This window comes from Clostridium magnum DSM 2767, assembly GCF_001623875.1.
In the GTDB taxonomy this organism is placed as follows: Bacteria; Bacillota; Clostridia; order Clostridiales; family Clostridiaceae; genus Clostridium_AM; species Clostridium_AM magnum.
Map to the genome: position 1 here is coordinate 631,819 of NZ_LWAE01000001.1, position 461,373 is coordinate 1,093,191.

The following is a 461,373-nucleotide window of genomic DNA, read 5'->3' on the forward strand; positions in this document are numbered from 1 at the left end:
GAGCGGATCAACAAGAAAAGCCTGTTATAAATAAAAATACTGCAGAGATAGTAAAAGCTACAGGATTTGATGATTCTCAAGCAAAGGAGCTTTTAAAATTAGCTAATAATAATGAAAGTAAAGTGATAGAAAGCTATAACTACACATTAAAGCAGAGAGAAGTAAGGAATACATTCAATTACACTAAATGGGTTATAGCAAACAAAATTAATGTCCAAGAAAGCAATACAGTTAAAAGCACTTTTAATAATTTTAAACAGCGACAATATGATTTTGATAGATTAAAAAAGGCATTATTGTATGGGGAACCATATGAGTTGCCTGCATAGGAGGTTTATTAATTATGGATAAGGATTATATAAAGGCTGCAAGTATTGCAAATGATGCTTTAAGCAGAATAAATAGCATATATGATAATGCTAAAACTGGAATCTTTGAGGATAACAAAGCTTGTAAAGCAATGGAAGAGTTTATATCAAGTATTGAAGATTTTGTAAATACTGTTGAGCATTATTCTAAAGACACTAAAGAAGGTTATTTGGAATTAAATAAAAATGGAAGATATGAATTAAAAGGTACAGAACTTACATGTGGTTATCCAGTGGAAATCTATAATAGAAAATATGGTGAATGGAATGATGGCAGAATAGAACATTCTGATGAATATGGAGGCTATTATTTTTATAATTACGATGATAGACATATGAGTCTGTCTGATGAAGTTAAAGCAAGAATAAGATACTGATTAAATTATATAAGGGAGATGTTTATAATGAGTAAAGAAATAAAAAGCACAATAATTGATTTAGGGAATATTAATGTGAAATTTATAGGAGATAACAAAGGTAAATTTAGCAGTAAAATAACTAATGATTATCAATCATATGAAGAAGGATTTCAAAGAATAGAATATAATGGTACAAAAACATATATAGGTATAGGAGAACTATCAAGAGAATTTAACAAGGCTGATAGGGATTATATGGCTCAACTTCTTTATGGTATAGGAAAAGCTAATACAGCAGATACAACAGAAACTAATCTTACCTTATTGCTACCAATAATACAGATGAAAAATAAAGCTAAGTTAGTGGCAGCTCTTAAAGAAAAAACATTTAATTTTAAATTTAATCGCGAAGATAGAAGTATAAAAATAAATGACTTATTGGTGCTACCAGAGGGATATGCTTCATACTACAGTTTAGATATAGAAGATAGAAAAGGTGATGTATGTATATTAGACATAGGTTCAAGAACGATTAATATATGTGTATTGGAAAATGGAAAAATAGCAAAAACCAATACAATTAAACTAGGATCATTTGATTTCTACTCTAAAATAAAAGCTATAGAGAACGCTAAGGGTGAAGATTTTACAGAGGAAGATGTACAAAGGTTAATTGATAATGGACTTATTAAAATAGAGTCTAAGCAATATATCGAATTTTTGGGTGATATATTAAATCTGGTTAAGCCATATGTTAATCTTAAAACTTATAATACAATATTCACTGGAGGTACAAGCTTGATGTTAAAAGACTATATTACTAAACTTCCATTAAGTAAATTTAAAATACATCAAAATGCAGAAACAAGCAATGTAGATGGAGCATTGGAAGCGGCTAAGAAGGTGTGGAGCAATGGCAATAAGCAACAATAGTGCAAGAGTTCAGTTCACTCTTAATAAAAGCAAAGATAAAGAAAAAATTATAGCAAAGTTCCTTGAGGAGTTTATAAATCCTAATAATGCCATAAAAGAAATCTTATATAACTATATAGTGAGTAATAGTGATACAAAGTTACTTAAAGTTACTCACTCGGAAGTTACTCAAAGTGATACGAAGTTACTTGAAGTTAGTAAAAGTGAGTTACTTGATGATAATATAGTTACTCAAGGTGAGGTAAAGTTACCGGAAGTGAGTGACTTAGAGCAAAATGAGTTAGAAGAATTGAGTAAGTTTATTTAAAATATAAGACTAAGCCCTTTTGGGCTTTTTTTCTTTTTTAGTCACTAGTTTTACAAAATTGGAATAAAATTAGAATGTTCGCTTGTTAAATAAACAAGTGTTCGTTATAATAAGAATACAAATTATAAATAGTGAGGAGATATATTTATGATGATAGAAGCAGCATTAACTAAAAAGCAAATTGATTTTTTAAAGGTATTAATTACTTACATAAAAGAACATCAATTTCCACCAACTATTAGAGAGCTGTGCGAACTAACTGGACTAAAATCAACCAGTACAGTTAAAGGATATATAGATAGGCTAGTTGAAAAGGGAATATTAGAAAGAGAAGATGATAAACCACGTACGTTAAGAGTTGTAAAAGCTTTGAATATTTAAAGAAGCACTCTATTTAAGAGTGCTTTTGAATATAGATTTATTAGTTTCCTTGCATATTAGATTAAATTTTACAAATTTGAGTGGTGACAAGTGTTTCGGTATTTTTTATAGATTATGGAATTATTTTTATAAAAATGCTATTATAAGTGCATAAAACTAAATATATCAAGTTACAGAAAACAAATATCTTTTTATTGTAAAATATTTAAGGCAATGTTAATGATCAGAAATACTTATTCATTCTTGTTTTTCTTATATAACTTGCTAAATGAAACTTTTAGACTGGTTCTACATAAAAGATAGTCTAAGGTTGTATCGAAATAATCAGCAATTTTGACTAACATATCAAGGTTAGGCTCCCTATATCCTATTTCGTAGCCAGAAAGTGTGTTGCGTTCAATATGTAAAGCTTCTGCAACTTCTTGTTGTGTTAGATCTTTATCCTCTCTTAGGCCTTTAAGTCTTTCATGAAATAACATTATAACCACCTCAAAAATATGGTAGCATGATAAGTTTAGAGAAGAAAAAAAGAGTCGCGTTACGCGACGTAAAATGAATACAGTTTAATGATTAAGCGTTCTTTTAAACACTGTAATATAACATAGTTAATTTATTACATAAAAATACAAAAGGGGATGAGTAGTAGTGACAACATATAAAACAGAAGATGAGAAGCCAATGCAAAATAAAAAAGTAAGAGTTATATTAAAGTTGAAAATAAAAAAACAGAAAGTTTACTAAGCTTTCTGTTTTAAAAAATAATCTATATGTATATTAAGGCTTTCACATATTTTTCTTAAGTTTTTTAAATTTGGTTTATATCCTATTTCATATCTACATAGACTCGAATACCCTATATTACACATTTGGGCAAATTGACGCTGAGTGAATCCTTGAAGCATTCTTAATTTATAGATTTTGTGTGCAATAGTATCTTCTGAAAGAGTAGCGTATGCTATTGCACCAGTACTTTCAATAGGTTCAAATATTTTTTTAAATGTTGCAGTTTTGTTCACATAGCACATGTAAAGTTAATGACTTCATACTACCCATTAGAGAAGTTAAGAAAAATAAAGGGTCTGGAAAATGCAAAATACATTGACCCTTATGCAGGAGGAAAAGGAAACTCTATTCGGTATCTTTCTGTGGCTCCAAGATCAGATGACATGAGGGTAAAGGGAATAAGTAATCTGTTCTGTGGTGGAGAGAAGAGTGGTCTTTTCGTAGGGCATACTGAAGCTTGAATTAACAAACTGCAAGAAATTGGATATATTTAGGAAAGTGCCTTTTATTTTTTTTTAGCACCTCCCCAAAGCTTTATATCTATATGGCCGGTGGAACTGTCCCAGGTGATTTTATCTACAACAGATGAAAGTAAATATTTTTTATAATCTATATCTATCATTTCTATAGTCTTACTAAACTCACTAAGGCTTTTTATTATTAAATCTAAGTTAACATCAATATCGTATTTTTTCTCATTTTCATTATTAATATTATTTAGTTTAGTTCTCAGTGAGGTTAACTCATTTTCTCTATTTTCTATTTCAGTTATTATATATTTAGCTGCAGATGAGTTTTTATTTTCAGCTAGTTGTTTTACTAAGTTATTTATGCTAATTTCTAGTTCAGCAATACTTTTGCTAATAGTTTCAGTTCCTGACAAATCAGTAGTTGAAGAAATTTCGTCTTTAAGTGACTTTAGCTCTTCAATTAGAATGTTATCATCCTTAGTAATTTCTTTTAGTTTATTTATAGTAACTTGCTCTATTTTATCAACTCTTACGTTACCATTATTACATCTAGTGCCTTTAGAATTTGTTTTCATGGCACAAGAGTAATAATATATTTTCTTTCCATCTTTATTTATTCCACCATGAATTACAGTCATATTAGCACCACATTTGCCACATCTTAATATACCGGTTAGCAAAGCATTATGAGTTCTACCGAGCTGAGGAGCCTTAACTTTATTTGTCTTGAGAGTCTCCTGTATTTCTAACCAATTAGCTGCCTCAATAATACCTTCATGTTTTGCTACAGTAGCTATCCACTCATCCATTTCTCTATATTGGTTAGTACCTTTCTTCTTGTTATAAGTTAACATTCCATGTATGCTATCTGGAGTACCAGTTGTAATTATTCCTTTCTTATTTAAATAATCAAATACATTAATATCTGCTTTAACGTATGTAGGATTTGATAACACGTCTGAAACAGATCTAACATTCCAGTCTGCACCTAATTTTGTTTTAATATTATGTTCTAAAAGATACTGGGTTACTTTTCTGAGGGATTTAAATTCTAAGTACCTGTTATATATTAGTTTTATAACTGTTAGCTCATTATCAATAGGAGTAAGTTTATACATAGATCTTTCCTTAAATTCAGAATCAAAATAGCTCATTTTTTCACTCCTAAATCCAAGAGGGGTTTGACCTCCAAGCCAACGACCAGACTTTGCAAGCTCTAGCATGTTATCACGAATACGTTCTGCAATGGTTTCACGCTCTAATTGAGCGAATACAGAGGCTATGTACATCATTGCACGTCCCATTGGTGTTGATGTGTCAAATTGCTCTCTAATGCTTATAAAATCAATGTTAAGTTCCTGTAGTTCATTAATTAGAGTGGAGAAGTCTGCTATGTTTCTACTTATACGGTCTAGACGATAGCATATAAGGAAACTAAACTTTTTAGACTTACCATCTTTTAGCATTTTCTGAAATTGAGGTCTATCAGTAGTTCTACCAGAAAAACCTTCGTCTTCATAGATTAAAAATTCATCTATTCCTAAGCTTTTTGCATGATTGGTACAGAGCTGGATCTGATTTTCAATGGATTCACCTTTACCAGTGAACTTAGATTTTCTAGAGTATATTGCTGCAATCATAGGTATCACTCCTTATATTTTAGTTAGTAAAAAAAGCTTATATTAAATAGTATTCCGAATGATTGGGTTTTAATAAATTATTTTTAATGTAATGTGAAACTAAAGGGGGAATTTTGAGATAGTTAAAGGTAACCACATTAGACATGCTTATATATGTGCAAAAAGGCTGTAAATGAATATCTATTATGAGTGCTTATGGCATATATCTAGTAAGAGACTATGGATACTATTATTATATTTAAGTAAATGAAGCATACATAAGCTATAGGGGGCAAGTATGTGAAGGAAAAGGTTAAAAGTGTTATAGTTACTTATCCAGAAGATATGGATGAACTAACGAAGAACTATTCAAAGTCAATAGCAAGAGTACTTATAAAAATAGTGCCTCCACACCAGATAGATGAATTAATAAAGAGACTAGAAGATAAAGAATGAATAACCAGTGACTCAAATAAGTAAGATATAACTTTTTTATTAAGACATGTTTTAGACAAGATATACTGATAACTATGTTACATGTTTAATTTAAGGGTTAACGAAAATTTATTTAGAAACTACTAAAGAGAAAATTGAACGATGTTAAGGACTACAAAGTGTACAATATATATAGAAAGATATCTTATAGGACATATTTTCTGTAAGGTATCTTAATTTTATTAAAAGTTATTTTAAGTTTTAATGTGTAATTTTTAGAAACTGCTATATTAGGGAGGAGAACAAAACACAAAATAGAAAAAGGAGAAGGTTAGATATTTGATTAAATACATAATAATATAATAATGCTCTAAAATAAAAAGCATTGTGTTTTTGCAAGGATCAAAATGGAAGAGATTACTTATAATGGAGAATATGAATCTCAGAAAATTATAACCTTAAAACATGCTTTTAGGGTATTGAGTAGGGAAAAACTTGAAAAATTATCAAAAATCAATAGATACCCAATAAATGATAACTCAAAGTATTCAGAGATATGTAAGAAGATAATAACTGACTTCGAAAATGGAAAAATTAGTAATGAATTTTATAATTCTATAAAGGAGCATGCTTTTAATCCAGATTTAAATGTACTAGATGGTTTCTTTGTACAATTTGATAACAAAAATAAAGTTGCTATTAGTGAACTAAGAGAATTTTTTGAAATGCCTAATAGTATAAGAAAAACAGCAGATGGGCAAGAAGAAGTAATATCATTCAAAATTATAAATTATTCAGAGCAGAGTATTAGAATATTAGCGACTATAAGCAAAGTCAAATATATATACGACTATAATAACGAATCAAGCTACACGTACTTGCTTCCTAGAAGGGCTATAATAGAAATATATGCAAACAATATTGTATATATACAAACTAGAAATTCTGGTATATATTGTGATATAAAAGGCATTATACAATTAGTATTACAGGATTATTTTAATGATAACAATTTAAAATTAGTCAAGCCGAAATTATCTCAGACACTTAGTATTGATTTAGAAACGAACGGACCTGTAGCAACGTATCAAATGATAAATAGCTATACTATTAAGTTTTTAGATATTATATATGAGTTAGAAAACATGAAATATAATTTTAGCGAATTCTTTGTTAGTGCAATTACCTTTGATCATGAAGATGGATACAATATCGATTTAGATACTATGATATATTCAACAAGTTTTGATGGCAAAAACTTATTTAGAGCACACTGAAGTGAGAAGTAAAATTTTAAATGGAAGAATAATTTTATCAGTTAACTTACAGATAATTTACAATGAGACACTAGGTAATAATAAGTTCCTAATGCATAAAATTGATGCTGGCATAAATTATGAGAAAGGTTTTTTCAGAATTTATATTAAGGATAACGATAAAGTTGACAACTTTATACTAGAAAATGCATATATCAAATTAAAGGAATTATTTATAGATAATTTTTCAAGTAAAAATTTAAATAATGAAGATAAGATAAAAATATTATTAAGGGGTAATTGAAATGGAGCAATTTAAGCTTTCTTTTAAATCTTCCTGGTTATATAAAGTTAATACAGTTGAAGATATAAAAGAACATAAGAGTGTTACACACGTTGGCACTATTAAAAATGTGGGCTTGTTACGTGCAACAAGAATAATTATGCAGGATAAATATGATCTTGCAGATATTAGAAATGCCTTAGTTCATGGAGAGAATGATAAGGCACTAGAAATACTTAATTCAATTACAGAAATAAAGAAATATGTGAAATAGGAATCCTCATACCTAAAATATGCAAATCTGTAGAAGTGGTAGAGGATGATATTAATAGTGAGCTTGTAGATTACATATTTACTAGAGATAAAAGTGGTGGCTCAGGTAATCTAATATTAATTATAAAGTGTAATAGAAGCTTAGAGCATACATATGAGCTAATGACCGTATCAAATAATATAAATGTAATAAAGTTAGAATCGGATATTCCTATAGATAAAAAGTATAATGTGATAGAAATACAAGGAATAAATAAAAGAGATGTAGGGACTCCATATATAACAATTGATTTTAAAATCAAGAAGGGTTTAAATATTGGAATCATAAAGATAAGTCTAATAGGAGAAATAAAAGAATTTTTAGGTGTTGAATTCACCTTAAGAAATAAGACAAAAGATAGAACAATTACTAGCAAGGCTCCCTTGAATTTAGAAGATATATAATAAACTTTATATGAAATATGAAAGAAGTTATCATCCACCTTGTATAGGTGGATGATTTTTTATATATAATTGTGAGAATCATAGGATATTTTCGATTATAGGTATTTCCTAAAAACATCAGTGTTTCATTTAACTATTTTAATGCATTTTTAATAACGCAATCATCAAGGCCATATTAATAATCTTTGAATTATTATCAGTTATCCCATAATGCTGAGCAATAAGTTTCTTTATTTTATCTTCCAGCTCCTTATTTATACTAATAGACTTCTTTACAGTTGAGCTGTGATATATAGAAAAGAATTCCTCGAAAATATCAGGTTGAGGCATATCTGCGGCATCCTTTTTTTGTGCTTTATCCTTGGATTTTTCAATAGAATTTACATTTGGCAGATTAGAAATCAAAGCTCTTAGTATCTCTTCGTTATTTTTATCTGTGCCATTAATTTTTTTCCCTCTTTCCATAAGCTAATTTACATCCTTTTGTAGTTGATCTACTTTTTTTTATATTGTTTCTAAACTATTCATTACAATAGAATGTTCAGTTTCTGTTTTATTATTTTTTTTGTGTTTTTTTATAGGCTCTTCAGGGTTATAACCAGGAATTAAGCTTAAAACCCCATTATCATGTTCGTAAATAGTAGCGAAATCATTTTTTATTTTCTCATCTTCGTTAGTTATAGTGTTATTTTCTTCAGAACCATTGTTATTGTTTGAATTATAAGAATTATCGTCTACACTCATATGTACCTCCACAAAAATACTTACTAATATATGCTTATAGAGTTTATGAAGAAATTATTCACATTTATAGTGTTTATTTAAATGGGATAACATTTTTACTACTTATTTCATACTATACGCAGTTGAGTATTTATATCCGATAATAGTAATACTTAAGTAACAAAAACATAAAAAAGGCGGCATATGCTGGGATATGTCACCCTATTACTTCTGAAGGATTAATGACTATTTGTACCGAAGGTAGTCCATCTAGAAGATTAACAATTATTTTATCTACTACAAGATCTATTAATATTCTTTTTCTTCTTGTATCAAGTTTATTGATGTCTACAATAAAATTACTAAGAACTTTTTCAAATTCAGCTTTACTATTAATGTACTTGCGATTAAACTCTTCTTTCTTAGTCTCTTTCTCCTTATGATACTGGGATTTAACCTTAGATAAAAGAGTTTCTTGATAAATTAAATGACCTGCTAGATCTGATCTTAGACAACCCTCTAATTTTTCTTTATTTGATTTTTCTTTAGCATCAATTTTTACATATTCTTTAAGATCTTTATCAGTTAAATCTTTAAACATAATCTTAATGTTCTTGATTAATGAATCCAAATATTCTGTTTTACCATATAGATCTTTAGTTAACAAATCAAGTTCCTCTATTTTCTTTTCCTTTTCTTTGCAGTAAATATCCCAAATGTTATTAATGTTTTTCAATTTTAAAGAATGCTTTAGCTCTGAGATAACTATATTTTTAATTAATTCTTTTTTAAACACTAATTCGTATTTTCTACCAATATTTGTTTTGCATCTATATACACAAACATTATTACCATCTTTGTTTTTTCCATAGTTTTTAGGCTTTAATTTTTCGCCACATATTCCGCATATTAGTTTATCTTTTAATAAGTACGGAGTATTGTAATATTTGGGGTCTTTTAAAGTGCTTTTATGAGCTCTAAGTTTTTTTAATGTATCCCAATATTTTTTGTGAATAAAGCATAGTGATTCATCATAATTTGATTGGGTAGTTTATAAGTGTCGGCCTGGATGCCTTCTTCCACCACGCCTATCCCAGGTTATATAACCAGTGTAAGTTTCGTTTTTTATAATGCTTTCTATTTTGCCTTTTGTCCAAGCGTTATTTCCACACATATCATTCATTAGCTGGGCAATCTTCCTATATCCATAACCTAGATTATAAAACTTAAATATGTTTACGATAAGACTTCTTTCATAGATAGATGGTTTTAACTTGGCAATAGGCCTGGATCTACCAGGAATTTTTATTCTTTGAATAAGATAGCCATAAGGAGGCCTTCCACCTGCCCAGTTGCCATTTTTCACCGTGATTTTACTACCACTTTTTACTCTAATAGATATTACATTGGCTTCCAATTCAGCTACACTTGCAAGTATGTTATCTACAAATCTATTTATTTTTTTGTCTTCAATATCTATATTTTCTCCTGGGAGTGTATAATGAATTTTAATATTATTTCTATTAAGGATGTATTTAAGGGCTATAAACTGCTCAAAATCTCTTGTCAACCAGTACTATAAGATGACCAATTTTTTTGTTTTGAGCTAAGTCAATTATATACTGTAGTATAGGCCTACTTTTTAGCCTTTCTTCAAGAGTCTTATCTACATTGTTAGTAAAAATTGTTGATGCAGGTTTTGTTTCTTCAAAAACTTTATCTTCATAAAGCTCCAATTTTTTAGGTTTATCATTTTCATTTTTATAAGTTTTTTTATCGATATTTTCATTATACTCATCTATATACTTTAGAACTTGTTCTTTTTGGTACTCAGGTGAAAGGAGTTTTTCGCTTTGTTCAGTGGTAGATACTCTTATGCAAACTGCAGCTTTACTATTTGATATAGTCAATTCTATAGCTTCCTGGCTCACTTAGTTTCACCTTCTCATTATTCTTGATTACAATTTTATTAATAGTGCTTTTAAACAGTTCTTGAGATATTCCTATGCTTCTTTTAAATTTATTAATTATGATAGCGTTGTTACTAGTTTGGTATATCTCAGCAATCTGTTCTAAAGCTATATTAATCTGAACAGCATTTTTTTTCTTGTCTATATCTTTTTCTTTATTTTTTTCATCATAGATTAAATCACTAATACGACTATAATCAATATTAGTGTTAGGATTAAATGATTTAATTAGCTCATACATTTGTGTGTGCTGTTGTGATCTAATTTTGTTAATCCTCTCATCTTCCTTTGAAATTTCATCTTTAATCTTTTTTAACTCTTTTTCTTGATAGTGTTCAAGGTTTCTCTTTGAGAGCAAATCATTTATTATTTTATTTAACAGAAAGTCTTCCATCCATACCTTTTCAATTTTAGAGCAACCTTTTAAACATCTATAAATATTAGGCTCCTTGATAAGGTATATAGGGTCTCCACAAGTTTTACAATATATAATCTTTTCTCCAGTCTTATTATCAATTGAAGGTTTATAACCTGAAGGAAGTTTATAGAAATATTCACCTTTTTTTCTTTTTGGCATTTTTCCAATAGCTATTCTTTCGGATAATATACTTGGCTCAAGCTCATCAACAGACATAATAATATTTTCTATAAACCCTGAAAGATAGCTGTTTTCATCTACTTGATATTAAAATAATTTGAATAAATTATTTTAATATCGTGATTTTTGAAGAAATTTTTAATGTCAATAAGATCCTCAACTCTTCTTGCTAGTCTATCTCTTCTAAAAACAACCAAAGTTTTAAACTTTCCTTCCATACATAGCATCATACAGTAACTTCTTAAAACCAGGCCTATGCATTGGGTGAAACTTGGTAGCGGACTCTTCATCTTCGTAAACATCGTATACAAATAAATTTCGCTTTTTAATTTCTTCTCTAGCTAATGAAGCCTGTGAAATAAGTGAATTATTTTCTAGCTTAGTTGATTTTCTTGCGTAAATTGCAGCGTATTCTTCTGGAGTAGGATCACTCATTTTTAAGTCCCTTTCTACAAGCTCTTGTATCAATATCTTCTCCTAACGGCAAATTACTTTCTAATAAGAAATCTATTATAAAATCAATTATTCTATTCGTTGAATCTATATCATTTTTATATTCAATGGTTACATTACTTATATTTTGCGATTCATTCATTATAAATCCTCCTACAATATTAATAAATATATTTTGCTTTTCGATAGTTTCTTATGGTATTACCTAACTTGTCATTATATGTAATCATAATGACACCCCCCTACACATAATTATTTACAATATTTTCAAATTTAGTCGCTATAGTATAACTTTTAAAGTATGGTATAGGTATTTAGTAAGGATGATTCTCATATTTTTCTAGATTCAATAGATGTAATAAACAGGAAGAAGAAATTAGTTATGTTTGCATTTCTATGTATATTCTTGGGTAAACTATTAACTCTGAATTGTAATATAGATTATGTAGTTTCTTGGTGAGGGGTTTAGTACGATTCGCCTCTACCATGAATACCCACGAACCGCCTGTATGTCGCTTAAATAGCGGATTGCAGGCGGCCATGTTTTTATGTTGGGTGAGGGTATCTCCACAAAATATGTATTTTGTATTAAATAAGCAGAATAAAAAAGAGCAAATGAAAAATAAACAAGAAAGACGATACAACTTATTTTGAATGCTAATCACATATATTTCAATTTTATGTATTTCAAACAATAATATTGATATAAAATTAAAGAAATAATGAGCGAATTAAAGAAAAAGTAACAACACTGACTATATTAATAAAAAAAATTTTGTTTCACCATAAATACGTATTTCCTACCTTTTTGAAACCGCACTACCGAAAAGTGCCTTCTTTTTCTTTGAAATTAGTAGGGTTATACTAATACTCGTATCAAGCATAAAAAGAAAAAACAAAATTTTAATAATTAATTTACCAATAAAAGTAAATTAATTGAAGGAGGAAATATAAATGCAAAGATTTACTATACCAAGAGATGTTTATTTTGGAGATAATGCTATAGAGCATTTAAAATCAGTAAAAGGAACTAAGGCTATGTTAGTCATTGGTTCTGAAAGATTAATAAAAGATGGAACAGTTCCAAGAATACAAGAATTATTAAAAGAAGCTAATATTGAAACTGCAGTATTCTCAGGAATTGAAAATGATCCTTCAGTTGCAACGGTTAGAAGAGGGGGTGAAGCCATGAAAGAATTCAATCCAGATTTAATCATCGGTATTGGCGGCGGCTCACCAATAGATGCTGCTAAAGCAATGTGGATATTTTATGAATATCCAGAATTCACTTTTGAAGAGGCTGCTAAGCCATTTAACTTACCAGAATTAAGACAAAAAGCTAGATTTATAGCTATACCGACTACAAGCGGTACTGGTTCAGAAGTTACTTCATTTTCAGTAATAACTGACCATGAAACAGGAGTTAAATACCCAATAGCTGACTATAACGTAACTCCAGATGTTGCTATAGTTGATACTAATTTAGTTCAAAGTATGACTTCAACATTAGTTGCTAATACTGGAATGGATGCTTTAACGCATGCTTTTGAAGCTTATGTTTCAAAAGTTAGAAATCCTATAACTGATGCATTAGCTATGAAATCAATAGAAATGACTGTTGATAACTTAGTTAATTCATTCAAAGGAGAAGAACAAGCTAGAAAAAATATGCACATAGCTCAATGTTTAGCTGGAATGGCATTCTCTAATGCTATATTAGGAATAGTTCATTCAATGTCTCATAAAACAGGAAAAATATTTAATATTCCTCATGGATGTGCAAACGCAATATACTTACCGCATGCTATGCAGTTTAATGCTAAAACAGCTGGAGCTGATTATGCTGATATAGCTAAGAGATTAGGGGTAAAAGGGACAACAACAGATGAATTAGTTCAATCACTAGTTCAACTAGTTAAAGATTTTAGAGTTGCTATGAATATGCCTACTACTTTAAAAGAATTTGGAATATCAGAAGAAAACTTCAAGTCTAACTTAGATGAAATTGCTAAGAATGCAGTAGCTGATCCTTGTACAGGTAGAAATCCAAGAGAAATATCTGTAGAAGAAATGAAGAAATTATTTGAAGCTACTTATTATGGAACAGAAGTGAACTTCTAAGTTTATGCAAAAAGTTATAGCTGGTTAATAACCAGTTATAACTTTAATTATTTAGGAGGATGTACAAATGAATATGTTAAAAGAAGAAGCAAATAGATGTCTAATGTGTAAAAATCCAAGATGTAAACAAAAGTGTCCTATAAGTACACCTATACCAGAGGTAATACAGTTGTTTAAAGACGACCAAATAGAAATAGCTGGGCAATTATTATTTAATAATAATCCATTATCCGCTATTTGTGCAATAGTATGTCCACATGAGAATCAATGTAGAGGAAACTGTATTAGAGGAATAAAGGGAAAACCTATTGAGTTCTATGAAATTGAAAATCATATTTCAATGAAATTTCTAGAGTCTGTTCAATTTAATAAGCCAAATAACTTATTAAATGATAGGATTGCTATTGAAGGATCAGGTCCAGCTGGTATTACAATTGCTTTTATTCTTGCTTCAAAAGATTATAAAGTAACAATATTTGAAAGCAAAGAAAAAACAGGCGGGGTATTAAGATATGGTATACCAGAATTTAGATTGCCTAAAGATATTTTAGACAAAATTCATGAAAAACTTATTCAGTTAGGTGCTAGAATAAGACCTAACACGTTAATAGGACCAGTGCTTACAATAGATAAGCTGTTTGAGGATGGATATAAGGCTATATTCCTAGGAACTGGTGTATGGAATCCAAAAACATTAAATATTAAGGGTGAAAGTTTAGGGAATGTTCATTATGCAATAGATTATTTAAAGTCACCGGGTGTTTATAATCTGGGCAAAAAAATTTGCGTAATTGGTGCAGGGAATGTAGCTATGGATGCAGCAAGAACTGCAAAGAGAAGCGGTGTTGAAGAAGTATATGCTCTTTATAGAAAAGGCTTAGAAGATATGTCTGCTACAAAATCAGAAATTTAAGAAGCAAAAGAAGATGGTGTTAAATTTGAATTATTTAAGGCACCTGTTGAGATATTAGAAGAAGGAGTAAAATATGTATCAACTAAAAAAGTTATTGTTAAGAATGGCAAGGTTAATACAGTACCAGTAGAGGGAACGGAAGCTTTATTGTAATGTGATTCTGTAATAATAGCAGTAAGCCAATCACCTAAAAATAATATAGTTTCAAATAACAAAGGCTTTGAAACTACTGATCAAGGTTTATTGATAACAGATGAACTTGGATATACTACAAGAGAAGGAGTTTTTGCTTCAGGTTATGTTGTTACAGGAGCTAAAACGGTAGTTGAAGCTGTTGCTCATGCAAAGACTGTAGCAGAGTCAATTGATACATTCTGCACAAATCTTAGGAATAAAAATAAATATTTAATTGCTGCAAAGTAATTGTCCAAGTATGCTTGGGGTCTTATGAGATTGCACTTTATAAAGAAGCACTTTAATAATACGATTATAGGGAGGTGAGTAAGCTCATCTCCCTAATATTTTAACTGTGAGAATAAATAGGATAAACTACCTTAAAGTTCTAAATAAAACATAGCTTGATAATAGCTATAATTTATTAAAAATTGTACAATAATTTCCTTCAGAAGTTCTACATTTTGAGCAACTAGCACATATTGCTGGTCTTTTATCTCCATCTTTCCATCTTTTTATTAAATAAGGCTCTGCAAGGAAAGGTCTTGATAGAGCAAAATAATCAATATTTGTTTCATTTAAGATTTTTTCAATGTTATCAATATTTTTAAAGCCACCCACTGTAATTATTGGAACATTAATCTCATTACTGATAACTTTTGCATATTCAAGAAAATAACCTTCTTTTTGTATTTCATGATCATTAAAGACCTGTCCAACCATTGATTTAGCTTTTCCATGAATATTGCCAGATATTTCAATGGCATCAACACCGATTTCTTCTAGCTTTTTACAAATAAGTCTAGTTTCCTCAAAGGTTAATCCGTCTTGAAAAAAATCACTAGCAGTAAGCTTTACTAATATATTGAAATTATTTCCTAATTTTTCTCTCATCTTATAATATATTTCAAGTAAAAACCTCATTCTATTTTCTAAGTTACCACCATATTCATCAGTTCTTTTGTTGTAATAGGGGCTAAGGAATTGATTTATTAAATATGTGTGTGCACCATGTATTTCTACTCCGTCAAAACCTGATTCTTTTACTCTTTTACCAGCATCAGCAAAAGCATTTACTATATAGTTTATATCCTCTTTAGTCATGGCTTTACCTATAACATTTGTACTTCTTTCAGCAACCTCACTTGGAGCATAAATAACTCTTTCACCAAGATTAAAGGTAGTTTTTGTTCCACCATAGGCTATTTGCATGATGATTTTTGAACCATAACTGTGGACTAAATTGGTTAATTGTTTATATTCATTAATAAATGAATCGTTATAGATTCCCATCATGCCAGGGTTAGGTTTTTCCTCTTTTACAATATTTGCGTATCCAGTTATAATTAAGCCAACGTCACCTTTCGCTAGTTCCTCATAGATTCTATAAAGTTCCTCTGTAATATGTCCCTCTTCTGTTGCCATGTTTTCCCATGTAGCACTTCGGATAAATCGATTTGGTATAGTAATATTTCCTAATTTAGTTTCTTCAAATAAAGTTTTCATTAGATCAATCCTTTCTAATGCATATTGTCAAATATAGCTTATACTATACAATTATTATAAATCAATATTGACTATATTCTACCCTTAGGCTTTCCTTCTAGTTCTGGTAGACTGACCATAATCGCTAGGGGTGTTCATGATTAAATCATATAGAAGGGTTATTACCTTAAAGCTAAGTATAAAGATTAATATTGTATTTTTAAGATGTATGATTTTAGTGCTTATAATTATCTACAAAATATTTTCCTCATTTGTCCATTGCTTCCAAGATAGGAATCAAATCTTCTCCCATTTGAGTAAGTGAATATTCAACCATAGGAGGCACTTGATGATAAATAGTCCGATGAACTAAGCCATTTTGCTCTAAGTCTCTTAATTGCTGAGTTAACATTTTTTGAGTTATTTCTGGAATTAATCTTTTGAATTCATTAAATCTGATAGCTTTATATTGATTAAGATTCCAAATAATAAGAGCTTTCCATTTACCACTTAAAATTTCTAATGTAACTTCAATTTCACATCTATAATTACTACAACTAATTTTGTTTAATCTATCTTTTGGCATGATTTCACTTCCTTGTACAAGTTAAATTTATAATAATATTATTTGTAATAAAGAACAGGAAATCCATAGACACATACTTCATATTTAACTATTTTAATTACCTAAGTTTCGTACAAGCAAAATCTAATATTTTCCATAAACTAGTTTTAAAAAAATAATTAAAGGATAATACCAAGCCTTGAAGTATAATCTTGTTACCACACAAAAATTAAAGAAAGGCAGGTATTATCCATATGAATAATATTACCTATTCTCAAGATAACTGTAAAGAAGAAACTACTTCCACTTGGTTAATTGCAATTATGCAGTTTGGTTTAAAAATCAACTTTTTTAAGCCCTTTGAATACTTTAAACTTAAAATGAAAAAAGTAAAGTATTCTGTTTATCAAAAGCTTATTATTACTATGATGTCTATAGTAATTGGCTGTGAAACATCAAAAGATATTAATGAAAAACTTGGTGTAGAAAAGCTTGCTGCAAATATGTTTGATATGTATAATGTTCCAGATCAATCACAAATTAATTTGTTGCTTACACGTATGAATTCAGACAGTATTAGTCAACTCCAAGATATTCATAACCAGCTTTTTATGGAGCATAGCAATTCTATTTATTCCACTCAAAGAGTGGTCGTAGACTGTGACCAAACAGGTTTAATTGCCAATGGTAAAACTTTTGAATTAGCTGAAAAAGGCTACTTTGCTAAAAAGAAAAATCAAAGGGGTTATCAACTAGCTGACGCTTTTACAGGTGAGTATTCTGAAACAGTAGCAATGTTCTTAGATTCAGGAAGTTCTCATTGCAACAAACACTATGATGAATTACTAAGCTCTATTCTATTTAAATACAAGGATCAACTCCGTAATGGCAATTTAATTTTAAGAACAGATAGTGGGTTTGGTTCAGCAGAGAATATTGAAAAGTTACTTTCCATTCCTAAATTAAAGTTTATTACTAAGGGATATTCTACTGTTAAAGCTAAAAATCTTGCAAAAGATATTCCTTATCAAGAATACACTCAAGCCGATGAGGCTGCATGGGTATATGAGCTTTCTGCAAACGATGGTCTTAGGTATATTATAGTTCAGACATTATCTAAAAAAGGAAATTTAAAGTATTCTCTACTTATAAGCAATATAAGTAGACATGAAATGAGTTCAGTAGAATTATTTCACTTTTATAATAAACGTCAAACTATAGAAGCCTTTTTCAAAATGGCTAAGAATGTATACAATATAAAAAAACTTAGAACTTCAAAGTTTTATGGTATTTATGCTTTCTTATGGTTAGTATTTATAACTCATAATCTTATAAGTCAGTTTAAGTCTACAGTTTTATATGGAACTGAGCTTGAAAATGTAGGGGTAAGGGTTTTAGTTAAAAGCATTGGTAATATAAAAGGCTTTGTTAAAAGAACTACTGAAGGAATTAAAGTTACTATTCCACCATTAACAAAGCTATCAAATCTAATTGCTAACGCACTTTGTACTCCTAAATATGAACAGCTAACTTTTAATATATGAGTTTAAATACAGTAATTTGTTCATACAATATAATCTAAAATTAGAAACTAAATTTTAGTTTTCTTTAGCGTTGTCAATTTTAAATTTGCAAAATTATCCTAATAGGCTCCGCCTAAAAAACGGATGGTTGTGGAATATTTTGGATAATAATAACAGGTAATTATGTGAAAATGTGATTTTTATATTTGTACGAAATCTAGGTAATTATGATTCCTTATAGCTTTTGGTAAAAAATTAATTTATCCATAAGTACAAACTTGATTATGCTAAATCACTCTCAGCTCAATCACTGAACAAAATGGTTAGGCGAGCTAAAGTTGAGGCTCAATTCTGGAACGGCGAAGTCTATTGTAGTATAATATATAATCTAGGCTGTTAAATAACTAAATTTGGGAATAGACAAAACAGCTAAATATCAACGATTTACAAATAATTAAAATCACATCAAAATATTTATTTTGGCTTAAAATAAATATTTGTACATTTGAAAAAACAGTTATTCAACAACCTAATAATCATGTTATTTACTTGAATATTAGCTGAAGTATTGGTTTTTGTTGTTATAGTAAAAATTCTTACTTTTTAGTGGTACTATTACGTACTTTGGCGGTCTTTTAACAATTAAGCATTCGTACCTGAAAGAAACCCTTCACGTACCGCATCAAGAACATTTCGTATTTTTAAAGCATCACCTACTACTTTGACTTCGGTTTTGCCTTCAAGTTCTTTTTCAAGAGTAGAATTTGATTTTACACCTAATGCAAGAATTATTGTATCAGCAGCGAAATCAAAAATTTCTTCGTCCTTTTTAAGTTTTGCACCCATTTCGTTTATTTCTATTACTTTAGTGCTTTTCATTACTTGAATTTTTTTCTCATCTATAAAGTTAAGTAAAAATTCACGACGTGTGCTTTCTTCATCAGTAGCTATTTCAGGAAGAAGTTCTACAATAGCAGCCTGTTTACCTTGCATAGAAAAATGAGTAGCCGTTTCACAACCAATCATACCGCCACCTGCTACAAGGATCTTTCCTCCTACAGTAACTTTTCCTGCAAGTGCATCCTGTGCAGTTACTACATTAGCACCATCTATACCTGGAATAGGGGGCTTTGCAGGAGTAGAACCAGTAGCTATTATTACTACATCAGGCTTTTCTTCATCGCAAACAGCAGAAGTGTATTCTGTGTTAAGCTTAATATTTACACCAAGTTTTTTAATTTGTCTTGCCAGCCATGATGGAAGATAAGCCATGCTGCCTTTATATGGAGGGATTGGAGCTAGAGCAAACTGACCCCCAAGCCTTTCAGATTTTTCATAAAGAGTTACTTCATGACCTGCTAATGCTGCAGACCTTGCTGCTTCCATGCCCGCAGGACCTCCGCCAACAACTGTTACTTTCTTTGGATTTTCTGCTTTCTTTGTTTCGTTAAGATATTCAAATCCTAATGTAGGGTTTACTACACAATGTATAGGCTCATTATTGAATAGTCTTGCAAGGCAGCCCTGTTGGCAACCTATACAGTGCCTTATATCATCGTAGCGTCCTTCAGCAAATTTGTTTGGAAGCTCAGGGTCTGCAAGAGAAGCTCTACCCATTGCTACCAGGTCAGCTTTACCTGAGGCTAGTATAGTTTCCGCCATACGAGGGTCATTTATTCGTCCTACTGTTATAACTGGTATATTTACAACCTTTTTAACTTCTTCTGCAAGGTTTACAATCCAGCCGTTAGTTACATTAAGCGGAGGAATTACAGCCGATGTACTGCCATATACACCTGCGGTAACATGAATACCATCAATACCTGCTTGTTCAAGCATTGTTGCGATAAGTTTTGTTTCTTCAATTGTACGCCCTCCAGGCATGTACTCGTCACCTGATATACGAAACGTAACTGTAAAGTCTTTTTCGCATTTTTCACGGATGTCTGAAATAATTTCAAGCGGGAAACGCATACGATTTTCAATAGGTCCGCCGTACTCATCGCAACGCTTATTGGAATAGCTTGACATAAATTGAGCGATAAGATAGCCGTGAGCTCCGTGAATTTCCACACCATCAAAACCGCATTTTTTTGCTCTTAGAGCTGTATCACCGAATTCAGATACTATTTTTTTTATTTCTGGAATAGTGAGCTCATGAGGTATATATCCCATAACAGGACATGGTATAGGTGAAGCGGAAACAGGTTGTTCCCCGATAACATCATATGAAGCTTGACGTCCTGCATGATAAATCTGAGCTATGATTTTAGCGCCATATTGATGAACACGTTGTGTAAGTTTTGTATGTCCTTCCATTTGTTCGTCTTTCCATAAACCTGCTGTCCAGAAACCTCTGCCTAGAGGGGCAACGGCATAGTCTTCTGTTATAACCAGTCCCCAGCCGCCTTTTGCTTTAGCTTCATGATAGGCGATATATTGCTCTGTTGCAAAGCCGTCAGAATCACAGAATACTGTAACCATAGCGGAAACAGCTAATCTATTCTTGAGCTTTGTACTGCCTATTGTGATTGGAGCAAATACAGGGCTTGAATTAAAAGTTTTAATTGACATAAAAAATCTCTCCTTCGTAGAATATTTAACAATATATTTTAAAAAAATTAAAAATAAGAGTAACCGGCCGGTTATTTTAAAATCATTATAGCAATTAGTAACCCGTCGGTCAAGCTTTGAAGTTTTTTTCTTGATATAATATTGTCAACTGATATAATTAAATATAGTAAATTATAGAAAACAGGAGAGAAGTATTATGCCTATATCAGCAGAGAAAAGTAAAAAAATACAGATTGAGCGCCGTAAACAGATATTAGATGCAGCATTGGAATTATTCGATGAAAAAGGATATTATAATACCCGTGTAAGTGACATAGCTCAGGCTATAGGCGTAAGTAAAGCCCTTATATTCAAATACTTTCCTTTAAAAATAGATATTTTTAAAGCTATTACAGAATATATAGAAAATTGCCTTGTAGAAGTTTTAAATGGGCCTACCCCTACTGATTCCTTAAGAAATTTCGGACTTAAAATCACTTCAACAACGAAGGACTATATTCCACCTATGAGGATATATATTGCAACTTTTATAAAAGGAGAACTTCCGACAGATATGAATGAGAATTTTCTCCGTACTAATTTTGCAAAAAAATGGTTGGCTCCGATTATACGTCAAGGGCAGGTAAGTGGTGAATTCCGTGGAGGTGACCCGGAAGAACTAGCAAATGCTTTTTGGCTTTACATATTAGGTGCAGTTGCAAATTATATTCATAATAGAAACAATGTAGCGTCTGTGCCTGATATTGAAATTCCTCTCAGCATGCTGAAGAAATAATCAAGAAAACTGTTTCTTGACATTTTTGATAATTGTCTAAAAGCGAAGGATTCTATGGTTTAATGATGATTTTAGATATGAAAGTAATACAATAATAAAAAGCATAATTCGTAGAAAAAATCGAAATAGTTAGAATCTATATATGATTTTATAGATGCTCACCAGTAAACTAGAGGCTAAAATTATCTTCTAAAGTTATAGAAGATAACTTTGGTCTTTTTGTGTAAAGAAAACCACCTGCTATGCACAACATCATAAACTTAAAGAGATCTGATATAGCATGTGCTATTTATTAGATTTCTTTTTCTTTATATGGGTTAAAATAAGTGAAGAGGCGGTTATATGATTAATAGCTATAAAGAAAGATTTACGAAAATAGTTAAAGCTATAAATTCTGATGCTATGAAAGAATATGCACATCTAAATCACCCAAAAAGTTTTACAAGGAAAAGAAAAATGCCACTAGAAGATATTATCCTATGCACACTTTCTAAAAAAGGATTGACCACGGCAATGGAACTCCATAAATATTTTATTGAAAAAGGAGCTGCTTTTATGAACATTTCAAAACAAGGATTCTTGCAGCAACGTAAAAAATTAAATTATAAAACTTTTTCCTTTTTAAATAAGGAATATCTTCAAGATTTTTATTTTTCTGACGAGCCAATATTATGGAATAATTATATGGTATTTGCTATTGACGGAAGTAAAGCAGAGGTTCCAAACTCAGATGAAAACAGAGTAACCTTTGGTGAATGTGGTAATCAACATAGTAAAGGTGAAGTAAGGGCTTTGGTAAGTTGCATGTTTGATGTGTTCAATCATTTCTTTTTAGATTTGCAAATAGATTCTATCAAAGCAAGTGAAAGTGAATTGGCAAAGCAAAATATCAAAGCTGCAAAAGGAATGCTTGAAGGTACTGAATTTATTATTGTGTTTGACAGAGGATATCCATCGATTGAATTTGTTAATTTCTTAGAAAAGAATAATCTTAAGTATTTATTTAGATTATCATCAAATGATTATAAGAAGGAACGCGAACTTATGACTGAAATGGATGAGTCTGTAAAGTAATACACACTCCAGCTAGATTAGCTAAAATAAAGAAGAATCACCCAGAAGTTATAGAAGAACTAAAAGCCAAGGAATACACTAGTACAAGAATTATTTCTTCAAGGCTTCCATCTGGCAATGAGATTGCCTTAATGACTAATCTTCCATTTAAAATTCGTGGTGAAGAAATAGAAAGTCTATATTTTAAGAGATGGGAAATCGAAAAGAAATACCATACGTTGAAAAACAAAATGAAGTTTGAAAGTATTACTGGAAAAGCAACTCTTTATGTATATCAGGATTTTTGGGCACAAATAGTAGTATATAACATGATACAGGATGTTCTGCATGCATCAAATGAGGAAATAACTAAAGATTCTAAAAGCCAAAAGTACAAATATCCAATTCGAATCAATGAAAATATAGCTATAGGATTATTTAAAGAGAAATTTATTAAGATATTAATAGAACCCAATAATAAGGTCAGAAAGAAAAAACTAATCCAGTTGCAGGAAGCAATGGAACGATATGTAGTACCGTTGAGAAAGCTTAAAAGTCAGGATAGGAAACATAATCTGACTAATAAATATAAGAATAACCAAAAAAGTAGCTTCTAAAAAGGCATAAAAATCCATTTTTTAATTATAGGATTTTATGCCTTTTTATAAGCCTAATATATGTAAAGTGTGGTATATTGAACAAAAAAATATTAATATTAACATTGAAAATTTCTTAAGTTTATGATGTTGTGCTATGCAGGTGTGTTCAGAAAAACTTTAGTGATGAGTATGTAAAAAGAGCGAAATGAAGCTTTAGAGATTGCAGATAAAACTTTTTATTGAACTTGGAAGGTATGAAGTAAGTGTTATTGTATACTTTTTGTAACTATGTATTTAGAAAGTGCATACTTGTATTTAATTTATATAATGCTTATATTGAAAATGTTAATATCTATAAAAATATAATAAATATTTATAAATTATTAATTATTTTTAAAGGAGTGTTATAAATGAAATTTACTTTTAATCACAATAATATTAATGTTTTAGATCTTGAAAAAAGTCTTAAGTTTTACAAAGAAGCATTAGGATTAGAGGAAGCTAAAAGACATAATCATCCTGATGGAGATTTTATTTTAGTATACCTACAAGATGGTGTTACTGAGCATTCCCTTGAACTCACATGGTTAAGAGATAGAAAAGAACCTTATAATTTAGGAGATAACGAAATCCATTTAGCCATAGTTGTAGATGACTTTGATACAGCTTATGAACATCATAAAAATATGGGATGTATATGTTACGAAAATAAAGAAATGGGTATTTATTTTATAGCTGATCCAGATGGATATTGGACTGAAATCCTTCCACATAAGGTGCTTTAATTTAGTTAGCAGGCTGCATATTTATGTTTTGAATTGTTGCAAAGTAATTGTCCAAGTATGCTTAGGGACTTATGATATTGCATTTTATAAAGAACCACTTTAATAATACGATTGTGGGGAGGTGAATAAGTTCATCTCCCTAATATTTTAACTGCGAGATCTAATGCATATTGCTAAATATAGCTTATATCAAGTACAAGTTAAATTTATAATAACATCATTTTCTATTAATGTTTAATTATTAATGACAATTTTTATTAATTTTAAAAAATTTCAATCTTTAAGAGATTTCTGAACAAACAATAATTGTAAAATTTTTAATGGGCTTAACTTCCTATTTTCTTGTAGATATCTTCAAGTTGTAATGCAATTTCAATTTGTACAGTACGGTATAGTATACTTGTGTACACCAGGAAGTAGGAATATATTCGATAGACAAAAAAGAAGTGGAGGATAGTGTAGAAAAATTAGGCTTGCCGGTTATTATGAATCAGTAGTTAATCTAATGCATATTATTAATATTTTTGTATAGTAAATAAACTATAGGAATTGAAAACTTATATTTCAATTCCTAATTGTATATTTGCATTAGTTATGTTAGTTTTCGGTATCACCTTGAATCTTGAACACTGCTACACTTTTAATTAGCTCGTTAGACACATTTCGTAATTCTTGTATTGTTGTTGAGATTTCTTCTGTAGATGCATTCATTTCTTGAGCTGAAGCCGAAACTTCCTCGGAAGTAGAGGTGGTTTCTTCAGAGATTACTGAAATAGACTGCATTTTATTGATAATTATATCTTTATCCTTAAGCATATTATCTATGTCAGAATGTGCTTGGTTAATACTTGGACCAGTCTTAAATACTGAATCCAATATTCCTTCAAAGGATTTAGTAGTATGGCCAACAGTTTCAATTTGAGAAATTAATTTTTCTTTCATTTTAGAACTTGTAATATCCACATTTGACATGTTTAAAAGTATTTCTTTTACGATATTTGATATATTTTCTGTTGAATTTCTGGATTGTTCAGCAAGGTGTCCTATTTCTTGGGCCACAACTGAAAATCCACGACCTGCTTCGCCTGCTCTTGCAGCCTCTATTGAAGCATTTAATGATAATAAATTAGTTTGGTAGGAGATAGACTTTATTAACTCAGTTATTTCTTCTATTTTTTTAACATTAAAATCTAATGTGTTTATATTATTGCATACCTTGTCAAAGGATTCAGTTATATCCTGTATTGACAAATTTAATTTACTAAGTTCGTTACTACCATCCTGAGATAGGCTTTGTGTCAAGTCGCTATTATCTTTAACGTGATTTAAGGAATTATAGATTTTATCAAGTAATTTGCTAAAGTTGTCCATCATATTCATTATTTCACTTAAGTCTCGAGATTGATAATAGGAACCTTTAGCAACATTCTGAGTTGCCATGGAAACTCCCAGTGAAGATGATGCAATTTCTTGTGCGCAAGCAGATAAGTTTTCCGCAGATATATCTAAATCCCTAGATTTTATAATTACGTTACCAATTATCCTAGAAAGAGATCCGAAAGTTTTGTTTATATTTTCCATTAATTGTCCTATTTCATCTTTGTCTCTGATTTCTAGTTTTTGAGTTAAATCACCTTTAGAAGCTTTATCCATAATATCTGATATTTTAATTATGGGGTTAGAAATATACCTTGATACAAATAACGAAATAGTTATTACAAATGCTATTGCAATTAAAATTATGGAAAGTGAAATATATACCGATCTTGCAACATTGTTATATATCTCGCTATAAGGAGCAGTTACAATTAATGTCCAGTTGGCTTGAGATATTTTTTCGAAAGAAGCAAGTTTCCTTATGCCATAAATATCATAGTAATTTATAGAACCCTTGTTATTGTTATAAACTTTATCCTTTACAATATCACGTTGATCAGCTCTAATAAGGGTGTCTTCCAAGTTTTTACCTATAAGTTTTTCATTTGGATAGGTTATTAAAGTCCCATCCTGAGCAACTAAATATCCATAGCCAGATTGTCCAATCTTTATAGATTTCATAACTTTTTCTACTGTTATTATATTTACAGCATCACATATCAGTCCTTGAAAATTACCACTATCATCGATTATTGGAACAACAACGTTTATGACTTTGTTTCCAGATGTTCTGCTTACTATAACATCACTTATTAAAACTTGTTTAGTATCTTTAGCTTGTTTGAAATACGATCTATCAGCAATATTTGTTGTTTTACCATTATCTATAAAGGTATTGCCGTCTTTATCTACAAAAAAGTAGTATTCAGACTCGGCATCGCTGTTATGTATTTCCTTAAGAATTGGTACTATCTTATCTTTATCAGCATTTTTAAATTCAGGGTGACTTTTATATAATGTTGTTAATGTTGATACCGAGTTGTTAAGCCACAAGTTTATAGTTTGAGTATTTGTTTTAGCAATATCGCTCTCATAATTTTCAATGCTTTGGGTATTTGTATTGTAAAAATAAAAGCATTGAAAAAGTAATGACACTATTAGTGGTATTAATGAAACAATTAAAAAAAACAATAATAATTTAGATTTTAGTGAAGTTCTAATTTTTGACACTTAATTTCTTCCCCCCTATTACATGAGGGTTAATCTACTACAATTTACATTATACTATATGAATTTACACTATACCACATACTTCTTGCTTTGTTTCAATTATATCCTATTAGAACGATGTTGTATGTCTATTATATTATGTTATAATTATGACTAAATAACTTTATCATATTTTTAAAAAGAGGTGGATGAAATGGATGAAAAAGAGTTAAGAGAGTTATTAAAAGGTATAAAAGAGCAAAATATAAGCATTGAATATGGAATGGAAAAATTAAAGGATTTGCCTTTTAAGGATTTAGGATACGCTGTTATAGATAACCATAGAGAGATAAGGGTTGGATATCCTGAAGTAATTTATTGTGCAGGAAAGACAGTGGATCAAGTAAAAGGGATCGTAAGCTTTATGTTAACTAAGGAAAACAATATTTTAGGAACTAGAGCGACAGTGGAGATGTATGAAGCTATAAAGGAAATTTGTCCAGATGCAAAATATAATAAATTATCTAAAACAATAATTATAAAAAGAAAAGAAGTAAAGGAGATGGATTCATATATCGCTGTGATTACTGCGGGTACATCAGATATTCCGGTAGCAGAAGAGGCCGTTGAAACAGCTAAAATATTTGGAAATCGAGTAGAGAAAGTGTTTGATGTTGGCGTAGCTGGTATACATAGATTATTCAATAGATTAGAGCTTATAAGAGGAGCAAAAGTAATTATTGTAATTGCTGGAATGGAAGGTGCACTTGCTAGTGTTATAGGAGGCCTAGTAGATAAGCCTGTTATCGCAGTGCCGACAAGCGTTGGTTATGGAACAAGTTTTGGAGGGCTGACGGCATTACTTTCCATGCTTAATAGCTGTGCTAGTGGGATAAGTGTTGTAAATATTGATAATGGCTTTGGAGCAGGGTATCTTGCAAGTATTATTAATAAATTATAACATAGCTAATTATTTTTTATTTAGTGCATAGAAACTACCTGAATAAAAAATGAAATCGATTATTGACATGCAAAAGATAATTGATTACAATAGAGTTATGCATAATATACAGAACGTCGTGCGACAATATAGAACGATTAATAAAAAATTCTAATTAGATTTTTGTTAAGTTAAAAAGTATTAAATTAAATAATATTTTTATTATTTAGAATCAAGATATCTTGTAAATAATCTTTTAAAATATTGAAATTTGTTGAAAAAAATACTTAAGTAAAAAAGAATCGCGAACATTGACATGAGAAGGCTAATTTACTACAATAAAAACATAAATAATTTAATAAAATATGAAAACGATGTACGACATTGCAGCACATCAATATTTTTATTTAGTATATAGGAAAACGTTTCAAGAATAAAAATATTTTTTTAGATGTTTTCAAGAACGACGTACGACTATGCAGAACGAGATGCTTTGTAGTTTTCAAGTTAACCAGAAGAATTATCAAGCACAATTTTATAAACAATAATATTATTATTTTGGAGGTAGAAAGATGAAACTAGTAACATTACTGGCAAAAGTAAATAACGACAAATGTATTGGTTGTCAGACTTGTGCAAAAGTTTGCCCTACACTAGCTATCAATATGGAGAATAGAAAAGCTGTGATAAATGCAGATATGTGCCGTGCTTGCGGAAACTGCGAACAACGCTGTCCTGTTTATGCAATTGAGCTAGTTAAAAGAGAAGAACCTCTAAAAGTAAGTGTAAGCTTAGAGGGTTTAGATATGAAAAAAGTAGACGAGCTTTGCAGAAAAGCTAATTTCAATCCAGAGCAAATTCTTTGTTACTGTACAGAAACAAGAGCACAGGAAGTTGCTGCAGCTATTTTAAAGGGTTCACATACTCCGGAAACTATATCCTTGGAAACAGGAATTAGAACCGGATGCTCTGTTGAATGTATTCAACCAGTACTTAGAATGTTAAAAGCTGCAGGAATAACACCGGAAAGACCAGATGGATATCAGTGGTATGGCTTAACTCCAACTCTATGGGATATTCCTGAGGAAACAAAAGAAAAATACTCTAAATCAGGGTTCTACTTTGATGGAGATATTAAATTATTAGAAGAATTAGCTAATGCTAAAACATCAGAAGAGGAGGAAATATAATATGCGTAAACCTTTTATACCAATGCAACCAAGAAAATCTCAATATGGAGTTCCGCCAGAATTTGTTACTAAAAGAATGGCAGATTATCCAGAAATGACTTCTCTATTATTAAAAGAATTATTCCCTGATACCCCAGATGTTATTTTCCCAAGTGATAAGGGGATAGAAGCTGTAAAAGAGGCTGCTGAAAAGGTATTAGAAAATATAGATATGAGTAAGATTAAGTCGGAAGATTCAGTTAATATATGTGCTTCTCACCATGGATTTACATTACTAGGTGGAGAACCATATGCGGAACTTATTAGAACAGTAAGGGATGTAATTGAGAGAAAAACTGGTACAAAGAATATAAGATTAAGAGCTGGTGTAGGTCTGCGCTTCAGAGAAACAGAAGAATACATTAAATCTTTTGGATTAGACAAGTATTTTCAAGGGAAAGTAAAAGGTGTGGCTCCTATAGATGAAGGTATTGCTATTGAGACTGAAATAGGGACTCTTTATGGAATAAAAGCAATATATGATGCGGATTGGGTAGTTCACGTTCATAATAGTGACGTTAGAGAAGTTCACTTCCATAGACAGGTGGATAGAGCTGTTAAGCCTTTCGGTATGTCCTATGCTAGAATTGAAACACGTTCAACTTATCATCAAAACTTAGGACCAAGAGGTGCTAACTTTACAGCAAGATGTATTTTTAATTCAGATTTCGTTCAGAGCAAATTTGCTTTTGCAGCATTTTTAAATATGTCTCCAGCTGGAGTGGTTAATGTAGATGCGGACAATAACTTATTCGCTTTGAATGATAGATTAACTGTTGAAGGATTAAAATACTATGGAAAGATCATGACACTTCTAGGTGAAATTGATGAGTGTATTATTGGACTAGATTTCCCATGCCCAGTTCCATATGTATTTGCGGCAGGCGTAATCTATGCAAACGTTGTTGGGGCTAATGGAGATTTATTTGATTTGGATGAATGCCCAATGCCACCTTATACATGGTATACAGAGGCTGCTTACGGTAGAAATGGTAAGCCACTTTTAGATAGTATACCTCCAATAAATTCAGCAATTAAAATGGTTGTTCATAACTACGCATGGGGAGGATACCCAAGTGCATTCTTCGCTGCTCACACACCAACAATAGTTGTAGGACGTGAACAAGCAGATCTTATGAACAAGGATTCGCAGAATCTAACATACATGGAACATGCTGTGATTGCGGATAGCTTAGATACAGCTATGAAATTTGCTTATAATGTTACAAAAACTGACAAAGTACTTATTTTTGATGGTGCAGGAGCAGGCTTGAATGTAAGTAGCAGCCTTGCGGAATTGTTAAAAGAAAAAGCTCCGGTTGTAAGCAAGAGAGTAGATGAAGAACTTCTTCCAAAATGGTTAAAACAAAGAGGAATTGATCCAAATAGAGTAAAGTAACCTTAGTTTGTAGTTATAAAAATCTTCGAAGCGAGATAAAATAAAACTTCACTCAGATGGAGTTTTAAACCCATCTGAGTGTTATTTGAATCAGTCCATTGCGGAACAGACGTTAACTTTTTATTGTAGAGTTGGGAGGCTTATGACTGATAGTGAATGGATAAATAATAGGATGTGGGGGAAATTATGGAGATAAGAAAAGAAGAAAAAGCATCGCGTTTTGAAAAGGGTTATGGAATGATGGAAGGGCTGAGGGATTTACCGAAATACCTTAATGGTAATACAATAACAGCAGGCTCTGTAGCAGCCATCTTTGGCTGCACAGGTCCTGCACTATTAGTAATTAAAGCAGCTACAGACGGTGGGTTAACTCATGTACAGTCCATTTCCTGGTTATTTTCAATTTACTTTATAGGTGGACTAGTTAGTATATATTTGGCTTTAAGATATAAGCAGCCAATAAATGGTGCATTTAATATTCCAGCGGTTGTTATGATTGTTAGTGTACTTAAAAGTTATGATATTTATCAAGCAGCAGGAGCATACTTTATTGCAGGTATTATAGTACTTCTACTAGGTTTTTCAGGATTAATCGGAAAAGTAATGAGATGGCTTCCTCTACCTATAGTTATGGCTATGATAGCAGGAGCAATGATAAGATTCGGTACCGGAATTATTACATCTACACAGCAAGCTCCAGTAGTAGGATTACTAACATTAGTTGGTTTCTTTATAATACCTAAGTTAACTAAAAAGATACCACCGGTATTAGGTGCATTGGTGTTAGGTATAACAGCTGCAGCTGTAAATGGTTCACTAAGCTTTAAAGCTGCAAGCTTTAAATTTATTGCGCCTCACCTTATAATGCCTCAATTCAGTCTGGGGGCAACCTTATCAGTATCAATTCCACTTGCAATATTAATTATAGGTTCAGAAAATGCTCAGGCAGCAGGAGTTTTAATGGCACAAGGATATAAGGCACCTATTAATGCCATGACTATGGTAAGTGGTATTGGAAGTATGATTACAGCCTTCTTTGGAGGTCATAATGCTAATATAGCAGGCCCTATGACAGCTATTTGTGCTAGTGAAGAGGCTGGAGAAAATAAGCAAGGACGTTATGTAGCTAGCGTTGTAAATGGAGTTCTATTTGCACTCTTTGGAATTGTTGCTAGTATAGCTCTAGCATTTGTTGCAGCTTTACCTGCCGCATTAACAAATATAGTTGCAGGGTTAGCTATGATTAATGTATTATATAGTGCATTTCATGATGCTTTTTCAGTGAAAAAGTTTAAGTATGGAGCATTCTTTGCACTAGTCATTGCAATGAGCAATATAACTGTTCTAAAAATTAGTGCGCCATTGTTGGCAATTATAGGCGGAGTGGTTGTTTCACTATTGGTGGAAGCAAATGACTTTAAAGAAGAAAAAAAAGTAATAGAAGTGACAGAAGTATCTGTAGAAAAAACAGTATAGGAATAAATAATTTGTATGAATTAGAGATTTAAGCTAAAATAAAGAATAAATCTCTAGTTCAAATAAAAAATTATTTGAGTATATGGGAGGAAAACTTATATGGAAAATAATACAGCAATAGATATAGTAGATCTAGTTCTACAACCTGTTATTGATAATAAATTTACGGCTAAGATTACAATAGAAATGGAAGGAATTCTGGCAGGAAGTAAACATGTAGAAGATAGGCTCAAAGAAATAGGTTTGGAAATTGAGTTTCTAGCAAAAGATGGAGAAAGAGTAAATCCAGGCGATATGATAGCAAAGTTTTCAGGTGGACCAAAACAACTTACCGCAGCAGAAAATGTTATTATGGGTAAGATGGCTAAAGCATCTGGAATAGCTACAGCAACAAACAGAGCTGTTACTGCTAGTGAAGGCAAAATTAGCATTGTAAGTGGTTCTTGGAAAAAAATGCCGGAAGAAATAAAAGGTCTAATTAGAGAAGCTGTTAGCATTGGAGGAGGAGATTTCAGAATATGTGAACCTCCATTCATGTACTTAGATAAAAACTATGTAAAAATATTTGGAAGTATTAGTGAAACTCTAAAGGCTGCTAGTGTTTTAAGAGAGCATACTAAAGTTATCCAGCTAAGAGGGGTAGAAAAGAGTATCAAAGAGGAAACAATAGAAGCTCTTGAAGGAGGAGCAAATGTACTTATGGTCGATACAGGAAAAGTAGAAGATGCCATAGAGTGCATACAAACACTAGAAAGTACAAATAGTAGAAACAAAGTTAAGGTAGCTTATTCAGGCGGTGTAAAAATTAAAGATGTACCAGAGTACGTAAAACTTGGAATAGATACATTATGTATAGGAAAACAAATTGTAGATGCACCTTTATTGGATATGAAAATGGATATCCTTTAATTTTTAAAGACTTATCAGAACAGTGTTTGATAGTTTAGAACAAAAAAGTATAATAATGTATTCATATGATAATCTTATTATAATTAAGCTTTAAAATACCTGTGAAAGGGAGGAAAATATCGTGAATCAAGAACAAATAAAAGAAGCTGCAGCAGCTTTATATGAGGCTGAAGAAAAAGTTCAGCCAATTACAGCATTAACAGATGTATATCCAGATATAACAACAGATGATGCATATAAAATCCAGATTGAAAACATAGCAAGAAAAGTTCAGCAAGGATATAGAATTGTAGGAAAGAAAATTGGCCTAACAAGCAAAGGAATGCAGCAGATGCTTGGAGTACCAGAGCCAGATTATGGACATATATTAGACAATATGGTAGGAGAAGAGGAAGTACCTATAAAAATATCCTCATTCCTTAAACCTAAAATTGAAGCAGAAATTGGTTTCATACTTAAAGATGAGTTAAAAGGACCGGGAGTTACAGTAGCACAAGTTCTTCAAGCCACAGAGGGAGTTATGCCTGTATTTGAAATTGTTGATAGTAGAGTAAAAGACTGGAAAATAAAAATACAGGACACTGTAGCAGATAATGCGTCTAGTGCGATGATTGTACTAGGAAGTAATCTGGTATCAGTAAAAGACTTAGATTTAAAACATATTGGTATGGTACTTGAAAAGAATGGCAAGGTTATTGATACTGCAGCGGGAGCTGAGGTGTTAGGAAATCCAGCTATAGCAGTAGCGTGGTTGGCAAATAAGTTGGGTGAATATGGTATTTCTTTAAAGCCTGGTGAGATTATTTTATCCGGTTCACTTACTAAGGCTTATGAATTTGATGAAAAGTGTGTATTTACTGCTACCTTTGATAGATTAGGAAGAGTAAAAGCAGTATTTGAATAATAACAAAATATTTTAGGAGATGATTTTTAAATGTCAGAAAAAATTAGAGCAGCAATTATTGGCCCAGGAAACATTGGTATGGATCTAATGTACAAATTAATGAGAAGCAAGTATATCCAGTTAGATACAATTACTGGTATAGTAGCTGAATCAGAAGGATTAAAATTAGCAGCTAAGGAAGGATACAATACTTCGTCTAAAGGAATAGAGGCTATATTAGGAAACAAATCCATAGATATTGTTTTTGATGCAACAGGAGCTAAGCCACATCAAATGCATGCACCTTTATTAAAAAAAGATGGGAAGATTGCTATAGACTTAACACCTGCTGCAGTGGGACCTTATGTTGTTCCTGCGGTAAATCTTGAGAAAAACCTTGAGAGTGATAACATTAATATGGTCACTTGTGGAGGGCAAGCAACTATTCCTATTGTTGCAGCAATTAATGAAGTAGCAAATGTAAAGTATGCAGAGATTGTAGCTACACTTGCTAGTAAAAGTGCAGGTCCCGGAACAAGACAAAACATTGATGAATTTACAGAAACTACATCAAGTGCACTTATAAAGGTAGGAGGAGCTGACAAAAGTAAAGCCATTATCATATTGAATCCAGCAGAACCTTCTTTAATGATGAGAAATACCATATATACTCAGGTTGAAAATCCAGATGAAAATGCCATAAGAGAAGCAGTAGAAAAAATGGTTAAAAAGGTACAGGAATATGTACCAGGTTATACATTGAAACTTCCACCAATTATAGATGGAGACAAGGTTACAGCAATGGTAGAGATTGAGGGAGCAGGAGACTATTTACCAAAGTATGCAGGTAATCTTGATATTATAACATCAGCAGCAGTAAAAGCAGCAGATAAGATAGCTCAAAGATTATTGAATGAACGAGCAGGGAGGTAATTTGAAATGAAAAGAAAAATTAGAATTGTAGATACTACATTAAGAGATGGTATGCACGCAGTAAGCCATCAATTTACTCCAGAGATTATGGCTGAAATTGCACAAAGGTTAGACGAAGCAGGGGTAGATACTATTGAAATAGGTCAAGGTGATGGAATAGGAGGTTCTTCCTATCAGTATGGATTTGCAAGAGCAACTGATGAAGAGTATATAAAAGCAGTTTCAAAGGTTTTAAAAAATGCTAAGTTAGATGTGCTTTTACTTCCCGGAATAGGAACAATAGAAGACTTAAAGGTTGCACATCATTATGGAGCTAAAGTAGTTAGAGTTGCAACCCATGTAACAGAAGCAGATGTAGGAGAACAACATATAAAATTTGCAAAAAGCATAGGAATGGAAGCTATAGGATTTTTAATGATGTCACATATGGCGGAAGTTGACAAAATTGTAGAACAAGCTAAAAAATTTGCTAGTTATGGTGCAGACGCTATTTATGTAACAGATTCAGCTGGAGCTTTAACTCCTAATGAAATAGCAGCAAGAATAAAAGCAGTTAAGGAAGCTACCGGTTTACCAATAGGACATCACGCACATAATAATCTAGGACTAGCTATTGGAAACACTTTAGCAGCCATAGAAGCAGGAGCTGATATAGTTGATGGCACTTGTAAAGGAATAGGTGCAGGAGCTGGAAATGCACAACTTGAAGTTTTAATAGCGGTTTTAACTAAATTAGGCTATGAAACAGGTGTAGATTTATATAAAATTATGGATGTTGCAGATGATGTAGTAGTGCCTCACATGGTACGTCCACAAGTTATAGATAAAAATTCTTTAAGTATAGGATATGCTGGAGTATATGGTAGTTTCTTATTACATGCATTAAGAGCCTCAGAAAGATTTAAAGTTGATACAAGAGATATTTTAATGGAAATGGGTAAAAGGAAAACTGTAGGTGGACAGGAAGATATGATTATCAACGTAGCCTATGAGCTAAGTAAACAAAAATAGAATTAATAATTACAGAAGCTAATAGAGATGTTTTTTAGGTATATTTTGCTATAACCTTGTTAGTATATTAATAAGGTTATAGTAAAATATAGCTATTCATATGTAATAAAAATACCTCTAAAGGAAAAATAATAGGAGGAATATCTTATGAAAATTGCTTACTTTCAATGTGTTGCAGGAATAAGTGGAGATATGGTTTTAGGTTCATTGGTAGATAATGGTCTAAAGTTGAATGTTCTAAAAGAGGAACTTATGAAACTTAGAATACCATTTGACTTAGAAGCAGAAAAAGTAATGAAACGTGGTATATGTTGTACAAAAGTAAACGTTATAGTTAAAGAAGAGCATGTTCATAGACATTTAAGTGATATTAAAGCTATTGTAGAGGAAAGCGAACTGAATCCTGAGGTAAAAGAAAGAATAATTCAAGTATTCACTAGACTAGCTGAAGCAGAGGCTAAAGTTCATAATACTACAGTGGAGTCTATACATTTTCATGAAGTAGGAGCTTTAGATTCAATTATAGATATATGTGGCTCTGTTATTGGAATGAATTTATTGGGAGTTGAAAAGGTATATTCTTCCCCTATACATGTAGGTACAGGATTTGTAGAATGTGCGCATGGAATAATACCATTACCAGCACCTGCTGTTATTGAGCTATTAAAAGGAGTTGAAGTGTATTCCAAAGGAATCGAAAAGGAGCTTGTGACACCAACAGGAGCAGCTATTATTACTACACTTTGCGATGAATTTGGAAAAATCCCCAATATGAATATTGAAACTTGTGGCTATGGTGCAGGAACTAGAGATTTGGAAATACCTAATTTACTTAGAGTTTGTATTGGAGAGTTAGCAAACAACAAGGAAGAAAATACTTTAGAGCAGGAATTTATTAAAAATGGTGAAGCTATTAAGATAGAGGTTAATATTGATGATATGAATCCCCAATTTTATGAGTATATATCAGAGCGATTATTTTCTGTAGGAGCAAGGGATCTATTTCTACAGCCTATCTATATGAAAAAAAATAGGGCTGCTAATATACTTTGTGTTACCGGACAACATAATAATCTAGATAAAATATTAAAAGTTATATTTGAAGAAACCACTACTATTGGAGTAAAGGTCTTTAAATTTGACAAATATGTGATACCATATAAAATTGAAAAAATTAATACGGATTTGGGAAAAATTTCAGTTAAGATAGCAAAACATAGAGGTAAAGTTTTAAATATATCTCCTGAGTATTCAGAATGTAGTGCTAAAGCTAGAGAATATGATATACCACTTAAAAAAGTCTATGATATAGTAAAAGAGTCAGCTAATAGATATGTTGGAAAAAAATATAACAATGGTAGGTGATTTACAATGGATTTAAATTTATTGGAGAAAACAGAACTTTGGATTAATAATATTAAATTAGATAATGTAAATTTAACACAGGTATCAGAAGTTACAGCAGAAGTATTAAATATACCTAGAGATAAGGTATTGGTGGTAGATGTAAGAGATACTCACATTACTTTAGATATTCTACAACGTGAATTAGAATCAAAATCTGTATTTGGTAAAAAGAAAGAACTTTTATGTAGATTATCACACATAGAAGGATTTGAAATTTTCGAGGATACAGATATACATTCTGCAGGAATACTAGGCATGATTGGGCTAGATGAAGAGGATGCAAAAGAGGTTATAGAAAAAACGCATAAGATAGCTGTTAAAATTGAAGAGACTATTGCAAAAAGGGTTGTGGTATTTCCTACTGGTTTTGAAGTAAAAAGAGGAATGATAGAGGATACTAACACACCATTCATTAAAAATATGTTAACAGAACATGGGTACAATGTCAGCGTTGGAGATATTTTAGATGATGATCTAGAATTAATTGCTGGTAAGTTAAGGCAGGCTACAAATTATGGATATGGAATAATAATTACTACTGGTGGAGTGGGAGCCGAGGATAAAGATAAGACTGTGGAAGCTATTTTAAAATTAGATCAGGATGCTATTACACCTTATATTGTAAAATTTAAAAAAGGAACAGGAAGACATGAAAAAGAAGGTGTAAGAATAGGAGTTGGGCAAGTAGGTCAAACATTAATTATTGCGTTGCCAGGACCTAATGATGAGGTTAAAATAGGTATGGGGGTTATTATGGAATCATTGAAACAAGGCACATCAAAAGAAGAATTAGCCCATAAGTTAGTAGAAGCATTAAGAGACAAATGGAGAAATAAAATGTGGCAGGAACATCATATGCATGACCATCATGGAGGTCATAAATAAGAAAGGAGAAACATGAATAAAATGCGAAAAAGTAAATCAAATTTAATTCAATCTGTGGATAGAGCTCTGCAGATATTGGAGTGTTTTTCGAAAAGGGACAAAGAATTAGGAGTTACAGAAATTGCAAATCGATTAGATTTGCATAAAAGCACTACATTTGGGCTTCTTTCTACACTTGAGAGTAGAGGCTATTTGAAACAAAATTTAGAAAATGGCAAGTATAAGTTAGGAATAAAGCTTTTTGAACAGGGAAGATTGGTTGAAGATGATATGGATTTGAGAATAAACTCACTTCCTTATTTAAAGGAGTTGGTAGACAAATATCAGGAAACTGCTCATTTGGCAATACGAGATGGAAGTGAGATAATATATATAGATAAAGTAGAAGGTGGAAGCGCAATCAGGATGTACTCACAGGTAGGAAAAAGAGCTCCTATGTATTGTACTGGAGTAGGAAAAGCAATGTTAGCCTTTATGCCTGAGGATCAGGTTGATAACATCACTAAGGATTTGAAATTCACACCATTCACAGGAAATACTATTACAGATTTGAATAAATTAAAAGTAGAACTTAATGAAATCAGAAGAAGGGGATATTGTATAGATAACGAAGAAATAGAAGTTGGGTTAAAATGTGTTGCAGCACCTATCATGAATTATAAAGGTGAAGTAGTAGCTTCTGCTAGTATAGCGGGGCCAGCTAGTAGGATGAGTGATGAAAAATTACAGTTTATTGCAAAAGACGTTAAAGAAGCTGTTACTAAAATTTCAGAAACGTTAGGATATAAGAGGTAAATTTTTAATTGGAGGAGTATAATTATGCATATTCCCGATAACTATTTAAGTCCATCTACTTGTGTAGTAATAGGAGCTGGTATGGTTTCACTATGGAGAAAAGCTGTAATTAAGATAAAAGAAGATATAAGCAGAAAAAAAATACCTATGTTGGGAGTTTGTGCAGCATTTTCATTTTTAATTATGATGTTTAATGTTCCTCTGCCAGGAGGAACTACAGGTCATGCTGTAGGAGGAACATTAGTGGCAATTTTATTAGGCCCTTATGCAGCCATGATATCTATTACCACTGCTTTGTTAATACAGGCTCTTTTTTTTGGAGATGGTGGAATACTAACCTTTGTAGTTAATGCTTTCAATATGGCATTTATAATGCCGTTTGTTGGATATTTTATTTTTAGAATTATAAAAAATAGAGTAAGAACAATAAAAGGTGAGTATATTGCAGCTTTTATAGCATCGTATATATCAATTAATATAGCTGCGCTGTCCGTGGGTTTTATGCTTGGTATTCAACCTATATTATTTAGGGATAATGCTGGGTTGCCACTTTATTGTCCATATCCTCTAAAGATAGCCATTCCAGCTATGATGTTGCCCCATTTATTAGTGGTAGGGGTGTTAGAAGGTTTAATTACAATGGGGATATATGCTTATATTAAAAAGATATCAGCTGGGACTATATATGAGGACAAGGATATTAAAACAAGTCCTATATGTATCCTTATTGTTGCACTTATTTGTTTAAGTCCTTTAGGGGTATTAGCATCTGGCACCGCTTGGGGTGAGTGGAATAAGCAGCAATTAAAACAAATGTTAGGGTATGTGCCACAAGGAATCCAAAAAGGCTTTAGCTTTAATGCCGTAATGCAGAGTTATTCTTTAGCAGGAGTTTCTAATGTAGTGGGATACATTGTATCTGCTATTATTGGGGTATTGTTTTTACTAATTTTATTTAAAATTTTAAAATCTATAAAGTATTAATCATTGCAATTAAAATAAGGAATGATGTTAAGGGAGGTAAAATAAATGATAGAGAACATAAAATACAAAAACTTAATTAAATATTTAAAAGAATTAGGAAGTGTAGTTGTTGCATTTTCAGGTGGTGTAGACAGTACCTTTGTAGCTAAAGCAGCAAAGGAAGCACTAGGAGAAAAAGCATTAGCATTAACAGTAGTAGCGCCATATATACCTAAGTGGGAAATTGAAGAGGCAAAAATAGCAGCAAAAGAAATAGATATAAAACATGAACTTTTACAGGTACCAGTGATTATTGATGAAATAAAATTTAATCCTTTAGATAGATGTTACTTATGTAAAATAGCTGTTTTTACAAAAATAAAGGAAGTAGCAGAAAAAGAAGGATTTAAACATGTTATAGATGGTACTAATTTAGATGATACTAAGGATTATAGGCCGGGTCTTAGAGCTTTAAAGGAACTTAGTATAAAAAGTCCACTTTTGGAAAATGGTATAGTAAAGGCTGAAGTTAGAGAGTTTTCTAAGGTGTTAGGACTTCAAACTTGGGACAAACCTTCTTATGCATGTTTATTATCAAGAATTCCGTATAATGAAGAAATTAAGGTAGATGAACTTGACAGAATTGAAAGAGCGGAAAAATACTTAATAGATTTAGGTTTTAGAGCAGTAAGAGTTAGAAATCATAGAGACTTAGCAAGGATAGAAGTTCCAAAGGATGATATAGTTAAGTTATTTAATAATAATTTATTTGAGGTTATATCGAGAGTATTAAAAAGCTTTGGATATAGATATGTGACACTAGATATGCAAGGCTATAGAACAGGAAGCTTGAATGAAGAATTGTTAGACACAATATAACGGTAAGAAAGACATCAAGAAGTGGATATTGTATGCTAAATGTATGATAAATGGTTATTCCATAAAAATTGTGCCGATATAGTCGGGATAAGTATACCTACATCATTCTTCTGGAGGCATATTCAGGAGATGATTTGTTTTGAGTTCTACTATCATTTTATTGCTGATTCTTGCTGTTGCCATATTTGGCAAAGCTAATTCAGTTGCTATTGCTACATGTGTTTTATTTATGCTAAAACTCTTAGGTTTGGACAGATATGTGTATCCGTCTATAGAAAAAAGCGGAATGACATGGGGACTTATACTCCTTATAGCTGCCATAATGATACCTATTGCAAATGGCAGCATTGCAGTAGAAAATATAAAAAGCGTAGTTACATCCTGAATAGGTATAGCAGCTTTAGTTCTTTAGTTTTTAACAGCATATTTAAGTGGACAAGGCTTGAAATATCTTACTGTTCAGGGACATAGCGATGTTATGCCTGCCATGATAATAGGAGCAGTTGCGGCTTCAGCCTTTTTAAGAGGAGTGCCCGTAGGACCCCTTATTACATCGGGAATACTGGCTTTATTTGCAAAGATGATTCATAAATAAATTGAAATTAATTCATGTTAATGCCATCAATAATTATGAGCAATGTAAGCAATAGTATGTTATTGATTATTAAGATTACAGGCTCTGTAGTCGATGAATTTATTAGAATTAAGTAAGGTAAACTAAAATAGTAGTATACCTTACTTAATTTTATACTAATAATCAATTTAAGTACATTATTCTATTAAGTAATTTATATAGCAATTAGATTATTTAATAGGCTAACATCGCTAAGCTAAGTGTAAACATTGATTTTGTTAACAATAGGAACATCTATAATCACAGATATTTTATTATTTTTTCAAAGTATGTTCTATTTATAATTTTTCCATTTTCCCATTTTCTAATGGTCCTATATTCTATACCAGTTAGTTTACCAGACTGCCACAAAGTTAAATTATTTTGTATTCTCCAATTTTTAATTATAGATTTAAAATCAGAGAATATAAATTTATAGTAATCATCATAGAAACATTCTAAAGGCTTTCTTAACGCTTTAGACATTTTGAGTAGAGCATTAGGTGAAGGGGAAACTCTGGAAGATTCATAATCCTCAATTGTTGAACTTGAAACACCTGTAACATTTGCTAAATCTCTTTGAGATAAATTCATAATCATTCGCTGCTTTTCTATACGGTTTCCTACAGTAGGCTCATCTAAATCCTTATATAATTCCTTATAAAAGTTAACTGTTATATTTTGTATAATGCTTACAGTTTGTTGTGGCAAGCAGAAGCTATCTGCACCGGAAGTTTAGCAGGGCACAATGCTGTACGATATTGTTTAGGTATGCCTCCTCTAACACTTCCTAAGACTACTGCTATTGGTGATATTATTGCTTACGCAAATTACAAAATGATGACTAAGGAAGGTAGGAGAAATAGATACACATTTGCAGGAGCAGAATATTTTAAGAGAATGCAGGAAACAGGATTATATTCTATTAATAGAGAAGAAATAAGAAGCAGAATTGAAAAGTTGAACTTATTAGATGTTATGAATCAAAAGCTTGTTTAGCTTATATTTGCATTAAGTATTTTATATATAATATGATAAAGAGTTTTATTTATGAAGACAAATAAGGTAAAAAAGAACATTTTAAGGATAAGTGCTTCGTGCCCATCCTTAAAATGTTCTTTTGTTGTGCGTGATAGATATCAAACTGATTTTATGTATCAAATTAGCATAAAAAAGATTCCTATAGAAAACGACTTATTATGCATATAACTAAAAAGCAATAACTGACAACTCCTTATATTTGTGCAATTGAATATTGTTTTATATTGTTAAAAATATGATAATAAGAACATAGAAACAAAGAAAAAAACATTAATTAATGAATATCAACTGTTTAAAAGTTCTATTGAGTAAACGTTGTTATTGTCAACACTTTAACTTAAAAAATAATATTCTAAATTAAATAATTTATACAACATCTAAATGGAGGTTAAGTTTATGAATAATTTACAAAATATTGGACAAGGCACACCAGTTGTTACTGAGATGCAAGTTATACCAGTTGCTGGTCATGATAGTATGTTACTTAACTTAAGTGGAGCTCATGCACCTTTCTTTACTCGTAATATCGTAATTTTAAAGGACAGTGCAGGAAATACTGGTCTTGGAGAAGTACCAGGTGGTGAAGGAATACGCAAAACATTAGAAGATGCTAAGTCATTAGTAATTGGACAATCAATTGGTACTTATAATAAAGTTCTTAGAAAAGTAAGAGAAGCTTTTGCTGATAGAGATGCTGGTGGTCGTGGATTACAAACTTTCGACTTACGTATAACTATTCATGCTGTAACAGCTATAGAATCTGCTATGTTAGACTTACTAGGACAATTCTTAAATGTTCCAGTTGCTGAGTTACTTGGTGAAGGACAGGTAAGAGATAAGGTGCAGATGTTAGGATACCTATTCTATATAGGAGATCGTAAAAAGACTGATCTTCCATACTTAAGTGGAGAAGGTGCTTCTAAAGAATGGTATCGTGTACGTACTGAAGAAGCTATGACTCCAGAAGCAATTGTTAAACTTGCAGAAGCTTCACATGAACTTTATGGATTTGAAGATTTTAAATTAAAGGGTGGAGTATTAAGAGGAGAAGAGGAAATAGAGGCTATAAAAGCACTACATGAGCGTTTCCCAAAAGCTCGTATAACTCTTGATCCAAATGGTGGATGGTTATTAAAAGATGCTATAAGATTATGTAAAGATATGCATGGTATTTTAGCTTATGCAGAAGATCCATGTGGAGCTGAAGGTGGTTTCTCAGGTCGTGAAGTAATGGCAGAATTCACAAGAGCAACAGGCTTACCAACTGCTACAAACATGATTGCAACTGACTGGAGACAATTTGTACACAGTCTTTCATTACAATCAGTAACAATTCCTCTAGCAGATCCTCACTTCTGGACAATGCAAGGTTCAGTTCGTGTAGGTCAAACATGTAATGACTGGGGATTAACTTGGGGATCACACTCAAATAATCACTTTGATATATCACTTGCTATGTTTACTCATACAGCAGCAGCAGTTCCAGGACAAGTAACTGCAATTGATACACACTGGATCTGGCAGGAAGGCCAAGATCGTTTAACTAAGGAACCATTACAAATTGTTGATGGTTGGGTATCTATACCTCAAAAACCAGGCCTAGGTATAGAAATAGATATGGATCAAGTAGCTAAAGCACATGAATTATACAATAAACACTGTTTAGGTGCACGTGATGATGCTATGGCAATGCAATACTTAATTCCAGGATGGAAGTTTGACAATAAGAAACCATGTATGGTTAGATAAGATTTGGTATAGATAATATAAAGTTTGATATAAATAATATAAAATATCCTAGAATATGTTTAAAGCCGTCCGATTACTCGGACGGCTTTAAACATATTCTAGAATGCTAACTCCACAAGGATGGGAGAAGATGAAAAATGATAAGTAATAAATCAGAAATAGAAGAAATTCAACTAAAACCTAATATAAAGGTAGTTCCATTTGTTATATCAATTATAGCAGGATTAGTAATTATAGTAATCTGATATCTTGCTCTTTCTTCATGACATCTTCAGCGGTGAATCTACTGGCTATATCTACGGCTAAAGCTTTAGGAGTAAGTGATAATATAACCTTTGGAAACTGGCTTTTATTAGGGGTAGTTCCTTCTTTGGTAAGCTTTATAGTTATACCATTAGTTATATATCTAGTATGTCCGCCAGATATAAAAGAAATGGATAATGTCAATGAAATTATGGATAAAAAATTAAAGGAACTGGGCAAGGTGAAAAAATCTGAAAAGATAATGATTTTTGTATTTACAGTAGTTGTGGTTTTTGGAAGTTGGATAAAGTTAGACTCAACATCTGTTGCAGTATTAGGACTAATTATAATTGTTTCTACAGGAGTGGTATCCTTGGAAGGAATTCACTCATTATGGCGTAGCCCAAGGAAGTGTATATTTTGCAGCTGGATATGTTGAACAGAAAAAATGGTGGAAAGTAGGTTTTATTATGTCAATAGTTCATTTGATAATTTGGCTAGGTATAGGAATGTTATGGTGGAAGTTAATAGGCATTTATTAGAGAGGATATTATAAAAAAACGTTTACTAAATGTATTTATCGAATACATATGGTAAACGTTTTTTTATAATTAGAATTAAGAAGGTTTTACAACGTTCTTGATTCTTTCTTTAGTATTTTCATCACTAGTTATATTATAATATCTTAAAGATGTGTTGAAATCTAGACCTAAAGCTATAGAAACAGCAGTTTTTGTTGACAATATGTTGTTTCCTGGCATTTCACGTACAGCCATAATTCTATTTATTTCTTGTTGATTACTTAATAGCTTGTCAAAATCCTTAGCATCAAATGCTTTGAAAGTATCAACTAATAATTTTGCTTGTGTATTAGTTTGAGTTCCTATGATTCCGTCGCCGCCTATCATTAAGTTAGGAATTAGATATTCATCAATTCCTGAGTAAACAGAGAAGTTTTTATGAACTTTTTTAACTCTCTCAACAAAGTTTCTTACGTTGCTTAATGCTGGAGTAGTATCTTTTACACCACCATTAGCAATGTTTTCGAAGTTATTTGCTAACTTTAATATTAGGTCTGCAGATAAACTTACATTAGTATTATTAGGAATATTATATAATACTATAGGTAATTTAGTGTTCTTAGCTATAGCTGCGAAATATTCATAAACATGATTGTCATCTAATTTGAAATAGAATGGAGGTAAAGCAAGAATTGCATCAGCATTATTTTCTTCTGCACATTTTGTTAATGCTATAGCTTCTTTTATATTATTGCTGCCAGCTCCAACGATCAATTTAACTCTTCCGTTAATAGTTTCAGAAGCAAATTTTATATATTCTGCTTTTTCCTCAAAAGACATATTGAAAAACTCACCAGTAGTTCCTAATAAGCATATTCCATAAATTCCATCGGAAATTAATTTTTCAATCATAAATCTGTTAGACTCTTTATCAAAATTACCATTTTCATCAAAAATGGTTACCATTGGTGTGAAAACTCCTCTAAACATGAAAATTCTTCCTAAAATAAATAAATTACTTATGGCTTTATTATCATGTTTTTTTAGGGAGCATTCAATATTCATATGCACAAAGATTGATTAGTAATAACAGCATGTTTTGTACATATGCACATTACAGTGATTTTGTTTTGGGTGATATAGACTAAAATATTGACATAGTCCTCCTATTGAAATATTATGAAATGGAACTAGGTATAAGCTATTAGTATATTGGAGGGTAAATATGGAGTCGATTAATATTTTAGGTACAGGCTGTGCAATGGTTACAAAGTGTTATAACACATGTTTTACAATTACAAATGGAGAAGAACACTTTTTAATAGATACAGGTGGAGGAAACACTGTACTGGCAAATCTTGAAAAGTTAAACATAAATATAGATAAGATTCATCATGTTTTTATATCTCATAGACATAATGATCATATTACTGGGATAGTATGGATTATTCGAGCAGTAGCTCAAAGGATTATAAATGATAAGTACGATGGAATATTAAATATATATTGTCACAAGGAAAACATAGAGGCTATAAAAACTATAGCGGATCTACTTTTAGCGAAAAAGTTTAATAAGTATATTGGAAATAGAATAATATTCAATGAAATATATGATAAATATAAAACTGATATACTAGATTGGAATATAGAGTTTTTTGATATCAGAAGTACGAAGCAGCTTCAATTTGGCTTTAGTACAACTTTGGAGAATGGAAAAAAACTAACTTTCTTAGGGGATGAGCCTTATAGAGAAGAATTATTTGAATACGCTAATAATGCTGACTATCTTCTTCATGAAGCTTTTTGTCTATATTCACAAAGAGATATTTTTAAACCCTATGAAAAACATCATGCTACTGTTAAAGATGCATGTGAAACGGCAGCTAAATTAAATGTAAAAAATATAATTATGTATCATACTGAAGACAAAAATATAGTAGACAGAAAGAAATTATATACAGAAGAGGGAAGAGAATTTTTTAAGGGAAATATAATAGTTCCAGATGATCTTGAAATAATAGAGCTATGAAGTGGAAACTTGAATCAGATGGAGTTTCAACCCCATCTGGTTCTTAGTTGAACGAATCCAGGGACGTAGCCGCTCTTTACTTTCTCTTTGAGAAGAGGAAGTATTAGAGCGGGTAGTCATCGGATAGAAAGATTGGGGGGAGAAGAAATGGCAAAGCCTAAAGTATATATTACAAAAGAAATTCCCAAGGAAGTAGAGGATTATATAGGTCAGTTTTGTGATTATGAGAAATGGAGTGGTAAGGAAAAAATATCAAGGGAAGAATTATTAGATAAGCTTGTCGATAAAGAAGGGGTACTGTTATCTGCACTAAAGATTGATAAAGAACTGTTAGACCATGCAAAAAAGTTAAGGGTAGTTAGTAATGTTTCTGTTGGATATAATAACTTTGACATAGAAGAAATGAAGGCACACAATGTGATAGGAACTAATACTCCGGAAGTTTTAGATAATACAGTAGCAGATTTAATATTTGGTCTGATTTTATCATCAGCTCGAAGAATTAGCGAATTAGACAAATACGTAAAAGAGGGAAATTGGAAACCGGAAGACGAAAAAAATCTTTTTGGAGTAGATGTACATCATTCAACTATTGGAATAATTGGGATGGGTAGAATAGGGGAGGCTGTAGCTAAAAGAGCAAAGCTAGGTTTTGATATGGAGGTCCTTTATTATAATAGAAATAGAAAGCATGATATAGAGAATAGGTTAGGGGTAGAATACTGTGATTTTGAAATGCTTTTACAAAAATCTGATTTTATTGTACTAATGACCCCTCTTACTAAAGATACATATCATTATATTGATTTTGAGGAATTTAATATGATGAAAACAACAGCTGTTTTTATAAATGCTTCTAGAGGAGAAACTGTAAATGAAAAGGCACTAATTGAAGCACTTCAGAATAATAATATATTTAGAGCTGGTCTTGATGTTTATGAGTTAGAACCGATAGATTCTCAAAATCTACTTCTTAAGTTGCCAAATGTAATTACATTACCACATATAGGCTCAGCAGTAGAAAAGACTCGTTCTGATATGGCAATGGTGGCGGCTAAAAATCTTGTTAAAGCGGTATTAGGAGAAACACCACCTAATATTGTACCAGAACTAAAAGGATAAAATTGTAAAAATAGCTCGGTATTTGATACTGGGCTATTTTTATATAGATTTTTAATGCATATGAATGAAAATATACAACTGCTGATGGTTAATAATTGTGCACCTGAACATTGTTGCAGTGTTTAGAAAGTATGATAATAAAGTTATACATTTAATGTTTAAAGGGAGGATTGGTGAATTATGAGACTATTAAATAAAGATGAAATAGAGCAGATTAGAAGTATAAATGAGCAGAGAGTAGTAAGGTTAGCAGATGGGACATCTGTGCCGGCATTAGGACAGGGTACATGGTATATGGGAGAAGGACTACAAGATAAAGATGAGGAAGTCAATGCACTAAAGTTAGGAATAGAGCTAGGAATGACCTTGATTGATACAGCAGAAATGTATGGTGAGGGAGGTGCTGAATTAGTTGTAGGGGAAGCGATAAAAGGAATTAGGGATAAAGTATTCCTGGTATCAAAGGTATATCCACACAATTCAGGCATAAGGAATATAGCTACTGCTTGTGAAAATAGTTTGAAAAGGTTAGGTACAGACCATTCAGATTTATATCTATTACACTGGAGAGGCGGAGTACCTTTAGATGAAACAATAGAGGGAATGGAAAGACTTTGTAGAGAGGGAAAGATCCTAAGATGGGGAGTATCAAATTTCGATACTGAGGACATGGAAGAATTATGGAATTATACAAATGGAGAGAACTGCATCACTAATCAAGTGTTGTATCATTTAGGTTCTAGAGGTATTGAATTTGATTTATTATCTTGGCAGAGAGAACGTAATATGCCTCTTATGGCGTACTGTCCAATTGCCAAGGGAGGGATTTTAAGAAGACAATTATTAAATGATCCGATAGTAAATGAGATAGCAAAAGAACATAATGTAAAGCCTTTACAAATAATTTTAGCCTGGAGCATTCGTTCTGGGGATGTAATAGCAATTCCAAAGGCTGTACAGCGAGAACATGTAATAGAAAATGCTAAAGCTGGATCTATTATTTTATCTGAAGAAAATTTAGATAGATTAGAGGGGGCTTTTCCTAAGCCACGCAGAAAAATGAGTTTGGATATTCTTTAAGTCAATAAGAAATTATAAGTAAAACTACATTATAGCGTAAGATTAAGACGTATAAAATTGAGAATAAATTTAATTTTTAAGTTTGGAGAATGTTAAAAAGTTTTTCTTTAACATTCTCTTTATTTGTTTTATTGGTTAAATTCTTATCAGTCTTTTATAACTTTTTAAAGGTAAGTATAAAAGACTTTTTCTGTTAAAAAAATAATTATTTATAGGTAAAATACCTGTATTAAGAGAGCGGTTATAGATTTATGTTAAAAAGTTCATAAAAAATATTTATGCATATAGATAAAAAAAGGTTTCTGTTAACGATTAAAAATTGTGCACTTGAATATTGATAGAAACGTTAAAAAATATGATAATAAAAACACAAAGTATTTAAGAAAAACACTAGTGTGATCCATGTATATTTAATTAAAAAGTTTATATAAATTGACTCTATTTGGATAATTTACTATTTAAATCAAAACCTTAATAAAAATTATATTTATTTTCATCATTAGTAAACGTTTCAAAAAGAGTTTTAAAAGTTCAGCAACAATCAATTTATTAACATATTTAATAATGTCAAGTTAAATTATTACAGGAGTATGGAGGTGAAAGTATTTATCTACAATGAAAGGTGTAGCTTGGAAAGTAGATTGAAATAATTATGAGTAATCTGGAATGAGTTGGCAGAAACAATTAAAAACTAAACTTTTTCAATAAAAATTAATTAAAAAAGGAGAGATTTATATGGCATTATTTATTGTAGCTCTAGGTGTTGCACTACTATTATTCTTAATGATGACTGTAAAGCTAGATGGTTTTACATCACTAATTCTTACTTCATTATTTGTTGGACTTATGGAGGGAATGCCTCTAGCTAAAGTTGCTAAATCAATATTCAATGGTATGGGAAGCCAGTTAAGTAGTTTAGTACTTATTCTTGCATTCGGAGCAATGGTTGGTAAGTTAATGGCGGACTCAGGTGCCGCACAGCGTATAGCTACCACTTTTATTGCGAAGTTTGGAATAAAAAGAGTTCAGTGGGCTATGTTGTTAACTTCATTTATTGTTGGTGTTACAATGTTCTTTGAAGCTGGATTTATTATGATAATACCAATTGTTTATACAATTGTTAAAGAAACGAAGTTACCATTAATTCAGGTTGGATTACCAGCTGTTATAGGATTGTCAACAACTCATAGTTTCTTGCCTCCGCACCCAGGCCCAGCCGCTGTATCTGTGCTATATAACGCAAGCATGGGGAAAACATTGTTTTATGGATTGATTATAGCTATTCCTTGTGCAATACTTGTTGGTGTTGTATATACAAGAAGCAATTATGTAAAAAGTGCTATAGCTAGTATACCAGAAGGATTAGTAAGTTCAAAGGTACTTTCAGATGAAGAAATGCCGGGCTTTGCTTCTAGTATGTTTGTAGCACTAACTCCTGTAGTTCTTATGGCAGCAGCTACTTTCGGTGAAATTTTCTTGCCGCATAAATCAAAGGCTCTAGTATATCTTAAGTTCTTTGGTGATGGACCGATAGCGTTAATGATAACAGCACTTATTGCAATGTACACTCTTGGAATAGCTCGTGGAAAGAAGATGGATGAGGTAGTGAAAGCTTGCAGCAATTCTATAAAGGGAATCGCAATGATACTTATAGTAATCGGTGCTGGTGGTTCATTTAAGCAAGTAATTGTTGATGCAGGTGTTGCAAACGTAATGAAGCAAGTTGTAGGAGGCCTAGATGTATCTCCAATAGTATTAGCATGGATAATAGCAGCTTTGATAAGAGTTGCAGTAGGATCGGCTACAGTTGCTATTACAACAGCCTCAGGTATTATTTTACCTATATTAGCTACAAGTGGAGTGAGCCCAGAATTAATGGTTCTAGCTACATCTTGTGGTAGTGTATTTGCTTCACATGTTAACGATCCAGGATTCTGGATGTTTAAAGAGTACTTCGGTATCTCAGTAGCTCATGCTCTTAAAGTAAGAACAATGTATACGTGTATATTAGCAGTTCTTGGTTTAATTGGTGTACTAGCATTAAATGCAGTTGGTTTCTAGTTTTAACCTAGATTATAGTATTCTAGCTGACACTAAATGTGTCAGCTAATTCTTTTACACAATTGTGATAATTTTCACTCCCTAAGCCAGCTGAGATACCTCAAAATGGTTGATATATTCTGGCCGTCTTTATGTCAATTTATAATATACCTAGAATATCTTTACAGTATACTTAGCTAATATATTCTAGGTATATTTAATGTCTATTCAAGAATACTTAGCTAATCTAATTAAGTTATTATGCAAATAACTAATATATTATGCAAATAAATAAAAATAAAGTGCTATTAGGGAAAATTCTTTGTGCAATTGAATATTGAATGATATATCAAAAAGTATGATAATAAAATCATCAAAAGGACATTCAGTATAAATTAAATGCTAAAAATCAGTGCTTGCATATATGGTAAGCTAATATTAAATAATAAATTTAGGAGGAATTAACTTATGAAAATAGGATTTATTGGACTTGGAATAATGGGTAAGCCAATGGCAAAAAACTTAATTAAAGCAGGATATGAATTAGTTGTATTAGATCGTAATACAGCTGCAGTTGATGAATTAGTAGCATTAGGAGCTGAGAGTGAAACTACTCCAAAAGCTATTGCAGCTAAAAGTGAAGTCGTAATAACAATGCTTCCTAACTCACCACATGTTAAAGAAGTTGCTCTAGGAGAAAATGGTATTATAGATGGAGCAAAAGAAGGAACTATATTTGTAGATATGAGTTCTATAGCACCTTTAGCTTCTAAGGAAATAGCTGAAAAGTTAGCAGCAAAAGGCATAGAAATGATAGATGCACCTGTAAGTGGTGGAGAACCAAAAGCTATCGATGGAACTTTATCTATTATGGTAGGTGGAAAAGAAGAACTTTTCAATAAAGTTAAAGACATGTTACTGAAAATGGGTGCAAGTGCAGTTCTTTGTGGTGAAGTTGGAGCTGGTAACGTAACTAAATTAGCAAACCAAATCGTTGTTGCATTAAATATAGCTGCTATGTCAGAAGCTTTTGTATTAGCAACTAAAGCAGGCGTATCTCCAGAATTAGTATATAATGCTATTCGTGGCGGATTAGCTGGAAGTACTGTATTAGATGCTAAAGCACCAATGGTTATGAATAGAAACTTTAAACCAGGATTTAAAATAGATTTACACATAAAAGACTTAAGTAATGCACTTGAAACAGGAGCAGGAGTAGGAGCACCGTTATTCTTAACAAGCCAAGTAATGGAAATGCTAAGAAACCTAAGCCAAGATGGAGAAGGCCAAAGCGATCACTCTGCAATAGTAAAATTCTATGAAAAATTAGGAAACACTGAAGTTACTAAATAGTACATTTATCCGATGACTATCCGCGCTAATACTCTCTCTCAAATAGGGAGTAAAGAGCGGTTACGTCCCTAGATTCGTTCAACTAATAATCAGGTGGGGTTGAAACCCTACCTGATTCAAGTTTCCACTTCATGAAAACAGCTGACTTAAACTATATATTTAAGTCAGCTGTTTCAATTTTTGTTGCATATAATCCTTTAACAATATAAATTTTAATTAGATGTATAATACTAATCTTTAAACATATTATCTGTTATAATATTCTTAAAGATTAGTATTATTTTATACATGAATTAATGTTCAGTTGCACAAATATTAAGCTAAAATAGTAAGATGCATATATACATATTTCATAACAATAGCTGAATTAAAGAAAGGAAAATTGCAATATGTCAAAAATAATTTTACTTGCAACGGGAGATTATGTAGCAGAATTAGGATATAATTTAAAAAATAAGCTTAAGAACCCAGATGAATTAGTAGTTATAAATACTCATTTTGATGAGGCTGTTCAATGTATTAGGCAATTAGAAGATCAAGACATAGATGTGATTATTTCAAGAGGTACTTGGGCAGACAGGATTAAATCCGAATTTAATACAATTCCTGTTGTGAAAATACCAATAACTGGTGTTGAAATTATGTCTGCAATTAATTTGGCAAAGAAAAAATTAAAAAAGGATGATTTTACTATAGGTTATATGGGATACAAAGAATTAATACACCCAATTAAGCCGTTCTTAGATACATTAAATTTAGATATACGAATTTATGAAGTAAAAGATATAGAGGATGTAGAAAACCAAATTAGTAAAGCAATAAAAGATAAAGTGGACATTATAATTGCTGGTCATGTAGGATGTGAAGCAGCAAAGAAGGTAGGAATGAACTATATTTGGCTTGAATCATCAGAATCATCATTTCAAGAGGCGTACACAAAGGCACTAGAGATACAGAATGCAGTTTATATGGAAAAAAAGAAATCAAAGGAAATAAGTACTATACTAAATTCTGTTTCAGAAGCCATTATAAGCATAGATGAGTTTCAGAACATAACTACATTTAATGAACTAGCAGAAAAGTTTACAGGGTATAAATCATCAGAAGCTATAGGGAAGCATATAAAGGATGTTTGTAAATACATAGATAGTAAGTTACTTTCTAAATCCATGAATATGGGAGAAAAAGTTACCGGAAAAGTTATTGAAATCAGAGGAAAAGCCTTTGCTATAAGCATTACTCCAGTAACTATTAAAAATAAGATTTCCAATATAATAATTACTCTTCAAGAAGTAAGTGAACTTCAAAATGTGGAGATAAAAGTCAGAAAAAGCCTATACTTAAAAGGAAATGTTGCACAGTATAATTTTGATGATATAAAAGGTGTTTCAGGAGAAATAAAGGAAACTATTGAGATGGCAAAAAGTTTTTCTCAGTTAGAATCAAATGTACTTATTATAGGAGAAACTGGAATAGGCAAAGAACTCTTTGCTCAAAGTATACATAATTTAAGCTCAAGAAGAGAAGGTCCTTTTGTTGCAGTTAACTGTGGTGCAATACCATCAACTTTAATAAATAGTGAGTTTTTTGGATATGAAGAAGGTGCATTTACAGGAGCGGCAAAAGGAGGTAAAATAGGACTCTTTGAATTAGCCCATAATGGGACGATATTCCTAGATGAAATATCTGAAATGGATTTATACGGCCAAGTTACATTGCTACGTGTCATTCAAGAAAGACAAATTCGTCGTGTTGGAGGGGAAACCATTATCCCTATAAATGTACGAATAATAGCTGCCGCTAACAGAAACTTATATGGTATGGTTAAAGAAAATAAATTTAGAAGGGATTTATTTTATAGGTTAAGTGTCCTAGTATTAAAAGTACCTCCTTTGAGGGATAGAAAAAAAGACATATCATATTTAGCTGAAATTTTTGTAAATATGTATGCAGAAATGTTTAAAAAGGAAATTTCTCTTTCTAAAAAAGCACTAGGCGAACTTGAAATGTTTGATTGGGATGGTAACGTAAGGCAATTAAAAAATTTTTGTGAAAGAATTGTTGCTGATTTTATAAAAAAACAAATTCACAACAGTTTTTACATCGAAAATAGCTTAGAAAAAGAAGATGTTGTTACTGAAATACACAGCATTACAGATGGCGACAAATTTATAATTAATAAAAAAGGCATTTCTTATAAAAGAATAACAGATTTAATAACTAAATATGATGGAAACAGAGAATTGATTGCAAAAGAGCTAAAAATAAGTAGGACGACTTTATGGCGTTATATGAAATTATTAGGAATTAGTAAATAAAACATCCACCTATGAAAAAATAGGTGGATGTTTTATTTTATGCAACAAGTTTGAAACGTGTTTAATTTTTTGAAACATGTTTCAAAAAATTAAACATAGATTTATTGATAACCTATACAAGAAGCAATATAAATCAATATTTGTTCTTAATAAAAAAATTGGCATAGAAGTTGCTTATTAAAATAATAACGAAAGAAGTATTTTATGAAACATAGTAATATTAGAATTATTTTTTATCCGATGACTACCCGCTCTAATACTTCCATCTTCTTCAAGATGGAAGTATTAGAGCCGCTATGTCCCTGGATTCATTCAACTAAGAATCAGATTGGGGTTGAAACCCCACCTGATTCAAGTTTCCACTTCATAGATTAAAAGCAATTTGGTAATATGTCAAGAACAAAATGAAAAGAAAATCAAATGATTTCTTTAAAAATGGGTAACCTTAATAAACATACAGTCCAATGAGAAAGTATGTTCGTATAATTTATATAGATTAATCTACTCTATTTGAAGAGTAGAGCTGATTTTTAGCCAGCAATCCAAAAATCATACGAATAAGTTTACGAGATGTTAGCGCGAGTGCTCGTTTGTGCTGATGTGTAGTTACTTCAGCAAATTTCTTCTGATAGAACTCTTGATATTCAGGAATATGGCAAACAACACTTCCTGCAGCTTCTATGAGATAATAGCGTAAATAACGGTTACCAGCTTTGTTCATAGGTGTATTTTCAGCTTTAAAACCTCCAGATTGATTTTCTTTCCACACGATGCCAGCGTATTTAGCAATAGCATCATTACTAGGAAATGCATGCACACTTCCTAATTCAGCAAGAATGCCACTGGAGTAAACAGGGCCAAAACCAGGAATAGACATTAATATTTTGTATTCCACAGGATTCATTCCCATAACAGCTTTTTCAATGGCTTTGTTAATACCTTTAAGTTCTTTATCAAAAGCCTGAATACAGTTGAAAGAACAAGCAATAGAGGTTGTTAATGGCTCATACAAACATTTATCAAGACGGTATGAATTACGTGCAGCTTGCTGCAAAATTTCAGCAGTCATCTGAGGATTAGAAATCCTTTTCCGACTTTTTCTATTGACGAAGTCAACAAGTTCTTCAATTGATGTATTTGCAATATCTTCGGAAGATAGAAATTCAGTAAGTATTGAAGATGCGGTAGCACCGTATTTATTAGAAAAAGGATGATCTTCTCCCTGTAATAATGCAAATTCGCTGAACTTAAGAAATACATTGGATAACATGTAAGTTTTTTCTCTAGTTAAGCATTCAACAATATGAAGTCTGTGCCTTGTAAGTCTTTGCAGAGCAAGATATTGAGAACCACGCCAAGGTTCAATATGAATTCTGCCAACTCTTGCAAAGTCAGCAATAACAAAAGAGTCAATGCCATCATTTTTATCAAGAGAATTAAAGGATTCTTTGTAGTTAGCAACTTCCTTAGGATTCAAGCAGTAAACATAAGGTTTGTAAGTCATAAGTTTTTCACTAGCAGATAAAAAATTGGCTATATGTACTCCATAAAAGGAAGTAGATTCTAAGCCGATTATAACAGCTTTAAAAGTATTGTTTTCTAAAACCTTAACAAGCATGGATTCAAGTTGCTCTGCACCAAATTGCGTATTAGGAACAGGTTTCATCTTAATCAAGAATTCCTGTTCAAAATTAATAGCAGAGACAACATTTTGTCTCGCACCAATATCGATACCAACAAATAGAGTTGATAAGTAATCTAATTTCTTCATGAAATCACCACCTTTCAAAAATAATGAGGAAATTAGAAAGGATTATCCTAATCCAAAGTACTAACTGCAACCTCGCGTAATTAGCATTCATCCAGACGCAAAACCTTGCTGGTGGCTGCGAAAGGAGATGCAACATTTGTGTAAGCAGAATATGATACTTTGGTCAGGCTGCAAGCTTTACAGGCAATAACACAATGTGTTTTGCAGGAGGAATACAGCAGTAACCTTCGCTAAAGTTCCGTTATGACTATTTTAGCATTAGAAAATCCTTTAATAAATAGTAGGTTAAAACAGTATAGATCGGAAAGTATAAGAATCAGCAATACTGAATTGGGAGAATCCCCACTAGAAAAATTGAGATGCTTTCTTAATCTATACAAAATATAAAAAATAAATAAGTTTATAGGCAGTAAATAACTGCTATAAACTTATTATACGAGGAGGAAGGGTAAATGGAAGTTCTAAGTAGTGAATTAGCTAAGGGTATTGTCGATAGAACTATGGGCGTTGTTAGTCACAATATTAATATAATGAATGAGCAAGGTACTATTATAGCATCTGGAGATAAAAGTAGGATTGGAAACATTCATGAAGGAGCAATCATAGCCCTTCAAAGAAAATCAGAATTTATTGTTGATGAAAATGAAAGTGAAAAGTTAAAAGGCGTGCTTCCAGGAATAAACTTAGTTATTGAATTTAAAAATAGAGTAGTTGGGGTAATAGGGGTTACTGGTAGACCAGAAGAGGTTTCGCAATACGGTAAATTAATTAAGAGTACAGCAGAAATGATCATAGAGCAGGAACATATTATTAGGGGGGTTAGAGTGGAATAACAGAATAAAAGAAGAAGTGTTGTTAGCACTTATATATAATAAACAGGATTCAGTTGCTCTATTGGAAGGGTACGCGAAAAAATCTGGAATTTCCTATAATGCTCCTACAAATATTTTTATAGTTGAGTTAAATTTTGAAGAAGCTTCTGAAAAGATAGAATTAGAAATACTAAATAGAATAATAAGATTATTGGAAGGAACCTTCAAGGGATCTATAGCAGCAGCGATAAATGAGAAAACAATTGTATTACTACACAAGTATTTATATAGCAATAATAAAACTACGGACTATAAAGAAAAATTAACGGAAGTTAACGAAAAGATATATGACAAAATAGGCATTAATGTAAAAATATCAACAGGTAAAACAGCTGATAACTTATATGATGCCCACAAATCCTTTGAAATAGCTAATGAAACGCTTTTGTTCGGAAAGAAAGTGTTTCCTAGTGATAGTGTTTATGTCTTTGATTTATTGAAAAGTGAAATGATTTTCTCACAAAATAGTACAAAGTGGAAAATAGACGAGTTAGAAAATACCTATAAATTAATAGAGTCCAGTGATAAAAACGGAGAATTAAGAGAAACATTAGAGGCACTCATAGAGGAGAATGGCGAGCTCAATAATGTATCAAATAAATTATTTATTCATAGAAATACTCTCAGTTATCGCCTAAATAAAATTCACAAATTAACAAATAAAAACCCTAGAAAATATACTGATTTATTTTGGCTTTATAGTGCAATGATTAACATTCAAAAATAAAAGAGTCTGTCAATTATATTTTAAGATTTATTTGATATAGTAAAAGGAGAGATTGATAGTGGAAATTTTAAATAGTGATTTAGCTCAAAGTATAGTTGAAAGAACTATGGAGGTTGTTAGTCATAATATAAATATAATGAATGATAAAGGAATTATTATAGCATCAGGAGATAAAAGTAGGCTTGGAACTATTCATGAGGGTGCAATAATAGCTCTTCAAAGAAAATCAGAATTTAATGTAGATGAAAATCAAAGCAAAAAGTTAAACGGTGTTTATCCAGGCATTAATTTAGTTATTGAATTTCAAAATACGGTTGTCGGTGTAATAGGTGTTACAGGAAGACCTAAAGAGGTTTTAGGTTATGGTAAACTAATCAAAATGACAGCAGAAATGATGATAGAACAAGAACACTTTATTAGAGAACTTGAATGGAATAATAAAATTAAAGAGGAAATAATAGCAGCACTTATATATAATAGACAAGACTCCTTTCCTTTATTAGAGGAATACACTAAGAAATTTAAGATTCCATATAATCATCCTATGGCTATTTTTATAGTTGAATTAAACTTTGAAGACACTTCAGAAAATAATGATTCAAATTTATCCAATAGAATAGTAAGTTTATTAGAGGGAGCATTTAAAGAATCCTTAGCAGCAAGGATTAACACAAAAACAATTGTTTTACTGCATAAGTGTTTTTGTATAAATAATAAAATTGCTAATTACCAAGAAAAAGTAAAAGAAGTGAGTGGAAAAATACGGACGCAAATAGGCATTAATGCAAAAATATCCACAGGGAAAGTATATGATAAATTATTTGATGTTTATAAATCTTTTGAGATAGCCAAAGAAACCCTTGCTTTTGAGAAGAAAATGTATCCAAGTGATAATACCTATATTTTTGATTTCTTAAAGAGCGATATGATGTTTTCTCAAAATAATGCTAAATGGAAAATACATGAGTTAGAAGACACCTACCAATTATTAAGTTAAAATGACAAGAATGGAGAGTTAAGGGAAACATTAAAAGTTCTCATAGAGGAAAATGGGGAACTTAATAATGTATCTAGCAGATTATTTATCCACAGGAATACTCTCGGCTATAGATTAAATAAGATTCACAAGTTAACAAATAAAAATCCTAGAAAATATGCAGACTTGTTCTGGATTTATAGTGCTATGATTAATTTTGAAAAAAGATAAGAACAATTTATTATGCAAATAAATAAAAACAAATTATTGTAAATGATTAATATTTGTGCAACTGAATATTGTTTCATGTATCAAAAAATATGATAATAAAAGTAGAAAAATAAGATGTAATATTGGATTAAATAAATATAAACCATATATTTTTACTGGTAATTATCTATAAGATATTTTGATAAAGATGGAAAATGATATTTGGAGGTATAGAATATGAAAGAAAACCTAACTATTCTATTGGCACCAGATTCTTTTAAAGAAAGTATGACTGCCAAAGAAGTTTGTGAAGCAATGGAGAGAGGAATTAAAAAAGTAAGTGAAAGTATTAAATGTATACATGTCCCTATGGCAGATGGTGGAGAAGGAACTATGCAATCCTTAGTAGATGCTACTGGTGGAGAGGTATATAAGTTAAAGGTAGTTGGACCATTAGGAAATGAAGTAGAAGCGGAATACGGTATATTAGGGGATAGAGAAACGGGAATATTAGAGATGGCTAGTGCCAGTGGGATTCATTTAGTTCCATTAGAAAAAAGAAATCCTTTGATAACAACAACTTATGGTACTGGACAATTGATAAAGGCATGTCTAGATCATGGTGTAAAAAAGCTACTAATAGGTATTGGCGGCAGTGCAACTAATGATGGCGGTGCAGGAGTTGTTCAAGCTCTAGGTGGAAAACTTTTAGATAAGGATGGAAAGGAAATAGGATTTGGTGGTGAGGAATTAAGTAAACTTAATACTATAGATTTAAGTGGTTTTGACACAAGGGTTAAGGAAGTTATAGTGGAAGTGGCTTGTGATGTTAATAATACATTATGTGGAGAAAGAGGCGCTTCAAATGTATTTGGACCACAAAAGGGAGCTACTTCTGAAATGATAGAAGTGTTAGATAATAATTTAAGACGCTATGCTGAGGTAATCAAAGAGCAATTATGTAAAGATATTTTAGAGGTGCCAGGTTCAGGGGCAGCAGGAGGATTAGGAGCAGGACTAATGGCATTCTTAAATGGAACTTTGAAAAAAGGCATAGAAATGGTAATTGAATATGCAGGATTAGAAGAAAAAATAAAATCTGCAGATATGGTTTGGACAGGAGAAGGAAGTATTGATTTTCAAACCCAATACGGGAAAACACCTCTAGGAGTAGCAACAGTTGCAAAAAAATATAACAAACCTGTTGTGGCCTTTGCTGGTAGAGTTGGTAAAGATATAGAAGTATTATATGATAAGGGAATTGACTCCGTATTCAGTGTTATCAATGAGTTAACTACATTAGAAGAAGCTTTAGAAAAGGGAAAACAAAATGTAGAGAAAACTGCTGAAAATATAATAAGATTAATCAATTTAATATAATTGAAGGTCATTAATATAAGTTAGAGAAAGGGCTGGGGAGTCAATGAAAAAAACTAAAATTGTATGCACTATAGGTCCTGCGAGTGAAAGTAGAGAAGTAATATCAAAACTAATTTCAGCTGGTATGAATGCTTCAAGACATAATTTTTCTCATGGAGATCATGAAGGAAACGGAAGAGGAATAAAGCTAGTTAAGGAAATTAGTGCAGAGCTAAATAAATCTATTGCGATTATACTAGATACTAAGGGACCAGAAATTAGAACTGGAAATTTTCAAAATGGTAAGGTGGAATTAAAAAAGGATACAAAGTTTACTATTGTAGCTGGTGGAGACATAGTGGGTGATGAGAGTATTTGTTCAGTAACATATGGAAACTTACACGAAGATGTAAAACCAGGAAATAGTATTTTAATAGATGATGGTTTAGTGGGATTAGAAGTTGAATCTATTGAAGGTAACAGAATTCATTGTGTAGTAAAAAACACAGGATTAGTTGGAAATCATAAAGGGGTCAACGTACCAGGGGTTTCGATACAACTTCCAGCCATAACGGAAAAGGATATTGCTGATATAAAGTTTGGTATAGAACAAAATATAGATATAGTTGCCGCATCTTTTGTAAGAAAGGCATCAGACGTATTATCCATCAGAAAAGTTTTAGAAAAGAACGGCGGAAGTGATATACTAATATTTTCGAAAATAGAGAATCAAGAGGGAATTAATAATATAGATGAAATAATAAAATTCTCTGATGGTATAATGGTTGCAAGAGGAGATTTAGGTGTTGAAATACCAGCAGAAGAAGTTCCACTAGTACAAAAAAGGATAATAGAGAAATGCAATAAAGCTGGGAAGCCAGTTATAACAGCAACTCAAATGTTAGATTCTATGATGAGAAATCCAAGACCAACAAGAGCGGAGGCGTCAGATGTAGCTAATGCTATAATTGATGGCACCGATGCTATAATGCTGAGCGGCGAAACTGCAAGCGGAAAATATCCAGTTGAAGCAGTTACAACTATGGCAAGAATTGCAGAGAAAACTGAAAGTTCAATTAAATATGAAGACAATTTGAGAAGAAAAGGTTCTATGTCTAGTGAGAATATTGCAAATGCTATAAGTTTAGCAGCCTGTACTACAGCTATGGAATTAAAGGCACCAGCAATAATTACAGCTACACAAAGTGGAAGTACAGCAGTAATGGTTTCAAAATACAGACCAGGATGCCCAATTGTAGCTGTTACCCCTTATGAAAAGGTTGCTAGGAAACTAGCTTTAAATTGGGGTGTTATTCCAATACTAGCTCCTAAGGTTGAAACAACCGATGAATTAATTGCTATATCTGTAGAGATGGCATCAAATAGTGGACTAGTAAAAAAGGGTGACTCAGTTGTAGTAGCAGCTGGAATACCGGTAAACCATTCAGGAACTACTAATATGATAAAAGTTCACAATGTATAATATAATAAGATGATGTTATAAAAAGTATCTTTATACTGGCGTATTTTCAGGATAAAGATACTTTTTTATCCGATGACTAAGAGTCAGATGGGGTTTGAAACACCATCTGATTCAAGTTTCCACTTCATAACGAATACAATTATTTTAAATGTGTATGGATCATTATTTGAATATTATAGGTATTATACAGATGTGGAATATGTTGCTAATGTTGCGAAGATCATATTAAAGGATTATACTTTTTAAGTATAAGTTTTTACTAGGGGGGATGGTAATGTTTAATACGGCAGTTATTCAACAGGTAGCAATCCTGTTTATAGTAATGGGAATAGGAATAATAGCAAGAAAAAAGAAAATATTAAATGATGAAGTCAAAAAAGGTATTACAGATTTGATACTTAATATCACTTTACCACTTATGATTATCTCATCCTTTAACCAGAAGTTTTCGATGGACATGCTTCTCAATGCAGTCTATATACTAGTTTTTTCTACCTGTATTCATCTCATATCTTATTTTGCAGGTAAGATACTGTATTTTAAATCCTCAGATGATAGGAAAAACGTATTAAGATATCTTACAGTATTTTCAAATGCAGCATTTATGGGGTATCCCATACTAGAGGCTATGTATGGAAAAACAGGTGTATTTTATGCTTCTATATATTGTATACCGGTAAGAGTATTTATGTGGACATTAGGAGTAATGCTTTTTACAAGTAAGAAGGAGTCTAATTATCTAAAACAAATATTTTTAAATCCTGGTATAATAGCTGTAGTAATTGGATTTATTCCATTCGTACTATCTATTGAGTTTCCAATAATTATTACTAAAACACTTAATATGATGGGGAACATGACTACTCCATTATCTATGCTGATGGTTGGAGCCATGATTGCAGATTCACAGGTTAAAGGAATCTTTGAAGGGGCAGTGTTTTATGGTTCTTTTGTAAGACTTATTATTATACCGGTTTTAGTACTTACAGCTTTAAAATTAATAGGTATTAGTGGTGAAATTTTAGGGGTAAATGTAGCTCTTACAGCAATGCCTGCAGCATCATTTACTGCAATCCTTGCTGGAAAATTCAATTCAAATGAGATATTTGCCTCTAAGTGTGTGTTTGTATCAACCTTTTTATCTATTGTCACAATTCCATTGATATTGCTATTAATATGATGAAGTGAAACTTGAATCAGATTGGATTTCGGCTACCAGCCGGGGATACATCGGATGAAAACATTTTGGATATTATATATACGGTTTTTATATGATTGTTAATAAGATAACTTTTATTTAACTATTATTAGTAGTATGATAGAATACACTATATAGCATCGGATACTTTTTAATTATATCTATTGTGCAAGTATCTAAAAGTGATTGAGTACTAATGGTTACTATTCATGCAATTGAATATTGATATGGTTGCAGGAAAATATAATAATTAACAGTACAAAAGTTATTATAGGGAGGAATAGATTTATGAGTGAAATAGTTATAGAAGAAGCAAAAAGATGTCTCAATTGCAAGAAACCTATGTGTAAAGAAGGGTGTCCAGTAAATACACCAATAAATGAAGTTATACAAATGTTTTTAAGTGGAAATATCATGGAAGCTGGAGAAAAGCTTTTTGAAAATAATCCTTTATCAATAGTATGCTCATTAGTATGTCCACATGAAGATCAATGCGAGGGTCACTGTGTATTAGGTAGAAAAGGTAGCCCTGTTAAAGTAGGTTCAATAGAAAACTACATTTCAGAATATTATATTAAATTTATTGATAATAAACCTATAAAAAGCATTAACAAAAAAATAGCAATAATAGGTTCGGGACCTGCGGGAATCTGTATTGCTATTATGCTTGCGGCCAAGGGATATGACATAACTATTTTTGAGGCTCATGACAATATAGGTGGAGTGCTCCGATACGGCATTCCAGAATTTAGACTACCTAAAAGTATTTTAGAAAAGTTAAAAGAAAAATTAATTAGTATGGGGATAAAGATAAGACCTAATATTTTAATAGGATCTGTTATAACTGTTGATGACATTTTTAGAGATGGATATAAAGCTATATTTATTGGTACTGGTGTATGGAGACCAAGACCATTAGGTATAAAGGGAGAAACCTTTGGAAATGTTCATTATGCAATTGATTATCTAAAAAATCCTGAAAGCTATAAATTAGGGGACAGAGTTTGTGTAATAGGAGCAGGTAATGTAGCTATGGATGTTGCAAGAACTGCCATTAGAAATGGATCAAGGAATGTTTCTATAATGTATAGAGGTGGATTGAATAATATTTCTGCAAAAGAGCTTGAAGTCGAATACGCAAAAATTGATGGGGTCAAATTTGAATTATTTAAAAAACCTACAGAAATAGTGGATGAAGGTGTAAAATATACAAGAACAGAATCGGTAAAAGTTGATGAGGAGAAGGAGAAAATAGTTGAGATAGAAGGTTCTGAGGATATATTTGAGGTTGATTCTGTAATTATTGCAATAGGGCAAGGTCCGAGGGCAAATATTGTTTCTAATACTAGAGGAATAGATGTAAATGGGTTTGGATTAATCGAAGCTGATGAATTTGGAAGAACTACTAGAGAAGGAGTATTTGCTTCAGGAGATGTAGTAACAGGTGCTAAGACTGTTGTAGAGGCAGTAAGAACTTCAAAGAAAGTAGCACAGGCTATTGATGAATATGTTACTTCCTGTTCAAATTAATTTGTAAATTATATATTTAAAAAGTATACCAATCCTATTTTTGGCATTAGGCAAAAATAGGATTGGATATTTTTTTATAAATGCTATAATCATAGATATGGAGAAATAAAACAGAGAGGGGCTAGTAACAAGATGAATAATATAAATAACATTGTTTCTCGAAATGTACAAAACATAGAAATTTCAGGTATTAGAAAGTTTTTTAATAAGGTAGTTAATTATCCAGATGCCATTTCTTTAACATTAGGTCAACCGGATTTTAATGTGCCTGAAAAGATAAAGGGAGCTATGGTTAAAGCCATAGAAGATAATAAAACTACATATACATCAAATGCGGGTATTTTAGAATTGAGAGAAGAAATATCAAAGTATTTAAAAAACCAGCACATAGACTATGATGCAGACGAAATATGTCTTACTATAGGTGGCAGTGAGGGATTAATGGATGTTTTTACAGCACTACTAAACCCTGAAGATAAAGTGCTAATACCAACACCTGCTTACCCAGCGTATGAAAGTTGCGTAAAGCTTCTAGGAGGGCAAATTATAAATTATAATTTAAAAGAAGATTTTTCTATAAACTTTGAGGAACTAAAAATATTAATAAGTCAAGAGAAGCCTAAAGTTATGGTAGTATCATATCCTTCTAATCCCACAGGAGCTATTTTATCTAAGGAAGACAATAACAAACTATATGAAATAATTAAGGACAATGAAATAATGGTTATAAGTGATGAAATGTATAGTTCTCTATGTTTCGAGGATAACTACTACTCCATAGCTCAATTTAATGATATAAAAAATAAGGTAATAGCTGTTGGTGGATTCTCAAAAATGTTCTCTATGACAGGGCTTAGACTGGGGTACGTATGTGCAGCAGAAGGTTTTATGAATGCCATAATGAAGGTACATCAATATAATGTATCTTGTGCACCTTCTATTGTGCAATGGGGAGCATACGAAGGTCTTAAAAGCTGCATGTCAGATGTAGAATATATGAAGTCAGAATTTATTAAGAGAAGAGACTATTTACATGATAGATTTATAAAAATGGGATTTGAAGCAAATCTTCCAATGGGAGCCTTTTATATGTTTCCATCTATAGAGAAATTTAATATGAAAAGTGAAGAATTTTGTGAAAGGCTTCTAAAAGAAGCAGGGGTTGCTGTAGTTCCAGGATCTGCTTTTGGAGTAGGTGGAGAAGGATATATGAGAATATCCTATGCCTATAGCATGGAACAATTGAAAGAGGCAGCAGACAGAATTGAAAATTGGCTAAAGAGCATTTAATATAAAGTAAAATTATAGATGAACAAATCTAGAGTTTGGCTTACACATTTTATAGAATTTAATAAATTCAAGAGGTTTGCTAATTGTATATGTCAGCTTATGGATTTGAGTATCTTCATAGAGAAACATACCAGAAAGTAGAATTATACGCATGAATATGTTCCCAGAGCTAAAAGCACATATAAAAATTTTTTAGTCAATCTTAGCGAAGTATTTTAGAAAATCTTAGAGTCTTTGATATGTTTGAGGTACGAGTTTATCAAAGATTCTTAGATTTTCAAAATACTGAGATTTAGATTGACTAAAAAGTTTTTATAGTGCCGAAGCTTGGGAACATATTGCGGAGTGTAATTCTACTTTCGGCTGTTCTTCTCTATAGTTTAACTACATCATCCATAGAGTACATACCTTTTTCTTTTCCATACATAAATTCACAAGCTTTAAGAGCACCCATAGCGAATACTTCTCTAGATATAGCATAATGACTAATTTCTATAACTTCTCCTTGACCAGCAAAGATAACTTCATGGTCACCAACTATACTTCCGCCTCTTATAGCATGTATTCCAATCTCCTTATGGTTTCTCTTTGCAATTCCTTCTCTACCGTGAACAAAAATTGTTTCCTCTGGTACTGAATTCTTTATAGTGTTTGCAAGAAGAAGGGCAGTGCCGCTTGGAGAATCAACCTTTTGGTTATGATGTTTCTCTATTACCTCAATATCAAAGTTTTTGTATAATAATGCACTTATATTTTTTAAAACATTGTTTATTACGTTTACACCAATTGACATATTAGCGGAACGAAACATAGGTATTTCTTTGGAGGCTTCATTAATTTTTAGAAGCTGTTCGTCAGTATACCCTGTTGTACATAAAATAACTCCAATACCTTTTTCCTTAGCATATTTAATAAGGCTATCTGCTGCATCTGGTCTTGAAAAATCAAGAATTACATCTGCGTCTACTGTACAATCGGATATATTAGAAAATACAGGATAAGTAGATTCACCAGTATTTTTGTCTACACCTGCAACTATACTTAAATCAGGAAAATTTGATACTAATCCAGATATTACTTTTCCCATTTTTCCGTTGCATCCACTTAATATAATTTTAACCATCTCAAAACCCTCCTTGATGAGAAATGGGAACCGAGAAAAAATCAATTTTAATTCTCAATTGCTTATTCTCAATTCCCAGTTTAAATAACACTATTCTGTTATCAATATTAAAATGTTTGTATTATTTTAGAAGACCGTAATTTTTTAGTTCTTTTTTCAATACTTCAAGGTTTGCTTCGCTCATATCACATAATGGAAGTCTTAAGTTTCCAACTTCCATACCTAAAAGATTCATTGCTGTTTTCACAGGTATGGGATTTGTTTCTATAAATAATGAATTAGTTAAAGCTAAAGAATCTAGCTGTAATTTCAAAGCTTCCTTAGTTTTACCTGAAAGATATAATTCACATATGTCATGAATATCTTTAGGGATTATATTTGCAAGAACAGAGATTACACCTGAACCACCTAATGAGAGGATAGGAACTATCTGATCATCATTACCTGAATATATATCAAGTCTATCTCCACATAAGGCTTTTATCTCAGCTATTTGACTTATATTTCCACTAGCCTCCTTAACTGCAACTATATTATCAAAATCACATATCTGTTTTAATGTTTTTGGAGTAATATTCATACCTGTTCTCCCAGGAACATTATATACAATTATAGGAATTTTAACACTTGTAGCTACAGCTTTAAAATGTTCCACAAGTCCCTTTTGTGTAGTCTTATTATAATAAGGAGTTATTACTAAAAGTCCATCTGCGCCTATACCTTCGGCCCACTCACTCATATTTACTGATGCTGCAGTATTATTTGTTCCAGTTCCAGCTATTACAGGTATTCTCTTTTTTACTATGTCTACAGCAAATTTTATTGTTTCTTTTCTTTCTTGTTCAGTCATAGTAGAAGCTTCACCAGTAGTTCCGCAAACAATTATGGCATCTGTACCTGATTTGATATGCCATTCTAATAGTTCTTCTAATTTTTTAAAATCTACTCCTTGAGTATTAAAGGGGGTAACAATAGCAACACCTGAACCTTTAAATAAACTCATACAAACACCTCATCTTTATATATTATAAATAATTTAAATAAATATACTTCTTTATATAAATTATTTATTTTCTTTAATTATACATTCTGCAATTTGGATTGCGTTGGAAGCAGCTCCTTTTCTGATATTGTCTGCAACAACCCATAAATTTAAGCCATTATCTAAGCTAAAATCTCTTCTAATTCTTCCAACAAAAACTTCATCATGACCAGCTGCATCTATAGGCATTGGATAAACTAGATTTTGTACATCATCCTTTAAAACTATTCCAGCAAAGTTTTTGTATAATTCAAAGATATTCTTTAGTTCAAATTCTTTTTCTAACTCTACATTTATACTTTCACTATGACCATAGGCTACAGGCACTCTAACTGTTGTAGCTGTGATTTTTAAATTATCATCGTGGAATATCTTTTTGGTTTCATTAACCATCTTCATTTCTTCTTTTGTATATCCATTCTCTAAGAAAACATCAATATGAGGTAATAAGTTACCTGTTATTGGATAAGGGAATTTTTTAGGTGAGTTTCCTTTATAACCTTCATATAGATCATTATATCCACCCATTCCAGCACCTGATACAGCTTGATATGTTGAATATATAATTCTCTTTATTCCATATTTATCATGCAAAGGCTTTAATGCAACAACTGCTTGAATTGTAGAGCAGTTAGGATTTGCGATTATTCCTTTATTCCATTTAATATCTTCAGGATTTACCTCTGGTACAACTAGAGGTATTTCAGGATCCATTCTCCAAGCACTGCTGTTATCTATAACAGTGGCACCATATCTAGCAAAAATAGGTGCATATTCTTTACTTACATCTCCACCAGCAGAGAATAAAGCAAAATCTATCTTCTTATTTTTAATATTAACTTCTTTTAGCTCTTCTACAACATAATCATTATTCTTAAATTTCAATGTGATTCCTGCAGATCTTGCAGATGCAAAGAAATATATTGTATCTACTGGAAAATTCCTTTCTTCTAAAACTTCAATAAATTTGCGGCCAACCATTCCTGTACAGCCAACTACAGCTACATTATAGTTCATTTTAAATACCTCCAAAGTTCTCTAATATTATATTATTGTATATATTATATAACTGCTACAAATAAAAATATATACTTTTTTATTTATGTATAATTCATATGTATATAAATTCATATTTATCGGAGTATTCAGCTTGTTCTTTATAATATTTAAAAGCTGATGTATGAATTTTATGAATTTTTATTATCTACTATATATTATATGTATAATTTTTACTACTTGTATTGGTAAAAGTGCTTAAAATATTGTAAAAAGTGCTATTTGATATATGGCGTTAAGATAAATAATTAATTTTAATACCAAATGAAATCAATATATTGAAATTTAATATGAAAATATAGAATTATTGAATAAAAATTGGATAAGTAATCAAAATATAGTATATGGAATTATAAATCATTATAATAATTTAATTTATATATAATTATTGTTAATACTAAGGGGAGAGAATGATTTGAAAAATAAAACAAATGCAGTTTTTACTATTATGCTTTCTTTATTTTTAATTGCAAACTTATCTGGCTGTAGAAAAAATAATGAGAAAAGCGTTATGGCCCAATATGATACAGGACAGTATTTAAATATATCTCTAGATAACGAGCCGAGGAATTTAGATCCATCTAAGTCAGGAGATGTTTATTCCTCTCAAGTCTTAGCGGAAGTTAACGAAGCTTTGACACGAGTTGAAACGGACAAAGATGGCAGAGATGTAGTCAAGCCAGCAGGTGCAGAAAAGTGGGATATATCCTCTGATGGATTAAAGTGGACTTTCCATTTGAGAGATAATAATTGGTCTGATGGTATCAAGGTAACAGCTAAGGATTATGAGTATGGCATTAAAAGGACTTTGGATCCTAAGGTTGGTTCTCAATATACATTTTTATTGTATCCTATAAAGGACGCAAGAGAGTACAGTGATGTGGAAAAAAATAGAAATGGAAAAATAAAATTAGATGTAGTAGGGGTGAAGGCTTTGGACGATAAGACCTTAGAAATAATCCTTGGAAGTCCCTGTGCATATTTTTTGAATTTAACAAGCCTTAATATAATGCAGCCACAAAGAAAGGACATCATTGATAAGTATGGAGATAAATATGGCTTTGAGGCAGATACAATGGTATTTTGTGGTCCATTTAAAATTAAGCAATGGATTCATAACGATAAAATTGAGTTAACTAAAAATGAAAGCTATTGGGACTCTAAGTTAGTAAAATTGCAAAAGGTAACAATGAAAATTATAAAATCAGATATAGAGATATCAAGTGAACTACAAGGAGGTTCTTTAGATGCTGGAAAAATTATAAAACCAGAATTAAAAGATAAACTTGATAAGACGACAAAATTTGATAGTATAAAGGTTTCAAAAGCTTCTACCAATTATGAAATTTATAATCAAAAAGATAAGTTGTTCAGTAACTCTAAAATAAGAAAAGCATTTTCTGTTGCTTTGGATAGAGAGGAGATCTCAAAAAATCTTTGGAAAAGTATACATACACCTGCATATGCCCTTGTACCACCTTACTTACAGATAGGCACTGAAGATTTTAGACAAAAATCAAGCTTTGAACCAATAAAAAAGTTAAAAGAAGATAATACTAATCCTAAGACTTTACTCATAGAAGGCCTTAAAGAACTAGGGATGGATCAAGATACAGGTAAAATTACTATTAGCTATTTGCAACCAAACATAGACACAAATCAAAAAGAAATAGCTGAACTTCTAAAACAAATGTACATCAAAAATCTTGGAGTGAACATTAAACTTGAATACGTTGATCCGGATCAATTTCAAAAAAGAATTGCAGATGGAGAATATCAAATCTCTACAATGACTTGGTCAGCAGATTATAATGATCCAATGGCAGAATTTGAAACATGGAGGACAGGTGCAAATATTATATATACAGGATGGTCAAATTCAAAATATGATAATTTAATTAATAATGCATGTCTTCTTGGAAATGATAGAAATGAAGATAGATTTAAGTATTTTAAAGAGGCAGAAAACATTTTGCTTTTAGAAGATGCAGTCATATCTCCAACGGTTTATAGAAATAAGCAAATTTATAAAGGTAAGTATGCTAAAGAACTAATGTATCCTCTATTTGGACCGGAAATAGAATTGAAATATGCATATACACAAGGTCGGAATCAGTGATACTGAAAGGTATGTGATGTATAAATAATTCTATTAGTGTAAAAAATAATGAAGTGAAGTTTAAATAATGTTGGAGTTCATCTTAATTGATTATTAGTTATCGATTAAATAGAAATAGTAGGAGGTAATAGTATGGCAAATGCTCCGCTTAAAAAGGTTATAAAGGCTAAATTGAAATCACATAGGGAGTTAACAGAAGCAGAAAAATTAAGAGAAAAACTTAAATATGAGATAGCAGATGAGTTAGGACTTAGTGAAAAGGTCAATGAACTTGGATGGAGTGGACTTACTGCCGAGGAGACTGGGAGGATAGGTGGAATAATGACTAGAAGAAAAAAAGAATTGAAGATTCCTAAAAATGAGGTTATTTTAAAGAATCAACAAGGAAGTTAAATTAACTTGTTGTACTAGTTAATTTATTTATCATTATTTGCAAATAGAAAATCTTAAATTATACATGAAGTATAGCCAAGCAAATCCTATGAAAGTGAATCAGATGGGGTTTCTCTTCGACTCCTAGACATTGTCTGTTAAATGCCAGTTAGGCATTTAACTTCCACCTGATTCTTAATTGAATAAGTATATAGATGTAGTTCTTCTTGTTAATATTTCATATGAAATGGAATTATCAAATGGTGTATTGATCAGGTGAATTTAGATTATTGACTTATCTGTTAAAAATATATAATATTAATTGATGAATAATCTACTTTAATTTTCTGATTTTGAAAGGAAGCTATTATGGAGTGCTATAAAGAGTTTGCGCATATTTATGATAAACTTATAAATAAAGATATAGATTATGAAAAATGGGCTAATGTAATACTAAAAATATGTAAAGAACAGAGTTTAGGTAAAAATGATTATCTTGATTTAGGTTGTGGTACAGGAAACTTAACAGAGCAAATCTTACCTGAATTTGATAATACATGGGCTGTGGATTTATCTTATGAAATGCTTACAGAAGCAGAAAATAAGATGAGAAACAAGGGTAAAAAGGTTAAGTTTATATGTCAGGATATAACTGAGCTTAATTTAAACAGAAAGTTCGATCTTATAACTTGTTGTTTGGATTCTACCAATTATATATTAGACGAAATAGAAGTGAAGAAGTACTTTCAGTGTGTATTTAATCATTTAAAAGATAACGGGATTTTTATTTTTGATATAAACTCCTATTATAAGTTGACAAAAATACTTGGCAACAATATATATAATTATGATGATGAAAATGTCACTTATATATGGGAAAATCATCTTGAAGATGAACTTGTGGACATGTATCTCACATTCTTCGTAAAAGAAGGTGACCTTTATAGAAGATTTGATGAAGAGCATAGTGAAAGAGCCTATGAGTTTGAAGAAATTAGATTATTATTATCTGAAGCTGGGTTTGAAGTTATAAAAATAATGGATAACTATGAGGATAAAGATATAACAAATACTACGGAAAGAATAGTTTATGTAGTAAGGAAAAAAGTTGAATTTCATGGATAAAACTATACATTGAGGAGGATATATAATTATGACAGATAAATTAGTAAGAGCTACGGCTAGTAATGGAGATATTAGAATAATAGCAGCGATAACCACGGAACTTGTAAATGAAGGAGTTAAGCTTCATAATTGTGCTCCAACAGCTGCAGCAGTCCTTGGTAGGATGCTTACAGCAGGAAGCCTTATGGGGGCTACACTTAAATCAGAAAAAGATGCTTTAACACTTCAAATGTCAGGAGGAGGAGAGGCACGGGGTGTAGTAGTGACTTCTTATGCTGATGCCAGCGTAAAAGGATATATAGGAAATCCTTCTGTAGATTTACCAGCCAATAGTAAGGGAAAACTTGATGTTGGTGGAGCTATAGGTAAAAATGGAAACTTAGTTATTATAAGAGATATGGGATTAAGAGAGCCCTATGTTGGTCAAGTACCTATATATACAGGAGAAATAGGAGATGATTTAGCATATTATTTCACTGTTTCAGAGCAGACACCATCAGCAGTAGGGTTAGGAGTTCTAGTTGATACAGATTTAAGTGTAAAGGCAGCAGGCGGATTTATAATTCAAATGATGCCAGGTGCCAATGAACTAGCTGCGGACTTAGTTACCTATAGACTTCAAGAAATACCATCCGTAACAGAAATGATAACTAAGGGAATGACAATAGAAGAAATTCTTAATTATATATTTGAGGGTATGGATCTAAAAATACATGACAGTATGATACCAGCCTATAAATGTGATTGTTCGAGAGAAAAGGTAGAAAGAGCTTTTATAAGTATTGGACAAAAGGATCTAGAGGAATTATATAATGAAGGCAAAGAAGAAGAACTTAAGTGCCATTTTTGTAATAAAGCTTATAAATTCACTCACGAGCAAATAGGGGAAATTATAAAGTCTGTTACTGCTGATAAGTAACTAATCTAAAGCTATCTCTTGGCAAAACACTATAGAGATAGCTTTAAATTGTTACCATTGGGTAAGAGATACTCCTAGAAATACTAGGGTTAAATTGAAGTAGAAAAACGAAGTAATTAGTTGAAGTAAGAAGAAATAAGGGGCTAGTTTAAGATAATGACTAATTAATTCGTTGACAAAATTACTGTAATTTTATATTATAATACCTGTCGGAACTGCTGAATAAACAGTAAATGACAAGCACTTTAAAAAAAGTGTTGACTTCTTGAAAAAGAAGTTATATAATATTAAATGTCTTGATGACATAGCGTTTGGGCGCATAGCTCAGCTGGGAGAGCATCTGCCTTACAAGCAGAGGGTCACAGGTTCGAGCCCTGTTGTGCCCACCAAACGCGGCCCAGTGGCTCAGTTGGTTAGAGTGCCGGCCTGTCACGCCGGAGGTCGAGGGTTCGAGTCCCTTCTGGGTCGCCACTTATGGCTAGATAGCTCAGTCGGTAGAGCAGAGGACTGAAAATCCTCGTGTCCCTGGTTCGATTCCTGGTCTGGCCACCAGAATGCGGGAGTGGCTCAGTGGTAGAGCGTCACCTTGCCAAGGTGAACGTCGCGGGTTCGAATCCCGTCTTCCGCTCCAAAATGGCGCCATAGCCAAGTGGTAAGGCAGAGGTCTGCAAAACCTTTATTCCCCAGTTCAAATCTGGGTGGCGCCTCCATAAAAAACTGCTTAATTCAAGCAGTTTTTTATTTTTGTAATTATTTTTTTGTGAAAAATAATCTAATAGATTATTTGAAAATTTAATTATAGAATGTATTACTTTTCGTTTAATGTGGGAATATATTTTAATTGTTAACTATAAAAAGACTTCCTCTATCTATTAGTTTTCCTTTCTTTAGAAAGATAGGTTCAACATCATATTTTTTTAAGAAATTTAGAACTTCTTTCCCAAAAGCATAATAATTCAAATCTCCATAGAAGGCCATAGAATTTTCATCTATAAGACCGCAGCAACCTCCTATGAATCCGTAGTTTAAACCAGGAAGCAGTATATCTCCAGGTGGCAGCAAAAGAACATCCATATCTTCTTTTATAAGAGCCTTTGCAATAGTTTTATCACTAGTCATAACTGAATTTTTACTTACGATTGCAGTAGAGCATTTAGTATATCCTTGCTTTACGTTTATAGATATTTTATTTCTCATATAACTAAGAAGATTATTATCTGTGTGTTTTAAATTATGAATAAATAGTTTAGGTAAACTTATACTATTAAGAATAATATTTTCAGGATAATTTTCCTTTAAACTATTCGATGAAAAAACTACATCAAAGTCTAAAGTTTTTAGTATTTCAACAAAATTCTTATCCATATCTTTATGTACCATTATAGTTTTACTGTCGATTATATGTAAAAGCATATCAGGATGACCGCAAACAGCCTTGTAAAGAAGTGGTGATGGGGGGCACACTAAAACTTCTAGTCCTAAATTTTTCAAGGAGTATTTTTCCTCCATAGTTGTTCTAAAATCAATGATAGCATATTTCATAAAAAGATCCTTTCTTTGAAAAAATAATATGAAATTCATATATATTTTATAGGGATACAGTTTGATTTTCAACTAAATTTTAAATTGTCGGTATTTGGCAAAAATATTTTGAATATAGATTAGGTTTAAACACATACTATCCTTGAGAAGGGAGTGTGGAGAAATGCTATTGCTTACAGTGGTATATAGTGGAAATAGAGAAGATATAATAGATGGAATAAATAAAGTTAAAGAATGTTTCAAAAGTAGAAATAAAGTTATAGGTATTTCAGAAAGCATAGAGTCTAATACTCACTTCGTAAAAATATTCTGTGAAGAAGAAATTGATGATAGACTTAGAAATATATTTAATATAAATGTGGCTAATATACTATATAATGTAGTAATAGATGAGTTTTATAACAAAGATATGATGCAGTTTTTATCTGATACATACTTTTTTTTGAAATATGATGAAATAAAGGAAATTAGGGATAGTAGCTTACAACTGTTAAAGAGTGAAGGGTCAATAATAGATGAAAGTTCTGTTTATTGTATTAATAAAAAAAATCAGATAATAGATAAGATAGCCCAATGTATAGACGAAAATAGGAAAATAAATATAAATGGATTCATGACCTTTAGAATGAAAGAGTTGAGAGATGACTTAGAAGCTATAATTGATAAAATTGTAGAAAAATACATGGTTGAGAAAGAGTATAATGAATTTATAAAATTACTAAAGTATTTTGTTGAAATACAAGACAGTAAGATAGATTTAATGAATATAGAAATTAGCAGTGATGGAAAGTATATAATAAGAGATAAAAATGGTGAAGATATAACTGAAAGGCTCTTTAATGAATTAAATGATTTAAGATATAGAGAAAATACAAATGATGAGGATATTCTTATAAGTGTTCTAATTACTAATTCTCCAGAGAAGGTAGTAATTCACTGTGCGGAGAATTGTAGAAATGAAGAGTTGATTGATACGGTAAAAAAGGTATTCACAGATAGGGTAGAGTTTTGTAATGATTGTAAAAGTTGCAAAGAAATCAAAGGTAATCTCTATAGAGTCTAAAAGATTTTAAATGAAATTTTAATTCTTTTAGGAAAATAATGTAAAAATTAAAAATTTTTGATATTATTCACTACACATATTGACATGTATAAGCTTAAGTAATATAATTTAATAAAAATGAAAGACCATGATAAGGAAGAGTAAATAATATACTGCTCTAAGAGAGAAGAACTCACCGGCTGAAAGGTTCTTTGGGTAAGGATTGTTGAAAACCACCTTTGAGTTGTAAACTGAAGTTTAGTAAGTATTACCGTAAGCCTGCGTTAAAGGTCTAGAGATAATAGCTTTTATATTGGTCTAGCTACCAATAGTTTATTTGCTATTAAATTTGGGTGGAACCGCGATCTACACTCGTCCCATGTTAGGGAATGAGTGTTTTTATTTTGCAACTAATTATTCTTAAAATGAAATGTTATAAGGGAGGAAAAGGTAATGGTGAAAATTACTTTAAAAGATGGAAACATAGTTGAAGTTGAGAAAGGCACAAAAGTAGTAGAAGTAGCTGCTAAATTAAGTAAATCATTAGCTAAAAAGGCTGTGGGAGCTAAAATTGATGGAGAAAGAGCTGAACTTATGACAGAAATTAATTCTGATTGTAAGCTTGAAATATTGACTTTTGATGATGCTGATGGAAAATGGATATTAAGACATACTGGATCACATATACTTGCACAGGCTGTAAAAAGATTATATCCAGATGTTAAATTAGCTATAGGACCAGCAATAGATACTGGATTCTACTATGATTTTGATGCGGAATTCTCATTTACTCCAGAAACACTTGAAAAAATAGAAGCTGAAATGAACAAAATAGTTAAGGAAGATTTAAAGCTTGAGAGATTTGAACTTCCAAGAGAAGAGGCTATAAAACTAATGGAGGAAAAAGGTGAAACTTACAAGGTTGAACTAATAAATGATCTTCCAGAAGATTCAATAATATCTTTCTACAAAGAGGGGGAATTTGCTGATTTATGTGCAGGTCCTCATGTACCTTCTACTGGAAAGGTAAAGGCAGTAAAACTTCTTTCAATAGCTGGTGCTTATTGGAGAGGTGATGAAAAGAAAAAGATGCTTCAAAGAATTTACGGAACTGCATTTGAAAAGAAAGCAGAACTTGATGAATATTTAAAGATGCTTGAAGAAGCAAAAAAGAGAGATCATAGAAAACTAGGAAAAGAATTAGATTTATTTAGTATTCATGAAGAAGGGCCAGGATTCCCATTTTTCCATCCAAAGGGAATGGTAGTAAGAAATACACTTCAGAATTTCTGGAGAGAAATGCACAGAAAGGCTGATTATGATGAAATAATGACTCCTGTAATTTTAAATCAAGCATTATGGCACCAGTCAGGACATTGGGATCATTACAAGGAAAATATGTATGTTACTAAGATAGATGAAGCGGATTATGCTATAAAACCAATGAATTGTCCTGGTTCAATACTTGTTTACAGAAATGACATACACTCATACAGAGAGTTGCCACTAAGATATGCTGAAATGGGATTAGTTCATAGACATGAGAAGTCAGGAGCATTACATGGACTTATGAGAGTTAGATGTTTTACTCAGGATGATGCTCATTTATTCTTAACTAAAGAGAATATAAAAGAAGAATTATTAAATGTTATAAAACTTATAGATGATTTTTATAAGGTCTTCGGATTTGAGTATTTTGTTGAACTTTCAACAAGACCAGAGGATTCCATGGGTAGTGATGAAGATTGGGAAGCAGCAACAAATGGTTTAAGAGATGCGTTAGAAGAAACAGGCCTAAATTACAGAGTTAATGAGGGAGATGGAGCATTCTATGGTCCTAAGATAGACTTCCACTTAAAAGACTGTATAGGAAGAACATGGCAATGTGGAACAGTACAGCTTGATTTCCAACTTCCAGAAAGATTTGACTTGGCCTACATTGGAGCTGATGGAGAAAAGCATACACCAGTTATGGTTCACAGAGTTGTTTTTGGTTCTGTTGAAAGATTTATAGGAATACTTACTGAGCATTATGCAGGGGCATTCCCAACATGGTTAGCGCCAGTACAGGTTAAAATTATGAATATAACAGATGCTCAGACTGATTATGTTAAGAAAATTGCTAGCGAATTAAAGAAGAATGATATAAGAGTTGAAATAGATTTAAGAAATGAAAAAATAGGATACAAAATTAGAGAAGCTCAGCTTCAAAAAGTTCCTTATATGCTAGTTATTGGTGATAAGGAAGCTAGTGAAGGAAAAATAGCTGTAAGAGACAGAAAACAAGGTGATTTAGGTGTTATGGAGTTAAATGACTTCATTTCAAAGATCAAAGAAGAAATTGATAAAAAAATAAGTGTAGTTCAATAAAAATTGTTGACAACTTAATATTACCATAGTATAATACTATTTGTTAAGAAGAAACAGCCGTTTCTCACCTTGCAGCACAGCTAGTAAGGTTTGAGCAATTCTTTATTAAGTATTGTGTATTTTCAGGACGGCATTTGCCGTCCTTTTTTAGTGTAACAAAGCTGCGCTAAGAAAATCCATCTGGGGGGTGAAGATTATCAGTAAAGATTTTTTTGTGAATGAAGAAATAAGAGCAAAAGAATTAAGAGTTGTTGGCGAGGATGGTTCCCAGCTTGGAATTATGTCATCTAGGGATGCTCTTAATATATCAGAAGAAAAAGAGTTAGATTTGGTTATGATATCACCAAATGCAAATCCTCCAGTTTGCAAGATAATGGATTATGGAAAATTCATTTATGAGCAATCTAAGAAGGATAAAGAAGCTAAGAAAAAGCAAAAAGTTATAAATATAAAAGAAGTTAGGCTTAGCCCAACTATTGAAGAACATGATATCTCTATCAAAGCAAATAATGCAAGAAAATTTTTGATTGCAGAAGATAAAGTTAAAGTAACAGTTAGGTTTAGAGGTAGAGAAGCTGATTACTCATATGTAGGTAAAAAGATATTAGATGCTTTTTATAGGAAAGTTGAAGATGTTTGTATTATAGAAAAAGAAGCAAAACTAGAAGGCAGAAACATGATAATGATTTTATCGCCTAAGAAAGCATAATTGAGAGGAGGATTTTTATTATGCCAAAAATGAAAACAAAGAAAAGTGTATCAAAAAGATTTAAGGTTACAGGAACAGGTAAGCTTAAGAGAGCAAAAGCGTTCAAGAGCCATATACTAACAAAGAAGAGCACAAAGACTAAGAGAAATCTTAGAAAGACTGGCTATGTTTCAGAAACACAAGAAAAAACAATGAAAACATTAATGCCTTATGCATAATGGCAGGTTTTAAAAAGGAGGGTTTTTTAAATGGCAAGAGTAAAAAGAGCTGTCAATGCTCGTAAATATCATAAAAAAATATTAAAACTTGCGAAAGGCTACTATGGTGGAAAGAGCAAGTTGTTCAAAACTGCTAATGAAACAGTTATAAGAGCATTAAGAAATGCTTATGTTGGCAGAAAATTAAAGAAAAGAGATTTCAGAAGTCTTTGGATAGCAAGAATAAATGCTGCTACAAGAATGAATGGTCTTTCATATTCAAGATTCATGAATGGAATAAAGACTGCTGGCATCGACATCAACAGAAAGATGCTTTCAGAAATAGCTATAAATGATCCAAAAGCATTTACAGAATTAGTTGAAATAGCTAAAAAGCAATTAAACGCTTAATAGTGATTACATAAAAAAATGCAGCTTAATTGCTGCGTTTTTTTCTTTTACAGAAAACTTTAGATAAATAAATAGATCTATTTATACAAATAATATATTTAAATTTATTTAATAAAGGTTTGAAAATTATAAGGAAGGTATATGCTAATGAAGGTAATAATTAATAGATGGCTTAAAGTGAATGAGATTCAAATATTGGTCATAGGGTTTTTAGTATTAATTTTTATAGGAGCAGTTTTACTTGCGATGCCTATATCATCTCAAGATGGACGCTATACCAATTTCCTTGATTGTGTTTTCATATCAACTTCTGCAACCTGTGTTACAGGATTAGTAACATTAGACACAGGAACTCACTGGAACTACTTTGGTCAATTTGTTATACTATGTTTAATACAAATTGGCGGCTTAGGGTTTATGTCTGTATCTACTTTAATTGCACTGCTTATGGGTAGAAGAATTACATTAAAAGAAAGATTAGTAATACAGCAGTCTCTTAATTCCTTTTCTATTCAAGGATTGGTTAAGATGTCAAAGTATGTACTAGTATTTACATTTGTAGTAGAAACTATAGGGGCTATGTTTTTAGCAACTCAATTTATACCTGAGTTTGGATATGTAAAAGGTATATATTTTAGCATTTTTCATTCTATATCTGCCTTTTGTAATGCAGGGATAGATTTAATAGGAGAATTTAGAAGTTTAACTCCATATGCAGAGGACCCAGTAATAATACTTACTGTAGGGTCTTTGGTAGTAATAGGAGGACTTGGTTTTTTTGTGTGGCAGGATATATACAATTTCAGAATTAGAAAGAAACTGTCATTACATACAAGATTAGTTATAGTTACTACTCTTATACTAATTTTGGGTGGAACAATTTTAATGTTTCTATTTGAAATGTATAATCCTAAAACAATAGGTGATATGCCTGTAAAAAGTAAAATCTTATCTTCTTTATTTGCGTCAATTGTACCTAGAACTGCTGGATTTAATTCTATTCCTACCTCAGATATGACTGGGGGAGGAAAGTTTTTAACCATAGTACTTATGTTTATTGGAGGATCTCCAGGTTCTACAGCAGGGGGGATAAAGACAACAACTGCAGCGTTGCTTATCGTTACAGTTCTATCTATCATTAGAGGTAGAGAAGATGCAGAGATATATGGGAGAAGAATACGTAAAGAACTCGTATACAGAGCGCTTACCATAACTATTTTAGGAAGTGGGATTGTTTTAGTGGCAACGATTTTACTGTGCATAACTGAAAAAGCTTCTTTAGAGTATATTATCTATGAAGTTGTATCTGCCTTTGGAACTGTTGGATTGTCACTTGGATTAACTCCGGAATTGAGTAATTCGGGAAAGATATTACTATGTATTATTATGTATTGTGGAAGATTAGGTCCGTTAACTGTGGCGTTAGCTCTTGCACAAAAAAGCATGCCTAGTTCGATAAAGTATCCTGACGGTAAAATTTTAATTGGATAGGGGTGAAATTTATGAAAAAAAAACAATTTGTTGTAATAGGATTGGGCAGATTTGGGACATCTGTTGCTGAAACTTTATACAAATTAGGACATGATGTATTGGCAGTAGATGCAAATGAGGAAAAGGTTCATGATATAGCAGAATATGTAACCCATGCTATTCAGGCAGATGTTACTGATGAAGAAAATTTAAAATCCCTAGGTGTAAATAACTTTGATGTAGCGGTTATTGGAATAGGTGTAGATATGCAAGATAGTATTATGATAACTCTTCTAGCTAAGGAGATTGGTATTAAGTATGTAATTGCTAAGGCTAACTCTGAACTGCATGCAAAGATATTATATAAGATAGGAGCAGATAAGGTAGTATTCCCTGAAAGAGATACTGGAGTAAGAGTAGCACATGATATTGTTGGAAGCAATATATTGGATTATATAGAACTATCATCTGAATATAGTTTAGCTGAAATTGTAGCCATAGATGAGTGGCATGATAAAACTTTAGGGCAATTAAATATGAGAGCAAAATATGGGATAAATGTAGTAGCTGTTAAAAGACAGGATGATATTGACGTAGTTCCTAGTTCTGAATATAAAATTATAAAGGGAGATATAGTGGTGGCAATTGGCAAGTATAAAAATATAAATAAACTAGAGATTATTAAAGGATAAGGGTGAAGTGTAATTGGAAACTATTCAAAGTAGAGATAATCTCCTAATCAAAGATATAAAAAAGTTAAAGGAAAAAAAATATAGAAATGAAGGGTGCAAGTTTCTAATTGAAGGATTTAGGTTTGTATGTGAAGGTTTAGAATCTAATTTTGAGGTTCCTTTAGTTTTTATAAGTGAGAATGCCAAGGATAGATGGGATAGTTTTGATGTTCACAGCAAACTTCAAAAAGAAACTAGAGTTTATACTGTAACAGATCAAGTTTTAAAAAGTATAAGCAGCACGGATAACCCTCAAGGAATTGTAGCTGTAGTAAATAATAAATCCATTAGCTTAGAAAATAAACAGGGGTTTTATATATTAGTTGATAGAGTACAGGATCCGGGAAATATGGGGACTATAATAAGAACAGCTCATGCTGCAGGTGCGCTGGGAATTATAGTTACCAAAGGTACTGTAGATATATATAATGAAAAAACTTTGCGATCTACAATGGGATCTATATTTCATATACCTATAATACATGATGATAATTTATCACAGCTCAATTTTTTAAGAAGCAATGGATTTAAACTTGTGGTTAGTTCTTTGGATACAGATAATAACTTTTTTGATGCAGATTTAAAAAATAAAAGTATAATTGTTGTAGGTAATGAAGGCAATGGCGTAAGTAAAGAACTTTTAGATCTCTCAGATATCAAGGTGAAAATACCGATGCCTGGAGGAGCTGAATCATTAAATGTTTCAATAGCAGCATCAATTATGATGTTTGAGGTTATAAGACAGAAGCTAAGTTAGTTTTATAATTTATCCGATGACTACCCGCTCTAATACTCCCATACGCACTCTGTGAAAGCGATTCACACAAAATCATAGATTTTGGTTCTCTGCTTTTCTTCAAAGTGTACGTTGCGAGCGGCTATGTCCCTGGATTCGTTCAACTAAGAATCAGGTGGAGTTTGAAACCCCATCTGATTCTAGTTTACACTTCATCTATTAAAAATAATACAAAAAGGTGATTGCTATAATATTATATCGGCAATCACTTTTTTGTATTATTTTTAATTGTCTGAATGTTCTTTGGATTAGTAATGTAGAAATATGGATAAAATAGCACCGTGAAAAGATGAAAATCGTAATTTTATTAAATTATCAATTAAATGCAGTGCGAGTAAGTAAATTATAATTAATATGCAAAGTTTTTGATGTTTTAGCATTGATTAACATAACAAATGGTGGTATTATAATTTAAAAGATTCAAATTTCAAGTGTTTTCAAATTAGTCATATGAAAGTGAAAATTCTTAAATTTATTTAAATTGCGTTTATAATTTTTTTGTTTATTTTATAAAATTTTTTATTTATTAAGGGGGAAAATGAGTTATGAACAATATTTTTAGGAAAAAGAGAATTGAAGACCTCTTAGATGTATCAACTGGAGAAAAGTCGCTGAAAAAAGTATTAGGAGCCTTTGAATTGACAATGCTTGGAATTGGCGCAATAATAGGTACAGGTATATTTGTCCTCACAGGTATAGCTGCTGCAAATTACTCTGGTCCAGCTCTTGTAATATCATTTATAATTTCTAGTATTGCCTGTGCTTTCGCAGGACTATGTTATGCAGAGTTTGCGGCTATGGTACCAGTTGCGGGAAGTGCCTATACCTATGGTTATGCAGCTTTAGGAGAGTTCTGGGCATGGATAATTGGCTGGGATTTGATTGCAGAGTATGCATTTGCTATCTCAGCAGTAGCTATAGGTTGGTCCGGTTATATAGTTAAGCTTTTATCAGCTGTAGGAATAAATCTTCCTGCTGCCTTTATAAAAGCACCACATGAAGGAGGATTAGTTAATCTTCCAGCAATTCTTATAATTGCAGTAATAAGTGCTCTACTTCTAGTAGGAGTTAAACAAAGTGCTATTGTTAATGATATAATAGTTGCTATTAAAGTAGCAGTAGTTTTATTGTTTATAGCATTAGGAGTAAGCCATGTTAATCCATCAAATTGGACTCCATTTATGCCTTATGGATGGAGTGGTGTTATATCAGGAGCATCTGTAATATTCTTCGCTTATATAGGATTCGATGCAGTTTCAACTGCTGCAGAAGAAGTTAAAAATCCTCAAAAGGATTTACCAATAGGAATTATAGGTTCTTTAGCAGTTTGTACAGTATTATACATTGTTGTTTCAGCAATATTGACAGGAATGGTGCCTTATTTACAGTTTAAAGAAACTGCAGCACCTGTAGCTTATGCCCTTGAACAGGTAGGTATACATTGGGGATCAGCTTTAGTATCAGTAGGTGCAGTTTGTGGTATCACATCAGTTCTTTTAGTTATGATATTTGGACAAACACGTGTACTATTTGCTATGTCAAGAGATGGCCTACTACCTAAAGTATTTGGTGAGGTGCATCCTAAATATAAAACTCCTGCAAAAAGTACAATATTTGTTGGTATAGTCTCTGCTGTATTAGCTGGTTTCACACCAATAGGCGTAGTAGCAGAGTTAACTAATATAGGTACATTAACAGCTTTCGTAATAGTATGTGCAGCAGTTATTGTATTAAGAAAAAAAAGACCAGATATACAAAGAAATTTCAAATGTCCACTAGTACCAGTAGTTCCTGCACTTGGTATAGCATTCTGTCTATTGCTAATTTTTAAACTTCCAGTTGTAACTCAATTAAGATTTCTAGTATGGCTTGTTATAGGGTTTGCAATATATTTTTGGTATGGAAATAAAAATAGTATCATGAACAAGGACAAGGGATCAGTGGCATAAAAATAATATATTTAAAATAGAAATTATCAATATATAGTAAAAATATATTATAATAAATTACACTTCTTTCATGCTATACAAGATTAGATTCTAAAGTATTTAATCTTGTATAGATTTTTTTAGGATTATGACTGAAAAAATACAATTTTACTTAGCTATTAATTTTTATATTACAATGTAATAAATTTTTGTTGACAATTTATGAATGAAAATGTAAAATAAAAAAATGCAAGATAACATATATTAACTGTGATAGAGAAAGTAGATATATAGTTTTTTTTAGAGAGAAAAGGTCTTGGCTGGGAGCCTTTTTAAGAAGTTATATATTGAAGTTCACTCTGGAGTTCTAGTTGTGAAACAGTGAAGTAGCAATTAGCGGGTAAGATCGATAAATCTGCAAAGAGAATATTGTTAATGTTTAGCAGTATTAATTTGGGTGGTAACGCGGATATAAGTTCGTCCCTTAATGAGGGATGGGCTTTTTTTATTTGGTAATGAAGTGAAACTTGAAAGGAGCAGGTCAAATGAAAGAAAAATTAGAAGCTATAAAAGTTAATGGTCTTGAAGAATTAAAAAATGCAGCAACTAGTTCTGAGCTTGAAAGTATAAGAGTTAAATACCTTGGTAAGAAAGGAGAGCTAACTCTTATACTAAGAGGAATGGGGTCATTGTCTCCAGAGGAGAGACCTTTGGCTGGTAAAATGACTAATGAGGTAAGAGAAGCTTTAGAAAATGCGCTAGAAGAAGCTTCTAGAGAAATAAAAAATAAAGAAAAAAATGCTAAGCTTCAAAATGAAGTTATAGATATTTCTATGCCTGGAATAAGACAGAATTTAGGTAAAAGACATCCTTTAGAACAGACTTTAGACGAGATGAAGGAAATATTTATTTCTATGGGCTTTACAATTGAAGAAGGTCCTGAGGTAGAACTTGATTACTATAATTTTGAAGCATTAAATATACCTAAGAATCATCCAGCAAGAGGAGAACAGGATACATTCTACATAAATGATAACATAGTTTTGAGAACACAAACTTCACCACTACAAATAAGAACTATGGAGAATCAAAAGCCACCAATAAAAATGATAGCGCCAGGAAAGGTTTATCGTTCAGATGCAGTAGATGCAACACATTCACCAATATTTTATCAAATGGAAGGCTTAGTAGTAGATAAGGGGATAACATTTGCTGATTTAAAGGGAACCCTTGAGTTATTTGCTAAAAAGATGTTTGGCGATGAACTTAAGACTAAATTTAGACCACATCACTTCCCTTTTACAGAACCTTCTGCAGAAATGGATGCTACTTGCTTTGTTTGTAATGGTGAAGGTTGTAGAGTATGTAAGGGAGAAGGCTGGATGGAGCTTCTAGGATGCGGTATGGTTCATCCACAAGTTTTAAGAAATTGTGGAATTGATCCTGAGGTTTACAGCGGATTTGCTTTTGGTTTTGGTGTAGACAGAATGGTTATGCTTAAGTATGGTATAGATGATATAAGACAGCTATATGAAAGTGATATGAGATTCCTAAAGCAGTTCTAAAAAACGATAATGTAATTAAAAGTAACGGTACTTAAAAGAAAAAAGGAGGATACATAGATGAAAGTTCCAGTTATATGGTTAAAAGATTATGTTGATATAGATATTTCACCAAAGGATTTAGGAGACAGATTAACTTTAAGTGGTTCTAAGGTTGAAGAGGTTGCAGTTACAGGTGATGAAATACAGAATGTTGTTACAGGAAAAATAATTAAAATAGAAAGACATCCAGATGCTGATAAGTTATCTATATGTCAGGTAGATATTGGGGAAGCTGATCCTATACAAATTGTTACAGCAGCAACAAATATGAAAGAGCAAGATGTAGTACCTACAGCTCTTCATGGCTCAACTCTTCACGGAGGTCTAAAAATTAAAAAAGGTAAGTTAAGGGGAGTTGTTTCAAATGGTATGTTCTGCTCAGAAGAGGAGCTTGGGATAGCTGGAGATGAGCCAGTACACGGACTTATGATACTTCCTCAGGACACACCTGTTGGAAAGGACATAAAAGAAGTTCTAGATATGACAAGTGCTGTAATAGACTTAGAAATAACTTCTAATAGACCGGATTGTTTAAGTATAGTTGGTATGGCTAGAGAAACAGCTGCTACTTTAAATAAAACTTATAAAATGCCTGTATTAGATTATAAATCCGTATGTACAGATAAAATAGAAGATGAACTAAAAGTAGAAGTAAGAGATGAATTATGCAGAAGATATATGGCTAGAGGGGTAAAGAACATTAAAATAGAACCATCACCAGGTTGGATGCAAGACAGATTATTAGAAGCTGGAGTTAGACCAATAAATAATATAGTAGATATAACAAATTTTGTTATGCTAGAGATTGGTCAACCAATGCATGCTTTTGATACTAGAGAGATAACATCAAAAACTATAGTAGTAGAAAGAGCAAAGAATGGAGAACAATTTACTACATTAGATGGGCAAGAAAGAACTCTTAACTCTGATGTTCTTAATATAAAGAATGGAGAAGAAACTATAGGGCTTGCTGGAATAATGGGAGGACTAAATTCAGAAGTAAAAGATGATACTACAGCTATAATATTTGAATCTGCTAACTTCAACGGAACAAATATTAGAGTATCTTCACAAAAATTAGGACTTAGAACTGAGGCTTCTTCAAGATTTGAAAAAGATCTAGATCCTAACTTAACACAAATTGCTTTAAATAGAGCTTGTCATCTAGTTGAAGAATTAGGTGCAGGAGAAGTAATGGAAGGGACTATTGATATATACCCTGAAAAACTTCAGACACATACTTTAGAAGTAGATTATAACTGGGTAAATAAATTCCTTGGAACAGAAATACCAAAGGAAGATATGATAGATTATTTAAATAGATTAGAACTAGTAACAGAAACAAAGGGAGATACCCTAGCTATCACTGTACCTACTTTTAGAAGCGATGTAAATATCAAAGAAGATGTTGCTGAAGAGATAGCAAGAATATATGGATACAATAACATACCTACAACAGTTATTAGAAGCGTTAATACTAGAGGTGGAAAAAATAGAAAACAGCAATTAGATGATAAAGTAATAGAAGCACTTATAGGAAGCGGACTTAATCAGTCAATAAGCTATTCTTTTGTAAGTCGTAAAGTTTTCGATAAAATACTTCTAGATAAAGACAGTAGCTTAAGAAATGCTATAGCTATAAGAAATCCACTAGGAGAAGATTATAGCATAATGAGAACAACAACTATTCCATCTATAATGGAATCTCTATCTAGAAACTATTCTAGAAATAATGAGGCCGCAAGATTATTTGAAATTGGTAAGGTATATATACCAAATGAAGATCCAAATAAGCTTCCAGAAGAAAGAAATCTAGTAACAGTAGGTTTATATGGAAATGTAGACTACTTGCACATAAAGGGAGTAGTTGAAAATATATTAGATGCATTAGGTATCGAAAAATTCTCCTTTAAGAGAGAAAGTGAAAATCCTAGCTTCCATCCAGGAAAAACTGCAACTTTATATATAAAGAAGGATCTAGTAGGTATTTTAGGAGAAGTACATCCTGATGTAGCAGATAACTATGGTGTAGATGAAAGATGCTATATTGCTGAATTAAATTTAGATGTATTGTATAGTTATGCAAAGCTAGATAAAAAATATAAAGCTCTTCCTAAATTCCCTGCAGTTACAAGAGATATGGCAATTTTAATTGACGATGCTGTACTTGTTCAGGATATAGAAGATATAATGTGGAAACAAGGTGGCAATATAGTTGAAAGTATAAAACTTTTCGACGTATATAAAGGTGAACAGGTTCCAGTAGGAAAGAAGAGTATAGCATATTCTATGATATACAGATTAGAAAACAAAACTTTAACAGATGAAGAAGTAAGTAAAGTACATGATAAAATAGTAAGAACTTTAGAAAATAGACTTGGAGCACAGTTAAGATAAGCAGACATCCCCAATAATAGAAGCAGTAGTGTGTAAGAAAATTACTCTACTGCTTTTATTATTGTCTATAAGTTAAGGCATCTTCAAAAAATAACTAGTCAATCTGCTAGTCTATTTTGCGTCATACTGCGTTGGCAGAATCCTTAGATAGGGTCGGTTATCTGCGGAACCTGTCTCCTTGTCTGACACAAAATATCCGTCGCATCTTTGACTTGTTATTTTATTTCAGATGCGTAATAAAATTGTTTAATATGTATAAATTTTATGTTAAAATAACTATATATAAGCTGGAACAAAGAGTAATTATCTAAGAGGGTGTTCGCATGAATATAGTAACGGTTAAGATAAACGGCGTTGAATACAATTTAAAAGGTGAAGAACAGGAAGAGTATTTACATAAGGTAGCTGGCTATGTTGATAAAAAAGTAAAAAATATATTAGAGAATAACACCAAATTAAGTACATCATCAGCAGCTATTCTTTCTGCAGTAAATATAGTAGATGATATGTTTAAGAAGCAGAGAGAATATGAGAATTTTTTAGAAAAGGTTGAACAGATACAAAGAAAGCAAAAGTCTTATGAGGAAGAAGTAGCATCTTTAAAAGGTCAACTTAAGCACATGCAGGAGTATAACTCAGAGCTTCAAGTAAAATTAAAAAATAACACTAACTCTGAGTATTTGCAACAAAAAGAAGATGAACTAAGAAGATTGAAGGAAGAAATGGAAATAATCCAGAAAACAGCTCAAGAATACATGAAAGAGAATGTAGAACTTAAGGCGCAAAATAAGGAAATTAAGTTTCAACTTCAATCTGCCAAGTATAAGGTTATCGATTTACAGCACAAACTATTAGAGAATCAAATAAGCTTAGCAGTAGAAAAAAAAAGAATAATCCATTATTAAATGATGTTACAAAATAGAAGCCAAACTAATTGTCTCTCAATTAGTTTGGCTTTTATTTTGCTGTAAGAACAATTACATGAAAGTTTCATATAATAGTTTCATATAATGATAGTAGTAAATTAAGTTGGAATTAATTTTTAGAGGGGATAGGAGAATGAAAAAGAACATATCTGATTGTAATAATTTTGATAAACATAAAGAAGTTGTTGTAGAATTTGAACCTTGTGAAATTGTAAAACAGCTTGATATAGAAATAAGTATGGGAGATTGCGCTTGTCAGCTGCCTATTTCTCCTTGTCCTTTATGGTATAAAGATCATCACTACCGCAAACACTGGCATAAACATCAATATAAGTACTGTATTGAAAAATGTGATGTAAACTCTTGTAACTATAAATCTTTATTAATGATGTTAGAACATTATAATAAGCGACATCGTAAGCATAAACATAAAGATAAAGATAAAGATAAAGATAAGCATAAACATAAAGATAAGCATAAACATAAAGATAAAGATAAAGATAAGCATAAACATAAAGATAAAGATAAGCATAAGCATAAACATAAACATAAGAACAAGCATCATAGGAGCTCTAAGGAAAAACATGATTAAAATTTCTTTAATAATATCTGTGTATAAAAATGGACTAATAAAATAGGCGGTTAACAAGTTACTAGCCTATTTTATTAGTTTTTATGTTATTAAAAGATATGTTAAACTTTTCGAAAAAGTAATCTTCATTAAATTTTCTCTTATTAAAATACTCTTTTCTTTGCTTTATTAAGCCCTCATTAAGCATTATTTTTGCAGCAGCAGAAGAAAAAGCATAATTATTACGAGCTATATTTAATGCTTTTGCTAGGTTTTTGTTACTAAAGTGGGAATAGGCCATACATAGAAAGTTATATATAACATTTTCATAGGTTACTTGATAGGGATGCCTTGATCTAAAGAGATGTTTTACTTCTACAGATGTATCTAAAATAATTTTATATCCGAATAACCATGATTTAAAACATAGTTCTTCGTCTTCTTTTCCCCATACCTGAAAATATTTATCAAATCCTCCAATTGCGTCAAAGACCTCTTTTTTTATTCCGAAGGCACATCCGCAAGCTATAGGTATTTCAGAACCATTGTTTTTAGGTTCATTTAGTAACCATGTAACTTCAAGATTTTTATTCCAAGTTTGGCCATAACCTTTAGAATTTTCTTTTATCATGTCTTTAATTACAGGAGCTATGATATGAGCATTATTTTGTTCTAGAGTTTTTATAAGAGTATCCAGCCAGTAATCTGGAACAGAAACATGAGCATCACAAAAAAATAGGTACTTCCCTAATGCTGCGGTTGCCCCCAAGTTTCGTGAACCCGCTGCTCCTAAACTGAGTGCAGAAATAAGTTTTATATTTTTATAAATTTCTTTATTTTTATTTATAAAATCACAACTTCCATCTGTACAACTATCATCAACTATAATAATTTCATAGGAAAGGTTATTTTCTGAGTTCATTATAGAGTCTACAGTTTTTTTTAAGTTATTAACTTCATTTTTGCAAGGAATTACTATTGAAACATCAAACATATATAATTCACTTCCATTCTATATATTCATTAAAAGTGGATGTTGAATTTCTTAAAGAAATAGTTCTCATCGAATTTTCTTTTTATAAAATATTTTTTTCTTTGTTTTAGTAAATCTTCATTTAGCATTAAATTTGTAAAAGCTATATTGAAGTTAGGTTTAGATTTAAAAAGCTCCAGTATTTTCACTAAATTATTATAATCAAAGTGTAGATATGCAAGACATAAATAATTGTATATAAGATCAGAATAAGTTATTTTATATGAGTCATATATTTTAAAAAGATGATTTACTTCTATTGATGTATCTATTAAAATCTTATACCCGAATAACCATAGTTTTAAGGAGAACTCTTGATCTTCAACCCCATAAAGTTTTAGGTGATTGTCAAAGCCGCCAATTGTTTCAAATATATCTTTTTTTATTCCTAGAATACATCCAGGAGCTAAAGGAATTTCAGCATAAGAACTGTCTGGTTTGCCGAGCCATATAAATTCAAGATTGGTATTCCATGTTCCACCATAACCTCTATCTTCAGTTTCCATATTTTTTATTGCCGGAATTACGGCATCACCGTTGCTTTCCTTTAATGTCCTTACCATACTATCTAGCCAGTAATCAGGAACTGATATATGTGCATCGCAGAAAAATAAATATTTTCCTTTTGATGATTTGGTGCCTAAATTTCTTGCAGCGGCTACACCTATGTTTTTAGAAAAAATAAGCTTTATATTTTTATAATTATCATTTGTATATACAAAACTACAGCTGTTGTCAGTTGAACCATCATCAACTATAATTATTTCAAAGGAAAGTACATTTTTTGAATTTAATATAGAATCTATAGTCTTTTTTAGAGTGTTAATCTCATTTCTACAGGAAATTATAATTGAGATATCTAATGATTGATCTATAGTGTTTAAATCATTATTAGAACTGTTATTTTTACTTTTTTTATTTGAAGAAAAGAATCGAGAAAGCATAAATAACCAATCCTCCAGTAATAAAAAATTATATATTGATAAAATTTAGCTTAGTGTGGATAGATATAAGGTCTGGAATTCTAAATTCCAGACCTATTATTAAATAAATACTAAGGACAGCATTTTTTAGGTAGATCATTTGGACAAATATTTGAGCATTGTTCAATATTAAAATCAGTATAGTGGGCTATAACTTTTGATTTTAATTTAAGATGACAACATAAAGAGCCAGGTAGTACAAAGCAGAATTTACATACAACAACATGCTCGCAATTTTCACCTGGGTGACTGGAAGGTAGTGGAGGAGTAGTTATTTCCTTAACTTCAAAGCCCCTAACCTTAGATCCTTCAAAGAGTAGTACTCCCACGGCAATCTTTTTATTAGGACAAACACACTTAAGAATAACTCGAACGGTTACTAATCTTCCTTGGCAGGTAAGTTCTGTTTTTATGTCTTTAGTATCGGAAATTTCACAGGGCTCTAATCTTATTGGAATTGGAGATGTACCACAACAGTCAGCATCAACTGAAGTGCAAGGAGGACGATCCTCTTTATCATGAGTGCAAGGATCACAATCCTCATCATAAGTTAAATCATCTGGTAGCTCATCAAGGGCAAACTCTTCATATAATGGAGAATTAGATTTTATTATTTTATTTTTTTCTTGCAAAATATTCACCTTCTTATAAAAATTAGATTAAATTTATTTAATAATCCTATTACATAGTATGGTATATAGACTATGAATGTTCATGTAAGATACTAAAAGATTAAATGATACAATACTTTATCATGTATGTGCATATAAGAATCAAAAATAAAACGTAATAATTAGTATTTTCAGTGCATAGTAATAATTTTAAGAAATACTATTAAGAACATAGTAGGAGGATTTCTATGAAAATATTGCTATGCATAAGAAATGATTACTATAGAAGTTTTGCAGGCGATTCTATGCAGGTTATAAAAACAGCAGAATATTTAGGGAGAAAAGGTTTACAGGTAGAGATAAATAATGGTGGAATTATAGATTATTCTAGCTATGATATAGTACATTTGTTTAATTTAACTAGAATAGGTGATGCTTATAAGTATTATAAAATAGCTAAATCATATAAAAAAGTTATAGTAATGACATCTTCTTATTGGAATCTAAAGAGATACTATGAGTATATACAAGATTATGAGGGTGTAAAACTATGGGATAAGTGTAAACCTTATAGAATGGAAATACTAAAAGGTTGTAAAATGATATATGTTAACAGTGAAATGGAAGCTAAATTATTAAAAAGCGACTTTGGAGAAGGAATAAACTATAAAATTATATATAATGGAGTAGAAACAGAAAGAGAGGATATTCCGTTGTATAATTTAAAAGAAAGATTTAACTTAAATAACTATATATTATGTGTAGGGAAAATATGCAATATGAAGAATCAATTAACTCTTGCAAAAATCTGTAATGAATTAGGTAGACAGTTGGTGCTTATAGGTAGTGTTGATGATAAAAGCTATTTTAACGAATGTATACAATTTAAGAATGTTATGTATTTAGGCTTCATGGACAGTTATAATATATATAATGCTTATCGATTTGCTAAAGTTCATGTACTTCCAAGTTTTGTTGAGAATCCAGGGTTATCTAACCTAGAAGCAGCTGCTGCTGGTTGTAATATAGTTTCTACCTCAGAAGGAACTTCGAAAGAGTATTTTAAGGAAATGGCACTTTATTGTAACCCTTATAACGAAGAAGATATTGCCTTAGCAGTTGAAAAAGGATTTAAGCAGCGTAAAAATTCTTATCTAAAAAATCATATTTTACAAAACTATAATTGGGAAAAATGCATTAATGCTTTGTATGAATACTATAAGAAGATATTATTATAGGAAATGTTTTTTTATATAAACTAAGAAGTGAAAAATATTTATCTGATTATTGATAAGTTGGTCAATTGATAAAAAGTGGTATGATTGGAATACCACTTTTTAACTATTATTCTCATATTATACAGTTATAGTGCTAATATAATCCTCTGTATAACCAATTATTTTAATCTTTCCTGAAGATACTCCATCTTCTATTTTATATGTGGGTTGTTTAGAGGAAGCATGTCTTATACAAACATAATTGAATCGATCTGTAGCATATATTGAAAAACCCTTATCTACGCAATTTTTTAAAAATTCCATATCATATCTATATGATTTTTCAGAGAATATTAGTTTTTCAAAAACACTTTTTTTTATAACCATAGTAGAAAATTTTACATATTTCACATATTTATCTTCGATATTAGGTAGTATAATTACAAGTAACTGGTAGTTTTCGGAGTAAGCATAATAACTACATTTGCCTACTATATCTGCGTTACTATATTTAAATGCATTTACAGCATCCACTAAATAATTTTCTCCATAGTAGTTATCATCAAAAAATGCTACATATTCCAAGTTACTATGCTCAATAGCATAGTTTAAACATTGAACTAAAGATTTTTTTTCGCCTATTTGAATTATTTTTATATTTTTATAGTCTCTATATTTATTGTGCCATGGGTTTATATTTATACCATTATTATTAACTATAATGATTAATTCTTTATTTTTATGGAGTTGTCTTTCATAATTTTTAAATATAATTTCCATGTTATCTTCTTTATCTATACATGTTATGATAGATACCCCAGGAGTATTAGGTTTTTTATAATTTATGCCTACCTTGTCTAAAATAGTTTCAAGTCTTAATGTATAGGTATGATGATTAAAAATTTCTCTTTCACCAAGTAAGGATAATCGATCTCTAAATTCCTTATCTTTTATTAAGAGTTCAAGGTACTTTATGGTATCTTCTTTTGTTCTAGGTAATTTAACGATTTTAGGAAACGTTTTTTCTATGCCTGGAGAATAGCTACTGATTACATTTATACCGCATGCTAATAATTCAAAAACTCTTCTTGAAAACATAGTTGAGCTATCATCTACTGAATTTACATTTAAAAATATATTATATTTTTTGTAGAGGTCAGCAATTTTTTCATATGGAACATACCCCTTAATAAAAGTATGATATATTTCTGGGAATCTAAAATAATTGTCAAGATAGACATTGTTATAATTGTAATTTCTGTCATAAATATGCAAATTATATTTTAAAGCTGGTTCTAATATATACTTCATATTTTTTTTTCTATGAAAATGTCCAATATTATACCAAGCACCAGCAAAAGCAACATTACCTATTTTTTTTTGTTCTTTATTTATTGGATTATGAGTTTTTATTTGTGCTGCAAATGGTAATGTATACACCCGATCATGCTGTAAAAAAACTTTATATTTCTCAATGCAGTTTTCATCTGTAGTAAAAATATAATCAAATAGTTTAGCAGCCTCGATGAATTCATCAAAATGATAAGGATCTTCTTTATTCCAAAAAACAGTAGGTATCTGAAGTCTTTTGCATAATTCTGTTACATTTTGTAGTGTAGTACCTTCTTTGCTATCTATGCTTGAAATTTTACCATACCAATCTCCATTAACTCCCATCCACGCAGATTCTATTAATAACAAATTGGGTCTTTCGTCTTGCAAAACCTGTATCCAGTTTTTTATATCTAATTGAATTAAGTCACATTCGTATTTTAAGTTTTGGTAACTAAAATCATCAAGAATACACGCTATTTTTAAATAAGGTTTTTCTATTATGATATTTTCATTTGAGGATCTTATAAGTTTATATTTATTATAAGGATAAAAGTTCATATAGTATCACCTGTTAAAACATACTTTTATTTAAGTTTGAAAAAATAAATTATATATTTATATAGCAAATATATGTTCTTGAGTCATAAGCATGTTTTTCAGTTATAGACTTATTTTATTATATATGTAAAAATTCCAAATGGTGAAAGTATTTTATATTGAACAGTAAAAAGTACTGTATAACAGTTGAAATAGAGTAAAAAAATGTTATTACTGATTGTTATCACAGATATAACATAACAAACATAAAATGAAATAAAAAAGTGAATTGAAGGAACAGTAAAAAAATAAATGTATCTAGTAGAGAGTGAGGTTACGAGGTGAGAAGAAAGTGGTTGAAGATAATTATGATAAAAAAGAGTTGCCAGTTTTACTAAGTCAAGAGACTAATAAAAAAAAATCACGTATAAAAGTAGCGTGTATTTTGGATGTTTTTAGTTATGAGTGCTTAAAATATGAGTGCAATTTAATTCAATTATATTCAGATAGTTGGAAAAATATATTGCTACAAGAAAAACCGGACTTATTATTAGTAGAATCAGCTTGGAAAGGAATTGATGAAAGCTGGAGAAAAAAGGTTGGTTATCTTGCTAAATCTCAAGATAGGACACTAGAAAAACTAGTTAAGTTTTGTAAGTATTTAAAAATTCCTACAGTATTTTGGAATAAGGAAGACCCATATCACTTTGAGCTTTTTTTACCTGCAGCAAAATTATTTGAATATATATTTACTACTGATGTTAACTGTATAAGCAGGTATAAAGAACTTCTAGGGCATAAAAATGTATATGTATTACCATTTGGAGCACAGCCTAAAATCCATAATCCTGTAGGCAAAGATAAGGAAAAGCTTGGATATGTCGCATTTGCTGGAACATGGTATAATAATGGACATTTAAATAGAAAAAGAAATATGGAAAATGTATTAAAGCCAGCTTTAATATATGGATTACAAATTTACGATAGAAATTATAATTATACTGTAAGTGAAAGCTACAGATTTCCAGATATCTTTCGATCTTGTAATAGAGGATGTATTCCATATGAAGAGATGTATCAAACTTATAAGAAATATAATGTATTTTTAAATGTAAATTCTATGGATGATAGTCCTACAATGTTTTCAAGAAGAGTTTTTGAATTATTAGCCTGTGGTACAAATGTAATTAGCAGCTATTCTTTGGGAATAAAGAATATGTTCTCTAAAATTGTTAAATTGTCTATGAGTGAAGAAGAGACTTTAAAACATTTAGAATCTTTATTAAGGAATAAAGAGCTAAGAGATAGATTATCATTACAGGGACAAAGGGAAGTTTTTAATAAACATACCTATACTCATCGTTTTGAAAGTATGTTAGATAAAGTTGGAATTTTGTATAAAAAGCAATCTAGCCCAAGTGTATCTATTATAACATGTACAAATCGTTGTGATAGTGTTAATAATGTATTTTTAAATTATGAAAGACAGAAATATGAAAATAAAGAGCTTATTATTATATTAAATAATAATAGCATGAATTTGGATACTTGGGAAAAGAAAGCTAGCATGCATAAAGATGTAAAGATATTTCGACTAGATGAGGAAAAATCTTTAGGGGAATGTTTAAATTATGCAATCAGTAAATCTAGTTTTGACTATGTAGCTAGATTTGATGACGATAACTATTATGCATCGGAATTTATAGGGGATATGATGAATGCTTTCAAATATACTGATGCAGATATTGTAGGTAAACACACATATTATGCATATTTAGAAAAAAGTAAAACCTTAGTTATTAGATTTCCAGATTTAGAAAATCAATATGTAAAATTTTTATGTGGTTCAACTACGATTATAAGAAAAGCAGTATTAGATCAGGTGGAATTTACTGGTAAATCAGAAGGATGTGATACAGATTTTTTAAAAAGATGTATACAGAAAAATATTAAATTATATTCAACAGATAGGTTTAATTATGTTTATATTAGACACTCATCTAGTAATGATCATACCTGGAAAATAAAAGATGAAGAATTCTTGAACAAATGTAAGATAATTGAATGTGTAGATGATTATAGGCAAATTACAACTGTATAGATTATCTCTTGATTTTTTTAAATCCTGCAAATTTTTAAAGTGCAGGATTTTACTCTGTAAAAGCTAAAATATATTTTAATCACAAAGTAGACAAGACTTACATATAATCTAAGTAGAACATTAATTTATCATATATATGTTTATTATATTCCTGATATGGACTGTATGTTTGAAAATGAACCACTTATGAAAATTACAACAGATGGGGAGTTAGCTGTATTTGAGCATAAAGCTTTTTGGACAGCCATAGATACATTTAAAGATATAGAAAGAGTTAATTTTATGGAGTGGTGACAGTTTATTAAGTGGAAAAAGAGCAACAGAAGCAGTTAAGAAAAAATTAGAGTAGTGATATAAAGTAACAAGTCTATGCCTAATAAAAATGGAGGCGTAAAGATGAAAGATAAAATAAAAAAACTAATACAGGATGGAATAAAGTTGAAAGAAAAATATAAAAATAACTATTCTGATGTTAGCAATTATAAAAAAGAATTTTTAAATTGGATCAATGAGTACAAGCATCTAATTGAATATATTGAAGGTAAAGACTGTATTAGATATAAGAACTTTTGTTTATGGATTAATAGCATAGAGAATATAAGTTGTGAGCTCCTTGATGTTCTAATTGGATTTCTAAAGGGAATGGAGACTTCTATAGAAGATTAGATGAATTTATGGGAGATACAGTATATAAATTATAAGTAGATCTTAAAATAATTTATATAAATATTATTAAAGGTGATAAAATATGTGTAATGAAGATAAATGTAAAGATGTATCAGATAAACAAATAGATACTAAAGAATATAACTATACAATAGTTGAAGATATTTCAATTAATAGTAACAATGTTTTTATCAAAAAAAGTAATTTGTTACAGATTAAAAATGATAACAAATCATTACTTGTTACTTCATCTTTGTCAAATAAGCAATTTCAGTATATATCCTATATTGAACCTAATGTAGTATTTTCAATACGTCCTTCTAAAAAAATTTTTACTTTATCTAATGATTATAACTACAAAGTACAATTTTCAGGAGAAAAAGATGAAAGTATTTTAGTATCTATGTGTATTGTTTTTTATTCGGAAAAAGAAAAAATAAATTTAGAGTTTATTAATTTAAATGAAGAAAAAGTTATTACACCTAGTTCAGATGCAAAGTTCTATAGATTAGGAATTAGAATTGAAGGTAAAGGAAAGTGCAACTTAAAAAATATAAAAATATACAAAGAAAAACAGATAGATTTTATGAACTTTTCTGATTTAAGAAAATTAGGCTTTGATAGTCCAGCATCCACTGAAGATTTGAAAATTGCATGTATTTTTGATGAATTTACAATGGAATGTTATAAGCCTATGTGTAGATTGATAACATTTACTCCGTATAATTGGAAAGCAGTATTTTCTATAGATAAACCTCATATTCTAATGGTAGAATCTGCATGGAAGGGCATTGAAGGAAGTTGGAATAGAAAAGTTGGATATTATAATGAAGAAAATATAAAAGAGTTAAAAGAGATGACGGAATGGTGTAAAAGCAATTGTGTTCCTACTGTATTTTGGAATAAAGAAGATCCAGTTCATTTTGATAGATTCATTGAAACATGTAAATATTTTGATTATATATTTACTACAGAAAAAAGTTGTATAGATGAATATAAGAAATTTTTAAAGCATGATAGAGTATATTTTCTACCTTTTGCAGCACAACCTAAAATTCATAATCCAATAAAAATAGCTGAGAATAGAGAAAATAAGATTTGTTATGCAGGTTCATACCATGCATCTAAATTTAAGGAGAGACAGGAAGATTTTGATAGGTTATTTACTGCGGCATCAAAGTATGGAATAGATATTTATGATAGAAACTTTATAAATAATGACCCTGGATTTAAGTTTCCAGAGAAATATGTGCCTTTTATAAAAGGATATTTAAAGGCTGATGAAATAGAAAAAGCATATAAAGGGTACAAAGTATTTATTAATGTAACTAGTGCAAAGAATGCATTAAGTATGTTTTCAAGAAGAGTATTTGAAATTATTGCCTCTTATACCCCTATTGTTAGTTCATATTCAACGGGAATTAAAGATATATTTGGTGATATAGTTGCTGCAAGTGATGATGCTAATGAGTTGTCAAAATGCTTTAATCTGTTAATGAATGATGAGGAATATTATAATAGGATAGCTTTAAGTGGATTAAGATTGGTTTTGAAAAAACACACTTATGAAGAACGATTAAACTATATATTGAATATAGCTAATATAAATATAGAATGTAGTGGCCCTATAATTAGTGTCATTAGTATAATTAGATCTTTAAAAGAGTTAACCGTTATTTTAGATCAATTTAAATATCAATCATATAACAATAAAGAGTTAATATTACTGATTGATAACTTTGATGATATTGAGTCCTTATCTGATAAGTATATTGATAAAAATGTAAAAGTTTTGTCTTTAAATTCTTTAAATAAAAGTTTGCCTGTAATTGACATTGTAAATGGAGATTATATAAGTTATTTTTCTTATAACAATTATTATGGAAGATATTTTTTAGAAGATCTTATATTAGCTAAAAAATATGCAGATGCGTCTATAGTGGGAAAGAAATCATATTATAAACTTGAAAAGAAGTCTAATTTAATTGACGAATTGAAGCTGGAGAATAAAGGACAAGAATTTGAGTATGTTGACAATTTAGATTATGACAGTTGTATAATTAATAAAAATATTTTCAAATTCAAAAAAATAGAGGATTTAATATCTGAGTCATTAAATAATCATATGATAAAAAATTGTTTTAAATTTGGGTACAGATTGTTTAGTATAGATAAGTACAATTTTGTTTCGAATTATGACCATAATTTAAAAAATAAGGAGATATTGAAACAGATCGAATTTTAGAGTTAAAGTAAAAAAGAAAACTGTTTTAATATAATGGGGGTGAATGGAGTGATGGGTAATAGAGACGTTAAAGATAACAATAGTAATAAACTAGAAGAAAAGACATTTAATGATTTAATAGTAGATCTAAGAGAAAATAAGTGGCAAAAAGAAGCCGGAGATAATATAACAATATCCAATAATAATAACTTTCTAAAAATAGAATCTTGCTTATTGAATAATAAGTTTCAATATATAGGATATGAAATAATGAGTCCATTTAATAATGTTAACGCAGTTAACTTTAAAAATATACAAGAAAACGCTATGTTCCTAATAGATTTTGTAGGGAAGTTTACGGGAAGTATTAATGTTCAATTATTCATTGTTGGATATTCGGATAAAGAAAAATTAGAAGTTAATAGTTTTGAATTAAATAGTACAAGATATATTTACGCTAAGGCAGGAACAAAAAAAATAAGAGTAGCCCTCAGAGTTACTGGAATTGGAAAAGCTCTTATAGAAAAAATTAGTATAAAAGTATTTAATCAATATTATAGCGCTATTTTAGAAGAGCAGATCATTGGAGATTTTAATAAAAAACAGGATAAGTATCTAGTATTAACTAATATTTATCCTAGTTCAAATAATCTTTATAGAAACGCATTTGTTCATAGGAGGGTTTTACTTTATAGAGAAAGTGGATTAAATATAGATGTTTTTTCTTTATCCAGAAATCCATCAGGTTTCGGCAAATATGAGTTTAAAGGGAGCACAGTTTTTACAGGAGATAGTAGTGGTCTTAGTACTTTATTAAAATATAGAAATTATAAAAAAATATTAATACACTTTGTAAATGAAGAAATGATAACCTCTATTAAAAAGACAGCTCCAGATATTCCTTTAGTAATTTGGATACACGGCTTTGAAACAGAAAATTGGTATAGAAGATGGTTTAATTATGATTTCATAAAAAAGGACATTGATACAATAATAAATGGATTAGGTGAAAATAATAAAAAAATAGAATTTATGAGAAATTTATATACAAATACAGATAAGCAAATAACTTTTATTTTTGTATCAAAATGGTTTAAGGAAAAAATAGCTGAAGAAGATATAGGATGTAAAGTTAAAAATTTCAATATTATACCCAATGTTATAGATGAAGACTTATTCAAATTTAATAAGAAAGATAAAGAAAAAAGAAAAAAAATCCTAAGCATAAGACCATTTAGTTCAAAAAAATATGCTAATGATTTATCAGTGAAGGCAATATTAGAATTATGTAAAAGTGATTTTTTTGAGGAGTTAGAATTTGTAATTTATGGTCAAGGCATTTTATTTCATGAAACTTTAAATCCTATAAAGCATTTTGGAAATATAAAAATTTTTGAAACTTTTCTAACTCAAGAACAAATAGCAGAACTTCATAAGCAGTATGGAATATTTCTTTGTCCTACTAGATTGGATTCACAAGGAGTTTCTATGTGTGAGGCTATGTCAAGTGGATTAGTTCCTATATCTAACAACATTACAGCTATTCCAGAGTTTGTTCAAAGTAATTGTGGTATTTTAAGTAGAGCAGAAGATTACAAAGGAATGGCAGGTGGAATTGAATATTTGTATAAAAATCCGGATAAGTTTATAGAGATGTCCTCAAATGCTTCGAAATATATCCAAAAAAAATGTGGTAAAAGTGAAGTAATCACAAAGGAGGTAGAGCTGATTTTAAATAGAAATTGAGAATTATGAATTAAATGTAAGGAGATTTTTTATGAATAAGGTTGCATTTTGGAATTCTCCATATCCTTTTAGAGATTTGTTATTGTTTTCAGTTAAAGATAAAGCACTTAATAATAGTCAAATTGAAAATATAAGGAAAGAAGCTTTAAAAATAAATTTAACATTTCTACCTCAGAGAACGTATGGACAAATATCTAATTTTGTAATAACGAAAGATTTGGAAGGATTCACACAAAAAAATGAAGTAACTTTTTTTTCAGGGATAGCTCAATTAAATAATAAATTCTATTTTGGACAGAAGTCTTTGCCTTTAAATGAAAGTATACAGAAAGAGCTTTATGATAGTGTTGGATTATTTACTTTAATTGATATTAATGATGAAAATATAAAAATAACTCAGGATTTTTTCGGGTGTGGGACTTTATTTTACTTTGATGAGAAGAACCTTTTCATTATTTCTAACAGATATCATTTGATATTACTTTTTCTTTCGTGGATTGGGCATAAAGGAAGATTGGATAGTGATAAAGTTATAGCAACACTTTACTCTGATACTACATTCCTTAGCCAAAATATTTCAAGTAAGATGGATATTATAGGTGTTAAGCAGTTAGCATTTGACCATGAAGCTAAGGTTGATAAGGATGGATGGAAAATAGCACCCAAAGAATCTGTAATAGATGCTTTGACAGGATGTAGTAACAAAGAGTATGATGAATTGCTAGAAAAAGGAAAGAAAGAGGTTATAGACAATATTAGAGCTGTAATAGAATCAAACTTATTTGAAAAGCTTATAACTGACCTATCAGGAGGTATGGATAGCCGATCAGTTTTTGGTGCAATTTTAAATATTGAAGATGTTATTAAAAAAATTGAAATTTATACAAAAGATATACCTGGATCGTCAGACCTTCAAATTGCTGCAGGATTAAAAAATCTTTTTGGTGGTAGTTTTTATAGTGAAATAGGAAGACCTCAGTTTCCAATGACAGTATCAGAAAGCTTTGATATTTGGCGAAGCTATTTTATGGGGACTTATTATAGATTAGCAATTGGTGCATGGTCTCCAAAAGGTGAAAATAATTCACAAATAAGATTTAGTGGTGGATGTGGTGAAATTTATAGAACCTTTTGGAGTAAAATATATAGAAATAAAGTTGATGGTGCAAATTCAATTGAGGAGTTAGTTATTAGATTAACAAATTCATTTTCCCGTTCAGCAGTAGCAGCATACCCCAATGCTCAAAATAGACTTAATGAACTACTTGTTAATGAGATAAGTGAACTTCCGGGGACAACACCTATGGATAAGTTTGAATCTCATTATGTATATTTTAGAAACAGGTATCACTTTGGTATGAGAGCTTATGAATGTTTTCACGATTGTCTAATGTGGTTTCCATTAATGTCCAAATCTTTATTTAAAGCATCAAGATCTTTGACTTTTGAAGAGAAATATAATTCTAAACTTATGTTAGAACTTACTGAACGTATGCAACCTATATTAATATGGATTGATTATGCATCTAAGCCTGCATCTAATAATAAAACTTTATATAATATTTCAATATCAGATATTAGGTTCAAAGGATGTAAGGTGCTACTTGATTCAAATATAGACGATTGGAACGCTATTAATTTAAGAAATAAAGAAATTTTACAAAACTTAAGAGAAAAAATGAATTCTAAATTCTACAGTGACTGGAAGAATGTTCATCAACATTTGCAGAGAGAAACCATTAATGCATTTTATGAACTTAGTAGTTATAGTTCTGATCTTGATATGATTTTAGGAAAAGACTTTGTTAATTATATAGAAAAATCCTCCTCAAACCCTAGAGGAATATATCAGATTTGCTCTAAACTTAGTTCACTTAGAGATCAGATTGCAATATTTTCATAATAGGAATTTGAAAGTATGTAAATTATATATATCAAGATATTAAAAAATCAGGAAATTTTATTAGTAAGCCTAGTAAAATTTCCTGATTTTTTTATTTAGACAATATCACAATAAATACATAGTTGTGTGTACTTATAGCATTTTCTTAAGTTGTTGTGAAGATATCTTTTAAATTTTATATAAAGTAACTTTATCATAATAAGGAAAAGTATTTCTAGTATCTACGACTATTAAAGGACTTTCCATTAATGATTCCATTTCAGGTAAGTCAAATGTGATACCAGGTTGTTTTGCAGCGATTACTAAGCAATCAACATCTTTAATACATTCTTTGAAGCTTGAGGTTTGAAAATCATAGATCAATGGAACGACAGGATCATAAGCTTTTACTTTAGCTCCTTCTTTTAATAAACAGTCAACAATGTTTAAAGAAGGACTTAATCTACAGTCTGCACAATAATCTTTCATCGCAAGGCCAACTACAGCAATGGAAGAATCAGAAATATCTTTATTAGCATCCTTTAGTGCCTCCTTTATTTTTTGTACAACCTTAAGAGGCTTCTCATCATTAATACTTCTTGCAATGTGTGTTAGATTTAGAGGCACATTTAAATTTACTAATGCTTCTTTCAAATAACCAAGGGCATTAGGAAGACAATAACCACCAACACCTGGGCCTGGTTGAAGTAATTTTACTCGAGGATGAGTATTAGCTAAGTTTTGGAGTTCATATATATCTATATTTAAAGCAGAAGCAGCTTCGCCTAGTTCGTTAATTAAAGCTATATTAACATCCCTTTGTATATTTTGAGCTACCTTCACCATTTCTGCAGTTCTAATATTAGAAGCTTTATAAATAGGAGCATCTGATAAAGATTTTAGAAAGTCTTCGGCTGCTTTATAGCTTTCTTCATTAATTCCAGCTAAAACCTTAGGATTATTCCTAAATTCTTCGAAAGCATGAGTTTCTGCAATAGTTTCGGGACAGTATGCCAAGTAAACTGGTATGCTTAATGCCTCTAATTGAGGAAGTATGAAATTTTCACATGTACCAGGAATCATCGTAGTTCTAAAAATTAATAAGTCTCTTGGTACAAGATTAGGAAGTAGTTCATCAATTACTGACTGAATAGGAGACAAATCTTGAGAGTTATCTTCTTTTGTACCAATTCCTACTGTAATTATAAAAACAGAAGGTTGGTTATCTATTCTTTTAAATTTAGTACTAACAGCTAATTTTTTTTGTTTAATTAAGTCTAAAATAATTTCGGATATATGCTTACCATTATAATACTCATACATAATAATATTTTTAGTTTTTATATTTGTTATAGTATCTGGATTTATATCAATTCCTTGAACTTGCTTGTTATTTAAAGCAATAGATGCAGCTAAAGGTAATCCTATATGACCAAGTCCAAAAACATACACATTCATGTCCATTTTCCTCCTAATGTAGAATTATTAATTACATATATAATCAAATAATTCTTTTATCTAATATATAAAATATGAGAGGTCTCATCAATAGCTACTTTTTATTGACAGAGTTCTAATAGAAAACTTAATATTTTACGAACTGAATTTTTTACCAATTATATGATCTAAATTGACGTATTTTGATAATTCATTTACGTAAGCTAAAGATTCGAAAGTTCCAGAATCTGTCCACCAGCCTTCTAGTACATCATAACTAAGAGAACCATCAACTATATACCAATTATTCACATCTGTTATTTCAAGTTCTCCTCTGGCAGATGGCTGCAATGTTTTAATTATATTAAAGACTCTATTATCATACATATAAATACCAATTACGCAGAAATTGCTTTTTGGTATTTTGGGTTTTTCTTCTATACCTATAATTTTATCCCCATTAATTTCAGCAATACCATATCTTTGGGGGTCAGGAACTTTTTGGATTAGTATTTTAGCACCATTATCTTGTTTTTCAAAATCATTTACAAATTTATTTATATTATCTTGAAAAATATTATCACCAAGTATAACTACACATTTATCTCCATTAACAAAATTTTCAGCAAGTGATAATGCTTGAGCAATCCCTCCAGCTTGATCTTGAATTTTATAGGTAAACGTTACCCCAAAGTCATACCCACTACCTAAAATATTTACAAAAGACCCTATATGCTCTTTTCCAGTTACAATGAGTATATCAGTGATGCCAGCTTCTTTTAATTTAGCTATGGGATGAAATATCATTGGATATTTGCCTACTGCAAGTAAATGCTTATTAGTTGCTTTAGTTAATGGGTAAAGTCTAGAACCTGTTCCACCTGCAAGAACTATACCTTTCATTTATATTTTCTCTCCTTGTTTTCAATATATTTTAAGTTGAATGTTGAAATACTCTTATAATTTCATAATATAAATTTTTAGACAAACTGTTACTGTATGGGGAAAGTATAAAGTATGATCAATCACTAAAAAAAATAACCTACATATAAATAAAGTAAGGTATAGAATCGTGGACAATATCTTTACGAACTATTTAGAGTAAATTGTTTGATTGGAGGCAATTAGTATATGATTAATGTAACTAAAACTTATCTTCCACATTTAAAAAAATATGAAAAATATGTAGAAAAAATATTTAAGTCAGGATGGCTTACTAATAATGGAGAGTTGGTACGGAAACTTCAAACACAATTGAAGGAGTACTTAGGTATAAAAAATATAGTTTTAGTTTCTAATGGAACATTAGCATTACAGTTGGCATATAAACTTTTAAATTTGAAAGGTAAAGTAATTACAACTCCATTTTCCTTTGTTGCTACTGTAAGCAGTCAGGTATGGGAGGGACTAAGCCCTAAATTTGTAGATATAGATAAAAAAACCTTTAATATAAATCCCAATAAAATAATTTCTAATATTAATCAAGACACCGCTGCAATTGTACCAGTTCACGTATTTGGTAACAGCTGTGAGGTGGAAAAGATAGACACAATATCAAAGGATCTTAATCTTAAAGTGATTTATGATGCTGCTCATGCATTCGGTGTAAAATATAAGGGAGAAAGTGTATTGAATTATGGAGATATATCCACCCTTAGTTTTCATGCCACTAAGGTGTTTCACACGATAGAGGGTGGTGCACTTGTAATGAATGATGATGAACTTTATCATAAAGCTCAACTTATGATTAATTTCGGTATAAAATGCCCAGAATGTATTGAAGATTTAGGGATTAATGCAAAAATGAATGAGTTTCAAGCAGCCATGGGACTTTGTGTGTTAGAGGATATAGATAAAATTTTAGAGGGAAGAAAAAAAGTATATGAGTATTATATGAATAATTTACCTAATAGTCTAACTTTTCAAAAGAAAAATGAAGATGGAACTTTAAATTATGGATATTTTCCAGTTGTATTTAGAGAAGAAGAAGTGTTAATTAGAGTGAAGGAAAACCTAAATAATGAAGGCATATATCCAAGAAGATATTTTTATCCTTCTCTTCATGAGTTATCTTATATAAGAAAACAGAGGGATGTACCTAACTCATCATATATATCAAAACTAATTTTATGTTTGCCAATATATTATTCTATGGAATTAAATGTAGCAAAAAAGATTGTTGAGATAATAAAAAATCAAATTTAAAAAGAGAAATCAGGCTAAGGTTAAAAGAAGCTTGCCTGGTTTTTATATTTACTTTAATTTTATATTTTGTTCATATTTACTATTTCTATATCTTTATGAGCAAAAACGCCTATCTTTTCAGTAAGTATAGATTTATCAACATCCTTATTCTGAAGCCAGTTCACAATAGCCTTGGGTAAATTTACACCTGCTATATGACTGAATGGATAACCTCCGCCAAAACGGGCATTCATTTCTAATATATAAGGAGTTTTATCAACCATGAACACATCCATATCTAAATTGGCTATATGACGAAGTTTTTCACTAATAGATTTACCTAAATCTTTTAATACTGAATTGCTAACAGTTTCAGCACAATCAGTTTCACCAGACCGCATTGTATATTTTATTTTTACAATGGTGTTTTGATAATTACCATTTAAATCATTTATTACATCTAAGCCATGCTCTTGACCTTTTAATTTTTCTTGAATTATTACACTATATTCAAGTCTATCCCTAGATTCATATTAAAGGTAAGTGTTCATAATGTTTTGCTTCGTCTTGTTGTACAATATTCTTAGTTCTAATTCATTGTCTGCTTCGTGCACTGAAATAGATCCCATACCCCAACGTGGTTTTATCATCACAGGATATTGAATTTTACAAGATTTTATGGCTTGGATCGCAGTTTCAAGTAATATATAGGTTTTAGATGTATGGAAACCATTATTGATAAGAAATTGGTATGTCTTCTATTTATCATTGCAGATATTAATAACAGTCTTATCTGAAACAATCACCTTTAGTCCTATGTCTTCAAATAGCTTCTTATTAGCAGCGAGTATTGGAAGGTCTATATCAAATAAAGAGATAATTGCGTTTATTTGATTTTCAATACAATATTTTTTTAGAAACGGAATATAGCTATCTTCGTATATTGACGGTGCAATGACACATTTATCTGCACATTGAAATGCAGGATTAAGATCACTACTGATGGAAACATGTACCTCACCATTAATTCCTATAATTTCCTTAAAATACTTAACCAGATAGCTTCGTCGCCCAACTGAAGTTAAAAGTATCTTCATAGCTCCCCACCTAATTAAATTTGGCTCATTAAGTCTAATGACATATCCCTCACACAACAATACTTGTCATTATCTTTTATATATATTCTTGGTGGACAATTAATAAAACAGTTATTTTTGCATATAGTATACTTACCTGCATAATGGAATGTTATTAAGTCGCCATTCTGAAATTCATTATAATTTTGTAAGTAAAGAAGTCTGTCTTTCTCTATGCAGGTACTACCACAAATAATTTGTTTTGGTATTTTTAAAGCACTGTTACAATTTGTTGAAAACGCAAACTGCTTAGTGGTCATATAAGGACTATTATGCAATAGTGAACCGTCCACTGTCACTATAGTTGTGTCTCTTATAACCCTAACATTAATTACACGATATAAATAATCAATTGCAGTTACATGTATAGATACACCAGGTTCAAGAATTAATTGAACTTTATCAGGAGATACAGCATTCTTTAATTGATCGCAAATCACTTTGCTGTAATCTTTCATAGTGGGTTTACATGGCAACTGCTTTCCTCCCCAAAAACCGCCACCAATATCGATAAATGTTAATGAGTCAGCCATTTTATATTGCAAAATTAAATCAACAGCTTTCTTAGCTAGAGCCTTAAAAACTGCAATACTGCGAGTTTTAGTACTATAGTGCATATGCAGTCCATGCACTTTTAATCCTAATTTTTTTAGGAGAGTTAGAGATCTTTCAAAATCGCCATTTTCCACGCAAATCCCAAATCTACTTACGTCAGATCCTGATATAGTTTCACCAGGGCAAATTTTTTCTAAATCAAAATTCACGTGAATACCAATATTGCACTTTTCTTTTTTTAAAAATTTAATATTTCTCTTTATGATTTCAAGGTCCTGAAAATTATCTACGTTTACAATGCTACCTTCATTAAGAGTATTAAGAAGCATTTGTTCATCTTTTTGAGGTCCGTTATATATAATACTTTGACAGTCAAAACCTTGAGAAAGTCCGAAGGAATACTCATCACTTTACACAGTTTCCGCTAAAAAATCAGAGGATTTTGCGTACTGGAGTAAAAAAGGCAAATGATTAGTTTTTATAGAATAACCAAAGCCTATGTTGTTTCCCCATTCATTTTTGAACTCCGAAATAATGCAAGTAACATTTTCATTGAACTTTTGTAAATCAATAATATAGCAAGGTGTATAAAGCGGCTGAGAAATAAAATTATATTTGTCCTTAATCATAAACTGCTTAATGCGATTAGGGGTACAATTAAGGGAAGTTCTTATAAAGATGAGAAGTTATTTAAGACAGTGGAAAATTTAACAAATTGTCTTGGACTAACAGGGCCATTGGATGTAGAAGCTTTTCTGATAAATGGTGAGTACTACATTTCAGCGGTAAATCCTCGTTTCTCAGCTGGTTACATTTTTGATGATGCTTGTGGTATGGATTTTTGCGGTTTAATGATAAATAATATGCTTAGAAAAAAATATCCCCAATATTGGTGGTTATGAGGAAAATATCCTTATGTTAAGATATTACAAGAATTTATATATAAAGCCTGATTCAATATTACCTGAAAAATATAATTTTAACACCACTTTACAAGTAATTTAAGTTACCAAAAAATACAACGTACCAAATACCTCTTAATTATCAATACTAATATTGAGCAAACCAGCACTGATTAGGAGGTATCTAGTACTATGATTAGTATTGACGAAAAATCAACAATTAAAACAATAGAAAATTATTTAAGTAAATATCGCTCCATCTTCAATAAGCGGAGCTTTCATATATTTATTTTACTTGTTACTGCTATGCTTTCAACTCAAGAAGTTCGTTCTATAAAATTTTTATATGACAATTTTATCAAAAAGTATTGGAATAAAGTTCTTAATAGCTTTTATTATTTTTTATCCTATACAAACTTCTCGATAGAGAGCTTAATGTTTGCAACAGTAAAAATAGCAATCTCACTTATTCCCGAAGAGCTTAAGTCTACTATAACTATATTCTTAATTATAGATGACACACTTCAAGCTAAATTTGGAGATAAGTTTGATTGTTACGGTAAGCTTTTTGACCATACAAAGCATGATGGCACCTCTTTCTTAAATGGACATTGCTTTGTATCATTGGTTATAAGCATCCCTATACTCTTTTGTGGTAAAATCAAATACCTTACATTGCCAGTTGGATATAAACTCTATGATAAGAGTGAAACCAAACTTGAAATAGCTGGTAAGATGATACAAAACATTATGCTGTTACTATTAGATTACCAAGTTATAGTGTTATGCGATAGTTGGTACACTAAAAGACCTTTTCTAAATATGTTCAGAAATTATACCAATCTTTCTATCATAGGGGCAGTCCGTTCTGATACCAGCATATATGATTTATGTCCAGAACCTACTGGAAAAAGAGGACGCCCAAGAAAGAAAGGTTTAAAACTTAATATTAGAGATTTTGACTACACTAAAGAGGATGACTACTATATTGCAACTAAAAAGGTTTTAACAAATTTGTTTAATGAACCTGTTATAGTAACAGTAACAACTACAGATGTAGATAAATTCTCATCTGTAAGAGTTTATATTTGCTCCATAGAGCCATCAGATATACAAATTTTTAAAAACTATACTGTAGATGAATGTAAAGCTGATAAAGAAAGACCAACTCTTATTCCATTTTTTGCATATAAATTCAGATGGAATATAGAAGTGTTTTTCTATCAACATAAATTCTTTTGGTCTTTTGGTAACTACATGGTACGAAATAAAAAGGCAATAGAAAATTATACTAATTTACTGGCTATCGCCTATAGCTTTGTAGTAATATTGCCTTTTATTCATAAGTCTTTTTCTAAATATAAATTTCAAAGTCCTCAAGAAATTAAAAATGCTATCTCTTACCAAATATCAAAAGAATTAATATTAAGCACTTTCGTGCAAAAGATACAAAAGAGCAATATTAATCAAGAAGCTTTAGAGGCAATTAATTCCTTAATATATTTAGATGAGGTTAGTTAATTTTCTTGTAAAGTGGTGTAATTTTAATAAGAAAGAGGAAAAATGATTTTGTTTAGCTGCTGTTATATCCCATAGAATATTAATTGATGCATAAGGAAACAGATTGTCGGATAGCGCAGTAACATTACCTTTAACTAAGGTAGGTTATGTATATTACCAGTATAGTTTTATTTGGTACAAATTAAAAGTGTAAGATAAAATGCTTACACTTTTTAATTTTGCCATTAAACAAATATTCTTCATTTAAGATAATATACTTTTGGCACATTTTATGGCAGTAGGAATAAAATGAATTTAGATAATAATATTCCACTTGTTAGTGTTCTAATACCATCATATAATAGACCACATTTTCTTAAAATTGCTTTAGAGAGTGTCCTTCATCAATCTTATAGAAATATAGAGACCATAATTTGTGATGATAGTACAAATTATGAAGTAAGAAATATGCTCCAGCCGTACTTGGAAAGGTATGTGCAAATAAGTTATTTCAACAGTGTGGAAACAGTATGACGACTAGGCACCGCAGAAAATCGTAAAAGATGCTTTAGCCTAGCTTCAGGTTAATATGTAAATTTTCTAAATGACGATGACGTTTTTTACCCAAAGAAAATAGAAAGAATGGTTTAGTTTTTAAAAGATGAAGGAGTTACGATAGTTACTTCGAGAAGAAGTTTAATAGATAAGGATGGGAATGTATTACCTGATGTTTCATATAGCAAACCGATAAGCACGATAGATAGAGTATACGATGGAAAAGAAATCGCACGGAGAATGATTCTTAAAAGCTTGAATTTTATTGGAGAACCCACAACTGTACTATTTAGAAAGAAAGATATAAATATAGATCAACTTGGAGTATTTATGAGTAGAAAATATCAATGTAATTCCGATATGGCAACGTGGGCTACCCTTTTACTAAAAGGTAAATTTGTATATATTGCAGAAATACTGAGTAGCTTTAGAATACATGAAGGTCAGGCAAGTCTTAGAAGTAAAATACATCAAATGGGATTAAGGGAATTGAAGTATCTTTTAGAAGATGGTAAAAAGCGGGTATAATTATATCCTAATAAGGAAAATGGAAATGTAGAGGGAGCCACCATGGGGGATATTAATAAAAAATAAGTAGATAAGAAAATTCGTGAAAATTTATAATATAAATTATTATATAAATTATTATATGGAAGAACTTAACGTTTTATATGAATAATTAAAACAAAAGGGTAAGAATATAAAATAGCAAAGAGGCGATAAAATGAAAAAAATACTATTATTAGGGGGATCTAATCAACAAATACCCGTTATTGAATGTGCAAAAAAACAAGGTTATTATACAGTACTATGTGATCATTTAATAGATAATCCAGGACAGCATTATGCAGATAAATTTTACTGTGTGAGTACAACGGATAAAGAAGCTATATTAGAGGTTGCACAAAAGGAAAAGGTAGGTGGAATAGTTGCCTATGCCTCAGATCCAGCTGCACCAACAGCTGCATATGTTTCAGAGAAATTAGGACTGCCAACTAGTCCATATAAGTCCGTTGAATTACTTACTAACAAAGATAAATTTAGAGCTTTTCTCGCTGAAAATAACTTTTGTACTCCAAAAGCAAAGGGATTTAGCTCTATTGAAGAAGCAAAAAAGGATATATCAAGCTTTACATTACCTGTTATTATAAAACCTGTTGATTCTTCTGGCAGTAAAGGAGTAAGTAAGCTGGCAGATATAAATAATTTGGACAAACAAATAAAATATGCATTATCATACTCTAGATCAAAACGTTTTATTATAGAAGAATTTGTAGATAAATTTGGATATCAGGTAGCCGGGGATGGCTTCTCGTTAAACGGTCAATTGGTATTTAGATGCTTTGGAAATGATCACTTTAACAATAATGGCCTTAATCCCTTTGTACCGATTTCAGCAAGCTTCCCATATAATATGCCCCAAAAAATACACGAAAAAATCCATTTAGAAATTCAAAGATTGCTCAATTTACTCAACATGAAAACTGGAGCTTACAATTTTGATATTCGAATAGATAAAGACGAAAATGTTTATTTAATGGAGATAGGACCAAGAAATGGAGGTAACTATATACCACAGGTTACGAAATATGCAACCAGTGTTGATATGGTGGAATATGCAATAAAAGCTGCTATGGCAGAGGATTGCAGTGACATTAAAATGGTAGATCCAAAAGGCTATTGGAGTTATTATGCAATTCATAGTTATAAAGCTGGAATTCTAAAAGATATAAGAATTAATGAGGATGTTAAAAAGAACAATATTGTTGAGAGTCATCTGAACTATGAAATTGGGGATAACATCCCTGTATTTAGGGGGGCAAATCAAACAATGGGGATATTGATTATGAAGTTCACTTCAATGGAGGATATGATAGAAAAAATGGATAATTCAAATTTATGGATAAATGTTGTAGTTGAATAAAATTGTACAAATATTGGATTTAATTCTATAGAAGATATAAAAAAGTGTTAGGATAGTATAAGTTACTAATAGGAGGCAATTTAAATGAAAGAAATAGGTGGATACTTTGAATTAGAGCAGCTCATAAGTAATGAATATTATAAGGATCTAATTTCACTGAATAATGGGAGAAATGCTCTTTTATATCTTCTAAAGGCAAAAAATATAAAGAAGTTATATATTCCTTATTATCTATGTAACTCAGTAGTTTATATGCTTAAAATGTATGGTTATGATTTTGAGTATTATAAAATAGATTTTGAATTTATGCCTATATTTAATAAAAATCTTGCTGAAGATGAGTATTTATATATTGTTAATTATTATGGAAAATTGACAAATGAGAAAGTCTATGATCTTAATGAGCAATTCATGAAGATTATATTAGACAATACTCATGCTTTCTTTCAAAAACCGATAGATGGGATAGATACGATATATTCTTGCAGAAAGTTTTTTGGTGTACCTGATGGGGCATATCTTTCAACAAATGATAGGATTAAAAAAAAGTTAACAGTTGATGTTTCTAAAGAACGTATGGCTCATATTTTAGGACGTTATGAAGATATAGCTTCAGAATACTACATTGATTTTCAGAATAATGATGAATCTTTCAAGAGTCAGCCACTGAAGTATATGTCAAAACTAACACATAATATTCTTGGTGCGATTGATTATGAAAGAGTTCGCCAAATTAGAAACGAAAACTATTCCTATTTAGATAGTAAACTTGGTGTATATAATAAATTGAAATTTATTACTCCAGATGGTGCATTTGCATATCCATTTCATGTAAATAATGGAATGGAAGTTAGAAAGGAAATGACTAAGAAGAAAATATATATACCAACACTTTGGCCAAATGTTTTAAGTGATACACCAGAAGGTAGCATAGAATATGATTATGCAGCAAATATTTTGCCATTACCATGTGATCAGAGGTATGAGTTAAAAGATATGAAAACTATTATAAAGTCTTTATTAGAATATAACTAGGGATAAAGCAAATATATTTATTACAATAATCAATAGAATTATAAATTGGATTAGTAATAAATATCATGAATTAGCTTTGATGTGTGAAAGGAAGGGATTGTATTGAATTTAAAAGGTAAAAAATTACTAATTTTAGGAGGAACAACATTATCTTGTGAAATAATAAGACAGGCAAAGGAAAAAGGAGCATATATAATAGTAACAGATTATTTAGAAGATTCTCCAGGCAAAAAAATTGCAGATAAAAGTTTTATGGTGAGTACTACTGATGTAGATGGTGTTGTAAACTTAATAAAAAAAGAAAAAATTAATGGAATTTTAACCGGATTCATAGATTCAATGCTTCCGTACTATCAAGAAATTTGCGAAAAAACAGATTTACCTTGCTATGCTACTAAAGCACAAATTGAAATAACTACTAACAAAGTAAAGTTTAAAAAACTTTGCAATAAATTTGGTGTCCCAGTAGTTGAAGAGTATAAAATTAATTATCCATTTAAAGTAGAGGATATAAAAAATATTAAATTTCCTGTGCTCGTAAAGCCTATTGACAATAGTGGGGCTAGAGGAATTCATATTTGTGAAAATGCAGAGGATTTAAAGATAAATTATGAAAAAGCCTTATCATTTTCATCAAGCAAGCAGGTTATTATAGAACGATATATGACCGCTAAGGAAGTTACTATTTTTTATATAATTCAAGATGGAGAGATATATCTTAGTGCTATGGCAGATAGGTATACAAAAAATAAACAAGGTGGAATTATACCATTACCTGTAGCATATATTTTTCCTTCAAAGCATTTAAAATCTTATCAAGAATCTCTTAATCATAAAGTGATAGAAATGTTTAAATCTATTGATATTCAAAACGGGATGATGTTTATTCAATCTTTTGTAGAGGATGGAAAATGTATATTCTATGAAATGGGTTTTCGATTGACAGGATCATTGGAATATAAGATTATACGACAAATAAGTGGTATTAATCCTTTAGAGATGATGATAAATTATGCATTAGCGGAATCTATGAATAAAATTTCTATTAAACCACTTGTTAATCCTAATTTTAAAGAGTGTGGATGTAATATAACGTTTTTAGCGAAACCAGGAAAAGTTGGTAGAATTCTTGGTGTTGATGAAGTATATTCATTAGAAGAAGTAATAGATGTTGTGCCAGCATATAATGAAGGGGATGTTATCCAAGAATCGGATATTGGCACACTTAAGCAAGTTATTATTCGGGTGTTAATCGTTGCTGAAAACAAGGATGAATTAGCTAAGGTTATAGATAAGATATATAATACTATCAAAGTCTATTCAGAAGATGGTGAAAATATGCTTTTGGAAACATTTGATACTAAAGATCTGTTTAATTAAAAGAAAAGGAAGATGATTTATGAAGCAAATTGAAATAAAAGGAGAGAAAATAAATAAAAGCGGACAAGGAGTTTTAGTAACTGGAGCAGGGGGGTTTTTAGGCGGGGAATTAATAAGACAATTATCAGAAAAAACAGATTATCAAATTTTTGTGCTAACTTCAAATAAAGAAAAGGTTATGGCAAGATTACCTTGTATAAAACAGTCATCTTGCTTTGATATAGGTGATATGAAAAGTGGAAAAATTCCCTGGAGTATAATTGATACTATAATTCACTGTAGGTTTACTAGATCATCAAATGCTTTGGAACTAGTTACTAGCTTAAATTTTACAAATCAAGTATTCATAGAAGCATTGGAAAATAAAGTTCCTTCAATAATAAACATTTCTTCGCGAAGTGTGTACGGTCAATTAAATAAGCCTTTATGGACAGAAAAAACACCATTATCACCGGATTCACTTTATGCACTATCAAAGTATACAGCAGAGTTATTAGCCAGCAATATTAGAAATATTAGTAAGAATAAAATAGTAACAACAAATATTAGACTAAACTCTTTAATTGGAAATGAATTGAGTGATCGTGTACCATATAAATTTGTGGAATATGCATTAAAAGGACAGCCAATTAAAATAATTGGTGGGAAACAAGTCTTTAGCTATATGGATGTTCGTGATGCCGCAGCTGGTATTATTGCACTTCTTTCAGTAAATCCAAAAGAATGGAAAGAAGTTTATAATTTGGGAATAAATAGTCAATATAGTATAATTGAGATCGCAAATCTTGTTGCAGAGGTTGGAAAAAGTTATCTAGAAGAATCAGTAAAAATTCAAATTGAAGAAAAAGATATTTATTTAGATGTTGGAATGGATTCTAGTTTATTTTACATGGATACAAAGTGGAAACCTCAATATGATATGAAAGATATTATTGAGTCTCTGTTTAAATATTTAAGTCATAAAATACAATGAGTGAAGAGGTTAAATGTATGAATAAAAATAATTATATTTCTTCAGATGCAGTTTTGATAAATAATATATTAGGGAATGATTTAAGAATTTATAAAAATGCAGAGGTTAAAAATAGCAGTTTAGGTGATTATGTATCAATTGGAGATTCAGCAATTGTTGCAGAAAGCCATTTAGAAAGTAATTCAGAAATTAACCGTAGAAATTGGATTGTTCGATCAAAAATCGGTAGTTATACTTATACAGGGTTAGGCACAAGCATACTTTATGCCGACATTGGGAGTTTCTGTTCCATAAGTTGGAATGTATCTATAGGGGGAGCTAATCATGATTATAACAAGGTAACAACGAGTCGATTAACGAGATACCATAGGATGGATACTGGCAAGTTAATTAATAATAATCATGAGGAATATTTAGAACCGTGTGTTATTGGAAATGATGTTTGGATAGCATCAAATGTTGTTATTTTACGAGGTGTTAAAATAGGAAATGGTGCCATAATAGGTGCTGGCTCTGTTGTGACTAAAGACGTGGAGCCATATTCAATTATAGTTGGTGTTCCGGCAAGAGTAATTAAAAAGAGATTTGATAATAATATTATATCAGTACTTGAAAAAATCCATTGGTGGAATTGGCCAAAAGATATTATTAGAGCTAATTTAGATTTAATCTATTCTTCCATCGTTGATGATACTGTTATTAATAAGCTAGTGGACATATCTAAAAATATTAAATTAGCATAGTTGGAATTATACCCGGTTCTTTAGCTAACTTTGACATATTTTATGACTGTAAGAATATAATGAATTAAAATATATGATATGCAATATATAAGATTTTTTAAGTATATTTATGATAAGTGAGAAAAATTAAAAAATATAAAGAAAGGTGTAAGATAGATGAATTTAGATAATAACGATCCCCTTGTTAGTGTTCTAATACCAGCGTATAATAGACCACATTTTCTCAAAATTGCCTTGGAGAGTGCGTTAAATCAGACTTATAAAAATTTAGAAATCATAATTTGTGATGATAGTACAAACTATGAAGTAAAGAATATGATTCAGCCTTATTTAGCAGTGTACAGCAATTTAAAATATTTTAATAATGCAGAAACAGTAGGAAGGCAACCTAGAATGAATCATAACAGATGCTTTAACTTGGCTTCTGGTGAATATGTAAATTTTCTGCATGACGATGACGTTTTTTACCCAAAGAAAATAGAAAGAATGGTTGAGTTTTTAAAAAATGAAGAAATTACCATAGTTACATCAAGAAGAAGCTTAATTGACAAAGATGGTAATGTACTGCCTGATGCTTCACATACTAGACCAATAAGCACTATTGATAAAATATATGATGGAAAAGAAATTGCACGTAAGATGATTCTAAAAAGAAGAAATTTCATTGGAGAACCTACTACCGTGTCATTCAGAAAGAAAGATATAGATGAACCTGGTGTATTTATGGGTAGAAAATATAGATGTAATTATGATATGGCAACATGGGCTACCCTTTTGCTAAAAGGCAAATTTGTATATATTGCAGAAATACTGAGTAGTTATAGAATACATGGAGGTCAGAGAGGCCGTAAAAGTGAAGTGCATAAAATGGCATTGAAAGAATTGAAATATCTTTTAGAAGATGGTGTAAAGGCAGGTATAATTAGAAAGTGAGAATTTGGACTAGTAAATCCTCGTAAAAAGTAGTTTTATATACGTCAATATTGGATTTGCAAATAAGAAGAGTCATGCATAAAATATTATATAAAAATTATATGTATTTATATAATATTTTAAGTTAGAAGGAGTTAAAAATGGATACAATATCTGAAGAAAAAAAGATATGTTTCATATTCTGTGTAAATAATGAAAATGAATATAATAAAGCTTTAGGGCATATCAACAAACTTGATGTACCTGATGATTATGATATTGAGATTATTTCTATAAGAAATACAGAAAGTATGTGTTCAGGGTATAATTCTGCTATGAAAAAAACTAAAGCAAAGTATAAGGTGTATTTACATCAAAATGTATGTATTCTTAATAAAAGATTCCTATTTGATGTTATAGACCTATTTGAAAAACATTCTGAACTTGGTATGCTGGGTGTAGCAGGTGCTGCTAGGCTACCCAAATCTGGTATATGGTGGAAAAGTAGTGCGCCGTACGGTAAAGTTGTTCAAAACCGAAGAGGAAAGTTTAGTGTATTAAGATGGTGGGAAGTTAAAGGAGAGTATAAAATTGTAGATGCTATAGATGGACTTATTATGATCACACAATACGATGTGGCGTGGAGGGAAGATGTTTTTAAAAAATGGCATTTTTATGATATATCCCAATGTATGGAGTTTAAAAAAGCAGGATATAAAGTTGGAATACCAAAACAGACTGATCCTTGGTGTGAACATGATTGGAGCACTACTGTTCAAAATAAAGGAAATTATGAAGAGGAAAGAAAGATATTTTTGAAGGAGTATGGAAATTATTTATAAGACCATCAGATCAATATAATAGTAAATTTAAGGTGCAGTTTATCAATAAGAATACTAATATAGGAGGGGTGATAGATGGGGGATATTAACAAAGAAAATGATGTTTTAGTAAGTATACTAATTCCTGCGTATAACAAACCAAACTTTCTAAAAATTGCTTTAAATAGCGCGTTGCAACAAACTTATAAAAATATTGAGATAATAATATGTGATGATAGTACTAATAATCAAGTTCAAACTATGGTAGAACCTTATCTGTCAAAATATAGCAATATAAAATATTTTAATAATGGAGAACCTTTAGGTGCATATGGGATTGAAAATTCAAAAAAATGTTTAAGTTTAGCAAATGGTGAGTATATAAACTATCTTTTTGATGATGATAAATTCTATTGTGCAAAAATACAAAAAATGGTAAAGTATTTAAAAGATGATAGTGTTAGTTTAGTAACTTCTCGTAGAAGTAGAATAAACAGTAAAGGCAATGTTTTACCAGATATCGCTGCAACAAAACCAATAAGTAATGTAGATCGTATTTATGATGGTAAAGAGATTGGAAGAAGAATGTTACTAACACAACTTAATTTTATAGGTGAACCTACTACAGCACTTTTTAGAAAAAAGGATATTGAAGGATTTGGGATGTTTATGGGAAGACAATATGAATGTCTAGTGGATATGGCTATGTGGTTAGATCTTCTTTTAAAAGGTAAATTTGTATATATTCCAGAAATTCTAAGTAGTTTTCGAATTCATAGACAACAAAAAACTTCAAATAGGCAAATAGGTATATTAGGGAAAAAAGAAATACGATACCTTTTAGAGGACGGATGCAAAGCAGGATTTATCGGAGAAAATGAATTAAAAAGATGAGGAAATTCATAAAAAATTTATAATATAGATCATCATACAGAAGATCCTTCATTAGGTGAAGGATCTTTTGTATTTGAATTAAAAAGTTTCACAGTAAAGGCGAATTATGCATAAAATGTATTAGAGTTTATGATGATTACTTAGATGTAGAATCAAATGGTGCTACTCTATCAACTAGAAGATAGTAAGAGAGTATGAAATTTTGTGAACGTTGATATAGATAAAGTTTCAAAACTAAGGAGTGATAAAAGTGGACTTAGATAACGAGAAATATCCTTTGGTCAGCATACTAATTTCTTCTTATAATCGACCTGATTTTATTCAAATAGCTTTAAATAGCGCACTTCAGCAAACCTATAAGAATATAGAGATAATAATATGTGATGATAGCACTAATGATGAAGTTAAAAAGATGATACAACCGTACTTAGAAAAGTATAAATCTGTGAAATATTATAATAACGGAGGCCCACTAGGAAACTATGGCGCAAAAAATTCAAACAAGTGCCTTAGTTTGGCAAGTGGAGAATATATAAATTATTTGAATGATGACGATATATTTTATCCTAAAAAGGTAGAGTTAATGGTGGAATACCTTAAGGATAAGGATATCATGTTAGTTACATCTCATAGAAACTTAATAGATAGTAAAGGTAGAGTATTACCAGATAACGAAGTGACGGTGACAATTACTAATAAAAATAGTGTGTATGATGGTAAGGAGATAGGAGCACGCATGCTGCGTACAAGGCGTAATTTTATTGGTGAACCTACAGCAGTACTTTTTAGAAAAAAAGATATTGAAGGTTATGGGGTTTTTATGGGAAGACAATATCAGTGTATTCCAGATATGGCAATGTGGCTTACTCTTCTACAGAAAGGAAACTGTGCATATATAGTAGATACATTATGTGCTATTAGGAAGCATGGTGGACGGAGTATTTTTAATCAGAAACTTCGTAAGATAGGATTAGCAGAAATGAAGCATCTATTAGAGGATGGACGTAAAGCTGGTTTTATCTAAAGACAGATATGAAGCATAAATAATTTAAATATATTTAATTATGATGGGAGGGCGTATTTACTTGGTAAGAAATAAGATTGTTATCAACAGTAATTTTAATATTGTAGGAGTTGTACCTAATAGAAAAGAGATACTAACAAAAGAATGGATTGACTATAGAATGGAATTATTTATGGAATATACATTGCAAAGTTTTAAGATACAGACCAATCAAGATTTTATATATTTAATAAAGTATGAAGGATGTACAGAAGATATTATAAAGAATGCTTTAAGCCGTTATGATAAGCTTCCTAATAATATACACTTTGTGAAAAACAATGAATTTAAACACAAAGCTATGGAAAATATTGATGATTATGATTATATATATCTTACAAGAATAGATTGTGATGATATGTGCCATAAGTCTTATGTACAGCAATTGTATGATTTTATTCCAAAAAAAGATACAAAAGTATTGGTAAATCAAAATGGATATATATATAATTCGGTTGAAAATAATTTATTAAAGATTTCTTACCTCTATCCTCCTCTTTACACATTAATATATTCAAAGAAAGAGATGAAGTATAGGCTAAATAAAAATAAGTATACAATACCTGCTGGGCATATTCCATTTTTTTATCTTAAACATGAGTTGCTGCCAAATTATAACTATATATGGCATATTCATTCGAAAAATACATTAAATCCATATAAAAGATTAAGTGATGGATATGGATTAGATATAAATTTAAATAATTTAATCACCGATAGTTCACAAATAAGCAAGATATTAGAGAATTTTATAGGACCAGTGATATAAGTGTTTAAATGATGTTTCACTCAGAAGGAGTTGTTGATAGATGAAAGAAAAAAAAATCGTTATCGCTAGTGCTTTTAATACCTTTAATTTTAGAGACTATAGATTTTCAAAGGACTGGATTGATTCAAGGATAAAGATTTTTATGAACTATACCCTAAGAAGTTTAAAAAATCAAACAAATCAGGATTTTTTAGCGTTTCTATTATATGATCCAACTACAGAAAATATGATTTGTGATGCTTTAAGTAGATATGAACAGCTTCCACAAAATATACAATTCATAAATCATAAACTTTTTAATTCTACCATGAAGGAAACTATAAAAGATTACAAGTATTTATATCTTGTAAGAGTTGATTGCGATGATATGTATCATGTTTCTTATATTCAGCAATTACATGACTTTCAACATAAAGAGGAAACAAAAGCAATCATTAATCAAAAGGGTTACTTGTATGATTCAGTTGGAAAACGCATAGCAAATTATTTCTTTGAAAGCCCACCGTTTTACACACTTATATATAAGTCGGAAGAATATATGAAAGGAGTAAGATATAAGCTGCCTGGTGGACATGCAGGGGCAATACAATTACCACATGAGATAATAGATAAAAAAAATTTTATTTTTCACATTCATTCATCAAATACACTTAATAAATTTAATCAACGATTTAATACAGGTGGATTAATAATAGATGTTAATAAAATTAATGAGATTTTAGAAAACTATATTGGTAAGGTGGATCAAAAAAATGATATATAAATTACAATGGGATATATTCCTATTGTAATTTTTAATATAAAGATTGGAGGATATTATGAAAACTTATTTAGTTACAGGCGGAGCGGGATTTATTGGTTCAAGTTTTATCATATATATGCTAAATAAATATTCAGATATAAGAATAATAAATTTAGATAAACTCACCTATGCAGGCAATTTAGAAAATCTAAAAGGGATAGATAGTAATCCTAACTATACTTTTATTCAAGGAGATATATGTAATAAGGAATTAGTAGAAGAACTATTTAAAAAATATGATATAGATTATATAGTGAATTTTGCAGCAGAATCTCATGTGGATAGAAGTATAAGAGAACCAGAAGTATTTGTAAATACTAATGTATTAGGAACCATTACGTTGTTAAATACAGCAAAAAAATTCTGGGAAACAGAACGTGGGTTTAAAGAGGAAAAGAAATATATCCAAATATCTACTGATGAGGTGTATGGTTCATTAGGGCAGACAGGTTTCTTTGGAGAAACAACTCCAATAAATCCACACAGCCCATATTCCGCAAGCAAGGCAAGTGCAGATTTAATTGTTAAGGCATATTTTGATACCTATAAGATGCCAATAAATATAACAAGATGTTCAAATAATTATGGACCATATCAATTTCCAGAAAAGTTAATCCCATTACTAATAAATAATTGTTTAAACTACAAAGAGTTACCTGTCTATGGTGATGGGCTGAATATAAGAGACTGGTTATACGTAGAAGATCATTGTAAAGCAATAGATTTAGTTATAAATAAAGGGAAAATGGGACAGGTTTACAACATAGGTGGGCACAATGAAAAAACTAATATTGAAATAGTCAATATTATTATAAAATATTTAAATGAAAATGTAGATGAAAAAATAACGAAAAGTTTAATTAAATATGTAGAAGATAGAAAAGGCCATGATAGGAGATATGCAATAAATACGAATAAAATAAAAAATGAATTAGGATGGTATCCAGAGACTAATTTTGAGGTAGGAATAAAGAACACTATAGAGTGGTATTTAGATAACCCAAAATGGATGTACAATGTAACTTCTGGAGAGTACCAAAATTACTATAAAAATATGTATGAAAATAAATAGGGGGCTAATTTTATGGGACAATTTAAGTTTATAGAAACTCCTATAAAAGGGTTATATATAATTGAACCTAAGTTATTTACAGATTCTAGAGGATATTTTATGGAAACGTATAATTATGAAGATTTCAAGGCTGCAGGTCTAGATATGATTTTCGTACAGGATAACCAGTCCAAGTCGAAAAAAGGTGTGCTAAGGGGTATACATTTTCAAACTAAGCATGTTCAAGGAAAACTTGTGAGAGCAATAAAAGGAGAAGTTTTTGATGTAGCGGTAGATTTAAGAAAAGAGTCAAAAACTTATGGTCAATGGTATGGAGTATTTTTAAGTGAGGAGAACAAAAAACAGTTCTATATTCCAGAAGGATTTGCACATGGTTTTTTAGTAATTTCAGAAGAAGCAGAGTTTGTATATAAGTGTACAGACGTTTATCATCCACAGTACGAAGGTGGAATTGCTTGGAATGATCCTGATATAAATATTTATTGGCCATTAGAAAAAATAGAAAAAGTATTATTATCTGAAAAAGACAAAAAGGCACCTTTGCTAAAAGAATGTAAAATAAACTTCTAGTTAATTTTTATCAGACAAATAGGAGATAGGAAAGATGAAAATATTAATTACAGGATGCAAAGGACAGTTAGGTAGTGAAATTATTCATATTTTACAAAATGGAACCTGTGAATTAGAGACTATACCGCAGGAGTATAAATATGCAAAGATTATAGGAACAGATAGTAAAAAATTAGATATAACAAATTTAGGATTAGTAAGAGAATATATGGATAAGGTAAGACCTAATATAGTTATAAACTCAGCAGCTTATACTAATGTAGATGGATGCGAAAGTAATCAAAATTTAGCTTTTAAAGTAAACTCATTAGGAGCAAGAAATTTAGCTATTGCTTGTGAACAGATAGATGCAAAGTTTATACACATATCAACAGATTATGTATTTGAAGGTAATGGAACTATTCCATATAGAGAATATGATATAGCTAATCCAGTAAGCGTATATGGAAAAACAAAGCTACTTGGAGAGAACTATGTTAGAGAATTTTGCTCAAAATATTTTATAGTAAGAACCGCATGGCTTTACGGGCATAACGGAAATAATTTTGTAAAGACAATTATAAAAGCAGCAAAAGAAAAAGGACACTTGGATGTAGTAGATGATCAAAGGGGTAATCCAACTAATGCAGAAGATTTAGCTTTCCATATATTAAAGCTAGCTTTAACCTATGAATATGGAATATACCATTGTACAGGTACTGGTGAATGCACCTGGTACGATTTTGCTAACACTATAGTTCAATATACCAACATAGATTGTACTATAAATCCAATTACATCAGATAAAATAAATAGAGTAGCTAAAAGACCAGCTTTCTCATCATTAGATAATATGATGTTAAGGTGCACTGTTGGAGATAAGATGAGAGCATGGGAACAAGCACTAAAAGGGTTTATATCTGAATTCTTAAAAGAATAATTTATCAAGACTTGAAGATAGTTTATTTTAAAAATAAAGAAAAGATTATAATAATAATGAAAAATAGGAATCTCTTAGTTATGCAGTTATTAACTAAGAGATTCTTTTTTGTTTAACACAGATATATTTTATGCTTTTAGTATATTTTAAGTTTTGTTTTTTCATAAGAGATAAATAACAATGAATATAACATTTTAAATATGCTTAATCTATTGTATAATGAGTTTTAGAACATTTTAGGAGAGATGAATAAATGAAAAAAATAGAACTACTAGCACCAGCAGGAAGTATGGAAAGTATGTATGCAGCGGTGCAGGCAGGAGCAGATGCAGTATATTTAGGAGGAAGTAAATTCTCTGCTAGGGCTTATGCATCAAATTTTGATAATGAAAATATGACTAAAGCAGTAGAGTACTGTCATTTATATAATGTTAAGATATATGTAACTATAAATACAATTTTGAAACAACACGAGGTAGAAGAAGCAGTAGAGTATGCGGAATTCTTATATAAAATAGGAGTGGATGCACTTATAATACAGGATCTAGGTTTTGCAAATTTAATAAGAACAAAGCTACCGAACTTTGAATTGCATGCCTCCACTCAGATGACTATACATAATGCTGAGGGGGCTTTATTTTTAAATAAGCTTGGATTTAAAAGAATAGTTCTTTCTAGAGAACTTTCTCTACGTGAAATAAAACATATATCTAGTGAATTGGGGGTAGAAACAGAAATATTTGTTCATGGGGCACTTTGTATTTCTTATTCAGGACAATGTTTAATGAGCAGTATGATTGGTGGAAGAAGCGGAAATAGAGGACGATGTGCTCAGCCATGTAGACTTCCTTATACAGTTATAAATAAAAAGAATATGTCAGAAAAGAAGGGATATATTCTAAGCCCTAAGGATATATGTACAATTGAAAATATAAAAGAAATAATTGATAGTGGAACCGCTTCTCTAAAAATAGAGGGAAGAATGAAAAGACCAGAATATGTTGCTGGTGTAATTCAAGCATACAGGAAAGTAATTGATAGTGTAATAAGGGAGCACTATTCAACTGCTATAGAACTTCAAAAAGAATCTAAGAATAGTAATGAAGATAATGATAAATGTTTTAAGGTAGAAGATGAAAAGAAAAAGCTTCTTCAGTTATTTAATAGGGAAGGATTTTCAAAGGCATATTTACTTGGGAATACAGGAAAGGATATGATGGCATACTCTTTTCCTAAAAATACAGGGGTAGAATTGGGGAAGGTACAAAAAGATTTAACAATAGAACTAAAGGAGAATATATCTCTAAAAGATGGAATTAGAAATGGTAATGGTGGATTTACTCTTTCTAAGATAATAAAAAAGGGAAAGGAAGTAGAGGAGGCTTTAAAGGGTGATAGAGTAAAGTTATTGCCATTAGAATATAAAAGTGGTGATGTACTTTATAAAATGTCTGATGTAAAGCTTACAAAAGAGTTAGAGGAAATCTATAAAAGCCCTTATGAGAAAAAGATAGAATTAAGTCTATCAGTAAAATTTAAAGTAGATGAACCTATAACATTAACTACATTTTATAAAAATGAAAGTTTTACTATTGAGGGTGAAAAGGTTCAAAAAGCATTAAAAAAACCATTAGATAAGGATAGAATAATAGAAGGTTTAGGTAAAGCAGGAGACACACCTTTTAAATTTAACAATATAGAGATACCTGAATTTGAAGATGGTTTTTTACCGGTATCGGCTATCAATGAAGTAAGAAGAAAGTTAGTTTCTAAAATAGAAAATTATATATTAAATAAACATAGTAATAAAGATATAATAGAGAATGAAGATTCAAGTATTAAAGAAAAATTAAATATTCAGAATAATATTGGTAGAGCTGAACAATCAAAAGTAAATAAGGTAACAGCTGATATACCTGGTAACATAGTATACTTAAGCACTGAAGAACAGCTCAGGGCATTTATAGAATCTGATTTTAGGTGTGCTGCAATAAATCCTTTTGGTGAATTAGGTTTTGCTTCTTTAAACAGATTTAAGGATAGAGAAATATTACTAAAGTTACCTAATATAATAAAAGAAGAGTTTGAATCCTTATGTGAAGCTATAGAAGAAAGACTAGAATATATAGATGGTATTATCACGTCAAATCTAGGTTTAATAAGTAGATTTAAAGGAAGGACTCAAATAATAGGAGATTACAAGTTAAACATTTTTAACAGCTATGCTTTAGATTTTTATAGAGACTTTATAAATGGGAGTTGCTTAAGTGTAGAGCTGAATAAGAAGGAAATAAAGGATGTAATGAAGAACTCACAGCTACCTTTACAGATATTAGTTTATGGAAAAGTTGAACTTATGGTTAGTGAATATTGTGCTATAGGAAGTACTTTTGGAGAAAGATGTAGCTCTAAAAATTGTAATGGTGCCTGTAAAAAGGGGGATTTTGTATTAAAGGATAGAATGGGGGAGGAGTTTATATTAAAAACAGATAAATTCTGTAGAAGTTATATATATAATAGTGTGCCTAATAATTTAATACCAAATATAAATGAGTTAAAATCAATGAATATAAAATCCTTTAGGGTAGATTTAATAGATGAAGGTTATGATGAAACTAAAAAAATTCTACAGGCAATTAAGAGAAAAGTGTGGACAGAAGACTTTAGTGGCTTTACAAGAGGCCATTTTAAAAGAGGTGTAGAATAGAAAGGAAATTTCTGCGAATTTAGTATAAAAGGGTTTGCTGAAAAGGTGGTTAAACAAATGAATGAGAAAGCGTTAAAAATTTTAGAATTTAATAAAATAAAAGAAGAGATTAAAAAATATACGTGTACAGGTGCAGCAAAGGATTTAATAGATGAATTAAGACCTTATAACAATATATATGAAGCAAGGGAGCATTTAGAAGAAACAAGAGAAGCTTTGAGACTTTTGGTTACAAAAGGTAGTCCTCCTTTTGAAGGAGTTTATGACATAAGAGAGGGTATAACTAGAGCGGAAAAAGGATCGTCACTTATGCCTGGACAGCTTTTAAAAATAGCAGCAATGGTAAGAGCTGCAAGAAGATTTAAGGAATATATAAGTCATAGAGAAGAGGAGGAATCCTTTAGAGTTATAGAAGATATATGTGAAGGAATTGTGCCTTTAAAGAATCTAGAAGAGCAGATATTTTTAGCCATAGAAGGGGAAAACGAAGTATCTGATAGAGCAAGCTCACAGCTCTATAGTATAAGAAGATCTTTCAAAGATAAAAATTCATCAGTGAGAGATAAGGTTAACTCACTTATAAGAAGTTACTCTGCTTATTTACAGGATAACTTATACACTATGAGAGGAGAAAGATATGTACTTCCTGTTAGGGCAGAACATAAAGGAGCTGTGCCAGGACTTGTACACGATCAAAGCTCTAGTGGAGCTACCCTGTATATAGAACCAATGGGACTTGTTAATTTGAATAATGAAATCAAAGAGCTTATGCTTAAAGAGAAGGCTGAGATAGAGAGAATATTGGCTGAGCTTTCAGGTAAGGTCTATGAGAATATAATTGCAGTTAGAAATAATGCTAACATTATATGGGAGTTGGATTTTATTTTTGCTAAGGCTAAATTTGCTAGTGATTTAAACTGCACAGCTCCAGTAATAAATGATGAAGGTATTATAGATATTATTGAAGCAAAGCATCCTCTTATTGATAGAAAAATTGCAGTACCTATGAGTATGTATTTAGGAAGAGAATTCACTTCTTTAGTTATAACAGGACCCAATACAGGAGGTAAAACAGTTACGTTAAAGACTGTAGGACTTTTACACATTATGGCCCTAAGCGGGCTTATGATACCTGCAAGAGAAAACTCTACTGTGAGCTTTTTCACAGAGATATTTGCAGATATTGGAGATGAACAGAGTATTGAGCAAAGTTTATCAACATTTTCATCGCACATGACTAATATCGTAAACATAATTAACAAAGCAGATAAGAAATCATTAATTTTGTTTGATGAGCTTGGTGCAGGGACCGATCCAACAGAAGGAGCGGCATTAGCAGTATCTATTCTTGAGAATCTTAGAAAAAGAGGAGCGAGAATAGTGGCAACAACCCACTATAGTGAATTAAAGGCATATGCCTTAAAAACAGAAGAAGTTGAAAATGCTTCAGTTGAATTTGATGTAGAAACTTTAAGACCAACTTATAGACTTTTAATTGGTGTTCCAGGTAAATCTAATGCTTTTGAAATATCTAAAAGATTAGGGCTTGCGGAATTTATAATAAAGGATGCAAAAGAAAGCATATCTAGTGAGAACTTAAAATTTGAGGATTTAATCCAAAGTCTACAAGAAAAAAGTATTAAAGCTGAAAACTATGCAAGGGAAGCCGAGATGTTAAAGCTAGAAGCTGCTAAAATTAAAGAGAAGTATGAAGAAAAAATGTATAGTCTTAATAATACTAGAGAGAAGGCTCTAATTGATGCTCAAAGGGAAGCAAAAAGAGTAATAAAGGAAGCAAAGGAAGATGCGGATCAAATCCTAAAGGAAATGAGAGAACTAGAAAGAATGGGATATGATTCAAAGGTAAGACAAAAGCTTGAAGATGAAAGAAGAAAGCTTAAGGAAAGACTTGAAAATGCTGATGAAAAGATCAACAAAGGTAAAGAAGATGAAGGTGAAGCACTTACAACGGTAAAAGAAGGTCAGGAGGTTTTTTTACCTTCATTAAATCAAAAGGTTATTGTGCTATCAAAGCCTGATAGCAAGGGCGAGGTTCAAGTTCAAGCTGGAATTATGAAAATAAGTGTTAAGCTTAAAGATTTAAGAGCCTCTAAGGGAATAACAAAGGAGGAAAAGAAAAAAATAAAGAGAGAAGCAAAGCTAAACCTAAGAGCGGTTTCTACCTCTGTAGATTTGAGGGGTATGGATGCTATGGAAGCTATGTATACTGCGGATAAGTACCTAGATGATGCATATATGGGAGGTCTTAGTGAGGTGACAGTTATTCATGGTAAAGGTACAGGAATACTTAGAAATGCAATAACGGATATGCTTAAAAGACATTCTCATGTGAAGAAATACAGACTGGGCGAATATGGTGAAGGCGGAACTGGAGTAACTGTAGTGGAACTGAAATGAAGTGAAAACTTGAATCAGATGGGGTTTAAGCCACATCTGATTCTTAGTTGAACGAATCCAGGGACGTAGCCGCTCTTTACTGCCATTTTGGAAAAAATGGGAGTATTAGAGCGGGTAGTCATCGGATAAATTGAGAATTGAGAGTTAAGGAATTTTTCCATTAACTCTTAATTCAATTAGTGGGGTGATTAGATGATAATTGTAAGTGCATGTTTATGCGGGATCAATACAAAATACAACGGCGATAATAATCTTGATGAAAGGATTTTGAAGCTTTTAAAAGAGGGGAAGGCTATACCTGTATGTCCTGAACAGTTAGGGGGGCTAACTACTCCGAGGGCAGCTCATGAGATTTCTAATGGCACAGGTGCAGATGTATTAGATGGAAAATGCAAAGTAAAGGGAATAGATGGACAGGATTCTACAGAAGAATTTATAAAGGGAGCTTACGAAACTCTTAATATAGTTAAGAAATGTAATGTTACAACTGCTATATTAAAAGCTAAAAGTCCATCCTGTGGATATGGAAAAATATATGATGGCACTTTTACTGGAAATAAAATAGATGGAAATGGTATTACCGCTGAGCTTTTAAAGAGAAACGGTATTAAAGTCTATACCGAAGAAGATGAATTCAGGAATTTATACATGACTTATTGAAGAATAGAAATCAGGAATTATCTAAAGGTAATTTTCCTGATTTTTTTAACTTTATTTTACAGTCCTTAATGTAAGAGAAATTTTCAGTAATATATACCCTATAAATTCAAGATGAAGTGAAACTTGAATCAGATGGAGTTTCAACTCCATCTGATTCTTAGTTGAACGAATCCAGGAACGTAGACGCTCTTTACTGCCACTTTAAAGAAGATGGGAGTATTAGAGCGGGTAGTCATCGGATAAATAATTTGAATTAGCATATTAGGTTTATATACATATCATAATATAGAAATTAAAATTAAAAGGTTAACATGCATTTGGCATTCTATATTATGAAAAAAGGAGGTTATTTGGTTGACATTAGGGTTATGTATGATTGTTAAAAATGAAGAAGAAAATCTACCACGATGTCTTGAAAGTATAAAAGATATTGTGGATGAAATAATAATTGTTGATACTGGATCTACAGATTCCACAGTTAAAATTGCTGAGAGTTATGGGGCAAAGGTGTTTTTTTACGAATGGGATAACAGTTTTGCTAATGCAAGAAATTTTTCTCTGGAAAAGTCCTCAAAAGATTGGATTTTAATTATGGATGCTGATGATGAGCTTAGAAGAGAGGATAGGGATAAAGTAATTTATTTAGTTAATGATAAAAATAATAATGTAGATATTTACTTTGGAGAAACCTTAAGTTATGTTGGAGAGACTCCTGGTTCAGATATATATACAAATTTAAATGTAAGATTTATTAAAAATGGCAAGGGAATTAAATTTAAAGGGGACATACATGAACAAATTGTATTTGAAAATAAAGGTGATAATGTACAATTAGTAGATGTAAAGTTTTATCACTATGGGTATTTAAATAAAACTGTGGAGGTAAAAAACAAAAGAAAAAGAAACATGGAAATTATACAAAAAATCCTAAAAGATAATCCTAAAGATAGTTTCATGCTTTATAATATGGGTACAGAGTATGTTGCTATGGGAAATTTTTTAGAAGCATTAAATTGCTATAAAAAAAGCTATGAAAATTTTAATCCTCATCTTGTGACATTTAATTCTAAGCTTATATTAAAAATGATCTATTGCTATGAAGTTTTAGGCCAATTTAAGGAAGAGATTGAATTAATAAATGAGGGATTAAAATATTATCCTGAATTTACTGAGCTAGAATTTCGTAGGGCAATGGCATTTTATAATAGGAAAAAATACGATTTAGCGGTTGAAGCACTTAAGAAATGCATAGATATGGGTGAACCACCAGCAGTATTTAGAGATCTTTCAGGTGTTGGAAGTTATAGAGCGTATTATCTAATGGGGCTCATTCATTTCGATAGAGAAAATTATGATGATGCCTATAAATATCTGGATATGGCTTTAAAATTAAATTCTAAGTTTACAGAAGCTATTCTTAAAATATCTCAAATAATGTTTATAAAAAATTTTTCTGTAGACGAAATAGAGTCAAAACTTGAAAGCTATTTTAATGGTAATTTAGATGAAAATAATAATTTATTGTTATCAGATATATTTTATAGTAAAAATAAGTTTGATATTGCCTATAAATATGCAGATAGATCAGAAAATTATAAAACACATTCACCAAAAGTAAATTATTACAAAGGCATATTATTATTTTATCAGCGAAAATTCAAAGAAGCGTTGGACAGCCTAGCTAAAGTTGAACTAGGGGGATTTTATAGCAAATCTGTATATTACAGTATATTATGTGAAATATTTAATAATCAATATAGTAATGCAGACAAGTTATTGGATATAGCTAAAAATTTCAACGAAAATGAGAAAACTATAGTTTATAAAACATTTAAAGATATAATGCAAGGAAACAAATATAGTCCAATTGCAGAGGATAAAGAGAGTTCTATTAAGTTTCTGCATCCAATATTTGATTTATTAGAAATAATTTTGAAATCAAATAGTTTTGATGAATTTGAAAAAGCTGTACAACTCTTAAATCTTATTAATGATGATAGTATACTATTATTGCTAGGAAAGCTATATTATAAAAAAGGATATTTTGAATTTGCATATAAGGAATTTATAAGGTCAATAAAAATATACGAAAAAATAGATATAGAAGCTTTGGAAATGATGAAGTTAATTTTAACTTGTAAAGAAATATAGAAATAAAAATATAGAAATAAAAAGAGAAGCGTTTTAAAATAATTAAAACTATTTAAAATAGCTTCTTCTTTTTAAATTGTGGTAACCACTGATCTTTAGTATGTTTTTCTTTTCATGATAATAATAATTATTTAATCACACAATATTAAATAATTCATATATCTATAGTAGAGAGACAAAGTCTACTCTAAAGATTAAAAAGTGGGGGTTGATATTTATGGCTACTTTAAGTTTTGATACACCTAAAACAGCTACTCTTCAAGAGTATGTACTTTCAGGTACTGCACCTGCTAATGCAACTTTAGATTTAGGAGTACAAATAGTAGTTACTAGAGCTGATAGCAGCACTGAAGGATATTATTTAGCTAGACAATATAATTATACAGTTGATACGGCTGTTACAGATACTGTATATATGCCTATCATACCACAACTAAGTGGAACTGAAGCTGTAACAGCTACTATTGTAGGAACAGACGTTGAAGGATGGAGTATAAAAGAGTAGCAGATAGTATTTTTGACAGTTAGAGCTGTAAAGCTCCAACTGTCTTACTAAAGTATTGGAGGTTATGGAGTGAGTAGTATTATAATTCCAGCTGCCAAGAGTCTTACAGTAACGAATAAATTTCCTGAAAAAAATTTAAATAAAGATAGAATATTAGTAGGCTGTGATGGAAAATGTAAATATTACAGTTATTTATTTTTTGATATTTCATCAATACCTTGCGATGTTTTAATATTAAAAGCGGAATTGGTATTATTTAAAACTGATAACTTTTACGATGATCATAATGAAGCTTTTTTTATAAGGCTACTTGGTGACGATTTCAGCAGTTATACAACCTATAGAAATCATCCAGATGATATCTGTAATATTAAAAAGGAATTTTACCCTATAACTTCAAAGGTAGCAGTGACAGTGGATATTACTGATATTATCTTATTATGGGTAAAAAATAAAATATCTAATAAAGGTATTGTTTTATACGGAAGAACCAAAAGAATTGTTACAAGTTTTGGGTCTTCAAAGAGTGAAGATGAATATGTTATACCTTTTATAAGAGTAAATTGTAAAAAGGAACAAGAGCATAATAAAAAAGATGCCACCATAAGGCAGGTAAGGGTCACAGGAACTATAGGAGCACAATCTAAGTATGATTCAGTTATAAATCTTCAGGTAACTAGAGAAAATGGAAATACAGATAACTACTATGTGGCTGATGAATATAACAATCTAGATGATAGTCCACTTTATATAGATAAAACATACAATATTGCTATAATACCAAAGGAAAGTAATGGAGACCAGGAGGAGATAGTTTTATATGGAGCCTATAAGGAGTAGTGTCGTAAAATTTTATAGTTACCACGTAAATGATTTATATACAAAAAAAGCAGACAACTAACTTTAAATTAATAATTTAAAGTTAGTTGTCTGCTTTTTTTAGTTTTGTTAAGACTTCAATAGCTATGTTTAAATTTTGTACGATTAATACTGATTTTCAGCAGGTTTATCCTATGTAACAATTAAAAACAAACTTGAATATAATGTATAAGATTAGCATGATTTAGGAGGAATATTTTTGATTTTTAATGAAACAAAATTAAGGGGAGCTTATATTATAGAGGCTAATCCCATAAAGGATAATAGAGGTTTTTTTTCAAGAGCATGGTGTAAAAGAGAATTTGAACAGCATGGGTTAGAGACAAATATTGTTCAATGTAATATTTCTTACAATTTAAAAAAAGGAACCTTGAGAGGTATGCACTATCAAAAAAATCCTTATAGTGAAACAAAATATATTAGATGCATAAAAGGAGCATTGTATGATGTAATAATTGATTTAAGAGAAGACTCAAAAACCTTTGGTCAGTGGGTTGAGGTAGAACTTACAGAAGAAAATAATAAAGCCTTATATGTACCTAAAGGATTTGCTCATGGATTTCAAACATTACAAGATAATACCTATGTGTATTATCAAGTAACAGAATATTACACATCCGAGGCTGAAGGTGGAGTAAGGTGGAATGATCCAAAATTCAATATTATATGGCCTATTAAGGAACCAATAGTTATATCTAGTAAAGATAGTAGTTGGCCATTATTTAAGAGCTAATTTTTGGAGGTATTCAAAGTGAAAGTAAGATTATTTAAACCCTCATTGGGTGACGAAGAAACAGAAAGTATAAAAGATACTTTTAGCAGAGCGTGGTTAGGCTTAGGCCCTAAAACAAGGGAGTTTGAAAAAGCGTGGGCAAATTACATTGGATGTAAAGAATCTATTGGTGTTAATTCCTGTACTGCTGCTTTACATTTAGCTATATCAGCATTTAAATTTCCTAAGAGAAAAAAAGTTCTTGTACCAGTCTTAACCTTTGCAGCAACAGCTATGGCACCACTTTATAACGGTTTAGAGCCTGTATTTGTAGACGTAGATAAGGATACATTAACCATAAGTGTAGAGGATTTAGAGAAAAAGTATGATAAGGATTGTGTTGCTGTAATGCCAGTGCATTATGGAGGATATCCTGCTAAGATGGATGAAATAATGGACTTTTCTAGAAATAAGAATCTTAAGGTTATAGAAGATTGTGCTCATACAGCAGGAGGAGAATATAAAGGAAAGATTTTAGGAACCTTGGGAGATATAAGTTGTTATAGTTTTGAGGAGAAAAAATGTATGACCACAGGAGATGGAGGAATGATATGCTCAAATGACAAGGAGCTTATATTACCACTAAAAAGTAGCAGATGGGTTGGAATGAACAAGGATACCTGGCAGAGAGAAAAGGAGAATTCTATAAATAAGGGTAATAGCCATTGGTATTATGAGATACTGGAACTAGGGTATAAATATAACATGAATGATCTTTCGGCTTCCATTGGACTTGCACAATTGAAAAAATTGCCTGTAATGAATAAAAGAAGAATGGAAATTATAGGTCAATATCTAGACGGTATTAAGGATTGCTTAAGCTTAATGCCGGCATTGCCATATGATAAAAGTCAGAAATGCTATTGGATGTTTATGTTAAGAGTGAAAAATAGGGATAAATTTATAAGCTTTATGCAGCAGAAAGATATTGCTACAGGGGTTCATTATATGCCACTTACACTACATCCTTATTTTATACAATATCAAAATCAAACTCCTAATGCCCTTTCACTATGGAAAGAGTTTGTTACTATTCCTCTTCATGCAGATATGACAGATGAGGAAGTAAACTATGTCATAGAAAACCTAAAGGCTTTTGATAAATTAAACTGAGGTGTCTTAAATGACAAAACAAATAATATTTAGAGGCGGTACAGGTCAAGCAAAAATGCTAAGAGAAAGTCTTGATAATAAAATAAAACTTGCAGCTATATTTGAGCAGAATAAAGATATAAAATCCCCTTTTAATGATATAGATATATATTATGGTGATGAGGGATTTAATACTTGGTATAAGAAATTTTTTATAGAAAATGAAACCTATTTTGCAGTGGCTATAGGAGGAGACAATGGAAAAGATAGAGTAGTAATTCATCATAAATTAATGAGCTGGGGATTAAGACCATTTTCAATTATAGATAAGTCAGCTTATATATCAAGGAATTGCAAATTAGGAGTTGGTTGTCAAGTGCTTCCCCAATCAGCCATTTGCACTGAAGTTGAAATTGGAATACAAACCATTATAAATACAGGTGCCACAGTAGATCACGAATGCAAATTAGGAAAAGGTGTGCATATATGTCCTGGAGCACATTTAGCTGGGCTTGTTACTGTAGAAGATTATGCAACAATTTATACTGGTGCAACGATTTTACCAAGAGTTACTGTTGGCGAGGGTGCAGTAATAGGAGCAGGAGCTGTTGTTATAAAAGATGTTAAACCCTATACACTAGTTGTAGGAAACCCTGCAAGGGAGGTTAAGATGATAAAATGAAGGTAGTAATACTTTGCGGCGGAAAAGGCACAAGAATGGGACAAGAAACAGAATTTAGACCTAAGCCATTAATATTAATAGGAGGAAAACCAATATTATGGCATATAATGAAATTTTATTCCTCCCATGGATATAATGATTTTATTTTATGTATTGGATATAAGGGTGATATGATAAAGCAGTATTTCATGGAAATGTACTGGAGAAATAATGATTTCACCCTTCATATAGATGGTAATAACAAAATAGATTATCAAACCCATGAAAATGAAAATTGGAATATTACAATGATAGATACGGGGATTGAAACAATGACTGGTGGCAGGATAAAGAAAATTGAAAAATATATTGATGAAGATGAGTTCATGTTCACTTATGGAGATGGCTTAAGTAATATAAATTTACAAGAACTTATAGATTATCATAGAAAGAAAAACAAAGTAGCTACTCTCACAGGGGTACATCCAACTTGTTCCTTTGGACTTATGAATGTAGAAGATGGAATTGTAAAAGCTTTTAGGGAAAAGCCTGTATTAAATGATATGGTAAATGGCGGGTATATGATAATGAATAAAAAAATATTTAGTTATTTTCCAGAAGAAGACTGTGCTTTTGAAGAAGGACCTTTAGTAGAACTTGCAAAGGATGAACAACTTGCCGTTTATGAACATCAAGGTTTTTGGAAATCTATAGATACACAAAAGGATATCATTTTCGTAAATAACATGTGTAGTAAAGGGGTGATGCCATGGCTAATAAACAATTAGATTTGTTTAATAATTTTTATAAAGATAAAAATGTGCTTATAACAGGTCATTGTGGTTTTAAAGGTTCCTGGATAGCCTTATGGCTTAAGGAACTTGGTGCAAATGTAATTGGTTATGGTTTAGCACCCTATACAGAAAATGATAATTTTGAAATCATTAAGCTTACAAATAAGATAATTGACATAAGGGGAGATATTAGAGATTTGAATAAGTTAAACGATGTATTCTCGGTTTATAAGCCTGAAATAATATTTCACCTTGCGGCACAGCCTTTAGTTAAATTATCTTATGAAAATCCCAAGGAGACTTATGAAACTAATGTTTTAGGTACATTAAATGTTCTTGAAGCGATAAGACAAAGTACAACTGTTAAAGTTGCTGTAATGATAACCACTGATAAGTGTTATGAAAATAAAGAGCAAATTTGGCCATATAAAGAAGATGATTCTTTAGGAGGTTACGATCCGTATAGCTCTAGTAAAGCATGCTGTGAACTAATTATAAACTCCTATAGAAAATCCTTTTTTACTGAAGAAATTTATAAAAGCCATGGTAAGGCTATAGCATCTGTAAGAGCTGGCAATGTTATTGGTGGTGGTGACTGGTCAAAGGATAGAATAATTCCAGATTGTATTAGAGCGTTAAGAAATAGTGAGAGTATAAGAATAAGAAATCCAAAAGCTATAAGACCATGGCAGCATGTGTTAGAACCCTTATGTGGATATTTAGAATTGGCCAAAAAAATGTATTGTGATGGCATAAATTATTGTGGGGCATGGAACTTTGGACCTGATTTTGAATCGATAGTGAAAGTTTCGTACCTGGTAGATTTAACCGTAAAAGCTTGGGGAAGTGGAAACTGTAATTTAGATTTTTATAATAGTTTCCTTCATGAAGCTAATCTATTAAGTCTTGATTGTACAAAAGCGAAGTTATTCTTAGGATGGAAACCTAGACTTAGCATTGAGGAAGCCATTAAGTATACAGTAGATTGGTATAAATGCTTTGAAAATAGCGATATGTATAAATTTGATGTAGATCAAATTTGTAATTATTGTAGCTTAAGGAAGTGAATTTGATGAAAAAAGTAAGTATCATAATGTTAGGGTATAACAAACTGGAATATACTAAACTCGCTGTTGATAGTCTTTACAAGTATACATCACATATTAGTTTTGACTTTATTTCTGTAAATAATGGTTCAAGTGATGGTACTAGAGAATATTTTGAATCCTTGCCTAATAAAATAAAGATAAACTTTGAAACTAACGTTGGAGGAGATAAAGCTTTTAATGAGGCTTTAAAGTATTGTGTTGGTGAGTATACCGTATTTTTAAATAATGATTTAATTCTTACGGAAAACTGGTTGGATAATTTAATTAAAGTCATGGAGCTAGATTCAAGTGTAGGTATTGTAGTACCTGCATGTAATTACTCTTCAAATTACCAGGTAGTATGTTCTAATTATACTAATGCAGATGAGTTAGTTAAATTTGCAAAGAAATATAATAAATCAGATCCAAGTAAATGGGAAGAAAGGCTAAGGCTTATGATGTATGTGGCACTTTTTAGAACTAAGGAACTTAAAGCTATAGGTGGACTAGATGAAGCATACTCTCCTGGTGGCTTTGATGATGATGATTTAAGTTATAGATACAGAAGAGCTGGGTATAAGCTTATATTTGCAAAAGATACCTATGTGCATCATTTTGGCTCTGTAACCATAAAAGATGACTATACAAAAGTGCTTGGTAGGAACAGAGAAATATTTAAAGCGAAGTTTGGAGTAGATTCTTGGGAAGCTGCGGCGATTGATTTCAGAATTTTAAATAATATTATTAGTAGTAAGAATGAGAAAGTGCGTATTTTAGGTATAGGTAAAACTTGTGGAGCTACTTCACTTCAAATAAAGAATATAATAAAGGAAAAAGGGGCTACCGGTGTTACTTTAGATTATTATGCATTAGAAGAAAAATATCTGATGGACTTAAAAACCATATGTAATAACGTTTTTTTTGTTAAAGAAAATACTTTAGAATTTAGCTGTATTAAGGGTAAATTCGATTATATATATATTGATGAAGGGTTAGATAAGTTTGAAAATGTTAAAGAAGTTTTATTATCATTAAAAAAAATATTAAATGATAATGGTCAGATGATTTTTACTTTCCGTGATAAGGAAAATAATCAAATTTCAATAGACAATTTGAAAAATAGTCTAAGTACACTTGGCTATAAAAAAATATCAGAAAAACTTGAAGGTGAAGAATATATATTTATGGCTGCAATTTGATATTTTCTAAGTATGAGAATAAAAATGTGTAAACTCTTAAAAATTTTCAAATGACTTATTTACTAGAACAAGGAAAAAGTAATTAATATACTGATTTCCTTGTTTTTAATTTTAAAAAATTTTGTTTTCATTCTCAAATTTATATGCTTGATGTATTAATGGAATCTGAATAAAATTACAATTAGGAGATGAACTAATGAATATATAGAACTATTAGCAGCATGAAGTATAGAGAATTTGTATGCAGTGGTGCAGGCAGGAGCAGATGCAGTATATTTAGGGGGGGGAATAAGTTCTCCGCTAGGGTTTATGCATCAAATTTTGATAATGAAAATATGACTAAAGAAGTTGAATATGTACCTCATTAAGCCATTGATTTTACTAACTTATAATCAACATATATGCTAATCTTTGAAATTAAAAATTTATAAAAATAAAATACATGTAATTTTTTGCATTAAATTGCTAAGTACACTATAATTATTATATAGGTTTAAAGCAGATTTATATAGATAAACAATTGAGAACTTAGAAATATTAAAGAATAAGTCTAAGTTCGGACTTGTACATCTATATAAAGGCGGGAAAATGGGGAGGTATTAAGATGGATTACAAAGAAGTATTAAAAAATGCACGTGAGAATTTAAATGGCAGCTGTAAAGTTTGCTCGGTTTGTAATGGTAAAGCATGTGCAGGACAAGTTCCAGGAATGGGAGGAAAGGGTACAGGTGATGCTTTTTCAGTTAGTGTAGATTCTTTAGCAGAGTACAAACTTAATATGAGAGTTATACATGATGCTAAAAATCCAGATACATCAGTTGAATTATTTGGAAAGAAAATGGATGTGCCTGTATTTGCAGCACCAGTATCAGGAACTACACTAAATATGGGTGGAAAGTTTACAGAAGAAGAATATATTTCTTGGGTAATAGGAGGGTGTCTTGATGCAGGTGTTTATCCTATGGTTGGAGATACTGCTGTAGATTCTTTCCTTATAACAAATCTTGAACAGTTAAAGAAATTTAATGGAGAAGGAATTGCCATAATAAAACCTTGGGAAAACAGTAACGTTATAAATAAGATAAAACTTGCAGAAGAAGCAGGGGCTTTTGCTGTAGGTATGGATATAGATGCAGCAGGACTTATAACTCTTGCGCTTCATGGAAAACCAGTTGGACCTAAAACTGTGGAAGAAATAAAAGAAATTGTAGATAGTACAAAACTTCCGTTTATATTAAAGGGAATAATGACTGTTGATGAAGCAGAACTTGCAGTTAAGGCAGGCGTTGATGCTATAGTGGTTTCAAATCATGGAGGAAGAGTGTTAGATCAAACTCCTGGAGTCGCAGATGTTCTTCCAGAGATTGCAGAAGCTGTTAAAGGTAAAGTTACTATACTTGCAGATGGTGGAGTTAGAAATGGTGTAGATGTACTTAAAATGATAGCATTAGGAGCTGATGCAGTATTAATTGGTAGACCTTTCGTAACTGCTTCTTTTGGTGGTCAAAGAGAAGGAGTTAAGGCTTATATAGAAGGCTTGAAAAGCGAACTAAAATCATCAATGGTACTTACAGGATGTAAAACAGTAAAAGATGTTACAAATAGAATTTTATATTAATCTAAACATAACTTAAATTTTTAAATAAAATAAGCGGCAAATTTATTATTAATATACTTACTTAAATAAATAAAAAGTAAGAAAAAGCAAATTTAAAAAATAGCTTTCTCTTACTTCTTTAATTTGAGCATAAAGTTTACTTTACAACTTTAATATATTCAACTTCTGGATCTTCTGTTCCTTGAACATATAATCCAGTATCCTTTAATCTCTGCACATAATCAATTATTTCTTGAGTGATTTCCTCGCCTGGACATAGTATAGGAATTCCTGGTGGATAAGCCATTAAGAATTCTCCGCTTACCATACCTATACTTTCTTTTAATGGTATAGAAGTTTTGGAACTATTAAATGCTTCTCGTGGTATTTTAATTTGTGGTGGTATACTAGGTATATCTATAAAGTCAGACTTTTTATTTCCTTTTCCATAATAGTCTTTACTTATTTCTTTTAAAGCATTTATTAGTGAATCAATGCTTTGTCTAGTATCACCAAAGGATCCTACGGCTAAAACATTATACAAGTCGGAAAGTTCAACTTGTATATAATACTTATTTGACAATATCATATCTAAGTCATAACCTGTTATACCTAAATCTCTACAAGTTATAGTTATTTTAGTCGGATCAAGAGCGTAAACACCATCATTACCTAAGATTTCCTTGCCAAAACAATAGAATCCAGGAATTTTATTTATCTCATTTCTAGCATAGTTTGATAGTTCTATGGTTTTATCTAAAAGTTCTGCACCATTAAGAGCAATTTGTCTTCTTGCACAATCTAATGAAGCCATTAGTATATATGAAGGAGATGTTGTTTGAAGCAATGATAAAATTTGTTGAACTCTGTTTATATCAACTCGCTCTGAGCGAACTTGTAGTAAAGAACATTGAGTTAAGGCTCCAATAATTTTATGAGTGCTTTGTGCACAAATATCAGCTCCTGCTTGCATCGCTGATAGTGGTAATTTATCATTAAAACCAAGGTGTGGTCCGTGAGCCTCATCTACAATCAATGGAATATCATAGCTATGAACCATATCTGCTATTTTCTTTATATCTGTAGCTACCCCATAATAGGTAGGATTTATAATTAAAACTGCTTTTGCATCAGGATTTTCCTTTAAAGTCTTTTCAACAGTTTCTGGTGTAACGCCATGAGCTATACCAACTTTTTTATCAAGTTCAGGTTGCATATAAACAGGGATTGCGCCACTTAATATAATTCCGGCAGTAATAGATTTATGAACATTTCTTGGAATTATTATTTTATCTCCAGCAGAAACTACAGACATTATCATAGCCTGTATTGCACCTGAAGTCCCGTGAATTGAAAAGAAAGAAGCATCTGAACCATAAGCATCAGCAGCTAGCTTTTGGGCTTTTTTTATTGGACCTGTAGGATGATGAAGACTATCTACTGATTTAAAAACTGTAACATCAATCTTAAATGGATTTTGACCAATAAAGTTTTTAAACTCCTCATCTATACCTTCACCTTTTTTATGGCCAGGAACGTGAAAAGGAATTGTTTCTCTATTTACATACTCCATTAATGCGTCAAATAAGGGAGTTTCATTTTGATCTAATTTATACACCTTGATAAAGCACCTTCTTTCACAAAAATACACCCTCTAAAGCCTTATGGCTGAAGGGTTGGCCTAGGTTTTCTTTTGGACCAATATAATTATATGTTAAATGTATTGTAAATGCAACAATATGAATTAATTTTATAAAATAAATATTTTTATTATTAAAAGCATGAATAATGTAGCAAACTTTGTAAATAATGAATAGTATGATGAAGTGAAACTAGGAGGAATTTTATATGGAAAGTATTATATTACATAAAAGAATTAAGAAAACATCACATGAGGCTAAAAAAGAAAGAAGAAAAGGATTAATACCAGGAATTATTTATGGAAAGAATATAAATAACATGATGTTTGAAATTGGCGAATTAGAACTAAATAAAGAAATAACTAGAAGTGGTGAACATGGAGTACTAAGTGTAAACTTAGATGGAGAAAGTCATAAGGCTTTAATAAAGGAAATTCAAAGAGATCCTGTGCACCATAAGATTACACATATAGATTTAGCAGAGTTACCTGAAAATACAGTTGTTCAAACAGAAGTTCCAATAGTTTTCAATGGTGAAGATTTAATAATGAAAAAAGGAGGAGCTGTACAAAAAGAAAAATCAAATGTTAAGGTTCAATGCAAAGGTGAAAGTATTCCTAAATTTATAAATGTAGATCTTTCAAAATTAGATATAGGTGATTCATATAGAATTGGTGACATAGAAATGGCTGGAGATATATCTATTATAGAAGATTTTAATTCTATAATAGCATCAGTGACTATGAATAAAAAGCCATCAGATATTGAAGTGGAAACTGAGGAATAAAGAAAAATATAAGTCATATCGGGATGCTATGCTAGAAGATTGTTAGAGTAATATGAAAAAAATGTCAAAAGGATAAACAATAAATTATTCTTTTGACATTTTGCTTTTAAGCAGGAAGCTAAAAACATGCTGCGGTGCCAATTTTTCAATAATTAAATAAAGAATTAGATTTTATTTTAAATAAATATACTTTATAATTGTTTTTATTTTACAATTTATAGTATAATAGTTAATACTAAATGTTATATTATAAATATCAATTATTACATGATAGGGAGGTTCAAGATGTTATATAAGGAAAGTTATGAGTCATGGATAAATTCGGATTTTTTAAACAATGTTGAAAAAGAGGAATTAAGAAACATACAAGATGAGAAAGAAATTGAGGATAGATTTTATAAGGATCTAGAGTTTGGAACAGGTGGACTTAGAGGAGTAATTGGATTAGGAACTAATAGAATGAATATATATACTGTTGGAAAGGCTACGCAGGGATTGGCAGAGTATTTAATAGAAAAATACGAAAAAAATATTTCTGTTAGCATAGCCTATGACTCAAGAATAATGTCAAAGGAGTTTGCTGAAGCTGCGGCAACTTGCTTATGTGCTAATGGTATAAAGGTATATTTATTTGAGGATTTGAGACCAACTCCTATGCTTTCTTATACTGTAAGACATTTGAAGAGTAAAGCAGGTATTGTAGTAACTGCATCCCATAATCCAAAGCAATATAATGGATATAAGGTATATGGAGAAGATGGTGGACAAGTAACTGATAAGGCCGCAAAAGAAATAATCTCATATGTACAAGGAATTAGTGATTTTTCAGAAGTGAGAACAATGAATGTTAATGAAGCTAAGGAAAAAGGTCTATTATATATAATAGGAGAAGATATTGATAAAGCTTATATTGAAAAAGTTAAGGGATTAACAATAAGAAAAGATTTATTAGATAAATATGCAGAAGATTTAAAAATAATTTATACTCCGATACATGGAACTGGAAATATTCCTATAAGAAGAGTCCTTAAGGAATTGGGATATAAAAATGTAACTATAGTAAAGGAACAAGAAAAACCAGATGGACAATTTCCAACAGCTGCATATCCAAATCCAGAAGAGCCTAAGGTTTTCAATATAGCATTAGACATGGCAAAAGATATACAGCCTGATATAATATTTGGAACAGATCCTGATTGTGACAGAATAGGGGTAGTAGTTAAAGACAGTACTGGAGAGTATAAAGTGCTCACAGGAAATCAAACAGGGGCGCTTTTAACTCACTACATAGTATCATCCTTAAAAGAGTTAAATGCTTTACCATCAAATGGTACGGTAATTAAAACAATAGTAACTACAGAAATGGCTGCAGATATAGCTAATGAGTATGATATAGAGATTATAGATGTATTAACTGGTTTTAAGTATATAGGGGAAAAGATAAAAGAATTTGAGGAAAAGAAAAATAAACAGTATTTATTTGGTTTTGAAGAGAGTTACGGATATCTTGGAGGAGATTTTGTAAGAGATAAAGATGCAGTTATTGCAGCAATGTTTATATGTGAAATGACCCTCTATTATAAGAAAAAAGGTATGAGCTTGTATGAAGCTTTGATGAATCTTTATGAAAAGTATGGATTTTATAAGGAAAAGTTGATTTCTATGGAGCTTAATGGAAAAGAGGGGCAAGAAAAAATTGAAAAGGCTCTTCAATATTTAAGACATTCTATGAGTCGCAGTGTTGGGGATATAAAAATAGTTAAAAAAATGGATTATAAGTCAAGTGTAGAGAAGGATCTTGTAAATATAAAGGAAAATGTAATAGACTTACCTAAATCTAATGTATTAAAATTTGTTTTAGAAGATAATTCATGGTTTGTAGTAAGACCTTCTGGTACTGAACCAAAAATGAAAATTTATTTATCAACTACTGGAACTAGTTTAGATGATGCAGAAGAAAAAATAAAGATATTTGAAAAAAGAGTTATGAATATTATAGATGAAGCTTGTAATTGTTAGTTTTTAACAGTATAATTACTTAAAACAGGGTGCTAACTATAGATAAAGAATCTTAGCTACCCTGTTTTTTTGCAGTATACCATGACGAATAATATTAGTGGAGATTTGATATTGAGCATAGTTTGTAGTAAAATTCATAGTATTAAAATTAATAAATACTTTAAAGTGGGTGTTAGATTTATGGATATAAAATCACGTTTTGCAGAGGAATTAAATAAGTTACTCTTTTTAGAAGTAAAGAAGGAAAATATTAAAAAGTTATTTAGTACAGAAGTTTTAGAGGATATATATATACCTGTGAAGTCTTTAAATATTATAGATAATATTAAAGAACAAAAAAATATGGAACAAATTCCGATGAGTTTTTTTATAGAAGGTATGTTTTATGTTATGGGAGCAGATAAAGATTTTAAATTTAATAATGAATATAAAAAGATACTTTCTAACATAGAGGATAGTATTATATTTGTAAAAAGTAAAATTGCTAAAAATGTGAAAGAAGGAAAGCTTCAAGAAGCATTTATTTTACTGAAAGGATTAATACAAATAGATGATGATATTGAAGTTTATGATAAAGCAATAACTATTGCAGAGGAATTAAGGTCTAAAGATAAGTCTTTTAAAGATGAAGAACTAGAAATAATGGGGAGTGCTAAGCTTAAAGATAATTATGCTCTACCTTATTTTTATGAAGCTATCATTAGAAGAGAAGAAGGAGACTATGAAAAAGCACTATTTTGTATAAATAATTATATCTCTAGGGGAGGAGAACAGACCCTAGAGATTACAGAATTTAAGGAATCATTAAAATCAATAATAGAATATGAAAAGGCAAAAGAATTATTGTATGATGAACCTAATGAAGCCTTAAAAATATTAATTCCTTTGCTTGATCAATTCGCAGATGATGCTGCTATGTATTATTATATAGCTGTTGCTTATAGAATATTGGAAAATCATGAAAAAGCTATATATTATTTAAATGAAGCTTTGAGTATAGATAGTGATATTATAGAAGTAGTAAATGAATTAGGTATTAATTATGCTTCACTTAATGATTATGAAAAAGCTATAGCATACTTTAGAAAAGCCTTCGAGGTTACAAAGTCTATAGAGATATGTACTAATATTATTATGTGCTATTTAAATTCAGGAGATATTAAAAATGCAAAAAATCACTTGGATATTGCAAAAAAATTAGATGCAAATGATGAAATAGTACTGCAGCTAGATGGTATAATTAATAATATAAAGTAACTTAATCTGTTAGTTCTTAGTATAGAAATTTTATAAAAGTATATTATATATAATGGTACTTTAGTAAATAAGAGTAATACTGGTTAATTGAGTAAGATGAAGTGCTTATTTACCATAGTGATGAAAGGGGAGTTTTATTAATGAAAGTTAAAAAAGCCATAATACCTGCTGCAGGACTAGGAACTAGATTTTTGCCTGCAACTAAAGCTCAACCAAAAGAAATGCTGCCTATAGTTGATAAACCAACAATACAATATATTATAGAGGAAGCTGTTGCCTCTGGGATAGAAGAGATACTAATTATAACTGGAAGAAATAAAAGGGCTATAGAAGATCACTTTGATAAATCAGTTGAACTTGAGAACGAGTTAGAGAGTCATGGAAAAGAAGAATTATTAAGTTTAGTTAAGGATATATCTAATATGGCAGATATCTATTACATTAGACAAAAAGAGCCTAGAGGCCTTGGACACGCTATAAGTTGCGCAAAAACCTTTGTAGGAAATGAGCCATTCGCAGTAATGCTTGGTGATGATGTAGTTGATAGTAAGATTCCTTGTTTAAAACAACTTATAGATTGCTATAACGAATATAAGACTTCGATTATAGGTGTTCAAGAAGTACCAAAGGATCAAGTGTATAAGTACGGCATAGTCAAAGGTATGTACATAGAAGATAGAGTTTACAAAGTAAAAGATTTAATAGAAAAGCCCAAAGTAGAAGAAGCTCCATCAAATATGGCTATATTAGGAAGATACATAATAACTCCTGCTATATTCGAAATACTTAGTAATACTACACCAGGAAAAGGTGGGGAGATTCAACTTACAGATGCGTTAAGGTCCTTAATAGGTAGTGAAGCAATGTATGCTTATAATTTCCAAGGCAGAAGATTTGATGTAGGTGATAAATTAGGTTTTCTTCAGGCTACAGTAGAGTATGCATTAAAAAGAGAAGATCTTAAAAAGCCTTTTCTAGAATATCTACTAAGTTTAAAAGATACAGAGTTGTTTAAGGATGTTCATAAGAATACTAATAATGATAAGGTGAAAAATGTACCGGTAGAAGAACTTACCGTAAAATAGTATATGAGAAACTTCTTACAAAAAATAAAAAGGTGCAAGAATTGTAGCCTTTTTATTTTTATGTAAATTACGATTATAGGATATGTAAGCCTTTATTAGAAAAAATGTATTGAATAATTTTTTCTATGAGGTAAAATAGAAAAAGAGAGTTTTCAATAAAAGCTTTTATAATAATATTCAAGGAAGTGTTGATATGCAGAAGGATAAACAGCTAATAATATATGATATTGCTTTTCTTATAGTTTCATTATATTTTTCTTTTTTATTAAGATTTGAGTTCAACATACCACAGGAATATATGATGCTTTTAAAACTATCAATAATCCCTGTGGTTATCATAAATTTAGTATGCAACAGATTCTTCAATTTATATAGCAGTATATGGAAATATGCATCTGTTGAAGAGTTGATGTCTGTTATATACTCTATATCATTGTCTAATATTATATTTATAATTTACAGTTACTTTGTTTATTATAAATTTTTGGAGAATAAACTTTATAGATTTCCTTTTTCCGTTCATATAATTTTTTGGATTTTATCAGTACTTGCGCTAGGTGCAGTGAGATTTATGTGGAGGGTTGCTCAAGACAATAATTTAGGCAAAGATAGCATAGATGTTAAGAAGAAACTTCTTATTATTGGAGCTGGAGATGCATCTGCTTTATTGATAAAAGAAATAAAGAGACATAAAAGTTTTAATTATAGTATAGTAGGACTTATAGATGATGATCCCTCAAAACAGGGAAGATTAATAAATGGAATAGAAGTAATTGGTGGAAGAGACAGAATAGTTGAGGTATGTAAAGAGAGAAACGTAGAAGAGATAATATTAGCAATTCCTTCTGCTGATCTTGAAATTAAAAGAGAGATTATAAACATATGTAGAGATACAAATTGCAAGCTAAAAACTCTTCCAGGGATATATGAAATAATTGATGGTGAAGTAAGCATTTCTAAGTTAAGAGATGTAAATATAGAAGATTTACTTGGAAGAGAAGAGGTAACTCTTAACAACGAGAATATAAATAAATATATAAAAGATAGAACAATACTTGTAACAGGTGGAGGAGGGTCCATAGGTTCAGAATTGTGCAGACAAATATCTAAATTTAAACCGGCAAAATTATTGATACTAGATATATATGAAAATAATGTCTACGACGTGCAGATGGAGTTAAATCGTACTCATCCTGAATTAAATAAAGAAGTTATAATAGCGTCTATAAGAGAAGTAGAACGTCTAAGGGAAATATTTGAACAGTATAAACCAGATGTGGTTTTTCATGCAGCAGCTCATAAACATGTTCCATTAATGGAGAGTAATCCGGTAGAAGCAATAAAAAATAATATAATTGGAACATATAATTTATTAAAATGTGCACAGGAATATAAGGTTAAGAAGTTTGTTCAAATAAGTACAGATAAGGCAGTTAACCCAACAAATATAATGGGAGCTACTAAGCGATTTTGCGAAATCATGGTTCAAGCCTTTGATAAGGTCAGCACTACAGAATATGTAGCGGTGAGATTTGGAAATGTTTTAGGCAGTAATGGATCAGTTATTCCTCTGTTTAAAAAGCAGATAGCAGAAGGAGGTCCGGTTACAGTTACGCATCCCGAAATAAACAGATTTTTTATGACTATACCAGAGGCGGCTCAATTAGTTATTCAAGCAGGTTCTATAGCTAAAGGTGGAGAAATATTTGTACTTGATATGGGGAAACCTGTTAAAATAGTAGATTTAGCAAGAGATTTGATAACATTATCTGGATATAAACCGGATGTGGAGATAAAAATAGAATACACAGGTCTTAGACCAGGAGAAAAACTATATGAAGAGCTTTTAATGGATGAGGTGGCATTGACATCTACGGAGCATGATAAGATATTTGTGGAAAAACCTAATAATATTGATCTAGAATTTGTGGAAAAATCTATAGAGCAGTTTAAAAAGGCAGCTTCTATGGATAAAGAAGATATATTTAAACTTGTTGAAGAAAAGGTGCCAACGTATAAGAGAAAAAAGTAGTTAACTCTAAAAATAGCAAAAGGATGAATAAATTAATGAGAAATGTACTAGTTATATCACATATGTATCCATCATCGGCTAATGGTGTCTTGGGCATATTTGTTCATAAACAAGTTCAAAAGTTAATAGAAGAGGGATGTAAGGTTAAGGTCATATGTCCTGTACCTTATGTTCCTAGTTTTTTAGGCTTAAGCGATAAACTAAAAGCATATATTCAAATTCCTAAAAGTGCAGTAATTGATGGTGTTGAAGTTTTTTATCCAAGATACATAGAATTCCCGAGGGGATTTTTTCTTGAATACTCTGGATTTTTTATGTATTTAGGAATAAAAAAGATAATAAAAAAAATATATAGAAATTTTAAATTTGAAATAATACACGCACACACAGCAATTCCAGTTGGATTTTCAGCAATGTTATTAAGTGATAATTATGGGTGTCCTTTTGTAGTAACTATACATGGGCAAGATTTTCAATACACTATAAATAAAAATGATAAGTGTAGAAAAAATGTATATCGTGTATTAGAGAAGTCTAATAGTGTAATAACTGTAAGTACTAAGCTTAAAAATGTTATTAAAGAGAACAAGATAAGAGAGAAAATTACTGTAATAAATAATGGGATTAATCCGGAAGAGTACGGAAGTATTGAACTTACAAAAAGCGAAAAGGATTATGTTATATTAAGTGTATCTTCATTAATAAAAACAAAAGGCATTGATTTAAATATTAGAGCTGTATCAATATTGGTAAAAAAGTATCCTAATATGAAGTATTATATTGCTGGTGATGGTGAAGAAGTAAAAAATCTAAAAAAACTTGCAAGTGATTTGTCATTGACTGAGAATGTTGTTTTCTTAGGTAGATTGCCTCATGTAGAAGCAATAAAATTTATGGGTAAGTGTGATATTTTTAGTTTACCAAGTTGGCAAGAAGGCTTTGGAATAGTGTATATTGAAGCTATGAATAACGGAGTACCGGTAATAGGGGTAAAGGGTCAAGGAATAGAAGATGTTATTATAGATAAAGAAAATGGATTCTTAGTAGAACCACATAGTGTTGAAGATTTAGTTGGAACCATAGAATACATATTAAATAATGAAGAAGAGGCCAGGAGAATTGGTGAGGAAGGAAGAAAGACCGTTCTTAGCGAATACACTTGGAGGAGAAATGCACAAAAGACTATTGATATATATAACTCTATTATTGAGTAAGGCTAAGATCAAGTGAAGTTTGAATAGGTGAAATATCATATTAACAGGTGCTGAATAAGGTACATATAATAATTAACTTTAACATGGATTTATGAGGTGAGGAAATTTTGAATATAGCAATGATTTTAACTAATGGATTTGATCCAGATCCACGAGTATATAAAGAGGCGAAGTCCTTAACTAAACTAGGTCATAGTGTAACTATTTTGTGTTGGGATAGAGCGGGAGAATATGTAGATAAACCTACAGAGATTATAGACGGGATAAATATAGTTAGATTTTTTGGAAATACTAAATATGGAAGTGGATATAAGCAGGCTTTTAAGTTTTTTGATTTTAAGGATGATATTTACAATTACATAAAAGATAAGAATTTTGATGCAATACATTGTCACGATTTTGATGGATTATTTATAGGCTATGCTGTTAATAAAAAATTAAAGTTAAAGTTAGTTTATGACGAACATGATTTGTTTAATCTGTATTTTTATGACAGACCAGGTGCTATAAATAAACTTATTAGTAGTTTTATTGTGATTAGAGAAAAGCAGATGTTGAAAGCAGTGGATACACATATAGTAGTAACTCCTAAAATGGCAGAGCTTTATGAGAAAATTAGTAAAAAAGTAGTTGTAGTAAACAATGCACCATATAAGGATCTATTTAAAAACATAGAAAAAACTGAGAGCAACAAACTAAGAATAGGATTTATCGGCTCTGTTAGATATTATGATGAAATGAAAATTTTAATAGATATCTGTCAAAAGTATAAGGATGATGTTGAAGTTATAATATGCGGCAGAGGAATACATTCAGATAAATTAGCTGAGTACTCAAAAAAATTGTCAAATGTTAAGATAAAGGGTGCTTACAACATAAAACAATTAGAGGAACTATATAGAAATATTGATGTTACATATGCTTTTTACCCGGGAAATACTGCGACTATTTCTATGCCTAATAAGTTTTATGAAAGTGTTATTACAGAGACACCTATAATTGCCAATAGAGATACAGAGTTTGGATATGAGGTGCACAAAAACAAGTTAGGATACGGTATAACAGAAAAAAATCTATCTGAAGAGCTTGGAAAAGCTATAGATAAGTTAGTTAAGGATAAGAATGAAAAGAAAAATATTGTGGAAAATATGAGAAACTTTAAAGAAAATTGTTTTTGGGAATCTAATGAAGGTAAGCTAAAAAATATATACGATAGGTAGTTATATTTTTTAAAGGGAGATAAATATGGGTTATAATAATACAGTTTCAATAATAATACCAGTCTATAATGAAGAAAAATATATAGAAACTTGTTTAAATTCTATACTTAAGCAAAATTACGAAAATATTATTGAGATTTTAATATTTGATGGTATGTCAAGTGATAACACAAGAAATTTAATCAATGCTTTTGAGGATAAAAGAATAGTTTTAATCGATAATGAGAAAAGAATACAATCAGCGGGCTTAAATGCGGGGATCAAAATGGCAAAAGGAGACATAATAGTAAGAATTGATGCTCATGCCATTTATGACGAAAATTATGTAAAAGAATGTGTCTGTACTTTGAATAAATTAAAGAGCGAAAATGTTGTTAATGTTGGAGGGCCAACTTATTTAGTTACATCAGGAAACTATGTAGAAGATTGTATAGTTTTTCTACATGAGAGTAAGTTTGGAATAGGAGTAGCTAAGTTTAGGCAGAAAGACTATGAGGGCTATGTAGATACAGTATGGAATGGTGCTTTCTGGAGGTGGGTATTTGACAAAGTAGGCTTCTATAATGAGGAATTAAAAAGAAGTGAAGACAATGACATGAATAATAGGATTGGTAAAGCTGGATATAAAATATATCAAAATAAAGATGCTATTGCCTATTATAAACCAAGAGTTAGTATAAAAAAAGTATTAAATCAAAATTTGCAAAATGGTAAAGAAATAGGGACTTCTTTACTTACTAATAGAGAAATTATAAGGATTAGACATCTAGTACCGGCAGCTTTTTTTGCATCAATAATATTCTTTGGAGTTATGTGTAATTATTTTTATTTGGGGACAATAATGGAGATAATGGTTCTAGGCAGTTATTTTCTTATAGATTTAACAGAATCTCTTAGGATAGGATTTAAAAATGGAATAAAATATGTACCATTGATGTTTATTTTATTCTTTTTATTACATGTATATTATGGAGCAGGAACTTTTATTGGTTTTTTTGAGCAACTATTAAAGTCAAATAAAGGACAGCGTAACTAGGAGAGGTTGGATAAGTAGCATGAAAAATTATTTGGAGAAACTGCTAAGTATTTTCAGCAGTGATAGAAAACAAAATAAACTTGTAATAATGGCTTTCTATATTCTATTTGTAGCAATATTGTGTGGAGGTTATTTAGTAGCATCGAAGCCGTATCTATCTTTTAATTTTTTCGTTAATCCAAAAGAACTTATAAGGGCCATGAAGGTTTTACCAGCACTTGCTTGTATAATAGCAGCATGTATATTTTTTATTCCAGATAAAATTGAAGGAGTTGCTCACTTATATTGGTTTTTATTTACATTACTAAGTGCAATTCCAATTATAGTGGTTTATATATTTAGTGGTGTTGCTGATAATAAAAATGTAATAGTATATATATATACTATTGAAACATTATGTATATTAGGCATGTATTTATTGTCAAAATTTAATATAAAATTTCCAAGTTTCAATCTTAGGAAGAGAGTATTTTGGATATTTATTCTTATATTTGTAGTTGGAGCATATGGTTATTTGTTTAAGACTTTAGGATTACCTAAGGATATTAAACTAGCTTTTACAGATGTGTATTCTGTGCGATTACACTATAGAGAAGTTGGTGGAAGATTTGTTGACTACTTTGTCCAATGGATGGGAAATGTAGTTAACCCATTTATCTTAACTTATTGTATATATAAGAAAAAGTATAAGTTAGCGCCTATACCTATAGTTTTAGAACTTATACTATATATGTTCACTGCATACAAAAGTTTATTCCTTACACTTATTTTAGCACCTTTTTTTGGTCTTATATTAGACAAAGGAATAAATAGGGGCTTTATACAGAAGGTTATAGTGGCATTTACAGGTTTAGCCCTTATAGATGGATTCATATCAATGGTAAGGCAGTTTTCTTTGGTTAATTCTGGAGTATTGAAATCAATACTTGAACATTATCCGAGTTATTACACTTTATATCTACCAACAGTTGTAAGAATGTTTGAATGGCCATCTTTAATCGCTTTAGAGTATTATGACTTCTTCTGGATGTATCCCAAAGTAAATCTGTCACATAGTATACTTGGTCGCTTTTTTAGTAATGTATATAAGATGGAGCCATCACTTTACTTAGGTGCACTGTATTATGGAAAACCAGAGATGAGATTAAATGTAACCTGGTATGGTGATGCTTACATGAATTTTGGTATTATAGGTATGATAGTCTTTGCCTTAATGCTTTACTTTATATTATTTGTTGTAAAGTATGTAGAAAAGAAAAATGTATGTCTTGTGTCCTCGCTGCTTTTTGGTGGAATAATGGCATTATTTAACGGACCACTATTAACAACTATGCTTACCAGTGGACTGGGAATAGGATTATTTTTAGCCTACTTACTACCTGAGGAGATATAACATATTAAGTTTTGGGGATTAACTTATTAATAAGTTTCCCTTTTTTACTATATAGGAAGTTTAGGAGTGAATATAATGAAGAAGTATTACAAGGATATGGACATAGCTAGAGGAATAGGAATTTTTTTAGTGGTATTAGGACATTCCTTTCCAGACGATAAGTTTAACAATAATCCTCTTTATGCATATATATATAAGTTTATTTATTCTTTCCATATGCCTTTATTCTTTATAGTATCAGGATTTTTTGCTTATAAAATATATAATATATTAAATCTATCTCAATACAAAAAGTTTATAGAGGGCAAATTTAAAAGGCTAATGGTACCTTATTTGGCAATATCCTTAATTGCAATTCCCATTAAATTATATATGAACATATATGCAGCAAGACCTATAGACTTAAATGGATTGATTGTTGATGTATTGTTATATCCTGCAGGCAACGGTACAATATATCACACTGGCACGCCTATACAATACTTTTGGTTTATATATACACTATTTTTTATTTTTGCAGTTATGCCACTATTAAATAAAATACCTATAAAAGTAGTATTAATTATAACTGCTATTTTAAACGTAATACCTTTAAATAAGATGCCATTATTTTACGCCTGGGGAGTAATTCATTATTTAATTTATATTTATCTGGGAATATACTTCAATAGAATTTATGAAGAATATGAAAAATTTAAATATAAGAAGCTTTTAGTAGTGATTACGCTTATAGCACTGGTACTAATTAACTTGAAAAGTGTATCAGCTCAGTTCTATTATATGTACAGCTTAACTACAGCGTTAATTGGAAGTGTGTTATTTATAAATATTTCCTATTTGATGGCTAATAATAAATTAGGTGAGATATTTAAATACATAGGAGATTACAGTTATGACATATATCTATTTTCTTGGTTTTTTCAAACTGGAACTAGAGTAATACTCTTTCAGATGTTAAAACTAGACTATACATTTGTCACTATAATGATGCTTATTGCAGGAATGCTACCGATTTTGTTATCTGATTTAGTTTTAAAGAAAGTACGGATACTGGATAAGGTTTTATTAGGAAATACAAGAATTTAGAGTTTTGGAGGAAAATATGAGTAAAAAAACACTTGCAAAAGCAGCAGTAATAATAATGGTAGTATCTCTTATAAGTAAAGCAATTGGATTCTTTAGAGATATTTTAATTAGTAGTGCTTTTGGAGCAACTGGTACATCAGATGCGTATACAATATCTTTAACTATACCTAATATTTTATTTGGACTGTTTGGATTAGCTATAACCACTACATTTATTCCTATTTTAACTGAAACATACAGTCAATGTGGAAAAGAAAAAATGTTTGAATTCGCCAATTCCATAATGAATATTTTGATGATTGTATCTTTAGTACTTTGCTTTTTGGGTTGGATTTTTACACCAGAGGTTGTAAAAATTGCAGCATCTAAATTTACTGGTGAAAAGCATGATTTAACAGTATATTTAACCAAAATAAGCATGATAAATATACTATTTTTAAGTTTAAATAGTGGTTATACAGCAATACTTCAAGCCTTGGATGATTTTATTGCACCTGCTTTAGTTGGTATAGTTGCTAATGCACCAATTATAATATACATACTAATGGGCAACAAATACGGAATTGTAGGATTAACAATTGTAACGATGATAGGCTACGGATGTCAAATATTGATTCAAATGCCTTGGTTAAAGAAGAATGGTTATAAATATAGCTTTAAAATAAATTTTAAAGATGAAAGAATAAAAAAAATGCTTATACTGATAGCTCCAGTTATAATTGGTACAGGAGTTAATCAAATTAATGAGGTAATTCAAAAAAGTTTGGCATCAGGTTTACCAGATGGAAGTATATATGCATTAGATCTATCCAATAAACTAAATCAACTGATTTACTTTACCTTTGCATCAGCTATAGTTACAGTAATTTATCCTTCCCTAACACGGGCGGGAAAATCTGATGGATATGAAAATTTCAAAATGCATATTACCAATGCAGTAAATAATATTAATTTGGTTACTGTACCAGCTTGTGTTGGATTATTAGTTTTAAGAGTACCTATAATAAGTGTAATGTTTATGCGTGGAGCTTTTAATGAAAGAGGAGTTAGAATGACTTCTTTTGCACTTTTATATTTAGTATCTGGTTTAATATTTTGGGGTATAAGAGATGTATTTAATAGGGCCTTTTATGCTATACAAGATACCAAAACTCCTATGATAAATGGAGCCATAGGCGTGGTAGTAAGTGCCATAGCTAGTGTGTTTTTAGTAAAGGCTATGGGCATTGGTGGACTTACTTTGGCAACAACTATATCTGCATTTGTAAGTTGTGTGCTATTAATAATTGATTTGAAGAAAAAAGTTGGTAGCGTAAATGGAATGGAAATGTTTATAACTAGTTCTAAGATAGTTACCGCATCAGGTGTTATGGGAGTAGTTATATATTTTATGAATCATTATTTAAAAGTGTTTTTAGTTGGTACTAAAGGACAATTGATTATAATTATTTTATGTGTAGCTGTGGGAGTAGTGGTATATGTAACTATGCTTTTAGCTCTAAGAGTAAAAGAACTTATGATCATATTTAATTTGATAAAGTCAAAAGTCAAAGGCTAAATATTTTGTAGGAGAAAGGAATTTTTTCATGAAAAAGTATTATAAAGTCATAGCCATAACATTATTAATGGTAATGTTTTTAATAAGCTTTTCAGGGTGTTCGAATTTACAGGGCAAAAATAATGATGAGATAGTAGTTTGGTGCAATCTATCCAATTATGAAGTATTACAAGTAGATGCTGTGGCACAAAAGTGGGCGAAAGAAAATGGAAGGAAAGTCAGAGTTTTATCTGATAAAGGAGACAATAGAGCATTTATAGCTGCTTCAAAAGAAAATATGCAGCCAGATATACAATTTGGGGTTTCTCATGATAAAATGGATAAACTAAATAGTGAAAAACTATTGGCTGAACTTCCTGAGGGATTTCTAGATGAAAGTAAATACATTCCATCTGCTTTAAAAACAGTATCCTTTAATAATAAGTTATATGGTGCGCCTATATCTATAGAAACTTATGCACTATATTATAATAAGGATAAGGTAAAAACTCCTCCAGAAACACTGGAAGAACTGATTGATCAAAGCCAGAAGTTAGGATTTAAATATGATATAAATAATTTTTATTTAAGTTTTCCTTTTGTACAGGTTAATGGAGGATACATATTTAACAATGTCAATGGAAAGTATGATGTCCATGATATAGGATTAAACAATGAAGGCGCCATTAAAGGCTATGCTATGATTCAGGATATGGTTCAAAAATATAAATTAATGCCAGCAAATATCGAAGGTATTAAAGCAAGAAATGATTTTAAAGATGGTAAAATAGCTTTTTACTTTAGTGCATCTTCAGATATAAGTGATATTGATACATCAGATATTAATTATGCTGTAACTAAGCTTCCTACTTATAATGGTAAACAAATGAGTACTTTTGTTTCCTGTAGAGATGCATTTGTAACAAGTAAATCTAAAGACAAAAAAGAAGTTTGGGATTTATTTAAGTATTTATTGGAAGAAACTCCAAAAGGTCTATTTAAAACAGTAGGTAGATTACCTGCTTTAAATCTCGATAATACCATACCAGAAGTAAAAAATAACGACAAAGAAAAAATGTTTGTTAAACAAGCTGAGTATGGTGATTTAATACCTAACGTGGCAGAAATACAGGCATTACAAAGTAGTAATAAGATATATATGCTTCTTACAGCAGGAAAAATATCACCAAAAGAATGTGGTGATAAAATAGAAAACGAAATAAGAGAGTTTATAAGAAAAGAAAAACAGTGAAGTGGAAACTTGAATCAGATGGGGTTTAAAACCCCACCTGATTCTTAGTTGAACGAATCAAGGGACGTACCCGCTCGCAACGTACTATTTGAGAAAAGCAGAGAGCCCAAATCTCTGATTTGGTGCGAATCGCTTTCACAACGTGCGTAGGGAGTATTAGAGCGGGTAGTCATCGGATAAATAATCTAAGCAAGAAAAACAAAGGATGACAAAAAAATTTGGTTATATTATAATAAAAAACGTAAGATTGCGTAAAGCTAGTAGATATAACAAATAATATTTTTATATGAATTTATAAGAAATAATTATATATAACAATTAGTAATTGTTACGCCTATAAAGAATAAAGGAGACGTAATAATTAATAACTATTACGCACTTATAAGGAATACAGGAGGATTAACAAATATGTCAGAATTAAAAGAAGATTTAATATTAAAGCTAAAAAATAAAACAGCTAAACTTGGTGTAGTTGGATTAGGTTATGTAGGACTTCCACTTGCAGTTGAAAAAGCTAAAGCAGGATATGATGTTATAGGATTTGATGTTCAAGATGAAAAGGTAAAAATGGTAAATGAAGGACATAACTATATAGGTGACGTAGTAGATGAAGATTTAAAAGAGCTAGTTAAAGTAGGAAAACTAAGAGCAACTACAGATTTTAGCTTTGTAAATGATGTAGATACGGTATGTATATGTGTTCCTACACCACTTGATTTATATAAACAACCAGATATATCTTATGTTGTAAACTCTACTAAAAGTGTTGCAAAGTACTTACACAGAGGAATGCTTGTAGTACTTGAAAGTACTACTTATCCAGGAACGACTGAAGAAGTGTTAAGACCAATACTTGAAGAAAGCGGATTAAAATGTGGTGTAGATTTCTTCTTAGCATTCTCACCAGAAAGAGTTGACCCAGGTAATAAAGAATTTAAGACTAAAAATACTCCTAAGGTAGTAGGGGGATGTACACCTGAGTGTACTGAAGTTGCAGCCACTCTTTATAGAAATGTTCTTGAGGGAGAAATATATACAGTATCATCACCAGCAGTAGCAGAAATGGAAAAGATACTGGAAAATACTTTTAGAAATATTAACATAGGTTTAGCTAATGAAATGGCTATACTATGTAAAAGAATGGGCATAGACGTTTGGGAAGTAATAGATGCAGCTAAGACAAAGCCTTATGGATTTATGGCATTTTACCCAGGTCCAGGACTTGGTGGACACTGCATACCTCTAGATCCATTTTATTTAGCATGGAAAGCAAGAGAATATGATTATCATACAAGACTTATAGAGATTTCCGGAGAAATAAATGATGTGATGCCTGAATTTGTAGTAGACAATGCTATGAAACTTTTAAATGGGCATAAAAAAGCAATGAATGGCGCTAAAGTACTTCTTTTAGGAGTTGCTTATAAGAAGGATATAGATGATCCAAGAGAATCACCTACTTTAAAAGTAATGGAGCATTTAGAGAAGAATGGCGCAGAACTAATAATTAATGATCCATATATACCAGAGTTCAAACATGCTGGTAAAAAGTATTACACAGTAGACTGGAAAGAAGTAATAGATGATTCTGATATAGTTATTATCACTACAGATCACAGCAACTATGATTATGAAGAAATCGTGTCTAGGGCTAAGATTGTATATGATACAAGAAATGCTACAAAAGATGTGAAGAACAATAGAGAAAAAATTCATAAGCTATAAAAATAAGAAGATAAGCCTTTTAGGCTTATCTTATCACTAAATTTAAGGGGTGTTTTTATGAATAAGTTAAAGTTTGCCATTGTGGGATGCGGAAGAATATCCTATAAGCACGTAGAAGCATTAATTGCTAATAAAAAAGATGCTGTTTTAGTTGCTACTTGTGACATAATTGTAGAAAATGCAGAAGCTAAGAAGCAAGAATATATTGCTAAATTAGGAGAAGAAGCAACTGTTGCAGTATATACAGACTACAAGGACATGCTTAAAAAAGAAGACATAGATGTAATAGCATTAGCTACTGAAAGTGGATATCATCCAGAAATAGCTATATATTGCATGAATAAAAAGAAGCATATTATAGTTGAGAAACCAATGGCTCTATCTATAGAAGATGCTGATAAAATGATAAAATGTGCAAAAGATAATAATGTGAAACTATGCATAAGCCATCAAAATAGATTTAATAAGCCAATCCAACAATTAAGAAGTGCTGTTGAAGAAAATAGATTTGGAAGACTTATAAATGGTACGGCTAGAATACTATGGAACAGAAATATGGGATATTATGAGCAAGCACCATGGAGGGGAACATGGAAACTTGATGGTGGTACTCTAATGAACCAATGTATACATAATATAGATTTACTTCAATGGATGATGGGTGGAGAGATAGATACAGTATATGCTCAATGTGATACATTCATAAGAGACATTGAAGCAGAAGACTTTGGAGCTATAATTATACGTTTTAAGAATGGTGCTATTGGAATAGTAGAGGGAACAGCTTGTGTATATCCTAAAAATTTAGAAGAAACTCTAAGCATATTTGGAGCGCAAGGAACAGTATGCATTGGCGGATTAGCTGTAAATAAAATAGAAACATGGAAATTTGCAGATAATAAAGATGATGAAGCAGAGATATTAAAATCTCAAGAGGGAGATCCAGATAGTGTTTATGGATTTGGACACACGCCTTTATTTGAGGATATGATTGATGCTATAAAAAATGATAGGGAACCTTTAATAAACGGAGAAGAAGGTAAGAAAGGTATGTCTATTATTCTTGCAGCATATAAGTCAAGACTTACTGGAATGCCTGTAAAATTCCCTATGGAGAGTTTTTCAACTATGGAAATGGTAGGGGTAGAAAAGTTAGATAAATAGTTATTGATGGGAGAAATTAATATGGTTGACTGTTATATATGTGAAAATGCTAAAATAGGCAGTAATGTTACTATAGGTAAGTTTGTAGTTATTGAGGATGAGGTAGTTATAGGTGATAACTGTCTTATAGGACATAATGTAGTTATACGTAAGGGAACTAAAATAGGCGATAACGTTAGAATAGATGATAATTCTGTCCTAGGAAAACAACCAATGAGATCCGTAAATAGTATATTTAAGGATGAAAAAGAATTTCCACCAGCAATTATATCTGAAGGCTGCTTAATTGGGGCTGGGGTTATAATTTATTGTGGTTGCGAAATTGGAGAAAAGACACTAGTTGCAGATTTAGCTACTATAAGAGAAAATGTTACAATTGGAAGCAAAACTATTATAGGAAGAGGAGCCGCAATAGAGAATTTCTGTAAGGTTGGTTCTAACTGTAAAGTAGAAACAAATGTATATTTAACAGCTTATTCAGAAGTAGAGGATAATGTGTTTATAGCTCCAGGAGTTGTGACATCTAATGATAATTTTGCTGCACGGTCAAAAGAAAGATATAATCACTTTAAGGGTATTACTGTTAAAAAAGGTGGAAGAATAGGAGCTCAAGCTACAATATTACCAGGAAAGGTAATAAATGAAGATGGATTTGTAGCAGCAGGAAGTGTAGTAACAAAAGATGTGGAACCTGAAACAATAGTCGCTGGAACTCCTGCAAAAAAATTAAGAGCAGTTCCAGAAGATCAGTTGCTTAGAAATCAATGAAGTGGAAACTTGAATTAGATGGAGTGGCAACGACATCTAATTCTTAGTTGAACGAATCCAGGGACGTACCCGCTCTTTACTCGATTTTTGGGAAGAGGGAGTATTAGAGCGGGTAGAAGTTGATTTTAATAAGCATTGAGGAGGAAATAAATGAAAATATTAACTGTAGTAGGAGCAAGACCTCAGTTTATAAAGGCTGCTGCTGTCTCAAATATTATAAGAAAAGAGCATAAAGAAATACTTGTCCACACAGGACAGCATTATGATGAAAATATGTCAAAGGTGTTCTTTGATGAGCTTAAAATACCAAAGCCAGATTATAATTTGGAAGTAGGCTCTGGTAATCATGGAAAGCAAACCGGTAATATGCTTATAAAACTAGAAGAAATATATTTAGAAGAGAATCCTGACTTAGTACTAGTTTATGGAGATACTAATTCCACTTTAGCTGGAGCTTTATGTGCAAGTAAGCTATTGATACCAGTGGCTCATGTAGAGGCTGGACTTAGAAGCTTTAATATGAGTATGCCAGAAGAACAGAATAGAATATTAACAGATCACCTTTCTAAACTATTATTTGTTCCTACAAAATCAGCTTTAGATAATTTAAAGAATGAAGGTATTCAAAAGGGAGTACATAATGTAGGAGATGTAATGTTTGATGCTACTCTTAACTTTAAAAAGTTAGCAGAGCAAAAGAACAGCATAATAAAAGAATTAGGAGTAAAGGAAGGTCAGTTTATTCTAACAACTATACATAGAGCTGAAAATACTAATGATATTAGCAGACTAAAAAATATAGTTGAAGCTTTAAATGAATGTGGAAAAGATGTAGTTTTACCACTTCACCCAAGAACTAAAAAATATATTACTGATTATGGTCTAAACTTCAATAATAACATAAAAGTAATAGATCCTGTAGGATATTTAGAAATGATAAATCTTGAAATGAACTCAGAAAAAATAGTTACTGACAGTGGTGGTGTTCAAAAGGAAGCTTTTTTTATGAGTAAACCATGTATAACTATGAGAGATGAAACTGAGTGGGTAGAAACGGTAGAAAATGGTTGGAATAGAGTTGTTGGAACAGATAAGCATAAAATACTAGACAGTATAGTGAATTTCTATCCAGAGAAAAAGCAGGAAAATATATTTGGAGATGGAAATGCATCAGAAAAAATATTGAAATTATTAAATTCATGCAAATAAGCTGTTTCGTAATCACAAAAACAAAAACTAAATAGGTTTTGTTTTTGTGATTATTTTTAGGCAACTTTTTAAGGAAGGAGTGATGAAGAATGTTTTTACATAAAATTTCATATTGCTTAATTTGTCTATATATAATAATCTTACCTCTGATACGTAGTGAAGTTGAGATTGCTGGACAGAAACTGGCAGATGTTATTTTAGCTTTAATAATATTGTCATATTTAGTACAGCTTGTTATTTGTAAGGAAAGCATAAGTAAGTTTATAGATGGTATAAAAGATTTTTTTACCAGTTATTTAAGTATATTTATGAGTATTCTAGCTTTAATGATGCTTATTTCTGTAAGTTATGCTGTGGATAAAAGTTTGGCTTTAAGTGAGAGTATAAGATTTATTGTATACATAATAATTTATTTTATTATTAAATATGATCTAAATAGTAAAAAGTGTACAATAGGTATGATAAAATCTTATATATTTAGCACATTAATTTTATGTCTCTTCGGTGTATATCAATATTTTACTGGATATGGTTTAGAGGGAAAGTTTAGAGAAAACTATGGATATCTAAGATATAAGATAACAGCAAATATGGATAATCCTAATAATTTAGCTGCATTTCTTATACTGGCTATATTTCCTATGATAATGTTAGCTATTTATGAAAAAGAGAAAATAAAAAAGATTTTTTATATAATCTTGAGTACCTTGATATTTACTAATTTAATATTAACAGGATCTCGTAATGCTATAATAGGTATTATGGTTGGAGTTGTTATATTAGCTATTGTATATAGCTTTAGATTAGTTATACTTATGGCACTGTTAGGGGGTATATCTATATTTATACCTGTCATTAGAACTAGGTTAATGGCTATAACCGATAAAACGCAGAATGAATCTAGGGTATATTTATGGGAAATAGCAAAAAAGATGATAAAAGATCATCCGTTATTTGGAGTTGGGAATGGAAATTATGCCACTTTACATGATAAGTATACAGAAATATATCCACAGTTTAAATTTTATATGGATATTAAAGCTACTCATAATTCCTATTTGAAAATAGAGAGTGAACTTGGAATAATAGGGGGAATTTCTTTTATAGGTATATTAATATCAGCACTAATTCAGGTAAAGAAATTTATTTCTACTACTCAAGATGAATTCTATAAGTTTTTTTATACAGGATTTTTAGCATCCATGATTTCATTCTATGTCATGAATATATCTGATAACTTATTTTTTGTCCCTAAAACAACTTCATACTTTTGGATACTTTTAGCTATATCACAAGGAATCATGTTTAGAGTGAAAAGTAATAAATCTTATTTGTTTTAGCTGTTAAATAGGATTTAGTCCAGAATAAAGTATTGATTTAAGTTATTATTGAACAAAGTTTATTAATTCTCGGAGGTGTTTACTATTAAGGTATTACAAATAATATCTGGTAATGATAATGGAGGCGGAGGTAATCATGTTTTAAATTTAAGCTTCTATTCTAAAGATAAATTTGAATGCACTATAGGGTGTATAGGTCCAGGAGACCTTTATAAAAGAGGTAAAGCTTTAGGTATATCTATGGTTCAGTTTGGAAGTAAGGCTGCCTATGATGGTTCAATTTTAAAATATGTCATAGAAAACAAAATAGATATAATAAATTTTCATGGAGCAAAAGCCTTTTTTATGCATTGGTTTTTAAAGCATAAACTCCAAGTTTCATCAGTAGCTACCATACATAGTAACTACAAAAAGGATTTTTTAAACAATAAAATTAAACAAGTATTTTTTACTCCTTTAAGCATTCAAGGCTTAAAGAGCTTTGAACATTATATATGTGTGTCTAATTATATAAGTGATTTACTTAAAAAAGATAATTTTAAAGGAAAGAAATTTATAGTTAACAATGGAATAGATTATGATGCCATAAATGTTGTTAGTAATAAAGAATCTATTAGAAAGATGTATGGTTTGCAGGAGAAAGACTTTGTATATGTTTCTGTAGCTAGAATGCATCCTATTAAAAATCACTTAGGGCTTATACAAGCATTCAGTAAACTGAAGAAAGAAAGAGAGGGAGTGAAGCTTCTCTTAGTTGGTGATGGTGAACTGGAAGAAGCAGTAAGGAGCCAAATAAAAACTTTAAGTTTAGAAAAAGATATAATACTTACAGGTTTTGCAAATAGGCCAATAGATATTGTAAATGCAGCGGATATAAGTATTCTAACTTCTTTTAGTGAAGGCGGGTCACCACCTTTAGTAGTACTGGAAAGTGCAGCAGTAAAAAAAGCTTTCATATGTTCAAAAGTTGGGGATATAGAAGAAACTATAAATGAGCAAAGAGGATTTTTAGTAGATCCTAATTCAGCTCAGGACATATATGAAAAGATGAGAGACTCTTACGATAGAAGAGAAGAGTTAGATATTATGGGAGAAAATCTTTATCAGTTTGTAAAGAATAGATATTCTATGGATAGCTTCTGCAGCAAATATTATAGTGCTTATAAGGAAATACTTTAAAAAAAATAATGGAGTGAAATTGATGGCAGGTAAGAAAGTAATAAAAAGTTCAATTATAGTAATGGTACTAATAATTTTAGGAAAAGTTTTAGCCTTAGTAAGGGATGCTCTTATAGCAGCTCAATTTGGAGTTACTTATGTTACAGATATATATAATTTTGCTTTAGGAATGGTATATCTGCTTACTACAGTTAGTTATGGACTTACTACTACTTTTATACCCCTTCATACTGAAAATCTCCAAAATAGTACAAAGAGGGCTAGTAATAGATTTGTAAATAATGTTATAAATTTATACTCTATTTTTACTATAATAGTTATGGTTTTGCTTATAGTATTTAGTAAATATATAATATATGTATTTGGACATGGATTTGGAAATGATCCAAATGTATTTTCTGCTGCTGTAGAAATCAATAGAATAATGATGTTATCTTTGATATTTGTTAGTTTACAAAGTGTTGTTACAGGGGTACTTCAGTCTCATAAAGAATTTTATGAACCTGCAGCTATGGCTATGGTTTCCAATATAGTCTATGTAATTTACTTAGTATTCTTAACTAATAAATTTGGAATAAAAGGCTTTGCCATAGCTACAGTAGTTGGTTTCTTTATACAATTTCTAATCAATGTACCTAAATATAAAAGGTTAGGATATAGATATGAAAGAATTGTAGATTTAAAGGATAAACAAATATTAAGTATGTTTAAGTTAATGGTGCCAGTTATTATTAGTACCTCTGTAGTACAGTTAAATGCATTTGTAAATAGATCCTTTGCAACAAATATATTTTTCGGTGCTGTTACAGTTTTAGATTGCGCAAATAAGATAAATACCCTTGCATATGAGGTTTTTGCTATAGGAATAGCTATGATTGTTTATCCTACACTTTCAGAGTTAGCAGCTAAAGAAGATAAAATAGAGTATAAAAAGGCATTGGGCAAATCAATAAGTACTATAATGCTTATAATGGTACCAGCAGCTGTGGCGATTGCAGTAATGAGAGTTCCGTTAATAACAGTGATTTTTAAAAGAGGAGCTTTTGGCAGCGAAGCTGTTGATTTAACTGCCAGTGCATTACTTTTCTATGCTCCTGCAATGATTGCATATGGTGTAAGAGATATACTTAATAAAGCCTTTTATTCAATCAAAGACACTAAAACCCCTATGATAAACAGTTTTATAGGAATAATAATGAACATTATTATAAATATTATTATTATGAAGTATATGAAGGTATCAGGATTAACACTGGCAACTACAATATCGGCAGTTGTTACAACTATTTTAATGGCTCTGGATTTAAATAAGAAGTTAAAAGGTATTGAGCTTAAAAAAATGTGGAATAGTTTCTTAAAGATACTTCTTTCTTCAGGTATTATGGGAATAACTTTATTCTTTGTGAATAAAATGGTTATGCTAAAGGTTGGAACTGTGGATGAAATGGTAGGAAGTCTAATATCCCTTATTATTTCATTTGTTTTAGGAAGTATTACATATTGTATTTGTTTATATTTTGTTAAAGTTGAAGAATTCAAATATTTAATAGATAATATTAGAAGTAAAATAGCATAAACATATGTTAGAGAAAGGGGGGTAAAAAATTAGTAAAAAACAGATTTTAGGAATGGATGTAATTAGAGCTTTAGCTATTGTCGCAGTAGTAGTTATTCATGTTTCGGCGACTATATTATATAGGAGTGATATTAACTCATATATCTATAAAATATCTATTATAATTAATCAACTTTCTAGATTTTCCGTACCAGCGTTCATATTTATATCTGGAATGGGATTAACCTTAAGTAATAAAAAGGAGTTAGGATATTTTGCTTTTATTGGACGTAGATTTAGTAGAATTGTTCCACAATATATTCTTTGGTGTTTAATATATATATATTTAACTACCAAGAACTTTGAAATTTACAGTGTAGTATATGATGTGGTTTATGGAAAAGTTTTTTACCATTTTTATTATGTTCCTTTAATTATAGAGTTTTATCTTATATATCCATTTCTATATAGGTTTATAGGTAAGAAATGGGCTGTTATAACTAGTTTTTTACTTACATTTGGAATTTTAATTTACAGTCATTACTTTGTAATGTCTGATGATATGGAATGGTTTTTAGAGAGAAAAAATTTACTTGACTGGATTTTCTATTTTTCCTTTGGCGCCTTTATAGGAGAAAATTTAGATAGGTTTTTAGAAAAGATAAGAAAATATAGAAGAATAATTTACGTTCTATTTTTTCTTTCAATTTACATAATGCTGCAAGAGGCTTTTACCAGTATAAGAGTAGGTAAAGATATTGAATATGCCACTACTTTTTTAAGACCTACGATATTTTTATACAGTATATTATTTATACTTTTCGTATTTTGCATACAATGGAAAGAAAATATTTTTATGAAGTGGATAAGTTATATTGCTAAAAACTCATACTCTATATACCTATCCCATGCGATTATATTATACTATTTTACACAGTATTATATAAATAATTCTTTTGCAATAAATAGTTTGCAATTTTTGGTTAAAGCCTTTATAGTATCATTTATAAGTCCCATAGTAATAAATAAAGCTAAAAACTATTTATAAATTGTAAATAAAGATACCTACCTTTCTTCCTAAAACCTATTAGGGATAGGTAGGGATTTTCTATAAATGTATTGTAAACTTATTATATATTTGGTATATTGTATAATTGTAGATAGTTTCACTTCATTTAAGTTTTAGGAGGATATTCATGCAGAATGAAAGTATAAAAATAGACATAGAAAGAGATGTAGAAGGTAAGAAGATTCAATTTTTTATCAAAAGATTAATGGATATAATATTGTCTATAATAGGAATAGTTATATTATCTCCAGTTTTTATAATACTTGCTATATGGATTAAGTTGGATTCAAAGGGACCAGCTGTGTTTAAACAAATTAGAGTAGGAAAAGATGGAAAAGACTTTACTATCTATAAATTCAGAACAATGATTGTAGACGCTGAAAAGAAAAGAGAATTAGAAATAGATCCAAATGATTTAGGGAATTTTGTGTTTCAAAGCAAGAGTGATAATAGAATAACTAAATCAGGAGCTTTTTTAAGAAAAACTAGCTTAGATGAAATTCCACAATTATTTAATGTACTTATTGGAAATATGAGCCTAGTTGGGCCAAGACCTGAAATACCAGATGTAGTTAAATATTATCCTGAGGAATATAGACAAAGGCTTTTAGTTCCTCCTGGAATAACGGGCTTAGCGCAGGTTAGTGGAAGAGGAGAGATTGAACTTGGCAAAACTGTTTATTATGATTTAACTTATATTAAAAAGTTTTCTATATTGTTTGATATAAAGATATTATTTAGAACAGTATTCTCTGTGGTAAATGAAGAAGGTGCATTCTAATATCATGAAGTGGAAACTTGAATCAGATGGGAGTATTAGAGCGGGTAGTCATCGGATGTAATTGAAAAGTTTAGATTTAAAATGTAAAATTAAGTGGGAAAGATCCTACTTAATTTTTTTCTATATAACATAAATTATAAATGGAGGAAGCAATGTTTACTAGAATATTAAAATACAATATTTTTAATGGTACTAAACTTGAATTGATTAATTACATAGAAAAGTTTGATAAGGTAAATATAATATCAGGAAATCCAGAGGTACTACATAATGGTCTTAATAATGAGTTATTGTTTTCTAGCTTTACCGGAAAAAATGCTGTAATAATTCCAGATGGAGTAGGGACTGTATTGGCAGCAAAGATTATTGGAAAGCCTGTAAAAGAAAAGATTGCTGGTATAGAAGTAATGGAAGAAATAATAAAGAAATGCGAGAAAGAAGGTAAGAGTATATACCTAGTTGGTGCTAAAAGGGACATACTAGAAAGCTGTATAGAAAAGCTGAAAATTAAATACCCTAATTTAAATATAGTTGGAAGTCATGATGGGTATTTTGACTTAAAAAACTGTGATCATATTTTAAAAGATATTCAAAGTAAAAAGCCGTATGCTATATTTGTAGCTATGGGTTCACCAAGACAAGACATGTTCATAATTGATAATATGGATAAGTTAAACTGTAAAGTTTTTATGGGTGTTGGAGGAAGCTTTGACGTATTTTCTGGAAAAATTAAAAGAGCACCCAAATGGATGATCGGTTTAGGCTTGGAATGGTTATATAGAGTTTCAAAGGAGCCATGGAGAATTAAAAGATTAACTTCCATACCTAAATTTTTGTTACAAGTGATAAAATATAATAAATCTAAACAGAAATAGTTCTTATAATTACACAGCTGATGTTGAATAATCAGTATATAATTTACGCAGACTATGTTTTAAAGGAGTGTGATTATATGCAGTTTTATGATGTAATTGAAAATAGAACTAGTATAAAAAAATTTAAGAATACTAGTCTTGATAGAGAAAAAGTAGAAAGAATGATTAATGCAGCTATGATGTCTCCATCTTGGAAGAACGAAGCATCCTATAAGTTTATTTTAGTAGAAGAAGAACATAAGAAGAGTGTCATAGCTGAGTCTATTAAAAATAAAACACAAGATGCTGCAAATTCAGTTAAAGAGGCACCGATGGTTGCAGTAGTAGTAGCTAGTCCTCAAGAATCAGGAGAAACAGATAATAAAGAATTTTATTTAGTAGATGGTGCTATAGCTATGGAGCACTTTATTCTTGCTGCTACAGAAGAAGGTTATGGGACTTGTTGGATTGCAGCAGTAGATGAAAAGAAGGTTAAAAGCGAACTAGGTATACCTGAAAGTTATAGGGTAGTAGGCCTAAGCCCTGTAGGAGAAATTGCTGAGAAGAAAAATGATCAAACTAAAAAGGATGCTAAAAACCATGTATTCTTAAATAACTGGAATACAACTTATACTGATAAAGTAGAAGTGCTGCATTAAATATAATTCTTGTGTTGAACATAAAAGAGAATATTTTTTTACTTTAGAATAATGTAGATATTCACAACAGAAAGTTGACTTATTCGGAGGGATATAATACTAATCTGAAGATAGATTTAAATGTTTTTTTAGTAGTCTTAACGAAGAATTTGAGGAAAAGTTAGAATCTATGATTGTCTGAGCGTATAGCGAGTTATCATAGGTTCTTGCTTTTTCTCAAATTCTGAGTTTTAGACTACTTAGAAATATTTAACGTGCTGAAGATTAGTATTATATCCAGCAGGATAAGTCAACTTTCGTGCGTGATTATTTATAGATTTTCATGTAAGTCTAATTGTTTTTCATAAATAGGAGAAGTCACTTTTAAAAATTTACTTATATTAGCATCCCAGTTATCCAGAATTTCTTTAGCTTTCGAGCTATTAGTATATGAATAATGTTCGCTAATTAGTTCTTTCAATTTGGAAACATCTTTAGGATTAGTTACAGATTTTATTTGTACAATCCCTTTATTGCACTTGTTTATAAAGTCCCCAGATTCGTCTAAAACATAAGCTATTCCACCGCTCATACCAGCACCAAAGTTTCTGCCAGTAGGTCCTAAAATAACCACCATTCCACCTGTCATGTATTCGCAACCATGATTACCTATGCCTTCTACTACTGCATCGGCACCACTGTTTCTTACGCAAAATCTTTGACCTACTTTACCTAGGATAAATGCTTTACCAGAGGTTGCTCCATAAAGGAGTGTATTTCCAGCTATAACATTGTCACTAGGGTTGAAAGTGCAGTTCTCTTCTGGAACTAATATTATTTTGCCACCAGATAGTCCTTTTCCTAAGTAGTCATTGGCTTCTCCATGAAGAGTTAAAGTAAGACCTTTTACTGCAAAAGCGCCAAAACTTTGACCAGCAGAACCTCTTAATCTTAATCTAATAGTATCTTCAGGTAAATACTCACTTCCATAGCGTTTTGCAATTTCGCCACTTAACATAGCACCTACAGTTCTATCTGTATTTCTAATGCTAAATTCACCCTCAACCTTAATTCCTTTTTCTAAAGCCGGTTGTGATATTTGAATTAAAGTTCTATCTATTATTTCATCTATTTTGTGCTCTTGTGGAATAGTACGCTTTCCAACTATGCGAGAAGGAAGCTCTGGTTTATATAAAATTGGGGATAAGTTTAAATCTTTAATTTTGTCTTTAGAAGCTTTTTTAACCTCTAATACATCAACTCTTCCTATTAATTCATCTACCGTTCTGAATCCAAGCTGTGCCATTATTTCTCGTGCCTTTTCGGCAACAAAAGTTAGATAACTAATCAAGTGTTCAGGTTTTCCTTTAAACTTTTTACGAAGTTCAGGATCTTGAGTTGCAATTCCAGCAGGACACTTATTTAAGTTACATTGTCGGCACATTATACAACCAAGTGATATAAGTGCAGTAGTAGCAAATCCATACTCTTCTGCTCCAAGTAAAGCTGCAATGACAACGTCTCGTCCAGAGGTTAATTTTCCATCTACCTGCACAGTAACTCTACTTCTTAGATTATTTAATAGTAGAGTTTGTTGAACTTCCGCAAGCCCTAATTCCCAAGGAAGGCCTACATATTTCATTGAACTAATAGGAGAAGCTCCTGTACCACCATCATGACCGCTAACCATAATTACATCCGCATGTCCCTTAGCTACACCTGCAGCAACAGTACCAATACCAACCTCGGATACTAACTTTACTCCTATTCTTGCAGTTGGATTTACATTTTTTAAGTCAAATATAAGCTGAGCTAAATCCTCTATAGAGTATATGTCATGATGAGGAGGTGGAGATATTAAATCTATTCCAGGAATAGAATGACGAACTTTAGCAATCTCTTTTGTTACCTTGCTACCAGGTAAATGGCCACCTTCACCAGGCTTTGCACCTTGTGCCATTTTAATCTGAAGTTCGTTGCAGTTTACAAGATAATTAGTAGTTACTCCAAATCTTCCAGATGCAACTTGCTTAACTGCACTTTTAGGATTTTCTCTATTAAATCCTAATTGGTATCTACTAGGATCTTCGCCACCTTCACCAGAATTACTGGTAGCACCGATTTTATTCATGGCAACAGCTATTGTTTCGTGAGCTTCTTTGCTTAAGGAACCAAAAGACATACCGGAAATTGTGAAACGTCTTAAAATGTTTTCAGCAGGCTCTACTTCAGTTATTGGAATGCTTCTTCTGTTTTTAAATTCCAATAGGTCTCTTATGGTTACAAGTCTATCAGTTTGTTCAAGGGAATCGTCAGATGTAGTATTATTTACAGATAAATCCCTAAGTTTTTTTACAACAGTAGGTGGAAGTATATGATGTTCTTTATGGTTTAAATTAGAATCATTTTCATAGATTGAGCAATGCCTTTCTACAACTTCGCTTGCAATTCTATCAAGAGTAATTCCTGAGATTCTTGCAGGAGTATGAGGAAAGTATTGGTCTATTATATCTTCATGTATACCTACGCATTGGAATATTTGAGCCCCACTATAGCTTTGTAATGTGGAAATCCCCATTCTTGAAATAATCTTTAATAGGCCTGATGAAACAGCTTTACAGTAATTTTTAAATCCTTCTTCAACAGTTTCTATATTATTTAAATATCTTTTTTCTTCTATCATATTTAAAATAATATGATATACCATATACGGATTAACAGCTTTTGCTCCATAGCCTAATAATAAAGCCATGTGCATAACGTCTCTAGCATCGCCTGTTTCCACTATTAAATCAACTGAGGTTCTTAATTTTTTCTGTATAAGATGGTTATTTACGGCGCTTAAAGCTAGTAAGCTTGGAATTGGAGCATAATATAAATTCGTGTTTCTGTCACTTAATATTAAAATATTATGTCCTTTCATAACACTCTCTTCCGCACGTTTACACAAATATTCTAAAGCTTCTTTTAAGCCGTCTTTACGGTCAGTTTCAAAAATTATTGGGATTGTAATTGTTTTAAAGTATTCATCATCAAGATGTTTTATGTCTTCTAGTTCTGAATTAGAAAGCATTGGATGGTGAAGTTCAATATACTTTTGATCTAATTCAGTTTCTATTTCATCAAGAACCTTACCGTGATTTCCAATATATTGAGTTAAAGACATAATTGTTGCTTCTCTTATAGGATCAATAGGAGGATTTGTAACCTGAGCAAAAGTTTGTTTAAAATAGTCAAATAGAAGCTGAGGTTTATCAGATAATACCGCAAGAGGAATATCCAATCCCATAGACCCTATTGGTTCTTCGCCATTATTAGCCATATATGCAATTGTATTTTGGAGTTCTGATTTGTTATATCCAAACATTTCTTGTTTCAACAATAGAGTTTCTCTTCTCATTGTTTTTATTTCACAAGACTGTTGTATATCTTTAAGAGTTAACTTATTTCTTTTAGTCCATTCTTTAAAAGGTTTTGTTTTAGATATTTTCATTTTAGTCTCGTCATCATAAATAACTCTTCCCTGTGAAGTATCAACTAAAAGTAATTTTCCAGGTTCAACTAAGCCCTTTTCAATTACCATATCATTTTCCACATCTACTACACCAGTTTCTGATGCTAGAATAACTAAATTATCTTTTGTTATCAAATAGCGAGCTGGTCTTAGTCCATTTCTATCTAATGTAACTCCAGCTTTAGTACCATCAGTAAAGGCAATAGTCGCAGGGCCATCCCATGGCTCCATTAGTCTAGCATGGTATTCATAGAAGGCTTTCTTATTTTCATCCATTGTTGAGTCCTTTTCCCATGCTTCAGGGATAAGCATCATCATTGTGTATTCCATTGAATGACCGTTTCGAACAAATAATTCAAATGCATTATCCAAGGATGAAGAATCGCTGCCGCCAGGTTCAACTACAGGTAAAATCTTTTTAAAATCTTCTCCTAAGCTTTTAGAGTACATAACTCCTTCCCTAGCGTTCATTTTATTGATGTTTCCACGAATAGTGTTAATTTCACCGTTATGTGCTATATATCTGAAAGGTTGAGCTAGTTTCCAGGATGGGAAAGTATTTGTGCTATATCTCTCATGTACAATTGCAATTGCAGTTTTGAAAGCTAGGTCCTGCAAATCTAAATAAAACTCATCCAGCATGTAGCCTAGAATTTGTCCTTTATATACTATTGTACTATCTGACAAGCTGCAAATATAAAAGTCATCTATATTTGCTTTTTTAGAATTTCGAATTAAGCTTTGGACTTGTTTTCTTACTATCAATAATTTTTGTCTAAACTCATCCTGTGGTTGACCATTTCTGTCAACAAATACTTGCATTATTACTGGTTGAGTAGCTCTAGCTGATTCACCACAAGCTTTTTCACTTATAGGAACTTCTCTCCAGCCTAATAATTTTTGATTTTCTTGCCTTAATATTTTTTCAAATATGCCTTCACAGAAAAGTCTTGTATTAGGCTCCTTAGGTAAAAACACCATTCCCACAGCATAATCTCCGGGATCTGGTAATTGTATTTCAAGTTTTTGCGTTTCTCTTTTAAAAAATTCATGTGGTATTTGAAGCATAATACCAGAACCGTCACCAGTGGTAGGATCAGCTCCCACAGCACCTCTATGTTTTAGGTTTTTTAATATTTGCAGACCTTGTCTTAGTATGGAATTTGATTTTAATCCATCTATATGACATATAAATCCAACACCACAGCTATCCTTTTCCATATTAGGATTGTACAATCCTTGTTGATCTGGAAAGTTATTTTGACCCATAATAAAATCAGCTCCTTTAACAAACGTTGAATTGTAAATATCTGTACACAAATGAAATGTGCTATTTTTGCAAAATCAATTTTCAGATTTTATAAATGTATGCAACATTGTAGCATACATATGCTGATATTGCAATTACTATATAGCACTATGAGATTAATTTTATAAGGTATTATATAGTGTTGGGTTTAAAATATTAAGTAAGACATTGTGATATATATAACAATACTTAAAAAAATAAGGCCAAGGTTTTCTGTCTCTTATTTTAATTTGTCTAGTAAAAAGAGAAGCTTAAAATCTTCTATTCAGAATTTTAAGCTTCTCTTTTTTATTATTGAAATTTTTGAGGATAACTCATAAAATCTATCATTTTATGAGATTTTGCCATCCAATATATCTTTAAAATTTATGCTTTCCAGCTCGGTAATTAACTTATGTTGAACTGTTTCTAAAGCACAGTGAACACCACATAGGGATGATCTCTTTAAATTACAATGATTAGGGTCATAAAGACATCGGTTTAGATGAATAGGACCGTCAATAGACTCTAACACTGATTTTAAGGTTATGTTCTCAGGAGTCTGATTAAGGGCATATCCACCGTTGACACCTCTATAGGATTTTATAATGTCCGATTGAGTAAGTTTTCTTAGAAGTTTGAGAAGAAATCTTAGGGGTATGTTTTCGTCTTGGGATATAGTTTTAGCTTCAACCCTTTTTCCATATCCCAGTCTAGATAAGTAAAATACAACTCTAAATCCATAATCTGCTTCTTGTGTAATTCTCATGAATACCTCTCCAATACAAAAGTGTACTTAATTGGTGTGATTAAAATATACTACCAAAAAGTTTCCGTGTCAAGAGAAGTATATAATGGTTTTTAATTAATCTATGGCAACTTATCTAGACTTTGAAGTTCATACCCTTTACTTTTCCACTCTTTAATTACTCCATCTAATATTTCAGTATTAGTTTTTGATACTGCATGAAGTAGAACAATGGCTCCATTATGGGATCTTTCCATTATGATTTTTCTACCATAGTCTTCTGAAGGTTGTTTTTTAGGATCCCAATCACTATAAGCAAAGCTCCAAAAGATAGTTTTATAACCTAGTTTTTGTGTGTAATATAAAGAAAGCTCACTATATTTTCCCATAGGTGGCCTAAAATACTTGGGCATCTTTTGACCAGTAACATCTTCATAGGCCTTTTCTAGCACAAGAAACTCATTTTCAAATTTAGAAGAATCCTTAGCTGCAACCTCTGCCATAGATGGATGATTTGTAGTGTGGTTGCACACTAAATGACCTTCGGCAACCATTCGTTTTATTAAATCTTTATTAGTATTTACATAGGGTGTTGTGACAAAAAAAGCAGCTGGTACATTATTAGCTTTTAGAATATCTAATATTTTGGAGGTATATCCATTCTCATAGCCTTCATCAAAGGTAAGATACATAACCTTTTTTGAGGTATCACCTAGATAATAAGCTGAATATTTATTTATTAGATTAAGTATATCTTGTGGTTCTTCAGCAGGTGTACCATCTTTTTTAGGTTTAAAAAACCAGTTTTTTTCTGATCTGTTTAATCTAGAACTATCTAAGCTTTTTATATCTATATCTGTATTTGACTGATCTTTTTTGTCAGTATCTTTATTAGAGTCATTTGAATCACTAGGATATTGGACTAAGTTATTTGAAGCTGTAGTGTTAGGCATATTGTCATTTATAATACCAGCTTTATTGCTACAAGAACAAAAAGTTGTTACTACTAATAAACATATACTTATTATTCTTTTATACATTAAAATATCACCTACCAAACTAATTATATGATATACTTTATGATGTACTTAATTTGATGGTTTATACTTAGTTAAAATGAGGATAAAAAGATGCATGAAAGTTTTGTAAAGAAAATAAAGGAACTCTATGATTTAATTCTACAGCCAGTAGATAACATGTATAAGATCATAACTATAAATAATTATAAGACTATGTTAAATATTAAGGTTAAAAATAAGTTGTCAGAGGAATATTTTAGGTTTAATGGGCTAAATAAAGAAAAAGGAATAGTATATACTCCAGAGGAGATTTCTTTATTTATTATAAAAGAAGCTTTAAAACCACAAGATATAATAAATAATCCTAACATAAAAGTTCTGGATCCAGCGTGTGGATGTGGAAATTTAATAATTCCATGCTTTGAGTATCTTAAAGAAATTTTTAGTGAAAATCTAAATTTAATAAATGAAAAAAACTGTATAAATTTAAAAGAAGAAGATATAACAAAACACATAATAGACAATAATTTGTATGGCTTTGATATAGATGAAGATGCTTTAACAGTGTTGCTATTGGATCTGTTCACTATAAGTGGATATATAAATACGCAAAACTTTAAAAAGAAAGATTTTTTATTGGATAGTATAGATATGAATTTTAATGTTATCATAGGAAATCCACCTTATGTTGGGCATAAATCAGTAGATAAAGAGTATTCAAAGCTTCTCAAAGAAAACTACAAAGGTATTTATAAAGATAAGGGAGATATATCTTATTGCTTCTTCAAAAGTGCATTAGAAAAACTAGAGTATAAGGGGAAGCTTTCTTTTATTACATCTAGATATTTTATAGAATCGCCGAGCGGAGAAGAATTGAGAAAAATATTATTAGAAAAAACCAAATTATATAAAATAGTAGATTTCTATGGTATTAGACCTTTTAAGAATGTTGGTGTAGATCCTGCAATAATATTTTTGATTAATGAAGAAATACCTAAAAATCAAATTGATAATGTAGAAATAGAAGTGATAAAGCCTATGACCAGTACAGGTAAAAATAAAAAGGATTTTTATGAAGCATTATTTATAAATGAGGACAACAATTATAAAAAGTTTTATGTATTAAGTAAAAATCTAGATAATAAGGGCTGGATATTAGTAGACGAAAAACAGAGGAATATAATAAAAAAAATAGAAGAGAAAAGTCCTTTCCTTCTGGAAGATATTTGTGATAGTTATCAGGGTATAATAACTGGGTGTGATAAGGCTTTTGTTGTAGATTACAGTACAATAATTCAAGAGAATATAGAGAGGGATATAATAAAGCCGTGGATAAAAAGCAGCTATATATATAAAGGTCAGGTTTTAGGTGAAAGCAAGTTCGTAATATATTCTGATTTAATAGATAATGAACAAAAATATCCTAATGCTATAAATTATATAATAAACTACAGGGAAAAACTAATGAATAGAAGAGAATGTAAAAAAGGTCTAAGAAAATGGTATGAACTTCAATGGGGCAGAAATGGGGGAATATTTGAAAAAGAAAAAATAATTTTTCCTTACAAATCTAGTACAAATAGATTTGCATTAGATAAAGGAAGCTATTTTAGTGCAGATGTATATTCATTGGTATTAAAAGAACATACTGTATTTTCCTATGATTACCTACTTTATTTATTAAATAGTAAACTATATGAGTTTTATTTTAAAACCTTTGGAAAAAAGTTAGGTGAAAATTTATTTGAATACTATCCCAACAAGCTTATGAAATTGTCAATACCATATATTGCAGATTATAATAGTCAAATGGATGAATCCTATCTATATAAGTTTTTTGAATTAAGTAAGGATGAAATTAATATTGTGGAGGGTTAAGAACTAGTCTTAACTCCTCATGTAATTATCTTATAATATCTTCTACAAACTTTGGAAGTACAAAGCAAGCTTTATGAAGTTCTTTAGTATAATATTTGGTAGCTATATCTATAGTATTTGATAAATCTACTGCCTTTGGATCATGCTTCTTAGAACCTACTGTAAAACTCCAGAATCCGCTAGGGTATGTAGGAATAGCTGCCATAAATAATCTTGTCACAGGAAAAACAGCGTTAGCATCATCATAAACACGCTTAACCACGTCCGGTAAATAGAATGGTGTTTCTGTTTGAGCTATAAAGATTCCATCTTCAGTTAAACATTCATATATTTCCTTATAGAAGCTTCCGCCAAATAAACCTTCAGCTGCTCCGAATGGATCTGTAGAATCTACTATAATAACATCAAATTCATTTTTGTGCTCGTGAACATACTTTATTCCGTCACCTATGAATACCTCACATCTTGGATCTTCTAATGCACAACTTATTTCAGGTAGAAACTTCTTACATTCAGTAACAACATCTCCGTCTATTTCACATAATACAGCTTTTTCTACTGATGGATGTTTAAGAACTTCTCTTATAGCACCACCATCGCCTCCACCAACTACAAGTACTTTTTTTGGATTTGGATGTGTAAATAGAGGAATATGAGAAATCATCTCATGGTAAACATGTTCATCTCTTACTGTTGTTTGTATTATACCATCCAAAACCAACATTCTTCCAAATTCATATGTATCAACTATAGCAAGATCTTGAAATTCTGTTTTTTTTGTAACAAGAGTTTCTTTTATTTTGTATGTCATAGCAGCATCTGCTATTTGGCCTTCTTTTAACCACATATCCATAATAAATACCTCCTAATTAAAACTTTTAATACGCTGTGTTTTTATCAAGCAAATAATATTATAACAATGATTTAATTAATTGACAATGAATAGTAGAATTTCTAGGAAAGTATTATAGATATATGTTTTTCCTTATTATTATGTATAAAAAAATATAAAATGGTAAAAATATATGATAAAAATGTTAAATAACTTGCAGGAAAATAATTCCATGTATATAATAATAGATAAGTATAATATTTTATGTTTATATTTTGAAAATTATACATAATAATCAAAAGAAGGGGGGTAAGAGTGTCTGGCTCGGACTATGCAGATGGATCTGCATATACTGTAAATTGATATTCTAATTCAATTGCAGTCATGTTACGATGTACCACAAATTGTAGCATGGTAAATTAAAGTTAAAGCAAAAGGCTTTAGCGCTAAAACTATTATGGCAATATTTTTATATAGTTTTAGTAGAGCGCGGATAGTATGTACTTAGAATTTGAAAGCAAAGATGATAAATTAATAGCTTACATGGTTGGAGAATTAGATCACCATAGTGCAGAAGAAGTAAGAAATAAAATTGATGATAGGTTGGATAGGGATAGCATAGTTAAATTAATAATGGATTTTTCAGGTGTAACTTTTATGGATAGCTCTGGCATAGGAGTAGTAATTGGCAGATATAAAAAATTAAACTTGAAGAAGGGATCTATATGTATTACAAAGGCTAGAGATTCTGTAAAAAGAGTTTTTGAACTATCTGGTATGTTTAAAATAATTAAGCTTTATGACAGTATTGATGAAGCAGTTGAGAATATTTAGTGGGGGGATTTAGAAATGTACGATAACATGATGAGAGTAGAGTTTCTCAGTAAATCAGAAAACGAAAGTTTTGCAAGAGTGGCAGTGGCATCATTTGTATCTCAACTTGATCCTACAGTAGAGGAACTAACAGATATTAAAACTGCAGTTTCAGAAGCAGTGACAAACTCCATTATTCATGGATATGAGAATAGTAAAGATGGGATAGTAAAAATTGAAGCATATATTGAGGACACGGAACTTACTGTCATAATTGAAGACCAAGGTACTGGAATTGATAATATAGAGCTTGCTATGCAGCCTTTGTATACATCTAGACCAGATCTAGAAAGATCAGGAATGGGATTTACTGTTATGGATACTTTTATGGATAGTTTAACAGTGGAGTCTGAGAAAAACAAAGGGACAAGATTGATAATGAAAAAAGTTTTCAGATCTTTAAGTTAGGTGAAGGATATGAGTGAAGAAGCTGTAAAAAAATTGAGTTATAATTATGAAGACAATGTAGAACTCATTAAACTTGCAAAAAATGGAGACAAGAGTGCCTTAAATAAATTAGTAGAGGTTAATATGGCTCTAGTGGCTACAATAAGCAAAAAGTTTTTAAATAGAGGGTATGAATATGAAGACATATTTCAAATAGGATGTATGGGACTAGTTAAGGCTGTAAATAATTTTGATGATCAGTATAATGTTAAGTTTTCTACTTATGCCGTTCCTATGATACTTGGAGAGATAAAAAGATTTATAAGAGATGACGGAATGATAAAAGTAAGTAGAAGTGTAAAAAATACTGCAAAAAAACTACATTATGATAAAGAAGCACTAACTAAAAAACTTAATAGAGACCCAACTGTGGAGGAATTATCTGAGTACTCAGGAGTAGCTGTTGAAGACATTGTATTTGCAACAGAATCAGCTAACAGCCTTCAATACTTATATGATACGATTCATCAGGATGATGGAGCACCAGTCTTGCTTATAGATAAGCTTAGTGAAAATCCTCAGGAAGACAATGAAATGGTAGATAAAATAGCATTAAAGGAAGCTTTAAAAAGCCTAGATGTGAAGTCGAGACAAATTATTATGCTTAGATATTTTAAAGATAAGACTCAAATACAGGTGGCTAAAATGCTTGGCATAAGTCAGGTACAGGTTTCGAGAATTGAAAAAAAAGTTTTGAAAATAATGAGAGAAACATTAGGTGGATAGGATACAGTGAATTGTATCCTATTTTATTTTGTTTAAAAAATTAAAATACTGTACAAACTAAAATCAGTTGCACACTTATTAAATAAAGGAAGTGACTTCTGTGTCAGTTAAGGAGCAAAAAGTAAAAGAGAAATTTAAAAAAATATCTTCACAAACTCAGCCTAAACCTAATATGTTAAAAAACTGTATAAATGCTTTCATTATAGGCGGGCTTATTTGTGATGTAGGACAATTTTTTAATAATTTTTTTTTAAATATTGGCATACCAAAAGATGATTTGGGAACGTATGTATCTATTGTTATGGTTTTTATAGGGGCACTACTTACAGGAATAGGGGTATATGATAAAATAGCTAATCATGCTGGAGCCGGTACAGTAGTTCCAATAACTGGCTTTGCAAACTCTATAGTTTCACCAGCTATGGAGTTTAAAAAAGAAGGATATATATTTGGAGTAGCAGCTAAAATGTTTATTATAGCGGGTCCGGTGCTTGTATATGGAATAAGCTCATCAGTAGTAGTGGGCATTATTTATTTTATTATGCAAAAGATATGAGAGGGAGAGGATCTTCTTGAATAAAAAAATAGGTAAACATACTGTAAGATTAGAAAGTAAACCTAGAATAATTTCTGTTACAAGTGTAGTAGGACCTAAAGAAGGAGAAGGGAATCTAAAGGATTATTTTGATATAATCTTAAGAGATGATTTAAATGGTAAGGAAAGCTTTGAAAAAGCAGAAAGTGATATGATGTATACAGCTGTACTGGAAAGTATAAAAAAAGCAAGACTTACAGAAGAACAAATAGATTTTTTGTTAGCTGGTGATCTATTAAATCAACTTACATCATCTAGTTTTGCTGCCAGAGGCATGAACATACCTTTTCTAGGGTTATATGGTGCGTGTTCAACCATGACTGAATCCCTAGGTGTTGCAGCTATGATTATGGATGGAGGTTTTGCAAATTATGTGGTTGCAGCTACATCATCCCACTTTGCAGCTGCAGAGAGACAGTTTAGATATCCATTAGAATTTGGCAATCAAAGACCACCTACCGCTCAGTGGACAGTAACAGGTGCAGGTGCTATGGTCTTAGGGAAAGAAGGGAATTACCCTTATATTACTCATGTTACAATAGGAAAGGTTAAGGATTATGGAATAAATGATCCGAATAATATGGGAGCAGCAATGGCTCCGGCAGCAGTTTCAACAATATATCAACATTTTAATGATACAAAGAGAACTCCCAATTACTATGATTTAATAGTTACTGGAGATTTAGGCAAATACGGAAAGGAAATTACTGAAAAGTTATTAAAGGAATATGGCTATAATATAAGAGAAAATTATATAGATTGTGGAGAAGAAATATTTGATTGTGAAACCCAAGGAACAAATGCAGGAGGAAGTGGATGTGGATGTTCTGCAGTAGTTTATACAGGATATATATATAAAAATATGCTAAGTGGAAAATTTAAAAGAGTTTTATTAATTTCTACAGGAGCGTTACTAAGTACTACATCCTCTCTTCAAGGTGAAAGTATACCAGGTATTGCTCATGCAGTATCTATAGAATATGGAAAGATAGGAGAGAAAAAATGAGAGGTTACTTAATGTCCTTTGTAGTAGGAGGAATGATTTGTGTTATAGCACAAATACTTATGGATAAAACAAAACTTACACCGGCAAGAATTTTAGTAAGTTTTGTAACCTTGGGTGTAATATTGGGGGCATTAAATATATATGATTATGTAGTTAAGATCGGTATGGCTGGTGCTACAATTCCCCTACCTGGGTTTGGATATTCTCTTGCCAAGGCCACTATAAAAGAAGTAGAAAGCAAAGGTTTGATAGGGGCGTTTACAGGAGGAATAAAAGGGGCTGCGGGAGGTATAACAGCAGCTATAATATTTGGGTATATAATGGCATTGCTATTTAATCCAAAAACAAAAGAGTAAAAATTTAACCCAGTGCTTCAAAAGAGCTGGGTTAAGTTTTAAAAAATAAAATTAATTTTCAATAACATTATTTTTTTTATTTGGTTTTTTAATATTTGTGTTATTGTCAGTGTTAGTGTTTGGACTGTTTGCATCATCTTGATCCGTATTGATATTATCCGTTTCTGTGTTATTTTCATTAGAATTTGCATTATCATTTTTATTCTTGTCTTTGTTGTCTGTGTTAATAGTATTATTTTCATTAGAATTAGGAGTATCACCTTTAAAAGGCTTCAATAAGTTATCAATAATAGAGTCATTAGTACGATAGGAGTGAGAAAGATTACAGTAATCAGTTGGTATAGTGCCGTCTATAAATAGCTCACTATAGGTTTTATTGCCAGTTGGGTCACTATAGCAGGCAGAAGTCGGTAACTTGCCAGAATCTTCACACACCACAGCACTTACAACACCTTCAGGTATGTCAATATCTTTTGGCTGTAGGTTCTCGTGAAGCGGCGCCATTATAGATGCCCACACACCAGCAGCAGTATTACTATAAATACCATTAATTATGGAGTTGTCATCATATCCTAACCATACAGCAGCAGAGTAATAAGGGGTAAGACCGGAAAACCATAAGTCTTTTTGCTCTCCTGAGGTACCAGTTTTTCCTCTAACCGGCATATCACCAAAGTTTGCGTTAGGCCCTGTACCGGAAGGACTAACAGGTCCTTTTAATAAATCATACATTATATAAGCAGTTTCAGGAGAAAATACTTTTCTTGTTTGAGTTTTATTTTCTAATAAAACTCTTCCGTTTCTATCTACTACTTTTCGATAAAGCTTTGGAGAAGTGTATAAGCCATTATTTGCAAAGACTCCATATGCGGCAGCTATATTTAATGGATAGGTACCATTTGTAAGCTGACCAAGAGAAAGTGCAGCAATACTTTGTTTATCGGTAGCATTTAAATTAAGTCCAAGCTTTTCAGAATATTCAGCTCCAGTTTTTAAACCTATTTGATTTTCTAGGCTCACAGCTACTGTATTTAAAGAATGCATTAAACCAGTTCTTAAAGTTACACTCTCACCATATAGACCATACTCTCTACTATCATTATAAGGATACTGCCTACCACCTTGGCCATATAATTTGGCTATATTATCTGGAAGAGGAGCATCTTTTATATCAGTAGCAGCAGTTACTTGTTTTGAGTCTATTGCAGGCCCATAAACTGTTAGCGGCTTTATAGCGGAGCCCGGACGTCTAGGAAAAGCCTTTATGCCACTAACTTCAGTAGCTCTATTAAAAGATAGAGCATCTTGAGTTCCTCTTCCACCAATAATTACTTTTACTTCACCTGAGTGGTAATCCATTATTACAGCAGAAGCCTGAAGTGGTATTATTTTACCATCCTTATCTTTTTTAGATTTATTCTGCAATGTACTATCATTATTTAATAGTTTTTGTGTGTTATCCTGTGCATCTTTGTCCATAGTAGTATATATTTTTAATCCGCCATACATAAGTAAATGTTGAACCTCTGTATCGCTATAATGGTATTCTTGTTTTAAGTCTCTTTTAACTTGGTCGATAGCTGGAAGAGAGAATGCTTCATAACTAAGTCTACTATTAGTATCTAGTTGAAGTTGAAAAGTAAGTTTATTGCTATTTAAATCATTTAATGCGCTGTTATACTGGTCTTGAGATATATACCCATTTTCATACATTTTCATTAATACAGTTTGAGTTCTATTTATATAAGATGATGAATTTTTTTTAGTTACTGCAGAGAAGGATGCAGATGGACTTTGGGTTACACCAGCAATAAAAGCACATTCTATTAGGTTTAAATCCTTAGCTTTTTTACTAAAGTACTGCTGAGAGGCAGCTTCAACTCCATTAGCTCTACCGCCTAGAAATATGGTATTCATATAGGCTTCTAATATCTGATCCTTTGTTAAATACTTTTCTAACTTAAGGGCTAAATATATCTCTTGTAGTTTCCTCTTAATTGACACTTCAGATGATAAAAGTGTATTTTTTAAAAGTTGTTGGGTTATTGTTGAGGCACCTTGTAGTGTTGATTGACCTTTTAATTTGCTTTTTATGTCTATTAATATTACACCACTTATTCTTTTTAAATCTATCCCATTATGTTCGTAAAATCTTTCGTCTTCAATACTTACAAAAGCGTTTCTTAAGTCTTCGGGCATATCTTTAGATGTAATTACCGTTCTTTGATCATGCGTAACTACCACATCCATAAATTGATCTTTATCATTATATAAAACAGATGTTTCATTCAAAGTTAAAATTTGATTCACATCTAGGTCTGGTGCGTTTTTTATTATAGCTAAAACCACCCCAAATGATGCTACCAATGATAATATAAATAAACTTAATATAGTAATCAGCGTAATTTTCAAAGCTTTATTAGGAGCTTTTTTGCGCTTTTTAACCATAATTGTCCTCCTTGTTTTTATTCAGCAATTAACTAATTTTAAACTATTATAACATAAATGAAAGGGTTAATAAAATATATATGAAAATTTGAAAGATAAAGAACAGAGATTCAAGTTTTGCTCTACATTTAAAAATAAAAGCCTGTTAGAAAAAAAGCATTTTCTAACAGGCTGAGAGTATTAGATTAAGTGAATAAAACTAAGAATATGATTATTTTTCTTCCCAATTAAACACATAAGGTACATTTCTATAGTAATCACCATAGTTTAGTCCGTATCCAACAACAAATACATCAGGAATTTCAAAACAACAAAAATCTGGCTTTATATCTATCTTTCTTCTTTCAGGTTTATCTAAGAGAACACAACATTTAACACTAGATGCACCTAGCTCTTTAACATGTTTTTTTACAAAATCCATTGTTATTCCAGTATCTACTATATCATCTACAATAAGAACATCATATCCCTTTATATCATCAGGAATATCATTTACAACTTTTACAGATCCAGAGGATTCTTCTGAATGGCCATAACTTGAAGTTGTCATAAATCCTATTTTAACAGGAACGCTTAGTTCTCTTACTAAGTCTGCCGCAAATATAAAACTTCCTCGTAAAAGTGAAAGAACGTATAAGTTTTTTCCTTCATAGGATTTACTAATTTCTTTACCAAGTTCTTGTATCCTTTTAGAAATTTTCTCTTGATTTATTAATATATTTCTTGATTTTTCCTCCATCAACAGTCCTCCAACCATATATATTTACAACAACGACTTTATAGTATAAAATTATATGAAAGTTGTCAAGTGAAGAGAGTATTTGGAAAAATATAAAGTTATGTATTTAAATTGTAAAATACTTGAATATATAATATTTAAAACTTTTCCACATATATTAATATATTATATGGAAAATTAACTATATGAACTAATGTGATTATTTGTTTTTTATTTAGTTATTATAAATTTATTCAAAATAAACTGTGGAGATGATTTTATGGTATATGGAAATATAGAAGGTGTAAAAAATTTTATTCTAGAAAAGTTAAATGGGGTTTATGATATTAGAGTTCCTAGAGACAGTATTTGTACTGAGGAATTAATAAGTATAATTTCAGAAGCAACAATATATTTAAATAGGGAAGTTAGTGTTGCGGTTAACAGAAAAGGAACGGTGGTTGCTGTAGCTGTAGGCGATAGTAGTACAGTAGAAATGCCAGAAATAGATGTTAAAGAAAAAAAGCTATGTGGAGTTAGGATAATACATACTCATCCAAATGGAAATTCAAGGCTTTCTGCTATAGATATGTCTGCTTTATTAAAGCTTAAACTAGATTGCATAGCAGCAATAGGAGTTTGCGATAAGGGATGTACGGATATTACATTAGGCTTCTGTAGTATAGAAAATGATATACTTGTTGGCGAAATGACTAGACCTCTATCTATTGATCAGACTATTCAATACAATATATTAGATAAAGTAAAATATATTGAAAATCTACTTAAAAATGAAGATATTATAGATGATGATAGTGAAAGAGCAGTGCTTGTAGGTGTAGACGATGAAGAGAGCATAGATGAACTTGCAGAACTTGCTAAAGCATGTAATGTAAAGGTTGTAGAAAAAGTGTTACAAAAAAGATCTTCAATAGATACTGCTTTTTATGTAGGAAAAGGCAAGGTAGAGGAAATAGGGCTGCTAAGGCAGGCTTGTGGTGCAAATGTAGTTATATTTGACGATGAGCTTTCTGCTTCACAAGTAAGAAACTTAGAAGAAAATATAGGAGCAAAAGTTATAGATAGAACTACATTAATACTTGAAATATTCGCGAGGAGAGCAAGAAGTAGAGAATCTAAAATACAGGTAGAATTGGCTCAGTTGAAATATAGGTTGCCAAGACTGTCTGGACTGGGTACTGTTCTGTCTAGAACTGGTGGAGGAATTGGAACCAGAGGACCTGGAGAGAAAAAACTTGAGGTAGATAAAAGACATATAAGAGAAAAAATATATGATCTTATGAGGGAACTAAAAAAGATAAAGTTAGTTAGAGAAACTCAGAGAGAGAGAAGAAATAATATACCAAAGGTATCTTTAGTGGGATACACAAATGCTGGCAAATCTACTCTAAGAAATAAATTGTGTGAAATAGCTATGCCAAAAGAAACTGCTCAAAAAGAAAAGGTATTTGAAGCTGATATGCTCTTTGCTACATTGGATATAACAACTAGAGCTATAGAGTTACCGGATAGCAGAACTATTACTGTGACAGACACTGTAGGATTTATAAAAAAGCTTCCACACGACCTAGTAGAAGCCTTTAAATCAACTCTGGAAGAAGTCACATATGCTGACTTGCTTTTACATGTTGTAGATGCATCATCAAGCACTGCGGAAGAACAAATAGATGCGGTTAACAATGTTTTGATGCAACTTGGAGTAAAAGATAAACCAACCATGCTAGTTCTAAACAAAATAGACCGTGCTTCTGAAGAGCATATAAAAAGTATTCAAGAAAAGTATAGTAACATAAATACTATAAGCATTTCTGCTAAGCAGGAGATTAATATAGACTTATTATTAGATGAAGTATCTAAATTACTGCCATATACAATGAAGAAGGCAGAATATATTGTGCCTTATAACGAGCAATCTATAGTAGCTTTTCTTCACAGAAATGCGAAGGTAGAAAGTGAAGAATATAAAGATGAGGGAACTTATATTTCTGCAATAGTAGATGATGAAGTATATAATAAATGTGAAAGGTATATGATAAAATAGAGAATAAGTTCATAAAGAGGATGTGAAAAAATGGCAAAAATATGTCCTTTGTGCAATAAAATAAAAGACACAGATGCAAAATGTAAAGATTGTGGTAGCTTAATGATAAATATGGGAAGGGTTCAAGATTATTCAGATCCATATGGGCCTCAAGATCCCATAAATGATGCCGACAACTATTGTATACATTTATTCAAATGTGAGAATTGTGGAATTACAGAAAGTAGTAAAGTATATAAAATCAATATTTAGATATTGAAAGAAATCATTCATCCTTGCAACTTTAGTATTGTAATTATACTTATATAAGTATATAATATAAAAAAATTCAATGTTCATTTAATTCTTATTAGTTAAAAAAAAGGGGGAAAATTAAAAATATGGAGAGGACTATCTTGCAATATCAAAAGGCTTTTAATAGTATAATTGAAAGAATGAAGTCCAATGATTCAGTGCTAGCAGTTATGGTTTTTGGAAGTATGGTTACTGGTGATTTGTGGGACGAATCAGATATAGATATGTTTGTTATATTAGATAAAAAAAGCTCAGACATAGAAAATATATATATGGAAGAAAAAGATATACCTGTACATGTTAAACTTATGAGCAAAAGCAAGTTCCTGCAACTTCATGAAGAAGACTTAAGAGGGGGGTTTATTCATAGAATATTTGCATCATCAAGACTTGTATTTTCAAAGGATAGAGAAGTTACCGCTAGATACGACAATGGAAGGTATTATCCAGACCTAGATAGGGAAAGATGGAATATGGTTTATCTAGGCAATTTATTAAAAAATATGGGGCTAAGTAGAAAGTATCTACAAAATGACGGGATATACACTGCTCATTCTGCAGCGGTAAGATCTGTAGAAGAATTTGCAAGATTATATATAAATTCCTCAGGATATATGATAAGTAAAGATGCAATGACTATGGCAATGAATTTAAATGATAACTTTAGAAAATGTGTAGATGATTTATTTTTTAACAAGAAAAATATAGAAGAAGCTATAAATGATACTCTTGCTTACTTGCAAAAAAACATAGACTCATCAATTAGGAACTTAACAAATGTTTTAATTAATTATATGAGAGAAAAAGATAGCTTTTTAAGTGCTGAAGATATTAAGAGAGATAAATTATTTTATAGTTACGATATAAATATGGAAGAGATATTGAACAAGCTTTGGTTAAAGGACTTAATAAAAAGAGAAACTAGAGATTACAAAGATGAGAAGGGTAAAATCTTATTTAAGGAAAATGTTTATTTTATCTAGAAAATTTATTATGAGTGTAGTTTGCGAACTTAAGTTTTAGTAACACTAAATTTAAGTTCGTTTATTTTTTGAATATCCCTAAGTTAAAATAATCAAAGGGGAGAGGTGAGAGGGATGAATAAGTATTTCATAAGTTTATTAGAAGAGGAAACTCCTAAATACATTATAATTACTAGGCATATAAAAAAATTAATAGATGCAAATAAAATAGAAGATGGGGAAAGGTTGCCTTCCATAAGAGGTCTTGCAGAGTTTCTAGATGTAAATAATGTAACTATAGTTAATGCTTATAAAAAGCTTCAAAGTGAAGGATATGCAGTTCAAAAAATAGGGAGTGGTACTTATGCCAAGAGAAAAGATATAAGTAAAAATTTTAAGAAAGAATATTCAGAGGTGTTAAAAAAGATATCTTCAAAAGCATTATACGAATATATAGACTTTACCGGGGAAACTCCTAATAATGCATTCTTTGATATAGGTGCTTTCAAAAATGTGATAAATGAGGTACTTGATAGGGATGGTGCAGAAGCTCTTGTATATCAAGAAGCACTAGGGTATGAAGGGTTGAGGGAAAGTATTAGTGAAGTTTTTTGGGCAAATAAAGTTAATAGTGATGATGTTTTAATAGTATCGGGAGCTCAGCAGGGAATAGATATAGTATCTAAAGCACTTATAAATACAAATGATAGTGTTATAATTGAAAGGCCAACCTATAGTGGCGCTCTCTCTGTTTTTAAATCCAGAAGAGCAGATATTTTTGAAGTGCCTATGGAAAGTGGTGGAGTTGATGTAGAAAGATTCGAAAAAATACTAAAAAAGAATAAGATCAAATGTTTCTACACTATGAGTTATTTTCAAAATCCTACGGGTATGTCCTATACTACTGAAAAGAAAAAGCAGATTTTAAGATTAGCACAAATTTATGATTTTTATATTATAGAAGATGACTATTTATCAGAGTTAATTTATGATAAAGATATAGAATATAGAAGTTTCAAAAGTCTTGATGAGAACGATAGGGTAATATATATAAAAAGTTTTTCAAAAATATTCCTTCCTGGAATAAGAATCGGATATCTAATATCTCCAATAAAATTTAAGGATAGTATTCAAAATTCTAAGATTAATACAGATATATCCACTTCCAGCCTAATGCAGAGAGCACTAGATTTATATATTAAACAGGGATTTTGGAAAGATTACATAAGTAATCTAAATAACTTATATAAAGACAGATATTTATTTACAGAAAAATGTTTAAAAGAATTTTTGGGGAAAAAAGTAGATTTTATAAGTCCTGGTGGGGGATTGCATTTTTATTTGAAAATAAGAGATTGTATTAAAGTAGACTCTATCAATCTTTTTAGAATGGCGAAAAATAGAAATGTACTAATTACTCCAGGAACATTATTTTATAAAAATCCATCAGATGGAAGACAGTATTTTAAAATGGGGTTTTCTAAAACAAATGAAAATAACATAAGGGAAGGAGTAGAGGTACTAGGGCATCTAATGGAATGAATTTTGTCAGATGAGATTTGAAACCTCATCTGCTTCAAGTTTCTACTTCGTGGAAAAGAGGTGATTTGTCTGAGCTTAAAAGGAATGATAAATATAAATTGGAGTGACATAATTAGTTATAGTGATGAAGATATAACATATTTTTTGTTTCTTGAGGGAAAATCAATTGAAAGTTTATGCAGAATTAGGAATTTAAATAAGGAAACTATTCAAAAGCATGTATTAGATGGTAAAATAAAATATGGTATACTGGCTAAAAGTAATGATGAAGAAGAGCTTTTTCAGGTTATATCTAAATCTGGTAAACAGGATAAAATAGAAGCTCTAAGATACCTAAATGACTTGAATAAAAGCAAGCTAGTTCAATTTATAAGGGATAACTATGCTGATATGAAAACTAAAGATAAAGAAAATGCAGTGTGGATATTGGGGGAAATTGGAGATAAAACAGTATTAGATATTCTAATTAAGGCATCAGTTCATAATCATGTGAATGTAAGGCGCATGGCGGTTTCAGCTGTAGGGAAAATTGGAGAAAAAGATATGGAAAAAATAGCTATTAGAGCATTAGAAGATCAAAATCCCCAGGTAGTTATGTATGCTATAAAAGCTTTAATAAAAATAAAAAGTGAGAATGCCATGGAAAAAATAAAAGAAGTTTATAAAAAAACTGAGAAAGATTATATAAAAAGAACAGCAGAAGAATACTTTTCAGAGGTAGGGGAGGTGTGATATAAGTGGGGTATTTTACAATAAAGGATGAGGTAAGTGCTCAGTTTGAAGAAAAAAAATCGGTTTTTATTGGACATATTAAAAGAATTTATAATGAGGATGAGGCTAAAGAATTTATAAATAAAATAAAAAGTGAACACAGAGAAGCAAGGCATAATGTTTATGCCTATGTTATTGGTGAAAATATGGGAATACAGAGGTATAGCGATGATGGAGAACCGCAGGGAACAGGCGGTATACCTGTTTTGGAAGTTATAAAAAAGAATGAAATAACCGATGTTGTGGTAGTAGTTACAAGATACTTTGGTGGAATTTTACTGGGAAAGGGTGGGCTTGTAAGAGCATATTCAAAGGGTGCTGCATTAGCTGTAAGTGAGGGAGGAATTGTAGAAAAGGTCAAAGGATTAATAATAGATATTATAATAGATTATGATATGTTAGGTAAAGTTCAATACTTATTTGAACAAAACCTATGGCATACAGAAAATATTGATTATACAGATAAGGTTAAAATTACAATGTACTGTCCAAAAGATGTAGTTGAGGTTCTACAAAGTAACACAGTAGAAACTACAAATGGTAAATGTGAAATTATTATAGGCGATGAGAATTATTATTTTAAGTTAGAAAATAGATTGTTTAAAGAAGAATAGATAACCCCATTTTTGCCATATTAATATTTGTATTTACAAGGTTTTGTATGATATAATAATTTAGGCATTTTTCCAACCATAAATAATAAGGACTCTAAAACTACATATGAAGTGAAACTTGAATCAGATGGGTCTGATTCTTAGCTGAACCAATCCAGGGACGTAGACGGTCTTTACTCACATTTTGAACAAAATAGGAGTATTAGAGCGGGTAGTCATCAGATCAAGTAGTTGTATTAGATTTTTAATAATTAGCAAAAATAATATATAAACCATAAGTTAGGGGGAAATTAATATGTCAGGACATTCAAAGTGGCATAATATACAAGCCAAAAAAGGTAAAACGGATGCTAAAAGAGGTAAAATTTTTACTAAAATAGGAAAAGAACTAGCTATGGCATCTAAAAATGGAGGATCAAATCCAGACACAAATAGCAAATTAAGAGATGTAATAGCAAAAGCTAAGGCTAACAATATGCCTCAAGACACAATAACAAGAGCAATTAAAAAAGGCGCAGGCGAAATGGAAGGATTAAACTATGAAGAGATAGTTTACGAAGGATATGGACCAAGTGGAGTTGCAGTTATAGTAAAAACTTTAACTGATAACAAAAATAGAACAGCAGGTAATGTAAGAGCTGCCTTCACAAAACAAGGCGGAAACTTAGGTTCAACTGGCTGTGTTTCTTTCATGTTCCAAAGTAAGGGTCAAATCATTATTGAAAAACAAGATGGCATGGATGAAGATGAAATCATGATGCAAGCTTTAGATGCTGGCGCAGAAGATTTCGATGCTCAAGAAGAAGTATTTGAAATAACTACTACTCCAGAAGACTTTGGTACAGTTAGAGAAGCTTTAGAAGGAGCAGGACTTGAGTTCCTATCAGCTGAAATAACAATGATACCAGATACTATGTCTGAAGTAGATATGGAAACAGCAGTAAAGGTTCAAAAGCTTATCGATAAGCTTGAAGATGATGACGACGTTCAGGACGTTTACCACAACGCTGAGTTCCCAGAAGGCTTTGAAGAATAGGGGCTTCGAGGGAATTTATATACCTAATTAAGAACACTTTTAATATAGACATACGTCTGTATTGGAGGTGTTTTTTATTTTTTAACTGTATTTGTATTTAATTGTATAATTTAATCATAAGTTATTACGGGATAGTAATTTATGATAGTGCAAGCCAAAGGGGGATGTCAAATGAAAAATAAATATAATCATATTTTTAATGCTGTTAATAAAGTTTTATTAATGATTTTGGGTTCAGTTCTTGCGTCAATAGGTCTGGAAATATTCCTAATACCAAATAATATAATAGATGGTGGAATAACAGGCATATCAATAATGGCAAGTTATATAACCAATCTTTCATTAGGAATCTTTATACTTATACTAAATATACCTTTCCTAATTGTTGGTTATAAGCAAATAGGAAAAACATTTGCTCTCTCAACATTGTTTTCAGTAATATGTTTGTCAATTGGTGTATCAATTTTACACCCAGTTTCTAGTATAACCCAAGATACACTGTTGGCAACTATATTTGGTGGTATTATACTTGGAGCAGGTGTAGGATTGATTATAAAAAATGGTGGTTCATTAGACGGGACTGAAATTATTGCAATTATACTAGATAAAAGAAGTGGCTTCTCTATCGGAGAAATCGTAATGTTCTTTAACTTGTTTATATTAGGTGCTTCAGGCTTAATATTTGGATGGGATAGAGCAATGTACTCTCTAATGGCGTACTTTATTGCATTTAAGACTATAGATATTACTATTGAGGGGTTAGATGAGTCAAAAGCAGTAATTATTGTATCTGAAAAAAACAAGGATATTTCTGAAGCGTTAACGGATAGACTTGGAAGAGGGGTTACATTATTACATGGGGAAGGTGCTTATAAAGGTGAAGCAACAAATGTCATATATGTTGTTGTATCACGTTTAGAGATTGCTAAATTAAAAGGTATTGTACATGGGTTTGATGAAAATGCATTAGTTACTATTGCAAGTGTTGAGGCTTCAGGGAAAAGATATGGAAAGAAAGCAATTCATTAAGGTCAATAGGTTTAGGGTTGAAGAATATAGCTGTATATAATATGTATTTAATAAAAAATATAATAAAACGTGAATAATGTTGCGAGTTGATGTCCATAATATTTCTAAGGAGGGATATTATGGATGAAAGAAAAGCTAGGACTATTTTATTAGTTATTTTAACTATTGCAATTTTTAGTTTAAGTTTTTATGTATGTGTAAATAAATTGAAGGTGACAAATATAAAAGATAACAAGGATCAATTTAATAGCACTAATTCAGTAGCACCGGATGGTTTAACAGTACATTCGAATTTAGATGATGTAGTATCAGCTAATGCAAATTTAGTATTTAAAGTAAAGTACATTAAAAGCGGGGAAGTTGTAACAGAAAAAGAGGAAAAAGCAGAGAATTTGTCTGGAAAGAAAAAAAATGAAGTTGATGAAATATATAAGAATGAAGGATATAAAGTAGAGAATATAACTTCATCAGAGGTAGTTTTAATAAGAGAAGTAGATAAGTATGCACCGAATAAATATGTACTTGGAATAAAGGATGGACGCATTGCCATATATAAAACAGATAAAGACGGAAACATGTTTATAGAAAATGATGAAAGAGATTTAACGGACATAAAGACTGATAAGCTTAAAGAAGCAGATATACAGCTCTTAACGAAAGGTGACAAATACTTTCAGTGTGATACAAGAGAAGATGCAGAATCACGCCTTGAAGACTATGAATAATAGCCTTCAAGGTGTTTTTGCGTTACTTGAATTAAGTTTATTAAAATGGTAAAGTAGTATATGTTATAGATGGCACATAGTTAATATCTAGTATAGTACTATAATAGGTGAAAAAAGCAGAATTGAAAATTTGTAAATTCGGAGGAATTTTATGTATGAATATATAAAGGGAACTTATGCTGGCATGAATAAGGATTACATAGTAGTTGAAAATAATGGCATAGGATATAAGATACATACTTCAGGAAGTACACTTGCTCAGATTCCAAAGATAGACGAAGAAATAAAACTTTATTTACAGCAAATTGTAAGAGAAGATTTTATTGGGTTGTATGGATTTCTGACTACTGAAGAACTTAATATGTTTAAACTTCTTTTAACTATAAATGGAGTAGGGGCAAAAGCGGCATTATCTCTTTTATCAATAAGTAATGTGAATAACTTAAAATATGCCATTTTATCTAGTGATGAAAAAACAATAACAAGAGCACCGGGTATAGGAAAAAAGATGGCTCAAAGGATTATTTTAGAGCTTAAGGATAAAATAAAGCCAGATGAACTTGTGGCAATTGGTGGCGAAGAAATTTTATCAGAAGAAAATACGGGAAATGTTTTAGAGGCTTTAGAAGCACTTATTGCACTAGGCTATACAGAAAAAGAAGCTCAAAAAGTTCTAGATTCTGTTAACAAAAGTGATACTTTAGAAAATATAATTAAAAACTCATTAAGGCTTTTAATGAATTAAGAATAGGTGGTAATGGTTATGGAGAATAGAATAGTTACACCTTTAAATATAGAAGAAGATGGAGATCATGAATATAGTTTAAGACCCAAAAAAATAAGTGAATACATTGGACAAAGAAAGGTTAAAGATAAACTTAAAATTTTTATAGAAGCAGCAAAGAAGAGAAAAGAAGCCTTAGACCATGTATTGCTATATGGTCCACCAGGTCTTGGAAAAACTACTTTAGCAAATATAATAGCAATGGAGATGGGTGGAACCTTAAAGGTTACCTCTGGCCCAGCAATAGAAAGAGCAGGGGATTTAGCAGCAATTCTTACAGGTCTTAATGATTATGATGTTCTATTCATTGATGAAATTCATAGATTAAATAGAAATGTTGAAGAAATACTTTATCCAGCTATGGAAGATTATGCTTTAGATATTGTCATTGGAAAGGGTGCTTCTGCAAAATCTATAAGGCTTGATTTACCTAAATTTACTCTTATCGGGGCTACTACAAGGGTTGGACTTTTAACATCACCTTTAAGAGATAGATTCGGAGTTTTATGTCCAATGGAGTTTTATGAAGATGATGAACTTAAAGAAATTATGGTAAGATCTGCGAAGATATTTAATGTGCCAATAACAGAAGATGCAGCTTGTGAGATAGGCAGAAGATCTAGAGGAACTCCAAGAATAGCCAACAGGCTATTGAAGAGGGTCAGGGATTATTCAGACGTTAAGGGAACAGGAATAATAGATATTCACACAGCCCAAGCGGCCTTAGAACTTTTAGATGTTGATAAAGAAGGCTTTGATAGTATAGATAATAAGATATTAACAGCCATAATTGACAATTTTAATGGAGGACCAGTAGGTCTTGAAACTCTCTCCTATTTTATTGGAGAGGAATTAGACACTATTCAAGATGTATATGAACCATATTTGCTGCAAAAAGGATTTATTATAAGGACACCGAGGGGAAGAGTCGCATCTGATAGTGCCTATAAGCATCTAAATAGAAGTAAAAAATTAGGTAAACAAACAGTAGAACAATATTCAATATTTGAAAAAGAAGATATGTAACATCGGTTATTGATTTATTTTAGGAATGATGATTTAAGTCAATGCTAATGTTAGATACTCGTACTACAGATGAAATGGAGAGTGGAAAGTTTTGAAGGTTACTGACTTTGATTTTAATTTGCCAGAAGAGCTAATCGCTCAACATCCTATGGAAAAAAGGGATGAAGCAAGATTAATGGTAATGAATAAAGAAAATGGTGAAATTGAACATAAGGTGTTTAAGGATATAATTGATTATTTGGAACCAGGAGATTGTATTGTGCTAAATGATACAAGGGTACTTCCAGCAAGGCTTATAGGAAGTAAAGAAGGAACTGGTGGTAAAATAGAATTTTTACTTCTAAAGAGAGTAGATAAAGATACTTGGGAGACTCTAGTTAAACCAGGAAAAAGAGCACAAATAGGAACTAGATTTGTATTTGGAGATGGAGAACTTAAAGCCGAGGTAATTGGTCTAGGTGAGGAAGGAAGCAGAATAGTTAAGTTTGAATATGAGGGTATATTCGAAGAAGTGCTAGATAAGCTTGGACAGATGCCTTTGCCGCCATATATAACAGAAAGACTTGAAGATAAAGAAATGTATCAAACAGTTTATTCAAGGGAACAAGGTTCAGCTGCAGCACCTACAGCAGGGCTCCATTTTACAAAGGAGTTACTAGAAAAGATAGAAGGAAAAGGTGTAAGTATAGCCTTTTTAACTCTACATGTTGGTTTGGGAACTTTTAGACCTGTTAAAGTAGAAAATATAGAGGAACATAACATGCATGCAGAATACTATTGTATGTCAAAAGCAACTGCTGATATAATAAATAAAACAAAGGAAAATGGGAAAAATGTAATTGCAGTGGGAACAACTTCCTGTAGAACCTTAGAAACTATTGGTGATGAAAGTGGTAAAGTAAGAGAACAGTCAGGATGGACTGATATATTTATATTTCCAGGATATAAATATAAAGTTGTAGATAAATTAATCACAAATTTTCATCTTCCGCAATCAACATTAATAATGCTTGTAAGTGCTTTAGCTGGAAAAGAAAATGTAATGAATGCCTATGAAACAGCAGTACGTGAAAAGTATAAATTTTTTAGTTTTGGAGATGCAATGTTTGTGAAGTGAAACTTGAATCAGATGGTACATTAGACTCCATCTGATTCTTAGTTGAACGAATCCAGGGATGTAGCCGCTCTTTATTCCATGTTAAGCAGAGAGCCCAAATCTATGATTTGGTGCGAATCGCTTACTCCTCTGACGTAAGAAAGAGGAGTTTCATATAAAGATGGAATATTAGAGCGGGTAGTCATCGGAAAAATAAATGTTAATTAAAAGGAGCGTTCAGATGTACAAATTACTTAAGAAGTGTGGAAATGCTAGAAGGGGAGAGTTTACAACTCCTCATGGAGTAGTTCAAACTCCAGTTTTTATGAATGTGGGAACTTTAGCAGCCATAAAAGGGGCTGTATCTAGTATAGATTTAGAGGAAATTGGTTGTCAGGTGGAACTTTCCAATACATATCACCTACATTTAAGACCAGGTGATGAAGTGGTAAGAAAAATGGGTGGATTACATAAATTTATGAATTGGAGCAGACCTATTTTAACAGACTCAGGTGGATTTCAAGTTTTTTCATTGTCAAAAATGAGAAAAATCAAAGAAGAGGGAGTTTATTTTAGTTCACATATAGATGGAAGAAAAATATTTATGGGACCAGAAGAAAGTATGAGAATACAGAGCAATTTAGCTTCTACAATAGCTATGGCTTTTGATGAATGTATACCAAATCCATCACCAAGAGAATATGTTGAAGATTCTGTGGCTAGAACAACTAGGTGGCTATATAGATGTAAAGATGAATTAAACAGATTAAATTCCTTACCTGATACTATAAATAATAAGCAGATGCTTTTTGGAATAAATCAGGGGGGAATTTATGAAGATATAAGAATAGAACATGCTAAAACTATAGCTAAATTAGATTTAGATGGATATGCTATTGGAGGTTTAGCAGTTGGAGAAACTCATGAGGAGATGTACAGAATAATAGATGCAGTGGCTCCTCACCTTCCGCAGGATAAACCAATATACCTTATGGGAGTTGGTATACCAAGTAATATATTAGAAGCGGTAGACAGGGGGGTAGATTTCTTCGATTGTGTACTTCCTGCAAGAAATGGAAGACACGGACATGTCTTTACTAAGGATGGTAAAATAAATTTAATGAATGCAAAATTCGAACTTGATGCAAACCCAATAGATGAAGGTTGTCAGTGTCCTGCATGCAAACATTACTCAAGAGCTTATATAAGGCATTTATTTAAGGCTAAAGAATTGCTTGCAATGAGACTTTGTGTGCTTCACAATTTATATTTTTATAATAACCTTATGAAGGAAATAAGAGAAGCAATTGATGGGGATTACTTCCAAGATTATAAAAAACAGAAACTAGAACAATGGGGTGGAAGGGCCTAGATTCAAAAGTTTTCTTATTGTAAGTTAAACTTAAAAAGGGAGGTGATTTGAATGCAAATGTTAATCCAATTGTCACCAATAATAGCTATGTTGGCATTTTTCTACTTGGCAATAATTATACCGGAAAGCAGAAGAAAAAAGAAATATAAAGCTATGCTAGATAACCTTAAAGTAAATGATGATATAATGACTAAGGGTGGTATAATAGGAAAGATTATAAACATACAAGAAAGATTTATAATTTTACAAACTGGTCCTGATAAGACTAAAATAAAGCTTGATAAAACTGGAGTATTAAATTTACTATCTCAAGTTGAAACACAGGATAAAAGTGAAAAATCAGTTGCTAAAAAAGAAACATAAAATTTAATCATAAAACACCTTCTTTCTACATAGATACTATTAGATGGGGGGTGTTTTAAAGTGGAAAAAAATAATGGTTATCTTCCTGCAGCGGAAGGAGTACTTAGGGGGTTTATAATAACAGTAGTACTATTGCTTATTTTTGCAGTTGTAATGACATTTACTGAAGTCAGCGAAAAGGCCAGTTCAACATTCTATCTTGTTACAACTATTTTAAGTATAATGTATGGTTCTATATATGCAGTTAGAAAGATAAAAAGGCGAGGTTGGTTGGTTGGTATTATAGTTACTATATTATACTTATTAGTACTGTATATGGTATCGTTAGTATCTGGAAATTCGGCTGTAATTGGTACTGATAGAATTCCGAGAATTTTGTTAGCTATAATTGTTGGAGCTTTATCTGGTATAATTGGAATAAATTTGTAAAATAATAAGGACTAAAAGTTGGTAAGTTGATAGTCATTTAAACTTTATTTTATAAAGGATTTATGTTATAATCAAACGGAAAACTTTAAGAATGGAGGAATTTTATATGAAACATATAAAGACTATAAACAGAACAAATTTAAAAGATAGCTTAAAGAAGCCAGGCTGTAAAGAATGTGCTAACTCATGTCAGTCAGCATGTAAAACTTCTTGCACTGTTGCTAACTTAGCTTGTGAAAATTAATATAATTTAGAGCAGTAACATTATGTTACTGCTTTAAATTTAAATAGATATTTGCAAAGTGAAATTGTTACTTTTGAAATATTAGATAAAACTTCAAGACTTTTAAGGAGGAAAAAAATTTGGCAGATATTCATAAATTTAAACAGGGTGAAGAGTATTACGTAGTAGACATAAACTCAGGAGCAGTACATATAGTAGATGAGTTAGTATATGACCTTTTGGACGATGAGGGGCTAAGAAATATAGAAGACCTCATAGCTGAACTTAAGGACAAGTATACAGAAGATGAAATAAGAGAAGCTTATGGTGAATTGGAAGAATTAATAAAAGAAGAGATACTTTATTCAAAAGACTTATATGAAAGCATAGCATTAGCTTCTGATAACTCAGAATCATTCGTAAAAGCTCTATGTTTAAATATAGCTCATGATTGTAATTTGAGATGTAAGTATTGTTTTGCAGATGAAGGAGAGTACAAGGGCTGTAGAAAGTTGATGACACCTGAAATAGGCAAGAAGGCTATTGATTTTGTTTTAGAAAAATCAGGACCAAGAAAGAATATTGAAATAGACCTATTTGGTGGAGAGCCTTTAATGGCCTTTGATACTATAAAAGAAATCGTAGAGTATGCAAAGGAGAAGCAAAAGCTTCACAATAAAAATATAAGATTTACAATGACAACAAATGCTACATTGTTAAATGATGAAACTATGGACTACCTAGATAAAAATATGGGTAATATAGTTCTAAGTATAGATGGAAGAAAAGATGTAAATGATAAGGTAAGAGTAAGGGTAGACGGAAGCGGTTGTCATGATACTATCATGCCTAAAATTAAGAAAATGGTAGAGATGAGAGATAAATCAAAGCAATATTATGCAAGAGGGACTTTTACAAGAGAAAACACTGACTTTTTTGAGGATGTAAAGTTTTTAGCAAATGAAGGGTTTGATGAAATCTCAATAGAGCCTGTAGTTTTACCAGATGAACATCCTCTTTCATTAAGAGAAGAAGACCTTCCTACTATATTTGAACAGTATGACAAGCTTTATGAAGAGATGCTTAAACGTCATAGAGAGGGTAAAGAATTTAAGTTTTACCATTTCAATATAGATTTACAGGGTGGACCTTGTGTTTATAAGAGAATATCAGGTTGTGGAGCAGGTCATGAGTATGTAGCTATCACTCCAGATGGAGATATATACCCTTGCCATCAGTTTGTAGGTAATGACAGTTTTAAACTAGGTAGCTTAGAAGATAACAGTGAGTTGAATAAAGAAATACCAAAACAATTTAAAGCAGCTCATATATATAATAAACCTGAATGCAAAAAATGTTGGGCAAGATTTTACTGTAGTGGTGGATGCCAAGCTAATAACTATAATTTTAATGGAGATATGAATATTCCTTATCACTTAGGATGTAAGATGCAAAAGAAGAGAATAGAGTGTTCGATTGCGCTCAAAGCAAAAATCATGGAAAAATAGTTTTGTAGAAAATATAGAGCTACAATATTATTGGTAAAGTACCTCAAATTTTGATTAATCTTTTTATTGACGGGATTTTTCCTAAGTAATATAATTGCTAATGTATATGTTTGTAAATATAAGGTATTGATTATACAGAGGAGGAGAAAAATGAAAAGTAGGGTAAGGAGTACCATATTATTTATTATATGTGTACTTGTGATAGGTTTTCTAGGTTATTCCGGTGTCTATGGTGTCAATGCTGGAGGGTATAGACTTAAGTCTTTTGGTGAAGTTATAAACAGAGGTCTCGACCTTCAGGGTGGAGTTTCAGTTCTAGAAGAGATTCAAGGAGATAACGTAGACCAAGAAACAATTAACAAAACAATTGAACTTATATCTATGAGAGTTAATAAGATGGGAGTAAGTGAAACTGTTGTTACTAGAGAAGGCCAAAAAAGAATTAGAATAGAAATACCAGGTAAGTTTGATGCTAAAGAAATAGAAGAGGGTATTGCTAAAACTGGTGAACTAAAATTTGTTGGTCCTGATAAGAGTACTATTCTTACTGGTAAAGATGTTAAAAAAGCTAGTGCATACATAAATCCTGAAGATGCTCAGCCTACTATTAGTCTTGAGCTTAATGATCAAGGTGCAAAGAAGTTTGCAGATGCAACTCAGAAATTTATGGGTCAAACTATAAGTATTACTATGGATGATCAAGAGCTTACAAGTCCTACAGTTCAGGCCCATATAACTAATGGAAAAGCTACAATTTCAGGAAGTAAAAGTCTTGAAGAAGCGACAAGACAGGCTAACATTATTAATTCTGGTGCATTGCCTGTTACTGTTAAACCTGTAGAAACAAAAACAATAGGAGCTTCTTTAGGTGCAAATGCCCTTCCATTAAGTATACTAGCAGCTAAGGTTGGTATAGCGATAGTAATGCTATTTATGATACTTTACTATAGAATCCCAGGTATTCTTGCAAGTATAGCACTAGTATTATACATATATATAGTCCTTTTAGCTTTTGCAAGTGTAAATGTTACATTAACGCTGTCAGGAATTGCAGGTTTCCTTCTAACGGTAGGTATGGCGGTAGATGCCAGCATACTTATTTTTGAGAGAATGAAGGAAGAATTGAAAAGTGGTAAATCAGTAAGAGCTGCTATAGATGCAGGCTTCCATAGAGCTATGTCATCAGTACTTGACTCTAACATAACCACAATTATTGCTGGTGTCGTACTTTATGGTCTTGGCTCTGGTGCTGTAAAAGGATTCGCACTTACACTCATTATAGGTGTTGCCTTAAGTATGGTTACGGCTATAACAGTAACAAGACTCCTAATAAAGCTTGCTGCTGGTATGGGATGGTTTAAACACAAATGGTCTATAGGAACCTTCGGAGTACATGATTTCAGAAGGGGGGCAAAATAGTATGCTTAAAATTATAGAAAAGTCAAAAATATGGTTTGCTATTTCTGCGATTATAATAATTATAGGGCTAGGAACTATAGCCACTAAAGGCTTAGAATATGGTCTAGACTTTAAAGGTGGTACCGTAGTTCAATTAAATATTGGAAAAGATTTTGATAAAGCTGATATTGATACTATAGTTAAGAAGTATGATAAAGATGCACAAACAAACAAAGTTAATAATACATACATAGAAATAAAAAGTGCAAATTTAACTAATGATAATATAAGCAGTATTGTAAAAGAGGTTAAAGAAAAGTTTAAAGAAAGCAGTTTAACAAATCAAGAAAGCATAGGAGCTTCAATAGGTAAAGAAACAAGAACTAAGGCTATGCAGGCGATAATAATTGCATCTTTAGCTATCCTTGCTTATGTAGCTTTAAGATTTGAGTTCAAATTTGGTCTTGCAGCAATAATCTCCATTATACACGATGTGCTTATAATGCTTGCAGTTTATGCAGTATTTAGAATACCAATAGATTCAAGCTTTATTGCAGCTGTACTTACTGTTATAGGTTATTCTATAAATGACACAATAGTTGTTTTTGATAGAATTAGAGAAAATCAAAAATATATGAGAAGAGCAAGTGTTAGTGAACTTGCTAATGCAAGTTTAACTCAAACTATGGCAAGATCTATAAATACAGTTTTAACAGTTTTCATAATGCTTGTAGCAGTTTATGCTTATGTACCGTCAATAAGAAACTTCTCAGAACCTCTTTTAGTAGGTATTGTATCTGGATGTTATTCATCTATATTTATAGCAACACCAATATGGGCAATGTTAAAAAAGAATGGTTCAAAAAACAAAAAAGTATTAAATACTGCTAAATAGTATTTAACTAATAAATTATAGTTTGATAAATTAACAATTTGTTATGATAAAATAAAGAATCTAGAGTATATAAAACTCTAGATTTTTTTATTCTTAAAAATCTCTTCAGAAAGGGTTTGTAAAAAACGACAATATCAATTATAATATATATGCTTTCGATAAATTTGGAGGATTTTATTATGGAGAGACAAAAAGGAAAAATGCATGATTCTAGATTTTCAGGTATGCAGGACCCTTTCCTTTTAAAAGGAATGAAAGAAGCCTTAAGCAGAATAATAGAAGCAGTAAATGAAAGAGAAAAGATTGTAATTTATGGATACTATGATTTAGATGGGATAACAGCTGTATCTTTATTATTTCTTGTTTTAAAATATTTAAATGCAGATGTTGAGTATTTTGTTTCTGATGATATAGATGATGATTTTAGTATAAATTCAGAAATTGTTAAAAATCACATAAAATTTTTAGGTGCTAAATTGATGATAACTGTTGGTTGTGGTGTTAACTCTGTAGCGCAGACTGAGTTATGCAAAGAATTAGGGATTGATGTCATTATAACAGATTATCACAAATGTAAAGATGAATTGCCAGAGACTGTTGTTATAAATCCAAATCAAAAGGACTGTAAATACCCTTTTAAAGACTTAACGGCAGTAGGCATTGCTTTTAAGTTAGCACAAGCAGTATCTATGTATTATCAAATGAAATCTATAAGTAAATATTTAGACTTAGCTATGATTGGAACTTTATCAAGAGGTCTGAATATAACAGGTGAAAATAAGCATATAATTAACGAAGGTATTCATCATTTAAATTATACAAATAATTATGGCTTTAAGGCTTTAGTAAAGATTCATAAAATTATCAGCATAAATAAAGAAAGCATGTATAGATTGGCACATAATATTATACCTTCAGTAAAGAATAGAAGATGTGTAGATAATGCTAGAATAGCTGTAGAACTCTTTACTACTGCTAATATGGATAGAGCTGAACAAATAGCTAAATACCTCAAGAATGAAATTGGAGGTAATGAATTATGTATACTTTAAGAATATATTTTTAAAATTTAAAAATATGTCAATAATTAATATATAAGTGTAAAATGAACTGAGAAGATTTATGTAGTTTTGGTATATAAATTGAGGGGGAATAGAATTGGATTTAAAGAAAAAGATAAGAATAATAAATGATTTTCCTAAAGATGGAATAAGCTTTAAAGATGTAACTACTCTATTACAGGACAAGGATGCATTGAAATATACAATAGATAAAATGGCAGAGTATTTAAAGGATAAAAATATAGATGTAGTAGTTGGTCCAGAAGCTAGAGGTTTCTTATTTGGAGTTCCAGTAGCTTATGCTATAGGAGCTGGTTTTGTACCGGTAAGAAAGAAAGGTAAATTGCCTTATGATACTATTAGTGTAAATTATGATTTAGAGTATGGCAGTGATGAATTAGAGATACATAAGGATGCTATAAAGCCAGGTCAAAGAGTTGCTATAGTAGATGATTTACTCGCAACGGGAGGAACTATAGGATCTGTTGCTAAACTTGTAGAGCAAATTGGTGGAGAAGTTGTAACTGCGAATTTTGTAATAGAATTAAAGGAACTCAATGGTAAATCTAAATTAGAAGGTTATGATATAATGTCTTTAGTTGAATATGACCTCTAAATAGATTTCTAATAATTATCTTAAACTATAGAATATATTAGTGATTGGCCATAAAGAAATTAAAATTGCAAGTTTATATAGTATATAATATAATATTAATAAAAAATTATGGCTGGTTTCTTAACCAGCCATTGATTTTAGGGGAGTAGTAATATGCTGGAAAAGCTGATAGAAAAAATAGATAAGAATTGTAATAATGTAGATAAAGAGATGATAAAAAAAGCATATAATCTTGCCTATGAGGCACACAAGGATCAAAGAAGAGAGTCTGGTGAGCCTTATATAATGCATCCTGTAGAGGTAGCATATATATTAGCAGATATGGGCATGGATACTAGTACAATTACAGCAGGAATACTTCATGACGTAATTGAAGATACAGAATACTCTCATGAAGATATAAGCAGGGAATTCAGTTCTGAAGTAGCTGATCTTGTAGAAGGTGTAACTAAACTTGGCAAGATAAAGTATAAAACAAAAGAAGAGCAGCAAGCTGATAATGTAAGAAAAATGCTTCTTGCAATGGCAAAGGATATTAGAGTTATATTAATAAAACTTGCAGATAGACTTCATAATATGAGAACTCTAAAGTATATGTCTGTTGACAAACAGAAAGAAAAAGCTAAGGAAACCTTTGACATATATGCTCCCCTCGCACATAGACTAGGTATGTCGAAAATTAAATGGGAATTAGAAGACTTAGGCTTTAGATATATGAATCCTAATGAATATTATTTTATAGTAAGAAAAATTGCAGAAAAGAGAGTAGAGAGAGAAAAGTATATAGAAGAAATAGTAGCACAGCTTAAAGATAGTCTTGATAAAGCTAGTATTCCATCTGATATAGATGGTAGACCAAAACATTTTTATAGTATATATAGAAAAATGGTTAAGAAGAATAGGACCGTTGATCAAATATTTGACTTAACAGCAGTTAGGATACTTGTAGATACAGTGAAGGATTGTTACGCAGTATTAGGAATAGTTCATACAATATATAAACCTATACCAGGTAGATTCAAGGATTATATTGCAATGCCTAAACCAAATATGTATCAGTCTCTTCACTCTACAGTTATAGGACCACAAGGTAAGCCTTTTGAAATACAGATTAGAACTTTTGAAATGCATAAAACAGCTGAGTACGGAATAGCTGCCCACTGGAAATACAAAGAAGGTGTGGATAATGCTGAAGATATAGATAAGAAACTTACCTGGCTCAGAGATATTTTAGAATGGCAGAGGGAGACTTCAGATGCAGAAGAGTTCATGGAAGGATTTAAGATAGATTTATTTTCAGATGAGGTCTTCGTGTTTACTCCAAAGGGTACTGTAATAAACCTGCCACATGATGCAACACCTATAGATTTTGCATATAAAATACATACGGATATAGGCAATAGTTGTATAGGCGCTAAAATAAATGGTAAAATGGTTCCTTTAGATTACCCTTTAAAAACTGGAGAAATTATTGAGATACTTGCGTCAAGCACTCCAAAGGGACCGAGTATAGACTGGCTAAGCATGGTTAAAAGCAATCAGGCTAAGAGTAAAATAAGGTCCTGGTTCAAAAAAGCAAAAAGAGAGGAAAATATAGTTAAAGGTAAGGACTCTCTTGAAAAAGAAGCAAAAAAGCAGGGCTACAATTTTGGAGAAATAGCAAAGGGCGAATTGTTAGAAAGTATACTTAAAAGATATAATATGAACATCATAGAGGACTTGTATGCAGCCATAGGTGTAGGTGCAGTAGCACCATCTACTATTGTTTTAAAAATAAAAGAGATGCATGCTAAGACTGTAAAAAGTGAGGTTACTGATTGGAGAGTTATACAGGATCAATTAAACAAAGGCAATAGTAATAAAATGCAGAAAACTAAGGCTACCTCTCCAGGTATAATAGTTAAAGGTGAAACCAATGTGCTTGTTAGATTTGCAAAATGTTGTAATCCAGTTCCAGGTGATGAGATAATAGGATATATTACAAAGGGTAGAGGCGTTTCTATTCACAGAAAAGATTGCAAAAATGTAGACTTTTTACTTCAAAATGAAGATAATAAGCTTATAGAGGTAAATTGGGGAAGACCTAAGGGTGCAGAATATGTAGCAGAAATTCAAATAAAATCAGAGAATAGAGATGGAATACTTTCAGAATGCATGGAAATAATAAGTGCTGCTAAAACTTCTTTGTATGCAGTAAATGCTAAGCCACCTAGAAACGGAATAGTATTTATAAATATAAAACTAAAAATATCTGATATCGAAGTTTTAAAAGATATAATGAAAAAGATAAGGAAACTTAGAGGCGTACTTGATGTTTATAGAACTAAAAACTAGCAGCTGATAGGGTTTAAGGGGGAGAGTTTAATGCGTGTAATAGTACAAAGAGTTAGGTACTCAAAGGTAGAGGTAGATGGAAAAGTTATAGGAGAAATCGATAGAGGCTTTAATGTTTTATTAGGTATATCTAAAGAAGATACAGATGAAGATATAACTTACATGAGAGATAAAATACTAAACCTAAGAGTATTTGAAGATGAAAATGGAAAGCTTAATAAATCACTTATAGATGTAGGTGGGGAACTTTTAGTGGTTTCCCAGTTTACTTTGTATGGGGACTGTAGAAAGGGACGAAGACCGAGTTTTATAGAGGCTTTAGGTGGAGAAGATGCAGAGAAAATGTATGAAGAATTTGTTAGACAATGTAGAGAAGTATTGCCTAAAGTAGAAACAGGAAAATTTGGAGCTGATATGATGGTCACCATAGAAAACGATGGGCCTGTAACTCTTATGATAGATAGCAAGAAAACATTTTAAAATATTATTTAATTAATGGGGAGGTATTTCTATGCAAATAAAGAGAATTCCTGCAGGGGTTTATGCGACTAACTGTTACATATTAATGGATGAGGGCACAAAGGAAGCAGCAGTAATTGATCCTGGTGGAGAGGCTGATAACCTAATAAAAGCAGCAAAAGATATGGGTGCAAAAGTAAAGTATATATTACTAACCCATGGTCATGCGGATCACACAGGTGCAGCAGTTCAGTTAAAAAAGGAGTTTACTGCACCTATATACATAAATGAACAGGACTATAAACTAATTAATAATGGAGAATTTATGTATGGTGATATAGTAGAAAGTGTTGATAAATATATTAACGAAGGAGATACATTTATATTAGGTAGTATGCAAATAAAGTGTATTTTAACTCCAGGTCATACGCCTGGTGGAGTTTGCTTTATAGTAAATGACAAGGTATTTACGGGAGATACTCTCTTTGCCGGTTCTATAGGGAGAACCGATTTAGCTGGAGGAGATTTTGAAACAATAATTAAAAGTATAAAAGAGAAGCTTATGGAATTACCTGATCATATGAGAGTGCTTCCGGGACACGGCTTAGAAAGCAATATAGGAAGAGAAAAAATGTATAACCCTTTTTTATGAATTGGAAACTTGAATCAGATGGGGTTTCAAACCCCATCTGATTCTTAGTTGAACGAATCCAGGGACGTAGCCGCTCTTTACTGCCAGTTAAGCAGAGAACAAAAATCTATAATTTTGTGTGAATCGCTTACTCCTCTGACGTTAGGAAGAGGAGTTTCATATAAAGATGGCAGTATTAGAGCGGGTAGTCATCGGATAAAGATTGGGAATGGAGAATTCAGATGAAGTTGTATCTTAAATCTCAATTCTCCGTTTTTAATTTTAAAGCTAAAGATTAAGGAGGCTTAAATAAAAGAAACATAATGAAAATAAGAATTAAATTAAATAATATGCAGTATAGGTATGATATCTATCAAATAATTAACATATTTTTTAGTCTTTCTGATATTGAATTTGTAGAAGAAGACTGGAATTTCAGTATAGAACTTACTAAAGGGAAAGTAGTTATTACACACAAAGAGAATTCTAAGGAGATAGCCTTAAATAGTAAACTTCCATATAAGGATGGAGTAAAGAAGGCAGTATTTAAGTATTTTTCAGAGGAAACAGGAGAAGAAATGCCATGGGGAGCACTGATAGGTGTTAAGCCTAGCAAAATTGCTTTGTCATTAATAAATGAAGGTAGAGACAATGAATATATAGTAAATTACTTTAGAGAGCATTATAGTACTAGAAAAGATAAGGCGGAGCTTTGTATAAATGTAGCTAAGGTAGAAGAGGAACTAGTAAATACAGATGAAGAGAATATTAGTATTTATATAGGAATGCCCTTCTGTCCTACAAGATGTCTTTATTGTTCCTTTACATCTAATCCTATTGAGGGATGTAAGAGTTTAGTAGAACCATATCTAAATAGTTTGTACTATGAAATAGATAAAACTGCTGATTACATAAAAGAAAAGAATTTAAATATTCAATGTGTTTATTTTGGAGGGGGTACTCCTACAGCTGTTAATGATGAGCAATTTGAAAAAGTCATGGAGCATATTCATAATAGATTCATAGCTCAAAATAATGTTGAAGAATTTACTGTAGAATGTGGAAGACCAGACAGTATTACTTCAAGTAAACTTAACAGCATGAAAAAGTATAATGTACACAGAATAAGTATAAATCCGCAGACTATGAACGATGATACTTTGAAGTTGATTGGAAGAAGGCATAATGTTAAAGATGTAATAGATAAATATATCATGGCAAAAGAATGTGGATTCAAAAATATAAATATGGATATTATTGTAGGCCTTCCTGGAGAAGGTTTATCTCATGTGCAGAGAACTTGCGAAGAAATACTAAAGCTTAATCCGGAGAGCATAACAGTTCATGGTATGTCTATTAAAAGAGCTTCTAAGCTTCATGAGAATATAATTAATAAAGTAAGCTTTGCTACGCCAGAGCAAAGTGAATTAAATTTAATGTATGAGAAAACTGTGTTACTAGCTAAAGATTTAAACATGAAACCATACTATATGTATAGACAAAAAAATATGGTGGGAAATATGGAGAATATAGGGTATACTATAGAAGGTAAAGAAGCAGTATATAACATTCAAATGATTGAAGAAAGACAGACTATTATAGCCTGCGGGGCTGGTGCAGTTACTAAAGTGGTATTTTTAGATGAGAATAGACTCGAAAGACACTTCAATGTTAAGGATGTTAGAGAATATTTAAATAGAGTGGATGAAATGGTTCAAAAGAAATTGAATCTTTTAGATACATTGTATAAATAGAGGAGGAACTAAAAAAATGGCTATGCAGGCACCTAAAGGTACGAAAGATTTATTACCGATGGATTCATACAAATGGCATTATGTTGAAAATAAATTTAAAGAGTTAGCAGATGAGTATGGAATAAGAGAAATAAGAACTCCAATGTTTGAACATACAGAATTATTTACAAGAGGAGTAGGAGAAACTACTGACGTTGTGCAGAAGGAAATGTATACTTTTGAGGATAAGGGTGGTAGAAGTGTTACACTAAAACCAGAAGGAACAGCCCCAGCGGTAAGAGCTTTTATTGAAAGTAGTCTCTATAATGAAGCTCAACCAACAAAGCTTTACTATTTTACGCCAGCTTTTAGATATGAAAATGTTCAAAAAGGTAGATTAAGACAGTTTCATCAATTTGGAATTGAAGTTTTTGGTTCAAAAGAGGCTTCAATAGATGCAGAAGGTATAAGTCTAGCAATGAGAGCAATAAATGAATTAGGATTAAAGGACTTAAGCTTAAATATAAACAGCTTAGGATGTCCAGAATGTAGAAAAAAATATAATGATGCATTAAAACAATTCTTACAAGAAAATTATGAGGGATTATGTGGTACTTGTAAATCAAGATTTGAAAGAAACCCAATGAGAATCCTTGATTGCAAGGAGAAGAAATGCAAAGAGATAACAAAAAATGCTCCAACTATACTTGATTACATATGCGATGAGTGTAAAGATCATTTTGAAGAATTAAAAAAATACTTACAGGCAATGGATATTGAGTATACAGTTGACCCTAATATAGTAAGAGGGTTAGATTATTATACAAAGACTGTTTTTGAAATTATATATAAAGATTTAACAGTTTGCGGTGGTGGAAGATACGATAAGCTTATTGAAGAATTAGGTGGACCAGATATGCCTGCCTTTGGATTTGCAGCAGGGCTTGAAAGACTTATTATGACTTTAGATGCAGAAGGCTTAGAAATACCTAATTCAAGTTATATAGACTTATATGTAGGGGCAATGGGAGCAGATGCAAAGATAGCATCCTTAAAGTTAATAAATAATTTAAGGAAAAAGGGCGTAAAATGCGATTGCGATCACATGAATAGAAGTGTTAAAGCCTCAATGAAATACGCAAATAAAACAAATTGCAGATTTACAGTTATACTTGGAGACAACGAGTTACAATTGGGCACAGCGAAGCTTAAAAGAATGAGTGATGGAGAACAATTCGAAGTTAACCTAAAGGATTTAGATAGCATTGTAGAATTATTAAAATGAAGTGAAACTTGAATCAGATGGGGTTTGTCTTCGACTCCGGGGCGTTGCCCGTTAAATGCCATTTAGGCATTTAACCCCCACCTGATTCTTAGTTGAACGAATCCAGGGACGTAGCCGCTCTTTCCCCCCAGTTAAGCAGAGAACCAAAATCTATGATTTTGTGTGAATCGATTACTCCTCTGACGTTAGGAAGAGGAGTTTCATATAAAGGTGGCAGTATTAGAGCGGGTAGTCATCGGAAAAAAATAGAAGAATATTAAGTGATTTATTGGAGGATTAGAAAATGGGAGAAGCATTACAAGGACTTAAAAGAACCATTATGTGTGGTGAATTAAGAGAGTCCCATGTAGGTAATAAGTATACTGTTATGGGATGGGTTCAAAGAAGAAGAAACTTAGGAGGACTTGAGTTCGTTGATTTAAGAGATAGAACAGGGATACTTCAAGTTGTTTTTGGAGAAGAGATAAATAAAGAAACTTTCGAAAAGGCAGATACTGTAAGATCAGAGTACTGTATAGCTGTAACAGGAACTTTAGTTAAGAGAGAATCTCCAAATAAAGAAATTCCTACAGGTATGGTGGAATTAAAAGGAGAAGAAATTAAAATTTTATCAGAATCAGAAACACCACCTATTTACATAAAAGAAAACCTAGATGCTGGTGAAAATATTAGATTAAAATATAGATATCTTGATCTTAGAAGACCTGATATGCAAAAAATATTTATGATAAGACATAGGGCTGCTAAGATAGTTAGAGACTTCCTTGATGAGAACGGATTCCTTGAAATGGAGACACCGATACTTGGTAAGAGTACACCAGAAGGTGCTAGAGACTATCTTGTTCCAAGTAGAAACTATCCAGGAAAGTTTTATGCATTACCTCAATCACCTCAGCTTTTTAAACAGCTTTTGATGATGTCTGGATATGATAGATACTTCCAAATAGCAAAATGCTTTAGAGATGAGGATTTAAGAGCTAATAGACAGCCAGAATTTACACAAATAGATATGGAACTTTCTTTTGTGGAAGAAGATGATGTTATAGGTTTGAATGAAAGATTAGTTCAGAAGGTATTTAAGGAAGTTGCAGGAGTTGATGTTAAGCTTCCAATAGAGAGAATGCCTTATAAAATAGCTATGGAAAAGTACGGAAGCGATAAACCAGATTTAAGATTTGGTATGGAAATAAATGATTTAAGTGAAGTTGTTAAGGATGTTGATTTTAAAGTTTTCCAAGATGCTTTAGCAAACAACGGATCAGTTAGAGCTATAAAGGCTGAAAATTGTGCTGGAATGGGAAGAAAACAAATTGATAAATTAGTTGACTTTGTAAAAGGATATGGAGCTAAAGGTCTTGCATGGGTAGCTTATAAAGAAGACGGAATAAAATCTTCTATAGCTAAATTCTTAGATGAAGAACAAACTAAGGTTGTATTGGACAAAATCGAAGCTAAAGTTGGTGATCTAGTACTTATAGTAGCTGATAAGAACAGTGTTGTATTTCAAAGCTTAGGTGCATTAAGACTTCACATGGCTAAGGAATTAGGAATACTAGAAAATAATAATGAGTATAGATTTGTATGGATAACTGAATTCCCATTACTTTCATACAATGAAGAGGAAGAAAGATTCCAAGCAGAGCATCATCCATTTACATCACCTATGGATGAAGATATTCAATATCTAGAAAGTGATCCAGGAAGGGTTAGAGCTAAGGCTTATGACATAGTATTGAATGGGGAAGAATTAGGTGGAGGAAGTATAAGAATACATGATATAAAACTTCAACAAAAAATGCTTGGATTCCTAGGATTCACTGAAGAAAGTGCTTGGGAAAGCTTTGGATTCTTACTTGAAGCATTTAAATATGGAGCACCACCACATGGCGGATTAGCTTTCGGCTTTGACAGAATGGTTATGTTCCTTGCTGGTACAGAAAACATAAAGGATGTTATAACATTCCCTAAAAATCAAAATGCATTCTGTCCTTTAACAGAAGCTCCAAATGTAGTTGATGATATTCAATTAAAAGAACTTGGAATTTTAATGAAAGAAGAAGAAAAATAAAGATATTTTTGAATTATGATAAAATTCAAAAAAAATCAACATGTTAAACTTATAAATAATATAGTATAATATAAGTATAGAAATGTTAAAACAAAGTAAAAATTCCTACCATGTGCGTATAATGAGTTTATATTGATCCAACATTTTTTTTATGGGAATCGAGCTCTTTTTGTGGAATGATATTCAGGTTTAGTAACTTGAGAACATGAAGCAAAAAGGAGATACCCACCTGCGAGGAGCGGGTTCAAAAATGACTCAAAATACGGCATGGTGGGGTTTTATTTTCATGCAAAATTATACTTAATATCATAGGTAGTAAGTTATATGTCTTCTCTTAATAATTTAAATCTAAGAAGAGAAGTAGTTAAACAGAGGATGGGGGTTTGAACTATGAGTAAGGGTTATATATACATCATTTTGTCTGCCATAATATTTAGCACTATGGAGATAGCCGGAAAAGTTGTTTCAAAAGAGATTAATCCCTTTGAGTTAAATTTTTTAAGGTTTCTTATAGGTGCATTGATATTGTTGCCATTGGCTATAAAGGATTTGAGAAAAAGAAAAATTGATCTCAATAAAAATGATGTTGGATATTTTTTTATAAGTGGTTTTTTATGCATATTTGTAAGTATGTCTTTCTTTCAATTAGCCATAGTGTATACTAAGGCTTCAACTGTTGCAATAGTCTTTAGTACAAATCCAGTCTTTACAATTCCATTTGCATATTTTCTCTTAAAAGAACAGTTAAATAAAAATACAATCTTTTCTCTATTAATTAGTTTATTAGGATTAATATGTATACTAAATCCTTTTAATATTCATAGTGATATTAAGGGGATAGTACTTGCTATTTTAGCTGCAATTACCTTTTCATTCTATAGTGTTATAGGAAAAATGCGTTCTGATAGATATGGAAGCATAATTATGAATTGTTTTACTTTTCTTGCGGGGAATTTCATAATGCTATTCTTAATGCTAATATCTCATATACAGTATATAGTTAAATTAAATGAGAAAGCTGGGTTATCATTATTATCTAATATACCGATAATATATGGTATTAATCAAGGTAATATATTTACTTTGATGTATCTTGGTATTGTAGTAACTGGATTAGGTTATTTATTCTATTTTTATGCTATGGAAGAGACTTCCGCTACTACTGCTTCTATAGTGTTTTTTATAAAACCAGCATTGGCACCAATATTATCACTTATGGTATTACATGAAAGCATATCAAGTAATACTATATTAGGTATACTATTTATCCTAATAGGATCTTATATAACCTTTATAGGTAGAAGCAGTAGAAGTAATACAGGAATCACTGAAATTAAAAATATAAAAATTTAAATAAAAAAGATATCTATATGTAGACATCTAGGTTAGGAATTAACCTTATACTCAACAATACATTTACAATGTTTCATGGAGTATAAGGTTAATCATCCAAAGTTATAGCTTTTTCTTTAGTGACGATAATGATTCAATTATTTCTTCCTTAGAGAGGTTTCCATTTTCTAAGTCTTCATCATCCTTATTTAAAAGCTCTTCATAGAAGGAAATACCTTTTTCTAAAAGATTTTTATTAAAATCATTCTCCTCTAAAATTTCATAAAGTATGTTTTCGGCTTTATCATAGTTTTTAGTTTTAATATAATAATCAATCATTTTATTTTGAAGGATAACAGGAACTTTATAATTACAGATTTTTTCTATAATAATATCCATATCTGAGAAAAAACCTTGAAGATCACAGTCTTCATCCTTGTTTAAAAAGGCCTCTAAAAATAAATTTAAAGATTTTAGATATATGTAAAATGATTCATCTGAATTACCTAAATCTTCAAGTATTTCCGCATCTTCTTCTAAGAGCTTTGCCATCATTATACACTTATCTGCATTTATTGTCCCATCAGTCTTTACCATATCTATTAAATTTTCATCAGAAAATGAATTGAAAAACTTAAAACCTAGCCTAAATAAATCTTTAAGAGTATTGTCGATTACAATTAAGGCCTCTTCGTTTTTGCCTTCTTCTCTATATTCTTTTATTTTAGCAAGAGCTTCATTAAATTTTCCAACTAACTCTGCTGTAAGATTACGCTTTAACATACGTTTTACCTCCTTACAATATTGAGTTATCCTATAGATAGTCGTTCTAACACTACCATCTAATTAACTTTGACTTTATATTAAATTATTTGCAATGTTAACTAAAAAATCCTGAACGTTTGTGACTATAGAAGTTACTTCAAGACTTCCTCTATCTCTAAGCTTATTTACACCAAATTCTGAAATATCTACAGTATATATGTAAACAGGTCTAATTGTATCACCATCAACTCTAAACATTGGAGTCATGTTTCCAGTAGCAATTGTATGAAGTTGAGTGGCTAGACATATGACAGTGGTAGCTTTTTTGCAATGTACTCTCATTGCATCTTGAGCATCATAGACATTAGAAATAACTGGAGGCAGAGGACCATCATCTCTTATGGAACCAGCAAGTACAAGGGGATGTTATTTTTAATACAAGAATAAACAACTCCATCTTTAATATTTTCTTGTTCCACAAATTTTTCTAATGAACCTGCACGTCTAGCTTTATTAATAATATCTATATGATTATAATGTCCATTAAAAACAGATTGTTGTGTGTAGATATTTTGGCCAAGTGCAGTTCGTAGTATAGATCCTTCTAAATCATGAGTTGCTAATGCATTTCCTGCAAAAATAACGTCTACAAAACCAGCATCGATTAGCCCAGCCATGGCATTTTTCGAATCATGATCAAAAATTACTGCAGGACCTAATACCCACAATATATAACCATGTTCTCTTTCGTGCTTTAATAGTTCATATAAACTATCATAATCTTTTGAATAAGAGCTTTCCCTTGTTCGTCCAGTTCTAAAAACAAAAGATTGCTGTTCTTCTGACTCGTTGTATGTAAATCCACCTACATGAACATAGATACCGCTTTCAGCATTTTCATTTCTGCCTAAAATTACACTGTCACCTATGTCTAAATTTCTAAACTCCTTTACTTCTAAACTTTTATCGTTTTTTAAAACTACAACACAGTCCATACGGCTTTCAGAAGCTAGTATCCATTTACCATCTACCTTAAAGTATTCTGGATAAATAGAAGTTGCATGGTAGTTTTCAGGAGCAACACCTTTAATGGTAACTTTTTCTATAATTACATTTGGTGCTGCAACAAATTGATCTTTTGTGAAATCTGGTGAATGATATTTTGGTAATCTAAAATTCATAAAAAAACCTCCAAAGTAAAAATAAGGAATTTAATAATACTGCGAAATATTAAATATATTATATCAAATAAATGAAATAAGTACTAATTTATGTTTTAATTGTACTTTTAAATATGAATTAAATGGAGTATGTCTTTTAAGAAAAAGATTTATATAAGATACATTTATTTAAGTTCATAAATTTTTAAAAGGACTCATTTTGTATAAGCATAAAAATTTCAGGTCGGGAAAAGCTAGTACTAGAAAGGAGCGATAATTATGGCAAATAAAATGCAGTATACAAATAATAATAAAAAAGCTGATGGCAGATTTAGAAAAAAACACATAAATCATGATCCTCAAGATGAAAGTTCTAGGGCTAAATTCGGTACTATGTCAGAGAAACATTTAGATTAATAAATATTAAATAGATATCTTATTATTTATTTTTGTTAAAGGTTTTAATATTAATATAGATTAAACAGAATAAAAACATGAAAAGGAGAATTTTTATGGATACTAAACTTTCACCAGAAAATAAAGCTGCAAATCCTAAAAAATGGTCCGATGATCCCAATAGTGCTAAATATCACTCCAGAAGTGCTAGTTACAAGGCACAGCATAAAAATGGTAAGAATTCTAAAGAAAATTGGAGCTAGTATTAAAGTAAGTTTTAAAAATAAAACAAAAATGTAAGAATAAGAGGTGACTATTATATGGGAAAATTTGCAAACAAAGGTCATCATGAAAAAGCTATGGAAGAAACTAAAGATTTAATAGATAGAGGTGCAGGTGCGTCTGAAATAAGAGAAAGAACAGGTCTTAGTAATCACGAAATAGAGAAAGCAAGAGAAAAAATGGAGGGAAATAGATAGGAGGTTTATTTATGAGTGAAGAGTTAGAAGGTGCAAAGAAAAAAGCAAGAGAAATGCTTCTAGATGGAGAAACTCTACAAAGAATAAAAGATGAAACTAGACTAAGACAAAAAGATATTAGAAGAATACAAAAGGATATTACAAATCATTTTTAGTATATATTTTATCCGATGACTACCCGCTCTAATACTTCCATTTTCTCCAAAGTGTACGTTGCGAGCGGTTACGTCCCTGGATTCGTTCAACTAAGAATCAGGTGGGATTGAAACCTCATCTGATTCAAGTTTACACTTCATCAAATAAAATACAGAAGAGAGGTTTAACAAATGGGCGTAAAAGGAAAGTTTACCAATAGGCAGGTTTCAGCTATGGGAATTGATAAAATGGATAATGGAAAAAATCTATATAAGCAAGGACAAAAAGACAAACAAAGGAAAAATGATAATGTAAGACCAGATTAGATATTTTTAAGTATAAGAAAAGGAAACCTGCTTAATTAGGTTTCCTTTTCAGCGAAAAAAGTAAAATAAATGTCACCAAATTTATAGGAGTTATTACATTACCAAGTTACTATTAAGTTTAACCAAGTAATATATTTTTATACATATTAGTTTATTTAAGGTGAGGCCTATATGAGAATAAAACAATCTACAAAGGAAAAAATAATTTTGAAAGGAAGTGATTTTGTGAAAAGACAAATGATAGGTAAAGAAGTAACTGAACGTGAACTTGAAGAGTTAAAGAATATAAATGAGGTAAATAGGTTTCCAGATAGAAGAAGAGAAGAGAAAAATGTTCTCACTATGCAGACAGGTCTAAATAGTGATGGAACAATAAGAGAAGAGGAAATTCCAGCGCATATGTATGAATTAAATGGTGTAAAAGATAAATGAAGTAAAACATAAATCAGATAGGCGTATTATAAAAGGCATTGATAAATAAAAATTAAAAGTCCCCTTATATTAAAAAAATAGAAGAGGACTTTTAACTACTCAGATTTTTCAGTTTTACCACTTCTAATTAGGTAAAGATGTTGAAAGTACTCAGCTAATGCTAAAAGTGTTGAGGCTAAGGCAGCACCCATTAGAGTAACTCTCGAACCGGGCAGTATAAATTGACTAAAATAAATTATAACAAAAGCAAGTAAAAAATCTGCGGCAGTGCTTATTAACAGAGTACCTAGTTTAAGTAAAGATAATTCCATTAGATTACCGGCTACAGCAAGAATAACAGCAATAAAAATTGGTTGATAAATATAGGAATAGTAAATGTCTCTAAACAAATAATCTGAAACTATTAGTATAAATGGATAAGTAATAACTTTCATTATTATACCTGTCATAGTATTAAACCCCCTTTCTTCTTAGTACTATGATTACCAATTGTTGCAGTATTATACATTTTATTAGTATTGAATAACTGTAATATAATTCATGTAATATTTTAAGCCATATCTGGAAAACTAAAGTTAGATGTGTTTATTTTCTCAGGATATTAATGAATTTATAGAGAAAAATAAAATAAATAGGAGGAATATTTTATGCCTAATGATAATCAAAATAACAATAATGGAAACAACAATAGCGTAAATAATAAGAGTGATAATAATCAAAGTAATAATACTGAAAATAGTAATGCATGCAATAACAACAGTAATAATCAAAATAACAATAATAATAGTAACCCAGGATTAACTAATCATGAATTATTAGAACTGCATGAATTGTTTAGTAGCGAAATCATAGGAGTAAAGAAAGATCAAACTAATATTTCAATGGTTCAGAATGAAGAATTAAAGAACTTTGTTCAAGAATCCTTAAATACTAGGAAGAATACAATACAGCAAATGCAAAATTTTATAAATCAACATGTTAAATAAGGGAGGCAAATGATATGTCGTGGCTAGATAATATACTTGGTGAGGGTAGTGACAATAGCAATAATAATAGTAATGGTAATGAAGGTAGCAATAATAGCCTTAACGATAAGGATATAGCGCTAGATATGCTAGTAGGATCAAAGTTTAGAATAGAAGCTTTGGCTAAAACTATTACTGAAACTACAAATCCACAATTAAGACAAATGCTAAGTGGTCAATTAAATATGAATATTAATGAACATTTTAGATTATCAGATATTGCAATAAATAATCAATGGTATAATGTCCAGGCAACACCTCAGCAGCAAGTTCAACAGGACGTAAAGGATGCAGAAAGTTTATCCCAATCTCAGCAAGGAAGTTAAATGCATTTAAACATATATATAAATAGAATTATAAATAAAACATAGTTCCTAGTGTTTTACAAGCCAGACAGCTAATGCTATCTGGCTATATTAACGTAATTATCCATAATATCCTAGTGTTGGACTAATTATATCGCAAAACTATATTTAAGGTAATAGGATAAGGAATTCCATATATTGCAATCCTATTAAATCTAAAAGTTAACTGCTAGTACATAAAGTTAGCAAAAAAACCAAAGAACATGTTTTTATGCACTTTAATTTCAAAAATATTTAAAATTTGATAAAAAATGGTTGAAAAATCCCGTTGAATGGTGTATAATATAATTATAATTAGTAAATAATAATAAGTTTATACTAATTAATACTGTAGAATATTTATTAAGTATGGGGGTGCTTATAGTGAAAAAACAGTTAAAGAAAAACGTAAAAAAAATAGAGCGGATAAGAGACTATATGCATGACTTGATTAGGAAAAAAGGCAGCCTAACTGATCCAGAAGTAGTGCTGGTAAGTCAAAGGTTAGATTGGGAATTAAATAAGTATAGTAAATTATTTGACTAGGATTTACCACAAAAAATTATTATGAGACAAATTTAGAGTTAGTTATGCACTTATCTTAAAAAGAAATGTGTTAATGTAAATGAGATTTTAGATATCTCAATCTCCTTGCTAAGGCTTGGGGATTTTTTTATTTTTATAGGATAAACTACATAATGAAGTATTATAAAAAGGAGAGATATATAATGAATATAGAAAGAGCAACTGAAATTATTGAGTCACTAGGTGTGATAGAAGTCAGTTATAAAGGAGATCCTGTTTGGTTAGAAAACATCAACAAGCAAAGCAATACAGTTAGAGTTAAAAATATGAAGACTGATGAGGAGCTAAATGTAGGTATAAGAGATTTAGAAGAAGTGTAGTATAAAATTGATGCCGTATTGATTGAAGTTCCAGTTTAAAGCTAAGTAAAAGAATAAAAGGGAGTTGTCCCCGATGGGTTTATATACGGCATATTGTATTAAGTATTTTGAAGTAAAAACTATATGTTGTTAAATCTATTAATTTGGGGACATCTCCTTTTGTAGTGTCTGAGGTGGAAATTAAAATCTAAAACGTTGGCTACTTTGTATGGAGCAGTTAAGGAAAATCGGTTATAATGTTATAAATTAGAAATATAAAGGAGATTTTCATCATGCAAAACATAATATTTGATGTTGACGGTACATTATGGGATACAACAGAGGTTGTAGCAAAAGCTTGGAATAGGGCAATATCAGAGGTTGGTGGAACAGCAACAAACATAACATCTTCTGTGCTAAAAAAAGAGTTTGGAAAGACTATGGATGTAATCGCAAATAATTTGTTTTCTGATGCTAGTGAGAGAACAAGAAAGTTATTATTAGAACAATGTTGTAAATATGAGCATAGTGCCTTATTAGAAAATACGGATAATCTGTTATTTCCTGATGTAAAAGAAACCATTATGAAACTTTCAGAAAAGTGCCGTTTGTTCATTGTGAGTAATTGTCAATCTGGCTATATTGAATTATTCATGAAAAAAGCAGGAATAGAAAAGTATATTACAGACTATGAGTGTTTTGGAGATACTGGTAAAGTTAAGGGAGAAAATATCAAACTTATTATAGAAAGAAACAATTTAGATGATGTAGTATATGTTGGAGATACTCAGGGGGATTATGAGGCAACGGTATTTGCCGGAATTCCTTTTGTGTTTGCAAAGTATGGCTTTGGTAATGTTGAAGATTGTTACTTGGATATCAGTGGTATAAAAGAACTGTTGAATTTGTATTAGGAGGAGAAACTATGCAGATAGATTTAGAGCCTTTTTTAGGTAATTGTAGTTGTGGACGTACCCATGCTATTTCTGTGCAAGGTATCTATATTGAACCTAAAGCCAGCAGATACCTAAGCGAACTTTTAGAGCTATATAAATTTCCAGTTTTTATTTGTGATTCAAATATTAAAAAAGTAACAGAAGAAATTCTTGGTGAATATTTTCAGTAAGGCACCTTATAGACTGACTGCATCCGGAATATCAGATTTAATGGACAAGTATACAGCCTTAGTAGATTGGAAAATATCACATATCATTACTGGTGAATATTTCTGTCCCACAATCCATAAGTTGGAGATGGAAGCTGTTACGGAAGTAGAGAGCATATTGGATAATATAAAGTCAGGGAATGAAGAATGCATGGAGAAGCTGATGTATGCATTACTTCTTTCAGGATTGGCAATGCAGATGATCGGAAATTCTAGACTTGCATTCGGTGCGGAACATCATATCTCTCATCTGTGGGAAATGACTGTAATCAATGAGCATATTGATGCATTACATGGTGAAAAGGTTTCAGTAGGTTTGATTATGTATTTGGATAAATATGAAAAAATACTACAGACTATTGAAAGCGATAAGTGTAAAGTAATTGATAATGCTGAATTTGAAACAGCTCTTCTTAAAGATACCTTTGGGAGAAAAGGGTTATATGAAGGCATACTAGCGGAAAATGGGGAGAGTTTATGAAATGGCACTAACTTTAAGTCCATATGTTCGCAGGAGTGACACTGGGGTCATCCACACTTTTCAAAGTGGCCTATATCAATGAATTAGGCTAGTTATTATTCTTAATATATTCTAATATAATTTATTTAGGTTAAAGAAAAAGGCTTATACAGCATAATCTTTTACTATTTCAATATTATTTTTCTTAGCATAACCATGACTAAATCTTATTTGTGCTACTATGCATTCTTCTCTCTGCATAGTAGAGCTAAATCTATTATACGTAACCCCTTTTAACATACAGGTTCCTCCTAATCAAAAAATAATAAAAACACAATACACAAGTGTATGGGTTTCGTGGAATCTGCATCTCAAAAGTGAAAACAACTTTTCTAAAAAAAGATAAGCTCTATGGTCGCAAATTTAAAACCAGAGCTGAAGCTAGAACTGCAGTGGTCGAGTATATAGAATTATTTTATAATTCTATAAGACTGCATTCAACATTACAATATAAATCTCCTAAAGAATACAAAAGAGATTACTACCTAAAATTAAAGACTGCCTGCTAATTTTTTAGTAGCATCTTTTAGGTAGGGCTCTTACATAAATTTACTTGCTAATATTTGAATTGTTTTTAAAATTATACATTGAAAAATGTGTAATATGGAATGCTGAAAAATTCAAAGAAAATCGTACATCCTATATGTCTATTTTACTCAGAACACTCCAAGCTTTATATGGTAAAGAAGCTATAGAGGGAACTATAGTGCGTGAATATGGTTTAGGTAATGAGATTTTAAATATTGATTTTAATAATGGAACAAAACATACAGCAATAGGTCGTAGAGCAATACTTGCAATTTTAGGATAGGAGATGAATATTTATGGCTCAATTTAGATATGTTTATACAAATTTTTTGGAAGATCCAAAGGTAAGTGAAATTTTACACCAGAGGATAAGCTTTTCTTCCTATACCTATTAACTAATCCTCATACAACTCAGTGTGGGATATACAGAATAACTAAGAAGCTTATAGCCTTTGAGATGGGGTATTTTATGGAATCTATAAATAGCTTAATATTTAGATTTCAAGAACATCATAATCTTATTAAGTAAAATGAAGAGACTAGAGAAATAGCAATTAAGAATTGGGGCAAGTTTAACCTTAAAAATGGTGGTACTCCAATAGTAGATTGTGTGAAGAAAGATTTTAAAGAAATAGAGGACAAGTCATTGCTGCTTTATGTTTTAAACAGCATTAAGAATGATACTATAAAACAGGTTTTTATTGATGAATTAGCTAAGTATGGACTAATAGATGAACCTGATAAAGTAGAAGGTAGTCCGGCTAGTGGTAGTGACGTTGACGAGCCGTTAGACGATACGGTTAATGATACCCTTCACGGCACGTCAACGACAGGCGGACAAAAAGAAAACAAAAAAGAAAAAGAAAATAAAAATAATAAAGATAATATACATAAGAGTTATCAAAATAGAGACAATATTGTGAATAATGTGGATAATGTGGATGAGTTTAAGGAAAATTGTGGATTAGGTATATCAGATGAAACATCTGATACTCGCATTCCTGTTCCTTATGAAGATATAGTGAAAGCCTATAATACCATTTGCATATCTATGCCTAAAATAATTAAAACAACTGCAGATAGAAAAAGAGCTATAAAAGCTAGATGGAATGAGTGTAAGGACATGAATATTTTTATAGAGCTATTTACGAAGGCGGAAAAAAGTGATTTTCTTTCTGGAAGAGATGGGAAATGGAGTGGTTGTGCATTTGATTGGCTGCTAAATAGTAAAAATATATTAAAAGTGCTGGAAGGTAATTATGACAATAAGCAAAATAGTCAAAAGCAGAATACTAGAAAGGTAAGCACATTTAATAATTTTAAACATAGAGAATATGACTATGATGACTTGAAGAAAAAGCTTTTAGGGTGGAATTAGAAGTATTAGAGAAAGAAAATTTACAGTTTGATTAATGGTGGAGGATAACATGTTTATGAAAATTAAAGATTTAAAAAGGCTTATTGAAGGATTTAATGATGAGGATGAGGTTGCAGTGGAAGTTGGTGAAGAGTTGTATGAGTGTTACGCTTATGATAATGCGTATTGTAGAAATGAATTAAGGGTTCCAACGCTGGTAATTGGTAAGGAATAGTACGGAAAATGAATAAAAGATGAGATAACTATTGAATCTGATTAATGCTCTTTGATAACTGAACAGTACGGTGTTTAATTATGGTATTATTTTTAATACGTAGAATAATTGTAATATAATATAAAGTTATGATATAATTTACATATATTACAAATTATTTAAAACACAAATATAGGGGTATTCTTGTATAATTTAGAAGGAGAGTAAAAATGAGTGAAGAACAAAATAAACTAGAAAAAATTAAGTGTGGAATTATAATGCCCATATCAGCTATAGATGGATGTTCAGAAGAACATTGGTCAGAGGTACAAGGTATTTTAATTGAGGCAGCTGCTAGTGTTAAAAATTATGACTTCACCACAATGATGGTAAGTGAAGCTGAGGATATTGGAATAATCAAAAAACGAATAGTTCAAAATGTATACAACTCTGATATTGTAATTTGTGATGTAAGCGGCAAAAATCCTAACGTAATGTTTGAACTAGGAATGAGATTAGCCTTTGATAAACCCACGATTATTGTAAAGGATGATAAGACCAATTATTCTTTTGATACGGGAATAATTGAATATTTGGAATATCCAAGAGATTTGCGATTTACAAAAATAGTTGATTTTAAGAAAAGATTAAATAGTAAACTTGTTGCTACATTGGAAGAATCCAGAGCTAATCCAGAACACGCTACATTCTTAAAAAGTTTTGGACAATTCAAAGTATCTGCATTAAGTGAGCATGAAGTGACTCCTGATAAGGCTATTTTAGAGAGTATTGAGGATTTAAGAAATGAATTATTCCAAATAACAAAGTACACTATGAGAAAAATGCCTCAAAAAAATCATTTTCCACAAGAAGCAATAATGAAAACAAAAAAAGTGATTGATGACTCTTATAAGGAATTAGCTGTAACTACTTTAGATGAACTCGTAACTCAAATAGACCTATATGAAAGAATATTGGACAAAATCAACGCGCGAAGATACTTTCCTACAGAAGAAGAGTTCAAGGATTTTTATGATTATATGCTATCTATTTATAATAAAAAAACAGTAGATAAGCTTAGTGGTACTATAATTTAAGTGTGAATAACTTAATAACGAATTATAAAAATGCCGTATTATTCAAGATGATTTTACGGTATTTTTTCGTCGCATTTCAAATATTAAGACTGAGGAGATTACAGATGGATAAGTTAAGATTAAATAAAGAATTAAAAAATAAAATATCTAGGATGGTAGATAATCTTCATGAAGGGAAAGAGATTACATTAAAAGTAACACCAAAAGGATTAAAAGTTGCAGCAGTAGACATAAAAATAATTAAATAATATACCTACAACTAAATGGAGTTGTAGAAGAGCTAACGGAGCTATAGGACTACAAAGGTAGTTTTATAGCTTTTTTATTTTTAGGAGGTATAGGAAAATGGAGAATACTAAGGTAAGTGTAAGTAAAAAAGAGATGTTAAAATCAAGAATAAAACATATGGAAACTAAAATGAAACAAATAGACAGAGCTCTAGAAATCTTGCCAGATATAGAGCAAAAGGTAATAGACAACTTTTATATAAAGGACAAATGCTATTTTCAGTTTTGTAGTGAATTAAGCGTAAGTGAAAGAACTTGTCAGCGTATTAAACGTAGAGCCTTAAATAAAATAATAATAAGTGTATATGGAATATAAGCTATAAATAGCTAACTATAGTAATTTTAGTATGAAATTTGTTGAATTAATGTAAAAATAAAGGGATTTTTAGGACATTAACGAATATGTTATATAAAGGGGGTGAAAAAATGAGTGAAGTAAGTTTAAATGTAAATATTAATAATTCAACATCAACTCAATCATATTTTGATGGAGGACTTTTGCAATTAATAGGATATACCATATTAGGAATTATAATAACAGTATGTACATTAGGAAGCTGCTTTCCATGGGCAGTATGTATGAAAATTAATTGGAAAATAAAGCATACAGTAATTGAAGGAAGAAGATTGAGATTTGAGGGCACTGCCATAGGGTTATTTGGACTATGGATAAAGTGGTGGATACTATGTATAATAACCCTTGGAATTTATTCCTTTTGGGTTGGAATATCATTAGAAAAGTGGATAACAAAACATACACATTTTGTATAAAATTTACTGGCGAACTGATGTCTATATTATGGCTGCTCAATATTTATAATTCAGTAATATAATGATATTGTGGAAATAAATAAAATACGGATGTGCACCAGTGGGGACTATATACTGGTGGAAACGAAGAGCACTTGGATAAATCCAGGTGCTTATTTTGATTTATATAGAAAAGGTGGATGTTGTGAAAATAAAAGATATTGTCAAGGAAAAACAACCTCAGGAATTTAAAGTATTAAACACTAAAAGCAATTCAAACAATTATGAATCTGAGTCCAACAGTATTAAAAGACTTATGGAAGAAGGTCATGTATATAGAAAAGTTCGAGGGAGGGTTAAGCAGGTGAGGTGATGTAAGTGGCAAAGAAGAAACCAGCTAAACCTATAAAAGATAAAGAACTTGTATTAGATATCCAAGATTATTTAAAGTATAAAAATGAAAGAGATTATATTCTATTTGTTACAGGAATCTCTACAGGCTATAGAGCAGGTGACTTAGTTAAATTAAAAGTTAGAGATATAAAATCAGCATTAAGTAATGGATACTTTGAGATCTTAGAAGGTAAAAAGGTAAATACTAAAAAGATTAGAAAAGAAAATATAAAGCCTAGAGAGGTTAAAATTGTATCTAATTTATATAGTATACTTAAAAATTACATTAAAGATAAGAAAGACTATGAGTATGTTTTCGAGTCTAGAAAAGGAAGAAACAAATACATTTCAGTTAGTCATGTAAGTAGAATACTAAGAGAAGCTGGAGAAGCTTTCGGACTTACCAACATATCTGCTCATTCCATGAGAAAAACCTATGCATATTCTATTTACATTGAAAGTGATCATGATATTATAGCTGTGAAAGAAATGCTTAGATATAGAAGCCCAGAGATTACAAAAAGATATTTAGGACTAGATAGAGAAGTATATGATAAATACAGTGATAGACTTAACGATCTGATAAGATAGTTGAGTTTTTTATTTTTTTGATATTGAATGTTCTATTTTAAGCACTATGCACATTCGAGGTCGAAAAAATGATGACATATATTAAGAAGAGATTTTTAAAAATGAATGTGTGGTTCTATATATAAATGGCACATTCAAATCAAAAAACACGAACATTCAAGGGTTTGTTTACATGGCTTTACATGGAAATTATTAAATAAAATGAGGTGTTTTTAATAAGTAAAAATAATGCTGTTATCGAAAACAGCAAGGTAATAAAAGAGATTGTTAAAAGGTTAGAAGAGAATAAAGACTATATTTTTTTATGTGACAGGTATGATGGTTCAGAAATAAAAATTAGTGATGGGCTGATGAAAATAATAAATAGGTATTATAATGATAGGCTATGTTTAAAAAAGATGTTAAAAACCAATGATATAATAAGTAGTACGGACTCGTAAATAAATACGAAGTAATAAAGTTATTTAAATTTCACTTGTGCCTTACGCAACGTAACCATTTATACTTAGTCTATAGTGTTAAGCTTGTATTATTACTTCGAGGAGGAAAAGAGATGAATTTGAAAATTCAATATAGTTGTTTAAATATTGATTGGAATTATGTATCTGAGATACTGGAAAAAGTCGGAATGTCATATTTTGAAGGAGAAGTGCATAAGAAAGCATTTGAAAATAGCCATACTGTTGCATTTGTTTTTGATGGTGATAAGTTAATTGGTTTTGGTCGTGCAATTTCAGACGGAATCTATCAAGCAGCAATTTATGATGTAGCAGTATTACCTGAATATCAAGGTAGAAGTGTGGGTAGAGCAATTGTTAATGGCATTTTAAAATGTATTCCTCAATGTAGTGTTATATTATATGCTTCACCAGGTAAAGAAAAATTTTATAAAAAGTTAAATTTTAGAAAAATGAAAACGGGAATGGCGTTATTTCGTAACGCAGAAAAAATGCAGACAAAAGGCTTCACTGAATAAATTCGAATAAAAGTGATATGTATTTTGTACCGCCATAGGTTTACCATTTAATTTGATTCGTATCTTTCTTATTTTATGAATCTAAGGGAGCTTCAAATTAGAAGCTCCCTTAATATATTTAAAGTCAATAAAATTCTTAAACATAGCCTAATCATAAGTTATTAGAGTTAGGACTAAAGGAGCATGAGTAATGGCTAAAGAATTTGCTAAAGCTTTTTATAATAGTATAGCATGGAAGAAGTGCAAAGGATCTTATATTAAATCAGTACATAGATTATGTGAGAGGTGTGGTAAGCCAGGCTATATAGTTCATCATAAAGAAATACTAACACCACAAAACATTAATGATCCAAATGTGACACTTAATTGGGAGAAGCTAGAGTACTTATGTCAGGAGTGTCATAATAAAGAGCATATTGGAAATGAAAAGGAAATAACTAGAGAAGGATTTAGTTTTAATGAAGCAGGAGAGTTAGTGGATAGCCCCCCTATAAAATGATGATAAGGATCTCTAGCGGAACCGTAGGGGGTACAACAAAAATACTGGGTGAAAAAATTTTAAAAAGGGAAGGGGATAAGTAAAGCATGACCTTTTTAGAAGAGTATGGCACTAAAGTTTTAGATGGAAAAATAGTTGCTTGCCACAGGATTAAGCAAGTATACGAAATGCTACTCAATAAGCTCTATAAGAAAACAGGACCTTGGATATTTGATGAGGAGTTAGCAAATCGACCTATTGACTTTATAGAAACATTTTGTAAACAGGCTCAGGGACAGTTAGGATCACCTCTAAGCTTAAAATTATTTCAAAAAGCTAAGTTTCAGGCTATCTTTGGATTTGTCCATCAGGATATATTACTAAGGCAGTATAATGAGGTACTTACAATAGAAGGCCGTAAGAATGGAAAGACAACGGAGATGGCAGCAGTTGAGACTTATCTTCTGGTAGGTGACAGTGAAGGTTCTCCAGAAATATATAATATAGCAACAAAACTTGACCAAGCTAAAAAAGGCTTTGACGAAGCTCATAAGATGATTAAATAAAGTCCAGATCTGAGTAAGCATATTAAGAAGAGACAAAGTGATTTATACTTTCCTTTTAATATGGGAACTATTATATCATTTTTTTCAATTCTATGCTTTGATTGTTATAGCTATCATTAACTTTTATAGCATCTACATTAATAGTAAAAGTCATACAAGTTGGCTTAGCTAAAGAGTAGTTTGAAGTTGATTTAACTCGATTAGTAACATATAGGGAGTATGAGTGACCAGGAGAATAATTAGAAGCAGGTAATATATTTAGAGTTTTATAATCTTCACTCAGTTGAAAACTGGTATCAATAATATTAAATTTATTATCCTTTATATAAATTGAAAAGTTATTCAATGATGATTTATCAACTGGTTGTGTAAATGTAATAGACCAAACTTTATTAACAGATACATCTTCTTTTACAGGTAACTCAGTCCAATTTAAGTACCAGTCTTGTTGTATAAAGGGCAATGTTTCAGAGGCAAAAACGCTAGAAGAAAATATATATAACAAGCTAATAGTACATGATGCTAATATAAGAATGAATTTGTTCAAACTTTCCATATAATCTACCTCCAAATAATATATTAAAAATATTAAGTTACTTGTAAATATTACCTAATTATATAATAGCGTAAATAAACCCTTTCAAAAAGATAAATTTATATTTGATAAGGCAAAAAATCAGATGAAAGACTTAGGTTAAGAAATATATAATTGATTAGTCACTTCGTAATAAAAATAGAGTTACCGACTATTGGTATACCTAAATATAATGATATTTAGTAATTATGATTAGATAGCGACATAACTGTTAAAATTGAATACGCGAGCAATGTTCTTTGGGAATCTAATAGTATATTACTTACACATATGGTACGATTATGTATATAATTTATCATATTGGTATGCGTGAATAAGTAGACTAGTAAAATTATAATTAGGGGAAGATATAAAAATGAAAGTTAATGCTGCATTTATATTTGTCGCACCGGAGGCTGATTATAAAGTTCATAGAACAGTATTAGACTGGATTAGGCTTTAAAAGTGGTGACGAGCTTTTTAAGTAATTTCAATTGTATATGTAGTAGCTTAATAAAAAACAACTAAAATAGGTTTATTCAAAAACCGTACTATTCAACAGAATTTTACGGTTTTTTTGTCGCATTTCAAATACTAACTATTAAAATTAAAAATACGAAAGATGTTCTTTGAAAGTTGAATACTGTGGTGTTAAAAAGTAAATGATTTTTGCACTTATTTCAAAAATCATCATCTAAAGTAATGTAAATATATATCTTTTAGTTGTTTTTTTCATGAATCATTGTCGTACAACATTTTAATATTAGATTAAGTTATTCTAAAATAATATGATACTTATTTATGGAAGGGTTTTACTTTTTTGCTATAATACCAATTATCATACAAAGCAACATATGTGTAAACTATATTTTCAAATCGATAACAATACTCTAGAAGGTAAGACTTATGGTAAAAATAATTAATAGTAGCAATTTAGATTCAAATAGTATTAATTTAGACTCAGTAGAAATAAACGATGTTATTGATATTGGTTTACTTCAGAAGTTTCAAGATAACTTTGCTGAAAGTATGGATATTGCCAGTATAACTGTAGATATTAATGGAATCCCTGTAACTAAGCCAAGTTTATATACAAGTTTTTGTATGGACTTAACTCATTCTACTAAAATTGGTGCTGACAGATGTGCCCAATCACATAAAAGGGGTGGAGAGGAAGCAGCAAAAACAGGAAAACCTTATGTTTATACTTGTCATGCTGGTCTTGTAGATTTTGCTGCACCTATTATAGTAGATGGAAGAGTTGTCAGCATCCTAAGTTGATGTCACAAACAATCAACAGGATTTAAGTGAAGAAATTATTAATGTTAAGGAAATATCAATAGAAATTAATTCAATATTAGACTCAATAAAAAGCCTAGCCGATCAAACCAAAATGCTTGGACTGAATGCTGCTATTGAAGCGGCAAGAGCTGGTGATGCAGGAAGAGGCTTTGGAGTGGTTGCAACAGAAATAAGAAATCTATCAGAAAACTCAAAGAATGCAGCTATGCAGAATGTTACGATTTTAGCTGAACAATTAACAAAATTATCCAATTAAAATAAATCATGATAGTATAGAAAATTTACATAAAATTTTTACCTTAATATAGTGTCAATTTTTCATTTTACACATTGCTCCTATTTAACGTAACAAATGAAAAAACGAATAATTTCTTGAGCACCGTATTATTCAAATCTGAATTTTATGGTGCTTTTACGCCGTAATACAAAAAATTTGTGTATTATCAGTTAGTTCAAAATTGAACTAACTATTTTTATGCTTGTATTAATAATTTAGCATAACATAACACTAATTAAATATAAATGATGTAGAAACTCCTCAAAGAATAGTTATGGCTGTAGAGCAGATGGGAAAAGAATATAATTGGGAAGGAGCGATAAAACATAGCAAGGCTGTAGAGAAGATTACTGCACAAACGATGCTGTCTTCTGGGGACATATTTGCTACAATAAAGTCTGTAGTCGCTAACATAAATCAAGGTAAAGACAAAGGAACTACAATAACAAATAATACAATTACTCAATAATAGATTTACTCCTGGAGAAAATCTAGGAGTAAAAAATTGTACTTTAACACGAACTGATATTCGGACAGAGGAGATGTTAGCTATGAATAATTTGAAACAAATCACAGATAAGAATCTAATAGTATTTTTAGTAGCTTGTGGGTTAGAGATAAAACAAATAATTAAGGATAAAAGATTTAATAGAAGTATTGTGTGCTTTGAGAATGATAGTAAATTAGATGAATACATACTTAAGTACACTAATAAATCAGTTAATATTAATATATGTGAGTATATATCTGCAGAAAGAAGGGTGAAAACTCTTTTATGTATGCAAAAAAATAATTAACTACTTTCGACAGCAGCTTTCACATTTCGATTTAAATTAAGAGTTGAAAGAAAGATTACTTACTTATGAAGTTAGTAGTAGAGATATATTTTCTCAATACAAGGACATAGATGCAAAGCCTCTTACAGAAATTTAGAGAGCTGTAAGGTTCATATATTATTATCACAAAGTTTTGCTAGTAAGGGAGATAACTTTGGATATGGAACTACAGGGATTCCTAAACCACAGATTTTTAATACGGAAGATTTAATAATACTTAAAGAAAGAATTAGAAACACTTACATAGAGAATGTGAGTTTTGAAGAAATAATCAAAAAGTATGATAGAGCACATACATTTTTCTTCTGTGATCCACCGTACTTTGAAACTTGTGGATACAAAAATAAGTTTAATGAAGAAGATCATTTAAAATTAAGAAATCTTTTAAGAGATGCCAAAGGAAAATTTCTATTAACTATAAATGATAATGATAAAGTTAGAGAATGGTATAAGGATTTTAATATTAATGAAACTGAAGTTGGATATTCAGTATGCAAAGAAGAAAAAGGAAGAAGAAAATTTAAAGAATTGATAATAGCTAACTATTAAACTTTTAGAAGTTTTTCAGTGTAAACTAAAAGAATGGATGTATGGGTTTCATGGTATTGCAAGAAAATATCTTGCAAATTGTATGTATTAGCTTCAATGGTGAAAATTATTTAATGTAGAAAATAATACCATAAAATAAAAACATTTATTAATCCGGTCACATACTTCTCTTTCTGATACACAGTTAAAGGACTTTAAAATAAGAAAAGCAATATTTATATAGTAATGTTAAATATTTGAAACCTCTATTGATATACAATATAATTAAATAAGAGGACAACAGTAAAATTTTGCAAATTAATGCTGATTGCACATCATCTTAGAAGGAATATTGATAATTGTAAGGATATAACTATATTATATTGTAATTAGGGACTTTTAATGAATGCAGATAGAATTATATGAAAATGGAGGAATAAATATGTTATCAGGAAAAATAATAACTTTGGGAATCACAGCATGTAGTCCGGCAGGCCAGTCAATTACGTTAATTAGAGAATTAAAAAAGCTTGGGGCGCAGGTACATGTAGTTATGACGACAAATGCAGTTAATTTTGTTACACCTCTTATGGTACAGAGAGAGGCAGGAACACCTATCCAGATTGAGCAGTTTGAACTTCCAAAGGCTTATGATATGAATCACCAGTCGTTGTCGCTTAAATCTGATTTAATGCTTGTTGCACCAGTTTCTGCTAATACCCTTGGAAAGGTAGCAAATGGAATAGCAGATAATCTGCTTACTACAAATCTATTGTCAACCAATGCACCTATTATTTTTGCAACTCATATTAATCCGACAATGTACAGTAAACCAAGTGTACAAAGAAATGTGAAAATGCTTAAAGAAGACGGGGTAATCTTTGTTGAAAATAAAGATGATAAATATCCAAGCCTGTTTCCAAGCATAGAGGCTATTATCAGGAGAGTTGAAGAAGTAATTAGTTGAGAATGATTATAGGCAAAAGGTGTTTTATGTAATTATAAAATATTTAAGTTTACAATCAAGATATTTGATTGGTCTATTTTAAATCTTATTGTAATTCATAATTTTCTTATAATATTCATAAAGGAAGCCCTTAACGGACTTCCTTTAAAACTTCAAAATAATCAATATTATTCTTAAATATAGCCAAAATAAAAAATCCACACTATTGAAAATAGTGTGGATAACCATGGTGCCGGAGGCGGGAATCGAACCCGCACGGTATCGCTACCACCGGATTTTGAGTCCGGCGCGTCTGCCAGTTCCACCACTTCGGCAAATTACATAAATTATAGTAACATAATTAATCTAAAGAGTCAAGTTTTTTGGGAAAACTTTATTTAAAATAAATAGAATAACTTTATTTGATTCTGAATATAAAAAAATATGGGGGTGGTAATCAGTATGGACCTATTTAAAGAAGTGAGAAAAGAGGAATTAAGAAAAAAAGCTATAGACGAATTGCTTCAGGCACAGAATAAAATAATAAGTGATTGTCAGGAAAGATATAATTATTATAGAATACAACTAGAAAAAATAAATATACTAGAACACTTAACGAAAAATATTGTAATTGATAAAGAAGAGAAAGAAAAATTTAATCATGAAATCAGCAGTGCATTAAATGAAGCAAAACAAGCTACAGAATTAAAGAACAAGTTAGAGAATCTTCGTTAATAAAAGGGCTCTTTGAGCTCTTTTTATGTGGAGTTTTTCATTTATTCAAACTATATTATAATAAAGTATAGATTTTATTATAAATTCTTATAAAAATCTATTGTGGTACAAGGTGATATTTGTTAAAATGTAATTGTTATGAATTAGTCGTTTTGTGTCCCGGTGGGTACGAAATAGTCCTATAGGGCAAAAATGACCTTATATGGAATATAGAACCTGATATAGTTTTATGTTCTGGTATAATAATACGTACTAAGTAGGAAGGAGAATAAAAAATGATTTATTCAACAGAAGTAGACAGAATGTGTTGCGTAACTAAAGGAGCAAACCATCAATCAGCTCCAATTCCAGAAGAAGGAAAATGGGTGCGCGCTAAAGAGATAAAAGATATAGCAGGATTAACACACGGTATAGGTTGGTGTGCGCCACAACAAGGTGCTTGCAAACTTACATTAAACGTTAAAGATGGTATAATTGAAGAAGCTTTAGTTGAAACAATAGGATGTTCAGGAATGACTCACTCTGCAGCTATGGCGTCAGAAATACTACCAGGAAAAACTATACTTGAGGCATTAAACACAGACTTAGTTTGTGATGCTATAAATACAGCAATGAGAGAATTGTTCTTACAGATAGTATACGGAAGAACTCAAACTGCTTTCTCAGAAGGTGGACTACCTATAGGAGCAGGTCTGGAGGATTTAGGAAAAGGATTAAGAAGCCAAGTTGGTACTATGTACGGAACAAAGCTTAAAGGAACTAGATACCTAGAAATGGCTGAAGGATATGTTACAAACGTAGCTTTAGATGAAAATAACGAAGTTATAGGATATAAATTCGTTCACCTTGGAAAAATGATGGAAATGATAGGAAAAGGAATGGACGCTAACGAAGCTAAAGAAAAAGCTACTGGACAATATGGTAGATTTGATGAAGCTGTAAAAGTTATTGATCCAAGACATGAGTAATATATAAGGAGGACGATTGAAATGGCATTATTTGAAAGTTATGAAAGAAGAATTAATCAGATAACACCTGTGCTTGAAAAGTACGGTATGAAAACTATAGAAGAAGCTAAAGCTGTTTGTGATGAAAAGGGAATAGATGTTTATAATATAGTTAAATCGACTCAGGCAATATGCTTTGAAAATGCTTGTTGGGCATACATATTAGGTGCTGCAATAGCTATAAAAAAAGGATGTACTAAGGCTGCAGAAGCTGCAGAAGTTTTAGGAGAAGGAATACAAGCTTTCTGTATCCCAGGATCAGTTGCTGATGACAGAAAAGTTGGTATAGGACACGGAAACTTAGCAGCTATGCTTTTAAGAGAAGAAACTAAATGTTTTGCATTCTTAGCAGGACATGAATCTTTCGCAGCTGCTGAAGGTGCTATAAAAATAGCTGAAAAAGCTAATAAAGTTAGACAAGAGCCATTAAGAGTTATATTAAATGGTCTTGGAAAAGATGCTGCTTATGTAATCTCAAGAATTAACGGCTTTACATATGTTGAAACTAAATTTGATTACTACACAGGAAAATTAGAAGTAGTTAGAGAAGTTGCTTTCTCAAAAGGACCAAGAGCTAAAGTTAAATGCTATGGTTCAGATGATGTTAGAGAAGGTGTTGCAGTAATGCATAAAGAGGGGGTTGACGTATCAATAACTGGTAACTCAACTAATCCAACAAGATTCCAGCACCCAGTTGCAGGAACATACAAAAAAGAATGTTATGAGCAAGGTAAGAAATACTTCTCAGTTGCATCCGGTGGCGGTACTGGAAGAACTCTTCACCCAGATAACATGGCTGCAGGTCCAGCTTCTTATGGTATGACAGATACTATGGGAAGAATGCATTCAGATGCTCAGTTTGCAGGTTCTTCATCAGTTCCAGCTCACGTTGAAATGATGGGACTTATCGGAATGGGTAACAACCCAATGGTTGGAGCTTCCGTTGCAGTAGCTGTTGCTATAGAAGAAGCTATGAGTAAGTAAATTAATAAAACCAAAGATGGTTATAAGCCCCTACACTTTAAGTGTAGGGGTTCAATTTGCTTTAGTAAAGAAAATTCAAAATATTTTGATTTTACTAGTGACATTTATCTTGAAAAATATTATAATATTAATAATAAATAGGACGAGTTTTTTTATACAATTTTAATCACATAATAAAAACAACCTCAATACAATAAATGGAAAAGGAGTGATTTGTATGCAAGGGTGGATAAAAAGTTTGAAGAGTAATAATAAGCAACTGGAAAACTTAAAACGAGAAAAGGATAAGAAAAAAGAAAAAGAAGAGTCATGCAAATTCTTATTTAATATGATAGGAAGGTTATTTTCTAAATAAATGACATATATTCATAATTAAAGTTATTATAAATTAAAAGTAATTTAAATAAAAGTTGAGAATGGAGTTATTATAAAGGCCATTCTCAATTTTTATTTTATACTCCAATTAGTATTGAGTTAAATAATAAATTTTGTTTTTATATGTTATAATAAAGAAGTTGAAGAAGATAATTATATTGGAGGTTAAAGTATGTCTAAAGAAAAATTACTAATACTTGATGGTAATAGTTTGATGAATAGAGCCTATTATGCATTACCACCTTTGACTAATGCAGAGGGTTTACATACAAATGGAATATATGGATTTACCACTATGCTTTTGAAAATGAAAGAGGAGATAAAGCCGGATTATATAGTATCTACATTTGATAGAAGTGCTCCTACTTTTAGGCATAATGAGTATAAGGATTATAAAGCAGGAAGAAAAAAAATGCCTCCAGAGTTAGCGGAACAATTTCCAGTTGTTAAAGAACTTTTAGAGCTTCTTTCTATTAATATATTTGAGATAGATGGATTTGAGGCTGATGATTTAATAGGAACCCTTTCTAATTTTGCAGAAAATAAGGATATAGAGATTTATATAGTTACTGGAGATAGAGATGCACTTCAACTAGCTTCTGAAAATATAAATGTTATAATAACTAAAAAGGGAATGACAGAAAAAGAAGTTTATGATAAAAATAGAATGATTGAAGAATATGGGGTAACTCCAACTCAGTTCATTGATGTAAAAGGTCTGATGGGAGATTCATCTGATAACATACCAGGAGTGCCAGGGGTAGGAGAAAAAACAGCTTTTAAATTAATAAAGGAATATGGAAGCATAGAAAATGTGCTTCAGAATATAGATAATATAAGTGGTAAAAAAATAAAAGAAAATTTACTTCAGCATAGTGAACAGGCTATATTTAGTAAAAAGCTTGCAACTATCAAGACTGACGTGCCTATAGAAATAGATTTAGATTCTATAAAATCCAAAGACAACTATGATGCTGAGGGAGTAAGAAGATTATTTATTAAGCTTCAATTTAAATCTCTAATAGATAAAATGTTAGGTGGAGAAAATTTAAATCAAAATTTAGAAAATCATACAGAAGAAATTGAAGTGAAATATCTTAAAATTGATGATATAGAAAAGTTTAGACAACTTACAGAAAATATAGTTCTTATATGTAAGAAGGATAACAAATTATTATATTTAACGTTTAAAACAGTTGAAGAAAACATATACTCAAGAGGTTACATAGAAAAAATATTTATAAATCTAGACCTAAATAATTATGTAATAGAATTGAAACAACTTTATGAAGAAAATAAAGATAAAGTTGCAGAATTACTTAAAAATATATTTGAAGATGAGGGGATAAAAAAAGTAAGTCATGATGTTAAAATACCTCACACTATACTTCATAAAATGGGCGTAGACTTTTTAGGCGTTAAATTTGACACAAAAATAGCCGCTTACTTAATAGATTCTTCAAAGGGAGAATATGATCTTAAAACTATTTTACAGGACTATTTACAGGTTAATGTGCCAGGAGATTCTGAAGAATGCCAGGTTAAGAAAACTGATCTTTTGAACAAAGTTTTTGAAGTTTTAGAGCTTAAAATAAAAGAAGGAAACATGGAAGAGCTTCTGTATAAAGTAGAGCAACCATTGACAGATGTTTTAGCTTCAATGGAGTATGAAGGTTTTAGAGTAGATAAAGACAAATTAACAGAGCTTGGCAAAAAGTTTAAACTAGAAATAGATAATGTACAGAAGGAGATATTTGAATTATCTGAAGAAGAATTTAATATAAACTCTCCTAAGCAACTTGGGAAAATATTATTTGAAAAACTAGATCTACCTGTAATCAAAAAAACAAAAACTGGTTATTCCACTAATGCAGAGGTTTTGGAGGAACTTTCTGATAAGCATCCTATTATAGAAAAAATAACTTACTATAGGCAATTAACTAAACTTTATTCAACATATATTGAAGGTTTAAAAGCTGTAATTGATGAAGATGGTAAGATTCATTCAAGTTTTAATCAAGCTGTAACTGCTACAGGAAGACTTTCAAGTACAGAACCAAACCTCCAAAATATACCGATAAAATATGAGATGGGTAAGGAAATAAGAAAAGTATTTGTTCCAGATACTACAGATCAAGTTATACTTTCAGCTGACTATTCTCAAATAGAGCTTAGAGTGCTTGCTCATATAGGTAATGATGAAAATCTAATAGATGCATTTATACATCATAGTGATATTCATACAAAGACTGCATCAGAAGTTTTTAAAGTGCCTATAGAGGAAGTTACTTCTACTCAAAGAAGTAATGCGAAAGCTGTAAATTTTGGTATAGTTTATGGGATTGGTGATTTTAGTTTAGCTAAAGATTTAAAGATATCTAGAAAAGAAGCGAAAAATTATATAGATGCGTATTTCGACAGATATCCAGGTGTGAAAAAATATATGGATGATATAATAAATGAAGCAAAAGAAACTCTTTATGTTACAACTGTAATGAATAGAAGAAGGTTTATACCTGAGATAAAAGCTTCTAATAAGATGGTAAGATCTTTCGGAGAAAGACTTGCAATGAATACACCTATTCAAGGAAGTGCAGCAGATATAATTAAATTAGCTATGGTCAATGTATATAATGAAATAAAACAAAAGAGATTTAAAAGTAAGTTAATACTTCAGGTTCATGATGAATTAATTTTAAATGTATATAAAGATGAGCTTGAAGAAGTTAAAGCTATGGTTAAGAGAGAAATGGAAAATGTTCTTAAGTTAAGAGTGCCATTGGAAGTTGATGTTAGTGTAGGAGAAAATTGGTACGAAGCAAAATAGAAATATGGTTGAGGATTGAAAGCTATTTGAGGCTTTCAATTCTCAATTAGGTATAGGCTGGTGATAAGGTGTTAAAGATTGGTCTTACAGGTGGTATAGGTAGTGGGAAGAGTACAGTATCACTTATGCTTAAAAAAAAAGGTTTTCCTATAGTAGATGCAGATATTGTAGCTAGGGAGGTTTTGGAGACCTACCCTCAAATCCTTGAACAAGTGAAGAAACATTTTGGATATAACTTTTTTAATGAAAATGGCAAATTAAAGAGAAAAGAATTTGGAAACTTTATATTTTCAAAAGAAGATAGAAAAAAAGATTATGAAAATATAATTATGCCTTTTATTAAAAATGAGATATTTAATAGAATCACTGAGTTAGAGAAAGAAAAAGAAGAAGTTTGTATTTTGGATGCTCCAACATTAATAGAAAATGGACTACATCTAAAGATGGATATTAATATACTGGTTTGGGTGGACTTAAAAACTCAAATAGAAAGAGTAAAAAAAAGAGATGTCCTATCAGAAGATCAGGTTTTTAGCAGAATTAATTCACAGATGTCTCTAGAAGATAAGAAAAAAGTTGTGGATTATATAATAGATAACTCAGGAACTATAGAAAGAACAAAGCGACAAGTAAATAAAATATTACAAGAAATTTGCATATAGTATAGGGGGTGAAGTGCTTTAGAACATGACTGTTTTAAAGCATAAATTGGTTGAAAGTTACAAAACGTGCATTAGGAATTATATTTCTTATTATATTAATTATGAATGCAAAAAATATAGTAAAGACTTTTTTTCCTCTAAAGTACTCAGAAAATATAATTAAGTATTCCAAGGAATATAATTTAGACCCTTTTTTAGTAGCAGCAGTAATAAAAACAGAAAGTAATTTCGATGAAGGAGCTAAGTCAAACAAGAACGCCTATGGGCTTATGCAAATTACACCAGATACAGCAGAGTGGGCAGCTGAAAAGATGAATATAAATAGTTTTAAAACTGAAATGTTATACAATCCAGACTTTAATATAAGAATGGGTTGCTGGTACTTAAATAATTTAAAGGAAGAGTTTAATGATAATAATGAATTAGTGTTAGCTGCATATAATGGAGGAAGAGGTAATGTACAAAAGTGGCTTAAAAGTGCAGAACATTCAGTTGACGGAAAAAATCTTCATTACATACCTTTTAAGGAAACGGACAAGTATATAAAGAAAGTTAAAGTTAACTATAACATATACAAATACTTATATAAAGAAGACAATATTGGGAAAGTAACAGTTTCTATAGGAGCTAAGCAATGAAAACTGTTCTTTCTACATAGAAATTTTCATAACCCACTGAAAGTTATAGTATTTATATAAATAGAAGGTTAAATTTCATCATTTTCCTATTGACGATTAAAAAAATACGTAGTAGAATGAATTTGTCGGTAGGATATACGAGAAAGTAATAAAAACCGTGTAGGTATCGGCTAAATATGCGAGAGTGGCGAAATGGCAGACGCGCACGTTTGAGGGGCGTGTGGGAGACCGTACGGGTTCAAGTCCCGTCTTTCGCACCAATGTATATTATTTCTGGAATATACGAGAAGCTCTATATTTTGAACCTACAGTTCAACTACGGGAGTTCAATATTTAGATGTGAATATGTAATTTTTGTGAGACCTTTGAGTGGCTTTAAAGAGATAGAAACATTTGTGAGGACACCCACCTATCGAAAGATAGGTGTCAAAATTAGAGTACCGGTATTTTGGATAATAATAAGTAATAAAGCAGATATGCTTAAAAAGAGAGGTAGAAATACCTCTCTTAATTTATTTTCTTAAGTATCAAAAGCCCTTACAATTACATAATCTTCACCATCATCTAAAGCATATTCTATAGCCTCACTTCTACTAACACCATTCATAACTATGTTATCTTCAGTAGTATCTAATTCTGTCATGCTTTTGGTGATTTTTGCATCATTTTCACCTCTGCTCTTCATGTTTTTTATCTGATTATAGGTATTTTGACTTACTTGTTTAACTGCACAAGAGTTTTCGTTTTCCATCAATATTACTGAATACTTTTTGGTCATAATTTCCACCTCCATAACCTAATAGTCTGTGTACATTTTATTGTTTCACTATTAAGTTTTTTTATAACTTAATAATGCGTTAGTTTTTAGTTTTATAGTTTGATAAAATTTTACAAGTTTAAAATACCATCTTATAGGTTAGAATAAAAATTTCATTTTAGGTAATTATAGATATGAATATTTTATATTAATAAAAATTAATAGTAAGTGAATTAAAGTATTTATTGGCGATTAAATACAATTTTTGTGAAAGTATAAAACTAGGAGGAAGGTATTATGAACAGAACAAAGAGTACAATAATGTCTATTTTAATATTGAGTTCTATAGTGGGATGCGGAAACAGAAATACTGCATTAGGAAACAGGGATGTAAACCAAGGTACAAATCAGAGTACAAACCAAACAGATAATAGAGGGACAAATCAAGCAAACTACACTACTACATTAAGAGATGGTGTGTACTTAGGCGCAGGCAATAGAACTGCAAGTGGAAATGAAGCGGCTATAGTTACAGTAAAGGGAGGTAAAATTGTAGATGTAGCTTTAAAGTCGGTAAATGCAGAAGGTAGAGAGATTAATAGAGTTGGAACAACTGATGGAATGACAGCAGGAAACACCGGAGGAACAACAGGTGGAACTACCGGAGGGACTATCGGAGGAACTACCGGTGGAACAGCAAATGTAGATACAAATAAAATAGTTGCGCCTGGTGGAACAAACACTGGAACTGCAGGTGGAACAACTACTGGATCTACAGGTGGAGGGACAACATTAGCCGCAGTAGATCAGATTAGAAGGGAATTATCAAATGCAATGGTTCAAAAGCAGAATTACGATGTTAAGGTAGATGGGACTAATATGGCTAGCTCAACTGTTAGCAATTGGATATTAGCAGCTAGAAGAGCTATAGAAAGCGCAAGAAGATAGTAATAGACAAAAGGCTTCTAAGTTTAATTTTAGAAGCCTTTTTAAACAAAACATACTCTGGTTTAATATTATCTTAATTAAAAAACTAAAACCTATACGATATTTGTTTACAAAAGGAGGGAATACATGTGAACTCCATATTATTAAAGAATTGTCTCCTGATAGATTTTAACACTGGAAATGTTAAAAAAAGTGATGTGTTAATTGAAGATGGAAAGATAAAACAAGTTGATGTAGATATACATAGTGGATCTAATGAAGTGAAAATTATTAATGTAAAGGAAAATTATGTATTGCCAGGTTTTATTGATTGTCATACCCATATAGGCATTATTGAAGAGGCTACTGGTAAGTTAGGAATAGATAACAATGAGACTTCAAATCCAGTAACACCTCATTTAAGAGCGATAGACGGAATTAATCCTCTAGATATTGCCTTTAGAGATGCTGTGATGTCTGGTGTAACTTGTCTTATGAGTGGACCAGGCAGTAATAATGCTGTTGGAGGACAGAATGTTGTTATAAAAACATATGGAAACATAATTGACAAGATGATAGTAAAAAATCCTTCGGGACTTAAGATAGCCTTTGGAGAAGATCCGATGGCTACTTATGGTATTCATGGCAAGTGTCCTGTTACAAGAATGGGAGTTGCATCTCTAATAAGGGAATTATTTATTAGAACTCAAGATTATATTGCACGTAAGGAAGCAAGAAAAGTAGTGGAGCGAGATATTAGACTAGAAGCTGTAGAGCCTCTATTAAAGGGTGAAATAATGTTAAGAGCTCATGCGCACAGAGCAGATGATATTGTTACTGCTATTAGAATAGCAGAGGAGTTTAAAATAAGAAAACTTGTAATAGAACATGGTACAGAAGCACATTTAGTTAAGGAATATTTAAAGGAGAAAAATGTACCTATAGCTTTTGGACCTATGTTGACACCTAGAATAAAGATGGAACTAAGAAAAAGAAGTTATGGTTCGGCAGTTAACTTGGTTGAAGCTGGGGTAAAGATAGCTTTAATGACGGATCATCCGTATAATTCCATAGACCAATTAAGAGCAATTGCAGCTTTAGCTGTATCGGAAGGTCTAAAACCAGTAGAGGCAATAAGAGCTATAACTAGTAATGCAGCAGAACTGTTAGAGTGTGGTAATAGAATAGGGAGTTTAAAAGAAGGATATGATGCAGATATAATAGTTTTAAATGGTGAGCCCTTAGATGTTGTAAAGACTAAAGTTATAATGACTATTATTAGTGGAGAAATTGTGTATAAAAGAAAAATGAAAAATTGATTCTAAATTTTTAAAGATTTATCTTAAAAAATTAAACATAAAACAAAGATATCACTAAACCATTTTAAGTAATAGGGGTGTTTAGTGATATCTTGCTTTTAGTTAAGGTTATAAAAAATACTTATTGTTATTAATCTCACTTACCTAAGGAGAAAAATAAATTATAATACTACTATTTTTTGTTTTGTCTGGATTGAGCGTTAAGTTGTTTTGCTTCTTGCAAATCATCGTTGTCTGTGGAACTAGTCACACCTGAAGTAAAGCTTTGTGATGATCCCATACCAGAAGAACTATTTCTAGATTGAGCATTAAGTTGTCTTGCCTCCTGTAAATCACCACTATCTGAAGAACTAGTTGTACCTGAAGTAAAAGCTTGTGATGCGCCCATACTAGAAGAACTATTTCTAGATTGAGCATTAAGTTGTTTTGCTTCTTGTAAATCAGCGTTATCTGAAGAGCTAGTCATGCTTGAAGTAAAAGCTTGTGATGCGCCCATGCCAGAAGAACTATTTCTAGATTGAGCGTTAAGTTGTTTTGCTTCTTCCAAATCAGCACTGTCTGAAGAACTAGTCATGCCTGAGCTGAAGCTCTGAGACATTCCCATTCCAAGTGAGCTGTTTCTAGACTGAGCATTAAGTTGTCTTGCTTCTTCTAAATCAGAATTATTTGTACTACTAGACATTCCTGCACTAGAAGAACCGCTTCTAGATTGAGCATTAAGTTGTTTTGTTTCTTGTAAGTTTTTACTATTATCCATAAATATCTCCCTTCAATAAAAAAAGTATGGTCTTTTAAGGCCATTAATATGATTCCCTCTTTTTGTAATAGTATGTAGGATAATAATTACAATTAAGGATTTTAAGTAAATGCATTAATAATTGTACAAGTAAGTTTATATATTGATGAATTGATAAAAAAATAACAAAAATAAAGGTCGGATTAGGATGTCTTATTTAAAAAAGCAATATTTTAAGTGGATTTTTTCATTTTGTTCAATTATATTAAAAAAAAATATGAATATTGATAGAAATTTCAAGTAAATGCTATTTAAAATGGTTTTTTTTAGGTGTATATACTATATTATTTAACAAAGTAGATTTGACTTTAAATTCAGAATAATTTAACATGAAGATGACAAGATAATCCAATGTAATCATATAATTCAAAAATAGTGGTTAATTCTACATTCAAAAAGATACTATAGTTGAGCTTTTCTTAAAGTTATTTTATTTATATAAAATTATTATGTAAAAGGGGGAATTATTTAAATGGACATGGTACAAAAAGAAATTACACGAGATGACTCCTTATGTGCAAAAGAGGTAATAGAACAGCATCCTAGGGAAGAAAGATACACTTTGGCTATTTTGCAAGATATACAAAGGAAGTATAAGTACATACCTAGGGAGGCATTAGAAACTCTTGCAGAATACCTAAATACTCCAGTAAGCAGATTATATGGGATGGCTACTTTTTACAAAGCATTAAGTTTAACGCCAAAAGGAAAGAATATAATAACTGTGTGTGATGGGACAGCTTGCCACGTTGCAGGATCAATGATTGTGCTAGACGAGCTTGAAAAAAATCTGGGCATTAAAGCGGGACAAACTACAGAAGATCTTAAGTTTTCAATTAATACTGTTAATTGCATAGGATGTTGTGCTATAGCACCTGTTATGATGATAAATGAGAGATATTATGGTAACTTGACACCTAAAATGGTAAAAGAAATTCTTGATGAATATAGAGGTGAATAATATGAGCATGAAGAAAACGATTTATGTATGTTGTGGAACAGGTTGTCTAGCTAGAAATAGTATGGAATTATATGAGGAACTTAAGAAAAAGGTAGCTGAATTAGGAGTATCAGCTGACATTAAAACAGAATATGAATTTAAAGCTACAGGGTGCGATGGTCTTTGTGAAAAAGGACCAGTAGTAAAGATTCAACCTGATGATATAGCTTATTTTAAGGTAAAAGTTGAAGATGCAGAAGAAATCGTAACGAAGACAATAATAAATGGAGAAGTTATTGATAGATTATTATATCTAGAAACTTCAACAAAGCAAAGGCTTAGAAATCATAAAGAGAGTGAATTTTGCAGAAGACAGATGAAAATAGCACTTAGAAATGTTGGAGAAATAGATCCTACTGTTTTCAATGATTATTTAGAAAAAGATGGATATAAGGCTCTGAAAAAAGCATTGTTTGATATGGACAGATGGAGCATTATAGAAGAAGTCACTAAGTCTGGACTTAGAGGAAGAGGTGGTGCCGGCTTTCCTACAGGTAGCAAATGGAAAACTGCCTTTGGAATAGATACTGCTCCTAAATATGTAGTATGTAATGGTGATGAAGGCGACCCGGGGGCATTTATGGATAGAAGTATAATGGAAGGAGATCCTCATAGTGTTATAGAGGGCATGGTAATTTGTGCTTATTCAATTGGGGCAAACCAAGGGTTTGCATATATAAGAGATGAATATGGATTAGCTATTGAAAATATGAAGCTAGCAATAGACCAGGCAAGAGAAAAAGGATATCTTGGCAAAAATATAATGAATAGCGGATTTGATTTTGATATTAACATAGTAAGAGGTGGTGGTGCTTTTGTATGTGGAGAATCTACAGCACTATTATCTTCAATTGAAGGAAAAGTTGGCGAACCAAAAGCTAAGTATATTCACACTACTGAAAAAGGATTATGGGGGCAACCAACTGTATTAAATAATGTAGAAACTTGGGCTAATATTCCAATAATAATCAATAAAGGTGGGGAATGGTATAGTTCTATAGGTACAATGAAAGAAAGTAAGGGCACAAAAGCATTCTCGCTAGTAGGAAAAGTAAAAAATACAGGTCTTGTAGAAGTGCCTATGGGAACCACTCTTAGAGAAATCATATTTGATATAGGTGGAGGAGTATTAAACGATAGAAAGTTTAAAGCAGTCCAAATAGGTGGACCTTCAGGTGGATGTTTGCCAGATGAATATCTTGACCTACCAGTAGACTATGCAAGCCTTGTAAAAGCTGATTCTATGATGGGTTCAGGTGGTATGATTGTTATGGATGATAGAACCTGTATAGTTGACGTTACAAGATACTATCTTAACTTTTTAGCGGAGGAATCCTGTGGAAAGTGTGTACCTTGTAGAGAAGGTGTAAAAAGAATGCTTGAATTAGTTACAGATATATGTGAAGGAAATGGTAGAGAGGGAGATATAGAAGAACTTCTTCAAATATCTTCAATGGTACGTCAAGCAGCTTTATGTGGACTTGGTAAGAGTGCTCCAAACCCTGTAATAGCGTCTATAAGATATTTTAGAGATGAATTTGAGGAGCATATAAAAAATAAGAGATGTCGTGCGGGAGTATGTAAGCCGCTTACAACATTTATTATAGATGACGAAAAATGCAAGGGTTGTAGTCTTTGTAAGAAGAATTGTCCTGTTGAGTGTATTACAGGAGAAGTTAAAAAACCTCATGAGATAGATATAGATAAGTGTGTAAGATGTGGTAACTGTATGAATATATGTAGGTTTGATGCTGTTAAGGTTAAATAAGGAGGTGGTATAATATGAAAATTATAATAGATGGAAAAATGTGTGAGTGTGAAAAAGGAGAATATATTCTTCAGATAGCAAGAAGAAATAACATATATATACCTACACTATGCCATAGTGATGCTCTTGCTGGGCTCGGAAGTTGTAGGTTGTGTGTGGTAGAGGTAGTAGATAGAGGAAGAGCAAAAGTGGTAACTTCTTGTATATTCCCTATTACTAGTGAAGTTGAGGTTATAACTAATTCTGAAAAAATAAAAAAAATTAGAAAAGAACTAGCTATGCTTCTTCTGATCAAATGTCCTGAAAATAAAGAAATTAAAAAGTTAGCAGCATCATTTGGTGTTGAGGAAAAAAGAGTAAATAGATTTAAGTTACATAAAACAGAAAATTGTGTAATTTGTGGACTTTGTACTAAGGCTTGTGAGAAGATGGGAACCGGTGCAATATCTACAGTTGATAGAGGTATATTTAAAGCTATATCTACTCCGTATGGTGAGCCATCGCCACAGTGTATAGGTTGTGCTGCGTGTGCAAATGTATGTCCAACTAATGCTATACCGGTAGTTGACAAATACGGCGAAAGAGAGATATGGGGCAAAAAATTTAAATTACAAAAGTGTGAAGAGTGCGGTAAAGAGTTTGCTACTGAAGATCATGTGAAATTTGCATTTGCTAAAGCAGGTGTAAAGGCGGAAAAAATACTTTGTGAAGAATGTAGAAGAAAATCAAGCTTAGACAAAACTAAAAATGCATTTCCAGATGTAGGGATATAGGATAAAATACCTAGAGTTGAAAATTAAAGAAGGGTGGTAAATTAAATGAAAGCAGATCTTAACTCTTTTGTGATAGGAGATCCTCAAAAGTGTATTGGATGCAGATCCTGTGAAGTAGCCTGTGCAGCATCTCATAGAGAAAACAATACAGGATTAACAGTAGGTACTATGGATAGTCCTATAACACCAAGATTATTTTATATAAAAAATAATAATTCGGTTATAGAAATTCAATGTAGACATTGTGAAGATGCACCTTGTGCAAATGCATGTCCAGCTAAGGCTATAAGTGAAGTAAATGGAAGTATATTTATAAATGAAAAACTTTGTATAGGATGTAAAACTTGCAGTTTAGTATGTCCAGTGGGAGCAATTGATTTGTTACCAAGATATGAAGGTCCAATAATAAATGGTGGAGTTGATAGAAAATTAAGTGTAATGGCGTATAAGTGTGACATGTGTAAGGATGCAGGTGGTACACCGAATTGCGTTAAAGCATGTCCTAAAGATGCTTTAACAATAGCTAATCCAAAAGAAAATAAAAGAGCTCGTAATAAAAAAGCTGCGTTACAATTACTTGGGCTTAATAAAAAGATATAGCTTTTTAAAATCTATGAAAGAAGGGGATGGTAGAGATGTCAGCTAATACTGCCATAATAAATATAGATAAAGAATTATGTACAGGTTGTAAACGATGTTCAGAAGTGTGCCCTGTTGATGCGATAGAAGGTAATGAAGGAGAAGTTCAAAGCATTAATGCAGATAAATGTATTCTTTGTGGTCAATGTGTACAAATATGTAAAGGTTATGCTTCTATTTATGAAGAAATTCCAACACCATTTAGCAAAAAAATGCATGAAAGAGGTATGTTAAATACCGTAAAGGAACCTATTTTTGCCGCATATAATATGGGGCAGGTGAAAAAGGTTAATGAATTATTAGATAGTAAGGATTTACTAAAAGTAGTGCAATGTGCACCTGCTGTAAGAGTAGCCCTAAGCGAAGAGTTTGAAATGCCCCTTGGAACACTTACGCCTGGTAAAATGGCTGCTGCATTACGTAGATTAGGATTTGATAAAATATATGATACGAATTTTGCCGCAGACCTTACTATAATGGAAGAAGGAACTGAGCTTATAAAGAGAATAACAGAAGGTGGAGTTCTTCCGATGTTTACATCTTGCTGTCCTGCTTGGGTAAAGTATTTGGAGCAGACAAATCCAGAACTTTTGGCTAATCTTTCAACTTGTAAATCACCACAGCAAATGGGTGGAGCAATAATTAAAACATATGGGGCAAAAATTAATGGTGTAAATCCATCAAGAATATATAGCGTATCCGTTATGCCATGTACATGCAAGGCCTTTGAGGCAGAAAGAGAAGAAATGCAAGATAGTGGATACAGAGACGTAGATGTTGCTATTACCACAAGAGAATTGGCACAGTTAATAAAAAGTAGAAATATTAATTTTCTAGATTTGCCTGAAGAAGAATTCGACAATCCTTTAGGAGCTTATTCAGGTGCAGGTACAATATTTGGAGTTACTGGTGGTGTTATGGAGGCTGCACTTAGAACTGGATATGAGTTTATTACTAAACAGTCAATACCGAATGTAGATCTTACAGAAATAAGAGGTGAGGAAGGTTTTAGAACTACCGAAGTACAGGTAGGAGATTTAAAATTAAAGGTTGGGATAGTTTCGGGATTAAAGAATGTTGTACCTTTAATTGAGAGAATTAAAGCAGGAGAGTGCGATTTACATTTCGTAGAAGTTATGACTTGTCCAGAGGGATGCGTTAGTGGTGGAGGTCAGCCAAAGTTGATTTTTGAACAGGATAAAAAAGTAGCATACGAAAATAGGAAAGCAGGATTATATAAACATGATTCTGCCTTAGAAGTTAGAAAATCACATGAAAATGAAGGTGTAAAAGTTTTATATGAAGAATTTTTAGGTGAACCTTTAAGTCATAAATCTCATGAACTTTTGCATACTAGATATAAATCAAGAGTAAATAGGTAGTTAAATGTGGTAGGGAGCCAAATCGCCATAACTTAAGTAATGCTAGATCTTAATTAAATGGTGTTTGGCTCTTAAGTTGCTAACTAAATTCATCAATATCAATATTAAATTTAGCTAGCTTTCTATAAATTGTCGCTTTTCCTATTTTTAATAAATTAGCCGCTTTTATGGCATTGCCTTTACAGTGTGCAAGGGCATCTCTTATACACTGCTCCTCAACAGTTTCGAGAGGAAGTATTTCTTTAGTAGGAGATACTATATCTGTTATATTAGATTGTCGAGCTTTATTTTGTAAGTGTTTGCTAGTTATTAAGTTTCCTTCACATAAATAATAGGATCTTTCAACTACATTTCTGAGTTCTCGAATATTACCTTGGAAACTTTGCTTTTTTAGACTTTCTATATAAGAAGGATCAATGTATTTAGGATCGCTAGGTTTTTTTGCATTTAATTTGCTTACAAAATTCTGAGCAAAGAGTTCAATGTCTTCATTTCTTTTTTCTAAAGGAATAAGGGCTATATTCATAACATTAAGTCTATAGTAGAGATCTCCTCTAAAATTTTTGTTTTCTATTTCATTAGTCAATACTCTATTTGTTGCGGCGATTACTCTAACGTCTATACTCTTTTCGTATGTTCCGCCTACTCGTGAGATTTTAAGGTTGTCCAAAACTCTAAGGAGCTTAGATTGAATATCTAGAGGAAGTTCACCTATCTCATCTAAAAATATTGTTCCTCCATCTGCAAGTTCAAACTTTCCGGGATTACCTCCCTTAGAAGCTCCTGTAAAAGCACCTTTCTCATAGCCAAAAAGTTCGCTTTCTACAAGTTCTCTCGGGATTGCAGCACAGTTAATTGCAACAAAAGGGCCATCTGCTCTTGAGCTATAATTATGAATAGATTGAGCAAATACCTCTTTTCCTGTGCCGCTTTCCCCTTCTATCAATATGTTGCAGTTGGTTCTAGCAGCCTTTTTTGCAAGTTCAATAGCGCTTCGCATTCCTTCATCTTTAGTGATAATATCATCAAAAGTAAAAGAAGCCTTATATCCAACAACATTATTGACCATTTTATGTAAATTTTTAGTGTCTCTTAAGGATAGAACTAAGCCTATATTTTTTCCTCTTATTCTTACTGGTATTATATTTGTTACACATCTTATTCTGGTACCATTAACAAAAAAGTTTAGATCCTCATCAATATGTTTTTCCCCTGTTAACATAATTGTATTTAAAATATCTTCTTTTAATATTTCGGTAAGAAAAGTTTCGTATAAGGTATCCTCTTTAATTCCTAATATTTTTACAGCTGCAATATTTACTTTTTTTATTAAAAGATTTTCGTCTGTAACAATTAAACCATCCTTTGAGCTATCTAAAATAGCTTGAAGAATAAAAGAAGATATATCGTACTCCAATATACTATCCATATCAATTCTACACATATCATCTACATCTGACCAAAATCCCAAGTCGTTCATATATTTTACCCCCAAAAATCTAATAAAATAAGTATAACATATATTGGCATTAACTTAAATGACGGATTGTTTCAAAGTGATATTTTTTTGCTATATTATCATTGTGGAACGATGTGAAAAATAAAATCATGACTAATAGTATCGTTTTGAGAATGATTCTGTTTCAGAATGAGAGTGAAATGAGGTGTAACGAAACTTTATTAAATTACTTGAAATTAAATGCATCATCTGTGAAAAAACATATATAATACAATTTTATGTTGAATTTAACGTAAATTTATATAATAATTAGTATTAACAAATAAAAAATGAGGTTGGAGGATGAAATATAATGAATTTAGAGTATATAGATCCATTTATCCTAGCCAGTAAGGATATGTTAGCTCAAGTTGCTAATGAAAAGACAGATATAGGAACGTTATTTTTAAGAGACTCGTCTTTTATTGGTGATAATGTTATAATAATAATAGGTATAGCTGGAGGTTTAAAAGGTCAAGTTATTTTTAATTTGTGTAGTGAAGCTGCGTGTAACATTGCATCTCGTATGATGTGTGGAATGCCAGTGACACATCTTGATGAGATAGCCAAATCAGCCATAGGTGAACTAGCTAACATGATTTCGGGAAATGCAGCTACAATATTTGCATCCAAACAAATGGAATTAGATATAACTCCTCCTACTGTTATGATAGGAAATAATATTGAAATATCTACAACAAAATCAAATTCAATTTGTGTGCCATTAGTTATGGAAAGTGGTAATTGCTTCGAAATAAATGTTTCTTTATCAGAAAGTTAGCAATTTGTATGTAAACTCCTTGATTTAAATAAAGAAGTTTCTGAATGTGTATTGCATTCAGAAACTTCATGTTTTTTGCAACTTATTATATGAAAGGCTAAATTGTTAAGGATTTATTAAATAAAAGGAATTTAAAAGTTAGTGTAGAATTTTAAAAATATAGTATATTTTAAAAAGAGGTGAGTTTATGTTAGAGTTAAAAATAAACTTTAATGATATAAATATTTCTAATATAGATGAACATGAATTAACGGAAATCCAAGCTTGGATGGAAGTTGAAAATCAATTTGCCTATGGAGAAGATAGTCTAGAGGAATTATACGAAAGATATTTAGAAAGTTATATAAGTGAATGTGAATTTTTTTTAAAGATAAATAATAAGGATGAGTTAATAGGAATTTTAAAAGGGAGATTGGAATTGAAAAATCCTAATGAGGTTTGGATATGGTTTTTTTATCTTAATCATGAATATAGAAATGCTAGTATAGGTATGAAAATTATACAGGAATTAATGAATTATTTTTTTGATGAATATGGTATAGATATTTATTTTACTAGAATAATTAAAGAAAATGAAGAGAATATTGTGTTTTGGAAAAATATCGGGTTCAAAATAGTTAGAATAGTAAAAGATTTTTATTGTATTGATGGGAAATCGATGGATATGTTAATTATGAAAAAGGTAATAAGTTTATAATTATATAAATATTAATATATAATAGATGTTCTACGACTACTGTTGTGTAGTATTTTTCACAATTTAGTAAAACGTAGAAAATAAGTAGGGGTTTTGGGAAAGTTTATGAAATGGAGGTGAAAAATTGAAATACACAAGATATGATTTGAAAAGAAAAAATGGTAACAAGGTATTTATTTTTATAATGCTTTTAATTTTTGTATTAGCATTTGTATTTGGGACTGTTATTTTTAAAGTCATAATGCGAAACAGTGGAGGTGTAAGTACAGGGAATACAGATATCAGTAATATTAGCGAAACAAAGAATAGTACCAAAGCAACGGATGGTACAACCAGTAATAGTAAAATTATTAAATTTGTAGCAGTACAGGGTGGAATATATAAAAATAAAGAAAATGTAGAAGCGGAGAGAAGCATATTAAATCAGTATGGTACACCTTTTAATATAATAGAGGATAACAAAACTAGAGTCTTTTTGGGTATATATGTTGAAAGTCAAGGAGAACAAGTTATGAAGTCACTGATAGAACAAAAAATAGATAACTCAAAAATGTTGTTTACAATAAACACCAGTGATCTTTGTGATGCTGAAATTGCTGAGATAATAAATGCTAATATACAAATATTAAATAAGCTTGGTGAAAAAAATGTTAAAGCAGTACAGACAGATGATTTAAAAAAATGGTGTACATCTTTAAATAAAGTTAATAGTAATAGTAAGAATATATCTGTACTAAATGAAATTAAGGATCATGTAAATAAAATGCCTAAGGAAATAACTAAAGACAAAGCGGCTGAAAATTACGAATATATATATGTTATTTTAAAGAAAATGAATTCGAAGTAATAGGAATGATTAAAGATGGGAGCAAAAGGTTTCTAATAACCAAGGCTTACCATCTTTTTCGATTGACTTTTTTTAAAATAATTTAAAAAATTTTTTAAACAATAGACTACTATACTTGTTTATAATTTTATTAAATGATAAACTATATTAGATATATTATTAAGGTAGGGGATGTGTACGTGAGAGGGGTTGAAAAAGGCGTAAGTTTTTTATGGTTTGTAATATTTCTGGGGGCAGTATGTGGAAGCCTTATAGGAGACATACTGGGAAATAGCTTGCATATTTTAAGTTTTCTTAAGGATTCTTATGCCATAGGTACGTCAACACCAATAATATTAAATCTTAAAGTTATGACTTTAGCTTTAGGTTTAAATTTTAATATTAATGTTATGACTATAATTGGCATAATTATGGCCATAATACTATACAGGAGATATTAGGAAGTGATATTATGAAAATTATTTTAGCATCAGCTTCTAGTAGAAGACAGGAACTGTTAAATAGGTTGACAGAAAGTTTTGAAATTATAATAAGTGACTTTGATGAAGAATCTATTAAATTTAATGGACAGTGTGATTCTTATGTTATGAGGTTGGCAGAGGGGAAGGCTTTAAATGTCTGCCAAGGCATAAATGATGAAGCAATTATAATAGGATGTGACACAATTGTGTCTTTTAATGGAAAGATACTTGGAAAACCTAAAGATGAAAATGAAGCCTTTGATATGCTTAAGCTTCTAAGTGGAAATACTCATCAAGTTTATTCTGGTATAGCAATTATAAATAGCAAAACTGGAAATGTTAGCAGAGATTTTGTATGTACAGATGTTAAGTTTGACAATTTGTCAGATGATCAGATAAAAAGGTACATAGAAAATGGTGAGTATAAAGATAAGGCAGGTGCTTATGGTATTCAAGGTTATGGTGGAATTTTTGTTGAAGAAATTCATGGTTGCTATTATAATGTTGTAGGGCTTCCTTTAAATAAATTGTCAAAAATGTTAAGGGGAATGGGTATAAATTTATAAAAGGAGTACGAATAGTACATGGAAGAAACTTTTAAAATTATAGATTTACCCGAAAATGAAAGACCTAGAGAGAGGCTTTTTAGGTATGGAGTTGGAGCATTATCTAATTCTGAACTTTTAGCTATAATTTTGAGGTCTGGTAGCAAAAAAGAAAATATATTAAATTTGAGTAGCAGAATTATAAAGAAAAATGGGGGATTAAATGGGCTTTTAAATTCTAACTTGGATGATTTTATGAATGTCCATGGAATTGGAAAGGCAAAAGCTGCGCAGCTTGTAGCTCTTATAGAGCTTTCAAAAAGGTTTAAGTCCTATAAAGATGGAGATGAATATAAGATATCATCACCTAAGGATGCAGTTGAATTAGTTATGGAAGAAATGCGAAGCTTAAAACAGGAATATTTAAAAGTAATTATGCTAAATACAAAAAATATGGTGATTTTTATTAGGGATGTTTCCATTGGAAGTTTAAACTCATCTATAGTGCATCCAAGGGAAGTATTTTGTGATGCTATTAAAAAGAGTAGTGCATCTATAGTTATATGCCATAATCATCCTTCAGGAGACCCTACTCCAAGTAATGAAGATATTAATATAACCTACAGACTAAAAGAGTGCGGAAAGCTACTTGGAATTGATTTATTGGACCACTTAATTATAGGGAATGGAAACTATATAAGTTTAAAGGAAAAAGGAATTTTGTAAAGAGTGAAAGGAGAAATTTTAATGGGAATTTTCGGAATATCAAGAGATATGGGTATCGACTTAGGTACAGCTAATACTTTAATATATGTAAAAGGAAAAGGAATTTTACTTAGGGAACCTTCTGTTGTAGCTATTAATAGCGATGTAAAGAAAGTGCTTGCTGTTGGTGATGAGGCAAAACAGATGATAGGAAGAACTCCTGGAAACATAGTAGCTATAAGACCTATGAAGGATGGTGTAATAGCTGATTTTGATGTAACTCAGACAATGCTTAGAAAGTTTATAGAAAAAATAAGCCCAAAGTCTGCTTTTACAAGCCCTAGAATAGTTGTATGTTTCCCTTCAGGGGTTACTGAAGTTGAAAAAAGAGCTATAGATGAGGCAACAAAACAGGCTGGGGCAAGAGATGTTTTACTTATGGAAGAGCCTATGGCTGCAGCTATTGGAGCAGGACTTCCTGTAAATGAGCCAACAGGAAGCATGATTGTAGATATCGGAGGAGGTACTACAGAAGTTGCTGTAATATCCCTTGGTGGTATTGTTACAAGTAAGTCATTGAGAATTGCAGGAGATGAATTAGATCACGCAATAATAAGCTATATAAAAAAGGAGTATAGCCTTGCAATTGGAGAAAGAACGTCTGAAAATGTTAAAATTGAATTAGGTTCAGCCTTTGATACAGGAGAAGATAGTTCAATGGATATAAGAGGAAGAGACTTAATATCAGGTCTTCCTAAGGTTGTAACCATTACATCAAGTGAAGTAAGAGATGCCTTAAAAGAACCAGTTGCAGCAATTATTGAAGCTATTAAAACAACCCTTGAAAAAACACCACCAGAACTTGCTTCAGATATTATGGACAAAGGAATAATGCTTGCAGGCGGTGGAGCGATGCTTAGAGGGTTAGATCAACTTATAAATAAAGAAACACATATGCCTGTTCATATAGCAGAATCCCCTCTTGATTGTGTTGCATTAGGTGCAGGAAAAGCATTAGATACTATTGATAAAATAGTATCTAGTAGAAAATAGAGAACAAAATGAAGATTTTTAGAAATAAACTGGCGGTAACTATAGTATTACTGTCAGTTACCTTTTTAATTTTAATTTTTAAAACTATCAAGAGTGATAATATTTCTCTTACCGGGAATGGAATAGGTGTAACTTTTAATGCTATACAAGGCGGAATATATAAGTTTAATAGCAAAGTTAAAGATTCTGTAAGCTTTATTTTTAATTTTTCAAATGTAAAAAAAGAGAACGAAGAACTTAGAAAAAAAAATAGTGAACTTGAAAGCAAGGCTCTTGATTATGATTCTCTTAAAGAAGAGAATGAAAAACTAAGAGGCATGCTAAATTTTAAAGATCAGAGATCAGAATATGATTATATAGGTTCTGATATAATAGGTAAAAGTGGTAGCGGTCTATTGGATCAGTTTGTAATAAATAAAGGAAGTAAAGATGGCATTCAGAAACAAATGATAGCAATAACAGAACAGGGGTTAGTAGGTCAGGTTACTTCTACAGGAAGCAACTGGGCAATAGTACAGTCCTTGTCCAACGAAAACTTAGCAGTAAGCGGAACTATAGAAAGTACAAATGATAATGGAGGAATAGTTAAGGGATATAAGGATAGTGATAATAGATTGTTAGCTAAATTATACTATCTTCCCTTAGATTCTAATATCAAAACAGGTGATGTGATTTTAACCTCTGGACTTGGTGGTATCTATCCTAAAGGTATAAGAATAGGTTCAGTAATCAGTGTAGAAGAGGATAAGGGAAAGGTTATGAAAAATGCCATAATTAAACCTTATGTTGACTTTAATAAGCTTGAAGAAGTATTTATAGTTTTACCTAAGAACAAAATAGATGTGAAGTACTAAGGTGATATAGAATGAAAAAAATATTAGTTTTATTCCTTTTGGCAATTTTACTTTTTGTGTTGGATAATGTTTTAATGCCATTTTTAGCTATTAGAACTATTTATCCTAGCCTACTTTTGGTTTTTATAGTTTGTTATTCTATTGTGAATGGAACGTGGGAAGGTCTATGGCTTGGGGTTTTTTCTGGATTGCTTCAAGATGTGTATTTTACAAGTACATTTGGTTTAAATGCTTTTGTAAATATGATTGTGTGCATAATAGCTGGTGTTATAGGTAATAACATATTTAAGGAAAAAATGCTTATTCCTGTAGCGTCTGGTTTTATGCTTAGTTTTGTAAAAGGTATTCTTTTGATATTAATACTATATTTAGGTGGAATATATACAGATGTGAGAAATATATTCTTTGTAAGCACCTATAATACTATTGTGGGTTTTATAATGTACAAAAAAGTATATAGATTTTGTCAAAAAGAATATATGCAGATAAGATGGAAGTTCTAGAGGAATGGTGATTTCATGAAGGGTAATAAGAAGATAGAATTTACTAGATATACTGCTTTAATAGTAATTATGATTATTATATTTACTGCTATTGCCTCAAAACTGTTTAGTCTTCAGGTGCTGAAAGCGGAAGAATATAAGGAAAAAGCGAATAACAGATCTATAAGGGAAATTCCTGATCCAGCACCAAGAGGAAACATTTTAGATAAAAATGGTACTCTCCTAGCGTCAAATACTCAAAGTTATGTATTGGTGTATAACCAAACCGATGACAGCGATAAAACTTTTTTTGATACTATGGACAAGGTTTTTAAAATTCTTGATGAGAGTGGAGAGGCACAGCAAGATGATTTTGAATTAAAGATAAATCCCTTTAGATTTGAGTTTAGAAGTGATGATGCTAAAACAAAACGACTGCTTGAGTTAAGATTCAAGAAAGACAGAGGATTGGATGCGGAAATTCAGAAAAAGCTATTCAGTAACAAAAAGGATAAATTGACAGAAGAGGATCAAAACAAAATAGATGAAGAGTTACTTAAGATAACTCCAGAGGATACTTTTAAAAAGCTTGTAAAACAATACAAAATAGATGAAAGTAAGTATTCTTTAGAAGAGCAAAGAAGATTTATGATAGTTAAAGATACTCTTAAAATGCAGAGTTTTTCTGGATATAAACCTGTAACAGTAGCTGTTAACATAAAGAAGGATACCGCATTTAAATTCTTGCAGATATTAAATGAATTACCAGGTATAGATGTAACTACTCAGCCTATAAGAACATATCCTTACGGAGAGTTAGGCTCATCTTTCTTAGGATATATATCAAAAATAAGTTCAGATCAAGATAAATATCAAGAAAAAGGATATGATGTAAGTACTGATTACGTAGGAGCAGCTGGTATTGAAGGTGTTTTTGAAGATAGACTTAAAGGTTCAAAGGGTGGAAGAATTGTAAAACTTAATAGACAGGGCAGAGTGACTGCAGAACTTGGAAGAAGAGACTCCTATCCAGGTCAAAGTATTCAGCTTACTATTGACAAGGATGTGCAGGCTGCAGCAGAAAATGCTTTGGATGCGAAAATGAAAGAATTAAGAGATAACCCTTTTGCTCAGTATAGATCAAACACCGCTAATGCAACAAGAGGAGCAGCAGTAGCAATTGATATTAATACAGGAGCTATACTAGCTTTAGTCAGTAGACCTGGATATGATCCTAACTTATTTGCAGCACCAGGGAGGTTATCATCGGAGGACTATAATAAGTTTTTTAGTCCAGATTTGACTCAGTTTGGTATGCAGTACATTCAACAGAGAGGCTTAATGTCATACTATCCTGGAAAAAGCGAAGATGACGTGCTAAATATGCTATTTCCACTGGATAAAAGCATACAAAATAATACAACTATAAGGCAAGATCTCTATGATATATATCCTAAGCCATTTTTTAATTATGCAACTCAATCACTAGTGCCTCCAGGGTCTACTTTTAAACCACTTACTGCAATTGCTGGGCTTGAAAGTGGAGTAATAACTCCATATTACGGTATGTATGACAATGGAACCTTTGATAAAGGTGGCGGACATATTTATCAATTTATACTTGATGGAGCTAATGGGTGGGTAGATTTAACAAAGGCTATAGAAAAATCAAGTAATCCTTATTTTATGACTGTCGGTAAGCTTCTTAGAACTGCTTTTGGGGATGATTCCTTAGCTAAATATGCCTGGAAATTTGGACTAGGAAAAGATCCTAACTCTAATGTTAAAGCATCTACAGGAATAGAGATACCTGAGAATTTTGGGCAGGTGTACAATAGTACTTCTGCGAAAAACAGTGCTGCCAATATTTACTTGTGGAAAACTATGTCAACTCTTAAAAATGGTAGTGATGATAGGGGAAATAGTTTCACCTCTATAGATTTATATGATAATGATAAGGATTCTGATAAAGTTAAGGGATTAAAAAGTGATATTAAAAAGTCGATACAAAATGCTATAAAAGAAGGAAGTTCTGCTTTTGACAAGTCAAATTACAAAAAAATGTTCTCAGATTTAATACAGTCAGACTCTCAATATAGTGGAAAAGATATTACTGATAAACAAATTGGGAAAATAATTGATATTATATATTATATAGCTGTTTCGGATGCTAATAGTCAGTTAAGAGGCGGGTTTAATATGTATGATGCTTCTATAGGTCAAGGTATGGACCAATTTACTCCTATACAGATGGTAAATTACATTGCAACTCTTGTTAATGGTGGAACAAGATATAAGGTTCATTTAGTAGATAAATTCTTAGATGCTGATGGAAAGGTAATAGAAGAGGTAAAGCCTGAAGTAATAGAACAAACGGGAGTTAAGCCTGAAAATATAGAAGCAGTTAAAGCAGGGATGGCTGCCGTTAATGAAAAGGGTACTGCTGCAGGAGCGTTTCAAAATTTCCCTATAAAAACCGGTGGAAAAACTGGTACGGCGAGTTTAACTAATCAGGAAAGTTTCGGAAGAACAGACTACGCTGAATATGTGGGATTTGCACCTTTAGATACTCCTCAGATAGCTGTATGTGTTATGATATTTGATGGTGGTCAGGGAGCTCAAGCTGCTTATGTAGCAAGGGATATATATTCCGCATACTTTAAATTGAATAATACACAGAATAGCAGTCAGGCTGCAAATGCCGAAAATAACGGATAAAACGAAACAAATGCAGCTGCTATTTCAAACTAGCTGTTAATCAAAAATTAAGAAAAGATATATACACACATAGAGTGCTTGTATATATCTTTTTTAAAAATAAAATTAATTTAAAAATAAAATTAAAATTTAGAAGGATTTAGGGGTCTTGTGTTGAAATATAAGATGTGGTGATTTATCCGATGACTATCCGCTCTAATACTCCCTCTTCTCAAAGAGTACGTTGCGAGCGGCTACGTCCCTGGATTCGTTCAACTAAGAATCAGGTCGGGGTTGAAACCCCATCTGATTCAAGTTTCCACTTCATTGGAGGTCTAATATGGATGATAATATAATAATTAAAGGTAACAGAGATGGAATAAATGCAATTATTAATATGAATAAATTTAAAGACTTTGACGAGATGCTGGAAGCTTTAATTAGGAGACTATCTGTAGGAAAAGTGTTTTATAAAGGATCTGCTATTAAAATAACCACTGAGATGAAGTATATAAATGAAAAACAGTTTCGTAAGTTAAAGAATATTTTGTTTGAACAATTTTTAATTAAGGACTGCATATTCGAGGATAAGGAAGAAAAAAGCAGCAAAACATTTACAGGTATTTATGAAGGGCGCACAAAGTTTTTAAGAAAGACTATAAGAAGTGGACAAGTTATAAATTACTCAGGAAATGTAGTTATAATCGGAGATGTAAATGCAGGTTCTGAAATATATGCTGGAGGGAACATAATAGTTCTTGGTGCTCTAAGGGGATACGCACATGCGGGATTTGGAGGAAACTCTAAGGCTATAGTTGCTGCATTTTATTTGCAACCAGAAATATTACAAATTGCAGATATCATGACTAGATCCCCAGAAGATAGCCCTAAACCTCAGTATCCGGAAGTTGCAAGAGTGAAAGGCGAGACAATTATTGTGGAACCATATTTGCTTAATAAGTTTATTTAATGGAGGTAGTAGAAATGGGAGAATCTATAGTAGTAACATCAGGTAAAGGCGGAGTAGGAAAGACAACTACTACAGCTAATATTGGTACAGGGTTAGCGGCGTTAGGTAAAAGTGTTGTTGTTATTGATGGTGACACTGGACTTAGAAATCTTGATGTTTTGATGGGACTTGAAAATAGAATAGTTTTTACATTGTTAGATGTAATAGAAAATAAATGTAGGCTAAAGCAGGCGCTAATAAAAGACAAAAGACTTCCTAATCTTTGTTTATTACCTACAGCACAAACAAGAGATAAGGATGATGTGAGTCCAGAACAAATGTTAAACTTGGTAACGGAATTAAAGAAAGAATTTGATTATGTTATAATAGACTGTCCAGCGGGCATTGAACAGGGATTTGAAAATGCAATAGTTGGGGCAGATAGAGCATTAATTGTTGTAAATCCTGAGGTAACCTCTGTAAGAGATTCAGATAGAGTCATAGGGAAACTAGATGCTAGAGGGCTGGAAAATCATCATTTGATAATAAATAGAATAAATTATCAGATGACTAAAAATGGTGATATGTTAGATGTAAATGATATATTAGACAGTTTGGCAATAAAGTTAATAGGGGTAGTACCTGATGATAGAACTATTACTGTCTCAACTAATAAAGGAGAGCCAATAGTTTTAGATAATAAGGCATTTGCAGGACAGGCTTTTAGAAATATTGCAAGAAGAATAACTGGGGACACAATACCGTTTATGGATTTAAGTAGCAATCAAGAAAGTTTCTTCTCATCACTAAAGAAAATATTTGGTATAAAATAAGGGGGGAGTAAGATGGACTTGTTTAAGATATTTTCCACAAAGACTTCCTCAAAGGATGTAGCGAAGGAAAGATTAAGATTGATTCTAATACATGATAGGGCAAATATATCACCGGAATTATTAGAATCTATAAAAGAAGACATTCTTGCGGTACTTTCAAAATATGTTGAAATCGATAATGGTGAAGTAGATGTTAAAATGACAACTACAGAAGAGATACAGGGAGATACACCTGCCTTAATTGCTAGTATTCCAATAAAAAGAATGAAAACTAATTTATAAGGTTATGCACAAAGTGAAATTTAAAATTGGATAGAATTATAGGCTCTATTCAATTTTGGTTGTATGAATCCGAGGCTGAGCAACATTGAAAAACAAGGAAATTGTTGTTTAGCCATCGGATAAAATTGTGCATAGCTTTTTTTTTTCTATATGGTATAATCTTATTTATAATGGAGGGGGATACTATGCTAGAAAGGTTCCAGATTAGTAGAAAGCTTTTGAGAGAATTAGACATTACTGTAATAATAACAGTAATAGTTTTAGGGATATTTAGTTCAATAAATGTTTATAGTGCCACTCACTTAAAGTTTGGCAATTATTATTTAAAAGCTCAGCTCATTTGGTTAATTGCAGGACTATTTTTGACATATTTCATTTTGATATTTGATTATTCTATTATTCAAAGTTATGCTAACATAATTTATTGGTTTGGTGTATTTTTGCTTGTGTTGAATGATACCATATTTAAATCAACAGTCAATGGAGCATCTTCCTGGATGAAAATAGGTTCTTTTTCAATGCAGCCATCTGAATTTGCAAAGCTTGGTATGATAATAATGCTAGCTAAACAGTTAAGTGACATAGAAGGAAAAATAAATGACTTAAGGAACTTCGTTAAGTTAACAGCATATGCGGCTTTGCCGATGGGTCTAATAATTATTCAGCCAGATATGGGAATGACAATGGTTTGCTTTTTTATTGTACTGGGAATTTATTTTGCATCAGGTTTAAATCTAAAGATAATAGGAGGAGGCATTGCAGGGGTAATAGCTACTATTGCTATAGTTTGGAATTCACCTCTTATGGAAGCATACTGGAAAACTAGGTTGTTATCTTTCTTAAATCCGGAAGCAGATGAATTAGGTTCAGGCCTTCAGCTTATACAATCACAAATTGGAATTGGCTCTGGTGGAATTTTGGGAAAAGGATTTTTAAAAGGTACTCAAATATCAGGAGGATTTATTCCTGAAGCGCATACAGATTTTATATTTTCAGTTGTAGGAGAAGAGTGGGGGCTCATTGGGGCAATAGTATTATTGTTTTTCTATGGGATACTTATATATAAACTCATAGGTATTGCAAAAAACTCCAAGGATTTATTTGGATCAGTCATTTGTGTGGGGGTAATATCCACTTTGTTATTTTCTGTATTACAGAATATAGGCATGACCATAGGTTTAATGCCTATAACAGGTATTACATTACCGTTCATGAGCTATGGAGGTAGTTCTATGTTAACAAGTTTTATGAGTTTAGGACTTGTTTTAAATATAGGAATGAGAAGAAAGAAAATTAATTTTTAGGGGGAATCTATGTTATGAAAATTGCACTAATTGCACATGATAAAAAGAAGGATGATATGGTGGACTTCGTAAAAAGGTACAAAGATATTTTCCAAGATCACCAACTATTTGCCACTGGTACTACAGGAGGACTTATAACCGAAATAGTTGGGTTAAAGGTGCATAGGTTTCTTTCAGGCCCATTAGGTGGGGATCAGCAAATAGGAGGAAAAGTGGCTGAAGGAGATATGGATTTTGTAATATTTTTGAGAGATTCGCTTACTTCACAACCACATGAACCAGATATTTCTGCACTTTTAAGAATATGTGATGTTCATTGTGTACCTCTTGCAACTAACCTTGCATCAGCTGAAGTTTTTATAAAGGCACTTAGAAGTCACAAAGATTCAGAATAACTACGGACATGCCCTGATGACATATGTTGTTAGGGTTTTTTCTATTTTAAAATCATAAAATATAGGAAAACAAAATATATATATAACAGTACATACGAAAAGAATTCTGTGAGTGAACAAAATATTAAAAATTGGGGGTCTGGTTCTTTATGGGAAATTATAATTCACAATATGAGGATTACTATAGTTCTTTAAAGAAAAAAAATAGGATACGAAATTCTCCATATCAACATATGGGCTATAATAACATTGATACTAGAAAGCCTAAAGGAAAGTATTGGGTTAGAAGAATCACCAGAGACTTGATTGGAGTTCTGATACTTTTTCTTTTTATTATAGGATGTAAGATATTAGTGACCCCTGAAACTCAAAATGTTTATAATTATTCTAAAAATGTTTTAAATCAAAATTTTAATTATGAAGATCTAATGGAAAAGGCTAAAACTGTTGATCTAACAAAACTGCAGGGCAAGTTCACAAATATAATTCAACAGATAAGAAGTAAGATAACAGGCAATCAAAGTGCTACAACAAAGATTAAGAATGAATTTATTGTGCCAGTGAACGGAGTAGAGACTTCTGATTATGGGTATAGAGAAGACCCTATAACAAAGGAAAAAAAGTTTCATGCTGGTATAGATATAGATGCTAAAGAAAATACAGATGTATTGGCTGCTTATGATGGAAAGGTAAAAGAATGTGGTCTGGATGGACAACTTGGAAACTATGTTTTAATTGATCATGGTGGGGGGATTGAAACTAAATATGGACATCTAAACAAAATACTTGTAAAAAAAGAAGATGCGGTAAAAAAAAGTCAGGTTATAGCCAAAAGTGGAAATACGGGCAAATCTACTGGACCGCATCTTCATTTTGAGCTTTTATACATGGGGGAAAATGAAGATCCAAATCAATATTTTAATATAATTAAAAAATAATGAGTAGGAGTAGTTTGGTGATTAAGGTAAGTAAGTATTTCATTCCTTATGTAATATTTTTAATTATTATAGGATACAAAGGACAGTTGTTATATGTTTTTCTTATTGTAATAGTGCATGAGATGATGCACTATGTTACTGCTAGATACTTCGGATTTTCAGGTTTTGATATAGAACTTATAGTAGTTGGTGCTGTGTTGAAATTTAGGGATTTAGATGATGCTACACCAAAAGAAGATTTAATTATATCTGCATCAGGACCTATGAGCAACATAGCTTTAGCTGTGATTTTTTATTTTTTATATAAAAACTTTCCTAGTAACGATTTGTATATGTTGATTGCAGGAAACTTAGCTATAGGAATTTTTAATTTAATACCTGCATTTCCTTTAGATGGAGGAAGAATATTAAGGGATTTATTAAACTTTAGATTCACATACAAGAAGTCTAATAAAATTGTGATGATTTTAAGTATTATTATTGGGATTTTACTTATGCTTTTATATGTTTTTATGTTTTTAAAAGGCAGTACTAACTTTAATTTGGGAATAATAGGTTTGTTTATAATAATATCATCACTAAAAGAAAATGAAAGGGTATCATATATAATTATGGGAGATATTATAAGGAAAAAGTATAAATTTACGAAGAAGGGATATATTGATAATAGGAATACCTCTGTGTATTACAAACAGGATTTATTATGTGCAATGAGTTTATTTGACAAGAATAAATACAATATATTTACTATTTTAGATGAAGAAATGAGAGTTATAGATATAATTTATGAAGAAGAAATAATTAATGCTCTTAAATTATATGGTAATATAACAATAGAGGAATTTATGAAAATTGAAGATAAATCTAAATAATTGACAATTGATTTTATTTAATTGTCAATTATAGTTTACACCACTTTACAAGAAAATTAACTAACCTCATCTAAATATATTAAGGAATTAATTGCCTCTAAAGCTTCTTGATTAATATTGCTCTTTTGTATCTTTTGCACGAAAGTGCTTAATATTAATTCTTTTGATATTTGGTAAGAGATAGCATTTTTAATTTCTTGAGGACTTTGAAATTTATATTTAGAAAAAGACTTATGAATAAAAGGCAATATTACTACAAAGCTATAGGCGATAGCCAGTAAATTAGTATAATTTTCTATTGCCTTTTTATTTCGTACCATGTAGTTACCAAAAGACCAAAAGAATTTATGTTGATAGAAAAACACTTCTATATTCCATCTGAATTTATATGCAAAAAATGGAATAAGAGTTGGTCTTTCTTTATCAGCTTTACATTCATCTACAGTATAGTTTTTAAAAATTTGTATATCTGATGGCTCTATGGAGCAAATATAAACTCTTACAGATGAGAATTTATCTACATCTGTAGTTGTTACTGTTACTATAACAGGTTCATTAAACAAATTTGTTAAAACCTTTTTAGTTGCAATATAGTAGTCATCCTCTTTAGTGTAGTCAAAATCTCTAATATTAAGTTTTAAACCTTTCTTTCTTGGGCGTCCTCTTTTTCCAGTAGGTTCTGGACATAAATCATATATGCTGGTATCAGAACGGACTGCCCCTATGATAGAAAGATTGGTATAATTTCTGAACATATTTAGAAAAGGTCTTTTAGTGTACCAACTATCGCATAACACTATAACTTGGTAATCTAATAGTAACAGCATAATGTTTTGTATCATCTTACCAGCTATTTCAAGTTTGGTTTCACTCTTATCATAGAGTTTATATCCAACTGGCAATGTAAGGTATTTGATTTTACCACAAAAGAGTATAGGGATGCTTATAACCAATGATACAAAGCAATGTCCATTTAAGAAAGAGGTGCCATCATGCTTTGTATGGTCAAAAAGCTTACCGTAACAATCAAACTTATCTCCAAATTTAGCTTGAAGTGTGTCATCTATAATTAAGAATATAGTTATAGTAGACTTAAGCTCTTCGGGAATAAGTGAGATTGCTATTTTTACTGTTGCAAACATTAAGCTCTCTATCGAGAAGTTTGTATAGGATAAAAAATAATAAAAGCTATTAAGAACTTTATTCCAATACTTTTTGATAAAATTGTCATATAAAAATTTTATAGAACGAACTTCTTGAGTTGAAAGCATAGCAGTAACAAGTAAAATAAATATATGAAAGCTCCGCTTATTGAAGATGGAGCGATATTTACTTAAATAATTTTCTATTGTTTTAATTGTTGATTTTTCGTCAATACTAATCATAGTACTAGATACCTCCTAATCAGTGCTGGTTTGCTCAATATTAGTATTGATAATTAAGAGGTATTTGGTACGTTGTATTTTTTGGTAACTTAAATTACTTGTAAAGTGGTGTTATAGTTTAGGGAAGAATTTATATTTTTAATTTTTGACTTAGTGTGTTAGAATATGAAGTGAAACTTAAAGCATATGGGTTTTGTCTGCGACTACGGGGCTTTGCCCGTTAAATACCATTTAGGTATTTAATCTCCATATGCTTTTTAGCTGAACGAATCCAGGAACTTAGTGCCACTTGTCTCGGCGCTTGTAAAAGCGAGGGGATTAGTGGCAGTTAGTTATTGGAAAAAATATGACAAACACAAGAGGAGGATTTTTAATGAACAAAATTTCTGATGATATATTGTTTAAAGTAGAAAAACCTACAAGATATATAGGTGGAGAAATTAATTCCTATAATAAGGATACAGATAAAGTAGATATTCGTTTTGCATTTTGTTTTCCAGATGTTTATGAAGTGGGCATGTCACACTTAGGTACTAGAATCCTTTATCATGTCTTAAACGAAAGAGAAGATACTTTCTGCGAGAGAGTTTTCGCACCATGGACTGATATGGAAAGTCTTATGAGACAGAATAACATACCTCTATATGGTTTAGAGAGTAAGGATTCGATAAAAGATTTTGACTTTGTAGGATTTACTCTTCAGTACGAAATGAGCTATACAAATATTTTAAATATGCTAGATTTAGCTGGAATACCTATTAGGGCATCTGAAAGAGGAGAAGATGCTCCTATAGTTATGTGTGGAGGTCCTTGTGCCTATAATCCTGAACCTCTTTATGATATAGCAGACTTCTTTGCTATAGGTGAAGGTGAGGAACAGATGAATGAAATTATGGATCTTTATGGAAAATATAAAGGTAAGGGTCAAAAAAAAGAGTTCTTAAGAGAGTTATCTCATATAGAAGGAATATATGTGCCATCGCTTTATGAAGTAGAATACAATGAAGATGGAACAATCAAAGAATTCAAGCCTTTATATGATGATGTACCAGCAAAGGTTAAGAAAAGAATAATCAAAAACTTTAATGATGTAGCATATCCAATAGATAAGTTCTTGGTTCCTTATGGTGAGATAGTTCATGATAGAATAGTATTAGAAACTTTTAGAGGATGTACTAGAGGATGTAGATTCTGTCAGGCAGGCATTATATATAGACCTGTAAGAGAAAAGAAAACAGATAAGCTCTTAGAAATGGCTGAGCAATTAATAAAAAGCACGGGATACTCAGAGTTATCACTGACATCTTTAAGTATATGTGACTATTCTGATTTACAAAATCTAATACACAGGCTTATAGAAAAACATGAAAAAGACAAAGTTGGAGTTTCACTGCCATCTCTTAGAATAGATTCATTCTCTGTAGATTTAATAAATGAGATACAGAAAGTGAGAAAAACTGGACTGACTTTTGCACCAGAGGCAGGCACTCAAAGAATGAGAGATATTATAAACAAGGGTGTAACAGAAGAAAACTTAATAGATTCTGCAAGAAGTGCCTTTGAATCAGGTTGGTCTACTATTAAGCTATACTTTATGATAGGTCTTCCTTATGAAACTATTGAAGATGTAGTAGGAATAGCGGATTTAGCTCAAAAGGTTGTAGATCAGTATTTTGCTGTTCCAAAGGAAAAAAGGAAAAAGGGGTTAAAGGTTACAGTGAGCACATCTATTTTTGTACCTAAACCATTTACTCCATTCCAATGGATTCCACAAATAAAAATGGATGATGTAAGAGAAGAAATAAAAGCTTTAAGAAGCTCTATAAAGAGCAGGAATATCAGTTATAATTGGCATGAAACTCCAGTAAGTTACTTAGAAGCTGTTTTTGCTAGAGGTGATAGAAGGCTTTGTGATGTGCTTATTAAGGCATTCCAAAAAGGTGCTAAGTTTGATGGTTGGTCAGAATATTTTAACTTCGACATATGGATGGAGGCCTTCAAAGAATGTGGAATCGATGGAGATTTCTATTCCTATAGAGACAGAAGCTATGATGAAGTATTACCATGGGACTTTATAGATGTGGGAATAAACAAAAAGTTCCTAATAGGAGAAAATGAAAGAGCAAAGAAAGCAGAAATAACTCCGGATTGCAGGTTAGGTTGTGAGAATTGTGGAGTAAATGTTAACTTAGAAGGGAAGTGTTTTGAAGGTGCGTTATTTAATAAAGTTCAGTAAGGAAGGTAACATAAAATTTGTAGCTCACTTAGATTTAATGAGAACAATTCAGAGAATGCTTAGGAGATCAGGACTTCCTATACAATATTCTAAGGGTTTTAATCCACATATAAATTTATCTTTAGCTCAACCACTAGCAGTAGGTGTATACTCCTCTGGTGATTATATGGATGTTGGTTTTGAAGAAGAGATAGATGAGAATGTAATAAAGGAAAAGTTAAATGCTAGTGCACCTGCAGGGGTAAAAGTCTTTGAGGCTAAAAAAATAAAAGAGGAGCAAAATAAAAAGGTATTTAAATCCATGGCAGCAATTGACGCTGCAAAATATCGTATAAGGATAAAATACAATAATGTAGATTCTCTAAATGAAGATATAGAAAAATTGCTAAGCTTGAAAGAGTGGAATACTATTAAGAAGACAAAGACTAAAGAAGGTGAAGTAGATATAAGATCGCAGGTGAAAGACTTTGATTATAATATAGTAGACAACATTTTAGCTATACGTACCATTATATCCTGTGGTAGTAGAGAAAATTTATCTGCAGAGCTTTTAGCAAAGTTTATACAAGAAAATACAAGAGAAGCAAATAAGGATGCCTTTGTTGATATAAAAAGAGAAGAAATGTATGCTGAAGTCAAGAAAAAGCTAGTACCACTTTATAAGTATGCAGAAATGATATAAAGGCAGATCAGGAGTTAAGGTTTTTTTTCTATTAATCCTTAACTCAAAAAAGAGGTGATACTGTGAAGGAAATATTTATTGAAAGACAAAAAGAGCTCTTGAGAATTGCTATTAAAGAAAATGATAGACTTAAGGAGTGTTTTTTAGAAGAAGAAACCGGTGAACCATATCCTGGTGAGATATATAAGGGCATTGTGAAAAATATTGTCCCAGGAATAAAGTGTGCTTTTATAGATATAGGCCATAAAAAAAATGTATATATGTATATTGACAATAAATTTAAAAATACGAAGCTAAAAAAAGGTGAAGAAATATTAGTACAGGTAATAAAAGAGGATTTAGGAAGCAAAGGTGCCAAGGTTACTAATGCTATAAGTATACCAGGTAGGTATTGTGTATTAATGAATCTTAATAAAGATGTGAGTTTTTCAAAGAAAATAGAAGATAAGACTTTGAAAGAATACATTTGTATGAATATAGAGAAGCCTAAAGATATAGGGGTAATGATAAGAACTAATGCTGCTGGTGTATCAGTAGAGATTATTAATGAGGAAATAAATAAACTATATGGTATATATAATGATATAAGTAATAAGGCTAACTTTTCTGTTAAATCGGGTATTTTATTTAATGCTGGAGGAATACTTGGAAGGGTATTAAGGGATAAGATAAGTGGTGTTAACTGTAAAATATATGTGGATTCACAAGAAGATTATGATTACATAAAAGAGTTTTCAGGTGATATAACTGATACTAAGATAAGTATAAAGCTTCATGAGGAAATAAGAAGTATTTTTAGCTATTATGGTATTGAAAGAGAACTATTAAGTCTTAGAAATAATAAGGTTGGTTTAAATTGTGGAGGATATATTATTATTGATAAAACTGAAGCAATGTATGTTGTAGATGTAAACTCGGGAAAAAATGTAAAAAGTACTTCTATAGAAAAAACGGCCTTTATTACTAATCATCAGGCAGCAGAAGAAATAGTAAGACAAATAAGACTTAGAAATTTAAGTGGTATTATTGTTATAGATTTTATAGATATGGATAGTGAAGAAAATAGGCAAAAAATAATGGAGTGCTTAAATGAAGGTTTTATTGGTGATAAGAATAAAACTGTAATTTATCCTTTTACAGAACTTAACTTAGTTCAAGTAGCAAGAAGAAGATCTGGTAAGTCAATATATGAGTATATTGAGGAGGATTGTGGAACTTGTCTAGGAAAAGGAAAAAGGATAAAGTTTTCTTATATATGTATGCTTATAAGAAATGAAATTTTAAGAATTAATGAACAAAGAGATATAAATGATATACATATAGAAATAGACGAATCCTATAAGAATGATATAAAAGGTGATATATTAGGTTTTGTTAAAAATATAGATGCCTTAAATAAGAAAGTTTATGTTACATATAAGAAAGAGGAACATTTTAAGGTAGAAGCTCTGATTTTTATGAATCAGATAGAAAATTTGCAGATATCAAAGATTTATGGGTAAAATAACTTTACAAGTAATAACACATGTGATAAAATGGCTTTTGTAGACCGCACAGAAAGGGTTTTGTAAATCATAAATAAACTCTAAGTTTTTTATGTACCTTTAATGGCGAGACCGTATAGAGGAGGTGTATTTTAATGTACGCAGTTGTAGTTACTGGAGGAAAGCAATACAGAGTTTCAGAAGGAGACGTAGTATACGTTGAAAAACTAAACGCTGAAGTTGAATCAACAATCGAACTAGACAATGTTCTTGTAGTAAGCAAGGATAACGGAGAGTTAGTTGTTGGAAAGCCTGTAGTTGAAGGAGCTAAGGTTTCTGCTAAAGTTCTTGCTCAAGGAAAAGAAAAGAAGGTTATAGTTTTCAAGTACAAGAGAAAGAAAGACTACAGAAAGAAACAAGGACACAGACAAGCATACACAAAGATCCAAATAGAAAAAATTAACGCATAATTATGGTTAATGTAATATTCAATAAAAGAGATCGGGATCTAGTTTCTATTAGAATGGTAGGTCATGCGGAGTCAGTAGACGAAGGCTACGATATGGTATGCTGTGCTATTTCGACTATATCGCAGACTATACTAATAGGTATACTTGAAGTTTTAAAACTTAAAATTACATATTCTTTAGATGATGGCTTTTTAAATTTTTCATTAGAAAAATTACCAGATGAAGATATTGCAAAATGTCAAGTGCTTATGGAAACTATGTTACTCGGTTTAAAGAGTATTGAAATAGGATACGGTGAATATATAAAGATAGAAGTAGAGGAGGTGTAGTATACGATGCTAGTTATGAACCTTCAGTTATTTGCTCATAAAAAAGGGGTAGGTAGCTCAAGAAACGGTAGAGACAGTGAATCTAAAAGACTTGGAACTAAATGTGCTGATGGACAATTTGTTTTAGCTGGAAACATATTAGTTAGACAAAGAGGAACAAAAATACATCCAGGTGTTAACGTAGGTAGAGGCTCAGATGATACTCTTTTCTCAAAAGTTGACGGAGTTGTTAAATACGAAAGAGTAGGAAAAGATAAGAAAAGAGCTAGTGTATACCCTGTTGATGTTGAACAAGTAGTAGCAGAATAGTAAAAAGCACCCTAACAAAGGGTGCTTTTTTAAAATCTTTAATAAAAAAGTAATATTAAAAAATAGAATTTGGTTAATAATATATTTAGTAAGTTTGAGAATAACGGCATATATTGCGTTTACATATATATTTTTAATTGCACAATAAAGGAGTGAAACACTATGTTCGTAGATACAGCCAAAATATTTATTAAATCTGGAGATGGAGGAGATGGATCTATTTCTTTTAGAAGAGAAAAATACATAGCTTTCGGTGGACCAGATGGTGGAGATGGTGGAGATGGTGGAGACATCATTTTGGTATCAGATCCTAATTTGACTACACTTTTGGATTTCACATATAAGAGAAAATACCTGGCAGAAAGAGGCGGTAATGGTTCAGGATCAAAATGCTTTGGTAAAAATGGAGAAACTTTATATATAAAAGTTCCTATGGGTACAGTAGTTAGAGATGTGGAAACTAATAAAATAATGGTGGATTTGTCGCATCCAGGAGAGAAGTATGTAGTTGCAAAAGGTGGAAGAGGTGGAAGAGGTAATGTGAGATTTACAACACCTACTAGGCAGGCACCTGATTTTGCAGAACCTGGTATGCCGGGTGAAGAAAGATTTATATCATTAGAACTTAAAGTACTTGCAGATGTAGGATTATTAGGATTCCCTAATGTAGGAAAATCTACATTGCTTTCTGTAGTATCAAAAGCAAGACCCAAAATTGCAAACTATCATTTTACAACATTGAAGCCTAATCTTGGTGTAGTAGCTGTGCCTGGAATACAAAGCTTTGTAATGGCAGATATACCGGGAATAATAGAAGGAGCTGCTGAAGGTGTAGGACTGGGAATACAGTTCTTAAGACACATTGAAAGAACAAGAGTATTAATTCATGTAGTTGATATATCAGGATTAGAAGGAAGAGATCCTTTTGAGGACTTTGTAAAGATAAATGAAGAACTAAAAAAATATAGTATAAAGCTTTGGGATAGGCCTCAAATAATTGCAGCAAATAAAAGCGATATGCTTTTTGATGATCAAGTCTTTGAAGACTTTAAGAAAAAGGTTGGAGAGCTTGGATATGACAGAGTAATAAAAATGTCTGCAGCTACAAATCAAGGGGTAGAGGAATTAATGAAAGAAGCTGCTAGATTGTTAAGTACAATTCCTGTTACTGATATTGAAATAAGCGAAGAAGATAAGTTTGTACCAGAAGAAAAGAAATTTACTTACAGCATAAGAAAAGAAGATGGTGTATATGTTGTTGAAGGAAGTTTCGTAGATAGATTATTGGCAAGTGTAAACATAAATGATCCAGATGCTCTAAGATATTTCCATAAAGTATTAAAAAATAAAGGAATATTACAGGAACTTAGAGATTTAGGAATTGAAGATGGAGATATGGTAAGGCTTAAAGATTTTGAATTTGAGTACTTATTATAATTTGGAGGTAAACTAGATGATTACAAGTAAACAGAGAAGTTATTTAAGGTCTCTTGCAAATACAATGAGTCCAATATTTCAAGTAGGTAAAGGTGGAATAGAGGAAAACTTTTTAAAACAAGTAGATGATGCTTTAGAAGCAAGAGAAATAATAAAGATATCAGTATTAGGAAATAGCGATTATGGTGCAAGAGAAGCCTCAGACATAATTTGTGAAGAATTAGGTTGTGAGGGAGTTCAGGCTATAGGAAATAAGATTGTACTTTATAGAAAATCAAAAAAGAATCCTAAAATAGAAATCCCTAGATAGAACTTAGGAATTTAATTTATACATCATAGATGTATAAATTAAATTCCTAAGTTTGATGTTTATATTGAAAGATTAAAATTGATGGAGAAGGTAGTTATATGATTAAAAAAGCTATTTTTGGTGGTACCTTTGATCCTATACATAACGGCCATTTACATATAGCCTATGAGGCATTGTATAAATTTAATCTTAATAAGATTATTTTTATGCCATCAGGAAATCCACCTCATAAACTAGGAAAGAAAATAACAAATGCTTCTTTTAGATATGAGATGGTAAAAGCAGTTACTAGAGAGGAAAAATCCTTTGACATAAGTAGTTATGAAATAAATAAGATTAACTTAAGTTATACTTATCAAACCTTACAACATTTTAATGATCTTGAAAAAGATACTGAATGGCATTTTTTAACTGGCGCTGATTGTCTTATGGATATTGAAAGTTGGAAAAATGCTGATAAAATTTTTCAATTGTGCAAGATGGTTGTATTCAATAGACCAGGATATAACATAGAAAATATAGAAGAGCAAAAAAGTAAAGTGGAAAAAAAGTACAATGGTGAAATTATATTTTTAGATATACCATTGTTAGATATATCTTCAACTAATATAAGGAATACTGTAAGGGAAGGGAAAAATGTAAGTTATCTTTTGCCTGAAAGTGTTTATAATATAATTAAACAACTTAATCTTTATAAATATTAAAATATTTTATATTATTTTGGAGTGATAGGGATGTGGAGTGAAGAGCAAATAAAAGAATACCTAAAAGCAAATCTTAAAGCAAAACGATATGAACACGTTTTAGGTGTAAAAGAATCAGCGATTAAGCTGGCTGAAATATATCATGATGATTTAGAAAAAGCAAAAATTGCAGCACTTGTGCATGATTGTGCTAAAAATATGAGTGACGATCAGCTTATTAAAATATCAAAAGAGCATAATGTACATATTAATGAAATATGTAAGGAAAGTCCTCAACTACTTCATGGACCAGTAGGAGCTATAATTGCAAAGGAAACTATGGAAATAGAGGATAAGGATTTATTAAATTCTGTAGCTTATCATACTACAGGGAGAAAAGATATGAGTTTGCTAGAAAAAATCGTCTACATAGCAGACTATATAGAACCTAACAGAACTTTTCCAGGAGTAGAGAGTTTAAGAAGTTTAGCTTATAAAGATTTGGATTTGGCGCTGCTAAAATCTTTTGATAATACTATTAAGTTTGTCATTGATAGAGGGCAGTTATTGCACTTAGATACAATTGAGGCTAGGAATTACCTTCTATGTAAAGGTCACAAGTAGGGACAAATTAATGAATGTTGGCTTAATATAAAAATATATACAAGTTATTCTACATAAAACGAAAAGTTTGATATAATAGTATTGTTTGGATAGAATCAGTATAAAAACAGTAAAAGTATTACTGTTTGAATTTTAGGAGGGCTAGATATTATGGAAAAGCAAATAATAAGTACAACAAAAGCACCGGGAGCAGTAGGACCTTATTCACAAGCAGTTAAGGTTGGTAATTTAATATTTACATCAGGTCAAATTCCATTAGATCCAACAACTGGGGAATTAGTTGGAGGAGATGTTAAGAAGGCTACTGAGAGAGCTTTAGAAAATGTAAAAGCAATACTTGAAGAAGCTGGTACATCTCTTGATAAAGTTGTAAAAACAACTGTATTTGTAAAGAACATGGGTGATTTTGCTGCTGTTAACGAGATATATGCAAAGTATTTTGAAAAAGATATGCCTGCAAGATCATGTGTGCAAGTGGTTTTACCAAAGGATGCTTTTGTTGAAATAGAAGTGATAGCTTTAGCTGAGTAATTATACATAACTGATAGGGAGTGGACTTTAACAGTTCACTCCCTATGATTAGTAAGGAGCGTATTATGAAAGAAAATAAGCTTATTTTTAAAATAGAAGCTAGTGAAGAGAAAATGAAGCTAAGAGAATATTTAAGAGCTGTACAGAAATTATCAGGAAGACTTATTAAGGGAGCAGCTTTAGCGGGAAGAATAACTGTTAACGGAAACAGAGCTAAACTTAATTATGTACTTAAGACTAATGATGAAGTAGCTTTTGATTTAATAAAAGAAGAAAGTCAAAATATAGAACCAGAAAAAATGGATGTAGATGTGATCTATGAAGATAGTGATATAATAGTTGTTAATAAAAGGCCAGGAATGGTTGTGCATCCAACAAAAAGTTACCAATCAGGAACTTTAGCAAATGGTCTTATATATTATTTTAGAGAAAAAGGGGAAAATTGCATAGTTAGACTTGTAAGTAGATTGGATATGGATACGTCTGGTCTTATTATAATAGCTAAAAATCAGTTTTCACATATGGCATTAGCTAGAGATATGGTAAAGGATACTTTTGAAAAAAGTTATTTAGCTGTTGTTCATGGCAATATGTCAGAGACAAAAGGTACAATTAATCTTCCAATTTATAGACCCAGTGATGACAGTATAAAGAGGGCAGTTGATGAAAGAGGACAGGATAGTGTAACACATTTCGAAGTTATGGAAAGATTCAAAAATAGTGATTTGGTAAAGCTTACTCTTGAAACAGGAAGGACTCACCAAATAAGAGTACATCTAACTCATTTGGGTCATCCATTATATGGCGACGTACTATATGGCATAGAGGATGACAAAGAATATATATCACGACAGGCATTGCATGCTTATAGACTTAAATTTCCTCATCCAAGAACCGGTAAGGATATAGAATTAGAAGTAGGGTTACCTAAAGATATTATAGAATTGATACAAAAAATTAATGAGAGTTGATGACTGCAATTTTATATAAAGTCATCAACTCTTTTTTATTCAGTAAATACATGCTAGTATATTGTAATCTGGTCTAAGTTACCACTTCATCTTATAAGTCTCTACTCCAAAAGTTGAATTTTTTAAGAAGAAATACTAGAACAACAAAGATAGTAGCAATAAGCGGAATTAAGTATTCAATCCTGAAATCAATATTCTCAAAAAGATTTGATTGTATAGCCTGTTTTAATTCATGGTTACTTCCGCTCATCAATTTCAATGTGCCTATTGTTTTGTTATTTAAATTGATATTTGCATCCGCAATTACATCGCCAGTCTTAAAAAATTTAGCTGATAGATTCTCATCATTTAGAGTGCATTTAGAAACTATATTGCCACTGTCTTTTTCTTTAACGTAATAAAAATCGGAAGCAGCTAGTAAAGGAATATTTAAATCGCTATTTGTATAGGTTGTAACCAAATCTCCTTTAGAAAATAAATGCATAAGCTGAAAATTGTTAAAACCATAATTAAACAATGCTGCAGCATCTGGAAAAAAGGTTTTATTTTTATCATGTACTAATGCCACAATAAGTTTTTGACCATTTTTTGTAGCTGTAGATACATATGAATGGTCAGATTGAACAGTGTATCCTGTTTTACCACCCTCACATCCTTCATAATAAAGTTTGGATGATTTTTGGATTAATTTATTTTCATTCCACAAAGGTCTTTCCGCAGTAGACTTATTTGTAGGGGGAATTTTATAAAAACTAGTAGTAGCAATTTTTGTATACTCAGGGTTTTGGGATAACTCCTTCATTATAAGAGCTAAATCTCTAGCAGAGGTTTTATGTTTATCGTTGAATAAACCACTTGGATTTATGAAATTAGTGTTTTTTGCTCCAAGCTCTAGAGCCCTTTTATTCATTTCAATAGCAAATTTATCTATAGAACCACTTATGTGTTCAGCTAGTGCTTCTGCACAATCATTACCAGAAACAAGCAATAAACCATATAGTAATTCTCTAACTTTTATTTGTTCACCCTCAAATAAGTATATTTTACTTCCATCAACTATCGGTGGATTCTTACCTATTGTTACTACGTCATCTAATTTACACTTTTCTAAAGCTAACAGTGCTGTCATAAGTTTTGTAGTAGAAGCTGGTGGATATGCTGTATCTGGATTTTTCGAGTATAAAATTTCACCAGTTGTTGCATCCATTAGAACAACGCTATCTGCAGATACAACAGGGGGGTCTTCTTTGGCATAAGCTTTATATGTAATATTTAAAAAAATAATTGTAAACGATATTAAGAACATTATTATTTTTCTCATTCTTGCCTCCTAAAAAGTTACTAATCTTTATTATACCAAAAAAAATTTATTTATGCGACAGCATTTTAGTAAAGCTGTCAATAATTTAAGTTATGGGTAGAAAATAATTTTACTGGAGGTAAAAATGAGGAATAAAAAAAGACTTATAGGATCTATGGTAATCCTAATTATATTTTCTGTGTTTCTATTAGTGGGGTACTTTATATCAAAGCCATCTGAACCTGTAGATAGCAAAGAAGTATTCAATGAAATTCCAGCAATAGAAAGTAAAGAAAGTAAAGATATAACAACATATATTAATGGAGAAGTTAAAACGCCAGGAGTCTACAAAGTTAAAGAGGAAAGTAGAGTGGAGGATTTAGTTAAGATGGCAGGGGGATTTACAGAAAGTGCAGATAAATATAAGTTAAACCTGGCAAAAAAACTAAAAGATGAGGATTATATATATGTAGACAAGAAAGTTGAGGGGCAAAGTGGAGTCGCTGCACCTCAAGGCTCTAAAAGTAATGGCGTAGGACAGGATGGCAAAATAAATATAAATGCTGCTTCAAAAGAAGAGTTAAAAACTGTGCCTGGCATAGGAGATGTTACAGCTCAGAAAATAATTGACTATAGAGAAAAAAGTGGCTCATTTTCTGCAATTGAAGATTTGAAAAAATTAGGCGGGATAGGGGACAAAACCTTAGAAAAAATGAAAGATAAAATAGATGTAAGATAAAAATTTAGATTTATAGTCATTGTAACTCATAATATGGAAAATTAATTTGCCGCATATTCCCACCATAGTGATTTTAAGCCTTGAGAGGATTTACGTAATTCTTTCAAGGTTTTTATTTATGATAAAGCCAGGGAGGAGATATCCTCTCTACCCTGGATTGTTTGCTGTTTCTTTTTTGTGTTTGCGCTTAAAAAAGCCAAAGATACTGTTCTCATCAGGTAGCACACTGGCTTCAACAGCTTTCTTGTAAGCATCTTCTAAGTTATCTAATGCTTGTGCAAATTCTTTACAAACCTGGTCATGCTTTTCTGTGTGCTCTTTTTTTATAGAAGCTATTATAGAATCCTTATCTACTAGTTTCTGCTCGAGGTCCTGTACTCGGGCTTCGGCTTTAGAAAGTTTTCCTCGAAGCTCTGTTAACTCCAAATTGATATCGGAATTTCTAACTAGCTGCATATATAGGTCATGGGCAGATGTACTAATTTCAGTAAGCTGCTTAGAGGCTGTAAGTGCTGCCTCATTGAGCGTAATATTGTTAAACTCACCGTTTAACTCCCGTTTATAAAGATCTACCAGGTGTTGAAGAAAATCATTGGGTTGTCCTCCATATTTTTTCTGAAGATTCGTTAAATCTTGTTTTAACTCCATTGAAACTCGTTGACTATAAGATGGCATACTCGCCATGTAAATCACCCCCTATAAAGCTTATATTCTACGTGTATGTGATAATTTCCTTTTTTTTACATAAATTATATTAAATTTTTTAAGCTCTAGATATATTTTCTCACGTTAGAGAGAGTGCTTGTCGTCCTAATACACAGCTTTTTTACAGTAATGTTTTTTTATCTTCATTAATATCCAACGAAGGGCATAAAAAGCTATTAGGTGGGGAAAATTTAGGAAAGGAATAAATTAAGACAGAAGGTAGGATGAGTTAAATGAGTAGTATTTCTCAAAGGATTGAAAGATTGCCTGTTACACCTATGCTTTGGAGAGTTCTGTTTTTAACAGGAATTGGATGGCTCTTTGATGCTATGGATCAAGGGATGGTTGCTGGTGTAATGGCTGCAATCGGAAAAGAGTGGAAGCTTACTCCCGCTGATTTAGGCCTGTTAGGAAGTGCTTCGGCGGTAGGAATGGCTATTGGAGCCGCTGTTGCCGGGATGGCTGCTGACAGATGGGGTAGAAGAACAGTTATTACCTTTACTCTTGTGTTATATGGGTCAGCCAGTGCTGTGTCTGGAATTGCTCCTAACTTTAGCTTGTTATTGTTGTTCCGATTTTTAACAGGGTTAGGCTTAGGTGGGGAGCTACCAGCAGCATCTACTTTGATTAGTGAATTCTCACCTGCTAAGGCTCGAGGTCGGATGGTTGTTTTGCTAGAGAGTTTCTGGGCTTGGGGATGGATTCTTGCTGCTTTAATCGCTTATCTCTTAATTCCTGTTTATGGCTGGCGTATTGGATTCTTCTTAGGAGGAGTACCAGCATTATATGCCGCCTATCTCAGAAAAAATATTCCGGAGTCTCCACGATATTTGGAGCAAAAAGGCCGTTATCAGGAAGCGGATGAAATTGTAAGTAAAATGGAACAGCAGGCCGGAGTAAAAAGCAATAAAGTATCTGTAGTTAATCAGTTGAAGGAGGAGAAGATAAGTAGCATCAAGCTTTCAGATTTATGGTCAAAAGTGTACCTTAGGCGCACTCTTGTGTTATGGATTCTATGGTTAGGTATTAATTTTGGCTATTATGGATTTGTTTTGTGGATACCTACTCTCCTCGTCGGCAAAGGGTTCAGTTTAGTAAGGGGGTTCGAATTCACATTAATTATGAGCATTGCTCAGCTACCTGGATACTATAGTTCTGCCTATCTGATAGAGAGAGTTGGTCGCAAAGTAGTTTTAGTAGTTTACTTAGCAGGCACTGCCTTATCGTCATATCTATTTGGTCAAGCGACATCTGTAACTACTGTACTTGTTTTTGGTTGCCTACTTTACTTTTTCAGCTTGGGAGCATGGGGTGCAGTGTATGCTTATACACCGGAAGTTTATCCTACAAGGGCTAGGGGCAGCGGAGTCGGTTGGGCAGCAGCAGTAGGCCGCATTGGTGCCATTGCCGCTCCTTATATAGTTGGATTAGTGTATGGAATTAAGGGTAAAGAGGCTGGATTCACTTACGTATTTGTTATGCTCACTTTAGTGTTTGCAGTGGTAGCAGTGGTGATTGCTCTATTAGGAATTGAAACTAAAGGATTGACTCTCGATGAAATCAACATATCTGAACTGTAACTAGGTATTTTAAAACATACTAGTTAATCCACTGATATAAGATGTATAAAGACTTTAAGTTATTCTGAAAAAATTGTTAAAAATCTTTTTATTATATAGAATTGAATAAATGGTCTTGCTATAAGAGAAAATAGTAGTGTATCCAATATTTAAGGAGGGATTTTCATGAGAGAAGGAGTTATTCCAACAGCTCTAGGAGCGGTAGTAACAGCTGGAGCTGTAGCTATGCGAGCAATGGATATAAAGAAAAGAGGAATGAAGAAGAGAGAAATAATGCCAATGATTGAGACTGGTTTGGTAGGTTTTGGATTAGCTCATATAGTGTTAGGTGCCATAGATTTAGTAGAACATAGATAACTAATTTATCCGATGACTACCCGCTCTAATACTCCCATCTTTTTCAAAGTGTACGTTACGAGCGGCTATGTCCTTGGATTCGTTCAACTAAGAATCAGGTGGGGGTTAAATGTCTAAATGACATTTAACGGGCAAAGCCCCGGGTCGTAGACGAAACCCCATCTGATTCAAGTTTACGCTTCATATAACTTGGAAGTAAAGAAAAGCAGTTAGTGTATATCAATAATATACACTAACTGCTTTATCAATTGTTTTTATATGATATAATAATATTAATTATACTGGCATGGAAAGGTGGAAAGGTATGATTCAATGGTATGGCAGTCCTTGGAGTGAAGCAGTAAAAAGTTTAAAAAGCAATATATATTCCGGTCTTGACGAGGAGCAAATAAAGCCTTATAGAGAGCAGTATGGGGAAAATGTAATTCTTATACCAAAAACAAAAAGTTTAACTTCATTAATTATGAATCAAGTAAAGGAATTATGGATAATATTATTATTTATCTGCTCGGCAATCTTTTTGTATTTTCAAGAATTTGCAATGGCAGGAATGGGAGTAACTATTATAATTGTAAGTACTCTTTGTTTTGCGCTAAATGAATACAATGAAGAAAAGAATATTAAGGAGCTCCAAAGATTTAATAAGGGCTTTGCAAGAGTAGTCAGAGAAGGAAGAACTTTAAAAATACCTTCTACAGAATTAGTTGTTGGAGATATTGTTATTGTAGGAAAAGGAGAAGGTGTACCTGCAGACTTAAGAGTAATAGAAAGTGATGAATTAAAGGTAAATGAATCATCAATTACAGGTGAAAATTTTATATCTGAAAAATATGAGACTAAAATAGAGGATAAAGAATTAGCATTGTCTGATATGAAAAATATTCTATTTAAAGCTTCAGTGGTGGTAGGTGGAAGTGGAACGGGAATTGTTATTGCCACTGGTATGGATACTCAAATATCTAATATAATTAAATTGTTTTTTGGAGAAAAGGAAAAAACTGAGTATTTTAACCGAAGAGTAAATAAGATAATTAATTATGTCAGTGTGCTTATATTAGCTTTTATGATATTCAATATTTCTGTAGGCAGCATGGTTTTTAAGGAGAAAATAACTTATATACTTAGAGATTCCGCTGTATTCGTACTTAGTTCCATTCCTCAAGGTATGGTGATTGTTATTACAATAGTTTCGGCTATATTATTTAAGAAGATGAAGAAAAGTTCTATAATTATGAAAAATATATCTGTAGTAGAGAAGTTTTCTTCTGTAAATGCTATTTGTACTGATAAAGTAGGAGCCTTTTCTAAGGATAAGGTGAAAGCAGTTAAGGTATATACCGATGGAAATATAGTTGATACTTATGGACAATTTTTAGATAACAATGAACAAGGCGCAAAAAACGGAAACCTATATAGAATACTTAGCATAGGAGTTTTATGTAATGATACTAAAACTAATGTAGGTAAAATAGTAAGTCCGAAAAATGATCTAATTGAACTTGCTCTTATTGCTTTTGGGTTAGAAAATGGTATGGATAAGAAAAGACTTGATAGAGAACATAGAAGAGTTCTTCAAATTCCTTTTGATACTGAAAGAAGAATAATGACTACAATAAATGTCATAGATGAAAATTATAGAGCGAACATTAAAGGTACTGTTGATTCTCTTTTAAGTAGATGCACCCATATAATGAAGAATGGTGTAGAAACAGAGATTACAGAAGAGGATATAAATGCAATTAAAAAAGCAGATATAACTATGTCAATTGAAAGTCTATCTGTAATTGGATTCGCATATAGAAACTTTAATTATGAGCCAAGCCGTAAGGAAAATATTGAAAGTAATTTGGTCTTTGTTGGATTAGTCGGATTTGAAAATGTCTTAAGAGAAGAAGCCATAGAGTCTATAAAAAAGAGTAAGGCATTGGGGATTAAACCTATTATTATAACAGAGGATAGTAAACTCACTGCTTTTGCGTTTGGTAAAAAGATGGGAGTTATATCAAAACTTCAAGAAATTGTATCCGGTGTAGAAATTGATAATATGTCTGATGAGGAATTTGAACGTATCGGAGAGAAAATAGGTATTTTCTCAAGAATAAGCCCAAGGAATAAAGTGAAAGCAATAAAGGCGCTAAAGGGCTATGGATATACTACAGCTATAACAGGTTCGAAGTTAGTAGACTTACCCTCGCTAAAAATTTCAGATATAGGAATTACTACTTCAAAGAGTAATATAGTAAAAAAGCTATCAGATGTTCTATTAAATAATATTAATTTTGTAGATATTCTAAATGTGTTAGAAGATTCAAGAAAAATAGTCAGTGTGTTAAAAAAAGTAATTTCTTATATTGTCAGTTGCAGTGTTACTATGGTTACATTCATAACACTTATCTATTCGTGGAAATATAAAGTGCCATTAATGGCTGTAGAAGCCTTTTGGTTTAATAATATCATAATGATACTATCATCTTTAGCCTTAATATATCAGTATAAGGATGAAGTTTTATATGGTGTAGAGTCAGTTATTGATAAAAATATTATAAAAGAGAGAGCACTTTTTATAGTATCACGTGGAGTTTTAATGGGAATCATAGCTTTTGTAGTCTTCGTACTAGGTTATAGTAAGGGAATCGGATTTGCCCAAGTTACTGCCTTTACTATATTAAATTTAAATGCTGTGTTTTTTAATTATAGTTTTTCAAATAAGTTACTATTTAAGAGTAAGATTTCTAATTTGATTATATTACTAAATGTTATTATACAATTTGTATTTTCGATTATAATCTATGGGATAGCAATCATAATTAATATAGCCTATTGGAAGACTGTAGGCATTTTCATGTGTATATGGATTGTAATAGCGATGGTTGGTAAGTTTAATGAAGAAGGGCAGTATGATTAATTTTCCTGTTACCTGGATAGAATAACAGGGGGAGGTGGACTGCGAAATGGTTGAAAATATAAAAAAACCTATGATGTATTATGCTGTTTCAGTATTCATAGGATGTCTTTCCGCCTTTATGTTATATCAGAATCTAATAATAGGTGCAGTTATTGCTGCATCTTTTTTTACTATTTTCTTTTTTACAATAGACAGGAACTTTTTTATTATAAATATCATTTTCTTTTTAATGGGTATCTTTAGCTTTATGATGTACTTTAACCTAAAGGTTCCAAATCATATAGAAGTTAGAGTAGATGATAAGAAAGGATACTATTACCAAGGAAATTATAAAGGTAGAAAGCTTATGCTGAGTGGAAAAATAAAGGATATTAAAGAAGGGGAAAAATTAGATGTATATGGAAAATTCGAAAGTAACAAGGATTACCCTAGAGGGATTATAGGTAAATATGATATAGAAAAATACGTCAGGGGCAAAAATGACTTTATTTATTATTTGTACGATGTAAAGAGAAATATATATGTGCAATTTAAAGAAATTCTAGGTGAAGAAAAATCAGCAATTATAATGGCGTTGTGTTATGGTGACACAGAATACCTTTCTATGAGTCAGAAAAGCAAATTTCAACAACTAGGAGTAGTTCATGCTGTTAGTGTATCTGGATTTCATATGGCGATTATCTACAAAGTATTAGAAGGATTAATAGGATTAAAGCTTTCTATTTTAGTCTGCTTTATTTATATACTCTTTACTGGAATTCAAGCATCCACTGTAAGAGCATTTATAATGATATTTATATTTAAGTTTTCAAAATTAGTATTTAAAAATTATGATAGCATGTCTTCTCTAAGCTTTTCAGCATTAATTTTACTGTTAATAAAGCCTTACTATATAATGGATATTGGATTTATGCTTTCATTTCTAGCTACAATTGGCATACTTTTATATTATAAAAAAATATTGAGATTTTTATATAAGTTACCTGAAATCCTTGGAGAAAGTTTAAGTATAACTTTAAGCTCTCAAATATTCTCTATGCCTTATATTGCATTTACTATACAGAGTTTTAGTGGAGGGTTTATAATAGGAAATGTACTTCTGCTTCCTATGTATTCAGTTTTAGTGATATTAGGAAATATAGCGCTTCTATGCTGTTCTATAAAACCAGTATTTCAATTTTTGAATTTTGGGATAAATTTTATACTGACCGCTGTTGAGGGAGCAAACTATTTGATTTTAAAAGTATGTCCTGCTGTTACTCTTTTAGGATATTTAGATGGCATAGCTTTTATTTTGATATATATGAGTTTTGTATTTTACAGGCACGGATATAAAAAGTTCAAATACTTACCTGTTTTTGTTTTGCTTACGATGGTATGCTCAAGTTATAGCTTTGTTCCACAGGTTTACTATACCAAGTTTCTGAATGGAGAAGCTGTTATTATAAAGTATAAGATGGATAGTACCATGATATGCAATTATGATCAATCTTCAGCAAAGAAGGTAATAAGTATTAAAGAGGAAATGGGTGTGAATAAAATTATTACTAATCCTCAAAATAGCTCCTTAATTAAACTTAATAGCGGTTTATGTGTGCAGGTGATTCCTTATTATAAAAATAAATCTATAAACCTAGCCTTTCTAGATAGAGATACAAAGCTAATATTTATTAATAGTGATGTGAAAAAGGACGATATAGCAGCCTTTAATGCTGACAGTATAACGAAACTTCCTGCTAGGGATATGTCAAATAATTCATTTAAAAATACAGATTATACTAGCGAAAATAAGTATAATTTATATGTTATAATGTTTAACAGGGTATTTAATATGTACTAGTAAATAGATAGTTAGTTTTGAGGTGCTTAAAAATGATAGATATATTTACTTTGAAGGAAAATGTTAAGAAAGGTTCTATAGAAAATTGTTATGTTTTTTGTGGTAGTGATGAACAGCTTATTAAAGAAGGGGTTTACTCTATAGTAAATAAACTTCTAGATAAGAACTTTATGGAGCTAAATTATGTTAAGTTTGATGGAAATTCATTAGATAGCTTTGATCCTGTAGTTAACGCTTGTCAAACTTTACCATTTATGAGCGATAAGAAAGTTGTATTAATATATAGAGCATCTTTTATTCAAGATGAAAAAGGCGATAGTAAACTTTCGGCAGATAAATCTTTTAAAGAGGTTAGTGAATATATAAAGAATGTACCATCACATTGTGTTCTAATTCTTTATGATGTATTTAAAGGTAAGAGGGATAAACCTGGTAAAAGAATATATGCGATGGATAAAAAAGTATGTGTAATTAAAGCAGATAAAATAAAAGGTCAGCAACTGGAAGGCAAAGTAAAAAGCTTTTTTGAAATTAGAGGTAAAAAAATAGAAAGAATAGAGTTAAAAGTTTTTTGTAGCTTAATGGAAGATAACAATTTAAGTGTAATTGAAAATGAAGTGGAAAAACTTTGCTGTTATGTTGATGATAGAGAAATAACTAAAGATGATATTAAAACATTATTCCTAAAGAGCAATGATGATGATATATTTGATTTAGTAAATCCTATATCACAGAAGAAGGCAAGAGAAGCTCTGGGGGTCTTAAATGAGCTTATATATAAAGGTGAAAAAATACCTCACATACTAAATATGATTGAGAGACAATTTAATTTATTGTTTAGAGTAAAGGTTAGTTTAGAAAATAGAAAAGGCAAACAAGATATCATGAAGGAATTGAATATTAGATCTGAATATGCCTGTGATATGCTCATAAGTCAAAGCAAGAAATTCACTATAAGGCAACTTCGACGGGCTATAGAACTTTGTTTAAATACAGAGCAAAAAATAAAAAGCTCATCTGTAAATGAAAAAACAGAAATGGAACTTTTAATAATAAGTGCTATTGCGGGATAAATGAAAACTGGAGGCATAAGAGCAGATGGTCATCAAATAAATAAACAAAAAAATAAATAACCGGTTGAAAAAACCGGTTTATTTATTAAGCAGTTAAGCCGTTTAACTTTGCAGCTAATCTTGACTTGTTTCTTGCTGCCTTGTTTTTATGTATTATTCCTTTTGATGCAGCCATATCTAGTGCTTTAACAGCAGCTACAAAAGTAGTTTTAGCTTCTTCAGCGTTTCCGCCTTCCACAGCAACTAAGAATTTCTTTACAGCAGTTTTCAATGCTGATTTGATCATTCTGTTCTTAAGAGTCTTAGTTTCAGTAACTTTGATTCTCTTCTGAGCTGATTTAATATTTGCCATAATTTCACCCCCTTATATTTTTATAGGGTCTCAACAGCTTTGGGGAAAATTTGCTAGTGAGTCTCGTTTATTCAACAAATGATATTATAGCATTAAACAACACTACCTTCAAGTGTTTTTTTTTGTCAATAGGTAAAAAGGAATAGGTCACAGAAATAAGGAGAACCTAATACTAAAAATTGAGGTATTTTAGACAAGGATAAATGTTGGAAGGAGTGAAGTTATGTTTAGTATTAGAACAGATTTAGCTGTAGAAGCAAAAGAGATATATCAAAAACAGAATAATGAAATACCGGGAGTAGAAGTTCAAGAAAATGTTGAAGGAGATATAAAGATAACTTATGTAAAAGTAATAAATGACGTTGGAGAAAGGATGATGGGAAAACCAAAGGGTACATATGTGACTATAGATATGCCTAGATTTACTCATTATGATGGAGAGACTATGGATGATCTAAGTAGAGTTCTTGGTAAAACTCTTTCCACTATGATAAAAATTGATGACAGCATGACAGCCTTAGTAGTAGGTCTTGGGAATTGGAATGTAACTCCAGATGCATTGGGGCCTAAGGTTGTTTCGAAAATTATGGTAACAAGACATTTAAAGCAATTAATACCAGATCAAATTGATGAGGGAATTAGACCAGTATGTGCCATAGCACCAGGAGTCTTAGGACTTACAGGCATGGAAACAGGAGAAATTATAAAGGGTGTTGTAGAAAGAGTAAAACCAAACTTAATAGTATGTATAGATGCTTTAGCATCTAGAAAAATGGAAAGAGTAAATTCAACTATACAAATTGGTAATACAGGTATATCTCCAGGTTCTGGAGTAGGGAATAAGAGAATGGAAATAAGCGAGAAAACCTTAGGAATACCTGTGATAGCTATAGGAGTACCAACAGTTGTTGATGCAGCAACTATGGCTAATGATACTATTGATATGGTTTTAGATGAAATGATAGAGCAATCCCAAAAGGGTGGAGAGTTTTATAATATGTTAAAATCAATAGATAAAAATGAAAAACAAAGAATGATTCAGGATATTTTGAATCCATATGTAGGAAATCTTATGGTGACTCCAAAGGAAGTGGATGTAGTAATAGATTCTGTTTCTAAAGTAATTGCAAATGGAATAAATATAGCTCTTCAGCCAGCTTTGGATATAGAGGATATAAATAAATTTTTGAATTAAATTCATAGTAATAGAATAGATTCCCCTCACATATAAATTTATTATACCAGAACTATGCAGAAGATAGATTTACATGAGAGGGGGGAAGCTGCTTTGAGATTTTTCATGGCGGTGAAGTAATTGAGTTACAAAAAGATAAATAAGAAAAAAGACTTTAAACTAAAGGCATTTATTTTAATGCTAAGTGCACTACTGATTATTATTTTACCATGTGCAGCGAGAGCTAACACTACTAGTAGTAATATTAAAAGAAACATGGTCTATGTTGAGATTTTAAACTATGCTATGCCTGTAGTTAAGGCCACAGCTTTTAATGAGGATGATATGGCGGAAAATGGATTCTCCATTGGTCAGACTGCATTACAAATGATTGGACTTAATTTAAATAGTCCTCTATCAGTACTTAGCAGAGAGGTAGCTTTCATTGGATTAAATGATACAAGTTCAAAAGATAAACCAAATGTAGACTTTAATCAGTTTAAACTTGATGATAAGCAAGTATCAAGAGAGGTTAATAATTCTGGGCAAAATTCTAATGATAATTTGGATTTAGAAAATAAAGTGGTAAATTTATATGATCCAAAATTAAAAAAGGCTATAAACGCTAATAAGCCTGAAGTCTTAATATACCACACCCACACTACAGAAAGTTACAAACCAGGTAATGCAATAAGTTCAGATAATACACAAAATGTTGTTGCCGTAGGTGATGTGTTAGTAAATGAACTTCAATCAAATTATGGAATATCTGCAATAAATGATAAAACTGTACACGATTTAGAGGCCTATACTCAAAGTTATGCTAGATCCGCAGTAACATTAGATAAGTACTTAAAACAATATGGTGATTTTAAATTAATAATAGACTTGCATAGAGATTCAGTTGAGGATAAGAAGGCGATTACTACGAAAATGAATGGAGAAAATGTAGCTAAAATATCCTTAGTTATGGCTAGAAAAAATCCACACTTTGATAAAAATATGGCTCTTGCAAATAAGTTTATTCAGACCTCTGATAAGTTATTCCCTGGTTTATGTAGGGGAGTGATATACTATAATTATGGTACAAGGTATTTTAATCAAGATAAGAGCAATAATGCTATATTAATAGAAGTAGGTGCAGACATTAATACAACAGACGAATCAAAGGCGTCAGCAAAATATATTGCTAGAATTATAGCTGAATGTTTAAATAGATAGTTGTAGTATTTTAACCTAAGAACTAGATAGGGCGAAGGCTTATCTAATTCTTAGGTTTAGTTTTATTTCTAAGTATTTGCCAGCTAGTTTGTACTTGGGTATCTTAAAAAAATAATTGATCAATCTGTTAGTATATTTTTGAGATGTATTAACAAAAGTTAATAAAGATTACATAAATTTGAATAAATAGTGTAAAAAGAGTACATCCTTAAATAATAGGATAATTGAAATTTTGATATGAGGAGAGATATATTTTAATTTCAGTTTCTAATTTATGCTTAGGGGTGTTTTTTATTTTGAGGAAGAAAGGAATTATATTAGTTATAATAATATGTTTTACAATAGTCACATATGGTTTTGTAAATATAAGCAATAGTCTACCAAAGTTTATAAAGGATAGATCGTCGCTTAAAATAAATTATACATTATCTCCTTTTGATTTTAGAATGGATCTTCATGGATATTCTTTTTATGTAAATAAAAAGGTAGTGGAAAATATGAAAAGTAGCTCTGAAAGACTATTGGTAAATATCGAAGATGGGTTTCAAAAGAGTACCTCTAAAATTATGAATAAGACTTCTAACTTTATAAATAATACAACAAATGTATTTAAAAACTTAGAAGATAAGATAGGTAATAAAATACAGAATAAAGTTAAGTGAGAGCCTAGTGTAATTTAGGTACAATATACTTTTCACTATAGTACTCTTGTGTTATAATCTACTATGACTACTTATAGTATTTAGGGTATACAAAAGATTTGCAACAATCTGCAAGTCTTTTAAATTGTGAATTAGTAATGGAGGTTAAAAGCAGTATGCAGAGCGAAAGACAAAAATATATAAGAAATTTTTCAATAGTTGCTCATATAGATCATGGTAAGTCAACCCTTGCAGATAGATTAATACAAAAAACAGGTACCCTTACTGAGAGAGAAATGGAAGAACAGGTACTTGATAATATGGAGCTTGAAAAAGAAAGAGGAATAACAATAAAGTCACAGGCCGTAAGACTTGTTTATAAAAGACCAAACGGTGAAGAGTACATTTTAAATCTTATAGACACCCCAGGACATGTAGATTTTAATTATGAGGTTTCTAGAAGTTTAGCAGCTTGTGAAGGAGCTATATTAGTAGTAGATGCTACTCAAGGGATACAGGCTCAGACTTTAGCTAATTGTTATTTAGCATTAGATCATGATTTGGAAGTGGTTCCAGTAATAAATAAAATAGATTTACCTAGTGCAAGACCAGAGGAAGTAAAACAAGAAATAGAGGATATAATAGGCATAGAAGCTCATGATGCACCTTTAGTTTCAGCTAAAACAGGAATTAATATAGAAGATGTGCTAGAGGCAGTGGTAGAAAAGGTTCCAGCACCAGCTGGTGATGAGGAAGCACCGCTAAGAGCTCTTATTTTTGATTCGTATTACGACACTTATAGGGGCGTTGTGTCTCATATAAGAGTTAAAGAGGGTAATATAAAACCTGGAACTGAAATAAGGTTAATGGCATCAAATAAAGTATACGAAGTTACAGAGACGGGGATATTTGTACCGACATACTTAGCGGTTCCAGAATTAAAGGCTGGAGATGTTGGATACTTTACAGCTTCAATAAAAAATGTTAGAGATGCTCGTGTTGGAGATACGGTAACAGAAGCTAAGAGGCCTGCAGGTGAAGCGCTAGAAGGATATAGACCAGCAGTTCCAATGGTGTTCAGTGGTATCTATCCGGTAGATGGAGCTAAATATAATGAATTAAAAGAAGCTCTTGAAAAACTTCAAGTAAATGATGCAGCACTATCTTTTGAGCCAGAAACGTCTATAGCTCTAGGCTTTGGATTTAGATGTGGATTTTTAGGACTTTTACACATGGATGTAATACAGGAGAGAATAGAAAGAGAATTTAACCTAGATATTATAACTACAGCTCCATCCGTTATATATAAAATAGGAAAAACTGATGGTACTGTTATAGAACTTACAAATCCAACTAATCTTCCTGATACTACAGAAATAAAGTATATGCAAGAGCCAATTGTAAATGCATCTATAATAACTCCCTCTGATTATGTTGGCCCAGTTATGGATTTAGCACAAAATAGACGTGGAATATTTAAAGATATGCAATATATAGATACAACCAGAGTAAGTTTGAATTATCAAATTCCATTGAATGAAATAATATATGACTTTTTTGATGCCTTAAAATCAAGATCTAGAGGATATGCTTCCCTAGATTATGAACTATCAGGGTATAGCGAAGCAAAACTCGTGAAGCTTGATATACTTTTAAATGCAGATATAGTGGATGCTTTATCTATGATAGTTCCGGATGAAAGGGCATATGCGAGAGGAAGAGCTATAGCGGAGAAATTAAAGGAAATTATCCCAAGACAAATGTTTGAAATACCTATTCAAGCTGCTGTTGGCGGAAAAGTTATAGCAAGAGAAACTGTTAAAGCTATGAGAAAAGATGTATTAGCAAAATGTTATGGTGGAGATATATCAAGAAAGAGAAAGCTTCTTGAAAAACAAAAAGAAGGAAAGAAGAGAATGAGACAGGTTGGAAGTGTAGAAGTTCCACAGGAAGCATTTATGGCAATTTTAAAAACAGAGGAATAGAGAAAGAAGAGGGTGTGTCTTCATGAATTCAGAGAAATTAGGTTGTAAAGAAATAAATGAAGTAGCATTATATATACACATTCCTTTCTGTAAACAAAAGTGTCTATATTGTGATTTCCCATCTTTTAGTGGAAAAGAAAAGCTTATGTTAGAGTATTCACAAGCACTAGCAAAAGACATTAATAGTATCGGTGAAAGAAACATAAAGACTATATTCATAGGTGGGGGAACTCCCACCTATTTATCGTTAGAAGCATGGAATAATATAAAAAATTCTATTGATAAATTAGATAAGACACTAAATTTAGAGTTTACAGTGGAGGGGAATCCAGGGACTTTTACTGAGGAAAAGCTCAAATTTTTAAAGACAATGGGAGTTAACAGATTGAGTATCGGTCTCCAGGCTTGGCAGAATTCTATGTTAAAAAAACTTGGTAGGGTACATACTGTTGAGGAATTTATAGAGAGTTATAGACTGGCAAGAAATATTGGATTTAACAATATAAATGTGGATTTAATGTTTGGACTTCCTGATCAAAGTTACGACAACTGGAAAGAAACTTTAGAACAGATTGTGGAAATGGAGCCTGAGCATATATCTTGCTATAGTCTTATAATAGAAGAAAATACACACTTTTGTAAAATGTATGATGAGGAAAAGTTTAAGCTTCCAGAAGAGGAAGTAGAAAGAAAAATGTATAGGTTTGCAGTGGATTTTCTTAAGTCAAACGGATATCATCAATATGAAATATCTAATTTTTCTAAAAAAAATAAAGAATGTAATCATAATTTAATTTATTGGAATTTAGAGGAATATGTTGGCTGTGGCTCAGCATCTCATTCATATGTTGATGGTGTGAGGTATAGAAAAGCCGAAAATATAGAAGAATATATTGCAGGGGTTAACTTAGGAGCTAATCTACAACTAGATGTTCATGAAAACTCTGTAAAAGAGGATATGGAAGAGTTTATGTTTATGGGATTGAGAAAGATAGCAGGTATTTCCATTGATGAATTTTATAAGAGATTTAATGTAGAAATATATTCTATATATGGAGATGTTATAAGAAAACATGTATGTGATGGACTGTTAGTTGAAAATAAGGGTAATCTGTTTTTAAGTGACAGAGGAATAGAAGTTTCTAATGTTGTAATGAGTGATTTCTTATTAGATTGAGATATATTATTAATTTTAATCGAATGAAAAAAATCCGTGAAAGTAGATTTTATAAGGGTTTGCAAGGATGGAGGAGTATTAATCAATTGATATTATGAGATATTTAAAGAAAAATGGAGAAAATATAGTAAATATCATTTTTAAATCTATAAAATTATTTTATATGATGAAATATTGTGATTTATGGAAGGTTGACAAATAAAATCATGAGTGATATTTTTTAATCATAGCGATTAGCACTCAACGATGATGAGTGCTAATAAAGAGGTGATATTATGGAAATGGATGAAAGAAAGATCAGAATACTTCAGGCTATTATAAATGATTATATAAATACTGCTGAGCCTGTAGGATCCAGAACCATAGCTAAAAAGTACGACTTAGGGATAAGTTCAGCCACGATAAGAAATGAAATGGCTGATCTTGAGGAAATGGGGTATTTGGAACAACTGCATAGTTCATCAGGTAGGAAGCCCTCTAATAAAGGATATAGGTTATATGTGGATAAATTAATGCATGTACCTAACTTAACACCAGAGGAACAACATATAATAAAAACTCAAATTATAGATACAGCTTTGTTTGAAATAGATAAAATAATAAAACAGACTACATCACTTCTATCTGAACTTACTAAACTGACATGTATAGTGAAAACTCCTTCAGTGAGTAGAAGTTATATAAAGTATATACAGCTTATTAACATTGACTCTAATAATGTGTTATTAGTTATAATAACAGACAATGGTATAATTAAAAATAATGTTATAAGAGTTGGCAAAAATGTAAGTGCAGAGGCATTAGCTAAATTAAGTAATATATTAAACATCAGATTGAAAGATCTAAATTGTGAACAGATAAATCTAGAAGTTATTAATAACTTAAGAATAGACTTAGCAGGATATGAAGATATATTTAATGCTACAATTCCAGTTTTATATGAGTGCTTAAGTAGCAGTGACAACCGAGAAATATATACAGAAGGGACAACAAATATATTTAATTATCCTGAATATAAGGATATTGAAAAGGCACGTGAATTCTTATCATTGCTGGATAACAAAGATAAAATCGTAGGGTTATTAAATAATGGTTCAAATATTTCGGTAAAGATAGGTAATGAAAACTTTATAGAAGGTGCAGAAGATTGCAGTGTTGTTTCTGCAGTTTATAGCTTAAATGATAGGCCTATTGGAGAAATCGGAGTAATTGGACCGACTAGAATACCTTACTCAAAGGTTATATCTATATTAGGTAATGTAGTAAGAGAGTTGAATTACATTTTAACACATTCTTACTTCGATGATAGGTAATTTGATACCGGTAATAGTAATTTTGAAATGCTAGATTGGAGGAAAAATCTAAATGTTCAACAGAAAAGATAAAAAGGTAGAAGATCAAAATGAAATTAGAGACAATGAACCTAAAGAAGAATTAGAAAATAATTCTGAGGAAGTTTTAGAGGAATGTGAAGTTGACACTGATAAAGTAGCTGCAGATGATTCTGATAAACTTTCACAAGCTTTAGTAGATGAATTGACAAAAAGTAATAAGAACCTAGTAGAAGAAAATAAGAAGATGAGCAATGAAAATGATACACTAAAGGATAGATTGGCAAGAACAGTAGCAGAGTATGATAATTTTAGAAAGAGAACAGCTAAGGAAAAAGAAGGTATATATACTGATGCTTGTGAAGATGTTCTAAAAGAAATGCTTCCTGTACTTGATAACTTAGAAAGAGCTATATCAGTAGATGGAACAGTAGATGACCTTAAAAAGGGAGTAGAAATGACAATAAAGCAATTTAAAAATGCTTTAGAGAAATTAAATGTTGAAGAAATTTCAACAGAGGGTGAGTTTAACCCTCATGTTCATAATGCAGTAATGCATGTAGATGACGACCAATATGGAAATAACCAGGTTGTTGAAGTATTCCAAAAGGGATATAAAAGAGGTGAAAAAGTTTTAAGACACAGTATGGTTAAAGTTGCAAATTAGCCTTAGGTAAAGCAATAAGATTAATTTTGAAAATATATAATTTAAGCAAGTTAAATTTTAGGAGGTAATTTATAATGGCAAAAGTAATAGGAATTGACTTAGGAACAACTAACTCTTGTGTGGCAGTTATGGAAGGTGGAGATCCAGTAGTTATAGCAAATGCTGAAGGTGCAAGAACAACTCCATCGGTAGTATCCTTCCAAGCAAATGGTGAAAGACTTGTAGGACAGGTTGCAAAAAGACAATCAATAACAAACCCAGATAAAACAATAATTTCAATAAAGAGACATATGGGAACAAACCATAAAACAAATATAGATGGAAAAGAATATACTCCACAGGAAATATCAGCTATGGTATTACAAAAGATTAAAGCTGATGCAGAAGCATACCTTGGAGAAACAGTTACTCAGGCAGTTATAACAGTTCCAGCTTATTTCAATGACAGCCAAAGACAGGCTACAAAAGATGCTGGAAAGATTGCAGGACTTGAAGTATTAAGAATAATCAACGAACCAACAGCAGCAGCACTTGCTTATGGTATGGATAAAATGGACACAAATCAAAAGATATTTGTATATGACCTAGGTGGTGGTACTTTCGACGTATCAATACTAGAACTAGGTGATGGTGTATTTGAAGTTAAAGCTACTAATGGAGATACAAAGCTTGGTGGAGATGACTTCGATGAAAAGATAATGAACTATATAGCTGATACATTTAAGGCTGAAAATGGTATAGATTTAAGAAATGATAAAATGGCATTACAAAGATTAAAGGAAGCAGCTGAAAAAGCTAAAATTGAGTTATCATCATCAACTCAAACTAATATAAATCTTCCTTTCATCACAGCAGATGCAACAGGACCAAAGCACATAGACTTAAACTTAACTAGAGCTAAATTTAATGAATTAACTCATGATTTAGTACAAAGAACAATAGAACCAATGAGAAAAGCATTAAACGATGCTGGACTTACAATAGGTGATATAGATAAAGTTATACTTGTTGGTGGTTCAACAAGAATACCAGCAGTTCAAGATGCAGTTAAAGAGTTTACTGGAAAAGATCCTTCAAAGGGAGTTAATCCAGACGAGTGTGTTGCAGTAGGTGCATCAATACAAGCAGGTGTTTTAACTGGAGATGTTAAGGACGTATTACTTCTTGATGTTACTCCATTAAGCCTTGGTATAGAAACTTTAGGGGGAGTTGCTACTCCATTAATCGAAAGAAATACAACAATACCAACAAAGAAGAGTCAAGTATTCTCAACTGCAGCAGACGGCCAAACATCTGTTGAAATACATGTTGTTCAAGGTGAAAGACAAATGGCTGTTGACAACAAGACTCTTGGAAGATTTACTCTTTCAGGTATAGCACCAGCTCCAAGAGGAATTCCTCAAATAGAAGTTACTTTTGATATAGATGCTAACGGTATAGTTAATGTTTCAGCTAAGGATAAAGGAACAGGAAAAGAAGCGAATATAACAATCACTGCTTCAACTAACTTAAGCGATGATGAAATAGAAAATGCTGTTAAAGATGCAGAAAAATTTGCAGAAGAAGATAAAAAGAGAAAAGAGTCAATAGAAGTTAAGAATAATGCTGATCAAATAGTTTACCAAACTGAAAAGACATTAAAGGATCTTGGAGATAAGGTTTCAGCAGAAGATAAGGCATCAATAGAAGAGAAAGTTAAAGCATTAAATGCTGTTAAAGATGGAAATGATATCGAAGCTATAAAGAAAGCAACTGAAGATTTAACTCAAGCATTCTATGCAGTATCATCAAAGATTTATCAAGCAAATCCTGAAGCAGCAGCTGGTGGTGCTGGTTTTGATCCAAACAACATGGGTGGAGCAAATGCAGATACTAAAAAAGACGATAACGTAGTAGATGCTGATTTTAAGGTTGAAGATGATAAATAATTAAAATCTTTAAAATAACTATTCACTAATTTAATAATGATAGTGTATAATATATAGCTGTAATGATTAAGGGATGAGTTCTACTCTTCCCTTAATTTTAAGTAATAAAGAACTTATTTATAGTGTTGTAATTAAGTGAGATTTAAATCAGTTATAGTTAGCTAAGGAGTAAATTTCAAGAATTAATAAACATTTTTGCAAAATAGCTAAAAAGCTATAGATGTGAGTTAGTTATTGAGGAAATTTAATAGGTGGTGAAAAAAGGATGGCAAAAAAAGATTTTTATGAACTACTTGGGTTAGAGAAAGGTGCAAGTGATGATGAAATAAAGAAAGCATTTAGAAAGCAAGCACTTAAATACCATCCAGATAGAAATCCAGGTGATAAAGAAGCAGAGGAAAAATTTAAGGAATTAAATGAAGCTTATCAGGTGCTTTCAGACCCGCAAAAGAAAGCTCAATATGACCAATATGGAACTACTGACTTTAACGGCGGAGGCTTTGAGGGTGGATTTGATTTTTCAGGCTTTGGCGGATTTGGAGATATTTTCGACTCTTTCTTCGGCGGTGGCTTCTCCGGTGGTGGCGGAAGAAGAAGAAATGGACCTGAAAAAGGCAGTGACCTTGAATATACTTTAAGTTTAACCTTTGAAGAGGCAGTTTTTGGATGCGAGAAACAAATCAATATAACAAGAAGTGAAAGCTGTGAAAAATGTAGTGGAACTGGCGCTAAGCATGGTAGTCATCCAAAGACTTGTGATAAGTGTGGTGGAACAGGACAGGTTAGGGTTCAGAGAAACACACCTCTTGGCAGCTTTGTAAGCATGAGTACCTGCGACAAATGTAGTGGTAAGGGAACAATAATTACAGACCCATGTACGGAATGTAAGGGAAAAGGAAAAGTCAGAAAGCAGAGAAAGATAAAAATTAACGTACCAGCAGGTGTGGATACAGGGAATATAATGCCTATGAGAGGACAGGGCGAGCATGGCAATAATGGTGGACCAGCAGGAGACTTATATGTAAATATAAGAGTTGCTAGCCATCCTACTTTTAAAAGAAAAGGCTTTGATATCTATATTGATACACATATAAGCTTTGCAAAGGCTACACTGGGAACAGAACTTAAGGTACCAACTGTAGATGGTGATGTTAAATATGAGGTTCCAGAAGGTACACAACCAGGAACTGTGTTTAGGTTAAAAGGAAAAGGAGTACCAAGAGTTAACAGCCATGGTAGAGGAGATCAATATGTTAATGTAGTTGTTGATATTCCTAAGAACCTAAATCAGAAGCAAAAAGAAGCCCTTTTAGCATATATGGAAGCTAGTGGAGAAATGCCAGAGGGAGAGGGATCTAAGAAGTCTTTTATCGACAAAATAAAGGATAGTTTAAAGTAAGGCAGTTAAAAAACTTTGTTTCTCATAATTAGAGAAACAAAGTTTTTTCTTATGATATGTATTGACAGTGTTAGGCTATAATTATAAAGTAGACTTATTAAGAAAAAGTGGAGGTAAGGTATGGATAAGGAATGGATGGAAGTCACAATTGTTACTAGTAGTGAGGCTGTAGAAGCAGTATCAGGTATATTATATAATACAGGAGTTAAGGGTGTATCAATAGAAGACCCTGAGGATATAGAGTTCAAGAAAAAGAATCCAGGTGATTGGGACTATTTTGATGAAACTTTACTAGTGGTAAAAGAAGGAGCAATTGTAAAGGGATATTACAAGAAGGATGAACATTTTGATGAATATTTAAAATATATAAAAGATAGCGTTAACAATTTAGATGAGTTTGGCATAGAGAAAGGTAAGGGGTTAATTACTGCATCTAAGGTGAATGAAGAAGATTGGGAAAATAATTGGAAGAAGTATTATAAGCCTACTAAGATAGGTGACAGAATAGTTGTAAAACCTATATGGGAAAATTACGAAGTAAAAGACGAAGAAATAATTGTAGAGCTTGATCCAGGAATGGCTTTTGGTACAGGAACCCATGAGACTACAAGAATGTGTATTAAAGCTCTAGAGAAGTATGTAAAACCAGAATCTACAGTTTTCGATATAGGAACAGGTTCAGGAATATTAGCTATAACTGCAGCAAAGTTAAAAGCAAAAGAGGTTATTGGTGTTGATTTAGATCCTGTAGCAGTAAACTCTGCATCGGAAAATGTTAAATACAACAACATAAATAATATAAAAATACTTCATGGAGACCTTATGGAAGTTATTGAAGGAAAGGCTGATATTGTAGTTGCAAATATTATTGCTGATGTAATAATATTCTTAGTTGATGGAGTTAAAGACTTTATTGCTGAGGGGGGAAGGTTTATATCCTCAGGAATAATATTAGATAGAAAGAATGATGTGGTAAAAAAACTTGAAGAATCAGGATTCGTAGTTGAAGAAGTAAATGTTGACGGAGAGTGGGTTTGTATTGTTGCTAGACTATAAGGCATCTTCAAAAAGTAACTAGTGGGTATGCTAGTATATTTTGTTTCAGATGCCTAATTCTTTGTTAAGAAGAGGTGGTTGTTGTGCATAAATTTTTTGTTCCAAGGAGTAATATACTTGGAGATACTGCTATTATTGAAGGTGACGATGTAAAGCACATATATAAGGTTTTAAGACTTGAGGTTGGAGATAATGTTAGTATAAATAACTGCGATGGAGAGGAATTCTTAGGACAAATTGAGGATGTAAATAAAAAACAGGTTACGGTAAAATGTGTTGAAAAATTAGCATTAAATAATGAAAGTCCGGTAGAAATATATCTGTTTCAGGGTCTTCCTAAATCTAGTAAAATGGATTTAATTGTTCAAAAAGCTACTGAACTTGGGGTAAAGGAAGTAACACCTATAATTACAGATAGAGTTGTAGTAAAAAACGAGTTAGGAGAATTTAAAAAATTAGATAGATGGAACAGAATTGTACTAGAGGCTTGTAAGCAGAGCAAAAGAAGTATAATACCTAAGGTAAATACTCCATTAGAATTTGAAGGGCTTTTAGAGTTATTAAAAAATATGGATTTAATAGTAGTTCCTTATGAAAATGCAGAAGGTCATGGTATTAAGAATATGGTGAACTCTATAAATAAAAGTCATATTAAAAAAATTGCAGTAATAATTGGGCCAGAAGGCGGTTTTGAGGAAGAAGAAATAAATAGACTTAAAGAATTGGAAGCATATATAGTAACACTTGGACCAAGAATATTTAGAACAGAAACAGCAGGGTTTGTTTGTGTATCTTTAATCATGTATGAGCTAGGAGATTTAGGAGGAATAAGCTAATGAAAGTTGCCTTTACTACTTTAGGTTGTAGAGTTAATCAGTATGAAACTGAAGCTATGACAGAAAAGTTTATAAAAGAAGGTTATAAAGTAGTGCCATTTGAGGGCTATGCAGATGTATATGTTATAAATACATGTACTGTAACTAATATGAGTGACAGAAAATCTAGACAGATGATAAGTAGAGCTAGAAGAACAAATGAAGATGCAGTGATCGCAGCGGTTGGATGCTATTCGCAAATTGCTCCTGAAGAAGTTGCCAAAATACAAGGTGTTGATGTAGTACTTGGAACTAAAAATAAGGGAGATATAGTATATTGGGTTAATAGAGCGAGAGAAGAGAGAGACCAAGTAATACAAGTTGAAGATGTACTTAGAAATGATATATTTGAAGATTTAAGAATAGATGAATATCAAGAAAAAACTAGGGCTTTCTTAAAAATTCAAGATGGATGCAATAGATTTTGTTCTTATTGCTTAATTCCCTTTGCTAGAGGTGCAGTGTGCAGTAAAGAACCAGAAAAAATCATAAAGGAAGTTAAAGAATTAGCAGCCCACGGTTTTAAGGAAATAATTCTTTCGGGAATACATATAGCTTCTTATGGAGCTGATTTAAGTGAGGACTGGAATTTAGTACGTATATTACAAGAAATAGATACTGTAGAGGGGATTGAGAGAGTAAGAATAGGTTCCATTGATCCTCAATTCTTTACAGAAGGTGTAATAGAAAAAATAAGTTCATTAAAAAAACTGTGTCCTCATTTTCATCTTTCACTACAGAGTGGATGTGATGAGACTCTTAAGAGAATGAATAGACGGTATACTACATCAGAATATAGGAAGATAGTAGAAGATTTAAGAGAAAATATAAAGAATGTATCGATAACTACAGATATTATAGCTGGATTTCCAGGAGAAACAGAAGAAGAGTTTAATATTACTTATGAATTTCTAAAAGAAATAAAGTTGTCTAAAATGCACATATTTAAATATAGTCCTAGAAAAGGTACTAAAGCTGCAGAAATGAAGAATCAAGTAGATGGAAGAGTTAAAGATGAAAGAAGTAGCAAACTTATAGAGCTTGATAAAGAATTAGAGAGAGAATTTATGAGTAGGTTTATTGGTGAGGATATGCCTGTGTTATATGAACAGAAACACAATGGTTTAGAAGGTGTCTATGAAGGGTATACTTCTAATTATATAAAAGTAGTAGCAAGTAGCAATAAAAGTATAGATGAACAGATTGTAAATACTAAGCTTATAGAAATTAAAGGTGAGCAAATAAAAGGGGATATCATCCAGTAAAAAATCGATATATGATGTAAAAATTAAAATTTTGAAAACTTTATTGTGGTTAGAAGGATATTTCATATAAATATTGAATACTATAAAATCAAGGGAGGTGAAACAGTGGAAGATTGTATTTTTTGTAAAATAATAAAAGGTGAAATACCATCTGATAAGGTTTATGAAGATGATATGGTACTAGGTTTTAAGGATATAAGTCCATGTGCTCCAGCACATGTTTTAATAATACCTAAAAAACATATAAGTAATTTAAATGAAATAGCTGAGGAAGATTCTAAGATAATTGCTCACATATATATAGTTGTAAAAGAAATAGTTAAGAAATTAGGTATAGATAAAACAGGATATAGAGTGGTTACAAATTGTGGAGATGATGGAGGCCAAACAGTCCATCACATTCATTTTCATGTGTTAGGTGGTAGAGCACTTCAGTGGCCGCCAGGTTAAATTTAAAAATAGAACCAATGAGATGAAACGAAATTGTTGACAGCTTCTAAAGGTATGTTGTATAATAGTCAATGTGCTATGTGACCCACATTGGCTGCGTTTAATTTTGAAAATTAAATTGAGCTAGCGGAGGGAGGGATAAGATATGTCAGAAATAAGAGTTGGAGAAAATGAAACTATAGAAAGTGCATTAAGAAGATTTAAGAGAAAATGCGCTAGAGCTGGTGTTCTTTCTGAAGTTAGAAAAAGAGAACACTATGAAAAACCAAGTGTAAAAAGAAAAAAGAAATCAGAAGCTGCAAGAAAGAGAAAGTTTAAATAGAGTACTTTTGAAAGAAGGTCTAAATAATGTCTCTTAAAGAAGTATTACAGGAAGACTGGAAGCAAGCTTTAAAAGCTAAGGATAAATTTAAAACGGATACAATCAGTATGGCTAGAGCGGCTATTCTATTAGTAGAAAAAACTGATGGAGAGCAGCTTGACGATGAACAAATCTTTGATGTATTAGCAAAGGAAGTTAAGCAAAGACGTGAAGCTATATTAGAATTTGAAAAAGGAAACAGGCAGGATTTGATAGATAAGGCTAATGCTGAAATAGAAATCTTGTTAGGTTACCTTCCTCAGCAGTTAAGTGAAGAGGAGATTTCCGGAATTGTTCGTCAGGCAGTTGATGAGGTGGGCGCTAATAGCATAGGAGATATGGGAAAAGTTATGGCTATAGTTGTTCCTAGAACTAAAGGAAGAACTGATGGCAGGCTTGTTAGTCAAATTGTAAAACAATATTTAAATAAATAAAAGGTTGAGTTTATCTCAACCTTTTTTATTTTGTCATTTATTAAATTTATGCTTCATAAATTAGTATGAAAGAATTTTTAGAGGTGATAAAGTGGAGGATAAATTATATAGGACAAAGCAAAATATTGCAGATAAACTAGATTTACCTAGAGACATAATCCTTAATATGCCAAAGATTACTGTTACAGGTGACAATGAAATAATTATTGAAAACCATAAAGGAGTTGTGCTTTTTGGTGAGAATCAGGTTAAGATTAATTCAGGGGTAGGGTTAATATCAATATTCGGAAGTAGATTTGAGATATTGTTTATGGGTGGTAGTACCATAACAATAGGCGGAAAATTCAAATCTATTGCTTATGAGGGAAATGAGTAAATTAAATTTTGAAAAATATAAAAGCGGAATAATTACTATAGAAATTCAATCCCTTATACCTGAAAAGTTTGTTAACCTGATGTGGAAAAATGGTGTTTATATAAGGAATATTAAAAAGAAGAGCATAACTACCATGACTATGGAAATCAGTCTTAAAGACTATGATAAAATAGAAGATATAGCTAAAAGAACAAAAACTAAAATAAGGATAGTTGGAAGAAGGGGACTTGCTTTCTTTTTAATAAAGATAAAAAGAAGGATAGCTTTAGTGGCTGGTATAATATTATTTATTGGCATAATATATTATTTGTCCACCTTTATTTGGAATATAGAAATAAGTTCAGATAAATATTTATCTCCCTATGAAATAAGACAGCAGTTAAATTCTTATGGAATAAAGCCGGGAATCAGTAAAAAAAATGTAAATGTATATGATATTGAAGGAAAACTTATGAAAAATAATGATAGTATAATGTGGGTTAAAGCTAGAATAGAAGGAGCTAATTTAAAGATTTCTGCTGCAGAAAGACAATCTCCCCCTACTATTATTCCAGAGGATGGACCCTGTAATTTAGTCGCTAGAAGGGATGGAGAAGTTGTAAGGGTGTATACAACTGCTGGAACACCTGTGGTAAAACAGGGAGATATGATTAGACAAGGGCAGATCCTTGTCAAAGGTGAGCAAGGAAAGGAAGGGGCTACATATGCTGTTCATGCCGTTGGAGATGTTATATGTAGGACTTTTTACGAGGAAGTTAAAGAAGCTAAAATAAGTGAAATAAAAAAAGAAAGAACAGGTAAAAAGGATAGCAACGTGTATATAGAACTGGGTGGAAAAAAACTCTATCTAAAAAAATCTACAAATAAATTTGCTAAATATGATAAAATAGAAGAGAGCAAGTTCTTTACTAGAACAGAAACTTTTTATGAGGTAAAGGAAACTACCATTCATAATGATCCTAAGATGGTAGTGGAGGAAACAGCAAATCAACTTTACTCAAAAATATGTTCAAATCTAGATAAGTCTGTTAAAATTATAGATAAAATAGTGAGTTATGAGGCTGGAGATACGTATAAGGTAAGGGTATTAGTAGTAGCAGAAGAAAATGTTGCCTTAAAAGAGTCAATTCCTGAACAACCAAAAGAACAACAAGATCAAAAGCAACAATAGGATAAAACATATAAGGATAAACAAAGGTGGTTTATTATGGGAACAATATCACTAAAGAAACTATTTGTAGGTGAAAAATTTAATAGGATAATAATATTTGTATTGACGTTTATATTTATATATTCGGTATTAGTAACTTCATTAGTAACCAAAAAATACAGCTTAAAAGAAGGGGATATTGCACGAGTTGATATAAAAGCACCCAGAGAAGTCAAGGATGAGTTGTCTACGGAAGCTAGAACTCAGCAAGCTGTTGATTCGGTACCTATTCAGTATAATAAAAGAACAGAGGTAAAAACAGAAACCATTGATAGACTAAACTCCTTTTTTTTAGCACTATCACAAATAAAGGATTTATCAATTGATGATAAGGAGAAGGTTCAGAAACTAAAAAATAACGGTGAGGTTAGCTTATCAGACGATGATTATTCAACACTTATAAAAATTAGTAAGGACGAACTAAAGATATTGCAGGATTTTTTAGTTAAAACCATGTCAGATATTTATGATAATAATAATATAAGTGATAATAGTCAAAAGGACAACCAAGAAGATATAAAAAAAGCACAGGAGAGTATACTGCTTAAGGTTAACAGCTCCAAACTATCTAAGTCCTTAAAGGAAATATCTTCAACCCTAGGGTACTCTTTAATTACGCCTAATTTTTTTTATGATAAAGAAAAGACTGAAGAACTTAAAAAGGATGCCATAAGGAGGGTTGCTCCTGTTATGATTAAAAAGGACCAAATAATCATAAAAGAGGGAGAACCTGTTACTAAGAACCAAATAGATATACTTAAAAGCTTAGGACTATTAAATAATAACTCTCGCTTTCAATGGTATATATATATATGCTTAATAGTATTGATACTTCTAGTTATGTTTATTCAATGGTTTTATCTTTTTAGATATCATAGTGATATATATTATGATGCAAAAAAACTTATAATGATAAATATATTAAATTGTATAGCTATACTTTTAGCTAGATCACTTTCAATTATTTCACCATTTTTAATACCCCTTGCTTGTATACCGATGATTTTTACGCTTTTGGTAAACTATAGGGTTTCACTGATTATAAGTGTATTAAATTGTATATTAATAAGTGGGGCGGTAGAGTTTAGTATAGAAATAACTATATTATCTATAGTAAATGCTATTTTTGGGTCTATAATCTTAAAAAAAATGCAGCAAAGGAATGATATTTTATACGCATCCTTATATATAGTTGCTATTAACATTATACTGACTTTCTCCTTGGGTTTTTTACTAAGCAACAATGGCGTAGACGTAGCGAATAAAACTTTGTTTGCAGGAATTGCCAGTGTGGTATCAGGTGTACTTACTATAGGTTTTTTACCGTTTTTTGAAAGTACCTTTGATATTGTAACCACAATAAAGCTTTTAGAACTATCTAATCCTAATAATCCACTGTTAAAGAGATTACTTATTGAAGCGCCGGGAAGTTATCATCACAGTATTTTAGTGGGTAATCTTGCAGAGGTAGCGGCAGAGGTAGTTGGAGGCAATCCAGTCCTTGCTAGAGTTTCAGCTTATTATCATGATGTAGGAAAGATAAAGAGACCTTATTTTTTTAAGGAAAACCAATTAGGAAAGGATAATCCACATAGCAAAATAACCCCTAATTTGAGTACTCTTATAATAACTTCCCATGTAAAAGATGGAGTGGAATTGGCAAAAGAATATAAAATCCCTAAGTCAATAATAGATATAATAGAACAACATCATGGTACAACTCTTGTAAAGTATTTTTATATAACTATGAAAAATTCTAGTGAGAGACCTGAAGATATAAAAGAAGAAGATTTTAAGTATCCGGGCCCTATACCAGATACAAAAGAGTCGGCAATAATAATGCTAGCAGATAGTGTTGAAGCTGCTGTAAGGTCTATAAATGATCCTACTAAGGGTAAAATAGAAGAGATGGTAAATAATATTATAAAAGATAGATTAAATGAAGGACAGCTTGATAACTGCGATCTTACCTTGAAAGACTTGAATAAGATAAGAGAAGCCTTTCTAAAAGTTTTGACAGGTATATATCATGAGAGAATAGAATATCCAGAAGATAAATGGGCAAATAAATAAAGTTAAGGTTAATCGGAGGATAGATAAATGATTTTTATAGATAACAGACAGGATAAAATAGAAGTAACAGAAAAACTTAAAAATACCATAGAGACTGTTATAGAACATGCATTAAAAGAGGAAAAGGTAGAAATTCCTTGTGAAATTAGTATAATATTTATTGATAACGAAAAAATTAGAGATATAAATAGAGAAAATAGAAATATTGATAGGGTTACAGATGTCCTTTCTTTCCCAATGCTCAGTTATCCAAATGGGAGAGTTTTTAAGGAGGTTTATTTAAATTATGAATTTGAGCCAAGCGATTTAGATGATGGTAATTTAGTATTAGGAGATATAGCTCTTTCTCTTGAGAAAGCAAAGGAACAAAGTGTAGAGTTTGATCACTCCTTTTTAAGGGAAGCAGCTTACCTTACAGTACATTCAGTTCTTCATCTTTTGGGATACGACCACATGGAGGAAGAAGAGAAAGAAATTATGAGAAAAAGAGAAGAAGAGATATTAAATAGATTTGCATTAACAAGATAAATGGGGATTTATAATGAAGGTTAAAAAATTGTTAGATAGTTTTAATTATGCAATCGAAGGAATTATATACGCAGTTAGAACTCAGAGGAATATGAGAATACATATGATCTCAGCTCTGCTTGTTTTAACTGCCTGTTTCTTTTATGATTTAAGTAAAATGGAGATTTTAGCAATAAGTATAACTGTAAGTATGGTTATAATGGCAGAGCTCATAAATACAGCAATAGAATTCGCTGTAGATGCTACCACAAATTATTATCATCCTTTGGTAAAGATTGCTAAAAATGTAGCTGCAGGAGGAGTCTTAGTAACTGCTGTAAATGCTATTTTGGTTGGATATATAATATTTTGGGATAAACTTAAGTATATAAATTTTATAGTTATTAGGAAAGTAAAAACTACAAATCCTTATACTATATTTATAATACTAGCTATTGTAATCATAGCAACTATAGTAGTAAAAGCAATTTTTGGCGAAGGAACACCACTTAAAGGTGGAATGCCTAGTGGGCATAGTGCAATAGCTTTTTCTATAGCAACAACTATAGCACTTATAACAGGGCAGTTTACGGTAGTTATTTTAAGCTATGTATTGGCTTTCATAGTAGCTCAAAGCAGAGTTGATTCAGAGGTTCATTCTATAATGGAAGTTATTGTTGGCGGGGTATTTGGAACCTTGATTACAGTATTGCTATTTAGAGTATTTGGTTAGAGAAAAATATTGAAATGAATGTAAATAGTGCTATAATTTATTTACGTGACTAGAGGATATAATTATTTTACCACGGGTAAAAATATTTATGGAGGAATAAATATGAACTATAAGATTTTAGTATCCAAAGCTTTTGAAGGAAGAAGTAATGCATATGTGCCTTATTCTAATTTTAAGGTTGGAGCAGCTATACTTATGGAGGATGACAGTATATATACTGGTTGTAATATAGAAAATGCATCTTATGGGGCTACAAATTGTGCAGAAAGAACGGCTATATTTAAAGCAATATCCGATGGACATAAAGAAATAAAAGCTATTGCTATAGTTGGCTTAGAAAATGATTATACTTATCCCTGTGGAATTTGCCGACAGGTAATTGCAGAATTTGCTGCAGAAGATATAAAAATAATAATCGCTAAAAACAAAGACGAATATATAGTAAAAAACTTAGAAGAAATTTTGCCGGGAGCTTTTACTAAAAAAGATCTACAAAAGTAAAAAATAAGGAGAGAATATATGTTTAAATCAGGATTTGTGACAATTATAGGAAGACCTAATGTGGGTAAATCAACACTATTAAATTGGATAATGGGAGAAAAGTTATCAATTGTATCTTGCAAGCCTCAAACTACAAGAAATAACATACAAACTATACTAACAGAAGATAATTTTCAGCTTGTGTTTGTAGATACACCAGGAATTCATAAACCAAAGCATAAGCTTGGCGAATATATGGTTAAAATTGCTGAAGATTCAATTAAAGAAGTAGACTTAGTACTGTTCTTAACTACTCCAGAAATCGAAGTAGGAAAGGGAGATATGCATATACTAGAACAGCTAAAACAGTGTGATGTACCAGTATTTTTAGTTTTAAATAAAATTGATGAAAATACAGCAGATAAAGTAGCTGAAACACTTAAAAATTATTCTGAAGTGTTTAATTTTACTGAAATTATACCTATATCTGCATTAAAGGGAAAAAATGTAGATGAACTTAAAACACTGATGGTAAAATATATGCCTGAAGGACCTAAATACTACCCAGAAGATATGGTAACAGATCAGCAGGAAAGATTTATTGTGGCTGAGACCATAAGAGAAAAAGCTTTAAGACTTCTTTCTCAGGAAGTACCTCATGGTACAGCAGTAGAAATTATTGCAATGAAGAAAAGTGACAATGGAACATATCATATTGATGCAAATCTTTTATGTGAGAAAGACTCTCATAAAGGAATTATAATAGGCAAAAATGGTTCAATGCTAAAAAAGATATCTACTTATGCTAGACAAGATATTGAGAATTTCTTAGGAACTAAAGTTAATTTACAACTTTGGGTAAAGGTTAAGAAAGAATGGAGAGACAGCAATAATCTCTTGAAAGAGCTTGGATACAAAAAATAATATGCAAAAATTCATTTAAAAAGTTAAAAAAGATAAAAATTTGTAAAAATATATTTTATAATTGGGCATAATACAGTTGGGGGTGGTTTTCTGTCTATATTTAAAACTAGAGCTGTAGTCATTAAAACCCAAGATATAAAAGAATCAGATAAACTAGTTTGGCTCTTTAGTGAAAAATTAGGGAAAATATCCACCATTGCGAAAGGTTCTAAGAAAAATAGGAGCAATCTTTTTTCCACCACACTGCAGTTTTGCTATGGAGATTATGTAGTATATAGAGGAAAAAGCTTATATATAATAAACGAAAGCTCGGTAATAGATTCATTTCAAGATTTGATGAGTGATTTAGATACTTTAACCTATTCTGCCTACCTATGTGAACTTGTAGATATATGTATGCAGGATGAGGAAAGTAACAGAGAACTCTTTAAACATCTTGTCACAGCTTTTTATCTTATAAAAAATAATGCAGTAGATATAGAAACACTAGCAAGAGCTTTTGAAATAAAGATTTTACAAGCAACAGGATATGCATTCAGTTTGGATTATTGTTGTATTTGCAGAAAAAAATTAACTTCTTCTAATTATATTAGTCTACAGTACTCAGGAGGAGTTTGTAAGGATTGTATGAGGGTTAATGGTACATACATAAGCTATGCAGCATATAATGCTCTTAAATATTTGACTAAAGTTCCTTTGGAAAACATTTATAGAGTTACGTTGTCTAAAGAAGTAAAAAGAGAATTATATAAGCTCCTATCTATACTTATAGAACAAAATTATTTTAGAAAGCCTAAAAGTTTGGAAATATTTAATTATCTAACAGAGTTTCATGAAGATAAGGTTTGATGTAAATTAAAATAATTTCTATTTAAATTAATAAAAGGAGTGAAAGAAATGAGTGATATTACACTAGAAAAAATTGATATTATAAGAGAAAGAACTGGTGTTAGTTATACTGATGCGAAAGAGGCATTAGAGGCTTGTAGTGGAAATGTAGTAGATGCATTAATATATATTGAACAGAACAAAAAGACAACTATGAACAATATATATACTTCAAAGGATGAATTTTTAGATTGGTTAAAAGATTTGGTTAAAAAAGGAAATGTAAATAGAATAAGAATAAAAAAAGATGAAAAGGTTATAGTTGATATCCCTGTAAATGCTGGTATTGCAGCAACTTTAACAGTGTTAATATGGCCACCACTAATTGCTATAGGAATTTTAACAGCAGTGGTAACTAAGGTTACAATAGAGATCACTAAAGATGATGGAACAGTAGAAGTTGTAAACAAAATTATTAAGACTGGTGTAAAAGATACTATGCAGGATATGAAAGAAACAGTAAAAGATGTAAAGGATAAGGTTTTTGATGCTGCATCCTCAGTAAAAGATAAATTTAGTAATAAAGAAGAGAAAGACGAAGAAGAAAACACATATCAATATACTGTAAAATTTGAAGATATAGATAAAGAAAATAAAGATCAAGAAAATAAATAGCACTAAACTTGAATAATATATAAAAGTCAGCATATGATTAACTGCTGACTTTTTCTCCTTCATGTAATAATTATCTAAATTTCTGTATAGCTTATATATAGATGAAAATATTTGATTAATTTCAAGTAAATAATATAAATAGCAGTATTTTAAGTATAATATAAAGATTTTGTGAAAATTTTCTTGTTTTTAAAGGAATATAGTCATAAAACCAAATATAAACTTAAAAGTAAGGATATAAAAATGCTATACTATTAATAGTATGTAATGTTATAATAACCATAAGCAAATATGATAAAATAGAAAAAGTGTTACACTGATTACTAAAAAAGATTGAGAAAGTGTTGTAATTACATTATAAAGAGGGAGGGTGAGTACCATTAAGTTATCACCAAGACAAGAAGAAATAATAAAATTAGTAAAAGAACTTGAGCCAATAACAAGTGAACAATTAGCAGCAAAATTAAGCGTTACAAGAGCTGCATTAAGACCAGATTTAGCCATACTCACTATGACAGGAATTTTAGAAGCAAAACCTAAGGTAGGATATATATATTCACAAAAACCCTCTTACAGCTTGATATATGATTATATAAGGAATATTAAGGTAAAGGACATTATGTCTAAACCAGTAATGGTTGATGAGAATACAACTGTGTATGATGCTATAGTCCATTTATTTTTAAATGATGTAGGTACCCTGTTCATAGAAAGTGGAGGAGTACTTACCGGAGCTGTATCTAGAAAAGATTTCCTTAAGATGGCAATAGGGGGGACTGATATGCATAAGGTTCCTGTTGGTATAATAATGACAAGAATGCCTAATATAATATTTGTGGAAAAAGAGGATACTGCATATTTGGTAGCACAAAAAATTATGGAACATGAAGTAGACAGTCTTCCAGTAATAGAAAGAACATTTAATGGGTCAAAAGAGGTATTGAAAATTGTGGGCAAAGTTTCCAAAACAAATATCACAAGGTTATTTGTAAAAATGGGGGGAAACAATCAAGTTGGATAAACGGATAAAAATATCCGTTGATATATACCAAAATACCAAATAAAGGGATGTGACTTTATGGAAAGTAAAAAGTATGTATACTTGTTCACCGAAGGAAATGCTAGCATGAAAAATTTACTTGGGGGAAAAGGCGCCAACCTTGCAGAAATGACTAATTTAGGGATACCTGTGCCACAGGGGTTTACAGTTTCAACAGAAGCTTGCACTAAATACTATGATGATGGCAAAAGGATGGCAGATGAAGTAGTAAATCAGATTTATGGAGCTCTAGCTAAAATTGAAGAAATAGCCTGTAAAAAGTTTGGTAGTACAAGTGATCCGTTGTTAGTTTCAGTAAGATCTGGTGCAAGGGCTTCAATGCCTGGAATGATGGATACTATACTAAACTTAGGATTAAATGATGAAACTGTAGAGGCCTTGAAGAAGCTAACTAATAACGAAAGATTTGCATATGATTCATATAGAAGATTTATTCAAATGTTTTCAGATGTTGTTATGGGAATAGAAAAGAGAAAATTTGAAGATGTGCTTGATGAGGCTAAAGAACTTAAAGGTGTTAAATTTGATACTGATTTAACAGCTTCAGACTTAAAAGATATTGTTAACAAGTATAAGAATATATATGAAAAAGAAATGGGAACATCCTTCCCGCAAGATCCAAAGCAGCAATTATTGGAAGCAGTAACAGCTGTATTTAGATCTTGGGATAATCCAAGAGCTATAGTATATAGAAGATTAAATGATATACCAGGTGATTGGGGAACAGCAGTAAACGTTCAATCAATGGTATTTGGAAATATGGGGGAAACATCAGGAACAGGGGTAGCATTTACGAGAAATCCTGCTACTGGTGAAAAACTTATATTTGGAGAATATTTAATAAATGCGCAGGGAGAAGACGTTGTTGCTGGTATAAGAACTCCGCAACCTATATCAAGACTGCATCAAGATTTACCTGATTGCTATGATGAATTTATGAAGATAGCTCAAAATTTGGAAAACCACTATAAGGATATGCAGGATATGGAGTTTACCATAGAACAAGGTAAGCTATATTTTTTACAAACAAGAAATGGAAAAAGAACAGCTCAGGCAGCTTTAAAGATAGCCGTTGACATGGTTAATGAAGGTCTTATTACAACTAGAGAAGCTGTTATGAAAGTAGACCCAAAACAGTTAGATGCTCTTTTACACCCAAACTTTGATCAAAGTGAATTGAAAAATGCTTTTGTCATAGCTAAGGGGCTTCCGGCATCACCAGGGGCTGCTTGTGGTAAAATATATTTTACAGCGGAAGATGCAAAAGAACATCATGAACAGGGTGAGAAAGTAATACTAGTAAGACTTGAAACTTCGCCAGAAGATATAGAAGGTATGGTAGCTTCAGAGGGTATACTTACTGTTAGAGGGGGAATGACATCTCATGCAGCTGTTGTTGCTAGAGGAATGGGAACCTGCTGCGTAGCTGGATGTGGTGACATAAGAGTAAATGAGGCAGCTAAGACTTTTGAAGTTGGAGGAAATGTATATCATGAAGGTGAGTATATATCACTGGATGGTAGTACTGGAAATGTTTATGGAAAGGCAATAAAAACTGTTGATCCAGAAATAAGCGGATATTTTGGAACATTTATGAAGTGGGCTGACGAAGTAAGATCATTGAAGGTTAGAACTAATGCTGACACACCAAGAGATGCTAATCAGGCTATTAAATTTGGAGCAGAAGGTATAGGTCTTTGCAGAACTGAACATATGTTTTTTGATGAAGATAGAATATCAGCAGTTAGAGAGATGATAATATCGAAAACTGAAGAGCAAAGAAGAAAAGCTTTAGCAAAATTGTTACCAATGCAGAGAAAAGATTTTATAGGTATTTATGAAGCTATGGAGGATAGGCCGGTAACTATTAGATTCCTAGATCCGCCATTACATGAGTTCTTGCCAACGGAAGATGAGGATATAAAGGATTTAGCAAAAGAAATGGATTTAACTCCTGAAGAGTTAAAATTAACGATAGAGTCTCTACATGAATTTAATCCTATGATGGGACATAGAGGTTGCCGTTTAACTGTATCTTATCCAGAAATAGCGGAAATGCAAACTAGAGCTATAATAGAAGCGGCAATAGATGTTAAGAGAAGAAAAGGGTATAATATTGTTCCTGAAATAATGATACCACTGGTTGGGGAAGTAAAAGAGTTAAAGTACGTTAAAGATATAGTTGTGACAGTTGCTAATGAAATAATAGCAGCTGAAAACATAGACCTTAAATATTTAGTTGGAACAATGATAGAAATACCAAGAGCTGCTATTACTGCAGATGAGATAGCTAAAGAAGCGGAGTTTTTCTCTTTCGGAACAAATGATTTAACACAAATGACTTTTGGTTTCTCAAGAGATGATGCAGGAAAGTTCTTGAGGGATTATTACGATAAGAAAGTATATGAATTTGATCCATTCCAAAAGTTAGATCAAGATGGGGTAGGAAAGCTGGTTAAGATGGCTGTAGAACTTGGAAAGAGCACAAGACCAGATATTCATTTGGGAATTTGCGGAGAACATGGAGGAGATCCTTCTTCTGTTGAATTCTGCCATAATGTTGGGTTAGATTATGTTTCTTGTTCACCATTTAGGGTGCCGGTAGCAAGACTTGCTGCAGCTCAGGCTGAAGTTAAAAAACCTAGAAAGTAATCTTTAGTTAAGTTAAGCTGAAACTATAAGGAAAAGGCTATTGCATAATGGATTTTTATACATTATGCAATAGCCTCTTATGTTATTTTAGTATTAAATTTCTTTTCTATATATTTTCCAAAACATATAATAAAGTTCAAATGCTGTAAATCTTTTTCAGTAGCTTTATTCAGCAAGTATAGGAAAGATTTATGATTACATCTTTTGATGTTATTATAATAGTCTTTTGAGATTTTCCAAAATTTTTGAGGAAAGCATACATATGAAAGAATATACTTATATTCATCTAGGTTTAAAGGATGACTCTTCTCATAGGATTGAAGACAACTTTTAGCAAGTTTTAAGTCCCAGTTTGTTTTTTCTCTTTTTAAAAGTCTTCTTAAAAAATAGGAAATATCATGAGTACAATAATCCATACAGCACTTATCAAAATCTATAACCCATAATTTATTATTTTCATCAAAGATTATATTTTTATTAACATAATCTAAATGACACAAAGATGAACTTAAATTCTTGTAGTTTATAGAAGAAGATACTTGCACAGCAATTTGAGCTAATAATAAGTTTATATCGGAATGTTGTAAAAATGTTTTTGAAAACTTATCGTTATATTTATAGGCTAAATTAGAGCAGGAAAGAAGTTGTTCAAAATGTTTGTTTAAAGAATTATGAAGGCTTTGGAAATCTTTTCGTGTAGTGCTTCCCTCTATAGGAATAAATTTTTTACCTATGGTATGGATGTTAGATAAGTTAACTACAGAGGAAAGTACATGTTCTATATTGTCAAAACTACATTTCATTCCTTCTACCCAAGGAGTCAATATGAATAGCATATTATTATATTCTACAAACCTACCTTTATCATTTGTAGGGAGAATTCTTGGAACCTTTATACCATGTCTATACAACCATTCCACGGAAGAATAAACAAAAAGTAACTCTTCTATGGAGAAATACACTTTCTTTAGACAGTAGGTTTTTTCTAAGTATTCTACCTTATAGACTGCTCTCTGCTTATCTGTATCTTTAAATTTAACTCTAGTAACTTGTGCGTGCTGTAGATTATATTTAGGAAGTACGTATTTTTTTACATTTTCTTCAGATAATAAATCTAAGTTATATTGTTTAGGAGGATAAGGCACTTTAAACACTCCTTAAAAAGCTATTTCCATATAATAATATTAAATATCTTTTTATAATATACATTTTCATTAAAAAAAGGAGTTTTAAATATTTATATAGAATAAATTTATAAGGTGATTTATATGATTTTAAGAGAGAAACTAGAGCAAAGAGAAAAATTAATATTAATAGATCAAGCATCATTTTCATCAAACACAAAAGGGAGGAAAAATAATGAAAGCGATGATGAACTAAGAACAGCTTTCATGATAGATAGGGATAGGATAATACACAGTAAATCCTTTAGAAGACTTAAGCATAAAACACAAGTTTATATAAAAACCTGGGGAGATCATTATAGAACAAGACTTACCCATACATTGGAAGTGGCACAAATAGGAAAAACTATTGGCAAAGGCATAGGACTTAATGAAGACTTAATTGAAGCAATTGCTATGGGACATGACATAGGCCACGTGGCTTTTGCACATAATGGTGAAGAAGTTCTGGACAAACTTTTACCTGGTGGTTTTAGACATAATGAAAATAGTGTAAGAGTTTTAACTAAGATAGAAAAGTTGGGAAAGGGGTTAAATCTTACTGAAGAAGTATTAGATGGTATACTGCATCACAGTGGATTTTCAAGCTCAAGTTCTAAAGCTTTTACCTTAGAGGGTCAGATTGTAAGGTATAGTGATAAAATTGCCTATGTAAATCATGATATAGATGACTCTATAAGGGCAGGATTATTAAGAGAAGAAGATTTGCCTAAAAACTCCATAAATGTATTAGGAAAAAGCAATAGTGAAAGAATAGATACATTAGTTAAGGATTGTATTTATAATACTTTGGGTAATATAAATAAGGGAATGATAGAAGTCTCATTAAGCGATGAGATAGCTAATCAATTAGCGGAATTGAGAAATTTTATGTTTGAAAACATATATAAGGGATCTGTATTAAAGATAGAAAGAGATAAGGCAAAGTTTGTATTAGAACAGGTATTTAGGTATTTTCTTAAATATCCAGAGAAGATGCCAGAATTTTATATGGATATCGTTAAGAAAGAGGGCCTATACATAGGCGTTGCTGACTATATAGCAGGTATGAGCGATGATTATTGCTTATTGCTATTTAATGATATATATGTGCCTAAAATTGTTGTTTATTAGGAATAATTTTTCCATACAAATGGGTAAAATAAACATTGTATATTTTAATAAATTTTAAATTTACTTATTAAAAGTTATATTGTTTGAAGGATATTTAATGTTTATAAAGAATATATATAAATATTAAATATTATTAAAAGAAAAATATTTAATTTTGAAGAAGGAATGCAGTAATTTATGTCGAATATAAATACTTCTGGGTATAAATAAATTTAAGATAGGTGGGAGTACTTATTGATATCGGAAGATGTCATTCAGAAAGTAAAAGAGGCAAATGATATAGTAGATATTATATCTGAAAGCGTAAAACTAAAAAGAGCAGGAAGAAACTATTCCGGTTTGTGTCCATTTCATCACGAAAAGACCCCGTCTTTTAGTGTATCTCAAGATAAGCAAATATATAAATGCTTTGGCTGTGGAGAGGCTGGCAATGTTATAACCTTCGTTATGAAAACTAGAAATTTGACATTTCCTGAAGCATTAAAGCTTTTAGCAGATAAAGCAAATATAGATTTGGAATTGGATAATGACAGAGAGAATAAAGATAGTTTTGAAAAGCTATATAAATTAAATGTAGCTGCTGCTAGGTATTTCTTTAAATCTTTGCAGGAAAATGATAATGCTAAAAGATACCTACTTAATAGAGGCATAACTGAAAGTACCATCAGGAAATTTGGTCTTGGTTTTTCACTAAATAGTTGGGATGGTATATTTAAGCATCTAATAAGCAAAGGGTATACAGAGTTAGATATGCTCACTGGCGGACTAATAATTAAGAGTCAAAAGGGTTCTTGCTATGATAGGTTTAGAAATAGAATTATATTCCCAGTTTTTGATTATAGAGGTAAAGTTATTGGTTTTGGAGGCAGAGTTTTAGATGACTCAAAGCCTAAATATTTGAATTCACCAGAAACTACTCTATTTAAAAAAGGAATTAATCTTTATGGACTAAATTTTGCAATAAAAAGTAATAATTCTAGAGCGCTTATTATAGTTGAAGGATATATGGATTGCATATCACTTCACCAGCAGGGTATAACTAATGCAGTAGCCTCACTCGGAACTGCTCTTACTATAAACCAAGCAAAACTCATAAAAAGATATGCAGATAAAGTTATTATTTCTTACGATGCAGATAGTGCTGGACAAATGGCGACGATGAGAGGATTGGAGATACTTAAGCAAGTAGGGTTAGAAGTAAGGGTTTTGACAGTCCCTCAGGGAAAGGACCCGGATGAATTTGTAAGGAATAATGGCAGAGAAGCTTTTTTGAAACTCATAGATGAAGCTCTCACATTGACAGATTATAAAATTAAAGTAATAAGAGAAAGCAGTAATCTTAATAATTCTAATGATGTAATAAAATATGCAGAAAAAGCTTTAAAGGTAATAGCTGATTTGGATCCTATAGAAACAGAAATTTATGTAAAAAAAATATCGGAAGAAACTAAAATTAGGGATCAGGCTTTATTTGATATGTTAAACAACAAGATTCAACAAAATGTAAAAAAAGATGAAAATGTGAATATAGATGGGGATTTTGGACAAAAATTATATTTAGAACCAGCATATTTAAAGGCGGAGAGAGCACTTTTGAAGATTATGACAAATGATAATGAAGCTTTTGAATATGTAGTAAATAATATAAAAAAAGATGATCTTATTTTAGAAAGTCATAGAAAAATATACGGTTATATCGTTGAGAATATCAAATTTAGCAAAGCTGAAATGGAAAAACACATAGAATCAAGATGTGATGACGTAGATACCTCGAAAGAATGGGTTAATGTTCTAGAGACAGATTTAATTTATAATGACTATGATTATGAAAGCATGATAAATGATTACATAAGAGGAATAAAAAAATATAGGTTAGAGGAGTCGAAAAAATACATTATGAATAGAATCAAACAATGTGAATTAGAGGGAAACATAGAAGAGTCCTTGAAATTGGCAAAGGAACTTATTGAAATACAAAGAAAGATTGGTGGGATACAGTAATGGCTGAAGGAGGAAAAATAATGAAAGATAAGAGTGCGAAAATGCAAATTGTTAAAAAGCTTATTGAAAAAGGTAAGAAAAGTGGCACTTTAACCTATAAAGAAATAATGGATGAACTAGATGAAATAGATCTAAGCCCTGAGCAAATAGAAAAAATATATGAAGTACTCGAATCTATGGGAATAGAAGTCATTGGAGATATGCAGGATGTAGAAGTTGATGAAAGAGACTTGGACTTAAGTATTCCTGAAGGTATTGCAATAGATGACCCTGTAAGAATGTATTTAAAAGAAATTGGAAAGGTACCATTACTTTCTCCTGATGAAGAAATTAATTTAGCACAAAGAATAGAAGATGGAGATCCAGTAGCTAAAAAGAAATTAGCAGAAGCTAACTTAAGACTTGTAGTAAGTATAGCGAAAAGATATGTTGGAAGAGGTATGTTGTTCCTTGACCTTATTCAAGAAGGAAATCTTGGACTTATAAAAGCGGTAGAAAAGTTTGATTACAGAAAAGGCTACAAATTCAGTACCTATGCTACATGGTGGATAAGACAGGCAATTACAAGAGCTATAGCGGATCAGGCTAGAACTATTAGAATACCTGTTCATATGGTTGAAACTATTAATAAATTAATAAGGGTTTCAAGACAGCTTCTTCAAGAATTAGGAAGAGAACCACAACCTGAGGAAGTAGCTAAGATTATGGAAATGCCAGTAGACAAAGTAAGAGAAATCATGAAGATTGCACAAGAACCTGTATCACTTGAAACACCAATAGGAGAAGAAGAAGATAGTCACCTTGGAGACTTTATACCTGATGATGAAGCACCTGCACCGGCAGAAGCAGCAGCCTTTACTATGCTAAAAGAACAGCTTATAAATGTTTTGGATACACTAACTCCTAGAGAAGAAAAAGTATTAAGACTTAGATTTGGATTAGATGATGGAAGAGCTAGAACTTTAGAAGAAGTAGGTAAAGAATTTAATGTTACAAGAGAAAGAATAAGACAAATAGAAGCAAAGGCTCTAAGAAAACTAAGACACCCAAGCAGAAGTAAAAAATTAAAGGATTATTTAGATTAAAGCACCTTAAACTATGGTGCTTTTACTATACTCAGTAATATATTTGTAAACTATGTTATAATATATATAGGAAGGTGATGGTGTGGAAAATTATAAGTCAATTAAAGGCTCGGGAGTATATCCTATATTAGGTATAAGCGTACTATATAATGCTTTGTTTATAACTTTGTTATTTTTCATGAATTCCTATGAAATTTCAAGTTTGCTTAAAATAGTTCTTGTTGTTTTTAATATATATCAGATTTATTACTTAATTATATACACGTCATTAAAATATTCTATGGATGATGAAAATCTACACATTAATAGTGCATTGGGAATTAAAAAAGTTAAAATTTCTTTTAGCGAAATAGAAGGATATACAAAAGCAAAAGGACATATAAGAGGTGTAAAATTATCTGGATATGGTAAGAATCATTTTGCCATTGGAAGAGCTATAATTGATAAAATAGGAATTACCTATATGTTTGTTACTTCAACAGATAATGTAATTTATCTAAAGACAAAAGATATTAATTATGGATTATCTCCTGAAGACTTTGATAAATTTGAAAGAGAGTTGAATAAAAAAGGAGTATCTCCTGTGGTTTGGGAGTATAAGGTAAATAGGAATATACATCTTCATAAAGATAAAAAATTTCTTATTCCTTTAATAATTGTAGCTATTGTTACACTGATAATTACATTAAATCCACTGATATTGTATTTATATAACAAGCTTCCTGCCATGATGCCGCTAAATTTTAACTCACAGTTTGTTGCAGTGAAATTTGGGACAGGCAAGCAATTTGCTTTTAAGCAAACTATATATGGAGTGCTTAATATGGCAATTCTTTTCTGTATGTATTATGCTTCATATTTTTGTGCAAAATACGATAGAAAGTCTGCATATAAATTTATATATGTATCTTTAATTATATCTCTAGTTTTTTTGATTATGCAATTTAGAATATTAGTTACCTTCAGATAAGTAGCAACAAGCATTAACGTAGGAATACCTAATGTAAGTTAATGTTTGATGTTAGGTAACTAAAAGACAAATAAGTACAGGAGTGAAGAGTTAAATATGGAACTTAGTTTGAGACTTAAAACTATTGCTTCGATGGTTGATAAATGTGAATGTGTTGCAGATATAGGGACGGATCATGGGTATATACCTATATATTTGATAAAGCAAGGAGTGTGTAATAGAGCTATAGCTTCTGATATCAATAAGGGACCTGTTGAGAAGGCAAAGTTTAATGTGAGAATTGAAGATTTGCAGGATAAAGTTAATTGCAGATTAGGTGGAGGACTTTCTACCTTAAAAAAAGGAGAAGTTCAAGGATTGGTTATTGCCGGTATGGGTGGTAATTTAATAAGAGATATTATAGAAGAGAATATAGATATATTTAAGGAAGCTGAATTCGCAATACTTCAGCCAGTTCAAAACCCTGAGGTACTAAGAGAATATATTTATTCAAAAGGGTATAAAATAATAGATGAAGAATTGTGTATTGATGAAAATAAGTTTTATGAAATAATAAAAATAAAATATGATAATAACGTTCAAAGTGTTGATAGCATATTCTATGAAGTTGGAGAAAAGCTGTTAAGTAAAAAACATCCTCTTCTTAAAGAGTTTATAGAATATAAAATTCAAAGAGGTGAAAAGATATTCCACAGTATAAAAGACAACACAGATTTAGCACAAAAAAGAAAAGTGGAATTAAAGGAGAATATAAAAAGGCTGGAGGAGTTACTGAAATGACTTTAAAAGTAAAAAATTTACATAGAATAATGGAAGAGCATGCTCCTGCGAAGTTTAAGGAAAGCTACGATAATGTGGGGCTTATGGTAGGAGACAGGGACTGTGAGATAACTTCCATACTTGTAGCTTTGGATTGCACATTAGAAGTAATAGAAGAGGCGAAGAAAAAAGGATGTAACCTTATATTAACCCACCATCCTTTAATATTCAAAAAGCCTAATAGCATAACTACGGATACTCTTATAGGAAAAAAGATATTACAGCTTATAAAGAACGATATTAATGTTTATTCTAGTCATACTAATCTTGATTCTGTTAAGGGAGGAATAAATGAGATAATTATGGAGTTGCTAGGATTTAATAATTATTTTACTATAGATCCTTCTGATAGAAGAGGAGACAATGACAATAACACTGGTATTGGTAGAATTGCAACGGTTACTGAATCTACAACTCTATCGGAACTTTGTGATAAGGTAAAAACAAGCTTGAATATTCCTGTTCTAAGATATTCTGGAGAAGATTCCTATAAGATTAGTAAAGTTGCAGTTATAAATGGCAGTGGACAGGATTACTTTAGTGAGGCAAGAAGATTAGGAGCAGATTGTATAATAACAGGAGATACAACCTATCACTATGTTAGTGATTTTAATGAAGAAGGAATTCCAGTTATAGATGCGGGACACTTTGGAACTGAATGGCCAGCTATGCAAGTTGTAGCAAAATGGTTAAAAAATCAATTAAAATTTAAAGGATACGAAAATTTTGTATTTGAATCAGAGTTTAGCAGAAGTCCCTACAAATACAAGTAATATTTTATTTGCAATTTCGTAGGTGCTGTGATATTATAATACCTGTGAGTAAACCAGACAATCGCTGCTGCGGGTACGCAGGAGAGGAAAGTCCGAGCTCCATAGGGCAAGGGTGCTGGGTAATACCCAGTCAGGGTGACCTGAAGGAAAGTGCAACAGAGATATACCGCCGAAGCTTTGCTTCGGTAAGGGTGGAAAGGCGAGGTAAGAGCTCACCAGCGCATTGGCGACTTTGCGGCTATGTAAACCCCATCTGGAGCAAGATCGAATAGGGAAGCGCTTTGGGACGGCCCGTCCCGCTTCCGGGTGAATCGCTTGAGCCTGCTGGTAACGGTAGGCCTAGATAGATGATTGTCAAATACAGAACTCGGCTTATAGGTTTGGTCACATATGTCGTATATAACTCAAGGTTTTTAGCCTTGAGTTTTTTACGTTTTTTTATCCTTCTAAGGCAGCTGCAACCATTGCCTTTACGTTTTCAAGTTTGGCATTTGGTGGTATGCTGCATCCAGATGACATAATAAGTCCCTGTGGTGCAAATTCATCAACCAATCTTCTAGCATATTTGTAAACATCCTCAGGAATACCCAAAGTTAAAAGTGAAGGTGAAACATCACCCATGAAGCACATATGACCTTTTAACACTTCGCCTGCTTTAAAAATGTCCGTTGTGCTGTCTGGTGAGAAGATACATTTACCTTTAGGCAAGTCAAGGAAATAATCTATAAATCTATTCCAACTCATATCTAAATGTAAGTAGGCAATAGAACCTTCCTTTGCAATAATGTCTATAATTCGTTTTGTATATTGCCATGAAAATCTTTCGAAGGCCTTTAAGGACAGGAAGTCGCCTGCTTCTCTCGCTCCTCCTGTAAATGTAAAAATATAAGTTTACAAAACCTTACAGTTTGTAATATACTTTATTTATATGTGAGGTGATTCTTTGTGAATATGGACGTTGAGTTTCTTCTTTATAAGGAAGAATTATTGGATGCACTGATACATGGGAAAGGTATACAACATATTATCAACATTGGATTTAAGCTTCTTGGAAATCCTATTGTATTTAATGATACAAGTAGTAAAATCATAGCTAATTCCAGCTATGACAAGCCCGTTGGTCATTATTGGGACGAGCATATAAAAAAGGGGTACTTTTCTAATAATGCAATGTATACTGCAAAATTTAAGAAAATATCAGAAAAGGTTGATAGAAGTAGTTCTCCTATTATGATAAAAGGCATGGATGATAATAATATGATTACAGGAAAAGTCATAATTGATAACATTGTAATAGGATATATAATAGTAACAGATGCTGAAAGACCGTTTAAAGACGGGGATATTGAACTTGTTTCACTATTATGTGATGTAATTGAAACAATAATGAAAAATGACAAATTCTATAAGTATACTAAAGGTACCGTTTATGAGAGCTTTTTCAAAGACTTGTTGGAAAACTCTATTAAGGATAATGAACTGATTATGGATAAGATGAGATCTTTAAATTTAGATCTTAACTCAGAAGTTTATATCCTTACTTTTGATGTAAAGCAATATTCCAATAAAAAATTACCGTTAACATATTTGAGACATAAAATTTCTGAGATTATTACACAAAATAAATCATTAGTATATAATGATTACATTGTTTTGCTTATCAATAATCCGACAAAAGTTGATATTCTTGGGAGTCAATATGAGACTATGAGAAAATTTCTGAAAAAAAATAATTTGTATGCTGGACTTAGTCAAAGTATAAAGGATTTTACAAATTTGAAATATTACTATAATCAATGATTAAAATCAATTGAGCTGGGAATAAGTCTTAATATTAATAAAGCAGTTTATCCATATGAGGATTATGTAATATATGACTTATTGAATAGTCATTCCACATATGAAAGTTTAGAGAAATTTTGTAACCCAGCTATATACTCGCTAATTCAATATGATATAAAAAATAATACATGTTTAACTAAAAGTCTTTATGTTTATTTAAAGAATAATAAAAATCAGTCGGTATCCGCAAATATTTTACATATTCACCGTGCTTCAATGTGCTATCGTATCGACAAGATAGAGAAGATTATGAAATTAAAGCTTGATGATGCAAATACCATACATCATCTGTATTTATCCCTTCACATTCTTGAACTTATGCACAAAGATGAATTTGTATCTGAAGTAAACAAACAATGATACCAGTAAAGATTGGTAAACTTATTATATTTTAAAGGAAGGAATAGACTTTTTAAGAGTATCAGGTTTTTTACTACTTATATTTAATTAGTTTCAGTGATATAATGTTTGTTATATTAATATAGAAGATAGGATGTGAGTTTATGAATCCAATAGCATTTTCGATTAATGGATTTGAAATTAGATGGTATGGAATAATAATTGCAATGGGGGTTATTGCTGCGCTTTTTTTAGCAAGCTTGAATTGTAAAGTGAAGAATTATAATTTTGATAAACTTTTGGATACTTTCCTTGTTGCATTTCCTTTTGCTGTTATAGGCGCTAGAGCGTATTATGTGGTATTTGAGTTTAATGATTATAGAGATAATCTTATAGACATATTTAATATAAGGCAAGGTGGTTTAGCAATTCATGGAGGAGTCTTATTTGGCTTAGTGGCAGCTTATATTTATACAAGATATAAAAAGCTAGATTTTTTAGAAATGGCTGATATAGCAGCACCTTCTCTAATAATAGGGCAAGCAATTGGCAGATGGGGAAACTTTTTTAATAGTGAGGCTCATGGTGGACCGGTATCCAGTGAATTTATACAAAGATTTCCTTTATTCATACAAAAGGGAATGTATATTGAAGGGGCTTACTATCATCCTACTTTCTTATATGAATCAATATGGAATATATGTGTTTGTATCATTCTTGTATACATACTTCATAAAACCCATAAAAAAGGTACTGTAATTTTCTTATATATAGGTTTATATTCTATGGGAAGATTCTTTATAGAGGGTTTAAGAACAGATAGTTTAATGTTAGGAAGTATAAGAGTTGCCCAATTAGTAAGTTTAAGTGGAGTACTATTGAGTATAGGATTTTTCATATTTAGCTACAGAAATAAAGTGAATATTAAATCTTGAAGTGAAACTTAAATCAGGTGAGGGCAAACCTACCTGATTTTTTATTTTGCAATTATTGAAACATTTAAGTGTTTAACCTGACTTACGCCAAGTAAGCCATGCATTCGCAGCTCTAAAATTCAGATGGGGTGAAAGAAACCCCATCTGAATTAAGATCTTGCTTCAATTAGTAAAAGAAAAGTGATTATTGAGTTAATATTCCATTTAGTGTAATATATAGTAAATAGATATATAGGAAATAATAATAGCTTTTCTTGGAGGATGTTTGTATATGGGGGGAGCGGATTTGCAGAGAAATAAAGAAGTATTTGGAGCAGTATACGAAAAATTAACAGATAGGCAAACTCGCAAGGCGATGGGGATGTTCTATACTCCAGACTTTATAGTAGATTATATACTACAATACACTGTTTCAGAGTTGGATGTTTTAGGGAATCCTTTTGCTAAAATATTAGATCCTGCCTGTGGTGCAGGGTATTTTTTAGTTAAAGCTTATGATATATTAAAATATAAGTTCAAAGAAAATTTAACATCTTTAAATAATAAGTACGCCAATGAAGTTTATACCATAGAAGATAATAAAGATGAAAATAATATTGTTAAGGAAATTAAGGGAAGTAACTACTGGACAGAGGAAAACTTGCATTATCATATTTTAAGGCATTGCTTGTATGGAGCGGATTTAGACCCTATGGCTGTAGAAATTACGAAAAAAAATCTTATAAGTAAAGAAGATAAAACGATAGCTTTAAAGACGAACATTATCTTATGTGATAGCTTATTAAAATGGGAAGAAGCTATATTTTCAAAAGAATTAAAAACATTAAGTTGTATTTTAAGAAAGCAACATAAAAATAGTAGATATGAAGATATAAATGAAGATAAAGCTAATCAAATAGCTGAATGTTTAAGTGAATTTTGGAGTAATAAATTTGACTATATAATAGGTAATCCACCATACATAATGCTCCTCCAGTCTGAATTGGATGAAGATTACTGGAAATACATATTACATAAGTATAGTACTATAGGATATAAAAAAAATACATTTTATTTGCTCATAGAAAGAGCATTAGATAAGCTTAAGCCTGGAGGAAGGCATGGTTTTATAATACCAGATAGATATTTTCTAACAAATAGTTATATAGAATCTAGAAAAAATTTAGTGAATAATGCAAAAATAATTAATGTTACTCAATTCTCTAACCCAATATTTAAAGAAGCTATTGTGGGAACAGCGGCATATATTGTAGAGAAAAATAACTATAGTTCTGATCATAAAATATCTTTAAGGCTAGAATATAGCGGCGAAGAGGAGTTCCAGAGTAGGGAATTAAGACAAAAGGATATAGCGATAGATAAAAGATTTATTTTGAATATTCTTACAAAAACTAATTATAAAAATATAGTAGAAAAAATAAAAAACAGCTCAGCAGAGCTTAAGGAACTATGTGAAATTCATGTAGGAATGATGATAAAAGATAAGGAAAATAATTTTAGGTATGCATCTAAGAGGAAGGAAAGGACAAGAATAGCTATAGGGAGAGATCTAGGAGAGTATATAATAGAGAATGAAAATAGATATTGTTGTGTAGACAGATTACAGATATTTGGTGGAACAAAAAATCTAGAAAAGCATTATATAAAACCTAAAATTCTGTTAAGAAAGACTGGTAACTCTATAATTTCCTCTTTAGATCAATATGGTGTTTTAGCTGAGCAATCGGCATATATGATTATACCTTTTGATTGCAGCAAAATTTATACTTTACTTGGACAAATTCAATCTAATTTATGTAATTTCTATTTTAAAGAATCTTTGATAACGAATCCAAGGGCATATCCTTATATACAACATTATGATGTAGAAAGAATTCCAATAAATTTTAAATTATTAGATGATGAATATGATAATCTTATAAGAAAGATTTTTCGTATAAAAAATAAAATCAAAGATATACAGTTTAGCAAGTTAATTAAAAATAGTAGCTATGATAAGATTCTATACACCTATAAGGAAAATAAAGAAAAAGTAAAGAAATTGGAGAATAAACTAAAGAAATATACAGATGAAAGTAATGATACAATATATAGTTCTTATGAACTTAAAGACTCTGAAATAGACTTAATAGAAAGTAGAATTGACAAATCTAGGTCTAAAGAACTATATATTGATAGAGATTCATTTATGCCCGAAGAAGATTGTAATGATTACTATTCATCTTTAGTCGATGAGATATATATAATTTTAGAAACAGAGATTATAAAACTATTGGAATACAATGAAAGATATTTGTCCATTGAGGAAGTAGAAAATGGCTTAAAAAATAAGCTGAAAAATTTTGATGATCTTTTAAGAGTCATTAAAGATTTTAAGGTACAAAAGGAAAGTAGCCATATTATCAAAGAAATTTTAAAGGGATCTTCGAGCAACTGGAATAAGTATTTAAAAAACAAAGAAGTTAGTAAAAAAGGAAAAAAATTAGTTAAATATAGTAAAAATGAATATGGGTTATCCTGCTGGCCGGAAGAAATACACTATATATGGTTTTTGGAAAAAAGAGGCAAGTAATCTAGCTGATATGCTCCATTTATACATAGACAGTAAAAATAGTAAAACTGTTTTTATAAAGAGAGGATACCAAGCTGATTATTTGCCGCTTTTTATTCAATAACTACTAAATATAATATTTTTCTTTATATAAGGTTTCAGTTTTTTAGTTTCTATTTATTCAGATAGTGTTAAACTCAAAGTCTTAGTAGATCCATTCCTGTATACTTGAATTTTTACTACATCACCTGATTTATGTTCAGCCTTTATTTTATTTAAGTCATCTACTGATTTTATGGATTTTCCATCAAACTGCTGTATTATATCACCAACTTGAATTCCAGCTTTTTCGGAAGGACTAAATTCTTGTATTTGAACGACATAAACTCCTTCTGGAATATTATTCCTTTTTGATATATCAGAGGTTATATCTCTACCAGAGATACCTATTTTTAATATTGGTTTTAGCAAAGTCTCTATTTTAGGTTTTACTATATCTATAGGAATAGCAAAGCCAAGTCCTTCAACACCATCTCCACCAATCTTAGCAGAGTTTATACCTATTACTTGACCAGCAGAATTAACTAAGGCACCGCCGCTGTTCCCAGGATTTATAGCTGCATCTGTTTGTATAAGAGTCTGCTTTGAGTTACCGACTTCCATTTCCCTGCTTGTAGCACTTACTATACCTGAAGTTACAGAACCTAACAGTTCCTTTCCTAAAGGATTTCCAATAGCAACTACAGGATCACCAACTTGTAGATCTTTTGAATCACCTAATTCAGCAATAGCAGGCATTTTAACATTTTCAGTTACTTTGATTATAGCTAAATCTAAGTCTGCATCATAATTTATTATTTTAGCAGCCACTTCTTTTTTCGTATTAAAAATGACGCTTACTTGATTAGCCCCACTTATAACATGATAATTTGTAAGGATGTATCCTTCCTCATTAATTATAATTCCAGAGCCCATACCTTCTTCAGATTGCGAACTACCAAACATACTTGAGTTGCTTTGAGTTTTAACCGATACTCCCACTACTGCAGGACTTACCTTTTTTGCTATTTCAGTCACAGAAAGAGGGCCTGTTGTTGCTGAAACCGGTGAAGCCTTAAGGTAACTGCTGGAACTAGAAGTTGTATTAGTTGTATTATTAGCAAGACTTTGATATAATGGTGTACTTTTAAATAAACTTGAGTTTGGTAAAAAATACAATGAAGCTGCAGTGGATGCTGCTCCCCCTATAATGCTACAAACTAATCCTACCATTACGTAGGATAGAAGTCTCTTTCTGCCACTACCTTTTTTTGAATTTGAATTTTTCACTTCTGAATAATCAGCATAGACTACCTTGCTATCAGAAAGTCCATTAGGTATACCATCCGGTAAGTCCTTTGAGGTATTGTTATCTATATGGTCATTGTTAAAGTTATCCATAAAATGTTCCTCCTTATTTGTCACGATGTTTTTCTATATACTTATAATAGTTTTTTTTTGTTACAGTTTAATGACAAAAGTATGAACGCTTTATAAAGAAATTGTTTAATTATTGTTACAATACAATAAAATAACCCCAGGTCTTACCTAGGGTGTAAAAGCTATGGCTTGCTAACTCTATCAATATCTAAGACACTTTGAGGTGGCCTCTTCATCATTTCCTCTTCATAAATAACCTCTGGTTTTGCAGGCTTTTTACTTTGATGTTTTGTTTCCTTTTTAGTTTCTCTGTGCATAAATTGGAGCCTCCTTTATATTAAACATCAGGTTATATAACATATAAATTTACTACTTAATTAAACAAATGTATTTTACACAACTTTCATAATTATAGAATATCCCTAAAAAAAATTTTTATACTTTTCAGTATATATGCTAAAATATAATAATTAAGGAGATTAATTAAGTGAAATTTGAATCGGATGAAGTGAAACTTGAATCAGATGGAGTTTCAAATCCATCTGATTCTTAGTTGAACTAATCCAGGGACGTAGCCGCTCGCAATTTACACTTTGAAGAAGATGGAGTATTAGAGCGGGTAGTCATTGGATAAAAAATTGATTAAGAGTATTGAGGATAAAAATATGGAAAAAAATGAGGAATTTTCAGCTGTATTTGGGAAAGAATATGAAGCCTTAATGGATAGAGAAAAGCGAAAAACTTATGGAAGCTTTTATACGCCGGATTTTATCATAAATTACATAATTGAAAATACTATTATGAACTTAGATATACTAGAAAATCCCTTTATTAAAATTATAGATCCTGCTTGTGGAGTAGGGTATTTTTTAATTAAAGCCTATGAAATCCTTATGGATAAGTTTGCCGAAAAAATTCATTTGATAAAGGAAAAATATTTAGATGAGGAATATAGTATAGAAGTATCGGGAAAGCTAGAAAATATAAAAGGTGAAAAATATTGGAGGAAAGAAAATTTACATTATCATATACTAAAACACTGCATTTATGGTGCTGATATAGACAGTAAAGCTGTACATTTTACTAAAACAAATCTCATTTCAAAGAAAAAAGAGAATTTGGGATTAGAACCTAATATAGTTTGTTGTGATAGTTTACTAAAATGGGAAGAAGATTACAAATGGAGAGAAATTAAAAAGATTGATGTAGAAACTTTCTTGTGCAAGTATGATGACATAGATGGAATACAAAAGGAGAAAAAAGTAAGCATAGATGAATTCAATAATCTAATGAATATATGTAAGTTTTGGAGCCAAAAATATGATTATATTATTGGCAATCCTCCTTGGGTTTCATTAAGTAGAAAGCATAAAAGAGATATCGAAGATCAACTTATGAATTATTATATAAGCAGATATGATGGAAACAAGTTTTTACCAAATTTATATGAATACTTTATTAGAAGAGCTCTTTTTTTAGTCAAAGAAAATGGAAAGATTGGATTCGTAGTTCCAGATAGGTTTGGTAAAAATTTGCAATACAAACCTTTGCGAAAAGAGTTGTTAGAAAATTATAATATATTAAATTTAGCTTTTGAAGTAGATTTTCCAAATATAAATACTGATACTATGATTTTTATAATAGAAAATAGTCATAGACAAAATAATCAAATAAAAATGAAAGTATATAATGAAAGGGATTATTTATTTTACCAGGAAGAGTATTTGAGAAATACTAATTATGAGTTTTTTTATGAAAACAATAGTGAATATATGAATATTAAAAAACGAATTGAAAAAGACAGTAAGCTGATTGGAGACATAAGTACAACTTTCACTGGATTTATTGGTGAGAATAAAAAAGTGACAAAGGATAAAACAAGTACTCTGCAAGTAGAAATACTAAAAGGAGAAAATATTAGTAGATTTAGTGCTATAAATAAGTTTTATTATGAATTTACTCCTCAAAATATAAAGGGTGGTACAAAAGATATAAGAAAACTTGCTATGCCTTATAAAATAATTGTAAGGAAAACAGGAAAAAAAATAATTGCTGCATTGGATACAAAAGGATATATAGTTGAGCAGTCTCTCTATGGAATAATAAATTTAAGCCAAGAATTTTCCTATAAATATGTTTTGGCGATATTAAATTCAAAGTTAATAGAATGGTACTATCTAAACTTTCTTATAACAAATATAAATTCTACACCGCAGATAAAAAAATATAGCTTGAATAAAATTCCTATAAAATATTGCGACAAAGAAAAGCAAAAGGAAATAGAAGCTATAGTGGATAAAATTATACTGAAAATCGAGAATTTAAAAAAATCTAATAGTATAGAACTTATAAAAATTGATAAAAATATTAAGAAACTTCAAAGAAAATTAGATGAAAGGATTTTTAGCTTGTATGAAGTGGATTACAATGAAATAACAAAAAAATCATCATCTTCATGAAGTGGAAACTTGAATCAGATGTGGTTTCAAACACTACCTGATTCTTAGTTGAACGAATCCAGGGACGTAGCCGCTCTTTATTCCTGCTTTAAGAAGCAGGAATATTAGAGCGGATAGTCATCGGATAAAAAAGTAAGAAATCAAATATAGTTCGTAATGGTCCGAAAAATGAATATTCTAAATATATATAACTTATGTAATGACAAGAACATTAAAGCATAAAGTTTATTAGAAACACATTGACTTATCAAATTAATGATGTTAATATGTATGATGTAAATAAATTAGTTCGTCCGTATAATCTTGAAAATATGGTTCAAGAGTTTCTACCAGAGTACCGTAAATCTCTGACTATGGGTGAATCCGCATTATATTAATTAGAGTTTCTAATTCGGATTTACTCATGATTCGAATCAGGAGCTTTTTTTGTTGGAGGGAAAAACAATGCATATGAAAAAAGCTGAACCTGTAAAAGGACAAAAATCATTTTTGGATTCATTTTTTAAGCTATCAGAAAACAATACTAATGTAAAAACAGAAATAATTGCAGGAATAACTACATTTATTACAATGGCTTATATAATTTTTGTTAATCCTAATATTTTAATGCAATCAGGCATGAATGCACAAGGGCTTGTAGGTGATGCAGCTGTTAAAGCTGGAATATCTGCAATAAATGACCCTGTTGTAGCATCTGTTTTTGGAGCTACTTGTCTAGCAGCAGCAGTCGGTACTTTTGTAATGGCTCTTTATGCTAATTTACCTTTTGCACAAGCACCAGGTATGGGACTAAATGCATTCTTTACTTACAGCGTATGTTTAACTTTAGGATATACATGGCAACAGGCGTTAGCAGCAGTATTTATATCAGGTCTATTATTTATAGTGATAACTGTAACTTCCATTAGAGAAAAAATAGTAGATGCTCTTCCACAGAATCTTAAGATAGCAATATCAGGTGGGATAGGTTTATTTATAGCTCTTATTGGACTTAAAAGCGGTGGTGTAATTGTAGCAAGCCCAGCAACTTTAATTGCGTTTGGTAAATTTACAGATCCACATGTTTTAGTTACACTTATTGGAATAACTATTACAGCAATATTAATGTCAAGAGGCATTAAAGGTTCTATCTTAATTGGAATAGTAATTACAACGATAGTGGGAATTCCTTTTGGAATAACTCATCTTGAAGGTGTAAAAATAATAAGTGCGCCACCGTCACTCGCACCAACTTTCTTTGCTTTCGACTTTCAAGGTCTTTTAAAGCTTGGCGAGGCGGGAATGGTAGGAGCTTTTGCAAGCTTAATTATGGTAGTTATAACATTTAGTTTAGTAGATTTATTTGACACTATTGGAACGTTAGTTGGAACAGCTCAAAAAGCAAAAATGCTTGATAAGAATGGCAGAGTTAAAAATATGAATAAGGCTCTTTTATCAGATGCATTAGCAACTACTGCAGGTTCAATATTTGGAACTAGTACTGTAGTAACTTATGTAGAATCTACATCAGGTATATCAGAAGGTGGTAGAACAGGTCTTACTTCATTTACAACAGGAGTTCTGTTTATACTAGCATTATTCTGTGGAGGATTAGTAGGAATAGTTCCAGCAGAAGCTACAGCACCAGCACTTGTAATTGTTGGAGTGTTGATGATGGGTGCAGTAACAAAGATAAATTTTGATGATTTTACAGAGGCATTACCAGCATTCTTTACAATAGCTATTATGCCATTTACTTATAGTATAGCTAATGGTATAGCAGCAGGAATAATATTCTATCCAATAGTAAAGATTGCAACAGGAAGACAGAAAGAAGTTCATCCAATAGTTTACGTGCTTGCAGCATTATTTATATTAAGATTTACATTATTACCAGAATAGTAATGAGGCTTCATTAGCCGAGTATATATATATATGAAACAAAAAGTCTTTGTGAATTAATATCGCAAAGACTTTTTGTTTATTTTATCAATAAAATAAGGATAAAAAGATGTTAACATATATTAGATTTCAGTTAATATGTGGTTGATAAGATATACATTAATTAACAATATATTAAATAAAGTATGCTTTCGTTGAACTATTACATAGAATGAATTAATATTATATCAATAACATTTTTTAAAATAATTGATGTAAAGGTGGTTAATTCTATGAATAAAGCCATGAAGTTTATTTTGTGTTTTACTTCTATAGCCGTTATAGCTACTCTAGTGACTACATTTGAAGTATTCTATTTCGGTGAAAGTTCAAAGCCTAAAAAGTCTGATTGTATAATCGTGCTAGGATGCCAAGTATATGGAACCACACCTAGTCCTTTCTTGGCGTGGAGAACTGAACATGCCCTTAAGCTTTATAAAGAGGGCTATGGTAAATATATTATAGTTTCTGGAGGTAAAGGTCAAGGAGAGAACATATCAGAAGCGGAGGCTATGAAGAGATACTTGATATCTAAAGGAATGGAGGCTTCTAAAATACTTGTTGAGGATAAGTCCGCATCTACCATGGCAAACTTAATAAATTCTAAGGCTATAATGGATCAGAAAGGACTAAAGACTGCTATTATAGTATCCAATAAGTATCATTTAAAAAGGGCTTCACTTATGGCAAAACAGCAGAACATAAATGGAAGTTACTCAGGAGTTTTTGTTACTCCTTATAAGCACCACGAATTTATCGGCTACATCCGAGAAATTCCTGCCTTAATAAAATACTACCTTGTTAAGCTACTATAAGACCCCAACCTCACTGTGAGTTTACTGATTATATCACTGTAAGTATAAATACATGACATAATGTGGTAAAGTATTCTTATACAATTACAAACGTAAATGATAATGGTTTAAATTGAGATAGTAAAAGAAAGAAATGAGAAAATATTTATTTTAAGAGAAAAGTCAAATTTACAATCTGATTTCAGTTTTAATTTGATTTCTCAAATGTCTTTGGGAAATGTATGTGGGATAGCAATGTATAGTGTTCCAGATTATACTTTGCTTAAAGCTAATCAAATGTACCTTGAATTTCTTGAAACGCCCCATAATATACCTGAAAATGCATTGGGGAGAGCAGTAGATGAAATTGTTACAGGATGGGTAAATAGTAGTGCTGAGACTCTATGGAATAAAATAGTTGGAAGTGGTAAATCAGAACATGTAAAAGAATTTGAATTTGATAAATTTTCAAGGGGGACGACATACTGGGATATTACTTTTACTCCTTTATTATGATAAGGAAAGTGTTAGATATATATTGATTTATTCTCATAAGGTAACGGAAAGAGTTGTTTATAGAAAGAAATTGGAAGAAAAGAATAGAATAATAGAAGAACAAAAAAACTACTGGAACTATTTGTTGAAAATATGACTGATGGACTGCTCTTATTGGATAAGAATTATAAATTAACTATGCTTAATAAAGCAGCTGAAGACTCATTTTATAAGCCAGAAGATATTATAAATAGTAAAGGTAGTCATTCGGATGTAAGATATTATGACAAAGACGGAAATGAGCTTAATATAAATGATCTGCCAGGTAGAAGAATGTTAAAAGGTGAAAAGGTCAATGGATTTTTTGTAACAGTAAAAATGCCTGACAACACTGTTTATTATAGTATCAATGGAAGACCTATTTATAGTGAAGAGGGAGAAATAGACTATGCGGTCTTATGTATGCGTGATATTTCAGAAAAAGTTAAATATGAGCAAGATATGTTAACTCAGAAAGAAATGCTTGAGGCTATACTGGATAACATGCAGGAGACTTTAATGGTTTTTGATAAGAATGATAAATATTTAATTGTAAATAAAAAAGGAAGAGAACGGATTAATAATGTAACGCTTAATACAATAGATGATAGTTCTAAATTCGCAGAAACTTGTTATATAAACGGCAACATTATTCCCATAGAGTATAGACCTGTTCATAGTATAAAAGCTGGTGAAACTATAAAAGAGATAATTTTAACTTATAAATTGGATGGAGAGCAGCATTATTCAAATATAGGTGGAACACCTATATTTGATAAAGACAACAACTTTATGTATGGTATTATCAGTGGCCGCGACATAACAGATTTTATACATAATCAACAAGCTCTACAGGAATCGCAGGAAAAACTATTTAAGGCAGAGCAAGAGAAACGGGAAGCACTTGAGAATGCTATGAAGATGAAGGATGAATTTCTCTCTATGATATCACATGAACTTAGAACGCCACTTAATGTCATTATCACCGCTATTCAAGCAATAAACTATATTTGTTATAAGGAGTTATCTGATAGTGGTAAAAAGTATATAGGTATGATAAGCCAGAATAACTTTAGACAATTAAGATTAGTAAATAATCTTCTAGATATTACTCGAGCTAATGCAGGAAGTATCAAGATTAGTAAAAAGAATATTGATATTGTGTTCCTGACAAAAGCCATTATTGACTCTGTATATAGTTATGCTTCTAATAAAGGAATTACAATAAATTTTACATCTTCATTTAATAATAAGATTATTGCAATTGATGATGAAAAATATGAGCGAATACTTTTAGATCTGCTTTCTAATGCTATTAAATTCACAACAAGTGGTAAGTTTGTTGTTGTAAATTTGTGCTCTATACAAGAAAGCATATGTATTGAAGTCAAAGATAATGAAATTGGGATACCAGCGAATAAAATGGATATAATATTTGAAAGATTTGGACAGGTAGATAGCTCCTTATCAAGGCAAGCAGAAGGTACAGGAATTGGTTTATCACTGGTAAAAAAGTTTGTCTAAGCATTAGGAGGTAGTATATCTGTTAAAAGTAAAGTTGGCATAGGTAGTACTTTTTCAATTTTACTTCCCGATGAGAAAATAGTTGAGAGTCATGAAGAAAAAGAAATAATAAATTTATTAGATAACCGTCTTATAGAAAGTACCAATGTAGAGTTTTCTGATATTTATAATTTACTATTTGAGTGACTTTCAATAAGTCACTTTTTCTTTAGGGTTTAAGAATATCATAGACACATTCAGCCATTAATTGGTGACCAAAAGCCGTTGGGTGAAGACCGTCTATGTATAGTTCTTTTCCTGTTTTGATTTTTAGATTTTCTTTAAAGCAGCTATGAAAATCTATACAAGATATATTATTGTCAGCAGAGAATTTTAATATCCACTCTTTATAATCCTCTATTAAACTATTTATCCTATCATAATCTGAGTCTGCGCTCCATTTTCTTTCAGCCAATATTTTATCTATAGGCATTTCGATTCCAATTATAGGGCTTATATTATAGATTAGGGACTCTTTTACTAATTCAGTTATGTTATCTCGAACCATGTTCAAAGAACGATTAGCTATAAAATCATTAGTTCCTCCCATAATAATAACGTGGGTAGGATTATTTTTAATAACATCAATGTAAGATCTTGAAAGCATACCTGCAGTAGTATCACCATTTACACCTTTGTTTATAATAGGAATATTTAGCTTGTTTTTAACAAGTTCAACCCAGCATTCAGCGCCCAAAACCCCATACCCATAGGTCAAACTGTCACCAACGCACACTATTTTCATAATAATATTCATTCCTTTCGCTGTGCTTAATACACAAAGTTTTTTTAATTAAATTAATTGTTACAAATTTGTTTTAAATTTTTATTATTTCTACATACTAAAACTTAGATAGTTTTTTCATTAAAATTAACCTAATTATATCATAAATCCATTATTAAACAGTAGACAGGAGGATATTAAAATAGTAAGTTTAGAAGCTGCATTTATTATATTGAAAACAATATTCGTAATGGGGCGTACATTAGTGTTAACATTATATTAAATTCTTTATTTAACACGAATAATAAAATATAAAATAAATAAAATGTATTGATTTGATTTTCAGTATATGTTAATATGAGTACATAAAAACGAATGAAAACATCCATATAATCCTGATAATAAGGTTCGGGAGTTTCTACTAGGAAACCTTAAATTTCCTTTCTATGGGTGAATCTTGAAACTTTAATGTAAAATACAAGATATGGTATATTTTGCATTTTACCTGAGATTTCGCTACAGGATTCCCCATAGAATATTGTAGCGGAATTTTTTTATTCATAATTAAGCTAAGTGGAGGGATACTAAATGAAAGTTGCTATTATTTTTGGAAGTAAATCAGACACAGAAAAAATGAGTGGAGCTGCTAAAGCTTTAAGGGAGTTCAATGTAGAATATAAAGCATATGTACTATCAGCTCACAGGGTACCAGAGAAACTTGAAGAAACTATAGAAAATTTAGAAAATCAGGGTTGTGAATGTATAATTGCAGGGGCAGGACTTGCAGCTCATCTTCCAGGTGTTATAGCATCTAAGACTACTATTCCAGTTATAGGAGTACCAATCAATGCAGCTATAGAAGGAATGGATTCATTACTATCCATAGTTCAAATGCCAAAATCAATTCCAGTTGCTACTGTAGGTATAAACAACAGTTATAATGCAGGTATGCTTGCAGTACAAATGTTATCTATAAAATATCCTGAAATTAAAGATAAATTAAAAGAATATAGAAAAGAGATGAAAGAGAAATTTATAAAAGATAATGAAGAAGGGGTGGAGTTATAAAATGGAAAAGAAAGAAATGTTATATGAAGGAAAAGCTAAGAAAATATATGCTACTGATGATAAGGACAGAGTAGTTGTTTATTATAAAGACGATGCAACAGCTTTTAATGGAGAAAAGAAAGGTCAAATAGAAGAAAAAGGTGTTATGAACAATGCAATTACATCAGCTCTATTTGAATTATTAGAAGCAAAGGGAGTAAAAACTCACTTTGAAAAGAAATTAAGTGATAGAGAGCAGCTTTGTAAAAAGGTTGAAATAGTTCCTCTTGAAGTTATAGTTAGAAATGTAGCTGCAGGAAGCATGGCAAAAAGATACGGTATTGCAGAAGGAACAGAACTTAAAACTACAGTTTTAGAATTAAGCTATAAAAATGATGATTTAGGAGATCCGCTTATAAATGATTATCATGCAGTAGCAATGGGTATTACTACTTTTGATGAATTAAAAGTTATATATGAAATGGCAACAAAAGTTAATACCGTATTGAAGGAATTCTTCTTAGAGCAGGGAATAAAATTAATAGACTTTAAAATCGAATTAGGAAGATTTAATGGAGAAATACTTTTAGCAGATGAAATATCACCAGATACTTGTAGATTCTGGGATGCAAAAACTAATGAGAAGTTAGATAAAGATAGATTCAGAAGAGATTTAGGAAATGTTAAAGAAGCATATGTAGAAATACTTAAAAGAATAAGTCAATAGTAAAAAATCTGTATTTTAGAAAGGAAAGTCTGTAATGTGCAACTTAAAAAATGAGTTCGATTTGTCTCTACCATTAGATGTTGAAGAGGATAAATTCAAAGATGAATGTGGAGTATTTGGTATCTTTGCAGCAGAGGAATTAGATGTAGCATCTATAACATATTATGGGTTATATGCCCTTCAACATAGAGGACAAGAAAGTGCGGGAATAGTTGTAGCAAGTGGAAAAGAATTAAACTGTCATAAAAATATGGGATTAGTTTCTGATGTCTTCAATGAAAAAATATTACAAGAGTTAAAAGGTACAGCGGCTATAGGTCATGTAAGATATTCAACTACAGGATCAAGTAATTTAAATAATGCTCAACCTATACTTGGAAAGTATAAGTTAGGTACCATTTCTATTGCACACAATGGTAACTTAGTAAATGCAGATGTAATTAGAGAACTTCTAGAAGATGGAGGTTGTATATTCCAAACAACTAATGATTCTGAAGTTATTTTGAATCTTATAGCTAGAGGAGCAAAAAGGGGAATAGAAAGAGCTGTAGTAGATTCAATACAGGCTGTAAAAGGCTCTTTCGCAATTGTGCTTTTAACAGAAGATAAGCTTATAGGAGCTCGTGACACTAATGGTATAAGACCGCTTTGTATAGGAAAGATCAACAATAGCTATATACTAAGCTCAGAAAGTTGTGCATTAGATTCTGTTGGAGCAGAGTTTGTACGTGATGTAGCTCCAGGGGAAATTGTTATAATAGATAAAGAAGGGCTAAGATCTATTAATTTTGCAGAAAGAACTAAGTGTGAAACTTGTGCTTTTGAATATGTATATTTTGCAAGACCAGATAGTACTATAGACGGTATTAATGTATATACTTCAAGAATAAAAGCAGGCAAAAGACTATACGATGAATGTCCTGTGGAAGCAGATATAGTTGTAGGAGTGCCGGATTCAGGTATTGCAGCAGCAGTAGGTTATGCAGAAGCTTCAGGAATTCCATATGGAGTAGGATTTATAAAAAATAAATATGTTGGAAGAACATTTATAACGCCTTCTCAAGAGATGAGAGAAAGAGCTGTTGCAGTAAAACTTAACCCATTAAAGGGTAATATAGAAGGCAAAAGAGTAGTAATGGTAGATGACTCTATAGTAAGGGGAACTACAAGCAGACGTCTAGTAGACTCTTTGAGAAAAGCAGGAGCAACAGAGGTACACTTCAGAATACCATCTCCTGTAGTAAAATTCCCATGTTATTTTGGAATTGATACACCATATAGAAGTGAACTTATTGGAGCTAATGCTACTTTAGAAGAAATAAGACAGGAAATAGGTGCAGATAGTATAGGTTATATAAGTGAAGAAGGTTTAGTGGAATCTCTTGGCAAAGATAAAGGTTTTTGTATGGGATGTTTTAATGGTGTATATCCGGTTTCAGCACCAATGGAAACTCCAAAGGAACGTTTGGAAGAGTAATTTTAGTACACTAAAAATAATTTATCCGATGACTACGCGCTCTAATACTCCCATCTTATTCAAAGTGTACGTTGCGAGCGGCTATGTCCCTGGATTCGTTCAACTAAGAATCAGATGGGGTTTTGAAACCCTACCTAATTCAAGTTTCCACTTCATAATCTCAATAGAGAATATGAAGATATCTGTTAAAAGTTGAGGAGTGAAGATATGATAACATATAAAGATTCAGGAGTTAATATAGAAGAAGGTTACGAATCCGTAAAGCTTATAAAGAAACATGCAGCAAGAACAATGATACCTGGAGTTTTAAATGGTCTAGGTAGTTTTGCTGGAATGTTTGAGCTTGGTCAATATAAAAATCCAGTAATAGTTTCAGGAACAGATGGTGTTGGAACAAAACTGGAAATAGCCTTTAAAACAAAAAAATATGATACAGTAGGCATAGATTGCGTAGCAATGTGTGTAAATGATATTTTATGTCATGGTGCAAAACCAATATTTTTCTTAGATTACCTAGCTTGCGGTAAACTTGATGCAAATGTTGCTGCAGATTTAGTAAAAGGGGTTTCAGAGGGATGTGTTCAATCTGGATGTGCCTTAATAGGTGGAGAAACAGCAGAAATGCCTGGTTTCTATCCAGAAGGAGAATACGATATGGCAGGATTTGCTGTAGGAGTTGTAGAGAAGGACGACATCATTGATGGAAGTAAAATCCAAGATGGAGATGTTCTTGTAGGTATTGCTTCCAGCGGACCTCACAGTAATGGGTATTCACTTATTAGAAAGCTGATTACTGATTTAGATGAAAATTTTGGTGAAAAAAAGATGGGAGAAGTACTTCTAACTCCAACAAAAATTTATGTTAAACCTATATTAGAACTTTTACCAAAATTCGAAATAAGAGGAATGGCTCATATTACTGGCGGTGGATTCTTTGAGAATATTCCTAGAATGTTTAAGGATGATTTTACATCTGTTATTAACAGAAATAGTTTTGAAGTTCCAGAAATACTAAAGCATATTATGAGCTTAGGTGTGGATGAGCAGCATATGTTTAACACATATAATATGGGAATTGGTTTTGTTTTATGTATTAAAGAAGAAGATGCTGATAATATTATTGAAGAATTAGGTAAAATGGGTGAAAAAGCTTATAAGATAGGCCATGTTGAAAAAGGCCCAAAAGAAGTAAAAATAATTTAAAAAGAGGGTAAACAGATGTTTAAAATAGCTGTGCTAGTATCAGGTGGCGGAACAAATTTTCAGTCTATTATAGATTCCATTAACACTGGCTATTTAGAAAAGTGCAGTATAGAAATGGTTATAAGTGATAGAAATGGTGTATATGCCTTAGAAAGAGCATGTCAGCATAACATAAAAACTTACGTTATAGATAGAAAAGTTTATAAAGATAGTGTTTCAGATGAAATACTAAAGCTAGTTGATGGTAAGGTTGATTTAATAGTTTGTGCTGGATGGCTCTCTATATTAAAGGGTGAATTAGTTTCAAGGTTTGAAAATAAAATAGTAAACATTCATCCGTCCTTAATACCAGCTTTTTGTGGTGATGGAATGTATGGAATTAAAGTACATGAAAAAGCTTTAGAGTATGGGGTAAAGGTATCAGGATGTACAGTGCATTTTGTGGACAGTGGAACTGATAGCGGACCTATTATACTGCAGAAAACTGTACCAGTATATGCACAGGATAGTGCAGAAATTCTGCAAAAAAGAGTGCTTGAACAAGAGCACATAGCTCTTTCAGAAGCAATTAAGCTTATAGCAGAAGGTCAAGTTAAGGTTCAAGGAAGAAAAGTATTTGTTAATTAATTTATAATCCGGAAACTCAATGTTACTTTTGACAGTATAAGAACTCTAATTTGTTAAAGCAAATTAGAGTTCTTGTGTCAGCAGGCTTTCCATAGATAAGCGATAGTAACAATATAGATATGAAGTGGAAACTTCAATCAGATGGAATAAAAAATGGAGGTAATTAAAAATGTTAACTCGTGCATTAATAAGTGTTTTTTATAAAGATGGATTACTAGAATTAGGTGAATTTTTAGCTAAAAAGGGTGTAGAAATACTTTCTACAGGTGGTACGTATAAGTATCTAAAAGATAATGGAATACCAGTTACAGAAGTTTCAGATGTAACTGGCTTTGAAGAAATATTAGATGGTAGAGTTAAGACATTACATCCTAGTGTGCATGGTGGAATTCTAGCTATAAGAGATAATACTGAACATATGCAGACAATAGAAAGAAAGGGCATAAAGCCAATTGATATGGTAGTTGTAAATTTATATCCTTTCTTCGATAAAGTTAATGAAGATTTGACTTTTGAAGAGAAAGTTGAGTTTATAGATATTGGCGGACCTACAATGATAAGAGCTGCTGCTAAGAATTTCCAGGATGTTATTGTTCTTACAGATGTTAATGACTACAGTGATGTTATGAAGCAGATAGAAGAAAATGGCGACGTTGAATTTAAAACAAGAAGAAAATTAGCAGGTAAGGTATTTAACTTAATGTCTGCTTATGATGGTGCAATCAGTAACTTCCTACTAGAAGAAGAATACCCTGAATATTTAACATTGTCTTATAAAAAATCTATGGGTTTAAGATACGGAGAAAATCCTCATCAAAGCGCAGCTTACTATACTTCAACTGTAGAAAAGGGGTCTATGAAAGACTTTATACAGTTGAACGGTAAAGAATTATCCTACAATAACATAAAAGATATGGATATAGCATGGAAGGTAGCTAATGAATTTGATGAAGCTGCTTGTTGTGCAGTAAAACATAATACACCTTGTGGAGTAGCTGTTAGCGATAATTGCTATAATGCTTATTTAAAAGCTTATGAATGTGATACTACATCAATTTTTGGTGGAATAGTGGCTTTAAATAGAAAAGTAGATAAAGCTACAGCAGAAGAAATGGTTAAAATATTCCTTGAAATAGTAATTGCACCAGACTTCGATGAAGATGCGCTAGAAATTTTAAAAGCTAAGAAGAACTTAAGAGTAATTAAGTGCGATGTAAAACCAGAAAGCAAAGTAGAACTTGCAAAGGTAGATGGCGGAATACTTGTGCAAGCAGCTGATGATCAATTAGTTAATGAAACTAAGGTTGTAACAGAAAAGGCACCTACAGAGCAAGAAATGCATGACTTATTATTTGGAATGAAAGTTTGTAAATATGTAAAATCCAATGCAATAGTTGTAGTAAAAGATGGAATGGCAAAAGGTATTGGCGGCGGACAGGTTAACAGAATATGGGCAACTTGTGAAGCATTAGAGAGAGCTGGAGATGGAGTAGTATTAGCATCTGACGCATTCTTCCCATTTGAAGATGTAGTACAGGAAGCTGCTAAATATGGTATAAAGGCTATAATTCAACCAGGTGGGTCTATAAGAGATAATCAATCTATTGAAGAGTGTAATAAACATGGAATAGCTATGGTGTTTACAGGAATGAGACATTTTAAACACTAAAAGATAAGAATATTTTTAGGGGTGAAAGTAATGAAAGTATTGATAGTTGGATCTGGTGGCCGTGAACATGCTATTGCATGGAAGACAGCTCAAAATGCTGCAGTAGAAAAGGTATATTGTGCACCTGGAAATGGTGGTACTGCTGCAGAAAATAAATGTGAAAATATTAATATAACTGATATAAAAGAACTATTGACTTTTGCAAAGGAAAATAGCATAGATTTAACAATAGTAGGACCTGAGGTTCCACTTATTGATGGGATTGTTGATGAATTTAAAAAGGCAGGGCTTAAGATTTTTGGACCATCAGCAGAGGCTGCTATGTTAGAAGGAAGTAAGGCTTACTCAAAAGAATTTATGAAAAAATATGGTATCAAAACTGCTGCTTATGAAGTGTTTGAGGATAAGGATGGAGCCCTTGCATATCTTAAAGGCTGTGACTATCCAATAGTTATCAAAGCTGATGGATTAGCTGCTGGAAAAGGTGTAGTTATATGTGAAAACTACAACCATGCGGAAGAGACTATAATAGAATTTATGGTAGAAGATATATTTAAAGGTTCAGGTAAGAAGGTAGTAATTGAAGAGTTTTTAGTAGGACCAGAAGCCTCAATACTATCTATAACTGATGGAGAAACTATAATACTTCCATTTATATCAGCAAAGGACCACAAGCAAATCTATGATGGTGGAAAAGGTCCTAATACTGGAGGTATGGGAGTTATATCGCCTAATCCTTTCTGCACTGCTGAGGTTTTAGAAGCCTTTGATAAAGAAATAATGAAACCTACTTTAGAGGGTATAAAAGCAGAAGGCTTAGACTATACAGGAATAATATTCTTCGGAATTATGATAACTAAAAAAGGACCATACCTACTTGAGTACAATGTAAGAATGGGAGATCCAGAAACTCAAGCAGTTTTACCGCTTATGGAAAGCGATTTGGTAGAACTTGTAAGCGCTGCTTTAGATAAAAAGCTTTCAAGCTTTGACCTACAATGGCATCAAGGAGCTTCCTGTTGTGTTGTAGCAACATCTGAAGGATATCCAGGAAAATATAAAACTGGCTTTGAAATTAAGGGAATAGATAAGGCTAACAGAATCTTTGCTTCAGGATTTGTACAAAAGGATGGAGTATTCCAAACTAGTGGCGGCAGAGTTTTATGTACTCAAGCTTTAGGAGCTACACTTGAAGATGCGAGAGCAAAAGCCTATGAAGATTTAAAGAATGTAGACTTCCAAGGTATCTATTATAGAAAAGACATAGGTGTTATATAATTTTAGGAACAGACAGAGGTAATGCTTCTGTCTGTTTTTTACATTAAATGTATATGAAAGGAATGGATTTACAAAAAAGTTTCAATTTATGAGCATTATAATATAGAAATAATCTTAAAATAATAGTAAAATGTGTTATGTGTTCTTTAATAATGTGAAGATACCTGATTAACTTGGAGGTAAATATGAAGGAAGTTGAAAATAAAGAAATAAATAAAAGAAAAAAACTCTCAATTAAAGCAACTGTAGCTTTTTTAATTTATACACTGATAGTGGTAACTGTTACAACGCCACTGTTTGTATTTTATGGACCTTTCGAAAATGTAAAAAGAACAATAGTAGGAACGGCTATGGCTACCTTTACACATCAATATATAGCCACAACCTTTTTATCTCAAGAGGAAATAAGTAAAATTTTAAAAAGTTCACAAACAGGTGAAACAACAAGCAGTGAAGTTGAGAATTTGAATGGAGTTAAAGTAGCACATACGGGGGATAAAGGAATAGATAGATATGATATACATACTAAAAAATTTGATGGATATATTTTAGAAATAAATGATCCAACAAGATTAAAGATAGGATATACTAAAAGGATTGGAGAGGTAGGACAAAGAACTAGCGAAATAGCTGAGGAAAATGGAGCTGTTGCAGCTATTAATGGAGGAGGATTTACAGATAGATCCTCTAACGGTAAGCTTTGGGCTGGAACAGGGGCATATCCTGAAGGGCTTGTTATATCGGATGGCAAAGTAATATATAGTGATGTGAAAGCCAATGAAAAAGTTAATATTACAGCTTTTACAGCAGATGGAACATTAATAGTTGGTGACCATACACTAAATGATTTGAAAAAGAAAAATGTAGTAGAGGCAGTTTCTTTTAGAAATTCTCTTGTAATAAATGGTAAAACCGTTGCTGTTGAAGATGAGGGACTTAATCCTAGAACCGCTATTGGTCAAAAAAGTGATGGAACTATTATAATGCTTGTTATAGATGGAAGAACTGGATTAAAACCAGGTGCTACATTAAAGGAAGTTCAAAATATACTCTTACAGCAAGGGGTAGTAAATGCAAGTAATCTTGATGGAGGTTCGTCTTCTACAATGTATTTAAATGGGGAAATTATAAATAATCCTTGCGATTGGAATGGAGAGAGAACTGTTGCTACCGCTTTATATGTAAAACCTTAGAGGAGAGTGTAATGATGAAAGGACTTAGGAAAATAATTATATGGACCATTATGCCTATAGCATTAGAGTTAGTAGGGTTACTTTACATTGATCAATTCTATTTAAATGCTGAAACAACCTTTAATGCTATGAAGGTTGATACTACGGTGAAGAAAGAAGCTAACAAAATTAATGTGAAGGTCTCTGAGGATGGGAAAAATATTGGAGTTTCCTATAGTGGAAACTATATTTCCTATTATGAGGATGGCGTAATAAAAGTGGTGGACACTTCAAATAATAAAAAGAAAGAAATAAAAATTGATGATAATGCAAAATTTTCTTCATATAAGTGGCTACCGGATAGAGATATAATGTTGATTGCGGAAAAGTATAATGATGGTCACAATTCAAATTATTTGAAGTTTGAATCATATAATGCAAAGAAGGATGAAAAGAATTTCTTAAGTAATGATAAAAATAAGGAGTTGAAAATATCTTTAGCTGATGATAAATATGAGGTTTTAGATATGGCTCTATCTACTGCTACAAATGTAACTTACGTTAAAGTAGGGAAAGAAGGAGCAAAGAGCAGAATATATCGTATTAATGTAATGGCCCAAGTGGAAGAAACAAAATATGTCAACTGTAAGCTAGGAAAAATAGCCGTAGCTAATAAAGAGGATAAATTAATCTATGAAGACACTACCTATAATAGAATAAGAATAGCTGGAAATACTAATCCTATAGCTACAGGAGAAAATGCAACACACTATCTATTGGCTTCAGATAACGAAGACAGAGTTTATGTTGGCAATGGCGGAAACGGGAAAGTTAAAAAGATTTTCATAGGTGATGTGAAGACTGGAAAGCAAGAATGGAAGATTCTAACCCTAGAGCATGAAACAAGTAAGAATAATATATACATAACTACAAATGGCAAGATATATATTAATAATCCCTCAATGAATGTAGTTACAGAACTTGAGACAGGAAAAGAAACAAAATACGATGGTACCTTGGTGCAGGTATATAACTTAGGCGTGGTTTCAAATGACAAAGGGAAGCTTATAGGAAATCTATTTTAGGAAATACATTTAGTGAGAGTAGAGGACAAATATTCAAAAAAACCTTGCTCTCATTTCCAGTATTTCAGTATTATGGAACCGATGAGGTGAAGATAATTCTTGATTTTTATAAAAAAAGAGATGATTCTGAAAAATGAATAGTTCGCATTCTGAATGGTCAAAAAAATAACATGCTAAAGGCAAAAATAAAAAAATATAAACTTTATACTTGTAAAAGTTTACAAAAAACTTATAAGTATTGGTACAAGCCGATTTGTTAAAAAAAGAGGAGGTTTATTTTTAGTATTCTAAATATTCAAACAAATACAAGATTCCCATAAATGTATGTTATAATTTATGATAATTAAAAAATTCTACATTAAGGAATTTTTTAATTTTTTTATTTTTATTTTTATTTTTATTTTTTTATTTTTGAAAGGAGTGTAATATATGTCAAGTAATCAATCTATTTTTAGAACGAAATCGCTTGAAGCTATGATAGGTCAGACACAAGGCAAAGGATTGAAAAAGGTACTAGGGGCATTTGAACTTACAATGCTTGGTATCGGAGCAATCATAGGTACAGGTATATTCGTTCTTACTGGAGTTGCTGCAGCAGATTATGCAGGACCAGGACTTATGTTATCATTTATATTTTGCGGAATTACCTGTGCTTTCGTAGCGCTATGCTATGCTGAGCTTGCCGCTATGATTCCTGTAGCCGGAAGTGCTTACACCTTTGGGTATGTAGGGTTAGGAGAACTGTGGGCGTGGATTATAGGATGGGATCTTATCCTAGAATATGTAGTTGCAGTTGCGGCTGTTGCAGTTGGATGGTCAGGTTATATTGTAATGTTACTTAGTTCCGCAGGAATACATATTCCAGATGCATTAACTAATGCACCAGGACAAAAAGGTGGTATTGTAAATTTACCATCGATATTAATTCTATTTGTTATCACATTACTTCTAATTAAAGGTGTTAGTGAAAGTGCTAAGTTAAATAACGTACTTGTTATAGTTAAACTAGCAGTTGTTATTCTATTTATAGTTGTTGGTGCTGGTCATGTTCAACCAGCTAATTGGAACCCATTCTTACCATATGGTGTAGGTGGTATATTCAAGGGGGCAGCAATCATATTCTTCGCTTACCTTGGATTTGATGCAGTTACAACTGCGGCAGAAGAAGTTAAGAATCCACAAAGAGATCTACCTATAGGTATACTTGCTTCATTAGGAGTATGTACAGTATTATATATTGTAGTTTCAGGTATATTAACTGGTATGGTTCCTTATCAAAATTTCCATAATAATGCAGCTCCAGTTGCTTATGCATTACAACAGGTTGGAATTAACTGGGGATCAGCATTAGTTTCTGTTGGTGCAGTTACTGGTATAAGCTCAGTTTTACTTGTTATGGCTTTTGGTGCAACACGTGTATTATTCTCATTATCAAGAGATGGATTACTTCCAAAAGTATTTGCAGAAATAGATCCGAAATTTGGAACACCTGTGAAGAGTACTGTGCTTGTTGGTGCTGTGACAATGATCCTTTCAGGATTTGTTCAAATAGGAAGACTTGCAGAAATGACAAACATAGGAACTCTAGCAGCATTCTGTGTAGTTTGTGTTTCAGTTGTAGTTCTTAGAAAAAAGAGACCGGATGTTAAGAGACCATTTTTGTGTCCTGCAGTTCCAGCAGTTCCGATTATAGGACTTATATTCTGTTTATACCTAATTTATGAATTACCAAACTTTACAAAAATGGTATTTGTAATTTGGTTATTGGTAGGATTTGTGATTTACTTTGGATATGGTAGAAAACACAGTGCAATGAATTTCGAAGATGAATCAAAAGCAAAGGCTTAAAATATGAAAAAGAAGGTTTCTGCAAAGTTATGCAGAAACCTTTTTTTATAGGGTTTCAAGGTGGAAACTTTACTTGTACACAAAGATAAGTTATTAGTAATTGAGAATTATGGTTAAGTTAAGAATTAAGAGTAAAGGATAATTTTTCTCCACCTTGTTTCGAAAAATTTTTAATTTAAGGTTTATTGAAGCAAAGCTCCAATGGTGTTATATTTTAGATTTTCTGTAGCTTTAGCGAAAGAAAATCATCCATAACTCTTAATTTTCAACTCTTAACTTATCTAATTTTTGAAGTAGTATAATTTTCCGTTTTCAATTGAATAATTGATCAGCCCTTTTGAGTAGAGATATGTTATAAAAGCTGAGATACCCCCGAAATTTAAATGATATTGATAGAAATTAAGAGACAGATCATTTAAAATTGTTATATTCTCCAGTAAGTCTTCACGGGTTAAAGGCTGATCTAGTAGATCTAATATTTGATTCTTAAAATTCTCTATGTTTTCTAAGTTTTTATCCACAAGAGCTATAATTTGATCCCTAGTTAGCACATCGTTACAATGACTTATTACAAAGTAATCTGCATCAACATTTTTTAAGAGATTTAAAGTACTAATACTCTCCTCAATATCGTAAAGATAAGGAAAAGAATACTTTTCTAGTATTTCCTCACTAAATATTGAGTCTCCGAGAAAACATACCTTTTCCGGTGTAATTATTCCAATCTGCTCTATAGAGTGACCTTTTAAAGAGATTACTTCAAATTTTTCGTCATTAATTTTATTTGTGCCATAGTCTAGTACAAAATCTACAGTTATAGGCTTATTGCTTTTATCTATTCCTTTAATAGGTGATGAGGATGATAGTATAGAGGCTTGAAATTCAGGATTTTCCATGAATAGTTTTTCTTTTAGTGAAGTATATACTAAACATCCAGGATAAGTTCTTTGAAAATAAGTATTTCCACCACAATGGTCTAGATGATTGTGGGTATTAATTATGTATTTAGGATGAAGATTATTCTCTATAAGTATCTGATCTATTTTTTTTGCTTCTGTATTATTTATTCCAGTGTCTACTAGAAGACAATTTTTATTTTTGAATACAAAAATTCCACAGTTTGTAGTAGCACTTATGTAGTAACTATTTCCTTTAATTTTATTTAACGACATAAAAATCACTCCTTCGCCTATGATTTGTTTGTATAATATAAATATACATGATATAATCTTTTATAAGTTATTAAATGAATTATAATATTTATTTTTGATAATTAAAATTAGGAGGATGAAATTAATGGATCCAAACAGTGCTTTGATGAACAATTTGATGACGCTACTTGGCGTTACCGGTCTTATTCAGGGCTTAGGAATGAAATATAGCACAGCTGTTAGAAAAAAGCTTAGACTTGACAGAGAGGGTATTGATAAAAAATATATTGGCTTTAAAATAAATTTTCTTATTATTTCTGGAATGATGTTGTTAATGATTCAGTTGATGGTTTACCTTAATCCAGCCTTTGGAGAAAAAATGCAGATATTGTTATCAGCCTTTTTACTTCTTGCCATAACTTCAGACATGATATATAAAAAAGTAAGAAGTAGAAAAGCTGCGAAAACAAAATATAAAAAATATAATTAAAAATCCAGGTTATCCTGGATTTTTTATATACATAGAGTTTGCTAACTAGATACTTTTCGCATGCTGCAGTAGTCTCTATTATTACATTTGCTGCAGTCATGGTCCTTTTTACTGAACTCTCTTTTCTTATCTGCACCATAAATATAAGCCATAGACCTTAGCGAAGAAAGCATACAGTCATCTACCATATAAATACCTAAAAAATTACCTGCATCTAATTTATCTAATATATTCTTTTGATACCATAACGGAATCTCCCCATCCCCTGGAGCAATCCTGCAGCTAAGACCCATTCCTAGTTCATTACTCTTATTAAGAACATGATTAAATAACTGCGAACTAATTTCAAATAAATATGAAGTAGCCATAGCATCTAGTACCATTCCTTCCTTCATATTACCTAAATTAAATAGTTTATTAACTTCATCGGTACATCTATCCCCCATAGTAATAACACAATAAACTATATGATTACAATCCTGAACTACATCAAAAGTAAAATCTTCATCTTTTGGTGTTATGGTGAAGACTCCAGCCGGCTGTACAGAACTATATAGAATAGGTAGTAACTTCTCATACATAGAGCTAATTTCTTCATCAGTTATAAATTCACAATAGGACTTTAAAGTGTTTATTACTATATTTTTGTCCAATTTAAAGTCAAAGTCCAATACTATTTCCATAAGTAAACCTCCCCAAGAAAATGCAAAATTTAACCACTACTAGTGCGTTCAATTGAGAATCAGGTGGAGTTTGTTTGAAACTCTATCTAATTCAGCTTTTAGTTCATAATTCCATATAGCATCTTTACAGCAACAGCTAAAGACATTGTAACAAATATTGGTTTCATAAGTTTAGCCCCCTTAGTAAGTGCTATTTTTGTACCAAACTTTGCTCCAACTATCATAAATATGGCCACAGGTATACCGATTTTATAATCGATATGTCCACTTATTGCAAACATTACTAGGGAGGTAATGTTACTTACAAAGTTTAGAACTTTTGCATTACCACCAGCACGTACAAAATCAAAACCATATATGGATATAAGTCCAAAAATCAAAAAGGAGCCTGTACCAGGTCCGAAAAAACCATCATAAAATCCCATTGATAACGCAAGAAGCATACCCAAAAATATGCTTTTTTTCTTAAGACCTTTAAATTTATCCTCCATGCCTATAGTTTTTGAGAATAGGCTGTAAGCCCCTACAAGTAATAGAAGTACAACTACAATTATATTTACATATTTTGCATCTATACTAAGTACTGTATTTACTCCCAAAATAGCTCCTATCAGTGTAAAAGGAGCTAATAATTTTATGATATTAAAATCTACTTTTCCTGACTGTGCAAACTTCAGTGAGCTAGTAAATGATGCACAAGAAGAGGAAAACTTATTTGTGCCTAAGGCTAAATGAGGAGGAATACCTGCTATTAAAAAGGCAGGTACACTTATAAGACCACCACCGCCTGCTATAGAGTCAATAAAAGCTGCAAAAAAGCCCGCTGTACATAAAAATATTAAATTCATAGTCATAAAAACACCGCCTACTATAATTAAGTCACTTGTATATGTTTAATTTTAACATAGAAATTTAGTATAATGAAGTAAAACTTGAATCAGATAAGTTTTAAATCCTATCTGATTCAAGTTTTACTTCATGTTCTTTATACCTATATGATAAATATTAATAAAACCGTTAATATCAATCAGAACTACTTTCAAACTTTTTCAATAAATTGTGCTTTAAAATAGCATCAGAGTATTCTAGTTGGTTTATAGCATTTTCTTTTTTGTTTTTCAAGTCTTCATTTTCCTCAACTTTTTTATTTGTTGACATATCATAAAAGGTATCAGTTTGAGATAAATAATAATAGTTTCCATCAGTAAAGGATCCGTCTCTAAAAACTACATTTTTTTGCTCTGAATTAAATAGATCCTTACCCATTAAGTTTTTACTTGGCAAATTAAATAGATTGCAGATTGTTGGATATATATCCATTTGTCCTGCATTAATACTATTTACACCTTTTATTGATTCGTCTGGAAAATGAATCATCATAGGGATTTTTTGAAGTTTAGCCCATTCTATATCTGACATAGGAGAGGTTTTATTCAAAAACTGGCTTAGTTCCTTTTCATGATTTCTAGTAATAGCATAATGATCGCCATATAGCACTACTACAGAGTCTTTCAATATACCTTCACTATCTAATTTATCTAGAAACATTCCTAACTGTACATCTGTATAATGTATAGCCTTTAGGTAATCTCCTAAAAGAGAGCCTTCGTAAGCTCCTACGTTAAAGTCACCATACTTTGAGGGATCATCATAAGGAAAATGACTGCTTAGTGTTATTAAGAAGGCGTAGTAGGGGCTATTTAAGCTTTTCAACTTGTCAATGGATTGATTAAAGAAAGATTTGTCACTTAGTCCCAAGCCTACATTATCATCAATATTATAATCATTTTCATTATAATAGTTATTGAATCCAAATTGTTTATAAATTACATTCCTATTCCAAAAGGTTTCTCTATAACCATGGAATGCCGCAGTGTTATAGCCAGAAGCTTTAAAGTTCTTTGGCATAGAGTTGAATTCATTGCTGGAGTATAAAAAGTAAGCTGAACCTGAGGGTGCAGGATATAAGGAGTTATTTGTCATAAATTCTGCATCAGAGGTTCCTCCTGCAGCTATCTGGTAATACATGTTATTAAAATAAACACTGCGAGTAGCCCATTTATTTAAGTTTGGAGTTATTTCTTGGCCATTTATTTTACTATTTATTGTGAAGTCTTGAAGAGCTTCAACCTGAATCATAATTAAGTTCTTACCCTGGGCTGCTCCGCTTAGGTTATAAGTGTTAGTGCTATTATTTTGTAAAAATGTTTTTATTTCTGCCTCTTTTGTTTTTGACACAGGAATTCTTCTATTTATACTAGAGTACATAGAATTATAGAAATCTAAAAAGTGATAATTAAGTATACCTAGTTTTCTAACAATGTAGACCTTATTATACATTGTACTTAAAAGTCTTGGTTGCTCTTTTGATAGAGAGTAAAAGGCTTTAACATTAATACTTAATCCTATAACGAAAAAGACTAGAAAGAGGGAAAAGCTCAAGGATTTTCGCACATCTAACCCATTTTTATATTTATATCGATTTACTAGTGGAAGTATAAATATAAAGTCTGCAGCATAAATTAAGTCAGTGAATTTAAAAAGACTAGCAACACTGGATTTTACAGCACCTAATTGGAGCCCGCTTATTAAAATAGGTATAGATATTACGTCCTTAAAATACCTAAAGTAAGTTAGGTCGCCGATTATAAATAAAGTTATAAGTAAATTGCATATGTATAGAAAACCTATTCTTTTTTTTCTATTTAAAATAACTGATATAGCCGCAAGAAATAAAAGAGATGCAAGTACTGGTGAAAATAGTGAAGTATAGGAGAAATACTCAGCGCGCATCTCACTGCCATATATAATAACTTTTATTAGCATTAATGTAATATATAAAATTAAATCTATATATGTACGAATAAAAGTATTTATCTTATCCATTTTAAGTCCTCCAAAGTATAAATTTTGTACCACATTAAATTATAAAACTAATATATGTATATTTGCAAAATAAAATGTTAATAAATTGTTTCAAAAATAAATCATCTATGATAGCTATTTACATAAGTGAAATAGTATAGCATAATAATAGTTGTTATATTAAGTGAAAAATACTAGGAGGAATTTGGTAATGGGAGAGAAAGAAGAATCTTTAGAACACATTTTGATAGATGAAGAAGAAGCTAAAAAGGAATTTTTAGAAGAATTAAGAACTAAAAATTTGGAAGAAACAAAAGCCTTTGAAAGAGCTGCTCTAGAGAGGGCACTTTTAGAAAAAGCGGCTGAGGATAGAAAATTAAGAGAAGAACAGAAGGCTTTAGGGCAGATAGCTTCAGGCGTTCTTGATGATACAAAAGAAGAAGATAGTGATGAGAGAAAATTGATTACTAGTGATGAAACACAATTAGTAAAGGTAGATAAAAAAACAAATAAAAGAGCTTTAAATACTTTTAAAGCAGCACTTATTGATACAGCAGTAACAGCAGTAGCATCTGTTGCAGCTTTATATTTATTTGATGCTTTAATGAGACTTATACTTGGATATTATGTTGTAGATCTTAAAGGTGTATATATAATAACATTTTTAATAATACTAGTTTTATATCCAGTTTTAATGAAAAAATTAAAAGATGGCAAAACTTTAGGACAGAGGTTTAGCAAATTAGAAGTTAAAGAAAGGGAAGAATAAGAATTGAGAAAAGGCAACGAATACGAATTTCATATAGATAGAACTCAATTTCCTGGTACAGGAGTAGCAGAATTAGATGGACTGAAAGTATTTATAAAAAATTCAGTGCCGGGACAGAAGGTAAGGGCTAGAGTTACAAAGAAGAAGAAGGAATACGCTGAAGCAAAGGTTCTGGAAGTCATAGAAAATGTAAATCATGCAGTAGAACCAATATGTCCACATTTTAATGCATGTGGTGGCTGTACTACGCAATTTTTACCTTACGAAAATCAGTTGGAATTAAAATCACAGCAGGTTCTAGAGCTTTTACATAATTCAGGTACTGAAAACTTTGAATTTTTAGGTATAGAAAAAAGCCCAGAAGAGTTTGAATATAGAAATAAAATGGAGTTTTCCTTTGGAGATTTAGAAAAGGGTGGAGAACTCACTTTAGGAATGCATATGAAAGGAAGAAGCTTCAGTATCGTAAATGTTGATAAGTGCCAAATAGTAGACGACGACTTTAGAAACATATTAGATACTGTTGTTAACTACTTTGGAAAAAAAGAGCTTCCCTACTATAGAATAATGAAGCGTGAAGGTTACCTAAGAAATCTTGTTATAAGAAAAGGCAGTAACACAGGTGAAATATTAATAAATATAGTAACTACTTCACAAATGGAATTTAATTATGAAGAAATTACAGAGATACTTAAGAATTTAAATTATAAAGGAGAACTTAAGGGTATACTACATACTTTTAATGATAGCTTTTCAGATGTAGTTCAGGCAGATAGCGTAGATATACTTTATGGAAGAGATTACATAATAGAAGAACTTTTAGGTCTTAAATTTAAAATAGCTCCTGAGTCTTTTTTCCAAACTAACTCAAAGGGAGCTGAAAAACTCTACAGTATAGTTAAAGACTTTTTAGGCGATGCATCATCTAAAGTAGTTTTTGACCTTTATTGTGGAACAGGTACAATTGGACAGATTGTAGCACCTAAGGCTAAGAAAGTTTTGGGAATCGAACTTATAGAAGAAGCTGTAAAGTCTGCCAATGAAAATGCAGAGCTTAACGGTCTTTCAAACTGCGAGTTTATCGCAGGTGATGTAGCAGAGGTTATTAAAACTGTTAAAGATAAACCTGATGTTATAATTTTGGATCCACCAAGACCAGGAGTCCATCCTGTAGCATTGAATTATGTTATAAAATTTAATGCATCGGACATAGTTTATGTATCTTGCAATCCTAAGACTTTAGTTACAGATCTTGAGGTATTGCAAAAGGCGGGATATAAGGTGGAAAAGGTTAAGCTTATGGATATGTTCCCTCATACACCACACGTTGAGACAGTAGTTAAGCTAGTTAAGAAATAGGCTGATATCAAAGGCTTTGAAGGATTTTAAGTAAATATTGAAGTGTGTTTTATGTTCCCTCAGACTACGGTTTGAGGGAATTTTTGTGTTAGGGGGTTGTACAAATACGCAGAAATAAGGACATTTGCGTTAAGGTATAGGTTTTGCGTGTTTATATAGAATAAATGAAAAAACAAACATCTATTCTATTAGGAAAGATATGAGTTTTAAAAAATGAAATAATTATATAAAGATTGAATTATTTGTCCAATTTTATGGAAAATTGAAATAATAAGGATTATAATATAATTGCATTATTTTTTACTAATGAAATTATTTATTTAAGTTATTATTTATTTAAAAGCAGATTAAAGCCTATGCTGCTTACTTACATAATCAATTAATAATATATCTACATGTCTACAGTGTAAATATATTCATAAAAAGGTTTAATATTCATAAGTTTGAGGTGTACTATGAGAACTATTAATTTGCCGCCATATGCTCCAACTCTTATGGAGTCTACAAGAGCAATTGGTTACTCTCTTGAAGCTGCAATTGCAGATATTATAGATAATAGCATTACTGCACAAGCATCTACAATTAATATTAAGTTTTTCCCTGTAGGACAGCCATATATTTCGATTTTGGATAATGGAGAAGGTATGACAGGAGATGAACTTAATGTAGCTATGCAATATGGAAGTAAAAATCCAAATGAGGAAAGGGACTCTAATGATCTAGGAAGATTTGGACTTGGTCTTAAAACTGCATCATTATCTCAATGTAGGAAATTAACAGTAATTAGTTTAAAGAATGGGGAGCTGTCTGGTAGAAGATGGGATATTGATTATGTATTGCAAACTGGAGAGTGGTCTCTTATTATTCTTGAAGATGATGAAATTAAACAAATGCCACAATTTAGTGAACTTAGTACATATGGTAATGGAACAATTGTAGTTTGGCAGAATCTTGACAGATTAATCATTGGAGAAATCGATTTTGTTACATCCTTTGGATTGAAGATGGATATAGTCAGAGAACATTTATCATTAGTTTTCCATAGGTTTTTATCAGGTGAACAAGGATTAAAAAAAATTGATATATTTATAAATAATAATAATGTTAAAGCTACCGATCCTTTTTTAGCAAAGAAAAGCATTCAATTAATGGATGATGAGTCAATAATTATTAGAGAACAGAGCGTAATTGTTAGACCATATATATTACCACATACTTCGAAGTTATCAGAATCTGAAATTAAAGAACTGGGTGGTAAGGATGGTTTAAGGAGGAAACAAGGATTTTATGTTTATAGAAACAAAAGATTACTTGTTTGGGCAACTTGGTTTAGATTAATGAGGCAAGGAGAATTGTCAAAACTTGCAAGAGTTCAGGTTGATATTCCTAATTCACTTGATGATCTATGGGCACTAGACATAAAAAAGTCAACAGCAATACCACCAGAGGAGATACGAAAAAATTTAGGGAATATCATTGAAAAAATTTCTGAAGGAAGTAAAAGAACTTGGACATATAGAGGCAAAAAAGAAACAGATGATTCAAAAATTCATATTTGGAATAGGATAAGAACAAGACAGAATGGGATTATTTACCGGATTAATAGAGATTATCCGTTACTAGAAAAATTACAAGTTATTAGTGTAGAGGCTAAACAATTGTTAGAACAGTTACTTCTGCAAATAGAGGGTAATTTACCGTTAAACTCATTATACGTAGATTTAATAAGCGATGAGAGAGTTGAAAATGAGGTAAAAATTTCTGAAGACGCAACAATCGATATATTGACTCAATTGTTGTCAGGATGCAGGAATAATTTTGAGAGGGAGGAACTGCTAGAAAGATTGGTTGTTACTGAACCGTTTTTAGAATATAAAGAAGTTATAAATTGCAAATTTAAAGGAGCAAAACAAAATGAATAAAGTCAATATGGAAATGTTAGAAAGGTTTATTTCTGCGTCTATAAACACAAAGTATAAAGAAATTCCACCAACTGAAGCTCAATTTATAAAAGAAGCAAATGATATCAGAAATATGATACAGGCTACTTCACCTGTAACAGACGAGGAATATGAATATATATTAAGAAAACTGAAGGCTTCAATGGTTATTATTATGGATGATGGAGTATATATCTATGATCCAAATAGTAAGCACCAATCTTGGTTACCAGCAAGACGGGCTAATATTGATTTCTTTTACTGGGATAGATATAAAAAATACCTTGAAGATGAAAAAAGGTGGAATACAAGAGTTACTGCAACATTGGATAAAGTTTCAGATGAAATCGTGGATTTACTGGGTGATCCTAAAGACACTACAAATTCTTTTCAAAGGAGAGGACTTGTACTTGGAGATGTGCAGTCAGGCAAAACAGCAAATTTCACTGCTATTTGTAATAAAGCAGCAGATTGTGGGTATAAAGTTATCATAGTTTTGGCTGGGATGATGGAAAATTTAAGAATACAAACTCAGGAACGATTAGATACTGAATTTGCAGGAAGGAGAAGTAAATATTTATTAGACCCAAAGGCTGATCAAATAATAAAAAATACACCTTTTGGTGTTGGTAGAATTAATCCACATAAACGAATTTCATGTTTTACTTCCGTGAATACAGATTTTAATTCAGTAATTTTGAAAAGTAATGATTTAACATTAGCAAACATAAGTGAACCTGCTATCTTTGTTGTGAAAAAAAATAAAAAAGTGTTAAATAATTTACAAGGATGGCTAGTGTCGAATAATGCAGATATGAATAATAAAATAGATTTGCCACTACTTCTAATAGATGATGAAGCTGACAACGCTTCTGTAAATACTAAAAAAGAGGATCAGAATCCAGCTGCCATAAACTCAGCTATTAGAAATATATTAAATAGCTTCTATCAAGCATCATATTTGGGTATAACAGCAACCCCTTTTGCAAATATTTTTATTAATCCAGAGACAAAAGATGAGATGATTGGAGACGACTTGTTTCCAAGAGATTTTATATATGCATTGTCACCTCCAACTAATTATATAGGAGCTGATGCTATTTTTGGCAATAATGCAACATACACTAATTCTGTTATAGAAATTGAAAATGAAGAAATGAATAATTTTCTCCCATTTAACCATAAAAAAGATGATGATGTTTATGATTTACCACCAAGTATGTTTGAAGCAATAGGGTATTTTATGATTGTAAATGCAATAAGAGATTTACGTGGAGATAATACAGAGCATAGATCTATGTTGATAAATGTTAGTAGATTTACAGATATTCAAACAAAAATAAGTGAGTTAGTAAATGAATGGTTAATAAAGGTTAGGTCTGAATTGAGAAACTATGCAGCACTTGATGAAGAAGAGTCAGGTCAAATATATTCAGTCCGATTTCTAAAAGCAATTTGGGATAAGTATAATTTGGAAGATATTGCAGGCTGCACTTGGCTGCACTTACAGCAAGTGTTTTTATATAAAGCAGTAACTCCTATTGATGTACGTGCTGTAAATCAAAAGACAGGTTCGGCAAGTTTAGACTATTATGCACATAAAACTGATGGATTTAGAGTAATAGCTGTAGGCGGTAATAGTTTATCTCGTGGATTAACACTTGAAGGTTTGTGTGTAAGTTATTTTTATAGAAACTCACAAATGTATGATACTTTATTACAAATGGGAAGATGGTTTGGATATAGAGAAAACTATGCTGATTTATTTAAAATATGGATGGCTGAAGATGCAGTAGATTGGTATGGATATATCACTGAAGCATCAAATGAATTAAAGCTAGAGATAGCAAGAATGAGAGCTGTTAATCAAACACCGTCTGAGTTTGGGCTGAAGGTTCGACAAGATCCAAATTCTTTAATAGCTACAGCTAGAAATAAAATGAGAACAGCAACTCAAGTTAGTAGACCAATCACTGTGTCAGGTAGACTTTTGGAAACACCGCGATTAAAAAATGATGTTAATATTTTGAAGTCAAATGAAAAAGCTTTCAAATTGTTTGTAGCAAATTTAGATAGCATTGGAACTGTAGTAAAGATACCACAAAATGCTAAGTTTTGGAAGGGTATCCCAAAGGATTTGGTTGTAAATTTATTAAGAAATTTTGATACACATCCTTGGCATTTATCTTTTCAAGGTAGAGCACTTGCTGATTATATTGAGGGTAGTAGCGAGTTAGTAGAATGGGATGTGGCAATACCACAAGGATCAAGTACAAATGTGTATACTTTGACAGGGGCGTATAACGATATTGAAATTTTACCTGCTATACGTACAATTACGGAAGATAATAAAATGATAAAAATTAGTGGTACAAAAGTGAAAGTTGGAGCTGGTGGATCTACAAAGATTGGGTTATCAGAAAAAGAAATAGAAAAGGCTAAGGAAGAGTTTGCTAAAATACATGGAAAAAATAAGTCAGTTTCAGATAGTGGTTATCTGATTAAAGGAAGAAACCCAATATTGTTCTTACACGTGCTTGAATGCTTGGCAGAAGATGGTAAGGACTTATCTCAAAATATACCTAAATATCTTTTTGCTTTAGGTGTTGGTTTTCCAGCTACAGATAAAGGGACAGAGGTTGCTAGTTATGTTGTTAATATGGTAGATTTAAGAAATTGGATTGAAATTGATGAAGATGAGGATGATGAAGATGTTATCTAATAAGGAATTGATAAAAAAATGGAATGAAATTCCATTTTATGGTGGTGGCTATAAAAGAATAGATGAAACTCATCCGCTTGAATGGTATATCGGCTATGAAGATATAAATCAAAAAACAATTCTTTTATTAACTGATAATGACCCTGGCAATATTTCGTCCTCTAAATCAATAATTGCTTCAACAGGACAAAGAGTGGATGGCAAATGGGCAATTTCTTTTCGATTAATCAAGAAGGATAATGAGGATGTATTTACTCATTTATGCTGGGATATTATAGAATCTTCTCGTGATAAATCATTAGGACTTGCTACAGTTGATTATATTATTGAAAGATATAATAAATGGCTTAAGTTGATGGAGCATCAACGGGCTGACCTTATGGATGATGCCTGTAGAAAAGGGCTTATAGGAGAAATGCTGTTTCTACAAGAAAATATAGAAAATGGCATGGACATTCAAGTAGCTATAGATGGATGGATTGGACCGGATGGAGCAGATCAAGATTTCGTATATGCTAATGGCTGGACAGAGATTAAGTGCACAGGAATATCGACAGATAGTATATCAATATCTTCTAAAGAACAATTAGATGCGGAATTACCAGGTTGGATTTGTGTATATTTTTTAGATAAAACAGCATCTGAAAATACAATAGGTTTTACATTAGTAGAAAAAGTTGAGCAATTAAGAAATGTGTTTACAAATAACATAAAAGCTAGAGAAATATTTGAAAATAAACTTTTTAAATATGGATATGTTGATAGAAAAGAATATAATGAACAGAGATATAAATCTGGTGGTAAAAATGAGTATAGGATTGATGATAACTTTCCAAGACTTATTAAATCAAATATCCCATCGCAAATAATATCGGCTAAATATAACATTAGTTTAGCATCAATTGAAGATTGGAGAATAAAATAGGAGTGGATGAATATGGATATGCAAGATTTTCGCAAGGATTTTTTGGAAGACATAAAATCAACAGCGGCTACTGTTGGTGAAGGCACGGTAGCTGCTTTTGTAAAAGTTTCAACAGAATACTTAATTAGTGCAGAAGTTTTGCCAGATTTCATACCATCTTTTTTTATGGGCACTGGAAAAAGTAATAGGAAATTTAGGATTGATGGATATGTTCTTGATGAGTTTGATTATACCATGAATCTTATAATAGCTGATTATTCTGGGAGTGAAGAGAATAGAGTTGTAAAACGCTCTCAGGCAATACAAATATTTGATAGGCTACTTCATTTTGTAGATGAAGCATATGGTAATAAGCTATACAAGGAAATAGAGATAAGTACTCCTTGTGCAGATTTAGTTGAGCTATTACGAACAAATAGAAGTAGAATTAGAAAATATAGATTATTGTTGATTACCGATGGATATATGAGTGATCGTATAGATGTACTACCATCAAAAAACATTGATGATGTTCAAGTGGAATGTCAAATTTGGGATATTGAGAGATTGTTCAAAGTTTGTTTCTCTGATATGGGAAGGCAAAATATTGAAATTGATTTTAAAGCGTATACAAGAAAGGGAATACCATGCCTTGAAGCAAGTGGTGCAACAACAGATGAATACAGAAGTTTTTTGTGTATAATGCCTGGACATGCACTAGCAGATATTTATGATTATTTTGGAAGTCAATTACTCGAGGGTAATGTAAGATCGTTTCTATCAACCAAAGTAGCCGTAAATAAGAAAATTAGAGAAACTATTTTAAAAGCACCCAATATGTTTTTTGCTTTTAATAATGGCGTTTCAGCAACAGCTATGGATTTAGTTATAGAGAATTTTGATGATGGAAAATATATTACTTTCGCAAAAGATTTTCAAATAATAAATGGTGGACAAACAACGGCTTCACTATCTAATGCACGACATAAAGATAAAGTAAATCTTGAAAGTGTGTTTGTTCAAATGAAAATAACTGAGATAGATACAGATCTAGATAAATCAGCAGATTTAATAAGAAATATTTCTAGATCCTCTAATAGTCAGAATAAAGTAAGTGATGCTGACTTTTTTTCTACACATCCGTTTCATGTAAGAATGGAGCAAATTTCAAGAAGATTATTTGCTCCAGCAGTTGGTGGGTTGCAGTATGACACACGATGGTTTTATGAAAGGGCAAGAGGACAATATTTGCAAGCTCAAATGCGTATGACAAAGTCTGAAAAAAATAAGTTTGTTGCACAACATCCTAAAAAACAATTAATTACGAAAACAGATTTTGCAAAAGTTCGGAATTCATGGAGAGGGTTACCTCATATAGTTAGTCGAGGAGCACAAACTAACTTTATGAATTTTGCGGAATGGGTTGATACAGAATGGTTAAATTCTGATGTAGGATTTAATGAGAAGTATTTTCAGGAGTCTGTGGCACTGATGATACTATTTAAGCATACTGAATATATAGTTACACATCAGGCATGGTATGAGCAAGGATATAGGGCCAACATTGTTACATATTCTATTGCTCTGTTACAAGAATTAATAAAATCTCAATTTCCAGAAAAGGAAGTTGATTTGCAAATTATATGGAATCGTCAGTCAGTGCCAGAAGCAATAACTAATGAATTAATTAATATTACGAAAGCTGTATTTGAAACTATAACAGATCCCAAAAGAGAAACTATAAATGTAACACAATGGTGCAAAAGAGAAACGTGCTGGACAAAAGTAAAAGATAATAAGATATTATTAAATGCCGAAATAGAAAAAGTTTTAGTTGATAAAATTGAAATTAAATCGGCAGAAAAAAATGCAAGAAAAGATCAAAAAATGATTTCTGGAATTGAAGCTCAAACAAAAGTTTTGGAATATGGCTCAGAAAACTGGAAGAATGTTATGGATTTTGCAATAGCAAAGAAATTAGTTACTACAGATGTAATAGTAGCATTAAAATTAGCAATACAAATGCCTATAAAATTGCCCAATTCACATCAAAGTAAAAAGTTAATAGAACTTCTTGAACAGGTTAATTCAGAAGGTTATAAAATATATTAAATTATCACAAAAGAGTTACTTCTTAAGATATTATGATCAATTTGTAAGGTATTAATATATTAATGCGAGTTAAGAAATTCAATTTTTGTATTGCTTTACTACTTAAGATATTTCTGCTATTATGTTAGTGGATTACAATAGGATTGTTGTATCTAATTATTGGAATGTTTTATATACTTTACTGTAAATCTTCATAGTTATTCTTTTGAAATTGTTAGTTTATAGGAATAAACAGGAGATAATCAACTAGGGAAAGGAATATTTTATAGGGTGAGTATACAATGAAAAAATACACAACAATAGATTTGTTTGCCGGTGCGGGAGGTTTAAGTTATGGCTTTCAGGAAACTGGGAAATTTGATATAAAAATTGCTGTTGAACACAATAAACATGCTCAAGAAACCTATAAAAAAAATCATCCAGGTGCTGAAATAGAATCAGATATTACACAAATTACAAATGGCAAATATAAATCTATAAAAGAAAAATATGGTGATATAGATATTATAATAGGTGGACCACCTTGCCAAGGATTTTCAAATGCTAATCGGCAAAAAAATGAGTTAATTTGTGGTAATAATCAATTAGTAAATGAATATATTAGGGCAGTTGAACAACTTAAACCTAAAGCTTTTGTTATGGAAAATGTCAAGATGATTAATTCTAGCAAACATAAATTTTTTTGTAGTGACAAAGATAAAAGAACTGTTGAAAAATTAGGAGTTTGTCTGCAGGAAGAAATTATAACAATTGCAGAAGCAACAATTTGCACAGATGAGTTTATAGATTTTTTAAAGCAAGAAGATGTGTTAGGAGAATATTTATTAGAACAACAGAATTATATTAAAATAAATACTATTTATCGCAACTCTAAAACATCAAAACAGTTAGAAAAATATCTTGAAAATCACGAAAAGTCAATAGAAAAGATATTAAATAGCTGGGATGATTTCAAATTGAATTTTTGGAGTAAAGAATATGAAGAAGTCTTTCTTGAAACTAAAGAACGATTAAATACATTTTTAACATCCGATGATGAATTTGAGAAGCTTAGAGATTCATTAAAAATAATAATAGAAACTCAAAAAGCTATTTATAAAATGAAGGAGATTAGGGATTATAATATTACGTTAATAGGTATGGTTGCTGAAAAGAGCAATATATGTATCATAGTTAATACTTATAATATTATTGAATATGTTCTTAAAAAATTTAGATCTATGGGATATATTGTGGAATGTGGAGTTTTGAATGCAGTAAATTATGGAGTGCCTCAAAGTAGGGAACGGTTTATTATCATAGGTGTCAAGAATGAATATTTAAAAAGTGACAAAGTAGAGTTGCCTCAACCTATACTTAAGTCACCAGATGAGTTTTATACTATAAGAGATGCAATAGCAGATTTAGCTCAATATCAAACTACAGTAATGGTAGAGTCCAAACCAATTCAAAAAGATATTAAAGAAATTAAAGAGTTAAATCCTTTGCAAAAATACCTAAATAAGGGAGAGTTAGTATATAATCATGTCATAACGGATACAAGAGATACTGCTTTGGAACGGTTTAGGAATTTACAACCAGGACAAAACTTTCATAATCTAAGTGAAAATTTAAAAACAACATATAGTGATCCATCAAGAACACAAAATACTATATATTTACGTTTAAAATATGGATCACCATCAGGAACAGTTCTAAACGCCAGAAAATCTATGTGGATACATCCCGAAAAGGATAGGGCTATTAGTATAAGAGAAGTAGCAAGACTGCAGTCTTTTCCAGATACATTTGTATTTTGTGGTACTAAAGATGCTCAATATCAACAAATCGGTAATGCAGTTCCGCCATTACTTGGTAGGGTAATTGCTGAAAAATTATTAGAGCTACTTGGTGATGAAACAAATGAAAAATTAATAGACATAATCGTTAAAAAGTAGACTTATAATAAATAAACCACCGATTTGCAACAGTCGGTGGTTTTAGTCATATCTTCCCTAAAAAATTAGCCTGTGGTACAAAAGGAACATTTAATTTATAGCCTCTACTATTTAATATCTGTGCCTTTATCATTGCAAGTTCAGTATGGACACCTAATAAACTAGCTATTTGATCATAGGTGCATTTTTCAGATGCTAACTCAAAAAAATTATTATCTGAAATAAGAAATTCTGCTGCAAAGTAGTTTGCCTGTATCTCAGGTGTAGAGGTTTTCAAGGATACACATAGTTTATCTTGGAACATATTAATTCCAAGACCTCTGTGGAAGCGGTCATGGCCAATTTCATGAGCACAGACAACTCTAGCACTTATCTCATCTATATTATCATTAATAACTATATACCTATTCCTAAGAATATAAGTATAAAACCCTTTTAAGTTTTGAAGCTTTTTATATCTTAAATCAATTCCAAGATATTCAGCTACTTTGAATGGATTATTAGTTTCATAAGTTTTTATTAGGTTGTTGGCGCATTTAGAAATATTTGAACAATTCATTCTCCACCCTCCCCCTAGGTGCTTATAAGAAAAAGAATAATTTATTTGTCTTTTTTCTTTCTGCCGTATTTCTCCTTATTCTTCTTTTTTGCGTCAAAGTAAAGCTCTGAAATTATCCTAAAAACTTCATCTTTATCCTCTTCCATTAATTCTCCCCCGGCAAATAACATTTCTACATTTTTTAATACACCTTGTGCTTGCTTGTGTCCTATAGCTCCATATGCCTCACCCGCATCCTGCATAAAGGAACCATCAGTGCCAAGAAGGTAATCAACTGAAACATTAAATACTGATGCAAATTTTGAAATTACCTCTTGTTTTCTAGGGAATCTTTCATTGGATTCATAATATCCTAGAACTCTATCTGAAACACCAACTAATTTACCAAGCTCAGCTTGAGTCATACCTGCATTCTCTCTAAGCTGCTTAATTCTATCACCAAATAGCATAAGATTCACCTCCATCTTCTAATATTATAATAACAAATTGTTCGATAAACGTCAATTTGTCGAAAAAAATGTTCAAAAAAACTTTTTGTTCGATTTACATTGAACAAATCGTTCGGTATAATTTAGTCATACGAACAGAGAAGGGGTTGAGAAAATTATGAAAAACAAGGTATTTGTTACATACAGAGAGCTTAAAGGAATGTCGCAAGTACAGCTAGCAGAGAAACTTGGTATCTGCAAAGACTATGTTAATATGATTGAAAATAATAGAAGGATGCCAGGATTTGCACTTGCTAAAAGAATTGCAGATTTGTTCGGAACAACAGTGGACAACCTATTTTTTTACTCTGGTAAAGAACAAAATGTGCAATAAATATACAAAAATATTCGATTAGAGTTGTAAAAAAATTTTAAATAAAGATTAAGAAAGAGGTGTTTTGGATGGATATCAATATTAAAGTGAAAATTGATTCTCCGGATATTATGAATGCATTATTAGCTTTAGCAGAAGCACTACCACAAATGAAACTAGATACTGCTACATCAGTAAAAGAAGGACAGACTACCGAAATTAAAGCTGAAAGTAAAAGTGAAGAAATAGTACAAGCAGGCAAAGATGAGAAAAAAGAAGAAGCTCCAAAGCCAATTACTTTAGAAGAAGTGAGGTCTAAGCTATCAAGCTTATCTCAAAATGGTAAGCAAGCTGCAGTTAAAGCATTAATAAAAAGCTTTGGTGTAAATAAGCTCACTGATATTCCAAAAGAAAAATATCCTGAACTTTTAAAATCAGCGGAGGAAATATAAATGACAGAGAAAAAACACGCATTACTTTCAGCTTCAGGCTCAAGTAGGTGGATGCAGTGTCCACCCTCTGTAAGACTTGAAGAAACCGTTGAAGAGGAAAATAGTGAATATGCAAAAGAAGGAACCTTTGCTCATGCATTAGCAGAGCTTCACATCAACTACTATCTAGGTAATTTAAAGAAAACACAGTTTAATAAAGAACTTAAAAAGTTAAAGCAAGATTCCTTCTATTCAAAAGAACTTATGGAATATGTTCAAATTTATGTAGACTTTGCTATTGAAAAAATTAATGAAGCAAGAGCAAGTACAAAGGATGCAGTAACTATGGTAGAAATGAAATTTGATTATAGTTCATGGGTTCCTGAAGGATTTGGAACAGGAGATTTAGTGCTTATAACTGATGCTGTTCTTGAGATTGTAGATCTAAAGTTTGGTCAAGGAGTTCCTGTATCAGCTATAGGAAATACACAGATGCGTTTATATGCTTTAGGTGCAATTCAGCAGTTTGAATGTCTTTATGATATTAGTACTGTAAAAATGACCATAGTGCAGCCAAGACTTGATAACATATCTACTGATGAAATAGCTGTAGAAGAGCTATTGAAATGGGCTGAAGAGGAAGTTAAACCTAAAGCGGAACTTGCCATAAAAGGCGAGGGTGAATTTAAATCAGGACAGCATTGCAGGTTTTGTAGAGTAAGACATACTTGTAGAGTAAGGGCTGAGGAAAATATGAAATTAGCGGCTTTAGAGTTTAAGGAAGCAGTCCTTCTTACAGATGAAGAAATAGTAGAGGTACTTAAGGGCATAGATGAACTTCAAAAATATGCATCAGATATTAAGGAATATGCCTTTAATAAAGCAATAAATGAGGGTAAAAGGTGGGAAGGCTTTAAAATTGTTGAGGGGAGAAGCATTAGAAAATATGTTGATGAAGCTGCAGTTGCTAAGGCTTTAATAGAGGCAGGTTTTGAGGAAGATAAAATCTACGCTAAATCACTTCTTACAATTACAGCTATGGAAAAAGCTATAGGTAAAAACAAGTTCAAGGAATTATTAAAAGACCTTGTTGAAAAGCCAAGTGGTAAGCCAGTTTTGGTACCAGAGGAAGATAAAAGACCAGAAATAAATAATACTGCAGAAGCAGATTTCAAGGAGGAATAAGGATTATGGTAAAAGCAAAAAGAACAGGAACAAAGGTAACTACAGGAAAGGTTAGATTAAGCTATGCTCATCTTTTTGAGCCTCATGCTATAGAAGGTAATGACCCTAAATATAGTGTTAGTGTAATAATTTCAAAGGATGATAAAGAAACCTTAAAAGCTATAAAAGAGGCAGTTAATGAAGCTAAGGAAATAGGAAAGGGCAAATTTGGTGGCAAGATACCTCCTAATCTTAAGACTCCATTAAGAGATGGAGATGAAGAAAGACCAGATGATGAGGCTTATTCAAACAGCTATTTCTTAAATGCTAATAGTAAAAATAAACCTGGAATAGTTGATATAAATGTACATCCTATTTTAGATGCAACAGAGGTTTATAGTGGCTGCTATGGAAGGTTAACTCTTAATTTTTATGCATATAGTGCTAGCGGCAACAAAGGAATTGCAGCAGGTCTTGGAAATGTTCAAAAATTAGAAGATGGAGAACCCTTAGGAGGATTCACTAGAGCTGAAGATGACTTTGATGCTGTAGAGGGTGAAGACAACTTTTTAGATTAATAACTATTAGGGGCGAGATTCTTCTCACCCCAATTTTATCTAACAGGAGATGATAAGTTGGATGTACTTAGTATAGATATTGAAACTTTCAGTAGCGTAGATCTTATAAAATGCGGAGTTTATGCTTATACAGAAGCAAAAGATTTTGACATACTTTTATTTGGCTATGCTTTTAATGATGAAGCAGTTGAAATTATAGATTTAGCAAGTGGTGAAAAATTACCACAAAATATTATTGATTCACTTACAAATCCAGAGATTATAAAAACAGCTTTCAATGCTAATTTTGAAAGAACTTGCCTACATACATATCTAAAAAAGCCTATGCTACCAGATCAGTGGAGATGTAGTGCAGCTCATTCACTAGTATTAGGACTTCCAGGTAATCTTGCAGGTGTGGCTAAATGCTTAAACTTACCACAACAGAAAATGAGTGAAGGTAAAGCTTTAATTAGATACTTCTCTATGCCCTGCAATCCTACAAAGACAAACGGAGGAAGAACACGAAATCTTCCACGGCATGATAGTGAAAAATGGGAAGTTTTCAAGAATTATTGTAAACAAGATGTTGAAGTAGAAAGAGCCATAAGAAAGAAATTAGATCAGTTTCCTATGACAGATAAAGAGTGGGAGCTTTGGGCATTGGATCAGAGAATAAATGATGACGGAGTTAAAGTTGATAGAGTATTAGTACATAATGCTATTCGATGTGATGAAGCTTATCATATAAAGGCAACTAAAGAAGCAGAAGAGCTTACAAAGCTTGAGAATTCTAATAGCCCTGCTCAGTTAAAAGGATGGCTTGAAAGTAAGGGTATAGTAGTTGATAGTTTATCAAAAGAAAAGGTTAAAGAACTATTAAACGATGTAGAAGATGATGCAGTTAAAAAGGTATTGAAATTAAGGCAGGAGCTTTCCAAAACCTCTGTTAAAAAGTATGAGGCTATGGGAAGGGCTATTTGTATAGATGATAGAGTTAGAGGACTTATGCAGTTTTATGGTGCTAATAGGACAGGAAGATGGGCAGGAAGGCTAGTTCAAATCCATAACCTCCCAAGAAATACTATGGAGAATTTAACAGAAGCTAGGCAGCTGCTTAAAGCAGGAGAGTATGAAATTTTAGAGCTTTTATTCGATAGTGTACCAGATGTGTTATCTCAGCTTATAAGAACAGCCTTCATATCCTCAAATAGTTCAAGATTTATTGTAGCAGACTTTAGTGCCATAGAAGCTAGAGTTATAGCATGGCTTGCAGGAGAAAAATGGGTAATTGATACCTTCAAAAGTCATGGCAAGATATATGAAATGACAGCAAGTAGAATGTTTGGTGTGCCTATGGAGAAAATCGCAAAGGGTAATCCTGAATATGAACTAAGACAAAAAGGTAAGGTAGCAACTCTTGCTTGTGGATATCAAGGGAGTACTGGAGCACTTATTGCTATGGGTGCTATAAAGATGGGACTAAAGGAAGATGAACTAACTGAAATTGTTGCTGCGTGGAGAGAGGCAAATCCTAAAATAGTTAAGCTTTGGAGTGATATTGAAAAGGCAGCAATTGAAGCTTTAGAGGAAAATAAAGCAGTTACTATTCAATATGGAATTAAGTTTTACTGTAAAGGTGGAGTGCTTTTTATAAAGCTTCCCTCAGGAAGAAATCTTGCTTATGCTAAACCCAGACTTGAAATGGACCCAAGATTCAATAAAAAGAGGATTACCTATGAAGGTATAGAGCAGGGAAAACAGTGGGGAAGATTAGGTACCTATGGAGGTAAGCTTACAGAAAATATCATTCAAGCAATAGCAAGGGATTGTTTAGCTGAATCCATGCTGAGGCTAGATAAAGCAGGATATAAGATTAGATTTCACGTTCATGATGAAGTAATCCTAGATGTTCCTTACGGTTTCGGATCAATAGATGAAGTAGAAGAAATTATGGGTACACCTATTGATTGGGCACCTGGATTACCACTTAAAGCTGCAGGCTTTGAAACGGACTATTATAAAAAAGATTAACTTGGGGGTGAAAAGGTGATAAATGATGGTGTTATTACAATTGCTACAGGTAAAAGTAGAAAGGAAATGGAGTGGAAAAATAAAGAGATACTTTGGTCAGAGCTTGTTAAAAAATTTAGTGTTACTACAAGAACTCGTGAAACTTATGAAGAATATAAAAAGCTTTCTAAAAGTGATCAAGATAACATTAAAGATGTAGGTGGTTTTGTCGGTGGAAGCTTAAAAAATGGAAGAAGAAAAGCGGATACAGTAGTAAACCGTCAGCTTATTACTTTAGATGCGGATTTTGTAAAGGGTGATTTATGGGCTTCTGTTGAGACCATACTAGGTTGTGCTTGTGCTATGTATTCTACTCATAAACACAGTCCTGAGAAACAAAGACTAAGACTTGTTATTCCTTTAAGTAGAGCAGTCACACCAGATGAATATCAAGCTATAGCGAGAAGGGTAGCTGGAGATTTAGGTATAGATTTCTTTGATGACACTACATATCAGCCACATAGATTAATGTATTGGTCTTCTACATCTTCGGATGGAGAATTTGTATTTAAGGTTTTAGATGAGATATGGTTAAATGCAGATGAAGTACTTGAAAGATACACTGATTGGAAGGATTCTTCATTTTGGCCAGAGAGCTCAAGAAGTAGAGTCGAAAGAAAAAAGATATCAGACAAGCAGGGTGATCCAAAAGAAAAGGCTGGAGTTATAGGAGCTTTTTGCAGGACTTATACAGTAGTTGATGTCATTGAAAGATTTTTAAGTGATATATACACACCTTGCAGTGAAGATAACCGGTACACCTATACAAACGGAAGTACTACGGGTGGACTTATAATTTATGAAAATGGTGATTTTGCATATTCACATCATGGTACTGATCCAGTTTCAGGAAAGCTGTGCAATGCTTTTGATTTACTTAGAATCCATAAGTTTGGTGAACTTGATAAAGAAACTATAGAAGGTACTCCTTCTGTAAAGAGGCCATCTTATAAAGCAATGATAGATTTTGTTATGAAGGATGGAGAGGTTAAAAGAAAAATTGTAGAAGAAAGAATGGCTGAGGCTGAAGAGGATTTTAAGGGTGAGGAAGATTGGCAAGAAAAGCTTAGTATAGCAAAAAGTGGACAAATAAAAGATGACTTGCATAACCTAGTTCTTATTATACAAAATGATGATAACTTAAAGGGCATTGCCTATAATCAGCATCGTGATGGAATTGATGTTAAAGGAAACTTACCATGGAAACAAATTAAAGGTGGATGGAACGATTCTGATATGTCAGCGCTTAAAGTGTATTTTGACAAAACCTATGGTGTTTGGTCACCAACAAAGCTAAAAGAAGCACTTATTGCAGTTGCAGCTGAAAGAGCATATCATCCTATAAAAGAATATTTAAATGAATTGCCAGAATGGGATGGTGTAGAGCGTCTGGATACACTTTTAATTGATTATTTAGGAGCAGAAGATAATAAATACTCAAGAGCAGTTATAAGAAAAACTCTTGTAGCAGCAGTAGCTAGAATTTATGAACCTGGTACTAAATTTGATAGTGTGTTAATTCTTAACGGACCACAGGGTATAGGAAAAAGCACTTTCTTTGCAAGGCTTGGTACTAAGTGGTTTTCAGATAGCTTAACCATAACTGATATGCGTGATAAAGCTGCAGCTGAAAAGCTTCAGGGATATTGGCTTTTAGAACTTGGCGAACTAGCTGGAATAAAGAAAACAGATGTGGAAACTGTTAAATCCTTTGTTTCAAGAACTGATGATAAGTACAGAGCCAGTTATGGAGTTAACGTTGAAAGTCACCCAAGGCAGTGTGTAATAGTTGGCAGTACCAATAGTGAAAGTGGCTTTTTAAGAGATATAACAGGAAACCGTAGATTTTGGCCTGTTAGAGTTAGTGGAAATAGTGTAAAAAAGGCCTGGGAACTTAAGGATATAGATCAGATTTGGGCAGAAGCTTTGTGTGTCTATAGGCAAGGTGAAGATCTATTCTTAAAGGGTGATGAAGCACAAATAGCTATTTCAGAGCAGGCAAATGCAATGGAAACTGATGACCGTGAAGGCTTGGTGAGGGAGTATTTAGAAAAGCTTTTGCCAGACAATTGGAGTTCTATGGATTTATATGAACGTAGAAGCTTTTTAAATAGTGATGACTTTGGAAGTGCTGAAATTGGTACTGAAAGGCGCAATCTAATTTGTCCTATGGAGATTTGGTGTGAATGCTTTGGAAAGGATTCAGCCAATCTTAAAAAGGCAGATTCTTATGAGATTACTGCTATTATGGCTAGAATTGAAAACTGGAAACCTTATGATGGAACAAAGAGTGGTACAACTAGATTTCCGATTTATAACAAGCAAAGGGCATTTATGAGAGTGGAACAGGAATAATTCAATGAAAGCTTGTTCCTAAATTAGCAGGAACAAGGGGAACGAGCCGTTAGGTTGTACCGAGGTAATGTTCCATTAAGAAAGTTAGATTTTAAGCTAGTTTAGCATATGTAATGGAACAAGGAACAAGAGTGTCTATTTAGATAAATAATAATAAATAAGTAGTATAGATACACCTATATATGTGATATATGCACGTAAGGGATTTTTGTACCTTTGTACCACCTACTTGTTCCATATGTTTTGAAAGGGGATTTTATTAATGGAAAGCATTATTGAAGATATATTAAAAGACGAATTTGTTGAATATTCAAAGGTATATGAGTCAGCAAAAATTAAAGGTATGTCCAAAAAGGAAGTTAGAGAAGTTAAACAAAGAATAGGAGTTAAAACAATTTGTGTAGCAAATGGAGAGGAAAGGATATGGCTATGGTATATTCCGAAAAATATCTGGAACAGGTACTCACAAAAGAAGTAAAAAAGCTTGGAGGATTAGCATTAAAGTTTGTATCTCCTGGAGTAGCAGGTGTGCCAGATAGGATTGTTTTACTACCAAATACAAGAATTGTTTTTGTGGAGCTTAAAGCACCAGGTAAAAAGATGAGGCCACTTCAGCTAAAAAGGAAGGGGCAGCTTGAAGCTTTAGGTTTTAAGGTTTACTGCATAGATAGTATAAAAGCTATTAATGACTTTATAAGGGAAGTGATGGAATGAAATATGAACCTCACAGTTATCAAGAATATGCTACCAATTGGATTTTGAATAAGGATAAAGTAGGACTGTTGATGGACATGGGTCTTGGTAAAACGGTTTGTACACTTACAGCAATAGAGGAACTTATATATAACTACTTTGATATTGTAAAAGCATTAGTTATAGCGCCACTTAGAGTAGCAGAGGATACTTGGACAGTAGAAGCAGAAAAGTGGAATCACTTAAAAAATTTAAAAATATCAAAGATTCTTGGAACCGAAAAAGAACGTAGAGCTGCTTTAAATATAAAAGCTGATATTTATGTTATTAATAGAGAAAATGTAGTATGGCTTGTTAAAGAGTGTGGTAAGAATTGGCCTTTTGATATGGTAGTTGTAGATGAACTTTCGAGTTTTAAATCTCCAAAATCTCAAAGGTTTAAAGCTTTAAGAAAGATAAGAGCTAAGCGGATAGTTGGACTTACAGGAACACCATCACCAAATGGTCTTATGGATTTATGGTCAGAAATTTATCTTTTAGATCAAGGAGAAAGGCTTGGAAAAACACTTACATCATATAGAGACCAATACTTTGTGCCAGATAAAAGAAATCAAAACATAATATTCAGTTATAAACCTAAAGAAGAAGCAGAGGATGTTATTTATAAAAAACTATCAGATATATGTATCAGTATGAAAGCAGAAGACTACTTAGAACTTCCAGAAAGAATAGATAATATAATATCAGTTAAGCTTCAAAAGGATGTAGAAGAAAAGTATAAAAAATTTGAAAAGGAACTACTGCTGCCCCTTAAAGATTCAGATATAGTCGCAAATAATGCTGCAGTACTTACAAATAAGCTTTTACAATTTGCTAATGGAGCTATTTATGATGAAAATGATGAAGTTGTAGAAATTCATAATGAAAAGCTAAAAGCTCTTGAAGAAATTATAGAAGCAGCAAGTGGAAAACCAGTTTTAATATTCTATGCGTACAAGCATGATAGAGATAGACTTAAAAAATATTTTAAAAATGCCAAAGAACTCAAAACTTCAGAGGATATTAAAAAATGGAATAACGGTGAAATAGAAATAATGCTTGTACATCCAGCATCAGCAGGACATGGACTTAATCTACAAGCAGGAGGAAATATTATAATTTGGTTTGGACTTACCTGGAGTTTAGAGCTTTATCAACAAGCTAATGCAAGAGTATATAGACAAGGTCAAAAGCAAAATGTAATTATTCATCATCTTGTAGCAAAAGGAACTATAGATGAAAATGTTATGAGAGCACTTGAAAATAAAAGTGTAGGTCAAGAAGTATTGCTTCAAGCAGTTAAAGCAAGAATTGGAGGTAAAACTTATGACTAAGCAGGAGTTATCACAACTGTATTATTTGAACAGAGAAATTGAGCAATTAAAAAATAGAATAACAGAGTTAGAGTGTGTTGCCACATCTACTTCTTCAAGAATAACAGGTATGCCACATGCTTTAGGCATTTCAGATAAAGTTGGTAAGTATGCGGCAGAGATTGCAGATCTTAAGGAGCTTCTAGATTTAAATTTAAAGAAGTGCTTCTATGAGCTAAATCGTCTAAATAGGTACATAGAAAGTATTGATAACAGTGAGATGAGGATGATTTTAAGTCTTAGATATATCAATGGCTTAAGTTGGGAACAGGTGGCAGCAAGTATTAGTCCATATGCTACAGAAGATAGTATTAGGATGAGACATAATAGATATTTAAGGGAACACTAAAATTATTTGATGTAGTTTTTAAGTTTATATTTAGAATTGCAAAAATAGAAAAAGGCTTTTAGTACAATATGTGCTGAAGTCTTTTTGATTATTTATAAAAAGTGTATCAATTGATGCATATATTTTGACAAAGTGCATATAATATAGTACAATAAGAACAAAAGATGGGAGTTGATGCAATGTCAGAACATTATAATCAGGATTATACAAAAGAAGAAGTTGACGTTATTTTACAGAAGATTAAAGATTGTGTCAACAATAATCGATATACAATTTCACAAAATGAAAACAGGAAGGAAAACATTCAGCTGATTAATGATTATAGGCTGGATATTAAAAAACAGAAAGAAATTTTACTAAGTATTGCAGTAACAGATTTTTGTCATTCGTTAAACAATATAAATCCTGGCTTTGAGCATGAAATTCTTTATGTTTTTTGTCCACAGAGAACTTTGTTTAATGTTTTTGGGGAAGAGGAATTTGTTGACATTTATACAAAATTCAATATTATAGAGTATGGTGATAATAAACGAGTAATTGCAGTTTCATTTCATAAAAGGAACAAGCCAATCGACTACCTGTTTAGGTAATGGGTTGGAATTTTGAAAGGAGGATTGCACAATGAAGAACAAAGAAACTTTCTGCGAGTATTGCAGGAAGGATGTATTGTACACCGAGAAAGATGAATATATGAGTGCAGAATTGAAAGGTGAAACTTATAACTATTATGGGAAAGTAGCAGTTTGTGATGAATGTACTAACGAAATTTTTGTTAACGAAATTAATGATTATAATTTGAAGCAGCTTTATAATGAATTTAGAAAGCAGCATAATATTATTTCTTTGGAAAAAACAATGGAAATACCTCAAAAGTACAACATTGGTAAAAGACCATTATCATTACTTTTAGGTTGGGGAGAACAGACATTTAGCCGGTATTATGATGGAGATATGCCAACACAACAATATTCAGCAATTTTGCAAAAAATATATGAAGAACCAGAGTATTATCTTTCAATTTTAGAAAGCAATAAAGATAAGCTTAAATCACAGTCATCTTATGAAAAGAGTAAATTAGCAACGCAAATGCTTTTAGGAACACAGCAGATTTCAGATACCGAAAAGATAGAGGTGGTTGTTAACTATCTTTTAAGTAAATGTGAAGATATTACACCATTGGCATTACAAAAGCTTCTATATTATGTTCAGGGATTTTACTACGCTTTTGTAAATCAGTTTATCTTTGATGAAAACTGTGAAGCTTGGGTTCATGGTCCAGTTTTTAGAGAGGTATACTTCAAATACAGAGAATATAGATTTGATCCGATAAGTGTTTCCGACACTGCTGAGGATTTCAATTTAACTGTTTCTGAAAAAGCCATTATTGACAGTGTAATTAAAAATCTTAGCTGTTATAGTGGAAAAATTTTAGAAGCATTCACTCATGCGGAAACACCATGGCTCGCTACTCGTGGAGATTTACCTGCAACAGCTTCTACAGATAGAAAAATTGAGAAGAAATTAATTAGTGATTACTTTACAGCAGTTAAAGAGAAGAACAATATGCTAAACCCATCTGATATAGGAGTGTATAGCAAAAAAATGTTTGGACAAATTTTTATGTAGCAGCATAAATTTATAAAAAAGTAAAGCTGTTCGGTATGTTCGTTTTTAAAGTGATATAATACAGTTAGTGGAAGGATGTCTTAAAGGGCATCCTTTTTTCGTATTCAAAAGTCAAATTTAATAACAGTAAGTCTTTTGAGAAACAATTCTCAATGGGCTTTTTTATTTTGGAGGAATAGATATGGCTATTCATAAATGTAGAAAGTGTATCTGGAGTAATAAAATCAGCCCTAGCCTTTTGTATTGTATTTTTCCAAGGTGCATTAGGAGAGAAGAAACAACGGATAAGGTTACTGCTACTGCAAAGAAGACTACAATTATTCCTAAAGCTAGGACAACTTGTGATGATAAAAGAAAAGGGAGGAAAAGAAATGTGTCCAAGAAAACCTGAAAGACCTTGTAGTTATCCAGGCTGTCCTGAACTTACAAACGAAAGGTACTGTAGTAAGCATCAAAAAGAATTTGAAAGCAAATACAACAAGACAAGCAGACCTTTTAAGAAACTTTATAATAGCAGGTGGTATAAGTTAAGGAAACAGTTTCTTTTGAAGCATCCTCTTTGTGAAGAATGTAAAAGAGAAGGAATAGTTACTGCTGCAGAAGTAGTTGATCATATCATACCTCACAAAGGTAATGAAGAACTCTTCTGGGATGAGAGTAACTGGCAATCTCTATGTAAGCATCATCACGATGTGAAGACTGCAAAGGAAGATGGAAGGTTTGGAAACAAAAACGAAGTCTATTGTTACCCTTGGAAAAAGGATGAGTGAAGACCCAAAACCAAGAGGGAGGGGGCATATTTCTTTAGGGCCTGTTCCCAAAGGGCCGGGTGGTCCCCTTCGTGTAAATTTTCGCAGAATTAAGCAAGGGGGATACTAAAAAATCGCATAATAGCAAGTTCAAATTAAGTAGCTGTAAGGTTTTGTGGTTACTTTTTTTATTGCATAAAAGTTTAGTGAAAGGAACAGCTCATATGACTAGTGATGAGAAAGAAAAAATTAAAGAACTGAGACTAAAAGGTATGGGATATAAAGGTATTGCTAATCTTTTAGGGTTAACTAGAGATAGTGTTAGAGGATTTTGCAAACGTAATGGTTTAGATGGTGCTTCATGTGTTGTTGCTCTTAATGTTGAAGAAAAAATAAAGAGAAATGTGCTATGTGCCTGTTGTGAAAAACCACTCAAGCAAAAAGGTCAGGGAAGGACCAGGAGATTTTGCTCTGATAAATGTAGACGGAAATGGTGGAATGAAAATCAAGATAAAAGAAATAAAAAAGAAACAGCTATTTATAAATATATCTGTCCACATTGTGGAAAAGAGTTCAGTGTTTATGGTAATAAAAAAAGAAAATATTGTAGCCATGACTGTTATATAAAAGATAGGTTTTGGAGGATTGATGATGGAATTTAAAAAGTTAAATATAGATTCACTTATTCCAGCTGAATATAATCCAAGGAAAAAGTTAAAGCCTGGAGACAGTGAATTTGAAAAGATAAAAAATAGTATAAATGAATTTGGTTATGTTGACCCTGTTATTGTAAACAAAGATTTAACAGTAATTGGTGGGCACCAGAGAATATCAGTATTAAAAATACTTGGAGTTAAAGAAATTGATTGTGTGATTGTGGATGTAGATAAAACTAAAGAAAAAGCTTTAAATATTGCGCTTAATAAAATAAGTGGTGAATGGAATAAAGAATTGCTTGTGGATTTAATTAAGGATTTACAGTACCTAGATTATGATACATCTTTTACAGGCTTTGACCCACCAGAAATCGATGCATTATTTAATGAATTTCATCCCAAAGGTGTGAAAGAAGACAACTTTGATGAAGCACCACCTGAAGTTCCAATTACAAAGAAGGGCGATATTTGGATATTAGGCAGGCATCGTTTAATATGCGGTGATAGTACAGAACTTGAAACCTATGAAAAACTTATGGAAGGGAAGAAAGCGAATCTGGTTGTAACAGATCCTCCTTACAATGTTGCCTATGAAGGGAATGCTGGTAAAATTCAAAACGATAATATGGAAGATGAGAAGTTTTACGAATTTCTTCTTAATGCATATAAATGTATGTATGAAAATCTTGCAGATGGTGGTTCTATCTATGTGTTTCATGCTGATAAGGAAACAGTTAACTTTAGATTAGCCTTTAAAAATGCAGGATTCTTTTGCCACCAAACTTGTATATGGATAAAGAATTCACCAGTACTTGGACGTTGTGATTATCAATATAACCATGAACCTGTGCTTGTTGGATGGAAACCTACTGCAGGTCATAAGTTTTATGGAGATAAAAAACAAAGAACTACTTGGAATTTTGATAGACCTACTAAATCAAAATATCATCCAACAATGAAACCAATAGCTTTAGTGGCTTACCCAATAACAAATTCAAGTTTAACAAACTCTATCATTTTAGATCCTTTTGGAGGAAGTGGGTCTACTCTTATTGCTTGTGAACAGACAGATAGAATTTGCTACACTATAGAACTAGATGAAAAATATGTTGATGTTATAGTTAAGAGATTTATTGAACAAGCAGGTAGTGATGAAGATGTATTTCTTTTAAGAGATGGTGAAAAAATAGCATATAAGAATATACCTAAAAGTGAATAAAACCCTTGATATATATGTGTTTTAGAGTGATATATAGTATAACAAAAAACACACTTTGAAAGGGGTAAAACGAAATGAAAGAGGAACTAAGAAGGCTTACCAAGGATGGAGAATTCAAATTTTACGATGGAACCAGAGTAGAAAACAAAGAAAAGGCTTTAAAACTTTTAGAAACAGCAGAAAAACAAGGTTATAAAGGTTACGGAGTATACGCAAACAGCTTTGGATACATTGTGAGATTGGAGGGTTAAGCTTGAAGAATCAAACAATTGGTGTAGAAATTGAAATGACAGGCATTACTAGAGAAAAAGCTGCGGAGGTTACAGCAAAGTTTTTAGGTGGAGAGGTAAAAAGAACTTTTGACAGCTATGATACTTACAAAGTAACAGCACCAGACAGAAGAGTTTGGAAGATAATGAGCGATGCCAGTATTGAAACAATGAAAAAAGAAAAAGGTGTATTAACTTCAGCAGATAAAAGTTACAGTGTTGAATTAGTAACACCAATTTTAAAGTATGATGAGGACATTGAAAAGCTTCAAGAAGTTATTAGGAAGCTTAGACATGCAGGTGCTGTCAGCGAAAGCAGATTAAAATGTGGGATTCATATTCAAATAGGAGCAAAAGAACACACTCCAAATACCTTAAAGAATTTAGTTAACCTTATGGCTTCAAAGGAAGATTTGATTTACAAGAGTTTGGAGATAGATCCTGGAAGGGTAAGGTATTGCAAAAAGGTTAATGAGAATTTGATTGAAACAATCAATAAGAAAAAGCCTAAAAACTTAAAAGCACTGGCTGATATTTGGTATAGCGAATATGGTGTTGAAAGCAGAAGCAGGCATTACCATTCAAGCAGATATCATGGATTAAATTTACACAGTACTTTCACTAAAGGAACAATTGAATTTAGGCTTTTCAATGGGACTTTGCACGCAGGTAAAATTAGAAGCTACATAGTTTTCTGCTTGGCAATCAGCTATCAAGCATTAAAACAAAAGAGTGCTAGTGCAAGGCGTACTCATACTGATAATGAAAAATATACATTTAGGTGCTGGTTACTGAGACTTGGACTTATCGGAGATGAATTTAAAAACTGTAGACAGCATCTTATGAAAGCACTTGATGGGGATGCAGCTTGGAGAAGACCAAGAGCTGCTTGAAGCTAACTCCATAGATAAAGAGGGAAATTCATTACCTTCTTTATCTAATAAATTATTATAAGGAGAAATGAGAAATGGATGAAAGAGGAAAATTATATGGGGCCTATGGTTCTAATATGAATTTAGAACAAATGAGTAATAGATGCCCAAAAGCTAAGGTCGTAGGAATTGGAATACTTGAAGGATACAAGTTAACTTTCAGAGGAAGATATAAAGGGGTTGCCAATATAGAACCTTGTAAAGGTAGAACAGTACCAATTATTTTATGGGAGATTACTGAAGAATGTGAGAGAGCACTTGATTTATATGAGGGTTATCCTAATTTATATATAAAGAAAGAAGTTGAAGTTAATGTAGAAGGCAAGCCTACAAAAGCTATGATTTATGTTATGGCTAAAGAATATGAAAATATGGCAGCAGCACCTACAGAATATTATTTTAATGTAATTGCCAGAGGATATTCTGATAATAGAATTAACTTAAAGGCACTACAAATTGCATATTCAGAATGTTTATCAGAACTTAGATAGTGGAGGTAGTGATGGATAAATTTTTTACACAGAAAACTTGTGATAGATGTGGCGGTTCCTTGGAAAAGGGCAGAATCATGTCAATGTTTAATACAGATTGCATTTGTATGGAATGCCTAAGTAAGGAAAAGCAGGATAAGGATTATGAGAAAGCTGTAAAGGCTGACCATGAAGAAATTAAAAAAGGCAATTACAACTATAAAGGTATTAAAGGTAAATAAAATGTTATGTTAAGGGGCTACAATTGTAGGCTCTTTTCTTTTGATAAATTTTAAAGATTGGGGGTGAAACCTATGGCACAGAGAGGAAGAAAACCAAAGCCAACTGCAGTAAAGGAGCTTGAGGGCAATCCAGGAAAAAGAGCACTCAATGAATTTGAACCAAAGCCACATAAGAAAGCACCAAAGTGTCCTACTTGGCTTGATGCTGAAGCTAAAAAGGAATGGAGAAGAGTTGCAAAACGGCTTGAAGAACTAGGAGTATTAACAGAAGTTGATATGGCTGCTTTTGCAGGATATTGTGAAGCTTATGCACGCTGGAAGGAAGCTGAAGAATTTATATCAAGGCATGGAACAATTGTAAAAACACCAAGCGGATATTGGCAGCAAGTGCCACAGGTATCCATTGCCCAAACTTATCTTAAGATAATGATTAAATTCTGTGAGCAGTTTGGACTTACACCTTCTTCAAGAAGCAGGATTGTTGCAGATAAAGGTTCTAATGATTGCTTAGATCCTATGGAAATGATGCTAAGGGGAGAGATGAAATAATGTATGATGAAGCAAAAGCACAGAGAGCTGTAAGTTTTATCAACTGCTTAAAGCATACAAAGGGTCAGTGGAGAGGAGTTCCGTTTGATTTACTTCCCTGGCAGGATAAAATCATCAGAGATATATTTGGAAATGTAAAAGAAAATGGATATCGTCAGTATAATACTGCTTATATAGAAATTCCTAAGAAAAATGGAAAGAGTGAACTTGCAGCGGCAGTAGCACTACTTATGACCTGTGGTGATAATGAATGGGGAGCAGAAGTTTATGGCTGTGCTTCTGATAGGCAGCAGGCATCAATTGTATTTGATGTTGCAATAGATATGATTGACCAGTGTCCTGCACTAAAGAAAAGAATAAAACCTATAATATCTGTAAAAAGAATTGTATATAAGCCAACAAATAGTTTTTATCAAGTACTATCAGCAGAAGCCTATACAAAGCATGGACTTAACGTACATGGGGTTATCTTTGATGAGCTTCATGCCCAGCCTAATAGAGAATTGTATGATGTTATGACTAAGGGTTCAGGAGATGCGAGAACTCAACCACTATTTTTCCTTATAACCACAGCCGGTACGGATAGAAATTCTATATGTTATGAGGTACATCAAAAGGCCGATGATATTTTAAGGGGCAAAAAGAATGATCCTACTTTTTATCCTGTTATTTATGGAATTAATGATGAGGATGATTGGACAGATGAAGCTAATTGGTATAAAGCTAATCCATCACTAGGGCATACCATTGATATAGAAAGGGTTAGAAATGCAATTCAAAGTGCAAAGGAAAATCCAGCAGAAGAAAATATATTTAGGCAGTTAAGGCTGAACCAATGGGTAAAACAATCCGTAAGGTGGATGCCTATGGATGTTTGGGATAAATGTTCTTTTGCTGTTGATATAGATAAGATGAAGGGGAGAGAGTGCTATGCAGGACTTGACCTTTCAAGTACTAATGATATAACAGCTTTTGTATTAATATTTCCACCTATACCAACAGATGATAAATATTATGTTTTACCTTTCTTTTGGATACCAGAGGATAATTTAAAACTAAGGGTTAGAAGAGATCATGTACCATATGATATTTGGAAAAAGCAGGACTTCTTAAAAACTACAGAAGGAAATGTTATTCACTATGGCTTTATTGAAAGTTTTATTGAGGAGCTTGGAAAGAAATATAACATAAAAGAAATAGCTTTTGATAGGTGGGGAGCAGTGCAGATGGTTCAGAATCTAGAAGGTTTAGGATTTACAGTTGTCCCTTTTGGACAAGGCTATAAAGATATGAGTCCACCTACAAAGGAACTTATGAAAGTAGCCTTAGAGCAGAAAATAGTACATGGAGCGCATCCAGTTTTAAGTTGGATGATGGATAATGTATATGTTAGAACTGATCCCGCTGGAAACATTAAACCAGATAAAGAGAAATCGACTGAAAAGATAGATGGAGTTGTTGCTTTAATTATGGCACTTGATAGAGCAATAAGACATGAATCTAAAGAATCAGTTTATGAAAAAAGAGGAATGAGAAGTTTACTTGATTAGGAGGTGATGTTTTGAAATTTATAGATAGATGCAAGCTGTTTTTATCTCCACAAAATGCTCTATTCGAAGTATTGCAAAAGTATTCGCAGAATTTTTTAGGTGGAGAAGATGTGCCAGTAGACAATTTAAGAATAGATACTGATACAGCTATGAGTTTTTCTGCTGTGTTTGCTTGTAATAGGGTACTTTCAGAAACTCTAGCAAGTTGTCCAATACTTCTTTATGAAAAAGATGATAAAGGCAACAGAAGTCAAGTAACAGATACTGCTGAGTATGGAGTGCTTCATTATGCACCAAATGCAGAAATGACACCAGGGCAATTCAAAGAGTTTGGAATGACAAATATAAATCTTGGAGGAAACTTAATAGCACAGAAGGTTTTTAATCTTCATGGAGAGCTTTTAGAGCTTAGACCCATATCTTGGGAAAGGGTGAGAATTGATATAGATAAAAGCACAGGAAGGCTCCTTTATTTTATAGATGGAAAACAGGAACCTAAAACAAGAGATGAAATACTTCATATTCCAGGACTAACCTTAGATGGTTACATAGGAATAACACCTCTTACTTATGCAGCTTTAACTATTGATATTGGGTTATCACAAGATAAATTTGAAAGAAACTTTTATCACAATAGGGCATCTACAAGTGGGATATTTCAGTATCCTAATGAGCTTGGAGATGAAGCTTTTCAAAGACTTAAAAAAGATATTAAAAGAAACTATACTGGACTTCAAAATGCAGGTGTTCCAATGATACTTGAAGGTGGTGGACAGTTTAAAGAAGTCACAATGAAACTTACAGATGCACAGTTTTTAGAATCTAAAAGATTTAGAATTGAGGATGTGTGCAGGATATTTAGGATACCTCTTCATTTGGTACAGGATCTAACAAGGTCTACTAATAACAATATTGAGCATCAGAGTTTGGAGTTTATAGTTTATACTATGCTACCTTGGTTTAAGCGGTGGGAGGAAAATTTAAATCTGCAGCTTTTATCACCTGAATCAAAACGAAAGAACAGATACTTTGAATTTAATATTAGTGGCTTGCTCCGTGGGGATATTAAATCAAGATATGAGGCTTATGCACAAGGAAGACAATGGGGATGGCTTTCTGTTAATGATATAAGAAGACTTGAAAATATGAATCCAATACCTAATGGAGATATTTATTTAGAACCTTTAAACATGGGTGAGGCAGGAAAACAACAAGAACAGCTTAAGGCTTTAAGGGAAGAAATATTTAATATGATTAGTGAAAGGAAGTGATGAAATTGCCATTTTGGAACTTTGCAAAGAATGAAGAAAATGAAGAGGAGATAGAACTTAGAATTGATGGTGATATTGCTATGGATGATGACTTTTGGTCTATGCTCTTTGGAATAGAAAATGTAACACCAAAAGGCTTTATGGCAGACCTTAGTCAGTATAAGGGAAAAGATATAAATGTATGGATCAATTCCTATGGTGGAGATGTTTATGCGGCATCAAGAATTTATACAGCACTTAAGGAGCATCAAGGAAAAGTAAAGGTCAAAGTAGATGGTGTTGCAATATCAGCAGCTTCAGTTATAGCTATGGCAGGGGATGAAATACTCATGTCACCAACGTCAATTCTAATGATTCACAACCCTTGGGGAAATTTCCAAGGTGAAGCTAAGGATTTAAGGCATGGAGCGGATGTGCTGGATGAAGTTAAAGATACAATAATTAATGCATATCAGCTTAAAACAGGTAAATCCAGAGCCAAGATATCACAGATGATGGATGAAGAAACTTGGATGAGTGCTAAGAAAGCTGTAAGCGAAGGCTTTGTTGATGGAATGCTTTACACACAAGATAAAGAAGAAACAGATACTGAGCCAATAGAAAATTCCTTTATGTTTAGCAGATTTGCAATTCAAAATAGTGTTAATGATAAGACTAGAGATTTTATTACGCAATATAATAAAAGATTCAAGGAAGTCCATAAAGATGAAGAAAAAATTAAATTACTAAAATCCAAACTTGCCTTAGAGTGTGAGCTTTAGGGCATTTATTATTTTCAAAATGAAAGGCAGGTATATTATATGTCAGAGAAAATGAAAGAGCTATTAGCTCAGTTATCAAATTTAGAAACAGAATCTAAAAACCTTATAAATAAAGAGGATGCTACAGCAGAAGAAATAAATGCAAAGCTTGTTGAAATTAAGGCTCATAAAGCCAAAATTGAAGCACAAAAGGAGATTGATGCCTTAGATGCTGAAAGACAAAAACAAGCACAGACTCCAGTAAATGAACCAATATATGCTCAGCCTAAAGACTATAATGAAAAGAAGTGGAATAACATGGGAGAGTTTTTAGGTGCTGTTGCTAAGGCATCAAGTCCTGGTGGAAGAATGGATAATAGATTAACTTACCAAAACTCAGCAACTGGATTAAATGAAAGTGTAGCTTCAGAAGGTGGATTCCTTCTTGAGAATGATTTTATAAATGATTTATTTGAATCCATGATGACTCAAAGCCAAGTGGCAAACAGAATAAGAATGATACCTATAGGAGCTAATACCAATAGACTTAGAGCACTTGGGATAGATGAAAACAGCAGAGCAAATGGAAGCAGATGGGGTGGTGTTCAAGCTTATTGGGTAGCTGAAGCTGAAACAGCAGCTCAAAGTAAACCAAAGTTTAAAGAAATTGAAATGTCTCTTCAAAAGCTTTTAGCACTTTGTTATGTAACTGATGATTTACTTCAAGATGCAACTGCACTTGAAGCTATAGTAAGACAAGCTTATGCTGATGAAATGAGCTTTAAGATTGATGATGCCATTATTAATGGTAGTGGTGTTGGAATGCCTCTTGGAATATTAAACTCAGATGCTTTAGTTACTGTAGCTAAAGAAAAAGACCAAGCAGCAGGTACTATTAAGTATGAGAACATACTTAGAATGTGGAGTTCAATGCCTGCAAGACTCAGAGCAAATGCTGTTTGGTATATAAATCAAGAAATAGAACCACAGCTTTATACTATGGCACTTAATATTGGAACTGGCGGAGCACCTGTGTTTATGCCTTCTGGTGGAGCTGCAACATCTCAGTACAGCACATTACTTAATAGACCAATAATTCCAATAGAGCAGTGCTCAGTACTTGGTAAAAAGGGAGATATAATCTTAGCAGATCCAACACAATATATTGGAATAGATAAGAAAGCACCATCTGCTGATGTTTCTATTCATGTGAGATTTTTATATGACGAGCAGGTATTTAGATTTATTTATAAGTTCAATGGTATGCCTTATAAGAGTAAGCCGATAACACCTTATAAGGGAGCTAATCCTTTGAGTCCATTCGTAACTTTGAATGATAGATAGGAATAAAAAATAAAACCCTGATGAATTTTCTGCATCAGGGTAAGAGAATTATAGAATTTGAATAGCGTTAAGTAAATCTAATACATCTGCATCAGTGTACAAGGAAGCTTTTTGAATAGGTACACCATTTGGCTTAGAAACTAATCTTAAATTTGGCGTCGTGGTAAATTTACTTATTAGATCATTAAATTTAGTACATTCGTTACCAGATTGATCTTCGTCCCATGCTTCAATGCTTCGAGTTTTAAAATAAATGTAACATACAGGTATGCCAAATTTATAAATGGTACAATTTGTTGAAACACCTATAGAATAAGTTGATGGATTAGCTTCTAAAAAATTAAAAAGCTGTATAGTTGAAGAACTGACGTTGACAAGTTGCTTTGCTTTTTGAAACATCTTAACATATTTTTTGTTCATAAAAATCACCTCATAACACTAAATTTTAGTAATATTAAGAAGCAAGAATTTTTTTAATGAGCAACAATTTAATAACTGAATCAAAATTATTTAATTTAGCTTTAGTATTTAACGCCTTAAGAAGTTGAATAGCTTCTTCCTCAGATAATGCCATTAATTCATCAGTCATTTCTACAGAATCAATTATATTACTGGCAAAATCTTTGAGTATATCATTTGTAATAGGAGAGCGTTGAATCGATGGAACTTGGGTGTAAGAATCATTAGAGGTAGCAAAGTCTCCAAAACCAAAGCGTTGTAAAAATTGATCCATTATATTTTCATTAAAGCCATTGTCTTCAGTTTCTTCACCTATAATGTAAAAAGGGTTAACATTAAAAACTTGTGATAAAACAATTGCCATACGAACAGAGATTTTGCCAATATCTTTTACTGGACCGAATGATTTCGTATTCTTATAAGAACCAATAGTTACAGCCTTTTGTTTCTGATGAGTTGATGCATTATTCCATAGTTGTTTAACAACTGATTTAGTATGATCAGGATTAACTGATATGTTGTTTGAATTTAGTTGAGCAATTTGTTCAATTGATAACATAATAACCACCTCTTGTAATATTATACTAATATGATATTACTAAAATTCTATTATGTCAATTATTTATTCTATTAAGCTTCTATTATATTATTTTTCAGAAGTTTAATAGAATGTATATTGAAAATGCATGCAATAATTATTGTAAAAATGGAGGTTAAAAAATGAACTTAGTTGAAAACTATAAAATAATACAAGTATTTGAACCTAAAACCACAAATGCTGCAATAACAAGTGATTATATAACTCTTAAGAATGCTGTTACAGCAGCGGTTATTGTAAATCTAGCTCAAACTGCTGGACATGCAACACAAATTTCTTTATACCAATCACAGGATGTAGAAGGAACCGGTGCAAAGCCTTTAGTAAATGATGTTCCTATATTGGCAAATGAGGATGTTTCAGCAAGTGATACACTTGTAAGGCAGTCAGATGGAGTAAGCTTTACTGTAGCTAATACAGCAAAAAATAAGCAAATAATATTTTATATAGACCCAGCTAAACTTGATATGAATAATGGTTTCTGCTGTTTAAATATAAGAATTGGAGCTAGTTCTCAAGCTACAAATTTTGCATGTGGTGAGTTTATATTAGAAAACAAATACACCCAGACTGAACAGCTATCGGCAGTAGTTGATTAAAATTAGGGAGCCTTTTGGCTCCTTTACTTTTGAGGTGATCTTATGGCATTAAAAGTTATAACTCCACCAGCAGTTGAACCTATAACTTTGGAAGAAGTAAAACAGCATTTAAGAATAGTTGATAATGATGATGATATTATTTTATTCAGTATGATCAGACAGGCAAGAGAGTTTTGTGAAGATTTTCAAAATAGAAAATATATCACTCAAACTTTAGAATTGGTACTTGATGATTTTCCAAAGTATAACTATATATTATTTGAAAGCAGTTCACCAGTTCAAAGTGTTGAAAATATTAAGTACTATGATACGAATGGTAAAGAATTTATATTTAATAAAAGTAACTACATTGTTGATACAGACAGCTTTGTTAATAGAATTGTGCTTGGCTACTGTAAGTTGTGGCCCACAATAACTCTGCAAACTGTCAATGCTGTAAGGATTAGATTTACTTCTGGCTTTGGAGCTGAAGCAGAAAGTGTTCCTGAAACAGTTAAATGGGCAATGATCCTTCACATGAAACTTCTTTATGATGACTACAGGCCTGATGAAAGAACTAAAATTGAAGAAGCAAGGAATTCATTACTAAGTATGAATAGGGTGATACCAGTATGAGAACAGAGGAATTAAAACACAAAATAACTTTTCAAAAGCTTACAACTTCCACAAATGAAAATGGTTTTGAAGAGGAAGTATGGCAAGATTTTATAACTTGCTTGGCAAAGGCTGAAAATCTTCAAGGCAGAGAATTCTTTGCAGCTGCAGCTGTGCAAGCAGAGAAAACAGTGAAGTTTACTATAAGATATCTATCCAGCTTAACCAGTGATATGAGGATATTATTTGAAGATAAGCAGTACAACATAAATGCCATAGATAATATCAAATATAAAAATAAGTATGTGGAAATAAAAGCTTTGGAGGTTGAGAATAGTGGCTAGTATAGAGCTTACAGGCGTTGACGAGATTTTAAATAAACTTCAACAAATGGGTGCAAATGTTGGTAGGCTCGAGAACAAAGCACTAAAAAATGCAGCAGAGCCTGTACTTGAAGATGCAAAGGAAAATGTTCCTGTGAGAACTGGAAAGCTTAAAAAAGGTCTTAAGATAACCAATGTAAAAAAGAAAGATGGAATGAAATATATTCTTGTAGGTGTGGATAGAGGGGATAATTCAGAAGTGTTCTATGGAAAATTTATAGAATTTGGAACTTCTAAAATGCCTGCAAGACCTTTTTTACAACCTGCCTATGAGAAAAATAAGAATACGATAAGGAAAGCTATAGCTGAAACATTGAAGGAGGGTTTGAAGTGATAAATACGCTAATTCTTGAAGCTTTAAAGCCTCTTAAGGTCCCAGTTTCTTTTCAAAAATACAATGGAAAGGAACACACCTATATAACTTTTTTTAATTACTTAGAACAAGGTGAGCAGTATGCTGATAATGAAGAAAAAGCTACAGGCTATTATATTCAGGTAGATGTATGGAGCAAAACTGATTATACAGAACTTATAGAAAAAGTAAAAAACTATATGAAAGCCGCAGGGTTTATAAGAACTTCTGCGGCTGATTTATTTGAGGAAGATACTAAAATATATCACAAAGCAATGAGATTTTTTATTCAGATTGAAGGGAGGTAATAAGCATGTCAGGTATAGTAAATAGTGCTCCAGTAGGAGTAGAAAACTTAGTATATGCAGTTTTAAGTGATGAAGTTGCGCCAACTTATGGTACACCAGCTTTAATTTCTCCAGCAATAAATGTAAAGATTAATCCTAAAAGCAATTCAGATACTTTGTATGCTGATAACAGAGCAGTAGAAACAGTATCAAGTATGGGAGAGGTAGATGTGGAAATTGAAACTCAAGATTTACCTTTAGAGGTTCAAGCCGTACTTCTTGGACATACATTAGATACTACAACTAAAGTAATGAGTTATGAAGCTGATGATATAGCTCCTTATGTAGCTATAGGGTTTAAGGTTAAAAAAGCCAATGGAAAGTACAGATATGTTTGGTTACTTAAAGGAAAGTTTAGTGAACCAGAAGAAGAGCATTCAACTCAGGAAGATAAAACTAAATTCCAAACACCAAAACTTAAAGGTACATTTCTTACAAGAGCAGATGGCAAGTGGAAATATACTGCTGATGAAGATAGTGGATTTACTGGTGGAGCTACTTGGTTTACTAAGGTATATAGTTTATTAGTAGTACCATCTGCACCAACAAACCCAGTTCAAGATGATACAGCTAATACTTTTGGCTGGACTAATGTTAGTGGGTATGATAAGGCATCAGATTATGAGTACAGCACAGATGGAGGAGCAACATGGTTAGCAGTAACAGCAAATCCACAAAATATTGGAAATAGTGCTTATGCGGCAGGAAAAGTACAGGTAAGGGTAAAGGTAGCTGTCTCAACGAATAGACCAGCAGGATTAGTATTAAGCTCAACTTCAGCATATACAGCAGGTTAATTTATAGGGGGTGTGAACTGTGGATATAGTACTAAATAACAAAACTTATGTTATGCCTAAGGTAAAAACAAGAATGCTCAGAAAAGCCATCGAGATAAATGAAAACATAGATTTCAATAACTTAAAAACTAAGGATTTAGATGGCTTAGTAGATTTCGTTGTAGATCTCTATGGTAACAAATTTAGCAGAGATGATTTTTATGATGGGCTTGATGCAGACAAACTTATAGAAACTCTTAACAATAGCATAAATGGAATAGTGGGAACTATGGGAAATAAATTAAAGGAATTCCCAAACAAGTAAGCGGAGATAGTGATGAAAAACTGTCTCCGCTTGATTTTATAAAAGAAATTTATTCACAGCTTTTAGAGCAGGGATGGACACTGAATGATGTTGATGAAATGGATATATTCTATTATTTTGATATTTTAATTTACAGGGCTAATAAGGAATACAGAAAGAACTTAACTGCTGTTTTAAATATATTGTAGAGGTGGTGAGAGAGTGGCAGAAGAACTTGGAAGTTTAGCTGTGAAAATAGGACTTGATTCAAGTGGATTTCAAAATGGTATAAGCAGTATTAATAGAAATCTTAGAGTTCTTGATAGTGAGTTTAAAGCTAACACTGCGGCACTTGGAGAAAATGCAAAAGGTATTGAAGGTCTTAAATTAAGATCAGAAAGTCTTGCTAAACAATTAGAACTCCAAAAGCAAAAGGTAAGTGCACTGGATCAAGCCTACAATAAGAGTGCTGAAACTAAGGGGAAGGACAGCAAATCTACACAAGAGCTCGAGATAAAACTTAATAAGGCAAAACAGACTCTCTCACAAATGGAGAATGAACTTTCTAAAGCTAATAAAGAAATAGAAGCTCAAAGCAGTAAATGGACTTCTTTAGGGAAAAGTCTTGATGGTATAGGAAGTAAAATGAAAACCCTAGGTGAAGGGCTTGGCAATGTAGGATCAAAATTAAGTTTAGCACTAACAGCTCCTTTAGTTGCAGCAGGTACTGCAAGTGTGAAATTAGCTTCAGATACAAATGAAAGTATGAATAAAGTTGAGGTTGCCTTTGGAAGTGTAAATCAAAAAGTTAAGGATTGGTCAGAAACTACTCTTAAAAGTTATGGTATAGCAAAAGGAACAGCATTAGATATGTCCGCTCTTTATGGTGACATGGCAACAAGCATGGGGCTAAATCAAGAAGAAGCGGCAAAAATGTCCATGTCTTTAGTCGGATTAGCTGGGGATTTATCAAGTTTTAAAAACATTGATATAAAGCAAGCTGAAGAAGCCTTAAATGGCATATTTACTGGTGAAACAGAAAGCTTAAAAATGTTAGGGGTAGTGATGACAGATACTAACCTTCAGCAATATGCCTATAGCAAAGGAATACAGAAGAAAACTCAAGATATGACAGAAGCTGAAAAGGTTCAGCTTAGATATAATTATGTTTTGGAAAAGACAAAGAATGCCCAGGGAGATTTTGAACGTACAGGTGCTGGTACAGCTAACCAGATGAGAGTGTTTCAAGAGAGCTTAAAAGAACTTGGTGCAACAATGGGTCAGAATATACTACCTATAATAACTCCTATAATTACTAAGTTAAATGAATGGATACAAGCTTTTGGAAGGTTAGATCAAAGCACGCAAAAAATAATACTTATTATAGGTGTTATAGTTGCAGCAATTGGTCCTGCTTTGGTTGGTATAGCTAGTGTAGTAAAAGCTGTTAGTGATATATCTAGTGCTTTTAGTAAGGTATCAACTGCTATTGGTGAGTTAGGTGGAATGTCAAAGCTGTTAGGTACAATATTCAATCCTTGGGTAATTGGCATAGGAATAGCTATAGCTGCTGGAGTACTAATATATCAACATTGGGATCAAATAAAAGCTAAGGCTTCAGAGTTATGGAGCAGTATAGTTTTAACCTTTGAAAATATAAAAACATCCATATCTAGTGCATGGGAGAATGTAAAAATTTCAACACTAACAGCTTGGGAAAATTTAAAAAGCACTATCAGTAACGGCCTAAATAGTATAAAAGGATTCTTAGAGCCAGCTTTAAGTTTTTATAAAACCATATTTCAAAATACCTGGGATATCATTAAGAATATTGTTCTAGGTGCTGTACTTATAATTATTGATATAGTAACAGGTAATTTTACACAACTAAAATCGGATATAGAAAGTATATGGAACAACATAAAAACAGCGCTAACCAATATATGGGAAGCAATAAAAAATACAGCTATAAGTGCTTGGACTAAACTTAAAGAAACTGTAATAAATCTTTGCACAAATATAAAAGAAACAGTGCTTAATATATGGAATTCTATTTTAACTTGGTTTTCAGAACTTCCAAGTAAACTTTATAGTTATGGTTCAGATATGTTTACAAAAATGAAGGATGGAGTAAACAGCACTATAGGAAGTGTAAGAAGTTCTATAGAGAGTGGTATAAGTAGTGCTTTAAGTTATTTAGCTAGTTTACCTGAGAGAGCTTGGAGCTATGGAGCAGACTTTGTACAGGGAATTGTAAATGGAATCAGATCAGCTATAGGTAGTGTTGAAGATGCAGTAAGTGCACTAGCAGCTAAGATAAGAAGTTATTTACACTTTTCTGTTCCAGATGAAGGACCACTTACGGATTATGAAAGCTGGATGCCAGATTTTATGAGTGGTCTTGCTGAAGGTATAAATAAAAGTAAGAATGTTGTGTCAGAGGCTATTAAAGGATTATCCTTGGATATGAAAGTAAATGCTAAAATGTCAGAAGTTATAGTGCCAACTAAGGATATATCAAGACAAGTCAGAGATTTAAATAACAATGGGCTTACTTTACACATAGAAAATTTTATTAATAATACTGAAAAAGATATAGAACAGCTTGCATATGAACTGGAGTTTTATAGACAGAGAATAGCTATGGGAAAGGGAGGTAATTAGGATGCTTAGTTTTAATTTTAGTGGTAAGAATAGCTACGATGATTTTGGAATTTTAATAGCACAAAGGCCGAGCATTCCTTCTCCAAAGCGTAGAATAAGCACAACAAACATTCCAGGAAGAGATTCTAATTTAAGGTTTGATGAGAAAACATATGAAGATATAACACTAACCGTTGAATGTTCAGTAAAAGATAAACAAAACCTTGCAAATAAGCTGGATGATATAAAAGCTTGGCTCTTTAATGCAGGAGAAAGTAATTTGACATTTAATTTTCAATCAGATAAAAAGTATATTGCACAAGTAGTAAATGCTATTGATTTTAAACAAGTCTATAAATATTTCAGCGAGTTTCCAATAATCTTTAACTGCAGACCTTTTAAGTATGCAACCCAAAATACTGCAGTAGTAATAAATCAATCAAAAACCTCAATAACTAATCCAGGAACCATTGAAAGTGAACCTATAACAAGTATTTATGGATCAGGTGATATAGTTTTAAAAATAAATGGAGAGCAAATAAGCTTTAAAGGTATAACTGAGAAAGTCATAGTAAATTCAGTTATACAGGACTGTTATGATGATACAGGAAATAATTTAAATGGGAAAATGAGTGGTGAATTTTTAAAACTAAAACCAGGTGAAAACATTATAGAGTGGAGCGGCGGAGTTACTAAAATAGAGCTTTTACCAAACTGGCGGTGGTTGTAATGATATGCATCTACGATAAGAAAACTACTAAAGGAAACTTTGATAATAATGGTCTTGGAATATTAAGTGAAGCTATAAGCTGCTATATTATAGAAGAATTAAATGGAGATTATTCTTTAGAGCTTGAGTATCCTGCCAATTCTAAGAAATCAAAGTATCTTGAAGAATGGAATATTATCAAAGCAGATGGTCAGCTTTTTAGGATATATAAAGTAGAAAAAAACAGTGATGGCAAAAACGTTATTAAAGTATGGTCAAAACACATATTTTATGATTTAGCCTACTATTTTATCGAAAGTATGAAAGCTGAAAATTGTAGTGTAAAAACAGCATTACAAAAATCTTTAATAGGAGATTTACTTACTATATATACAGTAGATAGTGATATTATAACTGCAAATTCAATTAGTGTAATTGAGAAAAATCCTGTAGAAGCTATATTTTCTATAATTGATATATGGGCATGCGGGGAACTGAAAAGAGATAACTTCGATATAAAAATCCTCAATTCTATTGGTAAAGATGCAGGAGTTCTGATTGCTCAGGGTAAAAATATAGTTGGTTTAAAGTTTAATGTAGATACCACCAGCGTTGTAACAAAGCTTTATCCAGTAGGAAAAGATGGCATCAAGCTTACTGAAAAATATATAAGTGTTCCTAATTGGAATAGTGATAAGTATCCACCATTTCCAATCATAAAGAAGGTAGAATTCAAAGAAGCAGAAGATGAAGTTACTTTAAGACTGCTGGCTAAAGAATCAGCAAATGTAATAGGGTTAAGTAAAGTAAGTATAGATGTGGATTTCATTGAACTTAGTAAAACAAAGGAATATGAAAATTATAAACATCTTCAAACTGTTAACATAGGCGATTTAGTTATAGTAAGGCACAAAGACTTTGAAATAGATGTGAAAGTGCCTGTGCTTAAAATAAAGAAGGATGTTCTAACTGGTGTAAATGTTAAAGTTGAACTTGGGCAACCCAAAGATAACATATTAAATCAATTAGATATGGGTATTATTAAGACAACTATAGATGAACTTGGTAATAAGGTAGCTGAAGCCTTAAGCTCTATGCTTTATTATGCTAACCCTACAGCACTAACAGTGGGAACAACAGCAATAGAACCAATATATCTTGGAGTTACAGCAGTATCATCCACCAACCTTTCTATGAATTTTTGTATGTACTGTACAGCTAGTTCTGTATGCACTGTAACAATTCAAATTCAGCTTGATAACAAAGATATTCCCTTTACTCCAAAACAAAAATTGCAGCAAGGTGATAACGTTGTAGGAATACCTCTTGGAATACCACAGGTTTCAAGAGGACCACATTATATTGCTGTATTTTTGAAAGTAGACACAGGTACATTAAGTATACCGATGTTTAATCTTCAGTGTATGATTGATGGTAGAAATCTTCAAGGAGGATTAAGTGCAGATCCTGCACATGCAGAATGTTTTGAAAAGCAGGGGCTTGTAAATATGAATGGGTTGTATATGAGTAAAATTAAGAGCAGCTGTGGAGATATCAAGCTAGAAAATCCGTATACACAAGCCTTCACTAATCATCTTACTGTTGATATATCAGCAATAGCCAGTGGAAAGCAAATGAATACAAATTATGCTATTTCACTTAAAAAGTATGGTGAAATTTTATATTTTAATCCTCAGTATAAGTACAAATATTCAATAGATGACAATGTATTAATAATAGATAATGATGGACTTTACTTTAAAACAGTTTATGAAGGAACAGCAGTTTCTGAAACTATAGATACAGGCAAAATGTACAGCTTTCAGTTATTAGACAGCAGCAATTTTGCAAGTATTGAAAAATTGGAGGTTAAGTAGTATGGGAGTATATAGTACTAATATAATTGCTCCAAAAGGAAATAGCGGCATGACTTCAGTAAGCTCTCATAATGATGATAATACAGTAAGTTTTTCAGACATAGGTTTTGATTTTTTCTACAATGGAGTAAATTGTAGAACTACCATTAACAGTAATGGTAATTCATGGCTTGGTTTTACTGGAGCAAATGAGCAGCTTAAGATAAATAGAAGAGATGCAGGAGCAGATAACATTTATTATGCTAAAGAAACTGTAAATGATAAACCTACCTTTAGAATAAGATGGGAAGGTCATCAAAGCTACAGCACTTGGGGAACTCTTGATTTGGTATGGGAACTTATACTTTATAATGATGGTGCTATGGTCCTTGTTATTGAAAAGATACCGAATACAGGAACAAATGCTTTTGAAAACCCTACACTTGGAACTACTAATTTAACTCTTGAAAATAATAAATCTTATGCGTTTGTTCCACAGCAGGATCGAGGGAAAGCATATACTGTTCAAGAAGGTTCATATATTCAAACTAATATAAAATATCTTATGGTAGATGGAAATGATATTAAACATTGGGACACAGCATCTTCAAGTTATGTTAAGGTTGCAGAATTACCGTTAGCTGCAGATAAGTTTCAAACCTATGGTGATTACTCATACCGTAAAGAAAGAACAGGTATAACAAGTTCAGCTCCAAGCTTAAAAATATGGTCACCTTTAGCAGAAATGCCTGCACCAAAGGTAACTCAAACAATTAAGCCTAAGCCAATAATAGTAAGTATGAAAGATGATATTTCATTTAGTGAAGCATATATAAAAGATATCATGAATGCAGTAATAACCTCAGATAATATAGGCAGTGGAATTATAGCTTTTATAGTAAGTACAGATAGTGGAGTCTCATGGAAAACATGTAATGGAAGTTCGTGGGTGTTAGTAGATATAACAAATATACAGGATGTGAAAAATAAAGGAATGTCTGTGACAATTCTTCAAGGAATTACTGAAGCACAATGGACATCTCTTGGTATTTCAAATAAGAAGATAAGATTTGCTTGGTATATGGAAGTTACATCAAGTACAGATATTTTAAAGTTAAAGCAAGTAAGGGTTAATTATAATACAAACTAGGACTAAGTGGATGTTCTCACTTAAAGATTATGAAGAAAACTTTAGTTGATTAAATTTAATTATATATAGAAATTAATTAATGCGTAATTAGGTAATAAAGCACATTCTATATTTAACTGTAGAAATAAATTATGGATAAATAGATAATGTAAAAATTCATGCTATAATTATAATGTTAGGAGGAGATGATAGGATGGACTCTGGAATTATTGGTGAATATTATACATTGTGTGAATTGTGGAGAAATAATTATAAAGCTATTAAATCTAATAATCCAATACAGGATGGATGGGATATTATAGTTTTATTAGAAAATAAGAATGTTAAGTTACAAGTTAAAACAATAAATTGGAAACTATCATCAAGTAAAGTTATTAACGGCGATTTTCAAGGCGATTTTGATTTTTTAGTAGTTGTTTTATTAGAATTTAACCATAAAAAGTATACTACTTTGATAATTCCAAAATGTAAATTAAAAGAAAGACCTAAAAGCCAGCCTAGAGGTATAATGGATGAAGGTGGGAATTTCCTATATACAAATGAAACTATGACTTGGAAAACTTTGGATTATATAAAACATAAAAGTATATTTAAGGTATATAAAGATAATTGGGATCAAGTAACAGAATAGAAAAGATTCTTTAGTGTCTTTTTAATAAATATATAATACTTAGAGGTGATTATTATGGATATATATGAAGGTAGGCGATTTATAAAACAACTACTTAACAAACATCAAATTAGCATAAGTGGTATTGAAGAAACAAATTGTGATGAATTTGATGCATACTATGACCAAAATAAGAATAAGATATTCTTTAATTTTGAGAACATTAAAAAAAGTGCAACTTATTTTCAAATAAATTTAGATGATTATTTTGAAATTATTACATGCCATGAAATTGGACATATAATGGACTTGAAAGACAATGGAGGGTATTACAAATCTATATATGACGAGTGCAAACAAGAAATGAAAGATATTAATTTTGGTAAAGATAGCAATGATGATAAATATGAAAAAATGGATAAATTGACTATGAAACTTAATAAGGTAGAAAATATGAGAGAAGAATTAGCGTGGGAAAAAGGAGTCGACTTAGTTAGAGATGATTTAATAGAAAAATATAATAATTTTGCCCATGAAGTTATTTCACAACTAAAACAAAAAAATCATATTAGAAAGAGCAAATGATATGACTAAATCCTATATCTAGTGGTATAGGATTCTTTATTTGCCCCAAATTATAAAATATAGATTTTAAATACGGATAAATAACTAGAGCGGGGGAGTATCATGCCATACAAAGAAAGTTTAGCTTACAGCAGAGATTTAATAAAAGGAACTAACATAGAAGTATTAAAGACAAAATTAATAAGACCATTTACAGGTACTGCTACAGTTAAGTTATATGATTCGCTTACAGGAAAGCAGACTTATGAAGCTAAAAGTGAAAACAGAATATCCGCAGTATTTGGCAACATGGCTTATCTTGATGGTTTTTATTACCCAATGTTAGATAATGCTCAAGATAATATACTTAACGATATATATGTAACTTATCCCTTTAGAATAATGGTTTTAACTACAGGAGATATTCCAGAAGATCCTTATGATTATTTTACTTGGGGAAACATAGTAGGTTATGCGGATAGTGTTTATACTTACAGTGGTAATGATAATTTAAGAGGTAGTATAAACAAAACTGAAACTACAAGAATTACTGGTACAAAGCATTATGTTATGGATTTTCCTACCAATGCAGCTAATGGAACTTTTAAAAGCATATATTGGATGGGAGGAGCTAGTACAGATACTAATGCTCAAAGTCCAAGAATAAATCCAGCATATACTAAAAAAACATTAGAATCAGGCGGTAGTGGGATATACTTACCAGATTATAATTTATGTACAGATGAAACTAATCTCTATGTACTAAAGACTAGTTCAACAACTTTATTTGTATATGATAAGAATACTTGTGTCAAGAAAAACAATATAACTCTTCCAACAGCGGCAAAAGCCATGGCTTATGATGGTACAAACTTTTGGATATTAATAAGTGATGGCTCTTTTAAAAAGTTAGATAAGAATTTTGCAGTAGTAGCTTCTTATTCAAAAAGTGCTGCAATCCCAGCTGACCTTGTTTATGGTGTGCAGTATTTTGATATTGTGGTAAGTGATGCTTATGTCTATATAACTTATACTGGATGTACAGACACATCAGGTTCAAATTCTAAATATAAAAGCTGTGTAGCAAAGTATAACAAAGATGGGACTTTTGCTAGTAAGACTGAAATATACAGCGGGAGTTATGGAGCTATTACATTAACCAAAATACCTAATAATAAATTATGGGCGGTAATAGTCTATGGTACTTGTCTACAATTAAATAGTGATTTAACCACATATGGTACCTCAAGCTTAAGTTATAATAGCTACAATAGTATTGTTTGGGATAATGATACATCTACTATGTTTACATTTAACGGTAGTGGCTATGGAGAATTGAAACAGCAGTATATTGTTCCAGCAGCTGCACATACACTTTTACCAGAAGCAATAACAAAAACGCCAACTAACACAATGAAAATACAATATGATTTTACCTGTGATTATGTAAATCCGTTGGATATGTCAACGCATTAATAAGGGAGGACAAGAAATGAAAAATTTGATTAATAGTTTCCAAGCTATATTTGCGGCCATTGGTGGTTATATAGGTTGGTTTTTAGGAGGAGTTGATGGCTTTATGTATGCATTGATTACCTTTGTTATCATTGACTATTTAACAGGCTTAATGGTAGCAGTGGTAGATAGAAAGCTATCAAGTGAAATTGGTTTTAGAGGAATCTTTAAAAAAGTACTTATTTTTGTTTTTGTAGGTATAGCAAATATAATAGATGTTAATTTGATTAAAAACGGTAGCGCAATTCGCAGTGCTGTTATTTTTTTCTATATTTCTAATGAAGGTATAAGTATTATAGAAAATTCAGCTAAGATAGGACTACCAATACCAAAGAAATTAAAGGATATTTTAGAGCAGCTAAATAAGGAGGAAAAACTTAATGGCTAGATTATGTTTTGATTATGGACATGGTGGAGATGATCCAGGAGCAACCTATAATAATAGAGAGGAATCTAATGATGTATTAGATTTAGGAAAAGCTGTAGCAGCAGAGGTAAGAAGGCATGGAGCTGTAGTTGATGAAACAAGAACTTCAGATGCTACAGTAAGTCTTAATGATAGAAGTGCTTTTGAAAATAGAAATACTTATGATTACTTTATATCCTTTCATAGAAATGCTTATGAACCAGAAAAGGCTAGAGGAGCTGAAACTTACACATATTTAAATTCAGGAGCAAAATCTAAAAGTTTGGCTCAAAGGATACAAACATCTCTTGTAGCCTTGGGTTTTACAGATAGAGGGGTAAAGGAAGCTAACTATTATGTATTAAGAGAAACCAAGGCTCCAGCAGTGTTAATAGAGATAGGCTTTATTGATAACACAGAAGATAATAATTTGTTTGATTCAAAGAGAAATGGAATAATAAAGGGATTAGCAAAAGAAATATTAGCACAAGTAGGAGTTGATTACGTTGAAACTTCAATAGCAATTCAACCAGAAGATGGTCAAACTCTCTATAGAGTAATGGCTGGTTCATATTCAGTAAGAGAAAATGCTGAAAATCAAGTGCAGAAGTTAAAGGCAGCAGGCTTTGATGCAACAATTATAATATTTAATAAGTAGCCGTTACTTAAGGTTTTAGGTAGCGGCTTTTAGTTTTATATAGCTTGACTTATGTCACCTTTAGAGTGATATATGGTAGTACGAATTTGATAGAAAGGAGAAAATTTAATGCGTGTAAGAATTATAGAGCCTATTTTAAAAGTGAAAAAGCAGAAGAAAAGAGTATGTGCTTATGCAAGAGTTTCAACTGATAGTGAAAAGCAAGAAGAATCTCTAGAAAATCAAATACAATACTATGAAAATATCATTTCTAATAATCCAGACTATGAATTTGCAGGAGTGTTCGCAGATAAGGGTATTACAGGAACTACTGAAAATAGACCAGAATTTCAAAGGATGCTTGGGCTTGCTAGAGATGGTAAGATAGATTTGATAATCACAAAATCTATATCGAGATTTGCAAGGAATACTGCTATTGTTTTAGAAACTGTAAGACAGCTAAAAGATATATGTGTAGAAGTCAGATTTGAAAAAGAAAATATAAATACCTTATCAGGGGACGGTGAGTTAATGCTTACTGTCCTCTCTTCTTTTGCACAGGAAGAAAGCAAGAATGTAAGTGATAACCTTAAATGGAGAGCAAAAAAGAAATTTGAACAAGGTGAATTAATAATAAACACCACAAGGTTTTTAGGGTATGACAAGGATGAATATGGAGATTTAATTATAAATCCTAAAGAGGCTGAGGTGGTGAGAAGAATTTTTAATGAATACCTAAGTGGTAAAGGCGGCTTCACCATTGCAAAGGAACTTAATGTTGAGGGTGTGCAAACTATTAGTAGAAAGAAATGGTGTGAAAGCTCTATATATTTAATATTAAAGAATGAGAAGTACAAGGGCGATGCTATACTTCAGAAATATTATACACCAGACCATTTGAAAAAGCGTTCTGTAAGGAATAGAGGCGAGATTGACAGCTATTATATAGAAGATAATCATTCAGCTATTATTTCAAGAGAAATGTGGGAACAGGTTCAAGAAGAAATTAAAAGAAGAGCAGAAGCAAAAGGAAATGTTGCAGGAGATACATATAAGTACGCTAAAAGGTATCCATTAACAGGAATGCTATACTGCAGTAAATGTGGATCTACCTTAAGGAGACGGACTTGGAATAGCAAGTATTCTTGTAAAAAGATAGTTTGGCAATGCAGTAATTATATTAAAAACGGAAAAGATGCCTGTACTGGAACATCAATTGATGATGATTTTATAAGTAGGCTTAATATAAAGGAAGAAATTATTGTAAGGGAGGAAGTCAAAGATGGCAAGAAACATTACAGTTATACCTGCAAGAGCAAACAGGGGCAATCTAGAGGAGCAAATACAGCAGCAAAAAAAGAAAATGGCAGCCTATTGCAGAGTATCAACAGACCAATTAGAACAGTTATCAAGTTATGAAGCACAGGTTAATTATTATACTAATTATATAAATGGGCATCCAGATTATGAATGTGCTGGTATTTATGCAGATGAAGGTATTTCAGGAACAAACACTAAAAAGAGAGAACAGTTCAATAAAATGATAGAGGATTGCAAAGCAGGAAAAATAGATATGATAATAACCAAGTCTATAAGCAGATTTGCAAGAAATACTCTTGATACTTTGAATTATGTAAGAACACTTAAGGAGCTCGGCATTGGTGTTATTTTTGAAAAAGAAAATATAAATACCTTAGATTCAAAAGGAGAAGTCTTACTTACCATCTTAAGTTCCTTGGCACAAGACGAGTCTAGGAGTATCAGCGAAAACTCCACTTGGGGAATTAGAAGAAAATTTGAACAGGGAAAAGTAGTAGTCAACCATAAAAAGTTTTTAGGTTATGATAAGGATGAAGAAGGAAACTTAATAATAGATGAAAAACAGGCCAAGATAGTAAGAAGAATTTATAAGGATTACCTTGATGGAAAAGGTTCAAATAGGATTGCAAGAGAACTTGAAGAAGAAGGGGTTAAAGGCTGGAATGGTAAAGCTAAATGGTATGAAAGCACCATAAGAGGAATACTAACTAATGAAAAGTATAAAGGAGATGCGTTGCTTCAAAAAACTTACACCATAGATTACTTGACGAAGAAAAGGGTAGAGAATAATGGTGAAGTTCCGCAGTATTATGTGGAGGAGAGTCATCCAGCAATTATAGATAAAGAAATGTGGGAAGCGGCACAACTTGAGATGGAAAGAAGGCGAGTATTTGCTGAAACTTATGGTGTATTTAAATTAGATTATGCAACATTAGATAATCCTTTTGCAGGGAGAGTTATATGTGGACGATGCGGCAGTTCATTTGGAAGGAAAACATGGCATTCCACAAATGAAAATCTTAAAAGAAAAGTTTGGATGTGTAGCAATAGGTATAAAATAAAAGGTGAAAAAGGCTGCCAAAATAAACACATCGATGATAAGGTTTTATACCAGACTTTTATAAATACCTTCAATACTATTATTGAAAACAAGGATTATTTTATGGAGAAGTGGAAGGATGGATTAAAGAGTGACAACGTTTTAGTAAGGTATAGGTCAAAGAAGTTTATAAAAATTATTGAAAAAGCAGAGCCAATAAAAGAATTTGATGTAAATTTATTTTTAAGGCTAATAGAGAAGATGACTATGTTTGAAGGGGAAAAGAATATTGTAAGCTTGCTCGATGGGACTGAGATAGAAGTTATAATTGAATATATAAAATGATTAGTAAACATGGGGGATTTTCATATTGACAATTTTTTTCGATTTGTAAAGTGAGACAAATATTTAATATTTGGAAATAATGGGCTAGGTTATTGATTAAACCAGTATTAGAAGGAATATCAATATATAATAAGAGTATTTGAAAATCCTTGATGGATATAAAATAATTATTCACAAGGATTTCACATAAGTTTTATAGAATGTATATTAAAAAAGTTCACTTGGTTAATATTAATCATAAGAGGGTGTTGTTAATGGATATGAAAATTTTGATTGCAGACGATGATCCTATTTTCAGAGAACTTGTATGCGATATAATAAAAAAAGAGGGCTATATTTCTGTAGAGGCTTGTAATGGTCAACAAGCTATCGATATATTTTTTGACTCGAAGGATATTGATTTACTTATATTAGATGTAATGATGCCTATATATGATGGATGGGAAGTGCTTAAGGAAATAAGAGAACATTCCGAGGTTCCTGTAATCATGCTGACAGCTTTAGGGGATGAGAAACATGAGGTATTTGGACTAAAAAAAGGAGCAGATGATTACATATCAAAGCCATTTAGCTATGAAGTTTTTGTTGCAAGACTTAATGTACTTTTAAGGAAAATAAAAAAGAGCCGCCTTGATGAGATGAAAATTGGAAGAATGAGGATAAAACAAGAAACACATAGGGTGTCGATATGTGATTCGGAAATTGAATTAAATCGTAAGGAATACAGTCTTCTGATTTATTTAATAGAAAACAGGAACAGAGTATTAACCCGAGAGCAAATATTAAGAAATATATGGGGTTATGATTTTGAAGGGGATATAAGAACCATTGATACACATATAAAAACCCTGAGGGCTAAGCTTTTATCATGTGGTGAATATATAAAAACTGTACGTGGCAGCGGGTATATGTTTGAGGTGGATGAATCATGAGAACAATTAGAACAAAGCTGTTTGTACTATTTTCTATTTTCATGGTTTTGTTAGTGCTTTGCGGCATACTTTTAAATGCTTTTTTTTTGGAACGGTATTACATTTATAAAAACAGAGCTGTTTTTATAGAAACAAGTAAAAAAATTAGTGAGGAATATGTAAATAACAGAAAAAATATCGCTAACTTCATAAATCTCATAGATCGTGTTGACGGAATAAGCTGTATAATTACGGACAGGGAGCAAAGTGTAAAATATAATTCATTCCCACAAAAGCCAGGTCCCGATGCAATGCGTCTGCCTGGTGAAATCGAGCAGCTTGCTTTGCAAAATGAGAATAAGCTGCTTAGGAAATATGTATACTCTGTTGTTTCAAAACCAAATGATCAGGCTCCAAAATTAGTTTTTATATCTAGATTGGATAATGGAGACCTTATTATTCTTAGAAAGCCTTTGAAGGGGATTAATGAAAGTGTATCCATTGCAAATCAGTTCTATATTTTTGCAGGCTTGGTGTTAATACTTTTGGGTGGAATATTCATATTTATTTTTTCAAAGACAATAACTAGACCTGTTATTGAAATGAGTAAGGTGGCAGAAGGAATATCTAATCTTGAGTTTAATAAACGTGTGCTTTACGATTCAGATGATGAACTTGGAAGCCTTGGAAAAAGCATAAACAAAATATCCGAAAAATTAAGTGACAGCATGGATGCACTTAAGCAAGATGTTGAACGTAGAAAACAGCTTGTGAGAAATATATCTCATGAATTAAAAACGCCCATAGGGGTAATTAAAGGCTATGCGGAAGGTTTAAAATATGGTGTGGCAGATGATGCTGAAAAGACACAGAAATATTGTATAGTCATTGCGGAAGAATGCAATCGCATGGATAACATGGTAAGAGAGCTTCTAAATCTTTCAATGTTAGAAGCTGGATTATTTCAATTGAACATTTCTAAGTTTGATGTTGGGGGGGTGATTCAAAAGCTATCAGAAAGGTTTGAAGCTGTATTTGTTGAAAAAGATATAACACTGCATTTGAATATACAAAAGAATTTAGTTGTAGATGCTGACTATGAACTTCTAGAGCGGGTTGTAAATAATTATATCACAAATGCCATAAATCATGCAGAAGGAATGAAATATATCAAGGTGACTGTGGAAAAAAAAGATAATGGAGTAAGAGTATCTGTATTTAATACTGGTAAGCATATACCAGAGAATGACTTGGTAAATATCTGGGATGTTTTTTACAAGATAGATAAATCTAGGGCAAGGCAATATGGAGGGCATGGGCTAGGTCTTTCTATAGTTAGATTAATAGCAGAACTTCATGGAGGTATAACAGGTGTAGAAAATGTAGATGATGGTGTATTATTTTTTATTGAGATACCATAGATTTTTCTAGAGAGAATAACTTGTTTTACTTAAAGGTTTCACACTAATTTCACAAGAAGATTATAAAATGTACCTATAAGCAGTAGCTACTGTTTATAGGTACATTTTACTTTTGAAAAGTAAGGTGTTGTACGAAAAAGAATTAGCTTCAATTCGAGAGTGAAATTATATTATATGTTGATTTGGAGGGAATGCCATATGGATGAAACTAATATTCAATATTCAATAGTGGTGCCACTTTATAATGAGGAGTTAGTTATTAAAGAAACCTATAAAAGACTAAAAAAGGTAATGGAAACAACAGGGGAAGCATATGAAATCATTTTTGTAAATGATGGGAGCAAGGATAGGACTCTTGAGATGGTTAAAGATATATGCAATAAGGACAAGAATATTAAACTAATAAGTTTTTCTAAAAATTTTGGACACCAGATTGCAATAACTGCTGGAATGAACAATTCTAATGGCAAGGCAGCTATAGTAATTGATGCTGACCTTCAAGATCCACCTGAAATCATATTAAAAATGATTGAAAAGTGGAAGGAAGGCTATGATGTTGTTTATGGCAAAAGGCTTAGTAGAAGAGGTGAGACATTTTTCAAGAAAGTTACAGCAAAAGCTTTTTATAGAACATTAAGAGTGATGACTGATGTTGATATACCAGTAGATACAGGAGATTTTAGATTAATTGACAGAAAGGTCTGTGAAGCATTAAAAAGAGTGCCGGAAAGAAATAGGTATGTTAGAGGAATTATAAGTTGGTTAGGATTTAAGCAAACTGGTGTAGAATTTGCAAGAGAAGAAAGGTTTGCAGGTGAAACAAAGTATCCTCTTAAGAAAATGATTAAATTTGCTTCTGATGCTATTATATCTTTTTCATACAAGCCATTAAGGCTGGCAATTATTATAGGTTTTTCAATATCAATATTTAGTTTTTTATATCTTATTGTTATAGTATTTAAAAAATTATTTGTTAATGATGCTATACACGGATGGACTTCTATTGTTGCATTAAGTCTATTTTTTAATGGTTTAGTGTTAATAATGCTTGGCATAATTGGTGAGTATATTGGACGTATTTATGATGAAGTAAAAGGTAGACCACTTTATATAATTGATGAAAAGGTGGGATTTTAATTGTGTAAAACAATAAAATATAGTTTTTATAATAATATTCTAAATCTATATGAGAAATATAAAACATTTATCCACTTTTTAATTGTTGGATTTATTAATACAGGTGTTGACTTTGTTACGTTTTCTATACTTTTTAGCTTTTTTCATATAGATAAGCTCATATGTCAGGTCTTTGGGTATAGTGTAGGTATTGTAAATAGTTTTATAATGAATAAAATATTTACGTTTAAAGAAAAAGATATAGAATGTAGTATAGTAATTCAGTCTGTTAGATTTATTTCAGTAAACGTAGTATCACTTGGCATATCAATTATTGCTCTTGGGATATTAAATTATAATTTATGTATAAATGTTTATATGTCAAAATTAATAATTACAGTAATTGCACAGGGGATAAATTATTTTGGTTATAAATTATGGGTATTTAGTAGTAAATAGTGATTATAGAGGAGAGATAATAATGAAATTTAAACTCAAGAAGAACCTTCCAATATTGTTGACGGTATTATTAGCATGTGTTATTTATATATGGAAACTTTGGGATGAGGGACTTGCTAATCTTTATTACTCCGCAGGAGTATACTCTATGGGACAAAGTTTCCATGCTTTTTTCTATAACAGTATAGATTCAGTGGGCTTTATTAGCATAGATAAGCCGCCACTAGGACTTTGGATACAAGTTTTATTCACAAAGATATTTGGATTTAATGGCATGGCTATAGTACTTCCAGAAGCACTTGCCAGTGTTTTTTCTGTATATCTCATATATAAAATTATAAATAAACGGTTTGGGCAAACTGCAGGGATAATTTCAGCATTGGTTCTTGCCTTAACACCAATTCTTGTAGCAGTTAGCAGAAACAATACCATTGATGGAATACTAATTTTTATGCTTATTTTAGCTTCAGATCAGACCATTAAAGCTTCAGAAAAGTCTAGTATTAAACATCTCATTATTGCAAGTTTATTTATCGGTCTTGGATTTAATGTAAAAATGCTTCAGGCTTATATGATAGTTCCTGCAGTGTATTCAACCTATTTTTTATTTTCTAAAGAAAAAATATTAAAAAGAATGATTTCATCTGCAATCTCTATTGTTATACTTGTTATAGTTTCTTTTTCATGGATTATGGCGGTTGACTTTACTCCAGCTCAAAACAGACCCTATGTAGGAAGCAGTGGCACTAATAGTGAGATAAATCTGACTTTGGGTAATAATGGTATGGGTAGATTAATTGGTAGAGCTTCTGGAGGTGGAAACAATAGCCATATGACTTCACAGCAAAATGGTAGAAAAAATGAACCAGGAAATAATCCTCCTGGCAAAACAAAGGCTGAGGACAAAAATAGACCACCTAGTGGAAATTCACCACAACCAAAGCCTATGAACGGACAGGGACTAGGTGGTGAGGGTGGTCCTACATCAATATTTAGGTTATATAACAATAATATTGCAGGACAAATATCCTGGTTTCTATTTCCAGCGTTAATGGTTAGTTTATTGTGTTTGTATCAATTATTTAGAAAAAAACTTGAGCCAAGTTCTAAGAATATCTCTCTTTTCTATTTTACTATGTGTTTTATATCAATGTTTATTTATTTTAGCTTTTCAATTGGAATGGTACACCGCTATTATCTTGCTATGCTTTCCTCAGCTATTGCTGGACTTATTGGAATAGGAGTTTCGCTTTTACTTGAAAAATACTCTGAAAATAAAAGTGTCATTATAGCTATCTTTGGAGCTTCAGCAGCAACGCAATTATATATTCAAAGTCTTTATAAAGACTGGCTTAACTGGCTTTTACCATTATGTGCCGTGGTTTTTGCAGTTTCAATTACATTAATATTTTTTGGAATTAAAAAGAGAGTGAAAAAAGAGATTATATCCATACCTATAGCAGCACTTTTGATATTACCTGGTATTTGGTCATTTACTCCAATTATTTATGGAAACAATGCTCAATTACCAATTGCAGGTCCAGAGCTTGTAAATCAGGGAGATTTATTTGATAGACATCCAGAGTTATCAAATTTGATTATCTTCCTAAAAGACAACAGAGGAAACGCAACATATATTGCTTCTGTCCCAAGTGCTATGGATATGGGAGCAGAGTTAATTCTTCAATCTGGGGAACCAGTTATGGTTTTAGGTGGTTTTAATGGTGGCGATAATCCCTTAACTTTAGAAGAATATAAGAATATGATTAGGATTGGTAAGATTAAATATGCAATTATTACAAAAAATAAAGCATCTATAAACACTGATAATTCAAGTGGAAATATAAATGATTGGATAATTAAAAATTGTACACCTATTAAGGAGCAATTTAATGGATTTACATTGTATAAATTAAGTATTAATTAATCATGTAGTAAAATTTTATAAATATAATATTTATTTCACCGAAATTTCACAATAACACTTTAATATGTACTTATAACAAGTTAGTAGTAAAAAAACAAATAAATTTTTAGAAGGGGTGGATATATTAATGAAAAAGAATTTAGCTTCAATTATAAGTTGCACTCTCATAATTGGTGGAATTTCAACAACAGTATTTGCTACCTCAAATGCAATGAAGAAACCAGCTAAAGTAAAGGATGTGCAAATACTGCAAGAGGCAGGAAATGGAATGCAAAAAAAGAATCCGCCTCCTGCAAATGAAAAAAACAAACCTAATAGCAGCCAATATACTCTGGAACAGGCAATGAGTGATAATGCACAGCTTTCTACAATTGCATTTAGCGGACTTGCTTTTATTACTGGCAGTAGTGGAGCAGATACCTTTATGCCGCCAGGAAAGGTAGCAGATTTCTTTGGATTTCAATATATGCGTGATGTAGATACGGCAGGATATGGGCACAACACAACCTTTCTTACTAGAGTTGCAAGCAATGTGCTTTATATTTTAAATGACGATCAAAAAGCAAAACTAGTGGCACTCGCAAAAGAGCAGGCACCACTTTATACAAACTTTGCATATAACCGTTTTCCTATAATGAATGCTTTTAGGCGCAGCTTGGAAGGAAAAATCCCTGCTGGATCAACTGGTTTAAATATTGAAGCTGTTTCTAAATATACTGCCGATCTTTATAAAACAGATGCAGATTTAAGCTATAATCGTGCAGTAGTAGTTGGTGGGATAATAAATTCTCTTACTGATGAGCAAAAAGCATACTTGGGAAAAATGCAGTTTAATAATTATTCATCATGGCCAGCAGTTTCTGAGGATGAAACCATTAAAAAGACTATAAATAATGATGAATATGTGGCAGTTATGACTTATGCAAGCGAATTGTTTTCATGGTATAAGGGTAGCATTGAGGCAGATGTATATTTTTGTCCAGAGCGCCATGGGACATACTTTGGAGGTTTTTATATGAAGGATTATCCTGCTATGAATAATCCAAATTATTTTATTAGTACAGATATTACTGGGGACAGTGGAAAAGAATTCTTAAATATTCTTAATACAAATCAAAGAGTTTTGATAACTGAGATAATAGATGAGCAGCGTGATTCACTTAAAGAAATAGCGCAAATTAGGACTCAAGTTGCTACTGAATTGCGTAAGGCTATGAGTGGAGGAACTATAGATAAAGAAAAGGTATATTCTCTTATTGAACGCTATGGAGAACTAGATGGAAAGATGTCTGCGCTTTATGCTTCTCGTTTTTCAGCAGTGAATAAAACGCTTACAGAAGATCAAAGGGCTGCGCTTGTAAAACTTAGAAATCTTAATGTTGTACCTCAAGGTGGATACAGATTTTCAACACCAGTAGCTATGCCTGAAATACCAAATACAGATTTTATGTTTGGTGTGGGAAATGTACCAGAAAATGCAGGGCAAATAACTGCTCCAGAAAGTTTTAGAAATAATAATGAGGTAAAAAAAGCTGGCAAAACGAGGTGATTATTTATGAGAAAAAATAAATTTATTATTCTCATATTTACCATATGTTTGATGTGCACTGGTTATATCATCTATAGATCATATGGCGTGAAAGCAATGAACTTTAGTAAAGGTAAATTCTTAACTCAGAATAGTAATGTTAATAGTGCTGAAAATCAGAAAAAAATACAAGGGCAGAAAAGTGGTAAGGCTGGAAAAAAGGATAACATAGGAAATACATTGGGAATAGGGGCCACACCAGCACTTACAATGACAAGTGTGCCAGAGAATGGTTTTTCCTTTGCAATACAAGCTGATTCTCACCTTGATGAAAATACTGATATAAACCTTTATAAACAGACATTGCAAAATATTGTTTCAAAAAAGCCATCATTTCTTATAGATTTAGGTGATACTTTTATGTCTGAGAAATTTGCAAAAACCCAGCATGAGGTAGAACAAAGATATATTGAAGCAAAATCATATTTTGGCTCTTTGGGTTCAATACCTCTTTACCTTGTCACTGGAAACCATGATGGTGAAAATGGATGGGATACACGAAATGGCCAAAATAACATGTTGGCATGGGCTAGGAATGCACGGTTGAAATACTTTCCTCCGGATATATCCGAAGCATCATATTCTGGAAATAGGTTAACAGCAAATTATTACTCATTTATCAAAGGTGATGTACAGTTTATAGTTCTTGACCCTTTTACGTATTCAACAGAAAAGGCTAGAGGAAATGATGATGGGTGGAAGTATACACTAGGAAAGACACAATATGATTGGTTCAAAAGTGCTTTGGAAAATAGCAATGCAAAATACAAATTTGTTTTTATTCACAATCTTGTAGGAGGTTATAGTAAGGATGCTAGGGGTGGTGCTGAAGCAGCAAAATTCTTTGAATGGGGCGGGTACAGTCCCAATGGTAACTATGAGTTTGACAAGATGCGCCCTGGTTGGGGCAAGCCTATACATCAGCTTATGTTGGATAACAATGTGACAGCTGTTTTTCATGGACATGATCATTTTTATGGTAAACAAAGCTTAGATGGAATTATCTATCAGCTTGTGCCACAGCCAGGAACTCCTGGAAACAGTGTTGGTGACGCAGCTAAGTATAGCTATAAAGATGGAGTGTTTCTCCCATCTGCAGGGTATTTGAGGGTTGTAGTATCTGATGCAAAGGTGGTAGTAGAATATGTGAAAACCTCTTTACAGGATAAAGTTAACAAAAGCATACCAGATTCTTATACAGTATCCCCAAAATAGATTTAGTTCAACAGAAACAAAGATCAATTTGGGGTTGTATATATAAATAAAATAATAGATAAAAAGGAGCGATTTAGTTATGATGAATAAAAAAGTATTAGGAATTATTATTGCTACAATTGTAAGTATTGGAAGTGCTGCTACAGCTTTTGCAGCTGACAAAACGCCTAAAGGTGCGGAAGCTAAAGCTGCAAAAATAGAGGCTAAACAGGAAAAGCAAGCGCAGAAGGCTGAAAAACAAGCTCAGAAATCTGCAAAATTACAAGAAAAAGCAGCTAAGTTAGGTGTAGACATTACAGGGCTTACAGATGAAGAAGCAAAAGCTAAACTTGAAGAAGCAAGTAATGCAAAATTACAAGAGAAAGCAACTAAGCTGGGTATTGATATTACAGGGCTTACAGATGAAGAAATTAAAACTAAGCTTAAAGAAGTAAGTAATGCAAAATTACAAGAAAAAGCATCTAAGCTAGGTATAGATATTACAGGACTTACAACTGAGGAAGCAAAAGCAAAAATAAAAGAAGCAAAGGCTGAAAAACAATCAGTGAAAACAGAACAAAATACTTCAGAAACTACTGAACAGTAATATTGATGTTTTATGAAATAATACAGCATTAATACTCTTGAAGTTCTTTGTGTAGTAACAGGGGATGCATTGATTTTCTTAAATATCAAGCATCCCTTATTCGTATATAAGAATAAAAAATATATAAAAATTTTGCTTTGGGAACAGGAATACTACATCATAAACAATGCTATTTAACATATATAGATGGAAATGGAGGAGATTAAGGTTGAAAAAAACTATAAAAAGTTTCGTTATAATATTGATTGCGTTTATTGGCATTTCAGGTGTATCTTACGCTAATTCACTAGAGAAAACGAATGAGGTAAATTTAGGTTATTCTTCAGATAAATTAAAAAATAATAAAAATAAAAAGATCACTGTTGGTACAAACGGAACACAGGGGCTACCTGCTGAGATTGTAAATGCAAACCCAGACTTTATAGCACCTGAAGTACTAGGAAGACCTACGGATACATCTATAACAGTTAATGTTGTTCCAGTCAAAAAAATAGAACTATACATTGAATATGGTACAGAACCTCAAAAGTACAAAAATCAGACAGAAAGGATAACAGCGGAAGCATCAATTCCTACTGAAATATTAATTGAAAAGCTTCAATCAAATACTCACTACTACTATCGTATAAGGTATCGTGAAGTTGGAGGAGATTCCTTTGCAACATCTAAGGAAAATTCATTTATTACGCAACGTACATCTGGAAGTACTTTCACCTTTGATATACAAGGTGATTCGCACCCAGAACGTCGTCAGCAATTTAATCCAGAATTATATTTGCAGACAATGCATAATGTACAGAAGGACAAGCCTGATTTTTATCTGACAATAGGTGATGATTTTAGTGTGGATACTATGAAGACAATAACCAAAAATGCAGTTGAACAACTTTATATTAATCAAAGAAAATTTCTAGGTATTGTAGGAAGCTCTTCGCCAATATTTCTAGTTAACGGTAACCATGAGCAGGCAGCTAAATATGTCTTAGATGGAACAGCCAACAATGCTGCTGTGTGGGGGCAAAATGCCCGTAATAATTACTTTTCTGAGCCGGCTCCAGATAACTTCTATACAGGAGATAAAGAAACGGTAGATTTAATTGGACAGCTTCGAGATTACTATTCATGGACATGGGGTGATGCTTTGTTTGTTGTAATAGATCCATACTGGCATTCTTCAGTTCCGGTGGATAATGTACTAAAAGGTGGCGAAAAAAGATCTGATATGTGGGGTATAACCCTTGGTGATGAACAATATCAGTGGCTAAAGAAAACACTGGAAGAAAGTAAATCTAAGTATAAGTTCGTTTTTACTCATCATGTCCTTGGCACTGGACGTGGAGGTACAGATATTGCGGATGAGTATGAATGGGGAGGTAAAAACAAAAAAGGTGTGTGGGAATTTGATAAGAAACGTCCAGGATGGGAACTACCAATTCAGCAGTTGATGGCCAAAAATGGAGTGACTATCTTTTTTCAGGGACATGATCATATATTTGTAAAACAGCAGTTAGATGGTGTGATTTACCAGACGCTGCCTGAACCTGCTGATCCAAACTATGCTTTATACAATGCAGATGCATATAAATCTGATGTGAAATATGCTAATTCAGGTCATGTGAGGGTTACAGTGTCAGTTGATCAGGTAAAGGTTGACTATATTAAATCTCTTTTGACCAAGGATGAGATAAACGGACATACCAATGGAGAAGTGGTTTATTCCTATACTGTTTTACCTAAATGAAATTTGTCTAAGCAATAAATAAAAATACTTACACGATCATCTAAAATCAAAGGGGGTCTAACCTCAATTGTTTCTGCGTTACAGTATCACTTAACTGCCAAAACACATATAGAGACAGTTGTTAAATTAAGTAAGTAATATCAACGATTTTACGTAAATTAAATACGAAAAATTGGCTGTTTGCCACCCGTTTGCCACCGCTTTTTTTAAAGGGTGGCAAACTATTTTATTTTAGACACAATAGATTCTAATATGTCTACACTATCCTGTCTTAATTTATTTGTAATATGGGAATAGGTATCCATTGTTGTAGCAAGTTTACTGTGTCCTAAACGGTGCTGGATATCTTTTATATTGGCACCGGACTCTAAAAGCATAGTGGCATGAGTATGGCGCAAAGAATGAAAGTTAAAGGATATTTGTAATTCATAGTTAACTACACGGCTTAAATATTTTAAGCTATCAGTGGTTACAGGTTCACCATTTTCATTTTTATATACAAAATTATTTTCCGTGTAATATTGTCCGTATTTTAGTTTGTTTTCAGTTTGAAATTTTTTATGCTGTTTTAAAATGTTATGAAGAGTATTGCCAATAAGGATGATTCTATTGGAGCTTTTAGTCTTAGGAGTTCCAAAGACCCATCCTTTTCCTTGCTTTAAAAGTATTTTATCGATAGTAATAGTTTTATTATTTAGGTCTACACAATCCCATGTAAGACCACAAACTTCGGCTGCTCTCATGCCGGTATTAAAAGCAATTTGGAGTGGTACATAAAAACTACTACCTTGAAGAAATCTATTTATAATTTTATTAAAGCATTCCAATGAAACTACTTTTAAATCATCCTTATCCTTTTTTGTATCATTGTACTTAGGCATAGATACATATTGCATAGGATTTTCTTTTATAAGTTCATAAGGATATACCGCCATTCTTAGAGCGCCTGAAAGCACTCCGTAAAAACCTGATAAGGCATTTTTAGTAAAGCCATTTCTATATTTCTTATTCAAAATTCTTGTAGTACAGATGGTGATAATGATTTAAGTTTATATATTCCAAGAGCAGGTTTTATATGATTATTTATAATTCGATTGTAGTTTATCTGAGTATTATACTTGCAATTTATAAGCACATATTCGTTGTACCAGTAATCAAAATAATCAGCAATACTAATATCACTCTCATTTAGTATAGAACCACAACTGTCAAATTCATGTAGAGCTTTTCGAAGAGCTGTTTCTGCCTCTTTCTTAGTTCTACCGACTTTCTTTTCAACTTTATTTCTTTTTCCATTAACTTTTCCAAGGTCAAAATAATAGTACCAAATGTTACCTCTTTTTCGTACTCCACCTTGCATAAGGCATCTCTCCTTTAGTTATTCTATAAATTAGTTTTATGAAAATTTGCATTATAGTTTTGATTAAGATATTAAAGCTGTATTTATTATGTAAAAATGCTGTGTATGATTTGATCAGAAAAGGACTTTTGACAGCTCTTAAGCTGGGAAGGATTAAAGTAACAAAGCCAACTCTGTTAGAATTTTTAAAAGAGTACAGTGGGAAAGATCTGTCGGATTTAGAGAATATAAAAGAACTAACATTCCAAAATGAGGCATCAATTTATTAATACTCAAAGGGAGTGATTCCATGAAGTTTACTATACTAGGCTACAATCAAGCTAAATTAATGGAATTTGGATTAGATGTAATAGATGCAGTACTGCTTAGATATTTTGTTGATTTTAAAGACAGCGGCACTATGGTAAAGGAAACAATAGAAGGGGATCTGTATTACTGGCTTAAATATGAGGGCATAATGAAAGAACTTCCAATGCTAAATTTGAAGAAGGACAGCATTTATAGAAGATTTAAAAATATGGCTGAAGTCGAAATATTAAAACACAGAACTATAAAAAGTAAAGGTGTATATTCTTACTACAATATTGGGAGTAAATATTTAAGTTTATTATCAGATTCTATACCAATTGGGCCGGATTATAATCCGAAGCCCTCGGATTATAATCCTGAACAAAAGATTAATCTATTAAAAGATAAATCTATTAAAAATAATAATATATATAGTCAAGTTATAGATTATTTAAATAAAGCAGCAGGTACAAAATACAAAGCTTCAAACAGGAAGACAAAGCAGCTTATAAAAGCCAGGGTAAACGAAGGGTTTTCTTTAGGTGACTTTTGTAAAGTAATAGACAATAAAGCTTCTGAGTGGATGAATACCAATATGGAAAAATACTTAAGGCCTCAAACTTTATTTGGCCCAAAGTTTGAAGGTTATTTAAATCAAAGGAATAGAGGAGAACAAAGGATGGAAGCACTGAATCAGGTACTAAAGAGGTCCAAGAAGACGGAATTGGATTCAGCGTGTAATAATAACTATGTTATACCAAAGTGTGAAGTATGTGGTGAAGCTGTGGGTATTGCTGTAAAAATGTCCTTTGGAACTAGGGTATATCCTAGAGCCTGTAGATGCAGAAGAGAAGCCTATGAAAGGCAGCAGATGGTGGATATGAATAAGCAAAAACAGATCAGGCTTAAACAGATAATTTCCAACAGTATGATGAATAAGAGTTTTAGAGAATGCACTTTGGAAAACTGGAATCATCAACTAGGAAACGAGAATTTATATAATATTGCCAAGAAGTATATAGCAAAGTTTCCACAGATGAAAACAGAGAATAAGGGAATGCTCATATACGGGGAACCTGGTAACGGTAAAACTTACTTTTCCGCTTGTATAGCCAATGACTTAGTAAAAGCTAGTTCCAGTTATATGTGTTGGAGCTATAGCTCTTACTGAAAGAATAGGTAGAAGTAAAATAACCTGGGGAGATGAAGGTATTTTTACAGTACTTAATACTCTAGAAAATGCGGATTTGCTTATCATTGATGATCTTGGAACCGAAGAAGACAACAAGTGGACAAGGGCTATGATTTATCAAATCATAGATAAAAGAAACAGCATGAACCTTCCTGTTATTATAACAACCAATATTACTATTGAAGAGCTGAAAGAAAGGTATGATGACAGAACCTACAGTAGGCTCGCTAGTATGTGCAGCTTTATAAAAAACACAGGAAAGGATATAAGAAAAATTCAGGGAAAAGAAAAGACAGATAGATTTATAAAAGAGCTTTTCGGAGGATAAATTCATGGGGTAAATAGTGGAGTAAAGACCATAAGAATGAAAAATAATGTAAAGCAGCAAACAATGGCCAAGTTTTTAAATATGACAGTATCTGAATACAGCCGCAAAGAAAATGGTCAGAGAAGCTTTACTATTGATGAAACAGCAAAGATAGCTGAGTTTTTTAAAACAACTATAGAAGAAATATTTTTTAAGAATATTTAAGAGAGAAATCGGAGGAGAAAATATTATGACAGAAAAACAAATGAAAGAGCTACCAGCATTATTAACAATAAAGGAAATGGCGCAGGTTTTAAGGATAGAACTAAATGCTGCTTATCAAATAATTTATAAAAAGCACTTTAAAATACTTAGAATAGCACCTAAAAGGGTGCCTAGGTGTGAGTTGATTAATTGGATAAAGAGCGGGAACTCTAGATTTAGATTTATTGAGGGGGATTAGTGAAGAAGAGTTTACAGCTCTTCTTTTTTACAATATGTATTCTCAATAGAATGTTTATAATAAAGTACTTATTCATATAATAAAAGCGGGAGGGAGCAAAATGAAATTCTTAAAGAATAAGATAGTAGCAATTCCAGTAGGTATCATTCTATTTATTATTTTGTTGGTTATCTCACCTAAGTTAGCAGGTATTTTACTTATATTTGGGTCATTATGTTTAGGACTTTATCTCTATACCAAAAGTGAGAGATTCAAGTCGTGGAATAAGGTAGTTAAAGGCTTAATTACTTCTGGCTTGGCATTCATATTATTAATTGGTATAGGATTCTTTAATACAAATCCACAAACAGCTGAGCAGCAAAAGCTAACTGCTGAAAAAGCAAAAATAGAACAACAGCAAAAAGATCAGGCTGTAAAGAAGACGGAAGAAATTAAAAAAGCAGAAGATACAAAGAAGGCTGAGGAAGGAAAAAAGCAAGTAGCACAGCAAGATAAATCTAATGCTTTAGCAAAGCTTAATTTTAAAGAAGTAATAGTATCTAGAGTAGTAGATGGTGGTACAGTTGAACTCTCAGATGGAAGTAAGGTGAGATAGTTCTTAAGAAGTACTTTGGCAGTGAAAAATATGACTCGGCAAGAAAATTATATTCTACCATGTTTCCACTTAGAGATCTTAAAAAAGCTCCATTTGAAGAAACTGATATGTTAGTTTACAAACCAGATTTAACTGAACTAAAGTTTGTTGAAGTAAAGCGAACTGATACAGGAGATAGACTCAGAAAAAAACAAGTTAAAGGGCTACTTCTATTATCTTGTTTTTTAAATGTTGATATTGATGTTTTTGTTTTAGTACCAAATGAGATAGAATATAATACTTCTCAAATAATATGGGAGTTTCCAACGAACATAATAGATTAATTAAATTACTATAGTAAAATAATATGTCGTATCTTTCTTATGTAGCCGCATAACAGTAACTTGTTATGACTAAATAAAACCTATATTCTAAACAATGAATACAGGTTTTATTGCCACGATAAGATTACTATAATTTTATAACGTAATTGGGATATTAACAGAGAAAGTTGTAGATTTCAATTTATCTCTTAAAAATAAAAATTGAACCTGTTGCTAAACCTACTATCCTGACGATTAATTTAAAATATAATCCAGTATTGCGTTATCTAATGTAAGATACGGCATTTAAATCTACAATAAATAAATTAAAATCGAAATATTTTGTAGTTTCCACAATTCCTCAATGCCTCGTATAATTATAATAGAAGGCTACTGCAGATTTGCATCAAAATAGCACGGATAGGTTAATATAATAATAATGTTTTTTTGGCAAGTTCTTTCTAATAAAGAATATCACATGATTAAGAAGCAAGTTTCCGCACCACTTGTGAGTTATAAACTACGGCATTAATACGATTACTTTTTAAGTGTCTGAAGCTACACCAGCAATAGTACAAAAATATTGAAGTGCACTAAGAGAAGCTTTATTTAAACTTGCAAAGTGAAGCAGTTGCTACTAATCCTAACCTTGCCCTTAATTTTTTTAACAACAGTATATACCCCGTCACCTTGAAGATAAGTCTTTACAAACTTCTGTAGTATGACATTGCTCCCACAATATATAGGAAATGGTTTTGTGTTAGCTTTAACTAGTTTATATTTTTTTAATCTTAAGTTTTGATTCTAGAAGATAAGAAAGAAGCACTACTAAAACAATTGATAGAAACATAAAAAGATTATTATTAGGTGTAACTAATGAAAAAAGCGCAATAGCACAACCTGCAGCTGTTATGGAGACCCCGGTAAATTTCTCAGTAGATTCATCTAAATTATACTTGGCCAATTTGTAGCAGCCCCTCATAATATATGTTAACATAAGACAAGTTCCTAATAGTTCTACATATTCAAGATTGAAAAAATAGTACTTTATAAATATTAGAAGAGCTGGTGCAACTCCAAAAGAAACCAAATCTGCTAAAGAATCTAATTCTTTTCCAAGGCTACTATTTAGATTTAAAAACTTAGAAATTCTAACATTATATATGTCTATGAGGGCTGAGATAATTATTAAAATCGAAGCACAAAGGTAATTTTGATTAAAAGTCTCCATTATGGAGAGAACTCCTAACGATAAATTAACAAGTGAAAGTAAATTAGGTATAGACGTTTTTAACATGTGTAACCACTCCTTTAGTTAATTTTGTAAGATTCTTGAGAATCCTTACTATATGAAAGTTTGTTTATAAGTTTATCTTTGTACAGCATCCCTAAAATAAAAGATATTAAAGCCAGTAAGGATACTATTATTGTTGATGTATAGTTTCTATAATGAAGATTGGATCCAATGCTTACAGATGCTAAAAGCCATGGAAATCTGCTAACAAGTAAGATTCCAAAAAACCTTAAAGGTCTTATAGGGGTTAATCCTGCAACATATATCAAAAAATCTTTTGGTAATCCAGGAACTAAGAAAACAATGAATAAAATGATAGAAAATTTTTTGCTATCCATAATATCTTTCATCCATTGAGAGTTTTCTTTATTTAGCAGCTTTTCTACAAAAGAGCTACCTATCATTCGGGTAAAATAAAAGGCTATAATAGCTCCAAGCAGCATACCAGCTATTGAGTAGATTAGACCTAAGGGTACTCCATAAATATATCCACCAGCAACCTGAATTATTTCTCCAGGAATTGGAGCAATCACTGTTTGAAGTACTTGAAATGCAATGAATACAATAGAGCCTAAACCTTTTAAAGAAACTATATAACTTCTGAATTTATCAAGTGACATAGTCAATTCAAGAATAATGGGTAAATATTTTACCAGCATTATAGCTGTAAAGGCACCTAATAAAACCAGTAATGTTTTACAAAGTAAGTTTTTTCTAAATTTATTCATAATTGTTTTATCCTTCCCTACACATTGTGTTATTTAACATTTTATTAGGAATATCTTAAGATTCAGATATAATAAATCTTAAGAATTCTTAATTCATTTAAATAATATAGATTTTAAACTTATTGCAATATATACTAATAATGAAATGGAGGTAAAATAATATGAAGAATATTTTGATTGCAGATGATAACGAAGAAATAAGAGAGATAGTCCGTGTTTTATTAGAAAGTGAGGGCTACAACATAATAGAAGCTGTAGATGGCGAAGATGCTGTAGTTAAAGTTAATGAAAATATAGACTTAATCATACTTGATATAATGATGCCTGTAAAATCTGGATTTAAAGCATGTATAGAAATCCGTGAAAAAACAAGTGCGCCTATTCTACTTTTAACTGCTAAAACACAAGACTCAGATAAATGTATGGGATTTTCATCAGGATGTGATGATTATCTATCTAAACCATTTTCCTATACAGAACTTGTTTCAAGGGTTAAGGCATTACTTAGAAGGTATTATGTATATAAAGGAAAAGAGAAGGTTAGCCCAAATGAAAATATTAATATAGAAGAATTGACTATAAATACAACCTCAAATGAAGTGTTAATAGATAATGAAGAAGTCATACTTACAGAAACTGAATATGAAATTCTGTTACTAATGGCAAATCATAGAAAAAAGGTGTTCTCAGCACAAAATTTATATGAAAGCGTTTGGAAGGAACCATATTTTTATTCTTGTAATAATACGATTATGGTACATATAAGAAACCTAAGAAGAAAATTAGAAAAGGATCCACAAAATCCAAGGTATATAAAAACAATATGGGGAAAGGGGTATAGGATTGAATAAGAAATTTTTATGTACAAAATTAGAAATTAAATTAATTTTAAGCATAATATTCTCATTTATAATGGCTTGTATAATCTTTATTTCATTAGAAACTATAGGGGAAAGTATATTAGATAGTCACTTCAGTAAGAATTATTTTATAAATAACCAAAAAAATCAAGCTATATCCAGTTTTTCTAAATATGTATCAGATAATAAGTTAAAAATAAATGATCATGATAAAATAACTCAATGGGTTCACAAAGAGAAATATGTGAATCTTTATATCTACAAGGATAGTCAGTTAATTTACAACTCTGATATAAATGATTCAACTATCTATTATGGAAAACCTGAGGAAAACCCATTTATGCCTACTGGTTCACTTTATGAGATTAAATTTGCTGACACAGATGCAAAAATGTATATGGAGTGCTTTTTTCAATATAAATATTATTACATTGTAAGTATTTTTGATGGTGTAATTGCTTTTTTATGTTTTATAGTAATTATGTTGATTTTTATAAAAAGAAAGACTACATACATAGAAATACTTGAGAATGAATTAAAGATATTAGAAGGTGGTAATTTAAGTCATGAAATTACCATTAGTGGAAAAGATGAACTTGCTTCTTTGGCTCAAGGCATTAATGAGATGAGAAAATCCTTTATCGAACAATTAGATAGTGAAAATAAGGCTTATTTAGCTAATAGTGAGTTGATTACTGCAATGTCACATGATTTAAGAACACCTCTTACCGCATTGGTAGGATATTTAGATATCATAGAATACAAAAAGTATAAGACAGATGAAAATTTAAGACAGTATATTCATAATAGCAGAGAAAAAGCATATCAAATTAAATATCTTTCGGACAAACTATTTGAATACTTTACAGTGTTTAATACTAATGATGATAATCTAGAACTGGAAGCCTTTGATGGAAATGAACTTTTAGAACAATTAGTGGGGGAACAAATTTTTATATTAGAAGACAATGGATTTAATTTTCAAATAGATTCATGTAATACAACTTTTTGTATAGAAGTAAATTTGATTTCAATACGCAGAGTTTTTGATAATATTTTTTCTAATATTACTAAATATGCAGATAAAATGGTGCCAATTAAAGTCAAATATTATATACAAAATCAGTTAGTAACTATTTATATTGAAAATAAAATAAATAATAACTTAAAAGCAGTAAACAGCACAGGAATAGGTCTGAAAACATGTAAAAAAATTATAGAAAGACATAATGGGCAAATTACTGTTGAAAAACAGAAGAATATCTTCTTTGTGCAAATTAGCTTACCTATAAAGTCGTGAAGTGGATAAGCAGAGTTAATTTTAGGATCAATGACAAGAGAAATTCAAGATGAAATAAAATGGTAAATAATGTCTAATAATTGACGTTATTTATGAATAATTAAAAAAGGAAGAGATTCGTAACCGTAATATATGGTGAACGACAAATAGTAATTTATGAGGTGATGAATATGAAACTTACATTGGTTCCACTTAAAGTAGAAAACATTGCAATGTTTAAACGAGACATGCAAGAGGCATTTCAATATGGATACGAAACGGAATGCGGGTCATCCGATGAATTAATTTTACCAGAAAAGGACATAGATGATTCACTCAATGCCAATGGTGCTGAAGCGTATCAGGCAATTGTTAACGGTGAGGTTTCCGGTGGAACAGTCATAACTGTTGATAACGAAACATATCATAATCATTTGGATTTTCTTTTTGTTAAAGTTGGTTGTCAAGGAACTGGCGTTGGGCAGGCACTTTGGAAGGCAATAGAAAATTTACACCCTGAAACAAAGGTATGGGAAACATGTACACCGTATTTTGAAAAGAGGAACATTCATTTCTATGTCAATAAATGTGGTTTTCACATTGTTGAGTTTTATAACCCACTCCACCGAGATCCAAATATGCCAGAGACTGTAGGCGGAATGGCAGCTGATGAAGGTGATTATTTCTTTAGATTTGAAAAAAATATGAACAGAACTCTTCAATAAATTCCAAGTTATCGAATAGATTTGATGAAAAGTTTTTAATAAATAACGAACTAAAAGGACTGATTTATTGGTCCTTTTAAAATACTATATTTTCAGCATTATTCTTAAATATAGCGGTTTATTTTATTAAACTGAATAATAAAAGAATAGAATCATAAAAGTATAAGATTCTATTCTTCTGTTTTAAACTATAATTTTAAATTGACTTTTTAGATATATCTGATATTTTAACATTTAAAATGTCTAGAATAAAAATGAATAACGGTATACCAAGCAATAGGCCCCATACTCCCATGAAGTGTTTTCCAACAATTAGTATGATAAATATAAAAAATATAGGTAGTGATGTTTTGTCTGACATTAGTTTTGGATTCAATATATAACTCTCTAAACAATGGATTAGTGCAATCATTATAATTACAGACACTACTTTAATTAATCCACCAATGTTAAAGGCTATCAGAGAAAGTGGTATTAAAGATACTACAGTTCCTGCAACAGGTATAAAGCTTAATATAAATATCATAAATCCTAACCCCATCAATTGAGGGAAGTTCATAATCCATAGAAAGATTACAGAAAGAAGGCTGTTTACTAAAGCTATTAAAAATTGAGCCTGTATTACTTTACCAAAGGAATTTAAAAAATTTGTTCCAAAATACTCAAAATGATTATAAACACAAGATATTTTACTTGTTTTAAATTTATGTACAAATCTTACTATTTTTTCTTTGTCTAAAACAAAAAACATACTTAACATTAGAGAAATAAATACATTCAAGCTGCCTTGTACTACATTTTTGCCAATACTTAATATTGTATTCATAAATTTATCATAAGACTTTGCTATATCAATTTGTTCTGTTAAAGAATTTACATATATTGCCCATCTATCAGGCAAAGTAATCTTGGATATTTCTTTAAATATTATTTGAGTTTCCTTTATGATTTCAGGAATATATTTATATATGAAAAACCCTATTAGCCCAATTATAATAAAATACAAGAAAATTGTTATTATAGCCTTATGTATATGTGTTTTATTTACTATAAACTTTTGTAAATTGTAAATTATATAAGAAAATAAAAAAGTGAAAAGAACTAAATTGAATAAATCTCTCATAAGGTAGATAATTAACCCTAAAAGTATATATTCAGCTGCGTTTTTTAATATTTGTTTATTTATTTCCAAAGAAATTCCTCCTCTTTAGCAGATAATTTAATATTGAATGAATTAAATTTATTTTAATAAAAATATCTTAAGATTAAACTATGATAAATCTTAAGATATCTTAAAAATGTGCTGTAGCACTATAAAGCTTTTGCAGTAATACTTCTAGCAAATTGACTATTATATATATCACTATATAAACCATTCTTAGCCAATAATTCATCATGGCTTCCTTGTTCAACAATATTACCTTTGTCCATAACCAATATTTTATCTGCATTTTTAATAGTAGATAATCTGTGTGCTATTATGAAACTTGTTCTTCCCCTCATTAGGTTATCCATAGCATTTTGTATTTCCAATTCTGTACGAGTATCTACACTTGAAGTTGCTTCATCAAGTATTAAAATACAAGGATTCGCTAAAATAGCGCGGGCAATGCATAAAAGCTGTTTTTGTCCTTGAGAAATTGAAGAATTTTCATCATTTATAACTGTGTCATAACCATGAGGAAGGGTTCTTATGAAATAATCAGCGCTTGCAAGTTTGGCAGCTTGGTGAGCTTCTGAAGTAGTAGAAGCTTCTCTGCTGTAGGAAATATTATCTTTAATACTTCCATCAAAAAGCCAGGAATCCTGTAACACCATTCCAAATAAAGAACGTAAGTGACCTCTTTTGAGTTTAGTTATATCAATGCCATCAATTTTAATTTTTCCACCATTCAATTCATAAAAGCGCATAAGTAAATTTATTAAGGTAGTTTTTCCTGCACCGGTTGGTCCAACTATAGCAACCTTTTGACCTGCTTTTACCTCTAAATCTATGCCAGTGAGTATAAGTTCTTTTCCATATCCAAATTTTACATCTTCAAAGCTTATATTACCTTTTGGATTTGATATAGTTTTATAATTTGCAGCATCTGGTGTTTCCTCTTCTTCATCCAAAATTTCAAATACACGCTCTAGGGAAGCAATAGCTGCCTGCAGTGAATTTAAAATATATGCTGCTTCAGTTAGTGGCTCTGATGCTTGATCTACATATTGGAAAAAGGCTTGTATTAGACCTATTGATAATCTACCTTGAATAACGAAAATGGCACCAAGTGCTGCTACTAATACGTATCCTATTTGATTCATTAAACGAATTAAAGGATTTATAGCAAAGGTAATAAATTGAGCTTTTTTTTCATCAGAATATAATTTACTATTTGATGTTTCAACAGTTTTTGTGGCTTCTTCTTCCATGTTAAAGGTTTTTATTATCATTTGGCCAGTAAAATATTCTTCTATTTGTCCATTAAATCTTCCTAAGGATTCTTGTCTGTTTGTAAAATATTTAATGCTCTTTTTTCCAATTATGGAGGTAGCTGCAACCCCTAATATAATAGTTAAAAAGGCTATCAATGTTAATATCCAATTTATTGAAAACATCAGGATGACAGAACCTATAATTGTAAGTACGGCTGTAATAAATTGCATCATTCCTGATTGTAAAGTGTCTGATACTTTTTCCAGATCATTTGATATTTTACTTAAAATTTCACCTTTTTTATGAGTATCATAATACTTTAAAGGAATTCTTGAGAGTTTTTCACTTATGTCTTTCCTTATGTTTAATACCAGAGTTTGAGCTACAGCGGCCATTACATGCTGCTGTATAAAGTTTGATAAGGAAGATAGTAAATATATAGCTATAAGCAGCAATGAAAGCTCTTTTATAACATCAAATTTTATGTTGAAAACACCAGAAAGTGATACATTTTTTATTCCTTCATAGATAACATTAATGGCTTTACTAAAGATCAAAGGGGCAGTCATTGTAAATACTAAACTAACAACAGCGAAGAAGAGTACAATGATTATTTTCTGCTTTTGATTAAAAAGCAACTTTATCAATCTCTTTAAAGTTTTTTTTGCGTCCTTGGCTTTTTCTACTGACATTTCAGTATCAAAAGACACTGCCTCTGTTGACTTTTCTTCATTTAGCATGCCAGTTCCTCCTCACTTAATTGTGACTTAGCTATTTTTATATAAATAGGACAATTTTTAACCAATTCACTGTGGGTTCCTATTCCAACTATTTTACCTTCCTCTAAAACTATAATCTGATCTGCTTCCATTATTGTACTTATCCTTTGAGCAATAGTTATGACAATTGAATCTTTTACTATTGACTTTAGAGCTTCTCTTAACTTTGCATCTGTTTTATAGTCTAAGGCAGAAAAACTGTCATCAAATACATATATATCGCTTTTCTTAACTAAGGTTCTTGCTATACATATTCGCTGTCTTTGTCCGCCTGAAAAGTTACTGCCACCTTGCGCTACAAAGGAATTATAATCACCATTTAATTCTGAGATAAAGTTATCTGCTTGAGCTATTTTAGCTGCATTTTTAATTTCCTTCATAGTTGCATCCTTTTTACCATGCCTTATATTATTAGCTATGGTTCCACTAAAGAGAAATGATTTTTGAGGTGAAAAACTTATCATATCCCTTAAATTCTCTTGAGAAAACTCTCTTATATTAATACCATTAATCAAAATTTCTCCACCCTGTATTTCATGTAATCTTGGTATTAATTTACCAATAGTGCTTTTACCTGAACCAGTAGCCCCTATAATTGCAGTAGTTTTACCACTTTGACACAGGAAGCTAATATTATTTAAAACAGGTTTTTCAGCATCCCTATAGGAAAAGGTGACATTTCTAAATTCCAAAGTTTTTCTACCCTTTGGAATAGACTCGGTTGTTTTTTCATCTACTATTTCAGGCTCATATTCTAATACTTCTAATATACGTTTTGAGCACACACTGGCACGTGGAACATTAAGCAGTACAATTACAGCCATTACTAAATAAACAAATATTATTATTGAATATTCAATAACAGCCATAATATCACCAAGCAGCATCTTTCCATTACTTATTCTGATTGATCCAAACCATAAAATAGCTACGGCACAAAGGTTCATTATAACCATTATTCCTGGCATAGCTACAGCTAATATTTTATTCATTTTGATATTAACATCAGCATAACTTGTGAAGGTTTCATTTAACAATCTATTTTCATGTTTATCACGATTAAAAGCACGGATAACTCTTATTCCACTTATATACTGGAGAATTTGGGAGTTTATTTTATCCAGCTTTGTTTGCATACTAAGTGATAGATTCATAATTTTTTTGCTTATAATTACATTAAATATTATAAAGGCAGCTCCTGTTACACATATTACAAGTGCCATATAGATGTCTTTAGACAAGGCAAGGAGCATTCCTATTAAGGTTATAAATGGCACTGGAACAATCATTTCAAAAAACATATTTACTGTATTTTCAAGTTGATTCACATCACTTGTACATCTTGTAATTAAGGAAGAAGTAGAAAAAGCCTTAAAATCATGTATGGATAATTTTTGCACATGTGAAAAGAGTTTATTTCTAATATCCCTTGAAAGTGTAGAGGACAAGTTTGCAGAAAAGTACGTAGAAAGTATTGCTAGTACTCCAGTAAATATAGCAACAGCTATCATCACTCCACCAGTTTTTAATACGTGAGATATATCACCTTTTATTACTCCAGTATTTATTATGCGTGCAGTCAGTGTTGGAAGATATAATATACCTACAGTTTTTAAGAGTATAATTATAAATAGCGAAGTCAAAAGTATTTTATTAACTTTAAAATGTTTAAATAACTTTAACATAAAATTCTCCCTTTACTTGTGATTTTTATTTATAGACCTTATCATAAACTGTCCAGTAACTTGACAGTCAATACTTTTCGCAATAGAATATTTTAAAAAGAAAAATATTATTAAACATTTTGTAAATATAGAGGTGTAGTTTGTGAAGGAGTTTATAAGTTCTAAGAAATATTTATCTATAGGTGATTTTTCAAAATTGTCCAGCATAGCTAGAAAAAATTTAATATATTATGATGATATAGGAATATTAAAGCCTGTATTTGTGAAAGAAAATGGCTATAGGTATTACTCTTACAATCAATTAGATGAAGTAACCATAATTATGGCTTTAAAAGACTTAGGTATTCCATTAAAGGAGATAAAAAATTATATAGAAAATGTATCTCCAGATAATTTTATTGATTTAATTAGTATTCAAAAGCAGAAAATATTAGAAGAGCTTAATAGATTAAATCAAATGAATTATATTATAGAACAACGAACTAATAATATTCCTGTAATATCTAATATTGATTGTGATAAGATACTTTTAGAAAATTTTAATGAGGAGCTGTTGTTTTTAGGTCCAGAGATAAAATTTGATATTAACAGTTTTGATGAGGATTTTATTGATTTTCTGGATTATTCAAAGAATAAAAAATTGGTGTATGGCTATCCCTTAGGTGTTTATGTTAATTATGAAGAGGTAGCTAATGATAACATTAAAACTTATAGATACTTTTATAAGATTTCTTCTGATATGGATTATGTAGAAAAAATTATAAAACCTGCAGGCCTCTATATTATAGCCTATGACAATAGCTACTTAGCTGAAGATGCAAAAATTTTTAATAAAATAAATAAGTTTATAGAGGAGAATCATCTTAGTGCTTGTGGAAATGTTTATATAGAAAATATATCAGATGAGATAATTACTAAAAATCCAGATAAGTATTATTCAAAAATTTCTATACAGGTGGAGAAAGTAGATTAATCAAGCAATATAGTTATAACTATTCAATTATTTTGATATAATAAAAAATCTAGTTGTTACACAATATTCATAATGAACGAAGTATTACAACAGTAACCTATTGTTCATTAAGAAGTTGCATTAGTATAGTCATTTTAGATAAAATTTAAACTTTAGAAAAATAATACGTTAGTGGAGAAGTATTATGAATGGTAACGAAATTTTTGCAGAATCACTTGAAAAATTACTAATGAAGAAGAATCTTGTGTATTAAAAAATGCTTATGCTAGTAGTGATATTAATGGACTACGTAATTATGATATTTCCATTACAAGAAAAACATATGAGAAATATCTGACACTTAAAGGTGCTGACATTGAATCAGAGATAATGCATTTTGCTATTGATATAGCCTCACGGGGCGGTACGGATATGGTTATAGAATGGCTACTTGGCGGAATGAAAATGGAAAAACAAAAATTGGTATCATTACTACAACAAACATTGCCCAAAGATATTTTAAGATATATTGACTAAAATATTTCAAAATGTCACACATGTGTCGTTTTGTGACTTTATTTTTATATACTTCTAATTTATAATGCAATTAAGCAACTATTCTAAAGGCTTTGAAGGGAAGAAGTAGTTCAGTTTCATGTCTTTCAGAGAGCATCCGTTGGTGGGAGGATGCAGACACACTGATACGAATACATCCTGGAGCCTCAGCCTGAGCATATAGTAGGGTTTGACGGGAACGCCCGATAAAGCGTAAGAGTGTGATTGCACTCGTTGAGGGATATTCTGTGAAGAATTTCTAAATCAGAGGTGGTACCGCATGTTTGCCCTCTGCGTCAGTTTGACGCAGAGGGTTTTTATTATTTATAGAGGAGGCTATTTCAATGAAAATTTATGATGAATTAGTAGCCAGAGGCTTAATTGCGCAGGTTACCGATGAAGAAAAAATAAAAGAACTTATTTAGGAAAAGATGCTTACGCTATGACAATTACGCTCCTAATGAACTGTGAAGGTAATAAAATGGGAAAAACAGCAAAGGGAGCAGTTTGGCTCGATCCAAACAAAACTTCGCCTTTTGAATTTTTTCAATACTGGCTTAATATTGCAGATGCAGATGTTCTTAAATGCATGCGTATGCTAACCTTCCTGCCTCTTAATGAGATTGATGAAATGGATAAATGGCAAGGAAGCCAATTAAACAAATCAAAAGAAATTTTAGCCTATGAACTAACAAAACTAGTACATGGTGATGATGAGGCAGAAAAGGCAAGGTCAACTTCACATGCTCTCTTTAGGGGTGGTGACGTTGATTCTAATATGCCAACTACCGAAATATCAAGTGAACAGTTAAATGAAGGGATTATTGATATTTTAGATTTAATGGTTGTATGCAGACTTGCTAGTTCAAAGAGTGAAGCGAGGCGTTTAGTTGAGCAAGGCGGAGTGTTTCTTAATGATTCCAAAGTTGAATCAATTGATTATATAATTACTTCAGAACAATTAAAAAACAGTATAAAGATACGTAAAGGTAAGAAAACTTACCATAGGATTTTAATTAAGTAGAGCATATAGATAGTATATCACACACTAAGAATCTGACCACTTGCTAATACAGTTATCTGATTCATCCTTATTGGTATGGGAGTATTTATATCCTCAATTTGTGAAAAAATTAGTTCGAAGTATTCATATGATATGCAACATCAAGAGCATTTAGAAATGCTCTTTTTTTATCAGTGTGTCCAGCAAAGCTGGACCATGCTTACTGGTGAAAGTCCAGTCAAGGTAATTGCCAAGAAGCCTTGTAGCTAACCACCAAGCGTAGTAGAAATACTGGGTTTGAAGCGTGGGGGTAAAGTAACCCGAAAGGGTGCGAGCAAGAATGCAGGTGGTAACATAAAGTGAATTCTGCCGTATCGTTAAAAAGGACTGCGAAAGCAGACAAAGAGGAAGTTGAGCCTTGTGAAAATGGGCGAAGACCATGGAAGATATGAAGAACTTGGAAAGCAATATCGAAGAATCCTCCGGTGTATGGGAAGCGACATGTATTTATAGCATGGTTCGGAACTGGAGAGAACTTCCTCTGCACAGCGATAGCTGTAAAGTGAGAACATATAAGTCGAAGGCGAAAATGTTTATTCAGCAGAGAAGGAGTCGGAGGAGTTAATAGTACCAATAATTATGCAGACAACAAAACTGTATATAGGGAAGGAACTCTGCTTTATTCAGGTTTTCAAAGGGGGTAAGAGTGAGTGAATGCGAAAGCTAGCAACACCATAGACAAAGTTCGAGAACTTCAGAGAAAACTATATCTAAGTGCCAAGACCAATAAGAAACGAAAGTTTCATGCACTATATGACAAAAAATATATAGAGTAGACCACTAGTGTTTAATTCTTAGAAAATATTTCAATTGACATCTGTATTATAATCATTTTTTATAGTGAGGTTCTTAAATTAAACTAGCATGGAATAATATTCCTAAACCAAAGGGCAGACTTGCCCGCATAGCGATAGCTTCTATGGAAGTATATGGTTTACTAATTACTATTAGCTACCTAACCATTTCTCCCAAGAAAACAAGCTATTATCCACTAATTTTGTAAGTGAATGTTTTATTAATCTCTACTTGCTTTTATACCAGTGAAAGTAGTGGCATAGTACCGTAATAAAGACAGTGTGATAAATGAGCTAACAATAATTGAACTACAGAATTTATATGGTGTAGACTATGTTGCAGTTACTAAGAGACTTAAGGAAATAAGCTTAATTGATGATAACAAACAAAAATATTTAGAGAAAATTTTAGAGATTGATGGAAAGCTTGAAAATTTAACTAAAAACTTAGGTTATGATAATAAATTAAATAAGCCATCTAAATTAAGATCTTTGATGCAAAAAGATTTACAGCTACTTAAGTCTAATTATGACAACAGATATACGGATTATGATGATTTGGTAGTGATATTTGGATATTTAGGTTGTGAACCAGAAACTTTTTGGTATGAACCTTATGAAGAAAGTAATAAAGATGCAGATGACTTTATAAGCAACCTTTTAAGTTAGGATATGAGGAATTGCCACGAGTTAAGGCCATATTTGACGCAGATATCTTAATTCATCTTATAAAAACTGATGCATTAAAATATGCGTTAGATATACTTGAAACTATTTTTATTAGTGACTATGTTTATGACAATTAAATAAAAAAATACCGTAGAGGGAAAAATAATAGAAAAGTTATATAATCAGGGAAAATTAAAAAGATTAGATTATGAGTCATTAACTCCTAATCAGAAAAAAATATTTAGAGATACGGATAAGATTCTGAAAGAGAAGGCAATTAACGAATCAAAAGAAAAGCAACCAGTAAATTATGGTGAGAGAAGAACAGCTGCTTTTGCTAAGGCATGTAATATTTATTATTATATGTCAGATGACAACAAAGCAGCTCCTTATATAAAATCTTTGGCAGCTGTTGAAATTATTAATTTTTGTGATATCTTGTTTTTATATATTAGGGTACATGACAAAAATGAACTTGATAACTTACAAAATTGTTATGTGAAATTTACTGAACTTTATGAAGAAGGAAAAGAACCTAAAATTATAAAGATGAATGGTAAAGTATTGCCGTTTATTGAGGTTATAAGAAGGTCTTACATAAAGTTTTCAAAAAGCGAAAATCTTAAAAGGTTGATGGATAATATAATAAATAATAATAACTGATAGCATTACTTGCAATAGTAGTGCTTTTGTTTTTCATATATGATAGTTAGCATATTTTTTAGAAAATAATGTTGAGTTTAATTATGTACATAAACAGAAACTTAAATATATCCGGTGGCAAAATTGAATTTTGCCATCCATACAAAAGTTATAACAGGTTTTAAAATGATATGGTAAGGTATAGAAAATTTTATCTAACCATTACACTGCAGTGGTTTCAGGGTATATAAAGATATAATTTAATATTAAAAAAGATAATAAGGACAAACCTAAAGGATACACGCCACATATAGAGACAGTTGTTAAATTAAGTAAGTAACATCAAGGATTTAAGAACTTCATAGTATAATAAAAATAGAGATTTCCGTCATAATTTATGTATGGCGGAAAATTTATTTTGAGGAAGAAATAATAGATTTAAACATATTAATAGTAATTTGTGTAAAGAAAGTCTCACTTTAGTGAATAAACTATGTAAATATGAACAAATAATAAATAAGTAGATTTATGGGTTTATATAAAAATTATTAAATTAATTTTGCTAAAGTATTTGAAGGGACTGGTGAAATTGGATTCTACACAAAAGTATAATGGATCAAAGATATATGAGGGAAGTAAGAATGATCAGCTAGAGACTTTTCGTTCAAATCACACTAATCAAAAGCTTACAACAAATCAAGCAGTAAAAGTAACCAATACTGATGATTCACTGAAGGCTGGAAATCGCGGGCCTACATTGATGGAGGATTTTCATTTTCGTGAGAAATTAACTCATTTTGATCATGAAAGGATACCAGAGAGGGTTGTTCATGCACGTGGCTTTGGAGTCCATGGATATTTTCAGGTTTATGAGTCCATGAAAGAGTATACTAAAGCTAAATTTTTACAAAATCCATCAATTAAAACACCAGTATTTGTAAGATTTTCCACTGTTGTAGGGTCACGGGGGTCCGCAGATACTGTTCGTGATGCTCGAGGTTTTGCAACAAAGTTTTATACTGAGGATGGAAATTATGATTTAGTAGGAAACAATATTCCAGTATTTTTTATTCAGGATGCTATAAAGTTTCCGGATGTTGTTCATGCGCTTAAACCAGAACCTCACAACGAAATACCGCAGGCTTCAGCAGCACATGATACTTTTTGGGATTTTGTTGTAAATACGCCTGAGACCGCACATATGATAATGTGGTTATTGTCAGATAGAGCTATACCTAGAAGCTTTCGTATGATGGAGGGGTTCGGTGTTAATACATTTAGATTTGTTAATGCTGAAGGTAAAGGGCGTTTCGTGAAATTTCATTGGAAACCTTTGCTTGGAGTACACTCATTAGTATGGGATGAAGCGCAAAAGCTAGCTGGTAAAGACCCAGATTATCATAGAAGAGATATTTGGGATGCCATTAATATGGGAGAATTTCCGGAGTACGAATTGGGAGTATAAATGATTGATGAAGAAGACGAATTTAAATTTGGCTTTGACATATTAGATGCAACGAAAATATGGCCTGAAGAAATAATTCCAGTAAGAATAATTGGTAAAATGACATTAAATCGTAACGTAGATAACTTTTTTGCAGAGACAGAACAAGTGGCTTTTTGCGCAGGAAATGTTGTGCCAGGAATAGATTTCAGCAATGATCCTCTATTACAAGGTAGGTTATTTTCCTATTTAGATACTCAGCTTATTCGATTGGGAGGGCCTAATTTTCATGAAATACCTATTAATAGGCCAGTAGCTCCTATACATAATAACCAACGTGACGGATATCATAGAATGACAATAGATCAGGGAGCTGTAAGCTATCATCCGAATTCAATTCAAAAGAATACACCTGAACCTGCTTCAGATGTTGATAATGGTTATCTACACTATGCAGAGAAAGTTGATGGAAAAAAAGTAAGAGAGCGCAGTGAATCCTTCAAGGATAACTACAGTCAGGCTACTCTTTTCTGGAATAGTATGTCTGAACCTGAAAAACAACATATTATTGATGCTTTCCACTTTGAAGTTGGTTCAGTAAAGGATAAATATATTAAACAGCGCGTCGTTGATATGTTTAATAATGTTGATGGCCAACTAGCAATTGAGATTGCAAAGGGAATTGGTGCAATGCCTCCAAAAACGGCTGGCGGAACAGGAGTAACTGCTTCCTCACCAGCTGTTAGTCAGGCTAATACTATTAAAATTGCAAAGACTAGAAAGGTAGCAGTTCTTGTTGATAAAGGCTTTAACTATCCTGAATTAATGCAATTTATGGATGCAATGAAGAATGAAGGAGTGCATACTGAAATAGTTAGTAAAAGTTTGGGTATGATTACAAGTGAAGATGGAAAACAAATAGAGGTTGGTAGGAATTACCTTAACGCTGCCTCTATCATGTACGATGCAGTATATGTTACTGGAGGTAAACAAAATATCGATAGTTTACTAAAGCAGGGAGACGCTTTGCATTTTATTAATGAAGCCTTTAAGCATGTTAAAGCAATCGGTGCTACTAATGAGGGCGTTGACTTATTGGCAGCCTCCCAAATGCAAGGAGTTGCTATTGCAGGGAATGAGAATAAGGGAGAGCTAATAACAGAACTTGGTGTGGTAACAATAAGAAATTCCGCAGATATTAATGGTTTTAATAAAGAGTTTATTAAAGCTATTGCCGAGCATAGACATTGGGCAAGAAAAAATCAAAAGGATATGGTACCTGCTTAATTAGCTCTTATTTTACACAAAAATAACCTTTTCTTTTATCCCATGATTACCCGCTCTAATACTCCCATACGCACTCTGTGAAAGCGATTCACACAAAATCATAGATTTTGGTTCTCTGCTTTTCTTCAAAGCGGGAGTAAAGAGCCGTTACGTCCCTGGATTCGTTCAACTAAGAATCAGGTGGAGTTTGAAACTCCATCTGATTCAAGTTTTCACTTCATACTAATTTTTAGTGTTTTGATATTGTTACTACATTTAATAGTAACAATATCAAACAACACTGCATATAATAAATGTGGCTACAAAAATTTTATGGAGGATTAGAATTGTATAAAAGAAAAGAAGATCTATTATTTTGGATAGGGATAATGAGAGACCACTCTATATTTCAAAGTAGCACTTTTGCGCCTAAAGAAGTAACATATATTAAAAAATCAATGATGTTTAGAGACTTTTTTCAAGCTGTGATGGATAAGGTAAAATCTGAATATGATCTTGAGATGAATATACCCAGTATAATGAAAGCGCTGAATGATTTTATAAATTTTAAAAGGCAGATAGTAAAGGGGCTTTTAACTTGTAAATTAGAGATAAATTTACTGCCAAGTTTTATTAGTCACCAAATTAATGAAGCCATGGAATTTAGGTTTGAACTTATGTCTCCGCAAAATTACTTAGAATGTCTTAAACGGCCTATTTGCTTTATAGATTTTTTGAAAAAATGGATAGCTGATGGGTCAGGTCATGCTTCAACTTATGCTTCATTTTTAGACCCAACTGAATCGATTCTTAGAGATGAAGCACTTGCCTTTAAGATGAAATTTGATATGCTGTCAGTAAAAGCTAATGAACTGCAAATGATGATGATGCAAAGTGAATCAGGTGAGTCAGCTTTGATAATGTTAGCTGCACAAGTAGAAGATTTGATGAAAAAATTCATTCTATACTTAGAGAAGATGCTAAAGCATAGAAGTGAATGTAAGGTTATGGCTATTGGAACTTTAAGTCCTCTCCTACCAAACCATATGATTAGAGAGCATAAATATTCTTTAAATAAAATTAATGAATATATAGAAAATAAGAATCGGTATTAGGTTCCTATATATAAGTTATAAAAAAATAAAATTTGCATAATTATTGTAGTAACACTATAATAGTCATAGGATAAATACGTATTACATTTATTGATGTAAGGACGCCTTTCAAATAGGAAGGTGTTTTTTATTTTTAAATTATAGGAGTAATAAAGCTTATGATAAAAACCATAGAATATTCACAGATTGACGAAAAATATACTAATGATAAATATGTTTTAGTTGATGTAAGAAGTCCAGGAGAATTCAAAGCAGCAACCATACCTGGGTCTGTTAATATATACCTTTTTAATGACGAAGAAAGAAAAGTTATAGGGACTGTCTATGTACAAGAAAGTGTTGAAAAAGCAAAAAAACTTGGAGTAGAAGCAGTTTCTAAAAACCTGCCTACTATATATGAAAAAATAAATGGATTAGAAAAAGAATATAAGAAGCTTATATTCTTTTGTGCAAGAGGTGGCATGAGAAGTAGCTCCTTGGTTTCACTTTTAACTTCCTTAGGTGTAAATGCATTAAAGCTAAGAGGAGGATATAAGAGGTATAGAGCATATATTAATGAGGAACTGCCTAAAGTAATAACAGAAATAAACTTTATAGTGATTCATGGCAATACTGGAACCGGGAAAACTGATATTTTAAAGAATTTGTCCAAAAGAGGATATGATATATTAGATTTAGAAGGTGCAGCCAATCATAGAGGGTCACTTTTGGGTAGTGTAGGTCTTGGTAGTGAGAATAGTCAGAAACAGTTTGAAAGTTTATTATATAATAGTTTAAAAAATAGGAAAAGTAACAACATTTTTGTTGAAGGTGAAAGTAAAAGGATAGGAAATATAATTATACCAGAATTTATTTACTCAGCTATGATGAAAGGCAAGCATATAAATATAACAGCTGACATGGATTTTAGAGTGAAGAATATAATCAAAGATTATGTTAAAAGTGATAATTTAGAGACAGAAGATAATAATTCACAAATAATAGATGCTCTAAATAAGTTAAGAAAATATATAAGTGATAAAAAGATTGATAATTACATTAAGGAAATAGAGTGCTGCAATTATGAATCAGTAGCTGAGGAGCTAATGGTTAAATATTATGATCCTATGTATGAGAATAAAGAATACAATTACGATTTAAGTATAAAAAATAATGATATAGAAGAAACCTGTAATAATATAATAAGTTGGATGAATAATGAGTATAGGCCTTGTGAGGCTGCATTTACAAATGAATAGATATCTGATAAAAAATTAAACAAGTCCCCCTTTTAAAATTTCTGCATATAAATATAGTAAGAGCATGGTTGTAGCAATATTAAGGAGGGGGATTATGGAGTATATTATCCTTCAATATGTTTCTATAGTCCTTTTAGTAGTAGGTTTAGGATACTTATTGTATCTTTTAAAGGAAAAGGAATGCAAGTTTAAGGAGGATTACTTTGGTATAACCTATAGTATATTAAGAACTCTTACAGATACAGAAATAACATCTGAAAATGTGAAAAAGATACTAAGAATAGTTTCAAAAATTGTGATTGATGTTGAAGATAACTATAAGGATGAGAATAATAAAGTTAAGGAAGATAAAGCCCTGCAGCTCGCTAGAGAGGCTTTAAAAGAATTAAAATTTAAAAGAAATATTGATGATGACAGCATAAGGTATATGATAAGATTAGCAGCAGCTTTGCTTCCTGCTACAAACAAATCAAAACTCCGAGTTGTTAGAACTATTAAGGAAGAATAACACTGGAGAGCAAAAGGATTAAAAAGTAATGGAATTAATATTTAATATATTTGGTTGTAATAAAAATTAAAGCTAAATCCATAATAATGATGGAATTAGCTTTATTTTGTGGTTTAAAATTTTACTAAAAGTTGTTTAAATGATAATGCTGTTGTATAATAAGTCAAAGTATAGAGAATATAAATAATGAGAACATTTGTTTTTGTTATTAGCTTTTGTTATAATAATCATATTAAATAGTGAACAACGTATATTATAAAATTTTGGAGGAATCATATGGAGAACATAGAGGAAAAAGTGCAAGTCTATGATGTTACAGCATTGACTTCCTTAGAAAAGTTAGAACCGGTTCGTGTAAGGCCAGGTATGTATATAGGTTCTACGGGAATTAAAGGATTGCATCATTGTATATGGGAAGTACTAGATAATGCCATAGATGAGATATCCAATGGTTTTGGAAATAAAGCCACTATAATTTTAAATAAGGATAAGAGTGTAACAGTAGTGGATAATGGTAGAGGAATACCTACTGGAATGCATCCTACAAAGAAAAAATCAGGGGTGGAGATGGTATTTACTGAACTACATACTGGTGGAAAGTTTAATAATGATGTATATAAAACTTCAGGTGGACTTCATGGTGTTGGAGCTGCTGTAGTTAACGCTCTTTCAAAATGGCTTGAAGTTGAAGTAAGACAAAATGGTCATATATATAAACAAAGATTTGAAAATGCCTACGATAAGACAGTAAAAAGAGAAATGCCTGGAACACCTGTAACACAACTGAAAATAATTGGAGATACAACAGAAACTGGTACAAATGTAACCTTTATGCCAGATTCAGAAGTTTTTTCAACTACAGACTTTAAATTCGATGTAATAGATGAAAGACTTCAGGAATTGGCTTTTCAGAATAAAGGAATAACACTAAAGCTTATTGATGATAGAAAAGAGGAAGTAGTAGAAAAGGAATATCACTCAGAGAGAGGACTTCTTGACTTTATAGATTACTTAAATGAAAGCAAAACTACACTACACAATCCTCCTATATTATTTGAAGGAGAAAGAGAAGTAAATGGTTTGAATATGTATGGTGAAGTATGTATTCAATTTACTGATTCTACTACTGAGTATATTGCCAGTTATGTAAATAATATCCCTACAACAGAATCAGGAACCCATGAAAGTGGCTTTAAGACTGGAATGACAAGAGCCTTTAAGGAATGGGCTAAAAAGCTAAACTTAGTGAAGGAAAAGGATAAAGAGTTTGAAGGTGATGACCTAAGAGAAGGTATGACTGCTATAGTAAGAATTAAGATAAGCAATCCTATATTCGAAGGTCAAACTAAAACAAAGCTTGGAAATACAGAAGCCTATACTATGATGAATGATTTAGCATATACTAGGTTTTCTGAATGGATAGAGGATAATAAGGAGACTGCAGGATCATTAATAAATAATGCAGTAGAAGCAGCAGCAAGAAGAGAAAAGATAAAGAAAATAAACGAAGCAGAAAAGAAAAAGATAGGAAAAGGTACAGCACCTCTAGCAGGAAAAATAGCGGTATGTACTTTAAAAGATTCCTCTGTTTGTGAGTTCATCGTAGTTGAGGGAGATTCAGCGGGAGGTTCTGCAAAACAGGCAAGGGATAGAAGATTCCAGACTATAATGCCTTCTAAAGGTAAAATTATGAATACTGAAAAGCAAAAGTTAGAAAATGTACTCGGAAGTGAAGAACTAAAAATATTTAATACTGCTATTGGAACAGGAGTATTGGATAACTATAACGAGGCTGATTTGAAATATGACAAGATAATTATCTTGTCAGATGCGGATGTAGACGGGTACCATATTAGAACACTATGGATGACATATATCTATAGATACATGAGACCACTGATTGCCAACGGACATCTTTATTTGGCGCAACCACCTTTATATAAAGTATACAAGCAAGGAAAAGGTGGAGAGGTATCAAAATATGCCTATAGTGATGAAGAATTGGAAAAGGCAAAGAAAGAGATTGGCAAGGGCAATTTGATACAGAGATACAAAGGATTAGGAGAAATGAATCCAGAACAGCTCTGGCAGACAACGCTAAATCCAGAGACAAGAACTCTTCATCAAATTACTATAGAGGATGCAGCAAAGGCGGAAAAAATGGTGTCTCTTCTTATGGGAGAGGTAGTAGCTCCTAGAAAGAGCTACATGTATAAATATGCCGAGTTTTAATATGTGTATTGAAAAAGATAATAACTACAAGATAAACAGGAGGATTATGTATGTCTAAGAAAATAATAGTTCCTCGTGACAAAAATATAGTAAAAGTTTCTATTGAAGAAGCTATGCCAGATAACTATCTTCCTTATGCAGTAGAGGTTGCTAAGGATAGAGCGCTTCCAGATGTACGTGATGGACTTAAGCCTGTGCACAGAAGAATAATATATGGTTCATATATGCTTAAGGCTTTTCCTGATAAGCCTTATTATAAATCAGCTAGAATAGTGGGGGATATCCTAGGTAAATACCATCCGCATGGAGATACTTCTGTCTATGATGCTATGGTAATACTTGCACAGGATTTTACTACAAGAAAGCCATTAATAGATGGACAAGGAAATTGGGGATCTATGGATGGGGACAGTGCGGCGGCAATGCGTTACACTGAAGCAAGATTAACACCTATTGCCATGGAAATGATTAGGGATATAGATAAAGGAGTAGTTAATATGGTAGATAACTACTCCAACTCTGAAAAAGAACCAGAGGTTTTGCCAGCTAGATATCCAAACCTACTTGTAAATGGAGCTTTTGGAATAGCAGTAGGACTTGCTACAAATATACCGCCGCATAATTTAGGGGAAGTAATAGATGCTTCCATAGCTTGTATGGATAATCCGGAGATAAATACAAAGGAGCTTATGCATTACATAAAAGGACCGGACCTTCCTACTGGCGGAATTATAATAGGTAAGAATTCTATGCTGTCTGCATATGAAACTGGAGAAGGTAGAGTTACTTTAAGAGCAAAAACTTTCATAGAACGATTGGAAAGTGGAAGACTAGGAATTGTAATAACTGAATTTCCTTATAGAAGAAGTAAAGCAAAGCTTCTTCAAATTATATCAGAAATGACAGCTGACAAAAAACACTCAAAGGCTTTAGAGGCTATTTCGGATATAAGAGACGAATCCGATAGAACTGGAGTTAGGGCTGTAATAGAGTTTAGAAAATCTGCAGATGAAGATGTTGTAGACAAAGTACTTAAATACTTATTTAAAAGAACGGATTTACAATGTAATATTTCGTATAATATGGTTGCTATAGCAGAAGGAAAACCTCAAACTTTAGGACTTAAGCCTATACTTCATCATTACATAAATCATCAAAAGGAAGTAGTAACAAAAAGAACAGAGAGAGAACTTGAAATAGCAGAGAAAAGATTTCATGTAGTTGAAGGTTTCATAAAGGCTATAGGTATAATGGATCAGATTATAGAGACTATAAGAGCCTCTAAGTCTAAAAAAGATGCAGGTAAGAATCTTATGGATAAGTTTGGATTTACTGAAATTCAGGCTGAAGCTATACTAGAGCTTATGCTTTACAGACTTACAGGTCTTGAAATTGTAGCCTTTGAAAAGGAACATAAAGAGCTTGAACGACAAATAAAAAAGCTTAAGAAGATACTTGGAAGTGAAAAAGAGCTTTTAAGTGTAATAAAAAAAGAACTTTTAGAAATAAAAGAAAGATTTGCTGATAATAGAAAAACAGTTATAGTTGAAAATGACGAAGAAGCTAAAATAGACATAGAAGAGCTTATAGTAGAGGAAGATATAGTGATCACTATGTCAAATGAAGGCTTCATAAAGAGAATTCCTGTAAAAACCTATAATCGTCTAAATACAGGTGTTGAAGATATCGAATATAGAGAAGGAGACTTTAATAAATTTCTTATAAATTCTAATACAAAAAACAGTTTAATGTTCTTTACTGATAAGGGAAATATGTATCAAAGTAAAGGGATAAATATTCCAGAGTTTAAATGGAAAGAAAAAGGGGAAAGACTAGATAGCTTAATAAGAGGTCTAGATTTATCGCAAGAGAAAATAATAGCATTTTACTCTATAGATAATTTAGCTGCTCAAAAGGATTTTATATTCTTTACTAGCAGTGGGTGTATGAAGAAGACGGGTATAGATAAGTTTAATACAAACTATACAAAAATCATGGCACTAAAGTTGAAAGGTGAAGAAAATCTTCTAGAAGTTAAATTAGTAGATAGAGATAGAGAAGAAAAGTTTATTAATATAGTAACTGAAAAAGGACTGAATTTTACAATTGAGGAACCCAAAATAGAAGCAGCAGATAGAGGGATAATAAATACCCAGTTGTTTAATTTATCCTTAAGTGATAGAGTCACTGAAGTAGATTTTACAGAAGAATTTTCATATAAAGCCTTTAGTGTAACTATAGATAAACAAGGAATAATTAAAATATCAGATAAACAAGTGAGTCGAGGCAGGAGTACTTTTACTAATTCATCTAGCAGGATATTAGTATTTTCAAGTGATGGAAATGTATTTTCAGTACCGGCGGTAATGCTTCAAAATTTAGGTCAAAAGAGTATAAATATAAATGAAATTTGGGATAACATTGATCAAAATAAAATTTTAAGTATAATTTCAGTTAGCAACTTTGAAGAAGCTGGATGTATATACTTCTTTACTAAAAAAGGAATGGTAAAGAAAACAGCTTTAAGTGAATTTAAAGGTGAGTATCTTAAAACTGTTGGATATAAATTCAAATCCGATACAGACAGTTTGATAAGTGTAAAATATATTAAAGGTAATGACGAAGAAATTCTATTAATAACTAAAAAGGCAATGGCTATTAGATTTAGTGGAGAAAGTGTAAGCTTCATGGGAAAAATAGCTGCTGGTGTAACTGGTATAAGTCTTAAAGATGATGATGAGGTAATTTATGCTGATATACTTAATAATGTAGGAAATTTAGAAAAGAATGTTTTAATAAAATCAAAGTATAATGAGCAAAAGACAAATGTTGAAGATATTAAACTTCAAAATAGAGCAGGAAGAGGAAAAAACCTAATGTTATTGGTTATGGATGATAACATAATGGAAGTGAAATAGTTTACTTAGAGTTTAAGATTTATCAATATTTGCAGCAAAATTACTTTTTAATTACTTATATAAATAAAAAAGTAGCGAGATAAAAATATTGTGAAAAATGAATGCGTTAGAAGTCAAAACTTGCATTATTTATCGAGAGTTAGATAATTTTTTAACAAAAATAAAATAAAAGTATTTTTATCTTGCAATTTTAAAACATTTCAGCTATAATTTAATTAAAGATTATAAAGATGGCAGAGATTTGGAGAGCCGTATTTTAAAAAATCATTTTTTATGATTATGATTTTTTTAAGGTACGGCTTTTTTGTTATCTTAATAATTACCTTTGACGTAATCGGTTACAAGAGGAGACTAAAAATTATTCAAAATTTTTAATTTAGGGGGGTATCAAAATGTCACATTTTATGGCAGAATTTCTAGGAACAATGATCCTAATTTTACTTGGAGATGGTGTTGTTGCTAACTGTTTACTAAACAAAAGTAAAGGACAAAATGGAGGTTGGATGGTTATAACTACTGGATGGGCTTTTGCTGTTGGACTACCTGCTTTCATATTTGGTGGTATCAGTGGTGCTCATTTTAATCCAGCATTAACAATAGCATTGGCTGCTATTGGTAAATTTCCAGCTGCAGAGGTGCCGACATACATTATAGCACAAATGTTAGGCGCTATTGTGGGAGCTGCTTTAGTATGGTTAACTTATTTACCGCACTGGGCAGAAACAGATGATAAGGGAGCTAAATTGGGTATATTCTGTACAGGCCCTGCAATAAGAAACTTACCATCAAACTTTTTAACTGAAGTAATTGCTACATTCATGCTTGTATTTATAATTTTAGGAATTGGTACAGTAAAAGCAGCAGATGGTCTTTCAATAGGTGTTGTAACTGCATTGATTTGGGGTTTAGGTTTATCACTTGGTGGACCAACAGGATATGCTTTAAATCCAGCAAGAGACTTAGGACCAAGAATAGCACATGCCATACTACCTATAGCTGGTAAAGGTGATTCAGACTGGTCATACTCATGGGTTCCAGTTTTAGGGCCAGTAGTTGGTGCAATTTTAGCTGGATTAGTATTTGTATCAGTATTTTAATAGAATTTAAATTAGGGGTATAATCTTGGGGCTCATTAAATAATTTAATTTAAGCTTGAAACGAATATCAAAGATGATAAAATTATATACTATACTATTAAATTTAAAGTTTAAAGGAGTCCTGAGGATGAAAAACCTAAAAGAGATATTGGTAGAGAACCCGATTATAGCAGCAATAAGGAACGATAAAGATTTAAAAAAGGCATTACAAAGTAAAGCTTCTATAGTGTTTGTACTTTATGGAGATGTTATAAACATAGCCAAAGTATGCAAAATGCTAGAGGAAAAAGGAAAAATTGTTTTTGTACATGTAGATTTTATTGATGGTTTAAAGGGAGATTCAGCAGGTATAAAATTTATAAAAGAATTTGCCAAACCCCATGGAATAATAAGCACTAAAGCTTCAAATATTAAGTGCGGCAATAATATAGGATTATATACTATTCAAAGACTTTTTGTGATAGATTCACTTTCATTAAATACAGGCATAAATAATATTCAAGAAAATAAACCAAATGCAGTAGAAGTTATGCCTGGTGTTGCAAGTAAAATAATAAGCTCTTTAGAACAAAAGGTACATGTACCAATAATCGCTGGAGGGCTAATAAAAAATAAAAAAGATGTAATGGATTCATTGGCAGCAGGAGCAATAGCTATATCTACTACAGCAGATGCTCTGTGGGATTTGTAAACAAAATTAAACCCTGATCAGATGGAGGTGTAAAAGCCTCTGCCTGATATTTGTGGAATCGATAACAATAAAAAAGTATGTAGAGGAGAGAGATTAATTATGGCAAAGTATATTATGGCATTAGATCAAGGAACAACAAGTTCAAGATGTATTCTATTCAATGAAAAGGGATTAATAGTAAGTGTAGCTCAAAAAGAATTTAAACAAATATATCCTGAAGCAGGTTGGGTTGAGCATGACCCAATGGAAATATGGGCTACTCAATTTAGTGTTGCATCAGAAGCATTATTAAAGGCAAATATACAAGCAACTGATATAGCAGCTATAGGAATTACAAATCAAAGAGAAACAACAGTAGTTTGGGATAGAAGAACTGGTCTTCCAATCTATAATGCAATAGTATGGCAGTGTAGAAGAACATCTGCTGTTTGCGATGAATTAAAAGCAAAAGGCTTTGACAAAGTTATTAAAGAGAAAACAGGCTTAATCTTAGATGCATATTTCTCAGGAACAAAAGTTAAGTGGATACTTGATAATGTACCAGGAGCAAGAAAAGAAGCTGAAGCTGGAAATCTAGTTTTTGGTAATATAGACACTTGGCTTATGTGGAACTTAACAAAAGGAAAAGTACATGTAACTGATTATACAAATGCATCAAGAACAATGCTTTATAATATACATGAATTAAAATGGGATAAGGAATTATTAGAAGAACTTAACATACCAGAATCAATGCTTCCGGAAGTAAAACCATCAAGCTGCGTATATGGTGAAACTGACCCAGCATTATTCGGTTCTGCAATTCCAATAGCAGGAGATGCAGGAGATCAACAAGCGGCATTATTTGGACAAACTTGCTTTAAACCTGGTACAGCTAAAAATACTTATGGAACAGGCTGCTTCCTACTTATGAATACAGGAGAAAAAGCAGTTGAATCTAAGAATGGACTGTTAACAACTATAGCTGTTGGTATAGATGGAAAAGTAGAATATGCTCTTGAAGGAAGTATCTTTATAGGAGGAGCTTCAATACAATGGCTTAGAGATGAGCTTAGAATGATAAAGTCTGCTCCAGAATCAGAAAAATATTGTACTGCTGTGGAAGATACAAATGGAGTTTATTTAGTACCAGCCTTTGTTGGACTTGGTGCTCCGTATTGGGATCAATATGCAAGAGGAACTATTGTTGGTTTAACAAGAGGAACTAAGAAAGAACACTTTGTAAGAGCTACAGTAGAATCCTTAGCATACCAAACATATGATGTATTAAAAGCTATGCAGGAAGACTCAGGAATAGAGCTTAAAGCTTTAAAAGTAGATGGTGGAGCATGTGCTAATAACTTCTTAATGCAGTTCCAATCTGATATATTAGATGTTCAAGTTGATAGACCAGAAGTTATAGAAACTACTGCTTTAGGTGCAGCATACCTTGCTGGTATCGCAGTAGGCTATTGGAAGGATAGAGATGATGTAGCTAAGAACTGGGCTATATCAAAGAATTTTGAAGCTAACATGGCAGAAGAAAGAAGAGTTGAGTTATTAAAAGGCTGGCATGAAGCTGTAAATAGATCAATGGGATGGGCTAAATAGTAAAAAACTCTAATTAAATATAAGAGATAGCAAACCTCTGTGGCTGGCAGATCCGTAGTGTTCTGTCAGTCTTCACTTAAAGAACAACCTCTAATACTGGCTCAACTTTAAAAAGGCCATTTTTTTCAATGCTTCCTTTGGAAGCTGAAAAAAATGAAGCCTTTTTAAAATCGCCAGTATAAGAGGTTGTAATCTTTTGTTCAAAGCTGACTGCCACACTACACACCTATCAGCCACACAGGTTAAAAATTTCTTGATTTAATGAAATTATTTAAGTAACTTGGGGGATGACTATGAAGAAAACGAGGATAATTATTATAGAGAGCATTGGTATTATTTGTTTAAATCTATGTTTATTTCTAGTTGGAGGGATTAATTTTAATTCTATGTGGATGCTAACAGCTGGAAGTATTCTAATTATAACATTATGTATGTACTTCTTAGGTTGGGAGACTAAAGAAAAGATAGACGAAAAGCAGACTGAGATTTATAAGAAAGAAGAACATTATGAACAAATATCTTTAACTTGGCAGACTATAGGTTTTGATATTCAGCAGCTTCTATGGTTGTGTAAGGATAGTATGAAAACACTATCAAATTTAGTTAAAGTTGCCTATGAGGTGGAAAAGTACAGTGAACAAAATAATGCTAGTACTGAAGAAATAAATGCGGGGATTAATGAATTTGTTAGTATAACAGAAAAACTTAATAATGATTTAATTGCAATGGAGGAGGATTCTAAAAAATCTTCTGAACTATTGAAAAATAATAAAGAATCTATGGAAGATATCGGGGGGCATTTAACCAGTTTAGGTATCAGCATGGAGGAGGTTTCGGAGGGGAACTTAAAATTAAAAGATTCGTCAAAAAAAATTACTGACTTTGTACAATATATAAGAGAAATATCTAGTCAAACAAATCTATTAGCATTAAATGCATCTATTGAGGCTGCTAGAGCAGGAGAATCCGGAAAAGGTTTTGCAGTAGTAGCTGAGGAGATAAGAAAATTATCAGAAGAAACAGAAAATGCCGTTGTACAGATTGAAGGAATAGTTAAAGAAATAATGATTGAGGTAAATGAATCTAACAAATCAATAATCAGTTTTAGAGAAAGAATTGAGGAATTCCAAATTTCCGCTAAAGAGTCGTTTAAATTAGTATCACAACTTGAATGCATAGTAAAGACAACAGTAGAGTCAATATTAAATTTAAGAAATATGTCTACAGAACAGGTTGCCACTTCTAATGAGATGGAAGTGGCAGTTAATACAGTGGCGTCTGCAGTTGAAAGAACCTATAATGTGGCTTGTGAGTCTATAAAAATGGTAGATTTGCAGGAAAATAAAAATAATGCTCTATTAAGCTATTGTAATAAATTAAGCAGCACAGCAGACTATATTCAGGAAATATTATCAAAGCTAAAGAAAGATAATGAAATAATATTTGGAGTGAATCCTTTTACTGACCCAGAAAACATAAAAAATATGTATGTTCCCGTACTTGAGAGAATATGCCAAAGTATAGGCTATAAGGCAAGTGTAATTATAGTAAAAGATTATGATGCTTTAAAAAGCTACATAGAAAAAAATATTATTGATATAGGATGGTTTTCACCTTCTGCTTATGTAGATGCACGTGAAAAAGTTAATGTTGTACCTATTGCTACACCAAAAATTAATGGCAAAACATCCTATAACGGATACATAATAGTGAAAAAAGATAGTGAAATTAAAAATATAAATGACTTAAAAGACAAATCCTTTGGCTATGTAGATAAAAAAAGTGCTTCGGGATATTTATATGCTAGGCATATATTAAAACAAAATAACATAAATCCAGATACAATTTTTAAAAATACTTCATTTTTAGGAAGTCATGATAATGTAATAAATGCAGTCCTATCAGGAGAAATTGACGCTGGAGCTACTTATAATGAAGCACTGGATAATGTTCAAAGAAATGGTGTAGATATAAGCAATATAAAAATAATTGCACAAACACAAGATATACCTAAGGATGCTATTGCGGCAAGTTCTAAATTAGATACAAAACTGATAAATAGGCTTCAGAAAGCTTTTGAGGAGTTTAATGACTTTCAGGGGATAAATACTATAGTAACAGGTTTTACAGCTGCACAGGACTGCAATTATGATGTTATAAGAGATATTATGCTATAATAGGGGATAAAGATATTTGAAATAAAATAACCGGCAGGTATGCTAGTATATTTTATTTCAGATGCCTAATATATTAAAAAAGAAGGGTGATTAACTATGAAAAAAGCAATAGTTTTACTTGCAAAGGGCTTTGAAGAGGTTGAAGCTCTTACTGTAGTTGATGTTTTAAGAAGGGGAGGAGTTCACTGCATAACTTGCTCTATTGATGGCTCAGAAGAAGTCTTAGGCTCTCACAGTATACATGTAAAAGCTAACAATTTAATAGAAAAAGTTGATGTAGATAAATATGATGCATTAGTTATTCCTGGAGGGATGCCTGGGGCTGCTAATTTAAGAGATAGTGAAAAAGTTATTGAGCTTGTGAAAAAGTTTAATGCTGAAGACAAGATTTTAGCAGCTATATGTGCTGGGCCAATAGTCTTAGGGAGGGCAGGAGTGATAGAAGGTAAAAAGGTTACATCTTATCCAGGTTTTGAAGGAGAGTTGGGCGCAGTAACATATTGTAAGGATATTGTGGCTCAGGATGGTAATATTATAACAAGTAGAGGACCTGCAACTGCTATGTATTTTTCATTTAAAATACTAGAGAACTTAGCAGATAGGAAAACTGTTGACGATTTAAAAGAAGCTATGCTTGTGAAATTTGTGGAAGATGAACAAAAGAAATTGTTAATAAAAGATGTACATTTTTCATAATTAGAAGAGTTTGAAAATATTGATATTTAACTTATATTAAGCATTACTGCAAAAAACAACTAAAATATAAACTTTTTATGAATAAACAGAAAAATTTAAGCCAAAATACATGAAAAATATGACTTTATAGGATTATGCTAAAACTTAAAGATAATATATAATCATTCCATACCTAAAAAGTTTATAAAAATTTAATTTTTAGAGGTGTGGACAATGGAAATAAAATTGGGAAGATTATTAATAGGCAAATCTCTAAAGACAGATGATTTGAAAGATGAAAAATTAAATATATTTTGGGGATTGCCTATTTTATCCAGTGATGCTATATCTTCTGTAGCATATGCTGGAGAGGAAATATTATGGGTGCTTATACCTGTACTTGGGATACTGTCCTATAAGTATATGTTTTTGGCATCTCTTTGTATTGTGTTTTTAATGTTTATGGTCACTCTTTCCTATAAACAAACTATAGACGCATACCCGGGGGAGGCGGTTCTTATATTGTAGCAAAGGACAATTTAGGGACAATCCCTGGATTAATAGCAGGTGCGTCACTGACTATAGGATATATACTTACTGTTGCTGTTAGTGCTTCAGCAGGAACAGCTGCTATAACATCTGCAATACCGCAGCTTTTAGACCATAAAGTTGCTATAACTGTGTTTTTGATAGTTTTTATGATTATTGGAAATCTTAGAGGAGTTAGAGAGTCTTCTAAAGTCTTCGGGATACCAACATATTTATTTTTGATAGCTATAATAACTATGATTATTTGGGGTGTTTTTAAAGTTAAGGTTTTGGGATATACACCAGCGCCTGTCTATGATATACCAAAGATTACTGGAGATATAACATTACTTCTGTTTATAAGGGCTTTTTCTTCAGGATGTACAGCCTTAACAGGTATTGAAGCAGTAAGTAATGGAGTACCAAATTTCAAAGATCCTTGTCAAAAAAATGCAAAGATAGTTCTAGGTCTTCTTTCGGTAGTGGTATTTGTAGTATTTGGAGGCCTGGCTTATTTAGCAACCCTTTACCATGCGGTTCCCACTCATGAGGTAACTGTAGTGGCTCAGATTGCTTCACAGGTATTTGGTACAAATATATTTTTCTATGTAATTCAGGCAACTACAGCTATTATACTTATAATGGCAAGTAATACTGCCTTTGCGGGATTACCTTTACTTCTTGCGTATATAGCTAAAGATGGATTTGTTCCAAGGCAGTTTACTAAGAGAGGAAAAAGACTCGGATATTCAAATGGAATTATAGCATTAGGTATTGTATCAATTATATTAGTTATAATATTTAGAGGGGATACTCATTATTTGTTACCATTATATGCAGTAGGGGTATTTGTATCCTTTACACTGTCTCAATGGGGAATGTTTATAAGATGGTCTAGAACTAAGGAAAGTGGTTGGAGACATAAAGCAGCAATAAATGGAGTAGGAGCTTTTATAACTTTTGCTACAGCAATAATACTTGGAATAACAAAATTTACAAGTGGTGCATGGGTAGTATTCATAGTTACACCAATGTTTGTGTATTTCATGCTTCGTATAAAAAAACATTATTCAGAAGTAGCAAGACAGTTAAAGTTGTGTATAAATGAAAAACCTAAACAGATAAATTTAGCAGAACAAAAGAGATATGTTATAGTTCCTATAGATACTTTAAATAAATCTTTCTTAAAGGCATTAAACTATGCTAGGACTATATCAGATAATATTATAGTTTTTCATGTGTCTGTAGATGATGAAGCTACAGAAAAACTTTGTAAAAAGTGGGACGAATATAGCGTTGGAATTCCTATAGTTGTAAGGAAATCACCTTATAGGCATATAGTA

The 461,373-nt window shown here is 31.4% G+C and carries 445 protein-coding genes, 7 tRNA genes, 3 other RNA genes, 16 pseudogenes, 2 riboswitches and 4 other annotated features (2 of these 477 cut by a window edge); of the genes and pseudogenes, 399 read left to right on the forward strand and 72 right to left on the reverse strand.

Translation table 11 applies throughout. The features are described 5' to 3' along the window. From CLMAG_RS03055 to CLMAG_RS03075, 5 genes are all read left to right on the forward strand, one after another. Positions 1 to 329, forward strand: the final stretch of a protein-coding gene (locus CLMAG_RS03055) for a hypothetical protein (protein WP_066617782.1). The gene continues 376 nt to the left of window position 1, outside the view; only the last 329 of its 705 coding nucleotides appear in the window; its start codon lies off the left edge, out of view; its stop codon occupies positions 327 to 329. 14 nt (positions 330 to 343) lie between these two features. Then, positions 344 to 745, forward strand: coding sequence for a DUF5348 domain-containing protein (locus tag CLMAG_RS03060; protein ID WP_066617785.1), 402 nt, complete (start codon positions 344 to 346; stop codon positions 743 to 745). 27 nt (positions 746 to 772) lie between these two features. Next, entirely contained in the window at positions 773 to 1,660 is an 888-nt protein-coding gene (locus tag CLMAG_RS03065) for a ParM/StbA family protein (RefSeq protein ID WP_066617791.1), read from the forward strand. Beyond that, positions 1,641 to 1,967: a hypothetical protein gene (locus tag CLMAG_RS03070; RefSeq protein WP_066617793.1), complete on the forward strand. Its 327-nt coding sequence runs from the start codon at positions 1,641 to 1,643 to the stop codon at positions 1,965 to 1,967. The genes CLMAG_RS03065 and CLMAG_RS03070 overlap by 20 nt, the downstream gene beginning before the upstream one ends. Positions 1,968 to 2,114: 147 nt before the next feature. Beyond that, positions 2,115 to 2,348, forward strand: a complete 234-nt coding sequence (locus CLMAG_RS03075) for a LexA family protein (RefSeq protein WP_082831772.1) — start codon at positions 2,115 to 2,117, stop codon at positions 2,346 to 2,348. A gap of 233 nt (positions 2,349 to 2,581) precedes the next feature. Here the strand turns inward: CLMAG_RS03075 and CLMAG_RS03080 are convergent, their stop codons facing one another. Both CLMAG_RS03080 and CLMAG_RS03085 read right to left on the reverse strand, forming a co-directional pair. Continuing rightward, positions 2,582 to 2,827 (reverse strand): helix-turn-helix domain-containing protein, encoded by a 246-nt coding sequence (locus CLMAG_RS03080; RefSeq protein ID WP_066617795.1) that lies wholly within the window; start codon positions 2,825 to 2,827, stop codon positions 2,582 to 2,584. Between the two features lie 258 nt (positions 2,828 to 3,085). Continuing rightward, the gene (locus CLMAG_RS03085; RefSeq protein ID WP_066620312.1) at positions 3,086 to 3,364 is read right to left on the reverse strand and encodes a helix-turn-helix domain-containing protein; all 279 of its coding nucleotides are present in this window, start codon (positions 3,362 to 3,364) and stop codon (positions 3,086 to 3,088) included. A gap of 6 nt (positions 3,365 to 3,370) precedes the next feature. Here CLMAG_RS03085 and CLMAG_RS03090 point away from each other — a divergent pair. Next, a pseudogene (locus tag CLMAG_RS03090) lies at positions 3,371 to 3,589 on the forward strand (FAD-dependent oxidoreductase); the annotation flags it as partial. A gap of 47 nt (positions 3,590 to 3,636) precedes the next feature. Here the strand turns inward: CLMAG_RS03090 and CLMAG_RS03095 are convergent. Further along, positions 3,637 to 5,241, reverse strand: a complete 1,605-nt coding sequence (locus CLMAG_RS03095; protein WP_066617801.1) for a recombinase family protein — start codon at positions 5,239 to 5,241, stop codon at positions 3,637 to 3,639. Positions 5,242 to 5,520: 279 nt separating this feature from the next. On the opposite strand from CLMAG_RS03095, the gene CLMAG_RS32220 reads away from it, so the two are divergent. The 5 genes from CLMAG_RS32220 to CLMAG_RS03115 all read left to right on the forward strand — a co-directional run bounded on the left by CLMAG_RS32220 (position 5,521) and on the right by CLMAG_RS03115 (position 7,911). Continuing rightward, positions 5,521 to 5,676, forward strand: coding sequence for a hypothetical protein (locus CLMAG_RS32220; protein ID WP_161486918.1), 156 nt, complete (start codon positions 5,521 to 5,523; stop codon positions 5,674 to 5,676). 386 nt (positions 5,677 to 6,062) lie between these two features. Beyond that, on the forward strand, positions 6,063 to 6,932 hold the full coding sequence (locus CLMAG_RS03100; RefSeq protein ID WP_066617804.1) for a hypothetical protein: 870 nt from the start codon (positions 6,063 to 6,065) through the stop codon (positions 6,930 to 6,932). Between the two features lies 1 nt (position 6,933). Beyond that, positions 6,934 to 7,215 (forward strand): hypothetical protein, encoded by a 282-nt coding sequence (locus CLMAG_RS03105; protein ID WP_066617806.1) that lies wholly within the window; start codon positions 6,934 to 6,936, stop codon positions 7,213 to 7,215. A gap of 1 nt (position 7,216) precedes the next feature. Beyond that, complete coding sequence (locus CLMAG_RS03110; protein WP_066617808.1) at positions 7,217 to 7,468, forward strand: hypothetical protein; 252 nt, start codon at positions 7,217 to 7,219, stop codon at positions 7,466 to 7,468. 35 nt (positions 7,469 to 7,503) lie between these two features. Then, entirely contained in the window at positions 7,504 to 7,911 is a 408-nt protein-coding gene (locus CLMAG_RS03115) for a hypothetical protein (RefSeq protein WP_066617811.1), read from the forward strand. 138 nt (positions 7,912 to 8,049) lie between these two features. Here CLMAG_RS03115 and CLMAG_RS03120 read toward each other — a convergent pair whose 3' ends face one another. The 9 genes from CLMAG_RS03120 to CLMAG_RS32230 all read right to left on the reverse strand — a co-directional run bounded on the left by CLMAG_RS03120 (position 8,050) and on the right by CLMAG_RS32230 (position 11,797). Beyond that, positions 8,050 to 8,376, reverse strand: a complete 327-nt coding sequence (locus tag CLMAG_RS03120; protein WP_066617813.1) for a hypothetical protein — start codon at positions 8,374 to 8,376, stop codon at positions 8,050 to 8,052. 39 nt (positions 8,377 to 8,415) lie between these two features. Beyond that, complete coding sequence (locus CLMAG_RS03125; RefSeq protein WP_066617815.1) at positions 8,416 to 8,655, reverse strand: hypothetical protein; 240 nt, start codon at positions 8,653 to 8,655, stop codon at positions 8,416 to 8,418. A gap of 196 nt (positions 8,656 to 8,851) precedes the next feature. Further along, positions 8,852 to 9,430 carry a hypothetical protein gene (locus CLMAG_RS03130; RefSeq protein ID WP_066617818.1) on the reverse strand — a complete coding sequence of 193 codons (579 nt, stop codon included), beginning with the start codon at positions 9,428 to 9,430 and terminating at the stop codon, positions 8,852 to 8,854. Between the two features lie 255 nt (positions 9,431 to 9,685). After that, positions 9,686 to 10,204 carry a recombinase family protein gene (locus tag CLMAG_RS03135; protein ID WP_066617821.1) on the reverse strand — a complete coding sequence of 173 codons (519 nt, stop codon included), beginning with the start codon at positions 10,202 to 10,204 and terminating at the stop codon, positions 9,686 to 9,688. Further along, entirely contained in the window at positions 10,188 to 10,544 is a 357-nt protein-coding gene (locus CLMAG_RS03140) for a recombinase family protein (protein WP_066617823.1), read from the reverse strand. Before CLMAG_RS03140 ends, CLMAG_RS03135 begins: the two co-directional genes overlap by 17 nt. Beyond that, on the reverse strand, positions 10,528 to 11,238 hold the full coding sequence (locus CLMAG_RS03145; RefSeq protein WP_066617825.1) for a hypothetical protein: 711 nt from the start codon (positions 11,236 to 11,238) through the stop codon (positions 10,528 to 10,530). The genes CLMAG_RS03140 and CLMAG_RS03145 overlap by 17 nt, the downstream gene beginning before the upstream one ends. Before the next feature lie 41 nt (positions 11,239 to 11,279). Next, positions 11,280 to 11,504 carry a recombinase family protein gene (locus tag CLMAG_RS34860; protein ID WP_082831773.1) on the reverse strand — a complete coding sequence of 75 codons (225 nt, stop codon included), beginning with the start codon at positions 11,502 to 11,504 and terminating at the stop codon, positions 11,280 to 11,282. Further along, positions 11,404 to 11,637 carry a recombinase family protein gene (locus CLMAG_RS03150; protein WP_066617827.1) on the reverse strand — a complete coding sequence of 78 codons (234 nt, stop codon included), beginning with the start codon at positions 11,635 to 11,637 and terminating at the stop codon, positions 11,404 to 11,406. The genes CLMAG_RS34860 and CLMAG_RS03150 overlap by 101 nt, the downstream gene beginning before the upstream one ends. Continuing rightward, the gene (locus tag CLMAG_RS32230; RefSeq protein ID WP_161486920.1) at positions 11,630 to 11,797 is read right to left on the reverse strand and encodes a hypothetical protein; all 168 of its coding nucleotides are present in this window, start codon (positions 11,795 to 11,797) and stop codon (positions 11,630 to 11,632) included. The genes CLMAG_RS03150 and CLMAG_RS32230 overlap by 8 nt, the downstream gene beginning before the upstream one ends. 812 nt (positions 11,798 to 12,609) lie before the next feature. On the opposite strand from CLMAG_RS32230, the gene CLMAG_RS03155 reads away from it, so the two are divergent. Together CLMAG_RS03155 and CLMAG_RS03160 are read left to right on the forward strand one after the other, a co-directional pair. Next, a complete protein-coding gene (locus CLMAG_RS03155; protein WP_066617828.1) occupies positions 12,610 to 13,776 on the forward strand; it encodes an iron-containing alcohol dehydrogenase in 1,167 nt (388 codons plus the stop codon). Between the two features lie 67 nt (positions 13,777 to 13,843). Then, positions 13,844 to 15,112 (forward strand): annotated as a pseudogene (locus CLMAG_RS03160) (NAD(P)-dependent oxidoreductase). A 165-nt stretch (positions 15,113 to 15,277) separates the two neighbouring features. Here the strand turns inward: CLMAG_RS03160 and CLMAG_RS03165 are convergent. Further along, positions 15,278 to 16,369 (reverse strand): NADH:flavin oxidoreductase, encoded by a 1,092-nt coding sequence (locus CLMAG_RS03165; protein ID WP_066617829.1) that lies wholly within the window; start codon positions 16,367 to 16,369, stop codon positions 15,278 to 15,280. A gap of 247 nt (positions 16,370 to 16,616) precedes the next feature. Then, complete coding sequence (locus CLMAG_RS03170; protein ID WP_066617831.1) at positions 16,617 to 16,934, reverse strand: winged helix-turn-helix transcriptional regulator; 318 nt, start codon at positions 16,932 to 16,934, stop codon at positions 16,617 to 16,619. Positions 16,935 to 17,167: 233 nt separating this feature from the next. On the opposite strand from CLMAG_RS03170, the gene CLMAG_RS30525 reads away from it, so the two are divergent. After that, positions 17,168 to 18,457: a transposase gene (locus CLMAG_RS30525; protein WP_073393341.1), complete on the forward strand. Its 1,290-nt coding sequence runs from the start codon at positions 17,168 to 17,170 to the stop codon at positions 18,455 to 18,457. A 621-nt stretch (positions 18,458 to 19,078) separates the two neighbouring features. Here the strand turns inward: CLMAG_RS30525 and CLMAG_RS03180 are convergent. Continuing rightward, positions 19,079 to 21,010, reverse strand: coding sequence for an oxidoreductase (locus CLMAG_RS03180; protein WP_066617835.1), 1,932 nt, complete (start codon positions 21,008 to 21,010; stop codon positions 19,079 to 19,081). 196 nt (positions 21,011 to 21,206) lie between these two features. Between CLMAG_RS03180 and CLMAG_RS03185 the strand changes: the two genes are divergently transcribed. From CLMAG_RS03185 to CLMAG_RS03195, 4 genes are all read left to right on the forward strand, one after another. Then, positions 21,207 to 21,785: a TetR/AcrR family transcriptional regulator gene (locus CLMAG_RS03185; RefSeq protein WP_066617837.1), complete on the forward strand. Its 579-nt coding sequence runs from the start codon at positions 21,207 to 21,209 to the stop codon at positions 21,783 to 21,785. Between the two features lie 342 nt (positions 21,786 to 22,127). Beyond that, complete coding sequence (locus tag CLMAG_RS33415; RefSeq protein ID WP_073393340.1) at positions 22,128 to 22,859, forward strand: transposase; 732 nt, start codon at positions 22,128 to 22,130, stop codon at positions 22,857 to 22,859. 131 nt (positions 22,860 to 22,990) lie between these two features. Then, entirely contained in the window at positions 22,991 to 23,455 is a 465-nt protein-coding gene (locus CLMAG_RS33420; protein ID WP_242872916.1) for a hypothetical protein, read from the forward strand. 392 nt (positions 23,456 to 23,847) lie between these two features. Next, positions 23,848 to 24,222: a VOC family protein gene (locus tag CLMAG_RS03195; RefSeq protein WP_066617840.1), complete on the forward strand. Its 375-nt coding sequence runs from the start codon at positions 23,848 to 23,850 to the stop codon at positions 24,220 to 24,222. A 597-nt stretch (positions 24,223 to 24,819) separates the two neighbouring features. On the opposite strand, the gene CLMAG_RS03200 is transcribed toward CLMAG_RS03195, so the two are convergent. Then, the gene (locus CLMAG_RS03200; RefSeq protein WP_066617843.1) at positions 24,820 to 26,829 is read right to left on the reverse strand and encodes a methyl-accepting chemotaxis protein; all 2,010 of its coding nucleotides are present in this window, start codon (positions 26,827 to 26,829) and stop codon (positions 24,820 to 24,822) included. 193 nt (positions 26,830 to 27,022) lie between these two features. On the opposite strand from CLMAG_RS03200, the gene larB reads away from it, so the two are divergent. From larB to CLMAG_RS03270, 15 genes and pseudogenes are all read left to right on the forward strand, one after another. After that, complete coding sequence (larB, locus tag CLMAG_RS03205) at positions 27,023 to 27,769, forward strand: nickel pincer cofactor biosynthesis protein LarB (RefSeq protein WP_066617846.1); 747 nt, start codon at positions 27,023 to 27,025, stop codon at positions 27,767 to 27,769. A 551-nt stretch (positions 27,770 to 28,320) separates the two neighbouring features. Beyond that, positions 28,321 to 28,938 carry a 4Fe-4S binding protein gene (locus CLMAG_RS03210; RefSeq protein ID WP_066617849.1) on the forward strand — a complete coding sequence of 206 codons (618 nt, stop codon included), beginning with the start codon at positions 28,321 to 28,323 and terminating at the stop codon, positions 28,936 to 28,938. A gap of 1 nt (position 28,939) precedes the next feature. Beyond that, the gene (locus CLMAG_RS03215; RefSeq protein ID WP_066617852.1) at positions 28,940 to 30,376 is read left to right on the forward strand and encodes a hypothetical protein; all 1,437 of its coding nucleotides are present in this window, start codon (positions 28,940 to 28,942) and stop codon (positions 30,374 to 30,376) included. Between the two features lie 186 nt (positions 30,377 to 30,562). Then, positions 30,563 to 31,852 carry a benzoate/H(+) symporter BenE family transporter gene (locus tag CLMAG_RS03220; protein WP_066617854.1) on the forward strand — a complete coding sequence of 430 codons (1,290 nt, stop codon included), beginning with the start codon at positions 30,563 to 30,565 and terminating at the stop codon, positions 31,850 to 31,852. A 99-nt stretch (positions 31,853 to 31,951) separates the two neighbouring features. Further along, the gene (locus tag CLMAG_RS03225) at positions 31,952 to 32,761 is read left to right on the forward strand and encodes a beta/alpha barrel domain-containing protein (RefSeq protein WP_082831774.1); all 810 of its coding nucleotides are present in this window, start codon (positions 31,952 to 31,954) and stop codon (positions 32,759 to 32,761) included. Positions 32,762 to 32,882: 121 nt separating this feature from the next. After that, a complete protein-coding gene (locus tag CLMAG_RS03230) occupies positions 32,883 to 33,665 on the forward strand; it encodes a 2-keto-4-pentenoate hydratase (RefSeq protein ID WP_082831775.1) in 783 nt (260 codons plus the stop codon). Between the two features lie 30 nt (positions 33,666 to 33,695). Then, positions 33,696 to 34,577: an acetaldehyde dehydrogenase (acetylating) gene (locus CLMAG_RS03235; protein ID WP_066617856.1), complete on the forward strand. Its 882-nt coding sequence runs from the start codon at positions 33,696 to 33,698 to the stop codon at positions 34,575 to 34,577. Between the two features lie 6 nt (positions 34,578 to 34,583). Next, the gene (gene dmpG / locus CLMAG_RS03240; protein WP_066617863.1) at positions 34,584 to 35,588 is read left to right on the forward strand and encodes a 4-hydroxy-2-oxovalerate aldolase; all 1,005 of its coding nucleotides are present in this window, start codon (positions 34,584 to 34,586) and stop codon (positions 35,586 to 35,588) included. Between the two features lie 147 nt (positions 35,589 to 35,735). Further along, positions 35,736 to 36,953: a nickel pincer cofactor biosynthesis protein LarC gene (gene larC / locus CLMAG_RS03245; RefSeq protein ID WP_066617865.1), complete on the forward strand. Its 1,218-nt coding sequence runs from the start codon at positions 35,736 to 35,738 to the stop codon at positions 36,951 to 36,953. 6 nt (positions 36,954 to 36,959) lie between these two features. After that, positions 36,960 to 37,880, forward strand: a complete 921-nt coding sequence (locus CLMAG_RS03250) for a molybdopterin-binding protein (protein WP_066617867.1) — start codon at positions 36,960 to 36,962, stop codon at positions 37,878 to 37,880. Between the two features lie 21 nt (positions 37,881 to 37,901). Then, entirely contained in the window at positions 37,902 to 38,675 is a 774-nt protein-coding gene (locus tag CLMAG_RS03255; protein ID WP_066620318.1) for an IclR family transcriptional regulator, read from the forward strand. 24 nt (positions 38,676 to 38,699) lie between these two features. Next, positions 38,700 to 39,659 (forward strand): cobalt transporter CbiM, encoded by a 960-nt coding sequence (gene cbiM / locus CLMAG_RS03260; protein WP_066617869.1) that lies wholly within the window; start codon positions 38,700 to 38,702, stop codon positions 39,657 to 39,659. 45 nt (positions 39,660 to 39,704) lie between these two features. Continuing rightward, entirely contained in the window at positions 39,705 to 40,517 is an 813-nt protein-coding gene (larE, locus tag CLMAG_RS03265; protein WP_066617871.1) for an ATP-dependent sacrificial sulfur transferase LarE, read from the forward strand. Next, a pseudogene (locus CLMAG_RS33425) lies at positions 40,513 to 40,637 on the forward strand (IS1595 family transposase); the annotation flags it as partial. The gene larE and the pseudogene CLMAG_RS33425, both read left to right, overlap by 5 nt. 19 nt (positions 40,638 to 40,656) lie before the next feature. Next, positions 40,657 to 41,112 (forward strand): annotated as a pseudogene (locus CLMAG_RS03270) (DUF441 domain-containing protein). Between the two features lie 279 nt (positions 41,113 to 41,391). Here the strand turns inward: CLMAG_RS03270 and CLMAG_RS03275 are convergent. Next, on the reverse strand, positions 41,392 to 41,841 hold the full coding sequence (locus CLMAG_RS03275) for a helix-turn-helix transcriptional regulator (RefSeq protein ID WP_082831776.1): 450 nt from the start codon (positions 41,839 to 41,841) through the stop codon (positions 41,392 to 41,394). 3 nt (positions 41,842 to 41,844) lie between these two features. Between CLMAG_RS03275 and CLMAG_RS03280 the strand changes: the two are divergent. From CLMAG_RS03280 to CLMAG_RS34865, 4 genes and pseudogenes are all read left to right on the forward strand, one after another. Then, positions 41,845 to 42,129, forward strand: a pseudogene (locus CLMAG_RS03280) (FAD-dependent oxidoreductase); the annotation flags it as partial. Positions 42,130 to 42,567: 438 nt separating this feature from the next. Continuing rightward, positions 42,568 to 43,920, forward strand: coding sequence for a glucarate dehydratase (gene gudD, locus CLMAG_RS03285; RefSeq protein WP_066617877.1), 1,353 nt, complete (start codon positions 42,568 to 42,570; stop codon positions 43,918 to 43,920). Between the two features lie 262 nt (positions 43,921 to 44,182). Beyond that, positions 44,183 to 44,602, forward strand: coding sequence for an anion permease (locus CLMAG_RS03290; RefSeq protein WP_073393336.1), 420 nt, complete (start codon positions 44,183 to 44,185; stop codon positions 44,600 to 44,602). Next, the gene (locus CLMAG_RS34865) at positions 44,514 to 44,705 is read left to right on the forward strand and encodes an anion permease (protein ID WP_073393335.1); all 192 of its coding nucleotides are present in this window, start codon (positions 44,514 to 44,516) and stop codon (positions 44,703 to 44,705) included. Before CLMAG_RS03290 ends, CLMAG_RS34865 begins: the two co-directional genes overlap by 89 nt. Before the next feature lie 75 nt (positions 44,706 to 44,780). On the opposite strand, the gene CLMAG_RS03295 is transcribed toward CLMAG_RS34865, so the two are convergent. Further along, positions 44,781 to 45,674, reverse strand: coding sequence for a dihydrodipicolinate synthase family protein (locus CLMAG_RS03295; protein WP_066617889.1), 894 nt, complete (start codon positions 45,672 to 45,674; stop codon positions 44,781 to 44,783). A 235-nt stretch (positions 45,675 to 45,909) separates the two neighbouring features. Between CLMAG_RS03295 and CLMAG_RS03300 the strand changes: the two genes are divergently transcribed. From CLMAG_RS03300 to CLMAG_RS03325, 6 genes are all read left to right on the forward strand, one after another. Next, the gene (locus CLMAG_RS03300) at positions 45,910 to 46,713 is read left to right on the forward strand and encodes an MBL fold metallo-hydrolase (protein WP_066617891.1); all 804 of its coding nucleotides are present in this window, start codon (positions 45,910 to 45,912) and stop codon (positions 46,711 to 46,713) included. 147 nt (positions 46,714 to 46,860) lie between these two features. Beyond that, positions 46,861 to 47,835, forward strand: coding sequence for a 2-hydroxyacid dehydrogenase (locus CLMAG_RS03305; protein ID WP_066617894.1), 975 nt, complete (start codon positions 46,861 to 46,863; stop codon positions 47,833 to 47,835). A gap of 180 nt (positions 47,836 to 48,015) precedes the next feature. Beyond that, the gene (locus tag CLMAG_RS03310; protein ID WP_066617896.1) at positions 48,016 to 48,915 is read left to right on the forward strand and encodes an aldo/keto reductase; all 900 of its coding nucleotides are present in this window, start codon (positions 48,016 to 48,018) and stop codon (positions 48,913 to 48,915) included. Between the two features lie 735 nt (positions 48,916 to 49,650). Continuing rightward, positions 49,651 to 50,976, forward strand: a complete 1,326-nt coding sequence (locus tag CLMAG_RS03315; RefSeq protein WP_066617898.1) for a gluconate:H+ symporter — start codon at positions 49,651 to 49,653, stop codon at positions 50,974 to 50,976. 447 nt (positions 50,977 to 51,423) lie between these two features. Beyond that, on the forward strand, positions 51,424 to 52,308 hold the full coding sequence (gene garR, locus CLMAG_RS03320) for a 2-hydroxy-3-oxopropionate reductase (protein WP_066617907.1): 885 nt from the start codon (positions 51,424 to 51,426) through the stop codon (positions 52,306 to 52,308). Positions 52,309 to 52,697: 389 nt separating this feature from the next. Beyond that, positions 52,698 to 54,626, forward strand: coding sequence for a sigma-54-dependent Fis family transcriptional regulator (locus CLMAG_RS03325; protein WP_066617915.1), 1,929 nt, complete (start codon positions 52,698 to 52,700; stop codon positions 54,624 to 54,626). 496 nt (positions 54,627 to 55,122) lie between these two features. Here CLMAG_RS03325 and CLMAG_RS03330 read toward each other — a convergent pair whose 3' ends face one another. Further along, positions 55,123 to 56,397, reverse strand: coding sequence for an IS110 family RNA-guided transposase (locus tag CLMAG_RS03330; RefSeq protein WP_066616512.1), 1,275 nt, complete (start codon positions 56,395 to 56,397; stop codon positions 55,123 to 55,125). Positions 56,398 to 56,849: 452 nt separating this feature from the next. Here CLMAG_RS03330 and CLMAG_RS33430 point away from each other — a divergent pair, with 452 nt between their 5' ends. The 10 genes and pseudogenes from CLMAG_RS33430 (at position 56,850) to CLMAG_RS03365 (ending at position 66,042) form a co-directional block, all read left to right on the forward strand. Beyond that, complete coding sequence (locus CLMAG_RS33430) at positions 56,850 to 57,230, forward strand: sugar diacid recognition domain-containing protein (protein WP_242872917.1); 381 nt, start codon at positions 56,850 to 56,852, stop codon at positions 57,228 to 57,230. A 61-nt stretch (positions 57,231 to 57,291) separates the two neighbouring features. Further along, complete coding sequence (locus tag CLMAG_RS33435) at positions 57,292 to 57,996, forward strand: PucR family transcriptional regulator (protein ID WP_242872918.1); 705 nt, start codon at positions 57,292 to 57,294, stop codon at positions 57,994 to 57,996. A 58-nt stretch (positions 57,997 to 58,054) separates the two neighbouring features. Then, positions 58,055 to 58,993, forward strand: a complete 939-nt coding sequence (locus tag CLMAG_RS03340) for a sugar diacid recognition domain-containing protein (protein WP_242872919.1) — start codon at positions 58,055 to 58,057, stop codon at positions 58,991 to 58,993. 30 nt (positions 58,994 to 59,023) lie between these two features. Continuing rightward, positions 59,024 to 59,203 (forward strand): annotated as a pseudogene (locus tag CLMAG_RS33440) (helix-turn-helix domain-containing protein); the annotation flags it as partial. A 216-nt stretch (positions 59,204 to 59,419) separates the two neighbouring features. Next, positions 59,420 to 60,562 carry a glycerate kinase family protein gene (locus tag CLMAG_RS03345; RefSeq protein ID WP_066617916.1) on the forward strand — a complete coding sequence of 381 codons (1,143 nt, stop codon included), beginning with the start codon at positions 59,420 to 59,422 and terminating at the stop codon, positions 60,560 to 60,562. Between the two features lie 43 nt (positions 60,563 to 60,605). Next, positions 60,606 to 62,021: pseudogene (pyk, locus tag CLMAG_RS03350) on the forward strand (pyruvate kinase); the annotation flags it as partial. Between the two features lie 75 nt (positions 62,022 to 62,096). After that, on the forward strand, positions 62,097 to 62,270 hold the full coding sequence (locus tag CLMAG_RS32235; RefSeq protein ID WP_161486921.1) for a hypothetical protein: 174 nt from the start codon (positions 62,097 to 62,099) through the stop codon (positions 62,268 to 62,270). Between the two features lie 28 nt (positions 62,271 to 62,298). Beyond that, positions 62,299 to 63,204 (forward strand): AEC family transporter, encoded by a 906-nt coding sequence (locus CLMAG_RS03355; protein ID WP_066617919.1) that lies wholly within the window; start codon positions 62,299 to 62,301, stop codon positions 63,202 to 63,204. A gap of 306 nt (positions 63,205 to 63,510) precedes the next feature. Then, positions 63,511 to 64,752, forward strand: a complete 1,242-nt coding sequence (locus CLMAG_RS03360) for an NAD(P)-dependent oxidoreductase (protein ID WP_066617921.1) — start codon at positions 63,511 to 63,513, stop codon at positions 64,750 to 64,752. Between the two features lie 132 nt (positions 64,753 to 64,884). Further along, complete coding sequence (locus CLMAG_RS03365; RefSeq protein WP_066617924.1) at positions 64,885 to 66,042, forward strand: pyridoxal phosphate-dependent aminotransferase; 1,158 nt, start codon at positions 64,885 to 64,887, stop codon at positions 66,040 to 66,042. A gap of 373 nt (positions 66,043 to 66,415) precedes the next feature. Here the strand turns inward: CLMAG_RS03365 and dapB are convergent, their stop codons facing one another. The 3 genes from dapB to CLMAG_RS03380 all read right to left on the reverse strand — a co-directional run bounded on the left by dapB (position 66,416) and on the right by CLMAG_RS03380 (position 69,224). After that, positions 66,416 to 67,165, reverse strand: coding sequence for a 4-hydroxy-tetrahydrodipicolinate reductase (gene dapB / locus CLMAG_RS03370; RefSeq protein WP_066617926.1), 750 nt, complete (start codon positions 67,163 to 67,165; stop codon positions 66,416 to 66,418). A gap of 121 nt (positions 67,166 to 67,286) precedes the next feature. After that, the gene (dapA, locus tag CLMAG_RS03375) at positions 67,287 to 68,168 is read right to left on the reverse strand and encodes a 4-hydroxy-tetrahydrodipicolinate synthase (RefSeq protein WP_066617928.1); all 882 of its coding nucleotides are present in this window, start codon (positions 68,166 to 68,168) and stop codon (positions 67,287 to 67,289) included. 60 nt (positions 68,169 to 68,228) lie between these two features. After that, complete coding sequence (locus CLMAG_RS03380) at positions 68,229 to 69,224, reverse strand: aspartate-semialdehyde dehydrogenase (RefSeq protein WP_066617930.1); 996 nt, start codon at positions 69,222 to 69,224, stop codon at positions 68,229 to 68,231. Between the two features lie 454 nt (positions 69,225 to 69,678). On the opposite strand from CLMAG_RS03380, the gene CLMAG_RS03385 reads away from it, so the two are divergent. The 9 genes from CLMAG_RS03385 (at position 69,679) to CLMAG_RS03425 (ending at position 74,508) form a co-directional block, all read left to right on the forward strand. Further along, entirely contained in the window at positions 69,679 to 71,382 is a 1,704-nt protein-coding gene (locus CLMAG_RS03385; protein ID WP_242872920.1) for a peptide ABC transporter substrate-binding protein, read from the forward strand. A gap of 132 nt (positions 71,383 to 71,514) precedes the next feature. Further along, positions 71,515 to 71,775: an alpha/beta-type small acid-soluble spore protein gene (locus CLMAG_RS03390; protein ID WP_066617932.1), complete on the forward strand. Its 261-nt coding sequence runs from the start codon at positions 71,515 to 71,517 to the stop codon at positions 71,773 to 71,775. A 348-nt stretch (positions 71,776 to 72,123) separates the two neighbouring features. Continuing rightward, entirely contained in the window at positions 72,124 to 72,879 is a 756-nt protein-coding gene (locus CLMAG_RS03395; RefSeq protein ID WP_066617939.1) for a class I SAM-dependent DNA methyltransferase, read from the forward strand. A 28-nt stretch (positions 72,880 to 72,907) separates the two neighbouring features. Continuing rightward, positions 72,908 to 73,798, forward strand: a complete 891-nt coding sequence (hslO, locus tag CLMAG_RS03400) for an Hsp33 family molecular chaperone HslO (protein ID WP_066617948.1) — start codon at positions 72,908 to 72,910, stop codon at positions 73,796 to 73,798. A 313-nt stretch (positions 73,799 to 74,111) separates the two neighbouring features. Beyond that, positions 74,112 to 74,187 (forward strand) — tRNA-Val (locus tag CLMAG_RS03405). A 5-nt stretch (positions 74,188 to 74,192) separates the two neighbouring features. Further along, positions 74,193 to 74,269 (forward strand) — tRNA-Asp (locus CLMAG_RS03410). Positions 74,270 to 74,274: 5 nt separating this feature from the next. After that, positions 74,275 to 74,350 (forward strand) — tRNA-Phe (locus CLMAG_RS03415). Positions 74,351 to 74,354: 4 nt separating this feature from the next. Continuing rightward, a tRNA-Gly gene (locus tag CLMAG_RS03420) sits at positions 74,355 to 74,429 on the forward strand. A gap of 4 nt (positions 74,430 to 74,433) precedes the next feature. Further along, positions 74,434 to 74,508 (forward strand) — tRNA-Cys (locus CLMAG_RS03425). 127 nt (positions 74,509 to 74,635) lie between these two features. On the opposite strand, the gene CLMAG_RS03430 is transcribed toward CLMAG_RS03425, so the two are convergent. Beyond that, positions 74,636 to 75,340 (reverse strand): DUF6873 family GME fold protein, encoded by a 705-nt coding sequence (locus tag CLMAG_RS03430; RefSeq protein ID WP_066617950.1) that lies wholly within the window; start codon positions 75,338 to 75,340, stop codon positions 74,636 to 74,638. A gap of 163 nt (positions 75,341 to 75,503) precedes the next feature. Between CLMAG_RS03430 and ytxC the strand changes: the two genes are divergently transcribed. The 13 genes from ytxC (at position 75,504) to CLMAG_RS33160 (ending at position 90,513) form a co-directional block, all read left to right on the forward strand. Then, entirely contained in the window at positions 75,504 to 76,403 is a 900-nt protein-coding gene (gene ytxC, locus CLMAG_RS03435; protein WP_066617953.1) for a putative sporulation protein YtxC, read from the forward strand. A 118-nt stretch (positions 76,404 to 76,521) separates the two neighbouring features. Next, positions 76,522 to 76,765 (forward strand) — a binding site (T-box leader). A 70-nt stretch (positions 76,766 to 76,835) separates the two neighbouring features. Beyond that, positions 76,836 to 78,752: a threonine--tRNA ligase gene (thrS, locus tag CLMAG_RS03440; protein ID WP_066617955.1), complete on the forward strand. Its 1,917-nt coding sequence runs from the start codon at positions 76,836 to 76,838 to the stop codon at positions 78,750 to 78,752. A 39-nt stretch (positions 78,753 to 78,791) separates the two neighbouring features. Beyond that, positions 78,792 to 78,907 (forward strand) — a sequence feature (ribosomal protein L20 leader region). Between the two features lie 32 nt (positions 78,908 to 78,939). Next, positions 78,940 to 79,461: a translation initiation factor IF-3 gene (gene infC, locus CLMAG_RS03445; protein WP_066617958.1), complete on the forward strand. Its 522-nt coding sequence runs from the start codon at positions 78,940 to 78,942 to the stop codon at positions 79,459 to 79,461. A 20-nt stretch (positions 79,462 to 79,481) separates the two neighbouring features. Next, the gene (gene rpmI / locus CLMAG_RS03450) at positions 79,482 to 79,679 is read left to right on the forward strand and encodes a 50S ribosomal protein L35 (protein WP_066617961.1); all 198 of its coding nucleotides are present in this window, start codon (positions 79,482 to 79,484) and stop codon (positions 79,677 to 79,679) included. A 30-nt stretch (positions 79,680 to 79,709) separates the two neighbouring features. Further along, complete coding sequence (gene rplT, locus CLMAG_RS03455) at positions 79,710 to 80,069, forward strand: 50S ribosomal protein L20 (protein ID WP_066617964.1); 360 nt, start codon at positions 79,710 to 79,712, stop codon at positions 80,067 to 80,069. Positions 80,070 to 80,216: 147 nt separating this feature from the next. Further along, entirely contained in the window at positions 80,217 to 81,560 is a 1,344-nt protein-coding gene (locus CLMAG_RS03460) for a TrkH family potassium uptake protein (RefSeq protein WP_066617967.1), read from the forward strand. A gap of 11 nt (positions 81,561 to 81,571) precedes the next feature. Next, positions 81,572 to 82,231: a potassium channel family protein gene (locus CLMAG_RS03465; RefSeq protein WP_066617973.1), complete on the forward strand. Its 660-nt coding sequence runs from the start codon at positions 81,572 to 81,574 to the stop codon at positions 82,229 to 82,231. A gap of 13 nt (positions 82,232 to 82,244) precedes the next feature. Continuing rightward, the gene (locus tag CLMAG_RS03470) at positions 82,245 to 83,027 is read left to right on the forward strand and encodes a TrmH family RNA methyltransferase (protein WP_066617976.1); all 783 of its coding nucleotides are present in this window, start codon (positions 82,245 to 82,247) and stop codon (positions 83,025 to 83,027) included. A 584-nt stretch (positions 83,028 to 83,611) separates the two neighbouring features. Continuing rightward, positions 83,612 to 85,015, forward strand: coding sequence for a branched-chain amino acid transporter BcaP (bcaP, locus tag CLMAG_RS03475; RefSeq protein ID WP_066617978.1), 1,404 nt, complete (start codon positions 83,612 to 83,614; stop codon positions 85,013 to 85,015). A gap of 240 nt (positions 85,016 to 85,255) precedes the next feature. Next, positions 85,256 to 85,482: a binding site (T-box leader), on the forward strand. 57 nt (positions 85,483 to 85,539) lie between these two features. Continuing rightward, positions 85,540 to 86,559 (forward strand): phenylalanine--tRNA ligase subunit alpha, encoded by a 1,020-nt coding sequence (gene pheS, locus CLMAG_RS03480; RefSeq protein WP_066617981.1) that lies wholly within the window; start codon positions 85,540 to 85,542, stop codon positions 86,557 to 86,559. 57 nt (positions 86,560 to 86,616) lie between these two features. Then, positions 86,617 to 88,995, forward strand: coding sequence for a phenylalanine--tRNA ligase subunit beta (gene pheT / locus CLMAG_RS03485; protein ID WP_066617984.1), 2,379 nt, complete (start codon positions 86,617 to 86,619; stop codon positions 88,993 to 88,995). A 323-nt stretch (positions 88,996 to 89,318) separates the two neighbouring features. Continuing rightward, the gene (locus CLMAG_RS03490; RefSeq protein WP_082831778.1) at positions 89,319 to 89,900 is read left to right on the forward strand and encodes a cell division protein ZapA; all 582 of its coding nucleotides are present in this window, start codon (positions 89,319 to 89,321) and stop codon (positions 89,898 to 89,900) included. Positions 89,901 to 90,054: 154 nt separating this feature from the next. After that, entirely contained in the window at positions 90,055 to 90,513 is a 459-nt protein-coding gene (locus CLMAG_RS33160; protein ID WP_066617987.1) for a hypothetical protein, read from the forward strand. A gap of 61 nt (positions 90,514 to 90,574) precedes the next feature. Here the strand turns inward: CLMAG_RS33160 and CLMAG_RS03500 are convergent, their stop codons facing one another. The 3 genes from CLMAG_RS03500 to CLMAG_RS03510 form a co-directional block, all read right to left on the reverse strand. Beyond that, positions 90,575 to 91,486 carry a glycosyltransferase family 2 protein gene (locus CLMAG_RS03500; protein ID WP_066617989.1) on the reverse strand — a complete coding sequence of 304 codons (912 nt, stop codon included), beginning with the start codon at positions 91,484 to 91,486 and terminating at the stop codon, positions 90,575 to 90,577. Between the two features lie 29 nt (positions 91,487 to 91,515). After that, positions 91,516 to 92,469 carry a glycosyltransferase family 2 protein gene (locus CLMAG_RS03505; RefSeq protein ID WP_082831779.1) on the reverse strand — a complete coding sequence of 318 codons (954 nt, stop codon included), beginning with the start codon at positions 92,467 to 92,469 and terminating at the stop codon, positions 91,516 to 91,518. A gap of 110 nt (positions 92,470 to 92,579) precedes the next feature. Next, positions 92,580 to 93,140 carry a hypothetical protein gene (locus CLMAG_RS03510; RefSeq protein ID WP_066617992.1) on the reverse strand — a complete coding sequence of 187 codons (561 nt, stop codon included), beginning with the start codon at positions 93,138 to 93,140 and terminating at the stop codon, positions 92,580 to 92,582. 227 nt (positions 93,141 to 93,367) lie between these two features. Here CLMAG_RS03510 and CLMAG_RS03515 point away from each other — a divergent pair, with 227 nt between their 5' ends. Beyond that, positions 93,368 to 94,357, forward strand: coding sequence for a glycosyltransferase family 4 protein (locus CLMAG_RS03515; protein WP_066617996.1), 990 nt, complete (start codon positions 93,368 to 93,370; stop codon positions 94,355 to 94,357). A gap of 117 nt (positions 94,358 to 94,474) precedes the next feature. On the opposite strand, the gene CLMAG_RS03520 is transcribed toward CLMAG_RS03515, so the two are convergent. After that, positions 94,475 to 96,229, reverse strand: coding sequence for a glycosyltransferase family protein (locus CLMAG_RS03520; protein ID WP_082831780.1), 1,755 nt, complete (start codon positions 96,227 to 96,229; stop codon positions 94,475 to 94,477). A gap of 331 nt (positions 96,230 to 96,560) precedes the next feature. Between CLMAG_RS03520 and CLMAG_RS03525 the strand changes: the two genes are divergently transcribed. The 5 genes from CLMAG_RS03525 to CLMAG_RS03545 all read left to right on the forward strand — a co-directional run bounded on the left by CLMAG_RS03525 (position 96,561) and on the right by CLMAG_RS03545 (position 104,848). Then, the gene (locus CLMAG_RS03525; RefSeq protein ID WP_242872921.1) at positions 96,561 to 98,309 is read left to right on the forward strand and encodes a glycosyltransferase family protein; all 1,749 of its coding nucleotides are present in this window, start codon (positions 96,561 to 96,563) and stop codon (positions 98,307 to 98,309) included. A gap of 396 nt (positions 98,310 to 98,705) precedes the next feature. Continuing rightward, entirely contained in the window at positions 98,706 to 98,975 is a 270-nt protein-coding gene (locus CLMAG_RS03530) for a hypothetical protein (RefSeq protein ID WP_066617999.1), read from the forward strand. An 82-nt stretch (positions 98,976 to 99,057) separates the two neighbouring features. Beyond that, positions 99,058 to 101,220: a CgeB family protein gene (locus CLMAG_RS03535; protein WP_066618003.1), complete on the forward strand. Its 2,163-nt coding sequence runs from the start codon at positions 99,058 to 99,060 to the stop codon at positions 101,218 to 101,220. A 51-nt stretch (positions 101,221 to 101,271) separates the two neighbouring features. Next, a complete protein-coding gene (locus tag CLMAG_RS03540) occupies positions 101,272 to 102,945 on the forward strand; it encodes a glycosyltransferase family 4 protein (RefSeq protein ID WP_242872952.1) in 1,674 nt (557 codons plus the stop codon). A 31-nt stretch (positions 102,946 to 102,976) separates the two neighbouring features. Next, on the forward strand, positions 102,977 to 104,848 hold the full coding sequence (locus CLMAG_RS03545; RefSeq protein ID WP_066618006.1) for a hypothetical protein: 1,872 nt from the start codon (positions 102,977 to 102,979) through the stop codon (positions 104,846 to 104,848). A gap of 168 nt (positions 104,849 to 105,016) precedes the next feature. Here CLMAG_RS03545 and CLMAG_RS03550 read toward each other — a convergent pair whose 3' ends face one another. Continuing rightward, positions 105,017 to 106,285 (reverse strand): nucleotide sugar dehydrogenase, encoded by a 1,269-nt coding sequence (locus CLMAG_RS03550; RefSeq protein WP_161486923.1) that lies wholly within the window; start codon positions 106,283 to 106,285, stop codon positions 105,017 to 105,019. Between the two features lie 135 nt (positions 106,286 to 106,420). After that, positions 106,421 to 107,167, reverse strand: coding sequence for a sugar phosphate nucleotidyltransferase (locus tag CLMAG_RS03555; RefSeq protein WP_066618011.1), 747 nt, complete (start codon positions 107,165 to 107,167; stop codon positions 106,421 to 106,423). 228 nt (positions 107,168 to 107,395) lie between these two features. On the opposite strand from CLMAG_RS03555, the gene CLMAG_RS03560 reads away from it, so the two are divergent. Beyond that, a complete protein-coding gene (locus CLMAG_RS03560; protein ID WP_066618013.1) occupies positions 107,396 to 108,469 on the forward strand; it encodes a DegT/DnrJ/EryC1/StrS aminotransferase family protein in 1,074 nt (357 codons plus the stop codon). A gap of 59 nt (positions 108,470 to 108,528) precedes the next feature. Here the strand turns inward: CLMAG_RS03560 and CLMAG_RS33445 are convergent, their stop codons facing one another. The 3 genes and pseudogenes from CLMAG_RS33445 to CLMAG_RS34615 form a co-directional block, all read right to left on the reverse strand. Beyond that, a complete protein-coding gene (locus CLMAG_RS33445; protein WP_341420075.1) occupies positions 108,529 to 108,948 on the reverse strand; it encodes an ATP-grasp domain-containing protein in 420 nt (139 codons plus the stop codon). A 258-nt stretch (positions 108,949 to 109,206) separates the two neighbouring features. Beyond that, positions 109,207 to 109,545 carry an ATP-grasp domain-containing protein gene (locus CLMAG_RS33450; RefSeq protein ID WP_242872922.1) on the reverse strand — a complete coding sequence of 113 codons (339 nt, stop codon included), beginning with the start codon at positions 109,543 to 109,545 and terminating at the stop codon, positions 109,207 to 109,209. A gap of 14 nt (positions 109,546 to 109,559) precedes the next feature. Beyond that, a pseudogene (locus tag CLMAG_RS34615) lies at positions 109,560 to 110,522 on the reverse strand (type III PLP-dependent enzyme domain-containing protein); the annotation flags it as partial. A gap of 315 nt (positions 110,523 to 110,837) precedes the next feature. On the opposite strand from CLMAG_RS34615, the gene CLMAG_RS03575 reads away from it, so the two are divergent. From CLMAG_RS03575 to CLMAG_RS03725, 32 genes are all read left to right on the forward strand, one after another. Continuing rightward, entirely contained in the window at positions 110,838 to 111,041 is a 204-nt protein-coding gene (locus CLMAG_RS03575) for a hypothetical protein (RefSeq protein ID WP_066618018.1), read from the forward strand. A gap of 192 nt (positions 111,042 to 111,233) precedes the next feature. Beyond that, positions 111,234 to 112,562 carry an IS701 family transposase gene (locus CLMAG_RS03580; RefSeq protein ID WP_082831782.1) on the forward strand — a complete coding sequence of 443 codons (1,329 nt, stop codon included), beginning with the start codon at positions 111,234 to 111,236 and terminating at the stop codon, positions 112,560 to 112,562. Positions 112,563 to 112,850: 288 nt separating this feature from the next. Beyond that, a complete protein-coding gene (locus CLMAG_RS03585) occupies positions 112,851 to 113,075 on the forward strand; it encodes a glycosyltransferase (RefSeq protein ID WP_066618020.1) in 225 nt (74 codons plus the stop codon). Positions 113,076 to 113,336: 261 nt separating this feature from the next. Then, positions 113,337 to 113,624 carry a hypothetical protein gene (locus tag CLMAG_RS03590; protein ID WP_066618023.1) on the forward strand — a complete coding sequence of 96 codons (288 nt, stop codon included), beginning with the start codon at positions 113,337 to 113,339 and terminating at the stop codon, positions 113,622 to 113,624. A 196-nt stretch (positions 113,625 to 113,820) separates the two neighbouring features. After that, on the forward strand, positions 113,821 to 115,020 hold the full coding sequence (locus CLMAG_RS03595; RefSeq protein ID WP_066618026.1) for an ATP-grasp domain-containing protein: 1,200 nt from the start codon (positions 113,821 to 113,823) through the stop codon (positions 115,018 to 115,020). Between the two features lie 84 nt (positions 115,021 to 115,104). Further along, positions 115,105 to 116,055, forward strand: coding sequence for a hypothetical protein (locus CLMAG_RS03600; RefSeq protein ID WP_066618029.1), 951 nt, complete (start codon positions 115,105 to 115,107; stop codon positions 116,053 to 116,055). Between the two features lie 102 nt (positions 116,056 to 116,157). Next, positions 116,158 to 117,435, forward strand: coding sequence for an ATP-binding protein (locus CLMAG_RS03605; RefSeq protein ID WP_082831783.1), 1,278 nt, complete (start codon positions 116,158 to 116,160; stop codon positions 117,433 to 117,435). Positions 117,436 to 117,454: 19 nt separating this feature from the next. Beyond that, entirely contained in the window at positions 117,455 to 118,408 is a 954-nt protein-coding gene (locus tag CLMAG_RS03610) for an NAD-dependent epimerase/dehydratase family protein (protein WP_066618046.1), read from the forward strand. 17 nt (positions 118,409 to 118,425) lie between these two features. Further along, a complete protein-coding gene (locus CLMAG_RS34150; protein ID WP_066618048.1) occupies positions 118,426 to 119,151 on the forward strand; it encodes a CatB-related O-acetyltransferase in 726 nt (241 codons plus the stop codon). A gap of 156 nt (positions 119,152 to 119,307) precedes the next feature. After that, positions 119,308 to 120,084 (forward strand): glycosyltransferase family 2 protein, encoded by a 777-nt coding sequence (locus tag CLMAG_RS03620; RefSeq protein ID WP_066618051.1) that lies wholly within the window; start codon positions 119,308 to 119,310, stop codon positions 120,082 to 120,084. A gap of 140 nt (positions 120,085 to 120,224) precedes the next feature. Continuing rightward, complete coding sequence (locus CLMAG_RS03625; RefSeq protein ID WP_066618053.1) at positions 120,225 to 120,905, forward strand: glycosyltransferase family protein; 681 nt, start codon at positions 120,225 to 120,227, stop codon at positions 120,903 to 120,905. 75 nt (positions 120,906 to 120,980) lie between these two features. Then, positions 120,981 to 121,778 carry a glycosyltransferase family 2 protein gene (locus tag CLMAG_RS03630; RefSeq protein WP_066618055.1) on the forward strand — a complete coding sequence of 266 codons (798 nt, stop codon included), beginning with the start codon at positions 120,981 to 120,983 and terminating at the stop codon, positions 121,776 to 121,778. A 250-nt stretch (positions 121,779 to 122,028) separates the two neighbouring features. Continuing rightward, the gene (locus CLMAG_RS03635; RefSeq protein WP_066618057.1) at positions 122,029 to 122,802 is read left to right on the forward strand and encodes a glycosyltransferase family 2 protein; all 774 of its coding nucleotides are present in this window, start codon (positions 122,029 to 122,031) and stop codon (positions 122,800 to 122,802) included. A 61-nt stretch (positions 122,803 to 122,863) separates the two neighbouring features. After that, complete coding sequence (locus CLMAG_RS03640; RefSeq protein ID WP_066618060.1) at positions 122,864 to 123,610, forward strand: glycosyltransferase; 747 nt, start codon at positions 122,864 to 122,866, stop codon at positions 123,608 to 123,610. A 40-nt stretch (positions 123,611 to 123,650) separates the two neighbouring features. Further along, a complete protein-coding gene (locus tag CLMAG_RS03645) occupies positions 123,651 to 124,373 on the forward strand; it encodes a glycosyltransferase (protein ID WP_066618062.1) in 723 nt (240 codons plus the stop codon). Positions 124,374 to 124,428: 55 nt separating this feature from the next. Further along, positions 124,429 to 125,484 (forward strand): dTDP-glucose 4,6-dehydratase, encoded by a 1,056-nt coding sequence (gene rfbB, locus CLMAG_RS03650; RefSeq protein ID WP_066618065.1) that lies wholly within the window; start codon positions 124,429 to 124,431, stop codon positions 125,482 to 125,484. A gap of 12 nt (positions 125,485 to 125,496) precedes the next feature. Then, positions 125,497 to 126,054, forward strand: coding sequence for a dTDP-4-dehydrorhamnose 3,5-epimerase (gene rfbC / locus CLMAG_RS03655; RefSeq protein WP_066618075.1), 558 nt, complete (start codon positions 125,497 to 125,499; stop codon positions 126,052 to 126,054). Between the two features lie 34 nt (positions 126,055 to 126,088). After that, a complete protein-coding gene (gene rfbD, locus CLMAG_RS03660) occupies positions 126,089 to 126,973 on the forward strand; it encodes a dTDP-4-dehydrorhamnose reductase (protein ID WP_066618076.1) in 885 nt (294 codons plus the stop codon). A 253-nt stretch (positions 126,974 to 127,226) separates the two neighbouring features. After that, complete coding sequence (locus CLMAG_RS03665) at positions 127,227 to 129,680, forward strand: U32 family peptidase (RefSeq protein ID WP_066618080.1); 2,454 nt, start codon at positions 127,227 to 127,229, stop codon at positions 129,678 to 129,680. 57 nt (positions 129,681 to 129,737) lie between these two features. Then, positions 129,738 to 132,098, forward strand: coding sequence for an endonuclease MutS2 (locus tag CLMAG_RS03670; RefSeq protein ID WP_066618081.1), 2,361 nt, complete (start codon positions 129,738 to 129,740; stop codon positions 132,096 to 132,098). 192 nt (positions 132,099 to 132,290) lie between these two features. Further along, a complete protein-coding gene (locus tag CLMAG_RS03675) occupies positions 132,291 to 132,758 on the forward strand; it encodes a 2-thiouracil desulfurase family protein (RefSeq protein WP_066618086.1) in 468 nt (155 codons plus the stop codon). Between the two features lie 354 nt (positions 132,759 to 133,112). Then, the gene (locus tag CLMAG_RS03680; protein ID WP_082831787.1) at positions 133,113 to 134,909 is read left to right on the forward strand and encodes a tetratricopeptide repeat-containing glycosyltransferase family 2 protein; all 1,797 of its coding nucleotides are present in this window, start codon (positions 133,113 to 133,115) and stop codon (positions 134,907 to 134,909) included. A gap of 217 nt (positions 134,910 to 135,126) precedes the next feature. Then, entirely contained in the window at positions 135,127 to 135,414 is a 288-nt protein-coding gene (locus CLMAG_RS03685) for a hypothetical protein (RefSeq protein WP_066618087.1), read from the forward strand. 69 nt (positions 135,415 to 135,483) lie between these two features. Further along, positions 135,484 to 136,254 carry a DNRLRE domain-containing protein gene (locus CLMAG_RS03690; RefSeq protein WP_066618088.1) on the forward strand — a complete coding sequence of 257 codons (771 nt, stop codon included), beginning with the start codon at positions 135,484 to 135,486 and terminating at the stop codon, positions 136,252 to 136,254. Between the two features lie 238 nt (positions 136,255 to 136,492). Then, positions 136,493 to 137,026, forward strand: coding sequence for a dTDP-4-dehydrorhamnose 3,5-epimerase (rfbC, locus tag CLMAG_RS03695; RefSeq protein ID WP_066618089.1), 534 nt, complete (start codon positions 136,493 to 136,495; stop codon positions 137,024 to 137,026). Positions 137,027 to 137,044: 18 nt separating this feature from the next. After that, complete coding sequence (locus tag CLMAG_RS03700) at positions 137,045 to 138,178, forward strand: DegT/DnrJ/EryC1/StrS family aminotransferase (RefSeq protein ID WP_066618090.1); 1,134 nt, start codon at positions 137,045 to 137,047, stop codon at positions 138,176 to 138,178. Between the two features lie 10 nt (positions 138,179 to 138,188). Next, complete coding sequence (locus CLMAG_RS03705) at positions 138,189 to 138,839, forward strand: acetyltransferase (RefSeq protein WP_066618093.1); 651 nt, start codon at positions 138,189 to 138,191, stop codon at positions 138,837 to 138,839. Beyond that, positions 138,836 to 139,606, forward strand: coding sequence for a glucose-1-phosphate cytidylyltransferase (rfbF, locus tag CLMAG_RS03710; RefSeq protein ID WP_066618095.1), 771 nt, complete (start codon positions 138,836 to 138,838; stop codon positions 139,604 to 139,606). Before CLMAG_RS03705 ends, rfbF begins: the two co-directional genes overlap by 4 nt. Next, positions 139,588 to 140,679 (forward strand): CDP-glucose 4,6-dehydratase, encoded by a 1,092-nt coding sequence (gene rfbG, locus CLMAG_RS03715; RefSeq protein ID WP_066618097.1) that lies wholly within the window; start codon positions 139,588 to 139,590, stop codon positions 140,677 to 140,679. The genes rfbF and rfbG overlap by 19 nt, the downstream gene beginning before the upstream one ends. A 5-nt stretch (positions 140,680 to 140,684) precedes the next feature. Beyond that, positions 140,685 to 141,899 carry a glycosyltransferase family 2 protein gene (locus tag CLMAG_RS03720; RefSeq protein WP_066618099.1) on the forward strand — a complete coding sequence of 405 codons (1,215 nt, stop codon included), beginning with the start codon at positions 140,685 to 140,687 and terminating at the stop codon, positions 141,897 to 141,899. 221 nt (positions 141,900 to 142,120) lie between these two features. Next, entirely contained in the window at positions 142,121 to 142,267 is a 147-nt protein-coding gene (locus CLMAG_RS32910; protein ID WP_169809779.1) for a hypothetical protein, read from the forward strand. 236 nt (positions 142,268 to 142,503) lie between these two features. Continuing rightward, a complete protein-coding gene (locus CLMAG_RS03725) occupies positions 142,504 to 143,517 on the forward strand; it encodes an alpha-hydroxy-acid oxidizing protein (protein WP_066618100.1) in 1,014 nt (337 codons plus the stop codon). 136 nt (positions 143,518 to 143,653) lie between these two features. Here CLMAG_RS03725 and CLMAG_RS03730 read toward each other — a convergent pair whose 3' ends face one another. Next, complete coding sequence (locus tag CLMAG_RS03730; RefSeq protein ID WP_066618101.1) at positions 143,654 to 145,114, reverse strand: aminotransferase class I/II-fold pyridoxal phosphate-dependent enzyme; 1,461 nt, start codon at positions 145,112 to 145,114, stop codon at positions 143,654 to 143,656. 230 nt (positions 145,115 to 145,344) lie between these two features. Between CLMAG_RS03730 and CLMAG_RS03735 the strand changes: the two genes are divergently transcribed. The 23 genes from CLMAG_RS03735 (at position 145,345) to CLMAG_RS03845 (ending at position 173,357) form a co-directional block, all read left to right on the forward strand. Then, on the forward strand, positions 145,345 to 145,923 hold the full coding sequence (locus tag CLMAG_RS03735) for a 50S ribosomal protein L25 (RefSeq protein WP_066618103.1): 579 nt from the start codon (positions 145,345 to 145,347) through the stop codon (positions 145,921 to 145,923). A gap of 285 nt (positions 145,924 to 146,208) precedes the next feature. Beyond that, entirely contained in the window at positions 146,209 to 147,942 is a 1,734-nt protein-coding gene (locus tag CLMAG_RS03740; RefSeq protein WP_066618104.1) for a phospho-sugar mutase, read from the forward strand. Positions 147,943 to 148,122: 180 nt separating this feature from the next. After that, a complete protein-coding gene (locus tag CLMAG_RS03745) occupies positions 148,123 to 149,199 on the forward strand; it encodes a tetratricopeptide repeat protein (protein ID WP_066620350.1) in 1,077 nt (358 codons plus the stop codon). A gap of 140 nt (positions 149,200 to 149,339) precedes the next feature. Continuing rightward, positions 149,340 to 150,284 (forward strand): UTP--glucose-1-phosphate uridylyltransferase GalU, encoded by a 945-nt coding sequence (gene galU, locus CLMAG_RS03750; protein WP_066618105.1) that lies wholly within the window; start codon positions 149,340 to 149,342, stop codon positions 150,282 to 150,284. Between the two features lie 193 nt (positions 150,285 to 150,477). Beyond that, complete coding sequence (locus CLMAG_RS03755; RefSeq protein WP_066618106.1) at positions 150,478 to 152,316, forward strand: polysaccharide biosynthesis protein; 1,839 nt, start codon at positions 150,478 to 150,480, stop codon at positions 152,314 to 152,316. A gap of 35 nt (positions 152,317 to 152,351) precedes the next feature. Beyond that, positions 152,352 to 153,530: a glycosyltransferase family 4 protein gene (locus CLMAG_RS03760; RefSeq protein ID WP_066618108.1), complete on the forward strand. Its 1,179-nt coding sequence runs from the start codon at positions 152,352 to 152,354 to the stop codon at positions 153,528 to 153,530. Positions 153,531 to 153,637: 107 nt separating this feature from the next. Then, on the forward strand, positions 153,638 to 154,750 hold the full coding sequence (locus CLMAG_RS03765; RefSeq protein WP_066618109.1) for a glycosyltransferase: 1,113 nt from the start codon (positions 153,638 to 153,640) through the stop codon (positions 154,748 to 154,750). Between the two features lie 25 nt (positions 154,751 to 154,775). Then, the gene (locus CLMAG_RS03770; RefSeq protein WP_066618110.1) at positions 154,776 to 155,786 is read left to right on the forward strand and encodes a glycosyltransferase family 2 protein; all 1,011 of its coding nucleotides are present in this window, start codon (positions 154,776 to 154,778) and stop codon (positions 155,784 to 155,786) included. 19 nt (positions 155,787 to 155,805) lie between these two features. Then, positions 155,806 to 157,179: an O-antigen polymerase gene (locus tag CLMAG_RS03775; RefSeq protein WP_066618112.1), complete on the forward strand. Its 1,374-nt coding sequence runs from the start codon at positions 155,806 to 155,808 to the stop codon at positions 157,177 to 157,179. A gap of 75 nt (positions 157,180 to 157,254) precedes the next feature. Next, complete coding sequence (locus CLMAG_RS03780; RefSeq protein ID WP_066618113.1) at positions 157,255 to 158,265, forward strand: acyltransferase family protein; 1,011 nt, start codon at positions 157,255 to 157,257, stop codon at positions 158,263 to 158,265. Between the two features lie 16 nt (positions 158,266 to 158,281). After that, positions 158,282 to 159,823 (forward strand): murein biosynthesis integral membrane protein MurJ, encoded by a 1,542-nt coding sequence (gene murJ / locus CLMAG_RS03785; RefSeq protein WP_066618114.1) that lies wholly within the window; start codon positions 158,282 to 158,284, stop codon positions 159,821 to 159,823. 28 nt (positions 159,824 to 159,851) lie between these two features. After that, positions 159,852 to 161,054 carry a sugar ABC transporter substrate-binding protein gene (locus CLMAG_RS03790; RefSeq protein ID WP_066618116.1) on the forward strand — a complete coding sequence of 401 codons (1,203 nt, stop codon included), beginning with the start codon at positions 159,852 to 159,854 and terminating at the stop codon, positions 161,052 to 161,054. A 408-nt stretch (positions 161,055 to 161,462) separates the two neighbouring features. After that, positions 161,463 to 162,779, forward strand: a complete 1,317-nt coding sequence (locus tag CLMAG_RS03795; RefSeq protein WP_066618117.1) for a nucleotide sugar dehydrogenase — start codon at positions 161,463 to 161,465, stop codon at positions 162,777 to 162,779. A gap of 57 nt (positions 162,780 to 162,836) precedes the next feature. Then, positions 162,837 to 163,943 carry a Gfo/Idh/MocA family protein gene (locus CLMAG_RS03800; RefSeq protein WP_066618118.1) on the forward strand — a complete coding sequence of 369 codons (1,107 nt, stop codon included), beginning with the start codon at positions 162,837 to 162,839 and terminating at the stop codon, positions 163,941 to 163,943. A 21-nt stretch (positions 163,944 to 163,964) separates the two neighbouring features. Beyond that, positions 163,965 to 164,711, forward strand: a complete 747-nt coding sequence (locus CLMAG_RS03805) for an N-acetyltransferase (RefSeq protein WP_066618120.1) — start codon at positions 163,965 to 163,967, stop codon at positions 164,709 to 164,711. A gap of 150 nt (positions 164,712 to 164,861) precedes the next feature. Further along, positions 164,862 to 165,920: a non-hydrolyzing UDP-N-acetylglucosamine 2-epimerase gene (wecB, locus tag CLMAG_RS03810; protein ID WP_066618122.1), complete on the forward strand. Its 1,059-nt coding sequence runs from the start codon at positions 164,862 to 164,864 to the stop codon at positions 165,918 to 165,920. Positions 165,921 to 166,009: 89 nt separating this feature from the next. Further along, complete coding sequence (locus CLMAG_RS03815; RefSeq protein WP_066618125.1) at positions 166,010 to 167,260, forward strand: O-antigen ligase family protein; 1,251 nt, start codon at positions 166,010 to 166,012, stop codon at positions 167,258 to 167,260. Positions 167,261 to 167,335: 75 nt separating this feature from the next. Beyond that, positions 167,336 to 168,439, forward strand: coding sequence for a glycosyltransferase family 4 protein (locus CLMAG_RS03820; protein WP_139264190.1), 1,104 nt, complete (start codon positions 167,336 to 167,338; stop codon positions 168,437 to 168,439). Between the two features lie 22 nt (positions 168,440 to 168,461). After that, positions 168,462 to 170,015 carry a murein biosynthesis integral membrane protein MurJ gene (gene murJ / locus CLMAG_RS03825; protein WP_066618127.1) on the forward strand — a complete coding sequence of 518 codons (1,554 nt, stop codon included), beginning with the start codon at positions 168,462 to 168,464 and terminating at the stop codon, positions 170,013 to 170,015. A 52-nt stretch (positions 170,016 to 170,067) separates the two neighbouring features. Further along, on the forward strand, positions 170,068 to 171,042 hold the full coding sequence (locus tag CLMAG_RS03830) for an acyltransferase (RefSeq protein ID WP_066618129.1): 975 nt from the start codon (positions 170,068 to 170,070) through the stop codon (positions 171,040 to 171,042). A gap of 148 nt (positions 171,043 to 171,190) precedes the next feature. Continuing rightward, entirely contained in the window at positions 171,191 to 171,844 is a 654-nt protein-coding gene (locus CLMAG_RS03835) for a sugar transferase (RefSeq protein WP_066618131.1), read from the forward strand. 152 nt (positions 171,845 to 171,996) lie between these two features. Beyond that, positions 171,997 to 172,719, forward strand: coding sequence for a WecB/TagA/CpsF family glycosyltransferase (locus tag CLMAG_RS03840; protein WP_066618133.1), 723 nt, complete (start codon positions 171,997 to 171,999; stop codon positions 172,717 to 172,719). Between the two features lie 77 nt (positions 172,720 to 172,796). Continuing rightward, entirely contained in the window at positions 172,797 to 173,357 is a 561-nt protein-coding gene (locus CLMAG_RS03845; RefSeq protein WP_066618135.1) for a nitroreductase family protein, read from the forward strand. Positions 173,358 to 173,667: 310 nt separating this feature from the next. On the opposite strand, the gene gltB is transcribed toward CLMAG_RS03845, so the two are convergent. The 3 genes from gltB to pdaA all read right to left on the reverse strand — a co-directional run bounded on the left by gltB (position 173,668) and on the right by pdaA (position 179,926). Continuing rightward, positions 173,668 to 178,119, reverse strand: coding sequence for a glutamate synthase large subunit (gltB, locus tag CLMAG_RS03850; protein WP_066618137.1), 4,452 nt, complete (start codon positions 178,117 to 178,119; stop codon positions 173,668 to 173,670). A 371-nt stretch (positions 178,120 to 178,490) separates the two neighbouring features. Continuing rightward, on the reverse strand, positions 178,491 to 178,907 hold the full coding sequence (locus CLMAG_RS03855; protein WP_066618140.1) for an RrF2 family transcriptional regulator: 417 nt from the start codon (positions 178,905 to 178,907) through the stop codon (positions 178,491 to 178,493). Positions 178,908 to 179,008: 101 nt separating this feature from the next. Further along, positions 179,009 to 179,926 carry a delta-lactam-biosynthetic de-N-acetylase gene (pdaA, locus tag CLMAG_RS03860; protein ID WP_073393173.1) on the reverse strand — a complete coding sequence of 306 codons (918 nt, stop codon included), beginning with the start codon at positions 179,924 to 179,926 and terminating at the stop codon, positions 179,009 to 179,011. A 90-nt stretch (positions 179,927 to 180,016) separates the two neighbouring features. Between pdaA and CLMAG_RS03865 the strand changes: the two genes are divergently transcribed. Further along, positions 180,017 to 181,783, forward strand: a complete 1,767-nt coding sequence (locus CLMAG_RS03865; RefSeq protein WP_066618143.1) for an Eco57I restriction-modification methylase domain-containing protein — start codon at positions 180,017 to 180,019, stop codon at positions 181,781 to 181,783. Between the two features lie 25 nt (positions 181,784 to 181,808). Here CLMAG_RS03865 and speE read toward each other — a convergent pair whose 3' ends face one another. After that, on the reverse strand, positions 181,809 to 182,636 hold the full coding sequence (speE, locus tag CLMAG_RS03870; RefSeq protein ID WP_066618145.1) for a polyamine aminopropyltransferase: 828 nt from the start codon (positions 182,634 to 182,636) through the stop codon (positions 181,809 to 181,811). 477 nt (positions 182,637 to 183,113) lie between these two features. On the opposite strand from speE, the gene spoIIAA reads away from it, so the two are divergent. From spoIIAA to spoVAE, 6 genes are all read left to right on the forward strand, one after another. Continuing rightward, on the forward strand, positions 183,114 to 183,449 hold the full coding sequence (gene spoIIAA / locus CLMAG_RS03875; protein ID WP_066618147.1) for an anti-sigma F factor antagonist: 336 nt from the start codon (positions 183,114 to 183,116) through the stop codon (positions 183,447 to 183,449). Positions 183,450 to 183,464: 15 nt separating this feature from the next. After that, complete coding sequence (spoIIAB, locus tag CLMAG_RS03880) at positions 183,465 to 183,896, forward strand: anti-sigma F factor (RefSeq protein ID WP_066618153.1); 432 nt, start codon at positions 183,465 to 183,467, stop codon at positions 183,894 to 183,896. Positions 183,897 to 183,905: 9 nt separating this feature from the next. After that, positions 183,906 to 184,661, forward strand: coding sequence for an RNA polymerase sporulation sigma factor SigF (gene sigF, locus CLMAG_RS03885; protein WP_066618156.1), 756 nt, complete (start codon positions 183,906 to 183,908; stop codon positions 184,659 to 184,661). 100 nt (positions 184,662 to 184,761) lie between these two features. Then, positions 184,762 to 185,217, forward strand: coding sequence for a stage V sporulation protein AC (gene spoVAC, locus CLMAG_RS03890; protein WP_066618158.1), 456 nt, complete (start codon positions 184,762 to 184,764; stop codon positions 185,215 to 185,217). Between the two features lie 16 nt (positions 185,218 to 185,233). After that, on the forward strand, positions 185,234 to 186,262 hold the full coding sequence (spoVAD, locus tag CLMAG_RS03895) for a stage V sporulation protein AD (RefSeq protein WP_066618162.1): 1,029 nt from the start codon (positions 185,234 to 185,236) through the stop codon (positions 186,260 to 186,262). Continuing rightward, the gene (gene spoVAE / locus CLMAG_RS03900) at positions 186,259 to 186,618 is read left to right on the forward strand and encodes a stage V sporulation protein AE (protein WP_066618163.1); all 360 of its coding nucleotides are present in this window, start codon (positions 186,259 to 186,261) and stop codon (positions 186,616 to 186,618) included. Before spoVAD ends, spoVAE begins: the two co-directional genes overlap by 4 nt. A 51-nt stretch (positions 186,619 to 186,669) precedes the next feature. Here spoVAE and CLMAG_RS03905 read toward each other — a convergent pair whose 3' ends face one another. Next, positions 186,670 to 189,066, reverse strand: coding sequence for a transglycosylase domain-containing protein (locus CLMAG_RS03905; protein ID WP_066618164.1), 2,397 nt, complete (start codon positions 189,064 to 189,066; stop codon positions 186,670 to 186,672). 211 nt (positions 189,067 to 189,277) lie between these two features. Next, complete coding sequence (gene hpt / locus CLMAG_RS03910) at positions 189,278 to 189,805, reverse strand: hypoxanthine phosphoribosyltransferase (RefSeq protein WP_066618166.1); 528 nt, start codon at positions 189,803 to 189,805, stop codon at positions 189,278 to 189,280. A 259-nt stretch (positions 189,806 to 190,064) separates the two neighbouring features. On the opposite strand from hpt, the gene hflX reads away from it, so the two are divergent. The 29 genes from hflX (at position 190,065) to CLMAG_RS04055 (ending at position 219,453) form a co-directional block, all read left to right on the forward strand. Beyond that, positions 190,065 to 191,846, forward strand: a complete 1,782-nt coding sequence (gene hflX, locus CLMAG_RS03915; protein ID WP_066618167.1) for a GTPase HflX — start codon at positions 190,065 to 190,067, stop codon at positions 191,844 to 191,846. Between the two features lie 30 nt (positions 191,847 to 191,876). Then, positions 191,877 to 192,098 (forward strand): hypothetical protein, encoded by a 222-nt coding sequence (locus tag CLMAG_RS03920; protein WP_066618169.1) that lies wholly within the window; start codon positions 191,877 to 191,879, stop codon positions 192,096 to 192,098. Between the two features lie 128 nt (positions 192,099 to 192,226). Beyond that, a complete protein-coding gene (locus CLMAG_RS03925; RefSeq protein WP_066618171.1) occupies positions 192,227 to 193,123 on the forward strand; it encodes a nucleotidyltransferase domain-containing protein in 897 nt (298 codons plus the stop codon). Between the two features lie 114 nt (positions 193,124 to 193,237). Continuing rightward, the gene (locus CLMAG_RS03930) at positions 193,238 to 194,644 is read left to right on the forward strand and encodes an aminotransferase-like domain-containing protein (RefSeq protein ID WP_066618174.1); all 1,407 of its coding nucleotides are present in this window, start codon (positions 193,238 to 193,240) and stop codon (positions 194,642 to 194,644) included. An 84-nt stretch (positions 194,645 to 194,728) separates the two neighbouring features. Next, positions 194,729 to 195,376, forward strand: a complete 648-nt coding sequence (locus tag CLMAG_RS03935; protein ID WP_066618178.1) for a HEAT repeat domain-containing protein — start codon at positions 194,729 to 194,731, stop codon at positions 195,374 to 195,376. A 5-nt stretch (positions 195,377 to 195,381) separates the two neighbouring features. Then, on the forward strand, positions 195,382 to 196,029 hold the full coding sequence (locus tag CLMAG_RS03940; RefSeq protein ID WP_066618180.1) for a YigZ family protein: 648 nt from the start codon (positions 195,382 to 195,384) through the stop codon (positions 196,027 to 196,029). Between the two features lie 295 nt (positions 196,030 to 196,324). Further along, positions 196,325 to 197,065, forward strand: coding sequence for a YebC/PmpR family DNA-binding transcriptional regulator (locus tag CLMAG_RS03945; RefSeq protein WP_066618182.1), 741 nt, complete (start codon positions 196,325 to 196,327; stop codon positions 197,063 to 197,065). Positions 197,066 to 197,236: 171 nt separating this feature from the next. Further along, a complete protein-coding gene (locus tag CLMAG_RS03950) occupies positions 197,237 to 198,094 on the forward strand; it encodes a YitT family protein (RefSeq protein WP_066618183.1) in 858 nt (285 codons plus the stop codon). 119 nt (positions 198,095 to 198,213) lie between these two features. Beyond that, positions 198,214 to 198,819: a hypothetical protein gene (locus tag CLMAG_RS03955; protein WP_066618184.1), complete on the forward strand. Its 606-nt coding sequence runs from the start codon at positions 198,214 to 198,216 to the stop codon at positions 198,817 to 198,819. A 151-nt stretch (positions 198,820 to 198,970) separates the two neighbouring features. Continuing rightward, the gene (gene ruvA / locus CLMAG_RS03960) at positions 198,971 to 199,564 is read left to right on the forward strand and encodes a Holliday junction branch migration protein RuvA (protein WP_066618186.1); all 594 of its coding nucleotides are present in this window, start codon (positions 198,971 to 198,973) and stop codon (positions 199,562 to 199,564) included. A gap of 18 nt (positions 199,565 to 199,582) precedes the next feature. Then, the gene (ruvB, locus tag CLMAG_RS03965; protein WP_066618188.1) at positions 199,583 to 200,629 is read left to right on the forward strand and encodes a Holliday junction branch migration DNA helicase RuvB; all 1,047 of its coding nucleotides are present in this window, start codon (positions 199,583 to 199,585) and stop codon (positions 200,627 to 200,629) included. Between the two features lie 91 nt (positions 200,630 to 200,720). After that, positions 200,721 to 201,746 carry a tRNA preQ1(34) S-adenosylmethionine ribosyltransferase-isomerase QueA gene (queA, locus tag CLMAG_RS03970; RefSeq protein ID WP_066618190.1) on the forward strand — a complete coding sequence of 342 codons (1,026 nt, stop codon included), beginning with the start codon at positions 200,721 to 200,723 and terminating at the stop codon, positions 201,744 to 201,746. Between the two features lie 220 nt (positions 201,747 to 201,966). Beyond that, positions 201,967 to 203,097, forward strand: coding sequence for a tRNA guanosine(34) transglycosylase Tgt (gene tgt / locus CLMAG_RS03975; RefSeq protein WP_066618191.1), 1,131 nt, complete (start codon positions 201,967 to 201,969; stop codon positions 203,095 to 203,097). Between the two features lie 51 nt (positions 203,098 to 203,148). Beyond that, positions 203,149 to 203,460: a preprotein translocase subunit YajC gene (yajC, locus tag CLMAG_RS03980; RefSeq protein ID WP_066618192.1), complete on the forward strand. Its 312-nt coding sequence runs from the start codon at positions 203,149 to 203,151 to the stop codon at positions 203,458 to 203,460. 60 nt (positions 203,461 to 203,520) lie between these two features. Then, entirely contained in the window at positions 203,521 to 203,889 is a 369-nt protein-coding gene (locus CLMAG_RS03985) for a TIGR04086 family membrane protein (protein WP_066618195.1), read from the forward strand. Positions 203,890 to 203,995: 106 nt separating this feature from the next. Beyond that, positions 203,996 to 204,133, forward strand: a complete 138-nt coding sequence (gene scfA / locus CLMAG_RS03990; RefSeq protein ID WP_066618197.1) for a six-cysteine ranthipeptide SCIFF — start codon at positions 203,996 to 203,998, stop codon at positions 204,131 to 204,133. 119 nt (positions 204,134 to 204,252) lie between these two features. Next, positions 204,253 to 205,620 (forward strand): thioether cross-link-forming SCIFF peptide maturase, encoded by a 1,368-nt coding sequence (gene scfB / locus CLMAG_RS03995; protein ID WP_066618200.1) that lies wholly within the window; start codon positions 204,253 to 204,255, stop codon positions 205,618 to 205,620. A gap of 150 nt (positions 205,621 to 205,770) precedes the next feature. Further along, complete coding sequence (gene secD / locus CLMAG_RS04000) at positions 205,771 to 207,039, forward strand: protein translocase subunit SecD (RefSeq protein ID WP_066618202.1); 1,269 nt, start codon at positions 205,771 to 205,773, stop codon at positions 207,037 to 207,039. 1 nt (position 207,040) lies between these two features. After that, on the forward strand, positions 207,041 to 207,913 hold the full coding sequence (gene secF, locus CLMAG_RS04005) for a protein translocase subunit SecF (RefSeq protein ID WP_066618203.1): 873 nt from the start codon (positions 207,041 to 207,043) through the stop codon (positions 207,911 to 207,913). 179 nt (positions 207,914 to 208,092) lie between these two features. Continuing rightward, complete coding sequence (locus CLMAG_RS04010) at positions 208,093 to 208,965, forward strand: DHH family phosphoesterase (protein WP_066618205.1); 873 nt, start codon at positions 208,093 to 208,095, stop codon at positions 208,963 to 208,965. A 106-nt stretch (positions 208,966 to 209,071) separates the two neighbouring features. Beyond that, complete coding sequence (locus CLMAG_RS04015; protein ID WP_066618207.1) at positions 209,072 to 209,590, forward strand: adenine phosphoribosyltransferase; 519 nt, start codon at positions 209,072 to 209,074, stop codon at positions 209,588 to 209,590. Positions 209,591 to 209,743: 153 nt separating this feature from the next. Further along, a complete protein-coding gene (locus CLMAG_RS04020; RefSeq protein ID WP_066618209.1) occupies positions 209,744 to 211,924 on the forward strand; it encodes a RelA/SpoT family protein in 2,181 nt (726 codons plus the stop codon). Between the two features lie 30 nt (positions 211,925 to 211,954). Further along, positions 211,955 to 212,404, forward strand: coding sequence for a D-aminoacyl-tRNA deacylase (gene dtd / locus CLMAG_RS04025; RefSeq protein ID WP_066618211.1), 450 nt, complete (start codon positions 211,955 to 211,957; stop codon positions 212,402 to 212,404). 31 nt (positions 212,405 to 212,435) lie between these two features. Further along, on the forward strand, positions 212,436 to 213,035 hold the full coding sequence (locus CLMAG_RS04030) for an MBL fold metallo-hydrolase (RefSeq protein ID WP_066618213.1): 600 nt from the start codon (positions 212,436 to 212,438) through the stop codon (positions 213,033 to 213,035). A 302-nt stretch (positions 213,036 to 213,337) separates the two neighbouring features. After that, a complete protein-coding gene (locus CLMAG_RS04035; protein ID WP_066618215.1) occupies positions 213,338 to 214,768 on the forward strand; it encodes a coproporphyrinogen III oxidase in 1,431 nt (476 codons plus the stop codon). A 16-nt stretch (positions 214,769 to 214,784) separates the two neighbouring features. Continuing rightward, positions 214,785 to 216,032, forward strand: coding sequence for a histidine--tRNA ligase (gene hisS, locus CLMAG_RS04040; protein ID WP_066618218.1), 1,248 nt, complete (start codon positions 214,785 to 214,787; stop codon positions 216,030 to 216,032). A 283-nt stretch (positions 216,033 to 216,315) separates the two neighbouring features. Next, positions 216,316 to 218,100 (forward strand): aspartate--tRNA ligase, encoded by a 1,785-nt coding sequence (gene aspS, locus CLMAG_RS04045; RefSeq protein ID WP_066618222.1) that lies wholly within the window; start codon positions 216,316 to 216,318, stop codon positions 218,098 to 218,100. Between the two features lie 99 nt (positions 218,101 to 218,199). After that, positions 218,200 to 218,381: non-coding RNA, 6S RNA (gene ssrS / locus CLMAG_RS04050), on the forward strand. A gap of 109 nt (positions 218,382 to 218,490) precedes the next feature. Beyond that, positions 218,491 to 219,453 (forward strand): DMT family transporter, encoded by a 963-nt coding sequence (locus tag CLMAG_RS04055; protein ID WP_066618226.1) that lies wholly within the window; start codon positions 218,491 to 218,493, stop codon positions 219,451 to 219,453. Positions 219,454 to 219,555: 102 nt separating this feature from the next. Here the strand turns inward: CLMAG_RS04055 and CLMAG_RS04060 are convergent, their stop codons facing one another. Then, complete coding sequence (locus CLMAG_RS04060; RefSeq protein ID WP_066618227.1) at positions 219,556 to 220,215, reverse strand: DUF6483 family protein; 660 nt, start codon at positions 220,213 to 220,215, stop codon at positions 219,556 to 219,558. Positions 220,216 to 220,290: 75 nt separating this feature from the next. Continuing rightward, a pseudogene (locus CLMAG_RS33165) lies at positions 220,291 to 221,378 on the reverse strand (putative NPN-dependent ornithine cyclodeaminase). A 258-nt stretch (positions 221,379 to 221,636) separates the two neighbouring features. Here CLMAG_RS33165 and CLMAG_RS32915 point away from each other — a divergent pair. The 6 genes from CLMAG_RS32915 (at position 221,637) to CLMAG_RS04070 (ending at position 223,125) form a co-directional block, all read left to right on the forward strand. Beyond that, positions 221,637 to 221,774 (forward strand): CPC_1213 family protein, encoded by a 138-nt coding sequence (locus CLMAG_RS32915; protein ID WP_169809787.1) that lies wholly within the window; start codon positions 221,637 to 221,639, stop codon positions 221,772 to 221,774. A gap of 95 nt (positions 221,775 to 221,869) precedes the next feature. After that, entirely contained in the window at positions 221,870 to 222,016 is a 147-nt protein-coding gene (locus CLMAG_RS32920) for a hypothetical protein (protein WP_169809788.1), read from the forward strand. 57 nt (positions 222,017 to 222,073) lie between these two features. Next, the gene (locus tag CLMAG_RS32925) at positions 222,074 to 222,232 is read left to right on the forward strand and encodes a hypothetical protein (protein ID WP_169809789.1); all 159 of its coding nucleotides are present in this window, start codon (positions 222,074 to 222,076) and stop codon (positions 222,230 to 222,232) included. A gap of 11 nt (positions 222,233 to 222,243) precedes the next feature. After that, positions 222,244 to 222,387: a hypothetical protein gene (locus tag CLMAG_RS32930; RefSeq protein ID WP_169809790.1), complete on the forward strand. Its 144-nt coding sequence runs from the start codon at positions 222,244 to 222,246 to the stop codon at positions 222,385 to 222,387. A 171-nt stretch (positions 222,388 to 222,558) separates the two neighbouring features. Continuing rightward, on the forward strand, positions 222,559 to 222,693 hold the full coding sequence (locus CLMAG_RS34155; RefSeq protein ID WP_278329753.1) for a hypothetical protein: 135 nt from the start codon (positions 222,559 to 222,561) through the stop codon (positions 222,691 to 222,693). A 171-nt stretch (positions 222,694 to 222,864) separates the two neighbouring features. Continuing rightward, on the forward strand, positions 222,865 to 223,125 hold the full coding sequence (locus CLMAG_RS04070; protein WP_066618229.1) for a hypothetical protein: 261 nt from the start codon (positions 222,865 to 222,867) through the stop codon (positions 223,123 to 223,125). Positions 223,126 to 223,220: 95 nt separating this feature from the next. On the opposite strand, the gene CLMAG_RS04075 is transcribed toward CLMAG_RS04070, so the two are convergent. Beyond that, the gene (locus CLMAG_RS04075; RefSeq protein WP_066618230.1) at positions 223,221 to 223,574 is read right to left on the reverse strand and encodes a DUF2512 family protein; all 354 of its coding nucleotides are present in this window, start codon (positions 223,572 to 223,574) and stop codon (positions 223,221 to 223,223) included. Positions 223,575 to 223,772: 198 nt separating this feature from the next. Between CLMAG_RS04075 and CLMAG_RS04080 the strand changes: the two genes are divergently transcribed. The 7 genes from CLMAG_RS04080 (at position 223,773) to CLMAG_RS04105 (ending at position 227,024) form a co-directional block, all read left to right on the forward strand. Next, on the forward strand, positions 223,773 to 224,111 hold the full coding sequence (locus CLMAG_RS04080; RefSeq protein WP_066618231.1) for a hypothetical protein: 339 nt from the start codon (positions 223,773 to 223,775) through the stop codon (positions 224,109 to 224,111). Positions 224,112 to 224,125: 14 nt separating this feature from the next. Then, positions 224,126 to 224,476, forward strand: coding sequence for a spore coat protein (locus tag CLMAG_RS04085; RefSeq protein ID WP_073393169.1), 351 nt, complete (start codon positions 224,126 to 224,128; stop codon positions 224,474 to 224,476). A 402-nt stretch (positions 224,477 to 224,878) separates the two neighbouring features. Further along, positions 224,879 to 225,040 carry an aspartyl-phosphate phosphatase Spo0E family protein gene (locus CLMAG_RS30550; protein ID WP_242872923.1) on the forward strand — a complete coding sequence of 54 codons (162 nt, stop codon included), beginning with the start codon at positions 224,879 to 224,881 and terminating at the stop codon, positions 225,038 to 225,040. Positions 225,041 to 225,222: 182 nt separating this feature from the next. Next, positions 225,223 to 225,399 (forward strand): H-type small acid-soluble spore protein, encoded by a 177-nt coding sequence (locus CLMAG_RS04090; protein WP_066618232.1) that lies wholly within the window; start codon positions 225,223 to 225,225, stop codon positions 225,397 to 225,399. Positions 225,400 to 225,671: 272 nt separating this feature from the next. Next, positions 225,672 to 226,292: an HAD family hydrolase gene (locus CLMAG_RS04095; RefSeq protein WP_066618238.1), complete on the forward strand. Its 621-nt coding sequence runs from the start codon at positions 225,672 to 225,674 to the stop codon at positions 226,290 to 226,292. An 11-nt stretch (positions 226,293 to 226,303) separates the two neighbouring features. Further along, the gene (locus tag CLMAG_RS04100; RefSeq protein WP_066618240.1) at positions 226,304 to 226,504 is read left to right on the forward strand and encodes a hypothetical protein; all 201 of its coding nucleotides are present in this window, start codon (positions 226,304 to 226,306) and stop codon (positions 226,502 to 226,504) included. Continuing rightward, entirely contained in the window at positions 226,488 to 227,024 is a 537-nt protein-coding gene (locus tag CLMAG_RS04105; RefSeq protein ID WP_066618249.1) for a dehydroquinate synthase/iron-containing alcohol dehydrogenase family protein, read from the forward strand. Before CLMAG_RS04100 ends, CLMAG_RS04105 begins: the two co-directional genes overlap by 17 nt. Before the next feature lie 144 nt (positions 227,025 to 227,168). On the opposite strand, the gene CLMAG_RS34160 is transcribed toward CLMAG_RS04105, so the two are convergent. After that, a complete protein-coding gene (locus tag CLMAG_RS34160; protein WP_278329754.1) occupies positions 227,169 to 227,303 on the reverse strand; it encodes a recombinase family protein in 135 nt (44 codons plus the stop codon). Positions 227,304 to 227,395: 92 nt separating this feature from the next. On the opposite strand from CLMAG_RS34160, the pseudogene CLMAG_RS34870 reads away from it, so the two are divergent. The 14 genes and pseudogenes from CLMAG_RS34870 to CLMAG_RS04155 form a co-directional block, all read left to right on the forward strand. Continuing rightward, positions 227,396 to 227,572: pseudogene (locus CLMAG_RS34870) on the forward strand (IS3 family transposase); the annotation flags it as partial. A gap of 59 nt (positions 227,573 to 227,631) precedes the next feature. Then, positions 227,632 to 227,874, forward strand: coding sequence for a hypothetical protein (locus CLMAG_RS04110; protein WP_073393165.1), 243 nt, complete (start codon positions 227,632 to 227,634; stop codon positions 227,872 to 227,874). 327 nt (positions 227,875 to 228,201) lie between these two features. Next, entirely contained in the window at positions 228,202 to 228,969 is a 768-nt protein-coding gene (locus CLMAG_RS04115) for a hypothetical protein (protein ID WP_066618256.1), read from the forward strand. 49 nt (positions 228,970 to 229,018) lie between these two features. Beyond that, positions 229,019 to 229,183 carry a hypothetical protein gene (locus CLMAG_RS32240; RefSeq protein ID WP_161486925.1) on the forward strand — a complete coding sequence of 55 codons (165 nt, stop codon included), beginning with the start codon at positions 229,019 to 229,021 and terminating at the stop codon, positions 229,181 to 229,183. Positions 229,184 to 229,392: 209 nt separating this feature from the next. Beyond that, positions 229,393 to 230,259 (forward strand): hypothetical protein, encoded by an 867-nt coding sequence (locus CLMAG_RS04120; RefSeq protein WP_066618259.1) that lies wholly within the window; start codon positions 229,393 to 229,395, stop codon positions 230,257 to 230,259. Positions 230,260 to 230,363: 104 nt separating this feature from the next. Beyond that, positions 230,364 to 230,507 carry a hypothetical protein gene (locus CLMAG_RS32245; RefSeq protein ID WP_161486926.1) on the forward strand — a complete coding sequence of 48 codons (144 nt, stop codon included), beginning with the start codon at positions 230,364 to 230,366 and terminating at the stop codon, positions 230,505 to 230,507. A gap of 97 nt (positions 230,508 to 230,604) precedes the next feature. Beyond that, complete coding sequence (locus tag CLMAG_RS04125) at positions 230,605 to 230,862, forward strand: sigma-70 RNA polymerase sigma factor region 4 domain-containing protein (RefSeq protein WP_066618262.1); 258 nt, start codon at positions 230,605 to 230,607, stop codon at positions 230,860 to 230,862. Positions 230,863 to 230,972: 110 nt separating this feature from the next. Next, positions 230,973 to 231,317 carry a DUF898 family protein gene (locus CLMAG_RS04130; protein ID WP_066618264.1) on the forward strand — a complete coding sequence of 115 codons (345 nt, stop codon included), beginning with the start codon at positions 230,973 to 230,975 and terminating at the stop codon, positions 231,315 to 231,317. 184 nt (positions 231,318 to 231,501) lie between these two features. Further along, positions 231,502 to 231,669, forward strand: coding sequence for a hypothetical protein (locus CLMAG_RS32250; RefSeq protein ID WP_161486927.1), 168 nt, complete (start codon positions 231,502 to 231,504; stop codon positions 231,667 to 231,669). Between the two features lie 5 nt (positions 231,670 to 231,674). After that, entirely contained in the window at positions 231,675 to 232,280 is a 606-nt protein-coding gene (locus CLMAG_RS04140; protein ID WP_066618268.1) for a tyrosine-type recombinase/integrase, read from the forward strand. 206 nt (positions 232,281 to 232,486) lie between these two features. Beyond that, positions 232,487 to 232,720, forward strand: coding sequence for a hypothetical protein (locus CLMAG_RS31460; RefSeq protein WP_073393163.1), 234 nt, complete (start codon positions 232,487 to 232,489; stop codon positions 232,718 to 232,720). Positions 232,721 to 232,833: 113 nt separating this feature from the next. Beyond that, positions 232,834 to 233,256: a GNAT family N-acetyltransferase gene (locus CLMAG_RS04145; RefSeq protein ID WP_066618270.1), complete on the forward strand. Its 423-nt coding sequence runs from the start codon at positions 232,834 to 232,836 to the stop codon at positions 233,254 to 233,256. Between the two features lie 190 nt (positions 233,257 to 233,446). After that, positions 233,447 to 233,755 carry an HNH endonuclease gene (locus CLMAG_RS04150; protein ID WP_066618276.1) on the forward strand — a complete coding sequence of 103 codons (309 nt, stop codon included), beginning with the start codon at positions 233,447 to 233,449 and terminating at the stop codon, positions 233,753 to 233,755. An 86-nt stretch (positions 233,756 to 233,841) separates the two neighbouring features. Beyond that, a complete protein-coding gene (locus tag CLMAG_RS04155; protein ID WP_066618277.1) occupies positions 233,842 to 234,300 on the forward strand; it encodes a terminase large subunit domain-containing protein in 459 nt (152 codons plus the stop codon). A 70-nt stretch (positions 234,301 to 234,370) separates the two neighbouring features. Here the strand turns inward: CLMAG_RS04155 and CLMAG_RS04160 are convergent, their stop codons facing one another. After that, positions 234,371 to 234,856: an Ig-like domain-containing domain gene (locus tag CLMAG_RS04160; protein WP_066618288.1), complete on the reverse strand. Its 486-nt coding sequence runs from the start codon at positions 234,854 to 234,856 to the stop codon at positions 234,371 to 234,373. A 924-nt stretch (positions 234,857 to 235,780) separates the two neighbouring features. Here CLMAG_RS04160 and CLMAG_RS04165 point away from each other — a divergent pair. The 5 genes and pseudogenes from CLMAG_RS04165 to CLMAG_RS04185 all read left to right on the forward strand — a co-directional run. Next, positions 235,781 to 236,411: pseudogene (locus tag CLMAG_RS04165) on the forward strand (PocR ligand-binding domain-containing protein); the annotation flags it as partial. 316 nt (positions 236,412 to 236,727) lie between these two features. Continuing rightward, on the forward strand, positions 236,728 to 236,922 hold the full coding sequence (locus CLMAG_RS04170) for a hypothetical protein (protein ID WP_066618290.1): 195 nt from the start codon (positions 236,728 to 236,730) through the stop codon (positions 236,920 to 236,922). A gap of 82 nt (positions 236,923 to 237,004) precedes the next feature. Then, positions 237,005 to 237,250: a DUF5659 domain-containing protein gene (locus CLMAG_RS04175; RefSeq protein WP_066618296.1), complete on the forward strand. Its 246-nt coding sequence runs from the start codon at positions 237,005 to 237,007 to the stop codon at positions 237,248 to 237,250. A gap of 267 nt (positions 237,251 to 237,517) precedes the next feature. After that, complete coding sequence (locus CLMAG_RS33460; RefSeq protein WP_242872955.1) at positions 237,518 to 237,838, forward strand: DNA adenine methylase; 321 nt, start codon at positions 237,518 to 237,520, stop codon at positions 237,836 to 237,838. 421 nt (positions 237,839 to 238,259) lie between these two features. Then, positions 238,260 to 238,784, forward strand: a complete 525-nt coding sequence (locus CLMAG_RS04185; RefSeq protein WP_066618300.1) for a flavoprotein — start codon at positions 238,260 to 238,262, stop codon at positions 238,782 to 238,784. 227 nt (positions 238,785 to 239,011) lie between these two features. On the opposite strand, the gene CLMAG_RS04190 is transcribed toward CLMAG_RS04185, so the two are convergent. Beyond that, positions 239,012 to 239,098 (reverse strand) — tRNA-Leu (locus CLMAG_RS04190). 127 nt (positions 239,099 to 239,225) lie between these two features. On the opposite strand from CLMAG_RS04190, the gene CLMAG_RS04195 reads away from it, so the two are divergent. The 9 genes from CLMAG_RS04195 to ssrS (CLMAG_RS04230) all read left to right on the forward strand — a co-directional run bounded on the left by CLMAG_RS04195 (position 239,226) and on the right by ssrS (CLMAG_RS04230) (position 246,450). Continuing rightward, positions 239,226 to 239,498 carry a hypothetical protein gene (locus tag CLMAG_RS04195; protein WP_066618304.1) on the forward strand — a complete coding sequence of 91 codons (273 nt, stop codon included), beginning with the start codon at positions 239,226 to 239,228 and terminating at the stop codon, positions 239,496 to 239,498. A 275-nt stretch (positions 239,499 to 239,773) separates the two neighbouring features. Beyond that, positions 239,774 to 240,466 (forward strand): iron-sulfur cluster assembly scaffold protein, encoded by a 693-nt coding sequence (locus tag CLMAG_RS04200; RefSeq protein WP_066618307.1) that lies wholly within the window; start codon positions 239,774 to 239,776, stop codon positions 240,464 to 240,466. A 21-nt stretch (positions 240,467 to 240,487) separates the two neighbouring features. Further along, complete coding sequence (locus tag CLMAG_RS04205; protein WP_066618310.1) at positions 240,488 to 241,489, forward strand: GGGtGRT protein; 1,002 nt, start codon at positions 240,488 to 240,490, stop codon at positions 241,487 to 241,489. Between the two features lie 217 nt (positions 241,490 to 241,706). Continuing rightward, positions 241,707 to 241,844, forward strand: a complete 138-nt coding sequence (locus tag CLMAG_RS32255; protein ID WP_161486928.1) for a hypothetical protein — start codon at positions 241,707 to 241,709, stop codon at positions 241,842 to 241,844. Between the two features lie 192 nt (positions 241,845 to 242,036). Further along, on the forward strand, positions 242,037 to 244,691 hold the full coding sequence (polA, locus tag CLMAG_RS04210; RefSeq protein ID WP_066618319.1) for a DNA polymerase I: 2,655 nt from the start codon (positions 242,037 to 242,039) through the stop codon (positions 244,689 to 244,691). Positions 244,692 to 244,759: 68 nt separating this feature from the next. Then, positions 244,760 to 245,353, forward strand: a complete 594-nt coding sequence (gene coaE, locus CLMAG_RS04215) for a dephospho-CoA kinase (protein WP_066618320.1) — start codon at positions 244,760 to 244,762, stop codon at positions 245,351 to 245,353. 50 nt (positions 245,354 to 245,403) lie between these two features. After that, positions 245,404 to 245,991 (forward strand): lytic transglycosylase domain-containing protein, encoded by a 588-nt coding sequence (locus CLMAG_RS04220; protein WP_066618321.1) that lies wholly within the window; start codon positions 245,404 to 245,406, stop codon positions 245,989 to 245,991. 178 nt (positions 245,992 to 246,169) lie between these two features. Continuing rightward, positions 246,170 to 246,251: transfer RNA gene (locus tag CLMAG_RS04225), tRNA-Leu, on the forward strand. Positions 246,252 to 246,258: 7 nt separating this feature from the next. After that, positions 246,259 to 246,450, forward strand: a non-coding RNA gene (ssrS, locus tag CLMAG_RS04230) — 6S RNA. A gap of 61 nt (positions 246,451 to 246,511) precedes the next feature. Here ssrS (CLMAG_RS04230) and CLMAG_RS04235 read toward each other — a convergent pair. Then, positions 246,512 to 246,769 (reverse strand): hypothetical protein, encoded by a 258-nt coding sequence (locus CLMAG_RS04235; RefSeq protein ID WP_066618324.1) that lies wholly within the window; start codon positions 246,767 to 246,769, stop codon positions 246,512 to 246,514. Between the two features lie 276 nt (positions 246,770 to 247,045). Between CLMAG_RS04235 and CLMAG_RS33170 the strand changes: the two genes are divergently transcribed. Next, a complete protein-coding gene (locus tag CLMAG_RS33170) occupies positions 247,046 to 247,696 on the forward strand; it encodes a hypothetical protein (protein WP_066618326.1) in 651 nt (216 codons plus the stop codon). 128 nt (positions 247,697 to 247,824) lie between these two features. Further along, positions 247,825 to 248,994, forward strand: a complete 1,170-nt coding sequence (locus CLMAG_RS04245) for an amidohydrolase (RefSeq protein WP_066618328.1) — start codon at positions 247,825 to 247,827, stop codon at positions 248,992 to 248,994. Between the two features lie 172 nt (positions 248,995 to 249,166). On the opposite strand, the gene CLMAG_RS33465 is transcribed toward CLMAG_RS04245, so the two are convergent. Then, positions 249,167 to 249,751 (reverse strand): hypothetical protein, encoded by a 585-nt coding sequence (locus CLMAG_RS33465; protein ID WP_242872924.1) that lies wholly within the window; start codon positions 249,749 to 249,751, stop codon positions 249,167 to 249,169. Positions 249,752 to 250,262: 511 nt separating this feature from the next. Here CLMAG_RS33465 and nuoE point away from each other — a divergent pair. Genes nuoE through CLMAG_RS04275 form a run of 5 tightly spaced genes read left to right on the forward strand, consistent with a single transcriptional unit; the run spans position 250,263 to position 255,352 of the window. Then, positions 250,263 to 250,751 (forward strand): NADH-quinone oxidoreductase subunit NuoE, encoded by a 489-nt coding sequence (nuoE, locus tag CLMAG_RS04255; RefSeq protein ID WP_139264188.1) that lies wholly within the window; start codon positions 250,263 to 250,265, stop codon positions 250,749 to 250,751. A 7-nt stretch (positions 250,752 to 250,758) separates the two neighbouring features. Further along, positions 250,759 to 252,558: an NADH-ubiquinone oxidoreductase-F iron-sulfur binding region domain-containing protein gene (locus CLMAG_RS04260; RefSeq protein WP_341419516.1), complete on the forward strand. Its 1,800-nt coding sequence runs from the start codon at positions 250,759 to 250,761 to the stop codon at positions 252,556 to 252,558. Positions 252,559 to 252,572: 14 nt separating this feature from the next. Further along, complete coding sequence (locus CLMAG_RS04265) at positions 252,573 to 253,331, forward strand: 2Fe-2S iron-sulfur cluster-binding protein (protein ID WP_066618332.1); 759 nt, start codon at positions 252,573 to 252,575, stop codon at positions 253,329 to 253,331. Positions 253,332 to 253,376: 45 nt separating this feature from the next. Next, a complete protein-coding gene (locus CLMAG_RS04270; protein WP_066618340.1) occupies positions 253,377 to 253,931 on the forward strand; it encodes a 4Fe-4S dicluster domain-containing protein in 555 nt (184 codons plus the stop codon). Positions 253,932 to 253,957: 26 nt separating this feature from the next. Then, a complete protein-coding gene (locus tag CLMAG_RS04275; RefSeq protein ID WP_423231057.1) occupies positions 253,958 to 255,352 on the forward strand; it encodes a [FeFe] hydrogenase, group A in 1,395 nt (464 codons plus the stop codon). A 79-nt stretch (positions 255,353 to 255,431) separates the two neighbouring features. On the opposite strand, the gene CLMAG_RS04280 is transcribed toward CLMAG_RS04275, so the two are convergent. Further along, the gene (locus CLMAG_RS04280; RefSeq protein ID WP_082831791.1) at positions 255,432 to 256,832 is read right to left on the reverse strand and encodes a sigma-54 interaction domain-containing protein; all 1,401 of its coding nucleotides are present in this window, start codon (positions 256,830 to 256,832) and stop codon (positions 255,432 to 255,434) included. Positions 256,833 to 257,163: 331 nt separating this feature from the next. Between CLMAG_RS04280 and CLMAG_RS04285 the strand changes: the two genes are divergently transcribed. From CLMAG_RS04285 to CLMAG_RS04365, 17 genes are all read left to right on the forward strand, one after another. Continuing rightward, positions 257,164 to 257,631 (forward strand): chemotaxis protein CheX, encoded by a 468-nt coding sequence (locus CLMAG_RS04285; protein ID WP_066618344.1) that lies wholly within the window; start codon positions 257,164 to 257,166, stop codon positions 257,629 to 257,631. A gap of 187 nt (positions 257,632 to 257,818) precedes the next feature. Then, positions 257,819 to 258,328, forward strand: a complete 510-nt coding sequence (locus CLMAG_RS04290) for a GNAT family N-acetyltransferase (RefSeq protein WP_066618351.1) — start codon at positions 257,819 to 257,821, stop codon at positions 258,326 to 258,328. Between the two features lie 124 nt (positions 258,329 to 258,452). Beyond that, on the forward strand, positions 258,453 to 259,175 hold the full coding sequence (locus CLMAG_RS04295; RefSeq protein ID WP_066618353.1) for a hypothetical protein: 723 nt from the start codon (positions 258,453 to 258,455) through the stop codon (positions 259,173 to 259,175). 179 nt (positions 259,176 to 259,354) lie between these two features. Beyond that, positions 259,355 to 259,615, forward strand: a complete 261-nt coding sequence (locus CLMAG_RS04300) for a DUF4321 domain-containing protein (RefSeq protein WP_066618355.1) — start codon at positions 259,355 to 259,357, stop codon at positions 259,613 to 259,615. Between the two features lie 11 nt (positions 259,616 to 259,626). Beyond that, the gene (locus tag CLMAG_RS04305) at positions 259,627 to 260,202 is read left to right on the forward strand and encodes a Maf-like protein (protein ID WP_066618356.1); all 576 of its coding nucleotides are present in this window, start codon (positions 259,627 to 259,629) and stop codon (positions 260,200 to 260,202) included. Positions 260,203 to 260,220: 18 nt separating this feature from the next. Continuing rightward, positions 260,221 to 260,907 carry a RadC family protein gene (gene radC, locus CLMAG_RS04310; RefSeq protein WP_066618358.1) on the forward strand — a complete coding sequence of 229 codons (687 nt, stop codon included), beginning with the start codon at positions 260,221 to 260,223 and terminating at the stop codon, positions 260,905 to 260,907. 21 nt (positions 260,908 to 260,928) lie between these two features. Further along, positions 260,929 to 261,939 carry a rod shape-determining protein gene (locus tag CLMAG_RS04315; protein WP_066618360.1) on the forward strand — a complete coding sequence of 337 codons (1,011 nt, stop codon included), beginning with the start codon at positions 260,929 to 260,931 and terminating at the stop codon, positions 261,937 to 261,939. An 8-nt stretch (positions 261,940 to 261,947) separates the two neighbouring features. Continuing rightward, complete coding sequence (gene mreC, locus CLMAG_RS04320) at positions 261,948 to 262,793, forward strand: rod shape-determining protein MreC (protein WP_066618362.1); 846 nt, start codon at positions 261,948 to 261,950, stop codon at positions 262,791 to 262,793. 11 nt (positions 262,794 to 262,804) lie between these two features. Continuing rightward, positions 262,805 to 263,296: a rod shape-determining protein MreD gene (gene mreD / locus CLMAG_RS04325; protein WP_066618365.1), complete on the forward strand. Its 492-nt coding sequence runs from the start codon at positions 262,805 to 262,807 to the stop codon at positions 263,294 to 263,296. Positions 263,297 to 263,311: 15 nt separating this feature from the next. After that, complete coding sequence (locus tag CLMAG_RS04330) at positions 263,312 to 265,993, forward strand: penicillin-binding transpeptidase domain-containing protein (RefSeq protein WP_066618370.1); 2,682 nt, start codon at positions 263,312 to 263,314, stop codon at positions 265,991 to 265,993. Positions 265,994 to 266,312: 319 nt separating this feature from the next. Further along, complete coding sequence (gene minC, locus CLMAG_RS04335; protein ID WP_066618371.1) at positions 266,313 to 266,942, forward strand: septum site-determining protein MinC; 630 nt, start codon at positions 266,313 to 266,315, stop codon at positions 266,940 to 266,942. Between the two features lie 14 nt (positions 266,943 to 266,956). Beyond that, on the forward strand, positions 266,957 to 267,754 hold the full coding sequence (gene minD, locus CLMAG_RS04340; protein ID WP_066618372.1) for a septum site-determining protein MinD: 798 nt from the start codon (positions 266,957 to 266,959) through the stop codon (positions 267,752 to 267,754). A 12-nt stretch (positions 267,755 to 267,766) separates the two neighbouring features. Then, the gene (gene minE / locus CLMAG_RS04345) at positions 267,767 to 268,036 is read left to right on the forward strand and encodes a cell division topological specificity factor MinE (RefSeq protein WP_066618373.1); all 270 of its coding nucleotides are present in this window, start codon (positions 267,767 to 267,769) and stop codon (positions 268,034 to 268,036) included. Positions 268,037 to 268,221: 185 nt separating this feature from the next. Then, a complete protein-coding gene (rodA, locus tag CLMAG_RS04350) occupies positions 268,222 to 269,340 on the forward strand; it encodes a rod shape-determining protein RodA (RefSeq protein WP_066618375.1) in 1,119 nt (372 codons plus the stop codon). Positions 269,341 to 269,354: 14 nt separating this feature from the next. After that, positions 269,355 to 269,735 carry a methylglyoxal synthase gene (gene mgsA / locus CLMAG_RS04355; RefSeq protein WP_066618376.1) on the forward strand — a complete coding sequence of 127 codons (381 nt, stop codon included), beginning with the start codon at positions 269,355 to 269,357 and terminating at the stop codon, positions 269,733 to 269,735. 149 nt (positions 269,736 to 269,884) lie between these two features. Beyond that, positions 269,885 to 270,673, forward strand: a complete 789-nt coding sequence (locus CLMAG_RS04360; RefSeq protein WP_066618378.1) for a M23 family metallopeptidase — start codon at positions 269,885 to 269,887, stop codon at positions 270,671 to 270,673. Positions 270,674 to 270,690: 17 nt separating this feature from the next. Then, on the forward strand, positions 270,691 to 271,545 hold the full coding sequence (locus CLMAG_RS04365) for a M50 family metallopeptidase (RefSeq protein ID WP_066618380.1): 855 nt from the start codon (positions 270,691 to 270,693) through the stop codon (positions 271,543 to 271,545). A gap of 56 nt (positions 271,546 to 271,601) precedes the next feature. On the opposite strand, the gene CLMAG_RS04370 is transcribed toward CLMAG_RS04365, so the two are convergent. Beyond that, the gene (locus tag CLMAG_RS04370) at positions 271,602 to 272,930 is read right to left on the reverse strand and encodes an IS701 family transposase (RefSeq protein ID WP_082831782.1); all 1,329 of its coding nucleotides are present in this window, start codon (positions 272,928 to 272,930) and stop codon (positions 271,602 to 271,604) included. A 373-nt stretch (positions 272,931 to 273,303) separates the two neighbouring features. Between CLMAG_RS04370 and CLMAG_RS04375 the strand changes: the two genes are divergently transcribed. From CLMAG_RS04375 to CLMAG_RS04430, 12 genes are all read left to right on the forward strand, one after another. Further along, positions 273,304 to 275,166 (forward strand): TIGR03960 family B12-binding radical SAM protein, encoded by a 1,863-nt coding sequence (locus tag CLMAG_RS04375; protein WP_066618381.1) that lies wholly within the window; start codon positions 273,304 to 273,306, stop codon positions 275,164 to 275,166. Then, positions 275,135 to 275,848, forward strand: coding sequence for a TIGR03936 family radical SAM-associated protein (locus CLMAG_RS04380; protein ID WP_066618386.1), 714 nt, complete (start codon positions 275,135 to 275,137; stop codon positions 275,846 to 275,848). Before CLMAG_RS04375 ends, CLMAG_RS04380 begins: the two co-directional genes overlap by 32 nt. Before the next feature lie 62 nt (positions 275,849 to 275,910). Further along, on the forward strand, positions 275,911 to 277,350 hold the full coding sequence (locus CLMAG_RS04385; RefSeq protein ID WP_066618395.1) for an Rne/Rng family ribonuclease: 1,440 nt from the start codon (positions 275,911 to 275,913) through the stop codon (positions 277,348 to 277,350). 137 nt (positions 277,351 to 277,487) lie between these two features. Next, on the forward strand, positions 277,488 to 277,802 hold the full coding sequence (gene rplU / locus CLMAG_RS04390) for a 50S ribosomal protein L21 (RefSeq protein ID WP_066618402.1): 315 nt from the start codon (positions 277,488 to 277,490) through the stop codon (positions 277,800 to 277,802). Positions 277,803 to 277,804: 2 nt separating this feature from the next. Further along, a complete protein-coding gene (locus tag CLMAG_RS04395; RefSeq protein ID WP_066618403.1) occupies positions 277,805 to 278,131 on the forward strand; it encodes a ribosomal-processing cysteine protease Prp in 327 nt (108 codons plus the stop codon). A gap of 6 nt (positions 278,132 to 278,137) precedes the next feature. Further along, positions 278,138 to 278,440: a 50S ribosomal protein L27 gene (gene rpmA / locus CLMAG_RS04400; protein WP_066618404.1), complete on the forward strand. Its 303-nt coding sequence runs from the start codon at positions 278,138 to 278,140 to the stop codon at positions 278,438 to 278,440. A 162-nt stretch (positions 278,441 to 278,602) separates the two neighbouring features. Beyond that, on the forward strand, positions 278,603 to 279,877 hold the full coding sequence (gene obgE / locus CLMAG_RS04405) for a GTPase ObgE (RefSeq protein ID WP_066618405.1): 1,275 nt from the start codon (positions 278,603 to 278,605) through the stop codon (positions 279,875 to 279,877). Positions 279,878 to 279,893: 16 nt separating this feature from the next. Beyond that, on the forward strand, positions 279,894 to 280,187 hold the full coding sequence (yhbY, locus tag CLMAG_RS04410; RefSeq protein WP_066618408.1) for a ribosome assembly RNA-binding protein YhbY: 294 nt from the start codon (positions 279,894 to 279,896) through the stop codon (positions 280,185 to 280,187). A 98-nt stretch (positions 280,188 to 280,285) separates the two neighbouring features. Next, a complete protein-coding gene (nadD, locus tag CLMAG_RS04415; protein ID WP_066618409.1) occupies positions 280,286 to 280,891 on the forward strand; it encodes a nicotinate-nucleotide adenylyltransferase in 606 nt (201 codons plus the stop codon). A 30-nt stretch (positions 280,892 to 280,921) separates the two neighbouring features. Continuing rightward, positions 280,922 to 281,494: a bis(5'-nucleosyl)-tetraphosphatase (symmetrical) YqeK gene (gene yqeK / locus CLMAG_RS04420; RefSeq protein WP_066618411.1), complete on the forward strand. Its 573-nt coding sequence runs from the start codon at positions 280,922 to 280,924 to the stop codon at positions 281,492 to 281,494. Between the two features lie 150 nt (positions 281,495 to 281,644). Then, positions 281,645 to 282,025, forward strand: coding sequence for a RidA family protein (locus CLMAG_RS04425; protein WP_066618414.1), 381 nt, complete (start codon positions 281,645 to 281,647; stop codon positions 282,023 to 282,025). Between the two features lie 65 nt (positions 282,026 to 282,090). After that, entirely contained in the window at positions 282,091 to 282,996 is a 906-nt protein-coding gene (locus tag CLMAG_RS04430) for an RluA family pseudouridine synthase (RefSeq protein WP_066618417.1), read from the forward strand. A 91-nt stretch (positions 282,997 to 283,087) separates the two neighbouring features. Here CLMAG_RS04430 and CLMAG_RS04435 read toward each other — a convergent pair whose 3' ends face one another. Further along, a complete protein-coding gene (locus CLMAG_RS04435) occupies positions 283,088 to 284,317 on the reverse strand; it encodes a D-alanyl-D-alanine carboxypeptidase family protein (RefSeq protein WP_066618420.1) in 1,230 nt (409 codons plus the stop codon). Positions 284,318 to 284,441: 124 nt separating this feature from the next. Between CLMAG_RS04435 and CLMAG_RS04440 the strand changes: the two genes are divergently transcribed. Beyond that, complete coding sequence (locus CLMAG_RS04440; RefSeq protein ID WP_066618429.1) at positions 284,442 to 285,035, forward strand: helix-hairpin-helix domain-containing protein; 594 nt, start codon at positions 284,442 to 284,444, stop codon at positions 285,033 to 285,035. A 147-nt stretch (positions 285,036 to 285,182) separates the two neighbouring features. Here the strand turns inward: CLMAG_RS04440 and CLMAG_RS04445 are convergent, their stop codons facing one another. Then, on the reverse strand, positions 285,183 to 285,719 hold the full coding sequence (locus CLMAG_RS04445) for a hypothetical protein (protein WP_066618431.1): 537 nt from the start codon (positions 285,717 to 285,719) through the stop codon (positions 285,183 to 285,185). 254 nt (positions 285,720 to 285,973) lie between these two features. On the opposite strand from CLMAG_RS04445, the gene CLMAG_RS04450 reads away from it, so the two are divergent. From CLMAG_RS04450 to holA, 5 genes are all read left to right on the forward strand, one after another. After that, the gene (locus CLMAG_RS04450) at positions 285,974 to 287,320 is read left to right on the forward strand and encodes an MFS transporter (protein ID WP_066618433.1); all 1,347 of its coding nucleotides are present in this window, start codon (positions 285,974 to 285,976) and stop codon (positions 287,318 to 287,320) included. 165 nt (positions 287,321 to 287,485) lie between these two features. Beyond that, entirely contained in the window at positions 287,486 to 287,677 is a 192-nt protein-coding gene (locus CLMAG_RS04455) for an asparagine synthase (RefSeq protein ID WP_066618435.1), read from the forward strand. Between the two features lie 304 nt (positions 287,678 to 287,981). Continuing rightward, positions 287,982 to 290,582 carry a cation-translocating P-type ATPase gene (locus tag CLMAG_RS04460; protein WP_066618437.1) on the forward strand — a complete coding sequence of 867 codons (2,601 nt, stop codon included), beginning with the start codon at positions 287,982 to 287,984 and terminating at the stop codon, positions 290,580 to 290,582. A gap of 46 nt (positions 290,583 to 290,628) precedes the next feature. Further along, positions 290,629 to 292,422 carry a ComEC/Rec2 family competence protein gene (locus CLMAG_RS04465; protein WP_242872925.1) on the forward strand — a complete coding sequence of 598 codons (1,794 nt, stop codon included), beginning with the start codon at positions 290,629 to 290,631 and terminating at the stop codon, positions 292,420 to 292,422. A gap of 32 nt (positions 292,423 to 292,454) precedes the next feature. Then, positions 292,455 to 293,495: a DNA polymerase III subunit delta gene (gene holA, locus CLMAG_RS04470; protein WP_066618439.1), complete on the forward strand. Its 1,041-nt coding sequence runs from the start codon at positions 292,455 to 292,457 to the stop codon at positions 293,493 to 293,495. 85 nt (positions 293,496 to 293,580) lie between these two features. Here the strand turns inward: holA and rpsT are convergent, their stop codons facing one another. Beyond that, entirely contained in the window at positions 293,581 to 293,847 is a 267-nt protein-coding gene (gene rpsT / locus CLMAG_RS04475) for a 30S ribosomal protein S20 (RefSeq protein ID WP_066618441.1), read from the reverse strand. Positions 293,848 to 294,070: 223 nt separating this feature from the next. Between rpsT and gpr the strand changes: the two genes are divergently transcribed. From gpr to ppdK, 26 genes are all read left to right on the forward strand, one after another. Further along, a complete protein-coding gene (gpr, locus tag CLMAG_RS04480) occupies positions 294,071 to 295,042 on the forward strand; it encodes a GPR endopeptidase (RefSeq protein ID WP_066618444.1) in 972 nt (323 codons plus the stop codon). 120 nt (positions 295,043 to 295,162) lie between these two features. Continuing rightward, complete coding sequence (locus tag CLMAG_RS04485) at positions 295,163 to 296,242, forward strand: stage II sporulation protein P (RefSeq protein WP_066618446.1); 1,080 nt, start codon at positions 295,163 to 295,165, stop codon at positions 296,240 to 296,242. Positions 296,243 to 296,538: 296 nt separating this feature from the next. Then, complete coding sequence (locus tag CLMAG_RS04490; protein ID WP_175562174.1) at positions 296,539 to 296,904, forward strand: hypothetical protein; 366 nt, start codon at positions 296,539 to 296,541, stop codon at positions 296,902 to 296,904. A gap of 155 nt (positions 296,905 to 297,059) precedes the next feature. After that, complete coding sequence (lepA, locus tag CLMAG_RS04495) at positions 297,060 to 298,868, forward strand: translation elongation factor 4 (protein ID WP_066618448.1); 1,809 nt, start codon at positions 297,060 to 297,062, stop codon at positions 298,866 to 298,868. A 22-nt stretch (positions 298,869 to 298,890) separates the two neighbouring features. Next, positions 298,891 to 300,045, forward strand: a complete 1,155-nt coding sequence (gene hemW / locus CLMAG_RS04500; RefSeq protein WP_066618454.1) for a radical SAM family heme chaperone HemW — start codon at positions 298,891 to 298,893, stop codon at positions 300,043 to 300,045. A 275-nt stretch (positions 300,046 to 300,320) separates the two neighbouring features. Then, on the forward strand, positions 300,321 to 301,358 hold the full coding sequence (hrcA, locus tag CLMAG_RS04505) for a heat-inducible transcriptional repressor HrcA (protein WP_066618455.1): 1,038 nt from the start codon (positions 300,321 to 300,323) through the stop codon (positions 301,356 to 301,358). Positions 301,359 to 301,410: 52 nt separating this feature from the next. After that, positions 301,411 to 302,043: a nucleotide exchange factor GrpE gene (gene grpE / locus CLMAG_RS04510; RefSeq protein WP_066618457.1), complete on the forward strand. Its 633-nt coding sequence runs from the start codon at positions 301,411 to 301,413 to the stop codon at positions 302,041 to 302,043. Between the two features lie 74 nt (positions 302,044 to 302,117). Then, positions 302,118 to 303,971, forward strand: a complete 1,854-nt coding sequence (dnaK, locus tag CLMAG_RS04515) for a molecular chaperone DnaK (RefSeq protein ID WP_066618461.1) — start codon at positions 302,118 to 302,120, stop codon at positions 303,969 to 303,971. 265 nt (positions 303,972 to 304,236) lie between these two features. Further along, positions 304,237 to 305,370, forward strand: a complete 1,134-nt coding sequence (gene dnaJ / locus CLMAG_RS04520; RefSeq protein ID WP_066618464.1) for a molecular chaperone DnaJ — start codon at positions 304,237 to 304,239, stop codon at positions 305,368 to 305,370. Between the two features lie 120 nt (positions 305,371 to 305,490). Continuing rightward, a complete protein-coding gene (gene prmA, locus CLMAG_RS04525) occupies positions 305,491 to 306,426 on the forward strand; it encodes a 50S ribosomal protein L11 methyltransferase (RefSeq protein ID WP_066618467.1) in 936 nt (311 codons plus the stop codon). A gap of 83 nt (positions 306,427 to 306,509) precedes the next feature. Further along, positions 306,510 to 307,262, forward strand: coding sequence for a 16S rRNA (uracil(1498)-N(3))-methyltransferase (locus CLMAG_RS04530; RefSeq protein WP_066618469.1), 753 nt, complete (start codon positions 306,510 to 306,512; stop codon positions 307,260 to 307,262). Next, positions 307,262 to 308,566 (forward strand): tRNA (N(6)-L-threonylcarbamoyladenosine(37)-C(2))-methylthiotransferase MtaB, encoded by a 1,305-nt coding sequence (gene mtaB, locus CLMAG_RS04535; protein ID WP_066618473.1) that lies wholly within the window; start codon positions 307,262 to 307,264, stop codon positions 308,564 to 308,566. Before CLMAG_RS04530 ends, mtaB begins: the two co-directional genes overlap by 1 nt. A gap of 105 nt (positions 308,567 to 308,671) precedes the next feature. Next, positions 308,672 to 309,016: a histidine triad nucleotide-binding protein gene (locus tag CLMAG_RS04540; RefSeq protein ID WP_066618476.1), complete on the forward strand. Its 345-nt coding sequence runs from the start codon at positions 308,672 to 308,674 to the stop codon at positions 309,014 to 309,016. Between the two features lie 145 nt (positions 309,017 to 309,161). Beyond that, the gene (rpsU, locus tag CLMAG_RS04545) at positions 309,162 to 309,338 is read left to right on the forward strand and encodes a 30S ribosomal protein S21 (RefSeq protein ID WP_066618478.1); all 177 of its coding nucleotides are present in this window, start codon (positions 309,162 to 309,164) and stop codon (positions 309,336 to 309,338) included. A gap of 26 nt (positions 309,339 to 309,364) precedes the next feature. After that, complete coding sequence (locus tag CLMAG_RS04550) at positions 309,365 to 309,811, forward strand: GatB/YqeY domain-containing protein (RefSeq protein ID WP_066618481.1); 447 nt, start codon at positions 309,365 to 309,367, stop codon at positions 309,809 to 309,811. A 91-nt stretch (positions 309,812 to 309,902) separates the two neighbouring features. Continuing rightward, positions 309,903 to 310,187, forward strand: a complete 285-nt coding sequence (yqfC, locus tag CLMAG_RS04555) for a sporulation protein YqfC (protein WP_066618484.1) — start codon at positions 309,903 to 309,905, stop codon at positions 310,185 to 310,187. Beyond that, entirely contained in the window at positions 310,180 to 311,358 is a 1,179-nt protein-coding gene (yqfD, locus tag CLMAG_RS04560; protein WP_082831792.1) for a sporulation protein YqfD, read from the forward strand. Before yqfC ends, yqfD begins: the two co-directional genes overlap by 8 nt. Positions 311,359 to 311,394: 36 nt before the next feature. Next, the gene (locus CLMAG_RS04565) at positions 311,395 to 313,470 is read left to right on the forward strand and encodes an HD family phosphohydrolase (RefSeq protein WP_066618490.1); all 2,076 of its coding nucleotides are present in this window, start codon (positions 311,395 to 311,397) and stop codon (positions 313,468 to 313,470) included. Positions 313,471 to 313,497: 27 nt separating this feature from the next. After that, positions 313,498 to 313,998 (forward strand): rRNA maturation RNase YbeY, encoded by a 501-nt coding sequence (ybeY, locus tag CLMAG_RS04570; protein ID WP_066618501.1) that lies wholly within the window; start codon positions 313,498 to 313,500, stop codon positions 313,996 to 313,998. Positions 313,999 to 314,011: 13 nt separating this feature from the next. Further along, the gene (locus tag CLMAG_RS04575; RefSeq protein ID WP_066618504.1) at positions 314,012 to 314,710 is read left to right on the forward strand and encodes a diacylglycerol kinase; all 699 of its coding nucleotides are present in this window, start codon (positions 314,012 to 314,014) and stop codon (positions 314,708 to 314,710) included. A 102-nt stretch (positions 314,711 to 314,812) separates the two neighbouring features. Then, positions 314,813 to 315,211, forward strand: a complete 399-nt coding sequence (locus CLMAG_RS04580; RefSeq protein ID WP_066618507.1) for a cytidine deaminase — start codon at positions 314,813 to 314,815, stop codon at positions 315,209 to 315,211. Between the two features lie 18 nt (positions 315,212 to 315,229). Further along, positions 315,230 to 316,114: a GTPase Era gene (gene era, locus CLMAG_RS04585; RefSeq protein WP_066618509.1), complete on the forward strand. Its 885-nt coding sequence runs from the start codon at positions 315,230 to 315,232 to the stop codon at positions 316,112 to 316,114. Between the two features lie 60 nt (positions 316,115 to 316,174). Then, the gene (gene recO, locus CLMAG_RS04590) at positions 316,175 to 316,963 is read left to right on the forward strand and encodes a DNA repair protein RecO (protein WP_066618511.1); all 789 of its coding nucleotides are present in this window, start codon (positions 316,175 to 316,177) and stop codon (positions 316,961 to 316,963) included. 48 nt (positions 316,964 to 317,011) lie between these two features. Then, the gene (locus CLMAG_RS04595) at positions 317,012 to 317,617 is read left to right on the forward strand and encodes a DUF4342 domain-containing protein (RefSeq protein WP_066618513.1); all 606 of its coding nucleotides are present in this window, start codon (positions 317,012 to 317,014) and stop codon (positions 317,615 to 317,617) included. 370 nt (positions 317,618 to 317,987) lie between these two features. Then, the gene (ccpN, locus tag CLMAG_RS04600; RefSeq protein ID WP_066618516.1) at positions 317,988 to 318,638 is read left to right on the forward strand and encodes a transcriptional regulator CcpN; all 651 of its coding nucleotides are present in this window, start codon (positions 317,988 to 317,990) and stop codon (positions 318,636 to 318,638) included. Positions 318,639 to 318,695: 57 nt separating this feature from the next. After that, positions 318,696 to 321,329 (forward strand): pyruvate, phosphate dikinase, encoded by a 2,634-nt coding sequence (gene ppdK / locus CLMAG_RS04605; protein WP_066618519.1) that lies wholly within the window; start codon positions 318,696 to 318,698, stop codon positions 321,327 to 321,329. Between the two features lie 77 nt (positions 321,330 to 321,406). Here the strand turns inward: ppdK and CLMAG_RS04610 are convergent, their stop codons facing one another. After that, positions 321,407 to 322,474 (reverse strand): CotS family spore coat protein, encoded by a 1,068-nt coding sequence (locus CLMAG_RS04610; RefSeq protein WP_066618522.1) that lies wholly within the window; start codon positions 322,472 to 322,474, stop codon positions 321,407 to 321,409. 123 nt (positions 322,475 to 322,597) lie between these two features. Between CLMAG_RS04610 and CLMAG_RS04615 the strand changes: the two genes are divergently transcribed. The 7 genes from CLMAG_RS04615 (at position 322,598) to rnpB (ending at position 329,665) form a co-directional block, all read left to right on the forward strand. Further along, complete coding sequence (locus CLMAG_RS04615; RefSeq protein ID WP_066618525.1) at positions 322,598 to 323,626, forward strand: deoxyguanosinetriphosphate triphosphohydrolase; 1,029 nt, start codon at positions 322,598 to 322,600, stop codon at positions 323,624 to 323,626. Between the two features lie 234 nt (positions 323,627 to 323,860). After that, complete coding sequence (gene dnaG, locus CLMAG_RS04620; protein ID WP_066618528.1) at positions 323,861 to 325,627, forward strand: DNA primase; 1,767 nt, start codon at positions 323,861 to 323,863, stop codon at positions 325,625 to 325,627. Further along, entirely contained in the window at positions 325,627 to 326,712 is a 1,086-nt protein-coding gene (rpoD, locus tag CLMAG_RS04625) for an RNA polymerase sigma factor RpoD (RefSeq protein ID WP_066618531.1), read from the forward strand. Before dnaG ends, rpoD begins: the two co-directional genes overlap by 1 nt. An 82-nt stretch (positions 326,713 to 326,794) precedes the next feature. Then, the gene (locus CLMAG_RS04630; RefSeq protein WP_066618533.1) at positions 326,795 to 327,682 is read left to right on the forward strand and encodes a PH domain-containing protein; all 888 of its coding nucleotides are present in this window, start codon (positions 326,795 to 326,797) and stop codon (positions 327,680 to 327,682) included. 96 nt (positions 327,683 to 327,778) lie between these two features. Continuing rightward, positions 327,779 to 328,462, forward strand: coding sequence for a tRNA (adenine(22)-N(1))-methyltransferase (locus CLMAG_RS04635; protein ID WP_066618534.1), 684 nt, complete (start codon positions 327,779 to 327,781; stop codon positions 328,460 to 328,462). Next, positions 328,459 to 329,274 carry a Nif3-like dinuclear metal center hexameric protein gene (locus CLMAG_RS04640; RefSeq protein ID WP_066618536.1) on the forward strand — a complete coding sequence of 272 codons (816 nt, stop codon included), beginning with the start codon at positions 328,459 to 328,461 and terminating at the stop codon, positions 329,272 to 329,274. The genes CLMAG_RS04635 and CLMAG_RS04640 overlap by 4 nt, the downstream gene beginning before the upstream one ends. 45 nt (positions 329,275 to 329,319) lie before the next feature. Then, positions 329,320 to 329,665, forward strand: an RNA gene (rnpB, locus tag CLMAG_RS04645) — RNase P RNA component class A. Positions 329,666 to 329,712: 47 nt separating this feature from the next. On the opposite strand, the gene CLMAG_RS04650 is transcribed toward rnpB, so the two are convergent. Next, a complete protein-coding gene (locus CLMAG_RS04650) occupies positions 329,713 to 330,159 on the reverse strand; it encodes a uroporphyrinogen decarboxylase family protein (RefSeq protein WP_082831794.1) in 447 nt (148 codons plus the stop codon). A 60-nt stretch (positions 330,160 to 330,219) separates the two neighbouring features. On the opposite strand from CLMAG_RS04650, the gene CLMAG_RS04655 reads away from it, so the two are divergent. The 4 genes from CLMAG_RS04655 to CLMAG_RS04670 all read left to right on the forward strand — a co-directional run bounded on the left by CLMAG_RS04655 (position 330,220) and on the right by CLMAG_RS04670 (position 334,962). Then, the gene (locus tag CLMAG_RS04655) at positions 330,220 to 331,074 is read left to right on the forward strand and encodes an SRPBCC family protein (protein ID WP_066618545.1); all 855 of its coding nucleotides are present in this window, start codon (positions 330,220 to 330,222) and stop codon (positions 331,072 to 331,074) included. A gap of 81 nt (positions 331,075 to 331,155) precedes the next feature. Continuing rightward, complete coding sequence (locus CLMAG_RS04660; protein ID WP_066618547.1) at positions 331,156 to 331,476, forward strand: helix-turn-helix domain-containing protein; 321 nt, start codon at positions 331,156 to 331,158, stop codon at positions 331,474 to 331,476. A 143-nt stretch (positions 331,477 to 331,619) separates the two neighbouring features. Continuing rightward, the gene (lgt, locus tag CLMAG_RS04665) at positions 331,620 to 332,390 is read left to right on the forward strand and encodes a prolipoprotein diacylglyceryl transferase (protein WP_066618549.1); all 771 of its coding nucleotides are present in this window, start codon (positions 331,620 to 331,622) and stop codon (positions 332,388 to 332,390) included. A gap of 286 nt (positions 332,391 to 332,676) precedes the next feature. Further along, a complete protein-coding gene (locus CLMAG_RS04670; RefSeq protein ID WP_161486929.1) occupies positions 332,677 to 334,962 on the forward strand; it encodes an N-6 DNA methylase family protein in 2,286 nt (761 codons plus the stop codon). 156 nt (positions 334,963 to 335,118) lie between these two features. Here the strand turns inward: CLMAG_RS04670 and CLMAG_RS04675 are convergent, their stop codons facing one another. Further along, positions 335,119 to 336,381 (reverse strand): S1C family serine protease, encoded by a 1,263-nt coding sequence (locus CLMAG_RS04675; protein WP_066618553.1) that lies wholly within the window; start codon positions 336,379 to 336,381, stop codon positions 335,119 to 335,121. A 161-nt stretch (positions 336,382 to 336,542) separates the two neighbouring features. Beyond that, positions 336,543 to 336,677, reverse strand: a complete 135-nt coding sequence (locus CLMAG_RS34165; RefSeq protein WP_278329755.1) for a hypothetical protein — start codon at positions 336,675 to 336,677, stop codon at positions 336,543 to 336,545. 309 nt (positions 336,678 to 336,986) lie between these two features. On the opposite strand from CLMAG_RS34165, the gene CLMAG_RS04680 reads away from it, so the two are divergent. The 6 genes and pseudogenes from CLMAG_RS04680 to CLMAG_RS34175 all read left to right on the forward strand — a co-directional run bounded on the left by CLMAG_RS04680 (position 336,987) and on the right by CLMAG_RS34175 (position 343,591). Continuing rightward, positions 336,987 to 338,819, forward strand: a complete 1,833-nt coding sequence (locus tag CLMAG_RS04680) for a TaqI-like C-terminal specificity domain-containing protein (protein ID WP_242872926.1) — start codon at positions 336,987 to 336,989, stop codon at positions 338,817 to 338,819. A gap of 273 nt (positions 338,820 to 339,092) precedes the next feature. Next, positions 339,093 to 339,193: riboswitch (purine riboswitch) on the forward strand. 70 nt (positions 339,194 to 339,263) lie between these two features. After that, positions 339,264 to 340,700, forward strand: coding sequence for an NCS2 family permease (locus CLMAG_RS04685; RefSeq protein ID WP_066618556.1), 1,437 nt, complete (start codon positions 339,264 to 339,266; stop codon positions 340,698 to 340,700). Between the two features lie 272 nt (positions 340,701 to 340,972). After that, positions 340,973 to 341,554: a YdcF family protein gene (locus CLMAG_RS04690; protein WP_066618559.1), complete on the forward strand. Its 582-nt coding sequence runs from the start codon at positions 340,973 to 340,975 to the stop codon at positions 341,552 to 341,554. A 234-nt stretch (positions 341,555 to 341,788) separates the two neighbouring features. Beyond that, a complete protein-coding gene (locus CLMAG_RS04695; RefSeq protein WP_066618562.1) occupies positions 341,789 to 342,049 on the forward strand; it encodes a hypothetical protein in 261 nt (86 codons plus the stop codon). Between the two features lie 108 nt (positions 342,050 to 342,157). Then, a pseudogene (locus CLMAG_RS35160) lies at positions 342,158 to 342,883 on the forward strand (PAS domain-containing protein); the annotation flags it as partial. 105 nt (positions 342,884 to 342,988) lie between these two features. Further along, positions 342,989 to 343,591: a sensor histidine kinase gene (locus CLMAG_RS34175; protein ID WP_278329957.1), complete on the forward strand. Its 603-nt coding sequence runs from the start codon at positions 342,989 to 342,991 to the stop codon at positions 343,589 to 343,591. Positions 343,592 to 343,799: 208 nt separating this feature from the next. On the opposite strand, the gene CLMAG_RS04705 is transcribed toward CLMAG_RS34175, so the two are convergent. Then, positions 343,800 to 344,375, reverse strand: a complete 576-nt coding sequence (locus CLMAG_RS04705) for a GDSL-type esterase/lipase family protein (RefSeq protein ID WP_066618565.1) — start codon at positions 344,373 to 344,375, stop codon at positions 343,800 to 343,802. A 344-nt stretch (positions 344,376 to 344,719) separates the two neighbouring features. Then, positions 344,720 to 344,821, forward strand: a riboswitch (purine riboswitch). A gap of 121 nt (positions 344,822 to 344,942) precedes the next feature. Between CLMAG_RS04705 and purE the strand changes: the two genes are divergently transcribed. From purE to bcaP (CLMAG_RS04755), 10 genes are all read left to right on the forward strand, one after another. Then, a complete protein-coding gene (gene purE, locus CLMAG_RS04710; protein ID WP_066618567.1) occupies positions 344,943 to 345,422 on the forward strand; it encodes a 5-(carboxyamino)imidazole ribonucleotide mutase in 480 nt (159 codons plus the stop codon). Between the two features lies 1 nt (position 345,423). Next, positions 345,424 to 346,128, forward strand: coding sequence for a phosphoribosylaminoimidazolesuccinocarboxamide synthase (gene purC / locus CLMAG_RS04715; protein WP_066618574.1), 705 nt, complete (start codon positions 345,424 to 345,426; stop codon positions 346,126 to 346,128). A gap of 34 nt (positions 346,129 to 346,162) precedes the next feature. After that, positions 346,163 to 347,605, forward strand: a complete 1,443-nt coding sequence (gene purF, locus CLMAG_RS04720; RefSeq protein WP_066618585.1) for an amidophosphoribosyltransferase — start codon at positions 346,163 to 346,165, stop codon at positions 347,603 to 347,605. A 207-nt stretch (positions 347,606 to 347,812) separates the two neighbouring features. Continuing rightward, positions 347,813 to 348,808 (forward strand): phosphoribosylformylglycinamidine cyclo-ligase, encoded by a 996-nt coding sequence (gene purM / locus CLMAG_RS04725; RefSeq protein WP_066618588.1) that lies wholly within the window; start codon positions 347,813 to 347,815, stop codon positions 348,806 to 348,808. Positions 348,809 to 348,823: 15 nt separating this feature from the next. Then, entirely contained in the window at positions 348,824 to 349,435 is a 612-nt protein-coding gene (gene purN, locus CLMAG_RS04730) for a phosphoribosylglycinamide formyltransferase (protein WP_066618591.1), read from the forward strand. A gap of 169 nt (positions 349,436 to 349,604) precedes the next feature. Beyond that, the gene (purH, locus tag CLMAG_RS04735; protein WP_066618594.1) at positions 349,605 to 351,104 is read left to right on the forward strand and encodes a bifunctional phosphoribosylaminoimidazolecarboxamide formyltransferase/IMP cyclohydrolase; all 1,500 of its coding nucleotides are present in this window, start codon (positions 349,605 to 349,607) and stop codon (positions 351,102 to 351,104) included. A gap of 30 nt (positions 351,105 to 351,134) precedes the next feature. Further along, positions 351,135 to 352,382, forward strand: coding sequence for a phosphoribosylamine--glycine ligase (gene purD, locus CLMAG_RS04740; RefSeq protein ID WP_066618595.1), 1,248 nt, complete (start codon positions 351,135 to 351,137; stop codon positions 352,380 to 352,382). Between the two features lie 185 nt (positions 352,383 to 352,567). After that, positions 352,568 to 353,575 carry a phosphodiester glycosidase family protein gene (locus tag CLMAG_RS04745; RefSeq protein WP_066618596.1) on the forward strand — a complete coding sequence of 336 codons (1,008 nt, stop codon included), beginning with the start codon at positions 352,568 to 352,570 and terminating at the stop codon, positions 353,573 to 353,575. Between the two features lie 11 nt (positions 353,576 to 353,586). Then, positions 353,587 to 354,639: a YncE family protein gene (locus CLMAG_RS04750; RefSeq protein WP_242872927.1), complete on the forward strand. Its 1,053-nt coding sequence runs from the start codon at positions 353,587 to 353,589 to the stop codon at positions 354,637 to 354,639. Between the two features lie 429 nt (positions 354,640 to 355,068). Next, on the forward strand, positions 355,069 to 356,487 hold the full coding sequence (gene bcaP / locus CLMAG_RS04755; protein WP_066618599.1) for a branched-chain amino acid transporter BcaP: 1,419 nt from the start codon (positions 355,069 to 355,071) through the stop codon (positions 356,485 to 356,487). Between the two features lie 281 nt (positions 356,488 to 356,768). Here bcaP (CLMAG_RS04755) and CLMAG_RS04760 read toward each other — a convergent pair whose 3' ends face one another. Continuing rightward, positions 356,769 to 357,659, reverse strand: coding sequence for an MBL fold metallo-hydrolase (locus tag CLMAG_RS04760; RefSeq protein WP_066618601.1), 891 nt, complete (start codon positions 357,657 to 357,659; stop codon positions 356,769 to 356,771). Between the two features lie 124 nt (positions 357,660 to 357,783). Here CLMAG_RS04760 and CLMAG_RS04765 point away from each other — a divergent pair, with 124 nt between their 5' ends. After that, positions 357,784 to 358,128, forward strand: coding sequence for a hypothetical protein (locus tag CLMAG_RS04765; RefSeq protein ID WP_175562175.1), 345 nt, complete (start codon positions 357,784 to 357,786; stop codon positions 358,126 to 358,128). Positions 358,129 to 358,169: 41 nt separating this feature from the next. On the opposite strand, the gene CLMAG_RS04770 is transcribed toward CLMAG_RS04765, so the two are convergent. From CLMAG_RS04770 to CLMAG_RS04780, 3 genes are all read right to left on the reverse strand, one after another. Further along, on the reverse strand, positions 358,170 to 358,811 hold the full coding sequence (locus tag CLMAG_RS04770) for a 5-methyltetrahydrofolate--homocysteine methyltransferase (protein ID WP_066618606.1): 642 nt from the start codon (positions 358,809 to 358,811) through the stop codon (positions 358,170 to 358,172). A 98-nt stretch (positions 358,812 to 358,909) separates the two neighbouring features. After that, entirely contained in the window at positions 358,910 to 359,665 is a 756-nt protein-coding gene (locus CLMAG_RS04775) for a TSUP family transporter (protein ID WP_066618609.1), read from the reverse strand. A gap of 169 nt (positions 359,666 to 359,834) precedes the next feature. Further along, positions 359,835 to 361,697 carry an LTA synthase family protein gene (locus CLMAG_RS04780; RefSeq protein ID WP_066618618.1) on the reverse strand — a complete coding sequence of 621 codons (1,863 nt, stop codon included), beginning with the start codon at positions 361,695 to 361,697 and terminating at the stop codon, positions 359,835 to 359,837. 190 nt (positions 361,698 to 361,887) lie between these two features. Here CLMAG_RS04780 and CLMAG_RS04785 point away from each other — a divergent pair, with 190 nt between their 5' ends. From CLMAG_RS04785 to CLMAG_RS04815, 7 genes are all read left to right on the forward strand, one after another. Continuing rightward, positions 361,888 to 362,445 carry an RDD family protein gene (locus tag CLMAG_RS04785; RefSeq protein WP_066618621.1) on the forward strand — a complete coding sequence of 186 codons (558 nt, stop codon included), beginning with the start codon at positions 361,888 to 361,890 and terminating at the stop codon, positions 362,443 to 362,445. Positions 362,446 to 362,448: 3 nt separating this feature from the next. Continuing rightward, positions 362,449 to 363,804 carry a 23S rRNA (uracil(1939)-C(5))-methyltransferase RlmD gene (rlmD, locus tag CLMAG_RS04790; protein WP_066618623.1) on the forward strand — a complete coding sequence of 452 codons (1,356 nt, stop codon included), beginning with the start codon at positions 362,449 to 362,451 and terminating at the stop codon, positions 363,802 to 363,804. A gap of 455 nt (positions 363,805 to 364,259) precedes the next feature. Further along, positions 364,260 to 365,726: an ATP-binding protein gene (locus CLMAG_RS04795; protein WP_066618625.1), complete on the forward strand. Its 1,467-nt coding sequence runs from the start codon at positions 364,260 to 364,262 to the stop codon at positions 365,724 to 365,726. Continuing rightward, positions 365,719 to 368,466, forward strand: coding sequence for a Z1 domain-containing protein (locus tag CLMAG_RS04800; RefSeq protein ID WP_066618635.1), 2,748 nt, complete (start codon positions 365,719 to 365,721; stop codon positions 368,464 to 368,466). The genes CLMAG_RS04795 and CLMAG_RS04800 overlap by 8 nt, the downstream gene beginning before the upstream one ends. Then, on the forward strand, positions 368,456 to 369,391 hold the full coding sequence (locus CLMAG_RS04805; protein WP_066618638.1) for a PD-(D/E)XK motif protein: 936 nt from the start codon (positions 368,456 to 368,458) through the stop codon (positions 369,389 to 369,391). Before CLMAG_RS04800 ends, CLMAG_RS04805 begins: the two co-directional genes overlap by 11 nt. Positions 369,392 to 369,403: 12 nt before the next feature. After that, entirely contained in the window at positions 369,404 to 371,482 is a 2,079-nt protein-coding gene (locus CLMAG_RS04810) for an AIPR family protein (protein ID WP_066618641.1), read from the forward strand. A gap of 281 nt (positions 371,483 to 371,763) precedes the next feature. Next, on the forward strand, positions 371,764 to 373,419 hold the full coding sequence (locus CLMAG_RS04815) for a DNA cytosine methyltransferase (RefSeq protein WP_066618643.1): 1,656 nt from the start codon (positions 371,764 to 371,766) through the stop codon (positions 373,417 to 373,419). A 46-nt stretch (positions 373,420 to 373,465) separates the two neighbouring features. Here the strand turns inward: CLMAG_RS04815 and CLMAG_RS04820 are convergent, their stop codons facing one another. Both CLMAG_RS04820 and CLMAG_RS04825 read right to left on the reverse strand, forming a co-directional pair. Continuing rightward, complete coding sequence (locus tag CLMAG_RS04820; protein WP_066618645.1) at positions 373,466 to 373,978, reverse strand: ImmA/IrrE family metallo-endopeptidase; 513 nt, start codon at positions 373,976 to 373,978, stop codon at positions 373,466 to 373,468. 41 nt (positions 373,979 to 374,019) lie between these two features. Continuing rightward, positions 374,020 to 374,427 carry a helix-turn-helix domain-containing protein gene (locus tag CLMAG_RS04825; protein WP_066618648.1) on the reverse strand — a complete coding sequence of 136 codons (408 nt, stop codon included), beginning with the start codon at positions 374,425 to 374,427 and terminating at the stop codon, positions 374,020 to 374,022. A gap of 157 nt (positions 374,428 to 374,584) precedes the next feature. Here CLMAG_RS04825 and CLMAG_RS04830 point away from each other — a divergent pair, with 157 nt between their 5' ends. The 25 genes from CLMAG_RS04830 (at position 374,585) to CLMAG_RS04945 (ending at position 395,430) form a co-directional block, all read left to right on the forward strand. Further along, positions 374,585 to 374,800 (forward strand): helix-turn-helix transcriptional regulator, encoded by a 216-nt coding sequence (locus CLMAG_RS04830; protein ID WP_066618651.1) that lies wholly within the window; start codon positions 374,585 to 374,587, stop codon positions 374,798 to 374,800. Positions 374,801 to 374,868: 68 nt separating this feature from the next. Further along, positions 374,869 to 375,231: a hypothetical protein gene (locus CLMAG_RS04835; RefSeq protein WP_066618656.1), complete on the forward strand. Its 363-nt coding sequence runs from the start codon at positions 374,869 to 374,871 to the stop codon at positions 375,229 to 375,231. Then, positions 375,232 to 376,395 (forward strand): DUF2800 domain-containing protein, encoded by a 1,164-nt coding sequence (locus tag CLMAG_RS04840; RefSeq protein ID WP_066618663.1) that lies wholly within the window; start codon positions 375,232 to 375,234, stop codon positions 376,393 to 376,395. 5 nt (positions 376,396 to 376,400) lie between these two features. Beyond that, positions 376,401 to 376,952, forward strand: a complete 552-nt coding sequence (locus CLMAG_RS04845) for a DUF2815 family protein (protein ID WP_066618666.1) — start codon at positions 376,401 to 376,403, stop codon at positions 376,950 to 376,952. Positions 376,953 to 377,009: 57 nt separating this feature from the next. Further along, complete coding sequence (locus tag CLMAG_RS04850; protein WP_066618670.1) at positions 377,010 to 378,965, forward strand: DNA polymerase; 1,956 nt, start codon at positions 377,010 to 377,012, stop codon at positions 378,963 to 378,965. A 33-nt stretch (positions 378,966 to 378,998) separates the two neighbouring features. After that, positions 378,999 to 381,359 (forward strand): VapE domain-containing protein, encoded by a 2,361-nt coding sequence (locus CLMAG_RS04855; protein WP_066620383.1) that lies wholly within the window; start codon positions 378,999 to 379,001, stop codon positions 381,357 to 381,359. Between the two features lie 262 nt (positions 381,360 to 381,621). Further along, positions 381,622 to 381,837: a hypothetical protein gene (locus CLMAG_RS04860; RefSeq protein ID WP_066618673.1), complete on the forward strand. Its 216-nt coding sequence runs from the start codon at positions 381,622 to 381,624 to the stop codon at positions 381,835 to 381,837. After that, positions 381,783 to 382,073, forward strand: coding sequence for a VRR-NUC domain-containing protein (locus tag CLMAG_RS04865; protein WP_066618675.1), 291 nt, complete (start codon positions 381,783 to 381,785; stop codon positions 382,071 to 382,073). Before CLMAG_RS04860 ends, CLMAG_RS04865 begins: the two co-directional genes overlap by 55 nt. Continuing rightward, positions 382,070 to 383,425 carry an SNF2-related protein gene (locus CLMAG_RS04870; protein ID WP_066618677.1) on the forward strand — a complete coding sequence of 452 codons (1,356 nt, stop codon included), beginning with the start codon at positions 382,070 to 382,072 and terminating at the stop codon, positions 383,423 to 383,425. Before CLMAG_RS04865 ends, CLMAG_RS04870 begins: the two co-directional genes overlap by 4 nt. Further along, a complete protein-coding gene (locus CLMAG_RS04875; protein ID WP_066618679.1) occupies positions 383,418 to 383,813 on the forward strand; it encodes a hypothetical protein in 396 nt (131 codons plus the stop codon). The genes CLMAG_RS04870 and CLMAG_RS04875 overlap by 8 nt, the downstream gene beginning before the upstream one ends. A gap of 164 nt (positions 383,814 to 383,977) precedes the next feature. Then, complete coding sequence (locus CLMAG_RS04880) at positions 383,978 to 384,403, forward strand: hypothetical protein (RefSeq protein ID WP_341419622.1); 426 nt, start codon at positions 383,978 to 383,980, stop codon at positions 384,401 to 384,403. 31 nt (positions 384,404 to 384,434) lie between these two features. Next, complete coding sequence (locus tag CLMAG_RS04885; RefSeq protein ID WP_066618685.1) at positions 384,435 to 385,439, forward strand: type II toxin-antitoxin system antitoxin SocA domain-containing protein; 1,005 nt, start codon at positions 384,435 to 384,437, stop codon at positions 385,437 to 385,439. Between the two features lie 181 nt (positions 385,440 to 385,620). Continuing rightward, entirely contained in the window at positions 385,621 to 385,830 is a 210-nt protein-coding gene (locus tag CLMAG_RS04890; RefSeq protein WP_066618688.1) for a hypothetical protein, read from the forward strand. Further along, on the forward strand, positions 385,811 to 386,209 hold the full coding sequence (locus CLMAG_RS04895; protein ID WP_066618691.1) for an HNH endonuclease: 399 nt from the start codon (positions 385,811 to 385,813) through the stop codon (positions 386,207 to 386,209). The genes CLMAG_RS04890 and CLMAG_RS04895 overlap by 20 nt, the downstream gene beginning before the upstream one ends. Positions 386,210 to 386,412: 203 nt before the next feature. Further along, complete coding sequence (locus CLMAG_RS04900) at positions 386,413 to 386,850, forward strand: RNA polymerase subunit sigma-70 (RefSeq protein ID WP_066618693.1); 438 nt, start codon at positions 386,413 to 386,415, stop codon at positions 386,848 to 386,850. Beyond that, complete coding sequence (locus CLMAG_RS04905; protein ID WP_066618694.1) at positions 386,840 to 388,063, forward strand: site-specific DNA-methyltransferase; 1,224 nt, start codon at positions 386,840 to 386,842, stop codon at positions 388,061 to 388,063. Before CLMAG_RS04900 ends, CLMAG_RS04905 begins: the two co-directional genes overlap by 11 nt. 74 nt (positions 388,064 to 388,137) lie before the next feature. Beyond that, on the forward strand, positions 388,138 to 388,314 hold the full coding sequence (locus CLMAG_RS32260) for a hypothetical protein (RefSeq protein ID WP_161486930.1): 177 nt from the start codon (positions 388,138 to 388,140) through the stop codon (positions 388,312 to 388,314). A 2-nt stretch (positions 388,315 to 388,316) separates the two neighbouring features. Beyond that, the gene (locus tag CLMAG_RS04910; RefSeq protein ID WP_073393119.1) at positions 388,317 to 389,225 is read left to right on the forward strand and encodes an amidoligase family protein; all 909 of its coding nucleotides are present in this window, start codon (positions 388,317 to 388,319) and stop codon (positions 389,223 to 389,225) included. A 74-nt stretch (positions 389,226 to 389,299) separates the two neighbouring features. Beyond that, the gene (locus CLMAG_RS04915; protein WP_066618697.1) at positions 389,300 to 389,755 is read left to right on the forward strand and encodes a gamma-glutamylcyclotransferase family protein; all 456 of its coding nucleotides are present in this window, start codon (positions 389,300 to 389,302) and stop codon (positions 389,753 to 389,755) included. An 11-nt stretch (positions 389,756 to 389,766) separates the two neighbouring features. Next, the gene (locus CLMAG_RS33470) at positions 389,767 to 389,976 is read left to right on the forward strand and encodes a gamma-glutamylcyclotransferase (protein ID WP_066618699.1); all 210 of its coding nucleotides are present in this window, start codon (positions 389,767 to 389,769) and stop codon (positions 389,974 to 389,976) included. 72 nt (positions 389,977 to 390,048) lie between these two features. After that, positions 390,049 to 390,525 (forward strand): phage terminase small subunit P27 family, encoded by a 477-nt coding sequence (locus CLMAG_RS04925; RefSeq protein WP_066618703.1) that lies wholly within the window; start codon positions 390,049 to 390,051, stop codon positions 390,523 to 390,525. Continuing rightward, a complete protein-coding gene (locus tag CLMAG_RS04930) occupies positions 390,525 to 392,075 on the forward strand; it encodes a terminase large subunit (RefSeq protein ID WP_066618706.1) in 1,551 nt (516 codons plus the stop codon). The genes CLMAG_RS04925 and CLMAG_RS04930 overlap by 1 nt, the downstream gene beginning before the upstream one ends. A gap of 11 nt (positions 392,076 to 392,086) precedes the next feature. After that, complete coding sequence (locus CLMAG_RS04935; protein ID WP_066618709.1) at positions 392,087 to 393,346, forward strand: phage portal protein; 1,260 nt, start codon at positions 392,087 to 392,089, stop codon at positions 393,344 to 393,346. Positions 393,347 to 393,351: 5 nt separating this feature from the next. Further along, positions 393,352 to 394,107, forward strand: a complete 756-nt coding sequence (locus CLMAG_RS04940; protein ID WP_082831799.1) for a head maturation protease, ClpP-related — start codon at positions 393,352 to 393,354, stop codon at positions 394,105 to 394,107. 39 nt (positions 394,108 to 394,146) lie between these two features. Next, on the forward strand, positions 394,147 to 395,430 hold the full coding sequence (locus CLMAG_RS04945) for a phage major capsid protein (RefSeq protein ID WP_066618717.1): 1,284 nt from the start codon (positions 394,147 to 394,149) through the stop codon (positions 395,428 to 395,430). A 48-nt stretch (positions 395,431 to 395,478) separates the two neighbouring features. On the opposite strand, the gene CLMAG_RS04950 is transcribed toward CLMAG_RS04945, so the two are convergent. Further along, positions 395,479 to 395,850: a hypothetical protein gene (locus CLMAG_RS04950; RefSeq protein WP_066618719.1), complete on the reverse strand. Its 372-nt coding sequence runs from the start codon at positions 395,848 to 395,850 to the stop codon at positions 395,479 to 395,481. Positions 395,851 to 395,884: 34 nt separating this feature from the next. After that, entirely contained in the window at positions 395,885 to 396,448 is a 564-nt protein-coding gene (locus CLMAG_RS04955; protein WP_066618720.1) for a hypothetical protein, read from the reverse strand. A 161-nt stretch (positions 396,449 to 396,609) separates the two neighbouring features. Between CLMAG_RS04955 and CLMAG_RS04960 the strand changes: the two genes are divergently transcribed. The 27 genes from CLMAG_RS04960 (at position 396,610) to CLMAG_RS05090 (ending at position 423,600) form a co-directional block, all read left to right on the forward strand. Further along, entirely contained in the window at positions 396,610 to 397,086 is a 477-nt protein-coding gene (locus CLMAG_RS04960; protein ID WP_066618721.1) for a hypothetical protein, read from the forward strand. 42 nt (positions 397,087 to 397,128) lie between these two features. After that, positions 397,129 to 397,701, forward strand: a complete 573-nt coding sequence (locus CLMAG_RS04965; RefSeq protein WP_066618728.1) for a head-tail connector protein — start codon at positions 397,129 to 397,131, stop codon at positions 397,699 to 397,701. Then, positions 397,698 to 398,024, forward strand: coding sequence for a phage head closure protein (locus CLMAG_RS04970; protein ID WP_066618731.1), 327 nt, complete (start codon positions 397,698 to 397,700; stop codon positions 398,022 to 398,024). The genes CLMAG_RS04965 and CLMAG_RS04970 overlap by 4 nt, the downstream gene beginning before the upstream one ends. After that, complete coding sequence (locus CLMAG_RS04975; RefSeq protein WP_066618733.1) at positions 398,017 to 398,397, forward strand: HK97-gp10 family putative phage morphogenesis protein; 381 nt, start codon at positions 398,017 to 398,019, stop codon at positions 398,395 to 398,397. The genes CLMAG_RS04970 and CLMAG_RS04975 overlap by 8 nt, the downstream gene beginning before the upstream one ends. Next, complete coding sequence (locus CLMAG_RS04980; RefSeq protein WP_066618736.1) at positions 398,394 to 398,723, forward strand: hypothetical protein; 330 nt, start codon at positions 398,394 to 398,396, stop codon at positions 398,721 to 398,723. Before CLMAG_RS04975 ends, CLMAG_RS04980 begins: the two co-directional genes overlap by 4 nt. Before the next feature lie 5 nt (positions 398,724 to 398,728). Beyond that, a complete protein-coding gene (locus CLMAG_RS04985; protein WP_066618737.1) occupies positions 398,729 to 399,559 on the forward strand; it encodes a major tail protein in 831 nt (276 codons plus the stop codon). A 19-nt stretch (positions 399,560 to 399,578) separates the two neighbouring features. Next, positions 399,579 to 399,863, forward strand: a complete 285-nt coding sequence (gene gpG, locus CLMAG_RS04990; RefSeq protein ID WP_066618741.1) for a phage tail assembly chaperone G — start codon at positions 399,579 to 399,581, stop codon at positions 399,861 to 399,863. Between the two features lie 201 nt (positions 399,864 to 400,064). Continuing rightward, positions 400,065 to 402,506, forward strand: coding sequence for a phage tail tape measure protein (locus CLMAG_RS04995; RefSeq protein WP_066618744.1), 2,442 nt, complete (start codon positions 400,065 to 400,067; stop codon positions 402,504 to 402,506). Between the two features lies 1 nt (position 402,507). Next, positions 402,508 to 403,215: a distal tail protein Dit gene (locus tag CLMAG_RS05000; RefSeq protein ID WP_066618748.1), complete on the forward strand. Its 708-nt coding sequence runs from the start codon at positions 402,508 to 402,510 to the stop codon at positions 403,213 to 403,215. Continuing rightward, positions 403,215 to 405,071 carry a phage tail spike protein gene (locus CLMAG_RS05005; RefSeq protein WP_066618752.1) on the forward strand — a complete coding sequence of 619 codons (1,857 nt, stop codon included), beginning with the start codon at positions 403,215 to 403,217 and terminating at the stop codon, positions 405,069 to 405,071. Before CLMAG_RS05000 ends, CLMAG_RS05005 begins: the two co-directional genes overlap by 1 nt. A 1-nt stretch (position 405,072) precedes the next feature. After that, entirely contained in the window at positions 405,073 to 406,200 is a 1,128-nt protein-coding gene (locus tag CLMAG_RS05010) for a hypothetical protein (protein ID WP_066618754.1), read from the forward strand. A 193-nt stretch (positions 406,201 to 406,393) separates the two neighbouring features. After that, positions 406,394 to 406,831, forward strand: a complete 438-nt coding sequence (locus tag CLMAG_RS05015; protein ID WP_066618757.1) for a hypothetical protein — start codon at positions 406,394 to 406,396, stop codon at positions 406,829 to 406,831. Positions 406,832 to 406,885: 54 nt separating this feature from the next. Next, entirely contained in the window at positions 406,886 to 407,395 is a 510-nt protein-coding gene (locus CLMAG_RS05020; RefSeq protein WP_066618759.1) for a hypothetical protein, read from the forward strand. A gap of 102 nt (positions 407,396 to 407,497) precedes the next feature. Further along, positions 407,498 to 408,850, forward strand: a complete 1,353-nt coding sequence (locus CLMAG_RS05025) for a hypothetical protein (protein ID WP_066618762.1) — start codon at positions 407,498 to 407,500, stop codon at positions 408,848 to 408,850. 16 nt (positions 408,851 to 408,866) lie between these two features. After that, a complete protein-coding gene (locus CLMAG_RS05030) occupies positions 408,867 to 409,277 on the forward strand; it encodes a phage holin family protein (protein ID WP_066618765.1) in 411 nt (136 codons plus the stop codon). Next, on the forward strand, positions 409,270 to 409,953 hold the full coding sequence (locus CLMAG_RS05035; protein WP_066618768.1) for an N-acetylmuramoyl-L-alanine amidase: 684 nt from the start codon (positions 409,270 to 409,272) through the stop codon (positions 409,951 to 409,953). The genes CLMAG_RS05030 and CLMAG_RS05035 overlap by 8 nt, the downstream gene beginning before the upstream one ends. Positions 409,954 to 410,061: 108 nt before the next feature. Beyond that, complete coding sequence (locus CLMAG_RS05040; protein WP_066618770.1) at positions 410,062 to 411,351, forward strand: recombinase family protein; 1,290 nt, start codon at positions 410,062 to 410,064, stop codon at positions 411,349 to 411,351. Next, entirely contained in the window at positions 411,296 to 412,636 is a 1,341-nt protein-coding gene (locus CLMAG_RS05045) for a recombinase family protein (RefSeq protein ID WP_066618773.1), read from the forward strand. Before CLMAG_RS05040 ends, CLMAG_RS05045 begins: the two co-directional genes overlap by 56 nt. A 254-nt stretch (positions 412,637 to 412,890) precedes the next feature. Beyond that, positions 412,891 to 413,568: a response regulator transcription factor gene (locus CLMAG_RS05050; protein ID WP_066618779.1), complete on the forward strand. Its 678-nt coding sequence runs from the start codon at positions 412,891 to 412,893 to the stop codon at positions 413,566 to 413,568. Further along, complete coding sequence (locus CLMAG_RS05055) at positions 413,565 to 414,968, forward strand: sensor histidine kinase (protein WP_066618790.1); 1,404 nt, start codon at positions 413,565 to 413,567, stop codon at positions 414,966 to 414,968. Before CLMAG_RS05050 ends, CLMAG_RS05055 begins: the two co-directional genes overlap by 4 nt. Before the next feature lie 198 nt (positions 414,969 to 415,166). Continuing rightward, positions 415,167 to 416,105: a glycosyltransferase family 2 protein gene (locus CLMAG_RS05060; protein WP_066618794.1), complete on the forward strand. Its 939-nt coding sequence runs from the start codon at positions 415,167 to 415,169 to the stop codon at positions 416,103 to 416,105. Further along, positions 416,106 to 416,543, forward strand: coding sequence for a GtrA family protein (locus CLMAG_RS05065; protein WP_082831800.1), 438 nt, complete (start codon positions 416,106 to 416,108; stop codon positions 416,541 to 416,543). Between the two features lie 22 nt (positions 416,544 to 416,565). Then, the gene (locus tag CLMAG_RS05070; protein WP_139264164.1) at positions 416,566 to 418,470 is read left to right on the forward strand and encodes a glycosyltransferase family 39 protein; all 1,905 of its coding nucleotides are present in this window, start codon (positions 416,566 to 416,568) and stop codon (positions 418,468 to 418,470) included. A 127-nt stretch (positions 418,471 to 418,597) separates the two neighbouring features. After that, positions 418,598 to 420,019: a hypothetical protein gene (locus CLMAG_RS05075; protein ID WP_066618800.1), complete on the forward strand. Its 1,422-nt coding sequence runs from the start codon at positions 418,598 to 418,600 to the stop codon at positions 420,017 to 420,019. 6 nt (positions 420,020 to 420,025) lie between these two features. After that, the gene (locus CLMAG_RS05080) at positions 420,026 to 421,273 is read left to right on the forward strand and encodes a metallophosphoesterase family protein (RefSeq protein WP_066618806.1); all 1,248 of its coding nucleotides are present in this window, start codon (positions 420,026 to 420,028) and stop codon (positions 421,271 to 421,273) included. Between the two features lie 79 nt (positions 421,274 to 421,352). Then, on the forward strand, positions 421,353 to 421,859 hold the full coding sequence (locus tag CLMAG_RS05085; protein ID WP_066618809.1) for a hypothetical protein: 507 nt from the start codon (positions 421,353 to 421,355) through the stop codon (positions 421,857 to 421,859). 208 nt (positions 421,860 to 422,067) lie between these two features. Further along, complete coding sequence (locus CLMAG_RS05090) at positions 422,068 to 423,600, forward strand: metallophosphoesterase family protein (protein WP_066618812.1); 1,533 nt, start codon at positions 422,068 to 422,070, stop codon at positions 423,598 to 423,600. A 221-nt stretch (positions 423,601 to 423,821) separates the two neighbouring features. Here CLMAG_RS05090 and CLMAG_RS05095 read toward each other — a convergent pair. Beyond that, a pseudogene (locus CLMAG_RS05095) lies at positions 423,822 to 424,960 on the reverse strand (tyrosine-type recombinase/integrase). 38 nt (positions 424,961 to 424,998) lie between these two features. Here CLMAG_RS05095 and CLMAG_RS30570 point away from each other — a divergent pair. The 7 genes from CLMAG_RS30570 to CLMAG_RS05115 all read left to right on the forward strand — a co-directional run bounded on the left by CLMAG_RS30570 (position 424,999) and on the right by CLMAG_RS05115 (position 428,128). Further along, positions 424,999 to 425,229, forward strand: coding sequence for a transcriptional regulator (locus CLMAG_RS30570; RefSeq protein ID WP_073393125.1), 231 nt, complete (start codon positions 424,999 to 425,001; stop codon positions 425,227 to 425,229). Positions 425,230 to 425,249: 20 nt separating this feature from the next. Continuing rightward, the gene (locus tag CLMAG_RS31470) at positions 425,250 to 426,419 is read left to right on the forward strand and encodes a conserved phage C-terminal domain-containing protein (protein ID WP_139264166.1); all 1,170 of its coding nucleotides are present in this window, start codon (positions 425,250 to 425,252) and stop codon (positions 426,417 to 426,419) included. Between the two features lie 76 nt (positions 426,420 to 426,495). Then, positions 426,496 to 426,768, forward strand: coding sequence for a P-loop NTPase family protein (locus CLMAG_RS31475; RefSeq protein WP_242872928.1), 273 nt, complete (start codon positions 426,496 to 426,498; stop codon positions 426,766 to 426,768). Between the two features lie 30 nt (positions 426,769 to 426,798). Further along, positions 426,799 to 426,972, forward strand: a complete 174-nt coding sequence (locus CLMAG_RS30575; protein WP_341420084.1) for a helix-turn-helix transcriptional regulator — start codon at positions 426,799 to 426,801, stop codon at positions 426,970 to 426,972. 25 nt (positions 426,973 to 426,997) lie between these two features. Beyond that, entirely contained in the window at positions 426,998 to 427,210 is a 213-nt protein-coding gene (locus CLMAG_RS05105) for a MerR family transcriptional regulator (protein ID WP_066618815.1), read from the forward strand. A gap of 100 nt (positions 427,211 to 427,310) precedes the next feature. Beyond that, positions 427,311 to 427,805, forward strand: coding sequence for a hypothetical protein (locus tag CLMAG_RS05110; protein WP_066618819.1), 495 nt, complete (start codon positions 427,311 to 427,313; stop codon positions 427,803 to 427,805). A 59-nt stretch (positions 427,806 to 427,864) separates the two neighbouring features. Continuing rightward, entirely contained in the window at positions 427,865 to 428,128 is a 264-nt protein-coding gene (locus tag CLMAG_RS05115; RefSeq protein ID WP_066618823.1) for a hypothetical protein, read from the forward strand. A gap of 754 nt (positions 428,129 to 428,882) precedes the next feature. Here the strand turns inward: CLMAG_RS05115 and CLMAG_RS05120 are convergent. Together CLMAG_RS05120 and CLMAG_RS05125 are read right to left on the reverse strand one after the other, a co-directional pair. Further along, positions 428,883 to 429,404, reverse strand: coding sequence for a CDP-alcohol phosphatidyltransferase family protein (locus CLMAG_RS05120; protein ID WP_066618826.1), 522 nt, complete (start codon positions 429,402 to 429,404; stop codon positions 428,883 to 428,885). 14 nt (positions 429,405 to 429,418) lie between these two features. Beyond that, positions 429,419 to 430,129 carry a TVP38/TMEM64 family protein gene (locus CLMAG_RS05125; protein ID WP_066618837.1) on the reverse strand — a complete coding sequence of 237 codons (711 nt, stop codon included), beginning with the start codon at positions 430,127 to 430,129 and terminating at the stop codon, positions 429,419 to 429,421. A 161-nt stretch (positions 430,130 to 430,290) separates the two neighbouring features. Between CLMAG_RS05125 and CLMAG_RS05130 the strand changes: the two genes are divergently transcribed. The 3 genes from CLMAG_RS05130 (at position 430,291) to CLMAG_RS05140 (ending at position 432,993) form a co-directional block, all read left to right on the forward strand. Further along, on the forward strand, positions 430,291 to 430,980 hold the full coding sequence (locus CLMAG_RS05130) for a response regulator transcription factor (protein ID WP_066618840.1): 690 nt from the start codon (positions 430,291 to 430,293) through the stop codon (positions 430,978 to 430,980). After that, entirely contained in the window at positions 430,973 to 432,289 is a 1,317-nt protein-coding gene (locus CLMAG_RS05135) for a sensor histidine kinase (protein ID WP_066618843.1), read from the forward strand. The genes CLMAG_RS05130 and CLMAG_RS05135 overlap by 8 nt, the downstream gene beginning before the upstream one ends. A gap of 170 nt (positions 432,290 to 432,459) precedes the next feature. Further along, positions 432,460 to 432,993, forward strand: coding sequence for a GNAT family N-acetyltransferase (locus CLMAG_RS05140; protein WP_066618846.1), 534 nt, complete (start codon positions 432,460 to 432,462; stop codon positions 432,991 to 432,993). Between the two features lie 196 nt (positions 432,994 to 433,189). Here the strand turns inward: CLMAG_RS05140 and CLMAG_RS05145 are convergent, their stop codons facing one another. The 3 genes from CLMAG_RS05145 to CLMAG_RS05155 form a co-directional block, all read right to left on the reverse strand. Further along, positions 433,190 to 434,185 carry an AI-2E family transporter gene (locus CLMAG_RS05145; protein ID WP_082831802.1) on the reverse strand — a complete coding sequence of 332 codons (996 nt, stop codon included), beginning with the start codon at positions 434,183 to 434,185 and terminating at the stop codon, positions 433,190 to 433,192. A 119-nt stretch (positions 434,186 to 434,304) separates the two neighbouring features. Next, positions 434,305 to 436,152, reverse strand: a complete 1,848-nt coding sequence (locus CLMAG_RS05150; protein WP_066618851.1) for an ABC transporter ATP-binding protein — start codon at positions 436,150 to 436,152, stop codon at positions 434,305 to 434,307. Then, positions 436,146 to 437,876, reverse strand: a complete 1,731-nt coding sequence (locus tag CLMAG_RS05155; protein ID WP_066618854.1) for an ABC transporter ATP-binding protein — start codon at positions 437,874 to 437,876, stop codon at positions 436,146 to 436,148. The genes CLMAG_RS05150 and CLMAG_RS05155 overlap by 7 nt, the downstream gene beginning before the upstream one ends. Positions 437,877 to 438,018: 142 nt before the next feature. Between CLMAG_RS05155 and CLMAG_RS05160 the strand changes: the two genes are divergently transcribed. From CLMAG_RS05160 to glpK, 17 genes and pseudogenes are all read left to right on the forward strand, one after another. Continuing rightward, positions 438,019 to 438,849 carry a MerR family transcriptional regulator gene (locus tag CLMAG_RS05160; RefSeq protein WP_066618857.1) on the forward strand — a complete coding sequence of 277 codons (831 nt, stop codon included), beginning with the start codon at positions 438,019 to 438,021 and terminating at the stop codon, positions 438,847 to 438,849. A gap of 222 nt (positions 438,850 to 439,071) precedes the next feature. Continuing rightward, the gene (locus CLMAG_RS30580) at positions 439,072 to 439,365 is read left to right on the forward strand and encodes a TetR-like C-terminal domain-containing protein (protein WP_278329959.1); all 294 of its coding nucleotides are present in this window, start codon (positions 439,072 to 439,074) and stop codon (positions 439,363 to 439,365) included. Between the two features lie 83 nt (positions 439,366 to 439,448). Beyond that, positions 439,449 to 439,678 (forward strand) — a binding site (T-box leader). Between the two features lie 117 nt (positions 439,679 to 439,795). After that, positions 439,796 to 440,407, forward strand: a pseudogene (gene tyrS / locus CLMAG_RS05165) (tyrosine--tRNA ligase); the annotation flags it as partial. A gap of 689 nt (positions 440,408 to 441,096) precedes the next feature. Then, positions 441,097 to 441,222, forward strand: a complete 126-nt coding sequence (locus CLMAG_RS34180; RefSeq protein ID WP_278329756.1) for a hypothetical protein — start codon at positions 441,097 to 441,099, stop codon at positions 441,220 to 441,222. A gap of 300 nt (positions 441,223 to 441,522) precedes the next feature. Further along, on the forward strand, positions 441,523 to 441,909 hold the full coding sequence (locus CLMAG_RS05170) for a hypothetical protein (RefSeq protein WP_066618866.1): 387 nt from the start codon (positions 441,523 to 441,525) through the stop codon (positions 441,907 to 441,909). 11 nt (positions 441,910 to 441,920) lie between these two features. Then, on the forward strand, positions 441,921 to 442,046 hold the full coding sequence (locus CLMAG_RS34185; RefSeq protein WP_278329757.1) for a hypothetical protein: 126 nt from the start codon (positions 441,921 to 441,923) through the stop codon (positions 442,044 to 442,046). A gap of 226 nt (positions 442,047 to 442,272) precedes the next feature. Continuing rightward, a complete protein-coding gene (locus tag CLMAG_RS33475) occupies positions 442,273 to 442,572 on the forward strand; it encodes a hypothetical protein (protein ID WP_242872929.1) in 300 nt (99 codons plus the stop codon). 568 nt (positions 442,573 to 443,140) lie between these two features. Next, positions 443,141 to 444,667: pseudogene (locus CLMAG_RS05180) on the forward strand (catalase); the annotation flags it as partial. A gap of 18 nt (positions 444,668 to 444,685) precedes the next feature. After that, on the forward strand, positions 444,686 to 445,282 hold the full coding sequence (locus tag CLMAG_RS34620) for a DJ-1/PfpI family protein (RefSeq protein WP_341420088.1): 597 nt from the start codon (positions 444,686 to 444,688) through the stop codon (positions 445,280 to 445,282). A gap of 326 nt (positions 445,283 to 445,608) precedes the next feature. Next, entirely contained in the window at positions 445,609 to 446,376 is a 768-nt protein-coding gene (locus CLMAG_RS05185; RefSeq protein ID WP_066618869.1) for a DUF2935 domain-containing protein, read from the forward strand. Positions 446,377 to 446,534: 158 nt separating this feature from the next. After that, positions 446,535 to 447,614 carry a tRNA 2-selenouridine(34) synthase MnmH gene (gene mnmH / locus CLMAG_RS05190; RefSeq protein WP_066618872.1) on the forward strand — a complete coding sequence of 360 codons (1,080 nt, stop codon included), beginning with the start codon at positions 446,535 to 446,537 and terminating at the stop codon, positions 447,612 to 447,614. A 94-nt stretch (positions 447,615 to 447,708) separates the two neighbouring features. Continuing rightward, positions 447,709 to 448,122: a hypothetical protein gene (locus CLMAG_RS05195; RefSeq protein WP_066618875.1), complete on the forward strand. Its 414-nt coding sequence runs from the start codon at positions 447,709 to 447,711 to the stop codon at positions 448,120 to 448,122. A gap of 276 nt (positions 448,123 to 448,398) precedes the next feature. Further along, complete coding sequence (locus tag CLMAG_RS05200; protein ID WP_066618878.1) at positions 448,399 to 450,354, forward strand: DNA gyrase/topoisomerase IV subunit B; 1,956 nt, start codon at positions 448,399 to 448,401, stop codon at positions 450,352 to 450,354. A 50-nt stretch (positions 450,355 to 450,404) separates the two neighbouring features. Next, positions 450,405 to 453,272, forward strand: a complete 2,868-nt coding sequence (locus tag CLMAG_RS05205; protein WP_066618882.1) for a DNA topoisomerase IV subunit A — start codon at positions 450,405 to 450,407, stop codon at positions 453,270 to 453,272. 392 nt (positions 453,273 to 453,664) lie between these two features. Next, positions 453,665 to 454,369: an MIP/aquaporin family protein gene (locus CLMAG_RS05210; RefSeq protein WP_066618885.1), complete on the forward strand. Its 705-nt coding sequence runs from the start codon at positions 453,665 to 453,667 to the stop codon at positions 454,367 to 454,369. A 127-nt stretch (positions 454,370 to 454,496) separates the two neighbouring features. Further along, positions 454,497 to 455,060, forward strand: coding sequence for a glycerol-3-phosphate responsive antiterminator (locus tag CLMAG_RS05215; protein WP_066618890.1), 564 nt, complete (start codon positions 454,497 to 454,499; stop codon positions 455,058 to 455,060). A gap of 99 nt (positions 455,061 to 455,159) precedes the next feature. Continuing rightward, entirely contained in the window at positions 455,160 to 456,650 is a 1,491-nt protein-coding gene (gene glpK / locus CLMAG_RS05220; RefSeq protein ID WP_066618900.1) for a glycerol kinase GlpK, read from the forward strand. A gap of 76 nt (positions 456,651 to 456,726) precedes the next feature. Here glpK and CLMAG_RS32265 read toward each other — a convergent pair whose 3' ends face one another. Next, positions 456,727 to 456,867 carry a hypothetical protein gene (locus CLMAG_RS32265; RefSeq protein WP_161486931.1) on the reverse strand — a complete coding sequence of 47 codons (141 nt, stop codon included), beginning with the start codon at positions 456,865 to 456,867 and terminating at the stop codon, positions 456,727 to 456,729. Between the two features lie 76 nt (positions 456,868 to 456,943). Between CLMAG_RS32265 and phnD the strand changes: the two genes are divergently transcribed. The 3 genes and pseudogenes from phnD to CLMAG_RS05235 form a co-directional block, all read left to right on the forward strand. Then, the gene (phnD, locus tag CLMAG_RS05225; RefSeq protein ID WP_066618901.1) at positions 456,944 to 458,827 is read left to right on the forward strand and encodes a phosphate/phosphite/phosphonate ABC transporter substrate-binding protein; all 1,884 of its coding nucleotides are present in this window, start codon (positions 456,944 to 456,946) and stop codon (positions 458,825 to 458,827) included. A 96-nt stretch (positions 458,828 to 458,923) separates the two neighbouring features. Continuing rightward, complete coding sequence (locus tag CLMAG_RS05230) at positions 458,924 to 459,523, forward strand: DJ-1 family glyoxalase III (RefSeq protein WP_066618904.1); 600 nt, start codon at positions 458,924 to 458,926, stop codon at positions 459,521 to 459,523. A gap of 213 nt (positions 459,524 to 459,736) precedes the next feature. Beyond that, positions 459,737 to 461,373 (forward strand): annotated as a pseudogene (locus tag CLMAG_RS05235) (APC family permease); it runs 201 nt beyond the window's last position.

Bases quoted from the DNA above. Each gene is read 5' to 3' on its own strand.
- CLMAG_RS03060 (WP_066617785.1), top strand. From the start codon at position 344: ATGGATAAGGATTATATAAAGGCTGCAAGTATTGCAAATGATGCTTTA.
- CLMAG_RS03065 (WP_066617791.1), top strand. From the start codon at position 773: ATGAGTAAAGAAATAAAAAGCACAATAATTGATTTAGGGAATATTAAT.
- CLMAG_RS03070 (WP_066617793.1), top strand. From the start codon at position 1,641: ATGGCAATAAGCAACAATAGTGCAAGAGTTCAGTTCACTCTTAATAAA.
- CLMAG_RS03075 (WP_082831772.1), top strand. From the start codon at position 2,115: ATGATGATAGAAGCAGCATTAACTAAAAAGCAAATTGATTTTTTAAAG.
- CLMAG_RS03080 (WP_066617795.1), bottom strand. From the start codon at position 2,827: ATGTTATTTCATGAAAGACTTAAAGGCCTAAGAGAGGATAAAGATCTA.
- CLMAG_RS03095 (WP_066617801.1), bottom strand. From the start codon at position 5,241: ATGATTGCAGCAATATACTCTAGAAAATCTAAGTTCACTGGTAAAGGT.
- CLMAG_RS03100 (WP_066617804.1), top strand. From the start codon at position 6,063: ATGGAAGAGATTACTTATAATGGAGAATATGAATCTCAGAAAATTATA.
- CLMAG_RS03110 (WP_066617808.1), top strand. From the start codon at position 7,217: ATGGAGCAATTTAAGCTTTCTTTTAAATCTTCCTGGTTATATAAAGTT.
- CLMAG_RS03120 (WP_066617813.1), bottom strand. From the start codon at position 8,376: ATGGAAAGAGGGAAAAAAATTAATGGCACAGATAAAAATAACGAAGAG.
- CLMAG_RS03125 (WP_066617815.1), bottom strand. From the start codon at position 8,655: ATGAGTGTAGACGATAATTCTTATAATTCAAACAATAACAATGGTTCT.
- CLMAG_RS03145 (WP_066617825.1), bottom strand. From the start codon at position 11,238: ATGTCTGTTGATGAGCTTGAGCCAAGTATATTATCCGAAAGAATAGCT.
- CLMAG_RS34860 (WP_082831773.1), bottom strand. From the start codon at position 11,504: ATGTTTACGAAGATGAAGAGTCCGCTACCAAGTTTCACCCAATGCATA.
- CLMAG_RS03150 (WP_066617827.1), bottom strand. From the start codon at position 11,637: ATGAGTGATCCTACTCCAGAAGAATACGCTGCAATTTACGCAAGAAAA.
- CLMAG_RS32230 (WP_161486920.1), bottom strand. From the start codon at position 11,797: ATGAATGAATCGCAAAATATAAGTAATGTAACCATTGAATATAAAAAT.
- CLMAG_RS03155 (WP_066617828.1), top strand. From the start codon at position 12,610: ATGCAAAGATTTACTATACCAAGAGATGTTTATTTTGGAGATAATGCT.
- CLMAG_RS03165 (WP_066617829.1), bottom strand. From the start codon at position 16,369: ATGAAAACTTTATTTGAAGAAACTAAATTAGGAAATATTACTATACCA.
- CLMAG_RS03170 (WP_066617831.1), bottom strand. From the start codon at position 16,934: ATGCCAAAAGATAGATTAAACAAAATTAGTTGTAGTAATTATAGATGT.
- CLMAG_RS30525 (WP_073393341.1), top strand. From the start codon at position 17,168: ATGAATAATATTACCTATTCTCAAGATAACTGTAAAGAAGAAACTACT.
- CLMAG_RS03180 (WP_066617835.1), bottom strand. From the start codon at position 21,010: ATGTCAATTAAAACTTTTAATTCAAGCCCTGTATTTGCTCCAATCACA.
- CLMAG_RS03185 (WP_066617837.1), top strand. From the start codon at position 21,207: ATGCCTATATCAGCAGAGAAAAGTAAAAAAATACAGATTGAGCGCCGT.
- CLMAG_RS33415 (WP_073393340.1), top strand. From the start codon at position 22,128: ATGATTAATAGCTATAAAGAAAGATTTACGAAAATAGTTAAAGCTATA.
- CLMAG_RS33420 (WP_242872916.1), top strand. From the start codon at position 22,991: ATGACTAATCTTCCATTTAAAATTCGTGGTGAAGAAATAGAAAGTCTA.
- CLMAG_RS03195 (WP_066617840.1), top strand. From the start codon at position 23,848: ATGAAATTTACTTTTAATCACAATAATATTAATGTTTTAGATCTTGAA.
- larB (WP_066617846.1), top strand. From the start codon at position 27,023: ATGGATGAAAAAGAGTTAAGAGAGTTATTAAAAGGTATAAAAGAGCAA.
- CLMAG_RS03210 (WP_066617849.1), top strand. From the start codon at position 28,321: ATGAAACTAGTAACATTACTGGCAAAAGTAAATAACGACAAATGTATT.
- CLMAG_RS03215 (WP_066617852.1), top strand. From the start codon at position 28,940: ATGCGTAAACCTTTTATACCAATGCAACCAAGAAAATCTCAATATGGA.
- CLMAG_RS03220 (WP_066617854.1), top strand. From the start codon at position 30,563: ATGGAGATAAGAAAAGAAGAAAAAGCATCGCGTTTTGAAAAGGGTTAT.
- CLMAG_RS03225 (WP_082831774.1), top strand. From the start codon at position 31,952: ATGGAAAATAATACAGCAATAGATATAGTAGATCTAGTTCTACAACCT.
- CLMAG_RS03235 (WP_066617856.1), top strand. From the start codon at position 33,696: ATGTCAGAAAAAATTAGAGCAGCAATTATTGGCCCAGGAAACATTGGT.
- dmpG (WP_066617863.1), top strand. From the start codon at position 34,584: ATGAAAAGAAAAATTAGAATTGTAGATACTACATTAAGAGATGGTATG.
- larC (WP_066617865.1), top strand. From the start codon at position 35,736: ATGAAAATTGCTTACTTTCAATGTGTTGCAGGAATAAGTGGAGATATG.
- CLMAG_RS03250 (WP_066617867.1), top strand. From the start codon at position 36,960: ATGGATTTAAATTTATTGGAGAAAACAGAACTTTGGATTAATAATATT.
- CLMAG_RS03255 (WP_066620318.1), top strand. From the start codon at position 37,902: ATGCGAAAAAGTAAATCAAATTTAATTCAATCTGTGGATAGAGCTCTG.
- cbiM (WP_066617869.1), top strand. From the start codon at position 38,700: ATGCATATTCCCGATAACTATTTAAGTCCATCTACTTGTGTAGTAATA.
- larE (WP_066617871.1), top strand. From the start codon at position 39,705: ATGATAGAGAACATAAAATACAAAAACTTAATTAAATATTTAAAAGAA.
- gudD (WP_066617877.1), top strand. From the start codon at position 42,568: ATGAATAATTTACAAAATATTGGACAAGGCACACCAGTTGTTACTGAG.
- CLMAG_RS03290 (WP_073393336.1), top strand. From the start codon at position 44,183: ATGACATCTTCAGCGGTGAATCTACTGGCTATATCTACGGCTAAAGCT.
- CLMAG_RS03295 (WP_066617889.1), bottom strand. From the start codon at position 45,674: ATGTTTAGAGGAGTTTTCACACCAATGGTAACCATTTTTGATGAAAAT.
- CLMAG_RS03300 (WP_066617891.1), top strand. From the start codon at position 45,910: ATGGAGTCGATTAATATTTTAGGTACAGGCTGTGCAATGGTTACAAAG.
- CLMAG_RS03305 (WP_066617894.1), top strand. From the start codon at position 46,861: ATGGCAAAGCCTAAAGTATATATTACAAAAGAAATTCCCAAGGAAGTA.
- CLMAG_RS03310 (WP_066617896.1), top strand. From the start codon at position 48,016: ATGAGACTATTAAATAAAGATGAAATAGAGCAGATTAGAAGTATAAAT.
- CLMAG_RS03315 (WP_066617898.1), top strand. From the start codon at position 49,651: ATGGCATTATTTATTGTAGCTCTAGGTGTTGCACTACTATTATTCTTA.
- garR (WP_066617907.1), top strand. From the start codon at position 51,424: ATGAAAATAGGATTTATTGGACTTGGAATAATGGGTAAGCCAATGGCA.
- CLMAG_RS03325 (WP_066617915.1), top strand. From the start codon at position 52,698: ATGTCAAAAATAATTTTACTTGCAACGGGAGATTATGTAGCAGAATTA.
- CLMAG_RS03330 (WP_066616512.1), bottom strand. From the start codon at position 56,397: ATGAAGAAATTAGATTACTTATCAACTCTATTTGTTGGTATCGATATT.
- CLMAG_RS33430 (WP_242872917.1), top strand. From the start codon at position 56,850: ATGGAAGTTCTAAGTAGTGAATTAGCTAAGGGTATTGTCGATAGAACT.
- CLMAG_RS03345 (WP_066617916.1), top strand. From the start codon at position 59,420: ATGAAAGAAAACCTAACTATTCTATTGGCACCAGATTCTTTTAAAGAA.
- CLMAG_RS32235 (WP_161486921.1), top strand. From the start codon at position 62,097: ATGACTAAGAGTCAGATGGGGTTTGAAACACCATCTGATTCAAGTTTC.
- CLMAG_RS03355 (WP_066617919.1), top strand. From the start codon at position 62,299: ATGTTTAATACGGCAGTTATTCAACAGGTAGCAATCCTGTTTATAGTA.
- CLMAG_RS03360 (WP_066617921.1), top strand. From the start codon at position 63,511: ATGAGTGAAATAGTTATAGAAGAAGCAAAAAGATGTCTCAATTGCAAG.
- CLMAG_RS03365 (WP_066617924.1), top strand. From the start codon at position 64,885: ATGAATAATATAAATAACATTGTTTCTCGAAATGTACAAAACATAGAA.
- dapB (WP_066617926.1), bottom strand. From the start codon at position 67,165: ATGGTTAAAATTATATTAAGTGGATGCAACGGAAAAATGGGAAAAGTA.
- dapA (WP_066617928.1), bottom strand. From the start codon at position 68,168: ATGAGTTTATTTAAAGGTTCAGGTGTTGCTATTGTTACCCCCTTTAAT.
- CLMAG_RS03380 (WP_066617930.1), bottom strand. From the start codon at position 69,224: ATGAACTATAATGTAGCTGTAGTTGGCTGTACAGGAATGGTTGGCCGC.
- CLMAG_RS03390 (WP_066617932.1), top strand. From the start codon at position 71,515: ATGGCAAATGCTCCGCTTAAAAAGGTTATAAAGGCTAAATTGAAATCA.
- CLMAG_RS03395 (WP_066617939.1), top strand. From the start codon at position 72,124: ATGGAGTGCTATAAAGAGTTTGCGCATATTTATGATAAACTTATAAAT.
- hslO (WP_066617948.1), top strand. From the start codon at position 72,908: ATGACAGATAAATTAGTAAGAGCTACGGCTAGTAATGGAGATATTAGA.
- CLMAG_RS03430 (WP_066617950.1), bottom strand. From the start codon at position 75,340: ATGAAATATGCTATCATTGATTTTAGAACAACTATGGAGGAAAAATAC.
- ytxC (WP_066617953.1), top strand. From the start codon at position 75,504: ATGCTATTGCTTACAGTGGTATATAGTGGAAATAGAGAAGATATAATA.
- thrS (WP_066617955.1), top strand. From the start codon at position 76,836: ATGGTGAAAATTACTTTAAAAGATGGAAACATAGTTGAAGTTGAGAAA.
- rpmI (WP_066617961.1), top strand. From the start codon at position 79,482: ATGCCAAAAATGAAAACAAAGAAAAGTGTATCAAAAAGATTTAAGGTT.
- rplT (WP_066617964.1), top strand. From the start codon at position 79,710: ATGGCAAGAGTAAAAAGAGCTGTCAATGCTCGTAAATATCATAAAAAA.
- CLMAG_RS03460 (WP_066617967.1), top strand. From the start codon at position 80,217: ATGAAGGTAATAATTAATAGATGGCTTAAAGTGAATGAGATTCAAATA.
- CLMAG_RS03465 (WP_066617973.1), top strand. From the start codon at position 81,572: ATGAAAAAAAAACAATTTGTTGTAATAGGATTGGGCAGATTTGGGACA.
- bcaP (WP_066617978.1), top strand. From the start codon at position 83,612: ATGAACAATATTTTTAGGAAAAAGAGAATTGAAGACCTCTTAGATGTA.
- pheS (WP_066617981.1), top strand. From the start codon at position 85,540: ATGAAAGAAAAATTAGAAGCTATAAAAGTTAATGGTCTTGAAGAATTA.
- pheT (WP_066617984.1), top strand. From the start codon at position 86,617: ATGAAAGTTCCAGTTATATGGTTAAAAGATTATGTTGATATAGATATT.
- CLMAG_RS03490 (WP_082831778.1), top strand. From the start codon at position 89,319: ATGAATATAGTAACGGTTAAGATAAACGGCGTTGAATACAATTTAAAA.
- CLMAG_RS33160 (WP_066617987.1), top strand. From the start codon at position 90,055: ATGAAAAAGAACATATCTGATTGTAATAATTTTGATAAACATAAAGAA.
- CLMAG_RS03500 (WP_066617989.1), bottom strand. From the start codon at position 91,486: ATGTTTGATGTTTCAATAGTAATTCCTTGCAAAAATGAAGTTAATAAC.
- CLMAG_RS03505 (WP_082831779.1), bottom strand. From the start codon at position 92,469: ATGCTTTCTCGATTCTTTTCTTCAAATAAAAAAAGTAAAAATAACAGT.
- CLMAG_RS03515 (WP_066617996.1), top strand. From the start codon at position 93,368: ATGAAAATATTGCTATGCATAAGAAATGATTACTATAGAAGTTTTGCA.
- CLMAG_RS03520 (WP_082831780.1), bottom strand. From the start codon at position 96,229: ATGAACTTTTATCCTTATAATAAATATAAACTTATAAGATCCTCAAAT.
- CLMAG_RS03530 (WP_066617999.1), top strand. From the start codon at position 98,706: ATGAAAGATAAAATAAAAAAACTAATACAGGATGGAATAAAGTTGAAA.
- CLMAG_RS03535 (WP_066618003.1), top strand. From the start codon at position 99,058: ATGTGTAATGAAGATAAATGTAAAGATGTATCAGATAAACAAATAGAT.
- CLMAG_RS03540 (WP_242872952.1), top strand. From the start codon at position 101,272: ATGGGTAATAGAGACGTTAAAGATAACAATAGTAATAAACTAGAAGAA.
- CLMAG_RS03545 (WP_066618006.1), top strand. From the start codon at position 102,977: ATGAATAAGGTTGCATTTTGGAATTCTCCATATCCTTTTAGAGATTTG.
- CLMAG_RS03550 (WP_161486923.1), bottom strand. From the start codon at position 106,285: ATGAATGTGTATGTTTTTGGACTTGGTCATATAGGATTACCTTTAGCT.
- CLMAG_RS03555 (WP_066618011.1), bottom strand. From the start codon at position 107,167: ATGAAAGGTATAGTTCTTGCAGGTGGAACAGGTTCTAGACTTTACCCA.
- CLMAG_RS03560 (WP_066618013.1), top strand. From the start codon at position 107,396: ATGATTAATGTAACTAAAACTTATCTTCCACATTTAAAAAAATATGAA.
- CLMAG_RS33450 (WP_242872922.1), bottom strand. From the start codon at position 109,545: ATGAAGATACTTTTAACTTCAGTTGGGCGACGAAGCTATCTGGTTAAG.
- CLMAG_RS03580 (WP_082831782.1), top strand. From the start codon at position 111,234: ATGATTAGTATTGACGAAAAATCAACAATTAAAACAATAGAAAATTAT.
- CLMAG_RS03585 (WP_066618020.1), top strand. From the start codon at position 112,851: ATGAATTTAGATAATAATATTCCACTTGTTAGTGTTCTAATACCATCA.
- CLMAG_RS03590 (WP_066618023.1), top strand. From the start codon at position 113,337: ATGATTCTTAAAAGCTTGAATTTTATTGGAGAACCCACAACTGTACTA.
- CLMAG_RS03595 (WP_066618026.1), top strand. From the start codon at position 113,821: ATGAAAAAAATACTATTATTAGGGGGATCTAATCAACAAATACCCGTT.
- CLMAG_RS03600 (WP_066618029.1), top strand. From the start codon at position 115,105: ATGAAAGAAATAGGTGGATACTTTGAATTAGAGCAGCTCATAAGTAAT.
- CLMAG_RS03610 (WP_066618046.1), top strand. From the start codon at position 117,455: ATGAAGCAAATTGAAATAAAAGGAGAGAAAATAAATAAAAGCGGACAA.
- CLMAG_RS34150 (WP_066618048.1), top strand. From the start codon at position 118,426: ATGAATAAAAATAATTATATTTCTTCAGATGCAGTTTTGATAAATAAT.
- CLMAG_RS03620 (WP_066618051.1), top strand. From the start codon at position 119,308: ATGAATTTAGATAATAACGATCCCCTTGTTAGTGTTCTAATACCAGCG.
- CLMAG_RS03625 (WP_066618053.1), top strand. From the start codon at position 120,225: ATGGATACAATATCTGAAGAAAAAAAGATATGTTTCATATTCTGTGTA.
- CLMAG_RS03630 (WP_066618055.1), top strand. From the start codon at position 120,981: ATGGGGGATATTAACAAAGAAAATGATGTTTTAGTAAGTATACTAATT.
- CLMAG_RS03645 (WP_066618062.1), top strand. From the start codon at position 123,651: ATGAAAGAAAAAAAAATCGTTATCGCTAGTGCTTTTAATACCTTTAAT.
- rfbB (WP_066618065.1), top strand. From the start codon at position 124,429: ATGAAAACTTATTTAGTTACAGGCGGAGCGGGATTTATTGGTTCAAGT.
- rfbC (WP_066618075.1), top strand. From the start codon at position 125,497: ATGGGACAATTTAAGTTTATAGAAACTCCTATAAAAGGGTTATATATA.
- rfbD (WP_066618076.1), top strand. From the start codon at position 126,089: ATGAAAATATTAATTACAGGATGCAAAGGACAGTTAGGTAGTGAAATT.
- CLMAG_RS03665 (WP_066618080.1), top strand. From the start codon at position 127,227: ATGAAAAAAATAGAACTACTAGCACCAGCAGGAAGTATGGAAAGTATG.
- CLMAG_RS03670 (WP_066618081.1), top strand. From the start codon at position 129,738: ATGAATGAGAAAGCGTTAAAAATTTTAGAATTTAATAAAATAAAAGAA.
- CLMAG_RS03675 (WP_066618086.1), top strand. From the start codon at position 132,291: ATGATAATTGTAAGTGCATGTTTATGCGGGATCAATACAAAATACAAC.
- CLMAG_RS03685 (WP_066618087.1), top strand. From the start codon at position 135,127: ATGGCTACTTTAAGTTTTGATACACCTAAAACAGCTACTCTTCAAGAG.
- CLMAG_RS03705 (WP_066618093.1), top strand. From the start codon at position 138,189: ATGACAAAACAAATAATATTTAGAGGCGGTACAGGTCAAGCAAAAATG.
- rfbF (WP_066618095.1), top strand. From the start codon at position 138,836: ATGAAGGTAGTAATACTTTGCGGCGGAAAAGGCACAAGAATGGGACAA.
- rfbG (WP_066618097.1), top strand. From the start codon at position 139,588: ATGGCTAATAAACAATTAGATTTGTTTAATAATTTTTATAAAGATAAA.
- CLMAG_RS03720 (WP_066618099.1), top strand. From the start codon at position 140,685: ATGAAAAAAGTAAGTATCATAATGTTAGGGTATAACAAACTGGAATAT.
- CLMAG_RS32910 (WP_169809779.1), top strand. From the start codon at position 142,121: ATGAAGTATAGAGAATTTGTATGCAGTGGTGCAGGCAGGAGCAGATGC.
- CLMAG_RS03725 (WP_066618100.1), top strand. From the start codon at position 142,504: ATGGATTACAAAGAAGTATTAAAAAATGCACGTGAGAATTTAAATGGC.
- CLMAG_RS03735 (WP_066618103.1), top strand. From the start codon at position 145,345: ATGGAAAGTATTATATTACATAAAAGAATTAAGAAAACATCACATGAG.
- CLMAG_RS03740 (WP_066618104.1), top strand. From the start codon at position 146,209: ATGTTATATAAGGAAAGTTATGAGTCATGGATAAATTCGGATTTTTTA.
- CLMAG_RS03745 (WP_066620350.1), top strand. From the start codon at position 148,123: ATGGATATAAAATCACGTTTTGCAGAGGAATTAAATAAGTTACTCTTT.
- galU (WP_066618105.1), top strand. From the start codon at position 149,340: ATGAAAGTTAAAAAAGCCATAATACCTGCTGCAGGACTAGGAACTAGA.
- CLMAG_RS03755 (WP_066618106.1), top strand. From the start codon at position 150,478: ATGCAGAAGGATAAACAGCTAATAATATATGATATTGCTTTTCTTATA.
- CLMAG_RS03760 (WP_066618108.1), top strand. From the start codon at position 152,352: ATGAGAAATGTACTAGTTATATCACATATGTATCCATCATCGGCTAAT.
- CLMAG_RS03770 (WP_066618110.1), top strand. From the start codon at position 154,776: ATGGGTTATAATAATACAGTTTCAATAATAATACCAGTCTATAATGAA.
- CLMAG_RS03775 (WP_066618112.1), top strand. From the start codon at position 155,806: ATGAAAAATTATTTGGAGAAACTGCTAAGTATTTTCAGCAGTGATAGA.
- CLMAG_RS03780 (WP_066618113.1), top strand. From the start codon at position 157,255: ATGAAGAAGTATTACAAGGATATGGACATAGCTAGAGGAATAGGAATT.
- murJ (WP_066618114.1), top strand. From the start codon at position 158,282: ATGAGTAAAAAAACACTTGCAAAAGCAGCAGTAATAATAATGGTAGTA.
- CLMAG_RS03790 (WP_066618116.1), top strand. From the start codon at position 159,852: ATGAAAAAGTATTATAAAGTCATAGCCATAACATTATTAATGGTAATG.
- CLMAG_RS03795 (WP_066618117.1), top strand. From the start codon at position 161,463: ATGTCAGAATTAAAAGAAGATTTAATATTAAAGCTAAAAAATAAAACA.
- CLMAG_RS03800 (WP_066618118.1), top strand. From the start codon at position 162,837: ATGAATAAGTTAAAGTTTGCCATTGTGGGATGCGGAAGAATATCCTAT.
- CLMAG_RS03805 (WP_066618120.1), top strand. From the start codon at position 163,965: ATGGTTGACTGTTATATATGTGAAAATGCTAAAATAGGCAGTAATGTT.
- wecB (WP_066618122.1), top strand. From the start codon at position 164,862: ATGAAAATATTAACTGTAGTAGGAGCAAGACCTCAGTTTATAAAGGCT.
- CLMAG_RS03815 (WP_066618125.1), top strand. From the start codon at position 166,010: ATGTTTTTACATAAAATTTCATATTGCTTAATTTGTCTATATATAATA.
- murJ (WP_066618127.1), top strand. From the start codon at position 168,462: ATGGCAGGTAAGAAAGTAATAAAAAGTTCAATTATAGTAATGGTACTA.
- CLMAG_RS03830 (WP_066618129.1), top strand. From the start codon at position 170,068: ATGGATGTAATTAGAGCTTTAGCTATTGTCGCAGTAGTAGTTATTCAT.
- CLMAG_RS03835 (WP_066618131.1), top strand. From the start codon at position 171,191: ATGCAGAATGAAAGTATAAAAATAGACATAGAAAGAGATGTAGAAGGT.
- CLMAG_RS03840 (WP_066618133.1), top strand. From the start codon at position 171,997: ATGTTTACTAGAATATTAAAATACAATATTTTTAATGGTACTAAACTT.
- CLMAG_RS03845 (WP_066618135.1), top strand. From the start codon at position 172,797: ATGCAGTTTTATGATGTAATTGAAAATAGAACTAGTATAAAAAAATTT.
- gltB (WP_066618137.1), bottom strand. From the start codon at position 178,119: ATGGGTCAAAATAACTTTCCAGATCAACAAGGATTGTACAATCCTAAT.
- CLMAG_RS03855 (WP_066618140.1), bottom strand. From the start codon at position 178,907: ATGAGAATTACACAAGAAGCAGATTATGGATTTAGAGTTGTATTTTAC.
- pdaA (WP_073393173.1), bottom strand. From the start codon at position 179,926: ATGTATAAAAGAATAATAAGTATATGTTTATTAGTAGTAACAACTTTT.
- CLMAG_RS03865 (WP_066618143.1), top strand. From the start codon at position 180,017: ATGCATGAAAGTTTTGTAAAGAAAATAAAGGAACTCTATGATTTAATT.
- speE (WP_066618145.1), bottom strand. From the start codon at position 182,636: ATGGATATGTGGTTAAAAGAAGGCCAAATAGCAGATGCTGCTATGACA.
- spoIIAA (WP_066618147.1), top strand. From the start codon at position 183,114: ATGTACTTAGAATTTGAAAGCAAAGATGATAAATTAATAGCTTACATG.
- spoIIAB (WP_066618153.1), top strand. From the start codon at position 183,465: ATGTACGATAACATGATGAGAGTAGAGTTTCTCAGTAAATCAGAAAAC.
- sigF (WP_066618156.1), top strand. From the start codon at position 183,906: ATGAGTGAAGAAGCTGTAAAAAAATTGAGTTATAATTATGAAGACAAT.
- spoVAE (WP_066618163.1), top strand. From the start codon at position 186,259: ATGAGAGGTTACTTAATGTCCTTTGTAGTAGGAGGAATGATTTGTGTT.
- CLMAG_RS03905 (WP_066618164.1), bottom strand. From the start codon at position 189,066: ATGGTTAAAAAGCGCAAAAAAGCTCCTAATAAAGCTTTGAAAATTACG.
- hpt (WP_066618166.1), bottom strand. From the start codon at position 189,805: ATGGAGGAAAAATCAAGAAATATATTAATAAATCAAGAGAAAATTTCT.
- hflX (WP_066618167.1), top strand. From the start codon at position 190,065: ATGGTATATGGAAATATAGAAGGTGTAAAAAATTTTATTCTAGAAAAG.
- CLMAG_RS03920 (WP_066618169.1), top strand. From the start codon at position 191,877: ATGGCAAAAATATGTCCTTTGTGCAATAAAATAAAAGACACAGATGCA.
- CLMAG_RS03925 (WP_066618171.1), top strand. From the start codon at position 192,227: ATGGAGAGGACTATCTTGCAATATCAAAAGGCTTTTAATAGTATAATT.
- CLMAG_RS03930 (WP_066618174.1), top strand. From the start codon at position 193,238: ATGAATAAGTATTTCATAAGTTTATTAGAAGAGGAAACTCCTAAATAC.
- CLMAG_RS03935 (WP_066618178.1), top strand. From the start codon at position 194,729: ATGATAAATATAAATTGGAGTGACATAATTAGTTATAGTGATGAAGAT.
- CLMAG_RS03945 (WP_066618182.1), top strand. From the start codon at position 196,325: ATGTCAGGACATTCAAAGTGGCATAATATACAAGCCAAAAAAGGTAAA.
- CLMAG_RS03950 (WP_066618183.1), top strand. From the start codon at position 197,237: ATGAAAAATAAATATAATCATATTTTTAATGCTGTTAATAAAGTTTTA.
- CLMAG_RS03955 (WP_066618184.1), top strand. From the start codon at position 198,214: ATGGATGAAAGAAAAGCTAGGACTATTTTATTAGTTATTTTAACTATT.
- ruvA (WP_066618186.1), top strand. From the start codon at position 198,971: ATGTATGAATATATAAAGGGAACTTATGCTGGCATGAATAAGGATTAC.
- ruvB (WP_066618188.1), top strand. From the start codon at position 199,583: ATGGAGAATAGAATAGTTACACCTTTAAATATAGAAGAAGATGGAGAT.
- tgt (WP_066618191.1), top strand. From the start codon at position 201,967: ATGTACAAATTACTTAAGAAGTGTGGAAATGCTAGAAGGGGAGAGTTT.
- yajC (WP_066618192.1), top strand. From the start codon at position 203,149: ATGCAAATGTTAATCCAATTGTCACCAATAATAGCTATGTTGGCATTT.
- scfA (WP_066618197.1), top strand. From the start codon at position 203,996: ATGAAACATATAAAGACTATAAACAGAACAAATTTAAAAGATAGCTTA.
- secD (WP_066618202.1), top strand. From the start codon at position 205,771: ATGAAAAGTAGGGTAAGGAGTACCATATTATTTATTATATGTGTACTT.
- secF (WP_066618203.1), top strand. From the start codon at position 207,041: ATGCTTAAAATTATAGAAAAGTCAAAAATATGGTTTGCTATTTCTGCG.
- CLMAG_RS04010 (WP_066618205.1), top strand. From the start codon at position 208,093: ATGGAGAGACAAAAAGGAAAAATGCATGATTCTAGATTTTCAGGTATG.
- CLMAG_RS04020 (WP_066618209.1), top strand. From the start codon at position 209,744: ATGCTGGAAAAGCTGATAGAAAAAATAGATAAGAATTGTAATAATGTA.
- dtd (WP_066618211.1), top strand. From the start codon at position 211,955: ATGCGTGTAATAGTACAAAGAGTTAGGTACTCAAAGGTAGAGGTAGAT.
- CLMAG_RS04030 (WP_066618213.1), top strand. From the start codon at position 212,436: ATGCAAATAAAGAGAATTCCTGCAGGGGTTTATGCGACTAACTGTTAC.
- CLMAG_RS04035 (WP_066618215.1), top strand. From the start codon at position 213,338: ATGAAAATAAGAATTAAATTAAATAATATGCAGTATAGGTATGATATC.
- hisS (WP_066618218.1), top strand. From the start codon at position 214,785: ATGGCTATGCAGGCACCTAAAGGTACGAAAGATTTATTACCGATGGAT.
- aspS (WP_066618222.1), top strand. From the start codon at position 216,316: ATGGGAGAAGCATTACAAGGACTTAAAAGAACCATTATGTGTGGTGAA.
- CLMAG_RS04055 (WP_066618226.1), top strand. From the start codon at position 218,491: ATGAGTAAGGGTTATATATACATCATTTTGTCTGCCATAATATTTAGC.
- CLMAG_RS04060 (WP_066618227.1), bottom strand. From the start codon at position 220,215: ATGTTAAAGCGTAATCTTACAGCAGAGTTAGTTGGAAAATTTAATGAA.
- CLMAG_RS32915 (WP_169809787.1), top strand. From the start codon at position 221,637: ATGGCAAATAAAATGCAGTATACAAATAATAATAAAAAAGCTGATGGC.
- CLMAG_RS32920 (WP_169809788.1), top strand. From the start codon at position 221,870: ATGGATACTAAACTTTCACCAGAAAATAAAGCTGCAAATCCTAAAAAA.
- CLMAG_RS32925 (WP_169809789.1), top strand. From the start codon at position 222,074: ATGGGAAAATTTGCAAACAAAGGTCATCATGAAAAAGCTATGGAAGAA.
- CLMAG_RS32930 (WP_169809790.1), top strand. From the start codon at position 222,244: ATGAGTGAAGAGTTAGAAGGTGCAAAGAAAAAAGCAAGAGAAATGCTT.
- CLMAG_RS34155 (WP_278329753.1), top strand. From the start codon at position 222,559: ATGGGCGTAAAAGGAAAGTTTACCAATAGGCAGGTTTCAGCTATGGGA.
- CLMAG_RS04070 (WP_066618229.1), top strand. From the start codon at position 222,865: ATGAGAATAAAACAATCTACAAAGGAAAAAATAATTTTGAAAGGAAGT.
- CLMAG_RS04075 (WP_066618230.1), bottom strand. From the start codon at position 223,574: ATGACAGGTATAATAATGAAAGTTATTACTTATCCATTTATACTAATA.
- CLMAG_RS04080 (WP_066618231.1), top strand. From the start codon at position 223,773: ATGCCTAATGATAATCAAAATAACAATAATGGAAACAACAATAGCGTA.
- CLMAG_RS04085 (WP_073393169.1), top strand. From the start codon at position 224,126: ATGTCGTGGCTAGATAATATACTTGGTGAGGGTAGTGACAATAGCAAT.
- CLMAG_RS04090 (WP_066618232.1), top strand. From the start codon at position 225,223: ATGAATATAGAAAGAGCAACTGAAATTATTGAGTCACTAGGTGTGATA.
- CLMAG_RS04095 (WP_066618238.1), top strand. From the start codon at position 225,672: ATGCAAAACATAATATTTGATGTTGACGGTACATTATGGGATACAACA.
- CLMAG_RS04100 (WP_066618240.1), top strand. From the start codon at position 226,304: ATGCAGATAGATTTAGAGCCTTTTTTAGGTAATTGTAGTTGTGGACGT.
- CLMAG_RS34160 (WP_278329754.1), bottom strand. From the start codon at position 227,303: ATGTTAAAAGGGGTTACGTATAATAGATTTAGCTCTACTATGCAGAGA.
- CLMAG_RS32240 (WP_161486925.1), top strand. From the start codon at position 229,019: ATGTTTATGAAAATTAAAGATTTAAAAAGGCTTATTGAAGGATTTAAT.
- CLMAG_RS04120 (WP_066618259.1), top strand. From the start codon at position 229,393: ATGAGTGAAGAACAAAATAAACTAGAAAAAATTAAGTGTGGAATTATA.
- CLMAG_RS32245 (WP_161486926.1), top strand. From the start codon at position 230,364: ATGGATAAGTTAAGATTAAATAAAGAATTAAAAAATAAAATATCTAGG.
- CLMAG_RS04125 (WP_066618262.1), top strand. From the start codon at position 230,605: ATGGAGAATACTAAGGTAAGTGTAAGTAAAAAAGAGATGTTAAAATCA.
- CLMAG_RS04130 (WP_066618264.1), top strand. From the start codon at position 230,973: ATGAGTGAAGTAAGTTTAAATGTAAATATTAATAATTCAACATCAACT.
- CLMAG_RS04145 (WP_066618270.1), top strand. From the start codon at position 232,834: ATGAATTTGAAAATTCAATATAGTTGTTTAAATATTGATTGGAATTAT.
- CLMAG_RS04150 (WP_066618276.1), top strand. From the start codon at position 233,447: ATGGCTAAAGAATTTGCTAAAGCTTTTTATAATAGTATAGCATGGAAG.
- CLMAG_RS04155 (WP_066618277.1), top strand. From the start codon at position 233,842: ATGACCTTTTTAGAAGAGTATGGCACTAAAGTTTTAGATGGAAAAATA.
- CLMAG_RS04160 (WP_066618288.1), bottom strand. From the start codon at position 234,856: ATGGAAAGTTTGAACAAATTCATTCTTATATTAGCATCATGTACTATT.
- CLMAG_RS04170 (WP_066618290.1), top strand. From the start codon at position 236,728: ATGGCTGTAGAGCAGATGGGAAAAGAATATAATTGGGAAGGAGCGATA.
- CLMAG_RS04175 (WP_066618296.1), top strand. From the start codon at position 237,005: ATGAATAATTTGAAACAAATCACAGATAAGAATCTAATAGTATTTTTA.
- CLMAG_RS04185 (WP_066618300.1), top strand. From the start codon at position 238,260: ATGTTATCAGGAAAAATAATAACTTTGGGAATCACAGCATGTAGTCCG.
- CLMAG_RS04195 (WP_066618304.1), top strand. From the start codon at position 239,226: ATGGACCTATTTAAAGAAGTGAGAAAAGAGGAATTAAGAAAAAAAGCT.
- CLMAG_RS04200 (WP_066618307.1), top strand. From the start codon at position 239,774: ATGATTTATTCAACAGAAGTAGACAGAATGTGTTGCGTAACTAAAGGA.
- CLMAG_RS04205 (WP_066618310.1), top strand. From the start codon at position 240,488: ATGGCATTATTTGAAAGTTATGAAAGAAGAATTAATCAGATAACACCT.
- CLMAG_RS32255 (WP_161486928.1), top strand. From the start codon at position 241,707: ATGCAAGGGTGGATAAAAAGTTTGAAGAGTAATAATAAGCAACTGGAA.
- polA (WP_066618319.1), top strand. From the start codon at position 242,037: ATGTCTAAAGAAAAATTACTAATACTTGATGGTAATAGTTTGATGAAT.
- CLMAG_RS04235 (WP_066618324.1), bottom strand. From the start codon at position 246,769: ATGACCAAAAAGTATTCAGTAATATTGATGGAAAACGAAAACTCTTGT.
- CLMAG_RS33170 (WP_066618326.1), top strand. From the start codon at position 247,046: ATGAACAGAACAAAGAGTACAATAATGTCTATTTTAATATTGAGTTCT.
- CLMAG_RS33465 (WP_242872924.1), bottom strand. From the start codon at position 249,751: ATGGATAATAGTAAAAACTTACAAGAAACAAAACAACTTAATGCTCAA.
- nuoE (WP_139264188.1), top strand. From the start codon at position 250,263: ATGGACATGGTACAAAAAGAAATTACACGAGATGACTCCTTATGTGCA.
- CLMAG_RS04260 (WP_341419516.1), top strand. From the start codon at position 250,759: ATGAAGAAAACGATTTATGTATGTTGTGGAACAGGTTGTCTAGCTAGA.
- CLMAG_RS04265 (WP_066618332.1), top strand. From the start codon at position 252,573: ATGAAAATTATAATAGATGGAAAAATGTGTGAGTGTGAAAAAGGAGAA.
- CLMAG_RS04270 (WP_066618340.1), top strand. From the start codon at position 253,377: ATGAAAGCAGATCTTAACTCTTTTGTGATAGGAGATCCTCAAAAGTGT.
- CLMAG_RS04275 (WP_423231057.1), top strand. From the start codon at position 253,958: ATGGTAGAGATGTCAGCTAATACTGCCATAATAAATATAGATAAAGAA.
- CLMAG_RS04280 (WP_082831791.1), bottom strand. From the start codon at position 256,832: ATGAACGACTTGGGATTTTGGTCAGATGTAGATGATATGTGTAGAATT.
- CLMAG_RS04285 (WP_066618344.1), top strand. From the start codon at position 257,164: ATGAATTTAGAGTATATAGATCCATTTATCCTAGCCAGTAAGGATATG.
- CLMAG_RS04290 (WP_066618351.1), top strand. From the start codon at position 257,819: ATGTTAGAGTTAAAAATAAACTTTAATGATATAAATATTTCTAATATA.
- CLMAG_RS04305 (WP_066618356.1), top strand. From the start codon at position 259,627: ATGAAAATTATTTTAGCATCAGCTTCTAGTAGAAGACAGGAACTGTTA.
- radC (WP_066618358.1), top strand. From the start codon at position 260,221: ATGGAAGAAACTTTTAAAATTATAGATTTACCCGAAAATGAAAGACCT.
- CLMAG_RS04315 (WP_066618360.1), top strand. From the start codon at position 260,929: ATGGGAATTTTCGGAATATCAAGAGATATGGGTATCGACTTAGGTACA.
- mreC (WP_066618362.1), top strand. From the start codon at position 261,948: ATGAAGATTTTTAGAAATAAACTGGCGGTAACTATAGTATTACTGTCA.
- mreD (WP_066618365.1), top strand. From the start codon at position 262,805: ATGAAAAAAATATTAGTTTTATTCCTTTTGGCAATTTTACTTTTTGTG.
- CLMAG_RS04330 (WP_066618370.1), top strand. From the start codon at position 263,312: ATGAAGGGTAATAAGAAGATAGAATTTACTAGATATACTGCTTTAATA.
- minC (WP_066618371.1), top strand. From the start codon at position 266,313: ATGGATGATAATATAATAATTAAAGGTAACAGAGATGGAATAAATGCA.
- minD (WP_066618372.1), top strand. From the start codon at position 266,957: ATGGGAGAATCTATAGTAGTAACATCAGGTAAAGGCGGAGTAGGAAAG.
- minE (WP_066618373.1), top strand. From the start codon at position 267,767: ATGGACTTGTTTAAGATATTTTCCACAAAGACTTCCTCAAAGGATGTA.
- rodA (WP_066618375.1), top strand. From the start codon at position 268,222: ATGCTAGAAAGGTTCCAGATTAGTAGAAAGCTTTTGAGAGAATTAGAC.
- mgsA (WP_066618376.1), top strand. From the start codon at position 269,355: ATGAAAATTGCACTAATTGCACATGATAAAAAGAAGGATGATATGGTG.
- CLMAG_RS04360 (WP_066618378.1), top strand. From the start codon at position 269,885: ATGGGAAATTATAATTCACAATATGAGGATTACTATAGTTCTTTAAAG.
- CLMAG_RS04370 (WP_082831782.1), bottom strand. From the start codon at position 272,930: ATGATTAGTATTGACGAAAAATCAACAATTAAAACAATAGAAAATTAT.
- CLMAG_RS04375 (WP_066618381.1), top strand. From the start codon at position 273,304: ATGAACAAAATTTCTGATGATATATTGTTTAAAGTAGAAAAACCTACA.
- rplU (WP_066618402.1), top strand. From the start codon at position 277,488: ATGTACGCAGTTGTAGTTACTGGAGGAAAGCAATACAGAGTTTCAGAA.
- CLMAG_RS04395 (WP_066618403.1), top strand. From the start codon at position 277,805: ATGGTTAATGTAATATTCAATAAAAGAGATCGGGATCTAGTTTCTATT.
- rpmA (WP_066618404.1), top strand. From the start codon at position 278,138: ATGCTAGTTATGAACCTTCAGTTATTTGCTCATAAAAAAGGGGTAGGT.
- obgE (WP_066618405.1), top strand. From the start codon at position 278,603: ATGTTCGTAGATACAGCCAAAATATTTATTAAATCTGGAGATGGAGGA.
- yhbY (WP_066618408.1), top strand. From the start codon at position 279,894: ATGATTACAAGTAAACAGAGAAGTTATTTAAGGTCTCTTGCAAATACA.
- nadD (WP_066618409.1), top strand. From the start codon at position 280,286: ATGATTAAAAAAGCTATTTTTGGTGGTACCTTTGATCCTATACATAAC.
- yqeK (WP_066618411.1), top strand. From the start codon at position 280,922: ATGTGGAGTGAAGAGCAAATAAAAGAATACCTAAAAGCAAATCTTAAA.
- CLMAG_RS04425 (WP_066618414.1), top strand. From the start codon at position 281,645: ATGGAAAAGCAAATAATAAGTACAACAAAAGCACCGGGAGCAGTAGGA.
- CLMAG_RS04430 (WP_066618417.1), top strand. From the start codon at position 282,091: ATGAAAGAAAATAAGCTTATTTTTAAAATAGAAGCTAGTGAAGAGAAA.
- CLMAG_RS04435 (WP_066618420.1), bottom strand. From the start codon at position 284,317: ATGAGAAAAATAATAATGTTCTTAATATCGTTTACAATTATTTTTTTA.
- CLMAG_RS04440 (WP_066618429.1), top strand. From the start codon at position 284,442: ATGAGGAATAAAAAAAGACTTATAGGATCTATGGTAATCCTAATTATA.
- CLMAG_RS04445 (WP_066618431.1), bottom strand. From the start codon at position 285,719: ATGGCGAGTATGCCATCTTATAGTCAACGAGTTTCAATGGAGTTAAAA.
- CLMAG_RS04450 (WP_066618433.1), top strand. From the start codon at position 285,974: ATGAGTAGTATTTCTCAAAGGATTGAAAGATTGCCTGTTACACCTATG.
- CLMAG_RS04455 (WP_066618435.1), top strand. From the start codon at position 287,486: ATGAGAGAAGGAGTTATTCCAACAGCTCTAGGAGCGGTAGTAACAGCT.
- CLMAG_RS04460 (WP_066618437.1), top strand. From the start codon at position 287,982: ATGATTCAATGGTATGGCAGTCCTTGGAGTGAAGCAGTAAAAAGTTTA.
- CLMAG_RS04465 (WP_242872925.1), top strand. From the start codon at position 290,629: ATGGTTGAAAATATAAAAAAACCTATGATGTATTATGCTGTTTCAGTA.
- holA (WP_066618439.1), top strand. From the start codon at position 292,455: ATGATAGATATATTTACTTTGAAGGAAAATGTTAAGAAAGGTTCTATA.
- rpsT (WP_066618441.1), bottom strand. From the start codon at position 293,847: ATGGCAAATATTAAATCAGCTCAGAAGAGAATCAAAGTTACTGAAACT.
- gpr (WP_066618444.1), top strand. From the start codon at position 294,071: ATGTTTAGTATTAGAACAGATTTAGCTGTAGAAGCAAAAGAGATATAT.
- lepA (WP_066618448.1), top strand. From the start codon at position 297,060: ATGCAGAGCGAAAGACAAAAATATATAAGAAATTTTTCAATAGTTGCT.
- hemW (WP_066618454.1), top strand. From the start codon at position 298,891: ATGAATTCAGAGAAATTAGGTTGTAAAGAAATAAATGAAGTAGCATTA.
- hrcA (WP_066618455.1), top strand. From the start codon at position 300,321: ATGGAAATGGATGAAAGAAAGATCAGAATACTTCAGGCTATTATAAAT.
- grpE (WP_066618457.1), top strand. From the start codon at position 301,411: ATGTTCAACAGAAAAGATAAAAAGGTAGAAGATCAAAATGAAATTAGA.
- dnaK (WP_066618461.1), top strand. From the start codon at position 302,118: ATGGCAAAAGTAATAGGAATTGACTTAGGAACAACTAACTCTTGTGTG.
- dnaJ (WP_066618464.1), top strand. From the start codon at position 304,237: ATGGCAAAAAAAGATTTTTATGAACTACTTGGGTTAGAGAAAGGTGCA.
- prmA (WP_066618467.1), top strand. From the start codon at position 305,491: ATGGATAAGGAATGGATGGAAGTCACAATTGTTACTAGTAGTGAGGCT.
- mtaB (WP_066618473.1), top strand. From the start codon at position 307,262: ATGAAAGTTGCCTTTACTACTTTAGGTTGTAGAGTTAATCAGTATGAA.
- rpsU (WP_066618478.1), top strand. From the start codon at position 309,162: ATGTCAGAAATAAGAGTTGGAGAAAATGAAACTATAGAAAGTGCATTA.
- CLMAG_RS04550 (WP_066618481.1), top strand. From the start codon at position 309,365: ATGTCTCTTAAAGAAGTATTACAGGAAGACTGGAAGCAAGCTTTAAAA.
- yqfD (WP_082831792.1), top strand. From the start codon at position 310,180: ATGAGTAAATTAAATTTTGAAAAATATAAAAGCGGAATAATTACTATA.
- CLMAG_RS04565 (WP_066618490.1), top strand. From the start codon at position 311,395: ATGGGAACAATATCACTAAAGAAACTATTTGTAGGTGAAAAATTTAAT.
- ybeY (WP_066618501.1), top strand. From the start codon at position 313,498: ATGATTTTTATAGATAACAGACAGGATAAAATAGAAGTAACAGAAAAA.
- CLMAG_RS04575 (WP_066618504.1), top strand. From the start codon at position 314,012: ATGAAGGTTAAAAAATTGTTAGATAGTTTTAATTATGCAATCGAAGGA.
- CLMAG_RS04580 (WP_066618507.1), top strand. From the start codon at position 314,813: ATGAACTATAAGATTTTAGTATCCAAAGCTTTTGAAGGAAGAAGTAAT.
- era (WP_066618509.1), top strand. From the start codon at position 315,230: ATGTTTAAATCAGGATTTGTGACAATTATAGGAAGACCTAATGTGGGT.
- CLMAG_RS04595 (WP_066618513.1), top strand. From the start codon at position 317,012: ATGAGTGATATTACACTAGAAAAAATTGATATTATAAGAGAAAGAACT.
- ppdK (WP_066618519.1), top strand. From the start codon at position 318,696: ATGGAAAGTAAAAAGTATGTATACTTGTTCACCGAAGGAAATGCTAGC.
- CLMAG_RS04615 (WP_066618525.1), top strand. From the start codon at position 322,598: ATGATTTTAAGAGAGAAACTAGAGCAAAGAGAAAAATTAATATTAATA.
- rpoD (WP_066618531.1), top strand. From the start codon at position 325,627: ATGGCTGAAGGAGGAAAAATAATGAAAGATAAGAGTGCGAAAATGCAA.
- CLMAG_RS04635 (WP_066618534.1), top strand. From the start codon at position 327,779: ATGGAACTTAGTTTGAGACTTAAAACTATTGCTTCGATGGTTGATAAA.
- CLMAG_RS04640 (WP_066618536.1), top strand. From the start codon at position 328,459: ATGACTTTAAAAGTAAAAAATTTACATAGAATAATGGAAGAGCATGCT.
- lgt (WP_066618549.1), top strand. From the start codon at position 331,620: ATGAATCCAATAGCATTTTCGATTAATGGATTTGAAATTAGATGGTAT.
- CLMAG_RS04675 (WP_066618553.1), bottom strand. From the start codon at position 336,381: ATGGATAACTTTAACAATGACCATATAGATAACAATACCTCAAAGGAC.
- CLMAG_RS34165 (WP_278329755.1), bottom strand. From the start codon at position 336,677: ATGCACAGAGAAACTAAAAAGGAAACAAAACATCAAAGTAAAAAGCCT.
- CLMAG_RS04685 (WP_066618556.1), top strand. From the start codon at position 339,264: ATGCATATGAAAAAAGCTGAACCTGTAAAAGGACAAAAATCATTTTTG.
- CLMAG_RS04690 (WP_066618559.1), top strand. From the start codon at position 340,973: ATGAATAAAGCCATGAAGTTTATTTTGTGTTTTACTTCTATAGCCGTT.
- CLMAG_RS04695 (WP_066618562.1), top strand. From the start codon at position 341,789: ATGTATAGTGTTCCAGATTATACTTTGCTTAAAGCTAATCAAATGTAC.
- CLMAG_RS34175 (WP_278329957.1), top strand. From the start codon at position 342,989: ATGAAGGATGAATTTCTCTCTATGATATCACATGAACTTAGAACGCCA.
- CLMAG_RS04705 (WP_066618565.1), bottom strand. From the start codon at position 344,375: ATGAAAATAGTGTGCGTTGGTGACAGTTTGACCTATGGGTATGGGGTT.
- purE (WP_066618567.1), top strand. From the start codon at position 344,943: ATGAAAGTTGCTATTATTTTTGGAAGTAAATCAGACACAGAAAAAATG.
- purC (WP_066618574.1), top strand. From the start codon at position 345,424: ATGGAAAAGAAAGAAATGTTATATGAAGGAAAAGCTAAGAAAATATAT.
- purF (WP_066618585.1), top strand. From the start codon at position 346,163: ATGTGCAACTTAAAAAATGAGTTCGATTTGTCTCTACCATTAGATGTT.
- purM (WP_066618588.1), top strand. From the start codon at position 347,813: ATGATAACATATAAAGATTCAGGAGTTAATATAGAAGAAGGTTACGAA.
- purN (WP_066618591.1), top strand. From the start codon at position 348,824: ATGTTTAAAATAGCTGTGCTAGTATCAGGTGGCGGAACAAATTTTCAG.
- purH (WP_066618594.1), top strand. From the start codon at position 349,605: ATGTTAACTCGTGCATTAATAAGTGTTTTTTATAAAGATGGATTACTA.
- purD (WP_066618595.1), top strand. From the start codon at position 351,135: ATGAAAGTATTGATAGTTGGATCTGGTGGCCGTGAACATGCTATTGCA.
- CLMAG_RS04745 (WP_066618596.1), top strand. From the start codon at position 352,568: ATGAAGGAAGTTGAAAATAAAGAAATAAATAAAAGAAAAAAACTCTCA.
- CLMAG_RS04750 (WP_242872927.1), top strand. From the start codon at position 353,587: ATGATGAAAGGACTTAGGAAAATAATTATATGGACCATTATGCCTATA.
- bcaP (WP_066618599.1), top strand. From the start codon at position 355,069: ATGTCAAGTAATCAATCTATTTTTAGAACGAAATCGCTTGAAGCTATG.
- CLMAG_RS04760 (WP_066618601.1), bottom strand. From the start codon at position 357,659: ATGTCGTTAAATAAAATTAAAGGAAATAGTTACTACATAAGTGCTACT.
- CLMAG_RS04765 (WP_175562175.1), top strand. From the start codon at position 357,784: ATGGATCCAAACAGTGCTTTGATGAACAATTTGATGACGCTACTTGGC.
- CLMAG_RS04770 (WP_066618606.1), bottom strand. From the start codon at position 358,811: ATGGAAATAGTATTGGACTTTGACTTTAAATTGGACAAAAATATAGTA.
- CLMAG_RS04775 (WP_066618609.1), bottom strand. From the start codon at position 359,665: ATGACTATGAATTTAATATTTTTATGTACAGCGGGCTTTTTTGCAGCT.
- CLMAG_RS04780 (WP_066618618.1), bottom strand. From the start codon at position 361,697: ATGGATAAGATAAATACTTTTATTCGTACATATATAGATTTAATTTTA.
- CLMAG_RS04785 (WP_066618621.1), top strand. From the start codon at position 361,888: ATGGGAGAGAAAGAAGAATCTTTAGAACACATTTTGATAGATGAAGAA.
- CLMAG_RS04795 (WP_066618625.1), top strand. From the start codon at position 364,260: ATGAGAACTATTAATTTGCCGCCATATGCTCCAACTCTTATGGAGTCT.
- CLMAG_RS04800 (WP_066618635.1), top strand. From the start codon at position 365,719: ATGAATAAAGTCAATATGGAAATGTTAGAAAGGTTTATTTCTGCGTCT.
- CLMAG_RS04805 (WP_066618638.1), top strand. From the start codon at position 368,456: ATGTTATCTAATAAGGAATTGATAAAAAAATGGAATGAAATTCCATTT.
- CLMAG_RS04810 (WP_066618641.1), top strand. From the start codon at position 369,404: ATGGATATGCAAGATTTTCGCAAGGATTTTTTGGAAGACATAAAATCA.
- CLMAG_RS04815 (WP_066618643.1), top strand. From the start codon at position 371,764: ATGAAAAAATACACAACAATAGATTTGTTTGCCGGTGCGGGAGGTTTA.
- CLMAG_RS04820 (WP_066618645.1), bottom strand. From the start codon at position 373,978: ATGAATTGTTCAAATATTTCTAAATGCGCCAACAACCTAATAAAAACT.
- CLMAG_RS04825 (WP_066618648.1), bottom strand. From the start codon at position 374,427: ATGCTATTTGGTGATAGAATTAAGCAGCTTAGAGAGAATGCAGGTATG.
- CLMAG_RS04830 (WP_066618651.1), top strand. From the start codon at position 374,585: ATGAAAAACAAGGTATTTGTTACATACAGAGAGCTTAAAGGAATGTCG.
- CLMAG_RS04835 (WP_066618656.1), top strand. From the start codon at position 374,869: ATGGATATCAATATTAAAGTGAAAATTGATTCTCCGGATATTATGAAT.
- CLMAG_RS04840 (WP_066618663.1), top strand. From the start codon at position 375,232: ATGACAGAGAAAAAACACGCATTACTTTCAGCTTCAGGCTCAAGTAGG.
- CLMAG_RS04845 (WP_066618666.1), top strand. From the start codon at position 376,401: ATGGTAAAAGCAAAAAGAACAGGAACAAAGGTAACTACAGGAAAGGTT.
- CLMAG_RS04860 (WP_066618673.1), top strand. From the start codon at position 381,622: ATGGAAAGCATTATTGAAGATATATTAAAAGACGAATTTGTTGAATAT.
- CLMAG_RS04865 (WP_066618675.1), top strand. From the start codon at position 381,783: ATGGCTATGGTATATTCCGAAAAATATCTGGAACAGGTACTCACAAAA.
- CLMAG_RS04870 (WP_066618677.1), top strand. From the start codon at position 382,070: ATGAAATATGAACCTCACAGTTATCAAGAATATGCTACCAATTGGATT.
- CLMAG_RS04875 (WP_066618679.1), top strand. From the start codon at position 383,418: ATGACTAAGCAGGAGTTATCACAACTGTATTATTTGAACAGAGAAATT.
- CLMAG_RS04880 (WP_341419622.1), top strand. From the start codon at position 383,978: ATGGGAGTTGATGCAATGTCAGAACATTATAATCAGGATTATACAAAA.
- CLMAG_RS04885 (WP_066618685.1), top strand. From the start codon at position 384,435: ATGAAGAACAAAGAAACTTTCTGCGAGTATTGCAGGAAGGATGTATTG.
- CLMAG_RS04890 (WP_066618688.1), top strand. From the start codon at position 385,621: ATGGCTATTCATAAATGTAGAAAGTGTATCTGGAGTAATAAAATCAGC.
- CLMAG_RS04895 (WP_066618691.1), top strand. From the start codon at position 385,811: ATGTGTCCAAGAAAACCTGAAAGACCTTGTAGTTATCCAGGCTGTCCT.
- CLMAG_RS04900 (WP_066618693.1), top strand. From the start codon at position 386,413: ATGACTAGTGATGAGAAAGAAAAAATTAAAGAACTGAGACTAAAAGGT.
- CLMAG_RS04905 (WP_066618694.1), top strand. From the start codon at position 386,840: ATGGAATTTAAAAAGTTAAATATAGATTCACTTATTCCAGCTGAATAT.
- CLMAG_RS32260 (WP_161486930.1), top strand. From the start codon at position 388,138: ATGAAAGAGGAACTAAGAAGGCTTACCAAGGATGGAGAATTCAAATTT.
- CLMAG_RS04915 (WP_066618697.1), top strand. From the start codon at position 389,300: ATGGATGAAAGAGGAAAATTATATGGGGCCTATGGTTCTAATATGAAT.
- CLMAG_RS33470 (WP_066618699.1), top strand. From the start codon at position 389,767: ATGGATAAATTTTTTACACAGAAAACTTGTGATAGATGTGGCGGTTCC.
- CLMAG_RS04925 (WP_066618703.1), top strand. From the start codon at position 390,049: ATGGCACAGAGAGGAAGAAAACCAAAGCCAACTGCAGTAAAGGAGCTT.
- CLMAG_RS04930 (WP_066618706.1), top strand. From the start codon at position 390,525: ATGTATGATGAAGCAAAAGCACAGAGAGCTGTAAGTTTTATCAACTGC.
- CLMAG_RS04945 (WP_066618717.1), top strand. From the start codon at position 394,147: ATGTCAGAGAAAATGAAAGAGCTATTAGCTCAGTTATCAAATTTAGAA.
- CLMAG_RS04950 (WP_066618719.1), bottom strand. From the start codon at position 395,850: ATGAACAAAAAATATGTTAAGATGTTTCAAAAAGCAAAGCAACTTGTC.
- CLMAG_RS04955 (WP_066618720.1), bottom strand. From the start codon at position 396,448: ATGTTATCAATTGAACAAATTGCTCAACTAAATTCAAACAACATATCA.
- CLMAG_RS04960 (WP_066618721.1), top strand. From the start codon at position 396,610: ATGAACTTAGTTGAAAACTATAAAATAATACAAGTATTTGAACCTAAA.
- CLMAG_RS04965 (WP_066618728.1), top strand. From the start codon at position 397,129: ATGGCATTAAAAGTTATAACTCCACCAGCAGTTGAACCTATAACTTTG.
- CLMAG_RS04970 (WP_066618731.1), top strand. From the start codon at position 397,698: ATGAGAACAGAGGAATTAAAACACAAAATAACTTTTCAAAAGCTTACA.
- CLMAG_RS04985 (WP_066618737.1), top strand. From the start codon at position 398,729: ATGTCAGGTATAGTAAATAGTGCTCCAGTAGGAGTAGAAAACTTAGTA.
- CLMAG_RS05000 (WP_066618748.1), top strand. From the start codon at position 402,508: ATGCTTAGTTTTAATTTTAGTGGTAAGAATAGCTACGATGATTTTGGA.
- CLMAG_RS05005 (WP_066618752.1), top strand. From the start codon at position 403,215: ATGATATGCATCTACGATAAGAAAACTACTAAAGGAAACTTTGATAAT.
- CLMAG_RS05010 (WP_066618754.1), top strand. From the start codon at position 405,073: ATGGGAGTATATAGTACTAATATAATTGCTCCAAAAGGAAATAGCGGC.
- CLMAG_RS05015 (WP_066618757.1), top strand. From the start codon at position 406,394: ATGGACTCTGGAATTATTGGTGAATATTATACATTGTGTGAATTGTGG.
- CLMAG_RS05020 (WP_066618759.1), top strand. From the start codon at position 406,886: ATGGATATATATGAAGGTAGGCGATTTATAAAACAACTACTTAACAAA.
- CLMAG_RS05025 (WP_066618762.1), top strand. From the start codon at position 407,498: ATGCCATACAAAGAAAGTTTAGCTTACAGCAGAGATTTAATAAAAGGA.
- CLMAG_RS05030 (WP_066618765.1), top strand. From the start codon at position 408,867: ATGAAAAATTTGATTAATAGTTTCCAAGCTATATTTGCGGCCATTGGT.
- CLMAG_RS05035 (WP_066618768.1), top strand. From the start codon at position 409,270: ATGGCTAGATTATGTTTTGATTATGGACATGGTGGAGATGATCCAGGA.
- CLMAG_RS05040 (WP_066618770.1), top strand. From the start codon at position 410,062: ATGCGTGTAAGAATTATAGAGCCTATTTTAAAAGTGAAAAAGCAGAAG.
- CLMAG_RS05045 (WP_066618773.1), top strand. From the start codon at position 411,296: ATGGCAGCCTATTGCAGAGTATCAACAGACCAATTAGAACAGTTATCA.
- CLMAG_RS05050 (WP_066618779.1), top strand. From the start codon at position 412,891: ATGGATATGAAAATTTTGATTGCAGACGATGATCCTATTTTCAGAGAA.
- CLMAG_RS05055 (WP_066618790.1), top strand. From the start codon at position 413,565: ATGAGAACAATTAGAACAAAGCTGTTTGTACTATTTTCTATTTTCATG.
- CLMAG_RS05060 (WP_066618794.1), top strand. From the start codon at position 415,167: ATGGATGAAACTAATATTCAATATTCAATAGTGGTGCCACTTTATAAT.
- CLMAG_RS05070 (WP_139264164.1), top strand. From the start codon at position 416,566: ATGAAATTTAAACTCAAGAAGAACCTTCCAATATTGTTGACGGTATTA.
- CLMAG_RS05075 (WP_066618800.1), top strand. From the start codon at position 418,598: ATGAAAAAGAATTTAGCTTCAATTATAAGTTGCACTCTCATAATTGGT.
- CLMAG_RS05080 (WP_066618806.1), top strand. From the start codon at position 420,026: ATGAGAAAAAATAAATTTATTATTCTCATATTTACCATATGTTTGATG.
- CLMAG_RS05085 (WP_066618809.1), top strand. From the start codon at position 421,353: ATGATGAATAAAAAAGTATTAGGAATTATTATTGCTACAATTGTAAGT.
- CLMAG_RS30570 (WP_073393125.1), top strand. From the start codon at position 424,999: ATGAAAATTTGCATTATAGTTTTGATTAAGATATTAAAGCTGTATTTA.
- CLMAG_RS31470 (WP_139264166.1), top strand. From the start codon at position 425,250: ATGAAGTTTACTATACTAGGCTACAATCAAGCTAAATTAATGGAATTT.
- CLMAG_RS05105 (WP_066618815.1), top strand. From the start codon at position 426,998: ATGACAGAAAAACAAATGAAAGAGCTACCAGCATTATTAACAATAAAG.
- CLMAG_RS05110 (WP_066618819.1), top strand. From the start codon at position 427,311: ATGAAATTCTTAAAGAATAAGATAGTAGCAATTCCAGTAGGTATCATT.
- CLMAG_RS05115 (WP_066618823.1), top strand. From the start codon at position 427,865: ATGTTTCCACTTAGAGATCTTAAAAAAGCTCCATTTGAAGAAACTGAT.
- CLMAG_RS05120 (WP_066618826.1), bottom strand. From the start codon at position 429,404: ATGTTAAAAACGTCTATACCTAATTTACTTTCACTTGTTAATTTATCG.
- CLMAG_RS05125 (WP_066618837.1), bottom strand. From the start codon at position 430,129: ATGAATAAATTTAGAAAAAACTTACTTTGTAAAACATTACTGGTTTTA.
- CLMAG_RS05130 (WP_066618840.1), top strand. From the start codon at position 430,291: ATGAAGAATATTTTGATTGCAGATGATAACGAAGAAATAAGAGAGATA.
- CLMAG_RS05140 (WP_066618846.1), top strand. From the start codon at position 432,460: ATGAAACTTACATTGGTTCCACTTAAAGTAGAAAACATTGCAATGTTT.
- CLMAG_RS05150 (WP_066618851.1), bottom strand. From the start codon at position 436,152: ATGCTAAATGAAGAAAAGTCAACAGAGGCAGTGTCTTTTGATACTGAA.
- CLMAG_RS05155 (WP_066618854.1), bottom strand. From the start codon at position 437,876: ATGTTAAAGTTATTTAAACATTTTAAAGTTAATAAAATACTTTTGACT.
- CLMAG_RS33475 (WP_242872929.1), top strand. From the start codon at position 442,273: ATGTCAGATGACAACAAAGCAGCTCCTTATATAAAATCTTTGGCAGCT.
- CLMAG_RS34620 (WP_341420088.1), top strand. From the start codon at position 444,686: ATGCCTCCAAAAACGGCTGGCGGAACAGGAGTAACTGCTTCCTCACCA.
- mnmH (WP_066618872.1), top strand. From the start codon at position 446,535: ATGATAAAAACCATAGAATATTCACAGATTGACGAAAAATATACTAAT.
- CLMAG_RS05195 (WP_066618875.1), top strand. From the start codon at position 447,709: ATGGAGTATATTATCCTTCAATATGTTTCTATAGTCCTTTTAGTAGTA.
- CLMAG_RS05200 (WP_066618878.1), top strand. From the start codon at position 448,399: ATGGAGAACATAGAGGAAAAAGTGCAAGTCTATGATGTTACAGCATTG.
- CLMAG_RS05205 (WP_066618882.1), top strand. From the start codon at position 450,405: ATGTCTAAGAAAATAATAGTTCCTCGTGACAAAAATATAGTAAAAGTT.
- CLMAG_RS05210 (WP_066618885.1), top strand. From the start codon at position 453,665: ATGTCACATTTTATGGCAGAATTTCTAGGAACAATGATCCTAATTTTA.
- CLMAG_RS05215 (WP_066618890.1), top strand. From the start codon at position 454,497: ATGAAAAACCTAAAAGAGATATTGGTAGAGAACCCGATTATAGCAGCA.
- glpK (WP_066618900.1), top strand. From the start codon at position 455,160: ATGGCAAAGTATATTATGGCATTAGATCAAGGAACAACAAGTTCAAGA.
- phnD (WP_066618901.1), top strand. From the start codon at position 456,944: ATGAAGAAAACGAGGATAATTATTATAGAGAGCATTGGTATTATTTGT.
- CLMAG_RS05230 (WP_066618904.1), top strand. From the start codon at position 458,924: ATGAAAAAAGCAATAGTTTTACTTGCAAAGGGCTTTGAAGAGGTTGAA.